The sequence below is a fragment of the Bradyrhizobium sp. USDA 4486 genome (assembly GCF_054057995.1).
The window spans coordinates 4,508,710-4,970,082 of sequence record NZ_JBSRZV010000001.1 but is presented as its reverse complement, the minus strand read 5'-3'; the positions used below and the strand labels follow the sequence as shown (position 1 = coordinate 4,970,082).

At 59.2% G+C, this 461,373-nt stretch carries 333 protein-coding genes, 2 tRNA genes, 45 pseudogenes and 1 riboswitch (2 of these 381 cut by a window edge); of the genes and pseudogenes, 215 read left to right on the top strand and 165 right to left on the bottom strand.

The annotated features are described in order from the left end of the window. Together ACVWY3_RS23775 and ACVWY3_RS23770 are read left to right on the top strand one after the other, a co-directional pair. Positions 1-749, top strand: the 3' portion of a protein-coding gene (locus ACVWY3_RS23775) for an NAD(P)/FAD-dependent oxidoreductase (protein ID WP_456840641.1). The gene continues 487 nt to the left of window position 1, outside the view; only the last 749 of its 1,236 coding nucleotides appear in the window; the start codon falls outside the window, past its left edge; the stop codon is at positions 747-749. Between the two features lie 734 nt (positions 750-1,483). After that, positions 1,484-2,329 (top strand): Crp/Fnr family transcriptional regulator, encoded by an 846-nt coding sequence (locus tag ACVWY3_RS23770; protein WP_456840640.1) that lies wholly within the window; start codon positions 1,484-1,486, stop codon positions 2,327-2,329. A gap of 304 nt (positions 2,330-2,633) precedes the next feature. Here ACVWY3_RS23770 and tnpC (ACVWY3_RS23765) read toward each other — a convergent pair whose 3' ends face one another. The 3 genes from tnpC (ACVWY3_RS23765) to tnpA form a co-directional block, all read right to left on the bottom strand. Then, the gene (tnpC, locus tag ACVWY3_RS23765; RefSeq protein WP_456840639.1) at positions 2,634-4,298 is read right to left on the bottom strand and encodes an IS66 family transposase; all 1,665 of its coding nucleotides are present in this window, start codon (positions 4,296-4,298) and stop codon (positions 2,634-2,636) included. Positions 4,299-4,551: 253 nt separating this feature from the next. Continuing rightward, positions 4,552-4,755, bottom strand: a complete 204-nt coding sequence (tnpB, locus tag ACVWY3_RS23760; protein WP_456840638.1) for an IS66 family insertion sequence element accessory protein TnpB — start codon at positions 4,753-4,755, stop codon at positions 4,552-4,554. Positions 4,756-4,805: 50 nt separating this feature from the next. Further along, complete coding sequence (gene tnpA, locus ACVWY3_RS23755) at positions 4,806-5,207, bottom strand: IS66-like element accessory protein TnpA (RefSeq protein WP_456840637.1); 402 nt, start codon at positions 5,205-5,207, stop codon at positions 4,806-4,808. 263 nt (positions 5,208-5,470) lie between these two features. Between tnpA and ACVWY3_RS23750 the strand changes: the two genes are divergently transcribed. Then, entirely contained in the window at positions 5,471-5,980 is a 510-nt protein-coding gene (locus ACVWY3_RS23750) for a hypothetical protein (RefSeq protein ID WP_456840636.1), read from the top strand. A gap of 675 nt (positions 5,981-6,655) precedes the next feature. Here the strand turns inward: ACVWY3_RS23750 and ACVWY3_RS23745 are convergent. After that, complete coding sequence (locus tag ACVWY3_RS23745) at positions 6,656-8,095, bottom strand: aldehyde dehydrogenase family protein (RefSeq protein WP_456840635.1); 1,440 nt, start codon at positions 8,093-8,095, stop codon at positions 6,656-6,658. Positions 8,096-8,136: 41 nt separating this feature from the next. On the opposite strand from ACVWY3_RS23745, the gene ACVWY3_RS23740 reads away from it, so the two are divergent. From ACVWY3_RS23740 to ACVWY3_RS23730, 3 genes are all read left to right on the top strand, one after another. Continuing rightward, complete coding sequence (locus ACVWY3_RS23740; RefSeq protein ID WP_456840634.1) at positions 8,137-8,523, top strand: hypothetical protein; 387 nt, start codon at positions 8,137-8,139, stop codon at positions 8,521-8,523. 584 nt (positions 8,524-9,107) lie between these two features. Next, positions 9,108-9,908, top strand: coding sequence for a phytanoyl-CoA dioxygenase family protein (locus tag ACVWY3_RS23735; protein WP_456840633.1), 801 nt, complete (start codon positions 9,108-9,110; stop codon positions 9,906-9,908). 348 nt (positions 9,909-10,256) lie between these two features. Beyond that, on the top strand, positions 10,257-11,357 hold the full coding sequence (locus ACVWY3_RS23730; RefSeq protein ID WP_456840632.1) for a Zn-dependent alcohol dehydrogenase: 1,101 nt from the start codon (positions 10,257-10,259) through the stop codon (positions 11,355-11,357). A gap of 524 nt (positions 11,358-11,881) precedes the next feature. Here the strand turns inward: ACVWY3_RS23730 and ACVWY3_RS23725 are convergent. Next, positions 11,882-12,991 carry an IS630 family transposase gene (locus ACVWY3_RS23725; protein WP_456840631.1) on the bottom strand — a complete coding sequence of 370 codons (1,110 nt, stop codon included), beginning with the start codon at positions 12,989-12,991 and terminating at the stop codon, positions 11,882-11,884. An 844-nt stretch (positions 12,992-13,835) separates the two neighbouring features. Between ACVWY3_RS23725 and ACVWY3_RS23720 the strand changes: the two genes are divergently transcribed. From ACVWY3_RS23720 to ACVWY3_RS23690, 7 genes and pseudogenes are all read left to right on the top strand, one after another. Next, positions 13,836-14,930, top strand: a complete 1,095-nt coding sequence (locus ACVWY3_RS23720; protein WP_456843440.1) for an ABC transporter ATP-binding protein — start codon at positions 13,836-13,838, stop codon at positions 14,928-14,930. Between the two features lie 112 nt (positions 14,931-15,042). Further along, positions 15,043-16,293, top strand: coding sequence for an ABC transporter permease (locus ACVWY3_RS23715; RefSeq protein ID WP_456840630.1), 1,251 nt, complete (start codon positions 15,043-15,045; stop codon positions 16,291-16,293). Positions 16,294-16,298: 5 nt separating this feature from the next. Then, positions 16,299-17,129, top strand: a complete 831-nt coding sequence (locus ACVWY3_RS23710) for an ABC transporter permease (RefSeq protein ID WP_456840629.1) — start codon at positions 16,299-16,301, stop codon at positions 17,127-17,129. Positions 17,130-17,804: 675 nt separating this feature from the next. Next, positions 17,805-18,851: an ABC transporter substrate-binding protein gene (locus ACVWY3_RS23705; protein WP_456840628.1), complete on the top strand. Its 1,047-nt coding sequence runs from the start codon at positions 17,805-17,807 to the stop codon at positions 18,849-18,851. 699 nt (positions 18,852-19,550) lie between these two features. Continuing rightward, positions 19,551-20,006 (top strand): hypothetical protein, encoded by a 456-nt coding sequence (locus tag ACVWY3_RS23700; protein WP_456840627.1) that lies wholly within the window; start codon positions 19,551-19,553, stop codon positions 20,004-20,006. A 35-nt stretch (positions 20,007-20,041) separates the two neighbouring features. After that, positions 20,042-20,980, top strand: a pseudogene (locus tag ACVWY3_RS23695) (IS630 family transposase). 561 nt (positions 20,981-21,541) lie between these two features. Further along, the gene (locus ACVWY3_RS23690) at positions 21,542-22,258 is read left to right on the top strand and encodes a hypothetical protein (protein ID WP_456840626.1); all 717 of its coding nucleotides are present in this window, start codon (positions 21,542-21,544) and stop codon (positions 22,256-22,258) included. 838 nt (positions 22,259-23,096) lie between these two features. On the opposite strand, the gene ACVWY3_RS23685 is transcribed toward ACVWY3_RS23690, so the two are convergent. After that, complete coding sequence (locus tag ACVWY3_RS23685; protein ID WP_456840625.1) at positions 23,097-23,234, bottom strand: hypothetical protein; 138 nt, start codon at positions 23,232-23,234, stop codon at positions 23,097-23,099. A 532-nt stretch (positions 23,235-23,766) separates the two neighbouring features. On the opposite strand from ACVWY3_RS23685, the gene ACVWY3_RS23680 reads away from it, so the two are divergent. Next, positions 23,767-24,078, top strand: coding sequence for a transposase (locus tag ACVWY3_RS23680; protein ID WP_456840624.1), 312 nt, complete (start codon positions 23,767-23,769; stop codon positions 24,076-24,078). 322 nt (positions 24,079-24,400) lie between these two features. On the opposite strand, the gene ACVWY3_RS23675 is transcribed toward ACVWY3_RS23680, so the two are convergent. From ACVWY3_RS23675 to ACVWY3_RS23665, 3 genes are read right to left on the bottom strand one after another with little or no spacing between them, the layout of a single operon-like run. After that, entirely contained in the window at positions 24,401-25,282 is an 882-nt protein-coding gene (locus ACVWY3_RS23675; RefSeq protein ID WP_456840623.1) for a tyrosine-type recombinase/integrase, read from the bottom strand. Continuing rightward, positions 25,279-25,815 (bottom strand): tyrosine-type recombinase/integrase, encoded by a 537-nt coding sequence (locus ACVWY3_RS23670; RefSeq protein ID WP_456840622.1) that lies wholly within the window; start codon positions 25,813-25,815, stop codon positions 25,279-25,281. The genes ACVWY3_RS23675 and ACVWY3_RS23670 overlap by 4 nt, the downstream gene beginning before the upstream one ends. Then, positions 25,781-26,095: a hypothetical protein gene (locus tag ACVWY3_RS23665; protein WP_456840621.1), complete on the bottom strand. Its 315-nt coding sequence runs from the start codon at positions 26,093-26,095 to the stop codon at positions 25,781-25,783. The genes ACVWY3_RS23670 and ACVWY3_RS23665 overlap by 35 nt, the downstream gene beginning before the upstream one ends. A gap of 480 nt (positions 26,096-26,575) precedes the next feature. Between ACVWY3_RS23665 and tnpB (ACVWY3_RS23660) the strand changes: the two are divergent. After that, a pseudogene (gene tnpB, locus ACVWY3_RS23660) lies at positions 26,576-26,716 on the top strand (IS66 family insertion sequence element accessory protein TnpB); the annotation flags it as partial. Positions 26,717-26,980: 264 nt separating this feature from the next. Here the strand turns inward: tnpB (ACVWY3_RS23660) and ACVWY3_RS23655 are convergent. From ACVWY3_RS23655 to ACVWY3_RS23645, 3 genes and pseudogenes are all read right to left on the bottom strand, one after another. Beyond that, positions 26,981-27,946 carry a zinc ribbon domain-containing protein gene (locus ACVWY3_RS23655; RefSeq protein WP_456840620.1) on the bottom strand — a complete coding sequence of 322 codons (966 nt, stop codon included), beginning with the start codon at positions 27,944-27,946 and terminating at the stop codon, positions 26,981-26,983. A 104-nt stretch (positions 27,947-28,050) separates the two neighbouring features. After that, positions 28,051-28,245: pseudogene (locus tag ACVWY3_RS23650) on the bottom strand (recombinase family protein); the annotation flags it as partial. 107 nt (positions 28,246-28,352) lie between these two features. Next, entirely contained in the window at positions 28,353-28,877 is a 525-nt protein-coding gene (locus ACVWY3_RS23645) for a recombinase family protein (RefSeq protein ID WP_456840619.1), read from the bottom strand. Positions 28,878-29,328: 451 nt separating this feature from the next. Here ACVWY3_RS23645 and ACVWY3_RS23640 point away from each other — a divergent pair. From ACVWY3_RS23640 to ACVWY3_RS23630, 3 pseudogenes are all read left to right on the top strand, one after another. Continuing rightward, positions 29,329-29,822 (top strand): annotated as a pseudogene (locus tag ACVWY3_RS23640) (IS630 family transposase); the annotation flags it as partial. A 596-nt stretch (positions 29,823-30,418) separates the two neighbouring features. Next, positions 30,419-30,547: pseudogene (locus ACVWY3_RS23635) on the top strand (FAD-dependent oxidoreductase); the annotation flags it as partial. A 127-nt stretch (positions 30,548-30,674) separates the two neighbouring features. Further along, positions 30,675-30,986: pseudogene (locus tag ACVWY3_RS23630) on the top strand (oxidoreductase C-terminal domain-containing protein); the annotation flags it as partial. Positions 30,987-31,012: 26 nt separating this feature from the next. Here ACVWY3_RS23630 and ACVWY3_RS23625 read toward each other — a convergent pair. Then, positions 31,013-31,204, bottom strand: coding sequence for a hypothetical protein (locus ACVWY3_RS23625; RefSeq protein ID WP_456840618.1), 192 nt, complete (start codon positions 31,202-31,204; stop codon positions 31,013-31,015). Between the two features lie 492 nt (positions 31,205-31,696). Between ACVWY3_RS23625 and ACVWY3_RS23620 the strand changes: the two genes are divergently transcribed. From ACVWY3_RS23620 to ACVWY3_RS23610, 3 genes are all read left to right on the top strand, one after another. Beyond that, positions 31,697-33,340: a GMC family oxidoreductase gene (locus tag ACVWY3_RS23620; protein WP_456840617.1), complete on the top strand. Its 1,644-nt coding sequence runs from the start codon at positions 31,697-31,699 to the stop codon at positions 33,338-33,340. 205 nt (positions 33,341-33,545) lie between these two features. Beyond that, positions 33,546-34,844 (top strand): alpha-hydroxy acid oxidase, encoded by a 1,299-nt coding sequence (locus tag ACVWY3_RS23615; protein ID WP_456840616.1) that lies wholly within the window; start codon positions 33,546-33,548, stop codon positions 34,842-34,844. A gap of 972 nt (positions 34,845-35,816) precedes the next feature. Continuing rightward, entirely contained in the window at positions 35,817-36,530 is a 714-nt protein-coding gene (locus tag ACVWY3_RS23610) for a reverse transcriptase domain-containing protein (RefSeq protein WP_456840615.1), read from the top strand. A gap of 41 nt (positions 36,531-36,571) precedes the next feature. Here ACVWY3_RS23610 and ACVWY3_RS23605 read toward each other — a convergent pair. Together ACVWY3_RS23605 and ACVWY3_RS23600 are read right to left on the bottom strand one after the other, a co-directional pair. After that, positions 36,572-36,661 (bottom strand): annotated as a pseudogene (locus tag ACVWY3_RS23605) (transposase); the annotation flags it as partial. 185 nt (positions 36,662-36,846) lie between these two features. After that, positions 36,847-37,113 (bottom strand): annotated as a pseudogene (locus ACVWY3_RS23600) (transposase); the annotation flags it as partial. 362 nt (positions 37,114-37,475) lie between these two features. On the opposite strand from ACVWY3_RS23600, the gene ACVWY3_RS23595 reads away from it, so the two are divergent. Next, on the top strand, positions 37,476-39,110 hold the full coding sequence (locus tag ACVWY3_RS23595) for a thiamine pyrophosphate-requiring protein (RefSeq protein WP_456843439.1): 1,635 nt from the start codon (positions 37,476-37,478) through the stop codon (positions 39,108-39,110). 802 nt (positions 39,111-39,912) lie between these two features. Here the strand turns inward: ACVWY3_RS23595 and ACVWY3_RS23590 are convergent. Further along, a complete protein-coding gene (locus ACVWY3_RS23590; protein ID WP_456840614.1) occupies positions 39,913-40,056 on the bottom strand; it encodes a hypothetical protein in 144 nt (47 codons plus the stop codon). Between the two features lie 192 nt (positions 40,057-40,248). On the opposite strand from ACVWY3_RS23590, the pseudogene ACVWY3_RS23585 reads away from it, so the two are divergent. After that, positions 40,249-40,611: pseudogene (locus ACVWY3_RS23585) on the top strand (IS3 family transposase); the annotation flags it as partial. A 513-nt stretch (positions 40,612-41,124) separates the two neighbouring features. Here the strand turns inward: ACVWY3_RS23585 and ACVWY3_RS23580 are convergent. Continuing rightward, entirely contained in the window at positions 41,125-41,343 is a 219-nt protein-coding gene (locus ACVWY3_RS23580; RefSeq protein WP_456843583.1) for a hypothetical protein, read from the bottom strand. On the opposite strand from ACVWY3_RS23580, the gene ACVWY3_RS23575 reads away from it, so the two are divergent. The 6 genes from ACVWY3_RS23575 (at position 41,251) to ACVWY3_RS23550 (ending at position 45,871) form a co-directional block, all read left to right on the top strand. Further along, the gene (locus ACVWY3_RS23575; protein WP_456843438.1) at positions 41,251-41,667 is read left to right on the top strand and encodes a class II aldolase/adducin family protein; all 417 of its coding nucleotides are present in this window, start codon (positions 41,251-41,253) and stop codon (positions 41,665-41,667) included. The two genes, ACVWY3_RS23580 and ACVWY3_RS23575, sit on opposite strands and share 93 nt — an antisense overlap. Continuing rightward, on the top strand, positions 41,613-41,951 hold the full coding sequence (locus ACVWY3_RS23570; protein ID WP_456840613.1) for a hypothetical protein: 339 nt from the start codon (positions 41,613-41,615) through the stop codon (positions 41,949-41,951). Before ACVWY3_RS23575 ends, ACVWY3_RS23570 begins: the two co-directional genes overlap by 55 nt. A gap of 31 nt (positions 41,952-41,982) precedes the next feature. Beyond that, positions 41,983-42,585, top strand: coding sequence for an HD domain-containing protein (locus ACVWY3_RS23565; RefSeq protein ID WP_456840612.1), 603 nt, complete (start codon positions 41,983-41,985; stop codon positions 42,583-42,585). 114 nt (positions 42,586-42,699) lie between these two features. Further along, entirely contained in the window at positions 42,700-44,184 is a 1,485-nt protein-coding gene (locus ACVWY3_RS23560; RefSeq protein WP_456843437.1) for a 3-hydroxyacyl-CoA dehydrogenase NAD-binding domain-containing protein, read from the top strand. A gap of 293 nt (positions 44,185-44,477) precedes the next feature. After that, positions 44,478-44,870, top strand: a complete 393-nt coding sequence (locus ACVWY3_RS23555) for a hypothetical protein (RefSeq protein ID WP_456840611.1) — start codon at positions 44,478-44,480, stop codon at positions 44,868-44,870. A gap of 113 nt (positions 44,871-44,983) precedes the next feature. Then, on the top strand, positions 44,984-45,871 hold the full coding sequence (locus ACVWY3_RS23550; RefSeq protein WP_456840610.1) for a 3-keto-5-aminohexanoate cleavage protein: 888 nt from the start codon (positions 44,984-44,986) through the stop codon (positions 45,869-45,871). A 479-nt stretch (positions 45,872-46,350) separates the two neighbouring features. Here the strand turns inward: ACVWY3_RS23550 and istB (ACVWY3_RS23545) are convergent, their stop codons facing one another. Continuing rightward, positions 46,351-47,127 carry an IS21-like element helper ATPase IstB gene (gene istB, locus ACVWY3_RS23545; protein ID WP_069279867.1) on the bottom strand — a complete coding sequence of 259 codons (777 nt, stop codon included), beginning with the start codon at positions 47,125-47,127 and terminating at the stop codon, positions 46,351-46,353. Between the two features lie 17 nt (positions 47,128-47,144). After that, a complete protein-coding gene (istA, locus tag ACVWY3_RS23540) occupies positions 47,145-48,695 on the bottom strand; it encodes an IS21 family transposase (RefSeq protein WP_456840609.1) in 1,551 nt (516 codons plus the stop codon). Between the two features lie 458 nt (positions 48,696-49,153). Between istA (ACVWY3_RS23540) and ACVWY3_RS23535 the strand changes: the two genes are divergently transcribed. Then, positions 49,154-50,380 (top strand): IS3 family transposase, encoded by a 1,227-nt coding sequence (locus ACVWY3_RS23535; RefSeq protein ID WP_456840608.1) that lies wholly within the window; start codon positions 49,154-49,156, stop codon positions 50,378-50,380. A gap of 97 nt (positions 50,381-50,477) precedes the next feature. On the opposite strand, the gene ACVWY3_RS23530 is transcribed toward ACVWY3_RS23535, so the two are convergent. Further along, on the bottom strand, positions 50,478-51,419 hold the full coding sequence (locus ACVWY3_RS23530) for a LysR family transcriptional regulator (protein ID WP_456840607.1): 942 nt from the start codon (positions 51,417-51,419) through the stop codon (positions 50,478-50,480). A 26-nt stretch (positions 51,420-51,445) separates the two neighbouring features. Between ACVWY3_RS23530 and ACVWY3_RS23525 the strand changes: the two genes are divergently transcribed. Next, on the top strand, positions 51,446-52,087 hold the full coding sequence (locus tag ACVWY3_RS23525; protein WP_456840606.1) for a CoA transferase: 642 nt from the start codon (positions 51,446-51,448) through the stop codon (positions 52,085-52,087). Between the two features lie 445 nt (positions 52,088-52,532). On the opposite strand, the gene ACVWY3_RS23520 is transcribed toward ACVWY3_RS23525, so the two are convergent. The 7 genes from ACVWY3_RS23520 to ACVWY3_RS23490 form a co-directional block, all read right to left on the bottom strand. Further along, positions 52,533-53,627, bottom strand: a complete 1,095-nt coding sequence (locus ACVWY3_RS23520; protein ID WP_456840605.1) for a M14 family metallopeptidase — start codon at positions 53,625-53,627, stop codon at positions 52,533-52,535. Between the two features lie 3 nt (positions 53,628-53,630). Next, the gene (locus tag ACVWY3_RS23515; RefSeq protein WP_456840604.1) at positions 53,631-54,836 is read right to left on the bottom strand and encodes a M24 family metallopeptidase; all 1,206 of its coding nucleotides are present in this window, start codon (positions 54,834-54,836) and stop codon (positions 53,631-53,633) included. A 190-nt stretch (positions 54,837-55,026) separates the two neighbouring features. Then, the gene (locus tag ACVWY3_RS23510; protein WP_456840603.1) at positions 55,027-56,061 is read right to left on the bottom strand and encodes an ABC transporter ATP-binding protein; all 1,035 of its coding nucleotides are present in this window, start codon (positions 56,059-56,061) and stop codon (positions 55,027-55,029) included. Positions 56,062-56,113: 52 nt separating this feature from the next. Then, positions 56,114-56,914: an ABC transporter permease gene (locus ACVWY3_RS23505; RefSeq protein ID WP_456840602.1), complete on the bottom strand. Its 801-nt coding sequence runs from the start codon at positions 56,912-56,914 to the stop codon at positions 56,114-56,116. Further along, entirely contained in the window at positions 56,904-57,866 is a 963-nt protein-coding gene (locus ACVWY3_RS23500; RefSeq protein ID WP_456840601.1) for an ABC transporter permease, read from the bottom strand. The genes ACVWY3_RS23505 and ACVWY3_RS23500 overlap by 11 nt, the downstream gene beginning before the upstream one ends. Before the next feature lie 5 nt (positions 57,867-57,871). After that, positions 57,872-58,909 (bottom strand): extracellular solute-binding protein, encoded by a 1,038-nt coding sequence (locus tag ACVWY3_RS23495; RefSeq protein ID WP_456840600.1) that lies wholly within the window; start codon positions 58,907-58,909, stop codon positions 57,872-57,874. 637 nt (positions 58,910-59,546) lie between these two features. Continuing rightward, on the bottom strand, positions 59,547-59,777 hold the full coding sequence (locus tag ACVWY3_RS23490; RefSeq protein ID WP_456840599.1) for a hypothetical protein: 231 nt from the start codon (positions 59,775-59,777) through the stop codon (positions 59,547-59,549). Between the two features lie 379 nt (positions 59,778-60,156). Here ACVWY3_RS23490 and ACVWY3_RS23485 point away from each other — a divergent pair, with 379 nt between their 5' ends. The 3 genes and pseudogenes from ACVWY3_RS23485 to tnpC (ACVWY3_RS23475) form a co-directional block, all read left to right on the top strand. After that, positions 60,157-60,861: a hypothetical protein gene (locus ACVWY3_RS23485; protein ID WP_456840598.1), complete on the top strand. Its 705-nt coding sequence runs from the start codon at positions 60,157-60,159 to the stop codon at positions 60,859-60,861. Positions 60,862-61,120: 259 nt separating this feature from the next. Further along, positions 61,121-61,591, top strand: a complete 471-nt coding sequence (locus ACVWY3_RS23480; protein WP_456840597.1) for a thioesterase family protein — start codon at positions 61,121-61,123, stop codon at positions 61,589-61,591. Positions 61,592-61,774: 183 nt separating this feature from the next. Beyond that, positions 61,775-62,931, top strand: a pseudogene (gene tnpC / locus ACVWY3_RS23475) (IS66 family transposase); the annotation flags it as partial. A gap of 394 nt (positions 62,932-63,325) precedes the next feature. Here the strand turns inward: tnpC (ACVWY3_RS23475) and ACVWY3_RS23470 are convergent. The 5 genes from ACVWY3_RS23470 to ACVWY3_RS23450 are packed head-to-tail and all read right to left on the bottom strand — an operon-like array spanning position 63,326 to position 68,355. Then, positions 63,326-64,597, bottom strand: coding sequence for a M20/M25/M40 family metallo-hydrolase (locus tag ACVWY3_RS23470; protein WP_456840596.1), 1,272 nt, complete (start codon positions 64,595-64,597; stop codon positions 63,326-63,328). 12 nt (positions 64,598-64,609) lie between these two features. Next, on the bottom strand, positions 64,610-65,647 hold the full coding sequence (locus ACVWY3_RS23465; protein ID WP_456840595.1) for an ABC transporter ATP-binding protein: 1,038 nt from the start codon (positions 65,645-65,647) through the stop codon (positions 64,610-64,612). Further along, complete coding sequence (locus ACVWY3_RS23460) at positions 65,644-66,444, bottom strand: ABC transporter permease (RefSeq protein WP_456840594.1); 801 nt, start codon at positions 66,442-66,444, stop codon at positions 65,644-65,646. The genes ACVWY3_RS23465 and ACVWY3_RS23460 overlap by 4 nt, the downstream gene beginning before the upstream one ends. Beyond that, complete coding sequence (locus ACVWY3_RS23455) at positions 66,437-67,258, bottom strand: ABC transporter permease (RefSeq protein ID WP_456843436.1); 822 nt, start codon at positions 67,256-67,258, stop codon at positions 66,437-66,439. The genes ACVWY3_RS23460 and ACVWY3_RS23455 overlap by 8 nt, the downstream gene beginning before the upstream one ends. Before the next feature lie 59 nt (positions 67,259-67,317). After that, on the bottom strand, positions 67,318-68,355 hold the full coding sequence (locus ACVWY3_RS23450; RefSeq protein WP_456840593.1) for an extracellular solute-binding protein: 1,038 nt from the start codon (positions 68,353-68,355) through the stop codon (positions 67,318-67,320). Positions 68,356-68,718: 363 nt separating this feature from the next. Between ACVWY3_RS23450 and ACVWY3_RS23445 the strand changes: the two genes are divergently transcribed. Together ACVWY3_RS23445 and ACVWY3_RS23440 are read left to right on the top strand one after the other, a co-directional pair. Next, positions 68,719-69,411, top strand: a complete 693-nt coding sequence (locus ACVWY3_RS23445) for a GntR family transcriptional regulator (protein ID WP_456840592.1) — start codon at positions 68,719-68,721, stop codon at positions 69,409-69,411. Positions 69,412-69,794: 383 nt separating this feature from the next. Next, entirely contained in the window at positions 69,795-70,295 is a 501-nt protein-coding gene (locus tag ACVWY3_RS23440) for an IS3 family transposase (protein WP_456840591.1), read from the top strand. Here the strand turns inward: ACVWY3_RS23440 and ACVWY3_RS23435 are convergent. The 5 genes from ACVWY3_RS23435 to ACVWY3_RS23415 form a co-directional block, all read right to left on the bottom strand. Then, positions 70,262-70,501 (bottom strand): hypothetical protein, encoded by a 240-nt coding sequence (locus ACVWY3_RS23435; RefSeq protein WP_456840590.1) that lies wholly within the window; start codon positions 70,499-70,501, stop codon positions 70,262-70,264. The genes ACVWY3_RS23440 and ACVWY3_RS23435 overlap by 34 nt on opposite strands. Continuing rightward, a complete protein-coding gene (tnpC, locus tag ACVWY3_RS23430) occupies positions 70,498-71,475 on the bottom strand; it encodes an IS66 family transposase (RefSeq protein ID WP_456840589.1) in 978 nt (325 codons plus the stop codon). Before tnpC (ACVWY3_RS23430) ends, ACVWY3_RS23435 begins: the two co-directional genes overlap by 4 nt. Then, entirely contained in the window at positions 71,357-72,136 is a 780-nt protein-coding gene (locus ACVWY3_RS23425; protein WP_456840588.1) for an IS66 family transposase, read from the bottom strand. The genes tnpC (ACVWY3_RS23430) and ACVWY3_RS23425 overlap by 119 nt, the downstream gene beginning before the upstream one ends. Before the next feature lie 75 nt (positions 72,137-72,211). Continuing rightward, positions 72,212-72,370: an IS66 family insertion sequence element accessory protein TnpB gene (tnpB, locus tag ACVWY3_RS23420; protein WP_456840587.1), complete on the bottom strand. Its 159-nt coding sequence runs from the start codon at positions 72,368-72,370 to the stop codon at positions 72,212-72,214. A gap of 10 nt (positions 72,371-72,380) precedes the next feature. Beyond that, entirely contained in the window at positions 72,381-72,494 is a 114-nt protein-coding gene (locus ACVWY3_RS23415) for a hypothetical protein (protein WP_456840586.1), read from the bottom strand. 65 nt (positions 72,495-72,559) lie between these two features. Here ACVWY3_RS23415 and ACVWY3_RS23410 point away from each other — a divergent pair, with 65 nt between their 5' ends. The 6 genes and pseudogenes from ACVWY3_RS23410 to ACVWY3_RS23385 all read left to right on the top strand — a co-directional run bounded on the left by ACVWY3_RS23410 (position 72,560) and on the right by ACVWY3_RS23385 (position 76,757). Further along, positions 72,560-72,688, top strand: a complete 129-nt coding sequence (locus ACVWY3_RS23410; RefSeq protein ID WP_456840585.1) for a hypothetical protein — start codon at positions 72,560-72,562, stop codon at positions 72,686-72,688. Positions 72,689-72,833: 145 nt separating this feature from the next. Next, a pseudogene (locus ACVWY3_RS23405) lies at positions 72,834-72,995 on the top strand (IS110 family transposase); the annotation flags it as partial. Positions 72,996-73,483: 488 nt separating this feature from the next. Beyond that, positions 73,484-73,687, top strand: a complete 204-nt coding sequence (locus ACVWY3_RS23400; protein WP_456840584.1) for a DUF6894 family protein — start codon at positions 73,484-73,486, stop codon at positions 73,685-73,687. Between the two features lie 250 nt (positions 73,688-73,937). After that, positions 73,938-74,459: an O-linked N-acetylglucosamine transferase family protein gene (locus ACVWY3_RS23395; RefSeq protein WP_456840583.1), complete on the top strand. Its 522-nt coding sequence runs from the start codon at positions 73,938-73,940 to the stop codon at positions 74,457-74,459. Then, positions 74,398-75,419 (top strand): annotated as a pseudogene (locus ACVWY3_RS23390) (IS110 family RNA-guided transposase). Before ACVWY3_RS23395 ends, ACVWY3_RS23390 begins: the two are co-directional and overlap by 62 nt. Before the next feature lie 307 nt (positions 75,420-75,726). Next, positions 75,727-76,757 (top strand): annotated as a pseudogene (locus ACVWY3_RS23385) (IS110 family RNA-guided transposase). Positions 76,758-77,045: 288 nt separating this feature from the next. Here ACVWY3_RS23385 and ACVWY3_RS23380 read toward each other — a convergent pair. Beyond that, positions 77,046-77,955: pseudogene (locus ACVWY3_RS23380) on the bottom strand (IS3 family transposase); the annotation flags it as partial. A 535-nt stretch (positions 77,956-78,490) separates the two neighbouring features. Further along, the gene (locus ACVWY3_RS23375; protein WP_456840582.1) at positions 78,491-79,252 is read right to left on the bottom strand and encodes a CmcI family methyltransferase; all 762 of its coding nucleotides are present in this window, start codon (positions 79,250-79,252) and stop codon (positions 78,491-78,493) included. 1,368 nt (positions 79,253-80,620) lie between these two features. On the opposite strand from ACVWY3_RS23375, the pseudogene ACVWY3_RS23370 reads away from it, so the two are divergent. The 3 genes and pseudogenes from ACVWY3_RS23370 to ACVWY3_RS23360 all read left to right on the top strand — a co-directional run. Continuing rightward, positions 80,621-81,490: pseudogene (locus ACVWY3_RS23370) on the top strand (IS5 family transposase); the annotation flags it as partial. Between the two features lie 68 nt (positions 81,491-81,558). Beyond that, the gene (locus ACVWY3_RS23365) at positions 81,559-82,572 is read left to right on the top strand and encodes an IS110 family RNA-guided transposase (RefSeq protein ID WP_456840581.1); all 1,014 of its coding nucleotides are present in this window, start codon (positions 81,559-81,561) and stop codon (positions 82,570-82,572) included. Positions 82,573-82,887: 315 nt separating this feature from the next. Further along, positions 82,888-83,367, top strand: a pseudogene (locus tag ACVWY3_RS23360) (IS5/IS1182 family transposase); the annotation flags it as partial. 216 nt (positions 83,368-83,583) lie between these two features. Here ACVWY3_RS23360 and ACVWY3_RS23355 read toward each other — a convergent pair. The 3 genes from ACVWY3_RS23355 to ACVWY3_RS23345 form a co-directional block, all read right to left on the bottom strand. Next, entirely contained in the window at positions 83,584-83,850 is a 267-nt protein-coding gene (locus ACVWY3_RS23355; protein ID WP_456840580.1) for a hypothetical protein, read from the bottom strand. A gap of 86 nt (positions 83,851-83,936) precedes the next feature. Next, complete coding sequence (locus tag ACVWY3_RS23350; RefSeq protein WP_456843435.1) at positions 83,937-84,860, bottom strand: TauD/TfdA dioxygenase family protein; 924 nt, start codon at positions 84,858-84,860, stop codon at positions 83,937-83,939. A gap of 91 nt (positions 84,861-84,951) precedes the next feature. Beyond that, positions 84,952-85,242, bottom strand: a complete 291-nt coding sequence (locus tag ACVWY3_RS23345) for a hypothetical protein (RefSeq protein ID WP_456840579.1) — start codon at positions 85,240-85,242, stop codon at positions 84,952-84,954. A 927-nt stretch (positions 85,243-86,169) separates the two neighbouring features. Between ACVWY3_RS23345 and ACVWY3_RS23340 the strand changes: the two genes are divergently transcribed. The 7 genes and pseudogenes from ACVWY3_RS23340 to ACVWY3_RS23310 all read left to right on the top strand — a co-directional run. Next, positions 86,170-87,273 carry an Ldh family oxidoreductase gene (locus tag ACVWY3_RS23340; protein WP_456840578.1) on the top strand — a complete coding sequence of 368 codons (1,104 nt, stop codon included), beginning with the start codon at positions 86,170-86,172 and terminating at the stop codon, positions 87,271-87,273. A 435-nt stretch (positions 87,274-87,708) separates the two neighbouring features. Next, positions 87,709-88,084, top strand: a pseudogene (locus ACVWY3_RS23335) (IS21 family transposase); the annotation flags it as partial. Between the two features lie 74 nt (positions 88,085-88,158). Beyond that, positions 88,159-88,420: pseudogene (locus ACVWY3_RS23330) on the top strand (ATP-binding protein); the annotation flags it as partial. Positions 88,421-89,729: 1,309 nt separating this feature from the next. Further along, a complete protein-coding gene (locus tag ACVWY3_RS23325; RefSeq protein WP_456840577.1) occupies positions 89,730-90,701 on the top strand; it encodes a 3-hydroxyacyl-CoA dehydrogenase NAD-binding domain-containing protein in 972 nt (323 codons plus the stop codon). Between the two features lie 1,220 nt (positions 90,702-91,921). Further along, positions 91,922-93,571: a class I adenylate-forming enzyme family protein gene (locus ACVWY3_RS23320; protein WP_456840576.1), complete on the top strand. Its 1,650-nt coding sequence runs from the start codon at positions 91,922-91,924 to the stop codon at positions 93,569-93,571. Positions 93,572-93,697: 126 nt separating this feature from the next. Continuing rightward, positions 93,698-94,582: a 3-keto-5-aminohexanoate cleavage protein gene (locus ACVWY3_RS23315; protein WP_456840575.1), complete on the top strand. Its 885-nt coding sequence runs from the start codon at positions 93,698-93,700 to the stop codon at positions 94,580-94,582. A gap of 963 nt (positions 94,583-95,545) precedes the next feature. After that, positions 95,546-96,141 (top strand): annotated as a pseudogene (locus ACVWY3_RS23310) (IS91 family transposase); the annotation flags it as partial. A gap of 43 nt (positions 96,142-96,184) precedes the next feature. Here the strand turns inward: ACVWY3_RS23310 and ACVWY3_RS23305 are convergent. Further along, positions 96,185-96,315: pseudogene (locus ACVWY3_RS23305) on the bottom strand (IS630 family transposase); the annotation flags it as partial. Positions 96,316-96,471: 156 nt separating this feature from the next. Next, positions 96,472-97,179 carry a hypothetical protein gene (locus tag ACVWY3_RS23300; RefSeq protein ID WP_456840574.1) on the bottom strand — a complete coding sequence of 236 codons (708 nt, stop codon included), beginning with the start codon at positions 97,177-97,179 and terminating at the stop codon, positions 96,472-96,474. 553 nt (positions 97,180-97,732) lie between these two features. Here ACVWY3_RS23300 and ACVWY3_RS23295 point away from each other — a divergent pair. After that, positions 97,733-98,706, top strand: a pseudogene (locus tag ACVWY3_RS23295) (IS3 family transposase). Between the two features lie 134 nt (positions 98,707-98,840). Further along, on the top strand, positions 98,841-99,611 hold the full coding sequence (locus tag ACVWY3_RS23290; protein ID WP_456840573.1) for a hypothetical protein: 771 nt from the start codon (positions 98,841-98,843) through the stop codon (positions 99,609-99,611). A 782-nt stretch (positions 99,612-100,393) separates the two neighbouring features. Here ACVWY3_RS23290 and ACVWY3_RS23285 read toward each other — a convergent pair. The 4 genes and pseudogenes from ACVWY3_RS23285 to ACVWY3_RS23270 all read right to left on the bottom strand — a co-directional run. Next, positions 100,394-100,681, bottom strand: a pseudogene (locus ACVWY3_RS23285) (IS5/IS1182 family transposase); the annotation flags it as partial. 245 nt (positions 100,682-100,926) lie between these two features. Further along, a pseudogene (locus tag ACVWY3_RS23280) lies at positions 100,927-101,295 on the bottom strand (IS5/IS1182 family transposase); the annotation flags it as partial. Positions 101,296-102,224: 929 nt separating this feature from the next. Next, positions 102,225-103,109: a MurR/RpiR family transcriptional regulator gene (locus tag ACVWY3_RS23275; RefSeq protein WP_456840572.1), complete on the bottom strand. Its 885-nt coding sequence runs from the start codon at positions 103,107-103,109 to the stop codon at positions 102,225-102,227. A 338-nt stretch (positions 103,110-103,447) separates the two neighbouring features. After that, the gene (locus tag ACVWY3_RS23270) at positions 103,448-104,476 is read right to left on the bottom strand and encodes a D-alanine--D-alanine ligase family protein (protein WP_456840571.1); all 1,029 of its coding nucleotides are present in this window, start codon (positions 104,474-104,476) and stop codon (positions 103,448-103,450) included. A 2,096-nt stretch (positions 104,477-106,572) separates the two neighbouring features. Here ACVWY3_RS23270 and ACVWY3_RS23265 point away from each other — a divergent pair. Then, positions 106,573-108,039, top strand: coding sequence for an MFS transporter (locus ACVWY3_RS23265; RefSeq protein WP_456843434.1), 1,467 nt, complete (start codon positions 106,573-106,575; stop codon positions 108,037-108,039). Positions 108,040-108,240: 201 nt separating this feature from the next. On the opposite strand, the gene ACVWY3_RS23260 is transcribed toward ACVWY3_RS23265, so the two are convergent. The 7 genes and pseudogenes from ACVWY3_RS23260 to ACVWY3_RS23230 all read right to left on the bottom strand — a co-directional run. Beyond that, positions 108,241-109,242, bottom strand: a complete 1,002-nt coding sequence (locus tag ACVWY3_RS23260; protein ID WP_456840570.1) for an ABC transporter ATP-binding protein — start codon at positions 109,240-109,242, stop codon at positions 108,241-108,243. 4 nt (positions 109,243-109,246) lie between these two features. Next, entirely contained in the window at positions 109,247-110,257 is a 1,011-nt protein-coding gene (locus ACVWY3_RS23255) for an ABC transporter ATP-binding protein (RefSeq protein WP_456840569.1), read from the bottom strand. Further along, positions 110,250-111,725 (bottom strand): M81 family metallopeptidase, encoded by a 1,476-nt coding sequence (locus ACVWY3_RS23250; RefSeq protein ID WP_456840568.1) that lies wholly within the window; start codon positions 111,723-111,725, stop codon positions 110,250-110,252. The genes ACVWY3_RS23255 and ACVWY3_RS23250 overlap by 8 nt, the downstream gene beginning before the upstream one ends. Positions 111,726-111,737: 12 nt before the next feature. Then, complete coding sequence (locus ACVWY3_RS23245; RefSeq protein ID WP_456840567.1) at positions 111,738-112,646, bottom strand: ABC transporter permease; 909 nt, start codon at positions 112,644-112,646, stop codon at positions 111,738-111,740. Next, a complete protein-coding gene (locus ACVWY3_RS23240; protein WP_456840566.1) occupies positions 112,639-113,583 on the bottom strand; it encodes an ABC transporter permease in 945 nt (314 codons plus the stop codon). Before ACVWY3_RS23240 ends, ACVWY3_RS23245 begins: the two co-directional genes overlap by 8 nt. Positions 113,584-113,638: 55 nt before the next feature. Further along, positions 113,639-115,228: an ABC transporter substrate-binding protein gene (locus ACVWY3_RS23235; RefSeq protein WP_456840565.1), complete on the bottom strand. Its 1,590-nt coding sequence runs from the start codon at positions 115,226-115,228 to the stop codon at positions 113,639-113,641. A gap of 567 nt (positions 115,229-115,795) precedes the next feature. Further along, positions 115,796-117,058, bottom strand: a pseudogene (locus ACVWY3_RS23230) (IS5 family transposase); the annotation flags it as partial. A gap of 168 nt (positions 117,059-117,226) precedes the next feature. On the opposite strand from ACVWY3_RS23230, the gene ACVWY3_RS23225 reads away from it, so the two are divergent. The 3 genes from ACVWY3_RS23225 (at position 117,227) to asnB (ending at position 120,455) form a co-directional block, all read left to right on the top strand. Then, positions 117,227-117,838, top strand: coding sequence for a CDP-alcohol phosphatidyltransferase family protein (locus ACVWY3_RS23225; RefSeq protein WP_456840564.1), 612 nt, complete (start codon positions 117,227-117,229; stop codon positions 117,836-117,838). Positions 117,839-117,867: 29 nt separating this feature from the next. Next, positions 117,868-118,401: a formyltransferase family protein gene (locus ACVWY3_RS23220; protein ID WP_456840563.1), complete on the top strand. Its 534-nt coding sequence runs from the start codon at positions 117,868-117,870 to the stop codon at positions 118,399-118,401. 473 nt (positions 118,402-118,874) lie between these two features. Beyond that, positions 118,875-120,455 (top strand): asparagine synthase (glutamine-hydrolyzing), encoded by a 1,581-nt coding sequence (asnB, locus tag ACVWY3_RS23215; RefSeq protein ID WP_456840562.1) that lies wholly within the window; start codon positions 118,875-118,877, stop codon positions 120,453-120,455. Here asnB and ACVWY3_RS23210 read toward each other — a convergent pair. The 6 genes from ACVWY3_RS23210 to ACVWY3_RS23185 form a co-directional block, all read right to left on the bottom strand. After that, positions 120,411-120,818, bottom strand: coding sequence for a hypothetical protein (locus ACVWY3_RS23210; RefSeq protein ID WP_456840561.1), 408 nt, complete (start codon positions 120,816-120,818; stop codon positions 120,411-120,413). The two genes, asnB and ACVWY3_RS23210, sit on opposite strands and share 45 nt — an antisense overlap. Beyond that, on the bottom strand, positions 120,791-121,117 hold the full coding sequence (locus tag ACVWY3_RS23205) for a peptidase C39 family protein (RefSeq protein WP_456840560.1): 327 nt from the start codon (positions 121,115-121,117) through the stop codon (positions 120,791-120,793). Before ACVWY3_RS23205 ends, ACVWY3_RS23210 begins: the two co-directional genes overlap by 28 nt. 230 nt (positions 121,118-121,347) lie before the next feature. Continuing rightward, positions 121,348-121,524, bottom strand: a complete 177-nt coding sequence (locus tag ACVWY3_RS23200; protein ID WP_456843582.1) for a hypothetical protein — start codon at positions 121,522-121,524, stop codon at positions 121,348-121,350. Further along, positions 121,460-121,930 carry an ABC transporter permease subunit gene (locus ACVWY3_RS23195; RefSeq protein WP_456840559.1) on the bottom strand — a complete coding sequence of 157 codons (471 nt, stop codon included), beginning with the start codon at positions 121,928-121,930 and terminating at the stop codon, positions 121,460-121,462. The genes ACVWY3_RS23200 and ACVWY3_RS23195 overlap by 65 nt, the downstream gene beginning before the upstream one ends. Positions 121,931-121,984: 54 nt before the next feature. Further along, positions 121,985-122,557 (bottom strand): hypothetical protein, encoded by a 573-nt coding sequence (locus ACVWY3_RS23190; protein WP_456840558.1) that lies wholly within the window; start codon positions 122,555-122,557, stop codon positions 121,985-121,987. A gap of 643 nt (positions 122,558-123,200) precedes the next feature. Next, the gene (locus tag ACVWY3_RS23185; protein WP_456840557.1) at positions 123,201-124,148 is read right to left on the bottom strand and encodes a toll/interleukin-1 receptor domain-containing protein; all 948 of its coding nucleotides are present in this window, start codon (positions 124,146-124,148) and stop codon (positions 123,201-123,203) included. A gap of 453 nt (positions 124,149-124,601) precedes the next feature. On the opposite strand from ACVWY3_RS23185, the pseudogene ACVWY3_RS23180 reads away from it, so the two are divergent. After that, positions 124,602-124,899: pseudogene (locus tag ACVWY3_RS23180) on the top strand (IS66 family transposase); the annotation flags it as partial. Here ACVWY3_RS23180 and ACVWY3_RS23175 read toward each other — a convergent pair. Then, entirely contained in the window at positions 124,815-125,099 is a 285-nt protein-coding gene (locus ACVWY3_RS23175) for a helix-turn-helix domain-containing protein (protein ID WP_456840556.1), read from the bottom strand. The pseudogene ACVWY3_RS23180 and the gene ACVWY3_RS23175 sit on opposite strands and share 85 nt — an antisense overlap. 906 nt (positions 125,100-126,005) lie before the next feature. Here ACVWY3_RS23175 and ACVWY3_RS23170 point away from each other — a divergent pair. Beyond that, a complete protein-coding gene (locus ACVWY3_RS23170; protein ID WP_456843433.1) occupies positions 126,006-127,511 on the top strand; it encodes a porin in 1,506 nt (501 codons plus the stop codon). A gap of 1,575 nt (positions 127,512-129,086) precedes the next feature. On the opposite strand, the gene ACVWY3_RS23165 is transcribed toward ACVWY3_RS23170, so the two are convergent. Further along, positions 129,087-129,935 carry an isocitrate lyase/phosphoenolpyruvate mutase family protein gene (locus ACVWY3_RS23165; RefSeq protein WP_456840555.1) on the bottom strand — a complete coding sequence of 283 codons (849 nt, stop codon included), beginning with the start codon at positions 129,933-129,935 and terminating at the stop codon, positions 129,087-129,089. 35 nt (positions 129,936-129,970) lie between these two features. Then, entirely contained in the window at positions 129,971-131,170 is a 1,200-nt protein-coding gene (locus ACVWY3_RS23160) for a pyridoxal phosphate-dependent aminotransferase (RefSeq protein WP_456840554.1), read from the bottom strand. A 1,380-nt stretch (positions 131,171-132,550) separates the two neighbouring features. On the opposite strand from ACVWY3_RS23160, the gene ACVWY3_RS23155 reads away from it, so the two are divergent. From ACVWY3_RS23155 to ACVWY3_RS23125, 7 genes are all read left to right on the top strand, one after another. Next, the gene (locus ACVWY3_RS23155) at positions 132,551-133,693 is read left to right on the top strand and encodes an aminotransferase-like domain-containing protein (protein ID WP_456840553.1); all 1,143 of its coding nucleotides are present in this window, start codon (positions 132,551-132,553) and stop codon (positions 133,691-133,693) included. Then, on the top strand, positions 133,693-135,177 hold the full coding sequence (locus ACVWY3_RS23150) for an alkaline phosphatase family protein (protein ID WP_456840552.1): 1,485 nt from the start codon (positions 133,693-133,695) through the stop codon (positions 135,175-135,177). Before ACVWY3_RS23155 ends, ACVWY3_RS23150 begins: the two co-directional genes overlap by 1 nt. A 908-nt stretch (positions 135,178-136,085) precedes the next feature. Next, positions 136,086-137,264: an ABC transporter ATP-binding protein gene (locus tag ACVWY3_RS23145; protein ID WP_456840551.1), complete on the top strand. Its 1,179-nt coding sequence runs from the start codon at positions 136,086-136,088 to the stop codon at positions 137,262-137,264. Further along, positions 137,261-138,235, top strand: a complete 975-nt coding sequence (locus ACVWY3_RS23140; RefSeq protein WP_456840550.1) for a carbohydrate ABC transporter permease — start codon at positions 137,261-137,263, stop codon at positions 138,233-138,235. Before ACVWY3_RS23145 ends, ACVWY3_RS23140 begins: the two co-directional genes overlap by 4 nt. Further along, positions 138,232-139,083, top strand: coding sequence for a carbohydrate ABC transporter permease (locus ACVWY3_RS23135; RefSeq protein ID WP_456840549.1), 852 nt, complete (start codon positions 138,232-138,234; stop codon positions 139,081-139,083). The genes ACVWY3_RS23140 and ACVWY3_RS23135 overlap by 4 nt, the downstream gene beginning before the upstream one ends. A gap of 113 nt (positions 139,084-139,196) precedes the next feature. Beyond that, positions 139,197-140,474: an extracellular solute-binding protein gene (locus ACVWY3_RS23130; RefSeq protein WP_456840548.1), complete on the top strand. Its 1,278-nt coding sequence runs from the start codon at positions 139,197-139,199 to the stop codon at positions 140,472-140,474. Positions 140,475-140,600: 126 nt separating this feature from the next. Continuing rightward, the gene (locus ACVWY3_RS23125; protein WP_456840547.1) at positions 140,601-141,566 is read left to right on the top strand and encodes a hypothetical protein; all 966 of its coding nucleotides are present in this window, start codon (positions 140,601-140,603) and stop codon (positions 141,564-141,566) included. A 450-nt stretch (positions 141,567-142,016) separates the two neighbouring features. Here the strand turns inward: ACVWY3_RS23125 and ACVWY3_RS23120 are convergent, their stop codons facing one another. Next, the gene (locus tag ACVWY3_RS23120) at positions 142,017-142,841 is read right to left on the bottom strand and encodes a class I SAM-dependent methyltransferase (RefSeq protein WP_456840546.1); all 825 of its coding nucleotides are present in this window, start codon (positions 142,839-142,841) and stop codon (positions 142,017-142,019) included. A gap of 811 nt (positions 142,842-143,652) precedes the next feature. Here ACVWY3_RS23120 and ACVWY3_RS23115 point away from each other — a divergent pair. After that, a complete protein-coding gene (locus tag ACVWY3_RS23115) occupies positions 143,653-144,774 on the top strand; it encodes an aminotransferase-like domain-containing protein (protein WP_456840545.1) in 1,122 nt (373 codons plus the stop codon). A gap of 635 nt (positions 144,775-145,409) precedes the next feature. Here the strand turns inward: ACVWY3_RS23115 and ACVWY3_RS23110 are convergent. The 6 genes from ACVWY3_RS23110 to ACVWY3_RS23085 form a co-directional block, all read right to left on the bottom strand. After that, positions 145,410-146,543 carry an NAD(P)/FAD-dependent oxidoreductase gene (locus tag ACVWY3_RS23110; protein ID WP_456840544.1) on the bottom strand — a complete coding sequence of 378 codons (1,134 nt, stop codon included), beginning with the start codon at positions 146,541-146,543 and terminating at the stop codon, positions 145,410-145,412. Positions 146,544-146,569: 26 nt separating this feature from the next. Then, complete coding sequence (locus ACVWY3_RS23105; RefSeq protein WP_456840543.1) at positions 146,570-147,370, bottom strand: SDR family NAD(P)-dependent oxidoreductase; 801 nt, start codon at positions 147,368-147,370, stop codon at positions 146,570-146,572. 37 nt (positions 147,371-147,407) lie between these two features. After that, a complete protein-coding gene (locus tag ACVWY3_RS23100; protein WP_456840542.1) occupies positions 147,408-148,955 on the bottom strand; it encodes a hypothetical protein in 1,548 nt (515 codons plus the stop codon). 211 nt (positions 148,956-149,166) lie between these two features. Beyond that, on the bottom strand, positions 149,167-149,817 hold the full coding sequence (locus tag ACVWY3_RS23095; RefSeq protein ID WP_456840541.1) for a CDP-alcohol phosphatidyltransferase family protein: 651 nt from the start codon (positions 149,815-149,817) through the stop codon (positions 149,167-149,169). Then, positions 149,780-150,574, bottom strand: coding sequence for a phosphocholine cytidylyltransferase family protein (locus tag ACVWY3_RS23090; protein ID WP_456840540.1), 795 nt, complete (start codon positions 150,572-150,574; stop codon positions 149,780-149,782). Before ACVWY3_RS23090 ends, ACVWY3_RS23095 begins: the two co-directional genes overlap by 38 nt. Before the next feature lie 20 nt (positions 150,575-150,594). After that, the gene (locus ACVWY3_RS23085; protein WP_456840539.1) at positions 150,595-150,915 is read right to left on the bottom strand and encodes a hypothetical protein; all 321 of its coding nucleotides are present in this window, start codon (positions 150,913-150,915) and stop codon (positions 150,595-150,597) included. 68 nt (positions 150,916-150,983) lie between these two features. Here ACVWY3_RS23085 and ACVWY3_RS23080 point away from each other — a divergent pair, with 68 nt between their 5' ends. Then, positions 150,984-151,526 carry a DNA -binding domain-containing protein gene (locus tag ACVWY3_RS23080; RefSeq protein WP_456840538.1) on the top strand — a complete coding sequence of 181 codons (543 nt, stop codon included), beginning with the start codon at positions 150,984-150,986 and terminating at the stop codon, positions 151,524-151,526. Positions 151,527-152,357: 831 nt separating this feature from the next. On the opposite strand, the gene aepX is transcribed toward ACVWY3_RS23080, so the two are convergent. Next, complete coding sequence (gene aepX / locus ACVWY3_RS23075) at positions 152,358-153,215, bottom strand: phosphoenolpyruvate mutase (RefSeq protein ID WP_456843432.1); 858 nt, start codon at positions 153,213-153,215, stop codon at positions 152,358-152,360. 605 nt (positions 153,216-153,820) lie between these two features. On the opposite strand from aepX, the gene ACVWY3_RS23070 reads away from it, so the two are divergent. The 9 genes from ACVWY3_RS23070 (at position 153,821) to ACVWY3_RS23030 (ending at position 166,821) form a co-directional block, all read left to right on the top strand. Beyond that, on the top strand, positions 153,821-154,033 hold the full coding sequence (locus tag ACVWY3_RS23070) for a helix-turn-helix domain-containing protein (protein WP_456840537.1): 213 nt from the start codon (positions 153,821-153,823) through the stop codon (positions 154,031-154,033). Positions 154,034-155,572: 1,539 nt separating this feature from the next. Continuing rightward, entirely contained in the window at positions 155,573-157,441 is a 1,869-nt protein-coding gene (locus ACVWY3_RS23065; protein ID WP_456840536.1) for an alpha,alpha-trehalose-phosphate synthase (UDP-forming), read from the top strand. 765 nt (positions 157,442-158,206) lie between these two features. Further along, positions 158,207-158,413: a cold-shock protein gene (locus ACVWY3_RS23060; RefSeq protein WP_456840535.1), complete on the top strand. Its 207-nt coding sequence runs from the start codon at positions 158,207-158,209 to the stop codon at positions 158,411-158,413. Positions 158,414-158,959: 546 nt separating this feature from the next. Beyond that, a complete protein-coding gene (locus tag ACVWY3_RS23055) occupies positions 158,960-159,283 on the top strand; it encodes a hypothetical protein (protein WP_456840534.1) in 324 nt (107 codons plus the stop codon). 356 nt (positions 159,284-159,639) lie between these two features. Continuing rightward, a complete protein-coding gene (locus tag ACVWY3_RS23050; RefSeq protein ID WP_456840533.1) occupies positions 159,640-159,819 on the top strand; it encodes a hypothetical protein in 180 nt (59 codons plus the stop codon). A gap of 127 nt (positions 159,820-159,946) precedes the next feature. Then, the gene (locus tag ACVWY3_RS23045) at positions 159,947-161,476 is read left to right on the top strand and encodes a Wadjet anti-phage system protein JetA family protein (protein ID WP_456840532.1); all 1,530 of its coding nucleotides are present in this window, start codon (positions 159,947-159,949) and stop codon (positions 161,474-161,476) included. Next, positions 161,466-162,104: a DUF4194 domain-containing protein gene (locus ACVWY3_RS23040; protein WP_456840531.1), complete on the top strand. Its 639-nt coding sequence runs from the start codon at positions 161,466-161,468 to the stop codon at positions 162,102-162,104. Before ACVWY3_RS23045 ends, ACVWY3_RS23040 begins: the two co-directional genes overlap by 11 nt. Next, positions 162,101-165,535, top strand: a complete 3,435-nt coding sequence (locus ACVWY3_RS23035) for an SbcC/MukB-like Walker B domain-containing protein (RefSeq protein ID WP_456840530.1) — start codon at positions 162,101-162,103, stop codon at positions 165,533-165,535. Before ACVWY3_RS23040 ends, ACVWY3_RS23035 begins: the two co-directional genes overlap by 4 nt. 2 nt (positions 165,536-165,537) lie before the next feature. Then, complete coding sequence (locus ACVWY3_RS23030) at positions 165,538-166,821, top strand: Wadjet anti-phage system protein JetD domain-containing protein (RefSeq protein WP_456840529.1); 1,284 nt, start codon at positions 165,538-165,540, stop codon at positions 166,819-166,821. Here ACVWY3_RS23030 and ACVWY3_RS23025 read toward each other — a convergent pair. Next, a complete protein-coding gene (locus ACVWY3_RS23025; RefSeq protein ID WP_456840528.1) occupies positions 166,722-167,039 on the bottom strand; it encodes an MATE family efflux transporter in 318 nt (105 codons plus the stop codon). The genes ACVWY3_RS23030 and ACVWY3_RS23025 overlap by 100 nt on opposite strands. Before the next feature lie 25 nt (positions 167,040-167,064). Between ACVWY3_RS23025 and ACVWY3_RS23020 the strand changes: the two genes are divergently transcribed. From ACVWY3_RS23020 to ACVWY3_RS23010, 3 genes are all read left to right on the top strand, one after another. Then, positions 167,065-167,610 (top strand): hypothetical protein, encoded by a 546-nt coding sequence (locus ACVWY3_RS23020; RefSeq protein ID WP_456840527.1) that lies wholly within the window; start codon positions 167,065-167,067, stop codon positions 167,608-167,610. A gap of 319 nt (positions 167,611-167,929) precedes the next feature. Continuing rightward, a complete protein-coding gene (locus ACVWY3_RS23015) occupies positions 167,930-168,211 on the top strand; it encodes a hypothetical protein (RefSeq protein ID WP_456840526.1) in 282 nt (93 codons plus the stop codon). A 707-nt stretch (positions 168,212-168,918) separates the two neighbouring features. Next, the gene (locus ACVWY3_RS23010; protein ID WP_456840525.1) at positions 168,919-169,365 is read left to right on the top strand and encodes a hypothetical protein; all 447 of its coding nucleotides are present in this window, start codon (positions 168,919-168,921) and stop codon (positions 169,363-169,365) included. 194 nt (positions 169,366-169,559) lie between these two features. Here ACVWY3_RS23010 and rpoN read toward each other — a convergent pair whose 3' ends face one another. Next, positions 169,560-171,011, bottom strand: a complete 1,452-nt coding sequence (rpoN, locus tag ACVWY3_RS23005; RefSeq protein ID WP_456840524.1) for an RNA polymerase factor sigma-54 — start codon at positions 171,009-171,011, stop codon at positions 169,560-169,562. A 569-nt stretch (positions 171,012-171,580) separates the two neighbouring features. Between rpoN and ACVWY3_RS23000 the strand changes: the two genes are divergently transcribed. Both ACVWY3_RS23000 and ACVWY3_RS22995 read left to right on the top strand, forming a co-directional pair. Then, positions 171,581-172,873 (top strand): glycoside hydrolase family 28 protein, encoded by a 1,293-nt coding sequence (locus tag ACVWY3_RS23000; protein ID WP_456840523.1) that lies wholly within the window; start codon positions 171,581-171,583, stop codon positions 172,871-172,873. Positions 172,874-173,133: 260 nt separating this feature from the next. Beyond that, positions 173,134-174,138, top strand: a complete 1,005-nt coding sequence (locus ACVWY3_RS22995; protein ID WP_456840522.1) for a pectinesterase family protein — start codon at positions 173,134-173,136, stop codon at positions 174,136-174,138. Between the two features lie 797 nt (positions 174,139-174,935). Here ACVWY3_RS22995 and ACVWY3_RS22990 read toward each other — a convergent pair. Then, a complete protein-coding gene (locus ACVWY3_RS22990) occupies positions 174,936-175,559 on the bottom strand; it encodes a J domain-containing protein (protein WP_456840521.1) in 624 nt (207 codons plus the stop codon). Positions 175,560-177,578: 2,019 nt separating this feature from the next. On the opposite strand from ACVWY3_RS22990, the gene ACVWY3_RS22985 reads away from it, so the two are divergent. Both ACVWY3_RS22985 and ACVWY3_RS22980 read left to right on the top strand, forming a co-directional pair. After that, positions 177,579-177,914, top strand: coding sequence for a hypothetical protein (locus ACVWY3_RS22985; RefSeq protein ID WP_456840520.1), 336 nt, complete (start codon positions 177,579-177,581; stop codon positions 177,912-177,914). A 143-nt stretch (positions 177,915-178,057) separates the two neighbouring features. Then, positions 178,058-179,677 (top strand): methyl-accepting chemotaxis protein, encoded by a 1,620-nt coding sequence (locus tag ACVWY3_RS22980; protein ID WP_456840519.1) that lies wholly within the window; start codon positions 178,058-178,060, stop codon positions 179,675-179,677. Between the two features lie 797 nt (positions 179,678-180,474). Here ACVWY3_RS22980 and ACVWY3_RS22975 read toward each other — a convergent pair. Then, positions 180,475-181,593 carry an IS630 family transposase gene (locus tag ACVWY3_RS22975; RefSeq protein ID WP_456840518.1) on the bottom strand — a complete coding sequence of 373 codons (1,119 nt, stop codon included), beginning with the start codon at positions 181,591-181,593 and terminating at the stop codon, positions 180,475-180,477. 138 nt (positions 181,594-181,731) lie between these two features. Continuing rightward, positions 181,732-183,558, bottom strand: coding sequence for an NEL-type E3 ubiquitin ligase domain-containing protein (locus ACVWY3_RS22970; protein ID WP_456840517.1), 1,827 nt, complete (start codon positions 183,556-183,558; stop codon positions 181,732-181,734). A 667-nt stretch (positions 183,559-184,225) separates the two neighbouring features. On the opposite strand from ACVWY3_RS22970, the gene nopM reads away from it, so the two are divergent. Then, on the top strand, positions 184,226-185,971 hold the full coding sequence (nopM, locus tag ACVWY3_RS22965; RefSeq protein WP_456840516.1) for a T3SS effector NEL-type E3 ubiquitin ligase NopM: 1,746 nt from the start codon (positions 184,226-184,228) through the stop codon (positions 185,969-185,971). Between the two features lie 976 nt (positions 185,972-186,947). After that, positions 186,948-188,846 (top strand): hypothetical protein, encoded by a 1,899-nt coding sequence (locus tag ACVWY3_RS22960; RefSeq protein WP_456840515.1) that lies wholly within the window; start codon positions 186,948-186,950, stop codon positions 188,844-188,846. A gap of 1,055 nt (positions 188,847-189,901) precedes the next feature. Here ACVWY3_RS22960 and ACVWY3_RS22955 read toward each other — a convergent pair. From ACVWY3_RS22955 to ACVWY3_RS22945, 3 genes are all read right to left on the bottom strand, one after another. Next, complete coding sequence (locus ACVWY3_RS22955; protein WP_456840514.1) at positions 189,902-191,710, bottom strand: hypothetical protein; 1,809 nt, start codon at positions 191,708-191,710, stop codon at positions 189,902-189,904. A gap of 322 nt (positions 191,711-192,032) precedes the next feature. Further along, complete coding sequence (locus tag ACVWY3_RS22950) at positions 192,033-193,436, bottom strand: carbohydrate porin (protein WP_456840513.1); 1,404 nt, start codon at positions 193,434-193,436, stop codon at positions 192,033-192,035. A 509-nt stretch (positions 193,437-193,945) separates the two neighbouring features. Then, on the bottom strand, positions 193,946-194,605 hold the full coding sequence (locus ACVWY3_RS22945; RefSeq protein ID WP_456840512.1) for a hypothetical protein: 660 nt from the start codon (positions 194,603-194,605) through the stop codon (positions 193,946-193,948). Positions 194,606-194,691: 86 nt separating this feature from the next. Here ACVWY3_RS22945 and ACVWY3_RS22940 point away from each other — a divergent pair, with 86 nt between their 5' ends. Continuing rightward, positions 194,692-195,264, top strand: coding sequence for a hypothetical protein (locus tag ACVWY3_RS22940; protein WP_456840511.1), 573 nt, complete (start codon positions 194,692-194,694; stop codon positions 195,262-195,264). 371 nt (positions 195,265-195,635) lie between these two features. Here ACVWY3_RS22940 and hemN read toward each other — a convergent pair whose 3' ends face one another. From hemN to ACVWY3_RS22925, 3 genes are all read right to left on the bottom strand, one after another. After that, positions 195,636-196,973 (bottom strand): oxygen-independent coproporphyrinogen III oxidase, encoded by a 1,338-nt coding sequence (gene hemN, locus ACVWY3_RS22935; RefSeq protein WP_456840510.1) that lies wholly within the window; start codon positions 196,971-196,973, stop codon positions 195,636-195,638. A 1,929-nt stretch (positions 196,974-198,902) separates the two neighbouring features. After that, positions 198,903-199,619, bottom strand: a complete 717-nt coding sequence (locus tag ACVWY3_RS22930; RefSeq protein WP_456840509.1) for a sulfite exporter TauE/SafE family protein — start codon at positions 199,617-199,619, stop codon at positions 198,903-198,905. A gap of 703 nt (positions 199,620-200,322) precedes the next feature. Beyond that, entirely contained in the window at positions 200,323-200,553 is a 231-nt protein-coding gene (locus ACVWY3_RS22925) for a hypothetical protein (protein ID WP_456840508.1), read from the bottom strand. A gap of 388 nt (positions 200,554-200,941) precedes the next feature. On the opposite strand from ACVWY3_RS22925, the gene ACVWY3_RS22920 reads away from it, so the two are divergent. After that, positions 200,942-201,667, top strand: coding sequence for a LuxR family transcriptional regulator (locus ACVWY3_RS22920; RefSeq protein ID WP_456843431.1), 726 nt, complete (start codon positions 200,942-200,944; stop codon positions 201,665-201,667). A gap of 348 nt (positions 201,668-202,015) precedes the next feature. Here ACVWY3_RS22920 and ACVWY3_RS22915 read toward each other — a convergent pair whose 3' ends face one another. The 8 genes from ACVWY3_RS22915 to nodD1 all read right to left on the bottom strand — a co-directional run bounded on the left by ACVWY3_RS22915 (position 202,016) and on the right by nodD1 (position 213,908). Beyond that, a complete protein-coding gene (locus tag ACVWY3_RS22915; protein ID WP_456840507.1) occupies positions 202,016-202,741 on the bottom strand; it encodes an outer membrane protein in 726 nt (241 codons plus the stop codon). Positions 202,742-203,587: 846 nt separating this feature from the next. Then, positions 203,588-203,815, bottom strand: a complete 228-nt coding sequence (locus ACVWY3_RS22910) for a hypothetical protein (RefSeq protein ID WP_456840506.1) — start codon at positions 203,813-203,815, stop codon at positions 203,588-203,590. 691 nt (positions 203,816-204,506) lie between these two features. Next, positions 204,507-205,013 (bottom strand): NolY, encoded by a 507-nt coding sequence (locus ACVWY3_RS22905; protein WP_456840505.1) that lies wholly within the window; start codon positions 205,011-205,013, stop codon positions 204,507-204,509. Between the two features lie 1,790 nt (positions 205,014-206,803). Then, positions 206,804-207,835 (bottom strand): LLM class flavin-dependent oxidoreductase, encoded by a 1,032-nt coding sequence (locus ACVWY3_RS22900; RefSeq protein ID WP_456840504.1) that lies wholly within the window; start codon positions 207,833-207,835, stop codon positions 206,804-206,806. A gap of 477 nt (positions 207,836-208,312) precedes the next feature. Further along, entirely contained in the window at positions 208,313-209,506 is a 1,194-nt protein-coding gene (locus ACVWY3_RS22895; RefSeq protein ID WP_456840503.1) for a branched-chain amino acid ABC transporter substrate-binding protein, read from the bottom strand. 245 nt (positions 209,507-209,751) lie between these two features. Further along, positions 209,752-210,465: a MerR family transcriptional regulator gene (locus tag ACVWY3_RS22890; RefSeq protein ID WP_456843430.1), complete on the bottom strand. Its 714-nt coding sequence runs from the start codon at positions 210,463-210,465 to the stop codon at positions 209,752-209,754. Between the two features lie 888 nt (positions 210,466-211,353). Then, positions 211,354-212,325, bottom strand: coding sequence for a LysR family transcriptional regulator (locus tag ACVWY3_RS22885; RefSeq protein WP_456840502.1), 972 nt, complete (start codon positions 212,323-212,325; stop codon positions 211,354-211,356). A 638-nt stretch (positions 212,326-212,963) separates the two neighbouring features. Then, entirely contained in the window at positions 212,964-213,908 is a 945-nt protein-coding gene (gene nodD1, locus ACVWY3_RS22880) for a transcriptional regulator NodD1 (protein WP_456840501.1), read from the bottom strand. A gap of 451 nt (positions 213,909-214,359) precedes the next feature. On the opposite strand from nodD1, the gene ACVWY3_RS22875 reads away from it, so the two are divergent. The 17 genes and pseudogenes from ACVWY3_RS22875 (at position 214,360) to ACVWY3_RS22795 (ending at position 230,920) form a co-directional block, all read left to right on the top strand. After that, a complete protein-coding gene (locus ACVWY3_RS22875) occupies positions 214,360-214,677 on the top strand; it encodes a hypothetical protein (protein WP_456840500.1) in 318 nt (105 codons plus the stop codon). 54 nt (positions 214,678-214,731) lie between these two features. Beyond that, positions 214,732-215,364, top strand: a complete 633-nt coding sequence (locus tag ACVWY3_RS22870; RefSeq protein WP_456840499.1) for a NodA family N-acyltransferase — start codon at positions 214,732-214,734, stop codon at positions 215,362-215,364. Further along, entirely contained in the window at positions 215,361-216,020 is a 660-nt protein-coding gene (gene nodB / locus ACVWY3_RS22865; protein ID WP_456840498.1) for a chitooligosaccharide deacetylase NodB, read from the top strand. The genes ACVWY3_RS22870 and nodB overlap by 4 nt, the downstream gene beginning before the upstream one ends. A gap of 14 nt (positions 216,021-216,034) precedes the next feature. Then, positions 216,035-217,411 carry a chitooligosaccharide synthase NodC gene (gene nodC, locus ACVWY3_RS22860; RefSeq protein WP_456840497.1) on the top strand — a complete coding sequence of 459 codons (1,377 nt, stop codon included), beginning with the start codon at positions 216,035-216,037 and terminating at the stop codon, positions 217,409-217,411. 11 nt (positions 217,412-217,422) lie between these two features. Next, positions 217,423-218,052, top strand: coding sequence for a nodulation methyltransferase NodS (gene nodS / locus ACVWY3_RS22855; RefSeq protein ID WP_456840496.1), 630 nt, complete (start codon positions 217,423-217,425; stop codon positions 218,050-218,052). Positions 218,053-218,065: 13 nt separating this feature from the next. Next, positions 218,066-219,777: pseudogene (gene nodU, locus ACVWY3_RS22850) on the top strand (nodulation protein NodU). Between the two features lies 1 nt (position 219,778). Further along, positions 219,779-220,700, top strand: a pseudogene (nodI, locus tag ACVWY3_RS22845) (nodulation factor ABC transporter ATP-binding protein NodI). 3 nt (positions 220,701-220,703) lie between these two features. Beyond that, positions 220,704-221,492 carry an ABC transporter permease gene (locus tag ACVWY3_RS22840; RefSeq protein ID WP_456840495.1) on the top strand — a complete coding sequence of 263 codons (789 nt, stop codon included), beginning with the start codon at positions 220,704-220,706 and terminating at the stop codon, positions 221,490-221,492. 264 nt (positions 221,493-221,756) lie between these two features. Next, a complete protein-coding gene (locus ACVWY3_RS22835) occupies positions 221,757-222,866 on the top strand; it encodes a nodulation protein NodZ (protein WP_456840494.1) in 1,110 nt (369 codons plus the stop codon). Continuing rightward, a complete protein-coding gene (locus tag ACVWY3_RS22830) occupies positions 222,863-223,069 on the top strand; it encodes a hypothetical protein (RefSeq protein WP_456840493.1) in 207 nt (68 codons plus the stop codon). Before ACVWY3_RS22835 ends, ACVWY3_RS22830 begins: the two co-directional genes overlap by 4 nt. Positions 223,070-223,118: 49 nt before the next feature. Continuing rightward, positions 223,119-223,532 (top strand): hypothetical protein, encoded by a 414-nt coding sequence (locus tag ACVWY3_RS22825; protein ID WP_456840492.1) that lies wholly within the window; start codon positions 223,119-223,121, stop codon positions 223,530-223,532. A 161-nt stretch (positions 223,533-223,693) separates the two neighbouring features. Next, positions 223,694-224,530, top strand: a complete 837-nt coding sequence (locus tag ACVWY3_RS22820; RefSeq protein WP_456840491.1) for an SDR family NAD(P)-dependent oxidoreductase — start codon at positions 223,694-223,696, stop codon at positions 224,528-224,530. Positions 224,531-224,713: 183 nt separating this feature from the next. Beyond that, a complete protein-coding gene (gene nifA, locus ACVWY3_RS22815; protein WP_456840490.1) occupies positions 224,714-226,537 on the top strand; it encodes a nif-specific transcriptional activator NifA in 1,824 nt (607 codons plus the stop codon). 544 nt (positions 226,538-227,081) lie between these two features. Next, positions 227,082-227,924, top strand: a complete 843-nt coding sequence (locus ACVWY3_RS22810; protein WP_456840489.1) for an electron transfer flavoprotein subunit beta/FixA family protein — start codon at positions 227,082-227,084, stop codon at positions 227,922-227,924. An 891-nt stretch (positions 227,925-228,815) separates the two neighbouring features. Continuing rightward, on the top strand, positions 228,816-229,034 hold the full coding sequence (locus tag ACVWY3_RS22805) for a hypothetical protein (protein WP_456840488.1): 219 nt from the start codon (positions 228,816-228,818) through the stop codon (positions 229,032-229,034). Between the two features lie 56 nt (positions 229,035-229,090). After that, positions 229,091-230,236: a GFA family protein gene (locus ACVWY3_RS22800; protein WP_456840487.1), complete on the top strand. Its 1,146-nt coding sequence runs from the start codon at positions 229,091-229,093 to the stop codon at positions 230,234-230,236. Between the two features lie 6 nt (positions 230,237-230,242). Next, positions 230,243-230,920: a 2OG-Fe(II) oxygenase gene (locus ACVWY3_RS22795; RefSeq protein ID WP_456840486.1), complete on the top strand. Its 678-nt coding sequence runs from the start codon at positions 230,243-230,245 to the stop codon at positions 230,918-230,920. 764 nt (positions 230,921-231,684) lie between these two features. Here ACVWY3_RS22795 and ACVWY3_RS22790 read toward each other — a convergent pair. The 5 genes from ACVWY3_RS22790 to ACVWY3_RS22770 all read right to left on the bottom strand — a co-directional run bounded on the left by ACVWY3_RS22790 (position 231,685) and on the right by ACVWY3_RS22770 (position 239,614). After that, a complete protein-coding gene (locus ACVWY3_RS22790; RefSeq protein WP_456840485.1) occupies positions 231,685-233,001 on the bottom strand; it encodes a preATP grasp domain-containing protein in 1,317 nt (438 codons plus the stop codon). A 504-nt stretch (positions 233,002-233,505) separates the two neighbouring features. Continuing rightward, positions 233,506-233,769 carry a hypothetical protein gene (locus ACVWY3_RS22785; RefSeq protein ID WP_456840484.1) on the bottom strand — a complete coding sequence of 88 codons (264 nt, stop codon included), beginning with the start codon at positions 233,767-233,769 and terminating at the stop codon, positions 233,506-233,508. A 977-nt stretch (positions 233,770-234,746) separates the two neighbouring features. Then, positions 234,747-235,871, bottom strand: a complete 1,125-nt coding sequence (locus tag ACVWY3_RS22780) for a M20 family metallopeptidase (protein ID WP_456840483.1) — start codon at positions 235,869-235,871, stop codon at positions 234,747-234,749. Positions 235,872-237,719: 1,848 nt separating this feature from the next. Continuing rightward, positions 237,720-238,733, bottom strand: coding sequence for an anthranilate phosphoribosyltransferase (gene trpD, locus ACVWY3_RS22775; RefSeq protein ID WP_456840482.1), 1,014 nt, complete (start codon positions 238,731-238,733; stop codon positions 237,720-237,722). An 815-nt stretch (positions 238,734-239,548) separates the two neighbouring features. Beyond that, positions 239,549-239,614, bottom strand: a complete 66-nt coding sequence (locus ACVWY3_RS22770; RefSeq protein ID WP_456843429.1) for a hypothetical protein — start codon at positions 239,612-239,614, stop codon at positions 239,549-239,551. Between the two features lie 1,827 nt (positions 239,615-241,441). Here ACVWY3_RS22770 and ACVWY3_RS22765 point away from each other — a divergent pair. The 3 genes from ACVWY3_RS22765 (at position 241,442) to ACVWY3_RS22755 (ending at position 245,531) form a co-directional block, all read left to right on the top strand. Continuing rightward, complete coding sequence (locus ACVWY3_RS22765; RefSeq protein WP_456840481.1) at positions 241,442-241,648, top strand: hypothetical protein; 207 nt, start codon at positions 241,442-241,444, stop codon at positions 241,646-241,648. A 1,960-nt stretch (positions 241,649-243,608) separates the two neighbouring features. Next, entirely contained in the window at positions 243,609-244,028 is a 420-nt protein-coding gene (locus tag ACVWY3_RS22760) for a DUF7694 domain-containing protein (protein ID WP_456840480.1), read from the top strand. A 669-nt stretch (positions 244,029-244,697) separates the two neighbouring features. Further along, on the top strand, positions 244,698-245,531 hold the full coding sequence (locus tag ACVWY3_RS22755) for a YopT-type cysteine protease domain-containing protein (protein WP_456840479.1): 834 nt from the start codon (positions 244,698-244,700) through the stop codon (positions 245,529-245,531). Between the two features lie 1,530 nt (positions 245,532-247,061). Here the strand turns inward: ACVWY3_RS22755 and ACVWY3_RS22750 are convergent. Continuing rightward, the gene (locus ACVWY3_RS22750; RefSeq protein ID WP_456840478.1) at positions 247,062-247,490 is read right to left on the bottom strand and encodes a hypothetical protein; all 429 of its coding nucleotides are present in this window, start codon (positions 247,488-247,490) and stop codon (positions 247,062-247,064) included. On the opposite strand from ACVWY3_RS22750, the gene ACVWY3_RS22745 reads away from it, so the two are divergent. Together ACVWY3_RS22745 and ACVWY3_RS22740 are read left to right on the top strand one after the other, a co-directional pair. Then, positions 247,491-248,162, top strand: coding sequence for a hypothetical protein (locus ACVWY3_RS22745; protein WP_456840477.1), 672 nt, complete (start codon positions 247,491-247,493; stop codon positions 248,160-248,162). Between the two features lie 128 nt (positions 248,163-248,290). Further along, on the top strand, positions 248,291-250,423 hold the full coding sequence (locus ACVWY3_RS22740; RefSeq protein WP_456840476.1) for a Ulp1 family isopeptidase: 2,133 nt from the start codon (positions 248,291-248,293) through the stop codon (positions 250,421-250,423). A 198-nt stretch (positions 250,424-250,621) separates the two neighbouring features. Here ACVWY3_RS22740 and ACVWY3_RS22735 read toward each other — a convergent pair. Together ACVWY3_RS22735 and ACVWY3_RS22730 are read right to left on the bottom strand one after the other, a co-directional pair. Further along, a pseudogene (locus ACVWY3_RS22735) lies at positions 250,622-250,839 on the bottom strand (transposase domain-containing protein); the annotation flags it as partial. A gap of 100 nt (positions 250,840-250,939) precedes the next feature. Beyond that, positions 250,940-252,484, bottom strand: coding sequence for an acyl-CoA dehydrogenase family protein (locus ACVWY3_RS22730; protein ID WP_456840475.1), 1,545 nt, complete (start codon positions 252,482-252,484; stop codon positions 250,940-250,942). 723 nt (positions 252,485-253,207) lie between these two features. Between ACVWY3_RS22730 and ACVWY3_RS22725 the strand changes: the two genes are divergently transcribed. Further along, positions 253,208-253,411 (top strand): hypothetical protein, encoded by a 204-nt coding sequence (locus ACVWY3_RS22725; protein ID WP_456840474.1) that lies wholly within the window; start codon positions 253,208-253,210, stop codon positions 253,409-253,411. A gap of 579 nt (positions 253,412-253,990) precedes the next feature. On the opposite strand, the gene groL is transcribed toward ACVWY3_RS22725, so the two are convergent. Beyond that, on the bottom strand, positions 253,991-255,631 hold the full coding sequence (gene groL / locus ACVWY3_RS22720) for a chaperonin GroEL (protein ID WP_456840473.1): 1,641 nt from the start codon (positions 255,629-255,631) through the stop codon (positions 253,991-253,993). Positions 255,632-255,716: 85 nt separating this feature from the next. Further along, positions 255,717-256,031 carry a co-chaperone GroES gene (locus ACVWY3_RS22715; RefSeq protein WP_456840472.1) on the bottom strand — a complete coding sequence of 105 codons (315 nt, stop codon included), beginning with the start codon at positions 256,029-256,031 and terminating at the stop codon, positions 255,717-255,719. 1,373 nt (positions 256,032-257,404) lie between these two features. Here ACVWY3_RS22715 and ACVWY3_RS22710 point away from each other — a divergent pair. Both ACVWY3_RS22710 and ACVWY3_RS22705 read left to right on the top strand, forming a co-directional pair. Further along, a pseudogene (locus tag ACVWY3_RS22710) lies at positions 257,405-257,548 on the top strand (hemolysin secretion protein D); the annotation flags it as partial. A gap of 64 nt (positions 257,549-257,612) precedes the next feature. Then, positions 257,613-259,715 carry a peptidase domain-containing ABC transporter gene (locus ACVWY3_RS22705; RefSeq protein ID WP_456843428.1) on the top strand — a complete coding sequence of 701 codons (2,103 nt, stop codon included), beginning with the start codon at positions 257,613-257,615 and terminating at the stop codon, positions 259,713-259,715. A 9-nt stretch (positions 259,716-259,724) separates the two neighbouring features. Here ACVWY3_RS22705 and ACVWY3_RS22700 read toward each other — a convergent pair. After that, a pseudogene (locus tag ACVWY3_RS22700) lies at positions 259,725-259,895 on the bottom strand (IS66 family transposase); the annotation flags it as partial. 496 nt (positions 259,896-260,391) lie between these two features. On the opposite strand from ACVWY3_RS22700, the gene ACVWY3_RS22695 reads away from it, so the two are divergent. Then, positions 260,392-261,039 (top strand): FkbM family methyltransferase, encoded by a 648-nt coding sequence (locus ACVWY3_RS22695; protein WP_456840471.1) that lies wholly within the window; start codon positions 260,392-260,394, stop codon positions 261,037-261,039. 703 nt (positions 261,040-261,742) lie between these two features. Here the strand turns inward: ACVWY3_RS22695 and ACVWY3_RS22690 are convergent. After that, entirely contained in the window at positions 261,743-262,102 is a 360-nt protein-coding gene (locus ACVWY3_RS22690; RefSeq protein WP_456843427.1) for a hypothetical protein, read from the bottom strand. A gap of 1,657 nt (positions 262,103-263,759) precedes the next feature. Beyond that, on the bottom strand, positions 263,760-264,926 hold the full coding sequence (locus ACVWY3_RS22685) for an acyl-CoA dehydrogenase family protein (protein WP_456840470.1): 1,167 nt from the start codon (positions 264,924-264,926) through the stop codon (positions 263,760-263,762). A 685-nt stretch (positions 264,927-265,611) separates the two neighbouring features. On the opposite strand from ACVWY3_RS22685, the pseudogene ACVWY3_RS22680 reads away from it, so the two are divergent. Beyond that, positions 265,612-266,181, top strand: a pseudogene (locus ACVWY3_RS22680) (aminotransferase class I/II-fold pyridoxal phosphate-dependent enzyme); the annotation flags it as partial. A gap of 292 nt (positions 266,182-266,473) precedes the next feature. Here the strand turns inward: ACVWY3_RS22680 and ACVWY3_RS22675 are convergent. The 3 genes from ACVWY3_RS22675 to ACVWY3_RS22665 all read right to left on the bottom strand — a co-directional run bounded on the left by ACVWY3_RS22675 (position 266,474) and on the right by ACVWY3_RS22665 (position 270,341). Then, positions 266,474-267,211, bottom strand: coding sequence for a carbonic anhydrase (locus ACVWY3_RS22675; protein WP_456840469.1), 738 nt, complete (start codon positions 267,209-267,211; stop codon positions 266,474-266,476). Between the two features lie 10 nt (positions 267,212-267,221). Next, positions 267,222-267,962: a thermonuclease family protein gene (locus ACVWY3_RS22670; RefSeq protein WP_456840468.1), complete on the bottom strand. Its 741-nt coding sequence runs from the start codon at positions 267,960-267,962 to the stop codon at positions 267,222-267,224. 1,761 nt (positions 267,963-269,723) lie between these two features. Next, a complete protein-coding gene (locus ACVWY3_RS22665; protein ID WP_456840467.1) occupies positions 269,724-270,341 on the bottom strand; it encodes a nodulate formation efficiency C protein in 618 nt (205 codons plus the stop codon). Between the two features lie 1,183 nt (positions 270,342-271,524). Continuing rightward, a riboswitch (cobalamin riboswitch) is annotated at positions 271,525-271,726 on the top strand. A gap of 104 nt (positions 271,727-271,830) precedes the next feature. On the opposite strand from ACVWY3_RS22665, the gene metE reads away from it, so the two are divergent. Continuing rightward, on the top strand, positions 271,831-274,176 hold the full coding sequence (gene metE / locus ACVWY3_RS22660; protein WP_456840466.1) for a 5-methyltetrahydropteroyltriglutamate--homocysteine S-methyltransferase: 2,346 nt from the start codon (positions 271,831-271,833) through the stop codon (positions 274,174-274,176). Positions 274,177-275,420: 1,244 nt separating this feature from the next. On the opposite strand, the gene ACVWY3_RS22655 is transcribed toward metE, so the two are convergent. The 6 genes from ACVWY3_RS22655 to ACVWY3_RS22630 all read right to left on the bottom strand — a co-directional run bounded on the left by ACVWY3_RS22655 (position 275,421) and on the right by ACVWY3_RS22630 (position 279,986). Continuing rightward, positions 275,421-276,020, bottom strand: a complete 600-nt coding sequence (locus ACVWY3_RS22655; RefSeq protein WP_456840465.1) for a hemerythrin domain-containing protein — start codon at positions 276,018-276,020, stop codon at positions 275,421-275,423. Between the two features lie 796 nt (positions 276,021-276,816). Continuing rightward, a complete protein-coding gene (gene fixJ, locus ACVWY3_RS22650) occupies positions 276,817-277,422 on the bottom strand; it encodes a response regulator FixJ (protein WP_456840464.1) in 606 nt (201 codons plus the stop codon). Next, positions 277,419-277,676 carry an ATP-binding protein gene (locus tag ACVWY3_RS22645; protein WP_456840463.1) on the bottom strand — a complete coding sequence of 86 codons (258 nt, stop codon included), beginning with the start codon at positions 277,674-277,676 and terminating at the stop codon, positions 277,419-277,421. Before ACVWY3_RS22645 ends, fixJ begins: the two co-directional genes overlap by 4 nt. Positions 277,677-278,319: 643 nt before the next feature. Beyond that, the gene (locus tag ACVWY3_RS22640; RefSeq protein WP_456840462.1) at positions 278,320-278,472 is read right to left on the bottom strand and encodes a hypothetical protein; all 153 of its coding nucleotides are present in this window, start codon (positions 278,470-278,472) and stop codon (positions 278,320-278,322) included. 503 nt (positions 278,473-278,975) lie between these two features. Further along, positions 278,976-279,344 carry a hypothetical protein gene (locus ACVWY3_RS22635; RefSeq protein WP_456840461.1) on the bottom strand — a complete coding sequence of 123 codons (369 nt, stop codon included), beginning with the start codon at positions 279,342-279,344 and terminating at the stop codon, positions 278,976-278,978. A gap of 366 nt (positions 279,345-279,710) precedes the next feature. Further along, positions 279,711-279,986: a hypothetical protein gene (locus ACVWY3_RS22630; RefSeq protein WP_456840460.1), complete on the bottom strand. Its 276-nt coding sequence runs from the start codon at positions 279,984-279,986 to the stop codon at positions 279,711-279,713. Between the two features lie 38 nt (positions 279,987-280,024). Here ACVWY3_RS22630 and ACVWY3_RS22625 point away from each other — a divergent pair, with 38 nt between their 5' ends. The 13 genes from ACVWY3_RS22625 to ACVWY3_RS22565 all read left to right on the top strand — a co-directional run bounded on the left by ACVWY3_RS22625 (position 280,025) and on the right by ACVWY3_RS22565 (position 298,403). Continuing rightward, entirely contained in the window at positions 280,025-280,291 is a 267-nt protein-coding gene (locus ACVWY3_RS22625) for a hypothetical protein (RefSeq protein WP_456840459.1), read from the top strand. A gap of 321 nt (positions 280,292-280,612) precedes the next feature. Beyond that, positions 280,613-280,915 (top strand): hypothetical protein, encoded by a 303-nt coding sequence (locus tag ACVWY3_RS22620; RefSeq protein ID WP_456840458.1) that lies wholly within the window; start codon positions 280,613-280,615, stop codon positions 280,913-280,915. 837 nt (positions 280,916-281,752) lie between these two features. Then, complete coding sequence (locus ACVWY3_RS22615) at positions 281,753-282,064, top strand: hypothetical protein (RefSeq protein ID WP_235884902.1); 312 nt, start codon at positions 281,753-281,755, stop codon at positions 282,062-282,064. A gap of 683 nt (positions 282,065-282,747) precedes the next feature. Then, positions 282,748-282,936 carry a hypothetical protein gene (locus ACVWY3_RS22610; protein ID WP_456840457.1) on the top strand — a complete coding sequence of 63 codons (189 nt, stop codon included), beginning with the start codon at positions 282,748-282,750 and terminating at the stop codon, positions 282,934-282,936. Between the two features lie 1,018 nt (positions 282,937-283,954). Further along, positions 283,955-285,109 carry a nodulation protein NoeE gene (gene noeE / locus ACVWY3_RS22605; protein ID WP_456840456.1) on the top strand — a complete coding sequence of 385 codons (1,155 nt, stop codon included), beginning with the start codon at positions 283,955-283,957 and terminating at the stop codon, positions 285,107-285,109. Positions 285,110-285,336: 227 nt separating this feature from the next. Continuing rightward, positions 285,337-286,281, top strand: a complete 945-nt coding sequence (gene cysD, locus ACVWY3_RS22600; RefSeq protein WP_456840455.1) for a sulfate adenylyltransferase subunit CysD — start codon at positions 285,337-285,339, stop codon at positions 286,279-286,281. Beyond that, positions 286,281-288,164: a sulfate adenylyltransferase subunit CysN gene (gene cysN / locus ACVWY3_RS22595; RefSeq protein ID WP_456840454.1), complete on the top strand. Its 1,884-nt coding sequence runs from the start codon at positions 286,281-286,283 to the stop codon at positions 288,162-288,164. Before cysD ends, cysN begins: the two co-directional genes overlap by 1 nt. A gap of 2,270 nt (positions 288,165-290,434) precedes the next feature. Next, complete coding sequence (locus ACVWY3_RS22590; protein WP_456840453.1) at positions 290,435-292,846, top strand: 2-aminoethylphosphonate--pyruvate transaminase; 2,412 nt, start codon at positions 290,435-290,437, stop codon at positions 292,844-292,846. Between the two features lie 31 nt (positions 292,847-292,877). Next, positions 292,878-293,936: a dhydrorhizobitoxine desaturase gene (gene rtxC, locus ACVWY3_RS22585; protein ID WP_456840452.1), complete on the top strand. Its 1,059-nt coding sequence runs from the start codon at positions 292,878-292,880 to the stop codon at positions 293,934-293,936. A gap of 29 nt (positions 293,937-293,965) precedes the next feature. After that, positions 293,966-294,751: a gamma-glutamyl-gamma-aminobutyrate hydrolase family protein gene (locus tag ACVWY3_RS22580; RefSeq protein WP_456840451.1), complete on the top strand. Its 786-nt coding sequence runs from the start codon at positions 293,966-293,968 to the stop codon at positions 294,749-294,751. Between the two features lie 129 nt (positions 294,752-294,880). Next, the gene (locus ACVWY3_RS22575) at positions 294,881-295,783 is read left to right on the top strand and encodes an EamA family transporter (protein WP_456840450.1); all 903 of its coding nucleotides are present in this window, start codon (positions 294,881-294,883) and stop codon (positions 295,781-295,783) included. Further along, positions 295,780-297,066, top strand: a complete 1,287-nt coding sequence (locus ACVWY3_RS22570; protein ID WP_456840449.1) for an ATP-grasp domain-containing protein — start codon at positions 295,780-295,782, stop codon at positions 297,064-297,066. The genes ACVWY3_RS22575 and ACVWY3_RS22570 overlap by 4 nt, the downstream gene beginning before the upstream one ends. Beyond that, entirely contained in the window at positions 297,066-298,403 is a 1,338-nt protein-coding gene (locus ACVWY3_RS22565) for a glutamine synthetase (RefSeq protein WP_456840448.1), read from the top strand. Before ACVWY3_RS22570 ends, ACVWY3_RS22565 begins: the two co-directional genes overlap by 1 nt. Positions 298,404-298,894: 491 nt before the next feature. Here the strand turns inward: ACVWY3_RS22565 and ACVWY3_RS22560 are convergent. Further along, positions 298,895-299,047 (bottom strand): annotated as a pseudogene (locus ACVWY3_RS22560) (plasmid pRiA4b ORF-3 family protein); the annotation flags it as partial. 115 nt (positions 299,048-299,162) lie between these two features. Next, on the bottom strand, positions 299,163-299,315 hold the full coding sequence (locus ACVWY3_RS22555; protein ID WP_456840447.1) for a hypothetical protein: 153 nt from the start codon (positions 299,313-299,315) through the stop codon (positions 299,163-299,165). A gap of 939 nt (positions 299,316-300,254) precedes the next feature. Here ACVWY3_RS22555 and ACVWY3_RS22550 point away from each other — a divergent pair. Continuing rightward, positions 300,255-302,510 (top strand): hypothetical protein, encoded by a 2,256-nt coding sequence (locus ACVWY3_RS22550; RefSeq protein WP_456840446.1) that lies wholly within the window; start codon positions 300,255-300,257, stop codon positions 302,508-302,510. A 119-nt stretch (positions 302,511-302,629) separates the two neighbouring features. Here the strand turns inward: ACVWY3_RS22550 and ACVWY3_RS22545 are convergent. The 7 genes and pseudogenes from ACVWY3_RS22545 to ACVWY3_RS22515 form a co-directional block, all read right to left on the bottom strand. After that, a pseudogene (locus tag ACVWY3_RS22545) lies at positions 302,630-303,108 on the bottom strand (IS5/IS1182 family transposase); the annotation flags it as partial. Between the two features lie 286 nt (positions 303,109-303,394). Then, complete coding sequence (locus tag ACVWY3_RS22540; protein WP_456840445.1) at positions 303,395-304,447, bottom strand: IS110 family RNA-guided transposase; 1,053 nt, start codon at positions 304,445-304,447, stop codon at positions 303,395-303,397. Between the two features lie 14 nt (positions 304,448-304,461). Further along, positions 304,462-305,115 (bottom strand): annotated as a pseudogene (locus ACVWY3_RS22535) (IS5/IS1182 family transposase); the annotation flags it as partial. A 325-nt stretch (positions 305,116-305,440) separates the two neighbouring features. Further along, a complete protein-coding gene (locus ACVWY3_RS22530) occupies positions 305,441-306,124 on the bottom strand; it encodes a response regulator transcription factor (RefSeq protein ID WP_456840444.1) in 684 nt (227 codons plus the stop codon). Further along, entirely contained in the window at positions 306,121-308,796 is a 2,676-nt protein-coding gene (locus ACVWY3_RS22525) for a PAS domain S-box protein (protein ID WP_456840443.1), read from the bottom strand. The genes ACVWY3_RS22530 and ACVWY3_RS22525 overlap by 4 nt, the downstream gene beginning before the upstream one ends. Positions 308,797-308,916: 120 nt before the next feature. After that, on the bottom strand, positions 308,917-309,363 hold the full coding sequence (locus ACVWY3_RS22520; RefSeq protein WP_456840442.1) for a hypothetical protein: 447 nt from the start codon (positions 309,361-309,363) through the stop codon (positions 308,917-308,919). Between the two features lie 30 nt (positions 309,364-309,393). After that, complete coding sequence (locus tag ACVWY3_RS22515; protein ID WP_456840441.1) at positions 309,394-309,762, bottom strand: antibiotic biosynthesis monooxygenase family protein; 369 nt, start codon at positions 309,760-309,762, stop codon at positions 309,394-309,396. A gap of 97 nt (positions 309,763-309,859) precedes the next feature. On the opposite strand from ACVWY3_RS22515, the gene ACVWY3_RS22510 reads away from it, so the two are divergent. Next, positions 309,860-310,333, top strand: a complete 474-nt coding sequence (locus ACVWY3_RS22510) for a MarR family winged helix-turn-helix transcriptional regulator (protein ID WP_456840440.1) — start codon at positions 309,860-309,862, stop codon at positions 310,331-310,333. Between the two features lie 1,520 nt (positions 310,334-311,853). Then, positions 311,854-312,246, top strand: a complete 393-nt coding sequence (locus ACVWY3_RS22505; protein WP_456840439.1) for a hypothetical protein — start codon at positions 311,854-311,856, stop codon at positions 312,244-312,246. Positions 312,247-312,335: 89 nt separating this feature from the next. Here ACVWY3_RS22505 and ACVWY3_RS22500 read toward each other — a convergent pair whose 3' ends face one another. The 4 genes and pseudogenes from ACVWY3_RS22500 to ACVWY3_RS22485 all read right to left on the bottom strand — a co-directional run bounded on the left by ACVWY3_RS22500 (position 312,336) and on the right by ACVWY3_RS22485 (position 315,548). After that, a complete protein-coding gene (locus ACVWY3_RS22500) occupies positions 312,336-312,932 on the bottom strand; it encodes an anthranilate synthase component II (protein WP_456840438.1) in 597 nt (198 codons plus the stop codon). Beyond that, positions 312,929-314,323, bottom strand: coding sequence for an aminodeoxychorismate synthase component I (gene pabB / locus ACVWY3_RS22495; protein WP_456843426.1), 1,395 nt, complete (start codon positions 314,321-314,323; stop codon positions 312,929-312,931). Before pabB ends, ACVWY3_RS22500 begins: the two co-directional genes overlap by 4 nt. Positions 314,324-314,461: 138 nt before the next feature. Continuing rightward, positions 314,462-314,779 carry a Dabb family protein gene (locus tag ACVWY3_RS22490; protein ID WP_456840437.1) on the bottom strand — a complete coding sequence of 106 codons (318 nt, stop codon included), beginning with the start codon at positions 314,777-314,779 and terminating at the stop codon, positions 314,462-314,464. Positions 314,780-314,911: 132 nt separating this feature from the next. Beyond that, positions 314,912-315,548, bottom strand: a pseudogene (locus ACVWY3_RS22485) (GntR family transcriptional regulator). Between the two features lie 114 nt (positions 315,549-315,662). Here ACVWY3_RS22485 and bioB point away from each other — a divergent pair. From bioB to panC, 7 genes are all read left to right on the top strand, one after another. Next, on the top strand, positions 315,663-316,658 hold the full coding sequence (gene bioB, locus ACVWY3_RS22480) for a biotin synthase BioB (protein ID WP_456840436.1): 996 nt from the start codon (positions 315,663-315,665) through the stop codon (positions 316,656-316,658). 48 nt (positions 316,659-316,706) lie between these two features. Further along, on the top strand, positions 316,707-317,060 hold the full coding sequence (gene panD / locus ACVWY3_RS22475; RefSeq protein ID WP_456840435.1) for an aspartate 1-decarboxylase: 354 nt from the start codon (positions 316,707-316,709) through the stop codon (positions 317,058-317,060). 74 nt (positions 317,061-317,134) lie between these two features. Continuing rightward, positions 317,135-318,286, top strand: a complete 1,152-nt coding sequence (locus tag ACVWY3_RS22470) for an 8-amino-7-oxononanoate synthase (protein ID WP_456840434.1) — start codon at positions 317,135-317,137, stop codon at positions 318,284-318,286. Further along, a complete protein-coding gene (bioD, locus tag ACVWY3_RS22465; RefSeq protein WP_456840433.1) occupies positions 318,286-318,921 on the top strand; it encodes a dethiobiotin synthase in 636 nt (211 codons plus the stop codon). The genes ACVWY3_RS22470 and bioD overlap by 1 nt, the downstream gene beginning before the upstream one ends. After that, positions 318,918-320,183 (top strand): adenosylmethionine--8-amino-7-oxononanoate transaminase, encoded by a 1,266-nt coding sequence (locus ACVWY3_RS22460; RefSeq protein ID WP_456840432.1) that lies wholly within the window; start codon positions 318,918-318,920, stop codon positions 320,181-320,183. The genes bioD and ACVWY3_RS22460 overlap by 4 nt, the downstream gene beginning before the upstream one ends. A 1,293-nt stretch (positions 320,184-321,476) precedes the next feature. Continuing rightward, entirely contained in the window at positions 321,477-322,349 is an 873-nt protein-coding gene (gene panB / locus ACVWY3_RS22455; protein ID WP_456840431.1) for a 3-methyl-2-oxobutanoate hydroxymethyltransferase, read from the top strand. A gap of 13 nt (positions 322,350-322,362) precedes the next feature. Then, positions 322,363-323,202, top strand: a complete 840-nt coding sequence (panC, locus tag ACVWY3_RS22450; protein ID WP_456840430.1) for a pantoate--beta-alanine ligase — start codon at positions 322,363-322,365, stop codon at positions 323,200-323,202. Positions 323,203-323,450: 248 nt separating this feature from the next. Here the strand turns inward: panC and ACVWY3_RS22445 are convergent, their stop codons facing one another. Beyond that, the gene (locus tag ACVWY3_RS22445) at positions 323,451-323,654 is read right to left on the bottom strand and encodes a hypothetical protein (protein ID WP_456840429.1); all 204 of its coding nucleotides are present in this window, start codon (positions 323,652-323,654) and stop codon (positions 323,451-323,453) included. 1,144 nt (positions 323,655-324,798) lie between these two features. Here ACVWY3_RS22445 and ACVWY3_RS22440 point away from each other — a divergent pair. After that, entirely contained in the window at positions 324,799-325,005 is a 207-nt protein-coding gene (locus ACVWY3_RS22440; protein WP_456840428.1) for a hypothetical protein, read from the top strand. 957 nt (positions 325,006-325,962) lie between these two features. Here ACVWY3_RS22440 and ACVWY3_RS22435 read toward each other — a convergent pair. After that, the gene (locus ACVWY3_RS22435; RefSeq protein WP_456840427.1) at positions 325,963-326,166 is read right to left on the bottom strand and encodes a hypothetical protein; all 204 of its coding nucleotides are present in this window, start codon (positions 326,164-326,166) and stop codon (positions 325,963-325,965) included. A 369-nt stretch (positions 326,167-326,535) separates the two neighbouring features. On the opposite strand from ACVWY3_RS22435, the gene ACVWY3_RS22430 reads away from it, so the two are divergent. The 10 genes from ACVWY3_RS22430 (at position 326,536) to ACVWY3_RS22385 (ending at position 352,214) form a co-directional block, all read left to right on the top strand. After that, positions 326,536-326,793: a hypothetical protein gene (locus tag ACVWY3_RS22430; RefSeq protein ID WP_456840426.1), complete on the top strand. Its 258-nt coding sequence runs from the start codon at positions 326,536-326,538 to the stop codon at positions 326,791-326,793. Positions 326,794-327,093: 300 nt separating this feature from the next. After that, positions 327,094-328,263, top strand: a complete 1,170-nt coding sequence (locus ACVWY3_RS22425; protein ID WP_456840425.1) for a hypothetical protein — start codon at positions 327,094-327,096, stop codon at positions 328,261-328,263. Positions 328,264-328,274: 11 nt separating this feature from the next. Continuing rightward, a complete protein-coding gene (locus ACVWY3_RS22420; protein WP_456840424.1) occupies positions 328,275-330,137 on the top strand; it encodes a VMAP-C domain-containing protein in 1,863 nt (620 codons plus the stop codon). Beyond that, positions 330,134-331,165, top strand: coding sequence for an AAA family ATPase (locus tag ACVWY3_RS22415; RefSeq protein ID WP_456840423.1), 1,032 nt, complete (start codon positions 330,134-330,136; stop codon positions 331,163-331,165). The genes ACVWY3_RS22420 and ACVWY3_RS22415 overlap by 4 nt, the downstream gene beginning before the upstream one ends. A 1-nt stretch (position 331,166) precedes the next feature. Next, positions 331,167-334,595, top strand: coding sequence for an SAV_2336 N-terminal domain-related protein (locus ACVWY3_RS22410; RefSeq protein ID WP_456840422.1), 3,429 nt, complete (start codon positions 331,167-331,169; stop codon positions 334,593-334,595). Positions 334,596-335,641: 1,046 nt separating this feature from the next. Beyond that, positions 335,642-336,028, top strand: coding sequence for an ectoine synthase (locus ACVWY3_RS22405; protein ID WP_126262194.1), 387 nt, complete (start codon positions 335,642-335,644; stop codon positions 336,026-336,028). 448 nt (positions 336,029-336,476) lie between these two features. Beyond that, complete coding sequence (locus ACVWY3_RS22400) at positions 336,477-344,495, top strand: amino acid adenylation domain-containing protein (protein WP_456840421.1); 8,019 nt, start codon at positions 336,477-336,479, stop codon at positions 344,493-344,495. A 151-nt stretch (positions 344,496-344,646) separates the two neighbouring features. Beyond that, positions 344,647-346,161 carry an IS21 family transposase gene (gene istA, locus ACVWY3_RS22395; protein ID WP_456840420.1) on the top strand — a complete coding sequence of 505 codons (1,515 nt, stop codon included), beginning with the start codon at positions 344,647-344,649 and terminating at the stop codon, positions 346,159-346,161. Continuing rightward, complete coding sequence (gene istB / locus ACVWY3_RS22390) at positions 346,158-346,970, top strand: IS21-like element helper ATPase IstB (protein WP_456840419.1); 813 nt, start codon at positions 346,158-346,160, stop codon at positions 346,968-346,970. The genes istA (ACVWY3_RS22395) and istB (ACVWY3_RS22390) overlap by 4 nt, the downstream gene beginning before the upstream one ends. 129 nt (positions 346,971-347,099) lie before the next feature. Continuing rightward, on the top strand, positions 347,100-352,214 hold the full coding sequence (locus ACVWY3_RS22385) for an amino acid adenylation domain-containing protein (RefSeq protein ID WP_456840418.1): 5,115 nt from the start codon (positions 347,100-347,102) through the stop codon (positions 352,212-352,214). 177 nt (positions 352,215-352,391) lie between these two features. Here the strand turns inward: ACVWY3_RS22385 and ACVWY3_RS22380 are convergent, their stop codons facing one another. Further along, entirely contained in the window at positions 352,392-353,189 is a 798-nt protein-coding gene (locus ACVWY3_RS22380; protein ID WP_456840417.1) for an IclR family transcriptional regulator, read from the bottom strand. A gap of 203 nt (positions 353,190-353,392) precedes the next feature. Between ACVWY3_RS22380 and ACVWY3_RS22375 the strand changes: the two genes are divergently transcribed. The 6 genes from ACVWY3_RS22375 (at position 353,393) to ACVWY3_RS22350 (ending at position 359,308) form a co-directional block, all read left to right on the top strand. Continuing rightward, positions 353,393-354,553: an aminotransferase class V-fold PLP-dependent enzyme gene (locus ACVWY3_RS22375; protein WP_456840416.1), complete on the top strand. Its 1,161-nt coding sequence runs from the start codon at positions 353,393-353,395 to the stop codon at positions 354,551-354,553. A gap of 52 nt (positions 354,554-354,605) precedes the next feature. Beyond that, entirely contained in the window at positions 354,606-355,397 is a 792-nt protein-coding gene (locus ACVWY3_RS22370; RefSeq protein ID WP_456840415.1) for an amino acid ABC transporter permease, read from the top strand. Continuing rightward, positions 355,394-356,089 (top strand): amino acid ABC transporter permease, encoded by a 696-nt coding sequence (locus ACVWY3_RS22365; protein ID WP_456840414.1) that lies wholly within the window; start codon positions 355,394-355,396, stop codon positions 356,087-356,089. The genes ACVWY3_RS22370 and ACVWY3_RS22365 overlap by 4 nt, the downstream gene beginning before the upstream one ends. Before the next feature lie 55 nt (positions 356,090-356,144). After that, positions 356,145-356,912: an amino acid ABC transporter ATP-binding protein gene (locus tag ACVWY3_RS22360; RefSeq protein ID WP_456840413.1), complete on the top strand. Its 768-nt coding sequence runs from the start codon at positions 356,145-356,147 to the stop codon at positions 356,910-356,912. Between the two features lie 29 nt (positions 356,913-356,941). Then, positions 356,942-357,835 carry an amino acid ABC transporter substrate-binding protein gene (locus ACVWY3_RS22355; protein WP_456840412.1) on the top strand — a complete coding sequence of 298 codons (894 nt, stop codon included), beginning with the start codon at positions 356,942-356,944 and terminating at the stop codon, positions 357,833-357,835. A gap of 120 nt (positions 357,836-357,955) precedes the next feature. Then, positions 357,956-359,308: an amidohydrolase family protein gene (locus ACVWY3_RS22350; RefSeq protein WP_456840411.1), complete on the top strand. Its 1,353-nt coding sequence runs from the start codon at positions 357,956-357,958 to the stop codon at positions 359,306-359,308. 1,689 nt (positions 359,309-360,997) lie between these two features. On the opposite strand, the gene ACVWY3_RS22345 is transcribed toward ACVWY3_RS22350, so the two are convergent. Next, entirely contained in the window at positions 360,998-361,453 is a 456-nt protein-coding gene (locus ACVWY3_RS22345; protein WP_456840410.1) for an omptin family outer membrane protease, read from the bottom strand. A gap of 13 nt (positions 361,454-361,466) precedes the next feature. Continuing rightward, positions 361,467-362,462, bottom strand: a complete 996-nt coding sequence (locus tag ACVWY3_RS22340) for an outer membrane protein (RefSeq protein WP_456840409.1) — start codon at positions 362,460-362,462, stop codon at positions 361,467-361,469. Positions 362,463-362,894: 432 nt separating this feature from the next. Between ACVWY3_RS22340 and ACVWY3_RS22335 the strand changes: the two genes are divergently transcribed. Then, positions 362,895-363,047, top strand: a complete 153-nt coding sequence (locus ACVWY3_RS22335; RefSeq protein WP_456840408.1) for a hypothetical protein — start codon at positions 362,895-362,897, stop codon at positions 363,045-363,047. 62 nt (positions 363,048-363,109) lie between these two features. Here the strand turns inward: ACVWY3_RS22335 and ACVWY3_RS22330 are convergent, their stop codons facing one another. Beyond that, positions 363,110-363,253, bottom strand: coding sequence for a hypothetical protein (locus tag ACVWY3_RS22330; RefSeq protein ID WP_456840407.1), 144 nt, complete (start codon positions 363,251-363,253; stop codon positions 363,110-363,112). Positions 363,254-364,066: 813 nt separating this feature from the next. Here ACVWY3_RS22330 and ACVWY3_RS22325 point away from each other — a divergent pair. Beyond that, positions 364,067-364,365: pseudogene (locus ACVWY3_RS22325) on the top strand (DUF736 domain-containing protein). Positions 364,366-364,499: 134 nt separating this feature from the next. Here the strand turns inward: ACVWY3_RS22325 and ACVWY3_RS22320 are convergent. Further along, positions 364,500-365,825: a DUF3422 family protein gene (locus ACVWY3_RS22320; RefSeq protein WP_456840406.1), complete on the bottom strand. Its 1,326-nt coding sequence runs from the start codon at positions 365,823-365,825 to the stop codon at positions 364,500-364,502. 2,365 nt (positions 365,826-368,190) lie between these two features. On the opposite strand from ACVWY3_RS22320, the gene hisN reads away from it, so the two are divergent. The 3 genes from hisN to eutB are packed head-to-tail and all read left to right on the top strand — an operon-like array spanning position 368,191 to position 369,372. Next, positions 368,191-368,979: a histidinol-phosphatase gene (hisN, locus tag ACVWY3_RS22315; RefSeq protein ID WP_456840405.1), complete on the top strand. Its 789-nt coding sequence runs from the start codon at positions 368,191-368,193 to the stop codon at positions 368,977-368,979. Between the two features lie 58 nt (positions 368,980-369,037). Next, positions 369,038-369,190 (top strand): hypothetical protein, encoded by a 153-nt coding sequence (locus tag ACVWY3_RS22310; protein WP_456843581.1) that lies wholly within the window; start codon positions 369,038-369,040, stop codon positions 369,188-369,190. After that, positions 369,121-369,372: an ethanolamine ammonia-lyase subunit EutB gene (gene eutB, locus ACVWY3_RS22305; RefSeq protein WP_456840404.1), complete on the top strand. Its 252-nt coding sequence runs from the start codon at positions 369,121-369,123 to the stop codon at positions 369,370-369,372. The genes ACVWY3_RS22310 and eutB overlap by 70 nt, the downstream gene beginning before the upstream one ends. Positions 369,373-369,527: 155 nt before the next feature. On the opposite strand, the pseudogene ACVWY3_RS22300 reads toward eutB, so the two are convergent. Beyond that, positions 369,528-369,638, bottom strand: a pseudogene (locus ACVWY3_RS22300) (HK97 family phage prohead protease); the annotation flags it as partial. A 946-nt stretch (positions 369,639-370,584) separates the two neighbouring features. After that, positions 370,585-370,767: pseudogene (locus ACVWY3_RS22295) on the bottom strand (hypothetical protein). Between the two features lie 87 nt (positions 370,768-370,854). Between ACVWY3_RS22295 and ACVWY3_RS22290 the strand changes: the two are divergent. The 6 genes from ACVWY3_RS22290 (at position 370,855) to ACVWY3_RS22265 (ending at position 373,546) form a co-directional block, all read left to right on the top strand. Beyond that, positions 370,855-371,373, top strand: a complete 519-nt coding sequence (locus tag ACVWY3_RS22290) for a phage tail length tape measure family protein (RefSeq protein WP_456840403.1) — start codon at positions 370,855-370,857, stop codon at positions 371,371-371,373. A 115-nt stretch (positions 371,374-371,488) separates the two neighbouring features. Continuing rightward, positions 371,489-372,076: a hypothetical protein gene (locus ACVWY3_RS22285; RefSeq protein ID WP_456840402.1), complete on the top strand. Its 588-nt coding sequence runs from the start codon at positions 371,489-371,491 to the stop codon at positions 372,074-372,076. 358 nt (positions 372,077-372,434) lie between these two features. Continuing rightward, positions 372,435-372,734, top strand: a complete 300-nt coding sequence (locus ACVWY3_RS22280; RefSeq protein WP_456840401.1) for an ATP-dependent DNA ligase — start codon at positions 372,435-372,437, stop codon at positions 372,732-372,734. Then, positions 372,656-372,973, top strand: coding sequence for an ATP-dependent DNA ligase (locus ACVWY3_RS22275; RefSeq protein WP_456840400.1), 318 nt, complete (start codon positions 372,656-372,658; stop codon positions 372,971-372,973). Before ACVWY3_RS22280 ends, ACVWY3_RS22275 begins: the two co-directional genes overlap by 79 nt. 121 nt (positions 372,974-373,094) lie before the next feature. Continuing rightward, positions 373,095-373,259 (top strand): ATP dependent DNA ligase, encoded by a 165-nt coding sequence (locus ACVWY3_RS22270; RefSeq protein ID WP_456840399.1) that lies wholly within the window; start codon positions 373,095-373,097, stop codon positions 373,257-373,259. Positions 373,260-373,375: 116 nt separating this feature from the next. Further along, positions 373,376-373,546: a DUF3606 domain-containing protein gene (locus tag ACVWY3_RS22265; protein ID WP_456840398.1), complete on the top strand. Its 171-nt coding sequence runs from the start codon at positions 373,376-373,378 to the stop codon at positions 373,544-373,546. Positions 373,547-373,877: 331 nt separating this feature from the next. Here ACVWY3_RS22265 and ACVWY3_RS22260 read toward each other — a convergent pair whose 3' ends face one another. Next, positions 373,878-374,072 (bottom strand): hypothetical protein, encoded by a 195-nt coding sequence (locus tag ACVWY3_RS22260; RefSeq protein ID WP_456843425.1) that lies wholly within the window; start codon positions 374,070-374,072, stop codon positions 373,878-373,880. Positions 374,073-375,950: 1,878 nt separating this feature from the next. After that, positions 375,951-376,214, bottom strand: a complete 264-nt coding sequence (locus ACVWY3_RS22255; protein ID WP_456840397.1) for a hypothetical protein — start codon at positions 376,212-376,214, stop codon at positions 375,951-375,953. A gap of 141 nt (positions 376,215-376,355) precedes the next feature. On the opposite strand from ACVWY3_RS22255, the gene ACVWY3_RS22250 reads away from it, so the two are divergent. From ACVWY3_RS22250 to ACVWY3_RS22240, 3 genes are all read left to right on the top strand, one after another. Next, a complete protein-coding gene (locus tag ACVWY3_RS22250; RefSeq protein ID WP_456840396.1) occupies positions 376,356-376,490 on the top strand; it encodes a hypothetical protein in 135 nt (44 codons plus the stop codon). A gap of 447 nt (positions 376,491-376,937) precedes the next feature. Further along, on the top strand, positions 376,938-377,438 hold the full coding sequence (locus ACVWY3_RS22245; RefSeq protein WP_456840395.1) for a Phasin protein: 501 nt from the start codon (positions 376,938-376,940) through the stop codon (positions 377,436-377,438). Between the two features lie 131 nt (positions 377,439-377,569). Then, complete coding sequence (locus ACVWY3_RS22240) at positions 377,570-378,514, top strand: alpha/beta fold hydrolase (RefSeq protein WP_456840394.1); 945 nt, start codon at positions 377,570-377,572, stop codon at positions 378,512-378,514. Between the two features lie 1,031 nt (positions 378,515-379,545). Here the strand turns inward: ACVWY3_RS22240 and phaP are convergent. The 7 genes from phaP to ACVWY3_RS22205 all read right to left on the bottom strand — a co-directional run bounded on the left by phaP (position 379,546) and on the right by ACVWY3_RS22205 (position 384,293). Then, a complete protein-coding gene (gene phaP / locus ACVWY3_RS22235) occupies positions 379,546-380,133 on the bottom strand; it encodes a TIGR01841 family phasin (protein ID WP_456840393.1) in 588 nt (195 codons plus the stop codon). A gap of 462 nt (positions 380,134-380,595) precedes the next feature. Then, positions 380,596-380,856: a hypothetical protein gene (locus tag ACVWY3_RS22230; protein WP_456840392.1), complete on the bottom strand. Its 261-nt coding sequence runs from the start codon at positions 380,854-380,856 to the stop codon at positions 380,596-380,598. A gap of 469 nt (positions 380,857-381,325) precedes the next feature. Next, positions 381,326-381,730: a hypothetical protein gene (locus ACVWY3_RS22225; RefSeq protein WP_456840391.1), complete on the bottom strand. Its 405-nt coding sequence runs from the start codon at positions 381,728-381,730 to the stop codon at positions 381,326-381,328. A gap of 211 nt (positions 381,731-381,941) precedes the next feature. Next, entirely contained in the window at positions 381,942-382,157 is a 216-nt protein-coding gene (locus ACVWY3_RS22220) for a hypothetical protein (protein WP_456840390.1), read from the bottom strand. A 62-nt stretch (positions 382,158-382,219) separates the two neighbouring features. After that, positions 382,220-382,384, bottom strand: coding sequence for a hypothetical protein (locus ACVWY3_RS22215; protein ID WP_456840389.1), 165 nt, complete (start codon positions 382,382-382,384; stop codon positions 382,220-382,222). A 183-nt stretch (positions 382,385-382,567) separates the two neighbouring features. Next, positions 382,568-382,652 (bottom strand) — tRNA-Ser (locus tag ACVWY3_RS22210). Between the two features lie 1,155 nt (positions 382,653-383,807). Then, entirely contained in the window at positions 383,808-384,293 is a 486-nt protein-coding gene (locus ACVWY3_RS22205; RefSeq protein WP_456840388.1) for a hypothetical protein, read from the bottom strand. A 118-nt stretch (positions 384,294-384,411) separates the two neighbouring features. Here ACVWY3_RS22205 and ACVWY3_RS22200 point away from each other — a divergent pair, with 118 nt between their 5' ends. From ACVWY3_RS22200 to ACVWY3_RS22185, 4 genes and pseudogenes are all read left to right on the top strand, one after another. After that, positions 384,412-384,636 (top strand): hypothetical protein, encoded by a 225-nt coding sequence (locus ACVWY3_RS22200; protein WP_456840387.1) that lies wholly within the window; start codon positions 384,412-384,414, stop codon positions 384,634-384,636. A gap of 807 nt (positions 384,637-385,443) precedes the next feature. Beyond that, a pseudogene (locus ACVWY3_RS22195) lies at positions 385,444-385,629 on the top strand (IS481 family transposase); the annotation flags it as partial. A 484-nt stretch (positions 385,630-386,113) separates the two neighbouring features. Then, a complete protein-coding gene (locus tag ACVWY3_RS22190) occupies positions 386,114-388,105 on the top strand; it encodes a methyl-accepting chemotaxis protein (RefSeq protein ID WP_456840386.1) in 1,992 nt (663 codons plus the stop codon). Between the two features lie 1,071 nt (positions 388,106-389,176). Next, the gene (locus ACVWY3_RS22185; RefSeq protein WP_456840385.1) at positions 389,177-390,928 is read left to right on the top strand and encodes an NEL-type E3 ubiquitin ligase domain-containing protein; all 1,752 of its coding nucleotides are present in this window, start codon (positions 389,177-389,179) and stop codon (positions 390,926-390,928) included. Positions 390,929-390,977: 49 nt separating this feature from the next. Here the strand turns inward: ACVWY3_RS22185 and ACVWY3_RS22180 are convergent, their stop codons facing one another. Further along, positions 390,978-391,301, bottom strand: a complete 324-nt coding sequence (locus tag ACVWY3_RS22180) for a hypothetical protein (RefSeq protein WP_456840384.1) — start codon at positions 391,299-391,301, stop codon at positions 390,978-390,980. A 359-nt stretch (positions 391,302-391,660) separates the two neighbouring features. Here ACVWY3_RS22180 and ACVWY3_RS22175 point away from each other — a divergent pair, with 359 nt between their 5' ends. The 6 genes and pseudogenes from ACVWY3_RS22175 to ACVWY3_RS22150 all read left to right on the top strand — a co-directional run bounded on the left by ACVWY3_RS22175 (position 391,661) and on the right by ACVWY3_RS22150 (position 393,979). Beyond that, positions 391,661-391,894, top strand: a complete 234-nt coding sequence (locus ACVWY3_RS22175; RefSeq protein WP_456840383.1) for a hypothetical protein — start codon at positions 391,661-391,663, stop codon at positions 391,892-391,894. Continuing rightward, positions 391,870-392,058: a hypothetical protein gene (locus ACVWY3_RS22170; RefSeq protein ID WP_456843424.1), complete on the top strand. Its 189-nt coding sequence runs from the start codon at positions 391,870-391,872 to the stop codon at positions 392,056-392,058. The genes ACVWY3_RS22175 and ACVWY3_RS22170 overlap by 25 nt, the downstream gene beginning before the upstream one ends. Continuing rightward, a pseudogene (locus ACVWY3_RS22165) lies at positions 392,034-392,093 on the top strand (hypothetical protein); the annotation flags it as partial. The gene ACVWY3_RS22170 and the pseudogene ACVWY3_RS22165, both read left to right, overlap by 25 nt. 19 nt (positions 392,094-392,112) lie before the next feature. Beyond that, a pseudogene (locus ACVWY3_RS22160) lies at positions 392,113-392,322 on the top strand (IS66 family transposase); the annotation flags it as partial. Positions 392,323-392,396: 74 nt separating this feature from the next. Further along, positions 392,397-392,606: an IS66 family transposase gene (locus ACVWY3_RS22155; RefSeq protein WP_456840382.1), complete on the top strand. Its 210-nt coding sequence runs from the start codon at positions 392,397-392,399 to the stop codon at positions 392,604-392,606. 197 nt (positions 392,607-392,803) lie between these two features. Beyond that, the gene (locus ACVWY3_RS22150; protein ID WP_456840381.1) at positions 392,804-393,979 is read left to right on the top strand and encodes a TlpA disulfide reductase family protein; all 1,176 of its coding nucleotides are present in this window, start codon (positions 392,804-392,806) and stop codon (positions 393,977-393,979) included. Between the two features lie 1,410 nt (positions 393,980-395,389). Here the strand turns inward: ACVWY3_RS22150 and ACVWY3_RS22145 are convergent. From ACVWY3_RS22145 to ACVWY3_RS22135, 3 genes are all read right to left on the bottom strand, one after another. Then, positions 395,390-397,372, bottom strand: coding sequence for a RiPP maturation radical SAM C-methyltransferase (locus ACVWY3_RS22145; protein WP_456840380.1), 1,983 nt, complete (start codon positions 397,370-397,372; stop codon positions 395,390-395,392). Between the two features lie 684 nt (positions 397,373-398,056). Further along, on the bottom strand, positions 398,057-399,589 hold the full coding sequence (locus tag ACVWY3_RS22140) for a radical SAM family RiPP maturation amino acid epimerase (protein WP_456840379.1): 1,533 nt from the start codon (positions 399,587-399,589) through the stop codon (positions 398,057-398,059). 82 nt (positions 399,590-399,671) lie between these two features. Then, positions 399,672-400,043 (bottom strand): Nif11-like leader peptide family natural product precursor, encoded by a 372-nt coding sequence (locus ACVWY3_RS22135; protein ID WP_456840378.1) that lies wholly within the window; start codon positions 400,041-400,043, stop codon positions 399,672-399,674. A gap of 1,104 nt (positions 400,044-401,147) precedes the next feature. Between ACVWY3_RS22135 and ACVWY3_RS22130 the strand changes: the two genes are divergently transcribed. From ACVWY3_RS22130 to ACVWY3_RS22100, 7 genes and pseudogenes are all read left to right on the top strand, one after another. After that, the gene (locus ACVWY3_RS22130) at positions 401,148-401,366 is read left to right on the top strand and encodes a hypothetical protein (protein WP_456840377.1); all 219 of its coding nucleotides are present in this window, start codon (positions 401,148-401,150) and stop codon (positions 401,364-401,366) included. Between the two features lie 117 nt (positions 401,367-401,483). Then, complete coding sequence (locus tag ACVWY3_RS22125) at positions 401,484-401,702, top strand: hypothetical protein (protein WP_456840376.1); 219 nt, start codon at positions 401,484-401,486, stop codon at positions 401,700-401,702. Between the two features lie 104 nt (positions 401,703-401,806). Next, positions 401,807-402,247 (top strand): hypothetical protein, encoded by a 441-nt coding sequence (locus ACVWY3_RS22120; RefSeq protein ID WP_456840375.1) that lies wholly within the window; start codon positions 401,807-401,809, stop codon positions 402,245-402,247. Between the two features lie 63 nt (positions 402,248-402,310). Beyond that, the gene (locus ACVWY3_RS22115; protein WP_456840374.1) at positions 402,311-403,594 is read left to right on the top strand and encodes a cystathionine gamma-synthase family protein; all 1,284 of its coding nucleotides are present in this window, start codon (positions 402,311-402,313) and stop codon (positions 403,592-403,594) included. A gap of 986 nt (positions 403,595-404,580) precedes the next feature. Then, positions 404,581-405,963, top strand: a pseudogene (locus ACVWY3_RS22110) (IS701 family transposase). A gap of 733 nt (positions 405,964-406,696) precedes the next feature. Next, positions 406,697-406,897, top strand: coding sequence for a hypothetical protein (locus tag ACVWY3_RS22105; protein WP_456840373.1), 201 nt, complete (start codon positions 406,697-406,699; stop codon positions 406,895-406,897). A 3-nt stretch (positions 406,898-406,900) separates the two neighbouring features. Beyond that, complete coding sequence (locus tag ACVWY3_RS22100) at positions 406,901-408,448, top strand: pyridoxal phosphate-dependent decarboxylase family protein (RefSeq protein ID WP_456840372.1); 1,548 nt, start codon at positions 406,901-406,903, stop codon at positions 408,446-408,448. Between the two features lie 123 nt (positions 408,449-408,571). On the opposite strand, the gene ACVWY3_RS22095 is transcribed toward ACVWY3_RS22100, so the two are convergent. Then, entirely contained in the window at positions 408,572-408,937 is a 366-nt protein-coding gene (locus ACVWY3_RS22095; protein WP_456840371.1) for a hypothetical protein, read from the bottom strand. 1,386 nt (positions 408,938-410,323) lie between these two features. On the opposite strand from ACVWY3_RS22095, the gene ACVWY3_RS22090 reads away from it, so the two are divergent. Beyond that, entirely contained in the window at positions 410,324-411,565 is a 1,242-nt protein-coding gene (locus ACVWY3_RS22090) for a tyrosine-type recombinase/integrase (protein ID WP_456840370.1), read from the top strand. A 568-nt stretch (positions 411,566-412,133) separates the two neighbouring features. On the opposite strand, the pseudogene ACVWY3_RS22085 reads toward ACVWY3_RS22090, so the two are convergent. Further along, a pseudogene (locus ACVWY3_RS22085) lies at positions 412,134-413,245 on the bottom strand (IS630 family transposase). Positions 413,246-413,907: 662 nt separating this feature from the next. Here ACVWY3_RS22085 and ACVWY3_RS22080 point away from each other — a divergent pair. Further along, complete coding sequence (locus tag ACVWY3_RS22080) at positions 413,908-414,096, top strand: hypothetical protein (RefSeq protein ID WP_456837580.1); 189 nt, start codon at positions 413,908-413,910, stop codon at positions 414,094-414,096. Positions 414,097-414,617: 521 nt separating this feature from the next. On the opposite strand, the gene istB (ACVWY3_RS22075) is transcribed toward ACVWY3_RS22080, so the two are convergent. Together istB (ACVWY3_RS22075) and istA (ACVWY3_RS22070) are read right to left on the bottom strand one after the other, a co-directional pair. After that, the gene (gene istB, locus ACVWY3_RS22075) at positions 414,618-415,361 is read right to left on the bottom strand and encodes an IS21-like element helper ATPase IstB (protein ID WP_456840369.1); all 744 of its coding nucleotides are present in this window, start codon (positions 415,359-415,361) and stop codon (positions 414,618-414,620) included. An 11-nt stretch (positions 415,362-415,372) separates the two neighbouring features. After that, positions 415,373-416,910, bottom strand: a pseudogene (istA, locus tag ACVWY3_RS22070) (IS21 family transposase). A gap of 824 nt (positions 416,911-417,734) precedes the next feature. Here istA (ACVWY3_RS22070) and ACVWY3_RS22065 point away from each other — a divergent pair. After that, on the top strand, positions 417,735-417,977 hold the full coding sequence (locus ACVWY3_RS22065; RefSeq protein WP_456840368.1) for a hypothetical protein: 243 nt from the start codon (positions 417,735-417,737) through the stop codon (positions 417,975-417,977). 713 nt (positions 417,978-418,690) lie between these two features. Here the strand turns inward: ACVWY3_RS22065 and ACVWY3_RS22060 are convergent. Next, a complete protein-coding gene (locus tag ACVWY3_RS22060; protein WP_456840367.1) occupies positions 418,691-418,858 on the bottom strand; it encodes a hypothetical protein in 168 nt (55 codons plus the stop codon). A 501-nt stretch (positions 418,859-419,359) separates the two neighbouring features. On the opposite strand from ACVWY3_RS22060, the gene ACVWY3_RS22055 reads away from it, so the two are divergent. Next, on the top strand, positions 419,360-419,542 hold the full coding sequence (locus ACVWY3_RS22055; protein ID WP_456840366.1) for a hypothetical protein: 183 nt from the start codon (positions 419,360-419,362) through the stop codon (positions 419,540-419,542). Positions 419,543-420,049: 507 nt separating this feature from the next. On the opposite strand, the pseudogene ACVWY3_RS22050 reads toward ACVWY3_RS22055, so the two are convergent. After that, positions 420,050-420,368: pseudogene (locus tag ACVWY3_RS22050) on the bottom strand (transposase); the annotation flags it as partial. 41 nt (positions 420,369-420,409) lie between these two features. Beyond that, a complete protein-coding gene (locus ACVWY3_RS22045) occupies positions 420,410-420,598 on the bottom strand; it encodes a hypothetical protein (protein ID WP_456840365.1) in 189 nt (62 codons plus the stop codon). Positions 420,599-422,084: 1,486 nt separating this feature from the next. Here ACVWY3_RS22045 and ACVWY3_RS22040 point away from each other — a divergent pair. Beyond that, positions 422,085-422,300, top strand: coding sequence for a helix-turn-helix domain-containing protein (locus tag ACVWY3_RS22040; RefSeq protein ID WP_456840364.1), 216 nt, complete (start codon positions 422,085-422,087; stop codon positions 422,298-422,300). Between the two features lie 318 nt (positions 422,301-422,618). Here ACVWY3_RS22040 and ACVWY3_RS22035 read toward each other — a convergent pair whose 3' ends face one another. Then, on the bottom strand, positions 422,619-422,831 hold the full coding sequence (locus tag ACVWY3_RS22035; RefSeq protein WP_456840363.1) for a hypothetical protein: 213 nt from the start codon (positions 422,829-422,831) through the stop codon (positions 422,619-422,621). 1,530 nt (positions 422,832-424,361) lie between these two features. Here ACVWY3_RS22035 and ACVWY3_RS22030 point away from each other — a divergent pair. Continuing rightward, the gene (locus ACVWY3_RS22030; RefSeq protein WP_456840362.1) at positions 424,362-424,583 is read left to right on the top strand and encodes a hypothetical protein; all 222 of its coding nucleotides are present in this window, start codon (positions 424,362-424,364) and stop codon (positions 424,581-424,583) included. Positions 424,584-425,254: 671 nt separating this feature from the next. On the opposite strand, the gene ACVWY3_RS22025 is transcribed toward ACVWY3_RS22030, so the two are convergent. Together ACVWY3_RS22025 and ACVWY3_RS22020 are read right to left on the bottom strand one after the other, a co-directional pair. Beyond that, positions 425,255-425,330 (bottom strand) — tRNA-Ile (locus ACVWY3_RS22025). 339 nt (positions 425,331-425,669) lie between these two features. Next, the gene (locus tag ACVWY3_RS22020; RefSeq protein ID WP_456840361.1) at positions 425,670-426,644 is read right to left on the bottom strand and encodes a Bug family tripartite tricarboxylate transporter substrate binding protein; all 975 of its coding nucleotides are present in this window, start codon (positions 426,642-426,644) and stop codon (positions 425,670-425,672) included. 107 nt (positions 426,645-426,751) lie between these two features. On the opposite strand from ACVWY3_RS22020, the gene ACVWY3_RS22015 reads away from it, so the two are divergent. Further along, a complete protein-coding gene (locus ACVWY3_RS22015; protein WP_456840360.1) occupies positions 426,752-427,714 on the top strand; it encodes a TAXI family TRAP transporter solute-binding subunit in 963 nt (320 codons plus the stop codon). A gap of 126 nt (positions 427,715-427,840) precedes the next feature. Here the strand turns inward: ACVWY3_RS22015 and ACVWY3_RS22010 are convergent, their stop codons facing one another. Together ACVWY3_RS22010 and ACVWY3_RS22005 are read right to left on the bottom strand one after the other, a co-directional pair. Next, positions 427,841-429,055, bottom strand: coding sequence for an ABC transporter substrate-binding protein (locus ACVWY3_RS22010; protein ID WP_456840359.1), 1,215 nt, complete (start codon positions 429,053-429,055; stop codon positions 427,841-427,843). A 99-nt stretch (positions 429,056-429,154) separates the two neighbouring features. Continuing rightward, complete coding sequence (locus tag ACVWY3_RS22005; protein WP_456840358.1) at positions 429,155-430,048, bottom strand: substrate-binding domain-containing protein; 894 nt, start codon at positions 430,046-430,048, stop codon at positions 429,155-429,157. A gap of 449 nt (positions 430,049-430,497) precedes the next feature. Between ACVWY3_RS22005 and ACVWY3_RS22000 the strand changes: the two genes are divergently transcribed. The 3 genes from ACVWY3_RS22000 to ACVWY3_RS21990 are packed head-to-tail and all read left to right on the top strand — an operon-like array spanning position 430,498 to position 434,398. Further along, positions 430,498-431,274 (top strand): substrate-binding domain-containing protein, encoded by a 777-nt coding sequence (locus tag ACVWY3_RS22000; protein WP_456840357.1) that lies wholly within the window; start codon positions 430,498-430,500, stop codon positions 431,272-431,274. Between the two features lie 54 nt (positions 431,275-431,328). Continuing rightward, on the top strand, positions 431,329-432,435 hold the full coding sequence (locus ACVWY3_RS21995) for a molybdopterin-binding protein (protein ID WP_456840356.1): 1,107 nt from the start codon (positions 431,329-431,331) through the stop codon (positions 432,433-432,435). Positions 432,436-432,448: 13 nt separating this feature from the next. After that, positions 432,449-434,398, top strand: a complete 1,950-nt coding sequence (locus ACVWY3_RS21990; RefSeq protein ID WP_456840355.1) for a molybdopterin biosynthesis protein — start codon at positions 432,449-432,451, stop codon at positions 434,396-434,398. 303 nt (positions 434,399-434,701) lie between these two features. On the opposite strand, the gene mobA is transcribed toward ACVWY3_RS21990, so the two are convergent. Further along, positions 434,702-435,358 (bottom strand): molybdenum cofactor guanylyltransferase MobA, encoded by a 657-nt coding sequence (gene mobA / locus ACVWY3_RS21985; protein ID WP_456840354.1) that lies wholly within the window; start codon positions 435,356-435,358, stop codon positions 434,702-434,704. After that, complete coding sequence (fdhD, locus tag ACVWY3_RS21980; RefSeq protein ID WP_456840353.1) at positions 435,339-436,229, bottom strand: formate dehydrogenase accessory sulfurtransferase FdhD; 891 nt, start codon at positions 436,227-436,229, stop codon at positions 435,339-435,341. Before fdhD ends, mobA begins: the two co-directional genes overlap by 20 nt. A 93-nt stretch (positions 436,230-436,322) precedes the next feature. Between fdhD and mobB the strand changes: the two genes are divergently transcribed. The 14 genes from mobB to ACVWY3_RS21910 all read left to right on the top strand — a co-directional run bounded on the left by mobB (position 436,323) and on the right by ACVWY3_RS21910 (position 452,668). Then, a complete protein-coding gene (gene mobB, locus ACVWY3_RS21975; RefSeq protein WP_456840352.1) occupies positions 436,323-436,850 on the top strand; it encodes a molybdopterin-guanine dinucleotide biosynthesis protein B in 528 nt (175 codons plus the stop codon). A 9-nt stretch (positions 436,851-436,859) separates the two neighbouring features. Continuing rightward, positions 436,860-438,116 carry a molybdopterin molybdotransferase MoeA gene (locus ACVWY3_RS21970; protein WP_456840351.1) on the top strand — a complete coding sequence of 419 codons (1,257 nt, stop codon included), beginning with the start codon at positions 436,860-436,862 and terminating at the stop codon, positions 438,114-438,116. 45 nt (positions 438,117-438,161) lie between these two features. Then, entirely contained in the window at positions 438,162-438,425 is a 264-nt protein-coding gene (locus ACVWY3_RS21965; protein WP_456840350.1) for a sulfurtransferase TusA family protein, read from the top strand. A 311-nt stretch (positions 438,426-438,736) separates the two neighbouring features. Next, a complete protein-coding gene (locus ACVWY3_RS21960) occupies positions 438,737-440,392 on the top strand; it encodes an OFA family MFS transporter (protein ID WP_456840349.1) in 1,656 nt (551 codons plus the stop codon). 90 nt (positions 440,393-440,482) lie between these two features. Beyond that, positions 440,483-440,758, top strand: a complete 276-nt coding sequence (locus tag ACVWY3_RS21955) for a hypothetical protein (protein WP_456840348.1) — start codon at positions 440,483-440,485, stop codon at positions 440,756-440,758. A 246-nt stretch (positions 440,759-441,004) separates the two neighbouring features. Beyond that, positions 441,005-442,714, top strand: coding sequence for an NADH-ubiquinone oxidoreductase-F iron-sulfur binding region domain-containing protein (locus tag ACVWY3_RS21950; protein WP_456840347.1), 1,710 nt, complete (start codon positions 441,005-441,007; stop codon positions 442,712-442,714). Then, positions 442,711-445,476 carry a formate dehydrogenase subunit alpha gene (fdhF, locus tag ACVWY3_RS21945; RefSeq protein WP_456840346.1) on the top strand — a complete coding sequence of 922 codons (2,766 nt, stop codon included), beginning with the start codon at positions 442,711-442,713 and terminating at the stop codon, positions 445,474-445,476. The genes ACVWY3_RS21950 and fdhF overlap by 4 nt, the downstream gene beginning before the upstream one ends. A gap of 135 nt (positions 445,477-445,611) precedes the next feature. After that, positions 445,612-446,085: a Cys-tRNA(Pro) deacylase gene (ybaK, locus tag ACVWY3_RS21940; protein WP_456840345.1), complete on the top strand. Its 474-nt coding sequence runs from the start codon at positions 445,612-445,614 to the stop codon at positions 446,083-446,085. Between the two features lie 179 nt (positions 446,086-446,264). Next, positions 446,265-447,155, top strand: coding sequence for an N-acyl homoserine lactonase family protein (locus ACVWY3_RS21935; RefSeq protein WP_456840344.1), 891 nt, complete (start codon positions 446,265-446,267; stop codon positions 447,153-447,155). Between the two features lie 108 nt (positions 447,156-447,263). Next, positions 447,264-448,211, top strand: a complete 948-nt coding sequence (locus ACVWY3_RS21930) for an ABC transporter ATP-binding protein (RefSeq protein WP_456840343.1) — start codon at positions 447,264-447,266, stop codon at positions 448,209-448,211. Then, positions 448,208-448,909, top strand: a complete 702-nt coding sequence (locus tag ACVWY3_RS21925) for an ABC transporter permease (RefSeq protein ID WP_456840342.1) — start codon at positions 448,208-448,210, stop codon at positions 448,907-448,909. Before ACVWY3_RS21930 ends, ACVWY3_RS21925 begins: the two co-directional genes overlap by 4 nt. Positions 448,910-448,920: 11 nt before the next feature. Then, on the top strand, positions 448,921-450,522 hold the full coding sequence (locus ACVWY3_RS21920; RefSeq protein WP_456840341.1) for a Gldg family protein: 1,602 nt from the start codon (positions 448,921-448,923) through the stop codon (positions 450,520-450,522). Continuing rightward, positions 450,519-451,580 (top strand): DUF4340 domain-containing protein, encoded by a 1,062-nt coding sequence (locus ACVWY3_RS21915; RefSeq protein WP_456840340.1) that lies wholly within the window; start codon positions 450,519-450,521, stop codon positions 451,578-451,580. The genes ACVWY3_RS21920 and ACVWY3_RS21915 overlap by 4 nt, the downstream gene beginning before the upstream one ends. Then, the gene (locus ACVWY3_RS21910) at positions 451,577-452,668 is read left to right on the top strand and encodes a HupE/UreJ family protein (protein WP_456840339.1); all 1,092 of its coding nucleotides are present in this window, start codon (positions 451,577-451,579) and stop codon (positions 452,666-452,668) included. Before ACVWY3_RS21915 ends, ACVWY3_RS21910 begins: the two co-directional genes overlap by 4 nt. Positions 452,669-452,768: 100 nt before the next feature. Here the strand turns inward: ACVWY3_RS21910 and ACVWY3_RS21905 are convergent, their stop codons facing one another. Beyond that, positions 452,769-453,446 (bottom strand): GntR family transcriptional regulator, encoded by a 678-nt coding sequence (locus ACVWY3_RS21905; RefSeq protein ID WP_456840338.1) that lies wholly within the window; start codon positions 453,444-453,446, stop codon positions 452,769-452,771. A gap of 149 nt (positions 453,447-453,595) precedes the next feature. On the opposite strand from ACVWY3_RS21905, the gene tcuA reads away from it, so the two are divergent. Both tcuA and tcuB read left to right on the top strand, forming a co-directional pair. Then, on the top strand, positions 453,596-454,987 hold the full coding sequence (gene tcuA, locus ACVWY3_RS21900) for an FAD-dependent tricarballylate dehydrogenase TcuA (RefSeq protein ID WP_456840337.1): 1,392 nt from the start codon (positions 453,596-453,598) through the stop codon (positions 454,985-454,987). Further along, complete coding sequence (gene tcuB, locus ACVWY3_RS21895; protein WP_456840336.1) at positions 454,974-456,080, top strand: tricarballylate utilization 4Fe-4S protein TcuB; 1,107 nt, start codon at positions 454,974-454,976, stop codon at positions 456,078-456,080. Before tcuA ends, tcuB begins: the two co-directional genes overlap by 14 nt. Positions 456,081-456,237: 157 nt before the next feature. On the opposite strand, the gene ACVWY3_RS21890 is transcribed toward tcuB, so the two are convergent. Further along, positions 456,238-459,642, bottom strand: coding sequence for an acyl-[ACP]--phospholipid O-acyltransferase (locus ACVWY3_RS21890; protein ID WP_456840335.1), 3,405 nt, complete (start codon positions 459,640-459,642; stop codon positions 456,238-456,240). 665 nt (positions 459,643-460,307) lie between these two features. Between ACVWY3_RS21890 and ACVWY3_RS21885 the strand changes: the two genes are divergently transcribed. Further along, on the top strand, positions 460,308-460,928 hold the full coding sequence (locus ACVWY3_RS21885) for a TetR/AcrR family transcriptional regulator (protein WP_456843423.1): 621 nt from the start codon (positions 460,308-460,310) through the stop codon (positions 460,926-460,928). Between the two features lie 15 nt (positions 460,929-460,943). Here the strand turns inward: ACVWY3_RS21885 and ACVWY3_RS21880 are convergent, their stop codons facing one another. Further along, positions 460,944-461,373, bottom strand: the end of a protein-coding gene (locus ACVWY3_RS21880; protein ID WP_456840334.1) for a GGDEF domain-containing protein. The gene runs 878 nt beyond the window's last position; 430 of the gene's 1,308 nt are visible here — the last part of the coding sequence; its start codon lies beyond the right edge, outside the window; its stop codon occupies positions 460,944-460,946.

The window sequence follows — 461,373 nt, the reverse complement described above, 5'->3', positions numbered from 1 at the left end:
CGAGCGCCTCGTTGAGAGGCGCGTCGGTGGCCGTGGTCGAGGCCGGCCCGCGGCTGCTTACGCGGGCAGTTCCGGAGCCACTGGCCGAATTGATCAAGGCTAAGCACGAGCGCGCCGGTGTGCGCATCGATCTCGGCGCCACTGTCGAGCGAATCGATGCGAGCGAAGGACGCTCAATCGTCGTGCTCACGAACGGCCGCACGCATCTCGCCGATCTGGTGCTCGTTGGGATCGGCGTCGTGCCGAACGTCGAACTTGCGGGGGCGGCGGGATTGGTCGTCGACAACGGTATCGTGCTGGACGAGACGCTGGCTACTTCGGATCCCCACATTTTTGCAGCAGGCGACTGCTGTTCGTTCCCACATCGGCTCTATGGTGAGCGGATCAGGTTGGAGGCTTGGCGCAACGCGCAGCAACAAGGCGCAGCGGCAGGAGCCAATATATTGGGCGCAAAACGCCCGTACGAGGACGTGCCGTGGTTTTGGTCCGATCAATACGACGAGACGCTCCAAATAGCGGGGCTGTATCATGCAGAGGACGTCCTAGTATCTAAAAGTCTAGGCGAGAAGGGGCAGCTCTTCTTCTACCTGGCCGCCGACGGTCGCCTAGTCGCCGCATGCGGGTTTGGCCGACTGAGCGCAATCGCCAAGGAAATACGCTTCGCCGAGATGATGATCAGCAGGCGGCTTGCTCCCAACGCTGGGGCGCTCACCGACCCCGCAGTGAGTATCAAATCTCTACTGGCCTAGGATCAAGTTTTGCCCGTACGTCGCTACGACAAGCGGATTGACTTTCAGCCACCGCCAGCCCGCTCGGGGCAGCGGCCTCCCCACCGGAGGCCTGCTGATAACCTGCCCTAAATACGCAGGGACCGCATCCAAGCGCTCGCCACAAACACCCGTCCTCGTCGACCTCGAAAGCGCATCGTACTCACGGGCGGCAGCTACAAGATTGACTCCCGCACGCGGGGCCAACGCAGCAGGACGGCAATCCGCGGCGCGGCAGCTGGCATCCGCTGCGCGGTTCCGCCACTCAGTACAAGCTGCAGCCGCGGCTTAGTCAGGTAGAGGCCGGTCAGCAGGTGCTGGCCGATCCAAGGCTCAGAACGGAACTAACCGGCAGCGCGCATTCTCTGCGGGTATAGGGCTGCCCAAACTATCCAGGCCCGCCGGCGTCGTCGGGGCAGCAACGTTGGGTCGAGATGACCCAAGCTCGAAACGGGACACTAAGTAGCCCACCGGCGGAAGGACGCTCTCTGGTGGAGCCGCGAACGATCTCCCGATGCCCGGGAGGAGGGCGGGTATGCAAATACATAGTGAGTTCAAATATCGTCGAGGTTTGGCGTTCGATTGCAGGATTTAATCGTCGACAACGTTGCTATTGCACGAATCGGGATCCGCGCATGGATAAAGTTAGAATCACTAGTTCGTGATCTTAAAGTGTTTGATCAAAGTCGGAACTCCCCGAGCAGGAGACAGACCGTATGACCGACCACGTACCCGCCGTCCTGGAGGTGCCCGATAGCTCCGGATCCGCAGCTCTCAAGCACGCATCCGGCGCACATCACATGCTTCACCGGCCGGGTACGCCACGCTCCAGCATGAGCCGGTTTGTCAAAAACACGATTCTCACGAATCTCTCACTTCAAGCGCTCGCGGCTATTGGCGAATTCCTTGAGCCAATCGTGCTGAGAGAGCGCATGGTACTACAAGAGCCCAAAAGGCACCTTGATCATGTCTATTTTGCAGAGTCCGGACTTATCTCACTGAGGATTGTCGCGGCGGGAAGCATTCTCGAGACAGCAGTGATAGGACATCGAGGTGCCGTCGGAGCTTCGATGTTAGTGGGCGGGCATCTCGCGACGCATCAGTCTGTTGTTCTCTTGCCCGGGACTGCACACCGGATCAGCGTCGCAGATTTGAGACGCGTATTCTGCGAGCATTCTGAAATCCGGGAGCATCTTCTTCGCTACGTCCAAGCGCTAGGCTTACATTGCGCTCAGACAGGATTATGCGGCGTACGACATGATCGCGAGAAGCGGCTCGCGTGCTGGCTGTGCTTGGCGAGTGATGCTCTTGATGCTGATGTGCTACCGGTTACACATGATTACCTCTCTTCTGTGCTAGGGTTGCGCCGTGCTGGGGTAACAGAATCGCTAATCCGATTCGAGGAGCAAGGACTGATCCGCAAAACGCGAGGTGTGTTGCGGATTGAGGAGCGCTCGCGCCTCAAGCAAAAGGCATGTAGTTGCTACCGACTTATTTCAAGCGCTTATGCCTCAATGGAACCCGTCATTTCAGCCATCGATCCAGAGACGCGCGTCTCGTGACTTGGTCTAACTGGGGCGGACCGCCGGTACTCCGGCGTTCAAAGGAATAAGCCTGTACAGCGGCAGACCGCCGACTGGGCTCATCGCTCAATTGTCGAGATATTTTCCAGTATCAATTGGCAGGCGCATGGGACGGCCCGCAACTCCTCGTCCTGTTCGAGGAGGATCGCGGCGACGGGGCGGACCATGGTGTATTCATTGTCGAAGATGACGACTTGTTCCGCTGCTGATCGTACCCATACGACGAAGGCCGCCTGATCGACACTTACGCGCGGGCGTGGCGAGCTGTATGATGGTGTGAGGGTCAGGCGGCTTGCTGATCGTCGGGATTGCCGGCTTGGCGCAGAAGCTTCCATTCCCAAGGGAGCAGTTCGTGCAGACGCGAAGCAGGAAGATCGGCGATACGGGCCAGGACGTCGGCGAGCCAGGCCTTGGGATCGACGTCATTCAGGCGACAGGTCGTGATCATCGTCAGCATGATGGCGGCCCGGTCGGCGCCGCGCATGCTCCCGGCGACCGTCCAGTTGCGCCTTCCCAGGGCGATGCCGCGCAACGCTCTTTCGGCGGCGTTGTTGCTGAGGCAGATCCTGCCATCGTCGAGGAAGCGGGCAAAGTCGGCCCAGCGCCTGAGCATGTAATTCATGAGCTTTAGGACCTCGGAGGAGCGCGAGAGGGTTTCTCGCTCGCGGAGTAGCCAGCCGTGCATGTCGTCGAGCAGCGGCTTGCTTCTTTCCTGGCGCACAATACGCCGCTCGTCGGCGCTGCGGCCGTTGATGGCGAGCTCGATCTCGAACAGGGCGTCAAGACGCCTGACCGCCTCCAGCGCGATCGGGGAGATCGGTTTGCCTTTCTGTCCGTCCCGAGCGGTTTTCTCGATGTCGGCCAGCTCGAAGAAGCCCCGCCGCGCATGGGCGAAGCAAAATGCCGGCGTGATCGGCATCGCTTTCCTTTGCGGGTCGAACAACGGGTCGAAGCCGCTATAGCAATCGGCTTGCAGGATGCCCGCGAAGGCGGCCAGATGCTTCTGGGGATGCTCGCCCCGTCGATCGCTCGAGGCGTAATAGACCGCAGCCGGCGGCGCTGGCCCACCGTAGGGCCGGTCATCCCGCACATAGGTCCAGATCCGGCCGGTCGTGCACTTGCCCTTCGCCAGGATGCGGATGGTGGTGTCGTCGCCATGAAGGCGCTCGGCTGCGAGTACATGACGCTCTATCAGCTGGAAGAGCGGCATGACGGCGAAGGTTCCGTGGCCGACCTGGTCAGCGAGCGTCGACAACGGCAGGTCGATCCTCTCGCACTTGAAGCGCGCGCTCTGGCGATTGAGCGGGATATGCATGCCGAACTTGTCGAACAGAATCGTCGCCAGCAATTGTGGGCCGATGAAGCCGCGCGGCGTCGCATGGAACGGTGCCGGCGGCTGGCTGATCTTCTCGCAATCGCGGCAGGTGAACTTCTCGCGTACCGTCTCGATGACCTTAAAGCGACGCGGAATCTCCTCCAGCGTCTTGGTCACATCCTCGCCGACCTTCGCCAACCGCGATCCACCGCAGCAGGCGCAGGTCGTTGGAGCCTCGATGACGACGCGCTCACGTTCGATGTCGTCCGGCCACGGCTTGCGCACCGGCCGCTTGCGCGTGAAGGCGCTCAGGCTCTGGGTTTTTGCCGCGGCAGCCTGCGCAGCCAGCTCATTCTCGGTCGCCGTGGTGGCGAGTTCTTCGAGCTCCAATTCCAACTGCTCAAGTAGCCGCGCCGTGCGCTCGGAGCGCTGCCCGTGCAGTTCGCGTTTGAGCTTCTCGATCCGTAGCTCAAGATGAGCGATCAGCACTTCGCTGTCCGACAGCTCCGCCCGCGCGTTGGCGGCATCCGCGACCGCCACATCGCGTTCAGCCTGCAACGCCTCGCGCTCGGCCAGCAGCGCAAGGTAGGCGCTCGCGAGATCCGACGGAAGATCGCTCGGCTTCGATGTCATGAAGCAATTGAATCAGATCGAGCATCAGATTCAAACCCAAAACGATTATCCGACCCGCATCGGACGCTGGGTTGCTTGCGGATTGCGCCAATCGATCCCGAATCATCTCCTGAGGTAGTCGAGGTTAAGGATCCCCACCATCCTTTGTGGGGTCGCTCATATCGAGTGATCAGGAAGATCGGCCAGCGAGGTCGAGGCATTCCTGCTTCGTATGAAGTTGAGTATCGCGCAGGAAGCAGCGCCAGCGAGATCGTTACCGCTTCACCGGCAACCGATGGCCAGATAAACTTTCCTCTCTCGAGTTTTTTTGTGAACAAGCAGGCTCCTGACCACCGTGCCAGATCACCTTCACAAGATCGCTGCGGCGACCGCGGAAGACAAACAAATGACCGCTGAGTGGGTCCTTGCGCAGCGCCTCCTGCACCTGGAGTGCTAACGACGGAAAGCCTCGGCGCATGTCCGTGTAGCCTGTCGCGAGCCACACTCGCGCGCCCGTCGGAACCGGGATCATCGGCGGACCAAAGCATCGAGAACACGACGTAGCGCGTCTCCATCAGCGTCGCCATCGACCCGGATGCGGTGCCCGGTACCAAGATCAATCTCAATGATGCCCTGGCTCTTCCCTCGACGCGCCGCCGTCGTCGTCAATGGCGCTTCGGCCACCTCCCGCGGCGGCACAGACGATCCAATCTCGACCGGAACGAACGGCGCTATACTCGCTTCAGCGTGCTTGCAAAGCTCCTTGCGCCACCTGAACAGCTGGCTCGCATGAAGCCCGGCCACGCGAGCCACCTCGGAAACACTGGCGCCGGGCTCGAGCGATGCTGCAACAAGCCGTTCTTTCTCATCCTGCGACCACCGGCGCCGCCGCTCGACCGATGTGATCACCTCCGCCCTCAAAATCGTCATAGCGCTTCTCCAGGATTACCCCTAAGACCTGCAGCGATCGCGTTTGTCAAACAAGACGGCCTTTCGCCGAGGGATACTGCTGATGTGAATATTGAAGCGTTGGATCGGATTAGTCGCTTGGCGGGTGCGGAGCCGGAAACTCGCATAGCGAGTACGTCGGGCTCAGCTTCTTCCATGAAAGCCACGATCTTGGCAGTTTGGGATGGAGCTGTCGGCGACCTCGCGCCGCTCCGTCTCGGTCGCTTTGGCATCCGGCGAAAGCGATGGCGATGAAGGCGGAGACGACGCGCCGGCCGCTCTTGCCTGCATGCGCCAGGACGTTGGGCATGAAGTGCACACGCCGCAGCTGCCAGGCGGCTTTTTTTGAACGCCTCGCTAAGAGCCGCTTTGATGCCTTCCCCGGCATCCTCAGGTTCACGCGGCCTAAGCCACTGCGGGCGAGCTTGCGCAAGATCCAGAACGTCTCGGCAGCAAACGGGCCCATGTCTGCGCTGATGTCAATGCCGGTTCAAACCTCTCTAGACATGCCGAAGCAAAACTCTCCAAGCGAGCGGCATCTCGTGATCAGCCGGCTGACTAGTCTAGTTCTGAGTGGTCGACCGCAGCGGCTGTGCTGGTGGCGAATTGACAGAGGCTTTGGAGCGGACGTGCTAGGGCATAAGATCAACGTGCCGTCGATAGCTGGCAGGTTCGCCGATCCTCGTATCTTTCGCATGAGCACGCCGCAAAGGCAGGGCATCAGCCTGCTCCTTGCCAACATCTTCCTGCACTAGATCCTCGATCTCTAGACTCATCAATAGCGTCATCCTCGTGCACGCGGTCGCATCGTGATCGTGCACTATACGGACGACTTCGTCATGGGGTTCGAGAGCAAGGCGGACGCGCGGTAAATGCTCTTGGTCCGCAGGGCGCGGCAAGCCAGCTTCGGCCTAACGCTCCATGAGGTGGATGATCGAGTTTGAGCACCTTGCCCCCGTGCCGCACGAGCACACCGGCTACGATCCCAGAACTATCCAGCAGCCAACAGCTTCCGCCTCCGCTGGCTGGAGCTCGAAATCCTGACGGTTCGGCTGCCAACTCCACGCATCACCTCACGCATGGGTGCGGCGGATATGACGCGGATTGCTCTCGGGAAGAGCCGGTTGCGGGGTGTGCTGCAGATGCACACGGAATGAGTTTGCAATGAACAACTTACCGTGGAAGATGAGCGCGGGGCGTGAAGCGGATGCGGTCTTTCGTGTGGAACTGGAGGAACCAGTCCCTGGATGGCAAGGGAGAAGGCAAAGCCGAATGGCCGGGCTACTCGACCACACAGCGGGAGGCAAGCAATCTCCTTGCAGCGTCTATATTTGTTTTCAAGAGGTGCGTGTCCTCGGCTGGCCCCCCCCACAGACGGGGAATCACGGCGACCAGGAGGCCTCTGCGGCTTGACATCGTTCCAGGAACTACTACTCACCCGCCGCTTTGGGCGTGTAGCCAAGAATGGCCTTGGTTTCTAGGTACTCGTGGAGGCCGTAATCACCTCCTTCGCGACCGTTGCCGCTCATCTTGTAGCCGCCGAATGGAGCCGTCGGGTCGAAGCCGTTGCCATTGATCGAGACTTGGCCAACGCGAAGCTTCGAGGCTACGATACGGATCTTGTTAATGTCCGAACCCCAAATATAGGCCGCCAGGCCATACTCGGTGTCATTTCCAATCTTTACCGCCTCGTCGACGCTATCATAGCTGAGGATCGCCACCACTGGCCCGAAAATCTCTTCTTTAGCGATCGTCATATCGTTTCTCACGTTTGCGAAAACGGTGGGCTTTACATAGAAGCCTTTGTCGAGGCCATTTGGACGCCCGAGCCCGCCCGTGACGAGAGTCGCGCCTTCGTCAATCCCAGCCTGGATCAGGCGCTGGATCTTCTCCCACTGGACCTTATTTACCACCGGCCCGATAATGGCGTTGCCGTTCGGATCGCCGACAGTAGTAGCTTCTGCCACCCCCTTGGCGATGATGACGGCCTCTTCCATCTTTTTTGTCGGAACTAGCATGCGGGAAGGTGCGTTGCAGGACTGGCCGGAGTTGCTCATCACCGAGCGCACGCAGTCGCTAACTGCTGTTTCCAAGTTGGCGTCTTCGAGGATAATGTTCGGGCTCTTGCCGCCCAACTCCTGAGCGACGCGCTTAACCGTTGCGGCGGAGTTGCGGGCCACCTCAACCCCCGCACGGGTCGAGCCGGTGAATGAGACCATATCGATGCCGGCATGGCTTGCGATGGCGGCCCCAACATCAGGTCCCGTTCCGTTGATCATGTTGAAAACACCTGGCGGAACACCAGCTGCGTCCATGACTTCGGCCCAGATATGGGCGCTGAACGGCGCTTGTTCGGAGGGCTTGAGCACCATTGTGCAGCCGGTTGCGAGTGCTGGTATCACCTTGTTGATTATCTGGCCAATTGGCCAGTTCCAGGGAGTGATCATGCCGCAGACACCAATCGGCTCCTTGACAATGCGCGTCGCGCCACGGTCCTCCTCAAAGTTGAAAGTCTTCAAAGACTGTATGAACGATGCCGACCTTGACATGCCGGCCGCAAGCTGGATCTGCTGTACCAAACTCGTGGGCGCACCCATTTCCTCGGTCACGGCCTCTGCGATATCGTCGAGGCGCTTCTTATATTCTACTATGATGCGCTGTAGGAGCTCGATTCGCTCTTCTCGCCCGGTCTGAGAATAGGTCGTGAACGCCTTCTTGGCGGCTGCCACAGCCTTGTCGACATCAACGACCGAACCGCCCGAAATGTGGCCGCACACTTCCTCAGTGACGGGGTTGATGACCTCTATCTGCTTGGGCGTCTCCGGGGCAACCCAATGGCCGTCGATGTAGAACTTCAGGTACTCGCGCATGCTGTCTGCTCCTTGAGCCTTCCGAGCTCCAGTGATCTACAATGGTCTCGGAAGCGCGCATATTGGGGGTGACGTTCAAAGGAGGCTTAGCGGACCGTAACGTTTTCCTCCACTACGGGGCCGGCCATTCGCGCACCAGCGCGGGCGATCAGTATAAAGAGGCTTCGATGCCCAAAGGCCGCGAAAATCGGCGCATCGTTGCAGAAATTGCGCAAATGAAATGTCCTCAGTTTCCGAAACATGCGTTTTTGACTAACGCCGGGGGGCATGCCGATCAACTGCATGAAGCGGCGAAGCTTGCGATCGGGACGCCACAATCGCTATTTCGAGCCAGTAGTGTTGAAGGCAGGCATGAAGGCGGCCATCAAGAGTGGCCGCGATTCCGATACGGTGCGATCCTCCTAAATCGCGCCTTGCACGCCTCGTAGCACGGTCCGGCTACGCCCCCCGCGCGAGACGCCCGGCGGCATCCTCTCATCCAGGTTGACACGGCCCTCCTTCCGGCGCCGTGCGGCAACTCAGCGAGAGGTCAGATGATCGTACACCGATCATCTGTGGCTCGACGTCGCATTCTTGGCTGCAATCCATCGCAACAATGGGAGCTTCCGGGACGCTCATCACTGAAGAACTTAAGAGTCAGAGCGAGCTCCGACACGACCTTACGCACCATGCGTCCAAGCCGATCGACGATCCGAGCGGTCTAATCGACGTGTGTAGTTGCGCCAGTGCGCCCGTTCGCGGCCGTGCGAGACTGCGGTGGATTCCATCCAGAGCGCCTCAAAGCGGTAAGAACAGGCTCCCTAAAGCACCTTTCTTTTCACGGTCGCACTGGCGACGAGGACTGACACATTCCCTCCATGGTCGGTGACGAAATTCGTCATAGAGCGCGCGGGAGCGCTGGATTTGAGCGGGAACGCACGGTTCATCGCATTAATCAATATCGAGATATGGCTATAGTCTTAATCTGTAGGTCAAGCGTGCTTAGCCAACAGTGCTAGAGGGAGCGGCCTTTATGCCAAAAATCTTATCGTCGGCTCAAATTGAAGGTTTTCGCAAGCATGGCTACGTCCCACGCATCCGCGTAATCTCAACTGAGCGCGCGGCTGCGATCAGGCGGCGGATTGAGGAATTCGAGAGAAGTCCCGATGGTCCGCTCAGTGGGCCTCTCCTAAAAAGACCTCATTTGCTCTTCGCCTGCCTGAACGAGCTGGTTCGTGAGGAGCGGATAGTTGATGCCATCGAAGATTTGTACGGCGAGAATCTGTTGGTCTGGGGTAGTGATCTTTTCATTAAGGAGCCTAGTGACCCAGCCTTCGTGTCTTGGCATCAAGACTCGACGTATTGGGGACTTTCTAGTCCCGACGTTGTTACCGCGTGGGTCGCGCTTTCAGAAAGTAACAAGGCTAATGGAGCTCTCGAGGTCATTCCTGGCACGCACCTCAAAGACCAGCTTCCTCACCGCGACACCTTTGCGACGGACAATATGTTGTCCCGAGGACAGGAGATTGCTGTCGAGGTCGATCCGGGCTCATCTCAGGTGCTTGAATTGGAGCCGGGCGAAATGTCGTTGCACCACGTTCGCTTGGTCCACGGCTCGCCGCCGAACCGATCTAAGACCCAGCGTCGGATCGGGTTCGCCATTCGCTACATACCAACCTACGTTCGTCCGGTCGATCGTGAGAGCGCGGTGGTGCAAGTGGCGTCCCTGGTGCGTGGAGTTGATAGTTTCCGCGAGTTTGAGCATGAACCAATTCCATCGTGTGATATGGATCCCAAGTGTGTATCTTACCATAAGGTGCATGTGAAAATTTGAAAAAAATGGTCTTAGGCGCGGTGCTGCTGCCTAGCGTGCGCCGTTGCCGCCACGAAAAGAGTGTTGGTTGTGAGCCGATTGATCTAACGCATCCGTCTGAGCGAACGACGTAAAATCTGTCAGAGTCGCTTCATGTCTCGGTTCTCGAAAGGTGATAGTTCGTCCCGAATCGTACTCAACGGATTGGGGCGCGGTTTCCGCGGATCGCGCGCAGTCTAATTTCCAACATGAACGGAGCATTTCTGCTTTTCCAGCGACGCATCGTATAACGCGAAGACTAAGTGTGGACCGGTGCGTGCGGCGGTGGGGCAGTTCTGATTTTCTTATTATCAACTCTGAAGGAAAGCCGTGAAGTTCGAAGCCGCAGTCCTCTCCGAATCGCGCGCGCCACTCGCGATCGAATTATTAGAGCTCGCCTCCCTTTCTGACACCGACGTTTTGGTGCGTGTGAAAGCAACAAGTCTCTGCCATACCGACCTCGAGGCGACCCAGGGAGATCTTGGAACGCTGCTGCCCTTCGTGCCTGGCCATGAGGCGGCAGGTGTGATCGAGTGGACGGGCAAGTCCGTCTCGCAGGTGCAGATCGGCGACCACGTGGTGACCTCGTGGAATCCGCATTGCGGCGAGTGCTTCTATTGCACTCGGCGTCAGCCGATCCTGTGCGAGCCGTATCGAGCTGGTTTCACGAAATCGTATCACTTCGATGGTCGTCCACGCCTGAAGCGCGTAGGCGGCCAACCAGTGCACCAGTTGGCCTATTTGGGCAGTTTTGCCGAATTGTGCGTTGTAGATCAGCGCTGCGCCGTGAAGGTGTCGCGCGATATTCCATTCAGTCGGGCCTGTCTCATCGGCTGCGGCGTGATGACCGGCGTTGGCGCAGCCATGCATATCGCCCAGATTGAGAAAGGCGCGACAGTGACTGTGATCGGCTGCGGGGCAGTCGGTTTGTCAGCGGTGCAAGGCGCTCGGCTCGCAGGTGCATCTCGCGTGATCGCGGTCGACCGCCAGCGTGAGAAGCTCAATATTGCCGCGGTTCTCGGCGCGACACATACGCTGCTTGCCGATGATACGCTCGAGGCTTCACACACTGAACTTACCCGTGGGCGAGGCGCCGATTGTGTGATCGAGGCAGCGGGCAATCACGCGGCATTTCGCGCGAGCGTCGAGATGGTACGGCCCGGCGGCCAAGTCGTCTGGCTCGGTAAACTGCGGGGGGATGAAGAGATGACGTTCCGCTGGGGTTCGCTCATGGGCGAAAAGCGTATCATAAGGTCGAGCTACGGCGGTGCGGATCCCTGGCGCGACTTTCCGCTGCTCGCGAACGCTTATCTTGATGGAGCGCTTAAACTCGATGAGTACATCACGTCGACAATTACGCTCGAAGAGGTCAATGTCGGACTTTCGCGGCTGGCTGCCGGCGATGACATCCGCGCGGTGATCGAGTTTTGAATGACGCGTTCGTCGCTCGCGCAGCTGGATCGACGCGCAGCATCATAGCGCCTCGCTCGGGCGCTTGCGGCTTGAATCTGGCGAGGGGATCGAAGACCTACGTGTCTCGTACGTGGTGCACAGTTCGCTATGCGATCGTGGAAGCCGGTTATCTTTGGTTGTACGCGAACGGCAGCCCGCATCAGTGGTTGGATTTTCTGATCGGCGCGGGTGAGCGCTCGAGCTGTGGTGTCACACCATCGTTATCGTCGATGCGCTGGGTAACGGGACTGTTCGGATCGCCATCGAATTCACGGACACCGCCGCGCGAGAGCCTCCCGGATCCACGATCGGCGACATGTTGGCGACTCTACGCATGCTCGCTTCGCGTCTGCGAAACGATACGGCGCGTGCGATCGCCGGCACCCGGATGGGTGTCATGCAGGCGCTGCAAGGCGACAGCGATACGCTCGCGTGGCTTGCTAAGTAGACGCGCCCGTTGGTCCGCCCAAAGACACGATCCTGGATTTACTAGTCACGTGAATCTAAAGTTCGCCACATAAAGTCTGCTGAGCTTTGTGACAGAAGCGTTTGACGGAAGCCAAAATCTGGTCTGCGGACTTGGTCCATTTGAAGGGCTTGGGATTTTTGTTGTGCAGGTCGATGAAGGTACGGATGTCGGCCTCGAGCTGCCTGACGGAGGTGTGAACACCTCGCTGGATCTGCTTTCTGGTGAGCTCAGCGAACCAGCGCTCGACCTGATTGATCCATGACGCGGAAGTCGGCGTGAAGTGGATATGATAATGCGGCCGGCGGGCGAGCCACGCTTTGATCTTGGGTGTCTTGTGGGTGGCGTAATTGTCCATGACGATATGGACATCGAGCCCTTCAGGGACTTGAGCGTCGATCTCTTTGAGGAACTTCAAGAACTCGACCGCCCGGTGACGCTTGTAGCATTTGCCGATGACAAACCCCGAGGCGACATCAAGTGCAGCAAGCAGCGTGGTCGTGCCATGCCGCACATAGCTGTGCGTGCGACGTTCCGGTACGCCAGGCATCATTGGCAAGACCGGCTGCTCGCGATCGAGTGCCTGAATCTGACTTTTCTCATCGATGCTGAGGACAAGGGCTCGGTTCGGCGGGGACAGATAAAGGCCGACGATGTCGCGTACCTTGTCGACGAACAGCGGATCGCTCGATAACTTGAATGTCTGGCTACGGTGCGGCTGCAAGCCGAACGCCGCCCACATTCGGCGGATCGTGGTGTGGGAAAAGCCGGTTTCCGCAGCCATCGAGCGGATCGACCAGTGCGTCGCATCGGCTGGCGTCGTCCGCAACCTCCGCTCGATCACCGCGGCAACCTGATCGTCGTTGATGGTTCGAGGGCGACCAGGGCGGGCCTCGTCAAGCAGGCCGTCACAGCGATCCTTCAAAAATCGGCGACGCCACTTCCCAACGGTGTGTTCGTGGAGGTCGAGTTCGGCAGCCACAGACTTGCTTGGCAAGCCATCCGCACATCGCAGGATCGCGCGGCATCGCTCAGATAGCGACCGGGCAACGCGATGACGACGAACTTGCCTCTCCAGGTACGTCCGCTCCTGCTGGCTCAGCACTAACGGCGCAATCGGCCGGCCTCTCATACCTGCATTCGCCACAAGCGCTCTCCTCTACAGAGATTCGAGCTATCAACTAATGCGACGAACTTGCGTTCCAGATGACTAGTTCTACGCGTACGATAAGCACGATCTCGACACATCGCCCGCTTCGGTGGCAACATGCAAGGGCGCTCGCATCGGTTCGCGAGCGTAACCTCGTCGCCGTGCCGTTGTTGCTCTTCTAAAATCCGGTGGAACCCGGAGGGCGGACCGCGCGGTAGATCACGCGCGCAGAGCTCCTGCGCCTGACATTCGACGGCGGCTAGCTAATCGGGTCGGAGTCGCAGAGCGTCGTGCTGCTGAATGACGCGGTGGCGTGCTAACCAGACCAATCGACGGCACGGCGCCATGAAGTGCCCATATCGGCGGCCACAGCAAGATGAATCTCTGCGCACACCGTTGCCACTCCGCTGGTCGCCGTAGGAATTAGGAAAGCGACGGCACCCGTAGGGTCATCGGCGAGCGCACAGGCGACATCCAAGGAGCTACCCACGGAACCAAAGGTCCTTGCCGCGCAATTGAGCTTCTGATGCAAATCCTCGCGCTCAGCGGAGCGGGCGCAGGATTTCAGCGAACCCGAGGGGCACATCAGTGAAATTCAATCCAAGGCGCCCGGTAATATTTCCGAAGCAAAAAAAAAGCTTGTGTCGAGCCCAAGGTTGCAAAACCAAGGGTCGTTGGGAAGGATACGCCGTTGATCAACCCCGAATCCCTCGTGCCTGCCTATTCCTACGATACCAACCGTGGACTTAACAAGCTCCAATCCGTCAAAAAAGAACATGGTGGTCTGCTAGCTAGCGGCGCCGCAGTAGCAGGAGAAGCGCTGGCACCAGAGGGAGGGTCGATGCCAGGCTCGAACAATGGCCTTGTAAAGTTTTCTAACATCCAGAAGACCTACGATGGCGAAACGCTGGTCGTTAAGGATCTCAATCTGGACATCGGTCGGGGTGAGTTTCTAACCATGCTCGGGCCCTCCGGTTCCGGCAAGACCACGACCCTTATGATGCTCGCCGGCTTCGAGGCGCCCACCCATGGCCTGATTCTTGTGGAGGGGCGCTCGATCGACAACGTGCCCCCGCACAAGCGCAATATCGGCATGGTGTTCCAGAACTACGCGCTTTTTCCGCATATGACCGTGGAGGAGAATCTCGCCTTTCCGCTTAGGGTCCGACAGCTCGGCAAGGCCGAGAGCGAAGCTAGAATCAGGCGGGCGCTCGACATGGTCCAGCTCGGCGCCTATGGCAAGCGCCGGCCTGCTCAGCTTTCTGGCGGCCAGCAGCAGCGCGTTGCACTTGCCCGCGCCCTCGTCTTTGATCCCAAGCTGGTGCTGATGGACGAGCCGCTCGGCGCGCTGGACAAGCAGCTGCGCGAGCAAATGCAGCTCGAGATCAAGCATATCCACGAGCATCTCGGTGTCACCGTGGTGTATGTAACGCACGACCAAGGCGAGGCGTTGACCATGTCGAACCGCATAGCGGTCTTCAACGACGGGGTCATCCAGCAGCTTGCCTCGCCTGCCGAGCTGTACGAGCGACCCCAGAATGCCTTCGTCGCCCAATTCATTGGTGAGAACAATCGGCTGCATGGCAAGGTCGTGGCGATGAGCGGTGCGACCTGCAAGGTTGAGATTACAGGGGCGGGCACCGTGCAGGCGCTGGCAATCAATGTCCAGGCGGTCGGTCGGTCGACGGTGCTATCACTGCGGCCAGAGCGAGTGAAACTGAACCCGACGCCGGGGTCGCTGCCCAATGTCTTCAGCGCGCAGGTCGCGGAAGTGATCTATCTGGGCGACCACAAGCGTGTTCGGGTTTCGGTCTGCGGTCATGATGACTTTGTGGTCAAGCTGCCGAATTCGGAATGCATGGCGCAGGTCGAGCCCGGTGCTGCGATCACCATCGGCTGGAAAACGGAGGATTGTCGGGCACTCGACGCGCCGTGACGACGACCGAGCTTCACCGCGAGCACGTTCGCAAAATACGACGGCGAGGAAGTGCACCGCGGAGGGCTCGAGGCCTCTCCGGGCCGATCGACGAGAAGAGGAATTGAGCTCAATGGCAATAGCGGCGGTCCAGGCTATCGATGGCCACCATGGAATTCCCCTGCGGGTCATGCTGCAGCGTGTCGAACGCCGACGCAAGGCGCGGGCTTTCATGCTCGTCCTTCCGCTCCTCGCGTTCATCCTGATCACTTTCGTCGTGCCGATCGGGCGAATGATCTTCAACGCGGTCCATGACGACGTCCTTCTGACCCGGATGCCGAGAACAATGGTCGATCTCGGGAGTTGGGACGGCAAGGATCTGCCCGGCGAAGCGGCCTATGCCGCCTTGGCAGCCGATCTCAAGGACGCAGAGAAACAGAAGACCGTCACTCAGATTGGTGCCCGGATCAACTACGAGTTTCCTGGAGCCATTAGCCAAGTGACATTGAGCGCCAGCAAGATTAGCGAATTCACATCCGGCCCCTACAAGGCCGCGCTGATCGGGATCAGCCCGCTCTGGGGACGGCACGATGTCTGGAGCATGCTAAGACGCGGCACCTCCGCCTACACGGCCTATTACCTCCTTCGGTCGGTCGACCACCAGTATGGACCCGACAGCCAGATCGTGGCCTCGCCTCGTGACACCGCCGTCTTCCAGAACATGTTCGTGCGCACGATCGGTATCAGTCTTGGCGTCACAACGCTGTCCCTGCTCCTGAGCTTCCCCGTCGCCTACCTTCTCGCCTCATTGCCCCTCCGGACCAGCAATCTGCTGATGATCCTGGTCCTTCTGCCGCTTTGGACATCGGTGCTCGTGCGCACCACGGCTTGGGTCGTCCTTTTGCAGCAGCACGGCGTCTTCAACGAAATCCTGATGGCGCTGCATCTGATCTCGGAGCCTGCGGAGCTCATTTACAACCGGGGCGGCACCGTCGTCGCCATGACCCACATTCAGATTCCCTTCATGCTCCTGCCGATCTACAGCGTGATGAGGAGCATTCCGTCCAGCCATGTCCGCGCTGCGCGCTCGCTCGGAGCCGGCCCGTTCTACGCCTTCTGGAAAGTCTATTTCCCGCAGACGCTGCCGGGCATCGCCGCCGGTTGCCTCCTGAGCTTCATCATGTGCCTGGGCTACTACATCACGCCGGCGCTCGTCGGCGGACCGTCAGACCAGATGGTGAGCTACTTCGTCGCCCTGTACACGAACGAAGAACTCAACTGGGGCATGGCTTCGGCCCTCGGGGCCATCCTGCTCACGGCGACGCTCCTGCTCTACTACGCCTTCAATAAACAGTTCGGCGTCGACCGAATCAAGATGGGGTGAGAACGATGTCGGTATCCGCCTATGCCTCCCCTATCGAGAAGGTCTGGTACTACCTTCATCGACTGTTCGCCGCAGCGGTGTTGTTGTTCCTGATCGCGCCCATTCTCGCGATAGTGCCGCTCTCGTTCAATTCGGCGCAGTTCTTCACCTATCCGATGCCGTCGTTGTCGCTGCGTTGGTATCAGGAGTTCTTCTTCACCAATCGGTGGCAGGGTGCGCTGCTCAATTCGATCTTCGTCGCCTCATCGGTAACCCTGCTGTCGATCGTCTTGGGCACGCTGGCCGCACTTGGGCTCAGCCGGCCAAACTTTCCCTTTCGAACAGCAATCACCGGCCTTCTAATCTTTCCCATGATCGTGCCGTTAGTGATCACAGCCGTCGGTATGTACTTCTTTTTTGCCGATGTGGGATTGTTGAACTCATTCACCGGACTGATCCTCGCTCACACGACGCTGGCGACTCCGTTCGTCGTCATCACCGTGACCGCGACGCTGAAGGGGTTCGATCATTCACTCACGCGCGCAGCAGCAAGCCTAGGTGCGACGCCGGTAACGGCGTTCTGCAAGGTCACCCTGCCGCTGATCCTGCCCGGCATCAACTCCGGCGCGCTCTTCGCTTTCATCACCTCGTTTGACGAGGTTGTGGTAGCGCTCTTCGTTGCGGGCCCCGAGCAGCGGACGCTGCCCAAGGTCATGTTCTCGGGGATCCGGGAAGAAATCAGTCCCACCATCACCGCCGCCGCGACCGTGCTGATCCTGATCGCCGTCGCGATGCTGCTCACCATCGAACTCTTGCGCCGCCGCTCGGAGAGGCTGCGCGGCATTCGCGAAACATGATGGCTGCGCCACGGCACGAGCACGTCACTTCTAATACCCGAAAAGGGATTTACCTTTATAACACCCAGAGAAGAGCGCATACCGCAGGCCCGGCGCGGTGTGCATCGGGACGGGCCGGATCGGCGCGATCTTGCCGCGCTTTTTCACGCGCGCCGTCTCGACGTGATCGCGAGCGGGTGACGATGAAGCGCAGGCTCTACGCTGAGATCGAACCGCATAGGCCCGCTAAATGCGGTGATCGTCACGTCTACTTCCGGGTTTCCGTCGCGGAGCTCGAGGCCGACGTCACGAAGTCGCCGCGCCTCCTCGTGGCCGCCTCTTCAACCCGGCTTACGTCGCAAACGGCTTGCACCATCGTGGGGCGCGTCGGTGCCGGGTAAAGCGGCGCTAATAAGACCGGCATTCGCGTCCGTCCGGCACATCTCAAGAGCGATCGGAATTGACGCTCGACGCCCCTGCGGGACTACGCAGAATTTCTGCGAAAAGCGCGAACCTGTCGCAGAACAGCGCCCGCTACGTTGCCGAATTTGCAGCTGCCAACCTGGGTGTTGCTGTTAACTTCCAGCCCTCCCGGAGGCTGTGGGCGCGGAGGGAAAGCACAGGTCGCCTCGCGAGATCGGGTAGCTTTTGTCAACGCCGCACCCCCACCTTGGGCGGCATACGAGGAGAAAGACGATGAGAAAGCTGTTGCGGATCGCCGGCCTGACCGCGGTCGTTTCGATACTGATCAAGCCTGCTGTCGCGGCGGACCAGGTCACGATCACGTCTTGGGGCGGCGCAGCGCAAGCGGCCCAGCGCAAGGTGATTTTCGAGCCCTTCGCGCAGACGACCGGGATCAAGGTCGTCGAAGACGAGTATAGCGGCGAGATTGCCAAGATACGCGCAATGGTTGAGTCTAAGACGGTGAACTGGGACGTGATTAACACCCAATCCAGCACTGCCCTGCTGCTCTGCCGGGAGGGAATGCTGGAGCGGATCGACTGGAAGAAAGTAGGCCTTGAGCGGTCCAGGTTCGTGGGCTCCGACATGAATGACTGCGGCGTGCCGGATATCATCAGTTCCACCGTCTTTGCCTACGATAAGGACAAGCTGCCGAATGGGCCGAGGACCATAGGCGACCTGTTCGACACCAAGAAGTTCCCTGGCAAGCGGGGGCTCTGGAAGAACGCGTACGGCAATATCGAGTGGGCGTTGGCCGCCGACGGCGTCCCCTTCAAAGACGTCTACAACGTTCTCCGTACACCCGAGGGCGTCGACCGCGCGTTCAGAAAACTCGACACGATCAAGAAAGATGTGATCTGGTGGACGTCGGGCGCCCAGCCAGCGCAGCTCCTCGCCGATGGACAGGTCGTCATGACATCAGTGTGGAACAACCGCATCTACGATGCGATCAAGACTTCCGGCAAGAATTTCGGGGTGGTGTGGGATGCGCAGGAGTGGAGTGTGGCCTTCTGGACGATTCCCAAGGGCAGCCCGAAGCTGGACTCCGCCTACAAGTACATTGCCTTTGCCGCCTCGCCCCGGACGCAGGGCAACCTGACTCACGAAATGCCTTGGGGCGCTTCCAACCGAGATGCCGGTCCGTTCGTCGATCCGGCGATGCTGCCGCACCTTGCAAATTCGCCCGAGCACATGCAAACCGGCCTGCCGATCGACCCCACCTTTTGGGCCGAGAAGGGCGATGAGGTGCGCCAACGTTTCAACAACTGGCTCGCGAGGTAAGACTCGGAAAAAGCATCGCGGGGCTTTCGATATCCCGCGTGCCACTTTCGCTAGGGGGGCACGAGTCGAACGCCTGGCGGCGCACTTGGTGCGATCGCGAGGATAATTTCCTACCAATCCTTTTCCTTGCTAGACCAGTGCAACTCACGCGTCCAAAACTGAAAAGAGTCGACTTCAAGGCGCGCCCAGGCATTTCCAAGACGCCATCGCAAATTGCGGATGCAGTGCTGGAGGCTAACGAACTGTCGCGCCGCCAGGCGAGCTTGCGGGACTCGCTGTCGACCAAGCCGGTGAAGCAGCGCGGCTTCGCGGCCCTTGAACTCTTTCGAAAGTGAGCGAGTTTGGAAGATCTCGGTCGCGCAGAGAAGGGTGAAATCCTCGGAAGAGCATAATCTTCCGCCTGTCCGGGACACTCTCCGAGGACTTCGAACGCTGGCCGCTTGTTTTCAATTCGGGGCATAGCTTTCCATACCTTTTCTGAAGACCTGGTACGAGAAAAAGCTGACGAGATGAACAGAGTGGGCTTGCGCAAGAGGCTCATTCGATTTCGCCTGTGCACTCGCTATCGGACGCTCCGTTGTCGCCATCGATATCATACAACAAAGCTCCGAGCGCAGTGGCTTGCGATACGTGACGTCTATCACCCGATCTCATTGCGCTGGCGTTGGCACTAGGCTCTCTGGATGTCGTTTGGGGCTTATGGCCGCCGCGAACAGCGAAAACCAAAAGCGAAGCGTCGGTGCGCTAGGCTTTAGACACGTCTTCCAGCCAATCTTCGTCTTCGCCGAGGTCCCTCGCAACCTGGGTCATGGTGGTGATTGGTGGACCTCGATGGCGTGGGTGGTCGTGGCGCTCGAGCGAAGATCGGTGATGCTGGCGTCCAATTCGAGGCGCTGCGACGGACTGGAACCAAGCGCTGACCCGCTTAGTGCCGAGTTCGATCGCCTTCGCTTCGGCGTCGGCGGCATTGCGGCCGATGTCCTCGACCGTGTATGCAAGAAGATTGAAATTGCGCTGAAGATGGTTCCGTCTAGCAAAGGTTGGCCGGCCGCATTCAATGGTCAACTTGCCCCTCAACGACGCCGTGACGTGACGACTAGAGCAAAATCTGACCGATTTGAATCGGAAGGGATTCCCATGGCGGTTAAATTCTGATTCACCGTGTGTGCTGGACGAGGAGGCCGGCACACATGGTCAAGCCTTTGTCGGAGGATTTGCGGGTCCGGACAGTTCGGGCGGTTGAGGGCGGAATGTCGCGTCGCGCGGCGGCGGAGCGGTTCGGTATCTCGGTTGCGAGCGCAGTGCGGTTTGTCCGGGAATGGCGCGAGAACGGGACGACAAAACCCAAACGGCAGGGCGGCGACCAGCGCTCGCACCGCATCGAAGAGTACCATGATGCGATCATAAGTGCGATCGAAGCCAAGCCGGACATGACACTGGTTGAGATTTCCGAGATGCTCAAATCGGAGTTTGGAGCCTGGTTTGCGCCGAGTTCGATTTGGACGCTTCCTGGACCGTCACGCCATAACCTTCAAAAAAAAGCGCGCACGCAGCAGAGCAGGATAGGCCTGATGTTGCGGCGGCGCGCCAAGCCTGGCGCGAACTCGCGCCGCAACTTGACCCTGACAAGCTGGTCTTCATCGACGAGACCGGCGCGTCGACCAAAATGGCCCGGCTTTACGGCCGCTCAAAACGTGGCCAACGTTGCCACGCCGCGGTCCCTCACGGTCATTGGCTGACCACGACCTTTACCGCTGCCTTACGCTGCACTGCCCTGACTGCGCCGATGACGCTCGACGGACCAATGAACGCGGTCGCTTTCCTCGCCTATGTCGAACAGGTCTTGGCACCTACGCTCAATCCCGAAGACATCCAACCTGCCGGGACACAAAGGTGCTGCCGTCCGGGCCGCAATCGAGGCCCCCGGCGCCAGCCTTCTGCTCCTGCCGCCCTATTCGCCCGATTTTAATCCCATCGAGAACGCCTTTGCCAAATTCAAATCGAGCCTGCGCAAAGCCGCAGCCAGGACTGTCGACACGCTCGAAGCCGCAATCGCCGACGCCTATAGAGCATTCACCCCTGCCGAATGCGCCAACTACTTCAAGGCCGCAGGATACAGTTCAATCTGATCGGACTCTGCTCTAGAAAGCATGCCACGGATTCAAAGACGCAAGCGCATCAAAGGACAGGCAATTGTCCAGCATTGGAAGCCGCACGAAATGAGTTTAACAATGGTTAAATGATCGCGCATCACGTCAGTCATTGCCGCACCACTCGTTTCAGTCATCGTTGCTGGTTGATCAGTCCTCCGAGGCGAATGCGAGGAGGCGACTCCGCCTAACCCAAAGTTACGGACGGTGAATGACGGGCCTCGTTGCAATATTGTCATCGATGATCGCCCCGTGCTTCCCGCTGATCCAGCAGGTCTGGCTCGCACATTTTATGCAATGTGCCGCAACGAAATCGTGGGCGCCCCTACATTGCTGGCGAGATATGCAGCTTTTCTGCAGCTCTATGACCTATGGTCAACGAGCAAGGCGTGCGCAGCGGCCCCACTAGCGGATAGAGTAGGTTCTGTTTACCTCGTCGGATATGCTGCCTACTCCTTCTATGCGCCGACGATGGAATTGTGGCGTTGGACCGCAATGACGATCTTCCTACCGAGAATAACCTCAATTGGAACATTGCCGATGACAACCAAGGTTTTGGGTATACTGGAGTTGGAAACGAAGCCTGTCGAAGCGCCGGGCTTTTTGGCGGGGCCCGGTACCTTCTCATTCCCGGTAAAACGTTTGCATGTGCCTGGCGCATTTACTCGAAATGTCATTGACGGAGATAAATCAGTTGAAAGCGGATATGTGGCGGCCGCCCGCCAACTTGAGCGTGAAGGAGTATCCGCAATCATTGGAAATTGTGGCTTTACCGGGCTGTTTCAAGCCGCCGTGGCCCAGGCGGTTTCGATCCCGGTCGCCCTCTCGAGCCTTTTGCTAGTCCCATTCGTCGCAAGGACTTTGAAACCCGGCGCCAAGGTTGGCCTCCTCACCTATGACGCCATTAAGCTCACCGAAAACCATTTCGCCTGCGCGGGCTGGTCGTCTGCAGACATCAGCGTAGTCTGCGGGGGCATCGAGGGTACGGACGCATGGTATGAGTTTGCCAAGGCGACCCCAAACATTAATGTTCCGATGCTAGTCGACGACGTCAGGACGGCCGCGAGGAAGCTGATAGTTGCAAATCCGGAGATCGGAGCATTCGTCTTCGAGTGCACCGCCTTTCCAGTGGCGGCGGACGCAGTGCGCCGGGACACCGGACTCCAGGTGGCGGACATCGTGACCCTCGGGAACATGTTGCACGCAATGAGTCCGGAAACGCCGCTGCAAGTAGCTAACGCGCGAAAACCGAAATGAGCGTCATCGGTGACCGTGCTGCTGATCTTCTTGGCTTTGAGAAGAGGTCGGCTTCAGTCTCTCCAAAGGGGCAGTTGCCGTGGAGCTAGGCTTAGTGATTTCGTTGACATGAAATGTCTGCTGATTCGGAATCGGTTGGTGTCTTGGACTGAAGTCTTTTCAGCGAATCATCTCGCCGCTTTGCTGCTTCCGCGCAGCGGTCCCCATCACTAGACGCGCGAAGTCAAAACGAGCGCGGCATCGGATGTTCCCACATGGTTTCGCCGTCGGAGCGGGTGTTAATATCGACGAACTCGGAGTCACTACCCGCCCTGCGGCATCAATCTCCCGCCCGCCTCGGCTGCCCACCCGACCAAAGCGGCGATCGCGTCAACCTTGATCTCGATGTCGCTGAGCGCCCATAGACTGTTCAACTCGTCATGCAGTTCGCCGCCCCGGACCGCCAGATCATATTCAGGTATCGAGAATCTCCAGCCCAATCTTCGGTTTTCGTGCTTGGTTCATTATGACTTTCGAGATTGGATAGGGGCCGCGCTTGCGTCCTCTGATCTTGTGCTTGATGCGCAGCCACCGGCGCAACCGCACAGCGGTGTAGTTGCCGATCGGCCGCGAGCGTGCCTATACTGAAGTAGCTCGCACATCCGCGCCGCGCTATCCAATTTCGGCACCAGCTCTGCCCTAAGTCGGTTCTAGCCGTCAACACTTGAATGGTTTTCTCCATCTTCGATGGTCGGTACCCTAGGCGCGCCTAGCCGGGTCTCGCTGAGCACATCCGTCCGAACGAGCATCCCAGTAAGTCGAACTCTCCGGACCTGACAGATTCGTGTCTTGTTCTCGTTCACGTCAGCTTCAGCTTCCCCATGATCTTGCGCGGTCGCGACAAGGCTTCTTCGCCTTTACTCCGCTGGCATAGGATCACGAGATCGTCGGCATAGGTCACGATGCGAGTGCTGAGGCTTCGCTCGAGACTGAGCATCTTCCATCCCAGCCAAACTGGCGTTTGCCAGCAATGGCGAGATCGGTGAGCCTTGCGAGATGCCGCGCCCGTTGCCCCGGGCTTCGGCCGTGCGTGTCTTCCGTCCTCGATTATAGCGCGACAATCTGGTTGGGAAGTGCTTCTATCCTGATTGCCGCGCGGCACTCGATCGTCGCTTGCTTCCACAGCTCTTTCCAGCCACATCTTGACCAGATGCGGCACGCGCCGATCCACGAAAGTGGTAAATGGCCGCTTTCTACGCGATGACATCTAGCGCAGCAGAGGCGCTCTGGCGTAGCCCTAATTCTTGCGTTCTGTTCCCAAAGCGGTGGTCCCCTCGAGCCCGCGCACGACAGTCAGCACACCGATGAACCCCAAGCAGTTCGCGAAGTTGGCGAAGAGTTTGACGACGAAAGTGTGCCCGATCTCCCCGTCGAGTGCTCCGTAAGCGTAGCGCTGAGGCCGTTCAGATTGTTTGTGCGCAGTCCTTGAAGCGCCGCTAGAAGGGTCATCTTCGGCAAGGGTGCTCACAATGGACGACCATTCGGACGACATTAGACGACCGTTGTCGCCGCGTATCGAGATGTATGCTGGCGCAGGCCGGAAGAACTGGCCGGATGATCTAAAGGCCCAGATCGTCGCGGAAAGCCTTGAGGTGGGTGCGGTTGTGGGTATCGCACGCCACCATGGCTGCCGGCCTCAGCAGGTGCATGATTGGCGGCCAGGCGCGTTTGGGCCAGTTGGTGCTACCTGGTTCGGCGGACATGCTGTCGTTCGGTGGTGTCGGAGTCGGCGTTACCGGCGACCACAGAGTCCACCGGGTCGTCGAAAGCAGCCGTTGTGACTGTTGAGCTCCAGGGTGCACGGAGGTACGCGGGACGCCTTGCTTACTGATGTGTTCATGGCACTGCGACGGACACGTGCTTGCTGACGGCTCCCGCTGGTCTCATGATTTACGTTGCAACCCGACCTATAGACTTCCGAAATTATGCGGAGCCCACGATTATGCGGAGTGTGCGGCGGGAAGTTGGTTCCCTGGCCTATTTCACTCCGCATAATTCGGCTTGCGTCCGGCCACATTCAGCATGGCCAGGAGCTTGTCGGGCGCCCGGAATCGACCGGGCGTCAGCATCGGCGGCGACATGGCGGCGAGCGCTTCGAGCTTCTCACTCGGATCGGCGCGAAGGTAGACCTCGGTGCTTTGCAGGCTGGCGTGTCCGAGCCATAGCGAGACTTTCCGGACGTCGCGAGTCGCCTGAAGCGTATGCATGGCGCAGTACGTGCGGACTGACGCCTTTGCCGGCGATCGACAGCGCCTTGCGAGCGGCGGCGGCGACATGCTTGGTCAAGATGTACTCAAAGCCCGAGCGGGTCATCGCCTGAGCACGGGCGTTGAAGAACAGCTCAGGAGCGTCGGTGACTGGGCGCACTTTGAGCCAAGCCTTCACAGCTGCAGCCGTTTGTTTCCAGAGCGGCAAGACACGTCCACGACGGCCCTTACCTATGATGCGCACGCTGGATATGGTCTGGCGGTCGAACTGATCGAGCCGAAGGCCGACCAGCTCCGACACGCGCATGCCTGCGGCGAAGGCCAGATGCAGCATGGCTCGATCACGGATGGCGGACACGGTGCTCGCGTTTGGCGCATCTAACAGGGCCTCCAGCTCGTCACGAGTGAGATAGCCGACGAGCGCCTGATCGGTCTTCTTCATCGGGATTGCATGGATCCGACGTGATTGGTCGAGGCAGGATGGCACCCTGTATTCCAGATAGCGCAAGAACGAGTTGATCGCAGCGAGCCGGGCATTGCGAGTTCGCGCCGAGTTGCCGCGCTGCTTCTCTAGATGCTCAAGGAATGCCAAGATCAGCGGCGCGTCGAGCCGTTCGATCTCGATCTTCGATGGCTTGAGCTTGCGTCGGCCGGCGGCAAATTGGAGCAACAGCTGGAAGCTCTGGGCATACGCCTCGCAGGTATGCTGGCTCGCCCTGCGTTCTTTGGGCAGGTGCTCGCGCACGAAGCTGCTCAGGTAGGGGGCGAGCGCAGTCATGCGGCGCCTCCAATGAGCAATGCCTCGCCGGCCTTGGCGATCTGGCCCATTAGGGTCGGCGTCGCCTGCAAGTACCAATAGGTGTCGGTCACGTGGGCGTGGCCGAGGTAGGTGCTGAGCGCCACGATATGGCGGGCGATCGCAGCACGATCGTGGCGGCACTGCTCCAGCGAGCGGACCGCGAAGGTGTGGCGCAGATCGTGAATGCGCGGATCTCGCCCCGCGTAGGCGTCCCTGAGATTGGTACTGTCGAGGAGTTGCAGGAAGATGCGTCGCGCGGTGTTGTAGGGCAGCGACTGTCCGGCAACCGATACGAAGAGAGCACGATCTGTGGTGGTCAGCGACCGCCGGGTGACCAGATATCTGTCGAGCGCCAGCCGAGCTGTTGCGTGAAGTGGCAACAGCCGGCTCTTCTGGAACTTGGTCTGTCGGACGACGAGCCCATCGGCAGTTACATCGTCGATCCGCAGCGCCAAAGCTTCCGCGATCCGCATGCCGCTAGCGGTGAGCAGGCCGAAGAGCGTTACATACATGGTCGGTCTGATCGACATAGGCCAGCGAGACCCGCTTCGTCTCTGCAATGATCACGTCGCGAATGAGCTGAGCAGTCCAACTTCGCGGCCTGATGCCCAGCGCCCGGAGCAGCCGCATGACCATGCGACCGTGCCGATCTATTGTCAGCTCTGTGACGCCGCGATGCTGTCGCAGCCAGTCCTGGAACTCGACCACCCGGAGGTGGGGCGTCGGTAATGCGGGCTTCGGCTTGCGCTGGACGATTCCGCGCTCGCCGAGAAACTCGATGAACCGGCGCACCCGGCCTCACGTACTTCGCGGACACGCTCCTCTCGCGAGGGATGCCGGGGCATCGACAGCGATGCCGAGCGAACCGATCGGCGACGCCATCATCGATATCAGCGACTGCGATCTTGGCCAGCGTCAGCCATTGCGCGAGGTGACGGGCTGCAGCGTCATAGCCGCTCACCGTCAAGCTCTTATGCCCCAACACCGTCAGGTGTCGTGTGAACTCCGTCACCAGCGGGGCGAGATCGCCTGCGTCCATGCAGCGCAGCCCGTGGCAGCGATCCTCACTCGACTAGGTCATTCCTTGTCTCCCTTTCGTTGCCATCAAGGCAGGAAGGGAGGCCTCAGATTATGCTGAGTGAGAAAGAGGGAAGCAGGAACTAAACTGTTGAAAACGAAGCGGGTCTCAGATTGAACGGCCGCACACTCCGCATAATCGTGGGCTCCGCATAATTCCGGTTATGTGGTGCACCACATAACCGCAAGGGTGCGGACGGCTTGGCGCTGTTGGCGAAGGAAACGCTGGGCCATGACCCGATGAAGGGCGTGCCGGTGGTGTTCCGTGCGAAGCGCGCGGATCGGGTGAAGATTGTCGTCTGGGATGGCAGCGGCCCTGTTCTGTATTGCAAGTGACTTGAAGGCACCGCCTTCAAATGGCCACCCTGATGTCGACGGCGTGATGCGGATGAACGCGGCGCAGCTATCCACGCTTCTCGATCACCCATGTTGATGCCCCTCTTTGTTAGGCTGACAGATTCTTAGATCAAGTTGCGCAATGACGTGGTTTCGAAGGTCTCCAATAGCGTCAAGAACGGAGTGTATTGGGGAAGAGATAGGCGCCGCTGGGGTGGCGATCAATCAGCAAACGCTTAGTTCGGATCTGTACATAGAGCCAGTTCACCGGAAGCTCGAGCCTTTGGGCCAGTTCGGGTGGCTGAGGAGTGAGCCGTCATGGTCCCATCGAGTACGCTGGGCAGTTACCTTGATGGCCGCGGCACGACGGAGCCGACCAACGGTGATAGGCAGCACCTTATCGGCGCAATAGGGAGAGCGGTGACCTTCTTGGGTAAGGATTGCGGCGATCTCGTCGTCGGGGACGCCGTCGCGAGCGAGCGTTAGAAGGCGTTCCCGCATCTCGGCGCCTCGCGTCAATCTGGTGACGGAGTTGACGCTCATCTTCACCTCGAGCTCCGTCACGGCGCCTCCACGCCAGACGATCCTAGCCAGGGCCAAGTCGTGCTCACCGCGGTCGAGAACGACCTTTTCGATGAGACATCGCAACAACGCCTTGCGATGCGCATCCGAGATCGTCTCGTCACGCCATATCTGCGTGAGGCGGCCAGTGAGGCTGATGACCTTGTCGTTGAGCTCCTTGCTTAAGGCCACTTGTGTGATGGCTTTGGGCGGTTGTCGGGCAAGCGCCTCTTCGGCGGCGCGCACGTCGTTAAGTGCCGCTTCCCATCGGCGCTCGAGTTCCGAGGCGACCAACCGATTATCTGGATCAGCTCGGTTGAACTGCCGTTCGGCGAGCGCTGCCGTGTACCGCTTGCGCTCGAACTCTCGTTCTGCACTGGAGCGTAACGCATTGTTCATCTGCTGCTGCACCCGCCGTGAGCGCGACAAGGCATCCAGTTCGGCTGGCGCTAGTGCGGTTAGGAATGCATCGCCAACGGCTGCATCGATATGGGCGGCGCGAATGTGTTGGCAGGTTGGCTGACCTTCCTGGGTACGCAGGTGATTGCATACATACTCGCCACCGCCCTTGTAGCGGACGTACATTTTATGACCACATCGTGCGTACCAGACAATGCCGTGGAGCAGGAGCTCGCCGTTGCGAGGCGCGCCGCGGGTTTTGATGCGCATGTATTCGGCTCGGTTATCTCTGATAACGGTTCGGATTTTTTCATAGATTGGTCGATATAGGCTGGATATCGATCTTTAACGACGATCCGCCACTCCTCCATCGGCCGCGGAGCCTTCTGTGGGAGGGCACCCTCCCGCTTCGACGGCTGGAAGCGGGTTCGTCCATAGATAAAGGCGCCCGCGTATGCCGGGTTCTTCAAGATCGCCGCGACAGCAGCCAACGTCGCGCGCGTCCAGCACAAATCGCCATACCGATCACGACGCGGCAGTTCCAGGTCACGCTCGTTCAACGCTCGCATGACCTTGGCAACACTGCGCAGCTGCAGGAACAACTGGAAGACGAGACCGAGCCGCCCTTGCACGGCCATGTCGGGATCCTTAACGACCACGCCGCTCGGATCCCGCATCAGCCCGATTGGCAGCATAACCGCAAGTTCGCCGCGCTCGGCTTTGCCAGGAGGCCAGCGGTCAGCCGGCTGCGGATCGTATGTAGTTCAAGCTCGGAGATCGAACCCTTCAGCCCGAGAAGCAACCGTCCGTTCGGAGTGCCCGGATCATAGACACCATCGCGGTCGGCGATCAGGCAGCCACGTAGACCACAGACATCCAGGAGCGGATACCAGTCGGTACAATTACGCGCCAAGCGGGTCACATCGATCGACAGGATGAGTCCCACTTCACTCAGGCCAACACGGCCAACGAGTTCCTTGAAGCCGTTACGCTGTGCTATAGACGCGGCGCTCAACCCGAGATCGGCATCAATCGCGTCGATGGCCGCCTCACGCCATCCGAGTTCGCGGGCGCGCTGGCGAAGCGCGTATTGAAGGCGCAGGCTCTCCTGATTGCTTACGACCTGGTGAGGCGTCGACTGCCGGATGTAGACCACGGCTTTGCGCGCCAAGTGGCTTGGTGTGATCAACTCGGACTTCATGAGAGATCTCCGCCAAAATCGCGGCGACGTCTTCGACGATCTGGCGTCGGAGCGCGGGCGTCAGCGTCGACCAAAGATCGGCTGGATCCATGCTCATGTGCGTGGGGACAATCCGCTGCATAAAAGCTCGAGTAGAGCCTCCATACTCAGCTTATCTGATTTGCTTCTTCTCCATAATATTCGATTGCGGTTGCTTGAATCAGAAGGCTGCTTCCTGCGCGATACTCAACTTCATACGAAGCAGGAATGCCTCGACCTCGCTGGCCGATCTTCCTGATCACTCGATATGAGCGACCCCACAAAGGATGGTGGGGATCCTTAACCTCGACTACCTCAGGAGATGATTCGTCAGACTCACTATCGGGGACATTCCTCAATCCCCTCGCTGGCCGGCATGGACTGGACACGCATGCATGCGCCTCGAATCTCGCAGCCGAAAGCACCTGCGTAACGGCTGGTCTTCATCGACGAGACTTGGACTAGGACCGATATGGCCCCCTTGCGGGGATGGGCGCCGCGCGGGAGCAGACTTCACACAAAAGCTGGAAGACCGTGACCTTCCTGGCGGCCCTGCGCCATGACCAGATCGACGCGTCATGGTTCATCGAGGGGGAGATCGATGGCGTAAGCTTCCGCACCTATGTCGAGAAGGTTTTCCTGCCGACCCTTCAGCCCGGTGACATCGTCGTCTTGGACAATCTTGGTAGCCACAGGAGCAAAGTGGTTCGCCAGCTCATCAGTCCGGTCGGCGCCAAACTCTTCTTCCTGCCAAAATACTCGCCAGACCTGAACCCCATCGAACAGGTCTTTGCCAAGCTTAAGCACTTGGTCCGCAAAGCGGCTGCGCGAACCGAGGCCGTCTGCGCTGCAATCGGCTACGCACTCGATGCCTTTACTTCAGAGGAATGCGCCAACTACCTCAAAAACTCAGGCTATCGAAGCTGATGCCATCATACTTTAGCGGGGATCCTACGGGCCTGTTTGGCATCGCTCCAATAACGATTGCTCGGCCGCAAGTCTGGACGTCTAGCAAGAAAGGCCATAACCCCGGTACTCGTGGAAGCCGTAACCACCTCCTTCGCGACTTTTGCCGGGCTCGATTCTGGCGTTGCCGTTCGGATCGTCGACAGTAGTGGCTTCCGCCAGCTCGTTGGCGAATGACGACGGTCTTCTCACTTTTATTGCCGCTCGATCATGCGGGAGGTGCGTTGCAGGAGTGGCCGGAGTTGCTCATCAACGAGCGCATGCCCCCGCAAAGGGCTATTTCGAAATCGGCATCCTCGAGAGATCGCCGGCGGCGGCTTCATCGGGCTCGAAGCAGCCTCTCTGCTCCGCAGCCGCGAGATCTCAGTCGAGGTCATCGAGACTCCGATCGGTTGATGGGCGCGTGCTGTCGCCGGTGATGAGTGACTACTTCAGTCAGTTCCATAGCAATCCCGGGGTCCGCTTGCGGCTGCGCAACACCATCCGAAATCCGCAAACATGCCGCTAGGGAGGTTGGTCACGCTTACTGATAGCACGACGGTCAAACGGATGCGATAATGATGGCGACCGGGATGTTACCTAAGGACGCGCTAGCGACTACCGCCGGGCTCAAGGTACACAACGGGATCATAATCGATGCGCAACTGCGCACTAGCCATTCCGCGATCTCTGCGATCGGCGACTGCGCCGCCCACGCCGTTCTAGCCCGGCCTCATGCGCCTGGAATCTGTTCAGAGCGCGATCGGGCAAGTTCGTCCCAGTCTGACCGGCCCACCCGCGTCTTATTGCAGGCTGCCGTAGTTCTGGTCCGATCAGGCCAGAGCCCACCTGCAGATTGCCGGATTTGCAGTCGGTACGGACGGCGCGGTGCTCCGCGGCGAGGCGGAGAGCGGTGCGTTGTCGATTTTCCTTTACCGCAGAGAGCGACTGGTTGCCGTTAAAACCGTCAACAAACCTGGCGATAACGTGATTGCGCGCCGGATTCCATCGGCTGGCGTGTCGGTTTCGAAGACAATTGCAGCGGATGTCGGCGCAGACCTCAAGCAGTTCGCTGATTTGGCCGGGGTGGGAGGCCTCCTCAGCCGCGCGAATGGAGCGCCGCATTTTAGCAGTGCCCCCAGCTAGTGACAGCGCACAACATCGATCGCGAACTATTCTGCTACTGCTCCGCCCGCTACTACCTCGTCACTGGCAAGGAGGATGATGCCATCGCGGCGCAGGAGGCTAACCCAGCCTGAATCCATTGACCAGAAAATAAACGGCGCGAAGGGTCCGGCGCGCCTGGAAGGTTTCAACAAGCTCGCCACGGACTCATCAAGCTTCACTTCGCCAAGATCCTGCAAGCCAAGCTCGACAGCGCACTCTTGGTGAAGTTCGGTGCATTCTCGATATACTCGTCAGCTTTCTGTTCGGGAACTGACCAAGTCAAATCCGCCAAAGAATGCGACGCAGCGTTGGATTTCCGCGCAACTGCGAGATTCATCGCGCGAAATCAACCTCGGAGGATAGCTATGAAGCTGTTTGCCAGAGCGTAAAGTGGAAGTGAGCCAGTGCGAATAAACGAGGATTGCAGGGGGAGAGCTTGGTGAGTTTCTATCGAAGGAATCTGGGAATTCGAAATCGGTCGCCTCTTCGCATAGCGTGAGCGGATCGCGATCCAGTCGCCGAGGTTAATAGCGTCGAAACATTGGAAGTGTGCGATTCACGAGTGTCACATAGATCTCGAAGCGATGCTGCGGCCTTTCACGCCGGGAATAGGATACACCGACGACCATCGATGTAGCTCGTTGGACTGGCGAGACAGAATCCAAACTGGACAGGGGGAAATCTAAGCGATGTCCGAATGGGATTACATTATCGTTGGTGGCGGCTCGGCTGGTTGCGTGCTGGCCTGTCGCCTGAGTGAGAATCCACATGTCAGGGTACTGCTCCTCGAGGCGGGGCCTCGGGATCGATCTATGTGGATCAATATTCCCGCGGGCTATACGAAGCTCCTGCTCGGAAATGAGTTTAATTGGAACTTCCAGATTGACGCTGTAGACAGTGCTGCCGGCCAGCGCTTCCCGTGTGCGAGCGGTCGTGGGCGGGGCGGCTCAAGTTTGATTAATGGCATGCTCTACGTGCGTGGCCAGCCGCTCGACTACGACACCTGGAGCCACCTTGGCAACCGCGGCTGGTCCTACGCGGACGTGCTGCCGTACTTCAAAAAGTCGGAACACTATGAGGGTGTGAGCGACGAATCTCGCGGCAAGGGCGGGCCCCTTAATGTGAGTGACATGGGGGAGTACCATCTGCTTGGCGACGCGCTCATCAACGCCGCCGAGGCCACTGGCTTTTCGCGCAACCAAGACTACAACAACGGGCGGCAAGAAGGGTTCGGTTACTTTCAGACGACTATCAAGAATGGTTGTCGCTGGTCGGCCGCTCGCGCCTTTCTGGATCCGGCCCGCAGCCGGCCCAACTTGCGAATCGAGACCGGTGCGCTTGTGAGCCGCATCCTGCTCGAGGGCAAGCGAGCAGTCGGCGTTATTTATACTCTGCACGGCAAAAGTCGGGAGGCGCGTTGCGGAGGTGAAGTGATCGTCTCTTGCGGCGCCATCCAGTCGCCGGGATTGCTGGAACTCTCGGGTATCGGCCAGCCGGAAGTACTCAAGAAGTTTGGGATCGAGATCCGCCATGAACTGAAAGGGGTCGGCGAGAATTATGGCAACCACTTTTTTGTGAATATGGATTGGCGGATCAATCGACCGATCACGTTCAATGAACAGGCGAGGAGGTTTAGACTTCTGCTCGAGGTCATACGATATTATGTCAATCGAACTGGCCTGCTCGCCCGCCCCCCAGCCTTAGTGGCCGGCTTCGTGCGCACACTGCCCGGCCTCCAGACTCCGGACGTGCAGTTCCACATGGCACCCGCGAGCAACGATCCGGGGCGCAAGCGGCGCCTTGAGAAAGAACCTGGAATGACCGTCTGTATCAACCAGTGCCGGCCGGAATCGCGCGGTTCAATCCATATCAAGTCGGCTGTCCCCGGCAGCGAGCCAGCCATTCTACCGAATTTCTTATCTGCGAAGATCGACCGCGACTGCACGGTAGCCGGCATGCAGATCGCGCGCGAGATTATGCAAAAGCAGCCTATCTCCCAATACATCGCATTCGAGATGCATCCCAGCGATAAAGTGCAGAGCTACGACGAATGGCTCGATTACGCTCGCCACGACGGGCGCGGACTCCATCATTATGTTGGGACTTGTAAGATGGGCGACGATCCTATGGCGGTGGTTGATGACCGCCTGCGGGTGCATGGCATCGCCGGGCTGCGCGTCATTGATGCCTCTATCATGCCGACCGTGCCTTCCGCCAACACCTACGCGCCGACGCTGATGGTGGCCGAGAAGGGCGCCGACATGATCAAGGCAGATGCTAAGCACGGTTCAAGCTTAGGGATTGCGCGCTCCGTTTCTCCCTCGACGATCTGAAGCCGCTCCCAGGCGAACTAAATCGGCATGGTTTTCCCAATCGAGCCCGAGATGATTCGCGCTGGCTGTGGGCGAGGGTGGCCAGGACGATCATCGGGAATCGTCTGATTTTCGACACCTCGCTGCTTTCGCCGAGGTCCAAGAGGGGAGTTGAGAAGGTCCAGCAGACTGTCCTGAGGCGTATCATTGGTCCTGGACGCGGAAGTTGAAATCCATCGGCGATGGCGACTCGGGCGCGGAATTTCTGCGCAAGCACCGGAGTTCTTGCGCCATGCTGTATGAAAAAACCGCTTATCCTGGTCGAGCACGTGTTGGAAGGGGCTTGGACATGAAAGGAGTGCTGAACGTCGACGACCTGCGCCGATTGGCGAAGCAGCGGCTGCCAAAGATTTGCTATGACTACATCGAGGGCGGCACCGATGACGAGGTCGGGCTGGTCACCAATGAACAAGCTTTCCGTCAAACGCGCATCGTGCCACGTTATTTGGTCGATGTCAGCGTACGCGATCAGTCGACGACGCTATTCGGCCGCACTTATTCGAGCCCAATCGGCATTGCGCCGACGGGATCGGCTGACCTGTTCCGCCGCGGCGCCGACCTGATGTTAGCTGAGGCGGCGCGCCACGCGAATGTGCCTTTCATCATGTCGGGTTTCAGTTCGGGCTCGATCGAGGATCTCGGCAAAAAGGCCCCTGACCACGGCTGGTACCAACTCTATTCGACCAAAGATGCATCGATTTCCGAGGATATCATTAAGCGGGTGTGCGACGCCGGCCTGCAGACTATGGTCTTCACTGTTGACGTGCCGGAAGCGTCCAACCGCGAGCGCAGCATCCGGAATGGCTGGGGCACCTCGGTAAGGCTGCCTTGGAAGACGAGGTTGGAAGCGTTGCGCCATCCGGCTTGGATGATGCAATGGCTGCAGCACGGCACACCATATTTGGGCAATTGGACGCGGTACGCCGGCCCGAATGCCAGCGCGGAACAAGTGGCCGAGTTCGCGGGCAGGCAGTTCTGCGGGCCGATTACCTGGAAACAGGTCGAGCACTATCGGGAATTGTGGAAGGGCAATTTTGTACTCAAGGGAATTATGCATCCCGATGATGCGCTCCGAGCGTATTCTCTCGGCGTCGAAGGGATCATAGTATCCAACCACGGCGCGCGGCAACTCGACAATGCACCTTCGCCGTTAGAGGTTCTGCCCACGATCTGCAACGCGGTGGGTGACAAAATGGTCGTAATGCTCGACGGCGGTATCCGCCGTGGCCTCCACGCCTTAATCGCAATTTGCATGGGCGCCAAGTTCGTCTTCCAAGGCCGGCCAACGTTGTACGGGGTGACCGCCGGCGGAGTGTCCGGCGCGGCGAAAGCGCTGGCGCTCTTTCGTCGCGAGATAGACATTAGCATGGCCCAGATCGGTGCTACCAAGATCGCCGATCTAGGGCCGCAATTCCTTATGTGGAAGAATGGAGACCATTTACACGCTAACCAGCTTGAGGGATGAAGTCGTCTTCTGTTGAGAAACAAAGCGATCAAAAGGGCCGCGGAGCTACGCTTGATCTCGCCATCAACCGGTCCCGTGCAACTTGGCGCGGTGCGGGGCCGGGAAACTCATTTAGGCGGGCGCGTGGCCGGCGAACTTTGGCAGTAGTTTAGAGCCTCCTCCACGAGCGCGCGCGAACGTTCATCATTCGTCATTCATTGGTGGTCGCTCGACTCAGGCTGGTGTCAGCAACCCGATCTTACGGTGATTTGCCGGTGACCATCTCAAAGCCGTCCGCTTGGCGCGCGTGCGGACGGCTTTGTTCTACCAAGCTAGACCATCATCCGGGATACGTCATGCCAAGCTGATGGTTGCTTGTGGGTGCAAGTCCCATCCGGCCAAAGCCCTAGCAGGCCAGCCGGGACCGAGTCTTGCGGGCGTCGTGGCAACGCCGGGTCTGAAGTGTAGACAGGAGCCATGCGGGGTGCGGGAATGAGCCTCGAAAGGTGGATGTTCGCGAAAGCCGAGTGTGTTCCCTAGTCACGAAGGCAGCATGAGCATCGTCGTTATGCGAGGCGATGCCACTCCGTCGGGGTCGATGGCCGCATCACGCATGGAAGGTAATCATCGGAACATGAGAGGCCCGATCGGGTCCGTTAGATTGGTCTCTAGTGGGGGGACAGCGGCAAGGCACTGCCAGAGCCGCGGTCCGAGCTGAGGTTGGGAATCGGACTGGTCCATAGTACCTGTGAAATCGTCGAAGGAAACGAGACGCATGGAGGGAAGGGGCCAGCCCGAGGGGAGCCCGCGCGAGAAGGCCAGGGTCCGGACACAGAGCCGGGTTGCCTTGCCGCCGAACCTCGATCGGGTGAACGCGGCGGCCAAGCAGGCTGCCCAAACCCGGTTCACGGCCGTGCTGCACACATCGACGAAGCCGCTCTCTTTCGGGCGTTTCGACGACAAAAGCGGCAGGCCAGCGCGGGGGTCGATGGGGTGACGGTGGCGAAGTACGAAGAGGGGGGCACGGATAACATCCGCGATCTTTGCGCACGGGTCCACACTGGTCGCTACCGGCCTCACCCGGTGCGGCGGGTCTACATCCCCAAAGCCGATGGCGGTAAGCGGCTTCTCGGTGTGCCGGCGCTAGAGGACAAGATCGTCCAAAGCGCGGTGGCCGAGGTGTTGAGCGCCGTCTACGAGGCCGACTCCCTGGGGTTCTCGTACGGCTTCCCACCGGGGCGTAATCCGCACATGGCGCTCGATGCTCTGCATACAGCGATCGTGAGTCAGCGCGTTAACTGGGTGCTCGATGCCGACATACGCGGCTTCTTTGACTCGGTCGACCACGAGTGGCTGTTGCGGATGGTGGCGCACAGGATCGCCGATCCTCGCAGCTTACGGCTCATCGGACTGTGGTTGCGCGCCGGCGTTCTTGAGAGCGGCGAGTTGCAAGAGATGGACAAAGGCACTCCGCAAGGGGCGGGCATCAGCCCGCTCCTCACCAACATCTTCCTGCACTACATCCTCGATCTCTGGACCAATCAATGGCGTCGTCGCCGCGCACGCGGTCGCATCGTGATCGTGCGTTATGCGGACGACTTCGTCATGGGCTTTGAGAGCAAGGCGGATGCGCAGGAAATGCTCTTGACCCTCAAGGTGCGACGAGCCAGCTTCGGCCTGACGCTTCCTGAGGCAAGACGCGGCTGATCGAGTTTGGCCGGTTCGCGGCCCTCTCGCGTCAGCGGCGCGGCGCCGATGAGGCGGACGATGGTGTCCTCATTGGGGAAGATGCCGACGACCTCGGTCCGGCGCTTGATCTCGCCGTTGAGGCGCTCCATGCCGCCGTGCTCGGGCCGGTCGAGGCCAAGCAGTGCGGTGGCCGCAAACGCGGCCAGCCTTGACCGACCCCGCGCGCGGCGGCTGCGAGATCGGTGGCCGGGACGGAAGAATGGCCCGCGCCGCGGCCGAACAAAAGAATGGACGCTATGCCCGCAATCGTCATCGGGGCGATCATTAAAAATCGCTTATCCATCTCATCCGTCGAGTGCAGCTTGGTGCGGTGCTGCGGCGGGAACGTCATATAGGCCAGCACATCGGTCTCGGCATGGTCGAGGAAGCCGGCGAGCTTGGATAGCTTGGGGCGGAGCTGATCGGCGACCTTCCGCCGTTGCGCTCGTGCGGCCTCGGCATCGTCCTGGGCAAACGAAGTGGCGATGAAGGCGGAGACGACACGCCGTGCGCCGTTGCCGGCATGGGCCAGCGCGTTGCGCATGAAGTGCACGCGAAGCCGGCCGTTGGTACACAAAGAGGTCGGCGTTCTGGCGAGGTCGCTCGTACCGGCATCAGCGGGCTCGTAAATCGATGGATGCGATTCTATGCCTTATCCGGTCGCATCTTGAGTTCACGCTTCGCTCACAGAGCCGCTCCCCAATCATTTAGCAGCTAGCCACGTTTGATCGCGGCCGATTCATGCGCTTCGGAAGGAGCGCTCGTCCTAAAGACGATGACTTGAGAGTCGCATGATCACAGTCGGCGTCGAAATCATCTGGATACCGTCTGTTTTCGCTGAAATTCTCCGTGTCCGGAGCGCTTTTTGCAGCCTTTGAGCTCCTCAACGGCCTTACCCGTTGGTTCGGAATCGGAGAGATAATCATGAAACTAGGCGACGCGGTCGCGGAGATCCTCAAGCGCGAAGGTATCGAAATTCTTTGCGGCTACCCGGTCAACCATTTGATCGAATATGCGGCTAAAGCCGACATCCGTCCCGTGATCGTTCGCCAGGAACGTGTCGGGGTGCACATGGCGGATGCGATCTCGCGTGTCACCTCGGGCCAGACCATCGGCGCGTTCTGTATGCAGCATGGTCCGGGCGCCGAGAACGCAATGGGGGGCGTGGCGCAATGTTTTGGTGAATCGGTTCCCGTCCTAGTGTTGCCGATGGGCTATGAGCGCCGCCTCAGCCATATTGAGCCGAACTTCAATTCCAGTGAGGCGATGAAGCCGTTCTGCAAATCTTCTGAGCCGGTCATCATGGCCTCCGAGATCTGCAACGTCTTCCGTCGCGCCTTCGCCAAACTGAGGAATGGTCGCGGCGGACCGGTGATCGTCGAAATTCCGGAGGACATGTGGAACGAGGAGGTGCCTGAGCCCTTGAACTACACGCCGGTGCTGCGCACTCGATACGGTGCGGATCCAGCTCATATCAAGGAAGCTGCCGCGCTCCTGATTGGCGCAAAGCGGCCTGTTATCTATGCCGGACAGGGTGTGCACTATGCGCGTGCATGGCCGCAGCTGAAACGGCTCGCCGAACGGCTCGCCATTCCGGTTACAACGAGTCTCGGGGGCAAATCCGCCTTCCCCGAGACGCATCCGCTCTCGCTCGGTTCAGGTGGTATAGGTGTGCCGCGGGCGGTCCCGAAATTCCTCGGCGAGGCAGACGTAATCTTCGGCATCGGCTGCTCATTCACGGAAACGTTCTTTGGTATCGCCATGCCCAAAGGCAAAGCGATCATCCATTCGACGCTCGACCCCAACCATATCAACAAGGATGTCGAGGTCCAGATCGGCTTGGTTGGTGATGCGGGGCTCGTACTCGATGCGCTGCTCGAGGAAATCGGCAGGACTGTCATCGTGGATCGCGATGCAAGAGGCGTCGCGGCCGAGATCGCCACCTGCCACGAGCAGTGGATTGCGAAATGGATACCAAAGCTAACCAGCAACGATGCGCCACTCAGTCCCTACCGTGTCCTTTGGGACCTGCTGCACACGGTCGACATTAAAAACACCATCATCACCCATGATGCCGGCAGTCCACGCGACCAGCTCACGCCGTTCTGGAAGGCAGTCGAGCCACTGTCCTATCTTGGATGGGGTAAGACCACGCAACTCGGCTATGGGCTTGGGCTTGCAATGGGCGCGAAGCTGGCGCAACCTGACAAGCTCTGCATCAATGTCTGGGGCGATTCCGCAATCGGCTTTACCGGAATGGACTTTGAGACCGCCGTGCGCGAGCGGATTCCGATTCTTTCGATTTTGCTCAACAACTTCTGTATGGCCCTCGAGCTCAAGGTGATGCCGATCTCGACGACAAAATATCGCTCGACGGACATCTCCGGCGATTATGCAGCGATGGCGCGCGCTTTTGGTGGCTATGGCGAACGCGTCAAAACGCCCGAAGAGATCGTGCCCGCAATCAAGCGAGGCATCGAAAAGACGCAAGCCGGCGTTCCGGCGCTGCTCGAATTCATCACCTGCAAAGAGACCGACGTCTCACGCGTGGGGACGTAATGTCTGGCTTTTGCGTCGTCACTCTGGTCTTGCGGTTAGAGGGCTGCGGTGATCTGCGCTACTGAAACAGTTGGGTCGCGTGCTCGATCTCCCGACAAATGCATCAGAGATTTCGGGCCAGTGGTGGCGATCCTCAGCTACGATAGAGTCGAGATGACACTGAGCATGGCCTGGCGGTCTGTATCATGAACAAGATCCGTGCCATGGCCTCGTAGCTCCGCGGTCGCCAGGTCTCGATCAACGGCAGCGGCGGAGATCCGACCTCTCCATTCAGCTGCTATTAGATGAGCACCAACGGTCGAAGGAGGTGATTGCTGCCCCCACGAGTACCCGGAGACCAAGGCTATCCTTGCCTACCCTCTAGTATTACCTCGGCGCTCCGAATTTGGTACTGATGGCTCCACTGTCGCTCGGAATACATCAAGATCTACATAGCGACAGGCGGCACCATAGTCGATCGAGGCGGCACAAGTTCCTATCGCGAATTTTCCATCCGGCATCGGGCGAGCGCGGCCAAGTCAAACAATGGAACTCAAACATGAAGAGCGTTGTCCGCACATTCCCCCTTCACGTGGACGTTCCTGAAAGCCTACCCTTACGACGAATCCGGACAAACCCAACCGCGGCATCGAATGGATCTGCCCGCGCAACCTAAGACGCTACTCGTCGGTTTATCCGCGACCCGGGCTCAAATCCCGTTATGACAAACTATGCTCGGAATTGGAAGTAATTCGCCCGCCTGTCGCAGGATTTCGAAGACCGCGACGCTGTGGTGCTGGGCGGATCCGCCGATTCGCTTGCCTCACTCGTACGGCTTGAGCGTCCCCAAAGCAGTTTTCTTGGGAGCGAGAGGGGCGGGCAGGCGCGTCTGCGCCGTCTCGACCGATTCATGACTGAGCCACAGCGCGATTACGGAGCAGTCGACGCCGGCTCGCGGCAGTTCCATCGCAGCGCTGTGCCGTAGCACGTGCGGTGACACGCTCTTGGCCTCAAAGACGGGCAACTCTTGTGAGCGATACGAATATGCGTTCCCTGCAGTGACCAGAGGCCGTCGGTACTGAGTTGGCCCCGTGCACGTGGGGAGCAAGTCTGTTGCTCCTTTCGCACCGGTTCCTTGAGCCATGCCTGGCGCCCACCAAGCCGCCGGGTGTGGTCGTGGCGCGTCTCGATCAGATGGAAGCCGTATTCTTCGTCGAGACGCTGGGGGCGCTCCCGCTCACCACGGCAAGCCGGAAAGGTTCAACACCGAGCAAGGAGCGCAGTTCACGGGCGCCGCGTTCACCCGCCTGCTCGCCAGCAGGCATCGCCATCAGCATGGACGGCCGAGGCGTCTGGCGCGACAACGTGCTCGTCGAGGGGCTGTGGCGCAGTGTCGAATATCAGCAGACCCATCTGCGAGCCTACAACAGCGTGTCCGACCCCCGCGCCTCGATCGGCCGATATCTCGACCTTTACATGGCCCGCGTCCCAACTCGAGCCTGATCGCGGCACCCCGGATTAAGCTTACTTCAACCCGCTGCAGTTCTGCACGGCAGCCAAACTCCGGCAGAAGCTCCAGACATGAGACCACCTCTGACCGATCGCTGCCCGCATCACTGTCAAATATGAGAAGAGAAACTCTTATTTGGAGATCGGATGCAGAATTCCTGCTCTGCAACGGCCTATATTAGCCAATTTCGCATGCCTCGGCCCACTAACATCTATCTGAGACAAAACGTAACTTGGCTCGTCTATGGAGAGAAATAGCAGGCGAGAGTGGCATCAGGGCATTCTTCACTTGCCGGCCACAGCGAGTGGGAAGAGCCGTGGATGATTGCGTGAGCGTGCCGGGAACTGGGGCATTTTGCCCTGGGTTGACTGAGCGGAGCGCCTTCAGTGCGCATCGTGGCTATCGGGGCTGTTGCTGGTTCGGAGTAGTTGTGGCGGATTGCCCGGGCCGTGCCTGGGGCCGAGGCGGATCGCTGAGCGCAAGTGCAGTGCTCGCTGAACAAATGTCAAACAGGGGGGGCTCATGTCAAACGAGAGCAAGCCAATGCTGGCGCGACACTCCAAGCCCTCTCGGCGTATCAAGAAGCCCGCTGACGAGCTTGCCGAATGGCAGACAAGGGTCGATGTTGTGGCCGATCATCGCCGCGCCGTCATGCAAGACTTCAGCCAGGGTATCTTTAAACACTTCACCGTGGCGGCACCGGGCAAGTCTGATAATTTGCTTGTGATCCCTTTTGGTCTTCATTGGTCGGAGCTCACCGCAAGCTCGCTCGTGGAAGTGAGCGATGATGGCGACGCACTAAGCGGACATGGCGATTTTGAACGCAGTGCGCTCGCCATTCATCAATCTCAACGCGCGCGCCCTCTTCCGTACTCACATGCCTTATGCCAGCGCGCTCCCCCGCCTCAAAGAAAGGCGTCCAGCCAATCGGCCAGCCAGCGACACCGAGGAAGGCGAGCAACTCGCCCGGATCCTGGGCGACAAGTCGCTGCTTTTCGTAGTCAAATCACGGCATGCTGGTTACCAATGAGACGGTCGCCGAGGCCTGTGATCGGCTCTATTATCTAGAGCGCGCTTGTCAAGCGCAGCTCTACGAGATGCAGAATCGAGAGCTTCGCCATGGCGCCCCAGCGGTGGTCGACACCATAACGCAATCAGGCAGGCAGTTGGAACTATATTTACTGCAAGCCAGCACCAGATCGCAAAGTTTGCGAACTTCACTTCGATGCGCTGGAAGCGAATGCTTGGTCGCCGGAGCGGGCCAGGTTATTGGAACTGAGATCGCAGCCGGCTCTTGCACACCTCTCCCACCATGCACCACCTTTCTTAAACCGGGCGCTTCGACTTATTGATTTCGACGCGCCATAGATCCGGAGTGACAATATGTTTGGCGACGAAAAGAGAAAAAGCAGTGACCTCGTCACCTTCACCGAAATGACGGAGGGCACCCGGAAGGACTGGGAGATTATTATGAGGGAGATCGAGCGCTATGGTGCGGGGTTATCAGAGCGCATCCTTGCGCATTTGAGATTACTGAGAGGAGAGCCTTTGGGTTTCAGGGTCGATCAGCTCGAGCATGCTCTTCAAACGGCAACTCGCGCTTTTCGAGATGGGCGCGACGAGGAATACGTTGTTTGCGCGTTGCTTCACGACATCGGAGACTCGCTAGCGACGTACAATCACGCTGACTTTGCAGCAACAATTCTCAAGCCATTCGTATCTGAGCGCAATCACTGGATGATTCAGCACCATGGAATCTTCCAAGGTTACTATTATTTTGATTTTGTGGACCGCGACAGAAACATGCGCGAACGTTTCCGCGGTCATTCTCATTTTGATTACACAGCGCAGTTCTGCGAGTATTACGACCAGAATTCGTTCGACCCAGGTTATGCATCTATGCCTCTTGAGGCATTTGAGCCGATGGTTCGGAATGTCTTCAAGGAAATGAAGAATCCTACCTTTCCGAGAAAGACACAAGGTTAGCGGCTCGCCGGACGTGGGAGCCGGCGCGCACTGGAGCCGGATGAAGTGCGTGAGAGGCTCGCGCTCGAGTTCGGGCCTGAGAAATTAAAGCTCATACCTGAGAGATCAAAGCTCATGTCTAAGAGGTCAGAGTTTTTGCCTGAGAGGCGACCGCGGGCGGTTGGACTGCTGGGAGGGGGCGTCATCGGTGCTGGGTGGGCCGCACGCTTTATACTTAATGGAGTGGACGTGCAGCTGTATGACCCGGCGCGCGGAGCTGTCGAGAGCGTGCACGAGACGCTGGCCAGTGCGCGGCGGGCCTACCGGAGGCTTACGCTGGTGCCGCTCCCAGCCGAGGGGGCGCTGACGGTGGCGAACTCGGTTGCGGACGCCGTGCGCGGCGCGGAGCTTGTGCAGGAGTCAGCGTCGGAGCGCCTGGAGCTTAAGCAGCAGCTGCTCGCCCAGGCTAGCTTGGCGGCGGCGCCGGAAACCCTGATCTGTTCCTCGACCTCTGGGTTTCAACCGTCGCTGCTACAGGCGGGGGTGGACCACCCCGAGCGCCTGCTCATCGCGCATCCGTTCAACCCCGTGTACCTGTTACCGTTAGTTGAACTGTGCGCGGGACGGAGCACGGCCCCCGAGATGTTGGCTCGTGCGGCGGCGATTTATCGGATGGTGGGGATGCACCCGCTCGTGGTGCGCAAAGAGGTGGACGGGTTCGTTGCAAATCGGTTGCAGGAGGCGCTGTGGCGCGAGGCGCTGTGGTTGGTGCACGACGATGTGGCTACAGTGGAGGAGGTTGATGATGCGGTCCGGTACTCCTTCGGACTGCGACGCGCGGTTGTGGGTCCCTTCCGCGTCGGTGGCGGCGGCAGTGCCATGCGCAACTACCTGGAGAAATGGAAACCCGAGCTGACCTCGCCATGGACGAAGCTCACCGACGCACCTAAGTACACTGATGCCTTCTTGGATAAACTCGCCGAGCAGTCGGATATACGGGCCGAGAAGCTGACCGCCACTGAGCTCGTGGAGAAGCGCGACAATGGCCTTGTGGCCGTGCTGCGGGGCCTACGCTCAGAACAATACGGCGCGGGCGAGACCCTCGCACGCTGGGAACAGGGACTGCGCGATCGCATTCCCCAGCTCAGCAACGCTGCCGGCCCGCTGCGGATACCCTCGGTGATGATACCATCGGATTGGATCGACAACAATGGGCGCCTCAATGAGAGCCGCTATCTTGAGCTCTGCAGCATGGGCACCAACGGCCTGCTCAGTCGGATCGGCATCGACGGTGCGTACCGCTCGAGATACGGCTCTTACTACGCGCTCGAGACGCACTTAACCCATGTCCGCGAACTATATGCCGGCGATCGTGTGCAGGTGCTCACACAGGTCCTCGGCGCTGACCGCAAACGCCTGCATATCTTCCATATGCTAACAAACGAGGGCGATGAGGGGCCAGCGGCCACATGCGAGCAGATGCTGAATCACGTCGATACAGTCAGCGGGCATAGTGGACCAGCGCCAGAGACAATATACGACCGCGTCCTGAAGCTGGCGCGCTTGCACGCGGAGCTGCCCCATCCACAGCGTGCCGGCGCGAGCATCGGGCTAAGCTGAAACTTTCCGTGTTTCTCGTTGCGGGCACCTCGGCTGGGGGGGGCGGTGTCGTCGCGCCGGCCGGTAGCTCACTTTCGATATCTAAGGTTCCTAGACAGCTTGCGATTTGCGACGTCATTAAGATCTGCAAGCGTGGTGCTGTACAAAAAAGAAGAGCATATGCGAGCGCGTGCTCATCTGCAGACCAGGCAGAGCCCGCACACCCTCGATCTCGAACCAGAGGCGACACGACTCGTTACGACCAAGTGTATGCTACTGCGTTGCGTCAGTTGGATCGGGCAGAGAAGCCGCAGTTGGAACTGATTACCTACCGGCGGAAACCCTGTACACGTGAACACAACCGCGGCGATTTCCGGATGCGCTGCGCGGAGCCGCGCAAGGCAGACATTGACATCTTTCTCGATATCAGCGACGCCGGTCGGTATTGGCGGACGCGTGTTCGCGTTTTTCCACAACTTGCCGCCTTCGATGCCCCTGATGACGACCTTCACTCGCTCGGCTGGATCACTGATCCCAAGCAGATAATCAACTGCTTGGAGTCGGATGTCACTACCGCGAGCTTACCGGTGGAGGGGCGGGCGAACATAACCACGGGGTCCATCCATAACACGTGCGATTGCACGGTCCGCCGCCTGACAGGGCTGCCCGTCTACGACATCCAACTCCGGAACCAGGATGAGACTTGACATCACGACAGGGACATTCACCGATGCGGCCACCGGCCGCTTGATACCTTGCGTTCGAAACACAAACCCCTTCAACTCCGACCAGGTTGGTCGCTCAATCAACATAGGAGTCTTTGTGTCTCAGAAAAATCATTGTCACCTGCGCGATCACCGGCGGGGGGACTGCGGTCCTAGCGAAGCATCCAGGCATTCCCAAGACGCCCTCAGAAATTGCGGAAGCCGCACTGGATGCTGCAAAAGCGGGCGCTGCGATCGTTCACATTCACGTCCGTGATCCAGATACGGGAGCTCCGTCGAATCAATTCGATCTCTATGAACAGGTTGTAAAGAAACTCCGAGACGCGGCGACTGATGTCATCATCAACTTGACGTGTGGCATGGACGGCGAACTTGTCCTCGATTCCGTTGATCCGATAAAAATCGGCGAAAGCACCACGCTCAAGAATCCTATGAGGCGCTGTTTCCACGCCATTAAACTTCAACCAGAACTTGGTACCTTGGACTGCGCTATGATGGCGTTTGGGGAGCGGATTTTTGTAGCACGCAAGTCTGATTTGCGAGAAATGGCGCTTCTTTTGCGGGAGGCTGGCGTCAAGCCAGAGCTTGAATGCTTCGATTTAGGCCACATTGAAACCGCCAAGAAGCTTATATTGGGAGGGGCAATTGATAGTCCTCCTATTTTCCAGTTCTGCCTCGGCACTGGCTATGGTGCTCCTGCCGCTCCAGCGGTCCTGCAGGTAATGCGCGAGCTTCTGCCTTTAGGAGCCATCTGGGGTGGATTCGCATGTGGTGCCAATGAAATGCCCATGGTCGGACAGCTAGCGGCATTGGGCGGGAATGTGCGGGTCGGATTGGAAGATAATATTTATCTTCGACGTGGCGTGCTAGCATCTAACGCCCAACTCGTCGACAATGCGGTTGGGATTATCGAGCGCACGGGCGCCAACGTCGCCACACCGGCCGAAGCCCGCGCAATTCTCGGCGTTGTAAAGCGCGGATAAGAACTAATCGCCAGCATCGGTCAGCCGTACTGGTCTCTCTGCCCTGAGCTTGGTCGCAACAGGTTCGATCTGAGCTTTTATGCTAGTTGGCACGTTCGCCTGGAGGGTAGGCTTTCCAGGACTTGCCGACGGCGGTGCCAAGTCAGACAGTCCGCCACGGGAAGCCTCGCTTCTTTACGAATCACGTCCGACGCAACCGGGAGCGCGGTACACTCACTTACAAGCGCAGGGTACTAGGCTCCCGTTTTAGGAGCGCACGCACGGCGGTTAGGATATCAACGATCAGAACAACGAGCGAACCAAGCGGCACTAGCAAAAGACTTGAGAAAGCAACCGGGACGGAAACGGCGGCCAGCACGTCGGCCTGGAGTGCGTATTTCGCAAAAACGGGACAGTGGTTTCGCTAACTGACGGACAGCAGTTTCGCTAAATCGCGGACAGCGTGGCGGCGCTGGCTTTTGGTTGCCTGGTTGTTGAAGTCAGTTGGTATTCGTTTCGCTGTTTTCGACGTCGGTCAAGGGGCGCGCGGCTTTTTTCCTTCGCATGCTGTCGCCTTCGAGAGCGATGCGGTGGGAGTTGTGGATGATCCGGTCGAGGATAGCGTCTGCGATGGTCGGCTCGCCGATCATGTCGTGCCATTGCGCAACGGGCAGCTGGGCGGTAATCAAGGTCGATTTGCGCCTATAGCGCTCTTCGAAGATTTCGAGGAGATCAAGGCGCTGCTGATCATTGAGGGTGTGGGTGCCCCAGTCGTCGAGGATGAGCAACTGGACCCGTGCGAGCTTGTCGATGAGGCGCGGGAAGCGACCATCGAGACGGGCCATGGCGAGGTCTTCGAACAGGCGCGGCATACGCAAATAAAGGACGGAATGATCGAGCCTGGCCGCCTGGCGTCCGAAGGCGCACGCCAGCCAGGTTTTACCAGTCCCGGTCAGGCCGGTGATGATGAAGTTCTCATGGGCTTTCAGCCAAGCGCCTTGCGCCAGTTGCAGGGTGTTGCGCCGGTCAAGGCCGCGGCGGGACGCGAAGTCGACGTCTTCGATACAGGCGTCGACGAAGCGCAGCTTGGCTGCGGCGAGGCGATTGGTCAGGCGCCGGTCGGCACGCATGGCGGCTTCACGATCGAGCATCAGGCCGAGCCACTCATCCCGGCTGAGATCGGCGGCATTGTCCTGTTCGGCTAGTTGCCTGTAAGCGGCCGCCATTCCGGCAAGGCCGAGCGCCTGCATCTGCTCGAGGGTCGGGTGGGTCAGCATCGCGATGTTCCTTTCCTTCATTGATAATAGCCCCCACCACGGATGTTGGTGTGCGAGGGGGTGGCTTTGACGGGTGCGGCAGCAGGGCTCGCGCGGTCGAGCCCGGATTTGAGGATCGCGCTCACCGAGGAGTAGCTGATCGCGTTGATGACGAGTGCCCGCTCGCAGGCCGCTTCGAGCCGATCGCGCTCGTAGCGCCGTGCCAGGGCGATGATCCCCATGGCGGAGCGATAACCCTGCTCGGGATGCGGGCGCTCACGCATCATCCGCTCGACCAGAGTGGCGGTGTTGACGCCGATCCGCGCCGCCATCTTGATCAAGCTCGCCGGCGTCATATTGGCGTAACGCTGATGGGCCTTGGGCATGTGCTCGTTCACGGTGACATGGCCGCCGCGCTGAGAGCGGCGCACATGGCTGGCGACACGCGTGTGATCCTGGAAGATCTCGACGGCTCGATAGGTGAGCCGGATGTCCACCCGACGGCCGATCAGCCGGTGCGGCACTGAGTAAAAGGTCTTGTCGACTTCGACGTGATAATCGGGATGGACCTTCGCCGTTTTCCATTCGGCGTATTCGAACGGTTCGCTCGGCAGCGGCGTCAACGCAGCGCGCTCGATCTCCTCGAACAGCTGCCGGCGGGATTTGCCGATATGGCGCATCGGCCGATGGTTCAGCTCCTCCAGCAAACCGCCGATCGCAGTATTGAGATCGGTCAGGTTGAAGAACCGCCGATGGCGCAGCCGTGCCAGAATCCAGCGCTCAACAATCAGCACCGCGCCTTCAACCTTGCCCTTGTCGCGGGGCTTGCGGCTGCGGGTCGGCAAAATCGTCGTGTCGTAGTGCTCGGCCATGGCGGCAAAGGTTTGGTTGAGCGTCGGCTCGAACCACAACGCCTTGACGACCCCGGCCTTCAGATTGTCGCAGACGATCGCCTTGGGAACTCCGCCGAAGTACGACAAGGCTCGGGTCTGGCCTTCGATCCAATCTGGCAGTCGCTGACCGAAGCTTCCCATAGCGAAGGTCAGCGACGAGGCCCCGAGCACCGCGACAAATATCTGCGCCTGACGGATCTCGCCGGTTTGCGGGTCGATCACCTCCACCGTCGGACCGGCATAGTCGGTCTGCATAACTGCACCCGCCGCGTGGCGATGACGGAAGGTCGGGTTCGCCCGGCGCCGATAGACGTCAAACTTCTCGCAGAACCACGTGTAACCATAGCCCTCGGGATGCGCCGTCCGGTATTCCTGCCACAGCAGCGTCAGTGTCACGCCCTTGCGCTTGAGCTCCTGCGCGACCCGCGGCCACTCAGGCTCACTCAAGTCCTGCGGAGGCCGCCCGACCCGCCGGAACAGAGCCCGCTGCAACGCCGCCTCGCTCGCGTAAATCGGCGGTAACGGCCAGCTTAAGCCCGCCTCGCGTGCCCGCAGCAGGTAGGTGGCAACCGAGCTCTTGCTGATCTGCAGCCGTTCCGAGATCTCCCGAACCGACAGGTCCTGCTCGTACGTCAGCCTCAGGATCGATCGTAGGTCCTTCACAGTGGTTCGTTTCGCTTGCTTCCGTCTCGGCATTGCCCCTCTCAAACTCAGCTTGAGAGAGAACATTGCCTGAACGGCGCTCCCGAAAACCAACCTCCCGCAACTGTCCGCGATTTAGCGGAATTCCTGTCCCGAAATTACTGAAATCGCTGTCCGCGAATTACCGAAATCGGTGTCCGGAAATTGCCGAAACACGCACCTGGAGAAGGCCCGCGAATTCGCAATTCTCAATAGCGCGTCTACTCCTTACTTTTAAGTTCGCGGGTGCAAGAGACGCGTCTGCTCGCAAGAAACCTATCGCCGGTTAGTGATTCTTTGGACCGTCACGCCATCAGAAGACCGGTATGCATCGCTCGTTCTCGAGTGAACTGCTCCCTGTTTTGACCGGACACCGGCGTGTCGCGCGGCAATCAGGATGGACTTCCTACCCAGATTGCCGCGCTACACCGGCGTTAGCCGGAGGAGCTAGGCATAGTCCTAGGCATACGCCTATGTCCGAGACGTTTTCGAAGGTGGAAGTCATCACCGGCGTTGCCCGCCGGCGACGGTTTACGACGGAGCAGAAGCTCTTGGTCGTCAATGAGACGCTGCAACCGGGCATGTCGATCAGCTATGTTGCCCGTCGCCATGGGCTCTCCCCGAGCCTGGTCTTCCGATGGAGAAGGCTGATGAGCGAAGGGGGCAAGGAAGCGGTTCGGGCAGATGAGGATGTGGTCGCCGCATCCGAGGTCCGGCGGTTGGAGGAACGGGTTAGAGACCTCGAACGCCTGCTGGGCCGCAAGACCATGGAGGTCGAGATCCTCAAGGAGGCTCTTGATCTTGCACGGGTAAAAAAAACCGACCTTGCTGTCGCGATCGCAAGCGCCGTAGGATACCCCGTGAAACGGATCGCAGAGACCCTCGGGGTGGCCCGCTCCAACCTGGTTGAGCGAGTTGATGGCAAGCGTCCGAAGCGCGGGCCCCAGATCCGCGCCGGGGATGTGGAGCTCACGTCTGATATCCGGCGCCTGGTGGACGCCCGTCCGAGCTGTGGCTACCGGCGGATCGCCGCGCTCCTCAAGCGCGCGCGGCGATCCGCCGGCCACGATCCCGTCAACGCCAAGCGCGTCTACCGGCTGATGAAGAAGGGCGGCTTGTTGCTGGCCCGGCATACAGGGCGCCGCATCCCGCGGGCCCATGATGGAACGATCATGACAAGCCACTCCAACGTGCGTTGGTGTTCGGACGCGCTGGAGTTCACCTGCTGGAATGGCGAGATCGTACGGGTTGCCTTTGCCCTGGACAGCCATGACCGCGAGGTCATCAGCTGGGTGGCGACAACGGCCGGGATCTCCGGCGAGATGATCCGGGACATGATGGTCCACTGTGTCGAACGGCGGTTCGGTGACATGCGCGCTCCACGCAAGGTGCAATGGCTGAGCGACAATGGCTCGATCTTCGCCGCCTATCGCACCCTTGAGATTGCCGCGGCCTTGAACCTCGAGCCTTGCTTCACGCCGGTCGAAAGCCCCGAGAGCAACGGCATGGCCGAGGCGTTCGTGAAGACCTTCAAGCGCGACTATGTTCGCGTCAACCCGATCCCCGACGCGCGCACCGCGCTGCTGCGGATCGACCACTGGATGGAGGATTACAACTCAGAACACCCGCATTCCCGGCTGGGCTACCGCTCACCGCGGGAGTACATTGCATCTCTCAAACCAGCCGAGTGTCCGGTCTAACGGGGTCCATCGAGTTCCAAAACTCCAGCGTTTTCTCGATCATTAGCCTAGCCTCGTTTAAAGCAGATGTGCTCGCCCGCGATTTGCGCGCGGAGCCTTAGCGAACCGGGGCGGCTTCGTTGGCGCGAATCATCGTCGGCCACTTACCTTCGTCCGTGAGCCGATGAACCAGTTCTAGAACCAGCGCGCGCACGGCAGCTACGGCGGCCGATGCTTCGTCCCTTGGATTTGTTACCAGGGCGACAGGGCGAACAATCGAGGGCTCGACAATGCGAACCATGCGGACCTGACGAAGTGCAGCCTCGCGCTGGACGGCCGAGGGCGTGAGGATCGAATAGGCTTTTCCATCCATCACGATGTTGATGATCGTGGAGAGCGAGTCGACCTCAAAGTGAACGTTCAACGTACAGCCTTTTTGGAGGACGACGTCGGCCACCGAACGCCGTAAATTGTTGACACGCATTGGAACAACCAATGGATATCTGTGAAGATCGACCAGACGGACGGTATCCTCGAAGGGTGGCTTGGTCGGCGGTGCGACAAGGTAGAGCTCCTCGCGTGTCAAGAGCGTGCATCCGCTGGACGAGGCGCCGTTTTTGTAGACGACGGCGAGGTTTAAGCGTCCGGCGGCCAGCCACTCGTCAATCAAGCCGCTCATCCCTTCAACGATTTGGAGAGAGACGTTAGGGAGCCGTTCCTTGGCGGCGACCAACAGCTCAGCAACGATGACCCGCGCTGCTCCGGATGGGATGCCAATCGTGACCTCGCCGCACGGCTGTCTTACCCGGCTAGTTAGTTCCACTTCGGCGAGGCTCACCTGCGCAAGAATCGTTCGCGCGTGCTCCACGAGCCTCATGCCTGAAGAGGTTGGCTTAACACCAGTCCGATCGCGGACCACGAGTTGCGTTCTGAAGCCCTCTTCCAATTGCCTCACATGGAGGCTTAAGGCGCTTTGCGCGACGTTGAGTTGCGCCGCCGCCTTGGTGAAGCTTCCTGCCTCCACTACCCCAACAAAGTATTTGAGCTGTCTCAGATCCACGAATCCGCTACCTTCAAAAAGCGGCGATGAGCCTGCTCGAAGAGTCGGCGACAGCACCCCGAACACTTCGTGTGCGGCCCATCTCGAACGAGGCTAGGCGCTTCCGGCGCAGAAAATATGCGTTAGTGATGTTATTTGCGCATAAATGCAGCGTTTTTTGCCGACACATTTATTTTTTTCCGCGCCAAATCCGGCGCGAGCGGCTGCGCTCCCTAGGTGGAAAACGTGAAGAGGCTTCAGCGTCTATCTGCCACACGATAATTCCCCGTCTGATCACGTCCGACATTTCAGGATTTCGCGACGACGACGCTTTGTCGCATCTAAAGGCATACGGTCTGATTGTCCGGGCGCAGGTGGGTCTCTGTTCAATCACCGCGACGGCCGACGGGCGGGCCCGGGTCGGCGTGTCTAGCTGGGACATCTCGGGAGGGATGACCGCTCTCCATAGAATCTTGCAAGCGCTTCTTCACAGGGAGTGCAGCGGTCAGGGCGCCGCGATCCACCTATCGCTGGTCGACGCACTCGCCGATTGGATGAACCTTCCGGTGCTTCAGAACGACTACCGCGACTATAGCACGGAGCGCGCCGGTGTGAACCATGCATCGCTTGCAATATGGCGCGTACCGGCGTCGCGACGGCGTGCTCGTCGTCGTCTCGGTCTAGAGTGATCGCGAGTGGGCAGATCTTGTCAAGGCGTTCTTAGACTACCCGACTTCGTCCGGCGGCCTGGCTTTGCCAACAACATGGATCGCTCGGCCAACCGTGCCCCGCGAAGTCATAACCGTGCGCTCTACAGAGATGCCGACGGAGGAAGCCGTGCGTGTCCTTGAGACGGCTGGCCTTGCTTACGATCGCCTCAACGAGATCGGCAGCGTTTCGGTTCAGGCGCAATTAAGGTTCGCGTACCGGTGGCGACGCCCAGGACAGATCGAAATCATCGCCCAGGGGCTATCGTCAATAGCGACCGGACACCGCGCCTTGGGGCCTGTCCGCTAAAGGCGAACACACGACTTCCCTCTGACAAAAGTTCGGAGCGCATCCGCGACAGCGTGGTGCCGGTCGCCGCTAAAAACGGTCGCTCGGTTGGCGGCCGGTTCTGCGTCCTGCAAGGGCTTATCCGCCGGTGCCAGATAGACCGGCAATGGCTTGGCGGTGAACCTGACGGCTGCGCCAGATGATCATTTCGCGCCAATCCGGCGACCGCGGGTCGTAGTGCTCGCGAAGGTTTAAGCGGATTTGTTTCGCGATCCTGGGATCTGTATCCGGATTTTGCGCGAGCCAGTGGTCCTCGCGAAGGACACGCCGTCCGTTTTCCGGATCGAAAGTGCCGAACTCAAGTGCCACGTAGGTGTGCTTCTCGCCCAGAAGCCGCTGCCAGAACTCGTCGATCGAGCCCGATATCGGGATTGAAGAAGACGTTCCAATATCGGGCGACGTTACAGATCGACCGAAGATAACGAGAGCCCTTTCATAACCGGACATGCCTGACGGTTGCTCCGTCTGTAGTTCGCCATAACCGAAAGGACCGAGCCCGGTATGGGCGTCGACGATGATCACTTTATCGCGGGATTTGAGATCGAAGGTCTGGGCAATCTTTTCCAATGTCAAACGCGAGTGGCTCGGGGCCCTCCCGCCGAAGAAGACACCTTTGGGATGACGATACTGGCCGGACTTACGTGCGATTTGAAAAGCGGTTTCTCCATGCTTCTCCCGGAACGCGCGGATCGCTTGTTCCGCGGCCTCGAAGACCGGGCCATTCAGCTCCTTGGGTACGAGATAATCCGCAAGTTCATCGTAGCCCGGATTTTCCGGCGCGCTTATGGCAAAGTCGACGAAGTTACGATTAAGGTCGCAGCCCTCCTCGGTGACGCGCCGGTCCCACGCAAAACCGTAGGGATTGAGCGCATGGATAAGGAGCATAGCCGTGTCCGGCGGCAAGCAGTCTGCGCTGCAGCGCCTCATCCAGTCGATTTGGCCTGCCGAGCCGCAATAGCCCTCGACGCCATGAGTTGCGGAAATGAGCACGCCGACCCGGCTTGCATCCGGATCGCCAAACCACGCGACATCTGTAAACAAGGGTTCCCCGGAAGGCCCACGCGCTGGAGTTTCATAAGTTATAGCCGACTTCGCGAGCGCCAGAAACTTGGCTCGCGCCTCCGCGTAGGTTTCGGAGAAACAATCAACGCCGTCCTGAGTTGCGTCGCACATCGCTTAATCCTTCACGACCAGTTCACGCGGCGTTTCAGTAAGCGCCAAATAGCCGCTTTCTGTCACGACAAAGGATTGCGTGATCGTAATGCCGGTGTCGTCCATCCACAGGCCGGCCATCAGATGGAATGCCGCTCCCGGCACCAGGATAGTGCGGTCCCCTCTGCGGATACTGGAGGTGCGCTCGCCCCAGGTCGGGGTGTAGCCAATGCCAATCGAGTAACCGAGGCGGGTTTCTTTTTCGATGCCAAAGGTACTCATCACCTTGTGCCACGCCAGCTCGATTTGCTCGGAGGCGATACCCGGACGCACGACATCGAGCGATGCGTTGAGGCCGTCGATTACTTGCAATGCTAGTTCTCGGTAGGTTTGCGGGGGCTTACCGAAGTAGATCGTCCGGCTCATCGGCGCATGGTACCGCAGCCGGCAGCCGGAAATTTCGATGTTCGCCACCGAATTCGGATCGATCGGTCGTTCCGTGAAGATGGGATGAGCCTCACGTGCCCGTACGCCGAAGCCCATATGCGGCGGGCTCGTGGCCGGCACACCGCCGAATTCTTTGGTGCCGGTCATTTGTGCGTGATAGATGGCCGCAGCCACATCGCATTCCCGTACGCCGGGCGCAGCGACCTCGATGGCGCGCGCCATCATGCGCTCGGTTATCTGACCCGCCTGACGCATGAAAGCGATTTCTCGCTCGCTCTTCACGAAGCGTACCCAGTTCACGAGGAGTTCGGCATCCTTAAACCGAACGTTCGGCATCGCCTTGATGAACTCGGCGTGGTCCCGCGCCGTGTAGTAGTAAGCCCCCATTTCGACGCCGATGGTTTTGACACCGGGCGACTCTTTTAGGATCAGGTCGCCGATGAACTGAGATGCGTGACGATCGGGCGCCTGCACGTAAATGTCGGGATACGGCACAATGCGATCTGCGGGCAGATAGGTCGTGACATGGGCCGAGCGAGCGTCAACCAGCCGCCCCGTCCAAATCGGCAGCTCGACGTCTTGAAATACGAGGAGCGCTTGAACTGTATAAAATGACCACGCGTCATACCCGCTAAGATAGTAGATATTCGCGGGCTCGGTTAAGACCAGAACGTCGATCCCTTGCGATTGCATGCGTTCTTTGACGCGCCGCAAACGGGATTGATACTCTGCTTCAGGAAAATGAAGGATACGGATCGCTTCTTCGGATTTATTCGCGGGCATGCAGGCACCTTCGCAGGCTTGGATTAGGAGCGGCTTGGAAAGCATTCATCGCCCGCGGTGTATTGGCGCAAGCGCGCTGGAAAACTACGGTTCGGGCCGATGATTGTCCAATATAGTTCCTTGAATTGGCCATCTCGTTCCTAGATTTGCTCTTCGCCACATAACCCGTCGTGCATCGCATTGATCGGTGCTACGCCGGAAGGCACCGCGCTCCGCTCGGGTCGATGGTGATGGCGATCCGATCTCCGGATGCGGGGCGGTTGCCGTGCGGGTAATGTGCTTCCATCAGAACCTCCTGCCCGGACACATTCAGGCGGAGGCGGCAAAGGGCGCCGTAGTAGTTGCTCGAAAGGACTTCCGCCTGCAGGGTTTGCGCGTCCGAGGCGTTCTTGGCCGGCTTCACATGCTCCGGCCGGACGATCACCGTAGCGGGTCCCGGCTTTTCATTCAGCGGCAGACGGATGGCCTCACCGACGCAAAATTCGCCGTGGCTTACAACGCCATCGAATATCGAACACCACCCGATGAACTCGGCGACAAACCGTGTTCTGGGCGTCTCATAGATTTCAGCAGGCGTTCCGATCTGTTCGACGTGTCCGCTTCGCATGACCACCACGCGGTCCGCGAACATCAGCGCTTCTTCCTGGTCGTGGGTCACAAACAACGTTGTGATCTGAATGCGCTTGAGCATCGCGCGAAGGTCCTCACGCAGTCGGACGCGAAGCTGCGCATCAAGGTTTGAGAACGGCTCATCGAGCAACAGGACCGCCGGGTTCATTGCCAGCGCTCGCGCGAGTGCGACACGTTGCTGTTGGCCCCCCGACAACTGGCTGGGATAGCGGCCGGATAGGTGGGATAATTCGACTAGCTCAAGCATCTCTTTCACGCGCTGCTTCCGGGCGCTCGCCTGCACGCCAATATTCTCGAGGCCGAAGGAGATGTTTTGCGCGACGGTCATGTGCGGAAAGAGTGCATAGCTCTGGAAGACCATGCCGGTATCGCGACGGTAAGGGGCCAGATTTGTCACGTCCTTACCTTCGATGAGAACGGAGCCGGACGTCGGCTGCACAAATCCCGCGACCATACGCAAGGTCGTGGTCTTGCCGCAGCCAGACGGGCCCAACAAGCAGACCAACTCACCCTTGTCGAGGTCAAGCGACACCTCTTCGACGGCGGCCGAGTTGTTGTAAACCTTGGTCAGCTTTTTAAGCGATACTACGGCCATCTGGCGTCCTCCAGCCTCAGCAAACAAATCCAGTCAGAGCGGATGGATCGATCTAGAACAATTTGTCGACCCCGATGACGCGTTCGATGATCAGGATCACCACGACGGTCACCGCGATTACGATGGTAGATACGGCGGCGACCACCGGGTCGTAGCTATATTGCACATAGGTGAATATCTGGACGGGCAGCGTTACGGTGCCGGGATTGGCGAGGAACGAAGAGAGCGTAACGTTGCCGAACGATGTGACAAAGGCAAAGACGGCCGCCGTAATCAGGCTCGGCGTCAGAAGCGGCAGGGTTATTCGCCGAAATACCCGCAGTGGCGGCGCGCGCAGATTCATGGCTGCGTGCTCCAGCGTCCGGTCGAGGAGCAAAAGACCCGTAACCAGCGTGCGGACCACATAAGGCAGCATAATCAGGAGATGGCCGACGAAGAGCCCGATGAACGATTGGCCCATGCGGAGCCATGAGAGGAATTGCAGCAAACCAAGTGCCAACACGACGACAGGCACGATGAGCGGCGATAGAGCCAGCGATTGAAACAACGTCGCGCCGGTGAATCGATAGCGGACGATCGCGAATGCGGCCGCGCTGCCTATGACAAGGACGAGGATGGTTCCCAGCGTAGCCAATTGGGTACTCGTCCAAAGCGAGGACATAAATTGCGCATTTGCGATGGCAGCAGTGTACCAGCGAAGCGAAAATCCGTCGGGAGGGAACCGCAAGGAGTCGTCCCCGGTAAGCGACGTCATTACGACGATCACCGCGGGAAGCGTCAACATCACATAGACGGCGCCGCGAACGAAAAGTCCGCCAAACGCCAACAGCCGGTCGGTGAAATCAGTTTGCAATTGAAGCGCGTCCGTACTGCGCAGATTTGCTTGTGATGAGTATGTTCGTAGCGGCGATGACAAGGGTCGTGACCACGAGCAGAACGATCGCCAAAGTCGCCCCAAGAGGCCAGTTGAGAGCAACCGTAACCTGTTCGAAGATGATACTGCCGAGCATCTGCGCGTTGCCGCCACCCACGAGACGCGGGGTTATAAATGCCGAGACGGTCAGGATAAACACAAGAGTCATACCGGACATGATCCCGGGCAGAGCGACAGGGATGATTACCCGGCTGAACGTAGTTAGCCGGTTGGCTCGAAGATTAGCGGCTGCCTGTTCAAGAACGGGGTCTATCTTTGAGCAGACGCTCATTGCCGAAAGGATCATGTACGGTAAGAATTGCTGCAGCAAGACCAGCAGAACAGCGCCACGATTGTATAGCAAGCGAAGCGGACGATCGATCAGGCCGAGACCGAGAAGGGTCTGGTTGAGCATGCCGCTCCGGCCGAGAATCACGATCCACCCGAACACAATCACGACCAGGCTCAAAGTCAGAGGCACGATGACTAGCATTAAACGCCAGCGGCGTTTCTTTGGAGGAAGTCTCGCGAGTGAATACCCGATGGGAAATCCGAGGAAGACGCTGGCGATCGCAACGACCAAGCCGTCGACCACCGTTTGAATGAGGACATCAAGGAAAAACGGGTCGGATGCGATCCTGACGTAATGTTCGAGCGAAAAGCCCTCGGCGCCGAACGATCGCGCGCCGGGATAGAGGCTGGTCCTGAGAACTCCAATCAGGGGCAGTATGAAGAAAAGTACCAGCAGCAGAAGGCTTGGCGCGATCAGCACCAGCCATGCCCGGTCTTGTGCCTTTTGACCACGAACCCCGAACAATCGCCACGTATTCAATTCTAAAAGTCCCAAACGCTCGCCGATAGAGGTGGAGGGGACGCTGCGCGTTTCCCGCATTGATGCTACTGCATTTCCCTGTTGAACCGCGTGAGCCAGTCACCTCGATTCGCGGCCACTTTTTCCCAATTGATGGGACGGAGTTCTTTGAGTACGTCGTTTGCGTACATAACCTTGCCGGCCACTTCAGGTGGCAACTGCGTGCTCACAGGCGGATTGTATCCGAAGAAGCTGGCCATTTCGACCATGAAGTCTCCCAATACCAATTCCGCGAGATAAGCATTCACAGCTTCGGGGTTTTTTGTACCCTTGACAGGACTCGAATACGAGCGGATGGCGTACAAGCCTTCTTTCGGGACCACCAGAGCCATGGGCTTCCCGGCTCTTTTCATCGAGAAGACGCGTCCGTCATAGAAGAGCCCGGCCCATGCTTCTTCTTGTTGGAAGAGCTGAAGCATGTTGACCGTCGATGACGTAATGGCAGCAAGGTTCGGCTTGAGCTTTTTTAGCGCAGCAAATCCAGGGTCGATGTTGTCGACGTTGCCGCCATTGGAGTCCGCCAGCGCAAGCAGCTGAAGGACTCCGCCCGAGTTTTCGAGGTTCAACATGGCGACATGCCCCGCAAGGTCTGGCCGGGTAAGATCGGCAATCGCTGCAAGCGGCGTTTTCACCTGCTTTGTATTGTAGGTGAGAACCATTGCGGAAATGGACATCGTGACGCCGTAGTCTCCGAACTCTCTCACGCCAGGCAAAATCTTTGAGGTGGCTTCCGAGTTTGTCGGAGTGACCACGGATGCCTTGATAAGGTCAGGCATGCTTGGGCTGTCGCACATCACGATGTCGAAGGGAGGATTTCCTGGAGAAGCGATGACCCTTGCGACCGCCGCAGCGGAGGTCGATGGCGTGTACACAACGGTAAGGCCTGTTTTCTCCTGCAAGGGCCTAGCGACTTTGTCCCGAAGGATACGGTCGTAGTCACCTCCAAAGCCGTTGATATTCAGTGTGACGCCCTCAAATTGTTTCCTCTGGGCACGCACGACGGCCGGAGCGGCCAGCGCTCCTGCTGACAACGCCACGGTTTGCAAAAAGCGACGCCGATCCATTGTAAAGCTCCTCTAGCTTTGATCGTCACAATGAAATTTTGAACACAACATGTTGTCTTTTCACTGATGGCAAGCATAGAAACCAGATCGCCGCGATCTAGAACGCAGATGATTAGGAATTTGGCAGAGAGCCGATGACACCTCTCGTTCAAGAGACCCATCGCGCCGCGAAATTCTGGAGCCTTATGGTAACTCCGTATCCCTTTGAAAGACAGATCACGAAGTTGGCCATCGCCCGTTATCGCGCGGTATTCGGGCCGTAAATTGGTTGTTTCGCAGCGGATAGAAGTTCGTTTTAGGACAATGCAACTCACGGCCCTTGCTCCTATCCTTGCTTGTGCCTTGAGTGGCTCGTCTTGGTTTGAGCCCGGGGCCTCGCTAGGCGCATCGACGCCATCGTCTAATCCGGGCATCGCTCCCGGCGTGATCATCGACTGGAAGAGCGACGTCGAGCGCCTGGACCATGCGCATGGCTGGACGAGCAGCCCGTTGGTGCAGAACTTTCTACGACCTTTGCTCGATCAACCGGCCACTTGAACCAGTTCAACGACAATGACATCAAGCGCCGGCAGCAAAGCCTCCTTTTGGCCTGTTCGCGGCCGGGACGGTACCATTTGGTGGCATGGCGAGGTCCGAATTATTGGCGTGTGTGCGCTTTCCGCTGACTCTCATAACCTCGGCTCCGCGTATAGAGACTGATTGTAGGAATCCACCTCATCAGCCAGGAGACCGGGCTGACCACGAAGAACGGGCACAGCTCGGAACGACGCGCGCAAACATTGTTTGTGGCGAAGAACTGGCCGTCGATATTATAGATTGCAATCCGCCGATCGCCGACTTCGACGCCAAACATCTCACCATGCGCCAAGTCTTTGATACTCTAAACTTCGGCCTTTTGGCGACAGCTTCTTTCATGGTGCGCCGCTCTCCGGCAATACTGGCGAACATTCAGGCTTTACGCGAGCGGCACGAGCGGCGGGCCAAAGCCACTAAGCTATTTGCAGGTATGGCATAGCGGCGTGCGTAACACCTAACCTGATTGAACGATCTGAGTTCCGCAGTACGGTCACGCTGGGATGTTCGTCGTCCGATCGCGTACTCAGCAACGATACATGCTCTTCGTGCGCAAAAGGTTCGCAATTAATCGATCGGGGCGCGGCATTTCGACGATATCCGCGCAGAAATCGAAGAAATCCGGCTCTGAGTATCAATAGTCTGGCGAAATGCAAGTTCTCTTGGAGGCCTGAATGGCGTCGCAGACCACGAGTTCTCTCGGAATTCTGGATCTCGAACGTGGGCTTCCACCCGGCGTTACGCCGACGCGAGTGCCCGGATCGCTGATGAGCTCCGCCACCTACGACTTTCCTGTCATTTCCGAAACTGTCGCCGGAGCTTGGGCAGATGTCGCCATGCGCGGTGATCCTGAACTCGAGCTGGCCTATATCGCAGCTGCTCGGCGACTGGTCGAGCGAGGTGCCGTCGTAATCAGTTCAAACTGCGGCTTTTCAATTCGCTATCAGGCGGCGGTAGCCGCGTCGGTGAATGTCCCTGTGGTGATGTCGAGCCTGCTTCTGGTGCCGGCCTTGCTCCGCCAGCTGTCACCAGTCGCTAAGGTCGCCGTAGTGACGTCCGATTCGAAGCAGTTCAGAGACGATCTGCTTCCGATGAGTTGTCCGGACGAGCGCGCGAGGATCGTTATTGGTGGCATTGAAGAGGGTGCGTATTACCAAAACGTGATGAAGTCTCCGCCTGTACCGACTGACGCAGCCGATATTGAGAAAGATGTTGCGGCCTGCGTCGCACGGCTCCGCGCCGAGAACCCGGAAATCGCTGCGATCGTGTTTACGTGCACAGGATTTCCGGTAATAACGACAGCGATCCGTCGCACCACGGGTCTGCCTATCTACGATATCACGACCCTCTGCCGGTCGACGCTTTCGGCGCTGGCCTAAGGGATTGCTTTGTGCGTCCCGCAATAGTTGCCCTGCTACCTTCGTAAGCAACGGCCATTGACGATCATTGTTGAGCAACTGTGACAGTCCATGTGCCGGTACATTTCGATTTGACGGCCCTTCCATGGAGGTGGGTGCATTCCTCTTTTTTCAGCCGCATCGCCGGTCGAAAGCGATACCGTCGAGCCAGCACTGACGACTTCCGGCGTTTCCTTGAAATTATGTCTTGAGCGGCCTTGCGAAGCGCCTGGAGGAAATGATGTTCATCTATCGTTGCCACGTTCAGGCATCTTGGCTTGATCTAAACGGGCATATGAGCGCTCGCTCGTATCTCGACGTATTTTCCGATGCCGGTGCGCTAGCCCTGCGAGACTTGGGGCTCGGCCCGTCCTATCTCGAGGGAAGTCACACTGTTTTCACAGGCGATTTCCATATCACCTACGTGCGCGAGATTCATGCCGGAGGAACCCTGACGGTTGCCACGCGCATTCTCGATTTGGACACTAAGCGCTTCGTCTTCCACCAAGAAATGACAGACGACAGCGACGGCGCGCTGGCGGCGACGGCGGAGCACCTGCAGCTCAACGTCGGCCTCGTGAGCCGAAAGGTTGAGCCGTTCCGTTCAGAGATCTTCGATCGTCTTCGGAAGGCGCAGCACGGCCAGGGTGAAGCCCCACCGCGGAATGTGGGCCGCGCGGCGTCTCTCACGGCGGGCGCGCCGGCCCGATGAATTGGCGCCGCGAGGGATCGGCGGCGTCAAACTGCGTACGCGACCTCGCCAGCGAAGAGGGATGAAAATCCATGCCGATTCCATGTGATTGCCGTCCTTTTAGCCCGGGAACCCGGGCCTTGAGCTCGAGGCGGCACTGTTTCTGTTCTTGAGTGCCAGGCCGGACCTAGGCGGAGATCCTGAGTAGGGCCGCGCCTGGACATGGTGCCGGCGCAGTTCCCCCTCTGGTCACCCGGCGTCCCAATACGCCTGTCGCGCCTGCGAAAACGGCGTCGTGCGGGCCGAGGCTCCGGCCCAGTTGATCGAGGGCGGACTGCCCGCCGAAGCAACCGTTGACCAGATTCTGGTGTTCAAATATGCCGATCATCTGCCACTCTGTCGCGAGGCGCAAATCTATGCGCGCCAGGGCATCGCTCTCGATCGATCAACGCCGGCGGACTGGGTGGGCCATGCGGCCTTCCATCTGCGTCGGCTGCATGAGCGCCTTCTCACAGCGCTTCGCACGAGGTCCAAGCCGTTTGCCGACGAGACGACGGTGCCGGTGCTCGATCCTGGTCGAGGGCACACCAAGACTGGCCAGCTCTGGGCCTATGCCGCCGAGGACAGGCCCTGGGGCGGCCTCAATCCGCCAGGAATCGACTACGTCTATGCCCCCCGATCGCCATAGCCGAGCGGCTGTTCAACCATCTTGCCGGCTTCAAGGGCATCCTGCAGGTCGACGGTTACAGCGCTTATCCAGAGCTTGCTGATCGCGGCGAGGTCGAGCTCGCATTCTGCTGGGTCTACATGCGGCGCAACGTCTACGAACTCGCGGCAGCGGGCCCCGCGCCGATCGCGAGGGAGGCGCTGAAGCACATTGCCGCACTCTACGCGGTTGAGAAGGAGATCCGCGGCCGCAGCCCGGAGGAGCGCCGTCTCGCGCGGCAGCAGAAAAGCCGGCCGCTGGCCGATGCCTTCGAGTGCTGGCTACGCGCCAAGCAGCTGTCATCGGCCAAAAGATCAAGCTCGCCGCCGCCATTCGTTACGCTCTCTCGCGCTGCCAGGAGCTGACGCGCTTCATCGATGATGGGCGCAGCGAACTCGACAACAACACGGTCGAAGGATCGATCGGTGGCATCAAGCTCAGTTGCAAGAACGCGCTGTTTGCAGGATCCGACGGTGGTGCCGGACACTGCGCTGTCGCCGCGTCCTTGATCGAGACCCGCAAGCTTAAAGACATCGCCCCGCTTGCCTATCTCACCGATGTTCTGACGAGGATCGTCCACGGACATCCAAATCGCGACATCGACCAGCTACTGCCCTGGGCCTACCGCGCTCAAGCCCTCAAAGCCGTGGCCTGAAAACGAAGCTTACAATAGAAACTGTGGCTGACAGATCAAAAGAGTTTTTCAACATTGTAGTCCGGCGGCGTTGCTAGCTTGAGCTCATCAGGTCGGAGCGCCGCCCGCTATCTCGAGATGTGAAACCTCGCCGAGCAATCTTCGCGCAGCTGTTTCGTTGTCCGTTGAAGGCGAAAACCGATCGATGCGCTTTGCAAGACGAGTTGCAACGTGAGTAGGCACCTCAGCGTGCTTGCCACTAAGCCACACCGCGATCCCGAGTGAAGAGTGACTACTTGGAACAGTTCGATCGTCCGCTATGCGCGAGCACGCACGTCGAGATGCCAATGATGGAGATTTACGCCGCATCCTTCTTCCGCTGGGGACTCAGAAGCAGAGTCAAGACCCGTGCACCTTATTTCCTCCGCGCAGACAGGTAGTCGAACGTCGAAAGAGCGTGACAGCGAACGATGTCGAACAACTCTTCGACTTGGACATGCTCGTCGGTGCCCCCCATCCCGCGTGGCGCCGGGCCATAGATAACGGCGGGCACCCCGCGGTTGCGCCAGAGCCGCGCATCGGTGCTGCCCAACCCCGGAATAAGTTGCGGCGGCGCACCAGTAATTGCCTCAGCATTTTTGGCGACGATTCCCACGAAATCGTGGTCCGGTTCGGTCCAATTCGCCTCGCCGCTTGTTAAGATTTCGTACGAGAAATCGTAGCTCTGGCGAAGCTTCTCGATGTATTCGAGAGCGTCTTGGATGAGCACGCCCATCGGCAGTCTAAAGTCCACCTCAAACGTGCAGTGTGACGCAATCATGTTGACGTTGGTGCCAGCATTGATACGGCCCACGTTCATAGTAACGCGACGGGCATTCTCGGAAGCACCGTCGCCGAACGCAAGGTCGTATGCTGCTCCCGCCTGTGCCAGCGCCGCAACGATACTCGGTGGCTCCTGGAAGTCGAACTGTCCGAATTTGCGCAGATCTGCGATCAAAGCCGATGCCTGATCTACCGCACTTGGGCCAACATGGACGTAGGCGCCGTGCCCGCCCTCAGTCTCGACCTTAAAGCGAATCCACAGCAGCCCCTTTTCTCCGAGGCGGAGCGTGTGACGGCTGCTCGGTTCGCCGACGAGAACTGCCGTTCCGGTGATCTCCTGCGGACAAACATCAAAGAGATGACGGGAGCCATTCGGCCCAAAGGTTTCCTCGTCGGAGACCACAGCCAAAGTTAGGCGTCCATCGAACTGACCGATGCCCATCGCATGCGCATAAGCGTAGGAGACGATCGATGCGGTCGTCCCGACTTTCATATCGGCGACGCCGCGTCCGTAAATCGCACCATCGCGTTCGTGCGCTTCCCAGGGATCAATACTCCATTGCATCGCGTCAGGCACGGGAAAAACATCGATATGCCCGTTCAACACAAGATGTCTGTCGCGAGTGCCGAAAGTGGTGGTCGCGACGAGATTTGGCATCGTCTCGTCTCGATTCTCCATACGGTAGGGAACATCGCGGGCGTCGAGGAAATCGCGGACGCACTGCATGGCTGAGCGCGTATCTCCAGGGGGATTTGGCGATCTTTCTTTAACCAGCTCTCTCACCAATTTAAGGATCACCTCACGATCCTCCTCGATCTTCGCGAGTAGCGCCTGGCGTGAGGTGAGGTTTGTGTTCGATTTCATTTCGCTCTTGCCTTAGTCAATTCGATGAATGCAGGACACGTCGATTCGCACGTTCACCTCGTCGCCCTGCACGGGTGCTCTTGAATGCCGGAAGAATGACTGCATAAGCAGTTGTTCACCTGACAAGGATAGGATCAGTCGCGTCACGCCGCCTGTGAAGACGGCGCTCGTTACACGAGCCGTCATGCTTCCGGGGCCGTCACCCAAGCTCACATGCTCGGGTCTGATCATCACTGCGGCTTTGCCGTCCCTGCCAGCCAGGGGAAAGGACAGACCGCGGTCCGATGTGAAGCGATTGTGCTCGATCCGACCCTCGATCAGCGTGCATTCTCCGATGAAATTCGCTACGAACGCGCTCGCGGGCGTTTCGTAGATTTCCGCCGGGGTGCCCAGCTGAGCCAATCGGCCGGCGTTCATCACTGCGATGCGGTCAGAAAACACGATGGCCTCTTCCTGATCATGCGTCACGAGTATGGTAGTGACGTCGATCTTGGCGATCAGGCGCTTCAACTCGTCGCGTAGCCGTACCCGCAGCTGTTTGTCGAGGTTCGAGAATGGTTCGTCTAGAAGCAGGACGGCAGGCCGTATCGCAAGGGCGCGCGCAAGGGCGACACGTTGTTGCTGGCCTCCGGACAATTGCCTGGGATATCGCGCTGCAAGATGGGTCAACTCGACAAGTTCAAGCATCTCCGCGACGCGCGCGTTGCGCGCCTTGCGCGGGACATTGATGTTGACTAGTCCGAACGCGACGTTCTCCTCGACGGTCATGTGCGGGAAGAGCGCGTAGCCTTGGAAGACCATGCCCGTGTCGCGACGATAGGGAGGCATGCCCGTGGCTTCGCGGCCATCGATGACGATCGAGCCGGACTCCGGCTCCATGAACCCCGCGATCATCCGCAATGTTGTCGTCTTGCCGCAGCCCGAAGGACCTAGGAGACAGAGCACTTCTCCCTTTTGTACCGAAAGCGTCAAGTCGTCGACGGCAACGGCGTGGCCGAACGTCTTGCACACATTCCGTATGTCGACGGTCGACGTTGTAGTCTGGGTCATACGGTCTTGCTCATGCCGAACAGCCCCTCGACGATGAGGAGGAGCCCCACCGTTCCAAACACGACGAGCGCGGACACCGCCGCAATGATAGGCTCGAAGCTTTGCTCGACATAGGTGAAGATCTGGACCGGAAGGGTGGTCTGCCCGCCGTAGCCGAGGAAGATTGACAAGGTGATGTTTCCGAACGACGTCACGAACGCAAATACCGCGGCAGACATCATCGTCGGGGCAAGGATCGGCAGCGTGATCCGGATCAGGACACGCAGTGGCGAGGCCCTGAGATTCATTGCCGCAAATTCCAGATTTTGGTCGAAGTGAACCAGGCCGGATAGCAGTGTTCGCACGACGTAAGGAAGGGTAATCAACACGTGACCGATAAAGAGGCCGACCACGCTCTGGTTGAGCCGGAGCCAGACCAAAGCCTGCAGAAGACCGAGGCCGATCACAACCATCGGCACCACCAGCGGAGAGAGCGCCAGGCCGAGGAGAAGCGTTTTGCCGGGAATAGCGTGACGAGCGAGGGCAAACGAGGCTGCTAGCCCAATGACGAGCGACGTGATTGTTGCGATCGTCGCCAGCTTTGCGCTGACCCAGAACGCGTCCATGAAGACGTCATCTGAAATCGCGGCGTAGTACCAACGAAGCGACAGCCCGTCCGGCGGAAAGCGAAGGGCCCGACCGGCCGTCAAAGAAGAGGCTATGACGATGATCACCGGCGCCAGGAGGCAAATATAGACGGTGATGCGTAGCAAACGTCCACTGACCGACAGGGCATGATCGACCAAAGATTTACGCACGAGCCGCCCCCGCGTCCTGCGTCTTTCTGGTCCGAATCCTCGAAGCCGCCGTCACCACAATGGTCAGCGCGAGCAGGATGAACGAGAGGGCAGATCCGAAGCCCCAGTTCAGATAGGTCAGGATCTGGTCGTAGACGATGCTGCCGATCATTTGCACGCGCTGCCCGCCGATCAATCTCGGCGTTACGAACGCGGATACGCTGGCCGTGAACACGAGGCTCGATCCAGCGACGATTCCCGGCACCGATAGCGGAAGAACGACCCGAAGCAGTGTAACCCATCGCGTAGCCTTCAGATTGGCCGCAGCGAGCTCGAGTGCCGGATCGATCTGAATAACGACGCTCATAATAGACAGGATCATGAACGGCAGGAACTGCATCACGAGAACGAGGACGACGGAGGGGCCGTTGAATAGTAGAGCTCCGGGCGTATCGATAAGGCCGAGCGCCAGTAACAGCGAGTTGACGATGCCGTTACGTCCTAACAGGACCAGCCACCCGAACACGATGACGATAAGACTGAGTGTGAGCGGCAGTACAACCAAGATGACATACCAGCGGCGCCTGTAGGGGGGCATCCGACCCATGGCGTAACCGACGGGGAAGCCCAGGAAGACGCTGATCAAGGTGCAAAGCACCCCATAGCCGATCGTCTCTGCGAAGACTCGTAAATAGAACGGATCGAGCAAGGCTCGATCGTAGTGTTCCAGGGATGGAAAGCCGGCGGTCCCCGTACCCTTGAAGCTGGCCGCCAGAAGTCCCATCAGGGGCATGATTAGGAAGAGGCCGATGACCAAAATCATCGGCAAAACCATCAGCAAGATAGACACTCGCCGGCGCATGGACTGTTTAATCCCGATTCAGTCGTGCGATGTCAACGTATCGCCTTGTTGAATTCTTCGGACCACAGGCTGCGCGACTTCGCGACCTTCTCCCAATCTACTTTCTTGAACCCATCAAGAGCGTCTCCCTTGAATACAAGATCCTTGCCGACCGCGTCCGATATGGCGATCTTAGTCACGGGTGAGTAGCGGAAGAACTCGACCATCGGAGCGATTGCTTCGTCGGAAAGCTGCTGATCGATATAGGCAAGTGCGGCTTCACGGTTCTTTGAATTTTTTACAAGATTCAGGTAGTTCAACAGCCCGAACACGCCTTCCTTAGGAAGGATGGTGGCGAGCGGGGTGCCGCTCTGGCGGATAGAATAGGTGCGGCCGTCCCAAAACGGACCCGCCCAGACCTCCTCCTGTTGGTAAAGTTGCGCGAGGTTAGTTGTTGCAGGCGAGGTCGTTGCGACGTTCGCCCGTATCGCGCTCAAGAACGAAAAGGCCGGTGCGAGATGGTCAACATCGCCGCCCGTAGCAGCACCGATGCCGAGCAGTGTTAGGAGGCCACCGGTGTTCTCGGGGCTGATCAGAGCGAGCTTGCCTTTGAGATCAGCGCGAGCGAGGTCGCTGTAGGAGCTCAGCGGCTGTTTCACATACCTCGAATTGCAGGCCAAGATGATCGCATTGGTAAGATACGGTACGCCGTAGGCGCCGAATTCCCGCACCGCCGGCTTGAGCTTAGCGAGGTTTTTGACCTCTGCCTCTGTAATCTTCTCGACAACATCGTTGGCGATGATGTCCGGCATGTTCGGGCTGTCAGCCATGATAATGTCGAAGGGCGGATTGTCTTTAGAGGCGATCAGCTTGGCAACTGCTGCCGACGCTTGACCGGGCTGGTATTTGACTTGAAGGCCTGTACGTTTACGAAGCGGCTTGGCCACGTACTCGTTTAACAGCCGATCCCAATCACCGCCGTAACCGTTAATATTCAGGACAATCCCATCAAATTTCTTGGACTGCGCTCGCACTATTGCAGGAGCAGCAATGATGGCCGCAACCGCAGACAGAAATGTTCGGCGATACATGCAAAGCCCCTTTCGAAAACCCAACCCCGTTCCAAGATAGGCGGCCCGCTCACGCCATAGCAAAAACCGGGAACATATGCCGAAGTCACCCGTATTTGCGTCGCATCTCGATAGCTGTGCATTTCAGCGTTGGGCCATTTAGTATAGTTAGTATACAGAGAATGTCAAGTGGCGAGCGACGGAATCTCACAGCGTTTCTCAGGAGTTCTTCCTGATCAGTCTGGTCAATGTTGCCTGGCTGTGTAATTGAGTCTGGATAGCGTCGATCGCTCGCTCCATATCTTCTCTCAACCAAGATACTCAATGGCCCCGTCATCAAAGCGAGCCCCCATATCAGGCAGCGGACGATTCCTTTATCAGGCCGTGACCGAGACGCTGCGTTCGCGGATAGCGTCTGGCGACTATGCGCGGGGAGAGCGAATCCCGAGTGTCGACGAGTTGGCCGCTGAACTCGCTGTGAGCAACATCACGATGAGGCGTGCCATTCGGGACCTCACGCTTGAAGGGCTCTTGATAGGACGCCAAGGTCTCGGCGTTTTTGTCGCCGACGACAAGCGGATTATTCGTACTATCGATGCAAGCAAGCTTTCTGCGCTTGACGAAGAGATGCGTGCTTCCGGTATCGAGGCTAGTCTCTACGACCGAGGTATCTCAGTCGTGCCTCCGACCGATGAGGCATTCCTGAAGGGTCTCGTTTCGCCCCACGCGTCACTCTATCGGCTGGAGCGCTTACTGCTTGCCGATGGCAAGGTGGTGGGGCTCGACACCCTTTGGCTACCGAGGGGGCTGGCGGACAAGCTAAAGGATCATCTGCATGGCGAATTTATCCTTCCGCTGTTGCCGCGATATGGGATTCTTGTTGACCACATGAAGTACCAAGTTGAGGCTACGACCGCGCCTGAAGATCAGGCAAAGGTGCTGGCTGTGGTATCAGGTCATCCGTTACTGGTCATGCGCTACTTTCCGATGACGAAGGACGGTCGACCGATTTTGGCGGGGCAGAATGTGACCCGCGCAGATCGATTTACCTACAACTTTACGAGCCGCGCCGAATAGCGACTGAACTTCCTCCGAATTGATGGACACCCGTAGTAGGCTCGAAGAGCCAGGAGGTGTCGGATGGGAAGGACGTCAACGTCGGTCGTTTACGGCGACTAAGGGCAAGGTCGCTGCATAAAACCCCCGTTCTGACCGGGTCGCGAGGGGGGGGGGCAGTTTTCCATGTCGCCCGACAGCGGTTGATCTCGTAGCGTCGAGCGGGCGCTCGAGGGGATCTGTCGCCAAGGAGCTTGGCCTGCGCGATTCCGCGCTGCGGGGGGGGAGCGGCGAGGGGGCCGGCTGGAGCTAACGGCGGCGACGCGATGTGCAGGCGACGTTGCCGTAGGGCGGATCACGCGGCAGAGATCGCGCCTTTGTACCGAGAGAACGAGCGTTTGCGCATGGAGCGCGACATTAAAAAAAACGTCGATCGCAATCTTTGCTGGAACACGGACAAGAGATTCCGCTTCATCGAAGATCGCCGCGCCGATTATCCGGAGACGCTCCTGTACGACGTGGTCGGTGTTTCGCCGGCCGGCTATTATGCTTGGCGCTCGCGCCCGGAGAGCCGACGATTGGCCTCTGATCGTGAGCTCGTCGACGACATCAGGCGAGTCCACCGCGACACCCGCGGGCGCTATGGCAGCCCGCGTATCCATGTCGAGTTGAAGGCCAGGCCGCGGGCGAGTTGTGGTCGCATCGAGCGGTTGATGCGGCGTCGCGGCATCAGCGCCATCATGGCGCGGCGACGCCGGGTGCGGACCACCGACAGCCACCACGACCTGCCGATCGCCCCGAATCTGCTCGATCGCAACTTCATCGCCGGTGCTCCGAATCAGATCGTATCCATTCGGCGCAGGCCGCAGGGCTACCGCTTGAGCAGTCCAGGGTTCTCTTTGTAGAACCTGATCAGCTCGATCAGGTTCTCGATTTCGAAGTCGGTGAACGCCTTGACGCCGTTTTCTACAACACCATAGACCCAGATGACGCCGTCCTTGATCTCCATTTTGATCGAGATGTCGCGTAGCCAATCTTCGTCTTCGCCAAGGTCCTTCGCGACTTGGATGATGATGGTGACGTGATGGACCATGTTGACGTGAGTGCTCATGCTGCTTGAGCGGAGAGTGTTGATGCCGGCGTGCAATTCCAGGGCAGAAGCTCGTCCAGGCGATGAGCTGGGTGGGTGGCGATGCGAGCAAGGGCATCGGCCAGCCACACCTGCGGGTCGACGCCGTTCATCTTTGCCGTGACGATCAGGCTGTACATCGAAGCAGCGCGCCGTCCACCGAGATCCGATCCGCAGAACAACCAGGACTTCCGGCCAAGAGCGAGGCCTCGCAAGCGCCGTTCGGCGGCATTGTTGGAGAGGCACACGCGTCCATCTTCCAGGAACGGCGTGAAGCTCGCCCAACGCTTGAGGATGTAGTTGAACGCCTTGGCCAGGTCGTGACCACAAGACAGTTTGGCGGGCTGTTCGCGCATGTAGACCTGAAGGTCCTCGACCAGAGGCCGGCTCAGCGTCTGTCGCAGTTCCAGACGCCCCTCCGGGCTTCTGCCATCGATGGAGCGTTCGATCTCGAACAGCGCATCGATCCGCCGCACGACCTCGATCGCGATCGGAGAGAGCGGGATTTCCTTTTTTCCGGCGCCCTTGCGCCGGGCATTCTCTTCAATGTCGGCCATGGCAAAGAACGGGCGCCGTCCGTGCGACCAGCAGGCAGCCTCCCGGATCGGTCCGGGCTGGCGCCCCGCCAGATAGAGCTGGTTGTACCCGTCATAGGCGTCGGCCTGCAGGATGCCGGCTACCCGCCAGATGCGCCTGGGGATGCTCGCCCTTGCGGTCGCGTGAGTAGTAGAACATCGCTGCCGGTGGGCCTGCGCCCCAAACGGTCGGTCGTCCCGGACGTAGATCCAGCACCGGCCCGTATCGGTCTTTCCCTTGGCCAGCACCGGCACGGTCGTATCATCGGCACGAAGGCGCTCGGCCGCCATCACATGGGCTTCCACCAGGCGCAGCAGGGGATCCAACGACGCACAGACCGCCCCAACGGCATCGGCTATGGTCGACAGTGCGATCGGCACGCCTTCCAGCGCGTAGCGCCTCGGCCTGGCGGTTGAGTGGCTGATGCTGGCCGAACTTCTCGAACATGATCATGCAGGAGGCTCGGGCCAGCCCATCCCCGAGCGATGGCATGGAACGGCGCCCGCGCCTGGCTGATCTTCTCGCAATCGCGGCGGGAGAACTTCTCCCGGACCGTCTCACCTTCCACTGGCGCGGCACCACTTCCAGCGTGCGCGTCACGTCCTCGCAGGGCTTGCGCAGGCGATTGCTGCCGCAGCATTCGCAAGCCGTCGGACCATCGATCACCACCCGCTCCCGGGGCAGGTGCTTGGGGAAGGTCTGGCGCTCGGCGCGCTTGCGGGTAAATCCGCGCACCGTCGTCGTCTTGGCCACAGCCTGTTCCGCCGCCAGCTCGTCCTCGGTCGCGTCGGCTTCCAGCTCTTCGGACGGCAGCGCCAACTGCTCAATTAGCCGCGCCGAACGTTCCGACCGTTGCCCATAGATCTGATGCTTCAGTTTGGTGATCTGCAGCTTCTGCTGCGCAATCAGTGCCTCGCCTTTCGACGCTTTCGCGCGGGCGACCGCGAGCTCGGCGGCGATCTCCAAACCCTTCGCGCGCTCGGCTGCCAGCGCCGCCTTCAGGGCGGCAACGTCATCCGGAGCAGCGTCGCAAATCCGCATTCATGCGACGCAGTGAATCACAGATTGAATGCGTTGGGACTCCCCAAATGCGGGCAACTGGGAGATTTTCCTGGATTAGCCCGCGCTCTGCGGCCGCCAGCTCAGTTGGGGATTCCACCAGTCGATGCCCTCGAGCATGTAAGCCATTTGCGCTGCCGAGATCGACACCGCGCCGGCCCACGCCGACGGCCAGATGAACTTGCCGCGATCCAGGCGCTTGGCATAGAGCGACATGCCCAACCCGTCATGCCAGAGAATCTTGACCAGATCGCCGCGGCGGCCCCCGGAAGATATAGAGATCGCCGGTATGGGGATCGCGCTTCAAGCTTTCCTGAACCGCAAGCGCCAAGCTTTGCATGCCCCGACGCATGTCGGTGTGGCCAGTCGCGATCCAGACCCTGACGCCGCTCGGGACCGGGATCATTGTCGTCGCAGGAGCTCAAGAACCCGCTGCAGCGCCTCGCCGTCGACGTCCCGGTCAACGCGAACACGACAGCCACCGCCAAGCTCGATCTCGATGATTCCGGCCCTTGCGCGCTGCGCAGGCGGTGAAGGCGCCAGTTGTGGCGTGTCGCTCGAGATCGGAGCCGCTACCGGTGTGATCTCGACGGGAACGAGAGCTGGCACGGAATCACCCAGTCGCCCCTGGCGTGCCTATCGACGCCAGGTGAACAGCAGGCTATGAGCCACCCCGTGCCGGCGCGATGCGGTAAGCCTCGCCAAGCTGTTGTGCGCGGACGAGCTCACGGCGGTGTGGGTGCCGGACGAGCGCCACGAGGCTATGCGCGATCTCTCGCGCGCCCGTCAGGCAGTGAAGAAGGACCTCCAGCGCAAGCGTCAGCAGATCTCGTCATTGATGCGAACGCTATCATAGTTATGTGTGACAGCTTTTCGTCTTTCGACGTTCTCATAGAGCGCAGTGCGGACGATAGTGGTTGTACCCCACGCACAAGACGCGTTCTGTATATATGGTCGCCGCAATCGTACGCCTGCTTGGTTCGAAACGTACCAACTATATTGCTCTTATTCCTAGTGGCGGCATTGTTGCTCTTTTCACGTTGAGGTAGATCGGACAACCAACGAAGGAATACTGACTCATAATGCCGCCGGAATTTCTTAGCCTACTAGCGAAGATCTACCGGCGCTCCGGTCGGAGGCGAGAAATCTTCTGCAAATCTTGCCATTTGCGCGGCACATGACGTGGCGCTGTAGCGCCAGCAGGCAACGAGCCTGTGCGAACGTGGTCACTCCAGCCGCGAATGCATCCCAATGCAGGTGACAAGCGAGCACCGCATCTATTCTACAAACATCTGTTGTCTCTCTCCGGTGTAATGAGGTCGGCGAACCATGCTTCGCTTTTATTTCAGTCTTGCAGGGCAGCAAAATGTCGAAGACCCCTTTGGGCTGGCATTCGAGAATGAGCTGCAGGCGTTTCGCGCGGCCGAACGATTTGCGAAGGACCTGGCAAACACTCAACCTTCGCTGCGGGGCACCACTAGCGTAGTCGTTACACGAAAGGATCGAGACGAAATGTATCTTATAAGCATATGATCAATATCCCGATCCCAGCTAAACTAAATTCACCCCCCGGGCGTCCCAACATCCAATCCCTGATTGATTGACTGTAGGCCTTGCAAACAATGGAGTTCCGGCGCCGCGAATCACGCCCGTCCAAACAAGGGCGCTTCCCTGCGTTTAAATATCTTCCTAAGAATTCGGCAAGTATCGTGCCTCTATTGTGGTATGAAACAGGATTACGCGGACTCACCGCCGATGCGCGAGTAAAATAGACTAGCGCGTCTTGAGGTCGATTCAAGCATTTGAGCGCATATCCATAGTTGCTGAGCGCTTCATCGTTTCCATTCAGGGCTATGTGTCACCCGATTTTCGTCAGCACCCGGTCGGGTACCTGACCGCCGGAATTTTCGAGAACCAGGATGCCGATCGATTCGAGACGTACGCGTTTTCAATTGGCCCAAGCGATAGCAGCGATCTGCGGAAGCGATTGGAAAGGTCCTTTCACCGCTTTATCGATTGCCATGACAAGAATGACAGTGAAGTCGTGGAAGCGATCAAAGTTGCGCAGATAGATATTCTCGTAGATCTTGCGGGCCACACACAGAACGCCAGGCTCTCCTTGTTCGCATCTAGACCCGCTCCGGTGGTCATTAACTTTCTTGGTTTCGCTGGGACATTGGGGAGCAAAGAACTATCGGATTACATCATCGCCGATCACATCGTCTTACAGGAGCAATTGACCAATGGAAGCCGCCACAATTGGGTTAGACATTTCGAAGCACGTATTTCACATCCATGCAGTTGATGACCAAGGCCAAGTGGCCGGTCGCCAACGTCTCCGGCGAGGCGAGATCGTGTCGTTCTTCTCCTCGCTCGCACCTTGCCTGGTCGGCATCGAAGCCTGCGCGACTGCTCACCACTGGGCGCGGGAGATTCGGCAGTTTGGACACGATGTCAGATTGATTCCGCCAGCCTATGTTAAACCCTACCTACGAAGAGCAGCCAAGAATGACGCCGCTGACGCGGCCGCGATCTGCGAAGCGGTCAGTCGTCCTAATATGCGGTTCGCCCAATCAAGAGCGCTGATAACCAGGGCTTCTTGATGCTTCATCGTGCAAGAGGCTTGCTGGTCCGCCAACGCACCATGACAGCTTGCGCCATTCGGGCTCACTTTGCTGAGTTCGGAATCATCGTCAGGCAAGGCCGGCAACGGGTGGATGGTTTGGTGGACTTGTTGGATGACGAAGAACTGACGGTACCGGCCCACGCCCGCATCGCACTGGCCGTCCTTGTGAGCCAACTGAAGGAATTGCACCGGCGGGTCGCGGCCATCGAGCGCGAACTGGCTGAGATCCAGCAAGTAAATCCGATGGCGAAGTTGCTGTCCTCGATTCCCGGGATCGGTCCCATTACGGCCACGGCTCTCGTCGCGACCGTACCGGACGCGACCATGTTCCGCTCCGGGCGGGAGTTCGCGGCCTGGGTTGGCCTGACGCCTAAGCAGAATTCCACCGGCGGGAAGCACCGGCTCGGCCGCATAACAAAGCAGGGCGATTCCTATCTCAGGCACTTGCTTGTCATCGGAGCACGCAACGTCGTTCGGTACCCAAAGGCACGCTCCCGGGTTGGAGGCGGCTGGATCGAAGCCTTGCTTGAACGGCGTCGGCCGATGGTCGTCGCCATCGCCGTTGCCAACAAGTTGGCCCGGATCGTCTGGGCGATGATGACGACCGGGGAATTCTATCGGCCTAAGCTCGCGACCTGAATGTCGCGTGTGTTGGCCACGTTATGGTGTGAGGGCAAATGACAGCATGACCGGCGGAGCTGGGGATCGAGCAAGCCCGAAGAGCTTTAAGCGCAACAAGCGCGACCCGTTGATGAGGCCTCGATCCGCGATCTCCATCAGGGCCAGCGGCCATGGCATCGGTCGCACAAACAGGCCGTATACATGAACGCACCCGACCGGTACCCAAAGTGCTGCTGAAATCCCTTGCATCCGCGGGGCCAATGGTATGGACCCCGCCCTCGCCGCGGTGGAATCTCGAGCGTCAACTGCAGTGAAGGAGGATATCATGCAGGTCGTTCGTATAGGTCTAGATCTGGCGAAGTATGTCTTCGAAGTTCACGGCGTCGACAACCACGGGAAAGTCGTTGTGCGAAAGAGGTTGCGTCGCGATGCGGTGGCCGGCTTTTTCGCCAATTTACCGGCCTGCCTGGTCGGCATGGAGGCTTCCAACGGGGCACATTATTGGGCTCGCGTGCTCACCGCGCTTGGCCATCAGGTCCGACTGATCAGCCCTCAGTTCGTGACGCCATACGTCAAGTCAAACAAGAACGACCAGAACGATGCGGAAGCCATCTGCGAAGCGGTCGGCCGTCCGTCCATGCGCTTCGTGCCACCGAATCAACCGATCAGCTGGCGGTACAGGCTGTCCACCGCATTCGCCGACGCCTGGTCGCCGACCGGGTCAGGCTCGCCAACCAGATTCGCGGTCTTCTGTCCGAGCATGGCATTGTCATTGCCCGTGACATCGCGCAGCTGCGGCGCGGCCTCGCTGTCATCGTAGGAAACATCAATGACGGCCTCAGCGAGATGCTCCGAGCGCTCATGAGGGAATTGCAAGAGGAGTTGTCCGAGCTTGATAGCCGCGTTGCAGCCTATGACCGCCGGATAAGGGAAATCTTCCGTACGAATGAGCAGTGCCAGCGGCTCGGCAAAATCGAAGGCGTCGGACCTGTGACGGCGACAGCCTTGATCGCCGCCGTGGGCGATAGAAGCTGTTTCAAGAACGGCCGCCAGTTCGCGGCTTGGCTTGGCCTGGTGCCGAAGCAGCGATCCAGTGGAGGGCGGTCCCGCTTGTTCGGCATCAGCAAACGCGGCGATCGATACCTGCGGACGCTGATGATTCACGGAGCTCGCGCCGCTTTAAGTCGGGCCACTGGCAAGCAGGATCCGCGAAGCCGCTGGCTCGGCAAAATCCGGCAACGGCGCCATCCCAATGTCGCGGCCGTGGCTCTTGCCAACAAGAACGCGCGGATCGTGTGGGCTATGCTCACAGGCGACGCAGCTTATGCGCCGGCGCTGTCGGTGAAGGCGGCCTGAAACGAAGCGGCAATCAAGGAAAGGAGGTCTCACCCGGCAATTGCAACAAATGGCAGGAGATGGCGAAAACGGTCACCCCGTCGCTTCCCGAACCTGATGTGTGGACCGGCACGGCTTGCGCCGATGTCTCGGGGCCGTTGAGGTGGAAGCGGGCGAAAACCATCGAGGCTCGCGGCGGAGACGTTGTCCAGCCGCATCAAGAAGCCGGATATACGTCTGCAGTTGTGACCGTCGATCCTGATCAAGCCGGTCGTTGCAATCGGGCGGGGTCCATATACGTCTATACATGAAGCTCTCGACGAAGCCGTTCTGCATGGGCTTTCCCGGTGCTGAAGTGCCAATCGATGGCTGCGTCCTTGCACCAAGCCAGCATGGCGTTGCAGGTGAACTCGGTGCCATGGTCGGACACGATCATTCCTGGCTTGCGGCGTCGCTCGACGATTGCCGCGAGTTTGCGGGCCACGCGCTCCGAGATCGACGTGTCCGGAATGGCGCCCAGGCATTCCTTGGGGACGTCGTCGATGATGTTGAGGATGCGGAAGCGTCGACCATTGGCGAACTGGTCGTGGACGAAGTCCAGCGACCAGCGGGCATTGGGCTTGGCCTCGACTAGGATCGGGGCCCGTGTCCCGGCGGCCTTGCGGCGAGCCCGCCGCTTGCGGACGGTGAGCCCTCGCAATAAAGCCGGTAGATCCGGTTGATCCCCGATGGCTCGCCCTCCCGCCGCAGCAGGACGAACAGGCGGCGATAGCCGAAACACCGCCGCTCGTTGGCGAGATCGCGCAATCGGCCACGCAGAACGGCGTCCGGCGGACGACTGGAGCGATAGCGGATCATCTTCCGATCCGCACCCACGATCGAGCAGGCCCGGCGTTCCGACAGGCTCATGACGGCCTGCAGATGCGCGACCGCAGCGCGCTTGGCGGCGGGCCCTACCATTTTTTTGAAAGGAGCTCGCGAAGTGCGGCTGCATCAGCATCTGCTCGGCCAGGAGCTTCTTCAGCTTCCCGTTCTCCTCCTCCAGGGCCCTCAACCGCTTCGCCTCGGAAACGTCCATGCCGCCGAATTTGGCCTTCCAATTGTAGATCGTCGCCTCGGAGACCCCGTGCTTGCGAGCCAAATCGGCCGTCTTCGCCCCGGCCTCATGCTCCTTCAGCACCGCAATAATCTGCTCTTCCGTGAACCGTGCTCGCTTCATCTGTCCGTCCTTCTTCGGGCCGGACTCTAACTCCTTCTGGAGGAAATACTCAGCGGCAGGTCAGGACGTCTGGGACAACGATTTCGTCGATTTTGTCGAAGAGGCGCGTCTCACCTCACAGGGCGAATCCGATGACGAAATCGCCTTCGGGGCTCTCAGGGGCTTCCCGGACGCGCGCTACGGCACTCGCGACGGACAAGCCAGGCCTCATGGGAAGGGCGCAACGAGAATCCGGCTGCCATCGAGAACGAGCTTGGACTCATCATTCTGCGGACCAGCTCGCCCACCTCGACGGAAGTCTCGACCGGTGGCCCGCGACCACGACAGCGGGCCCAATGCCGAATCCGGTTCAACGAGCGATCGACTCACAAACACCTACTTGGAGCCAGACGGCAGCCGGTGCAGAGCTCGGTGGCTTTGCGGGAGATAGTCGACCAGCTGCTCCCGCAAAGGATCTATATCACCTACTCCAAACTGTGCGGCTCGTTTAGCGTCGCCGTTATTTTCACCAAGCCTGCACCGCGACGACCCATGCTTACGATTTTCGAAGCCATGCATTTGGAGCGCAAGTAAGATTCGTCCCGAAGGCATCAGTGTAATAAGTATCGATTAAGAATCCTGATTGCTCGACCAACAGCAGTCCGTCAATGATCTCTCTATCAGCCCTCATGGGATTGTCTTCAATTACGTAATAGTCCCCTGATACCAGAAAGCGGTTCAGGTAAGAGAACATCGAAAATATCTGTACGTGCGCGTCGTCGATAACAAGCCAAGGATGAGGGAGCCTCATCAGCAGGTTTTCATCAAAGGAAGCGACGTCCGAAAGATCAGCCTCATGAAAGGTGAGAAATGGGTGCTTTGCCCTTTCATGAATACATTTGGGGTGCAGATCAAAAGAATGCACTTCACCGGGATCATCACAAAGCACTGACATGTGATCAGCAAGCCAAAGTCCGCTTCCACCCTGATAGGAACCGAGTTCAACGATTGTCTTTGGCTGAAGTTCCCAAATGAGCCTTGTATAAAGAGCGAGATCAAAAGGGGTTTTTATGTGTATTAATCCTTTGTACGTCAGCGCCAAGGCACCGATCTTGGTGGAGCGCTTGTCAAAGCTCTTCGGGTAAATAGTCGACATCCATCCTCGCGCCGACGGTTTCGCAAAGCGGTCGGAATAGTCAGCATTCAGGACGCTACTTATTGCAATTTCCATATCAAGAAGTCCGCCTGGCTTTATTTGCTCGGGATAGTTCTTGTGGGCGGCTTCCCAAAAGGCCTGGTATCCAGAAGCGAGTTTCATAGGTCTATCTCCGTACTTGCCTGTCATTTTGTCTCACGAGAGCGTGGCCTACACCGCAATGGGTGTAACTTTGGCTTGATCTAGTTCTAAACCTGAGCGATTTGGCTGCTGATTCGCTTCCGCCGAAGTTTCATGGCCTCGCGCCTTCTTCTTGAAGCATAGTGCAACCACTTCAATCTTTCTTCCCGCCGGACGAATTCGAGGCGACCGCTTGGCTGCTCCTCGACGATAAGCAGCATCTGCGGTTTGCCTTAACGAGGGCCGACATCGGACAACTTTTCCTAGCATCTCCTGAGCTGCTACGAGCGCTTTTGTCGCAGTGCCTCGTTGCTCCTCATTCAGCAATCGGCGTGCCAATCGCCAAATATGGCGATCGCTGGCGTAACGAGAGTGAAGGCACGCATACATACCAGTCAGCCGACTGTAGTGGTCCGCCATACTTTGTCCGGTTCGCAGCAACGGAGCCATCGACCGGACATGCTTAAAGGCTCAGCATGATCTCGGCCGCCTGGCGGCTCAGCCTCGAACGTCTGGTGAGAGGATTAGTGACATCTGTCGTCTTCCCCGCAAGGCGGTTGGCATTGGGGTGTCTCATCGGCCGTCATCATTTGTAAGAATGGTCGGCCGGCCCTGCCGCTTTCGGAGCTCGCAAGTCGCCTTCGGTACTTCTATCGAATGACTCGGATCATCGGTCCCAACTGAGCCGCTCCGAGTACTTCCACCAGGGTATCCACTGCGCCTTCGAAAGACATAAATACTTCAATACCATGGAACGCGCGATCAGGCCTCCACCGAGCACGCCTTCAATTCACTCCCATCCAGGCCTTTCTTGCTAGTGTTCCGACTCACATTTCGCAATCGTAGGTTCGCATGGCTGTGCCGATGATGAAGGTAGACAGCGACGGCATATCCGATGGCGATGTAGCAGCTTGCCGCTCGGATATTGAGCGATGAGGGCGCGCCGATGCGGCATAAGAGGCGCAGGCGCTGGCTCCGAGAGCCCGTCTCGTACTGACCTGTGCGGAGGAAGGAAGGTGGCGGCCAAGCTGGGGCTGGATCGGCAGACCGTAGGCAAGTGGCGGCGGCGTTTTATGGCGCAGTGCGTGGCCAGGCCGTGCGACGAGCCACCCTCCGGCGCGCCGCGCAGGACTGACTATGCCGTCTCATCGCTACGAGCGCAACCGCACAGGCGAGTTCCGCAAGTTCTTGACAAGTCGTCCGTGAAGAACCGTCAACGGCTTGATTTGGAGCCGAAAAAGAGCGACGAGGGGACAATATGATTTGCCAGAAAACGTGATTGCGAGGGAGGATTCCTTGCAAATCTGATTCGTGATTCTGTGGTTGCGAAGGACTTCGTTGCGAAGGCCGATGCGACCAAAGGAACGACGCGACAGTGGCCAGGCCGATCTGCTGCGGTCACGGCTGGATGCGATCATCGACATGGACCATGCGCTGGTGAAGCTGGCGCGGACGATCGACTGGCCGTTCCTCGAGCAGCGGCTCGGAGCAGTCTATGAGGACAAGCCGGGCCGGCCGCCGCTGCCGACGCGGCTGATGGCTGGATTGGGCATTCTCAAGCACACCTACGACCTCTCCGAGGAGGTTCTGTGCGAGCGCTGGGTGGAGAACCCCTATTACCAGTTCTTCTGTGGCGAGGAGTTCTTCCAGCACCGCCTGGTGTTCGACCGCTCCTCGCTGACGCGCTGGCGCCAGCGCATGGGCGAGGAGAAGCTGCAGGCGCTGCTCCAGGAGAGGAGAGCCTCTCGGTCGCCACCGGGACCGAGGCGATCAGGCCGTCCGATCTCAATCGCGTCATTGTCGACACCACGGTGCAGCCCAAGAACGTGATGTTCCCGACCGACGCGCGGCTTCTGAACCGCGCCCGCGAGATCCTGGTGCGGCTCGCCGGAGCCGGCATCAAGCTGCGTCAGTCCTATGGGCGGGTCGGCAAGTTCACGCTGATCAAGCACCAGCGCTACGCCCACGCCAAGCAGTTCAAGCGCGCCAACCGGGCCTTGAGAACGCCTCAGAACCTATCTGGGCCGCGTCATCCGCGACATCGCCCGCAAGCTTGAAGGCAACGTCGACTTGCTCCATGAGATCGCGCTTGACCGCTTGCTGACACGGGCACGACGGGTGCTTGACCAGAAGCAGCACCAGCGTGGACCGAAGGTCTACTCGCTGCACGCCCCGGAGGTGGAGTGCATCGGCAAGGGCAAGGCGCACCGGCCCTACGAGTTAATGGCATGGACCACGCCCGCTCTCAACGGCAAGGTAGAGCCCCGGCAAGAGAAGGAGCGCAAACCATGTCCCATACGAACATTGTCACGATCGGCATTGATCTAGGCAAGAACACATTCCATGTGGTGGGGTTCGATGCAACGGGTGTAATCATCCTACGCAAGAAGCGATCGAGAAATCAGCTTGAGCAGTCGCTGGCCAATGTTCCGCCCTGCCTGATCGGAATGGAAGCCTGTGCAGGAGCACACCACCTGGGTCGCAAGCTCGAGAAATTAGGCCATCAAGTACGGCTCTTGCCAGCGCAGTATGTGAAGCCATACCTCAAGGGCCACAAAAATGACTTCCGTGATGCCGAAGCCATCGCAGAGGCGGCGCAACGCCCGACCATGCGCTTTGTCCCGTTGAAATCGGCCGAGCAACTCGACTTGCAGGCGCTGCACAGAGTTCGCAGTCGATTGGTGACACAGAGAACCGCGGTCATCAATCAAATCCGAGGTTTTTTGCTTGAGCGAGGGCTGCCAGTTCGGCAGGGAGCGGCAGCACTCCGATTGGCACTTCCACAGATTCTCTCGATGCTCTCGGATAACTTGTCGCCTCGAGTGGTTCGGCTCATTCAGTACCTTGCCGAAGACTGGCGCTTTCTCGAGCGGCGGGTCGCATCGATCACGAAGGAAATCGACGAACTCGCTGATCAAGACGCACACTGTCGCCGCCTGATGAGTGCGCCGGGTGTCGGACCAATCATCTCAAGTGCGATGATCGCCGCGATCGGAACTGGTGATGCCTTCCATAAGGGCCGCGACTTTGCAGCATGGCTTGGCCTCGTACCGAAACAAATTTCGACCGGCGATCGAACCATTCTCGGCCGCATATCGAGGCGTGGCAATCGGTACCTCCGAACGCTGTTCATTCAAGGGGCCAGAGCCGTACTTCTAAGGCGTCAGAGTTGGCCCAGGCATGGCTTCGGAGCCTGGTTGGAAGCAGCATCCAAGCGGCTCCACTCGAATGTACTGGTTGTCGCCCTGGCCGCAAACCTCGCGCGCCTAGCCTGGAGCATGCTCGCAAAGGGCCGTGATTAGGACGCCAACTTCATGGGCCACGCCGCGTAAGACACGGCCGGGAAGGAGAAGATCCACGGTCCAACCGGAAAGGCACAACATCCCGCCGAGGTTTGCGAGACGGAAAGGACGATGGAGCAACGGTTGCACCGACACTTCTGAAGCCTGGTTCGACGCCATGGCCCTTCTTGAGGCCGGCGAGTTATTGAGGACAGAAGTGGGCGGATATCCATAATGGCTCGAGGCGAGAGCCTCAAATCGAAGCCGGATAGATTGGCGCAGACCGCTACATCCGTTTGTCGATTCCTCTTGCAACGCGGGCGTGGTACATAGATCGGCGTCAAGGTCTCGGTCGCCACGACGCTATCGCATGCCAAAGGCGGCCAGTTCGTCACCCCCGTAAAAGCGCTGCCCGGCAACCCCTATGACGGCCATACGCTCAAAACCGTGATCCCGGACATGGAGGCACTGATCGGCAACGGCATCAAGCGCATGTTGCTCGACAAAGGTTACCGCGGTCACAATGCCCCACCCGAGTACAAGTTCAGGGTGTTCATCTCAGGCCAGAAGCGGCGGGTGACGCCACAGATCAAACGCGAGCTGCGTCGACGTTCGGCCGTCGAACCGGTCATCGGCCATCTCAAATCCGAGCACCGGATGGGCCGCAACTACCTATGGCACCGCCAGGGCGACGCCATCAATGCCGTCCTCGCTGCGGTCGGCTACAACTTCCGCCGCCTCATCCGGTGGCTGGCGCTCTTGTTGCGCCAACTCCTCGTCCAGCTCACCGCTCGACTTCAGTTCATTCCAGCCTGAAATCCGCGTTCTTCACGGACGACTGACAAGATCGAGGCCGCCGTACCACGAAAGCTCGACGTCCAGCTGTCATGGACAATTACGTCACGCACAAGACCCCAATGATCCGAAGATGACTGGCCAAAAGGCCGCTTTGGCGCGTTCACCTGATCCGATCAGTTCGTCATGGCTCGACCAAGTCTATCATTTCTTCGCGCTCCTTACTGGCAAGAAAGATCAGGCCGCGAGGTTTATCGCAGCGTAGCCGCGCTCAGGGCTGACATCGTCTCGTTCATCGAGCGACACAACGCTGATTGCAAATCCTTCAGATGGACAAAATCCGCCGCTGACACGCTTGCTTCTATCGAGCAGTTCGTCGTCACAACGCCCCAGCAAAACAAGAGCCGATGCAGCGAACTTCTGGTTCAGGATACAAGAGCATCGGCCCTCGAAGCCTTCAATCCGGTTCCACCCGGCGAGGCCGCGGATCATAAACGGAATCAAGCGCGAATCGGCTTTATCGCAAGGGGAAACCGACGATCCGGGACGAGCATGTCGTGCGCCTTCCAAGTCTAAAAAGAGCGAATGCGCTAGGTAACCCTCGTTGGTACCTTCTTGGTAGCTTTGATGCGGGTTACGCTACCCCGCCGGTCGACACTGATGGGCCGGTCGCCATCGATGGTGGCGCGACGAACGACGCGGCGTTGTTCGCCGTAGTCATTGACCGCATAATGTTGCGTGGCGCGATTGTCCCAGATCGCGAGATCGCCCTCCTTCCAGTTCCAGCGCACAGTATTTTCGGGCGCGGTGATATGAGACTGGAAAAGATCCAACAGCTTCTCACCGTCATACTTCGTGATGCCAATGAAACGTTGCACATAATAGCCTAGCACCAATGAGCGTTCGCCGGTCTCGGGGAGGATACGCACAACGGGATGCTCGGTCTCGTAGATCGTTCTAGTGAAAACCTCTTCGAGGAACTTCTTGTCGGCCTCGCTGGCGCCGGTCCTTACGCCGTAATCGTTGGTGTGAACGGCCCAGAGCGAGTCGGCAAGCCGTTGCAGCGGCGGGGGCAGGTCAAGATAGGCGGCGGCGGTGTTTGACCAGATCGTGTCGCCGCCAAATGGTGGAATAATAACACCTCGCAGCAGCGTAATCTTGGGATAGGTATCTACGAAGGTCCCATCGCTATGCCACAGGTCGGTTCGGCTAGCGGGCCGGGCGGAATCAAGATCGAGAATCGAAACCGTTCCCTTGGTAGGATCGACGGTCGGATGCGGCACAAGATTTCCAAAACGGAGAGCAAAGCGCTCCTGCTCGGCGTCGTCGAGATGTCCCTGGTCGCGGAAAAAGACGACCTTGTGCTTGAGCAGTACGCTCTTGATCGCGGCAATTGCCTGGTCCGGCAAATCGCCTGACAGCTTAACATTACTTATTTCAGCGCCAATGCGCGCTGAGCGCTTAAGTACGCTGGCACCCGGAATGACCTTGTCGATCAAAGCTGTTTCACTCATCATCGTATTCTCCTGGGTTGAGTTTTCTTCGTCAGACTATGCCATTCAACTGCGACACGCACGAGCGAACGCTAGATGCGGATACATAAAGCTACCTGGCGAACTGGCCGTTGATGTGCTGTTTCGTGCGCCAGGACAGATCGCGGCCGATCCGCGGCGCGACGGATCCTGTTGGAGCGCAGCCTTCAATTTCGAAGTCGGCAAACTGCCAGTCGTTGAACGTCATGCATCGGTCGACCAAAGGTAAAGGACCATCTCGACTCATCATGACGTTGTGCGTCGCTTCGCTCAGAGTCGTCTGGCTGGCAGAGTCGATCGCGTTTGCTCTCGGCATTGTTGTGAAGCGCCTGGCGGCATGGCAAGTGACAGCACCGGTTGTCATGTTTGGCCCTCCTGCTCCCGGCTGATCCCAGCAAACACCGTGCCACTCGCGAAAGCCGAAAGCTAAAGCCGCTCATTTTACAGGCTCATCTTGGTAAGGCAGCCCACCAGCGCGTTCAAATGTTCTGCTGTATTGTCACGGAGGCGGCGAGCGCAGACGGATTGTACAGCACCGCTGCGCGAGTGCCCGCAAGACGCACATTGAAAATAGGCTTCGTCCTGCGAGATCATTGCACTTGCCGACCGCGCCTACGAGGCAGCGACGGCAGGCGAGCTTAGCGGCCGCTCTCTAGTTCCGGAGGAGAAGCGGCTCGAGCCGCTAAGTATTATGATCCTTGATTCTCGTTCCGGCCTCCCAGGCAGGAAATATGCCGTTGATTTTGGAAGCTTGGAGCGCGATGTGTCGGATCTTTCCACAACCAGATCGTTTGAGAGGCGGCCCGTCTCGGATCGTAGACCCAAGTCATTCTCAAGCTAATGATGAACCCGGGACAAGAGGCGACCGAGACCATCTCGTTGCGCCGTCGATGTACAATTGGCGACTCTGACGTCGGAAAGCGGACGCCGGGTCGCAAAATTCGCCTCGAGGTTGGCAGACACCGTGTCAGTCCTCGAGGACGGCGCGCATCAGAGTCCCGAGTGTGGCATGCCGATTGCTAAGTCGCTGGGCGTCCACCTGATGGGCCCGTGATGCACGGCCGGAATTTTACCGCCCAACGCGATAAGATATACACCGGCGATAAAAGGCTAGCTTGATTCTTCTCGTAGTTGTTGGCTGCGATGCATATTGGGGGCCTGAAACACCCTTAGAAAGGATCGGTGTGTACCTGCGTTCTTTGCTTTGCCGACTCGTGCAGCCCATGAGTGTGACGTGTGCGAAGGACAACAAGTTATATTTGGAGGATGGGCAAATAGAGGAGGATCGTTTATGAGCGGAATCGAGAACGTTGCGCTTGGTCGGTTAGATAAAGACGGGCGCTTTGCAGTCCTGCCGGCCGATCACCTCACCCGCATATGTGCAGCGCTGCTGCAGGCCGCTGGCGCCTCGGAGGACGAGGCGCTAACGGTCGCCACTGCTTGCGTCAATGCCAACCTGGCGGGCCATGATTCGCACGGTGTCATCGCCATTCCGGGGTATATCGACGCTATCAAGGAGGGGCATATCGTGCCGGGCGCTGAGTGGACCATCGTGCAGGACTCACCGACCACGGCAGTCATCGACGGCAATTGGGGCTTCGGATTCCACGTGAACGCCAAAGCGATGGCGCTCATCATCGAAAAGGCGAGGGCCGCCAATGTGGCGGCCTGCACGGTGTCCCGGCAAAGCCATTTCGGACGGCTCGCCCCCTACACCTTGATGGCGACAAGCGCGGGCATGATTGGCCTCGCGATCGCTGATTCCGGACGTTCACCTAAATATGTCGCGCCCTTCGGCGGTCGCGAGGCGCGGCTGGGCACCAATCCGATCTCGATCGCGGTGCCCTCCGATCTTAAGCCCCCGTTTGTTCTTGACATGGCGACTTCGGCGATCGCCTTCGGCAAAATCCAGCTCGCGATCGTGCGCGGCGAGAAGATTCCCCTGGGCTGGATCATCAATGCCGACGGACGGCCGACCATCGATCCGCGCGACTACAGTAAAGGCGGCGCGTTACTGCCGCTCGGGGGCACTGAGGGGTACAAAGGTAGTGGTCTTGCTGCGATGGTAGAAGTGCTATGCGGGCTGCTGACCAACTTTGGCTTGGGGGGAGAGCTGAGCGGCCCACACAATAACTGTAGCTTTATGGCCGTATTCAATGTGGCAGCTTTCCGCCCACTTGATCAATTCAAGAAAGAGGTAGCCGACTTCGCGCGATACCTGAAATCGACGCGGCCCTCGGAAGGCTCATCCGGTGTGTTCTATCCCGGCGAGCTCGGATATTTGCGCGAGCAGGAGCGCGCGGAAAAAGGGATCAAAATTGAGGATCAGACCTGGGAGAAACTCTGCGGGCTTGCGCGTGAGTACGGGCTTGCTGGCGAACTCGATCTCGCCTGAACTGGAGAGCGGCATGACACAGCAACTGGCGATAGCTGTCGCAAGGCGCGGACCTGAACTCACCCCAAACTCATAGCGCATCGGCAATCGCGCGCCGACGCGTGCCGCGCGGCAATCAGGGTGACAGTGCGGCATCACTCAGGGGAGAGAGAGAGACGTCGGGCTGGTGACGCAGGGAGGGCGCAGCCCGACCGGAATCACGAGCCCGGATCCACAGGGGGACCGCGCCGTCTGGTGATCACGGTCGGCTGGTCTTCAGCAAAAGGTTCTTCCGCTAAGAGGAATCACTCGCTTGCCAGGCGACAGGTTACCGATCACCGGCTCTACATGAAATACCGTCAGACCGATGCCCGCCAGTGGCCGCGGCCAAGGCCTCGTTCAGTACCTCAATCGCGTTTCGCTCGAGAAGGATGAAGCCTCCCATCGTGGCCCGACCGAGCGATCAGAGAGCAGTCTACAGCCCTTCGGCCAAGGCGACGAAGCTCTCGCCACCGAGCGCGACATGAGCGTGCTCGAACCCGCAATATGATTGTCGGCGTGACGTCAAGCGGCGGATTCACTTGCAGGGTGTTTTGCACCGTGCCCTCACGCCTGATCGGCGACCGGCCGCGGGTCCGCCTTTACGGCGATCGTCTCGACGTATTCGTCGGCGGCACCCATCTCGTCACCTTGCCGTGTGGCCGGCCGCACCCAACGGCAAGCACGACCAGGTCGTCGATTATCGGCAGGTGATCCATTCCTTGCGGCGCAAGCCAATTGCGCTCTACCGGGATCGACTGTTCTGCGCGAGACCTATCGCCCAACCTTCGATCGCTTTGCGCGAACGGCGATCGGACAGCGGCTCGTAGGAGCACGAGATCGCGGAACGCGGACGCCTCGCATCGATTCACCGGCACGATCGATCTCGTCCAGAAGCTCCAGCTGCCGCGAGGCGAGCTCAGCCTCGAGGCCACCATTCAACCGTTTCCATCGCTTTGACCTGCTGATCATCGATGATCTCGGCTTACGTCAACAGGGTCAGGCCGAGACCAGCGTGCTGTTCGAACTCATCTGCGCGCGCTACGAACGGCGGCCGATGCTGATCACCGCCAATGAGCGGTTCGGCGAATGGAATAGGGACTTTCCAGATCCCGCTATGACGCTGGCGGTCATAAAGTTGAAGATGATCGTGCCATCGACGCAGCGCGCCGATGTGAGGGAGGCGGAGCGAGATATCCGCCTGATCCCAACACAATGCTAGGACGCAGGATCGGCTCGCTCGCATTTTCCGAAGGATGCGACAAGCGGGAAGCGACCCAGCCGGCGCAGCGCATGTCGAGCGCATCGCCGAGGTCGCCATAGAGCGCGCGATCTGTAACGGGGTTCACGCTTGAGCGCGGGCTCTACATGAGGTTCTATCCTTGTCGTGCGAGCATGTTCGATTACCTACCGCCATGTCCGAACTCGGACCCCCCAACTCGTTCAGGCTGCTGGTGACGCTTACTTCTCGGTCAGGAAATTTGACACGGGATTCCGCGACTGGCATGCCGATTGCTGAGATGAGAACCGCCGCAGGCAAAGCAGTTTAGTAGCCGCCGCGTCGCCAACAGTGCCCCGTGTACCCACATCGAGTGGATGCCGAGAGAATGCACTGATTAGGTCTACTCTCGACAATTCAAAGGCGGTGAACATCATGAGGTGGAACTTATCGCTGGCCGGCCCAGGTTCGGGCGAAGGTAAGCCTTGAACGAGGAGAGAATGTGAGAACGATCTACGAAGTGTTCATTAACGTGAGCGGTCGAGCGAGGAGGGCCGAGGGGGGAGACGAATGCAACCCCGGAGCAGATCGCGAAGTTGGGATCGAGGCCGTTCAGGCGGCGCATAGTAGTGCATATCACGTGCATGATTCTGAGACCCGGCGAGGCTCGCGGTGTCCGGTGCTGTATGCAGCAGTAGTGCAGGGTCTTCGGAAAATCGGGTGCAAATCCGGTCATCATCTGACCATGGGTGGGGACGACCTTACCGAGGGCGGTGGGGACTCTCCGCTCCCGGCATGCTCGGCGGGGTGAACATGTTGGATGCGCTCGAGCGGCTGGTGCCGGTGATCAAATGGCCCCCGGACCTGCACAATGAATTGAGGTATCATAAGCTCCGTACCCCAATTGGACAACGCACTGCTGGTTCGCCATGGTGCGCCGGACGATTTGAAAATCCGGTCGCATTCGACGTTTCGATTCGACCGATGCAGCTTCCGCATGCGTCATTGTTTCTTGAACGTGCGTATGAGTTTAACGGACAACCTTTACCGCTGACCTTCGGTCGGCGAGGGAGCTTGAGGTCGTGCAGCAAGCGGTGCAGGATTCTCGAGCGGATCGGCGAGGAGCAAGGGCCATGATGAGGTACCTTAAAGCTCGCCCTCAAGTCTGATTGAAGCACATTTGAGAGGTTCAAAATCGGTGTCTGAGAGTTCAAACCTCATGTCTGACAGGCGGCCGCGAGCGGTCGGGTTGCTCGGGGGCGGGGTAATCGGCGGCGGGTGGACCGCACGGTTTATCCTCAACGGGGTGGACGTGCGGCTGTATAGCCCGTCGACCAGTGCGGTCGACCGCGTGCAGAAGATGCTGGCTAACGCGCGGCGGGCATATCGGCAGCTGACGGAGGTTTCGCTCCCAGTGGAGGGGACGCTAACGATAGTGAACTCGGTCGCGGACGCAGTGCGCGGTGTGGAGCTCGTTCAGGAATCGGCACCAGAGCGGCTAGAGCTCAAGCAGCAGCTGCTGGCGACTGCAAGCAAGGCGGCGGCTCCTGGGAGCCTTATTTGCTCATCAACCTCAAGCCTGCGGCCGTCATTGCTCGGGGTAGGCGTGGACCACCCCGAGCGCCTGCTCGTCGCGCACCCATTCAACCCAGTATACTTGCTCCCCCTGGTTGAACTGTGCGCAGGCCAAAGCACGGCACCTGAAATGCTGGCGCGGGCCACGAAGCTTTACCGAGCGGTCGGGATGCACCCGCTCGTTGTCCGCAAAGAAGTCGATGGTTTCATCGCGAACCGGCTACAGGAGGCGATGTGGCGTGAGGCGTTGTGGCTCGTGCACGATGATCTCGCCACCGTGGAAGAGGTCGATGATGCGGTCCGCTATTCGTTCGGGTTGCGCCGGGCGATCATGGGCCCCTTCCGCTTAGGCACCGACGGCGCCAGCATGCGCCACTACATGCAGAAATGGGGACCGACGCTAAAGTGGCCGTGGACGAAGCTTACCGAGGTGCCCGAGCTTAGTGACGCTTTTCTCGATAAGCTCGCCAAGCAGTCAGACGCGCGGGCCGAGCACCTGACCAATTTTGAGCTTGAACAGAAGCGCGACGACTGCCTCGTGGCCGTTCTGAAGGGCTTGCGTGCCGAGGGCTACGGCGCGGGTGAAACGCTCGCGCGATGGGAACGGGAGCTGTGACAGGAGTCTCAGGGCATTGTGTCAAAAGTCTCCGTGGGGGATGAATTTACTTTGCGATTATCAAGCCTGAGCCATCCGCGAATTTGCTGGTCGCACTGCGCGGTCAGGTCTCAAACTCGCGGAGCGACGCGTCGCTGGCGAGAGACTTGAGGACGACAAATAGTAATTCCCGTTGCCCTGGCGCGGCCGTTAGCGTTTTTTGCGGAAACTTCAGCCGAGCTCCTATTGCGGATCAGACACGATGGGGCGTCGAAGAACGGCAATAGATCCGCTCCGCAGCACGAGTCCCACTACTCTAATGCCCTCCCTTAGCCCAGGACCTGTCGCGATGCATCACCGCGACGCCGTCAGGAAGAACGATCAAGCAAAAAGGGGCGCAACAGCGCCCGCGCGCTTCTCCAGGTTGATGGAGGCATCGGTGATCTAGTGTCCCAAATCAGAAAGTTCGCGACCATAGAGTCGCAGTAGACTTGCGTCGCTGTGCCAAGGAATGAGGAAACGGCGATGAAGTCTCCAGGGGCTATCCAGCAACTTGCCCACTGATATTGAGCGATGATGAGCGTGCGAACTGACATCGCTGACGATGGCGCAAGACCGCGCAGGCGCCAACTTGTCCAGATTGTGCTGACTTGGGGACGGAAGGTGCTCAGAACACGGAAGTGGTGGTCAGCCTTGATTTCCTCAAGGAACTTGCGGCTTCTGCCGGAACTTGTCCGCAGCGCCGCAGCATTGGATCGCGCAGACCGAACTCCTCGCGACCGATCCGATCGATCGACCACTCGATACCGATAGTTCAACGGCCCGGCTGGTAGCCCTCTGTGAACGACGGACGTTGACGTTCTGACATTCCAGACCTCCGGGCTCTCTGCGCCTACTTCAGGTATCCACTGATTCGGAGGAATTCAGTGCTCTTAGTGAAGAACGTCGTTCAGGGTTGGCAGCTCCTCAGGTTGACCATTATCAACCGCGAGTGGCTGTTCTCGTCGATCCCGCCACCGGTCCGAATGCTCTGCAGCACTTTGAACGGCGGTATGTGTCAATACTCGTTTCAAGTTGCCAATGCAAATACCTCACCAGAGTAGGTAGTGTCTCGACCTTTGCAATTGAGGTACCTCCGGTGCCGCGCGCTAGCACTGACGACCAGCAATCGATCGAACCATCAAATGGATAGCGCTGCGCCAAAACTTGTCTGAGATCGCTTAAACCAGAGGTTTTCGGTAATGACCCGCACCGAATCGACACATTCCCCTCTGAAAGAGCGGGTCGCGGACACGTTGCGTAAAAGTGAGACGCTGGAATCCTCATATGAGACGGTCACAATCGGCCAGCTGGTTTCAACTCGCGCAAGAACCCACAGATCAGCGACTGCCATCGATGTCTTCGAGCTGGGCCAGCGCGCGACTTACTCGGAGATGGACGAATGGTCCAACAAATATGCAAATGCTCTCCGTGCATTCGGCGTATGTAAAGGAGATTGCATCGCCGTGATGCTGCCCAATTGCATCGAATATCCGCTCCTGTGGTTTGCGATTGCGAAATTGGGTGCGGTGATGGTCCCGGTCAACATGAGATACACGCCGAGGGAAATTGAATACGTTCTCAGCGATACACAGGCCAAGTTCGCCGTCGTCGACAAGTCCGCATGGTCAATATTCTCTGCAATGGAGCCTTGGCCGCAAGACCTCGCCAAGGAACGATTAATTCTCATTGGTCAGCCTGCCTGTGGAACAGCCTCTACTCTCGACGAATTGCTCAGTGGTGTCGACGATTCTCAGGTGGAGGAGGATGTCCATCCGGACGACCTCCTGAGCATTCAATATACCTCCGGAACAACTGGCTTTCCGAAAGGATGTATGTTGACGCATGAGTACTGGAGCGTGTTCTCCTACCAGCACGTGTGTTGGGACGAGCCATATCAACGGTATCTATCCGCACAGCCGTTCTTCTACGTCGATCCCCCACTGCATCTTCTCAAGTCGTATCGACAGGGCGGCACGCTCTACCTCGCTTCGCAACTCAGCTCGAAGCGCTTCATTGGTTGGCTCAAGGAACATCGTATCGAGTGGTGTCAGGTTCCCGAGCTGATCGCGCGTCAGGCCGAGGCGGATCGCGAAGACGGGAAGACATCACTGAAGCACACTCTGAATTGGGGGTGGAGTCCGAACACGGTACGCCAATTTCGAAAGCGTTTTCGAGTGCGCACCGAGGAAGCCTACGGGATGACGGAAATCGGCTTCGCTACGCGAATGACGAACCAGCTCGACGAGCTGGCCGAATCGGGCTCGGTGGGGATTCGCGCACCTTTTCGGGCGCTGCGGCTGATGAATGCGGATGGCAGGCCCACGCCGATCGGTGAGGTCGGCGAGTTGTGGGTAAGGGGACGCGGGATCTTCAAGGGGTATTGGAATAAGCCGGAAGTAAATGCCGCCCTCTTTGAAGGCGAATGGTTCAAGACCGGCGATTTAATGCGTCGTGATGACCTCGGTTTTCATTGGCTGGTTGGGCGGACGAAGGACATGATCCGCCGCTCGAGCGAGAACATCGCTGCACGCGAGGTGGAGGCAGTCATCCGCGAGATCCCCGAGATTGCTGATGTAGCTGCCGTGCCTGTTCGTGATGTTAATCGCGGCGAGGAGGTCAAAATATATGTCGAACTGAGAGACGGCATTATGCCAGACAATTTAGCCGTGAAGCGCATTCTCGAGCATGCTCGCGCGCGCCTTGCCGCGTTCAAGGTGCCACGGTACATCGCCTTCACTCCTGCCCTTCCTAGAGCCAGCACCAGCAATAAAGTACTCAAACGTGAGCTAACCGCCGTGACCGATCCGCTCGCCGGTGCTTACGATACGAAGGAGAAGCGCTGGCGCTGAAGCCCACCATTCCTCGCGCGCGCAAATAGCTAATTTAAAGATCAAAGGACGACGTGATCACTGCTGGCGGTTTCGCCATTGCTCGATCTCGAGCTCGGCCCCTCGTCCTTAGCATAGGAGCTTTTGATGTCCCGGAAAGTCATCATCACGTGCGCAGTCACCGGTGGTGGATCGGATGTTCTTGCGAAGCATCCAAACATTCCGAAGACGCCATCGCAAATTGCGGATGCAGCGCTGGAGGCTGCTGAAGCGGGCGCTGCGGTCGTCCATATTCACGTTCGCGATCCCGACACCGGCGCTCCTTCCAACCGCTTTGAGCTCTATGAACAAGTCGTCAAGAGGCTCCGCGATGCTTCGACTGACGTTATCATCAACTTGACCAGCGGAATGGACGGCGAACTGGTGCTCGATTCGGTAGATCCGCTAAAGATCGGCATCGCAACCACGCTTAAGAAGCCGATAAGGCGCTGTCTCCATGCCGTCAAACTTCAACCCGAGCTAACTAGCTTGGATTGCGGCACGATGGCATTCGGGGAGCGGATTTTTGTTGCTCGAATGTCGGATCTGCGAGAGCTCGCGAAACTCGTGCGCGAAGCTGGGGTCAAGCCCGAGCTTGAGTGTTTCGATCTAGGGCACATCGAAACTGCCAAGCGACTCATATCGGAAGGCCTAATTGATGTTCCTCCCCTGTTCCAATTCTGCTTCGGCACCGGCTATGGTGCTCCTGCTGTTCCGCTTGCTCTGCAGACGATGCGAGAGCTTTTGCCTTCAGGGGCCCTCTGGGGTGGATTCGGTTGCGCTGCCGCCGAAATGCCCGTGGTCGCACAACTGGTCGCGATGGGTGGACATGTCCGGGTAGGACTGGAAGATAACATCTATCTTCGACGTGACGTGCTGGCATCCAACGCCGGGCTCGTCGAGAATGCAGCTGGTATCGTTGAGCGTATGGGGGCTAGTGTCGCGACACCGGCCGAGGCACGGGCAATTCTCGGTGTTGTAAAGCGCGGATGACCATTAAGTTCGCGCGTCAGCGCATTCGCTCCGCCGGTGCCAAGCTCATCTTATACCCATTATACCCAGCTGACGAATCCCCTCGACCAGCCCTTTGCGAAGCTCGAACATTTGCTCCCGACGGCTGCTGCGCGACGGCCACCGGCGTGATTCTGCGGCGAAATTGGCGGGCCTACAAGCCTTCACACCTGGAGAGTGTGCTAACTATTAACAACGTCAGACAGTTGAGCGCGGTAGGGGGTTCTCGTCTGACGGAGTTCACAGACCCAGCCTTTAGCCGGCCAGAATCAGCGATAACCGAAAATCGACCATCAGCCGATGAGGCCACATGACCGGGCCTGATCAAGAGTAATAAGGTGCGATGCGGTGTGTTTGGAAGGGCTTGCCAGCCATGTCCGTGATGCGGATCGGAAGGCGCCACTGCGCGCTATGGCGTCGGTCTGGCCTGTAGCGGTCGCGAGAGCGTCGAGCCGATGGCGGCGCGCCCGGAATCGACGGCCGCACAAGATCAATCGCTGCTGTAATCTTGGACAGCGGCGCCTAGTCGGATCAGAAAGGTGCTGGGTAAAGTACGCGAGATGGTCTTGCCGCCAATTTCGCATCGAAGCCTGGATTAGGGCACCGGCCCCTAGCCGCGGAAGCCATGGTCTGTTCGCGGCCCGTCTACCGAAACTTATGCGCCGGGCCGGCGCCGCCCGCCGTTGCGCTCGGATTGCCAAGCCGATTATACCACAGTCTCCGGAACTCGTTTGCTGCCTTATCTCCTAAAATCCGGGACTGCGATATCAGCATGATTCGAGTCTTTCTCGGACATGCCGACCTTGGATCGAGCGCGCGTTACGCACAGCCCGCACGACCAGTCCATCCGATGGGCGCTCTCCATCAGGATGGTCCCACCGACTGAACCGCGCAGATGCGCAGTGGCGGAGATCAGCCGGAGGTCGTATTCCCTGCCGCGCAGGGCTCTCATCCGACCAGCGCCGTGTCATGGCAGCCACGCGGGCCGCACAGCGACGCTCCGCGGCTATGTCGAGCGGTGCGACGACTGCGGCGTGGTTCGCGGCGCCTACAACAGCTATCACGATCGGCACTGTCCAAAGTACCAAGCCTCGCGCGTGCCCAATGGTTCGCCGTTTGCCAAGCCGACCTGCTGCCGGTGCGCTATTTCCATGTCGTTTTCACCGTGCCGCCGCCCGTGGCTGCCAACGCGCTGAAGAACAAGGCGGTGGTTTACGACATCCTGCTTCAGGCGGCAGCGTCCGGCTCATCAGCGCCGAACCGAAGCATCTCGGTGCCGAGCCCCGGGGTGATCGTCATTTTCCATATCCGGGCTAGGCTCTGACGCATCATCCGCCTGCCCATTGCCTCGTGCCGGGCGGCGGTATCGCAGCTAATGGAGACTGGGCTCGTTGTCGCCCTGCTTCTTCGTTGCCGTTCGCGTCCTGTCACGATTGTGTCGTCGGCCATCATGGATCGTCTGCAGGTAGCGTTCGATAACGCCAAGCTCCAGTTCTTCGGTCGCCCTCGCGCATCTGATCGAACGGGCGGCATTCGGCCGCTAACTGAATGCCGTGCGCAAGTTCGAATGGGTTGTCTACGTCTAATGGCGTGTGCCGGCGGCGAGACGTAAAGGCCGACGACGTCGCGCAGCTTGGCGACGCAGTTCGGATCGGTGGAGAGCTTGAATGTCTCCAGCCGGTGCGGCTGGAGCCTAAGGCCCGCCAGATGCGTTGCACCTTCGACACCGACAGGCCGCTGGCCTTCGCCATGCCCGAGAACTCCAATGAGTGGCGTTCTCGGGGCAGTTCCAGCGTCCGCACGATGACGCTAGCGCCAAGCCAGAACGCCCGCTTACCGACACGCCCGCTTGCCGAAGAAGAAACAGCCGCTTAACAGACTGACGCGAGGGCTAGCCGGCAGGCGGTCGTGATATCGTAGATGGGCAGCCTCGTCATACGACGGATGGCTGGCGTTACCGGCGGAAACCCAGTACATGTGAACACCAATGCTGCGATATCGGGATGCGCGGCACGGAGGCGTGCGACGCAGTTAGCGACATCTTTCTCAATGTCGGCGACGTCGGTCGGTTGTGGCGGACGCATCATGGCATTTTGCCACAACGTACCGCCTTCGACGCCGCCGATGACAATCCTCGTTCGCTCGGCCCGATCATTGACCCCAAGCAGATCCTCGCTGAACTGGCTTGAGTCGGCGGTCACTATAGCGAGCTTAGCGGCCGGTGACAGCTGGCGAAGCACCGTCGGCACCAGGAGCAAGCTCGACATCACGACGGGGACATTCACGGACGCGGCCACCGCCGCCTGATGTCGGATAGAGAAGCCGCAGTTCGAGCTGATTGCGACTGCGCCTCGCTCGACCAAATGCCGGGCAGCTGCGACGTACGCCGGCTCAAGCGCAGGATCGCCGCGCATGACAACATCAGCCCAAGCTCCCGCAACCGGTTCCGAGATGACAGGGAAGTTGAAAGTAGCCGAGCTCATCAGCGACCCCGGCCGGGGCGCGGCCGGCGGCGAGTCGGGCGGCGAACCACGTTCAAGGTCCAGAATTCCAAGACAGCTTCTTGTCGGGGACGGCATTCAATCCTCCATGTCGTTAATCCGGTGCCGGTATGGCCGAATTCTGCATCCTCATTTGGCGATTGCCGACCATTCACACAATGAGTGGCGGTGCAACCGAGAAGTCCTATTACCAATACTTCCGCGAAGAAACGGAAGCTAAGTTGCCCTTGCCGTCGCCCGAAGTGATCCCGGCTTCACAACGCACCTTACATATAGACCTAAGCACCTGGAGTTTCCTCTGGACTCCTGGGCGGCCTTGCCGCGCTAGATGCGGCAGGTATTCATGCGCTGAGGAACAGGGCGGCTCCAAGACGCGAATGCACCGACCGCACCAATCGTTTCCACCACGATCAGCTTTTTCATCTTAGACTTGTCAAGTTCGCTAGCTGAGTACCATTGGATTCGAGCGCGTCGGCGGACCACGCGGCGGAGATCGCTCGTCTGCAGCGCGAGAACGACCGGCTGCGCATGGAGCGCGATATTTTAAAGCCGAGAATGGTTTAGGTAACTCGTGAACCTCCTCCGAATCGATGGACACCCGTAGTAGGCTCGAAGAGCCAGGAGGTGTCGGATGGAAGGACGTCAACGTCGCTCGTTTACCGATGACTACAAGCGGAAAGCGGTTGATCTCGTAGCGTCTAGGGGTCGCTCGATCGGCTCGGTTGCCAAGGAACTTGGCTTGCGTGATTCCGTGCTACGGCGGTGGGTGGAGCAGCGAGGGGCCCGGCTGGAGCCGACGGCGGCGGCGCGGCGCCCCGCAACGCAGGCGACGCTGCCGTCGGAGCGCGCCCTGAGAGCCAGCGGGCCATTGCCAAGCGTAAGCTCGTCGACGACATCAAGCGGGTTCATCGCGACACAAACGGCCGCTACGGAAGCCCGCGCATCCATGCTGAACTGAGAGCCCAAGGCCGTGGAGCGAGCCGTGGCCGCATCGAGCGGTTGATGCGTGGTCACGGTATCAGAGCCATCATGGCGAGGCCGCGGCGGGTGCGCACCACCGACAGCCGTCACGATTTCCCGATCGCGGCGAACTTGCTCGAGCGCAACTTCGTCGCCGCCGCGCCGAACCACATCTGGCTCGCCGACATCACCTATATCCAGACTGATCAGGGCTGGCTCTATCTGGCCACGGTCATGGACCTCTACAGCCGCAAGATCGTCGGCTGGGCGATGGCGGATCATTTACGCGCCGAGCTGCCTCTGGCGGCGTTGCGGATGGCAATCGCGGCGCAGCGGCCAAATGCCGGCCTGATCCACCATTCCGATCGCGGCGTTCAATATGCCTCGACGGATTATCGCAAGCTGATGCAAGCCACCGGCCTAAGGGCCTCGATGAGCCGCAAGGGCGACTGCTATGACAATGCTCCGATCGAGAGCTTCTTTCACACGCTCAAGACGGAGCTCGTTCACCACCGGCACTATGAAACGCTGGAAGAAGCCACACGAGATCTCTTTGCCTATATCGAGGGCTTCTACAACCGAATTCGTCGTCACTCCGCCATCGGCTTTATCAGCCCGATCGAGATGGAGCTAAAAGCAGCTTAATCCTGTCCATTTTTTCGGTGGAAGATCACTCGCTCAATAACCGATAAGAGCTTCTTCACCAGAATGGGTAGTGTGACGCTATTTGTCGGTGACGTATGGTCACGTAGTCCAACACGATTGCAGGAGGTGCGGCAATGACAAGCTTGCTAGATCAGCTGAAAATTTGTCGCGTTATCCAATTGCATGACGATGCCGCTGCTGCAAAAGGCATTAAGCTCTTGTTAGGATTCGAGTTTGACGAGTATATCTCAATCACGCGCGTTACTCCAACAAAGGCCCCGACCTTCCCGAATTTCCGACCAGATCGCTCGCCGATTAAGTCAGGCGAAGGTTATTGGCTCATAGGTGTCGACGAGAATGATGGGATCTCACTTTCAAACGCTGCTCGGCTGTATGATCTTTCTCGCAGCAATTTCGCAGAACATCTTCAGTCCCTGAACGCATTTTATGCTCAGCCCGCCTTACATGCGCATCCTCAGGACCGTTGTATATGCGTCGCGCCAAGTGCGAGCAAGCTGACGGGCAAAGTAGCTTATAACGGGGATCTTTGGGTGCGCGCCGACCTTAGAGGAACGGGCCTGGCCCAGATCGTCACACGAATAGCGCACCGCGTGTCGTTCACCATGTGGGCTCCTGACTTTCTATGCGCGCTTGTGGGGCGCTGGCGAGTGGCGAAGGGCCTTCCGCAGTACCATCACGGTGAGCCGGGCGGGGCGATGTTGCAGCTGGTGGAAGAGGGCGTTTTAGAGGACAATTGGCTCGTCTGGGTGACCGGCGAGGAGTTGAGAAACAGAATCGATCGTCATGACGAAAGCAAGCTGCTTCTGGCCTTGTCACCTCCGCCGGCGACGACTCCGCGGCTCTTTGGAAGTCGTACGGAACGTGGAGCGATGCTTCGAAAATAGTTTTGAGGGCAACGACGGGCAAGTTGAGCGTCATTTGCTTCCCGACACTTGCAATATCGCGTGAGAGGCTAGACATCAGCGCCCAGCTGCTAGTCTGGTCGCGCGTCAGATAAGCGGGACATAGCAGACGATTAGGATTGTGCCCTGCCCAATCATCCCCGAGAGAAGTTGACCTTGGCAGCTGGCCGCGAATGGCCGCCGCATACTCGTGAATTCTTGGACAAACGCAGCTAGCTCAAACCACCGCTGTTCCAAGTTCTGCTCGCTTGTGATCGCCATCATCGCTTTAGCAAGCAGCGGCCCGGCCGGTAGCGCATATAGCCTGCGAAGTCGTGGAGCGGCGGGGCAAGGTGTTCACCAATGCTGATGTGATCACAATCTGGCCAGCCTCTTTGCCCCGATGCACCGATGATTTGGAACATTCGGAAGGGCTGACGAAGCCAGAGCACATCAGTGAATAATACGATGTAGCACCAGAAGTCTGTTGAGGAAGGTTTGAACGGCGCGCGATGAATTGGATGTTGTCGCCGTTCAGGAGGCAAATCTCCCCGTGAGTAAAGTGTCATCCTCTAGTGCGGCCCAAACCGTCACCGTCCGCTGGCTCCATTTCGTCGTTTCCTTGCCAGCCGAACTTGACGGTATCGGCGTGCCTGGCTTCACGAATGGAGCCAGTAAGGCAATCGGAAGGCGAATCCGCCGCCGGCCTCATCGAACAAGACGTAGGCGTCCGCGAGCCATGTCCTAGCCCGGCGTCTCGATGACCTGACATCTGCCGCGAATGCTCATGCCGGTGCCGCCAGAAGCTTGAAAAGCCGGACTAGATTGTAGGCTGCGAGCCAGGACGAAGACGGTATCAACGCGGTGGAGGTCTCGCAGCTTGGCCTTGGCAACCCTGCGGAGCCCTTGATCCAGCCGAAGACTTCTTGATGCGTTTGCGGCGTTGGCTGACTCGTGCCGCTGTGACGCGTGGTACGCGCGTCGATCGCCGTCTTGCGCCGCTTACCAGTCCTGCTCAGATGTCCGAAGTGCGTGACATCATAGGCCTTATCCCTCCCCAGAGTGATCCGCTTCGCGCCCCCGCGGGAGTCGACATCACGGGCGCCAACAGATGGTCCGAGACCGATCTTCTGCCTGTTGGAGCTTTGCGGCTGGCGCGCAATTGCGCGACGCGCTCGGCACCTGACACGTTGCCATTTGGATTTCAAGAGAAACCCGAATGGCGATGTTCACGGAGAGCCAGAGGGCGCAGCCCACTAGAACAAATTATGAACATCGGGCACTGGCGAGCCGCGCCCGACCTTTACCGGCTCCGCGCAAGCGAAATCTCCCGTTCGGCAGCGCCGGTCGCTTGGCTCACCCCACGTAAAACCATTGCGGTTCTCCATCAGAGTGTGCCCCATATGGCTCAGCTTGCCCGGGTGGCCGTTCCCCCTTCTTGTAGAGCCGCCCCTCGGGACCGTCGTGCTCGCATGCGTCTCAGTTGGATCGCTTCTCCTTGCGGAAGGTGCGCTCAGCGCTGCGTTCCGGACCGTCCTGTCTTTGTCAGCGCCATTCTCCTTCCGGAAGCTCTTGGTCGAGGCCCAGCTTCAGTCAAAGTACGATCCACCGAGAACTGACCGCTCGATAGCAGGCGCGTGAGTTGCGCCAAAAGCGCGTGCAGGAACTTGGCTTGTCGCTCCCCCTCATCGCGCCCCGTTAAATCCTGTCGATAGAGAATCACGATGCGAAACGAAGCTGAGCGCCTCGCTGTGAACAAAGGTCCGCACGTCCGCACGTCTGTGTTGATCCCCTACGGCCGCTTCCTGCGTAAGCCTGCCCAAGGTGAATGGCCCCGAATACGCGTGCTCGGCCATCGGCATTGGCCTCCGACAGAACCCGCTTCTTGTGGGCGCCGATCTTTCCCGGCGCCAGGCTTCCAGTGTCCCGCCTCAGGTTCTTACACTTCGTCGGACCGGGGGGACTGATCTGGAGCCCTCTGCAATCGAACGAACTGTCTCCCCCGCATGAGCCCGTGCCAAGGCCTTTTCGCGGAGCGTCATCCATGCTGGCCTCGGTGTTCCAGCACGGAGTTTGAGGAATCTCCATTAAAGTCAAAAAACAAACTGCTACAAGCTCCGCTGGGCGTCGCCTTCACTCTCGAAGCGATGGTGGTCCATGACGGCACGGTCGTGATTCTCGAGTTTGACGCCATCACAGGCACCAAGACGGGCACCAAACGATTGGTAAGGGCCGCGTGACTTTCGTGAAGGTTCAGATTGGCCGAGTGTGCACCTGCACCCGATCGCCGGTGCCGGCAACACCACAACCAAGGTACCTTAGCGGTGACCCGCCGCCGGCAGTTGACCGCAGGCTCGGCGAGAGGCTTGGCGCGAACATCTTCGTTGCGGTCATGGGCGGATCCAGCTTGTCATTCGCTCTGGTGAGCGTGGACCGAGCACCTTGGGTACTGGATCCCGAAGCATAACGCGGTCTTTAGCTTTCTTGACCACGCCAAGCAGCTCCTAGTTTCCGACAGCGCCCTGGTTCGGTGAGCAGGGCCTGCCTCCATGACTCTATCGGTTGCGACTCTCGCCCTTGCATTCTGGACGGGCAGACTTTGAGTTCTGCACGAATCTACTTACGCCTGCGCGGGTTCGGTAATACATAAGTATCGAATGACGCGAGATGTGCTTCGCTCGCTTTCAAGGCGTCAAGCGCGCGGGTGCCTTGTTTGGCCGCGATAAGCTCTATGAGACACTCGACCGCTGCGAACACGGGAGTCATTGTGTGGAAGAACGAAGGTGTTTCAGTTCGAACGCAAATCACAACTTCGGACAGCTTGGCGACCGGAGATAACTCGCTGTCGGTCACCGCGACTACCTTTGCACCGCGCGACACCGCGAACTCGGAAGCCTGCACCGTATAGCGCGTGTATGGGCTGACCGTAACCGTCAGTAAAACGTCTCCTCGGCGGACTGACCTGAGCGCATCATTCGGCGTGCCGCCTATTCCCTCGATCAGTATCGTGGGGGAGCCTAGCAACGAGCAGGCATAATGGATTAAATAAGCTGCAGGAAAACTCGAGCGGAGGCCAAGACAAAAAATGGTTCGCGCATCGGCAATGACATCCGCGGCTGCGCCCAGCGCTGTAATTGCGGAGGGCTGCGCAAGCTGTCTAAGATGTCCATGCAAAGCATCGATTGTATCACCGATGATGCCGGCATCGCCTTCGGCCTCTCGTCTTACCAGCAGCTGCTCTGCGCGCCCGGCGAAGCTTTCTGGTCGTTCTCTAACGGTGTCCGCGAATATTTCTTTCAATCTATCGAAACCCGCGAACCCGAGGCGTTTCGCACAACGTGTTAGTGTCGCGGGAGACACTCCAGCCTGGCGCGCCTGCTCCCGCATCGAAAGCAATGCGACCTCTGTCGGATGGTCGTGTAGCCAACGTGCCGCAACTTTCATTTGGCGCGGCATCCGCTCGTAGCTGCCCCTGATGGCTACTGCGATGGGAGAACCCATTGCGACACTACCCCCCGCTGTTGAGCCGAGAGGCGCTAAGCATAGGCGCATCTTCGCTCGAAGCGTACACTGTTTCGCTCACCGATCTTAAGTGGCTAGAATGATCTTTTCGCGACAGAAGCTCGAGAACACTATCACGGTGTGACGAAAGCCAATCGAAAAGCCAAGTTGTGCTGTGTTTTACACCATCGATTCTCCGCAACCGGGGTTGCCGCCCCTTTCTGCGCGATTAGACGTCGAAAGCCGCAATCGTCTGAGGGCAACGCGCTCGCCACCGTTGGAATTCTGCATGCGCAGAGTGACACCCAGCGGCAGCTAGCGCAACCTTCAGGCCAGAATTACGCGTGCCCAGCCTTAGGGATGCCGACTCCGAAATATCGCCTGTGGGCGACATCGATGATGCGATTGATCAAGCTCGAGAAGCTGTATCCTGCGGTCGTCGCAGCTAAGAAGTAAGAGGCCCGAATACTGAGTGACGGGTCGGCGTTGATCTCTAGGACAAAGGGCTGGCCAGAGCTGTCAACCCGCAGATCGACGCGGGCGTAGTCTCGGCACATGCACGCACGAAACGTCGCAACAGAGATATCCCGCAGCTTCGTCTCAAGTTCATCTCCGACTTGTGCCGGACAAATCTTCGGCGGCTCCGTGCCCACAATATGTCTCTTGTCTTCCCAAGTGATAAAACGTGTTTCTCGATCCCCGAAATTATGCTCCACCAGTGGCAGTCCCTCGTGTTCTTCGTTACCCAGCAGCGCGACACAGAGTTCGCGCCCCTCGATGTATTCTTCCACCAGGGCATCCTGCGCATATCGGGTGACGGTCGCTTCTACGGCCTGCCTCAACTGAGTGGGCTCATGGACGAGCTGCAAGCCCAAGCTGAGGTGTTCGTGACGCGGCTTCACTACCACGGGAAACCGCAGGTCTCCGATGCTCTCGGAGCCGCGACGCATCACGCGGAAGTTGGGCGTTGGCACTCCACATTCGCGGAGGAGCTTTTTGGTGATGACCTTATCCAATGTCAGCCCGTGCCCGAGTGGGCTCGATCCGGTGTAAGGAACGCCGGCCATCTCGAGCATGGCCGGGACATGTGTGCAACGGTACTCGCCCTGAATTCCGGCGGCCATATTGAAGACCATCCCGGATGGACGGCCTTGCGGATCGGGGGGCATGAACCGCTCGAGAGTAGCGAGTAGTCCTTTATCACCCTCGCACACCTCCGTGGTATGGCCGCTCTCTTGCAGCGCTGCCACGATGCTTTCGACAATCATGCTTGCGACCGAGACGCGCCGGTACTCCTTCGGAGGAGAGCGGCCAAACCGGTTGATCACGCCACTGTAGTCATTGTTCCAAACGACGGCTACCCTCATAAGTTCTCCTTAATGTTTACCCGCTGTCATCTTCTTCGAATGGACAGCTGTCTGGCTCCCGCGCGCCCTCTGTCTTGATAGATCAATCCCGTCAACCGGTTTTGCTCGCTTCAATACAGGAAATCGAGATACCGAACCGCGTCCAGGCAATTGGGATGCCAACGAAGGTGGTGCGAGCGAGAGTGGAGCACTATGTGTTTCGCGCCTCCCAAGCGGAGCCCAGCGACCTGCTATATGGGATTCTCAACATCGGCGTCGTCAACCGGACACGATCGGACGACAATGTTCGTTGCTTGATCCGACAATCGCGACTATCCGCTTCTGTCGAGGACATCGCAGGTCTGGCCAGGGGCCTCTTTCGGTACGATGCGGACGCATTTCCCCCTTCAGAGCGTAGATCCGCGAATTCGGGACTGGGCGCCAAGCTGGACATCGCCGGTGTGCTCTCGCGGGCAGCCGCTCGATGGCTCGAACTAGTCAGTCTGTCAACATAGCCCCAAACGGCGCCGCACGAACTCGCGGTGCCAATGCTAGGGCACACTAAGGCTAACGCTCCTCCGATAGCCGCTTGTTGCCCTAGGCCGTCAATTATGCTTCGGGTAAATGGCCTAACCAGCAAGTGCGCTCGAGGTGCGGTCGGAAAAGATCTTATCGGGAGTCTTGCTTTGATGATAGCGCACGTATAAGCAACCATCAGCTCCCAGGTCGAGGAGCTCGATCTTTCTTGCGTAATGCGACATGATGTATTTGAACGTCTTTCGACCCGCTGAGACGCTGATAGATACCGCCTGCAATTTCCACTCCGCGACGCAGTGGAGCGGACCGGTTGATGAACTGCACCCCTGCAGACAAGGAGCGAACCTTGCGCTTCGCATCGATCGAGAGTTCTCCGATGCGAGCGAAATGTACGACGATCACCGCGGTCTTACCTGCTTCACGCATGCATCGTAACAAAACGGGGCAGAACACGACCTTGAAACCGCTTGGGCGCAAATGCGAAGGTTGTTGTGCCAAATCGAATAGAGCCCAAACGCGGGACCGGCAGCAGATGATCAAGAAGTTTGTCGAGTGTGGCAGTGCTCGGCATGACGGGTAGCCTCCCGATATCAGGAACCTTCGTCATCTCAGGATGGCCAATATATTGCGCGACCCGAGCGAAATCAGGTGCGACTTCATCGGAGGGCTTGCTGACTATTTCGTTTGCGAAAGCAGTAACGGCAATACGAAGCGCAGCGGTCCGTTACCAGCAACAAGCCGGTCGGGGCGCACTTGTGCCGGAGCCGGGTACTACCGTATTGTCACGCTCGCCGCTCGTGTCCAGGCTGCCGGGACTCTTGAACTGCTTCAACGAAGGATCCACAGTGTACTTGAGCTGCTCGTGATGGCCGCTGTCGGTTATCTGTTTGTGACATGATGTTATGCTGTTGGCCTCCAGCCTCGGTCGCTAACGTCGCGAGTATCCTGGATGAAAGTCATGACGGTGGCGTGAGGCGACGGGCCGCACTGCACCTCTACCGTATTGTTCCGGACTGTTCGAGCACTTGCCATTTTAAACACTTTGCCCAAGCCAAGGAGACTCGCGTGGCCAACAGGAAGCTTTGCTGTGTCCGAGCAATTGGCGTGCCACCAAGAACGTACGGAGCCTTGGTTGAACGAGGCAACATACACTTTCGCATGCCCCGGCGGAGTACATCGTGAGATATGTGTCACGCTCTCAACATAGACGTCTTCAACCGGACACGGCTAACACGACAGCAGAACTATCGCTTAAGAATGTCGACTCGTACGTTGCGCTTGAACCTGTGCTTCAATGGCGCACGATTTTAGACTAATGCGATCGGCATCGGGTGCTATTTGCTGCGCGATAAGGGTGCGTTGCCTCACCACGTCCAATGAGCGAGCGCAGGGCTAACGTTTGTAGTAGGTTCGTAAGTGGCAAGCTAAATTTAGTTGATGCCCGAAATCGGGTGGCATGGCCCTTGCTTCGCGGATGGCGGAAACCCCGTGAAGTAGCTCTCGTGAACACAACATGTTCGGAGCGGAAGGAAGTTGGCGGGATGCAGCTTCTTGGACCGCCTTTTCAGCGGCCAGGCTTGATGAAGAACGAACGTATGGTTCCACTTATCGGGGCTGCCGCGCTCTTCATGGAGAGCATGGATTCCACGGTAATTGCGACCTCGCTGCCGGCGATCGCCGCCGACATCGGCACCAGCCCGCTAACGCTCAAGCTTGCGATAACCTCTTACCTTCTGTCGCTTGCAGTGTTCATCCCATTGAGCGGCTGGACCGCAGACCGTTTCGGCGTGCGCATCGTGTTCTCAGGCGCCATCGGCGTGTTCATTCTGGGCTCGGTCTGCGGGGCACTATCCTCCTCGATAACCGAACTTGTATTTGCACGCATCCTGCAGGGTCTAGGTGGTGCCATGATGACGCCGGTTGCGCGACTGGCGCTCTTGCGCTCGGTCGATAAGAGCGCATTGGTAAATGCGATGGCCTGGGTGACTGTCCCCGCGTTGGTCGCCCCGTTGATCGGGCCGCCGCTCGGCGGCTTCATCTCGACCTATTTATCCTGGCACTGGATTTTTCTGATCAACGTTCCGATCGGCTTGGTCGGGATCTTCATGTCCCTGAAATATATCGATCCCATCAAAAGCGCCAATCGCGAGCGTTTCGATTTCTGTGGCCTGATGCTCGCAGGCACCGGCCTTGCCGCCATCGCGTTCGGCGTATCGGTCGCAGGACTCAACCTGTGGCCATGGTCAGCGAACGCAGCGCTGGTCGGGTTCGGCTCTCTGTTGATGATGCTCTACGTAATGCATGAGCGGCGCACCACTTCTCCAGTGCTGGACTTTACGCTGCTGCGCTTGCCAACGCTGCGGGCCGCGATTGCGGGCGGCTTCCTATTCAATGTCGGCATTGGTGCGCTGCCGTTCCTGCTCCCGCTCCTCATGCAGGTCGGGTTCGGGCTAACCCCTTTCCACTCTGGCCTCGTCACGTTCGCCTCCACCTTCGGTGCCATGGCTATGAAGACTCTTGCTGCGCGCTTCCTTCGCGCCTTCGGCTATCGGTATGTCATGACATTCAATGCGCTCGTCTCGTCGTTCTTCCTCGCGGCGTGCGCCCTCTTCACAGGGACGACGCCGCTGCTGCTAATCATGATCACCCTAGTCGTCGGTAGCTTCTTCTACTCGCTGCAGTTTACAGCGATCAACACAATCGCCTACGCCGAGGTTGAGACCGCGAAGACAGGTCGCGCCATCATATTGGTGAGCCTCAACCAGCTTTTGGCAGTGTCTGTCGGTGTCTCGGTCGGAGTGTTCTCGATCGAGACTACGCTCGCGCTGCATCACACAACCGAGCTATCTGCAGACGTTTTGGCGCCAGCATTCGTTGTCGCCGCGATCATCTCGGCGGCATCGGGTGGGTTATTTTGGCAGATGCCCGACGATGCCGGTTGCGAAATCTCCGGCCGCAAGGCAATCGAGAGTTCTTCCCGAAGAAGGGGCCGCCGCCGCTGGTTAACCACGGGAGACGCGCAGGAGATGCTTGACCGGCTGGACTGATGTTGTGATATTGGCGGTCAAGCTAAAATCAAATTACGATAGCGCCTCGATCGGGGGGGGCGGCTGCTTCAGGTCAATACCAGATCCCACCATGATGTTATGCGCGTATACAGGTAACAAACAGCCGGCCGACAATTATGAAACGACACAAATTTTAAAGTCGAAAATGTCTTTCGAGGTACGACGAATGTCGCTCATAGTTTACGTTAGGTGGCATGCAACCAAGTGTTTGCCAAGTTCTCGAAGTAGGGGTTCTTCGACACGGCACCGATCAATCGCCAAGGGACATCGAGTGTGGAATCGGCACCCGGATGGAGGATTGATCGGGCTCGGCACATCTCCCTTCACCGGTGCCGCCTTTCGTGTTTGGCGCGGCCGCGGCGCAGGTACGGAGGAAATGAGTGCCCGAGTGTAAGGATGCAGAGGAGCTGAGAATATGGACGATCGTGATGCTATCTCAACGATCTTGCCTAGGTACATGACCGCTACCCGATCGGAGATATGTCGGACCACGCTGAGGTCATGAGCGACGAATAAATACGTTAATCCGAATTCTCTCTGAAGATCCTTCAACAAGTTGACGATCTGAGCCTGGACGGAAACGTCCAAAGCAGAAACCGGCTCATCGCACACAACAAATTGCGGCTTCAACGCAAGTGCACGGGCGATACCGATTCGCTGGCGCTGCCCGCCCGAAAATTCGTGCGGGAAACGGCCTGCGTGCGATCTTGCCAAGCCCACCAAATCGAGGAGCTCGAGAATCCGAGCCTCTTTGCTCGACGAGCTCATGCTAGCGATTTCCATAGGCTCGCCCAAGAGATCGCGAACTCTCATCCGCGGGTTAAGAGAACTGTACGGATCCTGAAAGATGATTTGGAAATTCTTCCGCCTCGCTCTGAGCGCGTTCCCGGACAGACCGGCGATATCCTCACCATCGAAGCGGATGCTTCCGGCTGTCGGATCAAGCAGTCGAACGAGTAGCCGGGAGGTCGTTGACTTGCCACATCCCGACTCGCCAACGAGGCCCAACGTCTCGCCGCGACGGATATCAAAGGAAATATCATCGACCGCGCGAACGGATACCCCCCGCTGGGAGATCATGCTACCTTTGGTGACCGGGAAGTGTTTCACCAACCCCTTCACCGCGACAAGTGGCGCATCGAGGGTAACCGCCGCGGGCGACTGGGGGATCTGCTGGATCATTTCATCACCGCGAGGCATGGGCGAATTTCCCGTGCGAGATCTTGTGACGGATGCAGGCCGCGCGGTGGTTTGGTGAAGATCCAACGAGTTCAGGTATTGCCAGCTTGCAGGGTGGAATCGCATGAGGACAGCGAGGGTGGAAGCGGCAGCCCTCGGGCCATGCTCCGGGTGATGGGACGGAGCCCTCGATCGTATGCAGTCGGTCGACATGTTCGTCGATATGCGGAATACTCCGCAAAAGGCCCTCTGTGTAGGGGTGGAGCGGTTGGTCGAATAGGTCGGCGGAACTGGATTCCTCGACAATTCGACCAGCGTACATGACCATAACCCGTTCCGCGAAATCGGCGATCACGCCTAGATCGTGGGTGATGATGATCACTGACATTCCCGTATCGGCCTGTAGCTTCCGCAAGAGTTCGAGGATTTGCGCCTGAACCGTGACGTCCAGAGCCGTCGTTGGCTCATCGGCGATCAGTAGCTTGGGCTTCATGGCTAGCGCCATGCCAATCATCACACGCTGAAGCATGCCTCCCGACATCTGATGGGGATAGTCGTCAATCCGCCGCTCCGGCGACGGAATCCCCACCACGTCCAGGATCTGGATGGCTCTTTTCCTCGCCGCCGCGCGCGTGGTGCGCTCGTGATAGATGATGGCCTCCATGATCTGCTCGCCCGCGGTGAAGACCGGATTCAGAGAGGTCATCGGCTCCTGAAATATCATGGCGATATCGTTTCCGCGTATCGCCCGCATTTCGGATTCGGAGTGCCGGAGGAGATCTTGTCCCTGGAAGAGCACGGTCCCGCCGGTCACGAAAGCGACCCTGGGTAGAAGCCTCATGACCGAAAGCGCCGTCAGACTCTTCCCGCAACCTGACTCGCCTACGATCCCGAGAACCTCACCTTGGGCTACGTCGAAGGTGACGCCATCGAGCAGGGGAACGGGCTCGCCTCGACGTATGGAAAGCGAGACAGATAGGTCACGAACGGAAATAAGCGGTGAGTGAATGTCAGCCATGGTCGACGAACGGATAGGACGTGGCGGTCGGGGCGAACTTGTACGGGAGCGTCTTGAGATCCGCCGGTCCCCAGTCGGGCGTGTCGATGATGACGATCTCCTCGGCCAGAGTCTCGTAGACCGCACGGAAGTGAGTCTTGGATCGAAGGACGATGATGGCGAAATCCTGCGCTCGCATGCCAAACTGAACGAATGGGTCCTCATCAATCGCCGTGCTCGGCACTGTGGTGACGCTCACGATAATGCCTCCGATATCAAACACAGCAGTTGGACCGAGGTCGACTTTGGAGCCGCGGCCCATCGGACCGCTGACCGGATAGCGCTTTTCGCCCGCCTGCAGGATTCTGGCTTCGACCGCGATCGGCCCGCCTGACCTTGACGACGTGTGGCCACCCAGGTTCAGGCGAATGGTTTTCCCCACCCCAGCCTTGCAGGCAGCGGCGGCGCTTTGTGGATCCCAGAGGAACGGGACGGCGGCATTGCGCGCGCCCTGGCGCATCAACTCACGCAGTACGTATGTGGAGTCGTGCATCCGGTCGGCATGCTCGAGCAAGACAATCGGCGCCCTGGCCGATTTTGCTCTTTGGAGCCCGTAAGCCACACCTTCCTCGAGATTTCGAACCAAGCCCGGAATGTGGAGTTCGCGACGAGCCTTGCGGATGCTCTCGCTCAAGCCAATTGCGGTCCTCTGGGCAAGGCTCCGGTCACCGTCCGCAACCGCCACGACCGAGAATCCGCAGTTCGGCACGTCCGCATAGGAGAATCCTGCAAATACCGAGACATCCAACAGCCCGGGAGTCCTTTGGGGTAGTTCGATCGAGCGCTCAACGAAACTGGCAAGAGGATGCAAGTTCGTCGCGCTGAAAATGCTTGGCACCATGACGCCCGGTCGAGCGATCGCTGTCACCGGATTGATCTCACCTCGCAACGTCCTGACGAGGCATCTGGCCGCGCGCCTGCCGGTGTCGCCCATGTCAATATGAGGAGAATAGTGGTAGCCGAAGGTGGCAGTTGCGTCAGCGATCGTCGATGCATCAAGATTGCCGTGGTAGTCGAGCGCGAGCATAATAGGAACGTCCGGTCCCACGGCATTGCGTACCAAGCGCACCATGTCGCCATCGGGATCAAGGCGTGTCGGCGTTGTACATGCCCCGTGAAGATCAAGGAGCACGCCATCGAGCGAATCCCGGTGGGCCTTCAGTCCGTCCACGATAACTTGGCAGTAATGGTTGAACGCGTCATCTGCTGCGGGCCCCGCGGCGCTGCCTGGCGCCTTGACGATCGGCACCATCTCGATGCGTTCGCGCTCACAAATATCAATGAACCCGCCGAGGACGGTTTCCGTTCCCCGGTAACGCTGCAACATCTGACTTCCTCGAGACTCCGCACGCTCGAAATCCTCTAATGTCGTCAGATTCGACAGGAAGCTGACCGACTCCTGAACGAACCCAGCAATGGCTACTTTCACGGACCAAGTTCCTCATTTTTTGTTGCTAGACGAGGCGATATCTCGTGGATCAAACGCGTCGCGCAGAGAGTCACCAACCATATTAAAGGCAAGCACGCTCACGGTAAGGGCTAGCCCAGGTGCCACTGCCATCCATGGGGCCTGGAGAATAACTGCGACGCCGTCCCGAATTAGGTTTCCCCAACTAGCTGCCGGCGGCTGAATGCCCATTCCAAGAAAGCTAAGGCTTGCTTCGTCTCGGATCGCGCCCGCAATGGTCAAACTGCTCATCACAATGATCGGTCCTAGGACATTCGGAAGGATGTGTTGGCGGATGATGCGTATGTCGGAGGCGCCGAACGATTTGCTCGCAGTCACGAAATCGTAGTTTCTGGCAACAAGTGCGGAACTGCGCGTCAATCGGACGAACACCGGCACATGCGATACACCAATCACGAAAGCCAGCGTAATCATGTTTGAGCCTAGCAGCGTCATCATCATTAAAGCCAACAGCAACGATGGGAAGGACAGCATTATGTCGATCAGCCAGCTAACGACTCGGTCAAACCAGCCCAGGCGATAGCCGGCGATTAAACCGATCGGCAGTCCGATCAGGATGGAAACGACAAGGGAAAATATGCCGACGACCAGCGCGGGGCGGATACCGTAAATCATCCGGCTTAGCAGGTCGCGTCCGTATTCGTCAGTACCGAGCCAGTAGGTCTCATTCGGCGCTTTAAGTGCGTCGATAATGTGCTGATCCGTGGGATCGAACGGCGCAATCAGTGGCGCGAACAGTGCAATGAAGCAGAAACCTAAAATGATCAGGCAGCCGACTATTGCATTACGGTCAAGTGCGAGAATGTTGATAGCTGCCCAAAGCTGATGACGGCGTACGGGCTCATCGCTGGTTGGGGCGGGGGACGCCATCACATCAGTCATATTTTACCCTCGGATCAAAGATGACGTAGCTGATATCGACGAGGAGGTTCACGATCAGGACGACGAAGGCGAACATCATCACGCCCGACTGGATCAAGGTGTAGTCACGCTGGGCGATCGCACCAACCAGTAGTTTACCCAATCCCGGCCGACTGAAGACTGTTTCCGTCAGGACCGCGCCGCCAAGAATAGAGCCGGTATAAAGTCCCATCGCTGTCACCACCGGAATGAGAACGTTCCTGAGGGCATGTTTGTAAAAGACGACCGCCCTTGGCAAACCCTTGGCATGCGCCGTTCGCACGTAATCCTGGTTCAGGGTATCAAGCATGGCCGAACGGGTTAGCCGTGTGATGTATGCTGCCTGGATGAGGCCGAGACTGAACGCAGGCAGAACGAGTTTATTGAAATGCTCCAACAGTCCCGCCTCCTCGCTAACCGAATGGACAACCGGAAACCATTTTAGATAAACGGAAAATATCAGGAGAAGAATGATGCCGAGATAGAAAGAGGGGAATGAGAACCCGGCGAGTGCAAAAAACCTACCCGCCGAATCAATAGCCGTATTTCGTCGAATAGCGGTAATGACGCCGAGAGGAATGCCGATCGCGGAGCCAACGAGCAGCGATGCGATGGCAAGACTCAGCGTATATGGAAAAATCAAAAAGATTTGCTCTGCGATTGGCTGATTCGTAATCATCGACCGTCCTAGGTCGCCATGCAGCAGGCCGGCGAGAAAATTTGCATACTGCTGCCAGATGGGAAGGTTCAAACCCATCTTCTGACGAAATGCGTCGACTAAAGCCTGCGACGCGTAGTCTCCGAGAACGACCTGTGCCGGGTCGGAGGGCACCACGCGCATCGCGAAGAAGACGATCGTGGCCACCGCCCACATGATCACAATTGCCGACAATAGCCTTTTGATGATGTACGCTTGCATATTCCAAGGTCCAGGTAGGGGATGTCGCGGCCGAGATTTTGGTGGTGCCAGCGACTTACTTGAGAATCCGGGTTCTCTCGTTAATGACGTAGAAGCTCTTCGGGTCGAAGCCGAGGTCGAGCTTAGGACTGCGAGCCGCGGCGTATTTTCGTGTCAAAAGAGGAACCGAAACGACGTCTTTGGTGATTTTCCGCTGCGCTTCCCGCCAGAGCGTGACCTGCTTTTGCTGATCAAGTTCGTAGCGTGCCTCGTCTAAGAGGTTATCCACGCCGGGAATGAGCTCGCCGTAATGGGAGAAGTTGAGCGAGGCCGTCGGCCTCCCTATGGCAGACTTCGAATGGTAAAATTGCGTCAGATAGGTCGTCCCCGTCAATGGATAGCGAAACGCACCATAGATCACGACCGGGTTGACGTCCTCGCGTATGAGCCGGTGGTAGGTCGGATGGTCGACGACCTTGAGCTCCAAATTGACGCCAATTTTCTTCCACATCTCCTGGATCACCTGCATCGGCGGCAGATATATGCTGCTGTTGCTGCAGGCCATTGAAAGACTAAGACCATTCCGTTGGCCCGCCTCCTTCAGGAGTGCCTTTGATTTCACTGGATCGTACGGCGTGTAGGGGACATCGTCCGTGTGGCCGACATAACCGCTCGGCAAGGGGCTGACTTCCAGCATCGCCACGTCCTTGCCCAGAAATTGAATCAAGGCATTTCTGTCGATCGCACCCGCAAGCGCCTCGCGGATGCGAATATCGTCGAGAGGTTTGTGCTTCAGATTGAACAGAAGCGAGAACATGTTAGCCGGCGCCATCAAGTCTACGATCATGCCGGCGCCGCGCATGAGGTCGACGACGTTTTGGCGAGCCGGCAGTTCAATTGCTTCAACATCGCCGCTGCGCAGGGCCAGCTGGCGCGTGCTGTCGTCCGCCATGAATAGGATGGTGAACCGCTCGATCGTGGGAAGACCGCGCCAGTACGCTTCGTTGCGAACTAACGTCTGGCTTTCACGCGGCCGATATTCGTGGAGCATGAAGGGGCCGGTGCCGATCGGATTAGTCCTCAGGTCAACTCCGGCCTCGACCGCATGCTTTGAAACGATGTAGCCGCCCTGGTAATTGACCAGAAGCGCCGGCAGGGACGGCTCGACGTGTGAAGTCTTGATCTCGACTGTATGCGGGTCTGTCACGGTCACGGCTTCGATTGCCGACAGACTTTGGGCAAAAGGCGATGCCGCAGCAGGAGCCTTGACGCGCTCAATGGAATACTTGACGTCCTCGGCCGTGAACTCGCCGTGCCCGTGGTGCCATTGGACACCTTTGCGGAGCTTGAACGTCCAGGTCACCCCATCTTGGGCGACGCTCCACTCCGTTGCGAGACCAGGCTGCAAACCCTCATTTGTCACGAGCCCATCGGGAAACGCCAGCAGCCCCTCGTAATAAGGGCTTATCATTTCGCCGGTCCCAACGGAGAAGTGCGGGTCAACCGTCTGGATATCGGCGGCCCCCACCGCATAGCGGATAAGTTGTTTGTCGGCGAGGTCTTCGGCCTTGAGGCGGCGGGCCGGCGCGATCAGAACCAGTGATCCAACCGCTAAATTGAAGTCCCGTCTCGTCAGTCCTACACGCACCGCCTTCCTCCCCAGCATGAACTAACGGTTCGTCAGCGAACCAACTGGTGCGTTGTTTGCTAACCCGCGCCTCTCTCTGTACAACCTTAGAAGTCGACAGAAGCGTTATCGTCACCGAAACATTATCTGGCCGGCACCATGAGATTTCATTGATTCTGTGCGATCAACAGCCGAAATTCTGCGCCGATTGGGCGGATGGCGCGGTTTTATGTCATCTGCAAGATCGACGCGTGCAAGCACGAGCGACGATCTTAGCTCTGGAGTAATAGGCCGACGATGTTTGCGTACACAACGCGCCTTGTGATCGTGGTGTTCGGACTGCCGCGAAGGACCGGCAGCGACAATTTTCGAAAAGCTGACGTGAGATCCAAGTGTTCGAACCCGCGCACAAGCTGCGTCTCTAGGGCTCGAGCGTTCGGCAGGGCGTGTCCCATGCTGATTCCGAGTGCGTTTAACGTTAAGAATTGCGCAACGCCGCGGCGGGCGTGGCTACGCTGGCGTCCATGCACTCAATGCCCGACCGGACTGTCGACCAACTCGCGGGTAGATGCCCAGCACACCGGCTCGAAGATAAATAGCCGTCCGTTAAGAAGGCGAATTGAGCGGGGCGGGACGGCCGAACGTGCGCCATAGCTGGAGCAGGATGAAGCAGAAGAGTTCTCTGATCCCGGCGAGGGTGCGGCGGAAGTTGTGGCCGACGGCTCAGATGATGACATTAGCCGCATCGCCGGTGCGGCCTTTTGAGGTAGCAGCGGCCGAGGTGACCATCGGCCTTCAGGTGTCCGATGATGGGTTCGATGGCGGAGCGGCGGCGCAGCTCGCGCTTGATGACACCGAAGACGCGGCGCTTCTGGCCGGAGACGAAGATTCGTCGGGGATTTTGTGCGTCGTGGCCGCGTATCCCTTGTCGACATAGGCGCGCTCGATCGCGCAGCCGGTGAGTGTCTCGGTGCGGTCGATGACGTCCCGCAAGGTGTGACCGTCGTACGGGTCATCGGGTAGCGTCCTGGCGTGCAGCACGAACAGGCCACCGGGAGAACGGCGGTTGTTGGTGACGATGGAGGCTTCGACGCCGAACTCGTAAGGCGCGGCTGCTTTGCCCTTGCCGATGCACTCCACCTCCGGGGCGTGGAAGGAATAAAGCTTGACGCCGCGCTGGCGCTGCTGCTGCGAGCGGATCTGCGAGGCCCGGCTGAGCGGGAGCGCGAACGTGTTCTCAAGCGCAGCCTGACCTTCGATCTTGCGGCGGACATCGGGGATGATCCGGCCCAGTCGGCTGCGCAGGATGCGTAACTGCCGCTGATGCCGCTTGAATTGCTTGGCATGGGCGTAGCGTCCCGCCATCATTGTCGCGGTTTTGGCAATACGAAGATTGGACTGCCGCAGCTTGACCCCATGCTTCCTCGCCAGACGGTTGAGCCCCTTGATCGCGACGTGTAAGAGCTTGGCATCGGTCGGGAAGGTGATCGCCTTCGGCTTCACGGTGGTATCGACCGCTGACCCGCTTGAGGTCTTCCACGTAACGCGCCAGCCTCGTGTGCCACCTGCAAGCTCTCGGCCGGCAACAGCTCCAGCTTGTCGCCGAGCCGCTTGCGCCAGTGGCTCAGGTCCGAGCGCTCGTGCGGGAATGCGTGCTGGAAGAACTCTTCGCCAGTGAAGTACTGGAAATATGGGTCGTGGACCCAAGCGCTCGCACACCCCTCATCGGACAGCCCGTAAATGTGCTTGAGCAGCAACAGCCCGATCATGACGCGGCTCGCGATCCCGGGCCCACCATTCTCGCTATCGTGCGGCGCGATCTCGCTAATTGACCTTGCCGGCGAGCTGAACCAGCTCGCGCTTGATATTTGATGAAGGGAAGAGCTGCCATCTTAGCTCACGGAACCACTAAGATGACCTACTAGAACCGGTAGTTTGCGGACATTTCGGACCTAGCCCAAGTTAGGTTGCAGTTGCTAACCAGGCAAGGGCAGAGAGTTCGATTGTTATCGGCAGCAACAGTAACATCGAGGTTCGATGATCGCATACCTATACGACCGCGCAAATGCCGTTACTGCCTTGGCGCTCCTTTGTTCTGGCGCAGCGATGGGGCTCGTGGTGAAAGGACACTATGAGGAGGGAGTAGCGCTAGGACTTTGGGCGATCATCGCTGATGATGTTGATGGCGAAATTTCCCGGCGCACCAAAGGTCGAACAATGGCTACCAAGGCCATTGGTAGAGCTCTCGATGCATTCTCTGATCTCTTGTTTGGATCTGTCATTCCGGCGATTGTCATCGCATCTTTTATCGAGTATCCAGCATCTGCGGTGTTCACAGCATTCGTGATGCTGATCGGAGCTCTTCGTCTGGCATATTTTGACTATTTTGGATTGGACGAGCGTGGTCGTTCGACCGGTCTACCTCTTTCTTACGCTCTGCCGATACTTGCCGCGATCTTGCTGGTTGACCACACAATCGCGTCGCTTGAGTTGGGTGTGGTTCTTCCCGCATTCTTTGTACCGCTATCGTTGCTCCACATCGCCCCGTTCAAGATCAAAGCCTCTGGCAGTCTTGTGCATGTGATAACCATCGGCGTGGCGGCCACTGCGTCCGCCGGACTATTGATGACGAGTAGAGCGGGTCAATAAGCGGGCTTGCAATGTCGTAAGGACGAGAAATGTCGAGCTCAATCAACCGCGTGGTATTTGCCGGCACCAGGGGGCTTGCGACCCGCTGTCTTCTGTTCGTCATTGAGACCTGCGGCAAAGACCACATCGCCGGCATTCTCGGCGCTTCTCGGTACGAGAAGACTTGGTGGAGGCACGAAACCAGTGAGGAGCTTTGGGAAGTCGCAGACCGCTTCGGAATACCTTTTTTCGAGTCGATAGATGATGTTCCTTCTCTCGGAACGTTTCTCGTAAGCGTCATGTGGAACAAGATGTTCCCGCCCCATATCCTCGCACGGTTCGATGGAGGGGGTATCAATCTTCATCCTGGCCCACTCCCTGAATATCGCGGCAGTTTTGCGCGGACGCATGCCATACTCAATGGCGAGAAGAGCTTTGGGGTAACTGTCCACTATCTCTCAGAGCGGGTCGATAGGGGCGATATTATCGGCGAATTGCGCTTTCCCGTGCTGCCTTCTGAGACGGCCCTCTCTTTAGACACCAGAGCGCAACTTTATGGATACGCTCTCTTCTGCCAAGTGTGACTGCGTTTATTGGACGGATCGGCGACGTGTCGCTCACAAGACGAGTTGATCGCGCAAGAAAAGCGCAAGGCTTGCTTCTATCCCATGCGCAGGCTGACCGAACTTTTGGAGTCGTCGGACGTTCCACGCAGCGACGAAGAACTCGATCGGCTCTACCGCGCTCTATACCTTCCACCACGCATTGAGCCTCCAAAGTGGCTTATCGAACGAGTCATGACCAATGAGGTCCGGACGCTCGCTCGGGGCGTTCACCTCCAGGGTAAAGCTTGACTTGGTTCGCACCGCGGAAGCTAGCCGGGAATATGAGATCGCGCTTTTCGAGGCCGTGCGCGAAGCGAAAGTGTTGCCGCGAACTTCCGCTCATTGACTGAACGTGGTCTTAGCTCTGGAGGTTGCTTTTGTAACATCGAGCCTATCGAGAGGCGCCGGCGGCCGACCGCGTGTGAGCCGGCTGAGCACGCAGGAGGCTAGCTGTGTGTGGGATTTGCGGATTCATCGGACCGGTTACTGATATGTCAGTGACCGAGCGGAACCTCGCGCGTTGCGCTCAGGCGCTGGCCCATCGGGGCCCTGACGCGAGTGGCAGTTGCGTGACCTCTTCCTTTGCCTTTGCGCATCGAAGGCTGGCAATCATCGATCAGGATCCTCGGTCAAATCAACCGTTTCTCGATGAGGAATTCGGCTTGGCCCTCACGTATAACGGGGAGATCTACAATTACCGTGACTTAAGGCGGGACCTGCTCCGGCGCGGATACCGATTTCGCACTGAGTCGGATACGGAAGTCCTTTGCAAGGCATTTGCTTGTTGGGGCATTGATAGCGTCAAACGTCTGCGGGGAATGTTTGCTTTCGCAATCTACGATCAAAAGACCGCGACAGCGTTCCTTGTCAGAGATCGGCTCGGAGTCAAGCCGCTATATTACGCTTGCGTGGATAATGGGTTTGTCTTTGCCTCACAACCGTCAGCCATCCTGCAGTGGCCAGGGGTTCGCTCGAAGCTCGATCCGGTTGGGCTATCAAGCTTTCTCTCCTACCGTGCGGTCTTCGGCGAGAGGAGTTTATTTGCAAATATTCGAAAGCTGCAACCTGGAACTTGGTTGAAGATCGCGGCTCAATCGCACGAGCAGACGCGTTGGTGGGATCCTGCCTGCCTCGATGAGAGTGGTCTTCGCAGTCCTCTTGAAACCTTGATTGGCAGCGCCGTGGAGGAACATTTGCTGCCCCACACTCCGGTCGCGGCGCTCCTTTCCGGAGGGCTCGACTCCAGTGTCTTGGCTTTCGAGCTTTCAAGGCACTCGTCGCAAAGGCCGACATGCTTTACTGGAATTATAAGCAACGATGTGTATGACGAAAGCCCTTACGCTGTCGAGGTAGCAAGATCCCTTAAGCTCGCCCACGTCTTGGTTCGGCTGCCCGGGGCAACGAGCCTGGATGTCGTTACGCGCCTTACCGCGTTACGTGGTCATCCAGTCGGCATGCACAACGAAGCTGCAATGTATTTGCTTGCGCGAGCGGTCGGCCACTCTCACAAGGTTCTCCTTACCGGCGAAGGTGCCGACGAGATATTCCTTGGATACAGCCGGATCTTCAGGTTGTCCTTCGACCTTCGTCGACAGGCGCTGTTGGCCGCTTTGCCAGATGTCATTGGCCGCCCGGCGCGACGTCATCTCGGCCTTCCCAAGTTCAAGGCAAGCGAATTCGAGCTCTTTCTCATGCGCTACACCTACTTCCCCCAATGCGAGAAGCTGGGGCTGGCAACACCGGCATGGAGAAAGGAGATTAGGCACGATGCGGGGCTGATCGATTGGATGAACAATGCCTACCATTCAGGCGGTGCCACCCCGGTCGAGCGCATAAGGCAATTCTTTGTACGGCATCATCTACCGGCGCTGCTTGAAATGGTCGACAACACCACAATGGCGGCGGGCGTGGAGTCTCGCGTTCCCTTCACAGACGACCGAATCGTTGCGCTAGCTCTGCGCATGTCGCAAACATGCCTTCGCCCCGTTTCAGGCGGCCGCTTGACGTCTCCAAGGGGCGCAATTCGATACTGACTCATCGTGGCTATAGGTTGGGCTCTTGGCGGCTACCGAACAAATCAGCGGGTTCGGGACAAGTAACGCCCGGCATGTCAGGCCGAGGTTGATGGAGACTATAAATTCGGGGAAGCGGAAGCGCGACATCCCATTTCGGGGGGCCGCAAGACTGACCGCCTTTTCCCGGGTGGGACCGAACTCGGTCATTTTGGCAAAGCTCGAGTCATCGATGCGGGTGGCAGTATGTTCCTCGGCCGGATCTTTGAGCCGATCATTGAAAATACGTAATCGGGTCGGCCCGGTCACCACCACCCAATGAGTGATGGTCCTAGCTTCAAACTCAATGCTCACCATCACGATGGGATACCAGCCCACCGCCATCCATTTCGAGAGGTTGTCAAGTTGTAAGTACCAACATGGACCGGGATGTCGCGCTGGTATGCTTCGGCAAGATCTCGCTCCTGGAGAATCTGCATCACCTCAATCTGGCCGCCTTGCAAGGCGCGAGAATTAAGGAAAAGACCATCATGGCTTACGACAACAAGCGCTGCGAAGCCGCGACGTTTGAGGGCCAAGGCCAAGCCGATCGGTCCGCAGCCGCCGTGAATGGTCGTTGCCTCTCGCCAAATCTCGAGCTCGGCTGTTTCATTCGGCTGATATCGCTCGTCGAGAGCGGACATGACCATCATCAGGGAAGATGGTCCACAGGTGAACTTCCTCTTTTGCTGATACAGAGGAAGTTCCTGACCATTTGATTCGTTGGGCTTTCGAGGTCCGGACGCGAGATGACGTCATCTCAGGTGAATGTGAAGGAAGCTGAGCGGGATCCCGGCTGGCGCAGCGCCTCGCTGATTGTCATGAGAGCAATCGCTGTCGCTGCGATGACGAGCCCGGGCGCGAGGGCAATCCATCATGCGGTCATCAAATAGTCTCTGCCGAAGCCCACCATATTGCCCAAGCTCGACATCGGCGGCTGTATCCCCAGCCCCAAAAAGCTCAGGGTGCTTTCTAGGAGAACCGTCTCAGTGAGACCAAGGGTCATGCCGACCACGATGGTCGGTGCACAGGCTGGGAAAATATCTTGCATAGATATGGATCCGCGAAGCGTTGTAGGTTCGCGCCGCCGTTACATGGAGCCTATTGCGGGCCGTCAAAGCAGGGCCCCTCACGATGCGCGCGTGGCGCTCCCACCCGTGCAGGCCCACCAGACAGACAAAGAGGGCTAGCGAATTGCCAAATATCGTCATGATAAGAAGTGCGGTCATCATGGACGGCACGGCAGGCTGCATATCGACCAGTGCCATGACTCCCTCGTCATTAATCCGCCAAGCTCGGTCGCGAAGGAGCCCAGCGAAACGCCCAGCAGGGTACTCATGAAGGTCCCGCCCATCGCGACGAGCATGCTGATCTGGATCGAATATATCAAGCAAGCCAGCACGTCCCGACCGAGCTCGTCGGTGCCCAAGGAATGTTCCAGCCTGCCGCCGAAGCATAGTTGTGGCGAAAGCCGTACGTCCAGGAGATCTGTGCTGGATGATAGGGGGAGATCACCTCGGGCAGACCGCGAGCTGGTCGGCAAAAACGAACTGACGGGCGCTCGTATTACGATGCCGGTGCTTCGCTAAGTCGATCAACAGCCGAAGATAGCTGCGTGCGCCCCGACCTCCGAAAACAGGCGACAACGGGGCGTTGAAGCGTTCAGCTCGCTGGACGTCTCGTTCGATCTTCAAGGCGTCGTCGAAGCTCGCCTTGGCCGCACCGACGCGTCCGATCACATGATACACCTCGCCAAGCCTCGCGTGCAGTTTCCCTCGCGCAGTATACAGTTCTCCGTCGTACTTTTCGTTCTCCGGAAGAACGTTCGTCAGGATATGGCTCACTCGATGGGCAACTCCCGTGAGCTGGACGTCATGACGACGGATTGCGAAAGCAATGGAAGCGTCGCTTCCGGCCATCCTGATCGCATCCGGGTTGCCTCCGAGCAGCAGTGCTGCATCTACCTCCGCCCGCAGGGGTCTCATGAAGCTGATCTTTGAGAAGCGGCCGCCCTTGCGGTCCCGAAACATGGCCTCCCTGAGGTGCACTGCATTTGATACCAGGTTGACCGAGAGCTCCAGCAAAACGTGGGCCTCGCCGGCTGACGAGTTCGCGCGGCTGAGGATAACGGCTCAGGGGGGCGACTGCCGGGGCTTGGGCAATCTCGTCTTCTTGGAGCGCCACGTCGAGACAGACATACACGGGAGCCGACGGAGCGGTACGGGTCATCATCGATGCGCGGATAATGGATTTGACAGCGGCCAGTACCGACTCGCGCTGGTCATCCCATTTCACGGCCCGCCGGACCAACGCTCCCTGGTCCCAGAGGAGATCCGGGTCATGCTGCCCTCGGGCGTTCGCCGTTGCCCCCTCCACGCCGTCCCATACGCATCGCGCGGCAGTATACCGCCGGTTACGTGCAATAACCTCGAGCTTCTCCGGAGGCTTGGCACAGCTTGCCATCGGTGCCGCTTGTGCTTTGGTTGCGGTGTTCATCCCGATCGAGCCTCGGAGGAAGATGGTGGAGTCGACGGGGAGGAAGCGGGCGAGAAGAGCGCGCCTGAGCAAGACCTGTCCTCCCCCGGAGCGATCGCGGCTGCGGGCGCCTTCGTTCTAATCGATGAGGAAGGGATGCCGATCGTCGATCGTCGGCGCCCCGATGAGCCCGGCGCCAAAAGCAGCGGAGCCGGCGCCTAAGCCCGGTGCGGGGATTTCCTTGAACTCGTGTTACCGCTGGAGCGGTTCGATGAACAGGGACCAGTAATACTCGGCAGCCGCTTCCTGCGAGAGCTTGCGGTCTTCCATCGAACCATACGACGCCATCCCGAGAGCCTTCAGAAAGAGAGCGTCGTTCGCCGCCTCAACTGAGAGGCTCTCGTTCATAGTCCCGTCGCCTGCCTGATCGTTGTATGCAAACAAAATGCCGCGCCCGAATGCCCCGCCGAAGCTGATCTTGCAGCGCGCGATTGCCTTTCCGTACCTGTACACGGCCGCGGTGAAGCGATCGGCATCGATGCGGCGGAAGTTGCCTTCGATACCTTCGTTCCGCTCGGCCAACTCTACCAAAGAGGCCTCGAAGAAATTAGCCATGAAGTCGAAACTTGCGTGAAGGAAGCGGTCTCGATCAGCTTCAGTGAACGTTTTCTTCAGCCGCAGATTACTGGACCGCGGTTTGGCGTCGGAGAGGGGCGGCGAGGTTGGAGCTGGAGAAGCTTTCGACGCCTTCGAATTAGCGACCAGCTTGGCGGGCAGGGCGGCTCGGATTTGCTTCACGACGTCGAGAAACGCCTCGTCGATATCGGACCATGCTTTGATCGGCTTTCCGTCCTTCGGTGCGGCCAGAAGCTTGCCGAATGGTGCGGAGTGCCAATCGCAGTGTCGCAGAATGACCGGGATCACCCGGGCCTCGCCGGCCTGGTGACGCTCCATCGCGCGCTGCATCTCGACATCATAGCAGTATGAGGACGCCAGAAAATCGGGTGAAACCAACAGAAGGATCACGCCGGCTGCATTTAGGTTGGAGTCAATGCTGTGATCAACCTCGTCGCCGGCCTTGATGCGCCTATCATGCCAGGCATCGATGAGTCCTTGCTTCTTCAGCATGGAGAGATGTATCTCCAGCCGGTCCCGCAGGTCTTCGTCCCTGTGGGAATACGAGAAAAATACCGTGGTCAACTTATCAACTCCAGCTTCGGAAAGTGCCGAGCGTCTAGCTCTCGCGCCTGAGGTCCGTTCGATTGCACCTCGGACAATGTATCTTCGACAAAGGCTGCCTCCGCCGCCTAGCTTCCTGGACCTCGTCGGGCGTGAGCTCTTCGGAGTTGAAGCGGTTTCCGCAATTCAAACAGGACCACGTGATCGGCCGCGGCATTGCAAGCTCCTTAAACAACGTCATTATCGAATTGACCTCAAATAGGAGGCAAAAACGCCGAGTTCAAGTCCGATGAATTTTTTACGATCGATCAGCCGGGTTCACCGCTGGCGCAAAGGTGGGCAGCGAGCGTCTCCGCCACGTGCTGACGTAGGTCTCGCCATCTCGTCGGCGCCGATTGGGCCGGCAGCGGTTCGGCAGATGCTTGAGCGAATGAGATTTCGTTTTGGGCATGATGAGCTTTTGGGGCGGGCGTGCGCCGTGCCCTCTTCGAACGCTTCCTGGCCGATGGCCGCATTGAGTCGACACCAACATCGTCGAGCGCGCCATCAGACCGCAGACAATTACAAGAAAGAATAGCCTCTTCACGGGCAGCGCGGGGGCGGACGTACCTGGGCGATCATCGCAACCCTGCTGCAGGCGGCGAAAATGAACAACGTCGATCCGTTCGCCTGGCTTAGCCTAATGCTTCAGCGTGTCGCCAACGGCTGGCCGAGCAGCGAAACCGACGCGTACGGCAACGTCTTCGGAACCGTCGCCCCCTTGTCTGGCTGAACAAGCAAGTCAGACAGGGGAACGCCTAGTGTTTCGGCGACAAGCTCGAGAAGATCAATCGTCGGTTTCGCCCTTCCGAGCTCCAGACCGCTCATATAGGAGGTGTCGATGCCTGCATCGTAAGCGAGTTGCTCTTGCGGAATGCCGCGATCCAAGCGGATCCGGCGCACATTCCAGGCTACCAGCGCACGAGCTCTCATGCGCCAAAATAGCAATTTGTTAGATCATTAAAACACGGCATAAAACCCAAATATTACAGCACGTTTGTTCCTGATACGGATGAGCGGAGTCTGCGCTGGCGCTGGACTGTCGCACACTTTTGGTCGGCGAAAGGGCGGCATCGCCTCGCTTGAGGAGCTCCTAGAGCCCTCCGAACAAACTTATCTCTAATTCAGGGGCTGTCCATCGCATTAGTTGATGCCTGTCACCTGACCATCGCGTCTACACGATAGTGCGTGCCTCGGCGAAACGAGCACGGTCCTGGAGACAGATGCGTGGAATTTTCAACTGAGTTCGCTGGCATCCATCCTTGCGACTTTGAGCAAGCCAAGTGGAGGGCCGGCATTGTTCTTCCTCATCGAATCGCGAGCGCTCCGATGGGGCGTCGTGCGCTCCTGCTTGGCACTCACCCCAAGATCAGTTCACGTGCGCCCCGAGTTCTTCTTCTTGCCGCGGATGTGGCGCGCGCTGAGTTGAGGTTTGGAGGCAAGCGTTTTGTAACACGCAGAGGATGTCCTGCACGCAGCGAGTTGCTGGCGTTGTCCAGTCGCGCCAAGCACGAGCGCCTGATGTGTAGCGCGCTCGCTTCTCATTAGCTTGGTGTCGCGCACACCAAGGGCGAACACCGATATCGACGGGTTTGTATTTTCCTACGTGAGAAACATAGGGGTCTATGTTTGCGTACTTTTGAGTGGAGAACTTCGGTGCTGAAAGACATCTTCGGACAAAGATCGGTTGAGCCAACCCGCTATTCTATAATATCCTTCCGGTCGTTGCAGCGCCGCCGCGAGGAGCGTCGGGGCTTGTTGACCGGAGTGGCTGAGAGCAAGCCACCCCCTGTCGTGATTAATACGAGCGCTGAGGAGCCGCCGCTCTATTCGACCACGATTGTTAAGAAGGTTGTGCTGGCTTCAGCGGCAGGCCTGATCGCCTCGGGCGGGGTGCAGGCGGACGATTTTCCAGCCAAAGCCAAAGCGATCGAGTACGTGAAGGTGTGCTCCACGTATGGTGCCGGATTCTATTACATCCCAGGCACGGACACCTGCATCAAGCTGGGTGGTTTCCTTCGCGCCGATGTGATGCTGGGCAGCAACAGTTTTGTTCTGAACCCGGTTTCCGGTGTCGGTGCTGCGCACAATCGCCTAAGCAATGCCTACACCGCTCGGTCTCGCGCAGACCTCAGCATCGACACGCGTACAGCAAGCGAATATGGCGTGGTCCGCACCTTCTTTGAGGGGAACTTTACCTGGAAGACGGGCTCGACGAGTGCGGCCGGATCGGGCGCAACAGCGTATTCAGGGGATGGCGTCGGACTCGGGACCCTTAGCATCTGGTATGCCTTCATCCAATTCGCTGGCTTTACGATGGGAAAGGCGGTCTCCCAGTTCAGCGCTCCTTGGACCAACTATCCGGCCAACAACTTCTTCGATGGTCTGCCGGGCGGCGGTGGCGATGCCTCGGGTGTTAACCAGCTCAGCTATACCGCTGACTTCGGTCAGGGGATTACGGCGACCGTTTCTGCGCAGGATCCAACGGCCTATTACCAGACCAATATCTGGAATACGACGAATGCTACGGCCGCCGGCATCGTGACGGGTGCTTACGGATCGCAGAGTTACGGCGGCACCGTGGCCCCCGATATTGTCGGCATGATGCGGATCGACCAGGCTTGGGGGCTCTTCCAGGCATCGGCCGCGGCGCACAACAACCATGCGGCGTACTATGGTGCGAGCGAAGTCACAGGACACGCCGACGATAAGTGGGGTTGGGCCGGTCAGCTGGCGCTATCGATCAAGAATATTCCGACCGGCGCGGGGGACACGATCAATTTGCAGGCCGCTTACACCAAGGGTGCCAGCAGCTTTAGCATCCAGGAAAACATCCCGACCGCGTGGGCGATGTACGGGGGCACCAGCCGCGCCGGTGCGTATCAGAGCCTTGGTTTCGCCGGCGTTGCTGATGTCATCTATTCCGGCTCGACAGCGGCAACTAGCACGGCTTTTCAGCTGACCACGACGTACGGCTTCAACGGTGGTTACATTCATAACTGGGGTCCCTATTGGAACACTGCGGTTTATGGCGGGTGGGCCGCTATTCGCTACACCCATGCGGCCAAGGCTCAGATTTGCAGCAGCGCTGGCATGGCCGCACTCGGGTTGACCGGTGTCTGCAACCCCGACTTCAATATTGCTGCGGTCGGCACGGTTACGCGCTGGACGCCGGTCAGAAACCTGACGTTCTCCGCGGATCTGTTCGCCACATTCCTCGATCAGAAATATTCTGGCACCGTGGCGGCGCCGGCAGTCGCGGCAGTCGCCAAACCTGCCGCAGTATATGAACTCAAGAACCAGAGCGCGTTCAGTATGCTCCTGCGCGTCCAGCGCAATTGGTAGGTCGTCGCTTCGGCGGGCGGAAATATGCTCCAGAAGAGTTCGCAAGGCTCGAGGCGGCCGTCCGCGATCGGGCGGCTAGCTCCGTGCTAACATCATTGGGAAGGCGGCCGACGCGCGCGTCGGCCGCCTTCCGTATAACCAAGCTCCACTCAGCATATTGTTGCCGCTCGAGCTAACGGATCAGAAGGTGTCGTGGTCCAATCGAGGTTGTCACAGTACCTTCTCGCCATCCGTTGCATGCAGCGTCGCTCCCATGCGCCGCGAAAGCTTTCGCAGCATGAAACCGTCAAAGACGCGCACATCCAATCGAATTGATGCTCGCCCGGGACTCCGAATGCTTACAACTTCGCTCGCGTCGATGTTGGACCAGGTCGTGCGCGGCGATCGCATTGGTCGCGCGCTTGGTATCTGATGGACATCGACGGGACCTGAGCGCCATGTGCGGCAATGTCGCGCTAGGTCGCGTGAACGCGCCGATGCTGGATGCGGTTTCGCCGGTCGAAAGTGACGCCGCCGCCCAGTCATAAGCTCCCTGCGACTTTAGCCTGCTTCCAAAACTGCGGCCTTCTTGCAGAGCCGGGCGAGCCACCGGCAAAAGGCGCGGGCAATTTCAGGATTGCCCACTACGATCGACTGCATAGGCCTGATATTGCATTCCACTCGGAGTGCGCGATCCCAGTATCACCTGCAGGACGCCCCCGCGCACGAGATCGCCGACAAGAATCTCTGGCACACCAAAAGGCAATTGCCGATTATGACCGCGGGCAGAGCAAGGTAATTGTGATCATATCGCGCACCCGACTTGATATCAGGTTCATCGCCCTCAGCCATGTCGGCAGTATGTCAGGCCGAAACGTGATGTTGAGAAGTGGCATTGAACGCGATTGAGACGGCTCTTCCCGCGACGTGATTTGGAGAGCCGATGCATACGATCGTCTCATTACCGGTCGTCTGCCGGTTCAATGACGAGCTCGCGGGTAATGAAGATGTCGAAATCGTCGGAGGACGTCGGCGGGGACACCATTCCACAAAATCAGTACCGAGATAGTCTTCTAGCACAGGCCGGTAGCGGCTGACCGAGCTCTGTGTCGTTCCCGATGTCCTGGCTGCGCGTGTCACGTTCCTTCGCGGGCAATGGTCACAAACGCCCCGATTGCATTGAGGAACACTTCATCGTGTTCGGCAGCCACCATCTGCTCCGGTCGTTTCTGGGAACTTCGCGAATTGCCCTTTTGGCAGGCTAATGCCAGGAAAAGACGAATGCCCCATCACATTTTTTCGATGTGTGCAGCCGGAGTACTGCCTGTCGACAGTTTATAGAGAGAGAAAAAGTCGCGTTCAGTACGCTTCGTACGATCTGATTTTGCGGATTTGATTGATCGGCGGCGGTCGCGTTTTCAGATGGCAGTCGTTGGGGCGTGATCAGTGGTCTCGCCGCGATAGTACGCGACTCGCGGGAGGATAAAGCCGTTTTACTACAATAGTCCCAAAGCTGCGGATGGGGCCTGAGCGGTGCTTGGTCGCGAACTATTGCCTCAAGATCGCGTGAGTTGCGGAGGCATCGAAACACAGCGTTCAGCGAAGGAAGCGCGCTTCAGCGCAGTTGACCTCGTGCATCTTCTGGAGCCTGAAAATCTCCTCCACCGGCAGAATATCCTTGTGGACGTTCTGGACGCCACCGTCGGCAATGATCCGGCGGAAAGTCTCCTGCATAGCGATTGCAGCAGCGCGGATGCCGTAATTGCCATAGATCATCATACTCACATTGCCCAGCGCCTTGACCCTTTCGGCGTCGAGATCCGGATAGGCGTTCGGCACGATCACGAGCGGCACCGGTCCGGTCCAGGCGCGCGAAAAGCTTTCGATCTCGGAGGGATCCCGCTTTTTCGAGTGGATCAGGATCATGTCGGCGCCGGCGTCCACATAGGCGTGCGCGCGCTGCAGAGCTTCCGCTTCGCCGAGGCCTGCGATCAAGGCCTCAGTGCGGGCGATCACGAGGAAATCCGGGTCCTGTCTCGTCGTGACGGCAGCCTCGATCTTGCCCTGGAACTCCTCAACGCGCAGCAGCTCCTGGCGCCCATCGGCAGCAAGGCTCGTGACCTTTGGAAAGGTCTTGTCCTCGATGACGACGGCGCCGGCGCCGGCGCGCTCATATTCGCCGATAGCATGGATGACATTGATGGCGTTGCCGTAGCCCGTGTCGATGTCCGCGATGATTGGCAGCGTCGTGCGGCCGGCGATCGCCCGCAGCATATCCAGATGCTGCGTCATCGAAATCAGGCTCATATCCGCCAGGCCGTAAAGCGCCGACAGCTCGAAGCCGGAGGCCCACAGGCCGTCAAATCCCGCTTCTTCGGCGAGAATCGCTGAAAGAGGACTATGAGCAGCCATGATGTGGAGGAGGCTGGTTTCGGATAGGCGCATACGGAGGCATTTGGCCGGGGGCATCGGCAGATCTTTCAGGACAGGGCCGCGCAGGCGGCGATGATGCGGTCACAGGCGCGGGTGAGGTCCTCGAGTGAGGAGGCATATGAAATACGGATATACGGCGAGGCCATAAAGCCGCTGCCGGGCACGACGGCTACGGCGAATGCGTCGAGCAAATACATGGCAAAATCGGTGTCGCTCTCGATCACCTTGCCGACGGGCGTGCGCTTGCCAATGACGCCCGCGCAGGAGGGAAAAGCGTAAAAGGCTCCGTCCGGCACCCGGCACGATAAGCCCTCGGCCTGGTTCAGCTTGCTGATCACGAGGTCGCGGCGCTCCAGAAAGGCGCGCACGAATTCATCGATATGGTCCCGTCCGCCGGACAATGCCTCAATAGCGGCGTATTGCGAAATCGAGCTGGTGTGCGACGACGTCTGGCCTTGGATGAGGTTCATGGCCTTAATCAATGGGAGGGGCCCCGCACCGTAACCGACGCGCCATCCGGTCATTGCATCGGCCTTGGACACGCCGTTGACGGTCAAAGTGCGCCCATAGAGGTCGGGCGCGACGGCGGCCATGGTCGCAGAGTCGGCGTCATAGGTGAGCTTTTCATAAATCTCGTCCGACAGCACATAAATTTGCGCATGCCGCCGCAGCACCGCGGCGAGCGCAAGCAACTCGCTTCGGCTGTAGACTGCACCGGTTGGGTTACACGGCGAATTCAGCATCAACCACTTAGTTCGCGGCGTGATCGCAGCCTCCAGCGCCTCGGGACGGAGCTTGAAACCATCGAGCTCATCGCAAGCGACAAGAACCGGATTGCCGCCGGCGAGCGCCACCATATCGGGATAGGAGACCCAGCACGGTGTCGGGATCACAACCTCGTCGCCCGGATCGAGGCTGGCAAAGAGCGCGTTGAACACAACCTGCTTGGCACCGCAGCCGACCGTGATCTGGTCCAGAGCGTAATCGAGCCCGTGGTCACGGCTGAAGCTCTCGCGGATCGCTTGACGTAACGGCTTGATCCCGGCGACCGCAGTGTACTTCGTACGGCCGCCGCGGATTGCCCGGATGCCAGCTTCGCAAACAGCGGCTGGCGTGTCGAAATCCGGTTCGCCCTGACTGAGCGTAATCACATCGATGCCTTGCTCGCGCAGTTCGGCGGCACGCGCTGTCATGGCTTTGGTTTCAGAGGGGCGGACGGCGCGGAGGCGCTCTGCAATGAGAGACAAGATGAGGACCTGCGAACTTGGAAGGAAAAATCTTTACAGTTCCTACCCGCTTCCAAACAGTCTAACCAATCGCACAATCAGGTTTTTGCATGGAACAATCGAAAGTGGCGATGCTTAATTGCCGTCTCCACAGAACCTGCCGCATCTGCGGCCGTCCAGACGGCGATGGAAGGCTCGCGGACGTTGAGACTGCGCGACCAGCCGCCTCGGTTCGCCACTCGATAGCGCCGGTCAGTCCTACGCGTCTCCGTACGGCGAGGAACCGCCGCGCCTGTCGGGATGAACAGTCTGCGAGGCGACGATCGAGGCTTGAATGTCATCAGTCGACGTGATCGATCTTGTCGCACCGGCGCACGCCAGCTCGGTTTCCGCGCTCTGTATGTTCAGGACGGATCTGTGGAAAGGCGTCCCCGGCTAGAGCAATGGGACCGACGGATAAAGCGCACTAGCAGCACGCAAAGTGGCTGGTGGCGATTGCGCTGCGTCCAGGCAGATCAAATTCCGCTAGGTCGTAGATGCCCCAATGGTCTGAAGGACATCAGCAAAGGCTCGCATTGACCTGTGCTTGAAATGACGCGTGGTCGTCTACATGCATGGTGAGCTGATGAGTTGGTTTGCAGTCCTATCCAACTTCGATGGGAACGGCTGAAGATCTTGAACGAACCTCGGATTGGTAACAATCGTAAATGGGGCGCGACGGGCGAGCAGTTCGTATCCATTTTGTCGAAGCAGCCAGCGCTCAGCAGTTGACGAGCGTCTGCGGGGCCTCAACGGCAACCCGGCGAGGGGCTGACGGAGGTAGGCAGTGCATTGTTGCGACCGCGCGGGTGATCGGCTTCGAACGAGATGGGGCGCTGCGCTGGATCTTAACGAGCATAAGCGCGCTCCGGCCATCGCAACAAGCGCGTACTTTTCGCGACCAATCTCTCATAAAGGAACACATTGCTTCGAGCCGCAGCGCCCTTCGATATCTCGTCTTGGGGTGTATCGCATATTTGGTTGGTTTACATCCAATTATTCGCTGACTGTCATCCAACTGTAGCGGGCCGGGTTTTGAAGCTCCTAACGGCGGCCGATGAGACGAAAGAAGTGGGATGGTCCTCGTTCGCCGCGATTTTTCGGAACGATATGGAAGGGCTCGATTGGAACCTGAATTCGTCGGCAGCATCTGTTCGACTGCGCGGCTCGTACGTCTATTCCAGGGCCGTGAACCCGCGGGCGAACTCATCTGCAAATCGTGCATCGTGACGCAGGAAGATAGTAAGGGGCGTTGGTGTTTGCCGGCAATCGTTCCCAGCACGATCTCGGATGCATTGCACCGCGCGATCTTCTCGAGCCTCATGTCACCACAGATCCTATCACAAACGGCGGAACAAGCACATGTCTAAAGATCATCAGGCCCGAAGGGCGCCCATCAGCCTTGAACGGTCAACCCCACCGGCTTGTCCGAACCTGAAAGAGACCGTCAGAGAGGGCCTGCGTGCACTCAGTGATTCAACGGAGATCCAAAACGGCGTAAGACAACATCGGTTTTCCGGAACAGAAGCGGACAAAGCTCATGCAGCGAAGTGGCTAGGCTTGCGCTTCCAGCGGGCTGTCGATCCGCAACGGATCATCCTCACCAATGGGGCCCAGAGCGCGATGGTTCTTGCCCTCGCATCAGTCGCTGCGCCGGGCGATACCATCTTAACGGAGGAGCTCACCTATTACGGCTTTCGCAAGCATGCGCATCTTCAGGGCATCCGGACAGAAACAATAGCGATGGATGACGATGGCGCCGAACCTCAGGAGTTCGAGATGGCGTGCCGCAAATTCGCGCCGAAGGCGCTCTTTCTGATGCCTACCATCCACAACCCGACCACGATCGTCATGTCGCTCGAGCGGCGGCAACGAATCATTCAAATCGCAAGGCAATATGGAGTGAGTATCATCGAAGATGATGTGTATGGAGTGCTCGCCGAGAGCGTTCCAGCTTCCTTTGGCGCATTGGCGCCTGAGATGACATGGCATATCACAAGTTTTGCCAAATGCGTTGGCCCTGGTGTTCGGGTTGGCTACCTCGTTGCGCCTCATGGCAAGGCGGCGCAAACAACGCTTGACCGCTTCTATGGCATGTCGACTTGGTTTGCGGCCCCTTTCTCTGTCGAACTGGTGAACCTCTGGCTCGCCAGCGGTTCGATGCAAAAGATCGTAGCCGGCGTCAGAGAAGAGGCGGTCGCCAGACAGAGGATTGCCACGCAATGGCTCACTGGCATCTCATTTCGGACCCGGCCGGATGCGCTTTTCCTCTGGCTCGATCTTGAGGGGATCATCGATCAGGACGAACTGGTTGCGCAATGCGCTTCAAGAAATATCACCATCCGGCCAGGGCGGATTTTTGCAACTGATCCGAAGTTGCCTCTAAACCATGTCCGTCTTGTCATCGGCAGCCCCGAGAGCCGCGATGAGTTGGAAGCGGCTATGGCTGTGGTGGGAGGTGTTCTCCAGGGGGCTCGTAAGGGGGCTGTGGCGGGCGTTCGCTGATGTCTCGCGATCATCGTTTTATTATCGCGAGCTTTGATGGTTTGCGCCCCGACCTCATTAGCCCGCAATTGACCCCTCATCTTTGGCGCATGAAGGCGGCTGGGGTGACGCTTGCTAGACATCGCACCATCTATCCGAGCGAAACCCGATCCGCTTTCCCGAGCCTTGTCACCGGCGCCACGACCGACCGGCATGGCATGGTCGGCAACAAGTACCTCGATCGAGCCGTGACCCCGCCGCGCTATATCGACACGTCCGATGCGGTTCTGCTGCGCCGGCTCGATGTCGAGAGCAATGGCCGGCTTTATTCAGCGCCATCGCTCGGCGAGATATTGGCGGCGAAGGGGCGGAGCCTTGCTGTCCTCGCCACCAACACAGCGGGTACCACCAGGCTGTTCCACCACAAGGCCGAGGATTTCGGCCAAATCCGTCTGTCCGGTCATTTTCGTGAGGCCTGTGCGCCAGATGATGTGCTCACCGAGATCGAAAGGCGTGTCGGCCCTTTGTCTCCACCTCCACCCAAAACCGAGCCCGATCGCAGCGGACAGGACTGGATCACATCCGCCTTTCTCGATGTCGTTTGGCCGAAATATCGCCCCGACGTGACGATCCTCTCCTATGGTGAGCCAGACGTCACTTCGCATTTCCACGGCACGGCTGCCGAGGCGACACGCTCCATCATCGCTCATTGCGACCACCAGTTCGGTCGCGTACTCGACTGGTGGCAGGCCGAGGGAAAGCAGGCCGGGGTCCAGATTTTCGCGATCTCGGACCACGGCCATATCACCGGTCATACACGGGTCTCAGTCGCCAATAGTCTGCGCGCGGCAGGGTTCAACCCCGGTACGGCGCCGTCTGCCGATGTTGACGTGGTGGTGGTGCCTGGCCAGGTTGGTGCTCTCTATCTTGCCAATCCAGAGGAGGCAAACGTCGCGCGGCTGGTTGCGGCTATGACATCCGAGCCATGGTGCGGTCCGCTGTTCACGCGTGCAAAGGATGAGGTCAACGGCATCGCCCCCGGGAGCCTCTCAAATCGCCTGATTTTTGCGGATCATTCCCGCGCCCCGGACGTCGCGTTTTCCTTCCGTGCCGACGATACCGTCGACCCGTTCGGCCTCGTAGGCGGCACCTTCTATGACAATGACCGCCGAGCGGGTCTCGGCCTTCACGGCGGGCTCCATCCGAAGGAGCTCGCAGCAGTCGGCCTCGTCGCAGGATCAGTGTTTCCGAATGCCGGATGCGCATCTTTCGTTGCGTCAGGTATTTGCGACATCGCACCGACAATTCTAAATCTGCTCGGCATTGAAGCACCCCCGACGATGAGCGGACGGGTGCTCCATGAATTGCTCCGGCCGTCCGAGGCCTTCGAGAGTCCTGTACGCGAGGAAAGCTTCGAGACGCGCGTCGGAGGCTATAGGCAGTTGCTCCGGCGCGAGCATGTCGGCCACGCCTGTTACATTGCCGGCGGTTGGAATTTCTATTGAAGTGAGAGGCCGCAAAGGTTTAACGCCAAGCGTCCATCGCGGTCATGTGCATCTGTCAGATCATGCCGCTCATTCGTTGAGAAAAGATCGATGCTATCAGCAGGAACAGGACCGCGATGGTGGCGGCCTTTGAGGTGCCAAGGCGCGATCCTCGGGGCCTTAATCAAGTACAGCGTATCCGTCTCATTGTCGCAACGCGCGATGTCTTGGATCTTGTGGGGTCTCGTCAGCTTCGTGCTGTGTGGCCGGTGGGAGCACGTCTGGTTTGCAATGCGCCGTCGACAGCCGGATCGGCCGTCGCCGTCAGTCCAGGCCAGCAGTGTTGTGGCGCCGACGCAGGCCGGTTGATCACAATCGATATTTGAAGGACCAAAAGCGCGTGCCAGAATATAAGTTGGCGATCGGTGGGGTATGCCGAAGCTGAGCCGGCATCGAGGGTATGGACATCAATGGATCTTGCCCATGTCGCATAATACCTGAAGGTCCGAAGTGCGCTTAGACGTGGGCTTTGAGGCTCCGCAGGGGCAGCGCGCTGCTTGCGTTTGCTCGCGCGGACGCGCGCGCAATATGCGGTCAATTCGTTGATGTTGCCGGGTCTCAACCGCATTTGTCCGAGATAAATTTCGAGCATCGCGAGCTATGGCCTGACGAGCATGTCACGCCGTGCTCAATTGCGGTCGCAGCAAGGCCTGCAGTGCTCCACGCGTTGCTTCTTCGACACATTCTCTTACCGAGCATCGGACGTCATCGTATTCGGACAAGCTCACATCGAATTATTCGATGGTCGTCATCCGGCTGTAGCAGTCCGATCTTTTAAACGTCGCGCACAACAGCGGACACGCCCAAACGGGATTAAGCGATCTCAGTGCCGTGCTCAGCAACGCGTTCACGATGTGGGAGTAACGGCGATGGCATCGGTATCGATTGACGGGATCGTGAAGAACTATGGCCCGACGCCTGTCTTGCGTGATGTCTCACTCTCGATAGCGGATGGTGAGTTCCTGACGCTGCTCGGCCCCTCCGGATGTGGCAAGTCAACGCTCTTACGTGTGCTGGCAGGGCTCGAGATGCAGGATGCCGGCTCGATTTCAATTGGCGGACGGGTGGTCGATGGCCTCAGGCCGAAGCGGCGGGACGTGGCAATGGTGTTCCAGTCTTACGCCCTCTATCCGCATATGACGGTCGCCGCCAACATCGCGCTGCCGCTCCGGATGCGGCGGCTCACGGCAATCCAAAGGCTTCCCCTTGTCGGCCGTCTGCTTCCAGGAAGGGCGCGGATTGCTGCCGAAATCGATTTGGAGGTCACCCGCACCGCCAAGTCCTTAGATATCGGCCATCTATTGACCCGCAAACCGGGACAGCTCTCCGGCGGCCAACGCCAGCGCGTGGCAGTCGGCCGGGCAATGGTGCGCCATCCGGCTGTCTTTCTGATGGACGAGCCGCTGTCCAACCTGGACAGCAAGCTGCGCGTGCAGATGCGTGCGGAGATCAAGGAACTGCACCAGCGTCTTGGGGGAACCTTCGTCTACGTCACCCATGATCAGGCCGAGGCCATGATGCTGTCGGACCGCGTCGCGGTGATGCTCGATGGCGAGTTGCTGCAGGTCGCTCCGCCGCAGGACATTTATGGCGATCCTAGCGATCGGCGCGTCGCAGAATTCATCGGCTCGCCCAAGATTAACATACTGGAGGGCGTGATGCGCGAACGCGGGTTCATCGACGTGGCCGGATCGACACTCAAGATCGATGCCGCTGCACTCGCCGGTATGCATCTGAGCCTCGGAATCCGCCCGGAGGCTCTTCATCTCGCCGACCAGGGCGGGCAAAGCACGCTGACTGGTTCGGTTCGCATGATCGAGCATATGGGCTCGGATCTGTTCGTCTATCTGGATCTGGCGGGCCCCGACCAGCCGCTGGTCGCAAGACTTCCGGCCGAGTACGGGCCTCGTATCACCCCCGGCCAGACCTTGCACGTCGGTATCAGGCCGGAGCGAGTGCTTCTCTTTACCCCCGATGGACGGCGTTTGCGTGGGCAAGTCGAAGTTAGCCCGGCATCGGTCATGCCGCTTCGCGAGGCCGCTCGATGAGGGAGCCTCGTGCGAGTACTGATGCCTGCCACGAACTCTCCTCGAGGGATGGTGCGTCGACATTTCGATGTCCCGCCGCGTCCAAGGCGCCCGGACGAGGTCTTCGCGAAGCCCTGGCGGCTTGGATCTTGGCCGGGCCGTCAGTCTTCTTTCTGCTCATGCTCTACTGCCTGCCCGTGATCGGCGTTTTCGTTATCGCATTCACCGACTGGCAGTTCGGCGCGGCGACGTTCTCCTTCGTCGGCCTCGCCAACTTCCGCGAGGTCATTGCAGACGAGGACTTTAGGTCCTCACTTCGCAATACAGCCATCTACTTGCTGATCGTCGTTCCTGGCACTGTCAGCCTCGGATTTTTGATCGCTCTCCTGATCGAAGGCAGCAAGTCCTGTCGCTCCTTCTACCGCGCGATTCACTTTCTGCCCTTCATGGCGACGATGTCTGCCATGGCGATTGCCTGGGAGGCGCTGCTGCATCCGACCATCGGCCTTGTCAATCAGACATTGTCTGCGATCGGCATGCCGGCCTCCAACTGGCTGCGCGACGAGCACACCGTTCTGCTGGCGCTCGCCGCCATAGGCATATGGCAGAATCTAGGCTTCGCGATGGTGCTGTTCCTCGCGGGCCTCAAGAGCATCCCTAAGGACATCTACGATGCGGCCGATGTCGACGGTGCTGACCTGTGGCTGGACCGGCTGCGTACCGTCACGCTGCCGATGCTCGGCCCGGTCTCGATGTTCGTTGTCATCGTTGTCGCGCTGAGAGCGTTCGCTTCGTTCGACACAGTAAAAGTGCTGACCCAAGGCGGTCCCGGCCACGCCTCCGAAATGCTGCTCTACACGCTCTATCGAGAGAGTTTCGAGTATCTGCGCACCGGATATGGCGCCGCGATCGCCGTCGTCTTTCTGGCCATCGTGGTGACCCTCACCCTCGTTCAGGCCCACCTCATGGATCGGAAAGTGCACTACCAATGAGCACCAGAGCGCTTCGCACTTGCCTGTTGTTGTCTCCGGCGGCGATCTTCCGGCATACCGTTCTGCTCGCCACCGGCGCGCTCATCCTCGTGCCTTTCGTCTGGATGGTGTCGTTGTCAATCAAGCCACCGGGAGAGATCTTCCGGACCAGTTTTTCGTTCTGGCCCGCTCAGTTCTACGGCATCGAGAACTATACAAAGGCAGTGACCCAGGCGCCGTTGCCACGCTATCTCGGCAACGGCGTCATGATCTGCGCATTGATCCTGGCGCTGCAAATTCTTGTCTGTGCCCCGTGCGCCTACGCACTCGCCAAACTCCGCTTTGCCGGCCGTGATACTCTCTTCGGCTTGGTGCTGATCGGGCTCCTCCTGCCGCATCAGGTACTTTCGCTGCCGCTCTTCATTCTCGGTTATCAGATGGGCATCCTCAACACCTATGCGGCGCTTGTTTTTCCCTATGTGGTCTCGCCCTTCGGCATCTTCCTATTCCGGCAGTTCTTCAAGACCATTCCAGACGACGTCGTTCACGCCGCGCGGCTCGATGGTCTCTCCGAAATTGCAATCGTGTGGAAAATCATGGTGCCAATGGCGTTGCCCGCCGTGATCGCCTTCGCAATTTTCTCGATCGTCTCGCATTGGAACGATCTGTTCTGGCCGCTGATCGCGGTGCACGATCAATCGCTGATGCCGCCGCCGCTCGGAATCATGGTCTTCAAGAGCGAGGAGGCGGGCACCGACTACGGCCCGCTCATGGCCGCAGCAACGCTTGTCGTTCTGCCTCTTATCGTCGCGTTCCTGGCCGCACAACGTTGGTTCATCGAAGGCTTGGCGGAAGGGGCGATCAAGTAGCAGCAAAAACTTGGCTGAAGTCGCCGAACACCGCCCCCAAACCATAGCGAGCGAGCGACCATAGGATCCGCTCGCGAAAATTACAGAATATTTCCAAAAATGGAGAAAGCCAGATGTGGCCCTCTTTGAAAATCATTGTCGTCTCCGTCGCTACTGCCCTTGTTGGCGCCATCATGAGTCCGGCGAACGCAGAGGACGACAGGACGTTAAGGGTAACCGCAGCATCCTCTGACCTTAACGCGATGTGGGTCGAACTCGCGAGAACTTTCGAGATCGAACATCCCGGCATCAAAGTTGAGCTGGATAATTCGACCAGAGGTTACGACGATCTCGTCCAGGCAACTCTGCGCGCCTCGCTCACAGATTCGTTGCCTGACGTATCATTCCAGGGCGCCAATCGTCTGCGAATCTACACGGATCGAAACCTTGCCGTTCCGCTCGGCCAATTCCTGAATACGGACACGAGTGAAAGCCGAAAAGCGCTTTCTCCGGCGGTTGAAAAAATTGGAGCATCCAAGGGTGATAGCTATGCGCTAGGCTTCGGCGTCGCCGAGCCTGTCGTCTTCTACAATCTAGACCTCCTCGCCAGAGTTGGCGGCGATCCTTCTCACCTCCCGACGACATGGGACGAGATCATCAGACTTGGTTCGAGTATCACCAAGCTGGGCGAAGGGAATGTCGGACTAATTTTTCAATACAATAGTGAGGATTTTTTCTGGGACGCTCTGCTCTTTAGTCAAAATGCGACGATGATGAATTCTGATGAAAGCAAGATAGCTTTTGATGGCCCGGAAGGCCTGAAGGCCCTGGAAATCCTCAAACGGATCGGAGAATCGGGACAAGCTTCAGTTGATATGTCGAAAGACCAGGCTCGGTCTCTGTTTGCCGCCGGGAAGATCGGCATAATCTTCGACTCAAATTCAAATCAGCTGCGCTTCGAAGAGGATAGCAAGGATAAATTCAGGCTTGCGGTCGGCAGGTTTCCGCTGATGGCAGCGAACGGGACGCTTCCCGCGGCCGGATCGATCGCAATGATGTTTGCGACCAAACCGGAGCAACAGAAGCTCGCCTGGGAATTCATGAAGTTTGCAAGTGGTCCAGCCGGACAGAAAATTGTGGCACTCAAATCCGGATGGCTGCCGGCGAACGACTTCGCTACTCGCCATTCAACAGAGCTCTACGGGCACTTTGCGAAGAATGCCAACTATAAGGCGAGCCTCGATCAGCTACCCATTCTTCGCGCGTGGTACGCTTTTCCAGGAGAGAACGCGGCAAAAGTCACCAAGGTCATCGTGGACGCTATGCGCTCTGTCATCACACTCCAGAAGCCGCCTGAAGCGGGACTTCAAGCGATGGCGTCGCAGGCGCGAAAGCTCCTCGGCGTCAAATGAGTGTTTGAGGCTAGCACGCGAACAGTACCGATGGTCTATGCAGGCCTTTATCCGCACGAAAGATATGGGATAGCTTGCGCCATCCCATATATCGAATGGAGCCGCCCGGGGAGAAAAGAGTGCGCCTTGGTGCTCTTCTTAACCGGCGGTGGTCATCTAGGGCGGATTTCTTATGGCTATCCTGACGGCGATCCCAGGGATTTTCTCGCCTATTGGCTAACTTCGATGGGATACAATTTGGTTGTGCCATCACCTCCGATCGAACACCCGGTGTTCAACTCTCCTGTTTGTGGACTGGATGTCACAACCTGGTCAGAAGTCTTGATCGATCTGGTGGCGGCAAAGCTGCATGCATGGAAGCTAAAGCCGCGTGTCCTGGTCGTTGGCTGGAGTATGGCCGGTAGATTTATTTCACGTCTGGCTGCGACGGCTTCCAGCAGAAACATTGCCATAGAGGCATTCGTAAGCCTTGCCGCAACGCCTCCGCTTCCAGGCCTCTCGCCGGTGAATCTCGAGGAAACACCCCTGTCGGCGCATGGCTTTCGATCCTTCCTTGCTCTATCCGAGGGGGCGCTCACGCCGCTCAACCGATCCTGGCTGGCTGCTCTATCGGAACAGGATCAGCTGGAGGGGAGATCAATTATTCCTTCTGAGGTATACTTTAGAGAGTTCGTTGGTGGCTCGCCGTTAAATCTGCATGGTGAAGCTCTCCGCTGGCGCAATGGGCGGATGCAACATTCGCTGTGGGATGCGGCGAAGGATGTGCTGGCTATGGAATTCCAAGGTGCTCCGCTGTGCGCAGCCATCATTCCAACTGCATCGAGTGATAGGCACCACCTGTTGACGGATCAGGCCAACTGGTCATTCTTCAATGCCCACGTGATCGCGGCTCGCGCCGCCTCATTCGCTCCGAGTGCTCTAAATAAGGTCCGGTCACTCGTCGAGTCGCTGCCGAAGCGCTTGTCGCGAGAGGCCGTTGGCGGGCATTTCTTCTTCGTAGGCGCGAAGGGAGCCCGAGCTGCTGCGCAGGCAATTCTTGCACTCCATGCCGAAGCGCTCGCTGTCGAGGCGGAACTGAAAAGCTGCTCGTAAAGCTCAGTTTGAGCCATGGCACCCGCGTTCGACCTTCGCGACAATGTTCGAGCGGAAGCGGGCGGAGCAATCTCTCAATATCGATTCGCAGTGCTGCTGTCGATGCAAGCCATCGAGCAGCCAGGGCGGTTTTGCTTTCGGCGTACTCTCATGTGGGTTAACGCTGACCTCTATAACCAGTGTTTGTCAATCTACATCCGTTTGCGGCAATGATGGACCTAAGGCGCTTACTAGCATTCGGAATGACGGACTATTGCCGAGCGCGTCATACGAAGATCGAAAGCAGGGCTCCGTTCGCATCGTGGCAACCGTGGCTTCTATGATGGCAGCGATCGGGGGTGTTTGAGCGACAAAGCGGGAGCAGGCGGCATCGGCAATGCGCAGATTCAAGCGGCCCGCTGCAATTTTCCGATTTCTACGGCTGTTGGTATGCGCAATGCGCATGAGATGTCACTGAGCAACGGGCAGGGCGATTGTCACCTCTGCCGACCAGGGAAATTCGACCGTTCCATCCATTGCAGCATATCGCTCAAAGAGCAGGCGGTGCCACCTCATCGTATCTTCCAGGCCGTTGATCTCAATGATCTTCTTGGTGTCGCTACGGGATAAACTCAGGCCCTCGAACTGCTCCCATGTTAAAAAGTCGTCCCAATACAGCGCAAAATGGCGGACCTTGCGAAACAGAGGCGATGATTTGAGTTCATGCACGAAATTGACGGGTGCGTAGCGTCCGTCGCTGCCCTCAAAGCCGCCGATTACGAAACCACGAATGTACTGCTCGTGGTAACGCTCGTAATCTCGAAGCATCGCGCTTCTATCCAGATCCCGTCGAATCATGAGCACCGCGATAAGACCTGATGGGGTCAGGACCCGGTTCGCCTCCGTGTAGAATTTGGGTCGATCAAACCACGTTGCCGCGCTCGCGGCTGTCACCAGAGAAATGGTTCCGCTCTCAGCTGGAAGCCGTTCTGCGCTGCCTGGCATATGCTTGATATTCAAGATGCCCGCAGATCCGCAGATGGCTTTCCGGCGCATATCGTCGTTCGGTTCGACGGCCGTAATGCCAGCAGAAGGGGGTAACAGGCTCGCCAGTTGCCTTGTAAAAAGTCCTGTGCCACTGCCGATATCAAGCACAGAGAGAGCGCAAAGTCCTGGAGGCCTCACGCGCTCGGCAATGAAGCTCACTAGTTCATCCGGATAATGCGGCCGATAGCTGTCATACGCATCAGCAAGCCCAGTGTAGGCAGAGTGCATATCTACGGCTTGACTGCGCATCGCTCACCTCCGATCGCTTGTTGCGGGACGAGAAAAGCCCGCTTGGATGCGTGCCAGATCCTGCGAGGATGTCCTAGGCGGCGTTTAGAACGGCTATGGTACTTGGATGTACGAGCCCGATCCGGTTGTCTCGGATCTCGGGGGGCCGCAGCAAATTCATCGTTCGCCGAAGCAGGGCGGCCGTTAGAATCAGCGCTCTATGGAGAGTTGTTTGTTCTCGCCGGGGGCTACACATGAAGAGCGTCCTGGTTTTATAAAAGCGCATCACGCCACAGCAGAGTTGAGTCGAATGCGGAAGGGGAAATTTGTCTCTTGCAGGACCACGCTTTCGTCGACTCAATCGTTCACACGCTGTCATTGTTATCAACTACCCACGTTGGTCATTGATTGGAACGCGAGCTGCTTCATTTATTTCGAGTGTCGCCCAAGCGCGCCGGCGAAGTCCAAGACAACGCTCACGTTCGGCCGGCAACCCTGTCGATCCCATCATCTTGGTGGATCAACGCTGTCTTGCAGTGGTCCGCACCTGGTTGAGGGAAGGCGGCGGCCGCGGGGGCTCTTGAGGAGAGGAGGAGAAATTGATCTTGGTGTTGCTGAGCAGCGTGGCTGGGGACCGTGAGCGGGCGAGAGGAGGCCACTACGCGCTTCGGTGGGGCATGAAGGCCTCTTCGACCATACTCGCCTTCGAGAGATCGTATGGTCTCGCTCTTGAGCGAGCCCCGGCCACGCGGGCGCGAACGTCAATGTCTCTGAACTAGCAAGCATATAGCGTTGTCTCATTGCACTGCTTACTTCAACTGGAGCCGGCAAAATGAATATCCCTGGCAGCCATCGACATGGAAAGCCAATCAGCCTTATAAGAACCACTCCCCCGACCCCAGAATGGATGGGGGCGGCATTGTCGAGAACGCTGCTTGAGATATCTCAACGAGGAGACGCCGCGACACTGTTGAGATATCATCGTTTTCAAGGAACTGATTCTGATCGTCAAGCTGGAGCGGCTTGGCTAGCCAAGCGATTCGGGGCTGCGCCGTCGATTGACCGGATCATCGTTACGAACGGTACTCAGAGTGGCCTCCTAATCACATTGGTCAACGTGGTTGGAACCGGCAATGTGCTGCTGACAGAAAGCTTGAGCTATTACGGGGTGCGGCGGATTGCCAGCTTCTTGAACATTTCCGTCAAGGGCATCGCGATGGATGACGACGGAGCGGCGCCGGAGGCGTTCGAGGACGCGTGCAGAAAGCTCAGTCCCAAAGCGCTATTCCTTACGCCGACACTTCATAACCCAACCACAATCACGATGTCGCATGAACGACGCCTCGCGCTCGCCGATGTCGCGAGGCGATATGGCGTTGTGATTATTGAGGACGATGTCTACGGGCTGCTTCCACCGGAAGCTCCGCCCCCGATCAGTGCGTTGGCCCCTGACGTCACCTGGTACACCGCAGGCCTCGCCAAGTGTATTGGCCCTGGTTTGAAGATTGCTTATCTGTTGATGCCCTCCGCTCAGGCGGCCACAAGCGCGTTTGATCGCTTTCACACGATCTCGACTTGGCATGTCACGCCCCTGTCCGCTTTGGTCGCTCAAAGCTGGATTGCCGATGGCACCGCTGAGAGAGTGCTGCTCGCTATACGCAATGAGGCGGTCGCGCGACAGGAAATGGCCGCGAGGTTGTTCATTCATGCAAGCTACCTGACCAAGCCGGAATCACTACACATGTGGTTGGCGCTCCCGCGCAGATGGACGCAGCGGAGCTTTGTCGCGGCGGCAGCCGAGGCCGGTGTCTTGGTTCGGTCCGGAAGCATGTTCGCGGTCGATGAAGACAGCTCCCCCGAGGCCATTCGCATCGTCTTAGGTAGCCCCGAAACCCGTGCCAGCCTTGGAGAAGCCTTGACAGCGCTCAGGCCTCTTGTGCACGAGAATATATAGGCTTCCTGAAAGCGGAGACTGCTGCGGAGATCGGCGCATCCAAGTCGTCTCGCAGACGATGAGCAGGAAAGTTCTGCCTCGACCTGAAATGCGGCACAAAGCGCGGGCCTCGGATCTGATTGATCGTATCGAACGCGGCATGATCTGAATCTCGGAGAAGAGCGGGATCGGGTTCGTCGAAGTGCTCCGCGCCGGCTCCTCGCATTGCAAGGTGCAGGCGCGGAAACCGCGGGCGCCGCGTGACGACGACGCGCATGCAACCCGTCGCGCCTGGCCGCCCAGGATCATCCATCGTGACTGCCGCGTGCATTGCTCGGGTGGAATGAACCCTCATCCGTCACACTTACGGCCGCAACTCAACCTGAAAATGCTCTGAAATCGAATCCGTCCATACCGAGCGGCTGTCTTGCCCGTCGGCTATTTTGGGGACCGCGAAACCGCAGTGATAGGTGCTACCAAATGACGGTTCGAGCTTCTGGCGATCGACGGCTCGCTGGGCAAAATCTGTGGAAAGCTTTGCCGCCCCTTTGGGGACGGCAGCTGCCGATAAGTCGATCTGCTCAGTTGATCACCGCGTCCAGCTCTCTCGTTTAGTTAAGCTTTGTATCCATGATCGCGTTCCGGCGCGTTGCGAGCTACATTGAACGGTCCGGTGGTAGCGTTGGCTCACGCCAATCGGCATCTTGCGCAATTGATCGCCTGGGCCGATAGGCGCCTAGCTCGACGGCCTCATTCTCTTGCACTATTTCAGTTGCGACGAGGCGTCCTGCCAACGGGCCAAGGGTTATTCCGCCGTGCATGACCGCTACGTATACGGTGCGGTCTTCGTCAATAGGGCCAATCATCGGCCGACCATCCGCCGGCATCGGGCGTACACCAACAGCCCATCTTTGTCCCATTTCCGCGAAATTCATGATCCACTGGCTTGCCGAGCTAATCAGAGAACGGCGCTCCTCCTCCATTCGCTCATGCTCGGGGCCGTCACCAGCGGCCGCCGCGACGCCAGCCAGAAATCCTCCGTGGTCGCCCGGCCTGATATGGAGCTTGTCGGCGTAGATAGCCCGTCGCACGCCTTGCGAGCCCAGCGAACAAGTGAGGTCCACAAGGGGGCCAGGTGCTGCTGTCAATCTAAGTGGCATGAATCCGGCAGACGTGAGCAGTGCATTGGTGTCATTGCCGGCCGCCAGCACGAGAGAGTCGAATTCCTCAATTCCTGTCGTTAGGCGCAAGCGCGCCGTTGACTGCAGACTCTCAAGACCTTGTACTCGCTCCCGCCGATACCGAACCGCAAACCGCTTGGTAGAGAGCTCGATCAGAGCCTGGCATAGCGCTCCCGCATTCACCCATCCTTCTTCCGGGACAAATACTACTTCGGCGGCCGATCCAGTCCTGATAGATGGCTCGAGGCGACCTGCTGCGACCGCTGAAATGAATTCCACCTGACTTCCGTACTTGGAAAGGGTCTTGGCATTCTGTTCGAGTTTTTCAGCAGCATTCCCAAAGGAAGCGAGCCGCAGCGTTCCAGTGGTGTGGAGGTGTCGCTCGCTTCCGACGTCGCGAGCGATCATGCTGTGGTACTTGATAGCGTCGAGCCTAAACGGCAGGTCGGCCTCGGCTTGGCCAAACGCATTAAGACATGCAAATGATGTGGAGGAGACGCCGTTTCCAGGTTCGCCAATATCGAAAACGGTCACTTGCGCACCGGCCTTCCCGAGGTGATAGGCAATGGAGCTGCCAACGATACCAGCCCCGACGACTCCGATTTTCATCGGCTCCTCCTTCCTGGAAAATCTGCTCAAGTACTGGCGGTGAGCCCGCCATCGATGCGAAGAATCTGGCCGGTCACGAAACGGGATAGCGAAGACGCGAAGAAGTGCACAGCTCCCGCGACATCCTCAGGCGTAGCCAATCGCGCAAGCGGAATGTTCGCGGTGGCTCGCTTGAATGCGGTTGGGTCATCTAAAACGTTTTCGTTCTTCTGCGTCCGTACCAACCCAGGCGCGACACCATTTACGGTGATGCCGTAAGGCCCCAATTCCGTTGCCAGTTGCTTCAACAATACCGCGAGCCCGCCTTTGGCGGCGCAAAAGGCGCTATAGCCGCGGTTTCGGAAGCCAAGCGATGAGCGTACGGAAAGAAGATGAATATGACTCCCGCCTCTTTTGGCAGATAATTGCTGAGCAGCGACCGCCTGGGAGAGAAACATTCCGGCACGCAACGTCCTGGAATAAACCTCATCGAAGGCTTCCGGCGTTACCTCGAACAGCATCTGCTCCTTGTTGAAGCCAGTGCAGTTCACCAAAATATCTATAGAACCATGTTGTTGTTTCAAGCACGCAGAGACCGCATGCACAGCGTTGACGTCGCACGCGTCTAGCTCGATACCATGGGCAGAGAAGCCTTGCGTGGCCAGGTCAGCGGCAAGAGCTAACGCCTGGTCGCCGCTTCGTCCAGCAATAATGCTGGTCGCACCCGCAAGAGTCAGCACTTCCGAGATTGTTGTGCCGATCGCCCCGTAGCCGCCAACGATCAACGCTACCTTGCCATGCAAGCTCATCGGATGCTGGGATACTGCTTCGATCCTTTGAACGTCCATTTGAATCTCTCTTGGATTCAGCGCGATGGTGGTGGAGCTATCTGGAGTTGCGCGAACTTTGCAATGCATGAAATTCCGCCGAACCGTATTGGCCCTTGAAAACTGGTCCGAGATGTTCTTTTGCGCTACCACCGAGCTGGACCGTTCCACTGATAGTGCCCCCTTCGGCGACTTTGCCCTCGAAGCCATAGAATAGGGACATCGGTATCTGCTCGTGTGCAGCCTCGAAGCGGATGTGGTCGCCGTGAATCTCACCGGACAGCTTGCCGGAAGATGATCCGGTGTGATGGAAGCCTGATATGAGCATCTCATTCTGCTCAAGATCGAGATGATGTGTCGCCGAGCCATGAAGAAATTGAATTTCAAGGCGCCAACCTCCTGAGAGGTCAGCTTCGGCATGAAGCGTTGACGGTCGTTCAGCAATGCACCGGGGCTCTTGAAATGCGCGGCCCAAAGCACGTCCGACGATCTCCGCCTCGTCATCGCCGAGATTGACGGGGTCAAGCACGATCGAGGTCGGCGTCGACCAAAAATCGTGGATGAGAATCCGTGGGCGCTGCCGTAAGAGCGCGAGCCGTAGATCTTCCGCGCTGAATGGAACGACTTTCTCGTCCCAGCTCACCTTGAGCCGAACTGCCGTGACAGAACCAGGCCAGGACAGCACCTCAGTTCTGACGCCAGGCTGGGTATTGAGCTCCGCCGCAATCAGCTTTAAGCGCGGAAGCCATTGGTCACGGTCGTGTTTGGCAGTTGGAAAATTGAGCCAGCGGTCGAGTGCCACGAGTGCACCCACAATCTCCTCTTTACCCAACTTCATCGCCCGGCCGAAGGCCTGATGAGGCGCTCCGTTCCACCAGATTGCCTTGCATAGCCGTTGACTACCAAGCACGATCGCAGTGGATTGTGGGGCCCGGAGATATTTGCCGCCCGCATAAACCACCAGGTCGGCGCCGCATTTGACCCAGCGATCAGGCTTTTCTGGCGAAAGCCCGGCAGCCTCGATAAGAATGGGCACGCCGTTAGCACGGGCGAGAGGGACAACTGCGCTCAACGGCAAAATGGACGCTGAATCCATGCGGCCGAGCAGACAAATCATCGCGGCGCTTCCGTCCAATGCCTCTGCAAACCTTTCTACAGTGGCAACACTCACAATCTCGCCGCCTGCGATACGGATTGCCTGTTCATAGGAAAACCGTTGGTCAGAGGGGATCAAGACCTTGTTGGGTAGCCCCGATGTTTGCGGCAATCGCAACATCAATTCCGGATTGTTTCCGGCGATGCACGCCGCGGTGGCTAGTGCCAGTGTCGCCGCAGTGCCGGCGGTAATCACACCCCATTCGGCGCCCGTGAGTTCAGCGAGCCGTCGACCTGCAGCCTCAGCCAATTCATCCATGTCGACGAAAGCCTCTGCAGCCGCGTTCATTGCTGCCATGACTTCGTCACTCGGATTGCTTGCTCCATATAATGTGCGCACACCGGCGCATTGAATGAACGGCTCGACGCCGATTTCCCGAAAGATCCAGCCTCGCTCGTGCTCTCGTTGACGCAGATCGGGACGCTGCAAAAGTTCAGGCCGGATGGTCATACCAGCCACCTCGAGGCAGGTACGATGAACGCACCGACAACAAGTATCTCATGACCAAGTACGTGGTGCCGAGCTGTTTCGGAGCTCAGAGAGATACAACGTTCAGGCAAGTGGCTACGGACCCAAATATAGCAGGTCGTACGGCCAGGAACCCTATCAGCTGCTCTGATCATGCCTGCCTGCACATAGCTCCATAATCTGCCCATGGCTGTCAAAGAGAACGGCTGGCTAAGGCGGCCGAACACACCACGACGAAGATGCTAATTGCCGCATACATTGCCGGGCTGGGTGACGGCACGCGAATAGACGCCACGTGAGCGGCGGCAAGCAGCAGGAAACAGACGTTGATGAGCCACTCAAATAGTTCCGCTCCAATGAACGGCTGTAAAAGGATCAAGAGAGCCATTAGCGGCACGTCGTACGACAAAGGCACACCCAAGAAGCGCCCGTCGGACGATCGGCCGAAATTTGCAAAATAGCTCAGCCTGATGGCTCCCGCCACGAGCAGAGCAGTGGCCGTCGCGAGGGAAAGAATGGAGGCGTGGCTGAGCTGAATCACAATTGCCGTAGGCAAGACGGCTCCATAGATAATGTCCCCGAATCCGTCCAGGCTCTTGCCCATTTTTGCAACTTCCGGGTCACGGTTCGGCGTCCTGTTGGCCACGATTCCGTCGATGTGATCTGCCAGAACAGCCCAAAGAGCCACTGCCACTGATAGCTCAAGCTTTCCGGATAAAGCGAGGAATAGACTAGCGGAAGAAAAAACAAGTCCCCCCGCAGTGATGGCATTTGCGGGATCCCAAAGGTATCTTAGCATTGGCACCTCACTGATCACGCTGGTCATACGATTGGCGAGCGCCATGCGCTCGTGAGAAAATGCGCTCTGCTAGACGCAGATCTTCGGCGGTATCGATTTCGCACCACTTGAGACCATCGCATCGCGCGGCTGCAAGCTGCAGGCTACGGCTCTCCACCAGATAGCCAAGAAGCTCCTCGGTGTAGGCCTGCCTGGCTCCGGACCCGATAACATCGTCCAGTGCAGGAACGATCGTTGCCTTGAGAGTCGAGCCCGAAAAACGTAGCAGGTTCATAGTTTTGAAAAGCTGCGGGCCGGCTGTGATAATGTTGGCCGCCGTTTGCTTCATGCGGAAACCTGTGATGAAGCCGTCATCGGATAAAAGAGCTGCAGAGCCTTCCATCGATTTGTCGAAGGGAGCGACTGCTGCCACATCGCTCGCTGGGCCGATCAGGCGGCGCAATGCATCTTGCTCGAAGAAAACGTCTCCCTCGAGGAGGAGGCAGTCTCCCGAACGCAGTACATCACGCGCCAACCACAGGGAATAGGCGCTCCCGGTACGATCGAAAGCCGTCGATTCGATATAGTTGATCTCAACCCCGCCGAAGCGGCTGCCGCAGGCATACTGGATGGCGTCCTTGCGGTAGCCCACGACAACCGTCACCTCACCGACGCCGATTGCCTCCAGATTCCGCAGGGCGTTGTGCAGGATCGGCATGCCGTTTACCTCGACCAGTGGTTTTGGCCGCAGATCCGTCAGCGGCCGCAGGCGCGAGCCGAGGCCGGCTGCAAGCACGATAGCGCGGCGAGGAACTTCAGTCATAGTGCTAACCTTCCGCAACGCTAAGCATGCCGAACCCACCAGGCCTTCAGTTCGATGTGTTTAAAGTTACCGACAAACGCCCCCTTGTCGAGCGAGCCAAGGTCAATCCCATAGGAGAGCCGGACCCCGTCTGGATCGCCAAAGATCGTGCCCGAAGCTGCCGCGACACCCGCGTCCATCAGCAATACGCTAACGAGGTCATCGGCGTCGAATTCGGGGCCTGACCCCTTGGTGCTTTGCCGCCATCCTTTGATATCTAGATAGAAATGGAATCCGCCTTGAGCTGCAGGTTGCGGGATCGACTTCAAGGCCGAGGTTCGTGCAGCGAAGATGACATCCATCTATCATGTCAATCAATTACGTGGTTTGGTAGTTGACTGGATTCGCAGGAACTTGGCTGAGACTAAGGGTGCATGTTTCCGCCGCTGCATGTGTGCGCAATGGTGTCGTTTGCGCGCCCTGGACCTCTGCGCTACCGAACGTTCGGCGCGCTGTGAATGTGGAAGGTAGGTCCGTCAGAGCGACCGCAACTTCGCCATCCGTTTACAAGCTGCACATCGTTTCTGGTTGGCACTCGAACAGACGTCCCGTTGGATCGTCCCCTCTTAGTCGATCAATCGGAAGGAGACACCGGCACATTCTCGCTTTGCGTGCAGTGGATGGGTGGCTGGAAGGCAACAGCTATCGCAACATCGCGGAAGGCCGTTTTTGCGAGACTCGTATTCCGGACCGACACGATCTGCGCAGCCGTACCATTCGCCTGGTTAAGATGTGGCTGCGCCTCATGCGGGCGGCTATCGTGAGTTGCTCCGTTACAAGAGCAAAGACAAGCACGCGAAATCATGAGCGCTCGCCCACATCACGCGTGCACATGGATTCCGTCGAATCAAAGTTGAAGCAAGCTCTCGACATCAATAGTAAGTCGGATCGTAAAGCATGGACTGACAGCTGAGTGATCAATGTTGCCCTGTCACCCTGCCGTACCATGAAGGCTCATGTCGTGAAGCTGCTCCCGTCGGCGGCTACAGTCTTTAGAAAAAGATCAAAAGCCGTGGCAGTTAATCGCCGAAAGATCAGCGATTGGGTCTTTTGCGTTCGGTGCAGATGGCGTGCTGATGCAGCAACGCGAGACCACGCCGGACAGGCGCCCGTGCAGACTGCCGCCGGCGATAAATCAACGTTCATCGCTCGACAAATGATGTGCTTCTGTCATCTCGATCAATTGCCCGAAATGGTAGGAGAAAAGCGGAGCATCTCCGGGTCGGGAGTTGAGCCGGCGAAGCCGATCTGCGCTTTAGCTCAACATCGTGCTCATGTGCGGAAGCGATTCGGGAGCAAAGCATCAGGGCCGTCCTGAAACCTCATCTGATAATCAAGGATCATCTTCGCGGCCCGCATAGGCTATTGCCGGTAGGTCGTGCCAAGCAGGGCTGGTGTAGGGTACTTCAATTGCGAACCGGTTTCTCCTATCAGTTCTAGCAAATGGGAGAGTCGCGGTAATGCGTAGCCAGAGCGCGCTGACCGTCAAAAGCGACGCATAGCCTATTTTTGGTCAGTAGGAAGTCGGTGTCGCAACGGAGGACGTCGATCGCTGCGAAAAAAATACCGGAATCAGGTCCTTCCTGGAGCGTCCGTTCTCAAGAAGGGGCGCGTCCCCGCTTTGATCGCGCGCCGACACGATCAGCCCTGCCGCCCGAGCATCGATACTGACGAGAGGCGAGGGGTATTCGCATCGCGCGGGCTTTCGAGAGTGCAACGTTAGGTGACAAACTGTCACCATAGCTTAGCGGGGCTGCAGATATCGCTTTTCGGCCAATGTAAGTTCGTCATACCTCAGGAGCTCGAATATCTCACTGAGTGGCGCGATATGAGATTCAATGTTCGCAACGCTCTCTTGAGCTGCGATGCTATCGCAGATGCGCCGCATTGCAGCTGCAGCAGCCCGCATGGAATGATTGGCCCAGACGACTGTGGAGATGCGCACATCACGATAGACAGAGACTGGCGTTAGAAAGTACGTCGTCGGAACGATCACGACCGGGAGCCGGTTCCGCCACTCGGCGACAAACGAAAGCATCTCGTCCGCGGTACTCTTTCGCGAGTGAATCAAGATTGCATCGGCGCCCGCGTCGGCATAAGCGTGAGCACGCAAGATAGCTTCATTCAACCCGTGGCCGGCGATCAGCGCTTCGATTCTGGCCACGAGAACCAAATTGTCGGCGACTGCATCCTTGACAGCCCGCAGACGACCGGAGAATTCATCCATATCGGCGAGCGGATGCCGCTCACCAATGAGCGAGTTCAGCTTCGGAAAGCAGCTGTCCTCAAGCGAGATGCCGGCGGCGCCCGCCTGATGTAGTTTGCGTGCGAGGAGGCGAGCATTGTTGAAATTGCCGAAACCGCCATCCCCGTCAACGAGCACAGGGAGCTCTGTCGAGTCCACGATGCGTTCGACGCTCTGGACGAGCTGGGTCCATGAGGCTTCATTGGCATCGCGATAGCCGAGCGAGCTGGCAATCGACAAACCAGAGGCCCAGAGCCCCTTGAATCCTGAGCGCTGGGCGATCGTGGCAGACAGGCCATCATGCGCTTCCATCAGAAACGCGAGCTCATCATTCGAGCAGACCTGGGCGCGAAGCATTTCGACAGGCGACTGGCGTGCACATTGACGGCCTGCCATAGGCCGAACGGCTTGTAGTTGATGCCTCATGCCTAAATCCTGCAAGCCGATCCTCGATTGGCGCCCACGTCACCGTTCATATCTTTTTGGGGGAATGCCGATCAATGACCAGCATTGGTAGTTCTTTGAGACGCGCAGATTTGCATAATTGCGTAGGAGTGGCGGCAAACACAAAGCTTTCGCTATGGGGTTGATTGGGGTCCCTAAAGGCTGGAAAGAGGGGCCTTGGTTGCAAATGGATGGCCTGGGTTCGCTAGCCTGGTCCTACAGCCCCCAGGGAGAACTCTCCCACTCCTTGACGGGGAGGAGTTCTTAGCGAAAGGGTGATATCCGCCTTACATGGAGTTGGACACAACATCGACAGCCACGATTGTCGTAATGCTGATGTCGTGTTTACGACACATGTCGCAAGCCCATCGACAGGGCTGTAGTGGGATGGCGGTTTCGCGCGAATGTCGAGGCAATCGCCGAAGAATTCGTCCTGCCTCGCCGATGCTCGCTGGCCGCACTGAGTGGCATGGCACTTGCTGATGCTTCTCCTGTTCTCTCGAGTCCAGGAGAAATTCATGGCGGATGAGAAAGAAGTTGTGCTGTCGGAACGGGAAAGACAGTGTTTGCGATGGGTCGAGGAGGGGAAGTCATCCTGGGCTATCGGCGTCATTCTGAAAGTGAGCGAGAACACCGTCAACTTTCATATCAAGAATGCGATGCGAAAGCTGGAAGCGTCCAGCCGGATTCAGTGCGTCGTCAAGGCGCGACGTTACCGCCTTATTGAGTAACGGCCGCGGTTCCGTTGCCGCTCATACAGATCTAGCCAAATGTAAGGGGCGACTTTGGCTTGCTCCGGAAAGCGGAGCGAATGACGCGGACGCGGACGTAGAGCGATAATATAGGCGCTGTTACTATGAACCGGGGCGTGCTTCTATTTCGTCGCCGATCGTCACGGGGCTCCGTGGACCATTAGGCGAGGTGAGATCACAGGCTCATGACGCTCTTGTAAGCTCGACGGCCGGTCGGATCTCTATGTTAACGTTGTGATCGGTCCGTCCCCCTGCTGCGGCTGCGGCGGTCGTATGCGTGGCGCAAATTGAAGAGAGTTGATCGTGGCGGCTTACGTACTGAAGTCGTGGTCGTTCGAAAGGTGCCGTAGACGGCTTGGGCCCGACAAGAAGAGGGCACTGATAGTCCGTGAACCCATTTCCGAAGGCGTGCTGCTGGTACGTTTCATCACATTCTAGCGCTCTGCGCGCTCAACGATGTGCGCGCGATCCTCACGAAGCTTACCTAGCTTGATGAACGACCTTTCCGCGGACACCCAGTGCGACTGTTGGGTTCTTCAGAAGATGTGGCGGATTCGAGATACGCTGGCCTTGTTTTGCGGCGGACGGCGCGATCCCGATGTGGCTGAGTTCAGGCCACGACCAGCGGGCGTCATTCATGATTTGGAAACTTGGCAGTACCGGGACGGCGTTGAGCAGGATACGAGGCGCGCAACGCGACCACGAATCAGTGCGCAATGTTGAGCTCATATGCATTCTTCGGGTGATGGGGACGACAAGTACGGAGCCCGTTAACGACGCACGCTCCTACCATCCTGGTCAAACATTCGAGCTGCAATTTCGTTTGCTCTCATAGTGGGGAGTCGTCCGCATTGTTTGTGCCGCCGGCAGAGCATCAAGCCGACCACATCGGAAATATCCTCCTCAGGGTATGAACAGGGGCATGTCATGGAAGCGTATCACCGCGCAGGGCACAACCTCATAGACCCAAGGTAGTGGGCCGCGGCAGCTTGAAGGAAGCTTCTCTGCAGGTGTCTACCTCGTATTCGGATGCCCGATGAGGTGCCGCGCGCGGACCACGCCAGCAGCCCTTGTGATGCCCCTCTAGAACCTACCGTCGGTGCCCGAGCGCGCGGCAGATGTTGGCAAAAGATCTCCGACATCCAGAGGTGACTACTCCATAGACTCGTCAATGCGCGCTCGCGCCATTCAACGGTGCCGATCAGGACAGGGACCTCGCCACAGCGCCTGAGTCTTCCTCGCATCGAGCCCATTACGCGTCGCCGGCAACGACGGCAACGCTCTGCTTGCACTCATCAACTCGATGAAGCCAAACGTCATCTTGCCTTAAATTAATTTGGGATGTCGTCGCCTCATCTGCCACGACCGACTTGACGTCCCGGTTGGATGCAGCAATCCGATCATTTGCTCGACTGGTCAGCTTCCGGAAAGCTGGACCTGCTATCGTGCGTAATGGAGATATCTCGGGGCTGATCTGCGACTGCATCCAACGCAAGCATCGTCAAAGGGAGTTGCGAGATGGTTCGGATCCATGACGCGATCGACACCGCAGCGTTGGATTCCAGCAGCACATCAGGCGCAACCCAGCAAGATGAAACCTTAAGTCAAGCGGCCTTTGACCTGCACCTGAACGACATGCCGTTGGAACAGGAGCAACAAGGAAGCGCAGGTCCTTCCGATGCTGTTGTTTTGGCCGACATGGAGGACGACCTCGATACGGTCAACCGGAAGCCCGAAATGAAGCTGGTTGTCATCTCGAACCGAGTTGCGCCCTTCGACCCTAATAAGCCCCAGATCGGCGGGCTTGCGGCGGGCCTCGAACCGGTCGTTGAACGGTCCGGTGCACTCTGGGTGGGTTCCTCGGATACCCGAGGAGATGGGACCGACCAGCCCTTGCCGCTGGTGAAGACCGGTGCAGGCGATGTAGCGAGGCTAGACCTGCCAGAGGCAGATTATCCCGGCTATTATCGAGGTTTTTCGAATTCGACCCTGTGGCCGGCACTGCACTCCCTGCCTGAACGGATGTCGGGCTCGGAAGGCGATTATGAGAGCTATCGACATGTGAACGCGTTTATAGCGCGAGCGGCCTTCGACGTACGGGATCGGGACGCATTCTGGGTCCATGATTATCATTTACTTCCGCTCGCGGCTGAACTGCATAGGCTCGGCATCGATCGGCCGACCGGCTTTTTTCTGCACACGCCATGGCCGCCGCCCGACATGATCGAGCACATACCCCACCATCGCGAATTTATGAAGTTGATGCTGGAGTACGATCTGCTCGGCTTTCAGACAAACCGAGATCTCAACAATTTTCTCGCCTGCCTGCAGGTATATTTCGGGCTGAGGAGCAAGAATGGCATTGTGACAACGGAGCGTGGTCAGACGCGGCTCCAAAAGTTCCCGATCGGCATCGATCCCAAGCAGTTTGCAGAGTTTCTTGCGGCAGAGCTTTCACCCGCTGAGGAAGAAAAACTCTCGTCGTTATTGCAGAACTTCGAGGGCACCAAGTTTGCGGTCGGCGTAGACCGGCTCGACTACACAAAGGGTATCGATAAGAGGGTCGAAGCGTTCAACCACCTTTTAGCCGCGGAGCCTGGTAGCATCAGGTTGCTGCAGATCGCGCCGTCCTCTCGTGCGGACGTCAGCGAATATCAGAAGTACAAGGAGGACGTGGAGAATGCGATCAGCCAAGTCAATGCTGAGCATGGCACGGGCGAGTGGAAGGCGATCCACTACACGAATGACTCGTTCAGCCAGGCTGCACTCGCCCGTCTTTACCGCGCCGCAAATGTAGGTCTCGTCACGCCGCTCCGCGATGGCATGAATCTCGTGGCGAAAGAATATGTCGCGGCCCAAGACCCAAATAATCCCGGGGTTCTTGTACTATCGAAGTTTGCGGGGGCGGCTGAAGATTTCAGCGAAGACGAGGCACTGCTGATTGACCCAAACAATCCCGAAGAGATTGCAGACGCTATTACGAAAGCGGCCAACATGCCGCTTGAGGAGCGTGTCAAGCGCTGGCGGTCGATGATGGATAAGATTGAATCCTATACCATCCACCATTGGGCGGCGGACTACCTCCGGGAGCTGGGCAAAGGCAGCATCACCGTTCCGGCTGATCAGTTCCACCATCTCGGTCTCGGCTGGACCAACGAGGCCGAGATGCCGCTCTATCAAGATTATGCAGCGGCGCTGACCTCCTATAATGAGATCGATCCCGCTGATGCCGCCTTGAAGGACGCTGCCCATGGAGACGTGAAGTCGGCCTTCGTGGCTTTAGCGGCCCCACTGAAGCATACACAGGACAGACTGTGGGATCTGCCGGCGGCGACAGCTTCCGGCGATGGTCATCGCGGACAAGAGCTCGGTGCCCGCGAGCACTGACCGGGCGAAAAGCATAGCACGGCGGATGACAGGCTTCTGTAGCAGGACAGAGGAGCAATCCAGATCTTTGGCGCTGACGCGGTTCTTGCGGGCGGCGCAGGCCCCCCATGAAATCAAGACATCATGCGAGTGCCCCATGACCAGAATGGGTCGATACAGTCAATTCATGTTCTATCTCTAACCGATGCTGATAAGTGATGGCGGCGCCACTCGGCGCGGTGCTGCCTGTTGATCGCTCCGCCCAGGCTTGCGGGACCTGGCGCGTCAAGCAGAAGCGGCGGCAAGCACGCAACCGCATGACATAGCGCGGCTTGCGCTATGTCGCGGGCCGTTCAAGGCAAGCTGCGTGCCGGCTAAAGAGTCGTAAGTGTCAGCCATTCGGGGCTGCACGACCATGTTCGGTTACCGACATTGGGTTGCCAAGCGAACATCAAATCGTGTCGGAGGCCAGCCAGACACCGCCAGCGCTTTTGATCTTCACTGGCAAAGACCCAGGGCGCTGGTCGAGCCTCGCAACTGTTCTGTAAGCCGGTGGTGCGCGGCGAGTGAAGCGGATATCAAAACGTCATCTGGGCTGAAGCCTTGCGGCGAAACTGTCGTCGACGTCAGGATTTTTGTCGCTTGCACGATGCGGCCGCAGCTAGACCACGCGATAAAAAAGTGAGCACGTGACCATCGCAGCGACGCTGGGCATCTCTTGCCGACCGTCTTGATGGCCGGGAGACTCTTCGCTAGACCACACTGGTTCACTATGGAGATGCCGCTGTGGCAATGGGTATTGTGAAGTGGTTCAACTCGACCAAAGGCTATGGGTTCATCAGGCCTGAGGACGGAAGTCCCGATGTCTTCGTGCACATCAGTGCCGTGGAAAAGGCCGGTTACACCACCCTCGAAGAGGGGGCCCGGGTAAGTTATCAGCTCAAGTCCGGGCGTTCGGGTAAGATGTCAGCTGAGGATCTGCGGGTTGGCTGATCTGCCCCACTCCGGAAGCTCCTCTCTGCAAAGCGTGTTCTCGCACCTGTCCGGCGATGCCTTGTCACGGCGCGCCGGGCGTTCGGCCTTTCGACCGTCCCTTCAAGGCATGGGGCTGTCTCGCAAACCGCTTGAGAGCCTCGATCGCCTGAAGCTGTTGATCAATCGCTGCAGCCACAGTTACAGCTGGCACGTCGCGCAGGCCTCGAGCGCATAAAGCCGTTGGCAGAACACGGGCCGGATCTCGGCGGACTTTGTGTTTCGCGATGCTCTGGGCTGGAAATACGCAAGACGATCGAGCAGAGAAGCCGCCGATAGTGCTCTCGCGTTGGGACCATCTTCATGGCGCGCTCATGCTCACGCATCTGCTCGACTGCCTTTGGATTGTCCCGGATCAGCGGCTGGGACCTGGTGCCGCGCGTCTAGCACATATGCTGCTCCAAAAAGGGCAATCTGGTCGTACGCCCCGCCGACGCAAGCGTCTGTTTTGCTTTTGGTGAATTGTTAAGAGGCGGTGCGCGGCTCTCTGATCTCAACGACAGCGGATTGACCATCCTTGCGACTCTCACGAGCGGACGATCGGCCTTGCTGACCGGAGATACAGACTATGCGCACCTGATGCATGCCAATGCCAAGCAAGTAGATCACCTGGTCGCAACTCATCATGGTGCCCGCTTCAATGCAGGCGCGCCGTCGGTGCCAAAGCCAAATAGCGGCCGCTGTCAACTGGTGATTTCCGGCGGATATCCTAAAGTCTATGGGCACCCGCACCCGGATGGGCTATCCAAGCATGCGATGTCGGGTTGGACCTACGTGACCACCACTGGGCGAGGAGGTATTACCGCTCGAGGCGACCGCATCCTCAATTGACGGCGAAACGCCGAGATCTTCTGCCTGCCCTGAAGGTCGTTCTCGTGATTCACCAGAGAGGCGCGTGAACCGGCGCGAGGCCATACGCAGCGAAAGGCTCTGACGCTCAACATAGCTGGCTGAAACGTACTGATCGGAATCGCCAGATACGTCACGGCTTACCGCCACTACAGCGGCGGGCGAGTAGCGGCCCTGCGCTCCTTCACTAGATGCGTTACCGAGTAGGTCTTTACGATCACGCCATGAGTGGCGTCCGGGCCGAAGGCATTGCGGATCGCTCCGCCGTAGGGATGGAAGCCGTCCGTTGAAATCTCAGCCTGGCCGATGACGCGGTGCGGACCTCATGCAGGAAGTCCATGGTGCTTTCGGTCGTGGCGCTGCACGTTCTTTTACTTCTTGTCAAGGCGCTGCGGAATGCGATCGACGAGCCCTTGAGGAACAACAGGGAGACCAAGACACCCGATCTCGCACTGGTGATGGCGAGAGCTACGGCTCGACAACAGCTCTTTGCCAAGCTATATACGAACATACAGTGAACATATCCTTGCAGTTGCAGCAGCCTTGCGATACATCTAGACCGAGGTATTCCCCTAGGCAGATTCTGAGTGCGGGCGGCAAGCTGCATCCCTTTTTGGATGATGCCGATTCAGGGAGTGATAGCGATTGTCCTTGTTCCGCCATTTGCATGACGACGCGTTTTTAGCCTTCTCGCGCGATCACAAGCACCTGTACGCGGCCTGTCTGCTCGACCTCCATGAACGCTTCTTTTCAGGCGCGCCGTCGTTTCCGACCCCTCAGCAGGTCGTCCATGCCATCTATGACGTCATGCGCGCCAACCCCGCCCTCTGGAATGAAGGCGATGATTTCGGCAGCCTGCCGGAAATGATCTCCGCCGGACGCCGCCGGATCCGGAAGGCCGACGTCGCGCTCGCTTCCGAGAAGGGCGACAAGGCGCTCGGTCTTGCCCGACAATTGTACGCTCGGCTGCTCGCCTGGGGGTGGCTTGAAGAGGAGGAATACGGGCTTCGCGTTACCGTTGACATGGCTATGGGACCGCTGCTCGTGATCCAGCGGCTCGCGAGCCTCAATAAGGATCTCTCGCAGCGATTCGGCGGCTTGATCGTGCAAATTCGCCTCAACCTGGAGGCCGTCGAAAAACTGAGGCCCGAGATCACCGACCGCAAGCAGCGCGAAGCCGCGCTCGCCGTCCGCGAGGCGCGCAATCAGGCCGACCAGTTCACCAAGAGCCTGCGGGCCATTCTGGCCGACCTGAAGCGCGTCCGACGGACGGTCATGGAGTCGAAAACAGTCGCTACCCGGCTGGAAGCCTTTTTTGAGGAGTTCGTCGACCAGCTCCTGCTGAAGGATTTCGAGTCCATCCTCACCGTCAACCATCCGTACCGCTTCCGCGACGCTATCGTCGATCTCGCGCGGAGGATCTCCTACACCCCGGAAACCATGCAGGTCCTCGCCGAGGAGTACACAGCTTCCAGCATGGCAGCGGACGTCGAGGACGGTCGAATGGCCGCGGCCGATGACCTGCTGGCCATCGAAAGCATCTTCGAACAGATCGGGGAGATGTTCGATAGGATCGAGGCCTTCCGCAGGCAGCTCGAAGCCCGGGTCCGCAACACCATTAAGTACGCCGAGCGGGGCGGGCAGGGACTCGTCAGCCGGGCCGGCGACCTGGTGCGGCGCTTGGACGCCCTACTGCGGGACGGCAGACACCACAAGGCGACTATCGAATGGAGCATCGAGCCGCTGCGGTCCCCCTGGTCGGAGCACCATCAGGCGCCGGCCAGGCAGCCCCGCCGTCCCGTCGAAGCAAGGGAGCTCGCCGAGCCGCCGTCGGACCCGCTGTACGAACTGCGGAAGAAGCTCCGCCTCGAGTACATCGCTCGCATTGCGCCCCGCCCTGAGGATGTCAGACGATTCCTCGAGGGCCAGGTGCCGCCATTCGCGACCAGGGAAGCCCGATTCATGGAAATCGATACCGTGGACGACTTTCTCGCCTTCGATTGCGCCCGCCGATATGCGTTGACGGGCGAAGTTCCGGCGCAGGTCGCGGCCGGGTTCGATCTGGAGCCGCGCCCAGACACGCCGCCCCACGACAGCGAATGGCTTCGGTGTGCGAACTTCGTGGTCAGGCGAGCCGGCCCCCTCCGGAAAGCAGAGGCAGCCCGTGCTCAGTGAGTTCGAAAACGTCGAGCGCTCCTTCGGCGCGGAAAAGGCAGCCGACCTCCGCAAAGCGCTGCACTTCCTGCTACGGCGGCAGTTCGTGTTCGCGGGAGATCCCCGGACTGGGACAGTCTACAACACGATCATGGATGGCCGCTTCCGCGACCTGGTCGACGGCTTCTTCGATAGTTGCGGATATCGCGTCCATCGCGATCCGGAAGCGCAGTGGGCCGGCATCGTCGCGATGGACGAGGACGTGCCGCTGCCTCGAATGAAGCTCGACGAAACCATTGTTGTGTTGGTGCTGGCGGCACACTGGCAACAGGAGGTGAACGTCGGAGCGGTCGAGGACCGGGCCGTCGTAGTGGCCACTTTGAACGACCTGTTCGATCGCTACCGCGAGATGGCGCAACACGGCGGCGGAGGCGCGATCTCACCCGCCCGCTTCCGGGACATCCTGCGCGAGGCCGCCCAACGCAGTTTGGTCGAGATCGGTGATTTTGACGACGAGCAGCAGGACTGCGAGATTAGGATCCGCCCGATGGTCAAGCTGATCAGTGGCGGCGATGCCCTCCAACGGCTTGAGCGCTACGTCCGTAGCGAGGAGGCGCGGTTTCCGCAGCCGGCAGGAGACGAGGCATGATGGAGCTACGCCACCTGACGATGGTGAACTGGCACCTGTTCGACGTGGCCGACATCGACGTGACAGGACACGTCGGGGTCCTGGGCGAGAACCGGTCCGGCAAATCGACAATCCTCGACATGGCACAGGTCGTTCTCACCGGCGGGAGCCGGCGGTTCTTGCGCCTGAACGCGGTCGCCGGCGACAGCGGAAAATCGCGCAGCGGCTCGAAGCGCAGCGTCGTCGATTACTGCCTTGGGACGCTCGGTGAAGACCAGCGCCGGCGCGACGAGGCGCGCACCTACGTGGCGCTAGGGTTCGAAGACAAGGAAGGCGATCGACCGCCAGTCACGATCGGCATGGCGCTTGAGGCGCGTAAGTCCGACAGCAGGGAGACCGTGCTGGCACTGTTCGTCGCCGTTGGGACCGTTTTGAGCTCGAAGGCCTTCATCGAGCAGCGAGGAAAGTCGCAATTCCCGGCGCAGTGGGAGGACGTGCGCGCCCGGATCGTCGCGGCGGTCGGCGAAGGCAACTTCGTCAATCATCGCGACCGGGCAAGCGACTACGTCCGCGAGTACATGCGCCATCTTCTGCCGCATTCGCCCTATGGCGAGCAGAACGCCAGCGCCCTTCAGAAATCAATCGTCAACGCGATGACGCTCGACCACAACCAAACGGCCACGCAGTTCGTGCGGAACTACATCCTCGAAGACAGCCCGATCGGAATCAAGGAGCTACGCGAGTCGATCCAGACATACCGCAATATCAGCGAAACCATCAGAAAGATGCGCCTCAGGCTCGAAGCCCTGAGGGCGCTTCGCGTCGTCCTCGGCACCCTTGAAGAAGCGCTCGAGACCAAGTTCAGGGAGGAGTGGATCGCAAAACGCGCGACTTGGCTCGCGGCGCGCGCGATAAACCTGGACTTCAAGACCAAGCGGCGTACCGAGATGGCGCGCCGGGACGCCGCAGCAAAAGAACTCGAATTCATCGACGACGACGTCAAGGCCATCGATAACGAGATCGAACGTCTCACGGCCGCGATCGCCGAGCACGATGCCAAGACCGGCAGAAAGTCCCTGCAGCAGACCGCCGATGTGGCCGGGCAGGCGGCGCACCGCGCCTCGGCGGACTTCAAGGCTCGTATGGAGAACATCCGTCGCCTGGAGCCGCTCCGCGCGATGTGCGCGGACGGTTTCGAGGACTTCGTTCCTGCGCTCGAGCGTCTTCTGACTGCCACGGCCGGGGCCGAGATCGGGCGCGTCTCCGACGAGCTCTCCGCGGCCGAGAAGTCTTTCGCGGCAAGCGGCGCGAAATGGCTGCCGAAGATTGACGAAGCGCGTCAAACGATCATCGCGGAGCTTTCCGGGCTCCGTGGCCGGCGCGACGAGGTGCTCGAACGGATCCGACAGCACGCCGCCGGAGGGGCGCGGGCCTATCTCGGCGACGATACTGAACTCCTCTGCCGCAGGCTGCGACAGAGCGGAATGGTCCCGCGCGTGCTCTGCGACATCATCGAAGTCGCCGAACCCGAGTGGGTAGGAGCCGCCGAGGCGCTCCTCGGCCGCGACCGGGAAGCCGTGTTCGTGGACAGAGCGGATATGAGCGCCGCCACGTCAATCTTCAAGGAAGGTCGGCGCGAGTTTCGCCATGCATCGCTCGTGAGCCTAAACAAGCTCGAGCAGTTCAGGGCCAAGCCGGAGCGCGGTACTTTCCCCTCGATCTTCCGGAGCCAGGATCCGGACGCGATGGCCTTCGTCATGCGCCGCTACGGCACAGTCCGCCTCGCGGACACGCTCGACCAGTTCAACAGGCCCGGCCGCGCTATCATGAAGGACGGCCTCTACGACGACGGACTCGTAAGGACCCATCGCTGGATCGAAGCCTCGCAACATAAGATTGGAAAGGCGGCCCAGGCGAACGCCCTGCGCTCGCTGCAGGATCAGGCCGAGGAACTAGATCGGCTCCAAACGGAAAAGAGCAAGGAGGCTCAGGCGGCAGAGCAGGCCTTTGCCGCTCTGAAGAACATCTGCGAGGGACGTAACGATCTGAAGGCTAGCGCCGCTGCCTTCGCAGCCGCGCAGACTGAGATCGCCGAAGCCCAGGCGAGGCTCGAAGCGCTCGACGGCGCGGGCGACGGCGGACTTCGCGACAAGAAACGAGCGCAGCAGAAGCTGAAGGAGAGGAGGCTCGATGAGCGAAAGATCCAGCAGAAGGCGTTCGGCGAGCATGACGGCGAGGTCAGATCGGCAGAAAGGAGACTGGGAGAGGGCGAAAACGTACCCGGCTCCGAGCTTAACCTGCGGGTCGCCCGGTCGATCTATCGCAGGACCTTCCCGCTCTACTCCGCGGCGAAGGGCAGGATCGTGTACCGCGAGCGCCTCAATGCCGCGGCCCCGAAGGGCTTCGCGGAGAAGCACCGCGCCATCGCGGACAGGGCACTGAAGGATGCGGACGCCTCGGACGCAGAGCGCGCCCGCATCGAGCGGCGGGTCCGCGAGCTCCTCTACGATTATTTCGACCAGTTCGGCGTGAGCTCGCAAGTCGGCGCGGAGAGCGAGCCGCTGAGGGAGGTGAAGCCCTGGATGGACCAGCTCATCGCGGATATCGAATCCAACGAGCTGCGCCAGTACGAACGGCAGGCGCGGGAAGCGGCGGAAAAGGCCTCCACCCTGCTGCGCGGCGAGTTCATCAACGCGCTCACGGCGCGCATCGGCAAGATGGAGCGGGAGCTGCAGTCGTTGAACCGCAGTCTCTACGCACATCCCTTCCACAACGAGCGCTATTCATTCCACCGTACCCAGGTCGTGGAATTCCAACCCATCCTGAAGATCATCGAGATCGCCAAAACCTCTCCGGAGGCGCTGGATATGCTGTTCCGGGGCAACGTGCCCGATGACTTCCCGCACAAGGATACGATCGTCGCACTTGAGGCGCTGCTTGAGGATCCCGACAAGGATTTCACCCAGTTCGAGGACTACCGGAACTTCTACACTTTTGAGATTCACATGGAGGATGTCGCCACGGGTCGTTCAACCCGCTGGGAGCAGCGGCGCGGCACCGGATCCGGCGCCGAACAGCAGGTGCCCATCTACGTCGCCATCGGCGCTTCGCTGGCCGCCGTCTACGGCAGCGCGGAGCGTCGTGTTGGCAAGCCCGCCGGCTTCGCCCTGGCCATGTTCGACGAGGCCTTCTCCAAGATGGACGGCAAGAACCAGCGGCAGATGATGAGCTTTTACAAAAACCTCGGCCTGCAGTTCGTGATCGCGGCGCCGTTCGAGAAGCGGGTGGCCGTGCTCGAGCACATGGACACAATCGTGGAGGTGGACCGCATCGGCGAACAGTCCAGGGCCACAGTGGTGGAACTGAAAGAGAAGGCCAAGCGCGAACTGATGGCCATCGATCCGGACCTGATGTCCGAAGATGAGCTCGCCACCCGTCTGGCCGCCGAGTAGCCATGGCGCGACGTTTCACAGACGCGATCGGCCTGCTGAACGACCTGCTCGATCGCTTCGAGGCCGGCGCCGCAAGCCCAATCGCCCACCCCGACTATGCCGCTTTCTCGTCGGTAGTCGCGGCGGACGCTTTTCTGAACCAGATCAGGAAAGCCGAATGTGCCGGCGCGGTGTCCATTGGCTGGGGGCGCGGCGCGAAGCGGGACCAAGTGGCGCACGCGCGGTTGGCCTCGGCGGAGATCTTATACCGGTACCTCGACCGCACGCCGGCGTCACGCATCGCGGAGGACGCCGCCGCGCGGCTTGTAGCCGGAGTGGCGCTGCACGAGTCCCTGAAGAACAGTGGCTCTCAAATCGCAGAGGCGTGGGCGCGGGGTAAGACGTGGCACGGATTCGGTTCGTCCGACGTCGCCACGCTGCGCCACGCATTCGTTCTCGCCCAGGCGATCCTCGATAATAAGCATCTGGACGTCGACTACAAAACTTTCTCGCGACGTACGGTGGGGCACAGCAAGATACTCGAGCGCATCGAGGGTGCTGTGGTTCGGCTTTTGAGCGGCATAATGGACTTTCCGCCTGGTGCCCGCCCGCGTGAGGCACTGCGAGCGATCGGACTGGAGCGCTTCGCCCCGCCGCTTCTGATCGCGGGCAAGATCGACCTTGATGGAGCCGACCTGTCCGGTATCTCTCCCCATTATCTCGGGATCAGTCCCAAGGAAGCAGATCGCGTCCGCTTCCGGGAGCCGCCGGCCTACATTCTGACGATCGAAAACTTCGCAAGCTTCAACCGGCACATCGCCGAGGCGGACCCCGGTCGATTAGGTGCGACCATGTATGTCGGCGGATATCCCTCGCTTGCCACCCAGCAGGCGCTGCGGACGATCGCAAGATTGGTATCCGAAGAAACGCCGATCTTTCATTGGTCGGACATCGATCCGGACGGCACTTGGATCTTCCGCACCATCGAGCGCGCGGTCGATCGACCGATCAGTCCCCACCTCATGAGCGTCGAAGTTGCCGAGCGCTTGGGACAAGTGCCGTTCAAAAAATCGGCACCCGCTCGATGTCCACCGGACTCCGGTATCGCGGCTCTGGCAGCGTACCTGGCGGAAGATGGAGCCAAGACGCTCGAGCAGGAAGAACTCGATCCAGTCCTGCCAGAGCTTCATGAGAAAATGCGCTCGGATCAACGCAGTGTCGATCCCGATGAGCTTCCTCGGTCGACGATCTCCGTCGGCCTTTTGTTGAACAACACCTGCGTTCCGCAGAACGAACGCGATGAGTAGGGCGGCTCCTCGCCTCGGCAGACGAACAGCTCGGCGATTTCAAACCGAGTGCCGACCACCGCAATCGTGGCAATCGTCGCGATCAGGATTACGAGCAGCATGGCGTAACACCGCTCGCCCAATGCGGACAGATCGTTGCGGCCGAGTGCGTGTCCGACGCGTACGCTCACCGCCATCCCGATGCATGGAATCATGAACAGGATCTTTCCGACCTGCAAGGGAATCTGATGGGCTGCAACGGCAGTGGTGCTGATTACACCTATCAGAAGCGCCGTCGCAGAAAAGGGCCCGTCCGTGAAAATGGCGGCCGAAACCGGCGACCCGCTCGCGATGAGCTGCCTCGGTGAGTTGACGGCGAGCTACCCATTTCGCCAACTGACGAGGCCGCGATGCGAGCGTTTTTTCTGCTGTCTTCCGAATGAACAGGCTGCCCCGCATTGCGCGCTTCAGCTATCCTTTGCCCTTCCTAACACGATCTTATCGCTGCGCTCGCGTCGCATTATCGGCGCCATGGCCAGCGATAGCATGTTCTCACACAACAACGCACCGCTCAAAATGGTGAGAGCATTCTGGCCGACGTCCGCAAAATCTTCTCTCTATAGTGACCGCTGCCATAGTGAGCGCTGCTATGGTTGTCGTGGTTACGGCTTTGGCCGTCTCGTTCAAGACGTCGTTTGTTTCAAGCGCGACAACAGCACCGCATGCAATTACGTGCTGCAGGAAAACCGACATCGTTTCGTCATAAAAACACTCAACCGGAATTGGCATGCTGGTTGCCTCAAGATGTGACGAAACCAATTGCGACTATGATGCTCGTTCGGCATCCGGCCGAGGTATTCAGATGAACTTGCCCGATTGATCGATGGCAGAGGTCTCTTGATACGCTTTTCAAACCGTGCACCTGTGTCACGAACTCTGCCATCTTCGGATCGCGCTCCGGTTTGCCGGGCCGAATCCGATCGTCTTGTAAAGGGCTGGCGACGAATGGCGGTTCTCAACAAGATGGTGCGCACCGCTGCAAAGGCGTTATGCCCCAGGGCGATTGTCTGCCTCACTTTTGGCCGGTGGCTCAAGCGCCGGGCATCTGCGAGATACCGAGCCTGCGTTCGTGAAGCTAGCGGCGGCCTTAATCGGTGCTTTGCAGATGGTTGGTGAGCTGATGCAGGACGATTGGAATTCTGAGAAAATACTCAGGCAACAGGACGATCTCAAGGTCAAGCTGCTTCGCGCCCAATCGATTGTCGAGGAATGTAAGGCAGAATTGGCGGATCTGGAGCGGAGGCTTCAGCGTCAAGCAGTCTCATCGCCGATCGATGAACGCCAGCGCAACTCTGCGGCAACGAATTCAATACGTCACGCGCGATCGCAAAAATCCCGAAGATCCTGTTGATTAGAATGCCGGTGTGGCGTTTTCGAGTCGATCATGGGACCGCTGAAAGCTGCTGCCGCGCACGACAGCGCGAAGCTTTCGTCGCGGAGTTGGTGAAGATCTCGAGACGCACGGGGTTGCGAGCCCGGCGTTCGAACCGGATAACTGGGTGCGGACCTGTCGATAGGCTCGTCTTTTTGGTCGACGCGGTGCGTTGGCCAGGGGATGCGCCGCGAAGAGTAGCACCACATATGAGACGTATCGCCGCGTCTTTGGCTAGAGCGTCTTGTTTCGGGGGCTGCTCACGTAGATGTTCTGAAGAGAATGTCAAAGCTCTCCACCTTGAGCCAGCCGGTTCGGTCGTTTTGTCCGTCTTAAGACGTTTCAAATTACCGCTAGACGTGTCTGACGGGCGAGGGCCGCTTCAATGACACGATGGTCCCCTATGGCAGTAAGGCAAGGCATGCGGGTCACCGGCGGTGTTGACCGCGGAAGCCGACCATGCCTCATCCAGCATCGCATGGAGGATGACGAAGAACTGGCTGACTATGTCCGCAAACAATCACGATGCGATCCGGAGGGCAGGAACGGCAGTCACCTAAATTCGTAAGAACCAGGAAGAGGGTGCCTGGTGCGAATGCGATCCGGTGCCGGCCGGTAGCCTCGTCAGCTTCTCGAAAGCTTCTCCGAATACGTACTAACCCGGTGATCCTGGATGGGAGGCTGGCGTGGACTCGCACAATTTCGCCATATCCAATGCAGCACCTCCGCTATCGGTACAGCACGCCGTTCCAGACGATCAACCGAACCAGGCGGGAGAAGACGCCTTCGAGCAGCAATTAGATGCGGCGCGCGCGGTCGATTCCGCTGACCTTGCCTGGCGCCGCGGCCGTAAACCGCCGCCGAATGTGTCGCGCGCGGATTTTGATTACATTCACGAGATGATGAGCGGCGTCAGTGCTCGCCGAAAACTGTCGCCGTTGTCGGCAGAGAAGTATACTTTAATGCTTTACAAGGTGGCAAATTACCTCGGCGAGTGCGGCCAGTCGCTCGAAGCCAGTGATGATAATGCACTAAATCAGCTCTCTGACACCGTGTTCAGGGAGAATAAGCACGTAGGTATCGCTTTGCGGGCGCTTCAAGAACAGCGCGGAGGTTCACCTGCAGTAATGTAAGGTCATGTCGATGATCATATCGAGCCTCGTGGGAAACGTCCTGGTCCTCTATGTCGCCCCGTTCCAGCCCTGGCTGCTCGCCAACTTACCCGAGGCGAGTAATCATGCCCGTCGAGTGCTAACCTCGCTTTTCGGTCAATCCAGCTAGAACAAAACGTCGGTTCGTAATTCGGAATCGGCGGCTCAAGTCTTTTTCACGGGCGGCGAACTCCGGCCGATGCACGACTGTTGATTGTTACCCACTCATTGTCGCGGCGGCGTTGTAGCGAGCAGGGAATGCGCATGGCTTCGCGGTACTTCGCGACCGTGCGGCGGGCAATATCAATGCCCGAGGCGCGCAAGCGTTCCACGATGGTATCATCCGACAGGATCGCCGAGGGTTCTTCTGCATCGATCAGCTGCTTGATGTGATGACGCACCGCTTCGGCGGAGTGCGCCTCGCCGCCGTCGGCCGAGGCGATCGAGGCCGTGAAGAAATATTTCAATTCGAATGTGCCACGATTGGTCGCCATGTATTTGTTGGCGGTGACGCGCGACACCGTGGATTCATGCATCTGGATGGCATCGGCGACCGCCTTCAGATTCAGCGGCCGCAGGTGCGCGACGCCGTGGGTGAAGAAGCCGTCCTGCTGGCGCACGATTTCCGTTGCAACTTTCAGGATGGTGCGGGCGCGCTGGTCGAGCGCGCGCACCAGCCAGGTCGCGTTCTGCAGCGCGTCGGTGAAATAGGACTTGTCGCCGTCCTTGCCGATCTTCTTCGACAGCTCGGAATAGTAGGTCTGGTTGACCAGCACGCGCGGCAAGGTGTCGCTGTTGAGCTCGACATGCCAGCCGCCATCGGGACCCGGGCGGACATAAACGTCGGGCACCATGGTCTGCAGCCGCGCCGAGCCGAACTTCATGCCGGGCTTGGGATTGAGCCGGCGGATCTCGCCGATCATGTCGGCGATGTCCTCGTCGTCGACGCCGCAGAGCTTGCGCAAGCTCGCGATGTCGCGCTTGGCCAGCAGATCGAGATGCTCGACGAGGGCCTGCATCGCCGGATCGTAGCGGTCGAGCTCGCGGAGCTGGATCGCGAGGCATTCGCTCAGGTTCCGGGCGCAGACGCCGGGCGGGTCGAATTTTTGCAGCACGGCAAGAACGTCCTCGACGTCCTTTTGCGATGCGCCAAGACGCTCGGCGGCCTGGCCGAGGTCGGGCGGCAGATAGCCGGCCTCGTCGACGAGATCGATCAGATACTGGCCGATCATGCGCTGCGCGGGTGCGGTGAAGGCGACCGAGAGCTGCTCGGCGAGATGATCCAACAATGTTGTCTCGGCTGCGACAAAAGCTTCAAGATTGTAATCTTCATCACCTAAGGCGCGGCCACCCCATTCGGTATAGGCGGTCGGCGCCGGGACCTGCGCGTTGCACGCCGCCGCCTCGGCCGGCTGTTCGGCGCTGACATGATCAACCTCAGTCAGGGATTCGATGCCAGTTGCATTATCACTGGCGCGCTCAAGCAGAGGATTGCGCTCGAGTTCCTCCTCCACGAAGGCCATGACATCGACATGGGCCAATTGCAGCAGCTTGATCGCCTGCATCAACTGCGGCGACATGACCAATGACTGCGAATGCCGTAACTCTAATCTCTGCGTGAGCGCCATGAAGCGAGAACCGATACTGAAGGCCGCGTTTTGCTCATCTACTCAGGAGCGGATCCACGCGCTTTGATGCCGCGCAAAAAGCAGATCCGAGGTGTGATTCTGGTGCAAATGGCTGGAAGGACCGCAGATCCTATCGACGCGTCCCTCCCGAGGGCGCATGAATTATGGCGAACTGCCTGGCTAAGTCCCACACAATGTGGTTCGGCGGGAGGTCGGCAAACAGCAGTCACTTCGTCCGCGTGGCGTCAGACGACCATTCCCGGCGAACGTAAGTCCGGCGCCAACCGTAAACTCGTCAGCTTTTCGAAAGCTTGTCCGAATAGGGACTGATCATACCGACCCACACGAGAGGTTGCTGTGGACTCGCACACGAGCTCTCGAACCGTCGCACATTTTCCCTATCGTTTTAGGAGCACATGCAAGGTGCTACTGCACGATCGCAACGTCAGGACTTCTGCTGCGTCTTACAAATGTCATCTTGCGCAGGCCCTTGACACGTGGGCGGCTCGATCCAGGCGCTCAGCAGACGCAATCGGCAGAGATGCACCTGACAAAGCACGAGGAGGTCGATGACAAAGCGTTTTCGCAACTGGGCCCTATTGTCCATACTCGCCTCCATGGTGGTCTGCCCCGCCGCAAAAGCGCAAGACCGCCGGACGATCGCCGAACCTGTTGCACCGAATACGGTCTGCGATCGCCCTCTGCCTTCCGGCAAGAACGATACAGTTAGCCTACAGGACGCCATTGAAAATTGCCCGGCTGGCGCTGCAGTTTATCTCGGGCGCGGCGAGTTTCACTCAGGTCCACTCGAGATGAAATCGGGCGTGACCTTATGGATCGGACGCGGTGCGGCGCTGATCGCCATCCCCGAACCAGCTGCTTACGATAGGGGCCGGGGACAATGTGGTCGCATCATGGGTAAGGGCGATGGTTGCCGGCCATTCATCAGCTTTTCCAAAACGCGTGGCGGCGGCATCTACGGGGAGGGCATCATCGATGGCCAGGGCGGCGCAATTATGGGCGGCGGCGCCGAAACCTGGTGGCAGCTGGCCCGCCGCGCGCAAGCTGAGGGCGGCAAGCAGAACGCCCCGCGCTTGATCCAGATCGATCATGCGCAGGACATCACATTCTCTGGTATCACCTTGCGCAACGCTCCAAATTTCCATGTCGCGATGAACCGGGTCGAGGGTGCCACTTTCTGGGGCCTCACCATCGATTCACCAGCGGATGCGCGCAATACCGACGGCATCGATCCCGGCGCGAGCCAGGATGTGACCATCACCCACAGCTTCATCCGCACGGGAGACGACAACGTTGCGATCAAGGCCGGCGACAACGGCTCGAGCAGCCATATCTCCATCCTTGATAATTATTTCGGATGGGGGCACGGCATGTCGATCGGCAGCGAGGTGAATTCCGGAGTTAGCGACATACTGGTTCGCAATCTGACGCTGGACGGTACGACGTCTGGCCTGCGCATCAAGAGCGATGTCAGTCGAGGCGGTCTGGTCGAGCGCGTGACTTATGAGAACGTATGCCTGAGGGGCAACCGCTGGCCGGTGGCGTTCGACGCAAAATATGATCCGCGCGCACAAGGCACGAGGATTCCGGTCTATCGGCAGATCGTTCTGCGCCATGTACGTGGTGACAATGGTGTGCTGCTGATGCGCGGCGTAGACGAGCGGCATGCCCTCGACGTTGCACTCGAGGATGTCCGATTTGCCAATTCCGCGACTTGGAAACTCGAACACGCGAAGGTGACCGCAAGTCCCTCTGACGTATCGCCGCCGCTGCCGGGACGAGCCACAGAACCGCTGCGCGGATCGGAGGCATGTGCCAGAGCATTTCGCGACGCCCGCTAAGTACGACACCCGATGCCGAACCCGGCTGGTGAGTTCGGCACCGGCCGGCCTAAATCGCTGGACTTGCAGAACCTCAGCCTCATGTCCGGTACTTCGTTGCGGGCCGCAGCCGGCTTTGCAGGACCGCAATTGCGAGAGTCAGGTGGGGATTCTGGGCTGGCGAGGAAAATGTGTTTGACAATGCACGGCGGCTATCCCGCGGCGGTATCTCATATCGACTGCGTCGACCGTGTCGCGAACTCAACGAAGAGTGAGATCACATGCGAATGTTCGTGCCTTCCGCTGCGCTTCTGGTCGGATGTTTCTGTATCCCGGCAGCGTACGCTGAGCCACTATTCGTATCGCATGCCGGAAATGCAGACTATCGCTCCGTGCAGCAAGCCATCGACGCGTTGCCGGCGGAAGGCGGAAATGTCCGGATCGCGCCGGGCGTCTATCGCGAGAAGGTCAAAATCGCCAAATCCGGTATTCATATCGAAGGGACTGGCAGGAAGCCGGAGGATACGGTCATTGTGTATGGCGACGGCGCGATCAATGTAGGAGGAACCGCCCGTTCGGCGACGCTGGATGCTTCTGGCGATGACTTGCGGCTCGAGAATCTGACCATCCAGAACGACTACGCCCTCAATCCAGCCAATCGCCCCTCGCAGGCGGTAGCGCTGTCCGTTACCGGAGACAGGGATGTCGTTACGCGCGTCCGCCTGCTCGGTGCCCAGGACACGCTATTTGCCGGCAAGGGACCAAACGGCAGAATGTCACGACAATACTTCTCGAACTGCTACATCGAAGGACATGTCGATTTCATATTTGGCAACGCCAAGGCCTGGTTCCGGCAATGTGAGTTGCACGGCATCGCCAATCAAGCGGTCATCTATACCGCTCAGAGCAAGGCAGCGCCGGATGAGGACAGTGGCTATGTTTTTGATCACTGCAGGTTAACTGCCGACCGTGCTGCGGGCTATGTCGCACTTGGCCGCCCTTGGCGCCCCTACGCCACAGTGGTCTTCTTGTCAGCGAAGATAGATGCCCCCGTGATCGCGGAAGGGTGGCGCGAATGGACGCCCGGCAAGACCGATACGTTGAGGACGAGCTATTATGCTGAATACAGATCCTTCGGCGTCGGGGCCAACCCCTCAGCCCGCGAGCCTCACTCCCATCAACTGACAGATGGCGAAGCTGCGAGATGGTCAGTAGAAGAATTCTTCGGGGGAGCCACAGATTGGCTGCCAACGGAACGATATCGAGCGAACGCAAAGAAACGGTGACGAGACGACGGCGATCGTCGCATGAATGACGGGGAGTGCGGATATGACGGCGGCGTGGGCTGTCACCGACATCGCGCTGGGCATCATATTTGTGGGCAATCGAAAGCCTCACTAGACGGTTACTCCCGAACAGGGAACGCGCAACTGCGTGCGATAGCCCAGTCCTCGTTGAACGCGATGCACGGTGTGGAGCGCGATCAAGTTCACGATGCCTGCCTTGCCTCGCTGCGATCGGCAGAGCCCTTATAGGTGGGTGGAGCGGGACGCTACAGCCCCTGGCTATGTTAGAATCGGCCGTAAACCCGCGATCCATCGGCTCTCGTGCTCGATCGTTGATCCGGCGCCACCGAGCGAATAGGCCTGGACGGGTTGCTTCTGCGCCGCAACCCTTTCCATACAGCCAACGAGTGTCCCCGGAAAGGTTTGTACTTTCGTGTTGCCTCTCGAACAACGGAGGGACCGATCGTGCGCAACTCCTGTTGGAGCTTCGAAGGTGAGACGGGCGGTAGTAGCGACTCAGCCGCCAGGAGTGGAAGGAGCCGTTTGGCATTTCCACGAACTCACCGCTGAGCCGATGGAGCCGCCCACGTGCGCAGGATCTTGCCGCATCCCTTTTTCCGGCCCTTCTTTCTCACCGCTGCGCGGAACTTAACGAACCGGTCATCGTGTCGATTGTCCGCCATGGTCGCCCGAAAGCGTTAGCCAGGGAGGTCAAGTGCACGCGCAGCCAGAGCAAAGCTCTGGATGGTTCATCCTCCACTTCACATGCGCCGTTGAGGCCCACTGAGATGTTCGGGCTAGCTCTCGCGCACCACGGTCTTCAGGTACTGGTACGCCTTGATGATCTCGACCAGGCGATCCTCCGTCGACCGGTCGCCGCCATTGGCATCGGGATGGTGCTGCTTGACCAGCATCTTATACTTCGCCTTGATCTCGCCGAGCGTCGCACTGGCATTGAGGCCCATTACCTGCAACGCTTTGCCCTCAGCATTGAAAACCTTGCGTACCTTGGGCTTGGCTTCCGCGCGGCGGCGGGCGCCGGCGCGTCCGTCCAGCTCGACTAGCATGCAGAGGGCATCGCAGTCGTCCTCGAACTTGGCGGTGCTGCCGGTCATTGGGCGAGCGCTGATGTTCTCGCCTATCTTCCAGGTCGGACGATGGCCAGTCAGCGCGTCCTTCTGGTAGCGCGCGATCGCTTCCGCGTCCATCCCCGAGAAGAAATTGTAGGACTGATTGTATTTGCGAACATGCTTGATGCAGAAGTGCCAATAGGCGCGCGCATTGTCGCGCCCCTTGGGTGCGGGATGGGTAGCCTTGTTCTGGCAGCCAGGCCATTCGCATAGCGCCGCGGGCTGGCGCTTCTGCGCTTCCTGCTTATTGATGCGAATGGAGTCGAAGATTTCGGATGTGTCGATCAACATGACCTGGCTCCGTTGGCGCAGCGGCAGTTAACAGCGCCGCTTCCATGCTAGAGACTTGGTTTGGACGGCAAGTCGGGTCCGACACGGCCTTTGCGTCCAGTCAGTCGCATGATGTAACGGGCAGTTCCTAGCAATGGACATGCCAGGACGCGCGAGCTTGGTTCACATCATCTCTTTGCGATTCAGATCGACTCAATCGAAATTTGCTGTCGGGTTCTGCACACGGACGTCTTTAATGGGACCGGTGCGAATACTCTCAAAGGTCCAGCGAAAGGCAATGCTCGGTAATGTGCAGCGAGGAACGCGAGCGGCGTCTTCTCAATTTTGTTTAGAAGCTCGGAAAGTCTTCCGTCTTCGTAGCGAAACAGAAAGCGCAATGTCGCGATCTGAAGGGAATTCGGCCCCGCTCGTTCACGGATCAATGCAAGTCACAGCGCCGGCCCGCCGCCGACGAAGCCCCCCTGCTCACCGGCCGACCCAGCAAAGTCTCGGACGTTTCGCTGTTGGAGCGGGTGGATGCTGGCGCTGGCACGACAGCCGTGTTGTAGGAGGTGCTTGGCAAGGCGCTGGTCCACGTCCCGGATGCAGCTCTAATGGTTATGTCGAGGCAATTCGTTTGCGGGGAGTCGGATCCTATGAAACACCAGTTTGTCGCCAATTGCCTCAGAGCATCGTGTGCCGAAGCGTCACCCAGCGCGGCGATGTCGCCTTTAGACAACCGTTTTTCGACCCCTGGCGCTGTTGGCAGTTTGGCGACGACGGGACATGCACCGTGGATCAGAAATTGGATCTCGATTATGCCCTCGTCGGGTACTGGAATGCATGACGCAAAAACAAGCGAGACGATCAGTCAGCGAATATCCGTCCTTAAGGATCGGGCAGGAAGAGCATTTCGGACATCGTGCATGAGTACAACCCGCCTGTTGTGGGAGTTGCAGCCCTATGCGCATGCGGTGCGGCCGGCCCGCAGTGGCGGCGATGGCTTTCGGCAGCGCAACTCTATTTTCCCGAAAAGTTGCAGAGCCTGGACCTCACGCCTTTACGAAACAGCTCTACCAATCTAGGGAGCGACCGCGGTCAAGGCGTGAAACGCAATCGGTGCGACTTCGTCATTAAGTGGAAGCCCCTGATCGGTTCAAACTCTCCTCCAGCCTGCGCACCTTCTCCGCGGCTCGACGGCGACAATCATCGTTGCCGCCGCTAGCCCTGCCCAACAGAAGGTCACCTTGATCCCAGGGCGTCGCATTCGCCTGTCGCGCCGTCGGCCCGCATTCTATTTGCAGATCAGTATCTGCGGTGGTCCGGCGGACCAGAGTAGGAACCCGATAGAGGATGGCGCAGCTATCGGCCCTGTGACGCGATTCCGGCCAGTAACCCGTCAAAACAGCTGCTTTGCATCCGCGAGACCGGTGCGCAGCGATCCCCGGGACCTTTCCGTCCGTTGACAAGTGCCCCATTGCCTACACGTCTGCTTGCACCGTCTCATCATTGGATGCCGAAACGCCAAGCTTCCCCGGAGCAAGAAGTCATATTGAGAGACATAGGGTTGGATGCCGCGCGGCACCCGGCGCGGGCGCCGACCAAGAGGGGCAGCCTGGCCGTCGGATCTCGGTCAGCTCACTGCCTTCGTCGATTTCCTGTCGGCAACCCAAAAATTTTTTGCGGGGTCGTCGGTGGCTGGATTAGCCGCTCGAACCCACCTGGTACATGCTCGGAAATACTGTAATGCGTTTTTAGTGCGTTTTGTCACCCGCCACGAAGAGTTTCTGCGCATCTCAGGGTGCCGGCGCGGTAATTCAACGTTCGTGTCGCCAGTGCAGCCTGCAATTTAAAACGATGTACGCGGTCAGTCGTTGATGCGCGCAAAGCGGACGATCTGCATTTAAAGAAATTTGTTAACTTTAGCCGACTTACAACCTTAGCGAATACGCCGTCGCTGCGCATGTATGTCGAGTTATCCGCAGAACCATTCGCATGACTGCGCGCCCGTATTTTTGAGGCACTTCGGTCGAGTTCAAAATGTTCAATGTCGTGAAATTTCGTCGACCTGGTGCGCCCATGCGGCGCACTGAGCCAATGCAAACGATGGCGATTGCTAAGCGCGACGCGCCATTAGCGCCGATCGCAACAGTATGTGATTCCAGTCGAGGTGCAAATCAGCGGCTCAAAGCCGCCCGCGCCAATGCCAAGCTCACGATCGCGCGTGCGATTGCGACGTTGGAGGAGAACCATCGTCAGATACGAGCGGCCATACACAAGATTGCGGATTCGTCGGCTAGGGCCAAGCTGGAAGCCGATCTCGATCTAGTCGAGCGAGGGCTTGCTCTCGCCAAACGGAAATCTGCCAGCCTTTAGAGCTGACGGTCCTCGTTTTACGATGGGGTCGCTGAAGTACATTCGAGGTAAGACCACCACCCTTTAGCAGAGAGCCACAACAAGTGTTTGCAAACATCAAGATCACCGGTCGATTGATAGCTGGGTTTGGATCGCTCCTTCTGATGTCCGTTGCAATTGTCGGTTACGCGATCCATACCTCCCGGAGCGCGAGCGGATCGTTAGCGACTGTGGTTCGCCAAAAGGACCACGTGGCCGAAGATGAGCGTATCGAGAAGCAACTATTTGAAGCTCGGATGCATGTATGGATGGCCTTGGCAACCGATGATCCGTCGCATTGGGAGAAGGCCGCAGACACCTATAGGCGAACATTTGCGCGGCTTGAGGACCTCGCTGCCGACACCAAGGACGTGGGGCGCCGGGTGCGAGTGCTGGATCTCAAAAAAGCTGTCGAGGACGACGAAACGAAGGCGCTCGGACTGAAGGAATTTAGAGGAAGAAATAGCGCGCTAGACACGCCCGCGGCGAAATCGGCCGTAAATTCCGCACTCGCCGCCGGTGGTCGGGTTGACGAACTCTCAGAGCCGCTCGCGATTGATTACGAGAAGGCTTCGAAAGCCACTGCGCTAAAGGCGGAAGATGACCTTGGATTTGGCGTGATGATAGCCTTGATCCTTGGCGCTCTCAGTTTGCTGCTGGGTTTCATCCTCGCGGTGTTTACCTCGCGCAGCATTAGCGGCCCGATCCGGAATCTGACAGCATCGATGCTCGAGTTGGCCGGGGGCAATTTTGATGTTGTGCTCCACGGTCTTGGTCGCAAGGACGAAATTGGGGAAATTGCGAATGCGGTCGAAAGGTTCAAGGTGAAGTCGGCCGAGAAGGCGGAGGCGGAAACCCAAGCCAAACTAGCTCATGATCGTATCGCTGCTGAGCAACGAAAGTCCGACATGCGCAGGCTTGCAGATGCGTTCGACGCGGCCATCGGGGATATTGTCGAAACCGTTTCCTCGGCGTCCACAGAACTGGAGGCGTCGGCTCGCTCACTGGCAAACACTGCCGAATCGACACAGCGACTCTCGACCGCTGTAGCGTCGGTCTCCGAACAGGCGTCCGCGAACGTTCAGTCCGTTGCATCTGCCACAGAAGAAGTGTCGATTTCCGTAAATGAGATTGGTCGGCAAGTGCAGGAGTCAGCTCGCATTGCCAGTGAAGCGGTTCGAATAGCCGCGAGCGCTGACAAGCGCGTTCTGTCTCTCTCTGAGGCCGCCGGCAAGGTCGGTGACGTCATCCAATTCATCAACACAATTGCATCTCAAACAAATCTTCTGGCCTTGAACGCAACAATCGAGGCAGCCCGCGCCGGAGACGCTGGGCGAGGATTCGCGGTCGTTGCATCAGAAGTGAAAATGTTAGCGGACCAGACCGCGAAGGCGACGAAGGAGATAAGTGATCAGATTTGTGGAATTCAGTCATCCACCAAGGAATCAGTGGCAAGCATCAAAGAAGTCACTAGCGTTATTGGCCGAATCTCAGAAAGTTGCTCGGCCATCGCGTCTGCTGTGGAAGAACAAGGCGCTGCAAACCAAGAGATTGCCCGGAATGTTCAGCAGGCGGCAATTGGTACGACGCAGGTCGCCACAAATATCGCCGAAGTCAATCGAGGTGCGGATCAGACGGGCACCGCGTCAACGCAGGTGCTTTCCGCTGCCAGGTCCCTAGCTGAGGATAGCAATCGTCTGAAGCTGGAAGTGCAGAGATTCCTGGCCAGGGTAGCGGAAGCTTAGCAAAGGTTTGAGCTCCTGAAGAAGCGCTGCTCGAGTGCGCATGTCCCTTTATCTTGGTCGGATGTATTTTCCACGCCGACCTCTCGGGGGCGCGACCGACGGACAAGAGCCCCAATAGGGCTTGAGGGCAGCAGCTGCCCACAATAGGTACTCCATCTCGTGCAAAGCGCCACTTTGCGTGGAATGAGCGCACCTGGGAATGATTGCCGCTTTTCGTCAGGTCGAAGTCAAAGCTAGATGCGGCGTGGAACACGTTCGCGCAGCTCCGAACTTCGTCAAGCGACGTCTGTTACTGTACGTCTGATGGCTCCAGCGGCTTCGACCGAAAGAAACCGAACCTGCCGGAATGTGTTCAGGCCGCCATCAGCTCGGCTGGCCTTTCACCTACAAGGGCGGCCAATCGATAGGCCTACAAGTCCACTGCGGTTGATCTCAGCAAGCAGACTGTCGGCGCGATTCCTCGGCGGAGTTCCAACAAGCCGTGTGCCCGCTGTCGCATCCGTCGCCACCGGATCACGAATGAACTCATAGGATAATGAAATGGACGGAAAGGCCTGCGAAATCCTCCTCCGGCCTCTTGGTGCTTACGTAGAAGCCTTGTGCTCAAACTCCAACTCGCACAAACTATCGCTGCAAGCCAGGCGATCATTACGATGGTGGCAACTCCCAGGAATCCGATAGGAACTAGCTGATTGCCATTTCGCCGCCGTTCGCCGGCATCCAGGGTAAGAGACGATCAGAGCTGCCCGCCTGGCATAGACCGATGAGCTGAGACAACCATCCGGGTTGAGGACGACCTAGTGTCCTGAACCAGAAGTTCGCAACATTGGTCCGTTTTGTGCCGGGGCATTGTATCGGCAGAAGCGCTCGATGGAAGCAAGGATGTCGTCAGCGGACTTGGTCCATCGGAATGGTTTCGGATCGGCATTGTGTCGTTCGATGAACGAGGTGATGTCCGCCCTGAGGGCAGCGACACTGCGATAGACGCCGCGCCTGATCTTCTTATCGGTAAGGAGCGCGAAGAAGCGCTCGACCTGATTGAGCCATGACGAACTGGTCGGAGTCAGGTGCACATGCCAACGCGGCCTTTTGGCTAGCCATTTCCGGATCAGCGGCGTCTTGTGCGTTGCATAGTTATCCATGACGAGATGGACGTCGAGTTCGCCCGGTACGGCGGCCTCGATCTCGTCGAGGAACTTGCGGAACTCGGCGGCTCGGTGGCGTCCGTAGCATTTGCCGATGACCCGTCCGGTCGCAATGTCGAGAGCGGCGAACAGCGATGTGGTGCCGTGCCTTTTGTAGTCATGGCTCCTTCGAGCCGGCTGACCGGGACGCATCGGCAGCATCGGCTGACTGCGGTCCAGCGCCTGGATTTGGGACTTTTCGTCTACACACAGAACGATGGCGTGTGCCGGCGGCGAGACGTAAAGGCCGACGACGTCGCGCACCTTGGCGACGAAGTTCGGATCGGTGGAGAGCTTGAATGTCTCTAGCCGGTGCGGCTGGAGCCCGAAGGCCCACCAGATGCGTTGCACCGTTGACACCGACAGGCCGCTGGCCTTCGCCATGCCCCGAGAACTCCAATGAGTGGCGTTCTCGGGGCAGCTTTCCAGCGTCCGCACGATCACGGCTTCGATGCGGGCATCGTCAATGGTGCGCGGCGCCCCGGAACGCGGCTCGTCGTGCAGCCCGGCCACGCGCTGCTCTACAAAACGCTGCCGCCACTTGCCTACCGTTCCCCGCTCCAGGCCTAGCTTGGCCGCTACCTCCTTGTTCTGACCGCCTTCCGCGCAGGTCAGCACGATCCGGGCTCTCAGAGCCAGCGCCTGCGCCGTTTTCCGCCGCATCGTCAGCGACTGAAGTTCGGCAAGCTCATCATCGCTCAATATCAGGGGCGCAAGCCGCTGGGTCGGCATCAGATCCTCCGTCGCTGTTACAGCCGCCATCTCTGGCACAGCGACGCGAATCTACTGCGAATCTACGATTGCGAACTTGTGACTCAGGACACTAGGAGTGACCGGGCCGAAAGCTGCTCTAATACTGCAAAGGCCGCTTCATAGGGTGAGGCCGTGCTCATTAAGCACCTTATCTCTGAGACCCCCCTTGATCTCACGGGCGATCTCTTTGCGAACTGCGGCGCCCAACTCTATCTTGGCATCCTCGACAAGGTCAGCTTCGACCCCGATCAAACCTTTGTCGGTGAGCTGTTGCTGCAGCCGGCTGTGGAACTCCGTGCCCATTGCAGCAAGGAGCTGGTCGTGCGCCCTGGTGTGGTCTTCGGGTGCGATACGACTCACAACGCTGTCCCAGGGTTCCCAGTCCACCGCCAAATAGTCGGCGAATTCCGCCGCTTCTCGGTTGCGCACGGATGTCTCTGCGCTGTCAATGTCAGCGTCGGTCACACCGGAAACCTCAAAGAAGCGCATGTTCGGGGCGACGTGTTGCAGCCCCAGCCGCTCGCGGAGCTTATTTTGATAAGCAAGAGAGACCTCAATGGCGTCGATGTCTTCGAAGTTGTTGCCCGAGCCTAGCGCGTGAACCTTCTCGCGCGCAATTCTGTCCAGCGCGTCCAGGCGGAACATGACCCGCCCCAGACCGATGAGATCGGGAAGCCGGCCCTTGTTGTTATAGGCGCCGTTCTCGACCTCTGCGATGAGGCGTGCGGTCTGCATGCCGTTCCAGGTCAAAGTTCTGCGATCCTCGCAGCTCTCGTTGGCGTCCAGGACCAGTTGGAAGTAGCGCTTACGCAATTCCGGGTTTTGCGCCACTTGGCGCAGATCATTGGCCACCGACTGCCGGAATTCTTCGTTGCCAGAGTTCACGGAATCGAACAGTTTGCCAAGGAAGACCGCGTATTCCCGGGCGCCCGGCTCTTCAGCGACGCTCTGCCAAGCGGCCAGCACCTCTCGATCACCCTCCTGTGGATTTCCCCGGAGCCAGTTTGCGACCGTTTCAATGAGAGCATCGGGCTGTTCATCGTCTGTCTCGGACAATTCACTTTCGTCATTGTGCGAATGGTAGACGGTTGGACCGGCATAGCCCTCGGCGCTTAGGATTGTATCCAGGTCCGCGAGCACCTGCTCGGGCAGAGGATTGTCGGTCAGAACTATGCTGCCAGGAGCGACCAATTGCGTCAGCAGGTCGTCCGGTAGGCTCGTCAATTGGTTTTGGCCGACGTCGAGAAAGTCCAGCGAAGCAGGGAGGTGCCGCGGCAGACGCGTCAGTTGGTTTTCGCTGACGTCGAGAAACTGGAGGGTAGCGGGAAGGGTCTCCGGCAGATTCGCCAACTGATTGTGGCTGGCGCGGAGAAACTGCAGCGAAGCAGGGAGCACCTCGGGCAGTTCCTGCAGCTGATTGTGGTTGAGGTCGAGATGCTCGAGCTCAGCAGGTAGGACCCCAGGCAGGCTCCTCAGCCGGTTTGAGCTCGCGTCGAGGCCTCTGAGCTCGGTCGGGAGTTCGGGCAGGGTGGTCAGCTGATTGCCCCTAACGTCAAGACGCCGGAGCGAAGCAGGCAGGCTATCGGGCAGAGTGGTCAACCGATTGAAGGGCACATCAAGCGCAACGATAATGCTCGGAAGTCTTGGCAGGCTTGTAAGGGACAGCGATCCAAGATCCAGCGTAGTGGTCTCACCCAGAGTATTCGCTCGGCGCACCGCTTCTTCCCGATCCTCGAGCGGGCCTACCTCCGGTTCAGCAGCCCAATTCTCAAGCGCCCCATTTCCATCGCCCTCGATATGGGCGGAATCTCCGGAGTTTGCTGCGGAGCCTGTCACGATCGCGTTCCACCGCGCCGCGTCTTCGTTTTGCCCGTCCTGCTGTCCGGAAGATACAGAAGGGATGCCACCGTTGCGCTGAATATGTCCTCTCTCAAATGGATCCATCCCACCCTCCTCACGAAATTGAGCGCAGACTCAGCCCACGGTGACGATGCTCTAGGAACATTAGCTTTCGATAAGCTGACAGACTGTCGTCGTAAGTGGCATCGATGGCAACGAAGCTGGCATGACCTTGGGTGCAGGATTTGATCGGCCGATCCCCTGACCGTAAGATATTTTCCGCTGATGCGTTTCCGGCATAACCACGCAGCAGCCGCTCAAGTATAAAGCCCGCGCGTGGCGGCGGTGCCGTTCTCCAACTGCCTGCGAAGCAAGAGCGCACGCTCTCCAACGCCCAACGTCCGCGTCGGTCCTCTCTCGTGCCAAGCAATCGCTGCCGCGCTGGTATTTGCCGTTGGTGGCGAGCACAATGATCTGGGTGTTTTTGCAGCGACACTCGTCAGCTGATCGACAGGTGGGCCTGCTAAGGGCGGACGCTGCCAGCCGTTGACGGTTCTCCGGACTTGTCTGGCCAGCGAGATGGCAGACTGCGGGCAGCAGTATCGATCTATTGTCCAGGTTGGGCTCGTATCGGCCTGTGTCAAAGAGGTGCTGGACGGCAGTCGCGGACCACGCGCACACGCCTTCGAATGATCATTGCTCTGCGGACCTAGCTGCTTCGCGGCCTTGGGAAGCGGAGGTGTACTCGTTAGTTCTGACGATGGAGAGATTGATGGACACAGGACACGCACAGCGGAGCGCGGCTTCCTCCCCGGGCGCATTTGAAGAGGTGGAGCAGGAAAGCTACCTCGGCGGCTTCAATCGTGCCGTCGCGAATTTGGTCGAAACGTTGACAGGGTATCGGACCCCAGCCTCCGCGCGCGCACAGATCCTGGACAATTGGGTTGCCGAAGAAGGGCAGGGCGAAGCCGAGAATAGGCGACAGGGGCGCCGACGAATCAGGAATTCGGATAACACAGGCTCGCGCTCGCTGGATTTGTCCTCGCTCTCACTGACCGCTCTGCCCGCCGCCCTTCCGCCAAGGTTGCTGGAACTGCGCGCCAGGCACAACGAGCTAAGCAGCCTGCCTGCCGTGTTCCCACCCGGTCTCCAGCGTCTTCTCATTAGCCATAATCGCTTGACCAGTTTGCCGGACGATCTTCCGGCGACCCTCTCTGAGCTCGAGGTCGTTGACAACAGCTTGACCAGTCTGCCGGCAAACCTTCCAGCCGGGCTCGAGATCCTGAACGCAAACGACAACCGGCTCATCAGCCTGCCGGACGCTCTCCCGAGCGGGCTCACCTCGCTTGCGGTCAGTGGCAATCAGTTGACCGACCTCCCGGTGTCCCTCCCCTCGTGGCTCGTTGAACTCAATGTCAGCGGCAATCAATTGGCCAACCTTCCCGACCCACTTCCGAGCACGCTCCAATCACTCAATGTCAGCGGTAACCGGCTGACCAGCCTGCCTGAAGGTCTTTTAGATGCTGTTGTGCCGAATAATAGCCTCTACTACCCGCATCTGGAGAGCCTCGAATTGGAGGATAACGCGCTGCCGGACGACATCCTCGCTCATCTGGCGGCGGCTGCAGCGCCACCGCAGCTTGCGCAGCAATCCCTGCATGAAGCTGCCGCACACTGGCTCGCAGACGACCCGGCCACGCTGGCCGAATGGCAGCACTTTGCAGATGAGCCCGGCGCCCAAGACTACGCACAGTTCCTGGAGAGGCTACGAGGCACCGTGAACTACGGCAATAACGGGTTTCGGCAAGCAGTGGCTGATGATCTGCGGCACGCGGCCGCCAATCCGACATTGCGCGAGCAGTTCTTTGCGCAGGCTTCCGAGGCCAACACGAGCTGCGAGGATCGCGTCACCTTGCACTGGAATGGTATGCAGACCGCGCGCATCAACGCTGACGTCAAGGACGGGCTATATGACGATCGCCTTGGCGATCTGATCCAGCGCGGCCGTGTCGCCTTCCGCTTGGAGGCGTTGGACGAGATCGCGCGCGACAGGATCAACTCGCTCGCCAGCGGCAACCCGAACGTAGACGACATCGAAGTCTATCTGGCCTATCAACATCGGCTGCGCGAGCCGTTGGAGCTCCATCATCTTGCCCCTGACATGCGCTTCCTAGAGGTCTCTCACGTCAGCGAGGATGATGCGACGGAGGCGCTCGACCTGGTCCGGCAGCGGGAAGCAAGCCAGTTCACCGACTACATGGCAAGCCGCTGGGAACCCTGGGAGACGGTGCTGAGGCGCCTCGCTCCAGACGAACATGCCGCGATGGAAGACCGGGTGCTCGACGCCATGGGCGACGAGTTTCAAACCCGCTTGACTCAGCGACTGGGCGAGCATGGTCTTCTAGGCGATCCGGATGCCGAGCGGGTGCTCGGAGCCCAAGTCCGAAACGAGATCGCTGGCGAGATCAAAGGCGAGGTCATGCAACGTGTGCTCGCAGAGCGTGGTCTCGAATTATGAGGCTCCCAAACCGCCGCAGCGATATCGACTGTTGCTCCGCGGCGGTACCTAAAGATCGATCGCTAAGGCTCGGCCATCGCTGCCAAGGTGCTTTTGCGTCTTGGCAATGCGCTCCCCTCGATGAGGGTCTTTCGGTCTTGACGAGTGACGAAAATTCCCGCGTGCGAGGCGAGGGCGTATCTGCGTCCCGTCGAAAGCCGCTTCGGGACGAGAGCTCCTCGGTAAAAAAGTTGTCGAGGAGACCAAGCGCGCAGCGGTGAAATCATCGGTTGCGGAGGCGCTGCCGCAGTCAGCGAGCTCGGTTTGACGAGAAAGCTAACTGTTCGGGCGGTGATGCTTGAATTCGGCGCACGTCGACAGGCGATCCATTGTTAGGTCCGTCGAGGAATTTCGTCAGCTCGAACTGGAGGCCGGCGAAGAGGTGCCGCAAAATTTGAGCGACCCCGTCCCTGGTCAGGCGAGTGCCTATTCCGGGCCACTCTCGCGCCCAGTAATATCCTGATCTCGTCAGCTTTTCGAAAGGTTGCCGCTACAACAATAAATAATCTGACTCTTGCTGAACGAGCTGCTATTTGGCCGTAATCCAGACCGTATGGATTGCTGCAGGGTCTATGCAAACATGAGGAGAGCAGGATGGATCCGGTTGACCCATTCTTCGATTCAGGAGCCTGGATGCGAGAGTACGCCGCCCTTCAGGGGCGGAGTGGGCGGCGAGCGGGCAGCCCAAGCGAGCCAGGGAGACTTTGAAAGGCGGCTGCAGGACTTGAATCTCGATCCGTCTGATGAAAGCAAGTCAGCTTCGCCTGAGCGGCCTCCCGCAGGAGGTGGTCGAGCAGTCCGGCGGGACGATTTCGGCGGTTCGATGCGGGTGCCGCCGCACTCCTCTTTCAGGGAGAGTACGCTGGGCGGCACGCGACGGAGCGTAGACATTCCCAGCTTCCAGCTTCCCACTTCGGCGCAAGTGCCGCAGTCTAGTTTGCGAGATGATCTGTTCAGCAGCACACGCTACAGCGTTCCGGACGCAGAGTCTGCCGCCTCGGTCAAGAGCGGAAAAAGCCGCGGATTATGGTCACGCTTCAAGTCGGGAATCGGCAAGGCTCTTGGCGGAAAGTCGTCGCGTGACGCGGGGGAATCTGACGTCTTTTCGACGAATGTACGAATTGATTATGCAAGGCAGCCGGGCCGGACGCGCGGGGTCAATTCGGCCGATGAGGAGCTCATTGAAGATTTCAGAAACAAGGCGGCGGGTAATCTCAGCGACGGCACCATCAAGAATGCGGCAGCCGATTTGCGCCATTTGAGCGCGCGCCTGAGCGACGCCGGCAGGCCCTCGATTGCCGATCGAATTCGCCGGGAATTGGAAAACGCGCAGCTGGAAAATCCCGATGTGGAAAACCATCAGCTAGAAGCTGAGCTCGATGAGGACGTCGACACCTACGCAAAGGACCGCGGCAGGCGCATCAAGGCGGCCCTGAAGAAGCTTCGTGAAGTCGGCGCCGGAAACACCTTGGCAGCCGATGTCCGCCGGCTGGCTCCTCGTGCTGAGGACGCATCCCTCATCCGCATGTGGGCGGCGGCGGAAAAGGCGACACACAGGATCGACCCAAAGACGATCGACAGGCAAACTCGCCGCATGTTCAGGCTGAGTGAGTGGCTGCAGACCAATGGCAGGCAGCCGATCGCCGGCCGCCTGTCCACTCCTGGCCTCGCCCAGGATGTGGAGGAGTACAAGCGCGAAACGAAGGACAGCAAGATCAACGCTGATCTGGTCAGGCTCGGCCTTTACCAGCAAATCCTTGAGGCGAACAGGGCGCTGGGATTGCCGCCCCCTGAGGACCCGGATCAGCCTTCTGCGGAAGCTGCTCGGCCGGCTCACTCGCCACAGGAGCTTCCGGCAACGCCAGCCACGCCGAGCGCGGGAGCTTGGGAATGGCTTGGAGAGCAAATGCATGGATCTGGCTCATCGATGCCGGCGCCGCAAAGCGGATGGCGGGCCGGCTCGTCCCAGCAGCTTCCCGCAACCCCGGCGACGCCGAGCTCGGGAGCCTGGGATTGGCTCGGCGACCAAATCCACGAACCTGCCTCACCAGTGCCGGCGCCGCACTGGGCCGCGCAGGCTCATCCGCCGCTTGAGCTTCCTGCCACTCCAGCCACCCCGAGCCAGGGAGCTTGGGCTTGGCTTGGGCAACAGATGCAAGAACCCGCATCGCCTTCGTCCGTGAGGCCTCGATCGTCAAACGTCTACGGCGGTCTCGAGTCCTTTGTTGATCTGGATCCACCCACACCCCACGACTTGCGTGACGATGCGCGCTCCGCGCCAGCACCTGAATTTGCGGCCGCCTCGCCGTTCGCAGGACCGCCCGTGGGGGCTTCGGAGCTGCGGGACATTGGGGCGATCGTTGGCGCCAACTGGCGCCACGGCTCCCAGGCCGCTTCAGACGTGCTGATCGATGTCTTGGGCAACATCAATCTGCTGCCAAACCAGTTCGGGCCAAGTCAGTTTGCGATCAATGGGGAGCGCTATTCGGCGACATTTGGACCGGGCGGTCGCAGAGATATTCGCCTGATCCATCACCCGCGCGCCGCTGGGATGAACGAAGCCGGGCCATCCCGGCCGCTGCATCGTCCACGGCCAATCGTAAGCGCAAGGCAAACCGGGGAAGGTGCAGTCGATCTTGGCCATCTTATCCGGGGCGGCTGGGAGCATAGGGAGCGGTTCCTGCCGCCTTACCTCGTGCGCGTTTTGGAAGGCGAGGGCATCATGCCCCAGCCCGGGCGGCCGACCTATTTCGAAATCCGCGGAATGCCATATAGGGGCGAGTTGGTGGAAAGCGAAGGACGCCAGCGCGTTCGCGTTTATCCCGAACCTCGGTGAAGAAGCAAGTTGGCTGCAATTCCAAATGCCCAGGCAGCTCGCGCGAGGCGTTGTATCACGCGCGCGCTTGACCGGCGATGCACCCAATCGATGCAGATCGCAGAGGTTGGGCGTGAATACACGCCTCACTTCGACGGCGATGGCGGCTCAGTCAGTTTCTCAAGCGGCAACCTCTCCGCTGTCCGTACATCGGGCCCGAGCCTGCCTCGAAAGGTTTCGAAGCGACAGTCTCAAGAGAGCGCGGCGTGAACCCGAACGAGTCAAACGACCCATTCAACACGGAAGTTTGGATACAGGGGTACGCTGCCCTGCAAGACCCGCATGTGAGGCAGCGTCCGGCAGCTGTCAAATTGCATGACAACCGGCCTCCTGCGCGGATCGTGTGCCTCATTGCGTCGTGCTCGAAACATGAGCGCGTCGGCCCGTTCGCTGCCATGATTTAAGTCAGGGCCGCTTGTCATGATACCGCACTTGTAGCCTGTGCTCACATCAGCTGGTGCCATCACGTTTGCTGATCCCGCTCAGGGAGGAACGAGCACGCTTGTTTCTAGAATTCCCCCATTATCGCCGCGGACAGCCTGATCCGGAGACGCTAAGTCCGGGCCCAGCGGCAAAACACGAATCCCCACAGAACCAAATCACCAGAACGGGCGGCCACAACGAGGAGGGAGGCTTTCCCGGTTGCGTTTCTGTGTCTTGATGGTCGGGACAGGCTTCCAATGATCGCCAGAGTTTGAGGCGATATCGGTCCTTCAAAGTCGCGAAGACTAGCTTCGTCAACGGCTATCTCGCACCACAACAATCACCCATGGCAGAAGGGCCTGCCAATGGGAGAGCCCGCCTCTACTCGGTACAACAGCCCCGATGCCATGTGGGGCGGATCGCCCTTGTCAAGAAATGGGGCGTCAAGCAGACGGTTGGCCTCAACGATGGCTCAGGCAGAGCAATAACATAGCGGTATTCCCGACGGTCGCTCGTGAGAACTCTGCTCTGGGTCGAAAGCGATGTGCCCTTGCAGGAAAGCGGGCGTCTCGCCCTTCCTAAAGCTCCTCTGGTTATTCATCATCAAGCAGTCGCCGAAGCTCCCCTGGAGAAAACTGCTCTGGCTCGAAAGTAAATTCTTCTGGATCAATGGAAACAGGAGGAGCGAAGTGATCATCCGTTAGTCCGTGAAGCGCGTCGTGCAAGCCCTTTTCCAGTTGCCGCAGCTCCTCTGGAGGGACGAAGACGGGCGGGTCGCTGGGTTGATCATCGAGATGATCCAGTACTCGACGAAGATCTGCCTGAGGGAGCTGCTCCGAATCGGATGCGACTTGCTCCTGGATGAAAGCCGAGGTGGCGGGTTGATCATCTCGCCCCTCGGTAAGCTCCTGTGCGTCTTCATCCTCAAGCAGTCGCTGAAACTCCGCTGGAGAGAACTGGTCCAGATCAATGATAAACTCTTCTGGATCAGAGGGAAACGAGGTATCAGCGGGATCCTTCGATTGCCGGTGAAGCTCGTTACGCAATTCCTTTTCCAGTTGCTGAAGCTCCTCTGAAGGCAGGGAAACTGGCGAGGGGATAGCTTGGTCATCAAGATGGTCGCGCAGGCGCTGAAGCTGCTCCTGTGGAAGCTGCTCTGGATCGACAGCGACCTGTCCTTCGAGGAGAGCCGACGGGACCGGTTGATTGTTGTGTCCTTCCTGATGCTCCTCTTGCCGACTAGCTTCGTACGACGCGCCGTGCTGCGCAGCGGCGCTGTCGATGCGTGTCGGTTCTGTCGGTAAGGCGGCTTCGGGATTGATTAGCACCACGTTCTGAGGGGAAGGATTGAGTTTAGCGCGAGTACGCCCTGGACGCACGATGGCAGCGACGCCGCCCGTCGACCGAAAGGTCCGCAGATGCTCTAATGCTTTAAGGAGTCTGTTGCTATTAGAGGCACCGCTGAACTCGCGCACGTCACTGCCATCGCTCAGCGATTTGCCGTCTAACCGAGCAACAATGCTTGGTTTGTTTTTTGCGAAGAGCCAACGACTATAGCCGATAAGAGAACCTGCATGCTGCTTCGCCGTAACGGCGGCCGTCCCGCCCGCAATAAGCGCCTCCTCAAGCCTGAAGATATCGGCAGCATCCTCGGGATAAAGAGGTCGCCTGTCCCACTGCCCCCGGATTATGACGCCCGGTGAGGCGACCGGCATTGCTCCGCCACTTCCTCCTAAAGCGGCGCTTGCGGTCGGTTTCCGATATACCAGAACTTCTTCCAGATCGTTCAGCGTCCTCTGTCTTTTCGCTGCCCTCGATTGAGCTGTGTCATGTTCATGATTGATGGGGGCCTCCTCACTTGCCAGGAGATTGCTCCGGGCACGTGGATCCATCGCCTCGTCCGGAGATTGCTGACCATCGTTAGATGCGTCTTTCGCTGAAGGGAGCGCGCGCCGTCGCCCCCGAGAAACTACATGGTCGGGATCGTGATACGCACGAAGCACGCTTAGTGCAGTCTTCATGAGTGCGTCTTTAGGAAAGTAAGTATCTAGGTGATTAACCAGGGACTGGTGGTTCCTTAGATCAGTCGTTTGGCCACGGCCGCGGAGATCATTCGCCAGTCGACGAAGTGCCGAAGTATAAAGCTTCACCGTGTTCGGTTGTGGGTTCTTCTGATCCACATATTGAGCAATCGCCTTGTCGATAACGTCCCCGTCTTCACTGGATAGATGGGGATAGGAGCCTCGTCCGCCAACGGGAGCGGGTTCGGCCTGCCTTGCCTCAGCCAAGTGCTGCTCAAAACCATCTTGTCCGGCTTGGCTCGTCTGCGGCTCTTGAGAGACGGCGTGCTGCACTTGCGACCAAGCTGGCACGTTAAACGAGTCAAAATCTTGCGGGTCCACGCTAACCTCACTTCCAGAATCACCTGAACAGGTCTGCCTAGTCGCGTAAGCTTTCGAGAACCTGACGCGGCCATGGTTCCGGGCAGAGAGTTATTCGCGGTGGACAACCTTGGAAATGACCGCGCTCGGGACCAGCTTCTCCTCAACACTCCGCCTCACCTTGCTTGGGGTCCAACGACATCTTTTCTCTATAAGCTCTTGCAGCTGGCGCACCCCTACACGGGCTCGTCTCGCGCAGATGCAGCCGGTCTCCTCAACAAGATCGCGAAGCTCAAGTCCCATGCGGCACGAGATGCTGAAATCAGAATGGCGTCTGCGATGATCAGAAGAATATCAACGTAGATACCAGCAGATTGAGCGCGTGTTCAGTGTGGGGCGTGTGCGTGATGCCTGTGGGGTTATGAATGTATGATAGTCCCACGCCTGCATATATTCCCGGAGCAAGATGGGCGGTATATGTTCCAGTGATTGCCGTGGTATCGCGATGCGCAAGCTGGCCTTTAGCCAAGGCAGCATCCACCGCAAATTTGCTCCAGCTCGTCTTGCTAGCAACGATTGCAATCAGATCACCGGGCCGGCTATCAAAAGGCCCTTTCGCATAAAGACGAAGCTCGTAATATTGGCTGATCCTGTTGAGGTCAGGCGGAGCTCCCATGATGGAGAAGCCGCCATAGATGCCGCGCGACGGCATCCCACCCGCGTCATTCTGCCAGAGCTGCCTGTCCGCAGCGATGTAGTGAAAGTTATTCCCGCTCTCTCTTCGTTGCTTGAGATCCGCCAAATTCGTGTAGCGGCTACTGTTCAAACCAACGCCCGCCCGCAGCCACGTGTCGGGTACGCCGGCAGCAGCCTTGCTCTTGTAGCCGGCTTCTTCAACGAGAAGGATGCCCGTGTTGGCCGTGCTCCAGTTCAAGCCGGTGGGATTCTCGGTTATGTGGGCATAGGCACCATCTGGACTGATTGAGCGCTGGACGGAGACCTTGTTGTACAAGCGATCGTCAAAATTGTACTTCAAGTTGACCGCTGGCGTCGGCGCAGCATTGGTGCTCATCCCTGCCTGGAACAAGGCAGACATGTTCGATCCTGTAATTCCTCCGAACAATGTGCCGGTGAACTCATTTTGGTTTCTGAGGTAGCCAAGTTTGAGTTCTAGCGTCCTGTCGAAGAAAGTCTGGTAGTAGGCGAGCGTGTTGATTCCCGCTCGATCTGGTCCCGGGCGATCCCACGTCGAGTATTGGTGCTCGGCTCCTACGACGATCTGTCCGTCGGCAATGCCAAACCGGCTGAGATCGTAGGTAACGATCATGAAGTTTGCCGACGCGAAGGTCGGATTCTGGCCCATATAGAGCTGGTTTGCGATAGGGCTTCTGGTCGCATTCGGCAGCTGGTTGTTTGCAAAGCTGTTGCTTGTCCAGCCGATGTACCCGATGCCGACATCTGCCAGAGCCGATCTAACGCCGTCCCTGTCCTGATCAATCGTGTCCGCAGGGCCAGGTATGTTGAACCACAACCCTTTTTCACGCAGCTTGTCGTACCTTTCAAAGGGATCGATCGTCTTTTGCGGTCTCGTCGGAGCACCCCTGCCCGCACTGCCGCGCCTCTCGAAAGGCACTCCGAGACCTTCTGCTGGAGCCGAGGCAGGAGCGCGGATTTCCTGACGGATCAGGTCGATCGGGAGCCTCGCGGCCCGAGCGGGGGTCTTTCCTCTTTTGCTGGCCTGATCCACGGAGTGGTTACGAGGATCAAGTCCGCTCGCTGTTTGTGCCAGTACGGAATTGCCGACCGGACAAGCCGCTAGCGAAAGCGCGATAACAAGCCAAAATGGCTTTCCCCTTGATCTCAAATCGAACGAAAGTGCTGCCGTAGCCGAGTTTGTCCCAGGCGAGCTGGTCGCAAGAAGGCAATCACGCATGGCGTACTTCGGGCCCATATCGCCCAGCGATGAATAGATTGAACTGCGGCCTGATTGGGCAGAGTGAGCTCCCGGCGTTTTCGCGTCCGGGGGCGAGAGGGACGAGCCAGAACACGATCTATCCGAAGAGGACCACTCAGGTTTCCTGAACCTCTCACCCCGCGACACGACGATGATCTGGTCCGAAACTTTGCTGGTGCATAACGCCGGTGCGCCGAGAGCCAGAGGAGGGCGCTGGCTCGGCAGATGCTCACGACGAGCGCGCAGGGGCTTGCTGTCCTGGCCACCAAAACATTGCGAATGTCCGCCCTGCCCACTGTGTGTCAGGCGAGTCTGGCGGTGTCGCGCGTCTGCATCGAAGGGGGCTTTCTGGACGAAACGGCAGCTACCGGAAAGCAAGGCTCGCCGTGCAAGAGGCTTGGATTCACGAAGCGCTTTAGCGGTATCGTTCGCAGCGAAACACGAGACAATAGCCAGGCTTGAAGTTGCGCGCGCGCCAACCTCACCACAACATCCAACGTGATGGCCCAGAAGACCTGAGGAATCAGCCATCGAGCAGCTTTGGCGAGTAACGGCGAACAGTTGCTGGCGGCCGAGAGCGCGGCACAACCTGTCTTGCATCCGAATCCTTGACGTACGCGGCGTTCATTGGTCACGCTTGCCACGAGCCCGTCATCTCGAACAATCTGCTGGAATTGGTAGTTGACCAGGTACAGCTCTTGCCGTTCCAATCGGCCATTGCCGCTTGGTCGATCAGCCGTCGCTGCCCCGGATGAGGTTGCTGGTCCGGCAAGAGCGGACTCCATCGAACACTCTGCAGGAATGGGTGGACGGTTTGCATTCGTGCCGTGAGTAAGAAAATCCCCAGGGTTCTCCTGAATGGCGAGAAACTGCTGCGCCGTCGCGGGCGAAGATGAGTACCGTTGCTCAGTGGTGACGGTATCATGGAGGACGCGGGCAAATTGTCGCGTTGCGTTGCTCAAGAAGTAGCGTTTCGTAGCAGCAGGGCGGCCGATCGGGACGCTCGGCAAGATTGATTATTGTCGGCCGCTCGCAGCTCCTGGAGCGCGTGAGCATCGCAGCCTATCGCGTCGACGAAACAAGCCCGCTGGAATGGGATCCTGAGCGAGGGACAATGGACTTGATGGATCAAGCGGCCGCTTCAGACTTGCGGCCGCTCTTGCACGGGCCGTCAAGACGGATCCTCCCGGTCTTAGTGCTCCCGCTTGTCCTCGTTGGCTCGTGTGCTGCTGGCGCCTGGCTTTGGGCGAACCTTGAAGCCCTTGTAGAGACGCCGGAAGCTTCGACGATGAGCCTGTCACTGGAGGACAGGGCATCCTTGTTTGAGATAAAGTGGGCACAGCAGAAAACCGGCGACGAGATCGCAGTACTCAACAGCCGGATCAACGCTCAGCGGGATGACCTCAAACGGATCCTGGATCAGATCACCATGCTGACTTCGCGGATCGATGCGCTGCAGAGTTTAACACCTGTTCCTTCTGCTGCTTCCGAGCCTCCTTTGTCGTCAGCCCGGACTGCTTCGCGGGTCGCCAGGAAACGCTTCGGGCGGCCCAAACCACAGGGACCTGTTTCCGTCGGAGGCGCGCCAGTGATCGCCGCACCGAAGACATCCGAGCCTTGAGGTCTGAGACGCTGCAGGCGTCGAGTCTCCAACTGTGCTCGATGAGGTGGCCCGTAGGTTCGCAAAACTTCCTCCGGCCGTAAAATAGCCGAAGCTTGTGCGGGCGCCGTCGTCTCCAGCGGCATGTAGTGAGGCCGTCACTATCATCGAGAGTACTCCAGGGCAGGTGGTGCAGAGCACTTTCCGCATGATCGAGCCGTGGCCCTGAACGGCGCATCCGCTGCCGCTCTCTTCCAATCAGCCCTCGCCAGTTTTGAGATCATCTCTGAAAGGTCGTGTCATCACACCCATCTGGCGTGCCTGCCCGATGGCTTCTTCGGATCGCCGCCTGCGAAGAGCTTAGAGGTTTGGGATCTGCTCACATGCGTGGCTTAGTTAATCGGAATGCGGTCGAGATGAGTGTCGAACGCGGCAGCAACAGCTCGAATGACAAACCGGTGCTCCTGCTTGACCCGAATGAATCCCTCTTCAATGTCCACTATCCCATCTTCTGCAAGCATTCCCAGGCGGTCGGCCGAATGGAGAAGAGGAATCGGATCAAATCCGTGAGCAGCACAGATCGTTGGTACGTCGGCCTGCAAATCGCACATCAGACGCTCTATGATTGCGGCGCGGAGGCGATCTTCCGCGGTGAGACAGTAGCCTTTTGCGGTTGCCAGGCGGCCGGCCTGAATGTGTCGGTGATAGGAAGCGGTTGCGATCTCGTTCTGGACGTAACCGTCGCGCAGACGGCCGATGGCTGACGGACCTAAGCCGATTACGGTTTTGCAGGTATCAGCCGAATAGCCCAGAGAGTTGCGGCGCAGCCGACCAGCTTTATGGGCCAGCGCGAGCTCGTCATTGGGCAGGGCGAAATGGTCAAGCCCGATCTGGCGGTAGCCGGCCGAGACCAGCGTATCTGCAATAGCCGCGGCTTGCTCAGCGCGGGCGACATTATCCGGCAGCGCCGTCTCATCGATCTGGCGCTGACGCTTCATATAGGACGGGACGTGAGCATAGCCGAAAACCGCAAGCCGGTCTGGCCGCATGGCCAGAGCCGTCCGCGCGGAGTCCACGCAAGACCGCACCGTCTGATGCGGCAGTCCGAAGAGAAGGTCGAAATTGATGCGCCTTATCCCATGATGGCGAAGCCTTTCGACGACAGAAGCCGTCTGTACCTCGCTCTGGACTCGGTTCACCGCCCTTTGAACCACGGGGTCGAAGCTTTGCACGCCTATGCTTGCGCGGTTGATCCCGGCCGCTTCCAACGTCTCCACCATCTCGGCCGTGACCCCACGCGGATCGATTTCTATGGCAATGGTAGCTGATTTGCTGAATGTAAAGCAGTGGCGCAGGAGTTCCATCAAGGCGAGAAAATCGCTCGGTGCAATGGTGGTCGGCGTCCCGCCGCCGAAATGCACGTCGTGCACCGGCAGAGCGCGCGGCACTTGCTCTGCGACCAAGCAGATCTCGTCCCGCACTGCTGCCAAGTAATTGCGGACCGGTCGCTCGCCGCGAGTGAGGCTTGTAGGGAAACCGCAATACCAACAAATAGAGCGACAGAACGGAACGTGGATGTAGAGCGATACTGGCTCGTCGGGAGGCAGCCGCCTCAGCCATGTCCCACAAGTCTTGGCACCGACCATCCCGGAGAAATCCGGTACGGTTGGATAGATGGTGTACCAAGGCAGGCGAGCATCGCAATACTTGTTTAGAAGGCAGGTCTGCAAGACTTAGCTTTCCCATGCTCGAACAGCATGAAGCTGACCGATGCCGCCTCTTGTGTCTTTGCGTTATGTCAAACCCGCTTAGTGGTTTTTGAGATCTGGTCCCGTTTTCGATGTTACTGCCAACGCGGCTTAGGAGCAGAGCGAGGAGTGAGAGCCGATCGTTGGCGATTATCTGGACGTTTAGGTATGAAGTTTCTCGTGCGAACACGGTTGAAGCGGCCAGACGTCCCCGACGAGCTGGAGCGAGCGATCAATCGCTCACCCGAGGGCACGTCAGTTCGGATCCGCTGACGGCCCGTCATTTTTGCGACGGAAACAGGGACTTGTAGGTTCACCAAGAGCAGCTCGGCCTCTCGATCTCCAGACCGGTTTTTTCAAGCAAAGCCGATTGGTTGCTCATAGAGTTCGACGGATGCCTCCTCCAAAGGCCGGCGTGACACAAAAGATAAGTTGCTTGCTAGATGAGAGCGAGGAGCGCACTAGCAAAACGTGACGCGACGTGCGATTCAAGTCCTCTAGCGCGGCCGACGAAAACAATTCTCAATCTCTAGTATCGAACGCATAAGCCTCAATTCCGCCACGCTGGTTGTCTCATTGCCACAAGCATCATCACGGATGTACTGATGATGTTGGGGCGACCCCAGCGCACTTTCAGCCCCCCGGCGAAGTGCGTCGGGGCGCCTTGGTTCGCCGGCGTGTCGCTGTCTAATGCAGCTCACCAACTCACAACGACTTTGGACGCCTGCTGATGGCAAAGCGAATCGCGGCCAGATGCAATCGGACGAGACACTATCTGCAATAGCGTCGATTCTGCTTCAAACTGGGTGGTCTTCTTTTTACATCGGCTTTGGAGCTATCGATCCCTGCCAGATCGCGTATATCTATTCCGTTAGCCTTCATTGGCGTCGCATCGATGCGATGCACCTGCAGCTCTCAGCGACATAGACCGCCTGGTCAGGTTTCGACCGTCCCGTCACTATGTTCTGATGCTGCGAGCCGGAGCCGCCATGCAGGAGCCGACTGGGCCTGTTCATTGCATGGAAATAGCCTTCGCGGCCTGGCATTTCAGTCCATTCACAACGGATAGGGGAAGTTTGTGGTTCGGTAGGCCACCGAACCAGGAGCTCGTCTCGCGAAAATGAGAGCTGAGCCTAGCCAGGCCTGAAGAGGATTGCCGCCAAACAGCTCGATCAGTCGAAAGTGGGCACCCCACCCAACCTCCGGTATACAACGCCGAAGGCATCGAACTCATCGGGCACTCGTAAAGGGATGAATCTATCGGCACGGCTGATTTCAAAGCTGCACGCGCGACATTTTGACGGCTTCGTGGCCGAGGCGGCTCATTGCCGCGCCTTCGCATCCATGCCCTCAAGATTGCCTGCGTCTTTCTGGCGCTCAGCACATCATCTTCCCTGACATTCTCCATGAGAACGTAACCCACACACACGCGCGGCGTTGCAGGTCTACATTGAAGTAGATTTCCAGGCCACCACCGCTCTTGAAGAAGCCGAATGCGGCCCCTGGCGCGATCCGTAGGGTAGCGAGAGCGTGCCCGATCGCCTCCCATCAGATGCTCTTCTTCCTGTGTTACTGCGCCCTGGATGAGAGGGCCGCGCGAGCCATAGACGAGATGGAGGTACGCCTCATCCCGCTCGCGAGCCCCGCCGACGTTGACCCTCTCGCCAAATGGGAAGCGCGAACGGGATGTGACTAGGCACGGACCGCTTGGTTCATGACGATCAGCTGGGATGCACGAGGTGATCCGTCCCATCGCCGCTCAACCCGACAGCTTTTCGTGTTCGCGTTGGCGGCTTTCAGAGTTAGTCAAGGCGCGCGGACCAGACATAAGCTGCTGCCTCCATCATGTTGCACCCCGATCTGACCGTGCTGGATCTCCTGCCGCTCCACGAAAGATGGCAGCTGAGACTTTCAAGCGAGAACCAATTGGATGCCGGCAACGACCAGAACCGCCACGAGGATAAATCTGATGCCTGTCTGGTCCAGGCAGTTCAGGCTAATTACCGTTCCGGCGACCGCACCCGCCAGCGCGGAGATAGCGTAAAGAGGCAAATCCGGAGAGGGAAATTGGCCGGTGAAAAGAGCTCCGACGAAGCCGACTGCGGAATTGGCCAGAATAAAAGGGGGTGATAACGCGACGGTCTGCTTCGGTGATGCCCAACTCAGTGTGACGAGCGTCGGCGCGAGGAACACTCCACCACCCACGCCGGTCAGACCGGAAACCAGGCCAAGGGCCGCGCCAATGCTCACGATTGCCGTGAGCGGAGTTTCGCAAACACGATCAGCAGCGCGTCCCCGCTGCATGATCATCACGGCGCTCGCCAGAAGAAGAACGAGCCCGGTCAGCGTCTTGTACATGTGATCATCGAGCACAATCAAGCCGCCGGCAAGCGACGCTGGCATGGACGAAAAGAGAAGCGGGCGCAGGATGACCCAGTCAACGGCCTTGTTGCGGTGGAAGAGCCACGTAGAATAAGTCGCGACGACAATGTTGAGACCAAGCGCCGTCGGGCGCATCTCTGTCGGCGACATACCAAAAAATGCCATTAGCGAGACGAATGCAGTGCCACCAGCCTGGCCAACGCTCGCGTAGAGCAGTGAGATGATCGCAAAGAGCAGACAAGCCATGCTTCACCGATCTTGGCGACGATCTTCGCCTTTTTCCACCGAGCCCATCATGATTCGCGCAATCAGGTGCGGTGTAACTGTGTTTCTGCTTAGGGACGGATCGAAGCGCTTCGCCGGAATAGCTGGCCGGAGCTGCAGTCAGTTCAAGTTCCTTGACGAGTGGCATGTTGGGACCCTCCAATCAATTGCCGAACCTGGTACTTGACTGGGCTGGAATAAGACTGCGTTGGGGCCTGAGGGAGCGGCACTCGACGGGCCGGCCGAGGTGAGCTGCATTTCTTGCTGTAGCTCACCTCGTGTCGCGCCTCGCAATGGTGATGTCACCTTTCCTCCGCATGTCATGAATGCTTCGACGGACCTACATCGCACCAATCATGCGCGTTCGAAGCTCTTTCTGCGTTTGTTTTTGTCAAATCAGCAGTTGGTATGACACTTGCTGGTCTGGCGCGGGTCGTCTCCCTGCTGGAGAAGCGCATGCAAAATGTCCTCCGCATCAAGCAGATCTCGCGGTTACGAGTATCTCTCGTTGCGCCTTTAAGGTGGCCCCTTTCTGCACGTTCGGTACGTTTGCGCCAGGCCTGCCGGACGGAATCGATGAGACGCCGCACAATGATGCGGGGAGTATGGCTTCTACCTCGACTGTTCCGTGTTGCTCATCGATCCCGTCCCCGGCGCCGTCGCGCGGCGGAGAATCGGCGAACGGTCAGCGATGGCAATTCGCAAGATTGGGAAAAGACATGAATCTCGTATTGTCTTCGTCCCTAAGCAAGGCCTGGATGCTCATAGGACGCTCCTCGAGTCGCGCGCCGCCAAGCCCCTCGAGCTTTGCTGTATCGCGCAGATCAGAGCCCAGGATCTCGTCATGCTCGGCTTCGAGACAAACCAAAGCGTCGTTCGGCTGCGTTTTCTCGCCATGCAAGCTCAACAGAGCCAAGCCTCTAGTCGGTGGAGCTGTTTGGAAGCTCAGTCCAGGACCTGCGGACCATCGGTGCCGCCATGATCGAACGGGACACCGTTGGATTCGTATCAACGACATCATTCTTCAACACGGATCATGGGCGATGATCTCCGATTTGGCCAGTGCGTTATCGGCAAAACGGACCGATCACTTCCGCTCAGCCTCGGAGGCAGGGCTGCTGCCGGCGCATTCGGCGGCGGTGCAACGAATTCGTCGAATGGCGTCCGGCATAGCGCGAGCGCTCAGACTGCACGAATAAACTAACCCTCGAGTTCAGCTCATGGACTGGAATTTGGCTCGGCCTAAAACAAGCGCAATCGAACACGACGACGTGGAGATCGATCATCGCACTGAAGCGCCCATCATGGACCTCTTTAGCTTCACCGAATGCGCGAACCAGACTCATTCACTCAGAGCGCTATTCGAGCTTCTTGTAGGCTGTGCCACCAAGGAAGGCTTCAGCGAAGTCGCATACGGCGCTCTTAACTTCGTTGAGCCACTTCGCCTGGCGGAGTATCCACCGCCAACTGTGGCTGTGAAGTGGCCGCCAGACTGGTGCGAGCGATACTTCAAGCGCAAGTACCATACTATCGATCCGGTGGTCCGGCGTACGCCGATGCATTCGCGGCCGTTTTTATGGGATCAACTCGCCGACCACTGTCAGCTTCAACCGGACGAAAGACGCGTACTGGACGAGGCGAGAGAGGCGGGGCTGAAGCATGGCATGAGTGTGCCGTTGTTTGGCCCGTTGGGTCGGATATCTGTGGTGTCGTTTGCATCTGCGTTCGACGATGCTGATCCTCAGGACCACATCGGTCATCTCAACGCCCTGGCCTGGCAGTTTCACACCGCCTATGGCGACATCTCGCGTCCCAGCGATAATGGTTGCGAAAGAAAAGTTGCACTGTCGCCGCGGGAGATCAGTTGCATGCAGTGGGTGGCGGAGGGGAAATCGTCATGGGAAATTGGGAAAATCCTCGGAATCAGCGACAATACAGTCAACTTTCATGTCAAGAATGCGATGCGAAAGCTGGGTGCAACCAGTCGGATGCAGGCGGTCGTTGTGGCGGTTCGCCTAAATGTTCTTTGAATTTGAGAAAGGGGCACTAGCAGGCAAATCGTGGGCCTCCAGCTTCTCGCATATTGAGCATGGCACCTTCGACGAGCTCGCAACGCTCCTTGGAGCAAGTCCGCTATCTCACGCTGCGTGAGGTTGTGGGACTTTCACGAGATCGATGAATTGTCGAATCGACTGACCTGTTCCTCCAGTGGTTGGCGGCATCTCGGCCACACTCCAACTAGCCTCTGGGTCCATTACTCAGACGAGCGCGCACCTGGTGCTTCTGAACTGGATTGGGACCGCCAAGGAGAGGACCAGCTGAGGAAAGAACCCCGACCGGGGGTCGGGGTTCGGATTCACGCAACCGCGTGGAGGTCTCTATTTGGCAAAGGGCGAGCCAAACCTGTAATTGAGCCGCGCCGAGATGAGATCGATGTCCTGGTGGGCGCGGTCCGTGCCGACAAACCCTGGGAAGCTTATGTTGCTGCGCTGCATGAACAAGTGGTTATACTCGACGCCAGCTGACCAGTTCGGCGTGAGGCTGACTTCGGCACCGGCCCCCAGCACGCCACCCCAACGCACATCATTGCTGCTGGCAAGTTCGGTGCGAGTAGCTACCGAATTGAGGAGATAGTTGTTGCTGGTCACCGCAGCGCCACCCTTTCCGTAAAGTAGGACGGCATTGAACGCGTAGCCGATATGTCCCGTGAGTAGACCGAATGCGTCTGTCGTGGTGCCAATGGTGTTTGCCGGAAAGGCGGTGCTGACATTGGAGCCGCTGAAATCGGCCCAGTTGCCCTGTCCTTCGATGCCGTAGACCATGTTGAAGATGTGCCAACGATAGCCAACCTGGCCGCCAATGGTACCGCCAGTCGAATTATGGCAGCCCTCGGGAGTGACACCATTGAAGTCCCAGCAGTTGCGGCTCGTTCCCCAGCCACCATTGACGCCGATATAGTAGCCGGACCAATCGATAATCGGGGCTGCGACCGGCAGCGGTACCGCCTTGACCTTGACAGGTTGCCCCGCCAAGTCCGTTCCGAACGAGGGAGCGGCGGCACCGAGTGCGCCGATGGTTGCGGTCAGAATCAGAAAATGCTTCATTTGAGTTCGTTCCTTTCGATGCCCCCCGGCGCGGTGCGTTTAACAATATGATCGCGAATTGCTGTAACTGCCGCACAACATGTCATCGAAAGAAATGAGCCCAATCGCACGCCGCGTCAGATTGTGGAGCGCGCATCTTTTCCATGCCTCGACCGAAATGCTGGGGCCTGAAAGTGGCGCGTTTCGCGCAGATTCTTCTTCGAACACGATCCGTTCGTGATGGTCTCCGATGGACGCGATGCGAACTGTTTGGCTTCCTTTATCGCTAAATGGCGCCAGAGCCAGGCCGCGCCAGCAGGTCCCGTGCATGCTCGCTATTCAGAGAGTTCGGCAAATGAAGACCGCTGATCGAGGACCCGCCTCGGGCGCTCGAGCTCATTCTTCCGGCAGGACGGTCGTGCTGCCACTTGCAATCGTGAGATGCGGCGATGATCGATCACAGCCTGGATCGCTTTGGCTCAGGACTTTTCGCAAGTGTAGCACAATGTTCCTCAACCTCGACCTCGATTGACGGATGTGGATGCGGCTGAGCTTGATGAGCCCTTTGAACTTGCGCTCGTGCCGAGCTAAGGGTCAGGAGAAACGGTATGGCTTTTCCTGACGCCAGCGAATATTAGCGCGGCTGTCCCGTCTCGTCGCCGACTTGCACTGGATTCCAGGTGACCGGTCTGGGGGCACCATAAGAGCTGCATAGGCGATAGTCGTCGCGAACGTGCTCCTCTTCAGCGGGGCTGAACATTGGTGGAAGGTAAGCTCCACCACGCTCTGCCCCGGTGTTTTTCCGCCGCATAAGGCCCCAAGAGCCTCAACAAGCCAAGCTAATGTGGCAGTACAGGTTCAAGCGCCCTATTGCTCGGTCGACCGCGCCAGTTCAGCCCGCAAGCTGCGTATCGCCTCGTTAGCCAGATTCAAAGTATTCCGTTCGCCCTTCTTTATCGAAGACTGAAGAAAAGTGCACAATCGGCTATGGAGAACCGTCTTGCGATTATGCGCCAGCAACGGATCCTTCTCAACAAAGCGCCAGGCCTTATCAAATGCGACGCTCACAATAGCATCTTGCATCTGCTGATCCATCTCAACACTCCACGCCGTCCTGATACAAGGAAGTACCTTCGCAAAAGCAAACCGAGCGCCTGTGGTTTGTCTCAGCAAGTAAGACATCAGAGCCGCAGTACGCTCGGACATCGAGCTGCTCTCGATGCTTCACTGAAGTTATAGATGTTTGTTGAAGTTCCGATGACCCCGAATGTCGGATTGCCAGGCGCATTCGAATAATTCTGAAGCGGTTGAAACGAGCTCGCGCTGTTCGCGCGGCTTCGTTGCCGAAGTGCCCTTGTTGCTCGGTATCGGTCGATAATTGAGGCTCTTTTTCCTGCAATCGGAAGATTGGGGCCATGCCAATCACGGACTAAAGCCGAACATCGATGAAAATGGATCGTTCGCCTCTTTTCGCGGTCTCTAGCTAAGACGCTTTATCGAAGCCTGTGGCGTTTTCCGGCCACGGCTTGTTTGCTTTCTGACATGTGTCCGCGGGGCGCCGTCCTTCTCGACGCTTCGCAGCCCCGCTCTCGGTGCGGGCTTCCGCTTTCGAGCATGGTGGTGAACAGTTGTGATACGGAAAAGCCAGCGGAATCGGCGCGCTTACGGCACGGTGAGCCCATAAACGCCGAGTCGCCGATCCCTGGCGCGTACGGCCGTAGCAGTCAGCCCAGCTATAAACGTTCGATAAAAGCGGCATCAACCGCAGAGAAAGCCAAATGAAATCTCAGTCTGCTGCTGCACGTGACAGAATTAGTTTCGCAATCCTCATTTGATTAGCGGGAGTTCGGAGCACTTCGGGTAATGCCGCCACGGCTTGATCGAAAAGGCGTCCCAAAACCTGAAGGTCTTCTGGGTAGTAAACGCCACGGTCTCGCGACGGTCGCGTCGTTTGCTGGTCGCGGGCGGGGTCCCCGGTTTTGGCATCGCCGAGCTGGCCGAGCTCCAGTTCCGCCATAATCATTTGGTTCGTCAGGGCGTTTAGCAGTCGGATCGCTTCGAGCTCGTTGCCTTCTTCGCGTATGAGGGCGGCCACGAGGTCGAGTTGCAGGTCGATGCGATCCTCGAGGTCCTCTGAGCGTGAATTGGAAGGGTCAAGTTCCACGGTGTTTGCTCCAAAGTTAGTTAAATGCAGGAAGCAGGCTGAGTAAGGGTTGTGTCGTGCTTTCCCGTCCGCGAGACTGGCAGACGCGGCGATAGAACGAATGGCTGCTGCACAAGCCAAGGTGCGCACGCGCGGTCGCCGAAGGGGGAGAGGGCGGCAGGCATGTGCCGCGAAAGGACCGCAAAGGCGAAATCGAGCAGAGAACGCTGCGAACTGTCATGTGATTCGACCGTCGAGCCGATCCAGCGCGTTGACAGTCGCAGTGACTCCAGCCGGCGGGGATGCCGCTGATGACGGCAAGTCGGGAATTGCGGCCCAAACTGCCGCGCGATTGCTTGTCGCCTGACATAGCAATCCAGACGTAACCGGAGGCCTCGCCAGGCAGAGTGCCACAAAGAGCGCTCGGCGCTGGACGAAGCTGTTGCTGAAGGCGCGCCGTCAGCTGGTCCAGACCGGTCGCCTCATCATGCCAGAAAATTATCGCCCAGCCCACGCCAGGCAATCCAGAAATAACATCCGCTACATACGTCTGCGGTTTGTCTTGGCATTCGTTGACACGCGATGCCCGACCCAGTGAGGGTGCGGATCGGCTTTTGGAATGTGGGTGACGCCGGCAGATCGCGCGCCTCCACCCCTCGTTCCGGTGGCGATGTAAGGATTGCAGAGAAGGGATAACCGCGCCGGGATACGGTCGAAGCGGGCCGGCGCATAGAATGAGATAGGGGGGCGCCAGTCTGTAGGAAATGGGCGCGGAAGCCGCCCGCCGACGAAGACCGAGGACGCGAGCAGAGTGAGAATCCACGATCACACCACGTGTAGGGGTGGGCAGTAAGATCGCGAGGCCGGTCGAATCACACCGATCGACGTCAGTGCCTCGGCCTGGCCGGAGGATAGCGTGGTCAGATAGCCGACTGCACAGCTTTGTTTGAAGGCAACGACGGCGTCGGATCGTCGGCGCTGCCCGTCCGGTCAGGGCAAAACGGTCAGTCCGCACCGGTCTAGAGGACGGTTGGCCTGCCCCAATTCTATGCAGCGCACGCATTTACCTTGGCCAAGCAGTGTGCGTGAGAGTCGATCTTCCTGGAGGGGCCTAGTATGATTGCAATGGGGGAGGCGCCAGCGCGATAGAGTGCGCGCCAGACGTTGCGATTAGCAATCTGACCGCATTTACGCCGCTCGTGCGTCGATTCCAAAGATTGATGGCTGTCGTTGGCGATGCAGCCACGAGAACCTTGAAGCGCCCTGCGACTATGCTGAAAGCAAAATGGGTTCATTGCTCACTCGACATCCGTGGAATGTGCTTTCCGGAAACCGGCGATCGTCTTATGGGTATTTGGCTGAAATTGGTAAAATCGAAAGTGTTGATGGAATGCATCCGGTTCGTGGATCGCGCACGCGCGTAGTCTTTCTCTTCCAGTGAAAGCGGGGCAGTTTTTTTTCTGCCGTCTTGCCGCAGTGAGCTTATGGGTCCTTGCGAGCCTGCTGATTCGTTGATGACCGGCCATGATTGAGAAGACAGAAAGGGTCGCAGTAGCGAGCCGCTGGCGAATGCCTCTAAATTGGACTCCAGATGTCACGAAGGTGACAGAAAAACTCCTCGATCCTCATAGGCCGAAGAGAAGGTCATAGAGTCTCGTCGGCGACTGTCCGACCAGCTCCGGCCTCCCGCAGATGCAGGACGAGCCCTGAGCAATCGCGGGTCTTCATTGAAAAGCCCCGCGAGATCGAAGCGGACAAAGAGCGTTCGGCCGGGACAAGTTGATAAAGCGGTTCGCAAACACTCCTAAGCCAAAGCTCGTCCCCAAAATAGGAGCGCGAGGCGGTCAGATATCGCCGCCATTGAGCTGACGGTCGCCTTTGCGCCCAGGGCATCAGTGCGTCGGTATACTTGCCACGCATACGATCCCCCAATGCAGACATTATCCGCCAAAGCTATCGAGAATTTCAGCTTTGATTGCGGTTGCGGTGTACAGGGAAATCTCCAGCGGAAGGTTTCCGAATGCAAGCTGGCAAAGCAAGTAGTTCGCGCCCGCCACTTCCATCTGCTGAAGAAGGACCTGTCGGACGGAAGCCGGCGTTCCAACGACGCACAATTCGCTCTCAAGTGCTGCATCGAAGGTCAGCGGAAGCGCGGGCGGTGTCGGAATGGCGTTAAGCTCGTAAAGAAACTTAAAGCTCTCTAGCCATCGACGATACGCGGTTTCCGCCGCCGCATGAGCGTCCTGATCAGACTTCGCAATCACGACCATGCGGGCCAGCCCGAGAAATGGCTCGCGGCCGTGTGCGGCTGTGCTGTGGGCTCGATGGAAACGGTAGGCGTCCGTAACGTTCCGGACAACGCAGGCGGGGCCTATGCATGCCAGATTGGCGCCATTTGCCGCGGCCCACTGCGCCGACTCAGCCCGATTGCTTGCGATCCAGATGGGCGGATATGGACGTTGATGAGGCCTCAACGCTAAGGGTACGTCGCTCAACTCGAAGTGGTCTCCGTGATAAGATAGCCTATGTCCCTTCAGCGCAATATTCAGGATTTCACTGGCCTCCGTATAACGACTTGGCGCAGCGTCGGCACTGATACCGAAATAGCCCCATTCAATCGGCTGGGAGCCGCGGCCCATCCCGAGCTCGAGCCTGCCGCCGCTCAATTGGTCAAGCATGCAGATCTCTTCGAATGCGCGCAACGGATGATAAAGGTTGAGCAACAGGACGAGCGGACCGAGACGTAATCGCCGGGTTCGCTGCGCGACACTTGATAGAAACAGGTTTGGCGAGGGCCCTCTGCCATGAGGTGTGCAGTGGTGTTCGGCCAGGTGATAAGCGTAGAAGCCGAGCGAGTCGCAGACCTCGGTCAGCTTGAGGCGATCTTCATATTGCCGTGCGACATCTCGGCCGTCGTCATCCAAATGGTCAAAAATGCCGCACCTTAGTCTTGGAGGAAGTCCACTCTTCACTCGATCAATCTCCGATTATGGTCAGATGGCGAGTCCTGGTTGCTTCATGCCGTCGCGCTCAAAGAGGTCTCGTTCATCATTTGACCGCTTAGGCCGTTTCTCTTTGGGGACGTGGATCTGAGCTTGCACCATGTGAGTGGGTCGCGAGAATGCGCAAATGGCGGTCCGGCCGCACCCTCGATAGATGTTCCTGAAGCGCTTTCACTGCGGCATGTTCTCGACCAGAAGCATCGGTTGCCGCTTCAGAGGTCCTGTGCCTTGCGAGCCAGATCAGCCCGGCACGGCTACTATTTGTCTATCATCGGGCGTAGCGTCGCCGTGAGGTCGACATCGGGTAGCTCTGCGAGCGCTGCAACGAACGCGAAAAACGCACCGAAGGCTGCAAGTATGAGAGAGCTTGCGAGTATCGCTGCTCCGATCTGAGTGCGTCTCATCATCCGTGTCGCTTCGGCTTTGGGGAGACGGCGATGACGCCAATCAGTTCTGCTCGACAGTTTCAACACGGCCGTCTCGCCAGCGGTAAACCAGAAAACCAGGAGCCGCATTGTCTCCCTTTCTATCGAACCGGACTGGGCCAATCACAGTATCGATCGGCCGTGAACGAAGCGCGTTGACGACGCGCGCAGCATTGAAAGAGCCGGTCCGGTTCACCGCCTCTGCCCATGCTTGCACGGCTGCATAGGCGTAAAGCGTGTAGCCTTCAGCGGACAGGTTGGACGCTTTGAGTCCGGCCACCACGCCAGCCGCATTGGCATTCCTAGCGGGGTCCGGCATGAAGGTAAACAACGTGCCATTTCCCGCGCTGCCTGTAATGGCCCAGAATTCAGAGGTCATCAACGGATCGTTCGCCATGACGATGAGTCCCGCTCTTGCTTCTGACGCCTGGCGTACAAACAATCCGATTTCGGTATGATAGCCGCCGATATACGCGACGCGCACCCGATCCTTCTTCATTCTTGAGACCAGCGCTCTGTAATCCTTTTCACCAGCTACATAGCTTTGCCGAATGACTTGTTCACCGAACTTCCGAAGCTGTGCGTCAACCACGTCGGCAATACCCTTACCTGCGGTGCTCTTGTCGTCGAGCACTGCGATGTTGTCGTTAGGGTAGTTCCGGTGAATGTACTCCGCAGCAACGATGCCCTGTTGGTCGTCGCGGCCGCAGATCCGAAAGACAGTCTCAAGGCCCCGTTCCGTTAGCTGAGGATTTGACGAACCTGGTGACACCTGAATGACGCCTGCTTCGGCGTAGATCTCGGAGGCCGGGATCGACGAAGAAGAACAAAAATGGCCAACGACCAACCGGACCCGCTCGGTTGTGAGCTTATTCGCGACTGCGACAGCTTGCTTCGGGTCGCAAGCGTCGTCGGCGACAGTCAATATCACCTTGGTGTCGACGAGTAGGCCAGAAGCGTTCAGCGCCTCCACCGCCGCAGCGGCACCATCGCGCATTTGCGCGCCGAAGGCAGCGCTGCTTCCGCTCATTGGGCCCACTACGGCAATATTGACCTCGGAGCTGCGCGCAACCGAGGCGAGGGCGCAGAACAGAAGCGCTGCACTCGCAGCGGAAGCGTAACGCCCATTTAACATCGTAGAGCTCCCAACGCTCACCTGAAGAGAACCGCCAGCAGCTGTGATCAGACCTGCCTGCACGTCGAGGCTGTCTGCCAAATGAAGCTGGCGTTAGGTCGGCCAGATTTCGACCACGGTTGAGCCTACAAATTGACGTTACGTGCGGTTCAAGCCCCTTTTTATGGGAGCCTCGATCAGTGCGTCACGAACCGGCGTTCGGCGAGGTCATGAGGGCGGTCCGGCTTCCGTCGGCCCGCGTCAGAGCCGCCGATCTACCAAGTGTCATCGCGTTTTCAGATTGCCAGGGCCGCTCGGCAATGCCGTACGGAGCCGGCCATCAGGCGTTAGTACGGCTGCTCCTCCAACCCGCCAAGCGCGAGATCGAGATATTGCATGAGGCAGGGATCCCAACCAGCCAGACTACGGGGGGCGCTTAATCGTGCAAGTACCTTCAGGATCATCGAAACGCGTGAATCGGCGCCAGCGATTTCGCTGATCAGCAAGCGTGCTGCGCCTGCGACGGCCTTTGCCCGTTCGCCACAGGGATGCTCGCCCCGATCCATACAATCACGCAGGTCGTCGCGGATCCGCCGCCACCGCTCCTCGCGATCTGCAGCTAACTTGCAGGTGCATCGGGACGTCTGATTACGCGTCTCGACCCGCGACATGGCATTAAGAGTGGCAGGCAGCTCATCCACACTTACCCGGATATCACCGTCGATGGTCATGTTGCGCAAGCGATCTCGCAGCAGAGTCGCCCGAGCGACTTGAAGTTCTATCCGCTCTAAATGTTTGCGCAGAAGATCGGTAAGTGAGGTTGTGCCCTCCATCGCTTTACGGATCTCGACAAGGGAGAAGCCAAGCTCACGTAGCGCCCGAATCTGGTGAACCCGTTGCACGCTTTCGCGGTCGTACATCCGGTGGCCGCCGTCAGTACGCTCTGAAGCGGCCAGGAGCCCGGTGTGTTCATAGTGATGCAGCGTGCGCACCGTTACTCCGGTCGCCTCTGCAAGTTCGCCAATGCGCCATCGACGCCTTCGTGGTGTAGCTTTGCTCATGTTGTTCATTTCAAAGCCTACAACCTGACGTCACGTGTGATTCAAGCTATTTCAAAGCTCTAGCTGGATCGTCTTCCATTCCAGCGCGAGAGTGGTGACTATCCTCAGAATGGCGCGGGATCAACCCTGAGGGGAAATGGTGATCAACAAGTTCGTCAGGCATGCCAGTCGAGCCTCGCCAGCCGCTGTACGCTCCAGGATGAGTTTCGCGATGGCTGTGCGATTTTCCGGACTTCGCATCGATGGGGGTAGCGCGGTGATCGCACGATCATAAAGACGTCCTAGGACGGAAAGCTCTTCCGGATAGAAGACGCCGCTAGATTGCTCCAACGTTCAGCTCCTTGTTGGTCTTGCGTGATGGCAGCGCACGTCGTCAAGACGTTTGGCTGCGATAGGGCCAAAAGAAGTCAGACCCGCGGCGCGGAGCGACGAAGACGCGATGTACTCGCAGGTGATGCGACAGGGCAACACGCGCGCGCGATGCATGCTTCGACAGCGCAAGAGATCGTACTCATGCGCACGGTCGATGACCACCACGGGTCCGAAGAAGGGAAGCGCCTCCGCTCATCGGGAGCCACTACTGATTCGGAGAGTTGACGAGGGCAGCCGAGCGCCGATTCTGCTGTATCGAGGCAGGTGGGCCGGGCGGCCGGGTGCTCCGTACGTCCCCGTCTCTAAAACTCGGCCAACAGTCGACGCCGCTCGCACGGCGAGCTTATTGTCAACGTGCGAAAGACCTACACAACGTCGTCATCATAGCCCTCCGCTAGGACGATCTTTATAGAGCGACGACGAATTCGAGCGAGGCGAGCCTAAATTGTCTGCGCTGGGGCGTTCGTTGGGATATGAGCTTCGCAGATCTTGCGAACGTTCTTACGGCGAGACAGATCATGCGAAATCTCCCGCAGTATCCGCTCGTTCCGAGGTGCAGATGACGGAGCGGTCTTGTCCATTTGCCATGCGGGTAGCCTCCTGCAACAATATCTCTCGCATCCACAGGCTTTCCGGGTCGCTATTGTGAAGCACGGGCCATTGGACCGCCTCTCTGAAGGTGGGGAATGGATGCGGAAGCTCGGCAATCCGAAGGGGCATTGTTCTTTGGAAATGTTTTACGAGCCCTAATGGCATCGACCCTATGCGGCTTGTGCCTACCAGCAGGGGCGGGATCATGCTGAAGCTCTGCACGAAAATGTCGATGCGTCGATTGAGAGCGAGATCGAGCAAAAATGAGTCTTCGACCGGCGTCTTGCGCGCACCTTTGACCTTAACCGCCACGTGGCCCATCGACATATATCGATCAAATGTAAGCCGCCGCAGTAGTTGGGTGTTCGTGCGGCAACCTACGCAGACGAGTCTCTCCTCGAATAGGCACGCCATGGGGTGCACGCGAGACATGAATAATTCCGGCAAGATAACAAAATCGACTTCGCCGCGGCGGAGAAGCTCATCGTGCTCATCGGTGAGCGCCACCAGTTCAAAGCTGACGGCTGGTGCTTCTCGCGCGACGCGCTCCACGACATTTCGGAAGAATACGACTGATATAAAATCAGAAAGGCCGATCCTGAATCGCCGGCTTGATCGAGCTGGATCAAACACGTCCCGCGCGATAATTGAGGACTCAATGTGCGTTAGAGCCTCGCGCACAGGAGCTGCGAGTCCTTCCGCGCGTGAGGTCAGGACAAGTTCCCGCCCCCTCATCCCAAACAGCTCATCACGGAAATAGGAACGGAGTCGGGCAACGGCTGCGCTCATGGCCGGCTGACTAAGGTTAATCTTGCGTGCCGCTGCGCTGAGGTTGCGCTCGGTCATGAGAGCATCCAGCGCGACGAGAAGATTTAGATCCAGACCTTTGAAGCGCATGTTTACTTATCCCGCATGAACGTAATTGCGGCCCATACAACGAGCGATGACCGCTGCGTCGGGAGAGGTCCTATTGGCTTGCCCAAATGGACATCGTTTCCGATCCTGCGATCGCGAAAAGACGCTCGTAAAATGACCGCAACAATGGAGAGCAAGGCGGTAGGCCGACGAGCAGCGTCCGGAAACCGTCAGGAGTTCCGAAGTCGATCGTCCTGGCCGCTTCCGGCGAGCCAAGCAACGGGGCCCGGTCTTGGTTAATGGCAAACCAACCCAGTGTCCGGCCAGTGCCGTGAGTTAGCCAAAGCGCCCAGCCGACGGCCGCGTAGCTCAGCGTTAGTCGCGGCGGCCAACCTACAACCTGACGTAATGTGCGGTTCAAGCGTTTTTTATGAGCAAGCCAAAGATTAGCGGACTGGGGGAGGTGTATTCTGCCGCGATAGTGGCAGGCGTCGCCTGTTGGTAGTGCAAGCGCATCAAACCTCACCTGCTAGGTCACCACGCGCAGCACTCGGCAAGTCTTCGCAACCGATCGCCGCCTCTGCTAGCTCCGCTCCTGTCACGTCTCGAAGTCGCGAAAGTGGCGGAGCACGTCGAATGATAGCGTATCTTGAACGTGCCGAGAGCCGCTTATGGTGAGCCTAGCAGCGCCTGCGAGTGGGAGGCTCCTGATGCCCAGATGCCATGTTGGATGCTTCCTCCAGCAATATCCGCCGCATCCAAATGCTCGCCGGGTCGGTATTGTGGAACGCAGGCCACTGCACAGCCTCTGTGAATGTGGGCAGGGGGAGCGGTGGTTCGACTATTCGCAGTGGCATCCGCTTTTCGAAGTGTTTGGCGAGTCGTAAGGGCATTGTGCCGATACGGCCTGTGTCCAGCAATATGGGCGGAATCAGGCTAAAGCCCTGCACAACGATCTCAATGCGTCTCTTGACGCCGTGCTCAAGCAGGAACCATTCCTCGAGGTTTGGTCTGAGCGCGCGCCCGAACTTCGCCGTAACGTGCCCCATAGAAATATATTTCTCGAACGTCAGCTGCCGCGATAGCTTCCTGTTCTCGCGGCATCCCACGCATACGAGGGTCTCGTCAAACAGCATCGCCTTAGGATGCGCGCTCGACATGAACAGCTCCGGCAGAATGAGAAAGTCGACTTCGCCCCGGCGGAGCAGCTCATCGGATTCATCGGAAAATGGCAGCAACTCGAAGCGCACCGCCGGAGCTTCCTTTGCAATACGGTCCACAATCTTGCGAAGAAAGACGATCGTCATGAAATCGGAGAGAATGAACCTGAAGCGTCGGCTCGACTGAGTAGGGTCGAACGCGTCCCGCGATATAATCGAGAGTTGGATGTGCAGCAGGGCCTCGCGAACCGGACCTGCAAGCGCCTCCGCGCCAGGTGTCGGGACGAGCTCGCGACCTCTCATGGTAAATAGTTCATCATGGAAATAGGTGCGCAGCCGCGCAATCGCAGCGCTCATAGCGGGCTGGCTTAGGTGAATTTTGCGCGCCGCCGCTGTGAGGTTGCGCTCCGTCATCAGAGCATCGAGCGCAACGAGAAGGTTTAGATCAAGTCCCTTGAACCGCATGTTGTGAGTCTATCCATCGTGTGGATGTGTTCCATCGGAACAATCGATTTTACCAAACTTCGCGATGTTGGATAGCAAACATCAGTTTGGAAAAGTAATCAGGCATACCACCATGGCTGCTGCTCGTTCACGCGGGCTCAGAGAAAAACTGCTGGACGTGCGAGCGGCCGGCGCATCCGCTTCGAGGGCGGCTATGGGCGCGCCGTGCAAGCCGCGTCGTTTCTTATCGGTGCAAAGCCCGCTGAATCGAGACGCCAGGCAGACCTCAATAAACGTTGGTATGCGTGTTTCATCCGTTTCCATATTGCAGGTTTACCCGCGTACACTTGAGGGCTCGCTCAGCCGCATTCTAGTGTCGCGTAATAGCGGCAGGCGCAGATTGCGGATGCCAAGTAATTCAGGCGGGTCTCCAAATGGCTCACCTGTCCACCGCATTCAGGGCGTGTCGAAGATGCATAAGAACCAGTGTGATCTGATGCCACTCGGATGCGCCATCGATCAGGCCCCGCGCATTGAGAGCCTGCCCGCAGACGTCGAAACGTCGACAGCGATGCTAGACGAGGCGGAAAAGCTCCGTGGTGCAGACAGGTTCTGGCTAGTCCAATCGTCTCGTCCGCATCTTCCAGGATATCTCGCGCAGGTCATTGGCCGGATGACGAGCGCGAACCATGCGATCGCGTCCTCGCGAGCAAAAGCGCGCGCGCCGCGGGGTGCCGAGCTCCGCAGCATGGCAGCGCATTTCAGTAATGATCAGCGGTTCGACGACTAGCCAGTTCACGTGACCATCTCCGCTCTTAATTCCACCGGCGCAAGGAAGCTCGCCATGAACATTGCGGTATCCCGGACTGCGGACGCTCCGTCGGCACGCGCTCAAGTGCAGTGGAGCCGTCGCTGGGAAAGCGAATTGCAGCTCTCCGATCATGCCGAACTCGCCGAGTTCTTCCGCAACAGTTACGGGCCGACCGGTGCGTTCAATGCGCAGCCATTTGAGGGCAACCGAAGTTGGGCCGGGGCGAGGCCTGAGTTGCGCATTATCGGTTATGACGCGCGCGGGGTCGCTGCTCATGTCGGGCTACTACGCCGCTTCATCAAGATTGGTGGGGTCGATCTACTCGTTGCCGAACTGGGCTTGTATGCGGTGCGCCCGGATCTCGAAGGGCTTGGAATCAGCCACGCAATGCGCGTGACGTATCCGATACTGCATGAGCTTGGGGTGCCATTCGGCTTTGGTGCGGTTCGGCCTGCGCTCGCGAAACATATGACCCGATTGGTCGAAAGGCAGGGGCTCGCCACCCTCATGTCTGGGCTTCGCGTCCGCTCCACGCTTCCGGATGTCTATCCCAATTTGTCGCCGATCCGCACCGAAGACGTGGTCGTCGTTGTTTTCCCGGTTGGGCGCTCGATAAGCGAATGGCCGGCCGGGACGATGATCGATCGGAACGGGCCTGAGTTGTGAAAGAGCTTTTCGGGCTATCTGCTGTCCGTTGCGACTACGCTGACGTGAGCGGAAGTCGCCCCGTCTATTTGACCTTTGATGATGGACCAAATCCATTTTGCACGCCAGAGGTGCTCGATGTGCTGGCGGAACATCGGGTTCCGGCGACGTTCTTCGTGATCGGCACGTACGCTGGCGAACAACCTGAACTCATTCGACGAATGATTGCGGAAGGGCACGAGGTTGCGAACCACACGATGACGCATCCGGATCTATCGAGATGCGGACCAGCAGAGGTACGCGATGAAATTGTGACGGCGAGTGAGGCGATCCGTTCGGCATGCCCGCAGGCCTCACCGAGACACATGCGAGCACCTTACGGCAAGTGGACACAAGAGGTGCTCGCTATGTCAGCGAGCGCTGGCCTTACAGCTGTGCACTGGTCGGTCGATCCGAGAGATTGGTCCCGCCCCGGGGTCGATAGAATTGTGAATTCAGTACTGGCGAGCGTTCGCCCGGGTGCAATTGTGCTCCTGCACGACGGATATCCTCCTGATGAGCAGCGACCGTGCACTGATGCAACGCTGCGCGATCAAACCACCATCGCGCTGTCACATCTGATCCCGGCACTTCAACGGCGCGGGTTTGTAATCCGTCCACTCCCTCAACTTCACTGAAAAACTGACACCCAATGGACCTGCTCGCTACAACCAGTGCTGTCGCTGTTTCGTCTTATGCACTGCTCTCGACGATCTACAAGAGCGCGCAAGCGCTTTATGCCCAGCCGGCGAGGAACCCATCGCTGCAGGGCAACCTGGGACGCTCGGAGGCGGTCCTTCCCAGTGTAGACATCATCGTACCGTGCTTCAACGAGGATCCAATCACGCTCGCGCAATGTCTGGAGTCCCTTGCGAGTCAAGACTACACCGGAAAGCTACAGGTCTATGTGGTCGACGATGGATCTAAAAATCGCGACCGTGTCGCGCCTGTACACAAGATCTATGCGAACGATCCAAGGTTCAGCATCATCTTGCTGGCAAATAACGTTGGAAAACGCAAGGCGCAGATCGCCGCAATACGCAGCTCATCCGGTGACCTGGTCCTCAACGTTGACTCCGATACGATACTTGCCGCCGACGTCGTCACGAAGCTCGTATTGAAGATGGACGACCCGCAGATTGGTGCGGCTATGGGTCAGTTGATAGCGAGCAACCGCAGCCAAACCTGGCTTACCAGGCTAATTGATATGGAATACTGGTTGGCATGCAACGAGGAGCGCGCGGCGCAGGCGCGTTTCGGTGCCGTCATGTGCTGCTGCGGCCCATGTGCCATGTATCGTCGCACCGCGCTCGCCTTGCTTCTTGATCAATACGAAGCGCAATTCTTTCGTGGGAAGCCGAGCGATTTCGGCGAGGATCGCCATCTAACGATCCTCATGCTCAAGGCGGGATTTCGAACCGAATACGTCCCGGACGCGATCGCAGCAACAGTCGTGCCGGACAGCCTCGCGCCATATCTACGCCAGCAACTCCGCTGGGCGCGCAGTACCTTCCGGGACACCTTCCTTGCATTGCGCCTGCTGCCAGAGCTCGATGGCTATCTGACGCTAGACGTTATCGGGCAAAATCTCGGCCCGTTGCTTCTCGCCCTGTCATCACTGGCTGCGCTCGCACAGCTCCTAATCGCCGGCTCAGTACCCTGGTGGACGGGATTGACGCTTGCAGCAATGACAATGATCCGCTGCAGTGTGGCAGCCTTTCGTGCTCGCGAACTGCGGTTTCTCGGCTTCTCGCTCCACACACCGATTAATATCTTTCTCTTACTTCCCTTGAAGGCCTATGCGCTTTGTACGTTGAGCAACAGCGATTGGCTATCGCGCAAGCTCGCCAGTGGGCCGGACGGAGCGGAAAACCAGTCTGTCATACTGCACCCGAACGTTGGACGAAGTGCTGCAAGTAGATGGAGAGCGCCTGCAACAATGCGTAAGGAGGAACTTTCGTACTGTGAATCGAGCCTGACGCCAACAAAGAGTGTTTGCGGCCGCGATGGTTCGACTGCCTGCAAGTAGGTGATAAGCTCATGACCTCGGACGCAAACCATCACCTATTAGAGCGTGAGTTGGCTGTCGACGATCCATGGCGCCTCGACAGTAGTTCTTTCGAGCAGGAGCGATACGCGCAAATGCTCCGGATGTCGCGTTGCAATGGAGATGTTGCGTGTGCCCTCGAAGTCGGATGTGCAGCCGGTGCATTCACCGGCATGCTGGCGCCGCTATGCGAACGACTCACCGTGGTCGATGTCATGCCCCAGGCGATTGAGCGAGCGCGACTACGGACCAGTAAGTGGTCACATATCACGTGGGTGACCTGCGACATTCAGCGGTTCTCGACCACTGAGCAATTCGATTTGATCGTCGTCGCCGAGGTTCTTTACTATCTCAAGGACATTGCCGAGATGCATGCGGCTATCCGCAACCTCGTGAGCATGCTTGCGCCAAATGGAGCTCTGGTTTTCGGGTCCGCACGTGATGCTCCATGTCAACGATGGGGCCATGCTGCTGGTGCCGAAACGGTGATCGCTCTCTTCAAGGAGAGCCTATCGGAGGTCGAGCGTCTGCATTGTCACACCGAGTCGATCAACGAAGACTGCTTGATCGTCCGCTTCCGGAAGCCGGGTCATTCGTCAGAACAATCAAACGTCGGTCACTAGACGAGGGGATCGTATGCGCATCTGCGGCATCAAGTTAACACATGACGGGGCAATTGCTGTCGTCGAGGACGGGCGGCTTGTCTTTTGCACCGAGCAAGAGAAGCGCGGCAACAGTCCACGCTATCAATCCGTCGAGAATCTCGATGCAGTCGTGCTCGCCCTGGCGGAGCATGGCCTGGATCCGCGGGATATCGATCAGTTCGTGATCGACGGCTGGGATGGGGAGATTGAGTCGCAGTTCCAGGTCCTAAGCGGCGCTGTGCCGATCGCGCTGAAAGGGGCGCCATATGTCGAGCGCCATGCTGAGGGCCTTCTTGATTCGGTCGACGGCTTTGGCCTGATCCTCGGAGGCAAGGTGTTTCCATATAAGAGCTACCCGCACGTCACGGGCCACGTCGCGTCAGCATATAGCACCAGTCCCTTTGCCAGCGCGGGAAAACCCGCGTTCTGTCTGGTATGGGACGGCTGCATCTTTCCACGTCTTTACTATGTGGAACCCCGGGGGGCACGGCTGATTGCATCCCTGTTTCCGATGATCGGCCATGCCTATGCTGCCGCGGGCCTTCACTTCGGCCCTTATAGGCAGCCGAACCGCTCAAACTGGGATTTGGGCATCGCCGGCAAGCTGATGGCTTACATCGCGCTTGGCTCTGTCGATGAGAGCATCGTGGCGGTTTTTCAGGAGCTCTACGAAAAGCGCTTCGCCGCTGACACGGAGCAGGCTCGTCGATACCGCGCTGACATCAACAATGCGGAAGCGTCGCTTGCAGCTATGCACGACTTCTTCGAGGCAAGCGCATTGCGCCTGACGGCCAAGCGAGCGGAGGACGTCCTTGCGTCGTTTCATGTGTTCGTGGAACGTCTTCTTGTCAAGGAAATGGCGGTGGTGTTGCTGCGATACTCGTCGCTTCCGGGAGCGCGAAATCTATGTATCGCCGGAGGTTGCGGTCTCAATATCAAGTGGAACAGCGCGCTTCGTGCGGCGGGATTGTTCGATGATGTTTGGGTGCCGCCGTTTCCGAATGACAGCGGCTCGGCAATCGGCGCTGCCTGCGGCGCGATGGCGGCGCAAAATGGCTTCGGGCCATTGGAATGGTCAGTCTACAGTGGTCCGGCCCTGCAGGACAGCGAGCTTCCGCCGGATTGGGAGGGGGCGCCATGCAGTCTGCGTGAACTTGCGGTGATTCTCGCCGACAACAAGCCGGTCATCTTCCTTTCCGGGCGCGCCGAGCTGGGGCCGCGGGCGTTGGGCGGCAGAAGCATTCTTGCAGCGCCGACCTCCCCGGCAATGAAGGATCATCTCAACGACATCAAGCGTCGCGAGCACTTCCGGCCGGTGGCGCCGATCTGTCTGGAGGACCGGGCGGAAGAAATTTTCAGCCCAGGTACGCCAGATCCTTACATGCTGTTCGATCACCAGACCCGCGCGGAATGGCGCGACAATCTATCCCCGCTGTGGTCCATCTTGACGGCTCGGCGCGGCTGCAGACCATCTCCCGCAACTCTCCGCACAAGGTCGCCGCGCTTCTCGTCGAATTTGAGCAACTCACGGGGATTCCGCTGCTCTGCAACACGAGCGCCAACCTCCACGGACGGGGATTCTTCCCGGATGCTGCCGCGGCCTGCCAATGGGGGCGTGTTGAGCATGTGTGGTGCGATGGCCAGCTTTGGACCAAAACGGTAGTCGAGAAGCCATCGTCTGCTGAACGACTTCTTTCAGCCTAAGATGAACATGTCCACGGTAGCGATCGATCTTGCCGATGTGAAAAAGTCATTTGGCGACAAGGTCATCGTCAATGAACTGTCGTTCTCGGTTGAGCGCGGAGAATGCTTCGGCCTGCTTGGGCCAAATGGAGCTGGCAAGAGCACGATTGCGCGTATGCTCCTCGGCATGATTTCGCCGGACGCGGGCAAGATTACGGTCCTCAATGAGCCTGTGCCTTCCCCGCGCTCGTGTGGCGCGTGTGCGCATCGGCGTGGTGCCGCAGTTCGATAACCTTGAACTCGAGTTCACCGTGCGAGAGAATCTGCTCGTATTTGGCCGCTATTTCGGCATGAGCGCTCGCAAGATCGAGGAGGTCGCGCCATCGCTGCTCGAGTTTGCCCGCCTCGAAAGTAAGGCGGACGTGCGCGTCTCCGAGCTGTCCGGTGGCATGAAGAGGCGGCTGACGCTGGCGCGCGCTCTGATTAATGATCCACATCTACTCGTGATGGACGAGCCTACAACTGGTCTCGATCCACATGCACGCCACCTGATTTGGGAACGCCTGCGAGTTCTACTTGCGCGCGGCAAAACGATCCTGTTGACAACTCACTTCATGGAAGAAGCCGAACGCCTGTGCGACCGGCTGTGCGTGCTTGAGAGTGGATGCAAGATCGCCGAAGGCAAGCCCGACGCGTTGATAGACGAGCATATCGGTTGCAACGTCATCGAAATTTATGGCGGTGATCCACTTCAACTCCGTGAGTTGATCAGGCCCTATGCCCGGCACATCGAAGTGAGTGGAGAAACGCTTTTTTGTTATGCGCCACACCCGGAGCAGGTACGCGTGCACCTGCGCGGGCGAGCGGACCTTCGCATTCTGCAGCGCCCGCCCAATCTCGAGGACGTGTTTTTGCGTTTGACCGGGCGAGAGATGGAGAAATGAGCGATGGGTGAACGTTATGCCGCGGTCATGCCCGCTAACGCATACAACTGGATCGCGGTGTGGCGCCGAAATTTCCTGGCATGGAGGAAAGTCGCGCTTGCATCGCTTCTCGGCAACCTCGCAGATCCCATGACTAATCTGTTTGGCCTCGGCTTTGGCCTCGGACTCATCATGGGGCAGGTTGAGGGGACTTCGTACATCGCATTTCTGGCGGCGGGTATGGTCGCGATCAGCGCCATGACATCCGCGACCTTTGAAACCCTATATGCGGCCTTTGCTCGCATGGACGCCAAGCGCACCTGGGAGGCAGTCCTGTTCACACAGCTCACGCTTGGCGATATCGTGCTAGGTGAATTGGTGTGGGCGGCTAGTAAGTCCGTTCTGGCCGGGACAGCAATTGGGATTGTGGCTGCCATGCTGGGTTATGCGTCCTGGACGTCCATTTTCTGTGCTATACCAACAATCGCCCTTACTGGCCTTGTCTTTGCTAGCCTGGCAATGGTCGTCATAGCTATCGCGCCAACTTACGATTACTTCGTGTTTTACCAGTCGCTCATTCTTACGCCCATGGTGTTTCTTTGTGGCGCGGTCTTCCCGATAACCCAACTGCCTAGCTCATTTCAGCACCTCGCCGGCTTATTGCCGCTCGCGCATTCGGTCGGCCTCATTCGTCCGGTGATGCTTGAGCGCGGCGTCGGCGACGCTGCGCTGCATGTCGGTGCCCTGTGCTTGTACGCGGTATTCCCCTTCTTCATCTCGACAATGCTGCTTCGGCGGCGCCTGCTGCGTTGACATGAAATTTCGCAAAAGCGCCGAAGTGAATTGAAGCCATCTCACGGTGCTCTTTTGCGACAGCTTGAGACTATTCAACCTGACACAGCAGCTGCTGCATGGCTTGAGGGTTATAGTACGTTCGCCGCTATCGCCCGCATGTGTGGGCGGCCAGGCCATCCGACGCACAGGGCGGCATCGGCATCCGACTGAAATCGGGTGCGCCGACGCAACACCGCTGAAGAAAATACGCAAAGAACGCGGCACACCAGGGATAGCGCTGCTATGAAGTTCTACCGACGCAGCTCGCCGGCACCGCGATTTCAGGCCATGGCGTCGGACCAGATGAGTGAGACGTTTGCAGTGACGTCTCTTGTCCAAACAGGAGCCCCGGAAGAGGCAATGCAGATGCTTAGCGGTTTGAGAGATGACCGGTTCGTAGTTTCCCGGCGACGTACGGGGTTCGGCGATTGCCTGTGGTCACTGGCGGCAGCCTGGCGTTTTGCAAAGCAGACTGGACGGACGCTAGCCATTGATTGGCGGGGATCTTGTTATCTCGATGAGCCATTCACTAATGCCTTTCCAGTCTTTTTCGAGCCGGTTCACGACATTGCTGGCGTGCGGGTGATTTGCGACGACGAGATCAATCAGTGTTCATTTCCGGGACCATTCTTCCCGGCATGGTGGAACAAGCCATCCATCGATTGCGTCTATCGACCGGACGAGCAGATTTTCCGGGAACGCGACGAACTCGATCAACTGTTCCAGAGTCGGAAAGATAGTGACGCTAACACGGTTGTGTGTGACGCCTGCCTGATGTGGCGCTGCGATCAGGAGGCCGAACGAGAAATCTTTCGGAGCATCAAGCCACGAGCTGACATTCAGGCTCGGATTGATGCTATCTACCGCGAGCACTTTGAATCGTACAGCGTAATCGGCATCCATGTCCGGCATGGCAACGGCGAGGACATTATGGGGCATGCTCCTTACTGGGCTGACCCGGAGCGCGCCTTGCGACAAGTCTGTAATGCCGTTGATAAGGCTAGGGGGTTACCCCACGCAAAACCCGTGAAGGCTTTCCTGTGCACCGACAGCGCGCTCGTCCTTGAGAAGGTATCGACTATATTTCCTGATGTTTTCACGATCCCAAAACGGTTCCAGGCACCTGAGGCCGGCCCATTGCACAACGCTGCGCTCGGAGCCGAGGGTGGCGTTTCCGCCCTCATCGATATGTATCTCCTTGCGCGCTGCGACACCGTGATCCGCTTTCCCCCGACGAGCGCCTTCACACGTTATGCGCGTCTCTTTGCCCCACGCGTTATAGAATTTGATTTGAATGATCCGAGCCGATTGATCCTGATTGAAGAATCCTCGCAAGAGCTCGTGGGTTCATGAAAGTTGTGGCCCGTCTAATCGATCTGATTGCCGCTTTTTGCATCCAGCAGTATTGGCAGATCTTCTCGGGGCGGCAATTGTCTGCCCAGAGTGAGGCTCTGTCGCGAACTTCCACCGGAGAACAGAGCGACGCGGGATTCGAACGTCTTCCGCCGAAGCGCGACGTCGGCAACAATGACCTTAAGGTGCTGCCGCCCCGGTAAACAGGTGTAAACGTCTTCGCGTAGGGGGGCGCAAGTCGAAGCGAACTAATTGGTGGTCGATCGCGGTGAACATATCGAAAGGTTCTCCGTTCAGCCGGCGAGTTCCGGCGTGGCGGTCGGACACTGCCTGGTGCGGACGGGCGCTCTCGAGATCCACTATTTTGAAGAACATCCAGTACGCCAGGTCGTGGTCCGGAATCAATCCGGCCGCCGATGTGCAGTGCTGGATACAGCCGAGCAGGGCGCGATGAAGTCGGCATCGTTGCCGACGAATCTAACGTACGAGGCTGGTAACGTCAGCTTTCGAGCTGAGGCGCTACTGGCGGCGGCCGCTATCCTGATCGATCTTTGCCACGACGAGAGGCGCTGGGCATCTTTTGGCTTCCGGTTGTGCGATCGGGAAAGAGAGCGCGGCTCGCAGCCTTGCCTTCACGAAGGCGAGTGTGCTCGCGACATTGCGTAGCTGATGAACCATCGCTGTCACAAAGCACACGCACTGTGTCTTGAATCCACCAAGCATTCCGCGTGCGCGACATTAGGACGCAAAACGGAAGCGGATTTACATGCATCGCACTGGCCCAAATCCTGCTACGCGTGCGGCACGCAGCAGGAGAGGAGGCGGGCGTGGGTTTTGATCTGCCAAATGACGATCTGATCAAAGGCCCGGCGCCCGAAACACATTTGGGTTGCTCCTTTCAGGCCGATAAAGCCCGTGTTCATGGCAGAGAACAGAAGGCGATGTTGCTCACCGGAGCATCGCGCGGAATTGGTCATGCGACCGCCAAGTTGTTCTCGGAGGCGGGCTGGCGCATCATCTCTTGCGCGCGTCAACCGTTCGACGGCGAGCGATGCCCTTGGGAGGCAGGCAACGAAGATCATGTCCAGATCGACCTCAGCAATCATCGAATGCTGCCGCGCGCGATCACTGAGGTCAAGAACCGCTTGGCCGGTGCACCTTTGCACGCGCTGGTGAACAATGCAGGTGTCTCGCCGAAAACGCCCGCTGGCGATCGGATGACGTCGTTGACGACGTCAATCGAGACCTGGATGAAGGTGTTCCATCTCAATCTGGTGGCCCCGATCCTGTTGGCCCAGGGGTTGTTTGACGAGCTAAGAGCCGCGTCAGGTTCGATCGTGAATGTGACTTCCATTGCGGGCTCGCGGGTGCACCCGTTTGCCGGCAGTGCCTATGCGACGTCGAAAGCTGCGCTTGCGAGCCTCACACGCGAAATGGCCCACGATTATGCGCCGCATGGCATTCGCGTGAATGCGATCGCGCCCGGCGAAATCAGGACGGACATGTTATCGCCCGACACAGAAGCGCGTCTCGTGCCAAGTATCCCGCTTCGCAGAGTGGGAACCCCGGATGAAGTGGCCAGGGTCATCTTCTTCCTGTGCTCGGATGCGGCGAGCTATGTCACGGGGGCCGAGGTGCCGATCAATGGTGGGCAACATCTGTGAATCGCCCGGCCTTGGCGACGAGCTGACTTGAGCTGCAGCAGCGGTGCTTATGTTCTCCGCTGACGACGCGCACGCAATCCGCAAAAATGAATGAAAGCACACCGTAAGTTTACCGTCGTGCCATGAAAAGGTGTCACGGTTCTATGTCATCTCGTCAACACTTGGCGTTAGATCGAGAGTGACATGCAAAACGAAGCTCGCCAACCGGGACAAGGTACCAGGGAGGATGATCAAGAGAACGGAGCCCGCCTCATGCTGGATATACCTTCCTCACGTGAACGTCCTGCCTCGCAACCTGAGCCGGAGGGTAAGCTCTCGGGCGAGCCGCTGCGTGAGAGCGCGCTGACCGGCATCTTCGAGATATCGAAAATACTCGCCGCTCCTTGTCGGATCGAGGTCACGTTGGCCAACGTTCTTGATCTTCTGCAGTCGTTTGTGCAGATGCGACACGGCATCGTCTCACTGTTCGATGACGACGGCATGCCGGACATTACAGTGGGCGCGGGCTGGAGCGAAGGCAGCGACGAACGTTACCGGATGCGACTGCCGCGGACGGCAATCGACCAGATCATCGCGACAGACAGGCCTCTGGTCGTCGAGAACGTGGCCACCGATCCGGTATTCAGCGCTGCCGACCGGGAAGTGCTCGGCGCCTCTGATGATATGCCGGTGTCGTTCATCGGGGTGCCGATTCGTATTGATCCGAAGGTCGTAGGTACGCTGACGGTTGACCGTATCCGGGACGACAGGTCGAGTCTCCGGCTCGAGTACGATGCGCGACTGCTCGCCATGATCGGCAATCTGGTGGGACAAACAGTGAAGTTACATCGCTTGTTCGTCTCCGATCGCGAACGGCTGATGACGGAGAAAGACCGGCTGCAGAAGCAAGTACTGGACCTCAGGCAACCCGCTCGGGAGCGCAAGAAGCTACACGCCCATGGGATCATTGGCGACAGTCCGGCCCTGCGTGGGCTGCTCGAGAAGATTGCCGTTGTAGCGAGATCTAACAGCACGGTTCTGCTGCGAGGCGAATCCGGTACCGGAAAGGAACTCGTAGCCAAGGCCATTCACGAATCATCGTCCCGCGCCAGGCGCCCGTTCGTTAAGCTGAATTGCGCGGCGCTTCCTGAGACCGTCCTGGAATCCGAATTGTTCGGACATGAGAAAGGCGCCTTTACCGGTGCGTTCAGCTCGCGCAAGGGACGCTTCGAACTTGCGGACAAAGGAACGCTGTTTCTTGACGAGATCGGCGAGATCTCAGCTCCGTTCCAGGCGAAGTTGCTGCGCGTTCTCCAAGAGCAGGAGTTCGAGCGCGTGGGCAGCAACCAGACTGTTAAGGTCGATGTTCGAGTGATAGCTGCGACCAACAAGAACCTTGAAGAGGCTGTCGCAAGGAGCGAGTTCCGCGCGGACCTTTACTATCGCATCAGTGTAGTCCCCTTGCTATTGCCGCCCTTGCGCGAAAGACGCAGTGATATTCCGCTGCTTGCGAGGGAGTTCCTCAGAAATTTCAATAACGAGAACGGCCGTACTCTGACCTTGGAGGCGAGTGCGATCGATGTACTGATGAACTGCGGCTTTCCAGGAAATGTCCGCGAACTCGAGAACTGCATCGAGCGTACAGCGACGCTGTGCGCCGGATCATCGATTGTGAGAAGTGACTTTGCATGCTGCCACGGCCAGTGCCTTTCAGCGATGCTGTGGAAAGGCACCTCCGACGAGAGACCGGACCAGCCCGCAGCCATGCCATCGGTGCCCGCAAAGTCCACCATTCCGCTAGCGGATGCGACCCAGCCGGTCCAGTCTGTCGGCGGCGAACTGGCCTCACTGGGTCCTCCCGGCACAGTTCTCGTCAGTGGCGCTAGGATGGCCGATCGCGAACGGGTCATTGCCGCCATGGAAAGATCTGGCTGGGTACAGGCAAAAGCAGCGCGCCTGCTCGGACTAACGCCGCGCCAGATTGGCTACGCGCTGAGGAAATATGGAATAGAGATAAAGCGGTTCTGAACGACAACATCGGTCGGAACGCGATCTGCTATAGGCAATCTCACGCAATCTGAAGGAAATGGGTCCACCCACGGGGGCAACTTGGCCCCCAGCGAAATCAGCGCGCCCGCTTGCGGGACTGCTGTCGAAAGGTGGGCTCACCTGGTTCGGTGAAAGGGAACTTGCCCACAATGACATACCTAGCGTCACCTGCGGGCCATGCAATCGCGAACAGGCGGTTGCGGACAACAAGCGTCATGACTATCCGTCGGTCAAGCTCGGACTAGGAGCGGCAATGCTCATTGGACGTCACCCTGTCGGCCGGCCGCTGGTGATTGGCGGGGTGATCTGTCGCAAGCCGTCCTGGCCTCACTCAGCTGGCGAACCCTGCTGAAAAGCGCTGTCGCAGTCCTGACAATGTAGCATTCGTTCGTCGGGGAGCGGGCTAGAGGCGCGCATTACCCGGTCTAAGCCTCTGTGATGGCAAGCCGATCCCAAAAGGGAGGGTGATGGTACAACACTTGCTGTGCTCTCCGCAGCTGTCGCAGCTTTTGGGAGCAACACCGTGCACAATGTCGTCTGCATCAAACAGGTTCCGGACTCGGCGCAGATCCGCGTGCACCCCGTGACGAATACGATCATGCGGCAGGGAGTGCCGACCATCATTAACCCATACGACCTCTTCGCCCTCGAGGCCGCGCTGGAGCTGCGCGATCGGTTCGGCGGCGAAATTACGGTGCTTACAATGGGACCGCCATCGGCGGAAGATTCTTTGCGAAAGGCGCTGACTTACGGCGCCGATCGCGCCGTCCTGCTCACCGATCGCTGCTTTGCGGGCTCCGACACCCTGGCCACAACGTATGCACTTGCAACAGCCATCCGAAAAATTGGGAAGGAATATGGCCCGACAAACCTCATCTTCACGGGGAAGCAGACCATCGACGGCGATACCGCGCAGGTTGGGCCCGGCATCGCAAAGCGGCTGGGCGTATTGCAGCTAACCTACGTTGCGAAAGTGAGATCCTTAGATCTCGCCGCCGATACAATTGAAGCAGAACGACGCTCCGAAGGTGGCGTCCAGGTGCTGCACACGAAGCTGCCCTGTCTCGTCACCATGCTTGAGGCAACGAATCAGATTCGGCGAGGCGCGATGGCGGATGCCTTGCGTGCCGCGCGTGCCAAAATCGTGAAATGGAGTGCAAACGATGCCGGTATCGAAGACGTCTCCAAATGCGGCCTCAAGGGATCGCCGACCGTCGTCAAGCGAGTGTTCGCTCCCTCTGCGCGGGCTGAGAAGGCAGCGCTGGTCGAGGCCGGCGAGCAACCCGCTCAGGCGTTGATAGACGCGATTTTCAAGCATCAGCCGAAGCTCGAAGCCGATCTTGCTGCACTTGCCCGTGAGGCTTGATCTGGAGCGAGCGAAACGGTCCAAGATGTACCAACACCATGAGGCACTCGCGCGAGCGCGCAAAATGTAGCGAGGTATTTCAGCCCGCGAGCCGCGCGTTCTGGTCCATGGCGTTCTGCGATTGCTCACGAGCATCGGGGACTGCATGTTCCCTAGACCGCGTCATGGCCATCGATCGATGGCCGGAGTTGGCCGCGATTGTCAGGCGCATCGAAAGGGGCTGCGAATGCGTCCAGATCCCGCCATATGGTCGTGTTCGACGGCGTTGAGGCGACTGCTTAGCGCGTAGTTGTCACAAGCGACAAATTACGTCAGCGAACGAGATCAATCATGCTAGCGCCCCCCAAAGCGCTTGTCGCGCTGTTCAGGGCGTGAAGCCGACCTATGTGGCACTTTGGATTAATCTCCGCGATTCAATATCCCTATGCTCATTGCCCCATTGTGAGTGGCGGCTGGCTCTTCGCCGTCTGGTGTCCGACAGCCGTCCAAGCGCTGTCAGGTTCAATACACTTGCGATGAGGAGTTCATCGCGATTTTGTCAATGTATTCGGAATTTGTGGAGCGAGGTGCACGGGTTGGCACGGTGATTGCTGTAAGCGTGCAAGAAGACATCGTGGTGGCACTCGCGAACGTGAAACATAGCGCCGTCTCTTTGAGAAGCTCGTGCCGGCCAGCAGCCGGCATTTTCGCGCAGTCTGCTGCAAGGCCAAAAGCCAGGTAGATGCGGGTAGTCCTTGCAATGCTGTACGAAGCTCATAACGGTTCGATCGATTGGCAGGAGCCGCAACAGCGAGGGCCTGCGCGGCGCAATATCTCACCATGACGCCGCAAGCGTATGATGGCCGGCCCGGAAATTCGCGGCATCGAACTGTTCGTGGGCCGGAATCCGTCTTGATCGCCGCCGTTCAGTTGATCTGCGCGCTCCGTTCGATGCGGGTGAGCAGCCCTGAACATTCCGCTGTCTGCTGCCGCGAAGGTGGCGACCAAGAATGTCGCCTGGATGGTGAACGCGAAGACAAGCCCATCGAAACCAACGAACTCGCGGTGGCCAATAGTTGGCGCGGTGCTCCGTCAAAGACCGTTCTCTCCTCATCGCCAGGGGTCACATGACATCTCAAGCGTCTCGACTTACACCCGATCAGCCTCCGCAGATATGCTGCGAGTATTTGACCGAGCAAGCGCGAGCTCTGTTCGGCCCGCACCCGTTCGCTGCGGAGATGTCCGAGGACCAGGTCGCTCGCCTGCTGCCTGACTATCTGGCGATGTCACAGGCGTTCCCGTACCTGCAGGCGGGGTCGCAACGGGATCTCATTTTCGATGCAATGAATCACAATCGAGATATTGCGCGGGACATTGAACTGACCAGCGTGGTCGGAAATTTCATCTGTTGGGATGAGACGGGCGGTCATGGCCAAATTCTCCAGGGCGGCAAGGCGGCGCTACCCGACATTCTGGTGACTGAGAACTTCCACTCCAACCTGTTTAGAAGGGATGCGTCGCAACTACTCGGCAGAGCAATACGGCCCAACTACAGCGCCACGACCAAGCGGTACCTGCATTCTCTCTACGCCGGCTTGTCATCGAAAGATCCCTTAGTGCGTTGCGCCTACATGGTCGCGTTTGAGCTACATGCTGCGGACATGATCGAGTCGCTATGGACCACTCTAGTCAAAACGTTTAAGGCGCGGCCTGACGATCTTGAGTACTTCCGCAGCCATGTCGGCGGAGAAGATCCTGCGGAGAAGTACCACGGAGAAATGACCGGCCGGCTGATTGGCGAACTTATCCCGGCTGACCGCCAAAACCGCTTTTTAGATGAATTTGCTCGAGCCTATCGGCTCAGCCTACAGTGGTGCTGCGATCTGCTCCGAATTGTCTCACCGAAGGGAGATGATCACTCGGAGATCGAGCACCATGGCCGTTGTCATTGTGGTTCTGTCAAGTTCTACGTCAAAGCACCGCGAGAGCTCTCTGCAGTTCGATGCAACTGTTCAATCTGCGAAATGTCTGGATTTCTGCACCTGCTCGTACCTGGCAATAAGCTTGGCATTGAGTGCGGCGAAGAATTCCTCACCGCGTATCAGTTCAATAAGAACATCGCTCGGCACACGTTTTGCCGGGTTTGTGGCGTAAAGCCATTCTATAGGCCGCGGTCGAACCCCGCCGGATTCAGCGTAAATATTCGATGCCTCGATAAAGGGACCATCGAACGCATAACAGTAAGCGAGTTCGATGGCGAGCATTGGGACCAAGCATTCCGCTCGATGCACCAGGACCTTCAGTCCTGTGTCGAAGATAACACCCTGGAGTGAACTCGAATGGCGCGCGCAATGAATCATAAATCCCGTCTGCTTTCAGAAGAAGCTTTGACAAAATACCGCATAGAGCTGCTGGTAAAGGGGACGGTCGTGATCGGCCCTCAGATATTATTCACCCAAGATGAATTGTCCAAGATCGATCAGCTGCAGGCTGAGATTCCCGAAGAAGAAGTGAGGGAGGGAGATGCCGGCGACTCGCACAGAGTTTTCGTCAAACGCGTGAGGGTCGACCCGCCGGGCCGCGCTCCTAGCGACGTGAGCGGTGCAGCTCCACGGCAGATCATGGAGCTACTTGAAAGGAAAGACCGCAGCTTCGCGGTAAGAAAGATCTTGGGGGCCACGTCGGATCACGTGATTCGCAGATGCCAAATGCATCGGATGCCTCCTGGTTCGTTTGTTGGCATTCATCTGGATGCTGCGAGCGATCCGGATTTCGAGTACGCGGTCATTGTGCAGCTGGCGAGGGACTTCGAGGGGGGTGAGTTCGTGGTATATCCAAGCGGGTACGAACATCAGGTATTCCGACCACCATTTGGCGCTGTGCTTGTCACCACGTGTAAGCTCCGGCACGAGGTGAAGCCTGTGCTGTCCGGCGAGCGTCGATCGCTGGTCTACTTCTGTTCAAAACGCAGCGGCGCGAACCGCCGGATCATCGAAAGTTCTATCGATGGCGCATGAGGTGGGGTGGCTGAGATCGCTTTCGATGAATTTGCTAAGGGTGAGCTCTCAGAAGAGGGGGAGCTTGGCATGCTGTGCCCAGAGTGTCTCTGGCAAAAGCTGCCGGGGCGATGAGCATGTGGAAGAAGAGTTGCTTTGGAACGAACCGGATCTCGCCGCCCCAGACCCGATTCGTTTCAACCTGCGCGAGCCCAGCTGCTGCGCTTGATCCCGAGCCAGAGCGAGCGCGTACAAACCTCCAGCAGATCGTCAACGATCAGGATGGTAAGGTACCGCCAATTTCCTGTTCATGCCTGTGAACGATGCGGGCGTTACTCGCGGCGGCGCCCACTGGTCGCTTCTGTTGGTTGACCAGCGCGTGCCTACCGCACCGGTTGCCTATCACTATGACTCCGCCCAGTCTTTCAACAGTACCGTTTGCAGAACAGCTCGCAGCACGTCTCGGCTTCCGCCTGCAACTGGCCCGCTGGCCCGGCAGCAGAACAGCCTGGATAGGGTATCCAGGTGGTAGACGCGACGCCAGCGCTGATTGGACGATTGGCGCAGGGCGAGCGAGCGGCCAGACCATGAGCCGCTGCACCTCGCGCACCTCATCGCCGATCGGCACTTCAGGAGCGACTTAAGGCTGGTCCCGATCGGGGCTGACAGAGCTCGAGCTAGACGAGCCAAACATTCACGTTGCGTCGTCCGGTACCGCGCGGGATCGAAGCTGGGACAAGTTCAGATGAATTGAGCGTCTGAAGATATGGTCGCTGGGATCTCAATCAAACCATTCGCAGTAGGTGGTGCTGCAGATCGCGGGCCGCGGGCCTATCGCGCGCAATCACAATGCACTCCACCGTGCCCGCCTCTGGGTCGGCAGCAAGCGGGATCACGCCCTCCTTGCGCGTGTGGTCGAACAGAAATCCTTCCTTGACCAAACGATCATGCGCTATTTGGAGCGATCCTGCTCGAACATTTCTTACGGATAAAATAACGTTGCAACCGGAATAGTCGAAGCCCAGCAGCCGGACGGCAATGCTGTGTAACACCGAGCCGCCACCCCAGCGGCCGTTCGCTTCATTAAACAGCAACCGTCCGTCGTCAGCGAAAATGGCGTCAATGTTGATCATTCCGCGATATCCCAGGTTTCGCGCAAGCGCCACAAATCGGTAGGCATGCGCCTGGGCGGTCAACCATTGCTCGTTCCTCAGGTCGCTTGGAAGCTCAAGTCCTGTCCAGATCAGAGCTCTTTCGGATCGATCCGTGCTTTTACGCAGACGTATGTTCCCACTGCTCATGAAAACGATTGAACCATCATCCTCGATTTCATACTCGAGATAGAACAAAGACTTCGCCAGGTGGTACGACTCCACGACCAGCGTCTTACACGATGCCGTTGTCATCTCAGACCAAAGTGCGTCCGGATCAAACGACGGCCATGGAATCCGCCGGGTATCTCTTGCCCCAGGTAGTGGATCGCTTGCGTTGCCGGTCAGGATGACATTTCCGACTCCACCGGCTCCATTGTCCAGCTTTACAATGACGCTTCCGGTCTCAGCTCTGAGCGAAGTGACCGCTCTGAATAGTTCGTTTGAGTCCGTCGTGACAGCCCCGTTGGGCAGCGGAAGTGCGACGCTTGTCGCCAATTGACGGAAGTGGCTCTTGCGGTTCAACAGATCAGGCCCTCGCTGCAGAGCGAAGTCGTCGCCGGTCTGCGGTATGCCCAGCATGGCCGCCAGCCGTGCGACGCCTTCAGTAGAGTAGCAGGGAAACAATCGCCAGGTTGATTTCTGACGAATATGTCTGTTGATTCGCTCAACAACACTCTTTGACAGGAGTGTGCAATCATCAAGCACCGGCGATTGGCTGCCGCCTTGAGGTACAAGCACACAGAGACTCGATGCGTCGAAATTGAGCGTCGCTCCAATGAAGGATAGCAGATCCGTCGGGATGACTACCGGCGAGACTATCAGGTCACCCTCATGAGCAAACCATGCTGAACGGTATGCCGAATTGGCGGCTAGTGAAAGTTGAGCTCGTGTCAGATCGGAGCCCGACATTTGGGCCGTACCGGCATTCATGATCAGGATCCGCGGCATTCGCGACCTCCGGGCATTTGGGCCCGATCCGACAGGGATCGTGATGCCAACAATGTTGAACTTGCTGCGCCGTGTTGAGCACTGAGCGAAGCTTGAGTTGGCGCCGTCCTGCTCCGAGAGAGGATCGGTCGCTGTTTTCTCATCGACATTGCAGCCCCAGAAAAGTCGGCGTGCTGAAGCTGAGGATCGCTATCCGGTCTCCCCCCTTGGACACCGAGCTGATTGAAGGCGCGAGCGATACGGTCAGTCCGTCGGTTGAGGCTGACGTAGCCGAGAGGCGGCCCTTCGAAATGGATCGCAGTTTCGTCGGGAGCATACGCAGCTTTTCGGTCGATCAGGCTGCAGAGATTCAACTCTTTGTTCAAGCGCCTCACGCCCGTATAGTACGTTTGCAGCGAGTTGGTTTCGCCGCAACCCGGAACTGCTTGGCGAGTCTCCGATGACATGATTCGCTTGGCCCTTATACAGGCTATGATCAGACGGCCTTGGAAGGAATGATGGTTCTTATGAGTTGCGAACGATGGATATCGCTTGAGGGATCTTGGCCGGTTGATCACTCTCTCTGTTTTGCTGGGCGGCGGTCGTGTGCATCTGTCCGTAGTGATAGACACACCATGACGACAGTTTCTTGCCGCGTCTTTGATATACAGGCTCGCCGCACATATAGGCCTCTCTGGCATCTCCATCTTTGAAGCCGATGATGCAACGGCATTGGCCTTCAATATGGTCGATCAACAGGATCTTCTTGAGGCCGTCGGGTTCTTTCAACTTGTTGCTCCGTAATGCCAAGCAATATCTTCCGATGCCGCGCTGGCCACGCGGAGCGACAATTGCAGCTCAGGCTCTTTGAAAGCCCGCGCGGGCCCGCCGTCTGTCGCACCTTTGCGAGATCGACATGCCTTGCCACCACGGGAGAGCAGTGACAGAGCGGAAAGCCGGTTCGGCGAACTGATTTTGGCGCGGTGTCGCGCTAGAGGAGGGGCCTGGTTCAGCTTCGGCAAGCAACGTCCCCCCGACTTAGGAGTTCGGATGGAGGTCTAGGTCGCTGAACTCTGACCTCGTCGGCTCTCTGGTGCCCCGGGCCAGAACAGCCACTTAGTCTCGCTTTCGGAATGGCAAGCCTTTCAAAGCTACGTTCGAGCCATAGCGCCGCAATTAGGACTCGCTGCAGAACCCTTCCGACCGACCCGCCACGGGGGATGAGGATCATGACTGACCATGGGGACGAGGATCTGATCAGCTGAGACATTCGCAATCCTTCACGATCCCGGCGGCAGACCGAGATAGGGGCCCACCTCAAGACCGTACAACTTAACGTTACGTCCGATTCAAGCCCTTTTATGCAGCCGCGTGAACGTGCCCAAGCTCTTAAATCGGCTCGCCGGCCGGTCTGGTGTCGCACGCATTCAGCGCTGCGATTTGAGTCAAGAAAGTTCGTCTGCCTTTGAGATCAGGGCCACTGCCGATAAGCCCATTCTCGGAAACGTTCGCCCTTTCGCGACCGAGGGCTCGCTCCCTTTGCGGCCGATTGCCCGCCTGACCTCTGCTGCCGTCGTTGGATAGCTCAGTCACTTCTATGATTTCGCAATGGCAAATCCGGCATCCGACCGATGGTTTTCGGTCAGATCGGCCTGACGGGGGCGCAGCCGGTAGCCCGTGGAGGAGGGCGAGGAACGATCCTGCCAATGTGCGGCGGCCGTCAGTCAAACGCACCTCGCCGTCACTGACTTCGCCTGGCGTCAGGATTATCGCAGCGTCTGATACAGGCGGTACAGTAACCGTGCGCGAGGTTCAATCGACGAGATGTAGAGTTGCTCATGATGTGTATGCGCGCCCTTGCCGTCAACGCCAAGGCCATCAAGGGTCGCGGTATGCGGCGCGGTGAAATTGCTGTCTGAGCCGCCGCCGCTGAACGCGTCGAGCAGCTCGAAGCCAAGTTCGGCGGCGAGCGTTTTGGCGTGTGCGTAAAGTGCGGCACCGGCGCTGGTCTTCTCATATGGCGGACGGTTCAATTCGCCTGATACCGTCACGCTGACGCCCTCGGTGCGCGAGGTGATGCCGAGAATCTTCGGCACCAGCTCGTCGGCGTTGGCCATGATGGGGACGCGCACGTCGACTTGCGCATAGGCCAGTTCGGCGACGACGTTGGGCCTGGTGCCGCCGCGGACGACGCCGACATTGACGGTGATACCGCGCGTGAGATCGTTCATCGCCTCCAGCGTCTGGATCACATGGGCGAGTTCCCGGATCGCGCTGCGGCCGTCCTCGGGCCGCGTACCTGCATGCGCCGGAACGCCCTTGATGAATACGTCAAAGCGCGCAACGCCCTTGCGTCCCGTGATGACCTTGCCCCCGTCGCGCGCCGGCTCGGTCACCAGCACGTATTTGGCCTTGCGGCCCTCGGCCTCGATCAGCGCTCGCGAGGTTGGGCTGCCGATCTCTTCGTCCGAGACGTAGAGGTGCGTGATGCCGAGCGGCGGGCGTGCATCATCCGCGCAGATTTGCCGGAATGCGTGATAGGCGAGGTAGGCACCGCCTTTCATGTCGTAGATGCCGGGGCCGAACGCACGGTCGCCGTCGATCTTGAAGGGTAGCCGTTCGATCGATCCCATCGGATGAACTGTGTCGAGATGGCTCAACACCAGAATGCCCGGTACGTCCTGCCCCCAAGAAGAGCGGGTGACCAAATGATCGCCGCATCCCTCGCGCCCCGCAACGCGCTCGACACTGGCCGGCAGGTCGCGATAACCTGCTGCGACAGCATCAGCGAGTTTGTTGATCTGATCCGGCCGCTCCGTCGGAGATTCGATCAGGACCCAGCGGCGAATGCCCTCGAGAATCTGGGCGATTTGGAACGCGTTGCTGGACATAGTTGTCTGACGCCTTTGAATTCGATTTGTCATCGCTTCTGCAAGATCACAATGTCCCCAAGTACCCACGTCAGAATCGAGCCGAAAGATCTAGAGAAGCGCCAACCATTGTGACCCGGGGCGTGCCTATGAACCCGATCCTGCTGCGGCAACGATGCTTACTCGGCTGTCGCTCACAACAGATCTACCAAAGCTGGTAGTTTTCGAGGGGATTATGCAGTTGTCCTGACCAGGTACCCGCACGCGTCTCGACGCGGGAGGTCGCAGACCGGCACAAGCATAGCTCGACAGGCGAAGCGCCGAAATCGCCGAAGCTGATGAGACCTTTCAATACGAGCCTAATCTGTGGAACCAATCAGCCCAGGCAATTCTTGGATGGCTGTCGTGGAAGCGGCTAGGGAGTGAGGCCATCGGCCGTTCTGCTGTCCCGACGGGATCTGCGCAAAAACCCCACTCAGTCTAGCAGTAAAGTACGAAGTGCGCCCCGGAAGTTGATCAATGGAGTTCCATCGCTTTGTCGGGTCGCGACAATTCGTCCGATAAAGTCGGTGTGCGTGACAAGCCCCTTGTCATACAAAACGTATTCGAGCGCGCAAAATGCATTGGCCAATAGCGGTACATCGAGGACGCCCTGATCCCCGATCCCCGGTGTCGAGGCGGTGAACGCCTTTCGCCCCCTCCCCACCGCCAAAACGTAGCGCAAGGTCCTCCGGGGCACTGCGGAGAACACTCACCCCCAAAGCTGCCGTTGGGGAGGATCTCATCATGTGTCCCGGAGCCGGCATTGATGCCAACGGCCAGGCACGGCGGCTCCATGCAGATGGACCTCAGAGGCCACCGTCAGTCCACGCCGTCCGGCTGCCGTCCGGTCATAACGATGGCGACACCGCTCGCCTGGCTTTGCATGGCATGGCGGAACTCTGCCGGTTGGATTAGATCGCAAGTCCCGAATCGCAGGAGAGAACTGGTGGCTCATGACCAGCCTCTGCAGTTGAACCCCCACTTCTAGTGTCTCCACACCCAGAGACGACTTTGATTCCTAGGGGCCTGTAATGGGCACCCGTGTCGAAATTGCGTGACGAGTAGGCTCAGATGGAGACCAGGTATGGCTTCGATGTCCTCTGGATTAGCTACAGTCATGACCGGACGGACGTGCAATATCTCGGCGCGTTACGCCGGATGGCGATCGCAACGGCAAAACTTAGAATTGCCGTTGCCTCTGTTTCGACAGGGCCTCCACTAAACAGCAAACCGCGCTGAGCAGCCCGGCGACGCGCCAGTGCACAGGGACTCGTGGCCGCGATCCGACCAGCTGGGCCGGAATCTCGCTGGGCCCCGTGCGGACGGGATGATGCCGGTTGCGGTAACGGCACGCGCCTGCCAGAGTTTCTCCGCATGTAGACGGCATCGGCGCATCTAATGTACTTTTAGGAGAACACGTTTTTTTGCCGCGAGAAGATGCTCATCGAGCGTCGAGTGCAGCGCACCCCGCAGCTCCGGTGGGATTGAGCTATCTGTATCGATCAATTCCCGAAACTTCCGTATGATGTGTTCTATCGCAGCAATAGATCCGAGTGTTTCAATCCTCTGCCGGGACATCATCATCTCCTTTGGCGCGCAGCGCGTTTCATCGCGGATCCTCAGCTCGGCAACGCGGGCTGCCGCAGGCTCTCATCGCTAAGAAGGCTGGCGCCCGTGCTCGGCGCGAATTGCTTTCGTCAGGGCGAGCGCAGGCGGCGCAGAGTCCTTGAAATCCCGCAGCAGTGACGTGCATTCGTGGCTCCATTATATTCCTGCTCGTGAGCAGCAGACCTGGTCGCAATACTGAAACATCGGCCAGCTCGGCTGTCAGGCGTTCGAAACCGCGATCAGGCGCTTCAGTCGAGCGGCTGCGGCGCCGCGATCAAGTGATTCTTGTCCAAGTGCGACGCCTTCCTGCAGTGTCGAAGCCCGCCCGGCCACGACCAACGCCGCCGCCGCCTTCAGAAGCGAAGCGTCGCGAAATGGACCTGGTACGCCATCGAGCACATTTTGCAGCGCAACGGCATTAGTCTCCGCATCGCTGCTTTCCAGCGCATCGTTGTGGCAGCGGGGGAGCCCGGCTTGTTCCGGCGTCACTTCGAAGGTGCGGACTATACCTGCCTCAAGCGCAGCAACAAACGTTGGGCCGGTGAGGGTTATTTCGTCGAGCCCGTCCGAGCCATGAACAACCCATACCGACTCGGCACCAAGGTTCTTCAAGACGTATGCCAGAGGCTGTACCCATTCGGGAGACAATACCCCAACGATCTGCCGCTTGACCCCGGCCGGATTGCACAGAGCCTCGATCAGATCAAAGGTCGTATGAGTTCCAACTGCGGTCCGGATCTGCCCGATGCGCTGCATTGCCGGATAGTGGGCTGACGCAAACATGAAGCCGATGTGGGCTTCCTGCACGCAACGTGCGATCGCGTCAGGCTTGAGATCAACCTTCACACCGAGGCGCGCCAACACGACTTCGGCGCTTGAACCCGAAGACGCAGCGCGGTTGGCATGCTTGGCCACAGGAACGCCGGCCCCGGCGACGATGAAGGAAGCACACGTCGACACGTTGACCGAATGCATAGGGGTCTTGCTCGTGCCAGCGAGACCGACGGGGTCGCATGTCGCCTCGACCCGCGGCATTCTATTCCGCATCGCTAAGGCGGCGCCGGTGACTTCTTCGACCGTCTCGCCCCGGACCCGCATCCCCATCAACAAGGCGCCGATTTGCGAGGGAGTTGCGTCACCCGACATCATGCTGTCGAAGGCTGACGCAGTTTCCTCACGCGTCAGAGTGGCGCCCGTGGCAACTTTGCCGATGATTGATCTAAGCACTTCCATCGAACTTTACACGTTCCCTGTCCAAACCTCGGGCTCTTCCGCAAGACTTCGTTGGAAGAGACCCGACACCGATTGCCTTGATGCAGTGGCCCGCCCCATGTGGCATGTCCTCATTGACGCTTGAGGCGGCAGTCGGTTGAGTGTAGGCACACTTGGCGAGGCTACAACCTGACGCTACGTGAGGGTCAAGCTCTCCATTTCGGTGGTGCCGTCGAGAGGAGATCGTCGATCAGTTAGAACACTGCAGTTGCTTGTCGCAGGACCGATGACAGTGTCTCCTGCCCGCAGTGGCCTCTACCGCGGCGTTCCGGCCGGATCACCACATCCTTCAAAGCCTTTTAGCCTTCTGCGCCGCAGTGGTGAACCGTTGAAGCGGCTTCCTCTACCTGCTTCGAGGCTATCGATGCTGGGTAGATCGAGCCCGTTCTCAGCTGGCGCTACACAATAGCCCCACCTGGTTGTAAATGAAGGTGGCCTTTCATAGGCGATGGACGCGTCCCGTTGATCCGCCCGCGCGAGGGTCGGTCATGTTCGGTCCTGCCTTACAGCAGAATACGCCGCGCTGAGGCGCGTCGAGGCGATCGGTTTTCAGAGCAGCCTCTGCGGTGGCACAATGAGTTTGGCGAGCATGGGATCGAACGCCGGCGTGATGTGCCGGCGTTGCATGAAGCCGCTGTCGATCCTTCGCCATCCGGATACTCGAGACGAAGTACTTTGCCGGTGGTCGAGACGTATCCGCGTATCGGAGCCGCCGCGCAGGGGCTGGGCTCGATTGCATGCCCAGTTGAAACAATGTCGGACTGCGAAAGTGCAGCTTAGCGACCCGCTGCCGCTTGGACTTGTTCCGCGATCAGATCGACGCCGGTGATCATCTCTGCCACCGGATGTGCGAGCTGAAGGCGTGTATTCACTTCAGAAAGAAAACTCTCCGCCGCTGAAAATGAACTCGACCGTTCCTACATTCTGATAGTTCGCTGCACCGGCGATACCGACGGCGCTCTCGCAAATCCGGGTCCGCAATTCTGATGATAGCGCTGGCGAGGGCGTTCCTAGACGAACTTCTGCAAACGGCGCTGCACCGAACATTCGCGCTCGAAGAGGGGCCCCGCGTCAACCTCATGGTAGGATTGCAGAACGAATTCCAAGCTTGTGCAGCGCTATGATAACGTACGCCGCACCCCTATTGGCGATCAGAACGGCATCGAAGGGCAATTTCTGCATTCGCCTATCCGGACAAGAGCGACTGAACCAGAGCGTTGATCAATTGTGGGCGGCCATGCTCGTTACCTGACCTCGTGTGACCATCCCGCAGGTCACGCTGAGATCACTTCCGCGGATACGCGGACGAACAGGCCGCCACAGTTCACTTCGAGTCGCTGCTTTTCTTGCCAGTGTCTCGCACGGAGATCACGTCGCGGCATCGCTGACTAAGGCTCGCTTGCTTGGATCTGAGGCAGGCAGTGATAGCGGTGCGATCTGGTATGTGGCTGCTACAAAGGCGGAACACGTCATCCATGCAAGCCTCTTTCTCTTCTGCGGTCGGCGGTTGATCGCGCGCGTTGACCTGCCCTGGGATTACAGCTGTCATTGCGACGACAAGAGCAATGGCGCCACGGGAGATTGTGCGGTGCGAAGCCGACTGACTTCGTTGATTTTGAGTCATGATATCCATTCAAGTCCGGGCGGCTACGTTATTGTTCTTCCTGCGCGAAGCGCAAAGTGACCTGTCAGCCGGGAAACAGGCCGGAACTGCATATCGAAGGTGCCGGCATGCTCGTTATTCCGCTTTTGCGGTCCGTGCGGTGCTGCTCATCCGTCCGGCGCGACAGAAACGACACCTGCCGTAGTGGCCGAGCACCACGAAGAGTGGAAGCACTGGCGGCTGAGCTGGCCCAGCAAGTGATCATTCTGGAGCTTCCAGTGGTTCGGTGCATGCCTGGATATCGCGAGGCACTGTTTGAGCCTGACGTGTGCTTAGGTACTCTGGCTCAGCCTACCGCCAACCGACTAATGACGCCGTAGCCGGCGCGACGCCGGGTTGAAGGGCATGGTCCTATCGCGAGCGAGGGAGAGCAGGCAAAGCCGCAGGTGCGCCCAGGCCACTGTTGATGATGCATTCGATCGTTCAGAGCGAACCATGATGACGCGCGCCAAAACCATGTTTGCTGTAGTCGCGCTGTTCCGCGTTATGTGAAGACCTTGGGTGATGTGTCTGGGATGGAGCCTCCGTCTGGCGTTCCGCTGAGGTTGCGGTGATGGGGGCGCCTGCCGTGTAGAGCTCGAAACGCGCGATTTGGTCCAGTCGCGACAGGAGCAGCTCCGATGCGGCGCGGACAAGGATGCACCTTGAGGATCTTAGCATCCTCATCGGGTCGCGCCAGGTAAGTTTCAATGTCTGAAACATTCGCAATTCTCATGACGTGTCTGGAACGGCCTGGGTTGTCGGACGTGGTTCCCGTTTGTCGAGGGTCGTACAATCTAACGCTACGTGCGGTTCAAGTCCCTTCGTGCGTCTGATCGTCTGAGGATGTCGGGGCTGTGCATTCTTCGTACGAGCCTCGGCTGCAACACCCACTGTGGTGTCTCAGTATAGCGGCTGTGCATGGCGACTGTGCGCCTCGCAACCGAGGCTCCGAGCGTCGCTGTTACGTGATTATACGGAGCGCCGGTGTCGCATTTCTTTGATCTGCGAACTGCATGCTCTCGGCATGAATCCGAAGAGTAAACTCTACCAACCCGAGCACTGGCGAGGCCGTGCGGACGCAACGCGAAAGAAGGCGGAAGCGCTCGCAGAGGGGAAAGCCAAAGACAGGCTAATCAAAATTGCCGTGGAATACGACAAGCTGGCTCGGCGCGCCGACGTGTGGCAGATGCACAAAGACGAGGACGATACGTGGCATGAGGAAGGGCTGTAAAGCGTCCCCAGAGATCATCAAAGGCGCCAGCCTGTTGATCACTACCCGACCCAATGGCCACGCAAATGTCGCTCAGCAAGCAATTCAGTGCCTGGAAGGGACGTTGCGGGGCACCGTAGGGCGGGGCATCCTGACGATCCTGTGCCGCGCTCCAGATCGCAATATATATGGCGGAGCAGTCCGCCTGCCCAGCGCTCCTTCAAGCCTACTTGCTTCGTCAGCTTCTCGAAAGCTAATTCTCATAAAATGCGCAACCCTACAGCTCAATTTGCAGTCAATGCGTCGCAGTCAGCGCGGAAGCCCGGATGCCGTCCGCGCCGGAACGTTCAGCTGTTACAGGCTAGTGTTTGGGAATTTCGTCGCGGCTGCAATTGCATATCAGTTTCACCAATTCGGGACATCTGCGTCATGCCTCAATATTTCCTTTGCGTTCGTTCGAGGGACAGATTTCCAGGTAGTCGGGCGAAGTGTGCGTTGAAACCAGGTCTGTGAAAGAGGTCTCCACGTCCGACTGATGGTCCGCAGACGGTGCGGCCGCGGCCTGCGAGAGGCGTCGGAAAGCCCCTCGCGCCTCTGCCGTCCGCGAGGATTATTTCAGAAGAACGCTGCGATGATCCAGTAGAGTCCAGCCCAAAGCAGCGCATTTACGAGGAGTGCCGCCAGAGGCCAAAGGTTCCACCTCTTTTGCGCCTGCCGGGAGCGACAATTGCCGCGGTAGTGCTTGATCGGTAGGTGCTTTGGTGCGCGCCAATGCGTCATTTCATCAGACGTCGCGCTGGTCCACCGAAAAATGCCGGACTTTGCATGCCTCGTACCACTCAGAAGTTCGCAGTCATCTTGCATAAGGAGGGTATCGGAATGTTGCCTGTTGCGCGGCGAGCCTCCGTCCGATGGTAGGCTCGTGTATGGTCGGTACAGTTAGGGTCGCTTTCCGTCACCGCAGCAATCTACATGCCACGACGCAGAAGTATCAGTACCGCTTTGATGCCGACAAAAGCGCGCATGTCGGACGTCGTCGACACAGAGCCGCTGCCAGATGTCGGATTCGCGACGTCCATGTCCGAAAGACAGCACCCGCATTAGCGACAGAAGGCTGAGCGTATCGCGAGCGCCATACCGTGAGCAATGAGGCCGGACTTGCATCGTAGTGTCGCGTGAAGAGCGGCCGATGGTCGCCCTGATTGAGATGGACTAATCATTGTTTCTGACCGTTAGCTTACGAGGAGACACCGAGATGGCGGGCGACCCGCTGGATGCTATCAGCTCCAAGACAGTTCATGTCAGGCGTCCGCGGCTCTGGTGCAGGCCGGCATAGATGGTCGAACGCGACGAGAAAGCAGTGAACGATCAAGTGCGATCTCACCAAGCAGCTAATCGCCGGGCAGCATCAACTGGTGCCATCAGTGGCTTTGCGAGTCGTCATGGAGTGTGGATGTCGAAGGCCCTGCGGGAGCGTGCCATGATGACGACCAAATCGTTGGAGAGGAGGAGCCGCCAGTGTCTTGTGGTCAAGCAGGTAGCCATGAAACATGAATGCCCACTAACGCTGGCTTGAAGCGCGGGAGAGCGATGGCGGGCATCAGTGTTGCTGATGGGCGCTCGGTTCGTCGATGTAAGACCAATACTGGCTGGCGTCGGTGAGTAAGGTGCGTCGCATGAGAGGGGCTCGATGACAGAGTTGCAGCATGAGCGGGAAGTTGCGATCGGCGGACTGATTCGCCATCGCCCAGATCGCTACCGCTGTACTCAGGCAATGAGTGGCCCCTGAGAGCGTTCGGCCCACAATGAGATCGAAGACTATAGCAGGAGAACGAGGGATGATGGACATCTGCGGTTTGCTCAGATGGTGCTCTGAAGAGCGGTATAGGAGCGCCGGGCCGAGGATCGAACCGGTTTATGAGTTGCGAGACAACGTCATCTGCATCGAGTTCAAGGCCCTGCGAAAGGCAGAGGAGCGGGCGTGCGAGCGCGGCTGATAGAGAAGCTGGAGGCCGGCCGCGTGCAACACGGCCGGTTCGCTACGGTTCCGGGATCAGGTCCTTGCGGCGTGTTCTTTGTGCAGGGGCCTTGCGGGTGTGAGCTAAAGATAACTGGATTTGTCCGTCCTGGCTGGGAGCATGTCGCTGTCTCGACGCCGCGGCGCTGTCCGAACTGGGACGAGATGTGCTTTGTCAAGGACCTGTTCTGGGATGAAGAGGAGTGCGTCATGCAACTGCATCCGCCACATTCGCAGTATGTGAATAACAGCCGATATTGCCTTCACCTGTGGAGACCCACTCATCGGGACATCCCGACGCCGCCGCCGAGCTTTGTAGGCGTCGTTGGATTAGGGCCCTCAGACGCGGCAATGTTGTTCGCGCGGATCAGCGCGACACCATGATGAGCTGAGTTGTTGATATCCAAGCGGAAGGTGACGCCGAGCGGCTGCAGAAGCACCGATTCGGCGCCGCCGAACTGACACGTCAAAAGCGGGTATATGTCAGGATCGATCGGCTGTTGCCGTGTGCGGGGGCCTGAGCCTGAATTAGCTGCGATCAACTGGGAGCAGCTAACAGTGCACTGATCCCGGAAAGATCGCGGAGCCGTGCTGAAGGCGGTTCGCCAGCAACAACAGCATCGCCGGGTCGACGACCGGTCACAAGGCAATCACTGGCGATCCGAGGACGCGAATGGCGCACTTCTTTGGCGCGAGAAGTGTGTGCCGAGGCGAAATAACGTAATGATGGTGAGATCGAGGCCAACGCGACCGTCGAATTCGGTTTGACGAAGGAGGCGTTGTCGGCCCATCACCCTGACTGCATCCGGAATTGCACAAGGTCGGCTTGCCGTCGCTGTGCGACAGTCATGAGCTCGTGGACCGCTACCCCTCCTTTGGAGCGGGTCTCGTAGCCAGTGTCGGTCGAGACACCAACTAGGCGCGGGGGGCGGTAGCTTCGTCAAAATATCTAGTTGTCAGCTCGTCGTCAGCTTGCCGCAAGATCATCCGCAAGCAGAGCGTAAGCAGCCCGCGCTCTGAGGAAAAGTACGCTGAAGAAGCAGGCGAACCGACATGTATAATCGAGTGAGTGGCCGATCGACACGCCCTAATCAAGCTGACGAAACGAGTGGGTCGGCGGACAGCCACGAATTTGCTCAAACATTGGCGGATCTCGCTCAGCGGGAGAGCCCGCCATCTGGGGAATTGTCCGACAAAATGGGCCTCTGCTGCAGCAAGCCACAGACCTCGGATGCAATCATTTATAGTCCACGCAGCTCGGAGCCAAGCACATCCTCTCTGTCCACCAGCTCAAATCCATCCTCTCCAGCGAGACCTATCCGTCCTCTGTTCGAATACAGGACTGCTGAATTATCCGAGGCCAATGTCAACGGAATCTGCGTCGGATTGGCAGCGGAGTGGCTCCTCAATCTCCCGAGCAGCCCATCATCCCGGATGAGGGCGCTGCGCCCGGGGACTCAAAATCACAGCTCAGCGGCAATGCGGCAGCAGCGGTATGAAGACCTCAAGAGTCTGTTGCGAAGGAACAGGGCGGAAGGTTCTCACAACCTTCAGGCAAAAAGTACGATGTTACGCGAAGCCGGCCTAGAGCCGTTCGCCCAAGAGACGCGATATAGGTTTGGTACATCTTCGCGCATTGACCAGATCGTGAATGAGGTCGCGGACGATGGGTCGATCTACTTGGTCAGCTTGCGTTTCGCCGCAGGTGGCGCCCACACAATCGCAACGTCGTCATCGAATGGAATGACGACCCTCTTTGATCCTAATTATGGGGAATTTACTGTTCGGTCAGATCAGATGGGTGAGTTGTTCAAAAGTCTCGCCGACCGCTACAGGAGCCCGAACCAACTTGATATATCGGCTGTCGTCACCCTAAGGATGACGTGAGTGTTTCTGAGGTTGCAACGACCCGAGGCCCGCGAGTGGATCTTTCGCGATCGTTGCCGGACAGCCACATCGCCTCCGACAGCGCAACCACGGCACGGAACATGGATGTGGCACCCTGAACGCGCGGCCGACGTGGTAGCGAAGCTCACCGCGGCCCCTCGGACGTTGGAGGAGCACGCTCGTGTGAAGCTCTCTGGAAGTAGTTCGGCGAGGGCAGAATGTTCAGAGTAAGGTTGGCTGGTCACTCAGGTTGACCAGCTCGCGCCCTGGCGTGTCAAAGCCTGAAATGGGCTGCGCTTGCACTCAAGCAGGGCCGTCGGCCTGTTATACCTTCCTGAAAGCTGGCTAATCTCCTCGTGCGGGTTTCGACGCCTTTAGGCCTTGCGCTCAGGGCTAACGGCGGGCATCACGCATCCAACACAGGCGGCACAAGCTGTATTTTGGTCTGCTTCGGAATCGTCGCCGGCCGCTTCTCTACTGACCTCGTCAGCCAAACAGCTGCTGTCAGCGACAATGCGTGCCGTGGCACCAGCGCGCGAACGACACGACGCTCGCCACGCGCTGCGCAACAATCCTTGCCCTTGTCCTCGTCACTGCGCTTTCGCTGAGGTCCGGCTCTGGTTGAAGATTTCAAAACCGGACCCAAAATGATAACACTATGCACCGTGTTCGTTCCAAACAAACGTTTGCGCCGAGCCGATTACAAGGTCATTTAACAACTTTCGAATTTACGGCCTGGAGCCCCTCTCCGCGGAGCGGGCGCAAGCTGGCGATTAGTTTGATCTGGCGGACGTCGTCTGGTGGTTTTCATATGATCCCAGTGTCACACCGGAAGCAGCGCGGGCGCGACTCGGCGTTGGTCAGGACGGTGAATCAGACGCTGTCGCTGCCACGCCCGCACTGGCGAAGTTAGCAGAGACGTGACTCGGCGCTCAAAAACCCCACGCATACACGGGGCAACGCGCTGTCCCTACCACGCACCACTAACTTCGACGTCACCGTACAGGGACTAGCTTTCCGAAAGCTGACGAACCCGACGCGATTCACAAAAGCGAAAGCGGCCGGCGTGGGTCGATGCCTTTCTGCGTGGAACCCACCCATCTGTCCAGCGGACATCCGATTTAACGGTATGATCAAGCATAGACATAAGCTGATCTCTGCAAAGAGATCGTGAAACTCGCATATTCCATGTGCCGCGAGAAGGTGTCAGCAGAAGTCCATCGATATTTGCAAAGGCGCGGCCCTGCGACATCGCAGGAAAGACGATCCATTATCTCTGGCACTTAGACTACAGCTGGGCCCATCCGATCAAGCTCGAAGTGATCGGACAACATGCCAACGAGCGGCCCTTCATTGTTACTCGATGCCGCCGGTCGCGTCCCGAGGAAGATGTCGGCGGTGTGTCGGACGATGTCGCTCGATGTCAAAGGTGATCCGTCTGTTCCCGAGCACGAACACTGCGCCCGCGCGGCCCAGATAGATTTGATCGCTGCCGGTCGTCTTCGCATTGTCCGGAAAATGGAAGGCGCGTCAGCCGCTGGACCGACCGGGCGCATACACTTCCAACCGCGAGAGAAGATCGACCGCGGTCAAGTGCGGAGCCGCCGGTATGCCGTTTTGCAACCAGAGCAATGACCAGGCATCGGGTCCCATGCCGCCGGAAGGCCTCTCGGCCGCGAGGAAGGCGGGTTCTGACTCCCATGAAACCCCGCGACGATTGAGAGGCGCGGGGCAGTTTCCTTTTGGAGATGTGGCGATGCATGATTCGGCGACGGTCTCGTCAGCTTCTGGAAAGCCCATCGATAATAGGATCAGCTCAATTGATTTCTTGGACGTAAGGCTAGCATGGACCCGCACAATTTCGATCCATCCAATGTCCCAGCTTGGACTCGGGCGCAGCAGGCTGTTCCGGACGAGCACCAGGGGGGCCATGACGCGCAAAGGGTCTTTGAGCAGCACTTGACCGAGGCGCGCCCAACCAACCCGAGTCCTGTCTCCGGTGGCGGCCACAACTACCATCCCCATCTCTCTACAGAACATCGGGTCATTATCGACAAGGCGATTGCCCACTATGTGGCTCAGAAGAACCCGACGCAGAAGACAGTTAAGCGCTACACTCAGGCGCTTCGTCGACTTGGAAATCATCTTGGCGCTCATCGCCAAGCGATTGATCTGGGGGGGCATGAGGCCCTGGTCCGTTACGTCAAGACCTACTTCCCGAAGGACGAAGACATGAAGAAGGGGTTGAGTGTCCTTCGTGCGTATCATGATCCGTGCTTTGTGGCTTCTGGCGGGCGGCCGCGTACGATGCCCTCAGCGGAAGACGCGCCGCTCTCGGAGCGGCTTAGTGCCAGTGGCATGACACCGGGCAGCGCCGCTCGTCATGATCGTAGTCTTCGCAGATTTTCTAACGCGCTTAATCGTGCGGGCTACTCGATTTCCGGGCTAGACCACGCTGCGCGCATTGAATTCGCTCAGAAGTGGTTCCCGAAGGACGAGCATCTATTGTTCGCCTTAAACAAGGTTGGCGAGGCTGAGGGCGTTTCCGGAGCGGGTGCGTCTCGGAAGCCCAGCCGTCGTGCTGCCCCGTCGCCCACATTGCATCTTTACCCGACGACGCTCGCATCATAGATGACCTGGAAAAGGCAGAGCTGAGCTTGCTTAAACCCGAGGACAGCCGGAGAAAAGTCGTTCAGAATCTGGCTCAGAACCAACGAAGATTCGGGGGGTGGCTTCAAAGGGAGGGGCGAGGGAGCATAGTGAGCCGACTCACCGGCACCAGTGAACAGCAAAAGTCTTTGAACGACGATCACACCGACTTTAAAAGAGCCAGTCGAAACGCCGACATGGGCTTCGATCGTCTTCGGAGCTACCTATTGCTCGTCGAGGCGAACGCTGCGCTGGGCGTCTCCCCTGATCGGGTGGGCGGAGAGCCGCGGCGTGGCGAGTCGAACTCAACGTGGTCGCCGCACCTGCCGTCCGATTTCGAGTGGCCGACGCCGGAAGCGGTGCCAGATGGGTCATCCGCGATCTACCGAGGTCTCGACTCTTTGGTTGATCTGCCGTACTCCTTGCAGGAGGTGAGAGACGATGCTCAGTCCGCGCCGGTGGGTGGGGCTGCTGCCGGACCGCCGCTCTTCACCGGACCATCTAACACGCAAGCTCAGTCGTCAGACATCTACCGCGGTCTCAATTCTTTCGTTGATCTCCCATACACACCGCAGCAGATGCAAGACGATGCTGAGTCCGCGCCGGTGGGTAGGGCTGCCGCCGGACCGCCGCTCTTCATCGGGCCACCTGACGTGCCAGCTCAGTCGTTAGACATCTACAGCGGTCTCAATTCTCTCGTGGATTTGCCGTACACACCGCAGCAGATGCGAGACGATGCTCAGTCAGCGCCGATGGGTGGGGCTGCGGGGAGACCGCCGCTCTCCACCGAACCATCAGACGCGCCAGCTCAGTCGTCAGACATCTACCGCGGTCTCAACTCTTTGGTTGACTTGCCGTACACGCCGCAGCAGATGCGAGATGATGCTCAATCAGCGCCGGTGGGTGGGGCTGCACGCAGACCGCCGCTCTTCACCGAACCATCCTACTCGCGAGCTCAGTCGTCGGACATCTACCGCGGGCTCAACTCTTTGGTTGATTTGCCGTACACGCCGCGGCAGATGCGAGACGATGCTCAGTCAGCGCCCTTGGGTGGGGCTGCCGCCACACCGCCGCTCTTCACCGAACCACCACACACGCCAGCTCAGTCGTCGGACATCTACCGTGGGCTCAACTCTTTGGTTGATTTGCCGTACACACCGCAGCAGATGCAAAACGATGCTCAGTCAGAGCCCTTGGGTGGGGCTGCCGCCACACCGTCGCTCTTCACCGAACCACCACACACGCCAGCTCAGTCGTCGGACATCTACCGTGGGCTCAACTCCTTCGTTGATTTGCCGTACACACCGCAGCAGATGCAAGATGATGCTCAGTCAGCGCCGGTGCTCAACTCCGGCGGTAAACCCGAATTCTTCGTCGGGCGGTCGGGCGTACTTCAGGAACTTGAGGACATCGGATACCGGGCCGGCGAGAATTGGCAGGAGGAGACCTTCATTGGGCCGCTGAACTGGGTCGGCCGGCCCTCGATGTTATCCAGGACACCGGGCAGGAAATCCGGTACCGGCTTGGAGCCAGTGAACGGTGGGATCTACTCGATCACATTGGGGCCCCAAGGAGGCCGCGACGCGCAATTCATCCATGATCCTCGCCCGCCCCCTGTCCCGGGTGCTCAGCTTGGTCCAACGGCTACCGCTACTTATTCTGACCATCGCAGCGGGCCCGTTCTGGGCCCCACGCAGTGGCTGGGTGACGAGCATATCCAGCGGGATTACGAGCTCCTGGCGCACGAGTTGCAGCAAAACAATCCGGATCTCGCCGCCCGAACGCGGTTCGTGGACCCCCTGATAGCCCCGATGTTGCGATCTCCCTTTAAGGAGGTCGCCGAACGAGCATTAGGGTGGGTTCGCTATGATACAGCCGACTTCTTATTCCTGCCGGTGAGCGATGCCAGCGATACGGATAGACATCGGCGCGGCAGTCACTGGTCGCTGCTGCTGGTTGATCGCCGCGATCGGGGCCGACCGGTCGCCTATCACTATGACTCCACCCAGGGATACAATGACAGGCCCGCAGCGGAACTCGCAGGACGGCTCGACGCTAACCTGCAACGGGGCGCGATAAGACAGCAGCAGAACGGTTATGACTGCGGCGTCTTTGTCGTGGACGGCACCCGGGAACTGGTTGGGCGATTGGCAGCAAGACGGCCGGACCTGAACCTCAATAATCTTGTCATCAGTCGGGAGGCACTGCGGGACCGACTAGGCCCTGGTGTCCGCTTCAACTGAACAGGGTGCGCGATCGAGTCAAATGCGCTTCTTGCCGATCGAAGATCCGCAATCGGCGTGTTCGCAGAGCATCATAGTGTCTCACGTGAGGAGGTGAGTACGCATACGACGAAGACCGCCTCATTGACGCATGTGCGCGGGCACAATGAGCTCTGCGGCTTGCTGACCGGCGGGCTTATCGGCCTGGCGCAGGAGCTTTCATTCCCAGGGCAGCAGTTCGTGCAGGCGTGTCGCGGGAAGGTCGCCCGATCCGGGTCAGGACATCGGCGAGACAGGCCTTGGGCTCGACGTCGCTGAGGCGACAGGTCCTGATCATCGTCAGCATGATGGCGGCACGGTCGGCCCCACGCTGGCTATGAAGGTCCAGTTGGGCTCCCCAAGGCGATGCCTCTCAATGCGCGCTCAGCGCAATTGTTAAAGGGCATGATGCTTTCGGCGCCTCAAACGCTGATGGTGAGGACTGGCCGGCGGCTGCCGGAACCACCAGGTGGAAAGACGTCCGGCATCCGCCAGATGTCAGACATACTGCACCAATCTAAGGTAATCGTCCGTGAGGACAGGTGAGCGAATAGAACAAGCCGCGTCTTCAAGGAAGGTGGTCAGAGTCCGACTAGCCCGATTGCGGACTTCGACAGATTGCCGAGTCGGTGCGCGAGTACGGAGAGTTGCAAGTTCGGAACTGACCAGGTCAGCCGCCGCTGCCGCGCAATCTGAGGCAGAGAAGCAACCAGCAGACATGACAGCTTTTGCCAGTCCCAATGTGGTGAGCCAACCCGCATAGATCAGCACGGCACCGTCGGCCTCATTGAGCCCAGAGAGCTCCTCGATTGCAGCAGCATGAGCTGATGCCGCTCCAACTGACCGAAAGAGATTGGCTATTTCGTCCCGCGTGGCTTTAGAGAGGAGACAGCGGCCGAGATGTGATAGGAGCGCCTCAGTCGGACCTTCGAAGATGCGAAGGATGCGAGCGTCTCGATAGATTTTGGCTAAAGGCGCTCCCTCGTCGTAACCACGGCCACCTAACAGCTGGACGCATTGATCAGCGACAAGGCCGCACCACTCCGAGGACAAAACCTTCGTTGCCGACGCAAGGTGGACGTTTGGCGCGCCCTGCGCTGAAACAAGTCGGCAGGATGCGGCCAGCATCGCCTTCACGACTTCCCGCCGCAGCACCATCTGTCCAAATAACTGCTCGATGTAGCTGTTCTCGATCATACGCAGTTTACCGAGCCGGCGATGGCTTGCATAAGAGGCCGCGACCTGGATAGCGCGCTCAAGGGCTCCAAGACCCATAGCAGCCACACCGACACGGCCGCAGTTCATACTAGATGCCGCCGCGCCCCAGCCGTCTTGATCGCGAGAGAGCACGTAAGAACGCGGCACCTCGACATCGTGGAACTCAAGGGTATTCTGAATGATGCCACGTAGACCGAGTGTGCGATGCTCGTGCGTGACCTTTAGGCCTGGAGCTTGCCGGTCAACGAGTACACCAACGAGCCGACCTTTCGCATCGGGTCCAGACGCGCGCGCAAAGCAAACGATCCAGCGAGCCCAGTCAGCGAGGCCGATCCAGATCTTGCGGCCAGAGATACGAACCTTATCTTCGCGCATGAGAGCCGAAGCCTCTATATGCCTCGGGGCCGAGCCAGCTCCGGGCTCAGTCAAAGCGAAAGCGCAGAGATCGCCACGTGTTGCACCCCAAATGATATGCTTTTGTTCGGGGATGTGTGGTGCCGCTTGGATGCAGGGCAAGGCCAGGAAGTTATGGATGACGAGGGTAGAGGCAGCGGAGACATCGAATGATGCAGTGGCGGAGATGAGGTTGATGGCCTCCTGCAATGGAAGAGCTAATCCGCCGTGCTCTCCCGGTGTGGTGAGCCCGAACAGTCCATGCCTTGCCAATATGCTGTGTAGGGTCGGAGGGAATGCCCGGCGGTCATCCGCGTCAGCGAAATTCAGCTGACTGAGGTCAGAGATCAAACTGGAGTTTAGTGCAGCTGCACGGCCTTCGGCCGTGCGTTCCTGCGCCTCCCGGAATTGGGAGTAAACCTGAGTATACATAGTCATAAGTCCGACAATGAACCCGGTCGCGCTTCGTGCCAATTCATCCCCGTGGCTAACTCGGTTACACATTGGTATAGTGTAGATGCAAGCGCAGTATAAGCCCGTTCTCCGGGACTTCGATTTATTGCGGCCGCTGCGCGGGCTCTCATCAAGATACGTCTTGTCGATATGACCTTTCGGAGGCGCACGCTCGTTTCAGTGACCTCCCATTCTCCGCAAGACTCCGCGTTGTCGATTGGTGTTTCGTCCCTAAGACGGCGACGCTCTTTGCCCTATCTGCCACGGCCCATCCATCTCATTGCCCGAGGCACCACAGCTTGATCCCATAAGGCGTCCGCCAGCCGTGCTTGCGGCGGAGCTCCGACCACGCAGTTCCTCCAGGATGATTGCAGTATTCGACCAGATTGCGAGCGGCATCGCCGCCGCGAGTCCGCAGATTGGCGGCAATCATCGGCGCGACATCGGCGGCCCTGCAAGCTCGGCCATCGGAGCGCAGACGAAAGAGGTTTTCAGAAGGACGTGCTGGCGCTGGTGAAGGGAGCGCGGCCAGACCCTCGTTCGATATCCTGGCGCAAATTTGGTCTCCGGTTACAAATGGGAGGACGGCGTTGGACCACTGGAGACGAGGCCGGCGCGCCTCGACTTGGCTTGGTTGAGCACCGACCCGAGCAGCTTCGGCGCCAATGAATTCATGGTGCCACCATAGATGCATCGGCCCAGATGTTCGACCAAAGCACCAAACAGCCAAGGGTCCGTGTGACAAATGGTGAAGTCGCGATTGATGAGAACTTTGGCTTTCCTCATGTTCTTCTCGGGTGGCCTGCAGGCGATGACAGTTACGGCATCGCTGCTGCTCTGCGAAAAGAGCGAATCAAAATTCGTGCCGACACTGAAGAGAACTCCATGAAGCCGATCAGCATCTAATGTAGGATTTGAGGAGTACGAGCCCTTAGGCAGCGGCGTCGTGGGAGATACCAGAAAGAGCCTACAAAGAAGTGGGATGTCGACGATCCGCATCGAGCAGGGCAGCGAGTTAGTCTCGCGCAATCTTGACTGAGGGCTACAGCGCGGCGTTACGCTTGGTTTGGCAGCCCGGCAAGCCAAACGATGATGCGTTATCCAGGCCTTCAACGGCCGCTTCCGGGCGGGATCTGCGATCGGTGCCTACGCCTTGCAGACGCACAGAAAAAGGGGGAGATTTGCCGCAAACACTACAACAAAAAAGGGCCCTTAGAGAGCAATCGGCAGCAGATCGCCATTTTTACCGCAAACCCGCGTGGCGCAACCAGCCGCTAACGCTCTGGGTAGTCCAAAGTTCGGTCCCGCTCCATCCTCTAGAAAGTCATTTCCCGTGATCCGCCTGACCGTCTGCGCAACAGCATCGATTGCGCAACCTGCCGACACACAGCGGCTTGCTAGGGGTTACGTTGCAAGCGCGCCGAAGCAAAACCCTGGCATTCGTGCCAGGGTTTTGCATGGTCATCGACACTTTGACAGAGTAGATCAGAAGTCCATACCGCCCATACCGGCGCCTGGAGGCATTGCTGGACCAGCCGCGGCCTTCTTCGGCAGCTCGGCAACCATCGCTTCCGTCGTGATCAGCAGCGCCGCCACCGAGGCAGCGTTCTGGACCGCGATGCGCACGACCTTGGTCGGGTCAATGATGCCCTTGGAGACAAGGTTGCTATACTCGCCTGTCTGCGCATCGAAGCCATAAGAGTATTGCTCGTTGTCCAGGACTTTGCCGACCACGATCGAACCATCTTCACCAGCGTTGATCGCGATCTGGCGGGCCGGCCAGGACAGCGCCTTGCGCACGATCTCGACGCCGGTCTTCTGGTCGTCGTTCTTGGTGCGCAGGCCTTTGAGCTGCTCGGAGGCCCGGAGCAGGGCGACGCCGCCGCCCGGCAGGATGCCTTCCTCGACTGCCGCGCGGGTCGCATGCATCGCGTCATCAACGCGATCCTTGCGCTCCTTCACCTCGACCTCGGTCGCGCCGCCGACGCGGATCACCGCGACGCCGCCCGCGAGCTTGGCGAGACGCTCCTGGAGCTTCTCACGGTCGTAGTCGGAGGTGGTCTCCGCGATCTGCGCCTTGATCTGGGCCACGCGCGCCTCGATGTCGGCCTTCTCGCCGGCGCCGTTGACGATCGTGGTGTTCTCCTTCTCGATCATCACCTTCTTGGCGCGACCAAGCATATTGAGCGTGACGTTCTCGAGCTTGATGCCGAGGTCTTCCGAGATTGCCTGGCCGCCGGTCAGGATCGCGATGTCCTGCAGCATGGCCTTGCGGCGATCGCCGAAGCCCGGAGCCTTGATGGCCGCGACCTTCAGGCCGCCACGGAGGCGGTTCACGACCAGCGTCGCGAGCGCTTCGCCTTCGACGTCTTCAGCGACGATGACCAGCGGCTTACCGCTCTGCACCACGGCCTCGAGCAGCGGCAGTAGCTCGTTCAGCGAGGACAGCTTCTTCTCGTTGATGAGGATGTAGGCGTCGTCCATCTCAACGCGCATCTTGTCGGCGTTGGTGACGAAGTAGGGCGAGATGTAGCCGCGGTCGAACTGCATGCCCTCGACGACGTCGAGTTCGGTCTCGAGCGACTTGGCTTCCTCGACGGTGATGACACCCTCGTTGCCGACCTTCTTCACGGCGTCGGCGAGGAACTTGCCGATCTCCTGGTCGCCGTTGGCCGAAATGGTGCCGACCTGGGCGATCTCCTCGTTCGAGGTGACCTTCTTCGAGTTCTTCTGCAGATCCGCAACCACGGCTTCGACCGCGAGGTCGATACCGCGTTTCAGGTCCATCGGGTTCATACCGGCGGCAACCGACTTGGCGCCTTCGCGGACAATCGCGGCGGCCAGGACGGTCGCAGTGGTGGTGCCGTCGCCGGCAGCATCCGCCGCCTTCGAAGCGACTTCGCGCACCATCTGGGCGCCCATGTTCTCGAACTTGTCGTCGAGTTCGATGTCCTTGGCGACGGCAACGCCGTCCTTGGTGATGCGAGGCGCGCCGAACGACCTGTCGAGCACGACGTTGCGGCCCTTCGGACCAAGCGTGACCTGCACGGCATTGGCGAGGATGTCGACGCCGCGCAGCATGCGGTCCCGCGCGTCTACTCCGAATTTGACTTCTTTGGCTGACATTAAGAATTCCCTCAGTTCTTATTTTTTCACCCTTCAGCGCGCCTAAGTGGGCGCTCTTCAGGAAGTGAGCTGTGCGAGCGCTGGGTTAGGCAGCTTTCTTGTCGGAAAACACATGGGTGAGAACCCCCATGATGTCGCTCTCCTTCATGATCAACAGCTCCTCGCTATCGATCTTGACTTCGGTACCTGACCATTTGCCGAACAGCACGCGGTCCCCGACCTCGATGTCGATCGGAATCAGCTTGCCGGTCTCATCGCGGCCACCCGGGCCAATTGCAATGACTTCGCCCTGCGAGGGTTTTTCCTTGGCTGTGTCGGGAATGATAATGCCACCAGCGCTCTTCTCATCGGCGTCGATGCGCTTGACCACGACGCGGTCGTGAAGCGGACGGAAATTCATACAAGACTCCTGAGCGTTTTGAACAAGTTGGAGATAGTCACATTGTGACAAGCCCAATTATAGCAAGGGTCAGGCCAAAATGAGCTGAACGATCCATGCCTGCATTCTGCTGATCCGTTGCTGGGCCTGCGCGTGTCCTTGTCCGGAAGCAGACACCCTTAGATATACAGGCGCCAAGCTGTCGCGGAAATGACATTACGTGTCGCCGAAACACCCGGTTGAGCCCAGGGTTCCTCACGCCCTTACACCGATTGAAGCGCCGCGTATTTCGACGTCGCTGTCCGGCCTGCACCTGATTGCTTTGTCTGACAGCAGCGGCGGGAAAACGTGGAGCGCACAAGATTCAGCGAAGAGCTGACTCGAGCAATATGAGATCCATGCGCATAATAATAAATATGCCAACTATTCCATCGCGGGGCGTTCAAGAATTGATCTGCTCCGACCTATCAGGCAATCGGACGCTGCGGTACGAACACAGCAGAGGCCGGCCATGAGGAAGTCGCACGGAGTCACGCGTCGTCGTCACGGTCGCCGACCACACGTTCGACCGAGTCGCGCTTCTGCGCGCTTGGTAAGGCTGGTGGCCAAACCGCATTCGCCGGATCCTCTCGTCGGCGTCGGATCTTGGTTCCGCTTGTGCACGTTCGAGCCTTGTCAGCCATGTGGTACAGCGGTGCTGATGGCGATTCGCTTCCGCAGCTCTAGCAGCCCGGCTCGCCCAATTCGGATGATCGCCGTCTTCTTCACATTTGTTGTGTTCGCGACTGACTAGTCATGTTGCGACCTAATGTCCGAGCCGTCTGCCCGCACTCAGGCCTTCAAAAACACACGCACACTTTCCCGCTGTCCTAAGCGGCTGGCACGAAACTTGAAACCCGTATGTTGGCGGCAGCAGTTGTTGACCCGTCGTCATATGCAAAAGGAGAAAGGAATGGATTTGCCAGCTTATGGAGTGACTGAACTGACCTACGAAGAAGCGTGCGCTGCTGGGGGCCATCTTTGCTGGATCGAGTGGGTGCCAGATCCTTACACGGGTGTGTTGGTCCAGACAGTAGTCTGCGAAGATTAAGCAGCTTGCGTGAAGAATAGCTGGCGAGCCGGCGCGGTGAACAGATGCAGGCCGGCTCGCCTCAGGCTCTTTTGGAAACTTCGTTGCGGAACGAAACGCTTTCGCGCCCGCGCGCATTTCTCGTGTCCTTGCCGTCGGCAACGATCGGGTTGTACACGGCCAGGAAGTTCTGGTTCTCGACGAAAAGTTCATTGAGGAGGAAATCGGTACGTTGGCGGACGAAATCCGTCTGAAGCGCGGTCGTGCCAGTGACGTCCAGGATCTAATTTCTTTCGACCCTCCCGTCCGACTCCGGACGCAGTTACTTGCACTCAATAGCGGAATTATTGGCCATCTCAAGAAAGGCATGACTGCACGAGTCCGATTTGTCGTCGCCGAGCGCACTCTCCTGCAACTCATCTACAGTGAGATGGACGATTGGCTCAACCCGCTCTTGGCTGCTAGCTAAATACCTACTTTTTAAAAGTCAGTGAACCACCGTGTCGAGTCAGATCAAGTTTAAGCAGCGCGACATGATGGATTGTGGGGCCGTCAGTCTTGCTTCAGTTGCAGCCCACTACGGCTGCAAGTTGCCATTGTCTCGTATCCGCCAATATGCCTCGACCGACCGCTCCGGCACCACGATGTCGGGTCTTTTGCATGCCGCTCAAAAGTTGGGTTTCATTGCAAAGGGTGTCAAGGGTGACTTCGACAGCTTGTACAGGATACCCAAGCCCGCTATTGCGCATGTGACCGTCAAGGATGTGCTGCACCACTTCGTGGTCGTCGTGGCGATCGACGCGCGGTGGGTCACCGTCATGGACCCGGCGTTCGGAGAAATCCGAAAGCTATCGCATGAAGAGTTCCAGGGGCAATGGACTGGCGTCCTGGTGCTCCTGATTCCGGCAGAGACCTTCAAGCGTCGCGATGAGACCACCTCTACTATTGTCCGCTTCGCGCGACTGCTTGCGCCCCACAGAGCGGCGTTGACCCAGGCTCTCGTCGGCGCGCTGGTAACCACGATCCTCGGTCTTTCAACGGCCATTTACGTCCAGAAGATCGTCGATCAGGTTGTGACATCAGGCAACCGAAACTTGCTCAACCTCTTGGGCGTCGCGATGTTGCTGATCCTAGTGCTTCAGACCTTAATCAATCTGCTTCGAAGCCGGATCGTGTTGGAGACAGGGCAGAAGATCGATGTGTGCTTGATCCTCAGTTACTACAATCACATCCTAAGCTTACCTCAAAGGTTCTTCGACAGTATGCGGGTTGGAGAAATCGTCTCCCGGATGAACGATGCGGTGAAAATCAGGAGCTTCCTTAACGAGCTCTCGATCACGATGTTCGTCAACATTCTCGTGATACTGTTCTCGCTCGCGCTGATGTTCCTCTACTCGTGGAAGATCGCCCTTGTCGTGGCGATCTCGGTCCCGCTTTACGCCTTGTTATATTGGACCATCAACAGGCTGAACAGAAAACGACAGCGTGCGATGATGGAGAGTGCCGCCGATCTCGCGGCGCAACTGGTGGAATCGCTCAGAGCTATTTCTACGATCAAGGCATTCGGAATCGAGAGCGTTGCCTGCCTCAAGATGGAGACCCGCTTCGTCAAGACGCTGCAGTCGGCCTACAGCGTCGGTCTCGTCTCAATCGTTGGAGATAATGCCTGTAGCTTCCTCTCAACTCTATTCACAATCCTGCTAATGTGGTTCGGCACGACGCTCGTTTTGGACCGGACCGTCACTCCAGGTGAGTTGCTCTCCTGCTATGCACTGCTCTGCTATCTCAACCGACCAGTCGCCGACCTGATCCAAACCAACAGAATCGTGCAGGACGCCTTTGTTGCGGCGGATCGCCTGTTCGAGATCTTCGACCTAGAGCCGGCACCTAACGGCGCCGCTGATCTCACAAAATCCGGGCTTGGTGATATCCGCCTGGAGAATGTCACGTTTCGCCATGGCGCCCAGCCAAAGCTCTTTCAAGATCTGAGCGTCACGTTCCGCAAAGGGGAGATAACCGCAGTGGTGGGGGAAAGCGGCTCCGGCAAGAGCTCCCTTGCTGCGCTGCTTCAGAATATTTATCCGCTTGAGGGAGGACGCATCCGGATCGGTTCCTATGATCTCAAGGACCTCTCAAAGGTATCCCTGCGCAGGATTGTCGGTGCGGTACCGCAATCAGCGGACGTGTTCTCGGGCTCTGTGATCGAGAACATCGCACTTGGTGAATTCGAACCCGAGATCGATAGAATTATGAGAATCTGCGATCAAACTGGGCTGCGGGAGGCAATCGAGCATTGGCCCGGAGGTTTCCAAGCCTACCTGGGCGAAAATGGCGTAAAATTGTCTGGTGGCGAGAAGCAGCGCCTTTCGTTAGCACGAATTCTATACCGGGATCCGGAAATCCTAATCTTGGACGAGCCGACTTCCTCGCTCGACTCGGTTGCCGAAGCCACTGTGCACCGGCTCTTTGAGAATTTGCGTCGGGACGGCAAGACTATCATCGTCATCTCTCACCGACTCAGCACCATCTGTGGTGCCGACAAAATCGTCGTCTTAGACAGGGGCCGGATCGTTGCGGAGGGCAGACATCCTGAACTGCTGGCTGAAAGCGCCTATGCGCGCTTGTGGCAGACGTAAACCCGCGAGCCCTAAAGTTGGGAGGCGTTCGAAGATGGTGCGCCGAGAGACGGCAAAGCGGATCGCTTCGGCCAGCTTCGATTTGCCGGAGATCCGCGGCAAGGTCCAGAAGTCGAAGAGATCCGCGACGACTGCCGTGCAGTGTTTTGCTTGCGCAGCAACGAGTGCGTCGGTTCCTTCCTCGTACGGTATTCCGAAGAACAGGTCATTCCAATGAGTGGTTCACACGTTGCCTCAGCGAATCTGGGATGGCAGCGGTCAGTCGGCCGGGCACATCTTGCCTGTCGCAACCGCGATCGAGGTGATTGGCTATTCCTGCGCACGAGAGATCAGTCTGGCGGGCACGCTTTGGGGAGAATGGCCGACGACTGACATTTGTACGAAGCCGATCTTTCTGCCGCTCCGAAAGGCGGACCGGAGACGACGAGCTAGCTCGCAGTTGGCGCGTCTGCCGAGATCGAGGGGCAAACTGCATTGCAGGCAGTCGCTGCAGGCCCGGGTCCGACAGGCTTGCCTTTTGATGTTGATGGCCTCCAAATCGCTGCCATGGATCAAGGGGACCGACGGGTATATGAATCATATACATTGATATACGTTGTGCCGGCGCGTCTGGCGTGTGATTGCGGCGTCAAAGACGAAATTCATCCGATCTCCGCGCCCAATGGGAAAAGCACCTGTGTCATCTGTCGAAGTACACCAGCACATTGTTTCACTTCTTCAGAAGCCCAATCCCGTCATCCTGGATATCGGCTGCAATGACGGGACCGATACGCAACAGTTTCTCAACCTCTGCCCGCAAGCTCAGCTCTACTGCTTTGAGCCGGACCCCAGAGCGATCGCGCGCTTCAAGAAGAAGCTGGGGCCATCCCTCGATAGGGTGAAGCTGCTTGAAATCGCGATCAGTGATCGAAACGGGATGATCGACTTCCATCCAAGCAATGCAGACGGTGATGCGAAGGAATGGGACCTCTCCGGCTCAATACGCCGCCCGAAGAATCATCTTACTGAGTATGATTGGGTTCGGTTCGATCGCCCTGTCTCGGTTGAAACGCGGCGGCTGGACGATTGGTGCAGCGAAGCTAAGCTGAATACGATCGACTTCATCTGGATGGATGTCCAGGGAGCCGAATCCGATGTTATCGCCGGCGGCATGCGGACCTTGAGCAACACGCGCTTCGTCTACACGGAATATAGCGACCGCGAGCTCTACGAAGGGCAGTTGTCCCTGCAAGCTATTCTTGACCTGTTGCCATCCTTCGAGGTGGCGTCCCACTATCCCCGCGCGGTGGAGGGTGATGTATTGCTCAAAAATACGCGCTTCTAGAGACGACTCACATCGAGCGCCTCATTCACCGCTGGAAAACCTGACCGGCGCGCTTGGCCGCCCAAAGCTGCACAACGGGTGCTCATTTGAGCGGATACCAGTGGCCGGACGGCGCTCCCGTTTCCGGGTTGCCATTACAAACCCGGCGCACGACGTCCAGGTCGGGCGGGTGGTGGGTTTTTCACACTGCAGCCAGCGCTAAAAGCATTGAATCGTCCGAGGGCTGCTGTATGGCCTGGTCCTCTCGGAAGCGGGTGCACTGCTTCGAACAAATGCCAGAACAATTGCATCGGTTCTCGTAATTCCTTGAGATCGGCTGATTTCAGCACGCGCTAGGCGTCGCTATTCTTATGTCAATGGGAGAGCGAGCTGAAGTATGTGTTCATTCCAGAACAGAATTGCGGCGAGGCGTCCAGCATAACTGCAGCAGCCGATTGTCCGGCAGGGCGTCCTGGTCGCGACGTAGTAGAGGGCGGCGGCGATCATCAGCGGCCGATCTCGCGCCGGATCGGATCAAGATGTCATCCCAATTGCGGTTACTTGCCTGCTTATTTGCCGCACGCGGAGCTGATCATCAAATCTGCGAGCACGCCGTGCCTGTGTGGCGGCAACGCGATCACGAAGATCGGGAGAGGACGTCAGTAAAAGCCGCGACGTAATCCCGGCGCAATGGCGCGAAGTGTCTCCTAACCGCGCGGCCCGATCACCCGCAATTCCAGATGGGCCCGATCGGCGTCCGCGTCCAGCACGGCCCGAAACTGCCTCCGTTGTAGCGGCCGCCGCGGAAGCCGGGTTGGCCGAAATAGTGCCACTCGCCGTCCCAACCGAAATACTGAGGAACCGGGTCAATATACCAGTGGCGTCGGTCGGCGCGCGAGAACCGGCGCATCAAGTCCTTCTGTTTGTAGAGTGGAATGCTGTTGCTCAGCGGCTGGCGATAGCCGGGCAGGAAGCCGTAGCCTTGCCAGACCGGCTTGGGCCCCGTTTTGATTGGCGCAGCGTGCGCGACGACCGACAGCAGCGTAAGGGTGATAGTAGCAGTTAGACACACAAGGCGAGACATGGTTCGATAATAGTCAGTCGGTTGCGCGAAGGCCACTCAAATTTGGATGCAGAGCTTCACGTGATCTAGCGCAGAACGTTTCTCTGATCACGCCCTTCCTGATCAGAAGGCGCGCTTATCCCTGCTGTCACCCACCTGCACGACGTCGAAGCCGTAGCCGAGAAAATCCGGACGCGAGAGCTCACCGGGACAGATGGGCGCCCGACCGAGCGCTCGATCTCGGGCAGCACCGTGCGCTGCGTCCGGGCACACGGTCGGATCGTCGACCGTTGTCATCACGCGCAGGGATCGACGAGATCGTCGAACTCATGCTCGATCGCTTACGTTTGTCTCTCTCTCTCTCTCTCTCCCTAACCCTTCGCAATCATGAAACACCGCGGGCCAGGACAATCCAAAACTGTCATTCAGTGACGCAAAAAAAAGCGCCCGGCCTCTTTGGATGGCCGGGCGGAAGTTAGTCGTCGACAGAGGGAGCGCTGCCGACGTTATTTGCGGCAAAACGTTCGCCGCAAATTCTAATTACGGAATGATCAATGGTCGCAGAAATCTGGTGTCATTCCTTGTTTCAAAACGATATTGACAGAACGCGGCTCAACACTGGCTCGCACAGCTGGAGGGAAGTATTGTCCGTTGTCCTGAGAAGCGGCAAAGTCATGCGGATTTAGTGAGTGGGGCCGATTAGAGGCGATCCGCGGCTGTTCGCATGGCATCAGCGTGCCGGCCGAAGAACGCCGCGACCCACCATCCCCGCGGCGTGGGAAGAAGTACCTTGTTATTTGTGCGAGCGCTCGGAGCGCGTTCGAGCGATCCGCAGGCGGTGATTGGCCCACCTGGGTCCCCCTCTGCCGTAGACACATCGACCGCACCAGTATCATCGTCTCACCGAGGTCGGCAGAAAACATCGGCTCGGTCCGCTTGCGGGGCATCCTCGTCAGCCGACTTCAAAATGGTACAACGTGACGCTACGTGCGATTCAAGGTCTTTTGAGCTGACCCGCATAAAACTCAAGCCGCCGACCTCTCGCCGATAGCAAGTGATCCGCCATCGGTCGACATGGCGTCGCGCATACCGTTTTTGGATGGGCATATACGCGCGAGCGCTCCTGGTACATTGGACGGCATATTTCTTGTGTGATGTCGTGTGTTCGTCTTGTCCAGAAGATCGCGAGAGTTGGCGATCATGAGTCGTCAGTTCATCATTTCGATCTTGTTGGCTTCCGACTGGCATCACCAGCGTTGAAATGTCGCGCTCCATGCGCAATCGTCCTCTCTCCTGGCGCAGCCGAGTGATCTCCGGTCCGCCGACATCGCGCTGCGAAATCTCTCCCAATCAAAACGCCACTTAGAAGCGTTGTGAATCAAACCGCGAGACGTTGCGGCTATGCGTGTAGATCGCGCTCGACACGACAATGATCGAGGCGGGTGCGTAGAGACCCATGGGGCCGCTCGTTATGTTCGCGACGGGGGAAGGGATGCTTGCTCCACGGATATGGAGCGGTCGCTTTTGAGAAGAGCCCGACTGAAAGGCTCTCGCTCTCTCTTTCTACTCTTCCTTTAAGGAAGGCTGGCAGGCCGCTAAGTCTTGTAGCTGCAGACAGCATGATATCGCGGTGCGGCAATCAGTTGCTGGGAGGGGTGCGGAACGTGGATGAACCACCTCATGGAAATCCCGGCTGTGCTGCACTTCCGAGCAGGAGTCGGCCGGCGCTCTGGAGCGTTCCCTCGCTTAGAGCTGCGTGCTGGGCAACCACGAAGCTATCGCACATCGCTCGCGCCAGATTGCTGGTTGTATAGAGCGACGCACTTCCAGCGAGGACGCTCGCAATGTTGCAGACCTCAGCGCTTTGCCGCGCGGCATTTGTCGCGGCGAGTCGCATTAGGGTCGCGGTGCGCGGGTTTACCGCATCCTTGATCGCTTCCTCCCACAGCTCCTCGGTGGCCTCATAGAAGAAGGAACGGGCGGAACGCAGCATGGCTTCGGCTCTAGCCATCTCCAGTTGGGCATAGCCGCGCTCTGCCATGACGGGCGCTCCTGTGATTGAGGTGCGGCTTCCGGCCTCCGCGATCACCTCGTCTAGCGCGGAGCGCGCAATTCCGATGCCGACAATCGCATGCGCCTGGGCAGCGAAAGTCATGGACGGATAACGATAGATCGGCGCGTCGAGTGTCGGCGGACCGCCGCGGATCAAGGTCCATTCTTCCGGCACAATGACGTCGTTGACAACGACGTCGTGGCTGCCGGTGCCTTGCAGACCGATGACGTCCCAATTGGGGCGGATTGTCACCTTCTCGGCCGGCATCACGGCTACACGCGCAAGGCCACCGGTCGAATCGTCTTCCACAGTGATGCCAACGGCTATCAGATCCGCGCCCGGTGAGCCGCTGGCGAATGGCCACACGCCGTTCACGACAAACCCGTCGGTGCTTCGCCTGGCGGGCTGGAGCGGGAAAAGCGCACCTGCCAACACCACGTCAGGTCCATTCGCGTATACCTTGTGAAGCGTGTCCTCCGGAAGAGCAGCGAGGTAGCGAGCCCCATCGCCGAAGCTGGCGACCCAACCGGCGGAGCCGTCGACTTCGGAAATACGCTCGATCAGGCGACAAAAATCGGCCGGCGTTCGCTCCTCGCCGCCGAATCGCTTGGCGACCAAAGCTCGATAGACGCCAACGCGCTTGAAGCCCTCGATGATCTCGTCTGGAATCTTCTGCGCTCGGGCGAATTCGTTTCGACGCGCGCGGATATCAACCAGCAGCGGCGACAGATTGTCCCAGGTCGCAGCCGTAGCGTCGGTTACTCGAGTGATCGTCTCTGGTGGAGCGTTCATAAACCTGTCCTCGGTGTCTTGAGCCGATCGCTGCCGCACTTCATTGAATTTGATTGCGGGCGCACGGCGAAGCCGGTCGGATTGATACCCAGTGGGCAGGGATCGTCGAAACTGTCGCAGTTGATATTGACTGTGATGCGATGAAAGGCGCTTGCCAGTCCAAACCACTCCCCGAACGCATTGACTCAAAGAAAAGGTGTTGAGGGCTGGCAGGACTGACTGAGATATGGCTGTCGATGCTCTCATTGAGGCTGAACCGGCAAAGCAACTGATATGCGGCGGCGAGATCGATCCACCTCTGCTGCACTATGTCTCCGACGGCCGACGACAGCGCTGGTTCTGCCATGTCTCCTCCAACGGACGATTTGCCCACCCGGCTCGAACCACGTTGTGAATTCCTGACTTGGCAACCGCGGGGTCGGCGATGCCTGCGGCTCCTTTGCATGTCCCCAGCAATCGACGTGCCATCAATCATGGTCTGCCGGCGTGTCTGAATCGAGCGAGATCACTTGGCTCGTGCCGCGCCGAGAGGATGCTCGCGCCTCGCGTGTCTGATTCCAGGCACAACGCGTCATCAACCGGACATGGAAGGAGAACAACTGAAGTGGACCTCGACCGCGAATCAGTCGGGCTCGGCTTGCCTGCTGAGTTTCAGGCCCGCTCCGATCTCCCGACGTTACCGAAAGCGGAATTTACCGTGCTCGCGACTATGGGTGAGCTGTTGGTTAGAAGTGGACATCACACCGCAAGTATTCATCAAACGTGACGGCGGCGTCCAGGAGTTTCGGATGAGCGCCCATATTGATCTACAGTCGGTCGCAGATGTGATTGGCAACTGGTGCGCCAAGGGCGGAATAGGGCGCATCCGGATCGTGGTGGAAAGCCTCTACAGAATGGACGGCGACTTCGCGCCGCTTAAAGATCTAGTCGCAGTCGCCGAGTGCTACCAAGTTTCTGGTCGTGGACGAGGCTTACGCCACAGGCGTTACGGCGAGCAGGAGACGGGGCTCAGCGCGTCCTATGAGGGGCGCGGAGATCTGGTGGTGGTCCACGCCTGGGGCAAGGTGCTGGGCGCGGCGGGCGCGCTTGTCACTGCTTCCGGCGTATTGCGCAACTTCATGGTCAATCGGTGTCGTCCATTCATTGTCGCCGAGGCGCCATCACCCTTTATGGCTGTCGCGGTGGAGAAGCACTCCAGATCCTGCAGGAGGAGCCTGAGCGGCAGCAACGCCTGGTCGATCTGGTCGATTTTACACAAGTCAGCTCGTTGCGTGTTGGACTAGCGCATTAACGCGCAGGCATAAATACTGGCGCTCGCGGTATGAGGGTTTCTTGGTGCTGGCCTCGCGTTGCCAATATGAGCACGTATAATGCAAGGAGAATTAAGAGGCCGCGCATACCAAGGGTCTTCCCGAAGCTATGACAATTGTGGAGCGGATTCTATTCGGTGCATTTGAGGGCAGCCGATGCACGAGTGAATTACGGGAATTCGACCGAAGCCCTGCATCAGGCGGCAAACGACTAGCGGGCCGGCGAGGGTGTCAGCGTCAGCTCAGCAAATCGACCTTGCCGGTGTCGAGCCGATACAGGCCCCCGACGACCTTTAGTCTGTTCTGCTCAACTGCCGCGTTCAGAATCGGCCCCGTCGATTTTAGTTTGTTGACGTTATCGACTACATTTTGTCGGGTTACTTCGGCGAACGTGTCACCGGTTTGCTGGCGAGAACCTTTTACCGCAGGCGCAAGCGCAGCAACGAGGGATGAAATGTGCCCCGGCGGCGGCTTATCGTCCTGGAGCGACTTGATCGTGGCGTCTATCGCACCGCAATGATCGTGGCCAAGTACCAGGATCAGCGGCGTGTTCAGCACGGCCACCGCATATTCCATACTGGCGAGCGTGTCATCGTTGGCGAAGTTACCGGCGAGGCGGCAGACAAATAGATCACCAAGTCCGCTGCCGAAGACAAGTTCAGGCGCCACGCGAGAATCGGCGCAGCTCAGAACCGCGGCATATGGATTTTGCCCATCCACCAAAACCTGACGCTCGCGCTTGAAGTCGTCGTGTCGTGATCCGCCCCGGACATAGCGATCGTTCCCTTCCATGAGCCGCTTCAGGGCAGCCTCGGGCGAGATCAGGTTATTTGGCTTGGGCGGCGCTTTTGCTTGCTTTGCATCGACAATGTTGTTGCCAACCCGTAGGCAAACCGCCGAAACAGCGAACAGCAACAGCGAGCGCCGCGAAGGCGCCATCTTGGTCAGATAGGTCGGAGAATGGTCTGCCTTCATGCATCTCACCTCATCGCGCGGCTTTACGCCACCCGGTGGCTTCGGCTTCCGCTTCGCTGCAGAGCCAGCGTTCACCGGATTTGGTCATGTCGATTTGTTCGTAACTGAGTTGCCCGGGCAGGTGATAAATGCGCTCGCCATTGCGGCCCACAGTGCCTTTTATCACACACTCGGACGAGGGCGGGTCCGATAGCAGCGCCGATCCGAGCAGGAGTGCCTGAGCGTCGACGGGAACCGAGCTCGCGCCGATGATGACCGTCCCCTTATTCCGGCGACGCCAGTCCCAGGGGGCGATGAAGGCCCCCGACCACAGCCCAGCACAGGTTTTGCTCGCCACAACTTCATAGATGACGTACGGACCCGACGAGAGTGCCCAACCGGAGCGTACCATCCAGGCGTTCACATTCTCGCCTTCTATGAAGCAACTGCCGCGTGACCTGCCGTATTCATCACCTCCCGTGGTATGACAATCCCACGTTCGTCCGTTCGAATGCTTGATCAGCTCGTCGCGAGCAGCTATGCCGCAAGCCCATTTCCGACCGTGGGCGTCGAGGCAAATCTGGTCAGTTTCGGGAGCTTCGATGCCTGAGAGCCGAAGCTTGGATCGCTCGATCTCGATCGTATTGCCGTCGAGGATGCGCGCAGGACCGCTGAGCTTCGCCGCGCAGACCGGAGATGTGATGACAGCAAACAATGCGACCATCATTACGCGGTGTTTCATCCCGACAATAACCTCTCGCTCTTGATCCATGTTTACGCACGATCCGGCGCCGCCGCATTCGACTGCTTAAACGTCTGTCCGTTAGTCGGCCGCATCTTTCGACGCTTGGTCTATGAAAGCGTGGCTTCATTTCCAAGCTACGACCTGACGCTGGGTGAGGTTCAAGCGATTTCTTCCGGTGTGCGTGTCGCGGTATCCTTAGCCTCGTCGATCTCTCTCACCGGGCGCGTGCTGCACCCTCTCGACCTGAGGAGGAGATCCGATCGCTTGGCCGCGAACTTGGTATGCGGGAGAAAGGCCAAGCCTCGAACGCTGTCTTCTCACGCGCTTGAAGGAGAAGAAGTCGCCTGTGAATCTTGACATCGAGTGCAAGTCAGGCGGGGACGAGCAACCTGGCTATCGCTTTGTGCCAACCTGCATCGGCAGACAGAAGGCTGCCGAGACGGTTTCAGCGAGGGGATGACATTTCGCTGTAAATTCTTGTCAGGAGAAGATTGATGTTCGAAGGAAATCTGGTCTCGCTTCCTCTGAAAACTGGAAAGGCGCCACGGAGTTCAGCTCAACGCTCGCTGCGTAAATGAACCGGTATCGCTTGCGCAAACCACCAACCCCGAGCCCTCTTTTGGAGAGCCAGGCCTTTATGCCCATCGCATTGTGGCTTTTCGCACCTCTGCGCTGCACCATGACCGTTCGTGGTGCTGCCGCCCCGTTCGTAGGAGAACCCGATTGTCATGACCCTGGCGGCGCGACTGGCGGCCGCTCTCTCATAGTGCGCTTCACCGCGATCACATGTGGAGATTGACCCAGCAAGCCCGGTATGAGGGCGCGCGTTTGCGCCAGAAAATCTCAAACGGCAACCTCCGTGGCTTCGTCTTGTACGCACCGGACGAGGGGTAAGCCGCCCGCGTGTTCGGACGGTCGCGAGTGCCATCCTGATGCCATTCGGTGCGAGGCGTCCATCCATAACATGGTTCCGCCATTGCGGCACTTGGGCAGGTCGCTCTGGTGCGGTTTAGCCGACTCAAGCTACAAATCATTCTCAACGACCTCACTACACAATGGGAATCAAATGGCTGCAGCCCCCCGGGAATTGCCGGTCTCTTCTTACGCACTTGAAGTGGATGGCCGACTCAGAGCCGAATTCGCAACCAGAGACGGCGCCAGGGCAGGCGGAGCAGAACTAAAGAAGCGTTTTCCCATGCTTCAAATTCGGATCTATGACGCGCAGACGAATGCGCGCGAGGAAATTTAGGACCGGCTCAGTCGTTCCTCGAGGCCTCGCGCACGGCTCCGGGGGGCGTCGCCAGGGCCCTCGGACAACGGCCGGTGTTCAGGGGTATGCCGACAATGCCCCATTACCCTCTCAATGGGTTGGTCGCAGCACTCGATCGTGCCGGCTCGGCCTCGGCATGCTCGCGAGTCAGTCGCGCGATAGTTCTGTGCGTCATTCAGCAAAATTCATCATGGGGTCCGGCCGAGGCATGTCCAGGCCCGGTCCCTTGAAGAGTGCATGGAGAGCTGGTTCCCTCGCAGATCGGTGTTCTCTCTGCGTCGCGTGCGCTGGGAGCAAAATCTCGCCAACTGGCATGCGCCGCTGAGCTCGATTCGTCGCAGAAAGTGTCCGGAGGTAATCCTGCTGCCTGACTTTTGCTGACGGGCTGAAGGGTACGGGAAGGCTCGCGATTGTTGAAGGTGTAAACACCGACATTTTAGGGCTGATATGTCTTGCAGTTGCTCTGAGGGGATCGGCGGTAAAGGAGCTGCGGCGCGATCTTGCTCTGCGCGACCATTTTACCGAGGGCTTTCGCTCCCCTCCAACTCTCGCCGTTCCTTTGGCTCCATGCCAGCGAACCAAGAGCCGGGAGGAAAGGCCGCGATACGCTTGGCAAAAGGGGATTTCGGCTCCCAATCTTGCCCTTCGCTCTTCTCGAAAGTGATGACACCGTTGTGTGTAAAAAAACGGGGTCCTGGGATATCACAGTTCACCAAAAGCAAAACGCGCCACAGATCACCCTTCTCGGTCGGCTTGTCCTTCTGCTTCGGCAAGTAGTCCACTTCAAGAGGTTCAACGATAGTGCAGCGGCCCTGCCGCAGAAGATCGCCGAGGCGGCCTTGCGTGGTCGTCACAAAGTTGAAGTTGCTCGGCTCATGCAGAAAGCCAAGATTTGCGTCCCTTTCACTCTCCTTCACTTCAGTGGCGATCAACGAGAGTGCTAGGGCGTGCCAGCCCAATTCGATCGGCTTTGCATAGGTCGACGCAAGTTGAAACGTGCCGTCGAGCGCGATCCTCCAGGTGATAAAGTACGGTTCGTCTAATGTATCGTCAGGGTGTCTGGTCCACAAAACGAAAACATAGTCGTTTTCGTCAAGTTCAGCGACGCCCCACATTCGAGGGACGAACTGTGCCACCTTCGAGACGTTGGAGATAATTTGTTCTATTGTCTCACCGTCTTGCGCTCGCCACGTTGACTTGAATCTTTCGATATGGGGGCTCTCGATGGCGCGAACACTGTTGCTCGTCGCAGCCAGCCCGGCCAGGCAGATCAGGAGGCGACCGAGACAAAACCATAACGCGCGTCTTCTAGACACTGTTCTCATAACTGCCGGCCTATGTGGTGTCATCCACACGTCATTCCAAAGTGGGCAACCTTCAAACTGTTATGCACGAGCACAAGAAGTTAGCGGCGACGCGACGGGGAGACCGATGGTGTCCCGTGCGAGCAGGCGCTCCCCTCTATGTCACGCGCCGCTAACTTCGCTGCCGGCGACAGCAGTCAAGTTGCTGTGCTGGACATGCCCAGCAGGAGGAGACTGGGCATCCCGAAGACTTGCATTCTTCGTGCCAGGTAATACACGGCAATTCGCACCGCTTTTGTGTCCTCTTTGTCGACTTTCCGACTGGTCAATGTCTCGATGTTTCCGTTCAGCGCTATCCAGCCCAGCTTATGCATCCTGGTCCCGCACCGGATCGTTCGATGGCGCGGCGGAACACCTCGGTACCAAGCTCCTGATGAGAATTGTTTGCCGCTATTGAACCGTTTGGTTCGGCATCGTTGCAAGAATGTTGCTTTCGATCTCTGCCACGCGTTTGGCCATTTGCGGCCATCGGCCATGGTGCGTTTGCCGCTCCTATCGCGACATGCGGCGCTTCGAGAATAGCCTCAGTTAGGAGCGCTTTGCACTCGATGGCGACGAGGCGAAACCGATCTTCACTGCCGAACATTTGGAGTCTTGCTGAACCGCACATCAACGTGCTGGCCGGTATGTTGCTGGCTTCGGCTGGCTTGGGCCTGTTCAACACGGATCCTGTTGACCGAGAAGGTGGCTGGATAGTGGACTTGCTCAAAGAACCGCTGAGAAGCCCGAGATGCGTTCTGCTCGAGGCAGCAGTCCCGACGGGCAAGCCGCATTTGTCCCTTCACCGATCTGGCGCGCGGCCCGCAGGCAGCTGCGATCGTCATTTCGATATTGCTGACTTGAAAGCGCTTCTACATCGGCTCAACGCATCAGGATGCGCGGTCATTCGCGTAGCGGATGTCGCAGCACCAGCTTGAGACATGATCTGAGAGGTTGACGGAAGACCTGTCTTCTCGATAATCCAAGTCGTCGAGGTTCTCCGGTCGCACTTGATCCGGAGCTAAGAGGGAAGCCGGTGAAGATGCCGGCGCTGCCCCCGCAACTGTGAGTGGCGAGCCGCTGTCCAACGATGTCACTGAAGCCTGCGCGGCTTCGGGAAGGCCGGACAGCAGCGATGACCCGCGAGCCAGGAGACCTGCCCCGACATTATGTTCGTCCACGGGCGGGGTATCCCGGTGGTGCGCCAAGCAGCCGTCGCACTGCGCGACTTCCCCTGCCTGCGTCCGCCATGGCCTTCTGCCCCCAACACGGGGTTAACGCTATGTCTCTTCTCTCCCTTCCCGTTGCCACGCTCGGAACGCCACGCATCGGTCCAAGGCGCGAGCTCAAACTCGCTCTAGAAAGCTACTGGGCCGGAAAAAGCAGCGAACAGCAGTTGCTCGAGGACGCAGCTGGCCTGCGTGCCGCGAACTGGGCTCGTCAGAAATCTATCGGCGTCACGGTCATTCCATCGAACGATTTCTCGCTGTATGACCAGGTGCTCGACACAAGTGTCATGGTTGGCGCCATCCCGGAGATCTACGCCTCAAAAGCCGAATCCGTTTCGCTGAAGACGTACTTCGCTATGGCCCGCGGATCACAATGCGACGATCAGGATGCGAGTTGCGGTCACGGACCGCGCGCATTTGGCGCACCCGCGCAGGAGATGACCAAGTGGTTCGATACTAACTACCACTACATGGTCCCCGAGTTTCGCAGAGGACAGACTTTCAGGCTATGCTCTCGCAAGCCGATCGAGGAGTATGAAGAGGCCAAGGCCCTTGGCTTTCAGACCCGTCCTGTCCTGATCGGGCCGGTCACATTCCTAAAGCTCGGCAAGAGTCCCGATCCTGCATTCCAGCTACTCTCACTACTAGATGAACTGATACCGGTCTATATCGAGGTTCTGCAGGAATTGGCGAAACGTGGGGCAAAGTGGGTTCAGTTCGACGAGCCCTGCCTGGTTCTTGATCTGGATGAGGGGGCGCGAAAATCTTTGCGGCATGCCTATGACCGGCTCGCCAAGGAGGGCCCGGCCATCAAGATCATGGTTGCCAGCTATTTCGGCGACCTCGGCGACAATCTGGATACCGCCTTGAGCCTGCCGGTTGCAGGACTGCATCTCGATCTGGTTCGAGCGCCACAGTTGTTGGATCAGATCATAGCTGGCGGCCGACGTGATCTCGTCATGTCGCTCGGTGTCGTCGACGGCCGGAATGTATGGCGGTCGAATTTGTCCTCGCTGCGCCAGCGGCTCGAACCCGCGATTGCGAAGCTCGGCAAAGATCGTGTACAGATCGCGCCATCCTGCTCGCTGCTTCATGTGCCGGTCGATGTTGGACTCGAGACCGGGCTCGCTTCCGACGTCAAGAGCTGGCTTGCTTTTGCGGTCCAGAAGATGCGAGAGCTTACTATCCTGGCGCGGGCACTCGCAGGCGACCAGAATGTCGCGCAAGCTCTTGCCGAGTCGGAATGTGCCGCGACTGACCGGCGGACTTCGCCGAAAATCCGTGATGCTAATGTCGCTGTCCGGATGAAAGCGATCGATCAGACCATGCGTCGGCGCGCGAGCCCATTTGCCCGTCGTGCCGAGATCCAAAGCAATCGTTTTGGACTGCCGGCTTTTCCTACCACGACGATCGGATCGTTCCCACAGACCATAGAGGTTCGGAATGCGCGTGCGGCCCATGCGCGGGGCGCGATGAGTGACGAGCAATACGACAGGTTCCTCAAGGAGGAGACTGCGCGCGCCGTACGTTGGCAGGAGGACATCGGTCTCGACGTCCTCGTGCACGGCGAGTTCGAGCGCAATGACATGGTCCAGTACTTCGGCGAGCAACTTGCCGGCTTCGCATTTACCAAGAACGGATGGGTGCAGTCCTACGGCTCGCGCTGTGTCAGGCCACCGATCCTGTTTGGCGATGTAGTGCGGTCGAAGCCTATCACCGTGGACTGGTGGCGCTACGCGCAATCATTAACAAAGAAGCCGATGAAGGCGATGTTGACCGGACCGGTGACGATCTTGAACTGGTCCTTTGTTCGCGATGATATTCCCAGAAGCGAGGCCTGCCGCCAGATTGCGCTCGCGATCCGAGACGAAGTCCGCGATCTCGAGAATGCTGGTGCGACCATGATCCAGATCGACGAAGCTGCACTTCGAGAAGGATTGCCGTTGCGTCGATCGGAGTGGACGGCTTATCTCGATTGGGCCGTGGATTGCTTCCGCATCTGCTCATCGGGCGTCGCTGATAAAACGCAAATCCATACACATATGTGTTACTCGGAGTTCAACGACATCATCGGTGCAATCGCTGCTATGGACGCGGATGTAATCTCGATCGAGACGTCGCGCTCAAAAATGGAACTACTCGACGCGTTTAGGAACTACGAATACCCAAATCAGATCGGGCCGGGCGTGTACGACATCCACTCTCCACGCGTTCCTGAAACGGGCGAAATGAAAGAGCTGCTGGCGTTGGCTCGGACCCGGCTGCAGGATTCGCAACTCTGGGTCAATCCGGACTGCGGCCTGAAGACGCGCAAATGGGAGGAGGTTCGGCCGGCGCTAACGAACATGGTCGCTGCCGCCCGCGAGCTGCGCGCTGCATTCGATCCGCCGGGCCGGTGATCAGGGATTGGGTCTGTTCTCGGCAAAGTTGATCCTCTTGCGGTCATTTTGCGCTCTCCATGATCGATGGACCATTGGGAACACAAAAAAACCGGCACCGCTTAGCGGGCCGGGTGAAACTCTGGGAGGAGCAAAGCTGAATGCCTAGGAAAGATCGACTGCCATGTCGCACATGAGTCGACCGATGGTTTCGGCGCAGCAGCGATGCTCCTGCCTCAGCAAACAGCCCTTCGCGGTGGCGAGCCGATCCTCGGCGATGCGAGCTAGGTAGTCCTTCGCTGAGATGGCTTTCCGACAAGCCCTTGTTGGATGCGCTCGATCGCGATGGCGCCGAGCCCAATAATGGGCCCGTCAGTGTAGCCCTGGAAGTTGCACTTAGCCTGTTTTGATGCCTGGCCCCCCGGCAAGACTTTCGAGTGGCAGGGCAAAGTGAGCGACGCCGACGCATATGTATCCAGCATCAACCAAGGATTCCGTGATCCTTTCGAATTGGAGGTAGCCCTCGACACTGTCGAGCGGAATGAATTCATCGTCTTTGCGTTGATGCTTCTTGAATGCAGGAATATGCGGGAGCCGAATCCCGAAATCCGACCCGGATGCAATTCGAGGCATTTGGTGAGGATTTCGCGGCAGGAAGCGACTGTCTCGTGGGGCTACGCCATACAGCCAAAGGGACTCAAGCCATGCTTGATAATCTAACTCGCAAACTGACGCTGAGAAATGCGAGGACGTCGGGTATCTGGTGGAACGTGGCAGCCCCGTGCAGGCGGCTACTCGTCGTGGCCTCATCGACGTCAACTGCCTTGTTGTTGGTGCTGACGTAGCCGGCCTGACAGTGCCCCCAGTTGGCGCGCAGCAGGTCGAACCGGCTGCCGTCGGATGATTGAGAGCGTACCGGGTTGGGGTCAACGAGTGGGATTGCTTCGCGCGCATCCGCGCGATCGCAATCGTCCGGCCTTATCGGACATAAAAGGCGTCAGTTTCGCGCGATATCACCGCGCAACTGCCCGATCTGCGACGGTCACATTCTGGAACATGCCAAAACCAGAGCTCAGGAAGGCTCGGCCGCGCCGTTTGCGCCTGTGGTAGAGCAGCGATCATATTGCGCAGAAGCCATTTTGCCGGTACGACCAGCCTACGTGCCGGCGAGCACCCCCATTTTCATTTCGACAGGAAGAACATGAGGTCCACTTCCTGCTGTGAAACGGCAGCGATCAATACAGCCCGTCCATCTCGGCGCCGTATCACGGGGGGGCGGCCTTGGGGCACGCAAACGCGACCGAGCTCCGTTCGGCCTCAGCTTCTTGCTCCAATTGCAGAATATGCGCTCTTAGCGCATCGGAAGTTGCTGCCGCCGTCTCGCTGAACAGCGGATCTCCATGATCGGTCAGACCGGAAGCGATTTCGGTCCAATCCTGAGCCGAGAGAGCCTTCAGAGCTGCCGGAAAGAAATCTCGTTCTTCCCACTTCATGTGGTGCCGCTCGCGTACTATAAAGTCGCGTATGATATCGCCGACGTCCTGCCGAAAAAGTTCACGATCCGCGAGGATGGCGTCAATAGCCCGCGCGAAGTGGTGCAAACGGTCGACGACTTCCTGGTGTTCAAGCGCGAGATCGCCGACGATTGCAGCTGCATCCGGATCGCGAGCCTTGAGCTTGGAAAAAATCAAGTCTTCCTGTGGATGATGGTACACCTCGGGATAAACCTCGAAATAGCTGATAATCGCGCGAATGACCTCATAATCAGGACGGATCCCTTTCTTAAAAATCTCCACTTCGCGTTCAAGAGCGACCAGAAGCAGATCAATGTTGCGATGCTCTCGAAGCAAAAGATCGATAATCATTGCGGTGCTCCTGGAGGCACAATATAGGCTGGAAGCGTTTCTGCGGCTCAGAAGATCTCCTAAGCCGAATTTGGCGTCCTTCGCTGCGCCGCGTTCGTCCGCGCCGTTCGACGCGAAAAAGTAGCGCGCTCCGATTTGAGCTGGCGTATAGCAACTTAGCCGAAGTGTTGAAGTTGCCCACGCAAGACGCTGGTCCGATGGCGGCAGCTCTTGGTAAAACTGGCGTGCATCGGGGACCCTACCTTGCGAACGTCGATGTGACGCAGATTGTCTGTTCCTGACGAACTGGGAAATCTGGTTGTTTTCCCTAGGTAGAAGCCCCTAAGTATTTATACGTAAGTCCGATGAGGAGGGCGTCTTGAATGGGGCCGGCGCGGTCCCTTGGTTGCTCAAACACGGATCGATGTACGGCGGCCGACCTCATCGACGGGCTTGATGATCATGCGCCTCCAACCCACGCCATCGTTGATTTCGAAGACCGCAGTGACTGTAGCCCAGCCGAGCGTTCACGGAAGCCCGCACTGGGAGCTCCGTTGGAGGACCGACCAATATATTGCCGAGTTATGCCAGTCTTCGGGCGGTCAGACCTGCTGTTCATCGGAGCACAAATTTGGGCACCGCATTGATCTGCTTCATGTGCCGTCGTGATTCCAAGAAACCAGCAGCTTGTGTTGCATCAATAGCCACCACCGAAAACATGATCGGCTCCGCGCTGTGCACCTGCCAACCTCCGTTCGTCGGCTGGACTGCGCAGCTTGAATGCATCAATACGCCATTCGCACCATGTGCGTCCCTGCTAGAGTCCCGCGGTAATGGCGATCCGCATCAACTCGGACATGCTGCGGACATTGGCCTTGGCCATGAGGTTTGCACGGTAAACCTCGACTGTCCGAGGACTAATGCCCAGATCATGCGCGATCACCTTGTTGATCTTGCCGGCTAATAGTCCCTGCAGGACGTCACGTTCGCGCGAGGAGAGGTCCGCGAGGCGGGCTTCCGCCCGCAGTTTCGCTGCGTCATCGGCGGCCTTCGTTGGCCGCGCTTTCAACGCACTATTGATCGCGCGCAACAGTACCTCCTCTTCGAACGGCTTTTCGATGAAGTCGACCGCGCCCGATTTCATCGCGTCGACCGCGAGCGATACGTCGGCATGACCAGTTATCAAGATGACCGGGCAGTCGACGCGATTGGCCTTCACTTTTCTGACCAATTCGAGACCGCTCATACCCGGCATACGGATGTCTGACACGATGCAATCGACTGGACCGCTCGCGACGTCATTAAAAAACGCGGTCGCCGTCTCATAGGTTGCTACGTAGAAACCGTTTACATCAAGAAGAAACGCGAGCGAGTCCCGCATTGCGGCGTCATCGTCGATCACAAGAATTCGCCGCCCAATCATGTCTCTTCGCTAAGCTCCGCGAATGCCGTCTTAAGGATCGTGCTGCTACTCGCGGTCGTTTCCACGACGATATGGCTGCCATGTGACTCGATGATCGTCCGGCAGATTGATAGCCTCACACGCACGCCATGGCTTCTGGTCGTGACGAAGAGCTGGAACAGTCGGTCGGCGATATCAGCGCTTGATGCCGGGCCCCTATTAGCAACGGTATACGTGTCGACGTCGGCAACTTCGCGGCGCGGGCAGGAAGTCATGGCCTCGATTTCGACGTATCAGGTTTAGCGCGACCTGCTGAATCTGGATCTTGTCTACAATGATGTCGCGGTCGCTGCGGGTCATCACGCGTACGCCTTACGCCTTAGGGCCGACTAGGGCCAGGGCCACAGCTTCTTCAAGGAGCGTGAGCGGCTTCTCCACAGTGTGCTCGCCCCTGGAAACGAAGTCCCGCGGGCGCTTGATGATATCTTTGGCGCGTAGAGCGTGTTGGCGCGGCGCGTTCGAGTGCATCGCCATTGCAGTTGGCGTCCGGTGCGGTGCGCGCGAGCGGAGCCTTTGTGTCCCGCATGCAGTTTGTAATTGCGGAGAGCGGCCGGTTGATCTCACTGCCAATAGACGATGCCATCTCACCTATGGCGGTCGCTCGCGACACGTGCACGAGTTCAGATTGTAGCTCTTCCAACCGCCGTCCCTGCGCCCGCCTCGGTGAGGTTTCGGATGAAACCGGTGAAGAACCGTTCGGCGCGCACTTTGGCCTCACCGACGAGATCGAGCCGTCGCTTCGTTCGCCGACCACGATGCGGCCGATGCCAATGATGTGCCGCTCGCCGTTGGTCAGACAACGTTTGATGTAGCGCCCGTGCTCGACGCGGTAGAGCTGCGGCCTCAACCTCGATACATTCATTCCGACCACGTGAGAGCAACCAATAAACGCACTGCTAAGGCGCTGAACGAGCGAATGATCCTCTTCTCAATCACGATCATGGTGCCCGCGAATGCCACGGTATCGATCATGGCTGCGGGATTAGGCCTTTCAAAGGCCACGCCGATCATGAGGCTGCAGAGCAGGGGCCTGGGCCCCCAGCCGCGACGAAAGCGGCAAAACGAGGACTGGAAGGTAGATGTTCATGAACGCGAGGTCCTGAACATATGGATATAGCGCCAGGCAGAGCATGAGAGCTAGCGCGGCGGCGGCCGCGGCAGCGCCATAGGCTTACCAGACATGGTCGGACATCTTTTCTGGGAGACGCTATCATTCGATCGACTTTTCATTGTTTCCCACGAGAGGCCACCGGAGCAGAACGCGCTTCAACTCACACCGATGTATTGCGCGGGATGGCCGCAGCTACCTGGGCCATATGCGCCAGTGCGTCGGCTGCACGGCTATGTGTTCTCCGGTCGTGGCATTGATCCAGCCGCTGAAGGCCCGCCGGCAAGGAAAGACCACCCGGTGAATGGTATTACCCTCGATCACGGCAATCTCCAGATCCCGATTCAAGGGCGGCGCCGTTTCGAGCCGCTCCCACGTCAGGTCGCCAGTAGATCTTGCACGGTGTTCATCGCTGCTGGCTGACAAATTCAGGCAACCTTCTGAACACTTCGCACGAGATGGCTTGGCCGCCGCGAGCAGGCTCAGCGCAATATTGCCGAAGCGGCGCGGTCTCGATTGCGCCAGTCGCGGCCGGGCTTTTGTCGGCCGTGGCGCCGTTTAACCTATCGTGCCGGGACATGATCGGCTCGTCAGCCGAGATATTAGGATTGGCGCTGCGAAGCAACTCCCGGGCTTCGGTCAAATCAATGTGGATCGGCTCAAGACGTCGGCGGCTCGCATTAACCGCTGTTCTGCGGAAGTTTAACTGGACTTCCGCCCCCGCAGCCTGACCTGCGTCGAGACGAATGTCTCTGTGGTCTGTCATGTCGAACATCCCTCGTTCGTGGGAAATCTCCTTGTCCCACGTCGGCAGCGTGGGTCGCTCCGTTGTGATGACGTCAGCCGCGCCGCTTGTGAGCGGGGCGGCATCCCCGAGAACCGGAAGCCGCCGGAACCCCGCTTGACACCATTCGGACAAGCCTAGCTTCGCTCGGCGCTGATCATCGCGGTCGCCCGCGGGCCGATGAAGTGGACGCCTAGCACGCGGCGGAGGTTCTTGTGCACTCATCGGCACGCGGCTTGGGTACATCCGGCAGCGCTCCTTGAACTGGGTCGCCGGTATCTGGACATGAAAAGATGATGGCGCACCATGTCTTTCTGTCTGCCATGTGTGTGATCTTGGACAGGAAGCTTACTTCTATCAGCAGGCAGTCGCCGCTGCATTGATACAGGTCAAAAAGAGCTGATGCACGTCCAGAATGGCCGAGCTCGAGCTGCGGCTGCGAGCCGCATAGGCCTCATTGGCAGGCGACATGTCCCAAGTCGAGCGATCCACCGCGGCCTCGCGTTCGTCTGCAAACACGTAAGCATATAGCCTGGTTGATTTGATCCGCACGCTCGAATAGGCCACGACGGCATTTGTCCCGGTGCTGCGGTAGCCGGCAAGCAGATCGTCGATTGATCGCTTGCCTCGCATTGTCGGTGGCCTTGCCGGGCAGATCCCAGAAATGGGCTTTGGCGCTGAAGGTCCTGAAGCCTGGGCTCATCGAAACGTCTGCTGCGGCAAGCGTGGTCGTCGGCTTTGCTGTCGCGGCCGCAGCATGGACCGTCAGAAGCGAGATCGAGGCGGTCCGCCGCATGGCCCACGATCACGTGCGCGTAGGTTTCGCCATCGATAGCCGCGGCCGCCGGCGCGCGTCAGAAATGGCTTTGGCGGGTGACTGGCGCAATGACCTGGTGTTTGCGGCGATGCCTCCTGAGACCACAAAGTACCGCGTGTAAAGTTCACGGCCTCTCGAATCTCCATATTGCAAGCGGTTGGGTCGGATCGATCGTGATCAATAGCCCGCATTTGAGGCGTGACGGCGCATGCCGCACTCAATCGTCTGTTCGAGACATACCTCGAGCCATCGGCGACACAATTTCGTTGCTCGAGGGCATGAGCAGACCAGAACGTTATCCCGCAGCTCACAACAGAGTGCGATCGGCGAAGCTGGACAAATACATGTCGCGTGGTCTGCGGGACAACGGGAGCGCTCGGGCGGCGATGCCAAAGTTTCAACAGTACTCAATGAAGGAGCGGACAACCTCTTGGGATGCTGCTTGACGCAGATCAAATACGCCTGTGGCGCGAGTAGGCAGAATGGTGAATCAGGAAACCCACAAGAAGAGCGTGTCATGCCTTCATTTAATGTTCGGTTCATTAGGACCGTTTGTGACGATACCGGCCACGAACATCGTGCATGTCAGGCAGCGTTCAAGGTCGATGCTGCCTCACTGAGTGCTGCTGCACAACAGGCTGAGGCCGATTTCTGCAAGCAAAAGAGTGTCCGCGATTGGACGGTCTTCGCCGATGTGATAGAGCTTCGAACCCCGCCTGCATTGCCGCCGGTATGGGCCGGTTAGCCTGACTTTGGTGCGGGAAGTTCGCGAATTGAAACGTGGGTCAATCTGTAATGTAAGCGTGATCCCCGAGAGGCCCGCGTCGACCGTCGGCTCGAGTACAACTGGTGATGCTGGCGTCAAGTCGGAGGGCGGTTGTCTCACGACACCTAAGAGGATCTGTTTGCGATAATAAGGCGTCCGACGGCGCCTGTATTCTCGGCAATGCGGAGCACGTGAAGGAGCAGCGGGATTGCCCCAGGCACGCTCAAGTACAGGCGAATTCTGCAGAACACTCGCGTAGAGTCTTTGAGCGCAACAGTTGCTTCGATGTCACCAAATGTATAGACCGGCGATCTACGATCGTGTCAAACGAGGACGACATGTTCGATATTTATTTGAACGAAAGACGCGATCTTTTGGTCGTTCCGCGAGGGTTTGCGATCCCCGCGGGGTTGGACGGCAGTTGGAAGAAAAAGAAGCGGGCGGTGCGTTCAGTGAGCGATGTCATTCGGTAAGATGTGCAACAGCGCGGGTACCACCGACGTAGTTTGATCTCAAATCGATCAAAGACGGCAGGCGAGACCTCGTCACAGCTCAGCCAACGCGGTTGCCTGCGCTGACCCATGCTTCAAAACGCTCTGGGCCGGATGTCGCCGATGCCGTTGAGAACCTTGCTTACGGCGAAGCCGTTGTGCGCTGGCGATGAAGTAATCCCAGGTCGTCGTCGACGGCAGGTGGGTATCCTGCTTCAATAGGCTTATGACGCAAGGTTTCTTTTGAAAAAACGGCGCACGGCGCTGCCGGCTTCGCGCAGGATAAGTATTATGGAGCTTTTCCTCGACTCGATGGCGTGCGCGCGTGAGTTTTCAGCTGTCCATACTGAAGATACTTGCCGGCCAGCCGCACGGACGGGCGAGCATCGAAGTCGTTAAACAGTATTTGGCGATCTATTACAGCAGCGGCCCAGAGTGGCCGGCGCGTATGAAGCGCATCGCGAGCCGCGCGCCGCAACTCGATATTTTCGGCCAAAGGCTGGTCGAGCGAGAAGCCGGGTGCTGGATTATCACCGACGAGGGAAGGAAGGCTCTTGAGAGGCTCGAACTGCTAGATCTGGGTGCTATGCAGGGCCAGGTTGAGCGGAAGACCGCGCAAGAGCCCGAAGATGAGTAGCCACTGATGGTGTCTTAGCAGCTGCCAACGAGTGCGCGCAGAAAGCGTTCCTTGGCAAGCGATTGAGCCGGCGCAAGGGTTATCAGCCCGACGGCTTGCCGCTCAATCCCTTGGTGATGGCCACCTACCCCGATTAGGTCGCGCAAGTGCAGTTCGGAGATAATGCAGTGGCTAGTGGTAATGTGAAGCGGTTCACCGCGATCAAGAGATGATATAGCTTCATCCAACCTGAGGATGGAGGACCTGATGTCTTCATGCGCTTCGACGCCTTGAGCTGAGCCCGAACGATGGACACGAAGGCGACACCGATATTCTCTCGCGCCCCGAGGGAGCTCTGGCACTTAGTAACGAGCGCGCGCTAAATCGCCGTGAGGTAACCATAGCAAGAGACCGTCACGATGTATCATAGGGCGTCGATGTTTGATCGCTCTAGGCATATACAAATCACGGACCGTCCTGCTTAGCTTCGAATAGAAAGACGTCGAGTGGGCTGCATTCAATAACGAAGCCTCTCAACACAGCGTCTGTATGAAGTTTATCAACAGGTGCAGTAGTCCAGACGCCTTGTCTTCCGAAAGCATGACCGAGCTAATAACTGGCGCGAGTTCCGATGACTGTCCGTTTTTAACGGTCGTCGCTCCGAAAAAACTATGCTACAAGCGCTCCACTCAGAAGGAGCATTCATGGTGAAAAAAGCAACCAAGAAACGCGTTAAGCGGCGCGAGTGGACGATGGCGGATATCAAAGAGCTCAAAGTCCATTCGAAGGCTCGGACGCCGGTTATAAAAATAGCAAAAATGACCAAACGCAGCGTCGGCGCGCTACGCCAGAAGGCCTTAAATCTCGGAATCGGACTCGGGCATCAGCGTTAATTCAGCAACGCTGGCTAATAGCGCAGTAGGGCGGCTCGCGGGCCGCCCTCTTTTGCCATAGAAACGTTATTGCACATTGGCTTTGCCGACCCGCGCTGAGAGAGTTTTTCACGCACGTGCTGGATGGCGTTCAATGTCGCGGAACGGGCACACCCTTTTCTTTTGCCCAAATAGGTCAAAACCATCAGGATCATCCACCGTAGCCGCGTGATGCCAAGCACATTTAATTTGGCAAGTTCTTGGAGACACGCACGGATCGAAGTGATCTCCCACATAAATGACCGGACAATCTCGTCTCCGTCAGTAGAGGGTGCGGCCAACCGCGCTTGCTGGATCTCCGGAGGCATCTTAAGTCGGGTTCCATCGTTTACAAGCCTCCTTAGCGCCGATTAGGAAGGGGCAACGCGCCAAGAGCAGGAAAATCAAATACTTGGTATAGTTCGGACGGATGGGCTGGCATACAACAGGCTGGCCGGGGCTACGGCTCAGTGTCTTGGCGGACCAAGGGCAGCATTCACGGTCGCGCCGGGAGCGATACGCGCTGACAAGATTGCTGCACCTTGCCAACTGACATGTCATGGTCTGCCTCTTTGCCGCGCTCGCCGAGCTGATCGCTCTTTTGCCGAACTTCTTTGGTGTATGCGGAACATCAGCGAGGTGCATGTCGCATTTACGTCTTTCAATGCCTCAGCAACAGGAAGCTTGTGATTATACGTAATAGCCTTCCATGTGCCGCGAGCGGTCTTCGGCAAACGTCCGTAGAGTTCGTTCCAACCTTCCCATATCCGCAATCAAACTTCGTGCAATTGAGCTGGCGCGCGACTTCGTTTCAACTGTCGAGCAATCGAGGATGCGATTGCAGTGTCCTTTAATCCAGCCGATCGATCGAACTGAACGGTTCTCAAGTCATGAGTGGCAGACAAAATTCTTGTCGTTTTAGCGCTTTGCGGCTGGCTTTGTATCGCTCCATTGAGCGAGCGCCGACAGGGTTCACTTTTCAAGCACGAAGGTCTGAACGATGAGCGCTGGTTTTGGCCGTTCGCCTGCGGTGTGCTTTCTCCTCGGTCTTCCACGGTCTGGGACGACACTCCTGGCGCATTTGCTCCAGCACCATCCAGACATTCTGGCTTCGCCTGAACCCTGGTTGATGCTGGCGCTTGAATCATTTGGCAGGGTGGATCAGCGCCATCCGGCGGGTAGCTCACTGATTGAGGCCGCGACCTCGGAATTCCTGGGGCGGATAGATCGTACGATCCCCAGCCGCGCTTTCGCCGATGCAGCATATAATCAGTATCTGGCAAAAGCGGGCAAGCGCATTATCCTAGACAAGACACCACGCTATTGGATGGCGCTTGAGTTTCTTGAATCTGTTTATCCAGAAGCGCCACACATCCTTCTGATGCGAAATCCCTATGCCGTCGCGGCTTCACTGAAATCGACGTGGGGCATCCCACTGCACGCAGAATGCTCGCATCCGGTCAGCGTCTCCAGTCTCGTCGATCTCATGCTCCGTCTGCCCGACGGTATCATAACTTCACTCGCCGATTTAGTTCTGGGCCTTCCCAAGCTCACCGCGCACCGCACTCGGCCGCACACACAGTTCGTCCAGTACGAACTGCTCGTGGCGCATCCGGACGAGGAGATCCGGCGTCTATTGACGGGGCTCGGCTGTGATCCTGCGGCCGTCGCATCGGCGGGGATGAGACAAGCAGATTATCTTCGATCGAGCAGCTTCGGAGACCGGAAAATCTTGGAACGAAACGCCGTCGATCAAAGCTCTGTCAAGGCATGGCAATCTCAATTGAGCGTGGAAGAGATGCAAACCGTGACCGATCTTGTCGGCGCCGAGCTTTTGCTAGAACTCGGATATGAGCAGGAACTGGTACATGCACGGCAAGCCGGAGTCCTGGATAGGGGAGGCGAGGTAACCGAACTTTATCGTCAGATATTCCGAACCTGGTGGGATTTGCGAAGTACCAAGGCGGGAGCATTATCCGGCCCATCTCGCGCTGGAGATCCGGGCCACACCATGGCTGACCAGTTGCAACAGACGCTGTTGGCGTCAGAAGCTGATCGAGCTGCGGGGCTGGATGGCATTCGCAACCGCGACGCGGCTATCGAGATGTTGCGCGGCGAAGTCGCTCGGCTTGAGCGGATCCTCAATATCCGCTAGGGGATCTGAATGGTTGCGAACAAAACACGCTGGTTGATTTAGCCAAGATCCTTGACTCGCACGAGCTGATCTCCCGATCAGTGTGACGCAGGCGCCGGCGGCACCAGCGGCCTAATGCGATATGCTCCCGCGTCTGCAAGTCGCCTGTCCAACGAGGTTGAGCTATTTGAGCCATGCGTCTTGGCCGGTCGTTTCAGCGGCGGATATACCCACGCTAGCCTGGAGCCATGAAGCGGCGAAGAACAGAAATCCTGCATCGAAAAAGAAGACATATGCTACCGAAACATCTGCGCCGCCTCGAAGCTGAATCGATTGAAATCATGCGTGATGTGGTCGCCGAGTTCAAAAGGCCGGTCATGCTTTACTCGATCGGAAAAGACTCAAGCGTAATGCTGCACATTGCGATCAAGGCGTTTTATCCTGCAAAATTGCCTTTTCCCCTGCTTCACGTTGACACGACCTGGAAGTTCCGCGAGATGATCTGCTTCCGGGACGCGACAGCCAAGCGACTCGGCCTCAACCTGATCGTCCATGTCAACAAGGAGGGCATCGCGCGCGGGATCAATCCGATCGCTTCCGGCTCCGCGCTCCACACCCAGGTGATGAAGACCGACGCGCTGAAGCAGGCGCTCGACCTCCATGGATTTGATGCCGCCTTTGGCGGAGCGCGGCGCGATGAGGAAAAGAGTCGCGCAAAAGAACGGATACTCTCCTTCCGTTCGGCCGGACACGTATGGGACCCCCGAAACCAGCGGCCGGAGCTCTGGAGCCTGTTCAACACACGGATCCGCCAGGGCGAGACCATGCGCGTGTTTGCGATGTCAAACTGGACCGAGCTCGAGGTGTGGGAATACATCATGCTTGAGAAGATTCCGGTCGTTCCGCTCTACTTCGCAAAACAAAGACCGATAGTGCGTCGAAATGGTGCGATGATCATGGTCGATGACCAGCGATTGCCGCTTAACGGCGACGAGTCGCCGGAAATGCGGATGATCCGTTTTCGCACGCTTGGATGTTATCCTTTGAGCGGGGCTATTGAATCCGATGCGACGACGATCAAAGATATCGTCGCAGAAATGCAGACTACGACTGTGTCGGAGCGCCAGGGTCGCCTAATTGATACCGACGAAGCCGCTTCAATGGAGAAGAAGAAGCGAGAAGGCTACTTTTGATGTTTACGAATCCGGCAACGGAACTGGTCCCGGCCAGGACAAAGGATCAGCTGCGATTCATCACATGTGGCTCGGTGGACGACGGCAAATCGACGCTGATCGGCCGATTACTGCACGACAGCAAGATGATCTACCACGATCAGCTCACGGCGCTGGAACGCGACAGCATCAAGCATGGTAGCACCGGCAATGACATCGATTTCGCTCTGCTCGTGGACGGGCTGGAGGCCGAACGGGAGCAGGGCATCACGATCGATGTCGCCTACCGCTTCTTCACGACGCCGCGGCGCTCCTTCATGGTGGCCGACACTCCCGGCCACGAGCAGTATACCCGCAATATGGCTACCGGCGCCTCGCATGCCCAGCTCGCCATCATCCTGATCGATGCCCGCAAGGGCGTGATGGTTCAGACCCGCCGCCACTCCTTTATCTGCTCGCTGCTCGGTATTCGTCATGTCGTGCTGGCAGTGAACAAGATCGATCTTGTCGCATATGACAAGGAGCGCTTCGATCGGATCGCCCGTGACTATCTGGCCTTTGCCGCCGGTCTCAGCTTCACCTCGATTGTTCCGATCCCGATCTCGGCCCGCTACGGCGACAACGTCGTGGACCGCTCCGCTCATGCCAACTGGTATCATGGTCCCTGCCTGCTCGAGCATTTGGAGAGCATTGACATCCAGTCCGGCACCGCAAGCCAAGCTTTCCGCTTTCCCGTCCAATGGGTAAACCGGCCAAACCCGGATTTTCGGGGTTACGCCGGGTCGGTGGCTTCCGGGAGGATCTCGACAGGAGACGAGATCGTTGTCGCTGCGTCGGGGCGGACCACGCGCGTCAAGCGGATCGTGACCCACGATGGTGACCTTGTCGCCGCCGAAGCCGGGGATGCAGTTACCATTACACTAGAAGACGAAATCGATATCAGTCGTGGCGACATTCTGTCGCGACCGGACGACCGACCGAAGGTGGCCGACCAGCTTGCCGCTTATGTGATCTGGATGGACAAGGAGCCGCTCGCTCCCGGACGCAATTACGTCCTGCGGATTGGAGCGCAGACGATTTCTGGCAGCATTACCACAATTAGGCATCGAATCGACGTCAACACTTGTGAGCATCTGGCCGCCGGGACGCTTTCCCTCAACGAGATCGCCTTCTGCGATGTTGTGACCGCAACGCCCGCCGTATTCGATCCTTACGACCTCAATCGAAAGACCGGATCATTTATCGTCATCGATCGTTACACGAATCGTACGGTCGGGGCCGGCATGATTGCCTTTCCGCTACGGCGGGCCACCAATATTGCTAGGCAAGCGCTATCCGTGGACAGGAGAGAGCGCGCCGCGCTCAAGAATCAGAAGCCTTGCGTCATCTGGTTCACTGGCCTGTCTGGCGCCGGAAAGTCGACAATTGCCAACCTTGTTGATCAAAAGCTGTCTGCGATGTCGCGGCATACCATGCTGCTGGATGGCGACAACCTCCGGCACGGATTGAACGCGGACCTCGGCTTCTCGGAGACGGATCGCGTGGAGAACATCCGGCGTGTCGGCGAAGTTGCCAAGTTGATGGCGGACAGCGGCTTGATCGTGATCTGCTCGTTCATCTCGCCCACTAGGGCCGAACGGGACAGCGTGCGCAGCCTGGTTGGAAAGGAAGAGTTCATAGAAGTCTTTGTCGATACGCCGCTCGAGGAATGCGCGCGGCGGGACCCAAAAGGCCTATATTCAAAGGTGAAATCCGGCAAGCTCAAGAACTTCAGCGGGATCGATTCGTGCTACGAGGCACCAACGACACCGGAGGTTCATCTCAGGACCATGGAGCAGACCCTAGAGCATTCAGCGGAAGCGGTAGTGGATGTCTTGATGGCGCGGTCAATTCTTGATGGTTAGAGGTCCCTCGCGTCGCACCGTTGATTCGCACAATATCCCGCAGGCTCGGCCAAGGCGATCCAGCTCAGGCGAACCTGCGATCGGACTTTTGGCTCTAAAGGAACAAAATGGTCGCACCCACTCGTCGATTGCCCGCTTCCGGTTATGTGCTCGAAGTGGATGGTCAATTCAAAACCGAGTACGCGAGCAGAGACGGAGCATGGGCGGGAGCGGAGGAGCTCAAGAAACGCCGTCCCATGCTCCAGATCAGAATCTACGATGTGACAACAAAGTCCAGAGAGGAAGTCCGACTTCCAGTAAGTTGACTTTTCGCTTGGCCCATCTTGCTGCGCGTGCGGCCAGCGACGCGCCGAGCTCCCGTTAAAGCCGAGCAGCGTCTCGGCCGCCTTCGATCTCTCGCGCAGTATGAGGGGCGTCGGTTTCTGGGCCGCATCCGGCGAGCGGACACTTGCTTTCCAGAACCCGAACTTGGCAGTCGACCACGACTCCTTCATGTCGCGGCCATGCCGGCTTTCGGCAAGCTTGTTTCCGTGGCCCGCAGCTTGACGGCGGACAACGCCTGCCTACACCCGCGCCTTCGCATTGCGAGACAAAGCAGCCGCGAACCTTAGCCATCCCGCGCTGCGCTACCGACCTTCGCCGCGCTTCGGGTTCTGCTCCCTTCCGCCTGCCGTCGTTGATCGCCATGAAGGCGGCCATGGCGCGGCCGAATGGCAAGAGAGCTTATCCACGGCAAGCGACAAGGACGATCTCTCGATGATCTGCTCTGGTCAACCGTCAACCTGTCCGACCGCGCGGTAGACCGCGTCGAACGCGAGCTCGCCATCAACGAGCAGGCGCGAGAGGGGCCAACGCGAGCAGAACGGCTGCGAGGTGCGATTCGGCGAACCAAACCGCCTCACTGCCGAGGTACTTGCGCTCATTGAGTGCTGGACGCGATGGAACTCCGTTCACTTCGGGCTTACGGTTTGGACAACCCGTCAACCGCGGCACGCTCGCCGCGGCGGTGATTGTCCATGAGACTTTGGCGCAGCGAAGCCGCGTGCAGAACCGAGAGATGCTGCCAGCCTAACGATCGCGCTCACAGAGGCACACGTGCCACTCATCTAGGGTCGAGTCGACCTGGTCCGAGCAAAGCAGGACGACATGTTCTGCGTCACGGCCTCGCCGAAAGGTGTCGAACTGCTTGTTGCTAAAGCGACAGCAATCGCAGGCTCGCTCAGATTACCTTCAGCCGGACTCGACCTCAGCCTGCCAGGGGCGCTTCATTCAAGCGCAACGACACCTGACAGCGGTGGTCATGTGCGGCGAGGCGTACACTTTCGAGGTACCAGCTATCGAGGAGGATCTCGGCCGCATGGCGGAGAAGCTCGGTACCTCCATCTGCGGTATGGCGAGGAATACGTGAACGGGAAGACTGGGCCATCCTTACCTGCTGGTATGCGGTCGCAGGCGGAGGCCGAGTGTCCTGATGTCGAACTCTCAAATTGTTTTCAGCTCGCTGTGAATCTCCGCAGTCTCCCATCTACGTCCGGTTGCGCGGGCCGATGCGAGTGCGGTCAGGAAAAATTCACACGAGAAACTGCCCGGAGAGGGTTGAAACGCCCCTAACGTCAAGTTGTACGATCTCGAAATGGACAACGACAGTGATTGGCGTCCGAAATCCTCCAAAAAGCGACGGAGTGCGAATGCATCGAGTCTCAAGCCCACGCATCAGACTGCCGCTGCCGACAACGATCATCAAGTGTGTCGTGGCATGGTCTGCATCCAGGCGCGATGACATCCGACTGCATCGTTTTCCTAACGCCGAGTTTGCCTGAATAGAGCAGGTCCACCGCGTAAGGTGGGTCACCGACCTACTGCTTCGCGCCGGCTAGAAGCCGACGGCGCTTAAGTCTGCACATGGATGACAGTTGGGATGAGATCGCGCGTCAGCGTCACCTGCGTTCGAGCGCCCGCTCGGAAAGCCAATGTCTAGGAGATGTGAATGGCATCCGTGATGAGCTTTATGAGCGATCGCTCCGCATCTGCGATGAGATACGGAGGTTGCCATCCGGCAGGGGTTTCGGACGCCCACCCGAAACGGACCCGCGTATGGCGCTTGGCCCGAAGCTGTTGACCTAGGAAGTCGATGCTCGCCACAGGGCTCCCTGGTGGCTGGCGTTATCCAGATCAATTGACACTACAACTTGAGGAGGAATGGTTTGACGAGACAGCGCTCTTTGCTGACGCCTGGTCCATTGTCGTTATCGCTGGCGGTCAGGAGCCAGATGCAGCTTGATCTTGCATCGCGCGATTGCGAGTTCAAGGAAGTGACCGCCTGCATGAGGCGGCTGATGCTCAGCTTGTTGGGAAATGCTGAGGACTATTCGGTGGTGCCTATTCAGGGAGGCGGCTCCTTTGCAATGGAAGCCGCGCTCTCTTCATTTGTGTCCCGAGCGGACAGGCCGCTCGTTTGCATAAACGGCATCTATGGCGAGCGCATTTTACGAATCTTGCGGCTGTGGGGCGTCGAAGCGCTGAAGCTCGTCAAGCGAGCGACCGATCCTTTGGATCCTGAAGAAATTGGCGAGTATCTGAGCCGAAATCCTGGGGTTACGCATCTATGTTTGGTGCATTGCGAGACGACAACCGGAATCGTCAATCCGCTGGACGCGATCGTGGAGGAGGCGAGGCGACGTGGCGTAAAGACCATCATCGACGCGATGAGTTCTTTTGGTGCCCTTAATATCGATCTGAGCCAGCGAGGAGCTGACGTCCTGGTCACCTCGAGCAACAAGTGCATAGAAGGGCCGCCGGGAGTAGCGTTTGTCATCGCGTCTCGCGAGCTGCTCGAGAATGCGGCTCAAGAACGGAGGTCGTTTGTGCTCGACGTGAGAGATCAATGGCTCTCGCTCGAGCGCAGCGGTGAGTGGCGATCGACTCCACCAACCCACATCGTTCAGGCAACGACAAAGGCCCTGGAGATTCTGCACGAGGAGGGCATTGATGCGAGGCGCCGCAGGTATGAGAAGATTAGGGACGATCTCGTCAAAGAACTCGAAGGAGTAGTGTCGCCGCTGCTGTCGACCGAGTTACAATCGCCGGTCTGCGTCGCGTTCGGTGCGCCGTCCGGAATCGTGGACCAGGCAGGATTCGACGGGCTGTACCGCCACTTGGCAGCCCACAACCTTTACGTCTACTCGAAGCTGCATCTTCCGACGCGGAGTTTCCGTATCGGTTGCATTGGAGAAATCCAATCCAGCTGGATCGTGCAGTTGGGCTGCGCATTTCGTACATATTTCCGCTCCAGTCAGGGTCGGTCAGCTCCGCTGATGTCGGCCCAAGAGACATGTGGCGCTCGCGTAAAGATGCCAGCTCGAACGGGTGGAGAACCGCAGCTGTCGTTTTCAGCCGAGACCGCGGTTCTGCATGCGGGCTATCGACGCGACGCAGTGACGAAAGCCGTCGCAGTGCCGATTTACCAGAATACGGCTTATGAACTCGATGGCGATCTAAACCACATTGCTGACGTCTACAACGTCAAGGCCGACGGGTTCACCTACACGAGGATCATCAATCCGACGACTCGCGCGCTGGAAAGGCGCTACGCCGCCGTCGATATGGGAAGGGACTCGCTCGCGGTCGCGTCAGGTCAAGCGGCGACGTTCCTGGCTATCGTCAACCTGTCAAGTGGCGAAGTGGGAGACAATGTCGTCGCCTCTCCGTATCTATATGGCAATACCTGGAACCTGCTCCACAACACATTAAAGCGTCTTGGGATCAGCGTGAGGACGGCAGATCCTCGAAAGCCCGAGACGTTTGAACGTGCCATTGATGATCGCACGATATGCCTGTTCGGAGAGGTGATTTCGAACCCTTGTCTGATTCCGCTCCCCGTCAAACAGCTGGCCGAGATCGGCCGAAAGTACGGCGTGCCTTTGGTCGTGGACAATACGACAACGCCACTGGTATGCCGGCCGTCAGATCTCGGCGCTGCGATTACGACGTACTCCGCGACAAAATATATTTGCGGCCACGGTACGACGCTCGGCGGACTGATCGTTGACAACGGCGAGTTTAGCTACCGGGGAGCCTCTCGCTTTCCCTTGTTCAATCGTCCCGACGATGCGCATGGCGGAATTGTCTGGCATAACGCGGTGCGCGATGTCGACGATCTCGGAAAGAGCGAGTTTCTCCTTAAGGCTCGCATGACCTGGTTGCGCGATACCGGCGCGGCGATCGCCCCGTTTGCGAGCTTTCAACTGATCCAGGGGCTTGAAACGCTGCCACTTCGCATGAAGCAGCACTGCGCGAATGCCAGGATCGTGGCCGACGTTCTCAAGGAGCATCCTAAAGTGCGCCGTGTCTTCTACCCGGGGCTCTTTGAAGGCGCCGATCGGGAAGTCGTCGAACAGACACTCAATGTTGCATACGGACACGGGGCGATGGTTATGTTCGAAGTGGAGGACGAACAAGCCGGGCGCAAGTTCATCCAGAACGTCGACTTGATGTATCACGTTTCGAATGTAGGCGACGCCCGCACGCTCGTGACCCATCCTGTCTCGACGACCCACACCACCGTCCCGCGGGAAAAGCGCGAAGCCGCCGGCATATTTGGCGGCTCGATCCGGCTTTGCGTCGGCATCGAAGATGTCAACGACATCCTGCGCGATCTGGACAAGGCGCTTTCCGCAATCTGACAACCAGCAAGGCGATCAGGAGGAAGTTCTCATGAATCAGGCAGATGCTTGGAAATTGAGGTCATCACGCTATGAGGCCGTTCAATTCAGCCGAGAGATCAATAAGCAGCTCTCTGAGCTGAGACCCGACAACATAACGGGAGCTGCTTATATTGCCAAAGATTACGCTGTCATCACAGCGTGCACGCTCGCGACTGTGTCAGTCTCATGGTGGCTCTACCCGCTGGCCGTCCTTCTAATTGGTGCCTACCAGCGCGGATTGACAACCATCGCTCATGATGCGGCTCACCGCACGCTCGCGAAGAACACGACCTGGAACTACGTCCTGGGCATTCTGTTCGCTTCGTATCCCTTGTTCCAGCGCCACTGGGCCTATCGGATCTCGCACGTCTATTTGCATCACCCCTATCTTGGAGACCCGGATAAGGACCCCGACCTGAAGTTCTTCCTGGCCAGCGGCGTTTACGACGTGCAGCCTCCGGAGCGGTACGCTTTCAACATGATCTGGAAGCCGATCTTCGGCGGCGCGACGGTGGCGTATCTGAAGTATCTTTGGGCGAATCGATTTTCGGTCACAGATGTCGAGGATCAGAGCCGCTCAGGCATACTTATCGACAAGTATGGCTTCTTTCTCTTCTGGATCAGCATCCTGGGTGGGTCATATGCTGTTGGGCTGCTCCATATCGTCGTCCTGTTTTGGATCGTGCCCTATCTCACCACGTTTCAGATCCTCGGCTGGTTTATAGAGCTCGCCGAGCACTCACCTATGTGCGAAACCGAGACGCAGAACGTCTATCTCACCCGGAATCGGAAAGGAAATTTCCTCGAGCGGGCCATCCTCGGGCAGAATTTGGATGAGTACCACCTTGAGCATCACCTTTCGCCGGGCATCCCGTTTTGGCTGTTGCGCAAAGCTCAGAAAATCCGAATGCAGGATCCGAACTATGCGAAGGTTGCCGCGACCTGGGGCGGGCTCTTTGTCAAGGGACCTCAAGGTCAACCTAGCGTCATAGATCAGTTAAAAGAGCGAAATCGACGGTTGTATGAGCAGTCCGTTGCCCAGGTTCGCACACGAGGGCAGGTGGCGTGACGTTGCTACGGCCAGAGAGCACCCGAGCCGTGGTAGGCGTCACTTCGAACCGTCTTCTGGTCGATGCTGTGCATCGCGACTGGTTGCGGCGCAAGTACTTGCAGGCACTCCATCGTCATGCGGGCGTGGCTTGCGTCATATTGCCGACGGTCGACGCCGAAGATGCGAGGGAGGAGGTCGTCCCAGCGATCATGCGCCGGCTCGACGGCTTGGTGTTGACAGGTGATGAATCGAACATCGACCCCTCCGTCCTGAGAGCGCCCGCGTCCTTGACGGAGCATGACCAGCAGGACGTTGAGGTTGGGATCCTCGACCGTCCGCGGGACAGGCTCTCTGCCGTAACTATAGAGAGCGCCATCGCGCTCGGAATGCCTATTCTGGGCATCTGCCGTGGGCTTCAGGAACTCAACGTCTATTTCGGCGGCACGCTCCGCTCATCGCTTGCGGAGTGGAGGCCGGAAAGTGGCGCGATGCATGCCGAGAAGCCAGATCGTCCAAGAGACCGCCAGTACGACGCCGCCCACAGCGTCAAGATATGTTCCGATGGCGCGCTCTTTCCAATCGCGCGGATGATCGAAGCGCAAGTCAACTCGCTGCACAATCAAGGCATCGAGGCGCTTGCCCCGGCGCTGAGGCGGGAGGCGTGGGCGCCTGACGGTTTGGTCGAGGCGGCTTCGGTCATTGGCGCCCCGACGCTGCAAATCGGTGTGCAATGGCACCCCGAATGGCACGTCTCAAGCGATCTCCTCAGCAAGCAATTGTTCAAGGCGTTTGGAGAGGCGTGTGTTGGCTACTACCGGACTAAGAAGAGCTAGAGGCGGATTGTGACATTTCAAACCAAACGTGGTCCGTGCACGTCGAAAGGACATTCCCTCGGAGCCGACGCACGCGTCCGGTCCTGCGAGGGCCGCGCGTCGCTTCGCGGGCACAGGAAGACTGGACGATTGGCGAATCGCTACGCTTTGGGAGTGTTCCTTGTGGAGCTTTATGTCGTCGTGAGCGCGGCAGGTGAGGTTTATGCAGCGTCGTACTTTCAGCAAGCGGATGTGTTCGTCGCGCTCCTGCTGTCCTTCGCCGCGGTATGTCTGATATTCAATCTCCTGGCTCGCCACGAGGGAGAGGAGGCAACGGTGGCGAAATGGTCGCTCCTGGTCTTCGTCGCGCTCAATGTCGTGACAGCAATCAGCTGGATCGGTTTATTTATCGGACTGAAATACGCCGAACCCGCGATCGTCGTCGCCTTCATGGTCGCACTCGGGCCCACCGCGACAGTGTGGTTAAACGCATTGATCAGGCGCCAGGGTGCCCCTCCAGCATCCGATATTGTCGTGAGCGTTACGATCGCAACGATCGGCAGTTACATGATTTGGATCTCGGCCAGCGGCAACGCAGGTGTGGAGTGGGGGGCTCGATCGTCCTTTGGCATCGTCTTGGCAATCGTGGCCGGGCTATCGCTGGCTCTTACAAATATACTCGTCAAACTGCTGTTCGACCATGGGTTTTCTGGCCGACAAGTCCTGGCGCATCGCTTTTATGGAACGATTCTCTTGCTGCTTGGACTGGTCGACTATTCATCTATCGTGCCTGAGATCTCGCAGCATTGGTTTGCGATCGCAGCAATTGGGCTGTCGACGATCATTGTTCCATTGCTCTTGATCCAGCAGGGCATTCGGCGCGTAGAGCCCTTCACCGTCAACATGGTCCTGTCAACCGCCCCTATCATCACCTTCCTGTTCCAGTACTTCGATTCTCGCATCTTGCCTTCGTCACATACGTTCATTGGAAACGCTCTCATTACGGCTGTCGCTGTCGGCAACATCTACTTGCAGTATCGGAGATCCGCATGAAACAACGGAATTGTGTAATCGTAGACGCATACTCTACCGGTCGATACCTACCGGAAGAGTTCAAGCGCTATGGAATTGGAACGGTGCATGTGATGTCGGCTGCAGAGATTGCGCCCATATTCCGATCGCATTTCAATGCGGATCTTTATGATGAAGTCATTCGCCCCAGCGAGGGGATGGGCTATGACGAAACCGTTGAATATCATCTTCAGGCTCTGCATGGCCGGGAATTGGAGTTCGTTATCGCGGGCTGCGAGACCGGAGTTGAACTCGCCGATTCTTTGGCGGAGCGGCTGGGCTTGCCGTCAAATGGAACCGCGCTATCCGCTGCTCGGCGTGACAAAGCGCGATTGTCTTGCGCGCTGACCTCTGCAGGCGTGCGATCCATCAGACAAGTCGTGTCCGACAATCCTGTAGAGATCGCGAGCTGGAAGCGTGAAGCGAAGTTCGATCAGATCGTGATCAAGCCGCTGAACAGTACGGGTACCGAGGATGTATTCTTTTGCTCGATAGATGCTGATATTCAGCGGGCTCTAAGCACAATTGTCGGGAAGACGAACCGTGTCGGAGTGTTGAATCGTTTTGCCCTCGGGCAAGAAAAAATAAGCGGCCAGCAGTACACCGTAAATGCCGTCTCGATCGGCGGGGAAGCTTTCGTTACAGAGGCCTGGACCTATGACACGGTTCCTATTGAGGGGGCATCATCGGTCTGCTCACTTGAGAGATTGTTGGACGGCAGCGAACCAATCGTTCAGGAACTATCCGACTATTTGTTGCGTGCGTTGCAGGCGCTACAGATCGTCGACGGACCGGCTCATGCTGAGATCATCGTCGATGATCGGGGACCGGTTCTGGTGGACTTCGGAGCGAGGCTTCAAGGGACCATGTCGGCAAAAGCACGAACGATGGCGTTGGGGCACAACCATATGAGCCTGACGGCCTGGCGCTACGCAGATCCCAAGGGCTTTGGTGAATATATGAGGCTGCGCGGGCCCTACAGGCGGCAGGCTCACGCACTTTGCGTCTCGCTGATCTCAGATATGGGCGGTGTCGTTGCCGGTTACCCGGGACTCGAAGCAATCCGCGAGCTCCCGAGCTTCGCGGATGCCATTGCATTTGTTCCAATTGGTCATGACCTGGTTCCCACGATCGACTTGGCGTCGACACCAGGCATCGTTTATCTGGTGAATAGCGACCTGACTCAGCTTGAGAATGACTATCGCAAGTTGCGAGCAATGCGGATGGACCAGGTCTTCGAGTTAGTGATGCAGGATCGCGACTAATGCCAACTGATCCCAGGTTGACCGGAGCGAATCCAGCCCGCTCGGCGATGGTCGGCGTAAGCGACTTCGATGGCGTTCTGCGAGGCAAACACGTCTTAGGTGAAGATCTCTCGGATGGAGACAAAGTCGTCAAGTTCTCTGAAGCGGTGCTGGCGTGGGATTGTGCGGACCGGGTCATTCCGGCCAGTTTTACGCAAAAGCCGCTATCAGCGTTCGGGGACGCTGACCTGCGTATTCTGTCAGGCACCGGCCGTTCGGTGTCTCATCTCGGCGATCAATATCTCTACCTCGCGGAGTTCACGGGCCCACATGAGAACATTTGCCCGCGCGGTGTTCTGCGCAGGGTCTTGCGAAGGGCTGCTGACCACGGATACGACTGCACTGTCGGGTTCGAGTTTGAATTCATGCTGTTTAAGGAGAACGCAGACACGATTGAAGAAAAGCCGTTCGGCGAGTGGGCTCCTTTAACTCGCGGCCCGTTCGGCTACTCGATTGCGCGCTCTGTCGCGCAACATGAGCTGTTTGATGAGATCTTGGCGCTTTGTGAGAAGGCTAGAATACCTCTCAGCGGACTGCACTTTGAAACGGGACCTGGCGTGGTCGAAGCGTCACTTCGTCATTGTGATGCGCTGGAAGCTGCCGATCGAGCAACCGTATTCAAGTCGATGATAAAGGCCTGGGCGCAAACGCGAGGCATGATGGCTACATTTATGGCCAAGGTTTCCGAGGAATGGCCCGGCCAGTCCGGGCATATTCACATCTCTATGTCCTCGGATAGTCAGAATGCGTTTTACGACGGTGATGCGTTCGGCAACGTCTCGAAGCTTATGAGGCAATTCATCGCCGGACAACTAGAATACATGAATGAGTTCTGTGTGCTCGCTGCGCCGAACTTCAACAGCTACAAGAGATTGGTACCTGGCTGCTGGGCACCAATCTGTCCAAGCTGGGGAGTTGACAACCGCTCCTGCGCAATTCGCACCATTCCGGGAGAGCCATCTGCCCATCGCCTGGAGTATAGGCTGCCTGGCGCAGACCTGAACCCATATCTCGCGCTCGCAAGTGCGATTGGTTCGGGAATATTGGGTGTCGAGACAGGTCCGGAACTGCCGGCTTCGATCGTCGGTGATGCAAGCGCGGAAATGTGTCAGCCGTCCGCGAGACTGCCTCAAAGCCTATCAGAGGCAACTTCTCGGTTTGCAGAGTCTGCGGCGGCAAGTGATGTCTTCGGAGAAAGATTTGTCGAAGCGTTTTCTTGCTCGCGCCGTTGGGAGTGGGAAGCCGTTCAACATCGGGTCACCGACTTTGAACGTCTGAGATACTTCGAGATCATTTAGCTTGAGCTCTTCGACAGTTCTGAACTTCATTCCTCTGGCTTGCCCGCCACACTATTGCGGCTGCCTGTTCCGCTGATGTTGGACTTCATATGGAGCAAATGTGCGTTACTCGTTAAGTGAGGACCTCGGGAACGTTGAGGAGGTCTGCTGTTGTCTGCTCTGTGGCAGCAACCGGGATTGCTCCGTTGGGATGCTAGATTATATCTAACGTCCGGTCCTTCTCGTGAGCTTTACATCGGCAAGCAGATGGTGGAGCTCAAGCATGCGCCCGGTTGGCAGCTATCCCACGCAAGCCGACGAGCGTGCGCGCGCTTGCCTGGGTTGGTCCCAAAGCGGCAAGACAAACGCTGCGGTCCGTCAGCCAGAAACTCACTCCGGCTGAAGTGAACGAGCTGAAGTTCCTCGCCTCTTCATTGCCGAGTTGGCTTGCAGACCGGTAAGCGGATTGTAAGCGTAGCTCTGCGGCCCTTTTGATGATTGACGCTTGACATCTATTTGAGTCGCGTGCCTCGACGCCGCGGCTTCCAAATTTTGGACAATGCGCTGGCGCCGGCATCGAGTATCCTCGGGGCGACGAGGTTGGGATCGAACTGTGCTGGCGTGCCCCAGAGGCGCATATTTTCATATTCCAGATGGGTAGGGTCGCCGCTGGCGTCGAGGTATTCGGCATAGCCGGGCGCACCGCCGACGTCCTTGAGTGGGAGGGAAGTCCCTCTATGTCGTGGTGTCGAACCATTTTTCGAGTTTGATCACTTGGTCTCAGCTGTCACCGAAGTCATAGAAATAATGGATCGTCTTCGCGCCGATCTCCTGAACGATATTGAAGAGCCGCCGCGTCACCTCCGGTTCTGAGAGGTCACCTTGATCCGGACCGCGGTCGTGTTCAGGCCCATGCCGCCAGCCTCGGATCATCTGCATGCATCCTGTAGGTCGACGCTCAAGCCGTCCAAGGCAGCCAGGAGATGCTGTCCATTGATTGGAAACCACCTTGACAGCACTTTCGATACGTCAGGCGCTGAGCGCGGCATTGAAGATTGAGCGGTGGACGCCATTTCTTAGTAGCGCTTTCGATAATCGCAGGGCTGATTGCCTCAAAGCAGTTTGGAAAGGCCGGGGGGACCTGACAACGCTCTTGCCGATGTTTCTGCTGATACCCTTCGGCGGTATCCTTCTCGTCTTCGGACATGCACTGGGATACATGCATCTCGAAATACCTGCATAATCGTCGCGATATCGGTCGGAGCAATCTTGGTGGTGGATTGGCGCTCGGTGTGCTTGGCACGCTCACTGCGCTATTTTTATGAGCGTATTCTAAGTGCGCTTACTGGCCAGCACCCTCGGCGAGGTCCCATTCTGAAAAGGACTTGCGCAGCGTAGGTTCTGCTCACTCGAACGCGAGAAGAAGAGGTCGAGTTGACGGAACGTTCCACATCGAGCCAGATCTACGCATAGTTGGATCCGAAACTCTTTGGTCGAACAATAGCATCTCCTCCCGGTTAATAAGAGCTTTGCTGCTGCCGAAAGCCTGACAATCGACCCTGCGGTTCGCCATGCTCGACGGCTTCCGGTATTCGGGAATGACTTTGGCAGGGCCATTTCTGACAGCGCACATTTCCATACTGGTCACGGCGAGGCGGCGGAATGCGGACCGGCGCTACAATCGACTATCCCGCACCTTATGGGTCATCCCCATTGCTGCCTCAGCACCACAACAGCTTCCATGAAATTGGAACTCGGACGGCGGGGTTGTGCATTCGGAGAGCATCCGCCGTGAGCCGGCCGTCAGCCAGCCGTCAGCCAGGCGGCCTATCCAGGGACGCTGCGCATTGTTGACCGTATTGGAGATGGAACATGACGGGCATTGGCCGACCTGGCGAACCGCACGTTGGGGCTGCGGGAGCCGACACCACGTCGGTATCGAGCAGTGCGCATTCGGAGCCAAATTTTGTCCCTGCGGAAGGCCACCGAGTTTTCAACTCCGTCGTGGAGCGGATGCGCTTAGCGTCTGAAGATGGAATGGCGACGCTCGCGAGCCTGCCCTCAGGTTCGGGTGTGGCAGTCCCCATTTCCTCAAGCGGTGAGGGGATCAACGCAGCGAAACAAAATATGGACGACCTGCTTGAGGAACTTGATGCTTGCCACAGTGCTGCCATGGGCGCTCAGAGCTCGTCTGAGGCGCAAGAGCTGATCGATCAGGTTGTCAAAGCAGGCGCAGCAGTTCTGGACTACTACGCGAGCCTGTCTCCAGATGTAGCGCGCAGCATTCTGTCCGAAGATCAGGCTCGCCGAATTCGCGACCGGACTCTGGATGCGGGGAACGAATGCAACGCGCTGGCCCAACCGACTATCTACGCCTTGGAGAAGAGTAGGGAGAACGCGGGAAAGATACTCGAGCGGATGCGCCAATCCAATGCTCCGCCCGACCAGCTAATCCGAGCGGCTTCCAGTGTGGCGAAACACTATTTGGCCTGCACGGAGTGGTGGGAAAAGAAGGCATTGCGCTCTGAACGGATGCAGTCCGTCTGCGCAGCCACTGCCAGCTTGCCAAGTGCAACGGCCGAAATGCGACAGGCCGAACAGGCGACACTACGGCTGCATACCGGCTGGGCACTGAATACGAGGTGTGTGCATCTGCAATCGCAAGTCCTTCTCGCGCGGGTCATGATTGAGTCGCACGCGAGCACGCTCGACCCGGCCGTCAGGCAAATCCTCTTGGGTGAGAACGGTCGGGCGCGTCTACTCGGAACCTTCATGGGCGATGTTGTTCCGGCATTCCTCTCAACGGGCGACGCTGTTCTGCACAGCAAAGGACAAGCCCTCGACGCAGAGCACTGCGCCGTTCTGGAAGGGGTCATGGAGCGGCTATCGGAATTTGCGTCGGCGTTGCCCAACATGGTTGCCGAGCTAAGGAATAAGGGAGCAAGTCCCGAGCTTCCGTTGGATCTGTTGGATCAGATCGTGGAAGGATCGTGGGTCACTGCCCATGAGGTCATGCGCCTGCTAGCAGTGCAGCCGAAGACACCAGCCATCATTGCACCGCCAACGGAGGCTGGCCTTGCGTTACCGGCCGACACTGCTGGCAACGAGCCGGCGGCCGAAGGCAGTCCAGCGCGAAGGAAAGGGAAGGGCAAGCGGAGGCAGGCCGGAGGTGCGGGGAGCTCGGCAGCCGGGCAGCCCGAGCCGCAGCTCGCTAGGCCCGAAGCCGACACGGCGCGAACCACCAAGGTTATTGTGCTCTCGGATCTGGGCACGAAGAAACTCGCGAGCGCGGAAGAGGCGCATACGAGGATGTCATCGTCCGCGAGGGAACATTTGGCAATATGGCAGGCCCCGCCATCGAAGGAGACACTGACGCGCCTGCTCGCGCGATTGGACGAACTCTTGCAATTCGATCTGCGCAGTGAGCAAAGAGCCGTTTCGCAAGCGCGCCACATGAAGCCCGAAGATGCCGAGCACGTCGTGGACACCGTGGTTGAGCGGCTGCAGAGCCAATCCGCGGAGATTGAGGCCTGTGTAACCGCGCTGGACGAACCTCGCCGACGCGGCCTACTCACGCCTATCCAAGTGCCCGAAGTGCAAAAAAAAATAGTCCGCCTCAAGGCGATGTTGTCGGAGGTTAAGGGGCAGGCACGTACTGCGAAGGCGCAAAAGGCTTCGATCGAGATCGATTGCATGAAGACCTATGCGTTTCCCTCGCAGAAGTACCTCGAACGGTTGCAGGCGGCCGAGGAGTTGGCTCCGTTGGAGTCACCGCGCGCGCTGAAGGGTGAGCCAGGAACGCTGTTCGAGCTCAAGCTGCAGCCTACGCCACTGCGCAATGGTACGGTGAATCCGATGTGGGTGCACATCCATACGAAGCGGCCGGTCTATGCGTGGCAGTTAACGACATTGGATGAGGCCGAATTCGCCGCTTGCCACGTGAAATCCAACGAACAGCGCGGCTACAATCGCCTCTGGCAGAACGCTCGAGCTGCAACGGGTCACGAAGACGTCGTGATCCACCGCGGCAAGCTCACGCCTGCGTTCTGCAAGTCCTTGTTAAGTTCCGCTTTTAGCGGCTATCCAGGGTATCCTTTTGCCGGGACGGAGCGCGGGGCGCGCAGGTGACTCGATACGAGACTAGTTAAGCGATAGAGTGCCGCTTGTGGTACGGCATCGGTCTTCTTCGCATCCGGATCCAGTGGCCAAATGAACCGCACTTTGGCCTCCAGGCTCCAACTCCTGAGTTAAGAAGCCGGATTGAGCTGTGTTGGAAAGGCGAGCGTTCGCCATTAGCAACTCGAGGAAGAGGCCCAAGAGTTCTCTGAGCCGGGCGAGGACGCGGCTGGAAGTCGTCGCCGACGGCCGAGAGGACGACATTAGCGGCGTCGCCGGCGCGGCCTTTGAGGTAGCAGCGGCTTTCGGCCTTCATGTGCGCGATGATGGGCTCGATGACAGAGCGACGGCGCAGCTCGCGCTTGATAACACCGAAGGTGCTGCGCTTCTGGCCGGAGATGAAGATGCGACGGGGAGTCTGCGCATCGTGGCCGCGGTACCCCTCGTCGACATAGGCCCGCTCGATCGGACAGCCGGTGAGCGTCTCTGTGCGCTCGATGACGTCCCGCAGGGGGTGCTCATCATACGGATTGTCGGGCATTGCGCTCGCGTGCAGCACGAACACTCCGCCGGGAGCGCGGCGATTGTTGGTGACGACGAAGGCCTTCACGCTCTATGGACCACGCCCGCGTTGCAAGAGGAATCGACAAAGGGATGAAGCGGTTTGCGCCAATCTATCCGGCTTCAATTTGGGGCTGTTGCCCCGAGCCATCATGGATATCCGCTCACTTCTGTCCTCAATAACTCGCCGGCCTCAAGAAGGGCCATGGAGTCGAACCAGGCTTCAGAAGTGTCGGTGGAACCGTTTCTCCATTCGTCCTTTCCGTCTCGCAAACCTCGGCGGGTTATTGTGCCTTCTGATCCCGACCTTGGATTTTCCTTTCCGGCCCTGTTTCTTATGCGGTGCGGCCCAGGAGGTTGGCGTCGTAGTCACGGCCCTTTGCGAGCATGCTCCAGGCCATGCGCGCAAGTTTTGCGGCCAGGGCAACAACCAAGACATTGGAGTGGAGCCGCTTCGACGCTGCCTCTAACCAGGCTGCGAAGCCATGCCGAGGCCAACTCTGACGCTGCAGAAGTACGGCTCTGGCACCTTGAATAAACAGCGTTCGCAGGTACCGATTACCGCGCCTCGATATGCGCCCGAGAATGGTTCGATCGCCGGTCGAGATTTGCTTTGGTACCAGACCAAGCCATGCTGCAAAGTCTCGGCCTTTATGGAAGGCATCACCCGTTCCGATGGCGGCGACCATCGCGCTTGAGATGATCGGCCCGACGCCGGGCGCACTCATTAGGCGGCGACAGTGTGGATCTTGATCAGCGAGTTCGTCGATTTCTTTCGTCAATGACGCGACCCGTCGGTCGAGATAGCGCCAGTCCTCGGCCAAGTCCTGAATGAGCTGGATCACGCGAGGCGATAAGTTGTCGTTTGGCGCTGAGAGAATCTGAGGAAGTGCCAGTCGGAGTGCTGCCGCTCCCTGCCGCACTGGTAGCCCTCGCTCAAGCAAAAAGCCCCGGATTTGATTGATGACCGCCGTTCTCTGCGTCACCAATCGACTGCGAACTCTGTGTAGTGCCTGTAAATCAAGTTGTTCGGCTGACTTCACTGGAACGAACCGCATTGTCGGCCGCTGAGCGGCCTCGGCGATCGCTTCAGCATCCCGAAAGTCATTCTTGTGACCCTTGAGGTATGGTTTGACGTACTGCGCCGGCAAGAGCCGTACTTGATGGCCTAATTTCTCGAGCCTGCGCCCCAGATGATGTGCGCCTGCACACGCCTCCATTCCGATCAGACAACGCGGAATATTGCCCAGCGACTGGTCAAGCTGATTTCTCGACCGCTTCTTGCGTAGCGTAATTGCGCCTGTGGCATCGAGACCGACGACGTGGAATGTGTTCTTCCCGAGATCGATGCCGATTGTGACAAGGTTCGTATTCGACATGGCTTGCACTCCTGCTGCTGCCCCCCGCCGGGCTGCACGTTGCCGCTGAGAGCGGGCGTGGTCCATGCCATTAACTCGTAAGGCGCGGCGGCCTTGGCTTTGCCGATGCACTCCACCTCCGGACCATGGAAGGAATAAAGCTTCCAGCCGCGCTGGCGCTGCTGCTGCGAACGAATCTGCGCGGCCCAGCCGAGCGAAAGGGCGAAGGCCTCCTCCAGTGCCGGCTGGCCCTCGATGTTGCGGCGGATGTCGCGAATAATTGGGCCGAGCCTGCTACGCAGGATGCGCAGCTGTCCCTGATGCCGCCTGAACTGTTTGGCGCGAGCGGGAAGCCATCATCGCGGCGGCCTTGGCCACGCGAGCATAGGATTGCCGGACCTGACCCCGTGCCTTCTCGCGAACTGATTGAGGCCCTTGATGCCCGCATGCAGCAGCTCGGCATCGGTCGGAATGGTGATGGCCTTCGGCTGCACTGTGGTATCGACCGTGACGCGCTTGAGGTCCTGGCTGCGTAACGTGCCGGCCTCGTGCGCCACCCGCAGGCGCTCGGTCCGCAGCAGCTCCAGCTTGTCGCCGAGCCGCTTGCGCCAATGGCTCAGGTCTGAGCGCTCCTGCGTGAAAGCGTGCTGGAAGAGCTCTAGGTCGTGAACCCAGCGCTCGCACCCCCCCTCATCGGTCTATGATAGTGCCGAATTGCGTGAAGAACTCGATGAGCGCGGAACCAAGCCGGTTATTCCAAACCGCAGCAATCGCAATCAACCGTACGGCTTCTCAAAGCGTTTTAGTCTGCTCCGGGCTCCCCTGTGTTTGGTCGAGGCAAATATTTGGGCGATGTAGCCACGCGATTTCAAAAGATTCTCTGTCGCCGCACGGACTGAGGCGTCGTCGTCAACGACGGAAATCAAAGGCGTGGACAAGACGAGCCCTCCTGAAGGGGGAATAGCGGCTGCAAGCATTAGCCACCTTGCGCGAAAAGTGGGCTCGACCGATGAAGTTGTAAAATCATACTTGGGTTTGTTCAGGACGATTAGCGCGAATTCCCAGTGTCTCAGTCATTCTGATCAAGTCGGCCAGCGAGCGTGCACGCATCTTTTTCATTACTTTTCCGCGGTAGATCTTGACCGTAATCTCGGCGAGCCCAAGCTCGGCGGCGACCTGCTTATTCATCAGGCCGGCAGCGACCAGTTTCATCACCCCCTGCTCGCGGGGGCTTAAGGTCTCAAATAAAGACTGCAGGTTCGCGACCGTCCGCTGAGCCTCCCGTCTTTTGCGATCGCGTTCGGTTGCCGCAACCACGGCATCAAGCAGTTCCTGATCGCGAAACGGTTTGCTGAGAAAATCGACGGCTCCTTCCTTCATGGCTCTGACGGTCATTGGAATGTCGCCATGGCCGGTAATGAAAATGATCGGGATATGTATGTTCAACCTCGCTAGCTCAGTCTGGTAGTCAAGCCCGCTCAAGCCTGGCAGCCGGACATCAAGAACTAGACAGCTAATAACCTCCGGAATTGTGCTCTGCAGCATTTCGCGGGCGGATCCGAATGCAATGACGTCCAACCCTACCGATTTAAAAAGATTGGTAAGCGAGCGACGCATTGAGATATCATCCTCGACGACGAAGACGGTCGCCTTTGTCGAGGCCTCGGGATTGCTGCCTTCATCTGACGCGTCAAATAGTGCTGTCACGAGACGGCCTCCTTATGCAGCGGCAAGGCAAACTGGAACGTCGCGCCCGGTCCATTTTTGCGGACCATTGACAATCGTCCTCCATGAGCTTCCACGATCGACCGGCAGATCGAAAGACCCATTCCAAGGCCAGTCGATTTGGTGGTGAAGAAGGGATCCAAGACGCGGTCCGCGTCGTTCTCGGCGATGCCGACGCCGCAATCGGTCACGGCAAGGTGGACGTGCCCCACATCGTCCTTCGATGATTGAATCAGCAGTTCGCGCTTCCTGTCTGTAACTGCGTCCATGGCTTCGATTCCGTTCATCACCAGATTGATGATCACCTGTTGAAGCTGAATCCGATCGCCGAGGATCCTAGGTAGTCCTTCCGTCAACTCGGTCCGTAATGTCACTCGGTGGCTCACCAGCTCTCGTGTTACCAGCGCAATGACGTCCTTAACGACCTCATTGATATCGAGCGGCACCATCTCAATCTCGCCTTTCTTCGCGAGCGCGCGAATACGACGGATCACCTCGCTGGCCCGGATTGCGTCTTCGATGATCCACTCCACCGAAGAGCGCGCGGCGGAAAGATCAGGCGCTTCCCGGCCCATCCAACCGAGGCACGCATCCGCGTTGCTGATAATAGCGGCGAGTGGCTGGTTTATTTCGTGGGCGATGGAGGTTGTCAGCTCTCCTAACGTCGTTACACGCGTCACATGCGCAAGCTCCGACTGCGCCTTTCGTAGTTCTTGTTCGGCTTGATCGGCGCGAATTGTAGCGGTGATGTCGGTGCTGACGCCACGGTAGCCGAGAAACTTGCCCTTTCCATCGAAAAAAGGCTTGCCACTCGTGCGGACGTAGATCGGAGAACCTGTCCGATTCACGGTGCGATAGACGAGATCCCGAAACGGAAGATGGGCTTCCAACGTCGCCCGATGCTGCCGCCACTTCTCGGGTTCCTCTTCGACGTCGCACGCAATGTCCCAGCGAAGCAGGCCGAGCAATCCGGTCGCCAAAATTCCCGCAGCGCTGGTGTGCTCGGACAAGCGAGTGACCTGATGATCCGGCCCGGTCTCCCAGAGCCAGTCGGAAGCTGTTTCGGCGTAGTCGCGAAAGCGCTGTTCGCTCTCGCGCAGCGCGGCAAGTGTGTTTTCCAGGCGTTCCCTAGCTGCGTGTTGCTCGGTCACATCCATATGTGTTCCGATCAGCTCGCTGACGTTACCATCGCTGCCGATCACCACGTGCGCAACGGAGTGTATGCGTCTTATCTCGCCATCCGGTAGAAGGATACGAAAATCATATTCGAACCGCCCCTCCCTGTGTTCAATCGCCTGGCGCTGCACCTCCTCCAGCCGCGGCAAGTCCTCCGGATGGATGCGCGATCGAATGGTCTCGATCGATACCGGCTCTTGTGGGCTAAAGCCAAACAGGCGATCGACCTCGGCGGACCGATATATGAAATCTAGACCGTAGACGTCCCAGGACCAGCTGCCTGTGTGACTGAGATGCTGGGCCTCGGCCAGATAGGCCTCGCTGCGGCGCAGCTGCTGTTCTGCTCGCCTTGCCGCGGTAATATCCGTAGCTGCCCCAACAAACTCGATGTCCCCAGAGGCTGTTCTCGTCGCTCGTGCCTGCGCATGGATGTGCTTTACCGAGCCGTCCGGTAGTAGAAGCCGGTATTCGTGCTCGAAATCGCTCGGGTCTCGCATCGCGCGATCGATAATTTCTTTAACCGAAGCCCTATCATCTGGATGAGTGCGCTCAACGACGAGCTGGGGCCCCGGCGGCACCGTGTCAGGATCTAATTGGAAAATCCGAAACGTTTCCTTGGACCAGAAGGCCTCGCCCGTAGTGGGGTTCCAGCTGAAGCTGCCTGTGTGACTCAACTCCTGCGCCTGGGCCAAATGTGCTTCGCTCCGCTGCAAGGCGAGTTCGGTCCGCCTTCGCTGCGTGATATCTTCGCAGGCGATAAGGACAATGGGCTGCTCATCGCCCCAGAGCATGGCTTTGGCGTTTTCACGTACCCACAACACCGAGCCGCCCTTCCTGACTTTCCGGACGTCCCACGTGCGCGTCTGTCCGACATCCTCAAGGCACGTCCGAACGCATTCGCGAACGAACGCGCGATCCTCCTCGAGAAATACGTCCAGCACGGATCGACCGACCAGTTCAGCAGGAGCATAGCCGAGTTGTGTCGCGCCGAGCGTATTGACGTTGAGGACAGTGCCGGCTTCATCGACCATGAAGTACATGGCGGGATTGTGCTCGAAGATGGCGCGCCACCGCTTTTCGCGATCCTCCAAATCGGCCGCACTCCGCTGAAGCTTGGCCGCAACCACACGCGCAGCCTCTCTTTCGTGGCGGAGCTTTCCGATCAGTTGCGCTCCCACAATCGAGGCAATAAAGAATGCAACAACCACCGGCAGATCTTGGGGGTCATCGATTCGCAGGCTGAACGCCGGCGGCGCAAAGTAGTAAGCGAGAGCAGCGATGGCTATGATGCAAAGCGCGGACGACGCGATGAAGCTGCCCATCAACGAAAACAGCAATACCACTAACAAATAGGCGAACGCCGTCGCGGCGAAATGCGCCTGAAGGTACAAGCAAGCCAGTGTTACCACGGCCATCGCTATGCTGCCGAAGGTAAACTGAGGGGCTGAACGTTCTAAACTGCTGATCGGGCTACGCATTCTGATTACCATCCGGCTGTTCTCCGGCGGGAGAGCTATAACATTTTAGGGCGCGTACTCATAAAGCCACGACAATACCGGGCCTCAGGTCAGTTGTCCGCGCAGTTCTGGTTGAGGTGATCAAGCGGGTTTTTGGCGCAACCATCCCTTCATTTTGAGACCGTCCCGCATGTTGAGAGCAAGAAGTGTAATGTTTGTTGCGCCCGCGACGAGCTCGATCGCCTGCACAGCATAGAACGCGGCATCGAATTCTGCCGCCTGAGCCTTGGACGCAAGGAAGAACGCAGACGGAATAAGAATCAGGATGCCGTTTCCTGCAATGAATGGCATGCGCTTGAATTTGGCCCCGATCAGTCCGGCCCGGCGAGCCTTTGCCAAGATGACACCTGTACCACCGGTCGCAGCGAGCGCCGGAATCAGCAACAAGAAACCCCACGGTATGGTGCTCTTAACCGCTGCAACTGTGGCATGGGACGCGAACAGCTCGCTGAGTACCGTCGACAGCCAAAATGTGCCGATCGTTCCGATAGCCAAGCCGCCAGCGACAGGATGGATCAACTTGATCATGAGTATCTTCCCTTCCTAAAAAGAGCAGGGCTAGGCAACGCAGATGCCGGGCACGGCAACTTTCTGGAACAGATGAGGGGAGGCTATCGCGGAGGCCGGATAGCTGGCGATTTTTGCTAAAAAGTCAGGATGGGTGAAGGCCGCGCGGAAGTGTGCGGTGGATTCCCAGACGGCGTAGTTCAGATAGGTCGAGCTGTCGCCGAGAGCTCTGTGCAGCTGAGTGGAAATGAAGCCCGGCTGTCGCTTCATGAACGCTGCGTCGTCCTGCCACGTCTTGAGAAAAGCCGCCTCATCGGCTTTGTCGAGTGTGAATGGGTTCACCAGGACGACCGAATTTGCCTCAATAGCGATCTGGCGGTCGATCGGGAAAGAAGGGTCGAGTGGGCGTAGCAGCGCCATGAGTGCCTCCATTGCTATTTGATGTGTGGTGTCTAATTGGTATTATGATCACATAACGCTTTGACATCATGATGTCAATAGAAAACGATGGTGACAAATGAAAAGAGCCAAGCGAACCCCGGAGGGTGACGCCCTGACCGACCTTGTTCTCGATCTATTCAGGCTCGACAGCCTATTGCTGACGGCCGGCGACCGTCTGGTCGCCCCACTTGGCCTAACAAGCGCACGCTGGCAGGTGCTTGGCGCCATTGTGTCCGCCGAACGTCCCCAACCGGTCGCTTGGCTCGCACGTGACCTCGGCGGCAATCGTCAAAACGTGCAGCGGATTATCAATGATCTGCACAGAGAGGGCCTCGTATCTTTTGAGGTCAACCCGCATCACCGACGGGCGCAGCTCGTCGTGCTCACTAAGAATGGACAGCGTGCCTTCGAAGCCGCAATGGAGTTGCAGGCTCCCTGGATCAACGATCTTTCAGAAGGGCTGTCGGTCAAGGATATACGGATTGTCCATCGCGTGATCACGGCCTTGCGAGATAAGCTTGAGGGCAGCCGTGAGGACAAGTCGGCCTGACATGGCAAAAGCATTGTGATTGGCCCGGCGCCCCCCCGGACTTAAGTGCCGCTACGCCAGTTCCGCAATGGCAGAATGACGTGGCTGTCCCCACGCTAGGGCGGAAGATGTGCCGCCTACAGCAGCGGTGCAGAGCGCAAGTCGTTTGCGGACAAAGGCAGGTGCCTGGGTTACGGCACGTCGACCGCGGGCATGGATGCCGCCGGGCGTGGCACGAAGCCATTTTGGTGCCGGTCACGTGCCGCGAACATGATCGCAAAAGCCGCGAGGAGGATTAGGAGAGCACGCATGCAACAAGGTTACTCGAAACGATATGTCGCAGTTATGAAACGGCTCACATCCCGTGCCTTGGCGGAGGGGCGGCTCTTACGAGCCATCCCACGCGCATAGCCTGTTGGCCAGCGAACACCTTACAAATCTTGATACTCGTTCGTTCTCGCCGGCAGCCGCCGAACAGCGCGACGATTGCGCTCAAAAAATGCATTTTCCCTTGCAGACTGCAGGAATAGTGCAACGAATTTGAATAGTAATCCGGCGATTGGCTATTCACCACGAAGGCAGCCGCCCCCTCGTGCTGCTTCCGGGCGCCATGGAGGACGGTTCATGCGCGATCATGACATTGTGTCCGGCAGCCTGTTGGCGCTGACCGCGGCTGGGCTTGCGCTGCTTTGCTCGAGCCTGCTCGCATTTGCTTTCATTTAGATCCGGGGTCGACCCTTTGGTCGCGCTAGGATCCCCGCGAGACCTCATCCAAGACGGTACGCAGCCCGACAGGGGCGCTGGTATGTTTTCCACGTATGGAGGCCCGGCGGTTGCAGATGACCTGCGCAGGCATCCGCGGGGAGCCGCTTTCCTCGAATCGCTTCATTTTCGCATGTAGTGCCCGTCTTTCTGAACGGCCGACCTGATCTCCGGGCTGGCCTTCGTGCAGTTGCCCACTAACAACGCAATTCCCCTCCATCGAACGATATAGTTAGTCTTATGATTGCGCTCGCATCACGCGTTTGTTGCGTGGGTTGCGCAGCATTTTTGCGCCAAGTTAACTTCGACGCTGCGACTACCGATCCTCGAACAATCAGACACAGGACCGCTGGAAGCCTCACCTAGCAAATCCCCGACGCGCATTGCCTTTCGGTGAGGCGGCCCTCTCAAGAGCACAGGTATGAATGTGGTTCACGGGTAATCCCCTCTACCGCCCCTCATTATTTACCTCACCACCTGCAGCGCAATGCGTAGCTCGTAAAAGTCTTGATGCGATCAAGACCCGGCTTTGGGGACAACATTGCTGAAAACGATGCAGCGGGGGGTGCGGCTTGCGGCAGCTCTTGACCACCTTCTGCTATCGCGGCAACGAGAACAACCAAAGCAGATCGAGATGATGAGAGCGGGGTGTGGCTGTGACGGATCAATCCCAAGCATCGGAGTTGCCGCCGGTCCTGCAAAGACCCTCGAAAGGCTTTCGGTGGATCTTTGCTCTTCTAGCCGTATTGCTCGTTCTTTGCGCCGGAGGAGCCTATTTTTTGACGAATATCGAAACGTTTGCCGAGGCGCTGTCGGCGCATGAAGTCGTGCCTCCTACGTTTGGCTTGTCACCTGAGGATAGGGACGTCCTTTTAGGGATCCAATCAGGGCAGCAGAAGACAGCCGGTGAAATTGCCGAGCTCAATCGCAACGTCGACGCGCAGCAAGCCGAGCTAAAGCGGATCTCGGATCAGATCACAGCCCTGACCCAAAGAATCGAGGAGCTGCACAATCCGGCGCCTGTTGCCTCTCCTGCTCCTGCTGCTTCTTCCCCACTCGTGCGCACCACATCCAAGCCGGCCAATAGAGACGTCCGGCCCCCGAAGCCGCAAGGTCCGGTTTCCGTCGGAGGCGCGCCGCTGACTGCGGAGCCGAGCACCGAACAGCGCTGATTGCCACAAAATGCCTGCCATATGACGCTGCGCCTTCCAACCAAGTCGGAAACCAACCGTCCACCATCTTGATGCGCAGGCCGAGCCTCTCATTGCTCGTCGCGGTTTCGGAAATCCTTCGTGAGTCGTAAGAAGTTCATAAGCAGGACGTGCCCCTGTGAGGTAAGTATCGACTCAGGATGGAACTGAACCCCATAGGTGGGATAATAGCCGTGCGTGAGGGCCATGATCTCGCCTTCCTCCGAACGCGCTGTCACTATGAGGTTCTGCGCACATGAGTGATCAAGCTCGACGATAAGAGAATGGTAGCGTCCGACGTCAAGCGGGGTTGGCAGCCCCTTGAATAACCCTCGGCCGTCATGCGCAACGTATGACCGCTGACCGTGCATGGGCCGATGCGCACGCGCCACCCGTCCTCCGAAAGCGCTCGCAATACACTGATGTCCAAGGCAGATGCCGAGAATTGGTAGGCGTCCTGAGAGTTCGCGAACCACTGCTGTCGATATTCCTGCCTCAGTTGGGGTGCAGGGGCCGGGCGATATGACCACCGCGCGGGGGCTGAGACCAACGAGCTCGCCGATGCTGATAGCGTCGTTTCGGATCACTTCCGTTGCTTCACTGAGCTTGCGGAAATAGCGGGCAATGTTGAACACGAAGGAATCGTAATTATCGATGATGACAATCAAAATGCACCAGCTGGTTCAGAACCAAATGCATCAAAGAGTCGCTCTGCCTTGGCGAGCGTTTCCTCGTATTCGGCCTCGGGCTCCGACAGGGCCGTTATACCGCCGCCCGCATGAAACACAGCCAGGTCACCGTCGATGGTGACAGTGCGGATCGCAATACTTGTGTCCATGTGCCCGTTGAAGCCGATGAAGCCGATCGCCCCACAATAGACCTCTCGCGCTATGCGCTCGATTTCTGTAATAATTTCCATTGACCGCACCTTTGGCGCTCCCGTAATGGAGCCCCCGGGAAAGCAAGCACGGAGCAGGCTAACGGCGTCTTCCCCTCCGGCAAGTTCCCCCGTAACGATCGACACGAGATGGTGCACCGAGGCATAGGACTCGAGATTGCACAGAGCCGGAACCTCGACCGAATGCGCAGTGCAAACGCGTGACAGATCGTTTCGCAAAAGGTCGACAATCATCGTGTTCTCGGCATGATCCTTTTCGGAAGCGAGGAGAACAGACGCACGACGGTGGTCTTCATTGAAATCAGGCGAACGCGCGATCGTGCCCTTGATGGGGCGTGTCTCGACTTGTTGCTCGTTAAGCTTCAGGAATCGTTCCGGCGAACTTGATGCGATGGTCAGCTTTCCCCATCGCAACAGGGCCGCAAAAGGCGCCGGATTCAGTGATCGTAGCTGGCAATAGAAGGCGAGCGGATCAAACGAGGTCGGCAGGCGGGTGCTGAAACGCTGCGCAATATTCGTCTGGAACACGTCACCCGCCAAGATCAAGTCGATCACGCGTTGTACCGACGCAATGTAGCCCTCGCGGCTGAAGTTCGAGCTCCAAGCGCCCGCTTTGCTGGCACAACCATTCTGTGGCGCCATTGGACGGTCAAGGAATGCTGCAAACTCATCAGCTCGACGACGCGCTCGCTCGCTCCGTCGCACGCGATCGTGCTCCGGCCATCCGGTCGAGACGATCCAGCATTTGTTATCCCGATGGTCGAAGCTGATGACCACGTCATAGAAATGCAGGATGGATTGGGGCAAACCCAGACCGGCAATTGCCGGCGCAAACAATCGCTCCAATGTCCTGTTCATGTCGTAGCCAAGGTAACCTGCCGCTCCTCCCTGGAATGGCGGGAGATCGGGACGATGCTCTTGCGGGTAGTTCGCGAGTAGCGTGCGAAGGACCTTCCATGGATCGGCCCTCAGAGTCAGTCCGTTCCAACTGGCTTGGCCGTTCGCGACCCTATAGGTGCTGAACGGGTCGCACGTTACATATGAGTAGCGCCCAAGCAGCTCGTGCCTTGCTGCGCTATCGAGAAACGTGAGATGCGATCGATGCCCAAGACGTCGCATCGCTGTGACAGGGTCAATCCACTGCAACTCGCGGACGTACATCGACTTATCGGTCACCGGCTGCTGACGTTCCATCTGTTGCCCCACCCGATGAGAGCGACGCCTGTCTGCGATGGCACGAAACTTGAGGCCGTTGCCAAATTAAGCCGGCGGTTGACCTATGCTGCCACAGCACCTCGATCATCCTGCCGTCGAGGCGAAAGGGGTATCTTTTGATACATCGTAGTCGGCCGCGAATCGCAGCTCGCGGAGCGGTCGGACCCGTTTGATCGATTCCTGGTAGAGATCGTGTGCTTTGTACGCTGCGAGCTCCGTCTCGCTGTCGAACTCACCATAGACCACGATGTCAATATCGTTGCCGAGCTGATCGGTCTTGCGGTTGCGGGCAACCTCAAGCCGGCGCGCATGTGGTATCGCGGCGAGAAGCGAAAGACCTTCGATGATGTGGTCGATATGCGCCTTGTCCTTGGCGCTGAAGAAGACGATGTGACGAATCATGGCCGTCCGGAGATGTCGCTAGCGGGGGGCATAACTATCTGGGAATAGAACCCGTTGCAATGAGGCTACTCACTTGCTGCATGCTCGTCATTTGCGATCGTCGGCGATCCGCAATGAAGCTTGCCAGATTGCTCAGGACGCCGGAAGGATAAGGCGCTCAATGGTTTGAATGTGCCGCGTCAGCAGATTACAGGCTTGATCGATGTTGCGCGTTCGCAAGGCTTGCAGAATCAGGCGGTGATCTTGATTGGAGCGCGGTCGCCAGCCGACCGATCGCGCCGTCGCGAACACCAATCGAGAATTGGCAAGCTGCAGTCCATCGAGGCTCGCGAGCAGAAGCGGCATTCCGCACGGCGCGACCAAGGCTTGGTGAAAGGCGCGGTTGGCCATCTCAAACTCCTCGATCGTCTTTGCATTGTCTCCCTCGATCATGGTGAGCTCGATCCGAGCCAAATGAGCTGTTGTGAGCCTTGGCCCCGAATGGCGCAATGCCACCACTTCGAGCGCAGCGCGCATTTCGGCGATCTCCTTCACTGAACGGGTGTCGAGCGGGGCAACCCGAACGCCGCGGCGCGGCACAGCGACAACAAGATGTTGTGCCTGCAGCTGCCGAAACGCCTCGCGCACTGGGACGTGGCTGGAATTGAATTCTCGTGCAATGTGATCCTGGCGGAGTGGTGCGCCTGGCTCTAGGGCACCGCTGATAATGCGTTCAGCGATTGAGGTCCGCGATGCGCGCGACGGTCGTCATGTTGTCAGCAGTGATCATAGATTATCTACCGCAATAACCGGTGCATTTGCGAGGCAGCTCGATTAGCATCTCTTCGAGAGCGATGACTATAGATAATTCACGCGATTATCTACAATCGAGCGGGATTGGATTATGGATGCTGCTGCGCAAGTCCAACGGAAGGAAGCAAGCAAAGGGGCGCAGGTTCGTCATCTTTGGAACGTCGAACGGGCTAAGGCGCTCTACGACCTGCCTTTTGCCGACCTGATGTTTCAGGCGCAGCGCGCTCATCGTAAGAACTTCGATCCAAACCACGTCGAAACTGCGAGCCTGCTCAGCATCAAGACCGGCGGCTGTCCGGAAGACTGCGGCTACTGCTCGCAAAGCGCGCATCACGAGACCGGCCTGAAAGCCACCCGTCTGATGCATTGCGCCGATGTGGTTGCGACCGCGCGGCGCGCCAAGAATGCGGGCGCCACGCGCTTCTGCATGGCCGCGGCCTGGCGCACGCCAAAAGATCGCGATCTCGATTCCGTCTGCGACATGGTCAACGCGGTCAAGGGACTCGGCATGGAAACGTGCGTCACGCTCGGCATGCTGACAGCGAACCAGGCCGCGCGCCTCGCCGAGGCCGGCCTTGATTTCTACAATCACAACCTCGACACATCACCCGAGTTTTACAGCAAGATCATCACGACCCGTAGCCTGCAGGACCGCATCGATACGCTGGCGCACGTGCGCGATGCCGGCATCAAGATCTGCTGCGGCGGGATTATCGGTATGGGCGAGCACATCGAGGACCGCCTAGGTATGCTCGTGCTGCTCACGAATCTTCCCAGCCATCCCGAAAGCGTGCCGATCAACCTGTGGAACAAGATCGAAGGGGTGCCGGTGGAAGACACCGCAGAGCCCCCCGATCCGATCGCGCTGGTCCGCCTGCTGGCGACCGCGCGGATCATGATGCCAAGGAGTGTGGTTCGCTTGTCCGCCGGGCGGCAATATATGAGCGATGAATTGCAGGCGCTTTGCTTCTTGGCCGGCGCAAATTCGATCTTCATCGGCGACGTGCTCTTGACCACCAAAAACCCGAAAGTTGATCGAGATGCGGATCTGCTGACCCGGCTCGGCATCACGTCCGGGCTCGCCTGACGGAAGCAGTGCGCAGCATGTTGCCGCTACATCCAGCCTAGGTGAGAAATGCAGATAACTTTGATGAAGGGCAAAATCCATCGCGCCTCAGTGACCGAAGCTGATTTGCACTATGAAGGCTCGATCTCGATAGATCGTACGCTCCTGGAGGCGGCGGGAATGGTGATCAACGAGCGCGTCGAAATCTACAATGTCGAAACAGGGGCGCGCTTTGCCACCTACGTGATCGAGGCGCCGCCGAGGTCTGGCACGATAAGCCTGAACGGTGCGGCCGCCCGACTCGCGATGCCCGGAGACAAGATCATTATCGTTGCATATGCCTCATTCGACGAGGCCGAAGCAAAGATATTTAAGCCACGCATTGTGCGTGTGGACCGAGAGAATCGCATCCTGGCAAGTTGAGCCTCAAGGCCCATCCGTCCTTCAACGGCCAACGGATCTTTTGCGTGATTTGATGCGATCGGTGGGAGCGATGAATGCGGTCAATGCAAGCAGCTAGGCTTAGTCCCTACGTCGCGGCGTTGAATGCCTTGAACGAAGATAAACGGCTGCGCTGTCTCAAGCCGCGCGTGGGGATCGATTTCGCATCAAACGACTATCTGGCGCTCGGGAGCGCCTCGCGCATCAAAAAGGCGATGGCCGCCGCGCTCGAGGCGGGCACTCCGGTTGGAGCCGGCGGGTCGCGGCTCCTGCGCGGCAATTGCGAGGAGCATGAACGTCTCGAAACGGAAGCGGCTCAGTTCTTTGGCGCGGAGGCAGCGCTTTTCTTTGGAGGCGGCTACATCGCAAATTTTGCGCTCCTGACAACGCTGCCGCAGCGCGGCGATCTGCTCGTTCTCGACGCGCTCGTGCACGCCAGTATTCACGAGGGGGCGCGAGCCGGCCGCGCAGAGTGCCAAATTCATGCGCACAATGATCCTCAGTCAGTCGAAGACGCAATTCGCGACTGGCGAACCAAAGGTGGAGCGGGCCGCGTCTGGATCGTGGCCGAAAGTCTCTACAGTATGGATGGCGACTTCGCTCCACTCGAAGAGCTGGTGGCAATCGCCGATCGCCATGATGCATTTCTGATCGTGGATGAGGCTCATGCTACAGGGGTCTACGGGCTTCAAGGACGAGGGCTCACAGCCCCTTATGACGGGCGCGACAATCTCATCGTCGTTCATACCTGCGGTAAAGCGCTCGGTGCGGCGGGTGCACTTGTTACGGTCTCCGGCATCCTGCGCGATTTCATGGTCAATCGCTGCCGTCCGTTTATCTTTGCCACGGCCCCATCGCCATTGATGGCCGTTGCAGTTCGAGAGGCACTCCTCATCCTGCAGGAGGAGCCGGAGCGGCAGCAACGGCTGGCTAAACTTGTTTCGTTCGCGCATCGGCAGATCACCTCCCATGGTTTGCGCACGCCGTCGACCTCTCAGATCGTGCCGTACATAGTGGGTGACAATGCTCATGCAATGCGACTTGCCTCTGCTCTGCAGGCGCGCGGCTTCGATATCCGCGGAATTCGGCCGCCAACCGTTCCAGCAGGGACCGCCCGTTTGCGAATTTCGTTGACACTCAATGTTGGGGAAGCGGACGTGCGCGCAATGCTCGATGCGCTTGTTGAGGTGACGAGGGGCTCGTTTTGATGAATAAGCGGATCGTCGTGACTGGTACGGACACCGGGGTCGGCAAAACGGTATTTTCCGCAGGGCTCGCCGGCCTGCTCGGCGCGAATTACTGGAAGCCGGTCCAGGCCGGACTCGAACAAGAGACCGATTCCGAATGCGTCCGCCGCCTCGGCGGCCTCTCGCCCGATCGGATTGTCCCGGAGCTCTATCGACTTCGGACGCCTGCGTCGCCCCATTACGCCGCGGAGATCGATGGCGTTCGCATAGACACAGAAGCGCTTGGACTGCCGGACAGCGGCGAGCGGCAACTGGTGATCGAGGGCGCCGGCGGACTCATGGTGCCGCTGACAGCGCGCACCCTTTACATCGACATCTTCGAACGCTGGCAGCTTCCCGTCGTGCTTTGCGCCAGGACGGGACTGGGCACAATCAATCACTCCCTGCTCTCCATAGAGGCTCTGCGGAAGCGCCAGATTCGAATCCTTGGAATTGCGTTCATTGGCGAAAGAAACGCCGAAACTGAAAGCGCGATTTGCGAGATCGGGAGAGTGCGTTGGTTGGGACGACTCCCGTGGCTTGTTCCCCTCACGGACGAAAGGCTGCAGGCCGCTTTCAAAGACTCCTTTCTTGGCAGTGATTTCCTGAACCTATGAAGATAGGCAAGAGGTCGCCGATCTGGCACCCGTTCACGCAGCATGCTCTACAGCCGGACATGACGAAGGTGCTGCGGGGAGAGGGGGCTTATCTCTACACCGAAGATGGCCGACGCCTTATCGATGCAATCTCCTCCTGGTGGGTCGTGACCCACGGCCATTGCCATCCATGCATCGTGAACGCGATCCGAGAACAGGCAGGCAAGCTCAACCAGGTCATCTTCGCCGGATACACTCACGACCCGGCTGAGCAAGTTGCGACGGAACTATTGAGGCTCACCTCCCCGGCGCTCGAGCATGTGTTCTTCTCCGATAGCGGGTCAACCAGCGTCGAAGTCGCGCTGAAAATGGCGCTCGGCTACTGGCACAATACCGGAAGACAGCGAACCCAAATTGTGGTGATGCAGCACTCGTACCATGGCGACACGATCGGGGCGATGTCGGTAGGTAGCCGAGGCGTCTTCAATGCGGCCTACGGGGCGCTGATGTTCGAGGTGACCTCGATTCCGTTCCCGGCAAGAGGTCGTGAGCAAATAGCGCTCGATGCGCTCGAAAACGCGTGTCGAAACGAACATCCGGCGGCCTTTATCGTGGAGCCCCTGATATTGGGTGCCGGTGGAATGCTGATGTATTCTCCCTCGGTGCTACGAGAGATGAAGCGAATCTGCGAAGCCTTCGATGTCCTGTTCATTGCGGACGAGGTCATGACCGGCTGGGGCCGGACGGGTAGCTTGTTTGCGTGTGAGCAGGCCGATGTCACGCCCGATATTGCCTGCTATTCGAAAGGCCTCACGGCTGGGGCGCTGCCGCTCGCCGTCACACTCTGTCGTGCCGATATTTTCGATGCGCATTATTCTGAAGATCGCACGCGTACGTTTTTCCATTCGAGCTCATATTCGGCCAATCCAGTGGCCTGTGCCGCCGCCAAGGCCAATCTGGAGCTATGGCAGCAACAGGAATATCGCGGGCGGGTGGCATCCTTGGCCAGGATGCAAGAACAGGCACTCGCGCCATTTTGCGCCGATCCACGGTTCGCAAACGTCCGACGCACAGGAACAGTCACAGCGCTTGAACTCAACACGAGCGATGGCGGCTATCTGGCGGACATCGGGCCGAAGCTTTTGGCTTTCTTCCAAGCGCGGAATCTGCTGTTACGCCCACTCGGTAACACGATCTATGTGATGCCGCCTTACTGCGTTACGGCGGCCGACCTTGATGAAATCTATGCTGCCATCCGTGACGCTGCGGACTTGCTGATGTGAGGTGCCACAAAAGGTGCAATCGTCTGCAGTGACAGGATCTTGAGACGAAAAGTGTCCGTACTGCTGCCGTTTGAGAGTGCAAGGAGGATGCTGCGCCCACGGCTAGCAAGCTAATCGTGCATTAAGCACTTGCTTTAATCGCTCCTGATCCAACTGGCGCAGCAATCCTGCGGGTTAGCTATGAAAGCGCAGCATTTAGCTGAAATGCGGGGCGAATTGTCTCAATCACGATAGCGAAATCCACTATCTTGAGGAAATTCTCGGCGAAGCATTCTGCGGAAAGTACTGCTTCGCGAGGCAGCCGCCCATCAGAGTCAAGGCTCTTTGATGGCTGTAAGACCAGGGAGACCGACCGCCGGGCGGCCGCACCGTTGGTGCGCGCGTGGTGCTGCGGTGAGGGGCAGCGGGACTTCCCAAGTAGATGTTCGACAGGAGGCGAGAATGCACATTGGCTTCCGTAATTCCCTCGACCATTCAGCCGCATGCTGCGCAATATGCGGCGGAAGGTTTGGGCTGATCCGCCATTACTGGTGGCGAACTGCCCTATGCTCCAAGAAATGCGTCAACCGCTTCAAGGCGCGACGGGAGGCCGATCAGAAATGGCTGAGATGGTTGCGAGCGGCTTAGGACTGGGCCGAGCTGTGCCGGCACCGCCCTGGTCAGACTTGTTGCGAATTCGAGTGGCCCTATAGAGCGCGTGGAAATCAAGTGACAGAAGCATCGGCAAAAATAATCGACTTCAGGGCCTACAGGGCCGGCAGGCTGGCTCGCTCTGAGCGCCTTCGCGACGACGTCTACTCGACCGCGACTCTCGCTGCGCTCACAGCGGCCTGTCACCTTTGGACCTTCCTGGTCTGCCATCCGTTCGCTTTGCTTGGCGCGTCAGCGCCGAAGCAGGAGCCTCACGAGTACCCCTAGGGACAGGCACGGAGGTGTGCCCTAAAGGCGGAGTCCCCACTGCGCGCATCTCCAGCTCGGTCCGGCTCGAGCCGTCACCGTTTGGAGAGACTGCAATCAGCCCAGAAACGCGTGCAGATGGTGGCTCGTCGCGAGCGCCGCTCCTCGATCGAGGCTTCGGTCGGCATAGTCGCTGAAACTGTAGGGGAGGACGAGCAATCGGGTGGTGAAATCGCGATGAGGAAGGTCTTGCCTCATGCTTGCGCGATCATTGGACTGTCTTTGCGCTGTTCTCCACTTCTAGAGAACTGGGATCTCCATCCTCCATGCCATTGACAGGTTTCTCCCGCCGTTCTCTAGAGGAAGCGCCGATAGTGTGTGGGGAGCGGATCCAATATGAGCCACAGTTCAGAGCAGCCTCTAGAACGTGTCACGATTCCGGCACTGCAGCAGTGGAAGGATGAAGGACGTCGTGTCGTGATGACCACCGCCTACGATGCGGTTGCGGCGCGCATCGCGGATCCCATTGTCGATATCATCCTGGTCGGCGATAGCGTTGGAAACGTCTGCCTGGGATTCGACAACACGCTGCCCGTCAGCGTGGCCATGATGAATCATCACCTGGAGGCTGTTGCGCGCACGAGGCCTCATGCCCTGCTTGTGGCCGACATGCCCTTTCTGAGCTTTCATGTCGGTTCTGAGGATACGATTCGCAATGCAGGAGGTTTTCTGCAGCGTGGCGCCGATGCTGTGAAACTCGAGGGTGGTGCCAAACGCGTCGAGATGGTACGCGCCTTGGTCGATTGCGAAATTCCTGTGATGGGACATCTCGGTCTGACCCCGCAGAGCGTCAACGTCATGGGTGGATTCAAGGTGCAGGGAAGGACAAAGGATACCGCCTTGCGGCTGCTCGATGACGCGCACCGTCTGCAGGAAGCCGGCTGTTTCGCTTTGGTCCTGGAGGGGGTCCCTGCCGAGCTCGCGGCGCGAGCGACCGAATTTCTCACGATACCCACCATCGGGATCGGAGCAGGACCCGATTGCTCGGGCCAAGTGCTCGTGTTCCATGATGTTTTGGGGCTAACCGAAGGCCACCGCCCCAAATTCGTTCGTGCCTATACAAATGGATTCCAGCTGTTCCAGGAGGCGCTGTCGCGCTGGGCTGCCGATGTCCGCAAAGGTGCATTCCCGGGCTCAGAGGAGTGCTATCGGCTTCCTGATCAGCTTCGCCATGCCATCGCCAATTGGGTGCCCTCCAATTCAACCTGAAGCAAGGTAAGAAATGCAAGTCATTACGAAGCTCGCTGAGCTGCGTCGGGCCCTTGCAGACGTCCGCGACGCCGATAAGCGCATCGGGTTCGTTCCAACGATGGGATACCTGCACGACGGCCACCTATCCCTGATCTCGGCTAGCCGTGGACACTGCGACGTCACTGTCGTTAGCATCTTCGTCAACCCCACTCAGTTCGGCCCAAATGAGGATCTCAGCAGGTATCCTCGCGACTTCGCGCGCGATGAAGCCTTGTGCCGTAATGCCGGCGTGTCCATCATCTTCGCGCCAGGTGCAGAGGAGATCTATCCGGCTCAGTTTGAGACCTTTGTCGAGCCGGGCGAACTCGCAAAACCGCTCTGCGGAGCTTTCAGGCCCGGACATTTTCGTGGTGTAGCGACTGTCGTCTGCAAGCTATTCAACATGGTGCAGCCGGACGTCGCTTACTTTGGACAGAAGGATTTTCAGCAATGCGCTGTGATACGCCGCATGACGGTTGATCTGAATCTTCCGATCGAGATTGTCACCGTGCCAACCGTGCGGGAGCCAGACGGGCTGGCAATGAGCAGTCGCAACCGTTATCTCAGCCCGGAAGAACGCGGTCGGAGCCTTGCGATCAGCCGTGGCTTGTTCGCCGCAGCGCAAGAGTTTGCCTCAGGGGAGCGCGACGTGGCAACGCTGATTGCGCTTGCAAGAAAATATTTGGATAGCGTCAATCGACTCCAGTATCTCGAGCTTGTCGACGCTGGGACCCTCAGGATTGCCGAGAGCCCGCTGCGCCATCCGGCGGTGCTCTGTGTCGCAGCGTACGTCGGCTCGACTCGGTTGATCGACAACGTAGTCCTTTCCTAGCCGCCGCCGTAGCCAGATCCGCAAGCGACTGCGCCCAGAAGCAGTCGAACCCGATCAGTGGGCCCTGAAATCCTCAACATCCTGAAAAGAGCTCTCGAACGCGATCCGAAATTGCTCCTTTGGCTCCTGAACGACTGCCCCACGCTCGAGCACCTGATGTCGGTTGATTGGCTCTGCCGCTGACAAGTGGAGCGAGACGGGCCGCTCCACGCTGCCGAGAGCAGCCAAGCGCGGATTCGCTTTTCGTACTATGACTTCGGCGGCTCGCTCAGACGTTCCGGGCCATTCTGACCGCTTTGCGCGCTTTCTACGACGTGGCGCAAAGTAATTGCAGAAAGTCGCACAACCAGCTGTTTGAGGCGCGCAATTTCCTGCTTGCACCGCTCCAGCTCGTACTGTTCGGCCGTCATCACAGATGTTGTGCGACGTTGGCTGCTGCTGAGATGATTCATGTAGCTCCCTTTCCCATTCGACAAACACAGCAGAAAGTCTGAACAGCCCAGTCGCTTCTCTTCGCTGAAGGAGGCGCCTCGCCGTCAGATCGGAGTTTTCACATGCAGCCGGCGGCGGGCTGGTTTGCTAGCTCACTCCCCTGCAAAGGGCTCGCGCCCAGCTCGCTGATGCGACCGCACTTTCGGCGGCGCCATCTCGCTCATGGCTCATGCTCAGTTGCAGTAATGGCTCAAAATATGGCCGTGGAATATGCCGCCCTCCGGCTGCGTGTGATCGCTCTGGGCGGAACTGTAACAAAATCGCAATATCGAATAATGCAAGGAGCCGCACTCTCGCGCTCAAATCCTGCATTACGGCGGACGCCCCGATGAATTTTCACACGACGTTCGCGTGCCCGCGCTGGGGTACTTCGGCTACACCAATGCGCCTGCAAGCAAGCGGGCATTCCCAAAGGAGGCCCGCTCAAAATCGTGTGCTGCCGCTACGTGCGATAATCAATAGCCACACGCCCATGACCATGAAATTGCTTCACGATCGCAAGACGACTTCCCCAAGCTGCATAAAGCCGAAGATCGCCAAGAGCGGCTAGGGGGCGAGTCACTGGTCAAAGATCGTAGGCGTCGAATCTTGGCGCGATTTCGTCGTCAAACACGGGCCGGGCGCTGGTTTTTGGCGTGAAGATATGCTTCATCGCAACAATTGATCGCGATGTCCCTCTACAGTGCAAGAGGCGAAGCTTCGGGCTTGGTTGGGCGCGGCAGGCGCGATAAGCGGCAAATCCTCTGGTCGCAATTAAACCTGATGAGGTCCGCAACCGAACTGGCACCGTCCGAACACATTGGCCTGCTGCAGCCGGCCAGCCAGTCCGGCGCCCAATAGAAGTCCAAAGCCCTGCGTAATCGCAGGGCGTCGCGTTGGGCTCTGAGCTCTGCCAAACTACCGGAGAGAAGCGACGAGAGAAGCAAAAGCACGCCGATTAAGCGAGCTGCCGCAATTGATCAGCGATCGCAGAGATGCTGGACATTGCGCCGCCGTGAAAATCGGCTGACCCGCAGTCCCGAAGCCTCATACGATCCGATGTACTTGCGTTGCGGTCCAGCAAATGTCCATTATCTTCCTCGATGGGATGAGGGAGATCTCCCAATGCTGGACGGTGCCACGACCGCGCTCCTGCGCACGATCCTGGAGGAGGTTTGCGAGAACGTCCCCTCGTATGACGCCGGCGTCCGCGCCTACGTTGCCTCCAAAATCCTGGAGGCGGCCACCAGAGGTGAGACGCGCCCCGATCTGCTTAGACAGATCGGTCGGGAAGCTCTTTCCAAAGCGCCAACGATGTGGCGATACACCTAGGACCCGGCTTTGTCATTGAGGTGAATTTCCAAATCACAGTGCTGAAGATCCTGGCCCGTTCTCTAGGTTCGCGCCGTCGCGTCGCCTGCGGCGTAGCGATCCGTTCAGCTCGCAGAGGTCTATTGTGCTCGCAAATCGATGGCGGCCTACGTCACCCAAGACGCAGCGTCATCCGATGGAGCATTGTCATGGCGCATCCTTTCGCGCGCAGCGGACGCGAACGGATCCGCGTGTTGAAGTTCATTGTTCATGTCGTGGGCGATATTCACCAGCCTGCGGCGGTCGGTTGCCGATTGAGAAGCAGCACGCGGTGTCCGTCGGCTGCGCGTTCAACGGGACCTTTGTACGATGGACACGGGCGCAGTGTCTTATCGTTGCGGTCGAGCGTTCCTGGCCGCAGGAGTTGATGCGCTCTTATACACATCGCATGTGCAGGCTCGAACGATCACACAATCTGGCATCTCGAATGCTCTGCGCAAAATCAAACCTTGTTTTCCCGCGAAGCGGTGAGCATCCGCTTTATCAGTTCGGCTTGTTCAGCGGTTAGATTGGCTGCCAAGCTGGTCCCGATCAACGCTGGCCCCTTACGTTCTCGATCTTAAAGCATCCAATCCTTCCCGCCCTTCCAAACGAAGAATCCGTTTTGCGAACAAGCGCCGTCAGTCAATCTTAGTCCCCCGAGGTCATTGCCACGATACGTCACGATAGGCCCATGCAAGCCGCCGAGCGCATTTGCATATGTGAGTCAGTAGGCGGGTTGCTCGCTGCGAGCGGCCAAGCGTTGAAACAAGAGAGCAGCTCGCACAAAAGGCAGCGCATCCAAGCCTTGGCGCACGCATCCTTCGCAACGATACCGGTGAGGCGTTATGCTCATAACATTCATCCGCAAATGCGGGCGAAGTCAGCCTTCGGTGCCGGAGTGCCGTCAACTCACGCGAGGCGGTGCGCCGTTGCTGTTTACTCCTGTGGGAGCGCCGCAAGTGCCTTTTCGATCACTGTGATTTCTTGACTGACCTGAGCGATTGTTTCCTTCGGATCAGTTCCGGTAACGCGGTTCAACTTCTGCAGTAGCTCCCGCCGATGCGTCAGAAGGTTCTCCAGCGCGCTGCGGTTGTTTAGTTTCACATAGCCGTCCACAATCAATCCAATCGAAAGAGACATCGAAACTCTCAAACAAACCTGTTCTCAACGAAGCTGCATATAGCACATCGGCAGATGATGTTCAGCTCGCCGGGAGAGAATACTGGCGGGCGAGCTTGTTGGCGACAAGCTTCCGCCACCCGCGGCCTGCCGACTATTCCTTGCGCCTTACAAGCGTCCAGCTCTGTTTGAGGGACTAGCGGAGCCGAAAAACGGCGCATGGCGAGCCAAAAACGCTGCGGATCGTCGAAATGGAAATGCTAGGAATGATATCACGAACTGCTATGCAGAACGGCTTTCGAGATGCGATGACAGGCGGCGCGCTAATCGAGGACATGCTCGCCTGAATATCTCTTTATAGACATTGCGACGACGTCAGGAGCGTCCAGGATGCTCGATGAATACTTCGCCCGCATTCGTGCTTACCGCAACAATATCCATCGCTATCGTCGCCTGCTGAAGTCGAACCTGTCGGATGTCGAACGCCAGTTCATCGAAAAACGTCTCACCGAAGAGCAGACCGCGCTCGAGTCTCTTTCGGCCGAAACCTTCCCGCTCGCGTTTGGCCTTCGGAAAGGCGCCGGACATGCCGGCGAGCTAGGCCCGGAGCCGCGAACGACGCGCGCGTCCGGGACCCCGGCGGCCTGATCTGCCCGCTCGGGGCGCGGTGGCACCCCAGTTCTACTCAGGGATGCTCAAATTGGCCGACGAAATCGGATTAAAGATCAATATGTTAGTTTGAGTGTTTCTGGGGCGCGCACGTGACTGATATGGTCGCGCAGGCGAGCGGCCATTTGTCTCGTCGCGACGAGCGGGCTCGTGAACGGATAGCCTGGCTGAGTAGGTTGAGCGTGCGCATTCCGTCCGCGTTCAAACAGAACGCCACCGATTGAAGACGTGCAGGGGTCGCGGTAGGCTCGTGCAGGTGGTGATCAGCGGAGTCCTATCATGCCGCAAGGATCTATTCTTCTTGTGCACGGCACTGGTGTTCGCCTTGGCAATTACGAGAAGAGCTTCGAGGTCGCCGTGAAAACGGCCAGCGAGTGCAGCTTGGGACGGAATTTGTTCCCCTGTGCTTGGGGAGACCCGCTCGGGGTTGAATTCGAAGGGCTTTCTCTTCCGGATGTTCCGACTGCGGAAGTCGAGCGCAAGGCGGAAGAGGATCTCGCTCAGTGGATCTGGATCCTAGATGATCCGCTTGTCGAACTCTCCTTGCTCGCAATTCCCGATGGAAGCGCTGCAAAGGCAGGCGTTCTGAATCCGGAAGGACCAACACCCGCCGAGCAAAATCTCGAACAGGTGAGGGCGTACGCTCCGAGCCTGGAGTTCCGGCAATTGCTCGCTCGCGGTGGCCTTGAGGATGTTTGGGAGCCCGCTCGAACCCGGATTTTATCCGATAAAGTCACCGAGCGCGCATTTGAGGCGTCCGAGCATGAACCTCAAGAGGCGTTCCGCGCGCTCGCCCGAGCTTTGGTGGCGCAGCTGCATGTGGAAGCTGTCTCTCGCTCGCGCCCCGCTCTGTCTGCCGTTCACCGCGAGAAGCTGGTGCAGCGGCTCTTGATTGACTGGAAGCAACAGGTGTTCGGGATAAGCGACCGATTTCTCAATTTTGTGGCGCGCGCCGGGACGAGATACGTCAGAGATCGTCGCAACGCGCTCAATGCCGTCGCGGCTCTCCCGCTCGGAGACGTCCTGCTTTATCAGACCAACGGAGCCAAGATCCGCTCGTTCATCAAGAGTAAGATTGAGTCCTGTCCTGCGCCAGTGACCATCGTCGCACATAGCCTCGGCGGCATCGCCTGCGTGGATCTGCTGGCTTTGGGCGACATTCCGAAGGTCGATGGTCTCGTGACCCTCGGCTCCCAATCGTCGTTCATGCACGAGATAGGTTCGCTTTCCTCATTGAAAGCTGGAGAGAAGCTGCGCGAAGGCTTTCCGAGATGGCTGAATGTCTTCGACAGAAATGATTTTCTGAGTTTCTTCGCCTCAAGGATTTTTCCCAATGCGATCGATTTCGAGGTCGCCTCAGGGCAACCCTTCCCTGAATCTCACAGCGCCTACTTTGGCAACGAAGTCGTCTGGACCAGGATCAGAAGTTTCATCGCCGGGCAGGAATAATGAGAGAGATTGTGGCCGTAATCGTTGGAATCGAGAAATATTCCCGTAGCGGAATCGATATCTCCTCGCCGTTTGCTAATGCGATGACTGCTGCTCGCCACCTCTTGGGGATGGGCGCCAAGGCAAAGAACATTCATCTTCTCGTCAATCGGACCTCATCGTCAGACGGGTATAGGGGCGAAGTGGACATCGAGAGATTTCGGGCCGAGGGCGTAACAGTCCTGGAGGAACCGACGAAGGCGGCTATTCTCAATGAACTGGCCTCCCTTCCAGCTGGGATACCGCCGGACTCGCGGTTGTTCTTATACTGGTGCGGACATGGATATGCCGGCGCAGGAGATCGGATCCTTCTTTGCAGCGACTACGATGCTGCGAGATGCGATGACCGCACATTCAATGCCACACGGAGATTCCGTCGGCTCGGCTCCCACCCGGAATACACTTGTTTCACCGAGCAGATCTTTCTGGTCGACGTCTGCGCAAGGTACAGCGACACGATCGATCCGGACCAGCTTTCGGTCACCGGGCAACGCCACGCAAAACAGGTCGCAGCTTTCGCCACGCGGGAAGGGGGGTACTCCAGAGGCGGATTTTCTGACGTCGCGCTGGATTGGCTCGGTCGGCAGAAAACCTGGCCTGACACGGGTATTGTGCTCAAGACACTCCTACCTGAGCTGGATAAAGCCAAGCTGAAGCCGTTCACACTTGATGCCGATGACGAGGGGACGACGATCGCGGGCCGGCGGTTCGGCGGAGCCTCCGCACGGTCATATCCGCCCCACGTGTTGGAGATGCAGGCGCTGCTTGCCAGCGCGAATTTGAGTTCGCAAACAATCCGCCACTCCTATGAGGCGACCCTTGCAGATTTGAGACTGCCGGTGGAAGGTGATCCCGACCTGGTCCAGATGCTCGCCGAGCTCGCGGAAATGTTGGATGCGGAGGAAGTTACGGACATATCGGACGCCTTCCTGCAATTCGTGACGAGGCTCAGTTTCGATCCTGAGGGCGCGCCTCTGAAACGTTGGCTTGAGGAGTTGCCAGCACCACTCGCGTACCGGCGAAACTCGGTCAGGGAGAGATTAGCCGCCGAAGCCGACGAGAAGCTGCTCATCGTTGAAATTGACGGCAATGAACGCGCAGACCCTTCGCTTCTTTCCGCATTTGCATGCACACGGGCGGGGAAGTGGCTGAATGTTCCGCCTTTCCAGCGGCAGTTAGCGGATTGGGATGACCTGAGCGCTGCCGTGAACGGCGCGCTCGACTCCATGGTTCAGAAAGGAGTCCAGATCAGCGAGATCCAATTCGTGGTGCGGCCGTTCCTCTTTCATCACGAATTCCACAAGATATCGCGGCCCAACGAGGGCGAACTAGGTGAGCACTACGTCGTGGTGCTGCGCGACAAGTATCGAGCCTATCAAGATCCGCCGCCACAAGCCGTTCTGGCTTACAAGCAGGCAATGGCGAAATGCTCTCCGGACAAGATCAAGCTCATACAGATTCCCAGCGAAGCAACCAAGCTGCCGCAGATGTTTTCTGGTGATCAAGGCTTCTGCTATGCCGGCTTCATTTGCGGGCCCGATCCTCACGCGGAAACAGCTCGCCGCGATATTCTACGACGCGTGGTGCTGCGCGGAGTTGGTTACGCTTATTGGCTTCAGAAGGAGCCGGTCTGCGGCGGAGACTGGACGATCGCACTGAAGAAATATCTTCTAGACGCCCTAGCCGGTGTGGGGCAGCTCAAAGACCTTCCAAGCTGGATTCGTAACGGACGGCAGGAATGCAACGAGTTGGCGGTGCACGGGGCCTTGCTATGGGACGATCCTGATTTCAAGCCATTTTCGAAACTCTCATCTCCTTCGCGAACGAGCACATGACACAAGACTGGAAGATATTTACCGGCAAAGACGCAGAACAGACCGACAGGCTCTACGATCTTCCGCCGGCGCCGCCATGGCGGTTCGCTGGCCGCAACAGCCAATTATCGCGTCCCGCGGGGCTGGACTTGGCCTCCGAGAAGAAGAGGGCCGATCCCTTTATTCCCACTGAACCGATGAGGATGGCTGTCAATGCTGCCCTCTATCTCAGGCGCCCGCTGCTCCTTACCGGCAGGCCAGGAACTGGCAAATCGACCCTCATTTCGAAAGTTGCTTACGAACTCCGCCTTGGATCTGTCATCCGTTGGCCGATCTCCTCGAAATCTACAGTGAAGGGCGGGATCTACGAGTATGACGCGGTTGGCCGCCTCCAAGCGAGCAAGACAAAGGATCCGCCTGTGGAGGACTTCCTCCGCCTTGGCCCCTTGGGTACAGCGCTGATGGGCCAGACCTGGCCGCGGCCTCTCCTCATCGATGAGATCGACAAGTCCGATCTGGATTTCGCCAACGATTTGCTGAACGTTATTGAAGAGGGTACCTATGAAATCCCCGAGCTCGTGCGCTTGAAGCCAAAGCCGACGACAGCCCGATCCCGCAAGCGCGGCACGAATGCGCATGAAGTCCGGGTGCGAGACTACTTTGGAGATCTGGTCACGATCGTCGACGGAAGGATCGTGTGCGGCGAATTTCCTTTTGTGGTCATCACTTCGAATGCTGAGCGCGATTTTCCTGCTCCTTTTCTGCGCCGCTGCATCAGATTGAACGTTGCCCAGCCCTCCGAGACACAACTGGCTGACATCGTCGAATCACAGCTCGGCAAGTACGAGGATGAGGATCGCACGAATAAGAGACGTCACCTTATCCAGGAATTCGCGGAACGGCTGGCTAAAAATGAGGATCTCGCAACGGACCAGCTGTTGAACGCCATGTTCCTGACGGTCTCGCTAGCCGATGGTACGAGATCCTTCGACAAGGAGGAACTCGAACGGCTGAAGCAAAACCTTCTCCGCTCACTCACCGCGAGCTGATATGCAGCTTTCCGACCTTCTGAAGGGGCTGCGCTCGGGCGGTGTAGATCTAGCCGCTGAGCATATGCTCGACTGCTTTTGGCTGGCCCACCACGTCAGTGGCAAGCTATTCGACGAGGTGGAAGACGTGCAGCAACGCACGCCCGCGGTCCAAACGCAGCCGGTCTTCGGTGGTGCTGCCGTCACCGAGCGGACCAGCGAAGCCACCGCCGGTCCACGAAGCGCCGCGCCCGCTCAAGTCTGGGCCGACGCGCCGAGCGGGGTGGGGACGCGCAGGGCCTCGCTCGGCTCCGTTCCTTCAGCGCGTGCCTTACCAAACCGCCTAGAGTTCTCGCGCGCTTTACGGCCGTTCACGCTCCGTAGAAAATCTGCCGAGCGGACAGAAATGGACGAGGAGCAAACAGTCGACGCATCCGCGACTATCGGTTTTCCCTTTCCGATGCTCAAGCCGTCGGAGCAGCGCTGGTTTACCGTCGATCTCGTGCTCGAGGACGATCCGGCGATCCCAATCTGGCGACAAACACTTCGCGAATTTTTCAAGATCCTGCATGAAAGCGGCGCTTTCGACGATGTGCGTTTCTGGCATCTTGAGAAGCGGTCGCGCGCGACGGATGCGGAGGGTTCTGATTTCGTGCTCGTGTCACAGGCTGGCGCCCGCATCTCAACGAAGTTCGTCGCCGGCAGCGGAGTTGCAAGGCTCGTCCTTTTCGGCACGCACGGTTCTTCGCCGAATTGGACGAATGGCAGTTATGATCGGCTTCTGCGCGATTGGCTGGACACATCGTCGGTCGCTCTCATCTATTTACTGCCAGAGCGTGATCGCAAGCGATCCCCCTTAGGAGAGCCTCAAGGCCTCTGTTCGGCTGTGAAGCCGGGACTTCCGGTAGCGCAGCTCGACGTGCGCCGTTATTGGTGGACGATCTCTGACGAAACGACCAGTCCCTTCGTGCCGGTGCTAGGCCTGGATCCCGCGAGCGTACACCGGTTTGCCAAGATGCAGATGGGTCTCGGCGGAAGCAATCCGGTGATCTTCCTGGATTCCTCGCGCATCACGTCATTGCTGCCGAACCGGGCCAACCCTTCCGAGTCCGATTTCGAGCAGATCATCTCAGCTCTCGCGGTGCAGTCACCCGACGCGCTCAGGCTTGCGCGTCTATTGTGCACGACCCCCTTTACGCTTCCGGTCGCGCGGCTGATCCAAGAAGCAGTTCTCGGACGAGATACCTCTCCCTATGTGCTTGCGCAAGTTATGCTGAGTGGGATCGTCGGCACCGCGGAAGCGGTGGCGAGCAGCGATCCGGAGCGCACCTATTTCGAGGTCCGTGCGCTCGCTCGAAGAATCTTATTGCGGTCTCTGCGCAAGTCTGAAGCCGAAGCTGCTGCGTCCGAGTTGGAGGCGCGCGTGTCGATGCACTTGGAAAATATCCAGGATCGCGTGGGCAGATACGCGGTGAGATACCTCGACGAACGCGGTGAACATTCAATTCCCGATTTCGCATCAGCATTCGCCCGAGTGAGCCGGGCTCTGCTTGGCGATCCAGCAACGGCCGCTGATTTGAAAACGAAGGCTCACCAATTTAGAAACAGGTTTTCCGAGCGCCGGCTTGCTGACGTCCTGGATAAGCTCCAATATGGACGCCATCTACCACTTGACCCGGAAAGCACAGAGGATGACGTTTGGAAAGCGCTGCTTGAAACCGGCCTCGTACGGCAGAACTCGAGCGGCGAATGGCGGCTGAGGGTCGGAGTGTGGGAGGAAATTGCGGGCGAGCCGCTGACCGGCGATGAAGGCCAGCAAGCTCCGACTGCACCCCTCAAGACGGTTAGCCAGTTCGCCCTGGTCATTGGCGCTCCTGGCGTGCCTGGGATGCCGCTGATCGCCGACGCGCAAGCCGACGCGGAAAGTTTTGTGGGGTGGCTCGGCGAAATAGGCATCGCCCGCGAGCAGGTTCTCTATTTGGAGCAGCCCGACCGAAGTCAACTGCTGGATGCAGTAGAAAACTTAGCAAAGCACGCCAAAGGCGCTGGCGACCATCGCCGAGTTTTCATCTATTTTTCTGGACATACGGTTGTCGACGGCCAGCAGCAGCTCTTTCTGAGGATGGGCTCGTCAGACCCGGAAGATATTGCGCTCTCGGAGATTGTATCTCAGTCGGCAAATCTCGGATCGTTTGACGATATCGTGTGCATAATCGATGGAGAAGGCGCGCCCCTATTGGGGAGTGAGCCTATCATGCCGCTGTCTTTCGTGCAGCGGATACCTCATCCCGTGCTCCCAAACATCATGACAATTGTTGCCCAGGGATTTGGGCGGCGGGCTATTGCACCACGGTCCTTTACGGCGGAGATACTGGATGCCTTGCGTACGGCCACCGTGAACGGCTACGTGACGACGCGATCCCTGACCCAAAGGTTGCATAAGCGTCTGAGTAGCGAGGTCTCGATTCGCCTATCCGGGAATGATTTCACGATTTGCGGACCTTTAGCCGGAATGATTCCGACCCAAGGCCCAATCCGATCTACGTGGATTGTCACCAGTATCGCCGAAGTGAAGGAACTGCTTGCCCGCGAATTTCGTCGGACTGGGAGCTCGCGGGACGAGCTCGATTCGTTTGAACTCAAAGGACCTGATGGCCGGATGAGCTTGTCACTTTTTCCGAGCAAATTTCGCGTGCCGCGTGCCGATCCTCCTCAGGCAATCATCGTGGTCGGGACCGCTTATCGAGCAAACGAGTCCGACCGAAGTCGACTATTGGTCGCGACCGAGTTCGCCGAGGAGCGCGAAACGCTGGCTCCTTCAATGAGACTTCTCAATGCTGCGCATAGAATTTCCTACGACGACGATTGGTCTCGGTATATCTCCATTCCAAACGCCGGATCGCCGCATGTAACTTTCGGGACTCTCGCCGATATGCGAATGGAAGGGGGCCGCTCGGCGTTGTCCGCCGCTGGCTTTTCGTCCGGCATGGACGAAATCGCCGAACTGCAGGAGGAGTTTCCGCAGGCCCATCTTCTAGCAGTATGCGTGTTGAGCGATGCTCCGCGACAGGATCTAACCGTCAATAGACAGCTTGCGTCGTTATTCGTGCGCGCACTTGTTCAGTCTCTGCTGGAGGCGCCGGAAGAGGAGCAAAGCCGATCGTCAGTTGCTCACGATGTTCGACAACAGCTCGAGCGCCGCCTCACTGCGGCTCTGGCCGCTTTGCCGCAGTCTCCAGCCGAGGCCGAGAGCGAGCTTGGACACGTCGCAGAGTTGTTGTCGAGAGATGGCAAACAAGACATCCCATGGATGCATTTAGAAGCCCAGCTCGCCGCTGCCTATGTCGAAGTCTCCTCCCCGGATAAACCAAGCAAGAAACCTCTCCGCGGCGATACAGCACTACCTGCGCCTTCGGGACTATTACTCCAAAGCCGAACGGGATTCGCTTGAAATCGCGCGCATGGAGAGCCACCTAGGTGACACTCTCTCGCTCAGAGGGGAGCTTACTCAAAGCCTGACTGATCTCGAAGCCGCAGAGGCGTGTTTCCGAAGGGCCGCAGACCATTTCCGCGCCGCTAACCGGACGAATGAGGCAGCGAGCCTACAACACCGCGTCCAGATGTTAGCCGATCGACGACGAGTGCAGAGCGCCTTTCAAGATGGCCCTGTGACTAAGAAGACCCGCCCAAGATCGCCACGAGCGAAGAAGCCCGCAAAGTCTGCTAAATCGGCGGCCAGAGCTCGGAGGCCGAAGCGCAAGGTTGCCAAAAAAAAGAAATAGCTCAAAGGGCAGCCACAGGGCGGCGCAGCTTGTGCCCAGATTTCCGACGTTCACAACGAGTTTCCGAGCGCGACGCCAGGAGTAGTTTGCAACTTCTAAAAGCGCGGATTGAAGCGGTTTGGGGGTCTTGAGGCTCCGCGCTGCTCGACCGGTTCTCGCTCCGAGGACCTGTTTGTATTCGGCCAATATCTCGCCAGTTTGTTAGATTGGCTACACGCCCAGCCAAATCGTTCTAATCGCTAGCCAGCTGAGACAGCCACAACTTTTATCTTTCATCGGTCTGCTATCGCGGCATGGGATTTGCTCTCCTAGCTGAGACGCTGGCGAACCCTATTCGCGGCGAGAGGCACAGCAAGGAAGGAAACAACTTGCCAAATTTGCGACTGGAGACAGTTCATGTCGCCGGCAATATCTCCAGCAGCATTCTGGGAAATACAAAGGTAAGCGGTACCGCGCGAAAGGTGGAACACCAAGCTGGTACGCGCCGATCCGGGTCGGCTGCGAAATACCCTAGTCGATGTGGGGCAAATGGCAGGGCGTTTGCGTGTAGCCAGTCCCGTGGGATTACTGCACGGGTTCTCGGCAACCGGCGGCGGGGTTTTTCGACGGAGATCCCAGTCGGCCGCGCGACAGGGGAGGTCGCAGTTCCGGGGCAGAACAACCGCCTCCAGCTTTTGGATGAATCACTTCAATCTGCACGGGGCAATCGAACACTATGATTGTGCGTAGTCTGCACGACGTTGAAGCAACCGATCACTTCGTCGATTGGGGCAATGGTACTAGCCACCGTCTCCTCACGGATAAGGACGGCATGGGTTTTAGCATCTGCCACACTGTCGTGCGCGCCAACACCGTTTCCCTTCTGCAATACCGGAATCATCTCGAAGCCTGCTACTGCATCGGCGGAGAGGGCGAGGTCGAGGACATGGACGGCAATGTCTTTCCCATTCGCCGGGGCGACATGTATGTGCTTGACAAGCATGACAAGCATTTCCTGCGCGGGGGACGGGGCAAGGACTTGATCCTCGTTAGCATCTTCAACCCGCCCCTCACCGGAACCGAGCGCCACAAGCTCGACGACCCTGCAGGCTCTACATATTGAGCGACGCGAAGAAACACCAATCTATATGCACTGCCGCTAATTGCCAGAAACGTTGACTCGAGCCATCCAGCACTGCCCCGTACCGCAGGCGCGGACCTCAGAAAAACTCTTTGTCCCGATTTTGCGAAGGGCGCACGCGATGCGGTTCGACTGAGCCGACAAATTACTTTGGGAGTCCAGGCTTGTCCGGAAGACCAGGCGGTGGATGCTTATGCCGATTAATGGCGCGCTCAGTTGTACGATGTCGGGCGACGCTGTTGGAGAACTGACATAGCACCGCTGTGACGATCGCAGTGATTGCACTCGATTTCACCGTTGGCACGATACATGCGTAATCCTCTAAAGAGCGCCATAGAGGAGAAGTCGTTCGATGAGAACGCTTACCAGAAACGCTGACGCGGTTGAGTGGCAGCTGCGATACTGCCGACATCATATTTGGTGATGCGGAATGAGCGATGAACAGGTGCAGAGCATATCTGGCGCACATGAGCTGCTGACGCGCGGTGAGGAGTTTTGGCGACGGCGCCTCGAGCAGTTTAGAAGATTGCACCCTCCTTTCGTGTCATCATCCGTGGCTGCGGCGCCTTCCCGATGGCAGTCGAGTTCGTGGTTTAGCCCAAGCGCTTTGGCTAAACGTTCCCCACAAGATCGCTCGGAATATTTGGTAACGGCTTGGCTGATCTATCTCGCTCGGATCACGGGGCAAAAAGAGTTTCAACTGGGATGGAAGCCTGCATGGGACGGATTGCAAACTGGCTGCAAACTCGTCGAGATGTTGATCGCCTCCGTCGTGCCGATGGATGTTTGCATCGAGTTTGGTCATGATTTTGAAGAAGTCCGCAAAACCGTAGCGGCCGAAGTCGCTGAGCTGAGAGCGCACGCTAGCTTTTCTCGAGATCTGATCGCGCGCTGCCCGACATTGCAAGGAGTGGAGGCGCTACGGGCGCCTCAGCCTTGGCCGATGGGCATTGCAATCGCGACAGAGGGCTGTTCCGTGGCCGACGATCTGTCGGCGAGCCATAAGGCTACCCGAGCCTTATGCGGCGATTTGCTGACCTTTGAGGTTCGCGCTCTGGATGGGAGCTTCCGCTGGCATTTTGATGCCGCTCGATTAGCGCCCAAGCAGATCGACCGCATGACGCATCATTTGCAAGCGTTATTGCGCGGTGTGATGGGCGATAGGGGGCAGGCTGTCGGCCGAATCGACTTTCTGCCACCCGACGAACGCACGTATCTACTTGACGATTTGAATCGAACGGCGGCGCCCTTTTCGTTTGAGCGATGTATCCACGACTTGTTCGAGGCGCAGGTGCAAAAGGCACCGGAAGCGGTGGCGGTGGTCCATGAGAAGGAGAGACTGAGCTATGGCGAACTCAATGCGCGGGCCAACCGGCTGGCGCATCATCTGATCGAGCTCGGCGTCAAGCCGGACCAGCCGGTGGCGATCTGCCTGGGACGCAGCCTAGCGATGGTGGTTGGTGTCTTGGCGATCCTGAAGGCCGGAGGCGCCTATCTGCCGCTAGATCCGGCGTATCCCTCAGCGCGGCTGCGGCAGATTGTCGACGATGCAAAACCGAAACTGCTGCTTTGCGATGTCGCCGGTCGAACCGCATTGGGCGCCGAGGCCGTGGCCGATGTGAAGGTGGTCGATCTGGAAACGGCCGCCCCGCCCTGGGCCGAGCGACTGCCTTCGAACCCGGACCCAGTCACGCTTGGCCTCACATCGCGCCATCTCGCCTATGTGATCTATACCTCCGGCTCAACCGGAATCCCCAAGGGCGTTGAAATGTCCCATGGCGCGCTTGTGAATTCGCTTGCCGGGATTGGCACGTCAAAACTGCGCACACTTCAATTCGCAACCCTGAACTTCGATGTGTCCTGCCAGGAATTGTTCATCTGTTGGAAGGACGGCGGTGCGCTTGTGCTCGTGCGGGAAGAGACTCGGAGGCGCTTCTCCGACCTGCTGGAATTTGTACAGCGTGAGGCGATCGAGCGGCTTTTCCTGCCGTTCGTAGCATTGAATCATTTTGCGGAAGTCTGGAGCAGGCAGCGCGTGCAGCTGCCCTCCTTAAGAGAGCTTTATACAGCCGGCGAGCGATTGCAGGCCACTCCACTGCTTAGGACGTTCTTCGAAGCACACCCGAACGCGAGATTGATCAATCAATATGGATCCACAGAAATCAGCGTCATTTCCGAGCACCGCCTTGCAGCTGATCCGTCATGTTGGTCCGAGATGCCTCACGTCGGGTGTCCGATCGCCAACACGCGGGTATACCTGCTGGACGGCCATGGCGCGCCCGTGCCGTTCGGTGCGGTGGGCGAGCTTTACATTGGCGGGGCGGGGGTGGCACGGGGCTACCTGAACCGCCCTGAGCTGACAGCCGAGCGGTTCATCGCCAGTCCCTTTGTCGAGGGCGATCGGCTGTACCGGACCGGCGATCTGGCACGTTATCTGCCGGACGGCAATCTTGAGTTCCTGGGCCGCAACGACGATCAGGTGAAGATCCGCGGCTACCGCATCGAGCCGGGCGAGGTCGTCGCAAAGCTTTGCGAGCACGCCTGGGTGCGCGAGGCGGTGGTGGTGGCGCGCCAGAACGGCCCCAGTGACAAGCATCTGATCGCCTATGTGGTCTGTGCGCCCGAGGCCGGTTCGGACGAGGGCGATGGGGGCGGGCTTGCGGGCGCTTTGCGCGCGCACTTGAGTGCGCGGCTGCCGGACTACATGGTGCCGAGCGCGTTCGTGCGGCTGGCGGCGCTTCCGCTCACGGTCAATGGCAAGCTCGATCGCAACGCGCTGCCGGCGCCGGCCGATCAGGCCTATGCGCTGGCAGCCTATGAGGCGCCGCAAGGCGCGGTCGAGACGGCGCTGGCGCAGATCTGGGCCGAGCTCCTTGGTGTCAAGCGCATCGGGCGCAACGACCACTTCTTCGAACTGGGCGGCCACTCTCTCTTGGCCGTGCAGATGTCGAGCCGGCTGTCACACGCGGTTGGGGTCAACCTGCCGCTGTCGACGCTGTTCGCAAGGCCAGTGCTGACTGACCTGGCGGCAAGCATCGTCGAGCTGTTGAGCCGCTCCGGGCCGCAACAGCTGCCGTCGATTGCAGCCGTGTCGCGCCATGAGCCGCTTGTGCTGTCGTTTGCGCAGCAGCGACTATGGTTTTTGGCGCAGCTGAACGAAGGCAGCACGAACTATCACATTCCGCTGACCCTGCGACTGCGCGGGGGGCTCGACCGCACCGCCTGGCAGCGCAGCCTTGACCGTCTGTTTGCGCGTCATGAGGCGCTGCGCAGTGTCTTTGTCGCAACGCAAGGTAAGCCCCGGGTTGAGGTTCTGCCGCCGGATGCGGGACTGCCGATAGTTGACCACGATCTGCGGGAGAGATCGGATGCGGAAGCGGCACTTTTGGATCTGTGCCATGAAGACGGGCGCACGCCGTTCGATCTTGCGCGCGGTCCGCTGATCCGCGGGCATCTGGTGCGGATGTCGGACGAGGAGCACGTCTTCCTGCTGACCCAGCATCACATCGTCTCGGACGGCTGGTCGATGGGCGTGCTGCTGCGTGAACTTAGCCAGCTTTACCGGGCGTTCGAGGCTGGGCAGGACGATCCTCTGCCGCCGCTTGCGATCCAGTATCCGGATTACGCCGCCTGGCAACGCCAATGGCTGTCGGGGGAACGGCTGCAGAAGCAGGCGCAGTATTGGCGCGGCGCCCTGGTAGGCGCGACCCGTCTTGTCTTGCCGACGGACCGTGCGCGGCCTGCCCAGCAGTCGTTTGCCGCGGCCACGGTCCCGGTCACCGTCGATGCGGATCTGACGCGGGAGCTGAAGCGGCTGAGCCTGCAGCATGGCTCGACGTTGTTCATGACGGTGCTGGCGGCCTGGGCGGCGGTGCTGTCGCGTCTGTCGGGGCAGGACGATCTTGTGATTGGCGTGCCGAGCGCCAATCGGGGGCACCGCGAGATCGAAGAGCTGATCGGCTTCTTCGTCAACACCCTGGCGCTTCGGCTCGACCTGTCGGGCAAGCCAAGCGTGTCGGAGCTTCTGGAGCGGACGCGGCGCACGGTGCTGGCTGCGCAGGAGCATCAGGACCTGCCGTTCGAGCAGGTGGTGGAGATCGTGCAGCCGCCCCGGGCTCTTGATCACACGCCGTTGTTCCAGGTGATGCTGGCCTGGGAGAACAATGCGGTTGGGTCATTCGAGCTGCCGGGGCTGAGTGTCGAAGCTGCCGGGGACCAGGTTGATCAAGTCGAGTTCGATCTGGAGCTGAGCCTTGGCGAGCATGGCGAGGAGATCGCCGGAACGCTGGCTTATGCCACGGCGCTATTTGATCAGGCGACGATCGAGCGGCAGCGTGGCTATCTGCTGGCACTGCTGCGGGCGATGGCCGCCGATGCGCAGCAAGAGGTCCACGGGATTGAGCTGCTGTCGGCTGCCCAGCGCACGTATCTGCTGGAGGAGCTGAACCGGACGGCGGCGCCATATCCTGCGGAGCGGTGCATCCACGAGCTGTTCGAGGCGCAGGTGCACAAGGCGCCGGATGCGGTGGCGGTGGTCTGCGATGATGAGCGGCTGAGCTATGGCGAGCTCAACGCGCGGGCCAACCGCCTGGCACATCATCTAATCGCCCTCGGGGTCAAACCTGGGGATTGCATTGCCACCGTGCTGGACCGCTCCGCCGCTCTTGTGGTGGCACAGCTGGGGATTCTGAAGGCCGGCGGGGTGTATGTACCGATCGATCGCGCCCTTCCGGTGGCGCGACAAGAATTGTTGATGGCCGATTGTGCTGCACGCTTGGTGCTTTGCGGGGATGATCTGGCTGAGGCGACGATACCCGTTCGTGCTATTGAGCCGCTTATAGCTGGTACGGAATGTAGCTCCGATCCTGGGCTGGCGTTGAGCGCTGAAACCGCCGCTTACGTCATGTACACCTCCGGCTCAACTGGCCTTCCCAAAGGAGTTGTTGTTCCTCATCGTGCCGTCAACCGGCTCGTGATCAACAGTGGGTATGTGAAGATCGATGCAGGAGATCGGGTGGCATGGGCTGGCAATCCCGCCTTCGACGCAAGCACATTCGAGGTATGGGCACCGCTGCTTAACGGTGGTTGCATTGTTGCCATGCATGCGGCCACCGTCAGGGATGCTGCTAGTTTTGCCTGGGCGCTTGAACAGCATCGGGTGACGTCACTGTTTCTGACAACAGCATTATTCAACCAATATACATCCTCGATTGCTCCGACGTTGGCGCAGCTGAAGCACCTCCTCTGTGGGGGTGAGCGCGGTGATCTTGCCTCATTTTTGAGAGTGTTGAAAGAAAACGGCCCCGTGCGTCTCATGAACTGCTACGGGCCCACCGAGACGACGACCTTCGCGACGATCTGGACTTGCCCGGCTGATTTCAATGGGTCGTTGGTCCCGATCGGGCGTCCGATCGCCAACACGCGGGTGTACCTGCTGGACGGCCATGGCGCGCCCGTGCCGTTCGGCGCGGTGGGCGAGCTTTACATTGGCGGGGCGGGAGTGGCACGGGGCTACCTGAACCGCCCTGAGCTGACAGCCGAGCGGTTCATCGCCAGTCCCTTTGTCGAGGGCGATCGGCTGTACCGGACCGGCGACCTGGCACGTTATCTGCCGGACGGCAATCTTGAGTTCCTGGGCCGCAACGACGATCAGGTGAAGATCCGCGGCTACCGCATCGAGCCGGGGGAGATCGTCGCAAAGCTTTGCGAACACGCCTCGGTGCGCGAGGCGGTGGTGGTGGCGCGCCAGAACGGCGCCGGTGACAAGCATCTGATCGCCTATGTGGTCTGCGCGCCCGAGGCCGGTTCGGACGAAGGCGATGGGGGCGGGCTTGCGGGCGCCTTGCGCGCGCACTTGAGTGCGCGGCTGCCGGACTACATGGTGCCGAGCGCGTTCGTGCGGCTGGCGGCGCTTCCGCTCACGGTGAACGGCAAGCTCGATCGCAACGCGCTGCCGGCGCCGGCCGATCAGGCCTATGCACTGGCGGCCTATGAGGCGCCGCAAGGCGCGGTCGAGACGGCGCTGGCGCAGATCTGGGCCGAGCTCCTTGGTATCGAGCGCATCGGGCGCAACGACCACTTCTTCGAACTGGGCGGCCACTCCCTCTTGGCCGTGCAGATGTCGAGCCGGCTGTCCCACGCGGTTGGGGTCAACCTGCCGCTGTCGACGCTGTTCGCAAGGCCAGTGCTGACTGACCTGGCGGCAAGCATCGTCGAGCTGTTGAGCCGCTGCGGGCCGCAACAGCTGCCGTCGATTGCAGCCGTGTCGCGCCATGAGCCGCTTGTGCTGTCGTTTGCGCAGCAGCGACTATGGTTTTTGGCGCAGCTGAACGAAGGCAGCACGAACTATCACATTCCGCTGACCCTGCGACTGCGCGGGGGGCTCGACCGCACCGCCTGGCAGCGCAGCCTTGACCGTCTGTTTGCGCGTCATGAGGCGCTGCGCAGTGTCTTTGTCGCAACGCAAGGTAAGCCCCGGGTTGAGGTTCTGCCGCCGGATGCGGGACTGCCGATAGTTGACCACGATCTGCGGGAGAGATCGGATGCGGAAGCGGCACTTTTGGATCTGTGCCATGAAGACGGGCGCACGCCGTTCGATCTTGCGCGCGGTCCGCTGATCCGCGGGCATCTGGTGCGGATGTCGGACGAGGAGCACGTCTTCCTGCTGACCCAGCATCACATCGTCTCGGACGGCTGGTCGATGGGCGTGCTGCTGCGTGAACTTAGCCAGCTTTACCGGGCGTTCGAGGCTGGGCAGGACGATCCTCTGCCGCCGCTTGCGATCCAGTATCCGGATTACGCCGCCTGGCAACGCCAATGGCTGTCGGGGGAACGGCTGCAGAAGCAGGCGCAGTATTGGCGCGGCGCCCTGGTAGGCGCGACCCGTCTTGTCTTGCCGACGGACCGTGCGCGGCCTGCCCAGCAGTCGTTTGCCGCGGCCACGGTCCCGGTCACCGTCGATGCGGATCTGACGCGGGAGCTGAAGCGGCTGAGCCTGCAGCATGGCTCGACGTTGTTCATGACGGTGCTGGCGGCCTGGGCGGCGGTGCTGTCGCGTCTGTCGGGGCAGGACGATCTTGTGATTGGCGTGCCGAGCGCCAATCGGGGGCACCGCGAGATCGAAGAGCTGATCGGGTTCTTCGTCAACACCCTGGCGCTACGGCTCGACCTGTCGGGCAAGCCAAGCGTGTCGGAGCTTCTGGAGCGGACGCGGCGCACGGTGCTGGCTGCGCAAGAGCATCAGGACCTGCCGTTCGAGCAGGTGGTGGAGATCGTGCAGCCGCCCCGGGCTCTTGATCACACGCCGTTGTTCCAGGTGATGCTGGCCTGGGAGAACAATGCGGTTGGGTCATTGGACCTGCCGGGGCTGAGTGTCGAACCTGCCAGGGAGGAGATTGATCAGCTCAAGTTCGATCTGGAGCTGAGCCTTGGCGAGCATGGCGAGGAGATCGCCGGAACGCTGGCTTATGCCACGGCGCTATTTGATCAGGCGACGATCGAGCGGCAGCGTGGCTATCTGCTGGCACTGCTGCGGGCGATGGCCGCCGATGCGCAGCAAGAGGTCCGCCGGATTGAGCTGCTGTCGGCTGCCGAGCGCACGTATCTGCTGGAGGAGCTGAACCGGACGGCGGCGCCGTACCCTGCGGAGCGGTGTATCCACGAGCTGTTCGAGGCGCAGGTGCACAAGGCGCCGGATGCGGTGGCGGTGGTCTGCGGTGATGAGCGGCTGAGCTATGGCGAGCTCAACGCGCGGGCCAACCGCCTGGCACATCATCTAATCGCCCTCGGGGCCGGGCCGGACCAGCCGGTTGCGATCTGCGTCGAGCGCAGTTCGATGATGGTTGTTGGGCTTCTGGCGATCCTGAAGGCCGGCGGGGCGTATATGCCGCTGGACCCGGCCTATCCGCCGGCGCGGCTGCATCAGGTGCTCGATGACGCGGCGCCGCGGCTGCTGCTGGCCGATGTGGCCGGCCGTGCCGCCTTCGGCGCAGATGTGCGGGCCAATATGAGCATTGTGGAGCTCGATGCTGCGGCGCCGGCCTGGGCCAGCTTGCCGGAAGCGGATCCCGACCCGCGCGCGCTCAGCCTGACCTCCCGCAATCTCGCCTATGTGATCTACACCTCGGGATCCACGGGCGCGCCCAAAGGGGCACAGAATGAACATCGGGCTATCGTCAATCGCCTGATCTGGATGCAGAGCGCCTATGGCCTCAAGGCAACAGACGTCGTGTTGCAGAAGACGCCATTTAGCTTCGATGTCTCCGCCTGGGAGTTCTTTTGGACTTTGCTCGAAGGGGCAACGTTGGTACTGGCGCCGCCCGGTGCGCACAGAGATCCCGATGCATTGGTCGGCTTGATCGTCAGCCAGCGCATCACGACGATTCACTTCGTGCCATCCATGCTGGTGTCGCGCGCCGATCAGGATGGAAGAGCGCGTCAATCAAGGTGAGAGAGTTTCGCCGGGCTCGTGACGAAGGGAGGGCGTAGCCCGACCGGAGTTGCGAGCCCGGCGTCGGCGCGATCCGCGAGGGACCGCGCCGACTGGTGATCGCGGCCGGCAGGTTATGCAAGTGGTTCTTCCGCCAAGAGGAATCACTCGCTTGCCCGGCCGACACATCACAGATCACCAAATGAGGCTCTACATGAAGTACCGTCAGACCGATAGCCCGCCAGTGGCGGCGGCCAAGGCATCATTCAGTGCGTCGACCGCTTATCGGATCGAGATAGATCCCCGACTTCCGTCGCAAAAGAAGGCTCCCCGCGGCCGGCGACGACCGGACCCGTTGAGCGAGGTGTTCGAGACCGAGATCGTCCCGATCCTGAAGTCGGCACCTGGCTTACGCCCGGTGGCGGTGTTCGAGGAGATGCTTCGACGTCATCCTGATCTCGGCACCGGTATCCGTCGTACCCTGGAACGTCGTATCCGTGCCTGGCGGGCGATCCACGGCGAGGAGCAGGAAGTCATCTTCCGCCAGATCCATGAGCCTGGCCAGCTCGGCCTCTCCGACTTCACAGACATGGGCGAGTTGGGTGTGACGATCGCGGGCGCACCGCTGGATCATCGTCTCTATCACTTCCGTTTGGCCTATTGCGGCTTCGAGCACGCCCACGTCGTGCTTGGCGGCGAGAGCTTCGTTGCCCTGGCCGAAGGCCTGCAGAATGCCCTCTGGTCGCTCGGTGGGGCGCCGCGGGAGTATCGGACCGACAGTCTGTCGGCCGCATTCTGCAATCTCGATCGCGATGCACGGGATGATCTGACGCAGCGATACGAGGCCCTTTGTGCCCATTACGGCATGCGGCCTTCCCGCAACAATCGAGGCGTCGCCCACGAGAATGGCTCGATCGAAGGGCCCCACGGTCATCTTAAGCGGGCAATCGAGGACGCCTTGCTGCTGCGCGGAACTGTCGACTTCGACGATCTTGCCACCTATCGCGGCTTTATCGACGAGATCGTCAGCCGCCGCAATGCCCGCAACGCCAAGCGGATCGATAGCGAGCGCGTGGTGTTGCAGGAGCTGCCCGATCGGCGCACCTCCGACTACGAAGAGGTGATCGTCCGCGTGACATCGTCCGGCGGCTTCACCCTGCGCAAGGTGTTCTACACGGTGCCATCACGCCTGATCGGTCACCGGCTGCGGGTGCGCCTTTACGATGATCATCTCGACGTGTTCGTCGGCGGCACCCACCTCGTCACCTTGCCGCGTGGGCGGCCGCATCCCAATGGCAAGTACGACCAGGTCGTCGATTATCGGCACGTGATCCATTCCCTGCGGCGCAAGCCGATGGCGCTTCTCAATCTGGTCTACCGAGATCGGCTGTTCCCGCGCGATGCCTATCGGAAGACCTTCGATCGCTTGCGCGAACGCTTGCCGGACAAAAAAGCCTGCCGGATCATGGTCGATCTCCTCGCGCTCGCTCATGAACGCGGCTGCGAGACCGAACTCGCCGAGCAGCTCACCGCCGACCTCGAGGCCGGCCGACTGCCCGACCTCACCCGGCTACGTGCTCACTTCGCCCCCGATCCCGCCAACCTGCCGAACGTCGTGGTGCAGCTCGTGCCGCTTGCGACCTACGAATGCCTCATCGGTACCGCCGAGACCGGAGGTGCCGCATGAGCGTAACGAACACGGTTGATGCCGCGCGCCTCAATCTGTTGCTCAATGAGCTCCGGCTGCCAGCCATCAAGGTGCTGTGGGCCCAATTTGCCGAGCAATCCGACAAGGAAGGTTGGCCGGCGGCCCGCTTCCTCGCCACCATTGCCGAGCACGAGATCGCCGAACGCGGCCGCCGGCGCACCGAACGCCATCTCGTCGAGGCCAGGCTGCCAGCCGGGAAGACCTTCGACAGCTTCGACTTCGAGGCCGTGCCGATGATCTCGAAGGCGCAGGTGATGGCGCTCGCCGCCGGTGACAGCTGGCTGGGCAAGGGCGCCAATTTGCTCCTGTTCGGGCCGCCCGGCGGCGGCAAGAGCCACCTGGCGGCAGCTCTCGGCCTGGCCCTCATCGAGAACGGATGGCGCGTCCTCTTCACCCGCACCACCGATCTCGTGCAAAAGCTCCAGCTGGCTCGCCGCGAGCTTAACCTCGAGGCCGCCATCAACCGCCTTGATCGCTTCGATCTCCTGATCCTCGATGATCTTGCCTACGTCACCAAGGACCAGGCCGAGACTAGCGTGCTGTTCGAGCTCATCAGCGCACGCTACGAGCGACGCTCGATGCTGATCACCGCCAATCAGCCGTTCGGCGAATGGAACAAGGTCTTCCCGGACCCCGCCATGACGCTCGCCGCCATCGATCGTCTCGTTCACCACGCCACCATCGTCGAGATGAACGTCGAGAGCTATCGCAGACGGACCGCGCTCGAACGAAAACGCGGTCCCGGACGGCCGCCATCGCACGCGACACCCAAAACCGTCGCTGATTGACGCTCCGCGACAATCAGAGTTCAACAAAACTCTTGCGCACGACAATCTGCGCGGCAATCATTACTTCGCCGCGACACTGACTCGCCATCCAGATTGCCGCGCCTTCCCATCCAGATCGACGCGCTACACATGCTGGTCAGCTTTTTGGATGCGCAGAGTGTTGAGCGCTGCACATCGCTGCGGCGGGTTGTATGCAGCGGCGAGGCGCTCCCTGCCGCCAGTGTGCATAGGGTTCGGCACGTATTGCCCTGGACGGATCTGCACAATCTCTACGGTCCGACTGAGGCCGCGATCGACGTGACATCCTGGAGCTGCCCGGCTGAGTTTGATAAAGCTATCGTCCCGATTGGCCGTCCGATCGCCAACACGCGGGTATACCTGCTGGACGGCCATGGCGCGCCCGTGCCGTTCGGCGCGGTGGGCGAGCTTTACATTGGCGGGGCGGGAGTGGCGCGGGGCTACCTGAACCGCCCTGAGCTGACAGCCGAGCGGTTCATCGCCAGTCCCTTTGTCGAGGGCGACCGGCTGTACCGGACCGGCGACCTGGCACGTTATCTGCCGGACGGCAATCTTGAGTTCCTGGGCCGCAACGACGATCAGGTGAAGATCCGCGGCTTCCGGATCGAACCGGGCGAGATCGTAGCAAAGCTTTGCGAGCACGCCTTCGTACGCGAGGCGGTGGTGGTGGCGCGCGAGGATGGTCGCGGCGAGCAGCGCCTCGTTGCGTATGTCGTTGCCTCTGAAGCCGAGGAATCTGATCTTGCCGGCGGTTTGCGGGCGCATGTGAGTGCAGGGCTGCCGGACTACATGGTGCCGAGTGCGTTCGTGCGGCTGCCGGCGCTTCCGCTGACGCTGAACGGCAAGCTCGATCGAAACGCGCTGCCGGCCCCTCGCGACGAGGCGTATGCGCGCCGGACCTACGCGCCGCCACAGGGCGAGATGGAGACGGTTCTGGCGCAGATCTGGGCCGAGCTGCTGGGGCTGGAGCGGGTCGGACGAGACGACAACTTCTTCGAACTGGGAGGGCACTCGCTCTTGGCGGTGCAGATGATCGAGCGTCTACGGCGGCGGTCACTGCGCATCGAGGTGCGCACCTTGTTCGTCAAGCCCGTGCTGGCGGATCTGGCTGCAAGACTGGATCGTCATTACGAGGCGGCGGTCCCGGCCAACTTGATCACCGAGCGGAGCGCGGCGATCACGCCGCAAATGTTGCCGCTGATCGAGCTCACGCAGCGCGAGATCGACCGGATCATCGCCACGGTACCCGGCGGGGTTTGCAACATCCAGGACATTTACGGCCTGTCGCCGCTGCAGGACGGCATCCTGTTCCATCATTTGCTAGCGGCAAAGGGCGATCCATACCTACTGGTGTCGCTTATGGCGTTTGCCGAGCGTGGGCTGCTCGATCGCTATCTTGCCGCGGTCCAGCGGGTGGTGGATCGGCATGACATCCTGCGTACCTCGTTTGTCTGGGAGGGGTTGTCTCGGCCAGCCCAGGTGGTGTGGCGGCAGGCGCGACTGGAGGTGATTGAGGTTCAGCTGGATGGCGCTCACGGCACTGGCGCCGAGCAGCTCAAGGAGCGGTTTGATCCACGTCGGCACCGCATCGAGCTTGGCCGCGCGCCACTGCTGCGGTTTGTGATTGCACGCGAGCCCGGTAGCGCGCGCTGGCTGCTGCTGGAGCTGCAGCATCATCTCATCGGGGATCACACGACGCGCGACGTGATGCATGCTGAGGTCCGGGCCGAGCTGGAGGAGCGTGTGCATGAGCTGACGGCGCCGCAGCCATTCCGTAATCTGGTGGCACAGGCGCATCTACGTGGTGATGCCAAGTCCGATGAAGCCTTCTTCCGGGAGCTGCTGGCCGACATCGACGAGCCGACCACGCCCTTTGGCTTGAGCGAGGTGCGCGGCGACGGTGGCGGGGTTCGAGAGGCTCATCGGATGCTGCCGCCAGCGCTCCATGCGCGGCTACGCGAACAGGCGCGGCGGCTGGGGGTGAGTCTGGCGAGCCTGTGCCATCTGGCGTGGGGACAGGTGGTGGCGCGCAGCAGCGGCCGAGAGCAGGTGGTGTTCGGCACGGTGCTGTTAGGCCGGCTGCAGGGCAGCGCTGGCGCCGACCGCGCCATGGGGCTGTTCATCAACACCCTGCCGGTGCGGCTTGATCTCGATGAGACCGCCGTCGAGGCGAGCGTTCGGATGACGCACGCCCGGCTGGCCGACCTGCTGGCACATGAGCATGCCTCGCTGGCATTGGCACAGCGCTGCAGCGCTGTTGCGGGGTCGGCGCCGCTGTTCAGCACGCTGTTGAACTACCGTCACAACATGGCGCCGGCTGTGCCCGGCTCCGGGACGGATGATGTTTTGTCGGGCATGGAATGGCTGGGCGGGGAGGAACGCACCAACTATCCGCTGACCCTGTCGGTGGAGGATTATGGCGAGGCGCTGGGCCTCACTGCGCAGGTGGCGGAGCCAGTCTCGGCGGATCGGATCTGCGGCTACATGCAGCGCGCGCTCGAGGAGCTGGCAAAAGCGCTGGAGCACGCCCCGGATACGCCGGTACGCTACCTCGACGTCCTGCCGGCCGAGGAGCGTACCTATCTGCTGGAGGACCTGAACCGGACGGCGAGGGCCTATCCGTCGGACCTGTGCGTCCATGAGCTGTTCGAGGCGCAGGTGCAAAAGGCGCCGGAGGCGGTGGCGCTAGTCTGCGATGATGAGCGGCTGAGCTATGGCGAACTCAACGCTCGGGCCAACCGCCTCGCACATCACCTGATCGAGCTTGGGGTCAAGCCGGACCAGCCGGTTGCGATCTGCCTCGAACGCAGTCCGGCGATGGTGGTTGGTGTCTTGGCGATCCTGAAGGCGGGCGGTGCCTATCTGCCGCTGGACCCAGCCTATCCCAGCCAGCGGCTGCATCAGGTTGTTGACGATGCCGCGCCGCGGCTGCTGCTTTGCGACGGCGTTGGTCGCGCAGCACTCCGCCCCGAGGTGCTGACCGATGTGACAGTCATCGATCTGGAGACGGCCACGCCCGCCTGGGCCGAACGGGCAGCTTCAAACCCCGATCGGCGCACGCTTGGCCTCACATCGGACCATCTCGCTTATGTAATCTACACCTCAGGCTCAACCGGAATCCCAAAGGGGGTCATGGTCGAGCATCAGGGGTTGGTCAATCTGCAGTCGGCTCAGGTCGGCCTCTTTGGCGCTTCTTCCAACAGCCGGGTCGTGCAGTTCGCCTCCATTTCTTTTGATGCAAGCGCTTGGGAGCTTGTTATGGCGTTTGGCTCCGGAGCCGCTTTGCACTTGCCGGCCGAACAGATCCGTCAAGCGAGTAACAAGCTATCGGATTATCTCCAAAGCGAAGCCATCACCCACGCGACATTACCCCCCGCGTTGCTTCAGACCAGCAAGGATCCGAAAGGTTTGGCTGTGCAAGTTCTCATTCTTGCCGGAGAGCTGCCGAAGCCAGAACTCATCCGAAGTCTGGCCCCAGCATCAATTGTCAATGCTTACGGCCCGACCGAAGCAACAGTCTGTGCGACGATCTGGACTTGCCCGGCTGATTTCAATGGGTCGTTGGTCCCGATCGGGCGTCCAATTGCCAACACGCGGGTGTACCTGCTGGACGGCCATGGCGCGCCCGTGCCGTTTGGCGCGGTGGGCGAGCTTTACATTGGCGGGGCGGGAGTGGCACGGGGCTACCTGAACCGCCCTGAGCTGACAGCCGAGCGGTTCATCGCCAGTCCTTTTGTCGAGGGCGATCGGCTGTACCGGACCGGCGACCTTGCACGTTATCTGCCGGACGGCAATCTTGAGTTCCTGGGCCGCAACGACGATCAGGTGAAGATCCGCGGCTACCGCATCGAGCCGGGCGAGGTCGTCGCAAAGCTTTGCGAGCACGCCTGGGTGCGCGAGGCGGTGGTGGTGGCGCGCCAGAACGGCCCCAGTGACAAGCATCTGATCGCCTATGTGGTCTGTGCGCCCGAGGCCGGTTCGGACGAGGGCGATGCAGGCGGGCTTGCGGGCGCTTTGCGCGCGCACTTGAGTGCGCGGCTGCCGGACTACATGGTGCCGAGCGCGTTCGTGCGGCTGGCGGCAATTCCGCTCACGGTCAACGGCAAGCTCGATCGCAACGCGCTGCCGGCGCCGGCCGATCAGGCCTATGCGCTGGCAGCCTATGAGGCGCCGCAAGGCGCGGTCGAGACGGCGCTGGCGCAGATCTGGGCCGAGCTCCTTGGTGTCGAGCGCATCGGGCGCAACGACCACTTCTTCGAACTGGGCGGCCACTCCCTCTTGGCCGTGCAGATGCTCAGTGGAGCATTAAATCTTGGGCTAAGTTTTAGCGCCATCGACCTTTTCCGAGCCCCTGTTCTGAAGGAGCTTGCATCGAAGATTCGTTTGCAGGTGCAGCCCAGTAACAGGGCGGTGATTCCCGTTCGATCGACCGGATCGCAGCCACCTCTCTTCTTTGTCCCCACAGGTTTTGGGGATTGTTCGTATGTCCTCAGTTTGGCAGCGGAAATGGATGCAGACTGCTCGGTCTACGCTCTGCCATGGCCCCCGTTCGATGATGTTCGTCCACCGACGCTCGAGGCGATGGCCGCGGAGGTGATTCCTGCGATTAAACAGATCCAGCCGCGTGGCCCATACCGCTTTGCTGGATACTCATCAGGTGCAATCCTGGCTTATGCAATTGCCGAGCAGTTACTGAGTGTTGATGAAGTTGTGTCATTCATGGCGTTCATCGATGTTAGTCTACCTGCGGCTTCTTCAAACGAATCGCTGAAGAATTTGGCACGAGAATTTGTTTTGGATCGTTATGGAATCTTACGCGATGCTTATCACGAGATTTTAGAACGGGACACCGAAGAATGTTCCATCTCTGAGTTGCTTGAAAAGGCGCAGCAAATAGGAGCGCTAGCTCCAGATCACGATCTTCACAGCGACATTTCGATGTATCAAAAGGTCGCGACATTTCACCGCGCGCTACAATCGTATCGCGTTCCGTCGCTCCCGATTGAAATCCACCAGTTTTATGCCAGTGAGCCTCTCATCAGTCGGTTATCAGCTGACAAACAGCTTGATCGCGACTTGCCAAAGCAGGGCTGGGACCGGATCGTGGATGCTGGGGATATTCATACTGTGCCCGTTCCAGGCGACCACGCGACAATGGTGAACCATCCAGAAAACCGCCGAGTTCTGGCTCGAGCCATTTCAACAGCCCTAGATCGCAGCTGTTGAATAGACCAAGAGAACTTTCTCCGAGGCCCCCGACCTTTTAAGGTGTCAGCGATGGCTTGCACATGGCAGTATGCGCTAGCTGACATGAGGATCGAGGAGATCGTCGATCACATCGATGGAGATACGTTCTCAGCCGATCAAGCTCTCTCCTCCCGAGCAGGCTGGCGCTGAGGATCATCAAATATCCTCGAATGTGTCGTCTTCACTGTCGGTTTGAAGGATGGTTTGTGACAGGAGCAGGGTGGCTCTTTGAAGCGGAGGAATGAAGCGATCCAGCTCTGTGAAGCTCACTCGCGCCACGGGCACCGACACGCCAAGGCAGGCGATCAGCTCTCGGTCCGGGGAAACGATGGGGACAGCGCAGCCGACGACCCCCTTGACGTATTCCTCATTGGTTTTGGCCCATCCGCGACGGCGGGTTTCCTCGAGAAGCTTCAGGAGGGTTTCGTGATCCACGATGGTGTTGTCGGTGTACCGCGTCAAAGCGAGCGAGCGGCATAGCTTCTCGCGCGCCCTCTCGGGTAACCGGCTCATGTAGATCTTGCCAGTCGAGGTGCAGTGAAGTGGAGCAGCCTCGCCGGGATTGAATTGAAGTCCCTGCGGCTGAGACACCCGTACGCTGTCGACGTAAGCGACAACATTGTCGCGCACGACGCCAATTTCGCACTGTTCGCCGATCTCGCTGGCGACTGCGCGCAGCACCGCATGTCGCCGGGCCGTGCGAAAAGCCGCGCCGATGACTTTGGCGGACAATGTGACCAACTGATTGCCCACCACGTAGCGCTTCGATCCAAGCGCCTTCTGCAGAAGGCCGCGTTCTTCCAAGTTTCCGACAAGCCGATGGGCTGTCGGAACGGGTAACGAGAGCGCCTTCGCGATCTCCGCGACCGAGGCAGCCTTTGTCTGACTAGCGACGTAACCGACAACGGCGAATGCCCGGTCGAGCGGTCCAGCCGTTCTTTCTTGCTCTTCCATGTGTCCTCCGCAGCCATTTATTATCATTTTTCGGAATAAATACTACTATAATTCGCAAAATAACTTGGACGCGCTGGCTCTTTGCTCATACCGTTGGCGCTGTCGTCTCATGACCAGAGTTTGTGCAGCGCACAGCGTGTTGGGATGGCCGCTAGGCCCGAATCCCGACCAGTGCGGGCGACGTGTCCAGGATGGAGATGGGAATGTCTCGTCATTACGACGTGGAAGCTGTGCGCAAGGAGTTCCCGGCGGCCGAACGGATGGTCTACCTCGACTCCGGTTTCCAGGCGCCGCTGGCGCGTTCTGTCATGGCAGCGATCGAGACCTTCCTCCGTGAAGGCCTGGAGACGGCCGGACCGAAAAGCGTATGGCTCGATCGGGTTGAGCAAACGCGTGCCAAAGTCGCCCGTTTCCTTGGAGTGTCGGCCGACGAAATTGCCTTCACGAAGAACACTTCGGAAAGCATGAACATCGCGGCGAATGCGTTGCCTCTGCGAGCCGGCGACAACGTTTTGATGATCCACGGTGATCACCCAAATAACGCCTATGCCTTCCTCAATCTGAAAAAGAAGGGCGTTCAAATCGACTTCCTTCCGATGACGGATGTCGTAAATGCGGAAACGTTCCTTCCCCACATCGATGAAAAGACGCGCGCGATCTCGCTGTCGCACGTCACCTTCCACGCCGGACATCGCTTCGACATCGAGAGCATCGGTGCTCTTTGCGCGGATAAGAAGCTGTATTTCGTCCTCGACGTCATGCAGGCGATCGGGATCGTTCCGATAGACGCGAAAGCCATTCAGGCAAGCTTCGTCGGCTCCGGCAGTCACAAGGGATTGCTCGTGCCTCAAGGTCTTGGATTGCTCTATTGGGATAAGAAGCTGGAGGAGTTGGAGCCTGCCTATCTTGCCGCTGCCAGCTTGGCCGAGGTTCCTGACGACCTTATCGCGCGTGCCGATCGCTTGTCACCGTCTCCGAGCGCGCGACGTTTCGAAATAGGAAACTTCAACCTTCCTGCAATTCACGCGCTCGGCGCCTCCCTCGACATGATCGAGCAGATAGGTGTGACAAACATTCAGAACCATTGTTTCGACCTGGGCGATCATCTCATCGCCCAACTGGACGAACTCGACCTCAATCTCGTCGGTCCACGTCAGCGTCAGCATCGCTCGCCTCATATCTACGTCGTTGGCTTGCCCGCGACAGAATGGATCGGCTACTTCGAGGAGAACGGCGTGCGTGTTTCCCCCGAACGCGATGGCATTCGCGTTTCGTTCGGCATGTTCAACACAGTCGACGATGTGGATCGTCTGGTGCATCTCATCCGTGAGCGGCAGTCTAAAAAGTCATTCAGGGCCGCTTAGGAATGGCATGGGAGCGGTTTGAGAAAGACGCCCGCAAATCGTGAGGTCCGCGATGTTCGGAGTTCTTCTTGAAAAGACGTTGGATGGCCAGCGGTACATCGACTGGCTTCTTTCGGGCCTTGGTTGGACGTTGGCGCTTGCCTTCTTCAGCTGGTGGATAGCGTTCGCGGTCGGTGTCGTCGTCGGCATAGGTCGAACCGTGCGGAGTTCCTTTTTCAGGGCGTTAGCGCGATTGTACGTGGAGATCTTCCGAAACATCCCCGTTCTCGTGCAGATGTTCCTCTGGTACTTCGTCCTGCCCGAGCTTCTTCCGAGTGCAATGGGCGACTGGATCAAGCAAATTCCTCCGCCCTGGGGATCCTTCTTTCCCGCTTTGTGGTGTCTGAGCCTGTACACCGCGGCGCGCATCGCGGAACAGGTTCGGGCAGGCATCGAAGCCTTGCCGAAAGGGCAAGCCGAAGCGGCTGCCGCACTTGGCCTAAGCGGATACCTGACTTATCGCTATATCATCCTGCCGCAGGCTCTGCGCCTGATCGTGCCAAGCCTGACAAGCGAGGTGATGGGCATCTACAAGAACACGTCCGTGGCTCTGACCATCGGCTTGATGGAGTTGACCGCTCAGGCGCGCCAAATCAGCGACGCTACGTTCCAAACCTTCACTGCATTCGGTGCGGCCACACTCATCTATCTTGCTTTGGCTCTGATCGCCTACCAGACGATGATGCTCATCGACAGAGCGGTGCGCATTCCAGGTACCGCACCAGGCAAGCAAGCCGTCGGGTCAGATTTTGACGATGTGGAGCTGGAAAGCTCCTTGCCTGGCAGTATGGAGGTCGTGAAATGAACAGCCTCGATTTCTCGATTGTTGCGCAGGCATGGCCCTATCTATGGTCAGGATTGCTGTTCTCGCTCTCATTGACGGCAGCCGCCTTCCTGGTTGGGATGTTTCTTGGAACGTTCTTCGCCCTTGTGCAGCATTTTGAACTCAGCATCCTGAGCCCGCTCGTCTGTAGCTACGTCGCACTGATGCGATCGATTCCGCTCATTCTCGTCCTGTTTTGGTTCTTCTTCCTGGTGCCCGTCGTTCTGGGTCAACTGTCCGGCAATGGTCGCCCGATTCCGGTCGGTGCCACCTATACCGCGTTCATTACGTTCGGCTTGTTTGAGGCCGCCTACTATTCGGAAATCATCCGCGTCGGCTTGCGTGCGGTGAACAAGGGACAATTTGAGGCCTGCCAGGCGCTCGCTTTGTCGACATTCGATGCGTATCGCCACGTCGTCCTGCCACAGGTGTTTCGGGTCGCCAGCCCCATCATCCTGAGTCAGACCATCATTCTGTTTCAGGATACGTCGCTCGTGTACGTGCTGTCCCTCACTGATCTCCTTGGTGCGGCTTCGAAGCTTGCACAGCTCAATGGTCGCCTCGTCGAGATGTACCTCGCAGCAGCCGTTGCTTATCTCATCATAAGTTCCGCCGCGTCCCAATTCGTCGCCTCACTTCGCAAGAAGTACGCGATCGCGGGCGCCCACCGATAGTCATCGATGATCTGATAGCCCGTCATTCCCTGGCGGCTTCAACCTGGAGACCAGCATGCAGCAAGAGCGCACGGTTAGCCCAGCCGACCAATTCCCGATGGTTGTCGTCGAGCACCTCGTCAAGCGATTCGGCAGCTTCAATGCCCTGAGTGATATCAATCTCAACGTTGCAAAAGGAGAAAAGATCGTACTCTGCGGGCCGTCGGGTTCGGGGAAATCGACCTTGATCCGCTGCATCAATCAGATCGAAAAGCATGATTCAGGCCGCATAGTCGTCGACGGGACCGAGCTGACAGATCGGATCGGCGATATCAACAGCGTCCGCTGCGAAGTGGGTATGGTCTTTCAAACTTTCAACCTGTTTCCACATCTCTCGGTGGTCGAAAACTGCATGTTGGCTCCGATGAAAGTCAGGGGGCTGCCCCGAGCTGAGGCGCATGGTCGGGCGATGATGTTGCTGAGGAAAGTTCGCATCCACGATCAGGCCAAGAAGTATCCCGCCCAATTGTCGGGCGGGCAGCAGCAGCGTGTTGCGATAGCTCGCGCCCTCTGCATGCAGCCCAACATCATGCTGTTCGACGAGCCGACTTCTGCTCTCGACCCGGAAATGGTCAAGGAGGTGCTCGACACCATGGTTGAGCTCGCGCAGGACGGGATGACCATGGTCTGCGTCACACACGAAATGGGTTTTGCGCGCGAAGTGGCAGATCGTGTGGTCTTCATGGATCGCGGCTCGATCGTGGAAGAGGGTGATCCCAGCACCTTCTTCCACGCTCCGAACACGGAACGGGCCAAGGCGTTCCTCAACCAGATCATTCACTAGCCGCGTCTTATCCGAACTGAGAGATCTCCATGCCCAGAATGTTTGCACTGCTCTCCGCAACTGCTATCATCATGCTTTCATTCTCCACGGCTCAGGCCGGTCCGACGCTCGACAACATCAAGTCGAAAAAGGCGATCACCATTGGCTATCGCGAAGCTTCGATCCCCTTTTCCTATCTCGGCGGCGACCAGAAGCCAGTCGGTTTTTCCCTGGACCTGTGTGCGCATATCGTCGATCGGCTGAAAGCTGATCTCAGCACTCCAGACCTTCATGTCAAGCTCACGCCGGTCAATTCGTCCAACCGCATCCCGCTGATACAGAACGGTACGGTCGATATCGAGTGCGGCGGCACTGCCAGCAGCAAGCAGCGTCTGGAACAGGTCTCATTCAGCGTTTCGACCTTCGCTAGCCAAACGGCTTGGCTCGCAAAGGTGTCGAGCGGGTTCAAGACGCCGAAAGATCTCAAGGGCAAGACTATCGTTGTCACGCAGGGGTCCGATGCGCTTGGTATCGCCAAAGGTATCTCGCAGGATGAAGGTCTCAATCTTACGATCGCGCAAGCCAAAGACCATGCTGAATCCCTGCTGCTGCTGGCCACTGGGCGGGCATCGGCGTGGGTGGAGGCGGACATTCTCTTGGCCGGTATGAAGGCGGATTATTCGAACCCCGCTGACCTAACTTTCTTAAGAGCCAATTACGGCACGATCTATTATTATGGTCTGATGTTCTCGAAGGATGACCCCGACTTCAAAAAAATGGTCGACGACGTTCTCTCCAAGCTCATGGCTTCCGGCGAGTTCGCGAAGATCTACGACAAATGGTTCATGGCTGCGATCCCACCGAAGAACATCAACCTCAACTTTCCAATGACGGACGCTCTTAAGGAGCGCGTCGCCCATCCGAGTGACGTCGTCAACAATTGATCTAATCGGAGTGCGGTCGCGAAATGCGCCGTTGGCGAAGTTAGACATACAGCATGGTTAACGCAGCGGTGATCGCGAATGCGGATGCAAGCGACCGTCCTTACCTGAAAGGAGTCCAAAATGAGTAGCGCTGCGATTGGGTGGGAGGCAATGACGGACTCCGATCGAAAGATTGCGCAGTGGGTGGAGGAAACGCCGTTTGTGGACACCCACGAACATCTGATTGAGGAAAGTCAACGCCTTGCTGGAGCGATCCATCCACGAACATTGCCATGCAACGACTGGGCTTATTTATTCAGGTCCTATACAGCCGAGGATCTGGTCGTTGCCGGCCTTCCGGCGGCCGATTTGCGCAGGTTCCTCGGGCCGGATCTTCCAAGCCTGGAAAAATATCGGTTGATTGCCCCTTATTGGGAGCGCATCCGCCACACCGGCTACGCCCAGGCCCTGCGCCATACGTTTCGCGGCGTTTACGGTGAAGATGATTTGACGGCCGAGAGCCTGCCGCGCATCGCTGAGAAATACCGAGAAACGGTTCAGCCCGGGTTTTATGCCCGCATTTTTGGCCTGGCGAACATCGAGGGCTGCCATGTCAATTCGCTACAGCGCATTTTTATGGAGACCGAACAGCCAGGGCTACTCGATCACGATATAAGCATCCTTCAACTGTGCCGGTGTAGCGCTGCTGATTTTGCGTGGGTGGAGGCTGAGACAGGCAGGCGACCCGCGACGCTCGATGAGTGGCTCGACGTCATCGACTTCTACTTCGCAACATACGGTCCCAAAGCTGTCGCCGTAAAATCGCAGATTGCCTATTCGCGCGCTCTCAATTTCGAGCCGGTCACCAAGGCGCATGCGTCAAGGCTATTTCCTCATCACGCCGACAGAGTCGGCGCATTACACGCCCTCGGTCCCGAGGACCTCAAAGCGCTACAAGATTATCTGTTCCGCTATTGTGTCGACAAGGCTGGCGAGTGCGGCCTGCCGGTCAAACTGCACACCGGCGTTTTGGCCGGCCATGGCGTGATGCAACTCGGCCGTACCCACAGCAATGCCGCAGACGTATGCCGTCTGTTGCAAGACTTTCCTGAAACCCGTTTTGTTCTCATGCATATTGGCTATCCATACGAACACGAGTTTATCGCGCTCGCCAAACATTACCCGAATGCCGCGATCGACATGTGCTGGGCGTGGATTATCAATCCGGTGGCGGGCGTTCGCTTTCTGAAGGAGTTTCTGATGGCGGTTCCGTCAAACAAGATCTTCACCTTTGGCGGCGACTATGTCGCTGTCGAGCCAATTTACGGCCATGCGTTTGTAGCGCGTCGTGGAATCGCGATAACACTCTCGCAATTGGTTGCCGAAGGGTGGGTTGCGCTTGAAGAGACTCGTGGTCTGATAGAGAGGATCATGCGCGCGAACGCTCAACAGTTCTTTCGTAAATCACATCGAGAGCACGCAATACATCCCTGAACGGTGCACAAGCACGATCATTTCGCCGGGGGAAGCTTGGAAAATCGTCGCGTCAGCGGGAGAGCCTGACTCGCTTTGGTCTACGGGTCTCCGCATCAGGTAAGCGAATGAACCCGCGGCTACTCGAGTGGGCTATTCGAGCCGAAAGGCTAAGCCTCATCAGCGTTGCCAAGCGCATTAGCGGATCGACCCGCGGGCGCGTCGACGCCATGCTAGTCCAAGCGGGCGCCGGGCGCCACATGTCTAAGGGCACTGGCCCGAGTCGCGAAAACCGAATTGCACCTGTACTAGCCAAGTCGAGAGTTAATTCTCCGCCACCTCGGTAGAGATTTGGCTCAAGCCGTCAAACTTCTCGACAATCGCCGACCCGCTGCCCGGGACGATTCGTGGCGCCGATCTACGACCAGGGGACGTACGAAATATCGTCTCCAGATCGTGGCGCATGGCAAGACGGACTGTGATGAACTCGTCCGGGAGTTTAGGTTTGTCAACTGCTAAAGGTCCGTGTGCACGAGGTGTGACCAGGATATAGAACATGGGAGATACGATATGACGGGCATTGGCCGAGCTGGCATATCCCACGTTGGGGCTGCAGGATTTGGCAGTTCGAGCCTGGAGCCCGGGCTTGTCCGAGAGGAACGCAGTCAATCCTCCGACGCCGTCGTTGAGGCGATGCGCTCCGCCTCAAGATAGAGCCGCGGCGCTTACCAACCCGCCACCGACTTCGGATGTGGGGGCGCCAACGGGGGACGAAATCAACGCAGCAAAGCGAAAATTGGGGAGCCGCCTTGAGGACCTTGAAACTTGTCGTCGAGCGGCCAGGCACGCCCGGGACTTGCCCGAGGCGCAAGAGCTGATCGACCAGTTCGTCAGGGCAGGCTCAGCAGTGCTGGACTAGTACGCCGATCTGCACCCAAACTTGGCGCGTCGCATTCTGCCCGACGATGGGGCCCGCCGGCTTAGCTCATCCCGGACTTTCGGATCATCTCAATGCCGCGCCCGTAGAGTTTGCTGGAGCGCGCAACGTCAGGGCCTTCTCGCGCGTCGCGGTGGGCTACAGCAAGCAGTTCCGCAGTGCAGCTTCTCATTTCCGATCCAACCTAAAACGTTGCGGCGTTTTGGGGACGCTTGCATTGAAACTATTGTTCAAGAAGTGAAAGCGCTGACACTTACTTCTATTCTCATGAGACGATCGAAGGAGGTTGGAAAATCCTCAAGGAAGGCCCGGGGGTGGATGAAATCGTGTCGGCACTGAGGCTTTCGGGGGCCGAAGGGACTCGAGAGGCGTGGGGCTCGCACCGGCTGGCACTCATTCCTTGCAACCAACGCTGAGCTCTGCTCCGAGGTGCTTCACCATCATTGCCCGCGACGTCGGGTCGCTGTTTGGCGCCGACGTCGCTGCTTACGAGCAGGCCTGGATGGCTCGAGAAGTAGTCTCGAGCTGGCCAAGATCAAGTCTTTGAATCGAATCTGTATGAGGCCTGAAAGAACGTACCCCAGCGCTCCATGCTGTACTTCGCAAATGAGGGCGAGTGCTTGATGCAGCCGTTACCGCAGTGCATGGACCCGGCGTCCTCTTTGGTCCACATGGCCCAATAGCGGCCACCAACGCCAATGCTAATGTTGTCGGTGAGGAAGTAGGACAGCACGCCTTCAAGCTGGACTCCGCCGCCACCACTGCCGCTTTGTTCAGCAAAAGGTGGTCTTTGGGCGCAGGAGGTGATTGTCCCGGCCGATGAAATCGGTCCAGGGCAGGTAAGCGATATCAGCGTTCAGGCGCCAACGCTCGGTCAGCATGGTTTCGGCGCTCAGGCCGATCCGGGGCGCATTCCATTGCGTATCCTCGCTACCAACAATCCTGTTGTCACCCGGGTTAAGACATCGATTCCGCGGATTAGCGAACTCAACGCAACCGGTCGAGTCCGAGCTCTGGCCGTAGTAGGTCCAGCCTAGAAATCCACCGACCTTGTAGTTCGTGCCGCGCAGGAAATCGTATCCGAGATCGGCCGTGTAATATGTGAACTTTCCGTTTGCCTCATCTGAAAGGGTGTTCTGGTAGGACCGTCCCTCGTCGGGCAACCAGTCTTCATCATTCGACTTCCCTTTGTTGAACTGCCCAAGGCCAATATTGCTCTTCAGGAACACTCCCCAGGGACTGTCAACACGACCGAATAACTCCCCAGAGAATCCATCCAGTCCATGATACGTGAGCCGTGATATCAGCAAGCCGGGATCTTGGCGTTCGTCCGCTGCGCTGTGATCCCACTGGAATTTCCCCCGGGCTAAGCCAGAGCCGCGAGCCGCCTTCGAACGACCAACCAATTGCGTAGGGAATGGGCTGCACGCTCGCGGGCGCCTTCGTGTACAGCGGAGCATTAGACCATTGTGCGGCCTTCGAGTCGGCGTCGAAATGGTAGTTAAGGCCAATCTTTCCGATGTGGTAGTTGCTGGACAGGCTGGTTGTGTTCGCCGGCAGAATCGCAAACGGCGGAAACTGCACTGTCGAAGCGGTCGCGACGCCCGGTCCGCCAAAGTGCAGATAGTCATACTCGACGTTCACCGACCATGCAGGCGTTAGGGCTTGCTCGATGCCCAGCCCGATGATGCCACCGACCCGGCCATAGTCGAAATGGGTTTTCTCCTGTGGCCAGCCGCCTTCAAAGTTGTTGACGACATCGCCCCGATTGTTTTGCCAGGCTAGGCCTGCCTTGAGATAGGCCAGCGTGTGTCCGAGCGCGCCAAAGGCGTAACCGACGCGACCGGTCCCGGAGGCAAAGAGGCTCGGACCTGCCTTGCAATTTGCGCTCACAACTAAGCCCGAAGCGGCGAGGCATGTATTTGTGCCGTCGGAGACAGCACCGCTGGCATCCAGCTCGATGCCAAACACCCAGCTGCTGTTCTGCCAGTTGTAACCGATCTGGCCACCTGCAAGGAACGCCGGGGTATCGACGATGCCGCCATAGATTGATGGACCGTATGGATTGCTGAAGGAGGTTCGGCCGTATCCACCGCCGACGTGTCCGCCGATATAACCACCCGACCAGTTCCATACGACCAGCGGCAGCTTCGGTTCTTGTTCAAGGCGCGCGTTGGCCGCTCCGCTCGCTATGACCGCAATCGTCGTGACGCCCAACCCAACTACTCTCGACTTCATCAAAGATCCTGCACTTTCCCGGTCCACACCGGCTTTCCTAAGATATCGCCGCACGGCAAATCGTCGGAGCAGAGCTGACATTTGCGGCAATGCGCGCCAGATCCGCTCCGAAATCACCGTACTGCGATTGGTGATGATGCCCGAATGGAGCAATGGATGTGCCAAACTGAATTCGCTTGTTTTGCAGGCTTTTCGGAAGAGTTTGTCGCGTCAACTTGCCGACGTTGTCTCAAATGTGACAATCGGAGCTTCCGACAATCTCTCCACAGCCGACATTTGCGAGCGCAGATCCAATACGCAACCTTTGTAATTGCGTGGGAATAGTTGCGCGCCAAAACGCCGCCAAACGGGAAACAACCAGGGCTTGCGAGTGAGTGGCGATTGTAACCCCGGATCCTCAATAGCAACACACACGATGGAGTGGCAGCCGAAATGGAGAAAGAATACAGGACTTTCCCGAAACTGATTGCGCTAGGTGATTTCAAACGGCGGGGGCCACTTGGGGATCAAAAAGGGTCAATGCCGATTGCACGAGGCCTGCGCAAGCTCGGCGCCAATGACAAAATCGCACAACTGGATTTGTGACGATCCGGTCGCTGCGTTTCCTGCTGTAGGGGCGCGCGCCGTGGTGGTGGAAGGCGCAGCCGTCAGACTTTTATCTCACGGGCTCCACCGCCATCATCATGCTCCGGGCCAGCACTCATTATCCTCCTCATCGGCTTGTTCTGTTGGCTGGTGTTCACGCTCGCTGCCTCTGCGCTCCCGGTCTTCATTGGCATGACGATCGCCATGTGGGCCTCCACCCGTGCGGGCTTGCTCGGAGGCGTCGCAATTGACGTCGCGCCCGCTACGTAGAGGGCGATAGCGGCACATATGGATTCGCCCTGATGACGGTGCCCCACCAATCTGGCGGATGATTCTTGGCGTCCTGCGTGCCATTGCCCTCAGCATCACAGCGTTCATCCGCTTCACTGGAACGGCCGCCCCCGAACCTGCCGGATAATGGTAGCGCCAACTTAAGGCGTCGCGACGACGGGCGGGACTGGACCAGATGTCGGGGATCCTCACGGCCCTCATCGTCGAAATTCGAACGAGAGCGGGCTGGCCGTTGAAGCTCCGATGGTCGAACTTCCGCCCCGGACTCGTCGCGGTGATCATGGAGGCATGGGCCAAGCGGTCGCATCTCGAGGCTGCGGCCGACAATAAACGTGAACGGGCCGCGCGGCCGACGCGTAATCACGATGCCAAATCCGTCCGCTGCTGAAGAGGGAGGGCGCGTGTCACCATCGAACTCAGTCGCCGGCCTCTCTGTGCGGTCGAACTCGCCACATTCTCCTTCCGATTCTTAGGCCGAGCGCACCAACGGCCATCTTCGATGGATTGGTCTGCCCGAAGGACGGCTGCGCCTCGACCGCCTAAGGCGCAACAGCGGCGTCACAACTTTTTCCCCTGTCGGCTGCGCCGTCATTCGTCGCGCGAGCCAAGAAAGTTGCTCCTTTGCTGTCAGGCCCCTTCGGGGTGCGCTGTCGATCGCCTCCGGCCTGTCGATCACCATCGAGGCCGCAAGGTGCGAGCTCGGCATACGGAGATCAAGGAGAACTACAATGGCGACCATCGGCACCTTCAAAAAGACCGGCAACATCGAGCTCATCGGCGCGATCGTCACACTCTCGCTCCAGGCCAGGAACGTCCGGATCGTCCCCGACCAACCGCTCCCGCGCCAACGCACCGAGCCACCGGGTCTATGTCGGCCGTGTGGAGATCGGGGCTGCCTGGTCGAAGCGCTCTAACGAAGCTCGACGATCGGAGCTTCACCGCTGCGATCTTCGCCAAGCTCTTCCGACGAAGAAGGTGAGCCCTTCAGCCTGATCTGCCGGGTCCCAACCGCCGCAACGGCGACTGATCCTGCCCACATTGCCTCGCCGGCTGGTCCGGGAGGCATTACCTTGCGCAGGAGCAGGCCGCGATCTTGCGGCAGCGTGGCACCCCGACCATGCGAGCTTTGGAGGACGAACGCAACGATTCCCTTTAGGAGCTCTAGTCGTAAGTAACCGAGGGCGCGTCGTTGTGCTTGAGGTGTCGCTTTCGGACATTGTAACTCACCAGCCAGATCACGCCGACCGCGATCGGCACGAAGGCTGCGGTCAGGAACGAGGGCTCTACTCGCAGTCCGACATCATGCGCGCCCTTGGCAAGATAGCTAAATAGGCTGACCACATAATATCCTATCGCCCCGACCGACAATCCTTCGACCGTGCACTGCAGCCGAAGTTGCTGTCTCGCGCGCTCGTTGATAGCCTGCAACAGGTCACGATTCTGTCGTTCGATTTCGACGTCGACCCGGGTTCGCAACAGATCGGCGGCACGCGCGAGCTTGACCGACAGAGTCGCCTGACGATCCTCCACAGTTGCGCAGGTTCGCATCGCCGGCGCCATGCGGCGTGCCAGAAACGACGACCAGGTCGGATAGCCCGAGACATCGTTGCCTTCAATGATGGACAGTCGCGATTGGACCAGCTCGTTATAGGCCCTGCTGGCGCCGAAGCGAAACAGGCTGCCGGTCGCGCCTCTTTCGAAGGATGCGGCCAGCGCGGTCAGCTCAGCAAGTAGGTGGTTGTTGAACTGCAGCCCCTCACCGCTTTGCATTTTCTCGAGCGCCTCAACAAGACGACGGTCAATGCGATCAACAGATGGTGCAAGCTCAAGGGCTGCCGACAGGCCAAGCAGCGCCAATGGACGGTAGGTCTCGATTTCGAGGAGCCGCTGCACCAGCGCTCCGAGATCGTGCGACGTCAACCCGAGGTCGCAGACGAGGATTTTCGTGAAGCCTTTTTCGTCTACGCGGAAGTCTGAGGCGGCAACGCCTGCGCCGCTGTTTGTGACAACCATGGCCAGGCTGTCCTTGTCAAAAATCTGTTCGGCCCGCCTGGTCGGCGAGGCATCCCGCTCCACTTCTAGCCTGATCGCGACCAGCAACTGTCCGGTCTGACGCAACGCGCGGATCAGCGATCGGACGGTGCCATCAACTTTGTCAAATTGGTCTGCGGCAGAACAATTTGCATTAGTCCAGATCCAGGTAAATGTTGTAAATTCGGAATGCTGCTCCCAGCGTAGCGTAGCGGGACCGATGACAATCTGATGAAGTTTCGCAGATTGCTCAGGCGGCGTAAGATTGCGCTCGAGGCAAAAATCGATAAAACGGCAGCGATCGCTTGTGGCCGCTTCGCCCTGTGCCAGAAAAGCGAAGTGGATCACGCTGAATGGCGAAACAAGGCGCGTGAAGGGGCGCGCGTGCACTTCGCGGAGCACAGCGTCGCGTTGCGGATGTGGCGTGAAGGTTCGCAGATCCAGTTCATCGACCATGTATTAACGCCTCGCTTCGGGTGAGCAGGCAACCGTCAGCCTTGACGCGGGAGGCAATGGCGGTGCTTGGAAACGGTTGCGCGCGGCTAGGTTGATGATGAAGTCATGTCGACGATCACTACCGAGGCCGCCTTGAACTCGCGAAAGAGGTCTTTCGGGAGGAGCGTCAGGCCAGGCAGATTGAGATGGAGCCGCCCCATCCAGCTTTCGAATGACGGCATCAACGTATGGTCCGGTGTTTACGGCGAAAGGTCGACATTGTGGCTCGATAGGTCTAGCGTTGCGCGCGCGACCTTGGCGGTGCACGTTTTTCGTCCCCACCAATATCGCTCTAGCGTGACAGACTATCGGTCGCACGATCCAAACGCGTCTTTATGTCCCATACCAAATTTGGTAGGCAGCCGTTTTAGCTCCGCGTTGCGTAAACTGTCGTTCCCGCGGCGAAGGTTGATATTGGGAGCAGGCGCAATTTGCTCCAGCAGAATCATCGGCACCCAAAGCCGATCGATCGACCCGATATCGGACCAGAGTGCCGCTCACCGAAGAATTAAAGCCGTTTTGTCTGTGAAGAATCGGTACTTCGTGGCCGTGGGTAAGTTGCTTTGTTAGACGAAGCCGTTGATGCGGTGGACGCGGGCTAGACGCATTCGTCTTGCGATTGACAAGGGCGTGCGTGGAGACGCCCTCGAGGCGGCTCGCTACATCCAATCCCAGCCGAGTGCACACGAAATCACCGAGTCCGATCGGCGGTCCGGCCGGAAATTTTCGGGGACCAACGTTTGCAACTTGATCGATGGCCGGCAAACCGGCAGATCAGACGGGAAGGATAACTTGTGCATCTCGTCATCGTATCGAACCGGTCGCCGGTAGCGACGTCAATAAACCCAAAACAGGCGGGGCTTGAGGCGGTCCTTGCTACTGTGGGGCGATTTGGGTGGGGCCGAGGCGATGCTCGCCTATGATTTGATAGATTTCAGACGGACGAGAATCGACAGAATCTCCATGCCTGGGTCCGTGCCGATTTCGAGCTCACGCCTGATGGAAATCGTGTGGTGATTTCCCGCAATGGCCGCGTGACAAGATCGCAAGTATTTCCGATCGGCAGATACAAATAGATTTGCGCAAAATGCTCTCCAATGCCGATGCCTTGTTGCTATTGCAAGGTCTCAATCGTGAGAAACGTGCCGTCGACGTCGACCGGATTCGGCTGGAACCACGGTCCCCCAAGCGGCTCCAGACATCCTGCTCGGCGCGCTCAATAGCGTAGATGGCATCCCGAGGGCCGTACCAGCCCACGGCAGATGTTTGCATCCATGGTCATCCGTACATGGCACAGTGGGCTGCAGGCATGAGGGAAGGGACAGCCTACAATCCGTTCGGCGCCAAGGTTATCCTCATACCTCGACTTAAGGGCGGCTGAACGGAAATGGCTTGTCATTGGCTGCCTGCTTGAAACCTCGGCTATCGGGCGCCGCAGCTTATCGCGATCCCGCGGTAGAGCAGTTCGACGCCGGCACAAAAGTCGGTACAACGATCAACCTCCGAGGCTGAGATCGTCAAAGCGAATCGAAGATGACGAAGTTGCCTTTGTGTTTGACGGTCAGCCCTTCAGCCTTGAACCCGCAGTCGCTGACGTGGCCTGACGGCGGCAAGGTTCATTCGCCACAATTAGTGAAGACCCTGACGAAGACTGCCTGCGCGGCTGGACAATTCTGACAAGTTTGAGGCTTGTAGCATCGCTGTTCTAAGTTGACTGGGGGTGCGCGGTGCCCCGCAAGTTACCGAATTCGAGGAATTGATCGCGGCCGTCAGCTTTTGGTCAGGGGACGGGGTTAGTCAGGCACTGCCCGAAAGGTGTCTGGGCAGCCCCACGAAGCTCCTTTACCGGTTATGCTCGATCAGGTGGAGGGGAAATGTCGTAGCGTTTCATGAACACGCATCGCGCTTCGCGCGCGACGTTTGATGATCGGCAACGCAGACAAATCACATATCTAGGGTGTCCAAAATGCTGCATGAATATCGCAGCCTTAGTGTTATCGTTCGGTCCTCGTCGGGCGCGAAGGGCGATACCGGCGAGATAGCCGGAAGGACAATACAAGGTCGAGGATGGATACATACTGCTTAACAAGTTCAAAGATAGTGGCATTGCGTATCAGCCGGCCCGTGGCAAGGACGATGATCCCATCGCAGTCGCGAAACGACACTTAAAATCCTGGTGGCAGACGCAGGATGTTTGCGGGAACCTGGAGCCGCCTGAGCGGATTGCTTGAGCCTACTTGGCGGGTCGCAAATACGGCATCTCGAAACACATGGGCCGCGCTTGATCATCCGTGATCCACTGGCCGCTGTTCCTGCAGGAGTTGTAATGGGCCAATATGCCATCATAGCAGACGATGCCGATGTCTATCTGTCATTCGCCGCCGAGCTAGCGGATTCGGTCAGGCCCATCGTGCTGTCCTATTTCCGCACGCCGCTGGATGTCGTGGCCAAGTCCGATGCCAGCCCGGTGACGATCGCCGATCGAGCCGTCGAGTTGCGTCTCAGGGAAAGGATAGAGGCGCGCTTTCCGGAGCATGGCATCATCGGCGAGGAGATCGGAGCCAAGCCCGGCGGAGCATTCACGTGGATCGTTGACCCGATCGACGGCACTAAGAGCTTTATCAGCGGCTTTCCCTTGTTCGGCACGCTGATCGCGTTGACCTATCAGCAGCAGCCGTTCTGCGGCCTGATCGACATCCCCTTTACGGGCGAGCGGTGGATGGCGAAGCCCAGCGTGGCGCGGTTTGGCGATGGATTGGCTCGGACCAGCGCATGCGAGAGCCTCGCCGACGCGAGCTTCTACACCACATCGCCTGACATGTTCCGCAAAGGCGAGATGGAGCCATTCGAGCGGCTGTCGCGAGTTGCGCGGATGCGCCGATTCGGCGGCGATTGCTACATCTATGGCCTGCTTGCGTCGGGACACTGCGACATAGTTCTCGAAACGGGGCTTCAGCCATATGACTACATGGCGCTGGTTCCGATCGTGCAGGGCGCCGGCGGCTGCATCACCGATTGGGAGGGATGCCCGCTTTCGATTCACTCGGAAGGGCGCATCTTGGCAACCGCTACGCCGCGGCTTCATGCCGAAGCGCTCGCCTTGATCAAGGGATAACCACTAATCATGCCCTATAGAGGGGACAGGTGTCCGCTTTGCTGACCTCGGGGATCTGATGGCCAAGGTGACGTCCGAGCGGACGGTCGATCAGCTCGTCGGCATCGCCGCTGACGGTCCGGAAGAGCGGCTTGCGCCCAGATGGCGCTCGCCGATGTGCCGACTGGCCGAGAAACTGATTCCGGCCGTACTGACGACGTCTCTCGCCTGATCTTGGATCGACATGATTCGGCGGCCTTTGCGATCGTCTCATCGCTCACCGTCGGCGAATTGCGCGATTGGCTGCTGAAGCCGGAAGGCCAACGAAGGTCCAAGCGATTGGTCACACCGAGTGCAGCAACGAGACGGCTCCGCAGGGCTCGCAGCTCAGATTGCAGATCAGGATCACTCTGACGCTCAAACGCGTCATCCAACAACTTTGCGACCGCCGCCTGTCTCGCCGTTGCTCGGACAATCGTGCGTACTCCGGCAAGGCGAGGTACCGTGCCACGCGCATCCTGCCGGCCAACCGTTCCCAGCGCGGTCTGGCCTTCTGGCGTGGACGGATCGACAGTCAGATAGAAGTACAACCCGACACTACCCTCGCGCAACTTAAGGCTCCCCGCCGTGGTTCGCCCAAGTACTCGGCCACTATCATGATCGAGCAACCTCGAAGACATCTGACTGCAAAACGTTGGCGCGCGCATCGGCCACGCCAAGGAGCTTTCGTTTCGTCCGACCGCCCCGGTTTGGAAACCGTCATCGCGCAGGACTGCATCGACCTATTCGTTGACCTTCTCGATCAGAGTCGGTCCGACAAAGAAAATATCGCGTCCTGGCTGATAACGTAATCACCGGGTACGCGGTGAAGTCGCCACTAGCTACCGGCGGCCCCCAAAAATTCACGCATCCACAATTCAAAATATGGGTCTGAACGCGAATTCCGAAAGCCAAGGCCCGCATTGAGCGCCGACATCTCATCAATGCCGGCCGCTTTAAGCGCAACGAACCGACCGCCGACGCGATCGGCGATCCACCCAAGTGGCTAATCGAGCCACAGTCCGCAGCTTGGCGAGAATTCGCTGGTGAACTGCCGTGGTTGAACCACAGCCACCGCGCCTTGCTGGAAGTCGCTTGCATCGTGCGTGCTCGCCTGCGGGCAGGTGAGGAGGTGGGCACCAAGGCGCTTTCGCTTCTGCGATTGTGCTTGGGAAGCATGGGCGCCACGCCGGCTGATGCGAGTAAGGTTAGTTGGGCGCCGGAGAAAGAACCCGATGACCTGCTCGATTGACAGCTGCGTGATGCGCGTTCCGCCAATCAAAAGGCCGCAGTAGCAAGCCACCGCGGCCTGCCGGGTTAAAATGTGTAGGTGAAATATCAGATCCAGCCCCGGCGGAAGTAGCCTAGCCGGACTACGCCCAGTCGCAATGTCGTCGATGTCACACTTTGGAAAATGTTACGTCTACGTCAGGGCTACTGACAAATGGAAGAGGGAGAGCCCGCCGGGGCTGGCTATAGCGAGCTCTCAACCTCCGCGCGCGAGCTGCCCAGCTCGCCACACAACAGTCTGCAGGTCAGCATGTCAGTTTCGTGTCGAAACGATATCGAAATTTGGCGGACGGGTGATCACCGTTGATGGCCGAGTCCAACACCCAACACGATAGCTTTTTGACGGAGCGCGCGCTCGGTGCGCTTGGTCATCTTGGAAATCTTCGCAACCGGTGTCCGCGACTAGGAGTGCGCTTTCAATTCCTTGATGTCTTCTTTCGTCCACTCTCGGCGGACAATTTTCTTTGTCTTCTTAGGCACTCGGCGACTCCATGAGTTGTTAGGAGCGCGATCTAACAACGCCGCGCACGCTGCGCAACAATAGCTCGATTATGTTTCGGAGATTTAATGGCTGACAACGAACAACTAATTCTATCTATCTCGGCCGACACGCGAGCAATGCAACGCCAGCTTGACAAGCTGGTAGGGCAGATAGGCACCGTTGACAATAGTCTTGGAAATGCGTTCACCAAGGCACCGAAGAAGATCGACGACGTTGCCAAGTCGCTCGGCGCGGCAAAATTCCAGAGCGCCAATCTTGCCGCACAGTTCCAGGACATTGCTGTTCAGCTTCAGGGCGGTCAGTCGTCTTTCACCGTGGCGCTGCAGCAGGGCACGCAGATTAGCCAGGTGCTGGGGCAATCTGGCGCTGGTGCCGCTGTCGTGCTGTTGGGCGCCGCTTTTAAGTCGCTGCTTTCGCCAACCAGCCTGGCTACCATCGGCGTCATTGCACTTGGCGGTGCGGCCCTTCAATACGGCCTTAAGGCGATTGGTGCGGTCGACGACCTAGACGACCGGCTCAAGGTTCACGCAGACCTTATTAAGTCACTAGAAGGACGCCTATGGCGAGGCGGGCAAGGGCGTTGATACTTTCGCCAAGGACAGCATCACAGTCTTCAAGACGCTGCTCAGCTTATCGACTGACAGCTTTCAGAAGGATTTGGAGCGGCTTTCGAAGACTGCGCTGTCGGCAGCTGTGCCAATGGCGCGGTTCGTTGACGACTTAGGGCGTCCACTTGCGGACGCGGCGGACAAATTTGCCCCGTTCCGCAAGGCGATCGATGACTTCAACGCATCCGTGAAGGCCGGAAAGCCGGATGTCAGGGCGTTCCGCGAAGCTGTCTCTAATATCGTCGACAGTTCGGTGGATCAGAACGTGCGAAAGCTTGGTCAGTCGCTACTCGATATGACCGACAATACGAACAAGATTGATCTTGCGCTTCAGAGCGCTCAGAAGTCATTGCGCGGATTCAGCTCCGAGGCGTTGGCAGCTGCCCAGCAGGGCGAAGCCTTCGCCAAGGCGATGCAGACGCTTGGCAGCACAGTGGCGCCCGACCTGACTGACCGCCAAAAGATCCTGAAGAACTACAACGATGCGTTGGAAAAGGCGGGCATCACCGAAGAGCGCCTGGCCGTTGCTAGAGTGCGTGATGACCAACTGACTATCCTGTCAACCAACGAACGCAAGAAAGCGGCGGAGGATCAGGCTAGCCAGGACGAGCAAAATCTGAAGCGCTTCCAGAATTCTTTGAATTCGACCGCAAGGCATTGGGCCTCGGAGCCAGACTGATATCGCCTAGCTACTTCTTCTCGGCCTGACCGTCGTTCGTGCCGCTTTCCGGGCCGATGTAGATGCCGGTACGCATGCACTTCTTCCGGGCCGCCATCGCAAAGGGGAGCTTTGTCACACCGCGTTCTCTTGCCGTTCGGCTGGCGTTCTCGTTGACCTTGAAAATACAACCGGGAAACGCGATTGCGGTTGTATAAAGTTCAGCCTTGGGAACGCCTTCTTGGCTCGGCGGTTGGAGAGTCGTGAATAAGGTAGGTAGACTGCCCGCTGTTGGCCCAACCCGAGGGCGGGCTTTTTGTGAGTTGCGTTAGTGGCAAAGCGTACCAAAGCAGCGGCGAAACAGCCGGAGGCCCCTCGGATGGCGGGGTTTATTGCGCCCCAGCTTGCGACCCTAAAGATGAAGGCACCTTCCGGGTCTCAGTGGATTCGCGAAGTCAAATACGACGGCTACCGCATCCAGGTCCGTATCAATGGAGATGACCGCCGCGCCCACACGCGAAACGGCCATAACTGGGTTCACAAGTCTCCGTCATTGCCGGCGCCTTCGACATCGAAGGAGAGGCGATCATTGACGGCGAGGTGGTCGTTATCCACGAGGGGCGACCTAACTTCTCCGAGCTGCAGGCCGACCTCGCGAGAGGGGATCAGGATCGCTTAGTTTACTTCGCCTTCGATCTCCTGTGGCTTGATGGCCATGACCTCCGGAAGCTTTCCCAGCTTGCGCGTAAGGAGCTGCTCAAGGAGCTTATCTGGCGCAATAACATCGAGGAGTCTATCCTCTACAGTGAACATCACGAAGGGGACGGGCAGGCGCTGTTCGAAGCAGCCGGCAAACTGAAGTACGAGGGTATCATCTACAAGCGAGTGGATTCCTCCTTACCGATCGGCGCGGGTTGAAGCCTGGCAGAAGATCAAAGCCGTCCAAAATGGCAAATTCCCCGTTGTCGGCTTCATAAAAGATCCCACCGGTGTTGCCGCTCTCTATCTCGGCAAGAGAGAAGGTAAAGACCTGGTCTAGATGGGCAAGATGGGGACGGGTTGGAGCCGGACCACCTCTCGCAAGATTAGAAATGCGCTCGACACTATGATCAGTCCAAAGCAGAAGCTTACCAAGCCCATTAGAAAACCAAAAGCCACATGGGTCGAGCCGAAATTCTACGCTGACGTTGATATCGAGACATAACGTCCGAAGCGCTGCTTCGCGCCAGCTCGTTCAAAGGCCTCACTCGCAAATAACCTATTCCTCTGCATTTGGGAACATCAGCATTGAGCTGACGTTCTGCTTCGGAGGAGAAGTAGATGACCATCGGCAAGCGTGTTCAACCGGACCGCAACAAGATCGACATGAACGATGATTACGCGGTTAAGTACTGGACCCATGAACTCGGAATAACGAGAAGCAGACTACAGCGCCTCGTTGACAAGGTAGGCAACTCCGCTGCAGCAGTCCGCAAGGAATTGTCGAGGTAAAAGTGTTGAAGCGAGAGGACAGGGAGCAGCTGCTACTGATGATAGACATCTGCTTAGCTGTTTGTCTCGCGGGTCTCATCGTCACCATTCTTGTCTCGATACGAAGGGTATTCATTGATTAATCGCAAGTGTCCTGTTTGCCTTGCTATCCGGTTCGTCTGCGAGAACGCAGCGCACTTGGAGTGAGGCCTTTGGCTGGCAATGAGGCGCCGGCATGCACTGCAGCTGCACACGACGACAGCTAGACCGCGCCTGAATTGAGCAGGCTTTTGAGGGAGGTCGAGGCAATCCCGACTACAACGCATTGGCGCCACGGCAGCGGTGCCGGCCCTTAGGAGCGTAACGCCGGAGAATGTACGAGTGGGACCGGGGGCACTTCCCCATCGAGCCACTGCTGCTCTTCGGCCAAAGCGCGCCACGCCGCCTCCATCCTCTGGAAGCGGCGCGCGGCGGGGGCGGTCTCGGCCTCCTCCGCCAGCTCGGCGCAGTTCTCGGCGCACTCCAGGTACTCTCTCGTTTGGTAAATCAGGCTACTCAGGCCTCAGGGGGTGTTGGACTCCTGCCATTTCTCCAGATCGAGATCCGGCCGGTCCGGCGGAAGTTGGTCCTTCTCGGGGTTACCCGTCCACGGCTTGTTGGTCTGCCTGTGGGTGGGCTCGTTGGTTTGCTGCCGCGGGTCATCCGTCGGCGTCTGGCGGGATCTCGGTCTTTGGGGGGCGTTTTCCATAGGGCGATAATGGGCGAACGCCACGCTCCGTTCCTAGGCGATCGGCAACTACCCGGCCGACCAGGCGTTTTAAATGTTCACTCATTGATTGTCGAATTGGGAGTTCTCATGATTACTGCAGCCCAATGCAAAAGCATCGCGCAACATTATAAGACCCTCGCCACATCTCCGAACATTTCTGAGGACCAAGCTTTTCTCTTGAGGAACATCGCGAGGAGCTTTGCTGGCGTCGCTGGTCAACTCGACAGGTTAGAAGCCCTAGCTAGGGGCGAACGTCCACAACCAACATAGTGCTGCTTCCGCGCCAACTAGGAACTTGTGCTAAAAAAGGCCGGTTCGTCCGAGAAGGGCCAAGAACCGAGCACGCAATGTCGTTTTCCGATTGCGTCCTACCATGCTGTCCGCAGTGCGGGGCTTGGCCGATGGCGGTCTCTGGTCCTGTGGCCGGCTTCTACCGGCTCGTCCAGTTTCAATGCCCGCGCTGCTTGCGTTGCGAAGTATTCGATACCGGCGGCTCAGAGACCATCCGTGGCGCGCATTGGCCAGCAAAGGCCGCGCGAAGTCGGGCGCGACCCCTTCGCGGCCACGGTTGCGCAGCAGATTAGTTCTCGAGCAGAGCTTGCCCTGGCGCCCCCACGTAAGCTCTCGTGCGGATCGAACCAGACTTGGTCGACGTCGAAAGGCCGCAGCGAACTCAATCGCTGCGGCCCGCGCAAGGTCAAATGAACCGGGTGAAATCAATTTACGTGAACTATGGAGCCAGCCCCGGGTTGCCGAATGTTCCCGCCGCGTGAAGTTCCTGCGACAACAAATGTGAATCCGCCGCGCGCCACCCCATACATCTATTGCCATATCGCTAGAACGCCTGAGGCCTGTGCACGTTAAGCCTTGGGCCAGCATGACCCCATCGGCTTGGCCTTTTTGCGTAGTATCGGCCCCAACTCAGCCCCCCGAGTTGGGGCCGCTTTTTGCGAGACGCAGAGAGCTGACGCACAGGCTTCAGCGCGCGCCTTGAACGTCTCAGAGGCGAGGCGCTGCCCACTTGTGAGCGAGCAGATCTTCCCCTGGCCTCGGTAGCCGCACCTAGGTCCCGCTTTCGTGCAGTTCGAGCCAGCCGAGATCGGCGCGGGCCTTCAACTTTGCCCTGTCTTATGCGTTACCTTTGCACCATGGCCGTGACAGACGCAGAACTCTTGCAAGGAAGCCGACGATTGCATCCACCTGGCGGAGAAGGCGATCAGCGCCCTAGACAAGGAAGAGTGGCAGCGCTTGGCCGAGTGGCTTAAGCTCGCACAGGAAGCCGAGAGTCGTGGAGGTCGATGGTTTCGCAGCCGATATGCACGGCATCACGAAGTGCGACCTGTGGTCGTTGCCGGATCGACTAATGACTACCTCAAGCGACCAACGAGCGGACATTCCGAAATCGACGCTAAGATCCATGACCGGACCACGCAACGCGCCGAACGGGTTGCTGTTCAATTGCCTCATCCGCCTGCGCCAGCAGCGCAGGGCACCGTGATGCCCAGCTGCTTTGCCGTTTTCAGGTTTAGAATGTGCGTGAATTTGTCGGCCTGCTCGATAGGCAGATCGCCGGGCTTCGCTTTTGCGCGACTTGGCCGCCCGCGCCGCGAGCCGGATCATCGACATCGGTATAGCATGGGTTTCGCCGGGCAACGATCAGCGTGACTTTCGCTTTCGCCGGGACTGCTTCCGGCTGAGCCGCTTCGCGTTTGCCGCCACCTTTCTTCGATATTGCTCAACAATCTTGTCTCCGGAAGCCCCCGCCATCAGACTTGCACCGGCCTTCCCCGCGGCAAACATCTTTTCGCTGACCATGCGCCGGGCTTCACGTTGAGCCGCTTTGCCGCCTCGCATCAACTTTGCGGTCCGCAGTCCGATCACGCGATTGCTTTCTAGCGCCAGCATTATCCAGTTCCACATGCAAGCGTTCCTTCACCTTGATCTTGGAACACATCCAAATGGGTTATAGCCGGAAATCGCTTCGCGTTGAAGAGTGAGACCCCTGGTGGGGGGCCAGACGGGAATGCTCCGATGGGTTTGGCAGGATCGCGATTTGTGCATATGGAGAGAACGCGCCGCGTCCGAACGGTCGTTATCGGCGTGCTGGAAGAATTGCCGTTTATCTGCCCGGTGGCGGTCGCAATCGCCTCGCTGATCATGATCGGCATCACGCTCTGGACTGATTGGCCGCAGTGAGGGTGAATAGCGCCCTGATACCTAACGCTAAGACCTGGCGCCCGGGTTGGGCGCCAAATCGGGCAGCCCGGCATACATGGCGTCGATGCCATCGAGATCAGTGAGCGTGCGGGCGTCCAACTTCTTCGCCTTGATCCGCCCTCGTTGATCAGCTTGTAGCATTTGATGTGGCTCAACCGGCCATAGCGGCACACGTCCCTGACCGAGGCATAGTGCTGCCTATCGCTGCCCCGGATCACCGCGATATCGATTTTCTCTGGTCCCGCTCATTTCAACACCTTTGAGATTTCGACCAGCGAAAGGCCGGCGGTCCGCCGTCCCCGCCGCATCGGCAACCCCAAGTACCTTTGAGACTAGGAGGTGCAGACTCGCGCGCGTTTGGAACGCCGCCCCTCAGAGCCCGTTGCCTTAGTGGCCGATGGTCCCCCCATGTTCTTGGAGCATCAGATGAGCAAACGTAAGCTGGGAATAGCGGCAAAGCGCCCGCGGAAAGCCAAAATGGCTGCGCGGGTCCAACGGAGCAAGCAGGCCACTATCAAGAGTCCGAAAGACGATCTTCTGCGCTCTGTCGCGATAGGCGCGATTGAATCGCCTCTCAAGCTTCAGGACGATTCAAGACACGAGGCTCCCATCGTTGAGAAATGCGGGGGTGACCTACAAGATGACCTCAGTCAGAAAATGGCGGAGAGCAATCCAAAGCAAGAGTTTGCTTTAGCGACGGCCAACATGCAAGCTCCAGTGAAGCTTCTCGAAATAGCGCAAGCGAACACGCAATTCGCTTTCGAGTTCGGCCTGAGACTTGCGGCGATCAGGTCACCATCCGACTTTTTTGCCGTCATTGCAGAATTTACAAGCAGGCGTATCGACCTGTACGGGAAGTATATGACTGCATATCCGTTCTGGTGCATCGAGGCGTCCCGGGCGCTCACGTCTCTGCCGGGACGATAACGGCAAGCCATACTCGCTGCGGCAAACGAATGGACGCAATGCCGATTGCGAGCACGGGTCACAACGAGGGAGGGAGAATCAACGTCCGCCCCGCTCGGTTCCGCAAATCCGCCAGTATCTAAGGTTGACTGATGTCCACAACTGAAACCGTCCTGCTGATCATTATGGCGGTATTTGTCTTGATGATACTCGGCAATATCGCATTTCAAGTGGCAGCGGAGCGTAAGAATCCGCCAATCGGCGTCTTCACCGAGTGCGACGGAGTGCGCCTTCACTATATCGAACGGGGCGAAGCCGCTGCGCCTTGCGTGGTCCTGTTTCACGGGAATGGGACCATGATTCAGGATCTCATCCTAAGCGGTTTGGTCGACCGTTTGGCCCACCAGTATCGCGTCATTTGCTTCGACCGGCCCGGGTTTGGCTACAGCCACCGTCCGCGTACGCGGATCTGGACGGCCACAACGCAAGCTTCCTTATTTGCGAAGGCTCTTGATCAGCTTGGTGTGCGCGATCCCGTGGTACTCGGCCACTCCTGGGGGACGCTGGTGGCAATCGCGCTGGCGTTGCGAAGTGGCTATACCGTGAGTGGGCTCGTGCTTGTGTCGGGCTACTACTTTCCTACGTCTCGCATGGACTTTTGGCTCATGTCAGGTCCGGCACTGCCGCTGCTCGGCGATCTAATGCGCTACACTATCTCGCCCATCATAGCGTGGGCGATTATGCCGAAGCTGATGCGCAAGCTGTTCGCGCCGCGTGCCATTTCGCCGGAATTCAAGAACGAATTTCCGATCTCCTTGGCGCTCCGGCCCAAGCAGTTGAGGGCGGCCGCCGAGGAGAGCGCGTTCCTTATTCCAGCTGCCGCGCAGTTGCAGCTGCAATATCAGCGAATCCGGTGTCCTGTTAGAATCGTGCATGGAAAGGCTGACCGGCTTATCGAGGCCGACCAGTCGCGCCGCTTGCATAAGACGTTGCCCCGCTCCCTGCTAGGGCTGGTCGAGGATGCTGGTCATATGGTTACCTATGCAGATGCCCCGGGAATAGCGGATGCCGTGGCGGCGCTGGCGGTAAGGGCTTAGCAGCGACCCTATCGAAGCTGGCTTGACGTTTTGCGAAGCCGCCAGGGCATGAGGTCGTCGATTTCGCTTTGGGGATGGCCGGCCGCGTCCCCGTCGCGCTCACCTTCAAATGCCGAGGTATCGCGGACGCGCGCCGCGACGGCTGGTGAGACACCCTCTAGCGGGACGATGATGGCTCGCCGAGAAGCTCAAAGAGTGCCGGCGCCTTGCGGTCCTCGCCGGAGTTGTCCTTGAGGACTTTCGTGCCTTTACCTACACCTCTCTGAACGCGGCATTTAATGGGGCCTGGATCGCGGAGCATACCGGCAATTCCGCCCTCGCAGAGATTGGCACGAAGGGATGTGGGCGTGGCGGGACGCCACTTTGCGCAGGCTTACGCGAAGAAGGCGGACACGCTTCGGAGGGTCGAGATTAGGTCCCTCGCTAGCGTCGCGGCCGTCGGAATGGACCAGATGCGAGAACCTTCGAACCCTTCGAAATTGCCTTCCTCCGATCATTGTTCCGGCTCGTCGAGCGGGATTGCGAACAGCGGGAGCGTTCAGCATGAAGTGCCGGCGCCGAGCACATAGGCAGCGTGATCGTCAGCGGCTCATGACGCATCGTCGCCGACTGAATAGCTAAAACGAAGGGGCCTGCCGGTTCACGAACCAAGACCGGCAACCACTTCTGTCGTCACTGCAACGTTACGGCGGTAAACCTATGTCGGCATCACGCGCCAACAGCACCCGCGCTTACTGAGCCGGTCGCGGAACTCCTAAGCCGTAGCTATGGTGCGTTCCAACAGATCACCGTTGCAGAGATTTACAAAGTGCAATCGAGAACATGCCGGGCAGACGAGAGCTCTATAGAGTTCACGCGAGCCACCGAGCGGCAGACCTTCGCATTCCACCCATTGGACCTGCCTATCCTGAACTGGACAATGGAATACAACGAGCGCCATAGATGCCTCCCAATACGGAACGCCCCATGCCCGAAACGGATCAGCGGCCGACCAAGATTTCGGCCGCTGATCTTTAGTTCCGTGTGCTGAGTCAGGCTGCCTGCCTGACTGCGGCGGTCATGTGCGTTGCGGCGTCTTCGGCGACTTTGACCGACATATCAGCGATCCGGCGGCTGCTCTGCAGCGCACGCTCAAGCGATTCGCGTACCAAGTCTGTCTGAACAGCAAGAAGATCGTGCGGAGTGCGACACCGCCAGAGCTCGCTCATTCCCTTCATGTTGTTCTCTACCTGGGTTCGCGTAAGCGCCAGCCATTCTCGCGAGGCATCGTTCATGCCCTTCGTTACTGCGGTCGCCGAATAGAGAATGCTCTCGGCGTTCCGAGCGGATCGTCTTGCTGCGTCCTGAGCTTCGCTCCCTGAGACGCCTAGCGCTTCACCGAAATGGTCCGCCGAGTGCCCAATTATCGCAGTCGCGACGTCTACACCGAACTGCCATGTGTTCTGTAACATTTCAGCATTGTGCTGCAGCACATGGGCGCTTGTCTTCGCCGCTTGCTCGCTTGCTTCTGCTGCGACTAGGCCGATCCGGCGCGTTTGCTCGGTCACTCTTTCACCGGCTCGACGGGCTTTATCCTCGACGTTTTGAGCGGCCTTATCCTCTGGGCGTTCGTTTGCCATTTTTCTTGTCTCCATCACAGGGGTTCTTGAGGAACTTGTGCGACTCCCTGTCCGCACATGCTGATCCTGCGCAATCAAACGTGGTCACTTTACGGTCGTTCCGGCATTCCGTCAGATTTCATGATCCGTGCGATAGCGCGTGAATCAATGTACGATTATTTCAGTCCACAGCTGTTGTAAGAGGCGCGCGCGTGCCCGAGTAATGCGAACAGTTGGAGTGCGGCGCGGTCTGCCGACCGGCAAACGCGACACCGACAGTGCCACCGCCTTTTGCCCTCGTTCGTTGCGTGCTCTTGCCGAACAAACAATGCCACCGAAGTATCGATCGATCGGCTCGGAGCCCTGCTGGCGCGATTGCAGCTCCCTGCCAGCCGCCGACGGCCCTCCGGCCGGCTCCTCATTGCGGCTGAGAGCCATGACTTGCGCAAAGAGCGAGCCCACGCCGAAGATCTGGGAAGCTGATCACGAACCTCCATGGCGCTGCTGGGCTTGAGGTGTCAAACTAGGACGAAGCTGCTTAAGCGCGATCTCCGAGATCGCAAGAGCATTGGTGACGCCAGTAGCTTCTACCTCAATGATCTTGCGAGCAACGATCTCGCAAATTGGATCGTTACGACCGACGAGGTTGAGCTTACTCAGGGTGCGGTTGAAGGCGAGTTCAAGGACGTGCCGCTGCTCTGGGCTCAAACCTATACTCGCAGAAATAACCCGATTGATAGGCAAGGCGCTGCTCCCCGTTTTGGTGGTGCGGGAGCGCAACCGGCGGTCTCATCACCGACAATATTTTAATTGCCTGCTGAATGTCATCGAACATTGAGAGGCGCTACGAGTGTAGCCAGCACGCGGGGCGCCGTCGTATCAGCTGATACGATCTCAAAAATAGTTTGGAACGCAATGGACAATGCTCATGAGACGCTCATCCGTAACCTGAAGGAGCACTCCCGCCTTCGGGAGGACGACATTGCAGAAATCAGCAAGTTCTCGCTGATTACCAAAGAACTCTCGCCCGATGAGGATTTTATTCATCAGGGAGACTGCCCTAAGCAGCGCGGGTCATGCTTGGTTGCTGGTCGATCAAAGGCAGCCTGTTGCTCGCCACAGCGTCCTGATGCCGGAAGAGTATCGATGAACAGAAGCCCGCCGGTTCACGCTGGCGGGCCTTTCAACGTTAGGGCGCTCTGGCAGTGACGGGTCACGGGGCGGTCACCAGGGGCGGTGGCTGTGCAGTACGAATTGTTTGGGGCTGTGAAGCCGTAACCGGCGAACTCTGTTCACGCTGTTCCGCCGCTGCCCCGGCGGCCGGCCGTGACGCAAACATATAACCGATGATTGCGCCGGCCAGAGGCGTCATGGCCGTCACGGCCCTTTCGAATATCTCTTTTCCAGGTCCATTCGGTGCGACGAAATATAGAATTGCAGTAAAGACGAAGAGCATGAGGATTCCGGTGAAGGTAACCGCCGCAAAGCGAATTTTGCGCGTTTCGAGGTCACCTTGATCCCTCGTCAGAAGCAACACAAATGCCGAAATCGCAAACACGAGCAGGAATGTCGCCAGTGCTGCGTAAACAAGCACATCATACTCCATCTTAATAGGCATGATGCCCTCCATTCCGTTGAGCAGCATTCCGATCCAGGGAACTTTAGATACCAGAAGGGAAAATACAACCGCGGTGATGCGACGCAGCGCCCCCAGCCGTTGGTCGTTTCGTGTTCCGATACCCCATCACGGCCATCTAAGGATTGCCTCGCTCAAAGTCCGGCCGAACGTCCGCGCCGCGAGATCCGCAGCCTTTGCAGAGGAAGCGCGACTAGAGGTCGGACAGCCGCATTTCGCCCGGCCAGCGGACCGCATCCAGTTCAACGTGGTGCCCGCAATGGCAGTAGACCAGGACGCCATGCAAGCCCATCTCTCGCATCTCGCCGAATGTGATCTTCAGCGGGCAGGCTGTCAGCGTGCGTAGGCGTGTGTCGTCGGACAGGGCGAGGCATGCCGCCATCAAAGCGGGATCGTAAGTAGCTCGCAAATTATCGATTCCTAGCGGTCCGCAGCGCGCGCGAACCACTGCCCATCGTAGGTGTGGAAGACTCAGCCCTTCGGCATTCGAAGCCACACCTCCACCATGAACCAGACGATGGGTGTCGAGACCAGCAGCAACGCTGCCGCCATCAGGAGCTCACGGCGCCGCGGCCACAACTCGCGACCGATGATGCCCAGGAGCATGCCGAACATGAGCCCAATCAGAGCCGTCATTGGCGCGCTCCGATTGCGAACGGAAAGTGAAACGCCGTGTTGCTGCCGTGTTGCGTGGAGTATTTGTAATGCCGCGTAACGCGTTGAATTTGCTGCTAGCGAGTTGAAGCGCCGCGCAACATGGAATTCCGCGCAGAACGAAGCTGCAACGGCGCCAAGATCCTGTTTTGATTGTGGAAAGACTGGCGATCCCGGCAGGATTCGAACCTGCAACCCGCGGAGTAGAAATCCGCTACTCGGCCAAGACGCGCCGTCTCGGCCAACTATCTATTGACCATTGAAATCCCGTAAACAGCCTCCGCCAAAGGAAGGTCAAACAAGCCCAAACTCCATGATTTTGTGAGTCCTTTCGATTGCTACTTACATTGGGGACGAATGGGTCGCGGTTCCGACCCTCATGCAAGCCGGGGGATCTCCTGTTGGACCAATCGCAATAGTCGGGTGTTGCGTGTCTACATTGCTCGCGTAGTCGGGATGAACGGCTTTCAGCGCATGCAATTGCAGGCGGCGATCTCGATCTTCGTGTTGGTGTTCGGCAACTCGATTATTTGCGGCCGGATCTGGTGATGGCTTCACACGTCACCGTTTGTCGGCAAAACCGTCCTGCTTCTCGGCGCCTTCATTACGGTCCTCGGCATCATCTGCGTCATCCGGGTGTTCGCCCCCGATGACTGGGGCCGGAATGTATGAATTGGCTCGGTGCTGTTCGCGATCGCGAGGCCGGTTCTATTCTTCTACTCTGATGGTGGATCGAAGAAGCGAGGCCCGGCAACGGAGGCGAATCCTAACCGGGCCTCGCGACCGCCGATCACCTCGCGGGATAGACCGGCGAGCAGGAAGGATGTCGCATGGCAGGCTGCCATTGTACGCGATAAGCGCTTTTTGACGCGAGATTACTGCAGACCGATCGGTCAGCGGGCAGCTTTCCTGCGCAGCGCATGCCCGCGCCGTGGATAACTGCCGGCTCCTTCGGTGCCGGCAGCCCCCGGGGCGATGCGCAGGCATCACACCTCCCTGGACCTCCACCCTCGTCATCTGGAGCCGAAAGGGCCCGGGTGGCGGGAACGTTTTTTGTGCCCGGATTTTGTGGGTGCCGCTAGCGGATTGAAATGAAAGAGGCCGCGGGCGGCTTCTCGGCTTGATCTAATTGCAGGTATCAATTGGATATTGAGTAGAGCCGCCGATTCCGACGAAGTATTTGTTGCCGGCCTTGCAACGCGCTCTGCATTTAGGAATTTCTTCACGGCATATCCCCATAGCGGCGCTTTACCTTACCGCGTCAGGAACGTTTGCTTTCGCCCAACTCACGCACAACGCTCCTTGCTCGGTGCAGGAGCGAGCCGAGACGGTTTCGACCGAAGCTAAGCCGATTATCCCGATCAACAACAACATGAAAAATCGCATTTCTATGTCCCTCCTTTTTTCAATTTCCAATGTGCCGACGTCGCTGCGTCATTCCGATCTCATCGATCGCATCCGCCAGCCCTTCTAAGAACGCTCGGTGCCACGCATCATCATCGGGCAGCTCCCATTCCCGCAGGCCGGCGACGTATCTGATCAGAGCGATCACGCCCGCGATCGTGGCTGGCTTCGAACCGATGAGCACATTTGTATGCTCCGTGAGAGCCAGGTTCGTTTGGCCGGTGACTTCGTCGGCGGCAGCAAATTCGGCACCATCCGAGAGCTTAGCCGAAACCGACGCAGCCGCATCGTAGTGCGCGGACAGCTCGCGATGACGCTCGATTACTACGAAGATCAGATCCCGATCGGCTGCAGCAACCGACGGCGTGTAAATCTCTTGCGATGACAATGTTGGCCCCGAGCGAAATATGAGACCGATGTTAGCAGCGCTGTCATGACTAAAGTCGGCCCACATTACTTGGTATGCGCTGGTTTTCTGCGCAGCCAAGCGGCTGCCTCGGTTGACTCCGTGTCTGCAACACAATGGACGGCTTTGGTGAGATTTAGCCCTTGTTGATTCTTGGGCGATTTCGGGCGCCTTCAATTTTCCAGTTCAAAGGATTGGCATGGCGGCCCTCACGCTCGATCTGAAATTCCGTGTAGTGCCTGCGCACCGCAAGGACCGACCGGCTACCTTCGACTTGCCGACAATCAAAGATGCCGCCGAAGCCGCCTCAGCAACGGGCGCAATTCTCAGCGGGGTGGCGTCGGGCCAGATCACGCCTGGCGAAGCTGCAGAAGTGGCCACATTGGTCGAGACGTTCGTGAAGGCGTTCGAGACCGCGGATTGAGCGCGCGTATTGATCGGTTCGAAAGGATGACGAACCAATTAGCTCAAACGGATTGCCCTCCTCGAGGCGGAGCGGAAGCCAGGATTTTCAGGTGATCATCCGAACAATCTACGAAGGTCGTACCGGCGTCATCACCGAGATGCTAGCGTGGCGCGAGAGTGGTTCATCTTCGGGGCAACCGTGTCCTTACAAAACCAGGCCTGGCCGGCTACCTGCCGACATACCATCCGGTTTACAGGCCGGCCAATTCCTACACGCCCACTCTATACGCATGTCATAGGCGATCGGAAAAGCTACTACTCGGAAAAGAGGAGAATAAGCGTGACCCGGCCAAGACCTTAAGAGCAATGCAGAGGTGGCATAGCCTCGACAGTCTGCCATCAGGCGAAGATCGGACGATCCTCGAACGGGCGCCGATTCTCCGCGATCTGCTTTCGCGCGACCGAATTCCTAAACTGAATGCGCCCAAATTCGAGGAGCTCTGCATGCGCGTGTGGTCCATTCAGGATCATGCGCGTCGTTTGTCGAATTTACATTGAACTTGCCGGATGGCGAGAGGCACGACAAGTACAAGAAGACAAGGTCGCTTGCGAAATTCCTCTGCAGCCGCCATTCAAAATATGGATCGTCCGTTCTAGAAGCCATCAACATCGTTCTCTATGGCGTGCGGATGAACGCTTCCGCTTAGATTGTGGGAGGCGGCCACCGACGCTCCCTGGCGCATTGAACATCCTCGGCATCAGCGCACAAGCTGTTTAGTCCCAGTTTTGATGGTGCATTCTTATCGCACGATTCGAAGGATGCGCTATGGGACAGGTTTTACACGGCTGCGCCACCAACGGAGGCAGTGCGTCGAGCAATACAAAGAGTCAAGAGAGCCTGAGAGGTCTCGCCAAGCGCTACGGGATCAACCAGAAGACTGTTGCGAAGTGGAAGCAGCGCGAGACCGTCGCCGATCGTTCGACTGGCCCTAAGGAAGCCAAGTCGACCATCGCGCACTCGACTTGGCGACTCAAACCGCCGGAGTGTCACACGCTCTTCATCGCTGCTGCTTTAATGGAATTCCAGGACGGTCGAATGCGAGCTCCAGTCAGGTAAGGGCCTACGCACTAGCCAAGTGCGGATTGAGCCCTCCGGTATCAGCTTGAAGCCGCGTCGTCGGCTGTTCGATCGATCCCTCGGGGGCACAGTCGAAAGACGAAACGGCAGAGTCTTCGAAATATCTTTTTTGGTTGGGGCCTCGCGGCATCGTTCTCACCGCGGAACTGTTACGGGCCATTCTGCGCGCGAATCCTGCGGACACGAGTAGCAAACTGCAGAATTTCTGCGTCGGGTCATTACTGCTACGCTGCAGAGTGCGTGGCCATCTCTCGACTATTCGCGCATGTATGATTCAGATGACATCCGAGTTCAATCTTATGTAACCAATCAAAACTACGGGTGTCGCGAAACGATCTCATATCTAATTGGAAGTCTGATGACCGCCCCTACAATCGCGAAACGGCTCCCATCAACGGTCTTTCGTCGGTTTCGACCGAGCCTACGCACTCAGATTGTTTGTTTGGGGATCGCGGGCGTTCTTGTCACTGGCGCGACTTCAATTGCCGGACTCAATTATCTTGCGACGGCTCAGAGTGAGGTAAGCGAGAGCGCCAATCTTCGCGCCCATCTGACGTCTCTTTCTGAGGCCTTTCTTGAATCGCAGCAGCTGGCGTTGGAGTTTTTGCGCAAGCACGACGAAGCCGTGGTCGCGCGGCAAGCCGAGGGCCTCAATAACGCATTGGCGGACCTTGGCCAAATCGAAGAGCGGGCCGCTTCCTCGCCCGAGGGCGATCCCCTGAGAGACGTGAAGTTCCTTCGCGCCGGAATCAACCTTTATGCGACTCGTTTTAATAACGTCGTCTCCGCGCAGCGGGTGCTCGGGTTCACGGAAAGTGATGGGCTCCAAGGTAAGCTTCGCGAAGCCGTACATCAGGCAGAAGCGCGACTTGCACATTTCAATGAGCCGCACCTAACGATGTTGATGTTGATGATGCGACGGCATGAAAAGGATTTCATGCTACGTCATGAAGAGCGGTATGGCGATGAGCTGGATAAGCGCGTCGTCGAATTCGAGGCCGCACTTGCTGCTTCAGAACTTGCCCCGGAATCCAAGAGTGAGCTGAAGAAGCTTGTTGCTTCTTATCGATCGAGCTTTCTTGCGTTTCTTGTATCGCAGCAGGCGCTGGACGATCAAGTTGACGATCTCGTCCAAATCTACGGCCGGAATCGTCCCCTTCTTTTGAAAGCGATAGCAGGCGCGGACGCTCGCGCCACCTCTGCTGAAGGGCGTGCGTCGCGCCTCCGAGAGACGTTGGGTTGGGCAATCGGGCTTGCCACTCTCGGGATCGGCTTCGTTGCGGTGCTTGTTGGTCAGAAGCTGGCAAGGCTTATAAGCCGGATGAGCGAGGCGATGCGTCAACTTGCGGCCGGGCAGTTCGATGTCACGCTGCCGGGTCTTGGCCGTTCAGACGAGATCGGCGACATGGCTCAGGCCATGGAAGCGTTTAAGGTGAGATCGAAGGAAAAATTGCAAGAGGAACTAGCGGCGAATCAAGAGCAGGACCGTGTAGCCGCGAAGCGGCGGAAGGCGGAGCTTGGCGAGCTGGCGGGCACATTTGAACGCGCCGTTAGCAGCGTCATTGATACGATGTCTTCCGCATCGACTGAACTGGAGGCTTCGGCTCGCGAGCTGACAGAGACGGCACAGCTTACTCGGGAGATCTCTGATAACGTTGCGTCGGCATCGGAGGAGGCGTCAGCCAATGTTCAGCTGGTTGCTGCGGCAACGGAAGAGATGATGGCGTCCGCTTCCGAGATCGGCCGGCAGGTCGCGCGATCAACGGAGATCGCCCACGAAGCCGTGCGCCAGGCTGAAGAAACGGATCGCCGGATGAAGCAGCTATCGGCTGCTGCAACAAAAGTCGGTGGGGTGGTTGACCTAATTGCAGCGATCGCCAGGCAAACCAACCTTCTGGCGCTCAATGCAACAATCGAGGCCGCGCGTGCCGGCGGCGCCGGCCGCGGCTTTGCAGTTGTGGCGCTCGAGGTGAAGTCGTTAGCAACTCAGACGGCGAACGCGACCGTTGAAATCGGACAGCAGATTGCTGACATTCAGGCAGCGACACTGGAGTCGGCCAGCGCCATCACAAACATCGGAAACAGCATTAGCAGAATCTCACAAATTGCATCAGCGATTGCCGCGGCCATCGACCAACAGGGCGCAGTCACGAAAGATATTGCCCAAAATATTCAGCAGGCGGCCGCGATGTCGACGACTGTCGCGGGCAACATCCGGCAGGTCGCGCAGAAGGCGTTTATCATAGGTGCATCATCGTCGCAGGTGTTGACATCTGCCAATGTGCTTGCCCGAACCAGCCATCACCTTAAAATCGAAGCCGATCATTTTCTCACCGGGATCCGATCATGATCCGTTCGTCGAGATGCCATGCAAGGCTCGGCGAAGGCGCTCCAACACCGCTCGGCGCTCGCCGGGCTGTCCTGTTAGAGGCATTCTCCCCCACAGCGCCGTGCTCGCATCCTTTGCTGGGCAAAGTCGGCTTACCGCCAGCCAATGTTGCCGTATTTCGCCGAGCGAAGCACGACGGCCCCGCCATGGGCGCGAGATTCTGAAAGTGTCCCCTTATTCTGCCGCCTTGTATCACAGGTGGATCGAAGTAAATCCTTATCGGGGAGACTCTCGCACCGACGATATTTGAGTGCCGGTCGACACAAATGGGCCGCCGTCGTCATCCGCAAGCTCTCACTATACCACGAACAGTTCCTTATGACTTCCGATAGGTGTTTAAGCTCCACATAGGTGTTTAAGCTCCACGGAAAACGGGATCACACTTGAGATTTCGCATCAACAGCAGCTTAGCCTACAGCATGTGGTTCGCCGTCAGTTCCTCGGCTGAGCTTGCTTGCAATTCATCGCGGGGAGCGGACGTCCTCGCCGCGGAGTTGCGCGACAACCTAATTTGCAAAGGCTCAGTACCGATCTTTGTCGGCTCGCGCATGCTCCCCTTCTTCTCTTAGTTTGCAGCCAGCACTAAATTTCCGTTGATGGTTGGCCGTCAGGCAGCTTTCCTTTTGTTAGGCTCGTTCTTTTTGAGCTTGCTCAGCGTTCTACTGACTATGCCATCGATGATGCGAGCGTCATCGGGATAAGGATGATACGGATCCTGCTTCCTTTGGGGCTCGGCGCCAAAGTAGAGCCGAAGCCGATCGGATAACCTGACCTCGTCAGCTTATCGACAGCTGAGCTTCCTAGCATGCGAACGTCTCGATCTAGCCGATAGAGCCGCCTTATCGGCTGAGACCAAACATGTCATGAAGTTCAATGAATACAGAACAGGCCCAGACTCGCGCTGGCATACCCTCCGAATCCGAAAGCACCGAGCCAACGTCTGGGGCCGCCGGGCATTCGCCTTCGTGCCTGACCCAGTGGGCGTCAGCCTTGACTCGGTGGGCCACAGGAGCGGCCGCCGCCGACCTCGTCTTGTCGCAGGACCGCGCCCTGGCCGGTTGGGCAGCGGAAGAGGGGCAGGGTGAAGACGAGAATCGGCAAGAGGCGGTCAACCGGACGAGGGCGTGGCGGGACGAGGGTGATGTCAGAGACGAGCTGGATTTATCGTCGCTGTCCCTGACCGCCTTGCCAGCCTCACTCCTGCCGAGGCTCCGGACCCTCAATGTCATCGGTAACCAATTGAGCAGCCTGCCGGCCCAGCTTCCGGGCGGACTCCGGGATCTCTACGCTTCTGACAACCGGCTGACTAGTCTGCCCGCCCTTCCGAGCAGGCTCCGGCACCTCCACCTTATGGCCAACGAGTTGGCCAGCCTGCCGGCAGCGCTGCCGTCCAGGCTACGCAGCTTGACTGTCGATGGCAACCAACTGACCGACCTGCCCGCCCTTCCGGCAACGATCGAGGAGTTCTCCGCCTGCAATAACCAGCTGACCAGTCTGCCCGAGCTTCCAGCCAGGCTCCGCCGCCTGGAGGTCAGCGAAAATCAGCTGACGAGCCTGCCCGATCTTCCGGCAAGGCTGCGGTACCTGGACGCAGGCGACAACCAGCTGACAAGCCTGCCCGACATTCCGGCCAGACTTCGATACCTGGACGTCAGCGAAAATCAGCTGACCAATCTGCCCGAGAGACTCCCCGTCAGCCTTGAAATGCTCGGCGCCAGCAATAATCAGCTGACCGGCTTGCCCGCGACCGTGCTGACGCAGCTCGGCAGCGCGTCCAGCATCGACCTGCGGTCCAATCCGATACCGGCTCCGGTGCTGGCCGATTTGGCGACAGTCACGCGCGGCGCGGATTATGCCGGCCCGCAAGTCTTGCTGTCGATGCCGCTACAACCGATGGAACACGAGTCGCGGCCCCTGCACGAGGTTGTCGCGGACTGGCTCGCGGACCAGCCTCGCGCAGCGGACGCGTGGCAGGGCTTCGCCGCAGAGCCGGGTGCGCAGGACTTCGCTCAGTTTCTCGAAAGACTTGCGGGCACCGTAAACTATGGTCATCAGGCGTTCCGCGACCAGGTGGCCGAGAATCTGCAACAGGCCGCGATGAGGCCGCGACTGCGCAAGCAGTTTTTCGAGCTGGCTAACGGAGCGACTGCGTCCTGCGAGGACCGCATCACTTTGACCTGGAACGGCATGCAGACCGCACGCCTGAACGCTGATGTCAAGGAGGGGCTCTATGACAATCGGCTCGACCAACTGCTCCAACATGGCCGTGTCATGTTTCGTTTGGAGGCCCTTGACGATATCGCACGCGAGACGGTCAGCTCGCTCCGGCGTGCCGACCCGGAGGCCAATATCGACGAGATCGAGGTCTATCTGGCCTATCAGACCCAGCTACGGGATCGGCTGGAACTGCGCCACATCGCCCCGGATATGCGCTTCTTGAATCTCTCTGACGTCACGCCGGACGACGTTGCCAGGGCTGAGACGTCGGTGCGGGAACAGGAAGCCGCGGGTTTCGCGGATTTTCTGGCAACGCGCTGGGAGCCTTGGGATACGGTGGCGAGGCGGATCGCTCCCGATGATCATGCCGCGATGCGGGACCGGCTTGCCGATGCGCTGGAAGATGAGTTTCCGACGCGCTTGAACGAACGACTCGCGGAGCATGGCCTGACAGATGATGTCGATGCCCGGCGGGTAGTCGGAGCCCAAATCCTCAGCGAAATCGCTCGCGAGATCAAAGGCGAGCTGATGCATAAGGTTCTCCGGGAGCACGGCCTCGAGCCCTGATCGATGCGATCAAGCAGTTCTCGTTTGGTCGTTACGGACGAGCGATTGTTCAGGGGGCGTGGAGTTGCCGTCCGCTAACACCTCTGACCACTTCGGCGTGTTGTTCGCTCGGCGGCCTTGCCGGTGCAATTGAGGTCGCGGCCGTGCAGGGGAGCGGGGTCTTTTCGCTTGTCCACTCGGTAGGTGGCTTCTCCCTTAACATCCGCGCTTCGCCGTTTAGCTTGTCGTAGGCAATGGCGACGTTGAAATGAGCGCTCTGCTTCTCTTCGGGTTTGAGGAACGTTGCGAGGGTCGTGAGGATGGTCACTGTGATGGAGAGCGCAATGGCGATGAGGCCAATCCACCAATAGTCCTTCGCGGCCTGTGCAAACACGGCAACGCTCGTCAGCGCAGAATGATCGCCGTGGGGAGACCAAGCCGGAAGGCCCTTTTACTCCATCCCTCGGCTGCGCAGTGATGCCCCTTGGATAAATCTCTCGTTCTCCCCTCGATGCGTTGAGCCTCAAGGATGATTTCGTCCCTCACCTTCGAAGGGGCGTTCTGATGTGTCAGCCATATGCAGCGTAATGGTTTGGGAGGAGATGACGCCAGAGTTCGATTGGCCGCTTGTGCTGTTGGATGGTCCGCCCGGAGGAAGCGCGGCGCCCGCAGGCGGCGGCATGACTGCGGCAGAATGACTTGGCAGCTATTTTGAACGTGGCACGTGCGGCGCCGATGTGCTCGAAATCGCCCATGAGCATCGCGGCGCTGCGCGACGAAAACGAACGCCTCAAGGCGCTTTTGGCGCAAACGCAGGCGGCCTTGAGCGAGCATCAGTGGGCGCTGGCGGCGTCGGAGGATGCGCGGCGTCGGTTGGAGATCATTATCGGCGAATTGCGACGCGACAAGTTCGGAAGTCCGAGAAGCTGCGACCAGATCAGTATCACTTGCCGCTCGAAGACGTGGAGATTGCGCAAGGTATCCTGAATGCTGCGCAGGAGAGAACCGAGGCGGTGATCCAGGGCCGATCGCGGAGCGTGACGGATCAAGGCTCTCATCGCAATCGCGGCTGCTTGCCTGCCCGCTTGCCGCGGGTGGAGCGGGTTATCGAGCCTGCGAGCACGCTCTGCCGTGCGGTTGCGGCACCATAACGAAGATCGGCGAGGACGTCAGCAAGCGCCCTGACGAAATCCCGGCGCAATGGCGTGTGCTGGTCACGCGCCGCCCGAAATATATATCTGTCGCCGCTGCTCCGGCCCTGTCGTGTAGGCACACGCAGCGGGCTGCCGACCGAAGCGGCCATTGCGCAGGTGATCGTCTCCAAGTTTGGCGACCATACGCCATTTTATCGTCAGGCCGAGATCTATGCGCGCCAGGGAATCCGGCTTGATCGGGCGACGCTGGGCAACTGGTCCGGCCGCGCCTGCTTCCATCTTCAACCGATCGCGGTCCACATGCGCCGCCGCCTGGCCCGGCGGATCGCCTGTTCATGGACGAAACCACGGAGCCGGTACTCGATCCCGGGCGCGGCCAAACGAAGAAAGGCTACTTCTGGGCGGTTGCCTCCGATGACCGCGGCCACAGCGGCCCAAGTCCGCCGATCGCGCGCGATTCGTGTCCAAGTTCTGACTCGGGACAAAGTCCGTCGGGTTCAAAACACCGGCTGCGTTTGGGGCGCCTTGGAGTTTTCAAAGCGTAGTCAGGCGCTTGATGCGTGCTGACTGAGCTGGCACGCCTGTTGCTGGGATGCAGAAACATGGAGTGAGGGCTGAGCGCACACCAGATGCGCAAAACGAGTGATGCTCGCCTTCTCTTGAACCCGTGTGCTCTGTTTCTGAGAGAGACACGCTAGCACACAAAGTCGCGCAACGAGTGGCAATAGTTTTGGAGAGCAACATGGTGCTGCACATGGATTCCCCAGCTCCCCCGATCAAGGTGGAGAACTGGCTGCGAGGCGAGCCCCTCACGAGCTTTCAGCCCGGGAAGGTGTACGTCGTCGAATTTTGGGCAACTTGGTGCGCACCATGTGCGGCAGCGATGCCTCATCTAGTAGAGCTGCAAGAGAAATACAAAGACAGCGGACTTGAGCTGCTCGGCGTCGCAGCTTACGAACAAGCTCCAACGGCGGACGAGGCCCGAACAAGCTTGGACGCGTGGTTGACCGACAAGTTCTCGAACCTGAACTTTCGGATCGGGTTCGACTCCACAGGCGAAATGAACAAGCTTTGGATGGATTCCAGCTTTTCTATCGGGATTCCCACCTCGTTCGTCGTTGACCGTGACGGCCACATCGCCTTTATCGGTCTTCCGATGCAGCTCGATGACGTCTTGCCGAAAGTTCTTAACGGCAGCTGGCGGACCAGCGATGAAGCTAAAGCCGCCGACACAGAGCGGATCGAAACCGGACGACGCGAAATGGACGAAATGACGCGCGAGCGGGCGTTGACTGAACCGATTCTCGCCGCGATGAAGGCGGAGGATTGGGCAAAGGCGGTTTCGGCGGTCGAAGAGGCCCTCGCGGTGATGCCGGACGACCTCGACTTCCGCGGGCGCCATGCGGATCTGTTGCTTCACAAACTGCGCAACATGCAGACCGGCTTGCCGGTTATGAGGCAATTCGCTCGCGACGCGATCGACAAAAACAATGAGGTGTGGATGGAAGAGGCGCTGCGCCAACTCTTCAATCCGACGAATGACAACTCCCACGTCCCGTCTACCGAGCGCTTTGCGATGGGCAAAGAGTTGTCCGAACACATTCTTGCGCTGAATCCTCCGCACCGGGACGGTGGCCCCAAGTGGCTGTCTTATGGGGCGGTCGCGCAGTATTATTATGAGAGCGGCAACAAGGATCGCGCAATCGAATTGGTCGAGGTGGCATTGAACTCGCTAAGCGGTCCTGAGCCCATGCCCGACGAACTGAAACAGTACTACACGCCGCCGCTGGTCCAAGCGCTGGCCAACTACAAGGGTGAGAAGGCTTGCTATGAGAGTGTTTGTGCAACTCCGCAAGGCGGGTTTCCGAGAGCGTCAAAGCGCAGGCAACGGAGCAAACAGAAAGAAGAAGGGTCATAGTCGAATTTACTCGCTGACATCATCCATCCATTTCTCCGGCGGCGAGTGGCAACCAAATCTGACGGTCTGACGGTTTACACGAAAATGCTAAACGACTCCTCCGGCATCAAAATGCTCGTGCCCAGAGCCATCGGGGCGGCCGGACCTAGGCGGGCATCGCCACGCCTCTGCGGACAGATGAAGATGAATGTTGTCAATCCGCATGCATGGTTCCCACAAACTCTCGAACGATCGCGCAGGCGGACAACGTCTAAGATCGCTGCCTCTCATGCTGTAAAAGCCCGCAAAGCCTGAGCCGCTTCAGCTAAACCGCTTACGCAAAGAGGGGTGAAATGGGTGGAAGATTCTCGATCGCAGCTCTTGGATATTGGGCACACGTCGCCTCGTACGGCAGCGCCAAGCATTGGGACGTAGCGCCGGGATCGAAAGGGTCTTACGCAGCGTGCAGCACAATCGCGAGCGCTATGATCGTTCAAGGTCCGTCAGCTACCTGCGGTAAAGCGGCCCAGGCGCTAGTGCATTCAGGAAGGCAGCCCGTGGCCCAAACCGGACCACCCTGAAGGTACGCGTCGGCGTAGCAATCGTGGCTCGTTCATTACACTCTTGTGCAACTGAAGGGAGATGGATTCTAAATGCAGTGAATCTTAAGGGCATCTGTTCTTCCATGTCCGCTGGATAGATTTGGAAATGCGCCAAATGATGATCGAGGACGAGTAGGTGCTTCGCCCCCGGCATCGAAACGATGCGCGGGTTGCCTGCATTTTATGATGGTGCAGTAGCGTCGACATCGTCGATCACGAAAGTAAGTCTCTATGTGTCGATCTGTACGCGGCGAAGCAGTTGGATCCATTCCAGCCGATGCTTGACGCGGGCAAGCCATATGTCGCCAAAGGCACAACGTTCGAGCGGCCGATAAAGTACACAACGCTCCGGCAGCTGCAGCCCGTGTCAAAGAGTTAGTTGTTTTTCGCCAATGAAGTAGTCTACGAAGATCGAGCGATGCAGTTCGCAGCGCATCTCTAAGCTATCGAACGCGGCGCGGAATTCGACGATCTTGGAACGACCATTCGGAAATCTGATTGCAACCTGCTCGCACCAAAGTGGCGGCGGGCCGTCCCGCCGGAGCAGTCAACTTTCTCGCGAACGCACGCGCCGACGCTGGTCCCGTCGTTTGGGCGATCATTGCCCGTCCCATCGTACGCCGCATAAACTTCGTCGGCTCCGCTAGGTTGGCGCGATTATCGCCGCCGCTTCGGCCAAATATCTCAAACCATAATATGTTGGAGCTTGGGGCTCGGCGCCGTTGATTGTGCTCAACGACGCGGGCGAACAAAGCGACAAGACTGGGGCGAGCGCCAAGAAAGAGACCGGCGACAGGTGTGACCTTGCGAAGTGTACACCGCAGTGTTCCTAATTTGCGCGGGGGGCTGCTGGCGTGGAGCGTCGGTCGAGATAGCCACCAGGAAACGCAGTCGGGGGAAGGATTGGCGTATATGGATGCCATAACGCGAGCCCAACCAGCCGCGCGTCAAGCCGTACGATCAGTTTGCGGGCGATCATGTTAGCTATTACCGCCTCAATCTCGCTCTGCATTACCTTCGCCACGCCCGGCCGTTCGCGCAGGCGGGTTTCAGGCGCCCCTTCGTCCGCGGCCATAAGAATTTCTCGCTCGAGGCCTCTGACGCGGTGTTCGCGCTCGACTGCTATGGCTCGCGTGTCCTCGACTATGATTTCGTCGCCGTTGTCCTGCATCGACAGCATAGACAAAGTCGGCCCCCGCCAGGCTTTCAGCCAGGCATCGATGCCCTTGGCGACGGCATTTAGCCCCGGGCGACGGTGAGCGTCGCGAACTGTGAAGTGGCCGCCGACATCTTTGTCTTCGCTGTCTTCGAAGTAGTATACCTGATCCGAGAGATCGCGCTCCGACAGCGGGTAGACGTAGCGATAGGGGGCGGCGGGGAGCAGCTTCAGTCCATGTTTCTCGGCTGTGTGATGATAAGGGCTGTAGCGCTGGTATCGCAGGCGTACCGCGGGTCCCGGCTGCAGATGATGCAGCAACGGCAACCAAGAGGCCATTTCCGCATACCATGCATCACTCTCGCCGGGAAAGCCCCACAGTAAGCTCCAACTGACCCGGACGCCGTACTGACGGCACCACTTCAAGAGCAGAACATTGTGCGCTGAGGTCGTTCCTTTGTGCATTAGCTTCAAAACACGAGTATCCAGGCTCTCAATACCCGGTTGAATCCAGCGGACGCCGGCAGCAGCCAGCTTCTTCACTTCGTGGCGCTTCAGGTTGGCCTTGACCTCAAAGAAGATCGTGAGCTTCTCGGGTAGCGCGGTGAGGTGAGGCAGCGCCTTTTCAAGGTAGTCAATGGCCATGATATTGTCCACAGCTTCGATGCGCGACGAGCCGTAGCGCGCCGACATCTCAATCATCTCCGCTGCGGCCTGCCCCGCGGGCTTCTGGCGGTATGCCATCGATCCGCCGTTCAGCCCGCAAAACATGCAATGACTGCGCTCGCCCCACCAGCAGCCGCGAGAGAACTCCATCGGCAGCCCGGCATGGATGCGATCGGCGTAGAGCGATGCCTCGACCTCCGCAAAATAGTCCGAGAAATCCGGCAGCGGCAGGTCACGCATGTTCTCGATCACTGCGCGGGGCACTAAGTCGCGCGTCGACGCCGCGGGATAGCCGGCCTCGCGATGCGTCGGACCGAAAACGCCAAATGGCAGGTCAGCAGGCGGAATGTCTCTGCCGCGATTGAGGATGTCCCAACACAGCGGGCCGATCAGTGCGTCGGCCTCGCCCGACACGACATAGTCGACCCATGGGAAACGCGCGTGAGTGCTCCATCCCATTACCGACTCGCAGTTTGCTCCACCCATGAGGGTGACAAGGTCAGGTGAGCGCTCGCTCAGCCGGCGCAGCAACGCGAGCGATGGGACATGCTGGGTGAAGGTCGAGCTGCACCCGACCATAGCTGGCCGCTTCTCCAGTATCTTGTCAGCCGTCCAGTCGATAAACCCGCCGATAAGCGAACGCAGCTTGAGGAAATTCGCGCGACGCTCGGCCATACCTTTGCCTGCGCGTATCGGGTTGCGCTCGAAATAAAGGTCGAGGAAGGCATTTTGTTCGCCTTCGAAGCCGGGAAAAGCAATGCCCGCGAACAGCCAATCAACCAGTGCCTCCTCTGGCGGGCAATTCTCAAGAGGTCCATAGTCCGCGATGCCTATGTATTCTAAAAACCAGATGTTGGCATAAGCTATGGTGGATTGCAGTCCAGCCTGGGTCAGCGCTGATTTCAGCAGACCAAGCGCCAGCGACGGCCTTTCGACTGCCGACACAGGCATGTTGACTAGGACGATTGGCACATCGATACTCATAATCATACCACGTTATTCATGATGTGGGTGCGTTCGCCCTGCCATAGTCTCACGCGAGGGACGGCAAAGTGAACTCCTGCGCAATTTCTGACTGGAGCCGTGAACACGAAGTCGATTAATTCCGCCAGTGCGTAGCCCGCTTCGAGCCACGATTTCCGCGTCGCGTTCGTTGCCCGCCGACTGGACGGCATGAACAAGCAGAGAGTGCTGGAGCCGAGCGGTGAATAGTTGCCTACACGCGGCCCCGCTCTTGATGTTGAGCGACGCCGCGCTCGAGTGCGACTCGATGTTTTTCATCATCGAGGAACGGATTGAAGTCATCATTCACATGGAGCTATCAAAGTTTCAGCTGCGTCGTCGTCGGCTGCCGACGATCACCGCCAGTGCAAGTTGCAGTGGCGGGCCACGACCTCTCCGGAACCAGCGCCACTGTCGTCTGGCAGAACCATTTTGATTGACGACTGGGCGGGGCAAGCCATTCTTGATTTAACAGCGTGCGTCCAGTCGTGCACCGCTGATGCACGCAAATGGGGGCTTGGCGCGAAGCAAAACGCGGAAGTCCCCTGGGCTTCTGTGGTCGCGTCGGTTGTGCGCGCCACGAAGCCACGGACCGTGGATGCGGAGCGCTTGTCATCGCGCTCAGCACTGTTGGTTGGTGGGGTGCTGCCGTTGCTTGAGCAAAGTAGTACCTCAATGCGAATCGGCACAATCTGCACCCGTGCGGGAGCCCGCGTATTTGACTCCTTCGATGCGGCTCGTGCTCCAGTCACCGGTCTGCCAGATGAAACGATCGTCGAGGTCTTCTTCGATCAGGCCGGCCATGTACAACTGATCGAGCAAGTCGGCGACCCCAAGGAGGGTTTTTCCGTCAGCTGCGACCCGAATAACCAGCTCCGACATTGTGCAGTTGCCGTCCGCGATCAAACGGCCAACGGAAATCGGGGCGATGTCGTCGAGCACGTGGTGTTCCATGTTGCGTGAGCGAAGATGAAAGTACCGGCTCCCTGCCTTGTATTGCAGGTCCCTGCGGAAGCGGATTGGCAGATCATGGGCTGGGCTCTCGCGCATATGCTGTTCGATCATGCTCTGCAGCCCGCCCCGGAATCCGTCAGGCGTGCTGAAGAAGCGTTCGCCCAGGATGCGGTACCCGAGAGGCCAGCGCTCGCTACCCGGCACCGGCGTCACCAGTCGTAAACGCCCCTGCCGCATATTTACGAGGAAGCCGGAAACACAGGCGATTGTCGTGTGATTGCGTTCCAGAAAGGCGATTGCACCGTCCTTGTTAGCGCCCCTGAGCTTCTCCTTCCGCTCGCGTGCGCGCCCGGCCATGGCCTTTGCCGTCAGCGCCTCGTTGCCCTGCAGGATGAGTTCGACTCCTAGCAACTCCTCAGGCGAAAAGGCCGTGTGAATCTGATTGAGATGTGCCGTGCTCAGCACGGAGAAACGGTTCGTCGTCGTGCGATATAGATTGAAGAGCCCGAGCACGCGCCTGGTGAGTGCCCGATCCTTGAGTGGGGCGGCCGTTGTTGTTTGCGGTAACGCGCCTGTAATCTGATAGTAGTCGAACAGAAAGCGGTCGTAGTGTGGGTTGTCGATGGGATCTGTGGCCCAGTAGCAGAAACCCGTGCGGACTGCCGAACCAAACATTTCGCTCGCGACACGAACCACGCCCCGCCAAAGCGCTGCATGCTCTTTGCTATAGTCGTAATAGCCTTTGAAGCGATCGGCCGAGAGGCCGCAGAACCAACAGCCGACGGTGCAGCCTTCGCTTAGCTCGAAAGCGATTATGGGGTGCGTGAGCGAGGCCGCCGACACGCCCAATTGGTCATTGCAGCGCCGGATTTGCCGCTCGCGCCAAGCATGAAAGCGAGGATTGATCGTTGACATCTCGCCTTCGTCGCGCAAGAGGTCGCGATGACGCATCATCTCGCGGAGATACTCATCCCACATCACAGCTAGCGGCCACGGCGCAGACTCCGGCTTAAAACGGTGTTGTTGGTAGCCACCGCGCCAGAGCGGTAGCACCTCCATTGGATCCACTTTGATGCCGTACCGCTCTGTTACCGCTCGAGGGGTGGCGATTGCCTCAGCAAGCGCCCTGCGGAACTCCACGTCACCGACTAACCTCTCCATGAACCGTTTGAGGTGCGACAGGGTGCGCAGTTGCTCCGGGGAGCGCCGGTCAAAAATCTGTCGGTAGTGCTCGGCGGCAGCGTGTGTCATTCGGCGAAGCTTACTTCATGTTCTCATCGCACTTCATCGCCTCCTTGAGCAACCAGCCGATGCGGTCAGAGCGAAGGGCGGGTCAGATCTCGACCGCGACAACAGCCGCAACAATGACAACCACAACAACTGCAACGGGCTCAGCGGCCCGGGCGTGGTCAGAGGCCGCTTCCGCGGCTTGCGCGCTGCTCGTGGCCACCTCCGCAACGCCCTGCACAGCGCTGAGCGAGATCGTATCACTCGAATGAAAAGTGCCATTGGCGAGCCGTTTAGTCGTCAACTTCTGTCGGGCTCGAATGCAACTTTTAGCTTCATCAAGTGTGAAGCTGTAGCCGAGGCTCTTTCCGATCGCGACAATCGATGCAAGGCCGGTAGCAGTTGGCTTTATGCGTTCTAGCAGACCACCCTCGTTCCCGAGATCGTTGACGAATCGCTCTACGTCAGTTCGCGACACAGCCAGTCTCCGTGCCTTTGCTCAAAGTCGCCAAATCATGCATCACAAGCGGTCGGTGACGACGCCGTCAACAAAGCAAGCGGCATGCCGTATTGAAGATTGCTGGTTTTCTTCCTTTTTTCCGTGTGTATCGTCCACTTCGTGCCATTTTGTTGCCGAACTGACAATCGGCCCACTACGCGTGACGAGGTTTTCGTTGTCAGTATCCAAACGCAGCGGCTTGGGACGACATCAAAACGCGGAAATCGACGACTTCGGACGTTGCTGATCGTTAGTGCGACCTTGATCGTCAAGTTGCTTGACGAGGCTTGAGGGCCCTGCTCTGGAGTCGGACTGCAAAGACAACCGATCATGGTCACATCCGTGGCACTCGCAACGAGATTGCGCGCATCATCAAGGCCTTGCTCGTGAAGAGGCGGCATTTAACAGGGCTGGCCGCAATGTTGAAACTTGATCGAGATACACACCACCACCCGAGACAAGATGCTAAGCTGGATGGACCTTGAACCACGACGTTCTCGAGCAATCACAACGCGTGACCCAATGCGCCTCGACCGCGAGAGAACGATTTCAGCGTGGGTAGTTCCGGTTGACCACGAGAGCGCCCGTGGTGCGGCCAATGGCGCGCGATGCTGGCAAGTTGGCCCAGGCCGTCAAAGCGGTGCGATAGGCAAACTCCTTGCTAATCAGGTTGTGGAGAGCGTCGTTTGAGCGGGCGTATAGTCGCTCGCCTTTAGCGGCGTGCAACCACTCGCTGAGCGCGTCATCCGCTGCAATGACGGCTTAAGCTACAACTTCTTCCGCCTCATAAGCGATATCCGTTGACCGCCAACGAACGAATAGCGAAGAGATTCAGTGAGCATGCCAGCCATCACCTCAGCGCGCGAAGCGCCTTTGAGGGGACAGTTCGGGTAGCAAGCGTCGTCGCCGGGAGCACCAGCGTCCGGGTGGAGGTCGATCCCAATCCGAGCGTGTAAGTTTCCCAGCACAATACCGGGCGTTCCAGCGTGCCGCAGACGAGGCAGGCTTCCTAGCGCTCGTCACTAGGAAGAATCTCGCTCCAAGCGACGCGCTCCACAGGATCAATCTGGAAGATCTGTCTCCGTGCTGTTCAGCGGTCCTCGTAACCTCCAATTGCTTGATAGGCTCGTCAAAGACAAGAATGGAGCCAGCACCCAACGAAAGACGTTGTCGCATTATCTCATCAAGATCGCCAGGCTCGGCGGCTATCTCGTCCGCGCCAACGATGCGCTACCAGGGAATCTGATCATGTGGCGCGTACTATCGCGATTCATGGTTATCGCAACGGGAGCGAAACTCTGACTCAAAAATGTGGGTAATCGTAAGCTTCTTCGTCAGCTTACCGACAGGTAAGTGCTTCAGAGGTTACAACGTATCGTAGTGGACTGAGTCTACTCAGTCCTGGCAAGAGAGTATGGAATGGATCCTTTTGAGGCAGGACAGATTCTGCGCGGCGATGGGATCTCTTCGAACGAACGAGAGGGGCAGGAAAACGAGGTCGGGGCGCAGTGGGACGGAGTGCTGACAGGCTATGACGCGGCAGATTCAGCTCATGCGAAGGACGACCAAGACCAGACGGTTGAAAATTGGGCTGCCGAACGGGACGTGGGCCCAATCGAGGTCCAGAAGAAGTCTTAACGCGATTAAATCTCTCCGAGAGAGATCAACATTTCGATCTCGGATCGTTGTCCCTGACCAGTCTGCCCAGATTTTCGACCGACCTCAGGCAAATCGACGTCTCCTTGAACCGGCTGACCAGGCTGCCCGATTGCCTGCCCGCCACCCTCAGGTCGCGCAACGTCAGTCACAACCAGCGGACCAACTTGCCCGCCCTTCCGGCCGTGCTCGCTTATCTCAACGCGAGTGATAACCGACTAGCGAGCCTGCCTGAGGCCCTTCTTCCTGCGCTTCAGTTTCTCGACGGCAGCTACAATGTGTTGCCGAATCTGCCGGAGGTCGTCCCTGATTCGCTCCAGTATCTCGAGGTCAGCGACAATCAATTGACGAGTCATCCGGAGGGCTTACCCGCTATGCTCCGTACTCTCGCCGTTAGGGGCAACCAGCTAACCAGCCTACCCGAGAACCTACTGACGCAGTTGAGCGCTGGTGTCGCGTTAGATCTGTCTGGACATCCGCTGCCGGAGCAGGTGCTTACGAACCTGCATACAGGCGCGATTTTGTGACCACCGCAGTGTACCACCGATTCGGCGCACGCGCGGCGAGCATCAGGACCAGCGAGGCAAGCCATGGCAAAACCGTTCCCGTCCAAGACCCACATCGCCAACCATATGCTGCATCCGGAAACGCTGATGCTGACCTATGGCTATGATCCGCAGCTCTCCGAAGGCGCCATCAAGCCTCCGGTGTTCCTGACCTCGACCTTCGTGTTCAAGACCGCCGAGGATGGGCAGGACTTCTTCGATTTCGTCTCCGGCCGGCGCGAGCCGCCGGAGGGGATGGGCGCGGGTCTCGTCTATTCGCGCTTCAATCATCCCAACAGCGAGATCGTCGAGGACAAGCTCGCGGTCTATGAGCGCACCGAGAGCTGCGCCCTGTTCTCCTCCGGCATGGCGGCGATCGCAACCACGATCCTCGCTTTCGTCCGGCCGGGCGACGTCATCCTGCACTCCCAGCCGCTCTATGGTGGCACGGAGACCCTGCTGACGAACACGCTGGCGCGCCTGTCGATCGGCGCCGTGGGCTTTGCCGACGGTGTCGACGAGACGGCGGTCAGGCAGGCCTCGGAGGAGGCGATGGGCAAGGGCCGTGTCACGATGATCCTGATCGAGACGCCGGCCAACCCGACCAACGGCCTCGTCGACATTGCGATGATCCGCCGCATGGCCGATTCTGTCGGCAAGGCGCAGGGACACACGCCGATCATCGCCTGCGATAACACGCTGCTCGGCCCGGTGTTTCAGCGGCCGATCGAGCACGGCGCGGACCTGTCGCTGTATTCGCTGACCAAATATGTCGGCGGCCACTCCGACCTGATCGCGGGCGCCGCACTCGGATCGAAGGCGATCATGAAGAGCATCAAGGTGCTGCGCGGCGCCATCGGCACCCAGCTCGATCCGCATTCCTGCTGGATGATCAACCGCTCATTGGAGACGCTGAGCCTGCGCATGGAAAAGGCCGATGCGAATGCGCGGCTCGTCGCGGACTTCTTGCGCGACCATGCCAAGGTGGCGAAGGTGCATTACCTTGGCCATCACGAGGAGGCCTCGCCCGCGGGGCGCGTGTTCGCGCGGCAGTGCCTGGGGGCGGGATCGACCTTCTCGTTCGACATCGTCGGCGGCAAGGACGCAGCAGTGAAATTCCTCAACGCGCTGCAGATCTTCAAGCTCGCGGTGAGCCTCGGCGGAACGGAGTCGCTCGCCAGCCTGCCGGCGACGATGACTCACTCCGGCGTTCCCGCCGACATCCGTCAGAAAATCGGCGTGCTCGATTGCACGATCCGGCTGTCGATCGGGATCGAGAATCCCACCGACCTGATCGCCGATCTCGGACAGGCGCTGAACACGGCTTGAGTGGGGGCACAGCGGATTGGACGCGCGGCACGCTGACATGATCGCGGCGTGCGGCCTCATTGCCTTGCGCGCCCGAAAGCTGTCGCACGAGGCACACGTAATAGCCCTTGCTGGATGCGTTCAGCAGGGGATCGCCGGCAGGCCGTCAATCTCACTCGATTTCGAGCCATTCGGAGACGGCGCGACCGTGGGCCAACGAACAAAACCAACTCGCAATTGCCGCCTGATTCCTTGCCCGATTGCATCTAGTTGAAGCCGTCCAGCCGCTCACCACCCCGTCTCTTAACGCAGCAGCCTGGAGTGGTTTGAAGCCTGCCCCTGCAGGCCGGCTCCGGGAGGCCAACTCCCATCTTCAACACAGTTACGCCGGCAGATACGCACCAGCTTCGAGGCACACGGAAGTACGGATCGTGCATCCAGCGACTCGCACACCCCCTATCGTGGTTGACACCGTGCCCGCGGGCCGCAATGCTCAGCTGCCCGATCAACGAGGGGCTGTTGCAAAGACTTGGCCTGAAGCCAGGTGAGCTTCTCGTTGTACACGACGACGAGATCAATTCGATCACCTCACGTCCTCGGCGTCACTAGCTCACATCTGCTCTCGTTCAACCCACGTCGGCTTACCCAAGGACTCTAAATGAGCGCGCAAGTGAGGAAAGCCATGAGGGAAAAGAAAACGGCCGATGACTACGCGAAATCTTCATAGAGGAGGTTGCCAGGCATCCGAGCTGGAGCCACATCAGGACCGTGCCGATCACCCGATCGTTTGCGACTGCTCCCAAATTCATCAGCTGGTATGCGGGATGTCTGCGAGGGCCGCGAGATGGCGTCGGCAGCTGCTTTCGTATTCGCGAAAGACCTTGCGAGACGATACGATCTCGACGGAGAGCCTTAGCTCTCTACATAGGCTAGAACTGACATGGCGGCAGGGTGGATGCTTCGGTCGGCGTTGTCAAAGACGGCAAGGTTCTTAGGTCCGTGCGTATTTGGAAGGGCTTGCCAGTGTCATCGGTCATGCTGATCGGAAAGCGCCGCTGCGCGACTATTGCGTCGGCCTGATGGCCTGTGGCGGTCGCAAGGACGTGGAGCCAATGGCGGCGATGACGGCACCGGAACGGACGGCCGCCCAGCATCAATCGCTGCTGCATTTCCTCGGCAGCGGTGCCTGGTCGCATGAGAAGGTGCTGGGCCGAGATACGCGAGATGGTCCTGCCGGCGATTGAATGCCAGGGCCCCATCGAAGCCTGGATCATCGACGACACCGGATTTCCCAAGCAGGGGCGACATTCGGTTGGAGTTGCACGGCAATATTGCGGGTAGCTCGGCAAGCAAGATAATTGCCGGGTGACGGTGTCGCTGTCGATTGCCAACCACCACGCCAGTCTGCCTGTCGCTTACCGTCTTTATCTTCCGAAGGAATGGACTGAGGACCGCGATCGGCGGCGCAAGGTGGGGCATTCCTGCCGAAGTCGGCTTCCAGACCAAGCTGGAGATCGCACTGGAGCAGTTGCGGTGGGCCTGTGCAAGCGGCCTTCCGCGCGGTGTCGTGCTGATGGACGCGGGCTATGGCAACAACAGCGACCTGCCCACGGAGATCACGGCGCTGGGATTGACCTATGTGGCGGGTCTTCTGTCGAGCACAACGGTATGGGCGCCCGGCACCGGCCCCTTGCCGCCGAAGCCATGGTCGGGCCGCGGCCGTCCACCAAAACTGATGGGCCGCAACCGTCAGGATCAGCCAAGCCGCCGTCAAGGCGCTCGCGATCGGCCTGCCGGCCGAAGCTTGGCGCACCATCACGTGCCGGCAAGGAACGGACGAAAAGCTGACCTCGCGCTTTGCCCGCGTGCGGGTCCGGGCCGCGCATCCTGATTATTGGCAAACCACCCGGCGATTGGAGGAATGGTTGCTGATCGAATGGCCGAAAGGCGAGGACCAGCCTACCAAATATTGGCTCTCGACATTGCCGGAGAAAGTGGCATTCCAGACGCTCGTTGAGACGGCTAAATCACGCTGGCGCATCGAGCCCGACTATCAGGACGTCAAGCAGGAGGTCGGGCTCGGCCACTTCGACGGACGCCGCTGGCGCGGCTTTCATCATCACGCAACATCGCGGCCTACGGATTCCCGGTCTCCGAGCGGGAGAGGATTCCCCCTCAGGCGCGCGGCGCGTCCGGCCGATCCCGCTCGCTCGCGTTCCCCCGGATTATAGACCACGCGGATCTGCCGCTGCGGACCCAGCGTCACATTCCAAACTCGATCGCGACGATGCGACGGCGGCTCGAACATGGCTTGTCCGAACGCTGTCGAGATGTCCTTGTTGTGCGATCAAGTTCGACCACTACACAGACCGTCGTTTATGACGCAGTAAGACTAGCAGCACGTGGTCTTCAGCGGCACTTGCTGCAAGGGGCACGCGCTTGCTGCCCGTTCGTTTTGAGAGACGGCCGATTCTGGCGGAGTGCGGTGAGCCCGCGTCAAGTTGGCTTCAAAGTGACCGATTTCACCACGCCCGACGTCGCTGCCTGCATTCATTTGAAGTGCCGTCTCCGCCGTCCGTCTCGTCGGTGACCCCACACCACGCGCGTCGAAATCACGGGATAAGCCGGAGTGCAACGATCGAGACCTGAAAATGTCGGAATGCAGACAAAGCGAGCACAAAGTGGTGCCAACTGTCGAGTATTCGCTGGCACGAACAATGCACACCCTAGACGCGCCTGGGGCACCCTTCCTTTAGGCATGGCTACCATCGCAAGTTGAGGCCGTGGCTGGCCAGTGAGGTTAGCGGCGCGTGACATAACGCAGGCACGCCGCCCTGCTCGGCCAATACCGACGGACCTCTTGTCACGTCGCCGCTAACTTTCGACGCTGTGAACAGCGTGTTTGTGATCCACGTAGAATTTGCGCGTCATAGAGAGAACAGATGGATCGGGGCGGCAGGTGAAAAATGGCAAGAAAACGCGCGCGGCCTGGCCCGTGGGCGCCACCCGGCTGGTATGGCTGGCCGATCGGGGAGCAGTTGCGGTCGGCGCGGCGATTGGCTCTGCCGGAGCTCCGGCTGCGGCGACATGGGCGGGTGCCCCGCCGGCGCCGGGAGTGTTGAAATGAGCAGCGACAACGACAAGACCGTCGAAACGGAGCAGGTGATCAACCGCAGGGATAGCCGTTTCCGTGCGACCGTTCCTTCCTCCCTTGGTCTTGCGCTGTGTGATCTTTTCCAGGGGCTGCGTCAAGGCGCGACGGCCGCCGACATAACCGATGCCTCCTCGCCTGTTGCCATGGGCCGGCGTTCAGTAAGGAGCTGACAGGTGCCCGGCACCGATCAAGCGGATCACTTGGGTCTGTTCCCGGCGACCAATGAAAGCACCCGCGCCGCTTTCGTCTGCGCCATGCAGCGCGTCATCGATCACGTGATGGAAAGTTGGGACGAGCAATTTGCTCCGACCAGCGGCATCAAGTTTGACCAGCTCCAGCACCTGCTGGCGTCGCTCGAAGTGTGCCCCGCCGGGGGCCGCGGTCTCGATGCCGTCATGCTGGAGGTGCGCGAGCGGATCATGCCGCACTTCGTCTCAGTCTCGCATCCTCACTATGTCGCGCATATGCATTCCGCGCCGATATTGCCGTCGTTGGTTGCGGAGTGTCTGATCAGCGCGAGCAACCAGTCGTTGGATTCGTTCGACCAAGGCCCATCCGCAACGGCGTTGGAATGCCATGTAGTGCGCTGGCTGAGCGATCTCGTGGGATTCGGCGCGGCCGGTGACGGCGTATTCACGAGTGGAGGAACGCAGGCTAATCTCATGGGGTTGATGCTGGCGCGCGATCACGCTCCGGCGAGCGAAACGAATACTGTGAGGATATCCGGCGTGCCGGCCGAGGCACGGCGATGGCGCATTCTGTGCTCGGAGCTCGCGCACTTCTCAGTCGCCAGAAGTGCCCACATCCTAGGTCTCGGCGAATCCGCAGTCGTGCCGATCGAGGTCGAGCGCGATGGCAAGTTGAGCGCGGACCGGCTCGACCGGGCGATACGATCCGAGGCCAGTCGAGGTCATCGTCCAATCGCGGTGGTGCTGACGGCCGGCACTACCGAATGCGGCTCAATCGATCGAATCGAGGAATGCACGCGTGTGGCCCACGGCGCGAACATGTGGGTCCACCTGGATGCTGCCACCGCCGGCGCGCTGCTGCTGAGCGATCACGCGCCGCTTTTGCGCGGTGTCGAACTCACCGATTCCGTCTCAATCGACTTCCACAAGCTGCTGTTCCAGTCCATCAGCTGCGGAGTCTTCATGGTTCGCAGGCGTGCGACGCTGTCGATCCTCGACCGGTCGATTGCTTACCTCAGCCCGAGCGATAAGGCCGATAATCTCGGACCGAATCTGGTCGGGAAGTCGTTGCAAACGACGCGCCGCTTCGATGCGTTGAAGGTGTTCATGTCGCTGCGGGCGCTCGGCAGGGAACGTGTGGGCGAACTGCTCGACCTGATGCTTGCGCAAGCGCATTTTGCCGCGGAGGAGATTGAGAAATCGACGGAGCTCGAATTGCTGGTCCAGCCCGAAACCAATATCGTATTGTTCCGATGGCGACCGGCTGGGCACAGCCTGCCGGACGCGCTCATCAACGAGGTCAATCGGCAGCTTCCTGGCCGTCTCTGGAATGATCGAAGCGCCGTCATCGGGAAGACAGTTTACCGGGGTCTGGCAGCTCTGAAGCTGACCCTGCTGCATCCCGAATGCGCGATGGAGCGGGTCATCCCGGTGCTGGCCGCGATCGAAGCCAGCGCGGGCAAGCTCGTCGCAGAGTTGTGGTCCGGCGCTGATCGTCTGGACGAAATGCTGTTGGTCGGAGCAGGCAAGTGACGGCTCATGACGGTCTTCTTGTCGAGTGGGTAGGGTAAATTGGGGGGACCCCCGACATGATCCGGCTGGATCGAAGCCCTGCTTGAACGGCGCCGCACCGCTTGGGTCGTGAATGGAGAACGGCTAAGCAGACTGCCTGTTTGGGCCTCTACGGGCTGCCGGATGGGCAGGACCATTGGCGAGAGGACGGGCGGAAACGCTGAGGAAGCTGCAACTGCCGCCGAAAGCAAAACATTGGGCTCTTTTGACGAGGCCGACGAGATAATCGCTCATGTATGGCCTCGAGAAGCGCCAGAGTGCTGCACTCTGGACGTTCGTGGCATTAGTGACGAACCGAGGTGCGTTGTTCTCCGTATCACCAGGAAGGTCTTGCAACGTCGCGCCTTCGAATAAGACATCATCATAGGCTTGCGCGACTTTTTCGCTGATCGAAAGCGAAGAGAATATCCCGCCAATGACAGCGCCGGCGTCCACAGTTGTGTTCGCCATGGCGCGAATGCGCTCGACGAAAAGATCAAATTTCGCGGCCCTGCCGTTCTGAACTGAAGCTCGTCCCAGAGGAGGCCAAGCACGCCGGCTGTAATCGCGCAGCTGAGACGCTCGAAATTCGGGTCAGCTTCCCCAAGAGACCGATCTCATTAAGCCGGTAGAGGGGCCCCGACATGAAATACCATGGCCCTGTATCCGCCGCCCGAAAGTGACAAAGCAACGCCGTCTTCAATCCCGGCAGGTTCTTCATGGGGGTCAGTGAGCACGTCTTCCATTGATTGCCTCCCAGCTCGCATCCCGGCGCTCGCAGCTGTCCGGGAATTACGAGATCGAATTGCACTATGAAATCGATTTTGAAGGCCTGAGCGAATTCCGGTGCGCGGCGCGAATTCGCTCAATTCTTCGCGACATTAAGGCCACGCCTTTCCAGACATGGCAGAGCATTTTGCAGAACACTTTAAGCGATGTGTGGCGTCCGCTGGACCCAGAGGCTGAAATGCGCGACCGGGCTCGAAACAAACGCAGTGCCGGCCCCTCTCAATTGCATTGTATTGAGAACCGGCGAGTCCGCCCCCTGAACGGTTCAACTACAGCGATAGTCTCGCATGGTTTGCTAGGCGTTTTCAATCGTTGTCTGCAAAAAAATGCAGATAAGCTGCGAGACTCTGAGCGCAGATGATCTGCTAAGAGAGAGCTACGAAACAATGCGGAGAGCAGTCCGCGACTTTTTGACCTCGGTGGCGGTATCGATTCGGCTGTACTGAAGGATAAGTGCGCCATTCTGACCCAATTGAGCCCATCGGCTTCCAGTGGACGTTCGCATCTGCTTAGCAGAGGCTGCGGGATATCTTCTCAAGGAATTCACTGACAACAGCATAATTTTCGGCTTGAAGGTGCCGCAAGAGTTCGAGAGCGGGTATCACCTGCCGGAGACGGTTGCCGAGGAGCTCGCAGCTGAGGTGGCTCCTCATTCAAAAAAGAATCTTGAGCCGCGTCGCTTGTTGCCACCGTTGATGCGCGCCCCAAACGGACGTGCCTCCTGCAGGGACTAGCCACCCGCGCCTACGCGTTCTTGCGCGATTGCGCGAGAACGTGCCCAATAAAGCGACGAAGCGCGGCTGGATCTTTCAGCGCGGACTGATCCTTGCGATGATGCTCGAGCGAATTCCTCAACAGCTGATAAGCGTTGATGTCAAGTCGAGCGCAACCTGACATTTCAGCAGATACGCCCCTTCGCCTTGCTGATGCCGTGAAAATCGCGTTTCCTTTAGGGGGAATGACGGTCGCGGGATTGCGCCGTGAGCGCGATCGCAACCGGTTAATCATTGAGAAAATCGCCGGCAAGGAATTCACGACGCTGGCGCACATTGAACGGATGCGAGAGCTATGCCGCGGAGAAGCAAGGGGGCTCGACTTCAGCTCAAAGCCGCCCGCCGAAACAAAGCCGGAAAGATTACCCATCAAGCAACCTGGATCATCAGAGACAACGGCCGGGATGTCGGCACGGGCTGCGCTGCAGATGAAATTGCAGCCGCGGAGGAAAAGTTAAGGGACTACATTACCTCAAAGCACACACCGAAGCGAAGAATTCGCCATATAGACGATATCCCGATCGCGGATGTCCTCTCGATCTACTTGGATGCCCAACTAGACAAACTTCGCAGTCGCTTCAACGTCGAGTTCGAAAACGAAGACTCCATTCCGGACATCCGAAAGTTCAAGAAGCGGACCGAGCGGCTGAACGATTGGTGGGGCGGAAAAATGCTTGGCGAGGTCAATGGTGAGGCATGCCGGGCTTACGCCAAGAAACGTTACAGAAAGGGTGGGGCTCGTCGAGACCTTGAAGATCTCCGTGCTGCCATCGGTCACCACGCAGCCGAGGGGTACCATAGAGAGATCGTGAAGGTCTCCTTGCCCGAGAAGGGCCAGCCGAGAGATAAGTGGTTGACGCGCAACGATGCCGCTAAACTGATCTGGACTTGCTGGCGCTATCGCGAAATGCAAAAGGGTTCGCGTCGGCCAACCGACGATGTGAAGGTCTCGACAAACAAGCGTCCACTGCGTCATCTTGCACGGTTCATTTTATTGGGGATCTACAGCGGAACTCGAGCTGGAGCTATCGCAGCTGCATCTCCCATTCCCGCGATTGGTCGTTCTTACGTCGATTTAGAGCGCGGCCGCTACTACCGCCTGAAGCAGGGCAGCGCGAAAACCAACAAACGGCAACCCACCGTGCCGATCCCCTTGCGCTTGCTCGCGCACCTGCGGCGCTGGCACCGAGCTAATCCACAGGCGAAGCATTTCGTGGAGTACAATGGGAAGGCTGTGACGTCAGTCAAGACTGCATTCAAGAGTGCAGTCAGGCTCGCAGGCCTCGGCCCGGGAATCTCCCCTCACACTTTGCGGCACACCGCTGCGACTTGGCTCATGCAGAGAGGTGCGGACCCTTGGCAGGCAGCTGGCTATCTTGGAATGTCGCTAGAGGTGTTACTCAACACCTACGGTCATCACCATCCCGACTATTTGTCCGATGCGGTGGAAAAAATCACCAGTCGAAAGCCGGCTGGGGAACGAAAAGCGCACGTATCTGGTGCGGTAATTCCGATCCGGCGAAATGGCGCCTTATGAGTTACTGACTTATTTGGTGGGCCCGGAAGGGCCCTCAGGCTCTCGATTTACCAATGGTGTGCGACGAACTGGGAAACTTGCGCGCTTCAAGCGATTTCAGGGGGCGCGGCACTGTTACCCACTTCTTTAGCAACAGGTCCGGGTTAACCGCAGCAAAAGGGCTGCTTCGCCGCTCGTCGTGTAAGCCTAGGGCACAGCTACGGCTGCTTAACAGGAAGGCCGGCCTGTTTCATTGCTGCCGTCACTGATTGACCGCCTGCGGTCGGACGACACCGAATGGCATCGTCTGTTGCGGCGCCCCGTTGCCGCATCACAGGAACCGGTGGGCTTCGCCGACGCTTGCTTCTGAAAGGAGGAAGTCATGCCAGGCCAATCCGCACGCGGTCATCGTACTTTCGCAGCGTCGTGCTTGATTTCGTAGACCAATCCAGTCCTACCGGTGCGGTCTTGGCGACTGTGGGGATGCAGGGCCCAATGAAGCCGGGAGCGGGGCGTACGCTGAAACTGGATCGCCATCGGTTGAGGCAAGTTCTATTTTTCCAGTCGCACCAGCCTTACCTTCCGCTCGCTAGTGTCCTGAACCAGAAGTTCGCAACATTGGTCCGTTTTGTGCCGGGGCATTGTATCGGCAGAAGCGCTCGATGGAAGCAAGGATGTCGTCAGCGGACTTGGTCCATCGGAATGGTTTCGGATCGGCATTGTGTCGTTCGATGAACGAGGTGATGTCCGCCCTGAGGGCAGCGACACTGCGATAGACGCCGCGCCTGATCTTCTTATCGGTAAGGAGCGCGAAGAAGCGCTCGACCTGATTGAGCCATGACGAACTGGTCGGGGTCAGGTGCACATGCCAACGCGGCCTTTTGGCTAGCCATTTCCGGATCAGCGGCGTCTTGTGCGTTGCATAGTTATCCATGACGAGATGGACGTCGAGTTCGCCCGGTACGGCGGCCTCGATCTCGTCGAGGAACTTGCGGAACTCGGCGGCTCGGTGGCGTCCGTAGCATTTGCCGATGACCCGTCCGGTCGCAATGCGGCGAACAGCGATGTGGTGCCGTGCCTTTTGTAGTCATGGCTCCTTCGAGCCGGCTGACCGGGACGCATCGGCAGCATCGGCTGACTGCGGTCCAGCGCCTGGATTTGGGACTTTTCGTCTACACACAGAACGATGGCGTGTGCCGGCGGCGAGACGTAAAGGCCGACGACGTCGCGCACCTTGGCGACGAAGTTCGGATCGGTGGAGAGCTTGAATGTCTCTAGCCGGTGCGGCTGGAGCCCGAAGGCCCGCCAGATGCGTTGCACCGTTGACACCGACAGGCCGCTGGCCTTCGCCATGCCCCGAGAACTCCAATGAGTGGCGTTCTCGGGGCAGCTTTCCAGCGTCCGCACGATCACGGCTTCGATGCGGGCATCGTCAATGGTGCGCGGCGCCCCGGAACGCGGCTCGTCGTGCAACCCGGCCACGCGCTGCTCTACAAAACGCTGCCGCCACTTGCCTACCGTTCCCCGCTCCAGGCCTAGCTTGGCCGCCACCTCCTTGTTCTGACCGCCTTCCGCGCAGGTCAGCACGATCCGGGCTCTCAGAGCCAGCGCCTGCGCCGTTTTCCGCCGCATCGTCAGCGACTGAAGTTCGGCAAGCTCATCATCGCTCAATATCAGGGGCGCAAGCCGCTGGGCCGACATCAGATCCTCCGTCGCTGTTACAGCCGCCATCTCTGGCACAGCGACGCGAATCTACTGCGAATCTACGATTGCGAACTTGTGACTCAGGACACTAGCGGGGCTCCCGCTTCCGTTGTGTCCGGGTTTGGCGGCGATCCGGACGGGCAACGTTGCCTTCAGAGACAGATGCATTCTATAGTCATTCTCGTTCATCGAACTAAGCCATAGGTTGAAAGTTTTTATCTTTTTTTGGCCCTCGGAGGCAAGATGATTTCCCCCGCGCAATGCTTAGAGTTTGCACGCCAGTACAGAGCCCTCTCCCAGAACCCCAACACCTCCCCAGACCGCGCCTTCCTGATGAAGAACATAGCTCGGAGCCTTACCGGGTTGGCGGGTCAATTGGATCGGCTTGATGCGCTGACAAGGGAGGAGCAGCACAAACATGCCCCGCGCCCGGGGCTCTTTAGGAGTTAAAATTGGAACTAAGGTGCCGTGCGCTGCTTACCGCACCATCACCGGCCAAGGCTCTGCCCGTAGGCGTCAGTGGCTGGAGTCGGACAACATCGGCGCAGATCCGCAAGGTGCTCGATAGTTCAAAGGTCTAAGTCGGGAAATAACTTATGTTCCTGCGATGATCTGCACGCGGACGTACAATCAATACCCATCAGCAGAAGGAACATGCGATGGGATTGAAGCGACGGCGATTCAAGCAGACGGATTCTCTGGAAACGCGACTCGAGCAATTTGCACAAGACATGCGTGAGCGGGCAGATGGAAAGCCTCCCGGCGACGAACGCAATGCTTTGCTCAAGCGAGCACGCAATGCAGATCAAGCAATCGACATTGAGCGGCAACTTCGTCAGGACCACTAGGAACACCCAAGAGAAAAGCGGTTAGCCTGGCTCCTCCCTTCGGAAAACTCTTGCCCTCGCTGCTCCCTGGCAAGGGCGGCGGTCGCCGCTTGATTGCCGATCCGGCCATGTTGACAATCCAGCCCTCCAAGCGCGCCGATCGCCGCACACGCGTCACTGGCGGCCGGAAGCCGCGTTGTTTTTGCTAAGCTCAAAAAACGGGATGGGACCAGCGCCCTTTCTCAACTAAACACAGCATGAGCAAGAATAGCGAAGTAGGCTGCGGATTCCGATGATCTCGCCCGGGTGTACCGATTTGATCTCGCCCAGGATTCCGAGATGATCTCGCCCACCATTCCGATTTGATGTCGCCCGGGGCGCGAGGCGTTCTGGCTGTCTGGTTTCTGGCATCGGCGACGCCGCGTGGTCAATCTTGAATCGCGGCTCGACGGGCGGGTTTTTCTGTTGCTCCTGCTGTGGGCATGTGGGCAACGCGCTCTTGCGTTGTCCAAGCGTAGCGGCATGTCCACAGCGCCACGGGCTCAGGCCTTTCGGCCGGGTTTGCGGGTTCGCCGCAGGCTTTCGCCGTTGAGATCGATCCGGTGGGCGTTATGGACCAGGCGGTCGAGGACGGCGTCAGCGTAGGTGGGATCGCCGATCAGCGCATGCCATTGATCGACCGGGAGCTGGCTGGTGACGATGGTGGAGCGGCGGCCGTAGCGGTCCTCGAGGATCTCCAGGAGGTCGTGGCGGGCCGCGGCGTCGAGTGGCTCGAGGCCCCAGTCGTCGAAGATGAGGAGATCGACGCGGCCAAGCGCGCGCAGCAGGCGGGAGTGGCGGCCATCGCCGCGCGCCAAAGCGAGATCGGTGAACAGCCGCGGGACGCGCTGGTAGAGCACGGAGCGATTGTCGCGGCAGGCCTTGTTGCCGAGCGCTGAGGCGAGCCAGCTCTTACCGACACCGGAGGGCCCGCAGATCAGCAGGTTGGCGTGGTCATCGATCCAGCGGCCTTCGACCAGCATCGTCAGCAGGCTGCGGTCGAGGCCACGCGGGGTGCGATAGTCGATGTCCTCGACGCAGGCCTGCTGACGCAGCTTGGCGTATTGCAGCCGCTTCGAGAGCCGCTTGTCGCGTCGCAGCGACGCTTCGCGTTCGAGCAGCAGCGCGAGCCATTCGGCGTGGCCGAGGCTTGCGGCATCGCCGCCGGCTTCGATGTCGGCGAAGGCCTTGGCCATGCCATGAAGGCCGAGCGCGTGGAGTTGATCGAGGGTCGGATGCGTGAGCAAGGCGTGATCTCCTAGTTGTAGTAGCGCGGCCCGCGGATGTTGGGATGAAGGATCGGCGCATCGTCCGCGGAGCGCTTGGGGGAAGGACGCCGATCGAGATTGTTGGCGAGGATCGATTTGACCGAGCCGTAGGTGCGGGCGCCGATGTCGATCGCCCGCAGGGCGGCGGCATCGAGCCGCTCTTGCCCGTAGGATCTGGCGAGCCGGATGATGCCGAGGCAGGCGCGGAAGCCCTGCTCGGGGTGCGTGCGTTCATCGAGGATCAGGTTGCACAGCGCCGCGGTGGCCGATCCGATCGAGGCGGCATCCTTGCGGATGCGCTCGATGGTCCAGCCGGCGTAGCGCCGATGACTGGACGCCATGTGTTCCGGCAGGGTGGTGTGCTTGTGGTTGCCGCTCATGCGCTGATGCGCGGCGATCCGCTCACCCTTGTGGAATATCTCGACGGTGCGGGCGGTGAAGCGCACCTCGACCTCGGCGCGGACGAAGCGATGCGGGACGCTGTAGTAATGCGCCTCGACCTCGACGTGATAATCGATGCTGACCCGGCAGATCCGCCACTCGGCGAACACGTAAGGGCTCTCCGGCAAGACCCTGAGTGCCGGCCGGTCGATCTCCTCCAGCAGCTTGCGGCGGGTCACGCCGAGCCGCCGGATCGGTCGCTCCTCGTTGAGCCGGGTCATTAACTCGGCGATCGCCGCGTTGACCTCGGCGAGGCTGTGGAAGGTCCGATGGCGCAGCCGTCCGAGCAGCCAGCGCTCGACCATGAGGACCGCCTGCTCGACCTTCGCCTTGTCCCGGGGCCGCCGTGGCCTGGCCGGCAGAATGGCGGTGCCGTAATGCGCCGCCATGTCGGCGTAGCTGCGGTTGATCTGCGGATCGTACAGGCAGGCCTTGATCACGGCGACCTTGGTGTTGTCCGGCACCAGCAGTGCCGGCACGCCGCCGATCGCCTCGAAGGCGCCGACATGGCCATCGATCCAGTCGGCGAGCCCCTGCGTCCAGGTCGCCTGCGCGTAGGTGAAGCTCGATGCGCCGAGCACCGCGACGAAGATCTGCGCAACTCGCCGCTCGCCGGTGAACCGGTCGATCACCACCGGCACGCCGTCGCCCGCATAATCGACGAACAGCTTGTCGCCGGCTGCATGCGACTGGCGCATCGTCACCGACAGCCGGCCTTCCCAGGCCCGGTAGAGCTCGCAGAACCGCGAATAGCGATACCCGCCGGGTTCGCCGGCGATGTACTCCTCCCACAGGATCGCCAGCGTCACGTGCTTGCGCCGGAGCTCGCGGTGCACCGCCGCCCAGTCCGGCTCGGGCTGCCGGCGATGGCCACGCCGGGTGCCGAGACCGGCTCCCGTGCTGGCGAACAACCGGGCTTCCAGCACAGCGTCGGTGATGTCGTCGGGCAATGGCCAGGTCAGCCCAGCCGCCTCGAACCGGCGGATCGTCAACCGCACCGTCGAAGGCGCTGTCCCCACCCGCCGCGCAATCTCGCGGGTCGGCATCCGGCCGACTTCAATCTGATCACATCGCGCACATGGCGCATCGCAAACCTCTCCGTCGGCATCCAGGTCCCCCTTCGCAAAGCCGAAAGGCGGGACCGTAGCGGAGCCAGAAGAGGCCTCGTCACCCCGGGTTCGCTCTTGCGATACCCCGGGGCGACATCATCCCGGAATGGTGGGCGAGATCATCTCGGAATGGTGGGCGAGATCAAATCGGAACGGTGGGCGAGATCATTCCGGAATGGTGGGCGACATCGAGCGGAATCAGCAAGTAGGCGACGATCAGGAAGAAAGCCAGCGTCTGAAGCTCCTTAGCGCGCAGCTCAGGGTGCCTACAATTGAATGCCTTTCGCCGACGCTTAACTGAGATGCTGCGCAATGCGCGTAGGCCAGTGCTTATATCCATTGCCTTTATGCACCACCGCTCGCGGGTGAATCCTTCCAGGCGAGTCGGCCACAGTCCGAGCATTTGTAAACAGAGACCTGGCGCCCATCTCGAGCGTCGCAAATGATCGATGTCAGGGCCATGACTCTGTGGCAATCTTCGCACCTGGGACGCCAGTCAATAAACTCATCTCAAAGAGCGGCTTGTTGCTCGCCCATGTGATTCGCCTCCCCTTTAAGTGGGATCAGATCGCGAGTTCCGCATCAGTAACATGGATCATGCCGCGGACGGCTTGGTAGCACCGGGTTCGTCAAGACACGCATATTCAATATGCGCCTATTACTCGCGACGCAGGCGGTGGCACAACTGTAGCGGACCGCCTTATGTTGGGGATCGCTCCTGTCGGCCTCTTTGCGGTCGCGACCGAGGCGTGCACCGTCAATCGCGGGTTCAACGTCGATAGATGGTGGTAAGGAACAGGCCATGCCCCGGAGCACAAACCGTAACTTGCCGAAGTCAGCAGACCTATTTGTCATCAAAGAAGAGCTGATGACTGGGCGCAGGATCGTTGTTGCTGCTTCGGCCGGGCCGCGCCTGAGTGGTCGGATCGGTATTATCGTTGGCCAAGGGGCAACCGCGACTCAGGTCAAAGTGCTCCTCGACGGAGCCAAGCGCTTTGTAACCTTGCACGCGCGCTACGTTGACCTGCTCAAAACACGCTGTTAGTCGCCGGCTACCGCGACGCCATTATGAGTGTAACACCGGCGAATGTACGAGTGGCACCGGGGGCACTTCTCCATCTAGCCACTGCTGCTCCTCGGCCAAAGCGCGCCACGCCGCCTCCATCCTCTGGAAGCGGCGCGCGGCGGAGGAGGTCTCGGCCTCGTCCGTCAGCTCGGCGCAGTTCTCGGCGCACTCCAGGTACCCTCTCGTTTGATACATCACGCTACTCAGGCCTCAGTGGGTGTTGGACTCCTGCCATTTCTCCAGATCGAGATCCGGCCGGTCCGACGGAAGTTGGTCCTTTTCGGGGTTGCTGGTCCACGGCTTGGTCTGCCTGTGGGTGGGCTCGTCGGTTTGCTGCCGAGGATCATCCGTCGGCGTCTGGCGGGGGCTCGGTCGTTGGGGGACGTTTTCCATAGGGCGACAATGGGTGAACGCCACCCTCCGTTCCTAGGCGATCGGCAACCAGCCGGCCGACCAGGCGTTTAAGGGTATGCAGCGCATTGCGATATTAGCTTTCGTGCTGGCAGTCGCCGTAATGCTCGCTCGACGGGGCGGGGATGGCGGCGTGCATACCGCCGAACATGCCTAGCCAGAGAGGACAACCGTCGGGCAGGGCCGGTAACGCGCCTCGTCCGATGTTCAAAGGTGTCCGAATCGAGAAGAAGAAAACCGCCAAAAGGCCAAGAGGCGTTAAGTCGGGTCACGCGGTCGCTTTACGCGAGACTTATTTCGAAGAAGTCGACCTCCTGGCCGTGCAGATGATAAAGCACCCGGTCGAGCTCGCGCATGTCGAATATCTCACGGCAGATCGTGCACCGGACGTAATCGTCTGCTTCAGAGCGCGGTAGCCAATAGTCGACCGGCTTTCCTTTATCAGGCATGGCTGTGGATCCTCAGCGGCAGCCGACTGCACGCCGATACGTCGGCCGAGCTGGCTTTCAACAAAATCCCTCAAGCCATCCGAGATGTCGCAGCCTTCCGTGGCGTGGTCGATACCTTCGTCCGTTTCCCGGAACGCGGCGCCATCGCGGAACTCATCGAGCACAAGGTAAAAATTCTTGTCGAGGGGATCATTCGGTACGATCGACGGCGAGGCCATACGCGAGAACTCCACTGACCGAAGTCCAAGGTAGGGAGCCGAGTTGCCAATTGCCAATCATTTTACTTGCTTTAATGCCAGCTCGGACTGGCTCGTGCAGGATGCCTATCTCCGCGCTCAGCGGAACGCGGCTCCGGCCCTCGTGACCCTCCCATCCAAGTGCCTCCAGGCGGCCGGAGCCGCTAATACTATAAGCGCTCCTCTCCGTATTGGATTCCGAGTGTTGAATTGATTTGCCCGCGTCCTGATTGGCCCTAAGCTAGTTCCTGTGGGGGAACGCGCCATGAAGGACATGCTCGAACACCTCGCCACGTTGCGCGAGCAGATCGCAAAATGCGAGCAGTTGAGAGATACGGCCAAGTCGCAGATTAAGCGAGCGGCGTTCGAGCGGGTGGTCTCTCACTACAAGGTCCTCGCCGCAGAGCTCGAAAGAGCGATCGAGCAAGTAAAGGCCGAGAATGACTAAGGCCGCGGGATCTGGCACACATTGTCGAATGTACACTTTGTAACACAAGTGATGGACGCGAACCGCATCGAGGGCCACGGTGCTCCTGATGCATCCTCGATCCGAGTCATATCGGTCGCTTGAGGCCCTCTGCCGCCATCAGGCAGCCATCACAACTACCCCGGCGGCCAAGCTGGAGCTGTTGGAAATGGCTCGCGAGTACAAGGTCTTGGCGGATTGGTTGGATCGCCAATGGCCTGACCCATAACTTCAGTTCTGAACCAAAGCAATTCGGAGTAGTTTACCTTCCATCACCGGCCAAGGCTTTGTCCGTAGGCATCGGTGGCTGAGAGACCGAGCGCTCCCGCCTGCAAAACAAGGCGAGCGCTGCTAATGTTGGACCGGTCCGGCGCGGTGAAGCAGATCGAATTTCGGAAGCAGATCGAATTTCGGAAATTATTGGCCTCATACGATGCTGAGACCATTGCGCAGTCTCTTGAGGCGATAGCGCGATCCAAGGCGCTATTTGATCGCCCGGTGCTTCGCGATGAAGACGAACTTCATGTCGCTTCCTTCGCGAAGAAGGCTGCGGCCTTTAGGATATCCCGCTCGGCCTTTAATTTGGCGACCTCACGGCGCAACCCTCGATCTCCTGCTGCTCCGGCTTCATCTGCCCGTGGCCGGGAAAGGCCTGCACCGGATCGGAGCCGAACTCTTTCACCCATTTGCGCAGAACGTTCTCATGGACATCCAGGTCGCGCCCGGCCTGCGCCACCGACACCCCACGCTCCCTAACCAGCTTGACCGCCTCGATCTTGAACTCGCGACTGAATTTCCGTCTCTTCATCGCCCACCTCCGGCTTCATGAAACACCAATCTCGGTGTCCATCAAACCGGCAGCAGCTCACCGCGGCAGTTGCCAAGGACCCAATTTCCCGGTCCCACCTTGAAGCCTTGGCTGACAGCTACTTTGTGCTCGCCAAAAGCGCCCAGGTCCTTTATCGCTCTGCCGCAGCGCTCGAAACCATAGATCAGCGCAGGAAGGAATAGAGCCGCGCCAGTGGCAGACTCCTTCATCCAGGACATCTATTGAAACGGGCGGCTACTCTCCACATCAAGGCTCGTGTGGTGAGCCGACAAGGATTTTGTATGCTCGCTCTGCCTGCTCCTTTGTCAAATTCGCAGCCAGCTCAGTCCCAATTAGCGCTGGGCCCCGCCGCTCTCGATCGTAAACCATCCACCCGACGCCCCCCATTCGAATGAGAAATCTGTTCGTTGGCAGCGCAATTTCACTCACCATGACCCCACTTCCTGCGAACTGAAGAGTAGGTCGCGCTCACTCCTGGATCGCATTTGCGTATGTGAATCAGCCCGGGAAAAATAGACAACGGACTGTGCGAAAGTGAACAGAGGTGCTTTTCGCCATGTGAGTAGGCTCGCGTCTGCTTGGAGCAACCGAGACCAAGCACAGCGGCCCCGGCCTACACCCCCAAATGCCTCGCCCGGCCGGGCCGTCTGGCGGTTTAATGCTGAACAATGCTGCTCATCATGACGCCTGGCGGCACTGGCGCATCTCGAAGTCCCGGACTGTCCGAATTGCCGGATCCCCATGAGGGACTTTTTGCGAGACACTCCGGATCCGTTAATCGGCCACCGTTTTTGTCTGCCCGAACTGCGAAGCTTTTACGAATCGGGAACAATCGGTAGTCGCGCGGGTTGGCAGCACTGCTCCGGCCCCAAGCCCCCCTGCGGCCGGAGCGTTCCACGGCCCCAGCTCGCCCGATGCTGGGGCCGTCGTTTTAGGTCCGGCGCTTGTTTCCACGACATAGCCATCTAGCATGGCGGGGAGGCCAAAGCGGCGGCCGGGAAGCACGAAGAGCCCCACTCTCCAAATGTGCATGGCGGTCTGCGGCACCGCCGATGCGAGCATTAACCCACTTGCCTCTGCGGGAACCTGGGCTACCGGCCTGTGTTGTTCGGCTAAGGCGAACCGGAGGTTGGGTGAGGAAGCACCGAGACGACGTTCGTCTGCGATTGTTGCCTACGGAAAGCGGATAATCGTGTTGGTTGGGCTCATATCAGTGTCAATTGGGCCGATGGGATCGGCAGGTCATGCCGGACGAAGTCCGCGATCTATGCGAAATTTGTTGGAGCCCACTGTAGCAATTGCTGAAACAGCAGCTTGAGCAACATTCGGAAGCGAGGTGCGTAAACCCGCAGATCATAGGATTCAGATCTGCAAAAGGATTGGACGGTCAGCACAAATTGTCGGCCGGAATGAAGCGATGTGGCATGTTGATGATGTCTCTACCGTCGGACCTTCGGCAACGTCTTCTAAACTGTCCTGAGCTATTCTTGTGGCATGGACGACGATGATGTACCTGCGGGGTTTGGCACCGCTCTTCGAGGGAGCTATGCCCGTCTAGCCGCTTGGATGGTGCGGTTTAACCGCATCTGAGCCTCGTCGATCGCCGCACCCGACGCGGGTTGAACAACCCAATCGAGTTCTCGATAAATCGCGTCAGCCCGCGCCTCCGCGCCCATAAGCTCGGACGAGGCCACGTTGACGAAAAGCCGCAACTTGCGCCGATCTTGGTCACCGGAAGAGAAGGGGCGATTAATCTCCCTTCTTGGCGACGGAGCCACTGCCGACGAAATTGGAGAACGGCTAGGTCGGACGCGTCAGTCGGTTTACGCTCGCCTCCAGCGCTTTCAGAGGCAGCGGTGGCAAGCGAGCAGAACAAGCGGGAAATTCTTCCCGCAGTTGGCCATTGTTTGAACGTTACCGCTTCGCATTGCTCTTTCGCCAGCTACCGCTTCAATCCTCAAATCATCACGCGCCGCACATGCATGTCTCTCCAGAATCACTATGGCAGAGACCCTCACGGCGGGGTCGGTCCGGAAAGTATCGCGTTGCCGCGGCGGAGGACCCAAAAAAAGAGACTGGCAGCGCCTCATGACCCACCGGCCTCGAGCGGTAACCGGGCATCAACCGATACCGGCTTACGATACATCATCGCGGATTGGTGACGAGTACCGCGGTACGCATGGGCATTGAGAACCCTCTGGCTGTACAGGCCGGCGGGTTTTTCGTTGACTAGTTTTCTCTGTACGGAATATCGAGCTTGTGGCAGGTCGCCGCGAATGACGCTTTTGCCTTGGCGTCTTCAAAGCAGAACTTTGTGCCGACCTGCGCGCGGTCTGTCCACCAGCCAACATTTGCATCTTTCGCGATACGAAAGGCTTCGTCGCGCAAAAGGTCCAGTTGCCTGCCGGCAGCACGGACAATCACGCAATTTTCTTCAGACATAGGTATTGTCTCCAATGGCAACGAACCACAAAGTTGTCAATTGAACGGAAAACGCTCGGCCGGAGCGGCTGTTAGCAAAAGGACGCAGCAATCGTCCTGCTGCGGCCGCTTCTCAAAACATTGCCGGGTAAAAGAGGATCTATGCAGAATAAGTAGAATATGCGCCAGCTCAGGTAAGAATTTCCTGACACATGTACGGCCGCCAGTCGCGAACCATTTCGCTACTTCCGAATTTTGGAACTTTTGTTAGTTGCTGAAATTCACTCACGCCATTCGGCCCCGGCGCTCAGACCCGTAATTGGATCGGCAGCCAGGAGCATTGGGGCTAGCATAAGCCGTGCCATGTTCGCTCTCAAGGTGCAATCCTTCGAATGAGATTGATTTCGAAACGGTATGTTCCCCGCGGGAACGCAGGAAGCTTGATCCGATACGAGCAACATCTTAGAGCCCTCAAGAGTGCCGCGCCGATCGTGCGGAACGTCGCGGCGCCGGCCGCAGGGGTCGTACCAGAGCGGCGCCTGCGGCCCTTCCTCTTATCAGCAGAGCTGTGGGAATTTGGATACACATCGGGGAATAATCGGCAAGCGAAGAAACAGCTGATCGGAAATGTGCTTGTGTCTCGCGGGTGACGGACTCTGTCCCAGGAGGCAAGAGCCTGTCCGGAGGCCCCAGCATCATCATGCCCCACGGCCCGATGATGGGGCCACCACGGGCGCCGTTTCTGTACGAGGCGTCGATTGGACGAGACTTGGAGAGTCCTGTTTGCGATCAGTGCGACGGCTGTTGTCGCCGTTGGCTCATTCTTCGCCATCCGGTTTATGATCGGTTTGCACCTGTGACTTCGATCTGAATTGATCACGGCCCGTGTGGCCTACGATTGCAAGTCGTGCATCGCCACGCTCGAAGTCGGGCCGAACGTCGGCGCCCCGAGAGCCTCACCCCTGACAGACGAACCGCGTCTCGAAATCTGACAGCCGGACGTCATCAGCCCAGCGATCAGCGCTCAGTTCAACGTGGTGTCCGCAATGGAAGTAGACTAGGACGCGCGCAAGCCCGTCTCACGCATCTCCGCCGAAGGTGATCTTGAACGGCCGACCATCAGCATGCGTGGGCTTGGGCGTTGGGCTGGGCGAGGTATGCCGCCATTCAGGCAGCATCGTAAGTACCTCGCAAATTTTAGATCGATGGTGGCCTCGAACCCGCGCGACCTACAGCCTCTTGTGGGTGTGGAAAAGCAAAGCCTGTCGGTCACTGAGAGAGAGTGATCGAGGCACCCGTTATATCCAAAGGCATACATACCCGATTGCCGGATCTTCCTAGACCTTAGCATGCCTGGGCGGCCCCCCATTACTGTCGAGGCCTCCAACGGCTCCGGCGGGTTGTGCTGGGGCCGTGTTTTTTCGGCCAGCGAACCGCGCCCAGCGCAACGCGGTGCCCGCAATGTGGAAAGTCTCACAGCTGTCAATTGCGAACTTAGGAACGAGACCTCGGCTTTCACATTCCTTCTGAAGTGCAATCGGGAGCCTCAGCATGGCAATCCAAATCGTGATGGATCACAGCGGCGATAGCCAGCACTTCTTCGACGAATCCAATGCAGAAGCATTGGCAGAGGCGGAGAAGCGTTTTCTGCAATTTGCCCTCAAAGGATATACAGCGGCGGTGCGGAAGGGGCCCGGTGAGATAACCAGGATCACCGCGTTCGATCCGACTGCCGAAGAGACACTGTTTTTCCCGCGGCTCGTGGGCGGGTGATGATCTGGTGACGAGAAGGCTTCAACGCATCGGCCTGTAGCTCCATCGAAGCGTCTCGATTGGCAGACTTTATCAAGCAGCTAAGCCCGAGAAGACGATTCAGGCTTGTGCGCTGCGACTGCTGCGTTCCTGGCTTTCGCCTGAGCAAATGGCAGAGTTCGTACCAGGGGGTACTACGCGGACGCCTCCGGAAATATCGTCAGCGAAGCGGCGTGGGCCGGCGGAAGCAGCGGCGCGTTCTCGCTGAAACCAGAAACGTGGGTCGCGTCGGCCAAAGCTACCGGACCGATTGTTGGGGAACGAGTCCCACCTTATGCCTGCGTTGTGGTTGGACGAGCGCTCCTCGAGACAAGGGAGCGCTTACCGCGGCGTTCAGTTACGAGCGTCCATCGGTGCTGGTGCTTGAAGCAAACATACGCTGCGACAGACCGCAGCGACTTGGCTCATGCAGCGACGCGCGGATCCGTGGCAGGCAGCGGGTATCTCGGGATGTAGCTTGAGGTGCTGTTCAACACGTACGGCCATCACAATCTCGACTATTTGTCCGATGCCTCGACCAGAATCGCCAAGTGCTACCCAGCCAGCGAACGAAAAGGGCACGTATCTGGTGCGATATCTGGTGCGGTGCTTCCGATGAAACGAAACCGGCCTTGATAAGTCACTGATTTCATTGGTGGGCCCGGCAGGACTCGAACCTGCAACCAGACCGTTATGAGCGGCCGGCTCTAACCATTGAGCTACAGGCCCCGCCGCGGGACGGCTAGCGCGTATGCGCGACCGGCAACGGTGCGCGGTTCGTTTACAGGGATGGAGGCGGGGGTGCAATGCTGACAGCCGCGGCGGGAACGCCAGCACGGCTTGGCTCAGTAAATTTTGAATTACCGAAATCGGCAATGATGCCCTTATGCGCCTGTTTTGCCCGACGAGTCAAAGGGTTTTTCGCGGGCCGGCTCGCCCGATCCTGTAAACCATTGTAATCGCTGAAGGTTTCTACTGTGCATGGGGTTGTTTTGATTTTTGATTTGAAGGGGCCCTTCGGCCCCGCCCAATGGCTTGGTTGCGAGCCGCAAGCTCGCCACTAGCCCACTAGTCCACCGAGACGCCGGCGAACTCCACCACCTTGCGCCACTTCTCGGTCTCGTCGGCGACCAGCTTGCCGAACTCGGCTGGCGCCATTGGCTTGGGGATGCCGCCGTTCTCGGTCAGCCGCGCGATCACCTTCGGGTCCTTCAGCGCCTCGCCGACGGCCTTGTTGAGGATCTCGATCACCTCGCTCGGCGTGCCCTTCGGGGCGGAGATGCCGTAGAAGCCGACCGATTCGAAGCCGGGCACGGTCTCGGCGATCGCCGGCACGTCAGGCACGCTCGGCCAGCGCTGCGGCGAGGTCACGCCAAGCGCGCGGACATTGCCGCCGCGCGACTGCTCGAGCGCGGAGGGCAGGTTGTCGAAGATCAGCTGCACCTTGTTGGAGATGATGTCGGGGAAGGCGATCGCCGAGCCCCGATAGGGCACGTGGATCATGTCGCACTTGGTCATCGCCTTGAACAGCTCGGCCGACATGTGCACCGAGGTGCCGTTGCCGGAGGAGGCATAGGAGATCTTGCCGGGATTGGCCTTGCAATAATCGATGAACTCCTGGACCGTCTTCGCCGGAAACGCGTTGGAGACGACCAGCATGTTGGTGAGCTGCATGATGCTCGCCACCGGCACGGTGTCGCGCAGGAAGTCGAACGGCAGCTTCTTGTACAGCGAGGTCGAGATCGCGTTGTTGGGCGCGACGAACAGCAGCGTGTAGCCGTCGGGGGCTGCGTTGATCGCAGCCGCAGCCGCGATGTTGCCGCCGGAACCGGTGCGGTTCTCGACGATGAACTGCTGGCCGAGCCGATCCGACAGCGCCTGCGCCATGATCCGCGCCACGATGTCGACCGGGCCGCCGGCGGCAAAGCCGATCATCCAGTGCACGGGGCGGTCGGGATAGGCGGCGGAGGCGGGAGGGGAGGCGCTGAAAAGACCTAACAGAACTGCGAGCCCGAAAACACCGTTACGCAAAATTCGCAACATGACGCCTCCCATTGTTCTATTGTCGTTATGGGCCATGCTTTCACAAAAACGGGCCGCTGCCTACATCGCCGCAAGTCGGTGTTGACGCAGGCCCGCCGGGACTGACCATGAGATTCGTAATTCTCCTTCTCGCAGCGGTGCTGCCCTTCACCCCCGTCGTGGCTCAAACCGGAGGCAAGGCCATTCCGACCACGACACTCAGCCTCGGTACCGCGACGCCCGGCGGCGGCTTCCCGCTCTATGGCAATGCCTTCGCCGAGGTGATGAACGCGGCCGATCCGCAAATCACCATCGCGCCGCGCAACACCAAGGGCAGCAACGAGAACATCCCGCTCCTCGAGAAAGGCGAGCTCGATCTCGCTTTGGTCGCGGGCGAGCCGGCCTATGAGGCCTTTGCCGGCATCGGCCGTGCGAAGGTAGCGCTGAAGATTCTCACGGCGATCTATTCCAACCCCGGCATGTTCGTGGTGCGGGCCGACAGTCCCTACAAGACGATCCGCGATCTCGTCGGCCAGCCCGTCGCGTTCGGCGCCAAGGGCTCGGGCCTGCCGATCCTGGCGCGCTATGTGCTCGACGGCCTCGGCCTCAAGCAGGACGAGGATTTCAACGCCATCTATCTCGACCGCGCCGGCGATGGCCCTGCGATGGTCGAGGACGGCCGCGTCGCCGCGCTCTGGGGCGCCGGCATCGGCTGGCCCGGCTTTGCCGCGGTCGCCTCGAGCGCGGCAGGCGCGCGCTTCATCGCACCGAGCGCAGAGGAGATCGCGCGCATCCGCGCCAAGCACGCGTTCCTGAAGCCGCTCACGGTTCCGGCCGGCTCCTATCCGAAGCAGAGCGAGCCGATTGCCTCGCTCGGCTCCTGGAGTTTCGTCCTAACGCGCGAGGACCTGCCCGACGATGTCGCCTATCGGTTGGCGAAGACGCTGCACGGCGTCGAGGCGACGTTCTGCAAGCGGCTCGCGCAGGCCTGCGAGACCACGGCCGCGAACACCGTCGCGGCCGCGCCGAAGACGGAGCTGATCCATCCGGGCGTGATGAAGTACTTTCGCGAGATCGGGGTGGTGAAATAGGAACAGCCACACCCACGGCCGTCATGGCCGGGCTTGACCCGGCCATCCACGCGTCACCGCGGTTGAGAAGAGACGTGGATGCCGGGGTCAAGCCCGGCCATGACGAGTGTGTGTTTCGCTACATCGTCACTTCTTCACGAGCGCGCACGCCGGGTCCGGCGGGCCGAACGCCTTCTCGCCGGAGATCGTCGTGAGGATCTTGTAATAGTCCCACGGGTACTTGCTCTCCTCCGGCGTCTTCACCTGCACCAGCCAGAGATCGTGCACCATCAGATTGTCCTCGCGGATCCTGCCGTTGCGGGCGAAGAAATCCTCGACCGGCTTCTCGCGCATCTTGGCGGCGACCTTGAGCGGATCGTCGGTGCCGGCGTCCTTAATGGCGTTGAGATAGTGGATCACGCTGGAATAGACGCCGGCCTGCCACATCGAGGGCATCTTGTTCATCTTGGCGAAATAGCGCTTCGACCATTCGCGCGTCTTGTCGTCCATGTCCCAATAGAACGACGTGGTCAGGAGCAGGCCTTGCGCGGCTTGCAGGCCAAGGCCGTGGATGTCGGTGATCAACGCCAGCAGTGCCGCCATCTGCTGGCCGCCCTTGAACACGCCGAACTCCGAGCCGGTCTTGATCTCGTTCATGTTGTTGGGCGGGCCTGCCGCAATGCCGATGATCTTGGCCTTGGAGGCCTGCGCCTGCAGCACGAACGAGGAGAGGTCAGCCGTTGCCAAGGGCGGCTTCACCGATCCCAGCACCTTGCCGCCATTGGCGGTGATGACGCTCGAGGCATCGCGTTCGAGGGAGTGACCGAAGGCGTAATCGTCGGTGATGAAGAACCAGCTGTCGCCGCCGCGCTTGACCACGGCATCCGCGGTGCCGACCGCGAGCGCGCGGGTGTCGAACACCCACTGCATCGCATAAGGCGAGCAGAACTTGCCGTGGAAGTCGGCAGTGCCGGTGGAGTGGGTGATGAACAGCTTCTTCTTCTCGTTGGCGATGTTCTGCACCGCGAGGCCGACGGCGGAGACCGGTACGTCGACGATCAGGTCGACCTGGTCGACGTCGTACCAGCGCCGCGCGAGCGAGGCGCCGATGTCGGCCTTCAATTGGTGGTCGCCGATCACGATGCTGATCGGCTTGCCGAGCACGGTGCCGCCGAAATCGTCGATCGCCATCTGCGCCGCGGTCACCGAGCCCTGGCCGGTCGGCGCGGAGGCGGGGCCGTTCATGTCGGTGAGCACGCCGATCTTGACGACGTTGTCGGACACCTGCGCCGAAGCTGTGCCCGGCAATAGCGCTGCCACCAGGGCAGCCGCGACCGGCAGTCCAAATCTCGCTGGATTCACGTTTGTCCTCCCCTGATCCGGCGCGTTGGCCGGTGTTGCCCCGGGTATGGCCCGGCTGAATTGGTTTCTTTTGCAACTATTAGGGGGCGGGCGTCAATGTCAGGCTGCGAAGCGGATCTGTCCTGCGGGCGAGGGATCATAGCCGGTCAGCTCCTCGGCGCGTTGGCGCAGCCTCCGCTCGTTCAGGAACCTGATCAAGGCCTGCATGGCCGGGCGGAAATAACTGCGCTGCCGCATCGCAAGATCGAAATTCTCCCAGGCCAGCGGCACGAAATCCAGTCCAGCCGAACGTGCCGCCGCCCGCGTCGCGACGCCGCAATCGGCCTGTCCCGCCCGCACGATCTCGGCGAGGTCCGGACCCGTGAGGGCCGGCGCCTCGATCCGGTGCAGATCCCGCGTCGAGGCGCCGGCGCGCTTCAGCAGCACGTCGAGCAGCATCTGCGCGCCAGTGCCCTGTTGCCGCATCGCCATCCTGGCGCCGAGCGCGAGCACGTCGGAGAGGCCGCGCAGCCGCTTCGGATTGCCCGGCGCCAGCACGAGGCCCTGCTCGCGGCGCACGAATGCGACCAGCACGGCATCGTGCAGGTCCGGCGCGTCGCGCAGCGCCGTCGCGCTGGCGTCAGCGGCAAGATTGCCGTCGGCGTCGAGGCTGTGGAAGTGCACCGCGGCTGCCATCACCTCGTCGCGCTGCAAGCGCTCCAGCCCGCGCGCGCTGCCCTCGGTCATCGATCCCAGGCCCGAGCCGGATTCGCGCAGGCTCCAATCCAAGAGCTCGTCCTGGCTGCCGCCCACGACCGGCGGCGGCTCCGCGATCAGCATGCCGGCGGGCCGCGCGAGGCCCGAGAGGACCCAGAGGTCGAGTTCGTGCCGCGGGAAGAGCCACTTTCCGGTCACCTTGCTGCAGGGGATCGCGCCATTGGTGACGAGTTCGTAGAGCTTGCGTTCGCCGAGCCGGAGATAGTCGGCGGCTTCGCTGGTGGTCAGGAATTCCATCCTGCATTCCTATGCAAATTCTTGCTTCTTTTTGACGCTCGACGCAGGTGGAATTCTGCATTTCAATTTCTGTACAATGGAACCATGCACGATGATTTCGTTGCTTTGCAACACATCCGCGCCGGCGATTTTTGCTTTGGTGAACGATCCTGTGCACGCGCATGGCGGGGGTTGCGATCGCGATCGAGATAAACGTCGCGGCGTTGCCGAACTTTCCCGAATGTCGCGCCTCGACGCGAGCGCGCCGGCGCGCGGCGACGTCTGCTGCTGTGGTGATTGGACTGCAGCTCTATCTTTTGTTGCCGAGACCCGACTGGCGATGCGAAATGCGTCACGAGTGCGGCGCAATCGATCATCATCATGATCGCGTCATATCCGAGGGAACCCGTCCATGGCCGTTCGCCGCTTGTCCGCTCTGCTTGCGCTTCTCTGCGGCCTTGGCGCAGCCGTTGCGGGCGTCATCCGCCGAGGACCGCGCGATCGTGCTCGCGACGACGGCATCGACGCAGGAGTCCGGCCTGCTCGACTATCTCCTGCCGATCTTCCGCGACAAGACCGGCATCGACGTCACCGTGATCGCGCGCCGCGCCGACGAGGTGCTCGAGGGCGCGCGACGGGGCGAAGCCGACGTGGTGCTGATGCACGCGCGGCCGCAGGAGGAGAAATTCGTCGCCGACGGATTCGCATCGAAGCGCTACGACGTGATGTACAACGACTACCTGCTGATCGGGCCGAAGAGCGACCCCGCCGCCGTGAAGGGCAAGGACATTGCGACCGCGCTGAAGGCGATCGAGGCCAAGGGCGCGCCGTTCGTGACGCGCGGCGATCGCTCGGGCACCCACGCAGCCGAGCTCGCGCTGTGGATCGTCGCCGGCATCGACATCGCAAGCGCGAAGGGCGCCTGGTATCGCGAGGCTAGGCAAGGCATGAACGCGGCGCTCGAGGCCGCGCGCGCCGCGAACGCCTATGTGCTGTCCGATCGCGGCAGCTGGATCGCCTTCAAGGAGCGCGGCGGTCTCGACGTCGTCGTCGAAGGCGACAAGCGGCTGCTCAACCAGTACGGCGTGATGCTGGTCAATCCCGAGAAGTTTCCGGACGTGAAGAAGGAGCTCGGGCAGACCTTCGTCGATTGGCTGACCTCGCCGGAGGGACAGACCGCGATCGCCGGCTTCAAGGTCGACGGACAGCAGCTGTTCTTTCCAAATGCGGACAGGTCGGGCGGCTGATGTCCGCACCGCCAGCGGTTGCCAAACCGGGCGATGCATGGTCCATCATGGCGCATGACCCAGCGCCTGCCGCCCTCGCTCACATCGCTCGACGTTGCGCTCGCCGCATTGCTGCGCGGCGTCGATCCGCTTGCGCCGGTGGATTTGCCGCTGACCGAAGCGGCCGGCTGCATTGCGGCGGGCGCTCCGCTGCTTCCGGCCTGTCCGCTGCGCGACATCGCCGCCGCGGACGGCTGGGCGTTCCGCGCCAATGATCTCGTCGGCGCCTCCGCCTATTCGCCGCTGCCTCTCACAGGGACGCCTGCCTGGGTCGAGGTCGGTGATGCGATGCCTGCGGAATGCGACTGCGTGCTCGATGCCGATGCGGTCGAGGTGTTGGGGCCGCTGGTCCAGGTGCTGGCCGAAGGTGTGCCGGGGCAGGGCGTCAGGCGCGCCCGAAGCGATGTCGCGGACCGCACGCCTGCCGGGCGACAGGGGCACCCGGTCAGCGCAGCCGATCTGTTCATCGTGCGCATCGCGGGTTTGGCAGAGCTCAGCGTGCGGCGGCCGCGGCTGCGCATCGTCAATGTGCCGGGCGCAACGATAGCGGCGCATATGGTCGCCGAGATGGCGCGTGCGGCGGGGCTGGACGTGACGACGTTCGAGGCCGGCGCGCGAGATCGGGCATCGATTGCCGCTGTGCTCGATGTCTCCTCTTGCGATGTGCTGCTGACGGTCGGCGGCAGCGGCATCGGCCACCGGGACGCGGCCGTCACCGCGCTGGCCGAGCGCGGCGATGTGCTCGCGCACGGAATTGCGCTCCAACCGGGACGTACCACGGCCGTGGTGCGGCTTGGCAAGGTTCCCGCCGTGGCCCTGCCGGGATCGCCGGATCATGCCCTCGCGGCCTGGTTCGCGCTGGTGCTCCCCCTGATCGATCGTCTGTCGGCGCGTCAGCCGCGCAGACAGGCGACCTTGCCGCTCGCGCGAAAAATTGCGTCCAGCGTCGGCATCGCCGAGATCGCGCTGCTCGCGAGGGAACATCAGACATGGATGCCGATTGCGGTCGGCGACTGGCCGCTTCAGGCGATCGCCCGCGCGGATGCATGGCTGCTCATTCCCGGCAGCCACGAAGGATTTGCGGCGGGCGCGCCGGTCGATGCTTATCTGATGCGGGAGTGAGATGGGTTCCGGCATGACGATGTTCCCAAAACCGCCAGACCGCAGCGGGCTCGAACAGGAGCAGTTCCTGAAGGTTCTCTCGCGCGAGGAGGCGCTGGCGCGCTTCGAGGCGGCGTTGTTCCCGCGTGTTCTTCCGAATGAGACGCGCAAGCTCGGTGCTGCGCTCGGCGCGGCACTCGCCGAAGACATCACCGCACCGATCGATGTGCCGCCGTTCGACCGTTCCAATGTCGACGGTTTTGCCGTGCGCTCGTCCGACCTCGCCGCGGCCGGCGAAGGCGCGCCCGTTCGCCTTGCGCTCAACGGTGAGACCATCCATTGCGGCGCCGCGCCGGCGCTGCAAGTGGCAGCGGGAACCGCAACGCCCATTGCGACGGGCGGTCCGTTGCCGCGCGGCGCCGATGCGGTCATCATGGTCGAGCACACCCAGCCGGCCGGCTCGGATGCGATCGAGGTCCGCCGCGCGACATCTCCCGGCCAGTTCGTCTCCTATGCGGGCTCCGACATCGCGCGCGGCGAGGCGCTGCTGCGCGCCGGCACACTCGTCGGCTCGCGCGAGATCGGCATGCTCGCGGCCTGCGGCATCGCCGAGGTGAAAGTCGCACGCAAGCCGCGGGTTGCCGTGATCTCCACCGGCGACGAACTGGTGCAGTCCGGCGAAGCGCTTGCGCCGGCGGCGATCTACGACACCAACGGCGCGATCGTCGCCGCGGCGATTGATGAGAATGGCGGCGAGGCGGTCTTCCTCGGCGCCATTCCCGATGATGAGGCAAAACTCGAAGCCGCCATGCGCAGCGCGCTGGCGGCCTCCGACATGCTGGTGCTCTCAGGCGGGACCTCGAAGGGTGCCGGCGACCTGTCACATCGCATCATCGGCCGGCTCGGAGAACCCGGCATCATCGCGCACGGCGTTGCGCTCAAGCCCGGAAAGCCGCTGTGCCTTGCGGTGTGCGACGGCAAGCCGGTGGTGATCCTGCCGGGCTTTCCGACCTCGGCGATGTTCACCTTTCACGATATGATCCTGCCGGTGCTGCGCAAGCTGGCCGGATTGCCGCCGCGCTCCGATGCCAAGGTGAATGCGACGGTGCCGGTGCGCATCGCGTCCGAGCTTGGCCGCACCGAATTCGTCATGGTCTCGCTGGTCGAGGGCAAGGACGGCCTGATCGCCTATCCCTCCGGCAAAGGCTCCGGTGCGATCACGTCCTTCGCGCAGGCCGACGGGTTCCTGCGCATCGGTGCGCTGGCCGACCAGATGCCGGCCGGGACTGAAGCGGAGGTGACGCTGTTCACACCACATGTGCGCGTGCCCGATCTCGTCATCGTCGGCAGCCACTGCACCGGCCTCGATCTCGTCACGGCGCAGCTCGCGCATGCCGGATTCACCGTCCGCTCGATCGCGGTCGGCAGTCTCGGCGGGCTCGCGGCGGCCAAGCGCGGCGAATGTGACCTCGCGCCGATCCATCTGTTCGACGACAAGAGCGAGACCTACAATGTGCCTTATCTCGTCGACGGGCTTGAGCTCGTGCCGGGCTGGCGGCGGATGCAGGGCATCGTCTTCCGGAAGGGCGACAAGCGTTTCGACGGGCTCGGCGCGAAGGAGGCGGTTGCCGCTGCCCTCGCTGATCCGACCTGCATCATGGTCAACCGGAACCAGGGCGCCGGCACGCGCATCCTGATCGACCGGTTGCTCGGCGGTGCGCGGCCCGAAGGCTACTGGAACCAGCCGCGCTCGCACAATGCGGTGGCCGCGGCGGTCGCGCAGCACCGCGCCGACTGGGGCATGACCATTGCGCCAGTCGCCCATGCGGTCGGGCTCGGTTTCATTCCGTTCTCGGAAGAGCATTACGACTTCGCGCTGGTGATGGCGCGCGAGCAGCGGCCGGCGGTGCAGGCTTTTCTCGATGCGCTCGGCTCGGATGAGGCGCGCGCCGCACTGCAGCACGCGGGCTTCCGGCCCGCGTAGACGACGCGGCGCTCGAGCCGGACGATGTCGGGCTTGCTAAGCCGTTTCCTGCGATTGATCGTATCCGAAACATCGATGGCGAAATCGACAACTTCGAATATGACATCCAAGAGGGAGTCGGCCATGGCTCATCCCGGCAACGTATCGATCATTGTTCGTTCCCTTGCGCGGTCCGGTTCACGGCCACGAGCTCCGCGCAGCGCGCCAAGGCGCGATGGCAATAAAGATGAATGATCATCGCGCTTAGCTTATTGTGAGCATGATCTTGTCGGAAAACCGATACCCACTTTTCCGGATCGTGCTCTAGGCTGCGTCATCCAGCGCGGCCAGCCGCTCGGCCTCGGCGATGTCCTCGACCGTGTTGGCATTGAAGAACGGATCGAGCGGCGCGGTCGGCCACGTCACCGTCGCCAGTGGATGACGCGCGGTCCAGCGGTCGATCTTGCGGAGGTCCTCGACGACAAGGGCGTGGCGTAGCTCGTCGCGCAAGGCGACGCGCCACAATCCGATCACCGGATGCGTCTGATCGCCGGATGCGGCGACCGCGAGCTGCGCGTTGTCTCGCTCTCGTGCCTGGTGCAGCCGCGCGACGAGATCACGCGGGAGGAACGGGCAATCGCCGGCGGCGCTCAGCACCCATTCGATTTCCGGGCGATTCGATGCGGTCCAGTCGAGCGCGGCCAAAATGCCGGCGAGCGGGCCGGGATAGCCCGGGACATTGTCGGCGACGACCTGCAGGCCGAAGGCGGCGAAGCGCGCGGGATCCCCATTCGCATTGAGGATCAGCCCGCTGCATTGGGGTGACAGGCGCGCGATCACGCGCTCGAGAATGGTGCGGCCGCCGATCGTGCGCATCGGTTTGTCGCCACCGCCCATGCGCCGCGCGAGGCCGCCCGCGAGCAGCACGCCAAGAGTTGATGGAATACTCGTGGCGGGGATGTCAGTCGTCACCACCTTCACCCTTGCGCTTGTGCTTGGCCGACTCCTCCTCGACGTAAGCGAGGTTCTGGTCGTAGACGATCCGCTCTTCGCCGGCGAGCACGATGAAGCGCTTGCCGCGGGTGCGGCCGACCAGCGTCAGGCCGACCTGCCTTGCGAGATCGACACCCCAGGCGGTGAAGCCGGAGCGCGACACCAGGATCGGAATGCCCATCCGCACGGTCTTGATCACCATCTCCGAGGTGAGGCGTCCCGTAGTGTACAGGATCTTGTCGCTGGCATCGACGCCGTGGCGGTACATCCAACCGGCGATCTTGTCGACGGCGTTGTGGCGGCCGACATCCTCGGTGTAGCAGAGCGGCGTGCCCTCTTTGCACAGCACGCAGCCGTGGATCGCGCCGGCTTCCAGATACAGTGAGGGCATGGTGTTGATGGTCTGCGTCATCTGGTACAGCCAGGAGGTGCGCAGTTCGGCCTTCGGCAGCGCCACGCTCTCGACGGCCTCCAAGAGATCGCCGAAGGCCGTACCCTGCGCGCAGCCCGAGGTCTGCGTGCGCTTCTTCAGCTTGGCTTCGAAATTGGTGTGGTGCTCTGTGCGCACGACGACCACCTGGAGGTCGTCGTCGTATTCGACCTGGGTGACTGCGTCATTATATTTCAGCATGTTCTGGTTCAGCAGGTAGCCGAGCGCCAGATATTCCGGATAGTCGCCGATTGTCATCATGGTGACGATCTCCTGCGCATTCAGGTAGAGCGTCAGCGGCCGCTCCATCGGCACCTTGATCTCGACCCTGGCGCCGGTCTGGTCGGTCCCGGTCACGCTCTGCGTCAGGCGCGGGTCGTCCGGATTGGGAACGATGAGGGGCACCGGGGCTTTGTCGATCTTCATCATAGCCGTGACGTTAGCATGACATTCGGGTCAAGCCGATATAAGCATGCTCACCATGATGGAGAAGGCGGTTCCGGCCGCGGAGATCTAGATGCGATGAAAGTCATCGGCCTTGCAGGCTGGAGCGGTGCGGGCAAGACCACGCTGTTGACGCGGCTGATCCCGCATTTCAACACGCGAGGCCTGCGTGTCTCCGTGATCAAGCACGCGCATCACCGGTTCGACGTCGATGTGCCTGGCAAGGATTCCTGGCGCCATCGCGAAGCGGGGGCGGCCGAGGTGCTGGTGGCATCGTCAAACCGCTGGGCCCTGATGCACGAGTTGCGCGGTGCGGCGGAGCCGCGGCTGCCGGAACTATTGAGCAAGCTGTCCGCCGTCGATCTCGTCGTGGTCGAGGGCTTCAAGCGCGAGCCGCATCGCAAGATCGAGGTGCACCGCGCCGCCAACGGCAAGCCGCTGCTGTTTCCGGACGATCCCGGCATTGCCGGGATCGCGACCGACGTCGCGATTGACACGCGGCTGCCGACTGTCCATCTCGATGACATCGAGGCTGCCGCGGCGCTGATGCTGCGTGCGGCGATGCCGGTCGAAGAAGCGGTGGCCAAAAGCGCCGCGATGCGCTGACGAGGCACTATGGCGCAACTGTCAGACGATTGCTTTGCCTTCGGCGGACCGATGATGTCGGTCGACGAGGCCGTTGGCCTGATCACCACGCGCGTCAACGCGATTACCGATCTCGAAACGGTGGGCCTGGTCGATGCGGACGGCCGCGTGCTGGCGCGGGATATCGCCGCGCCCCTGCCGCTGCCGCCGTTCACCAACTCGGCCGTTGATGGCTACGCCGTGCGCAACGCGGACCTGCCGCAAATTGCGGAGCAAGCGTTGCCGCTCGATGGCCGCATCCAGGCCGGGGGGGCTGCGCATGCGCCGATCAAGCCCGGCCACACCGCGCGCATCTTCACGGGCGCGCCGATGCCGCCGGAAGCCGAGACCGTCTTCATGCAGGAAGATGTCCGCATCGATGTATCGGGCAAGATCGTGCTGCCGGCGGGGCTGAAGCCCGGCGCGAATGTACGTCCTGCCGGCGAGGACATCCCTCAAGGGCACGTCGCGCTGCGCGCCGGCCAGCGCCTGCGGCCGCAGCATGTCGCGCTTGCCGCAGCCTTCGGCCTCGCCAGGTTCGACGTGATCAGGCGCATCCGCGTCGCGGTGTTCTCGACCGGCGACGAGCTGGCCTCGCCCGGCGAGCCGCGCGCCGCCTCGCAGCTGTTCGATTCCAACCGCTTCATGCTGATCGCGATGCTGCGCCGGCTCGGCTGCGATGTCAGCGATCTCGGCATCCTGCGCGATGAACGAATCGCGTTGGCGAATGGCTTGAAGCAGGTTGCGGGCGTGCACGACTTGATCCTGACCACCGGCGGCGTCTCGACCGGCGAGGAGGACCATGTCAAGGCGGCCGTCGAAAGCATCGGCTCGCTGGTGCTGTGGCGGATTGCGATCAAGCCCGGACGGCCCGTGGCGATGGGCATCATCGGCGGCACGCCGCTGATCGGTCTGCCCGGCAACCCCGTCGCGAGCTTCGTCACTTTCGTTCATGTGGTGCGACCGACAGTGCTGGCGCTTGCCGGCAGCCTGCCCGAGCCGCTGTTGCCGATTCCGGTACGCGCGGCGTTCACCTACAAAAAGAAGACCGGCCGCCGCGAATATGTCCGCGCGACCTTGCGGCGCGGAAACGACGGTGCATTGGAGGCGGTCAAGTTCCCGCGCGAGGGCGCCGGCCTGTTGTCCTCGCTGGTTGAGACCGACGGCCTCATCGAACTTGGCGAGGACATCATTCGTGTCGAGCCCGGCCAGAGCGTGGGGTTCCTGTCCTATGCGGATTTGCTTTGACGTTCCTTCGTTGACGCCAGCGCTTCGCCCGGCCATGTTGCGCCCATGACCAGAACGACGCTCGATCTCACCGGGCTGAAATGCCCATTGCCTGCGTTGAAAACGCGCAAGGCGCTGAAGCCTTTGCGGCCGGGCGATCAGCTCGAAGTGCACTGCACTGATCCGCTGTCGGTGATTGACATTCCGAATCTGATCCGCGAGACGGGCGACACGGTGGAGATCACCGAGCGCAACGACGCGCGCATCGTGTTCTTGATAGAAAAGACAAATGGCTCAATAGAAAGCATCAATGCTGCGTTGCGTCCTTGAGGACGTTACCGCGCTGATACCGACCATTTGTCTATCGACATCAATCACGGCTTCTGCCCCAATTGACAATCTCCGTGCAGGCGCGGAGGTTGAGTCTTGTCTGCGATACGCGGAACGGGCCACACGAAGCTTGCACGTCGTATCGGCATAGCACCCCGCTCGCGGGGTTAACTTTTTCGGATGCGCGCGACGATCCTGGCGCGCGTCGGATGATTGGGCGGAGCAGCAGGGACATTGGCTGCCCCGCAACGGGCTGAGGATCAGGATATTTGCGGCAGGCTGTTCAGAAGGGCGGCTTAGGGGAGGAATGTATGGCTACTGTGGAAAGCGCCGGGACCATTGCAGGCCGCGGCGCGGGTTTTCTTGATCGCGAACGAACCATTGCGACTGCCGGCTTCAATCGCTGGCTGGTACCGCCGGCGGCGCTGTGCATCCATCTCTGCATCGGCATGGCCTACGGCTTCTCGGTGTTCTGGCTCCCGTTGTCGCGCGCGATCGGCTTGACCGCGCCGAAGACCTGCGGGGACATTTCGCTGTTCCAGGAGCTGTTCACGACCAGCTGCGACTGGAAGGTCGCCAGCATGGGGTGGATGTACACGCTGTTCTTCGTGCTGCTCGGCATCGCGGCGGCGGTCTGGGGCGGCTGGCTGGAGCGGGTGGGTCCGCGCAAGGCCGGCTTCGTTTCGGCGCTGTGCTGGTGCGGCGGCCTCTTCCTCGGCGCGATCGGCGTCTACACCCATCAGCTCTGGCTGTTGTGGCTGGGCTCGGGCGTGATCGGCGGCGTCGGTCTCGGCCTCGGCTACATCTCGCCGGTCTCGACGTTGGTGAAATGGTTTCCGGACCGCCGCGGCATGGCGACCGGCATGGCCATCATGGGCTTCGGCGGCGGCGCCATGATCGGTGCGCCGCTGGCGAACCTCCTGATGAACTATTTCAAGAGCCCGACCTCGGTCGGCGTCTGGGAAACCTTCGTCGCGATGGGCGTCATCTACTTTGTGTTCATGATGATCGGCGCGTTCCGCTATCGCCTGCCGCCGCCCGGCTGGCAGCCGGAGGGCTGGACCCCTCCGGCCAAGGCGAACGCGATGATCTCGAAGAACAACGTCCATCTCAACGACGCGCACAAGACGCCGCAGTTCTGGCTGATCTGGTGGGTGCTCTGTCTTAACGTGTCGGCGGGTATCGGCGTGATCGGCATGGCCTCGCCGATGCTGCAGGAGATCTTCGCCGGCAAGCTGATCGGCCTGCCGGACGTCGGCTTCAACGCGCTCGACGCCGGGCAGAAGGCGCAGATCGCGGCGATCGCCGCGGGCTTTGCCGGATTGCTGTCGCTGTTCAACATCGGTGGCCGTTTCTTCTGGGCGTCGCTGTCGGACAAGATCGGACGCAAGAACACCTACTACACGTTCTTCATCCTCGGCATCGTGCTCTACGCACTGGCGCCGACCTTCGCGGCGATGGGCTCGAAGCTCCTGTTCGTGCTCGGCTTCGGCATCATCCTGTCGATGTATGGCGGCGGCTTCGCCACCGTGCCGGCCTATCTCGCCGACATGTTCGGCACCCAGTTCGTCGGCGCCATCCATGGCCGGTTGCTGACGGCGTGGTCGACCGCCGGCATCATCGGCCCAGTCGTGGTGAACTACATCCGCGAGTTCCAGCTCGCAGCCGGCGTGCCGCGTGACCAGCTCTACAACACGACGATGTACATCCTTTGCGCGATGCTGATCGCGGGCCTGATCTGTAACTACCTGGTCAAGCCGGTCGATGCGAAGTGGCACATGAAGGAGGCCGAGGTTGCCAAGCTGCAAGCGGCCAGCGCCAGCGCGGCCGCCGCGGGGCCGCACGGCTCCTACGGCATCGGCTTCGGCGGGCTTGATGCCAAGGCGGCGCTGTTCTGGGCCTTCGTCGGCATTCCCCTGCTCTGGGGTGTCTGGAAGACGCTGGAGAGCGCGGTCAAGATCTTCTGATTGCCGTCGAGACCGCTGCGGGACGCTCATCTGCGTCCCGCAGCGTTCGCCTTTTAGACATCACCAGGAATGGGACTCAGGGGGATCTCAATGCTTCGCACCCGTATCTGCCTCGCCGCCATGCTGCTGGCCGCGGGCCTCCATTCCGCGTCGGCACAGACTGCAACCGCGCCCGCAGCACCGGCCGCGACGACCCAAGCCAAGCCGGGCAAGATCAAGCTCACTATGCAGAAGTTGAAGGACATGAAGGCCAAATGGGCGGCCAACAAGCCGAAGCTGAAAGCCTGCCGCGGCGAGGTGAAATCCAAGGGCCTGACCGGCGACGATCGCTGGTTCTACATCGAAGACTGCATGAACAAGACCTGAGGCAAGGTTCCCGCGAACAGTTTGCGCAAGGGGGCGCGGCAGGGCGGCTGCCCGCCCCTAAATGACTATAGACACATTCTAATTTTACTTGGCGTCTGGTATACCAGAGGCTAGAGTCGCCTGGAATGAGGCCTGACTCAGGGGATGCGGACGACGCGGTTCCCGTCCGACAGGCCTGGAAATGGCGGATCGCGATGGCGATCCCGCCTGAGGTCATCGCGCTTTTGAGGAGAACGCGACGTTTCCATGAGCAGCAACGACGACGTTCACAAGGTCAGGGAATTCGAGCATCCGGGCGAGGGGCGCCGGCGCGCCAAGGCCACGCCCAAGGGGCGGCAGGTCGACCCCATAGCCGCCCATGAGATCGAGCAATTGCTCGGCGATCGGCCGCGGCGGCGCGATCTCCTGATCGAATATCTCCACCTGATCCAGGACCGATATCACCAGATCTCGGCCGCGCATCTGGCGGCGCTTGCCGACGAGATGAAGCTCGCCTTCGCCGAAGTGTTCGAGACCGCGACCTTCTACGCGCACTTTGACGTGGTCAAAGAGGGCGAGCCGAACATTCCGCCGCTCACGATCCGTGTCTGCGATTCGCTGACCTGCGCGATGCTTGGCGGCGAGAAGCTTCTCGCGGACTTGCAGGACGCCTCCGGTCCCGGCGTCCGCGTCGTCCGCGCGCCCTGCGTCGGGCGCTGCGACACCGCGCCCGCCGCGGAAGTCGGCCACAACTTCGTCGATCACGCCACGGTTGCCAATGTGATGGCGGCGGCGAAGGCCGGCGACACCCACGCGCATCTGCCCGATTATGTCGACTACGACGCCTATGTCGCTGGCGGTGGCTATAAGCTGCTGGGCCGCGTGCGCTCCGGCGAATTGTCGAAGGATGATTTGCTGAAGGCGCTCGATGACGCCTCGCTGCGCGGCCTTGGCGGCGCCGGCTTCCCCACCGGGCGCAAATGGCGCGCGGTCCTGGGCGAACCCGGTCCGCGGCTGATGGCGATCAACGGCGACGAGGGCGAGCCCGGCACGTTCAAGGACCGCTATTATCTCGAAACCGATCCGCATCGCTTCATCGAGGGCATGCTGATCGGCGCGCATGTGGTGCAGGCCTCCGACGTCTACATTTACTTGCGCGATGAATATCCGGCCTCGCGCGAGATCCTCGAGCGCGAGATCGCCAAGCTTCCGGCGGGCGGCCCGACGCTGCACATGCGCCGCGGCGCCGGCGCCTATATCTGCGGAGAAGAGTCCTCGCTGCTGGAAAGCATCGAGGGCAAGCGCGGCCTGCCCCGGCACAAGCCGCCTTATCCGTTCCAGGTCGGCCTGTTTGGCCTGCCGACGCTGATCAACAACATCGAGACGCTGTGGTGGGTGCGCGACATCGTCGAGAAGGGCGCCGATTGGTGGAAGGGTCATGGCCGCCATGAGCGCCACGGCCTGCGCAGCTTCTCGGTCTCGGGCCGCGTGAAAAATCCCGGCATGAAGCTGGCGCCCGCGGGCATCACCGTGCGCGAGCTGGTCGATGAATATTGCGGCGGCATGGCCGACGGCCATCAGTTCTACGCGTACCTTCCGGGCGGCGCCTCCGGCGGCATCTTGCCGGCCTCGATGGATGACATCCCGCTCGATTTCGGCACGCTGGAAAAATACGGCTGCTTCATCGGCTCGGCCGCGATCGTGATCCTGTCGCAGAAGGACAGCGTGCGCGCGGCCGCACTCAACCTGATGAAGTTTTTCGAGGACGAGAGCTGCGGCCAATGCACGCCGTGCCGGGTCGGAACCCAGAAGGCGGCGCTGCTGATGCAGAAGCCGGTCTGGAACCGCGCCTTGCTGGAAGAATTGAGCCAGGCGATGCGCGATGCCTCGATCTGCGGGCTCGGACAGGCGGCATCGAATCCGCTGTCCTCCGTGATCAAATATTTCCCTGAGGAGTTCAAGGAAGCGGCGGAATGACGAAGATTACGTTCGAGCTCGACGGCAAGCAGGTCGAGGCCAGGCCCGGCGAGACGATCTGGCAGGTGGCAAAACGCCAGGGCCGCGACATCCCGCATCTCTGCTATTCGCCTGCGCCCGACTATCGCCCCGACGGCAATTGCCGCGCCTGCATGGTCGAGATCGAGGGCGAGCGCGTTCTGGCGGCATCCTGCAAGCGTACGCCGTCGGTCGGTATGAAGGTGAAGACCGAATCCGCGCGCGCGACTGCTGCGCAGAAGATGGTGATGGAGCTGCTGGTCGCCGACCAGCCGGCGCGCGAGACCAGCCACGATCCGGATTCGAAGTTCTGGCATTGGGCCGAGACCACGGGCGTCACCGAAAGCCGCTTCCCCGCCGCCGAGCGCTGGGAGACCGACGCCAGCCATCCGGCGATGCGTGTCAATCTCGACGCCTGCATCCAGTGCGGCCTCTGCGTGCGCGCCTGCCGCGAAGTCCAGGTCAACGACGTCATCGGCATGGCTTATCGCAACCACGATTCCAAAATCGTGTTCGACTTCGACGATCCCATGGGCGAGTCCACTTGCGTTGCCTGCGGCGAATGCGTGCAGGCCTGCCCGACCGGAGCGTTGATGCCGGCCGTGATGCTCGACGAGAAGCAGACGCGCGTCGTGTACGCCGACAAGAAGGTAGACTCGCTCTGCCCGTTCTGCGGCGTCGGTTGCCAGGTCACCTACGAGGTCAAGGACGAGAAGGTGATCTATGCCGAAGGTCGCGATGGCCCCGCGAACCACAATCGTCTCTGCGTGAAGGGCCGCTTCGGCTTCGACTACATCCATCATCCGCATCGGCTCACAACACCGCTGGTGCGGCTGCCGAATGCGAAGAAGGATGCCAACGACCAGGTCGATCCCGCCAATCCCTTCACCCATTTCCGCGAAGCGAGTTGGGAAGAGGCGCTCGACATTGCCGCCAAGGGCCTCGTCAAGATACGTGACGAGAAGGGCGCGAAGGCGCTGGCCGGCTTCGGTTCGGCCAAGGGCTCGAACGAAGAGGCCTATCTGTTCCAGAAGCTGGTACGCACCGGTTTTGGCTCGAACAACGTCGATCATTGCACCCGTCTCTGCCACGCCTCGTCGGTGGCGGCGCTGTTCGAAGGCCTGAGCTCGGGCGCGGTGTCGGCGCCGTTCTCGGCGGCGATGGATGCCGAGGTGATCTGGGTGATTGGCGCCAATCCGACGGTGAACCATCCGGTCGCGGCGACGTTCATGAAGAACGCCGTGAAGAATGGGGCAAAGCTGTTCGTGATGGATCCGCGCCGGCAGACGCTGTCGCGCCACGCGACCAAGCATCTCCAGTTCAAGCCCGGCTCCGACGTCGCCATGCTGAACGCGATGATCAACACGATCATCACCGAGGGCCTAACCGACGACCAGTACATCGCCGGCTACACCGAAGGGTTCGAGCAGCTCAAAGAGAAGATCAAGGAGTTCACGCCGGAGAAGATGGAGCCAATCTGCGGCATCCCGGCGCAGACGCTGCGCGAGGTGGCGCGCACCTATGCGCGGGCAAAGTCGTCGATCATCTTCTGGGGCATGGGCATCAGCCAGCATGTCCACGGCACAGACAACGCGCGCTGCCTGATTGCGCTGGCGCTGATCACCGGTCAGGTCGGCCGGCCAGGGACCGGTCTGCATCCGCTGCGCGGCCAGAACAACGTGCAGGGCGCCTCCGACGCCGGCCTGATCCCGATGTTCCTGCCGGACTATCAGCCGGTCGGCCGCGACGACATGCGCGGTGCTTTCGAGAAGCTCTGGCAGCAGGACCTCGATCCCGTCCGCGGCCTCACCGTCGTCGAGATCATGAACGCGATCCACGCCGGCGAGATCAAGGGCATGTATATCGAGGGCGAGAATCCCGCGATGTCCGACCCCGATCTCCAGCACGCGCGGCAGGCGCTCGCGATGCTCGATCATCTCGTGGTGCAGGATCTGTTCGTCACCGAGACCGCGTTCCACGCCGACGTCATCCTGCCGGCCTCGGCCTTCGCCGAGAAGGAGGGCTCTTTCACCAATACCGATCGCCGCGTGCAGCTCGCGCGTCAGGTGATCAAGCCGCCGGGCGATGCGCGCCAGGATCTCTGGATCATCCAGGAGATCGGCAAGCGGATGGGCCTGCCCTGGAATTATTCCGGTCCCGGCGACGTCTACACCGAGATGGCGGAGCTGATGCCGTCGCTGAAGAACATCAGCTGGGAGCGGCTGGTGCGCGAAGGTGCCGTGACCTATCCGGCCGATGATCCGAACAAGCCCGGCAACGAGATCATCTTCACCACGGGCTTCCCGACTGCGAGCGGCCGCGGCAAGATCGTGCCGGCTAAGGTCATCCCGCCCGATGAGCTGCCGGATGCCGAGTATCCGATGGTGCTCTCGACCGGCCGCGTGCTGGAGCACTGGCACACCGGCTCGATGACGCGCCGCGCCCAGGTGCTCGACCAGATCGAGCCGGAGGCGGTCGCGTTCATGTCGCCGAAGGACATGCACAGGAAGAAGCTTGCGCCGGGCGATTTCATTCGCCTCGAGACCCGCCGCGGCGCCGTCGAGGTCAAGGTCCGCTCCGACCGCGACGTGCCGGAGAACATGGTCTTCATGCCGTTCTGCTACGCCGAGGCGGCGGCGAACCTCCTGACCAACCCGGCGCTCGATCCGTTCGGCAAGATCCCGGAGTTCAAGTTCTGTGCGGCCAGGGCCGAGCGCGCCGAGATGCGGGACGCGGCGGAGTAGGGGCGGCGGTACGGCGTCTGCCTCATCCACGGTGTCGTCCTCTCGTTCGCGGGGACGACACTGAAGGTGTGGCGCGCGTGTGCATCCACATCGTCATCCCTTCGCTCCTCGCAATGACGGTGGTAAATGTGGCCCATGTCCAAGGTCACCCCCGCCACACGCGCGCTTGAAGCCGCCCGCGTCGTCTTCACCGTCCACAGCTACGACTACGATCCCGACGCGCAGAGCATCGGCCTCCAGGCCGCCGCCGCGCTCGGTGAGGATCCGGCGCGCGTCCTCAAGACGCTGATGGCGCTAATCGACGGCAAGCCGGTTTGCGTGATCGTCCCGTCCGACCAGGAAGTCTCCATGAAGAAGCTCGCCGCGGCCGTGGGTGGCAAGTCGGCGCAGATGATGAAGCCGCCCGAAGCCGAGCGCGTCACCGGCTACAAGGTCGGCGGCATCAGCCCGTTCGGACAGCGCAAGCCGGTCCGCACGGTGATCGAGCAGAGCGCGCTCACGCATGATCTGGTCTATCTCAATGGCGGTCAACGCGGCCTGCAAGTGCGGCTCAAGCCGGCCGATCTGCGGGACGCCCTGAAGCTGGTCGTGGCGGACGTCGTCGCCTGAGCTAAACGCGACCGTGGGCCATCTCGAGCCATCGAATTGCAGCGCACAAAGCACGCCGCGCGCCGCGCAGGTCGATTTATTTGCACGCTCGCGTGCATGGAGCCTGCACAGCGGCGTTAGACTATGGTAGGGTGCTGCAATCCGCTGAAAAAAAGTGCGTCGAAAACAGGGAGGACGACATGCGGGTGACTGCGTTGAAGGTCCTTGGCTCGCTGGCCGCAGGACTTTTTTTTATTTCGGCAGCCGCGCTGGCCGCTGAACCGCCCAAGGAGATGAAGCTCTACGTCTTCTCTTCGGGAGCGCTCAATCTCGACAAGTCGATCATTCAGAACGGCAGCAGCGGCAAGGTCCAGATCCCTGTCGGTTTCTTCCTGATCCGCCACCCCAAGGGCGACATTTTGTTCGATTGCGGCAATAACGACCGCATCATCAAGGATCCCGACTATTGGGGCCCGTTCGTCAAGGCGCTTGATCCGGGCCGTTCGCCCGAAATCGCCATCGACGCGCAGCTTTCCAAGATCAACGTGAAGCCGTCCGACATCAAATATGTCATCCTCGGCCATTTCCACGTCGATCACGCCGGTAACATCGGCAAGTTCCTGGATTCGACCTTCGTGTACCAGCGCGACGAGATGAGGAACGCGTTCTGGCCTGCGCCGGGCTACGCGACCTTCTTCATCACCGATGATTTCGCCATGCTGCGCAACAGCGTCGGCGGAGGCATGCCCTCCAAGTACAAGACCATCGAGCTCGACGGCGATCTCGACCTGTTCGGCGACAACAGCGTATTCATCCACCGCACCGTGTCGCATACGCCCGGAAGTCAAATCCTGGTCGTGCGCCTGCCGAAGACCGGCACGGTGGTGCTGACTAGCGACGCCGTCTATCTCCAGGAGAATCTGGACAAGAACATCCTGCCGAGCATCGGCAGCGTCTACGATCCGGTCGGCATGCTCGATGCCTACGCTTGGGTGAAGCGGGTTCGGGACACCGAGGGCGCCGACATCATCTATGCCCATGACCCCGATACGTTCAAGGCGCACAAGCATTCGCCCGAATTCTACGAGTGATTGGTCGCGACTTCGGGCCATCGCACATGCGTCATCATCCCGGGCCCTCGCCCGGGATTTTGCGCGGTAGTCTCACGCGGTGCCTGCCACAGGGGGTGTAAGGTCTCCATGCTGTCGGCTGTCTCTCCGGTCGTCGTCGCCGAGCGCGTAACAAAATGGTACGGACCGCGGCGCGCAGTTGCGGACGTGTCTTTTGCGATCGCGCCCGGCGAGATCGTCGGCCTGTTGGGGCCGAACGGTTCCGGCAAGAGCACGATCTTCCGCATGCTTACCGGCTATCTGGTGCCGACCTCTGGACGGATCGAGGTCGCGGGCCACGATGTCATCGAAGACTCGCTCGGCGTGCGCCGCGCCATCAGCTATGTGCCGGAAGATGCGCCGCTCTACGACCATATGCGGGTCGGCGAGTTCCTGCATTTCATGGCCGGCATCAAGGGATTGCGCGGGCCGAAGGCGAGGGCGGCGGTCGACGAGGCCGCCGAGCGGCTCGACCTTGCCCGTGTCATGAGCCTCACGACCGGAAAGCTGTCGCGCGGCTTCCGCCAGCGTGTCTCGATCGCGCAAGCGCTGCTGGGCGATCCAAAAGTTCTCGTGCTGGACGAGCCGACCAGCGGTCTCGATCCGCACCAGGTGATCGCCGTGCGCGACTTGATCCAGTCATTGGCCGGACGTCACACCGTGCTGATGGCTTCGCACATCCTGCCCGAAATCGAGAAGATGGCGTCCCGCGTGATGATCCTGCTCGATGGCATGCTTCTGACGTCCGATGCGCTGAAGGACGCCGCGCAGGACCTCGCATTGCGACTGTCGGCAGACGCGACAGAAGATGCTGTGCGCAATGCGACAAAGACGGTCGCCGGCATTCGCGAGATTGTCGCCGATCCGGGCAGCGCCGGACGCTTTCGGATCAGGACGGAGCGGCGTCCGTTGCTCGCGGAGGACCTGGTCTCCGCCCTGGTTGCGGCCCAGATCCCGTTGCGCGAGCTGACCGAACTGCGGCCCGATCTCGAACGGGTGTTCCTCGATCTCACACGGCAACCGGAGGCGGCCGCATGAGAAGCTTTGCGGTGCTGCTAGGGAAGGAAGCGACGGCGCTGTTCTCCTCGCCGATCGCCTACGTGCTGATGACGGTGTTCCTGCTGATCATGGGCTACAGCTTCACGCTCACCCTGTTCCTCAGCCACCAGCCCAGTATGGTGCACATCTTCTTCCAGATGTTCGTGCTGTTCATGCTGACCGTTCCGCTGATCACGATGCGTCTGTTCGCCGAGGAGCGGAAGTTGAAGACGCTGGAGGTTCTGTTGACCGCGCCGGTCTCGGAGGTCGCGATCGTGCTGGCAAAGTTCCTGGCCGCGATGAGTCTGATCGTAGTCATGTTGGTGCTGTCTGGGGCCTACGCGGCTGCGCTCGCCTGGTTCGGGGACCCCGATTTCGGACCGATCTATAGCGGCTATTTCGGCTTGCTGCTGTTCGGATCGGCGCTGGTCGGCGCGGGGCTGCTCGCCTCGGCGCTGACGGCCAACCAGGTGATCGCCGCAATGATCTCGCTCAGCGTATTTCTGCTGCTCTGGATCATCGACAATTTCGGCTGGTTGCTGCCGAGTCCCGCCGACACGCTGGTGGTGAACCTGTCGCTCTCGATCCATTTCCGTCCCTTTGCCGTCGGTTCGATCTATCTGTCCGACGTGGGCTTCTTCCTCAGCGTCACCCTGTTGACGCTGCTGTTGACGGTCCGCGCGCTGGCGCGGCGCTGAGGGCGCAGGCGATGCGCGGCTCCGCGAGATCCAACATTGGTTTCCTCGCATTGGCGGCCGCCGCGATCGTTTGCGGCGCGCTCGGCTTTGCAGGGTTCGGCGAGACCGCATCGAACAGCGTCTTGTTCGCCGCCTGCGTCCTGGCGTTGCTCGCGCTGTTCATGCTCGCGATGCGGCTTCCCTTGCGCGGCGGCGGCGCGCGCTGGTCGGCCTGGCTTGCCAACGCGTCGGTCGTCATTGCTGCGGTCGTAGCCGTGATCAGCGCCAACGTCGCGCTGTACCGTCACGACGTGCATTTCGACGTCAGCCGGGAAGGGCGCAACACGCCGCCGCAACAGCTCACCGACGTGATCGCGCAACTGCCCGCGCCGCTCGCGCTGACCTATTTCTACAATGCGAGTGACGCCAACGCGATCGCGGTCCGTGACCTCGTTCAGACCGCCGCGCGCAACCACCCGCTGCTCGCCTTCCGCGCCATCGACCTCGATAAGGAGCCCGGCCTTGCCCGCGATCTCGGCGTGCGCGCCTATAATACGGCGGTCTTGCAGGCCGACGACCGCAAGGTTCTGGTCGAAAACGTCATCGATCCCGCCCGCATCGGCTATGCGGCGCTCCGCGTGCTGCGCAAGCGCGTGGAGACAGTCTGCTTCGTCACCGGCCACGGCGAGACGTTCCGTCCGCTGCCCCCGCACTTCCACTTCAGCCATGTCGAGACCCTGAAGGGGCACGAGACGCCCGGCGCTGGCGACGTGCTGGAGACGGCGCCCGAAGCGCTCGACCGGCTGCTGCTGGCGCTGAACCAGATCGGCTTCGAGATGCGCGAGCTCGTCACGGCGACCGCGTCCGCCATTCCGTCCGATTGCTCGGTCGTCGCAGATATCGGTCCACGCACGGCTTTTGACGCTCGCGAGACCGCGCTGCTCGGCGATTATGTGAGGGGTGGTGGCCGGTTGTTGTTGCTGATCGATCCGCTCTCGCACGTCGACGGCGATTTTGAGCGGTTGCTGCTCAAGCCCGTGGGCCTGTCGAGCGAGGCTGCGATCGTCATCGATCCGCTCAATCATTTCCGCACCGATGCGGACAAGGTCGCCGTGCCCTATTATCCGCCCCACCCGATCACGAAGCGTTTGGCGCTGACCGTGTTTCCGCAAGCGCGGCCGCTCGCGGTGGCGCAGCCGCCGTCCGGGGTCAGTCTCATCGTGCTGGCCGCGAGCAGCCAGGATAGTTATCTGCGCTCGCCGAGTGCAGCGCCGGCCGCAGCCAATGGCGAAGCGCCGGGCGCACGGCGGAGCGCGCAGCCGCTCGCGGTTGCGCTCGAAGGCAGCTGGCCGGGCGCGGTGCCGGACAAGCGCTTCCGCCTGGTCGTGGCCGGCACCAGCAAGGTCGCGAGCAACGAATATTTTCCTTACGTCTCCAATGGCGAACTGTCGCTCGCGATGCTGCGCTGGCTCGCCGAGGACGACACGACGCCGAGCATCGCACCGCAGACCTTCAAGCTGCCGGAGATCGTGTTGACCAGCAGCCAGATGCGCGACACCTTCATCGTGCTCGAGGTGCTGCTGCCGCTGAGCACGGCAGTGTTCGGTGTTGCAATGTGGTGGAGGCGACGGTGACGGACGGGACGGCCGCACGCGGAACGGCCCGATGGCTGACGCCGCTGCTGGCTGCCTGCCTCGCTGGACTGCTGGCTGTCCTGATCATCAGCGGACAATGGCCGCAGCTGCGCAGCAAGGTTGCTTTTGCGCCGAAGGGTCTTGTGACCATCGCACCCGCGGACGCGCGACGGGTGGAAATCCGTTCCGGCAGCGACAGTGTCGTCCTGGTGCGCGAGGGCGGTGAGTGGACGATCGAGGGGCTGAACGGTGCCTTGCCGGCCGAGCTCAAATCGCATCTCGAAACCGCGCTACGGCTTGTCACCGTCAGCGAGCCTGCACGCGAAATTCCGGCAAGCGAGCTCACCACTGCGAGCTTTGCCGCATTTGGTCTCGATCCGCCCGCAACCGTTGCCGCGATCGAGACGGCCGATGGCTCGGCGACGTCGATGAATGTGGGCACGCTCAACCCCGCGAGCACCTCTCACTATGTCCGGATCGCCGGGCGTCCCGCGGTGTATCTGATGCCGCGCCATGTCGGCGATGAGTGGCGTGTCACGCTCGATATGGCGCGCCGTCTGCGCGGGCCGACCGGACCGGACGCGACAAGCCGCGGCAGGAGCCTATTGCTGCCGGTGTCGATGGCGCAGGTGTGGGCGCTCGAGATCCTGTTCGCCGGCAAGCTCACCCGCTTCGAACGCGACGCCGACGGCAACTGGTTCCGTCATCTCGGCCTGCACAACCATGCTGCCGGTAACGTTGTGCATGTCGCCAATCCCGAGCAGGCCCGCATCATCGACGCAGCGCTGCGCGCATTCGATGCGAGCGCGATCGAGACGCATGTTGGACCCGCCGATCCGTCGCAACTGGCCCGCTACGGGCTCAACCTGCCGAGCCTGATCGTGCTGGTCTTTGCTCGCGACGCGTCTGCGCCGTTGGCAAGGCTCGAATTCGGCGCGTCCGCCGACAGCCTCGACCGCTATGCGCGCCTCGCGCCCGATGGGACGGTGGTCACCGTGGCCGAGTTCGAAATGCGCCGGTTGACGGAGCTGCTGCGCGCGGTCGGAGCGGGATCATGAGCCTGCTCCGCCTCCTGCTCCTCGGCGTGATCCTGCTCGGCCTTGGCGCGCCGGTGCGCGCGCATCAGGTCAACCTCTCGACGGCGCGCGTGGCGCTGGCTGCGGACCGCACGGTGGTCATCGAGGTCGCGCTCAAGGGCAGTGATGTCGACCGCCTCGTCGGCACCAAGCTTTATGACGCGACGGCGGATGCGGTCGATCCCGCCGCGGTCGATGCGGCTGCGTCGTTGATCCTGGTCTATTTCAAGGCGCATCTGGCCGTCGCCGGCACCGGTGGGAGCGGCTGCGCCGCAGGAGCGGCCGTGATCCTCGCCGACGGCGACGGCGTGATCTACCGCAACAGTTTTGCCTGCACCGCCGTCACGGGCGACATCATCTACCGCTCCACTGTGCTGACCGAGAAGGATCCGACCGCGCGGCAGGTGGTGCTGGTCGCGCGGGGCAAGTCCGAGGCGCAGGCGCTGCTCGATGCCGGCAATATCGCCGTCACGCTCTCGGCGCCGGCGCCGCCGCTGTGGTCGACGATGCAGCGCTATCTCCTCACCGGCATCGAGCACATCTTTCTCGGCTATGACCACATCGCCTTCCTGATCGCGGTCGTGCTGTGGGCACGCCGACTCGTTCCGGTCATCAAGATCGTCACCGCCTTCACCATCGCCCATTCGATCACGCTGTCGCTGGCAGCGCTAAACGTCGTCGTCATTCCGAGCCGCATCGTCGAGCCGGCGATCGCCGTCTCCATAGTGTTCGTGGCCGTCGAGAATTTCTTCTCGCGCGACATCGACAGGCGTTGGCGCGTGACCTTCCTGTTCGGACTGATCCATGGCTTCGGTTTCGCCGGCGCGCTAAGGGAGGTCGGCCTACCGACGGACGCGATCGTGCCGGCGCTCGCGGCTTTCAATGTCGGCGTCGAGATCGGGCAGGTCGCGATCGTCGCGATCGTGCTGCCGATGCTCAGCCTGTTCGACCGGCTGATCGCAGCCGACCCGGCCAAGCCGGTCAGGGCGGCAAGGCTGGTCTATGCTGTATCCGCGGCCATCAGCCTGGTCGGCGGTTACTGGCTTTTCGAGCGCGTGTTCGAGGCCTAAAGCGCGATGAGATCAGGATGATTCGTCACCGCGCTTTAGCTTGTTGTTTGCGCATGATCTTTCGGAAAAGCGCTGCGCACTTTTCCGGATCATGCTTTAGCTACTGTTTCTGCAACAATTTCAGCCGGCAGCGCAGCGCCTCGCGGATGTGCGCGCGCGCGAGCTGCTCGGCCTTGTCGCCGTCGCGCGCCGCGATGGCATCGATGATCGCCTGGTGCTCGCCGTGACTGGTTGAGGGCCGGCCCGATACGGTGAAGGTGGTCGGGCCAAGCAGAGCGATCCAGTCCTGTAATTCGCGGGAGGCGTTGTCGAGATAGCGGTTGCGCGCGGCACGGCAGATCGCTTCGTGGAAGGCACGGTTGAGCTTCGCCATCTCGGCGGCGTCGGTGGTCTCGACAAAAGCCTGCTCGATATCCCTGAGTGCGTCGACCTCGGGAGGCGAGGCATGCGCAGCGGCAAGGCGCGCGGCGGCGCCTTCCATGATCTCGCGCATGGCATAGAGCTCCAGCACCTCGGAAATGTCGAGGTTGCGCACGATCAGCCCGCGGCCGCCGGCGGGCTCGACGAAGCCGCGTGCGGCAAGCCGGCCTAATGCTTCGCGCACCGGCGTGCGGCTGACCTTGAGCCGCTGGGCGACCTCTTCCTCGCGCAGACGGTCGCCGGCGCGGTAGCTGCCGGCCTGAAGCGCCTGGCAGAGCGAGCGGAACACGGCCTCGCCCAGCGCGACGCCGGCGCCGCGCGCGATCGATCCGCCTGTCTTTGCCGGGCGTCTGGCCATGGTCCCTCACCTGCATCCTGCCCATGCAGAGATGCCGCTTGCTGCCTTTTGTATATCTTTGTATACGAAAGTGCGCAATGGCGGACGGCATTGACCGGCCGCCGCCGGCGGGCAGAATGTCTCCAACTTCGTCGCATCGGGCGGACCGCATGGGCAGCAAATACGACGTGCTGGTGATCGGCGGCGGCAACGCGGCGCTGTGCGCGGCGATCTCGGCGCGCCGCGGCGGCGCCTCGGTGCTGGTGCTCGAAGGCGCGCCGAAATTCTATCGCGGCGGCAACACACGCCACACCCGCAACATGCGCTGCGCCCACGACACCGCCACCGAGATCCTGACCGGACCCTATACCGAGGAGGAATTCTGGGAGGACCTGCTGCGCGTCACCGGCGGGCAGACCGACGAGGCGCTTGCCCGCCACATGATCCGGGAGTCCAAAGATATCCTGAACTGGATCGTGGAGCAGGGCGTGCGCTGGCAACCCTCGCTCGGCGGCACGCTGAGCCTCGGCCGCACCAACTCTTTCTTCCTCGGCGGCGGCCGCGCGATGCTGAACGCGCTGTATCTGACCGCCGAGCAGCTCGGCGTCGAGGTCGAATACGACGCCGAAGTCACCGACCTCGCGATCGAGGATGGCATGTTCCTCGCAGCGCGTCTCAAGCGGCCGGTCAAGGGCGAAACCGAGATCCGCGCGACGGCGCTGGTCGCCGCGGCCGGCGGGTTTGAAGCCAATATCGAATGGCTGAAGCAATATTGGGGCGAGGCCGCCGACAATTTCCTGATCCGCGGCACGCCCTATAACCGCGGCTCGATCCTGAAGATGCTGCTCGACAAGGGCGTGCAGGAAGTCGGCGATCCCACCCAGTGCCATGCCGTCGCGATCGACGCCCGCGCGCCGAAATTCGACGGCGGCATCATCACGCGCCATGACTCCGTCGTGTTCGGCATCGTCGTCAACAAACACGCGCAACGCTTCTATGACGAGGGCGAGGACATCTGGCCGAAGCGCTACGCGATCTGGGGCCGGCTGGTCGCGGCTCAGCCCGACCAGATCGCCTACATCATTTTCGACTCGACCGTCGTCACCAGCTTCATGCCGACGCTGTTCCCGCCGATCGCCGGACAGACCGTGGCCGAGCTTGCCGGCAAGCTCGAGCTCGATCCAGCCGCGCTGGAAAAGACTATCGCCGAGTTCAACGCCGCGGTGCGGCCCGGCACGTTCGATCACACCATCCTGGATGATTGCCGCGCCGAAGGTATCACGCCGCAAAAGACGCACTGGGCCCGCAAGATCGAGACGCCGCCTTATCTCGCCTATCCGGTGCGGCCGGGCATCACCTTCACCTATCTCGGCACGCGCGTGAACAAGGAGGCGCGGATGCTGATGACTGACGGCAAGCCGTCGGGCAACATGTTCGCTGCCGGCGAGATCATGGCCGGCAACGTGCTCGGCAAGGGTTATGCCGCCGGCATGGGCATGACCATCGGCAGCGTGTTCGGGCGTATCGCAGGACGGGAAGCGGCGAAACATGCACGGAACTAGGACCCTCGACGAAGCCGACCGTCTGATGACAGTCTGCAATTCCTGCCGCTACTGCGAGGGGCTTTGCGCGGTGTTTCCGGCCATGGAGATGCGCCGCGCTTTCTCGGACGGTGACCTCAACTATCTCGCCAATCTCTGCCATGCCTGCGGCGCTTGCTACGTCGACTGCCAGTTCTCGCCGCCACACGAATTCAACGTGAATGTTCCGAAGACGCTCGCGATCGCTCGCGCCGAATCCTATGCCGCCTATGCCTGGCCAAAGGCGCTGTCCGGCGCCTTCGCGCGCAACGGATTGGTCATCAGTGTCATCGCCGCGCTCAGCATGGCGGCCTTCGTTTTCGGTTTCGCGGCACTGAACGACCGCGGCGTGCTTTTCGGTGTGCAAACCGGCCCCGGCGCGTTCTACCAACTGATGCCGCACAATGCGATGGCCGCGCTGTTCAGCGCTGCGTTTCTCTTCGCGATTCTGGCGCTGGTCATGAGCGTTCGCGCATTCTGGCGCGACATCGGCTCGCCCATCGGCGGCCATGCCGACACGGGCTCCATCTTCCAGGCGATCCGCGACCTCGGCGAGCTACGCTATCTCCATGGCGGCGGTGTCGGTTGCTACAACGAGGACGACAAGCCGACCGACCGGCGCAAGCTTTTTCATCATTTGACGTTCTACGGCTTGCTGCTGTGTTTCGTTGCAACATCGGTGGCCACGCTCTATCATTATCTGCTCGGCCGCGAGGCGCCGTATCCATGGTGGGACCTGCCGGTTGTGCTGGGCACTCTTGGCGGCATCGGCCTCATCGTCGGTCCGATCGGCCTGTTCATGGCCAAGACGCGCCATGATCCTGATCTGCTCGACGAGAACAGCTATGGCATGGATGTCGGATTCATCACCATGCTGTTCCTGACCGGGTTCACCGGCATGCTGCTTCTGATCCTGCGCGAAACTGCAGCCATGGGGCCGCTGCTCGCGCTGCATCTCGGCGCGGTGTTTGCCCTGTTCATCACCTTGCCCTATGGCAAGTTCGTGCACGGCATCTATCGCTTTGTGGCGCTGGTGCGTTACGCGCAGGAGCGGCGCAGCGAAGCCGGCTCTTGAGCGGCGTGCGGCGCCGGCGTATCTCTTGAGCCGGCGGCATGGGATTTCAGTTCAGCAGGCGCTTCGGCGAGCGTCCGTCGCACTGTGGGATGATGTTCGTGCGAGCAAATGAGGGGAGCGTCGCACCGGGCATGTGCCGGTGCGACGGTCCTGAGCCTTACGCCACCTCGCGCTCCGGCGCGGACGCCTGCTCGCGGGCCATCGTGGTTGCGGTGACATAGTCGGTCTTGCCGGTGCCGAGCAGCGGCACCTTGTCGACCACCATGATCGTCGCGGGAACGGTCAGTTCGGAGGCGCCGATCGTCTTGGCCCGGGCCTGCATCGCGCTGCGCTCGGCGTTCTTTTCCGTCGTCAGCAAGACGATACGCTCGCCCTTGCGCTGGTCGGGAATCGATACGGCGACCGATGCGGCTTGCGGCCACAGCGTCGCCGCGATGCTCTCGACCGCCGAGAGCGAGACCATTTCGCCCGCGATCTTGGCAAAGCGCTTGGCGCGTCCCCTGATGGTGATGAAGCCGGCGGAGTCGATCGACACGATGTCGCCGGTGTCGTGCCAGCCTTCGGCGAGCCTTTCGAGCACGCCGGGATTTTCGGCGCGCAGGTAGCCCAGCATCACGTTCGGTCCGCGCACCGAAAGGCGTCCGCCTTCCTCGATGCCAGGGACGGGATCGAGCCTGCTTTCCATCAGCGGCGACAGACGGCCGACCGTGCCGGGGCGGTTGGCCATCGGCGTGTTCATTGCCAGCACCGGTGCGGTCTCGGTGACGCCATAGCCTTCGAGGATGCGGATGCCGTAGCGCTCCATGAACACCTGCCGCGTGCGGTCCTTGACTGCTTCGGCGCCGGCGATCACGAGGCGCAGCGTGCGGAAATCGTAGGCGTGCGCCGAGCGCGCATAGCCGGTGAGGAACGTATCAGTGCCGAACAGGATGGTGGCGCCGGTCTGGTAGATCAGCTCGGGCACGATGCGGTAATGCAGCGGGGAGGGGTACATGTAGATCGGAATGCCTGCGAGCAGCGGCATCATCATTCCGCCGGTCAGTCCGAATGAATGGAACACCGGCAGCACGTTGAACACCTTGTCATTGGCGTTGGCATCGACCCGCGCCAGCGCCTGCGCCGCGTTGGCGAGGATGTTGCGGTGGGACAGCACCACGCCCTTGGGCGTGCCTTCCGAGCCCGACGTGAACAGCACGACGGCCGGATCGTTCGCCTGGCGGGCGACACGTGGCGCGGTGCCGCCGAGTAAGCCCCTGATCTTGTCGGCTGTGCCGATCGAGGCGCGGACGTCCTCGAGATAGACCACGCGCGCTTCCGCGGAGATCGCCGCCATCAGCTTGTCGAGCTTGCCCTTCTCGATGAAGGCTTTTGACGTCAGCACCGTCTTGACCTGGGCGGCCTTCATCGCGGCGAGAACGTTGACCGGCCCGGCGGAGAAGTTGAGCATTGCGGGGACGCGGCCGATGCTTTGCAGCGCCATGAACACGACGGCAACTCCCGCCGAATTCGGCAGCAGCACGCCGACATTCTCGCCGGCCGTGGTGCCGACCTCGAGCTTGCGGCTCAACACCTGCGCGCCGAGGATCAGCTTGCGATAGGTCAGTTTGGTGCCGAGCGCGTCCTCGATGATGACCTCGCCGGTGTCGCGGTCGCGATAGGCGTGGCCGAGCGCTTCGAACAGCGTTTGGTCGAGCATGGCGTTCTTGACCAAGGCGTCGATCATCACGTCCTGGAGCGCGGCGCCCGCGGCGTTGCGGCGCGCCTTGCCCTTCAGCGCCTCGTCGACCGGGAGCTTGACCGGCGGCAGGATCGTGACCGTCACCCGCGGGAACCACGAGCGTTTGATCTGGCTGGAGTTGAGGTAGCTGAGATGCGAGCGCTGTGCGCCCTCGATGCGGACCGGAACGACCACGGCGTCGGCCTTGTCGGCGATCATCGCGGTGCCGTCATAGACCTTCATCAGCGAACCGGAGACGGTGATGCGTCCTTCCGGGAAGATCACCACCGGTTCGCCGGCGGCGACCAGCTTGATCAGGTCACGTGCGGCGAGCGGCTTGGTGGGGTCCATGGTGTAGTGCTTGACGACGCGCAGGAAGGGCTTCGCCCACCAGGCCTTGGAGATGCCGGTGTCGACCGCGAAACTCGCGTCGATCGGCAGCACGGCGTGCAGCAGCGGGCCGTCGATCAGGCTGACATGGTTCGGCGCGATCAGCATGCGCGTGCCGGGGGGCGGCAGGTTCTCGAGCCCGCGAACCTCGGTGCGGAACAGCGCGCGGAACAGGAGCCCGCCGAAATCGCGCACGCCTTCCTTGCCCCACTTCGTCAACACGAACCACACCGCGCCGAAGCTCGCGACGCCGAGGCCAAAGAATATCCAGCCGACATGCAGCCCGCCTGCCTGGAGAAGCGCGACGAACAGCGAGCCGACCACCATGAAGGCAGCCTGCAGCACGTTGCCGGCAGCGATGATGCGGGCGCGCTCGTTCGGTGCCGACCAGGCCTGGACGGCGGCGAAGGAGGGAACGACGAACAGGCCGCCGCCGAACGCGAAGGCGACGAAATCGGCGAGCATGCGAAGGCCGGCGAATGAGGTCGCGAAGCTGGCTGCGGTGATGTCCTGACCCTTGGTGGTCACGGCGATGGCCCAAGCGAGATCGAGGCCGGCGCAGCCCATGATGATGGCGCCGATCGGCACCAGCGCGAGGTTGGGGCGAACGTGGCTCAGGCTGGCTGCGAACAGCGAGCCAATGGCAATACCGATCGCGAAGATCGCAAGGCACAGCGTCACCACGCCCTCGGTGCCACCGACGACCTCCTTGATCAGGGCCGGCAGCAGCGACAGCACGATGGCGCCCACCAGCCAGAACCAGGAGACGATCACCGTGCCGTCCCACAGCCGGTGGTCGGCATGCAGCGTCCTCAGCAGGCTCAGCGTCGAGGTCCAGGGATTTGCGGTGACGGGCAGATCGGGAGCGGAGGGCGTGGTTGCGGGAATGCGGGAGGCGAAGGCCCAGGACAACAGGGCCAGCACAACAACGGCCGATGCGACCCAGCCCATATGCGCCGAGCCCGCCACGAATTGGCCGCCGGCAACAGTGCCGAGCAGGATGGCCATGAAGGTCGCGCCTTCGACCAGCGCATTGCCGGTCGCGAGCTCGCCGAGTTCGAGCTGGTCCGGCAGCATCGAATATTTCACGGGACCGAACAGGGCGGCGATGATGCCGAACAGTGCCAGCGCTGCGAACAGCAGCGGCACCGAGTGCAGGAAGAAGCCGGCGGCGGCAAAGGCGGCGGCGAATATCTCGGCGAATTTGAGCCGCCTTGCGACGACGGATTTGACGTACTTGTCCGCGAGCTGGCCGCCGAGCCCGGACAGGATGAAATAGGGGAAGATGAACACCGCGCCTGCCACCGTCACCAGGGCGTCGCCATGGCCGGTCGCGGCACTGTAAAGCAGGATGATGACGAGTGCGTTCTTGAGCACGTTGTCATTGAGTGCCGAGAAGAACTGCGCCCAGAACAGCGGCGCAAAGCGGCGTGACGACATCAAATCCCTGATCATGACTAGTCCTGTTTTGGCGAGGCAGCCTGAGGTTGTTACGCTGTTGATGAAACGTCACGACCGAAGGATATGGGACGAACGATTGCGGAGTGACGACGGTCACCGCCTGCTCTGTTCCCCCGGTCCTCCGATCCTGTTGGTCTCCAAGTGATCTCGTTAGGTTCGCAAATATCTGGCTGCGGCCGCGCTTCCGGCGGAAGGGCCGCACCCATCGGGATATCGCGCCGCACGATGAGGAAAAGTGAACCGCATCGCCGAGGATTGCGGGAAGGGCTGCGAATGTCGGGACATGGTGAGTGCTTTGTTGCAAGCGGTCCTTGCATTCTAGTCGTTCCGAACGTGCCAGCTCAGGTGAGATGATTGAGGTGGCGGAACGGCGAGAAGCGGCGGAGCAGGCTGAAGCGGCGGCCATCGTGACGGGCGCGGGCACGACTGGCCCGCCACATCCGGAAGGTCGCGCGCCGTTCGGACAGCACGCCGGCAATGTCGCAGGCATTTGCGATGCGATCGATCGGGGTCATCGCGAACTTGAGCAACGCCCGGCCAAAGCCGGTCGCGAGAGCGGCGGCGTCATCGACGAAGGTCGAGGCGATATCAACAGCGAGGGTTTGCATTTTCCAGGTCTCCGGGTTAATTTGAACAATGTTCACGTGAGTAGCTTGAAAATGAACAATGTTCAAGAAGAATCGCTGCGGGACCAGAAAAAAAATCGGCGACGGCTCCAGATCCTGGAGATCGCCCGCGGCATCATTGCGGCTAAAGGGTTGAGATCGTTAAAGGTTCGGGACATCGCGGAGGCCGCCGGCTGCTCGGTCGGCAGCGTCTATAACGAGTTCGGCGATTTCGACGGGGTGATCCTCACCGTCAACCGGGAGACCGTCCAGGCGCTCACACTACGCCTTCGCGGGGTTTCGGCCGAGGATCCGGTTCGCCAACTCTATGGGCTGGCCGAGACCTATCTCGATTTCTTCGCCGAACACGCCAATCTGCTGCGCTCGTTGTTCGAGCACCGGATGGAGGACGACCGTCCTTATCCAGATGACATCCTCCAGATGGTGATGGATGCGTTTGCGCTGATGCATCCGCCTCTGGTGCGGGTGCTACCGGATGCCGACGACGTGAAGATCGCGCTGCTCTCGCGCACGCTGTTCTCGGCGGTCCATGGGATCATCTCGCTGGGCCTCGAGGACCGCATGGTGGCGGTGCCGTCGCAGATGCTGCGCCAGCAGGTCGAGCAGTTCCTGGACACGCATCTCGCCGGCCTCGGGATTCCCTGCCCGCGATGAACGCGACGAGCCGCGTCAGGCGCAGGCAGCCTCGCGCGGCCGCGCCGGAACGACGACGACATCCGGTTTCGCATTGTCGACCTGGATCCGGTTGCGTCCCTTTTCCTTGGCGCGGTAGCAGGCGGCGTCCGCGCGGCGCATGGCGTCTTCGAGCGTGGTGCCGCCTTCGGCGATGCAGGTGACACCGACGCTTGCCGTCACCGCAAAGCAACGATCCTCCCAGGCGAAGCTGAACATTTCGAGCGACCGGCGCAGCCGTTCTGCGATGTCGACGGCGCTCGGAAGCGAGCACCGCGGCAGGATCAGGCCGAATTCGTCGCCGCCGAGCCGGGCCACGAGATCATGCGGCCGCCGGCCCTGCTGCAACAGCTGCGAAACCTGGCCGAGCAGGCTGTCGCCGGCGAGATGGCCGCAGCTGTCGTTGACGCTCTTGAACTGGTCGAGG

Excerpts from the sequence above, each read along its gene's own strand:
- ACVWY3_RS23770 (WP_456840640.1), top strand. The coding sequence starts at position 1,484 with ATGACCGACCACGTACCCGCCGTCCTGGAGGTGCCCGATAGCTCCGGA.
- tnpC (WP_456840639.1), bottom strand. The coding sequence starts at position 4,298 with ATGACATCGAAGCCGAGCGATCTTCCGTCGGATCTCGCGAGCGCCTAC.
- tnpB (WP_456840638.1), bottom strand. The coding sequence starts at position 4,755 with ATGCGCCGAGGCTTTCCGTCGTTAGCACTCCAGGTGCAGGAGGCGCTG.
- tnpA (WP_456840637.1), bottom strand. The coding sequence starts at position 5,207 with ATGACGATTTTGAGGGCGGAGGTGATCACATCGGTCGAGCGGCGGCGC.
- ACVWY3_RS23750 (WP_456840636.1), top strand. The coding sequence starts at position 5,471 with ATGGCGATGAAGGCGGAGACGACGCGCCGGCCGCTCTTGCCTGCATGC.
- ACVWY3_RS23745 (WP_456840635.1), bottom strand. The coding sequence starts at position 8,095 with ATGCGCGAGTACCTGAAGTTCTACATCGACGGCCATTGGGTTGCCCCG.
- ACVWY3_RS23740 (WP_456840634.1), top strand. The coding sequence starts at position 8,137 with ATGGTCTCGGAAGCGCGCATATTGGGGGTGACGTTCAAAGGAGGCTTA.
- ACVWY3_RS23735 (WP_456840633.1), top strand. The coding sequence starts at position 9,108 with ATGCCAAAAATCTTATCGTCGGCTCAAATTGAAGGTTTTCGCAAGCAT.
- ACVWY3_RS23720 (WP_456843440.1), top strand. The coding sequence starts at position 13,836 with ATGCCAGGCTCGAACAATGGCCTTGTAAAGTTTTCTAACATCCAGAAG.
- ACVWY3_RS23715 (WP_456840630.1), top strand. The coding sequence starts at position 15,043 with ATGGCAATAGCGGCGGTCCAGGCTATCGATGGCCACCATGGAATTCCC.
- ACVWY3_RS23710 (WP_456840629.1), top strand. The coding sequence starts at position 16,299 with ATGTCGGTATCCGCCTATGCCTCCCCTATCGAGAAGGTCTGGTACTAC.
- ACVWY3_RS23705 (WP_456840628.1), top strand. The coding sequence starts at position 17,805 with ATGAGAAAGCTGTTGCGGATCGCCGGCCTGACCGCGGTCGTTTCGATA.
- ACVWY3_RS23700 (WP_456840627.1), top strand. The coding sequence starts at position 19,551 with ATGGCCGCCGCGAACAGCGAAAACCAAAAGCGAAGCGTCGGTGCGCTA.
- ACVWY3_RS23690 (WP_456840626.1), top strand. The coding sequence starts at position 21,542 with ATGACAACCAAGGTTTTGGGTATACTGGAGTTGGAAACGAAGCCTGTC.
- ACVWY3_RS23685 (WP_456840625.1), bottom strand. The coding sequence starts at position 23,234 with ATGCTCAGTCTCGAGCGAAGCCTCAGCACTCGCATCGTGACCTATGCC.
- ACVWY3_RS23680 (WP_456840624.1), top strand. The coding sequence starts at position 23,767 with ATGGACGACCATTCGGACGACATTAGACGACCGTTGTCGCCGCGTATC.
- ACVWY3_RS23675 (WP_456840623.1), bottom strand. The coding sequence starts at position 25,282 with ATGACTGCGCTCGCCCCCTACCTGAGCAGCTTCGTGCGCGAGCACCTG.
- ACVWY3_RS23670 (WP_456840622.1), bottom strand. The coding sequence starts at position 25,815 with ATGTATGTAACGCTCTTCGGCCTGCTCACCGCTAGCGGCATGCGGATC.
- ACVWY3_RS23655 (WP_456840620.1), bottom strand. The coding sequence starts at position 27,946 with ATGCGCATCAAAACCCGCGGCGCGCCTCGCAACGGCGAGCTCCTGCTC.
- ACVWY3_RS23645 (WP_456840619.1), bottom strand. The coding sequence starts at position 28,877 with ATGAAGTCCGAGTTGATCACACCAAGCCACTTGGCGCGCAAAGCCGTG.
- ACVWY3_RS23620 (WP_456840617.1), top strand. The coding sequence starts at position 31,697 with ATGTCCGAATGGGATTACATTATCGTTGGTGGCGGCTCGGCTGGTTGC.
- ACVWY3_RS23595 (WP_456843439.1), top strand. The coding sequence starts at position 37,476 with ATGAAACTAGGCGACGCGGTCGCGGAGATCCTCAAGCGCGAAGGTATC.
- ACVWY3_RS23590 (WP_456840614.1), bottom strand. The coding sequence starts at position 40,056 with ATGGAACTGCCGCGAGCCGGCGTCGACTGCTCCGTAATCGCGCTGTGG.
- ACVWY3_RS23575 (WP_456843438.1), top strand. The coding sequence starts at position 41,251 with ATGCAAGACTTCAGCCAGGGTATCTTTAAACACTTCACCGTGGCGGCA.
- ACVWY3_RS23580 (WP_456843583.1), bottom strand. The coding sequence starts at position 41,343 with ATGAAGACCAAAAGGGATCACAAGCAAATTATCAGACTTGCCCGGTGC.
- ACVWY3_RS23570 (WP_456840613.1), top strand. The coding sequence starts at position 41,613 with ATGCTGGTTACCAATGAGACGGTCGCCGAGGCCTGTGATCGGCTCTAT.
- ACVWY3_RS23565 (WP_456840612.1), top strand. The coding sequence starts at position 41,983 with ATGTTTGGCGACGAAAAGAGAAAAAGCAGTGACCTCGTCACCTTCACC.
- ACVWY3_RS23560 (WP_456843437.1), top strand. The coding sequence starts at position 42,700 with ATGTCTAAGAGGTCAGAGTTTTTGCCTGAGAGGCGACCGCGGGCGGTT.
- istB (WP_069279867.1), bottom strand. The coding sequence starts at position 47,127 with ATGCTGACCCACCCGACCCTCGAGCAGATGCAGGCGCTCGGCCTTGCC.
- istA (WP_456840609.1), bottom strand. The coding sequence starts at position 48,695 with ATGCCGAGACGGAAGCAAGCGAAACGAACCACTGTGAAGGACCTACGA.
- ACVWY3_RS23535 (WP_456840608.1), top strand. The coding sequence starts at position 49,154 with ATGTCCGAGACGTTTTCGAAGGTGGAAGTCATCACCGGCGTTGCCCGC.
- ACVWY3_RS23525 (WP_456840606.1), top strand. The coding sequence starts at position 51,446 with ATGAGCCTGCTCGAAGAGTCGGCGACAGCACCCCGAACACTTCGTGTG.
- ACVWY3_RS23520 (WP_456840605.1), bottom strand. The coding sequence starts at position 53,627 with ATGTGCGACGCAACTCAGGACGGCGTTGATTGTTTCTCCGAAACCTAC.
- ACVWY3_RS23515 (WP_456840604.1), bottom strand. The coding sequence starts at position 54,836 with ATGCCCGCGAATAAATCCGAAGAAGCGATCCGTATCCTTCATTTTCCT.
- ACVWY3_RS23510 (WP_456840603.1), bottom strand. The coding sequence starts at position 56,061 with ATGGCCGTAGTATCGCTTAAAAAGCTGACCAAGGTTTACAACAACTCG.
- ACVWY3_RS23500 (WP_456840601.1), bottom strand. The coding sequence starts at position 57,866 with ATGCGGGAAACGCGCAGCGTCCCCTCCACCTCTATCGGCGAGCGTTTG.
- ACVWY3_RS23495 (WP_456840600.1), bottom strand. The coding sequence starts at position 58,909 with ATGGATCGGCGTCGCTTTTTGCAAACCGTGGCGTTGTCAGCAGGAGCG.
- ACVWY3_RS23485 (WP_456840598.1), top strand. The coding sequence starts at position 60,157 with ATGGCGTCGCAGACCACGAGTTCTCTCGGAATTCTGGATCTCGAACGT.
- ACVWY3_RS23480 (WP_456840597.1), top strand. The coding sequence starts at position 61,121 with ATGTTCATCTATCGTTGCCACGTTCAGGCATCTTGGCTTGATCTAAAC.
- ACVWY3_RS23470 (WP_456840596.1), bottom strand. The coding sequence starts at position 64,597 with ATGAAATCGAACACAAACCTCACCTCACGCCAGGCGCTACTCGCGAAG.
- ACVWY3_RS23465 (WP_456840595.1), bottom strand. The coding sequence starts at position 65,647 with ATGACCCAGACTACAACGTCGACCGTCGACATACGGAATGTGTGCAAG.
- ACVWY3_RS23455 (WP_456843436.1), bottom strand. The coding sequence starts at position 67,258 with ATGGTTTTGCCGATGATTTTGGTCATCGGCCTCTTCCTAATCATGCCC.
- ACVWY3_RS23450 (WP_456840593.1), bottom strand. The coding sequence starts at position 68,355 with ATGTATCGCCGAACATTTCTGTCTGCGGTTGCGGCCATCATTGCTGCT.
- ACVWY3_RS23440 (WP_456840591.1), top strand. The coding sequence starts at position 69,795 with ATGGAGCGCGACATTAAAAAAAACGTCGATCGCAATCTTTGCTGGAAC.
- ACVWY3_RS23435 (WP_456840590.1), bottom strand. The coding sequence starts at position 70,501 with ATGAGCACTCACGTCAACATGGTCCATCACGTCACCATCATCATCCAA.
- ACVWY3_RS23425 (WP_456840588.1), bottom strand. The coding sequence starts at position 72,136 with ATGCGGATTTGCGACGCTGCTCCGGATGACGTTGCCGCCCTGAAGGCG.
- tnpB (WP_456840587.1), bottom strand. The coding sequence starts at position 72,370 with ATGTCGCTCTATGCCAAGCGCCTGGATCGCGGCAAGTTCATCTGGCCG.
- ACVWY3_RS23415 (WP_456840586.1), bottom strand. The coding sequence starts at position 72,494 with ATGCAAAGCTTGGCGCTTGCGGTTCAGGAAAGCTTGAAGCGCGATCCC.
- ACVWY3_RS23400 (WP_456840584.1), top strand. The coding sequence starts at position 73,484 with ATGCTTCGCTTTTATTTCAGTCTTGCAGGGCAGCAAAATGTCGAAGAC.
- ACVWY3_RS23375 (WP_456840582.1), bottom strand. The coding sequence starts at position 79,252 with ATGAAACTCGCTTCTGGATACCAGGCCTTTTGGGAAGCCGCCCACAAG.
- ACVWY3_RS23365 (WP_456840581.1), top strand. The coding sequence starts at position 81,559 with ATGTCCCATACGAACATTGTCACGATCGGCATTGATCTAGGCAAGAAC.
- ACVWY3_RS23350 (WP_456843435.1), bottom strand. The coding sequence starts at position 84,860 with ATGAGTGAAACAGCTTTGATCGACAAGGTCATTCCGGGTGCCAGCGTA.
- ACVWY3_RS23345 (WP_456840579.1), bottom strand. The coding sequence starts at position 85,242 with ATGACAACCGGTGCTGTCACTTGCCATGCCGCCAGGCGCTTCACAACA.
- ACVWY3_RS23340 (WP_456840578.1), top strand. The coding sequence starts at position 86,170 with ATGAGCGGAATCGAGAACGTTGCGCTTGGTCGGTTAGATAAAGACGGG.
- ACVWY3_RS23325 (WP_456840577.1), top strand. The coding sequence starts at position 89,730 with ATGTCTGACAGGCGGCCGCGAGCGGTCGGGTTGCTCGGGGGCGGGGTA.
- ACVWY3_RS23320 (WP_456840576.1), top strand. The coding sequence starts at position 91,922 with ATGACCCGCACCGAATCGACACATTCCCCTCTGAAAGAGCGGGTCGCG.
- ACVWY3_RS23315 (WP_456840575.1), top strand. The coding sequence starts at position 93,698 with ATGTCCCGGAAAGTCATCATCACGTGCGCAGTCACCGGTGGTGGATCG.
- ACVWY3_RS23300 (WP_456840574.1), bottom strand. The coding sequence starts at position 97,179 with ATGCCGTCCCCGACAAGAAGCTGTCTTGGAATTCTGGACCTTGAACGT.
- ACVWY3_RS23290 (WP_456840573.1), top strand. The coding sequence starts at position 98,841 with ATGACAAGCTTGCTAGATCAGCTGAAAATTTGTCGCGTTATCCAATTG.
- ACVWY3_RS23275 (WP_456840572.1), bottom strand. The coding sequence starts at position 103,109 with ATGGGTTCTCCCATCGCAGTAGCCATCAGGGGCAGCTACGAGCGGATG.
- ACVWY3_RS23270 (WP_456840571.1), bottom strand. The coding sequence starts at position 104,476 with ATGAGGGTAGCCGTCGTTTGGAACAATGACTACAGTGGCGTGATCAAC.
- ACVWY3_RS23265 (WP_456843434.1), top strand. The coding sequence starts at position 106,573 with ATGAAGAACGAACGTATGGTTCCACTTATCGGGGCTGCCGCGCTCTTC.
- ACVWY3_RS23260 (WP_456840570.1), bottom strand. The coding sequence starts at position 109,242 with ATGATCCAGCAGATCCCCCAGTCGCCCGCGGCGGTTACCCTCGATGCG.
- ACVWY3_RS23255 (WP_456840569.1), bottom strand. The coding sequence starts at position 110,257 with ATGGCTGACATTCACTCACCGCTTATTTCCGTTCGTGACCTATCTGTC.
- ACVWY3_RS23245 (WP_456840567.1), bottom strand. The coding sequence starts at position 112,646 with ATGACTGATGTGATGGCGTCCCCCGCCCCAACCAGCGATGAGCCCGTA.
- ACVWY3_RS23240 (WP_456840566.1), bottom strand. The coding sequence starts at position 113,583 with ATGCAAGCGTACATCATCAAAAGGCTATTGTCGGCAATTGTGATCATG.
- ACVWY3_RS23235 (WP_456840565.1), bottom strand. The coding sequence starts at position 115,228 with ATGCTGGGGAGGAAGGCGGTGCGTGTAGGACTGACGAGACGGGACTTC.
- ACVWY3_RS23225 (WP_456840564.1), top strand. The coding sequence starts at position 117,227 with ATGATCGCATACCTATACGACCGCGCAAATGCCGTTACTGCCTTGGCG.
- ACVWY3_RS23220 (WP_456840563.1), top strand. The coding sequence starts at position 117,868 with ATGTCGAGCTCAATCAACCGCGTGGTATTTGCCGGCACCAGGGGGCTT.
- ACVWY3_RS23210 (WP_456840561.1), bottom strand. The coding sequence starts at position 120,818 with ATGGCGGTGGGCTGGTATCCCATCGTGATGGTGAGCATTGAGTTTGAA.
- ACVWY3_RS23205 (WP_456840560.1), bottom strand. The coding sequence starts at position 121,117 with ATGTCCGCTCTCGACGAGCGATATCAGCCGAATGAAACAGCCGAGCTC.
- ACVWY3_RS23200 (WP_456843582.1), bottom strand. The coding sequence starts at position 121,524 with ATGCAAGATATTTTCCCAGCCTGTGCACCGACCATCGTGGTCGGCATG.
- ACVWY3_RS23195 (WP_456840559.1), bottom strand. The coding sequence starts at position 121,930 with ATGCTTCGGCGGCAGGCTGGAACATTCCTTGGGCACCGACGAGCTCGG.
- ACVWY3_RS23175 (WP_456840556.1), bottom strand. The coding sequence starts at position 125,099 with ATGAGAGCTCGTGCGCTGGTAGCCTGGAATGTGCGCCGGATCCGCTTG.
- ACVWY3_RS23165 (WP_456840555.1), bottom strand. The coding sequence starts at position 129,935 with ATGCGCCTATCCGAAACCAGCCTCCTCCACATCATGGCTGCTCATAGT.
- ACVWY3_RS23155 (WP_456840553.1), top strand. The coding sequence starts at position 132,551 with ATGTCTAAAGATCATCAGGCCCGAAGGGCGCCCATCAGCCTTGAACGG.
- ACVWY3_RS23150 (WP_456840552.1), top strand. The coding sequence starts at position 133,693 with ATGTCTCGCGATCATCGTTTTATTATCGCGAGCTTTGATGGTTTGCGC.
- ACVWY3_RS23145 (WP_456840551.1), top strand. The coding sequence starts at position 136,086 with ATGGCATCGGTATCGATTGACGGGATCGTGAAGAACTATGGCCCGACG.
- ACVWY3_RS23140 (WP_456840550.1), top strand. The coding sequence starts at position 137,261 with ATGAGGGAGCCTCGTGCGAGTACTGATGCCTGCCACGAACTCTCCTCG.
- ACVWY3_RS23135 (WP_456840549.1), top strand. The coding sequence starts at position 138,232 with ATGAGCACCAGAGCGCTTCGCACTTGCCTGTTGTTGTCTCCGGCGGCG.
- ACVWY3_RS23130 (WP_456840548.1), top strand. The coding sequence starts at position 139,197 with ATGTGGCCCTCTTTGAAAATCATTGTCGTCTCCGTCGCTACTGCCCTT.
- ACVWY3_RS23120 (WP_456840546.1), bottom strand. The coding sequence starts at position 142,841 with ATGCGCAGTCAAGCCGTAGATATGCACTCTGCCTACACTGGGCTTGCT.
- ACVWY3_RS23115 (WP_456840545.1), top strand. The coding sequence starts at position 143,653 with ATGAATATCCCTGGCAGCCATCGACATGGAAAGCCAATCAGCCTTATA.
- ACVWY3_RS23110 (WP_456840544.1), bottom strand. The coding sequence starts at position 146,543 with ATGAAAATCGGAGTCGTCGGGGCTGGTATCGTTGGCAGCTCCATTGCC.
- ACVWY3_RS23105 (WP_456840543.1), bottom strand. The coding sequence starts at position 147,370 with ATGGACGTTCAAAGGATCGAAGCAGTATCCCAGCATCCGATGAGCTTG.
- ACVWY3_RS23100 (WP_456840542.1), bottom strand. The coding sequence starts at position 148,955 with ATGACCATCCGGCCTGAACTTTTGCAGCGTCCCGATCTGCGTCAACGA.
- ACVWY3_RS23095 (WP_456840541.1), bottom strand. The coding sequence starts at position 149,817 with ATGGCGCTCGCCAATCGTATGACCAGCGTGATCAGTGAGGTGCCAATG.
- ACVWY3_RS23090 (WP_456840540.1), bottom strand. The coding sequence starts at position 150,574 with ATGACTGAAGTTCCTCGCCGCGCTATCGTGCTTGCAGCCGGCCTCGGC.
- ACVWY3_RS23085 (WP_456840539.1), bottom strand. The coding sequence starts at position 150,915 with ATGGATGTCATCTTCGCTGCACGAACCTCGGCCTTGAAGTCGATCCCG.
- aepX (WP_456843432.1), bottom strand. The coding sequence starts at position 153,215 with ATGCTTCGCGCCCAGGTCTGCTCGAATGATGAGCTCGCGTTTCTGATG.
- ACVWY3_RS23070 (WP_456840537.1), top strand. The coding sequence starts at position 153,821 with ATGGCGGATGAGAAAGAAGTTGTGCTGTCGGAACGGGAAAGACAGTGT.
- ACVWY3_RS23065 (WP_456840536.1), top strand. The coding sequence starts at position 155,573 with ATGGTTCGGATCCATGACGCGATCGACACCGCAGCGTTGGATTCCAGC.
- ACVWY3_RS23050 (WP_456840533.1), top strand. The coding sequence starts at position 159,640 with ATGGTGCTTTCGGTCGTGGCGCTGCACGTTCTTTTACTTCTTGTCAAG.
- ACVWY3_RS23035 (WP_456840530.1), top strand. The coding sequence starts at position 162,101 with ATGATGGAGCTACGCCACCTGACGATGGTGAACTGGCACCTGTTCGAC.
- ACVWY3_RS23030 (WP_456840529.1), top strand. The coding sequence starts at position 165,538 with ATGGCGCGACGTTTCACAGACGCGATCGGCCTGCTGAACGACCTGCTC.
- rpoN (WP_456840524.1), bottom strand. The coding sequence starts at position 171,011 with ATGGCGCTCACGCAGAGATTAGAGTTACGGCATTCGCAGTCATTGGTC.
- ACVWY3_RS23000 (WP_456840523.1), top strand. The coding sequence starts at position 171,581 with ATGACAAAGCGTTTTCGCAACTGGGCCCTATTGTCCATACTCGCCTCC.
- ACVWY3_RS22995 (WP_456840522.1), top strand. The coding sequence starts at position 173,134 with ATGCGAATGTTCGTGCCTTCCGCTGCGCTTCTGGTCGGATGTTTCTGT.
- ACVWY3_RS22990 (WP_456840521.1), bottom strand. The coding sequence starts at position 175,559 with ATGTTGATCGACACATCCGAAATCTTCGACTCCATTCGCATCAATAAG.
- ACVWY3_RS22985 (WP_456840520.1), top strand. The coding sequence starts at position 177,579 with ATGTTCAATGTCGTGAAATTTCGTCGACCTGGTGCGCCCATGCGGCGC.
- ACVWY3_RS22980 (WP_456840519.1), top strand. The coding sequence starts at position 178,058 with ATGTCCGTTGCAATTGTCGGTTACGCGATCCATACCTCCCGGAGCGCG.
- ACVWY3_RS22975 (WP_456840518.1), bottom strand. The coding sequence starts at position 181,593 with ATGCCGACCCAGCGGCTTGCGCCCCTGATATTGAGCGATGATGAGCTT.
- ACVWY3_RS22970 (WP_456840517.1), bottom strand. The coding sequence starts at position 183,558 with ATGGATCCATTTGAGAGAGGACATATTCAGCGCAACGGTGGCATCCCT.
- nopM (WP_456840516.1), top strand. The coding sequence starts at position 184,226 with ATGGACACAGGACACGCACAGCGGAGCGCGGCTTCCTCCCCGGGCGCA.
- ACVWY3_RS22930 (WP_456840509.1), bottom strand. The coding sequence starts at position 199,619 with ATGGCTTGTCTGCTCTTTGCGATCATCTCACTGCTCTACGCGAGCGTT.
- ACVWY3_RS22920 (WP_456843431.1), top strand. The coding sequence starts at position 200,942 with ATGGACCTCTTTAGCTTCACCGAATGCGCGAACCAGACTCATTCACTC.
- ACVWY3_RS22915 (WP_456840507.1), bottom strand. The coding sequence starts at position 202,741 with ATGAAGCATTTTCTGATTCTGACCGCAACCATCGGCGCACTCGGTGCC.
- ACVWY3_RS22910 (WP_456840506.1), bottom strand. The coding sequence starts at position 203,815 with ATGGATCAGCAGATGCAAGATGCTATTGTGAGCGTCGCATTTGATAAG.
- ACVWY3_RS22890 (WP_456843430.1), bottom strand. The coding sequence starts at position 210,465 with ATGAGCAAAGCTACACCACGAAGGCGTCGATGGCGCATTGGCGAACTT.
- ACVWY3_RS22885 (WP_456840502.1), bottom strand. The coding sequence starts at position 212,325 with ATGCGCTTCAAAGGTCTGGATCTAAATCTTCTCGTCGCGCTGGATGCT.
- nodD1 (WP_456840501.1), bottom strand. The coding sequence starts at position 213,908 with ATGCGGTTCAAGGGACTTGATCTAAACCTTCTCGTTGCGCTCGATGCT.
- ACVWY3_RS22875 (WP_456840500.1), top strand. The coding sequence starts at position 214,360 with ATGCATAAGAACCAGTGTGATCTGATGCCACTCGGATGCGCCATCGAT.
- ACVWY3_RS22870 (WP_456840499.1), top strand. The coding sequence starts at position 214,732 with ATGAACATTGCGGTATCCCGGACTGCGGACGCTCCGTCGGCACGCGCT.
- nodC (WP_456840497.1), top strand. The coding sequence starts at position 216,035 with ATGGACCTGCTCGCTACAACCAGTGCTGTCGCTGTTTCGTCTTATGCA.
- nodS (WP_456840496.1), top strand. The coding sequence starts at position 217,423 with ATGACCTCGGACGCAAACCATCACCTATTAGAGCGTGAGTTGGCTGTC.
- ACVWY3_RS22840 (WP_456840495.1), top strand. The coding sequence starts at position 220,704 with ATGGGTGAACGTTATGCCGCGGTCATGCCCGCTAACGCATACAACTGG.
- ACVWY3_RS22835 (WP_456840494.1), top strand. The coding sequence starts at position 221,757 with ATGAAGTTCTACCGACGCAGCTCGCCGGCACCGCGATTTCAGGCCATG.
- ACVWY3_RS22830 (WP_456840493.1), top strand. The coding sequence starts at position 222,863 with ATGAAAGTTGTGGCCCGTCTAATCGATCTGATTGCCGCTTTTTGCATC.
- nifA (WP_456840490.1), top strand. The coding sequence starts at position 224,714 with ATGCAAAACGAAGCTCGCCAACCGGGACAAGGTACCAGGGAGGATGAT.
- ACVWY3_RS22795 (WP_456840486.1), top strand. The coding sequence starts at position 230,243 with ATGGCGCGCGCAATGAATCATAAATCCCGTCTGCTTTCAGAAGAAGCT.
- ACVWY3_RS22790 (WP_456840485.1), bottom strand. The coding sequence starts at position 233,001 with ATGCCGCGGATCCTGATCATGAATGCCGGTACGGCCCAAATGTCGGGC.
- ACVWY3_RS22780 (WP_456840483.1), bottom strand. The coding sequence starts at position 235,871 with ATGTCCAGCAACGCGTTCCAAATCGCCCAGATTCTCGAGGGCATTCGC.
- trpD (WP_456840482.1), bottom strand. The coding sequence starts at position 238,733 with ATGGAAGTGCTTAGATCAATCATCGGCAAAGTTGCCACGGGCGCCACT.
- ACVWY3_RS22765 (WP_456840481.1), top strand. The coding sequence starts at position 241,442 with ATGAATCCGAAGAGTAAACTCTACCAACCCGAGCACTGGCGAGGCCGT.
- ACVWY3_RS22755 (WP_456840479.1), top strand. The coding sequence starts at position 244,698 with ATGTATAATCGAGTGAGTGGCCGATCGACACGCCCTAATCAAGCTGAC.
- ACVWY3_RS22730 (WP_456840475.1), bottom strand. The coding sequence starts at position 252,484 with ATGTATACTCAGGTTTACTCCCAATTCCGGGAGGCGCAGGAACGCACG.
- ACVWY3_RS22725 (WP_456840474.1), top strand. The coding sequence starts at position 253,208 with ATGTTCGACCAAAGCACCAAACAGCCAAGGGTCCGTGTGACAAATGGT.
- groL (WP_456840473.1), bottom strand. The coding sequence starts at position 255,631 with ATGTCAGCCAAAGAAGTCAAATTCGGAGTAGACGCGCGGGACCGCATG.
- ACVWY3_RS22715 (WP_456840472.1), bottom strand. The coding sequence starts at position 256,031 with ATGAATTTCCGTCCGCTTCACGACCGCGTCGTGGTCAAGCGCATCGAC.
- ACVWY3_RS22705 (WP_456843428.1), top strand. The coding sequence starts at position 257,613 with ATGATGGATTGTGGGGCCGTCAGTCTTGCTTCAGTTGCAGCCCACTAC.
- ACVWY3_RS22690 (WP_456843427.1), bottom strand. The coding sequence starts at position 262,102 with ATGTCTCGCCTTGTGTGTCTAACTGCTACTATCACCCTTACGCTGCTG.
- ACVWY3_RS22685 (WP_456840470.1), bottom strand. The coding sequence starts at position 264,926 with ATGAACGCTCCACCAGAGACGATCACTCGAGTAACCGACGCTACGGCT.
- ACVWY3_RS22675 (WP_456840469.1), bottom strand. The coding sequence starts at position 267,211 with ATGAAGGCAGACCATTCTCCGACCTATCTGACCAAGATGGCGCCTTCG.
- ACVWY3_RS22670 (WP_456840468.1), bottom strand. The coding sequence starts at position 267,962 with ATGGATCAAGAGCGAGAGGTTATTGTCGGGATGAAACACCGCGTAATG.
- metE (WP_456840466.1), top strand. The coding sequence starts at position 271,831 with ATGTCTCTTCTCTCCCTTCCCGTTGCCACGCTCGGAACGCCACGCATC.
- ACVWY3_RS22655 (WP_456840465.1), bottom strand. The coding sequence starts at position 276,020 with ATGATTATCGATCTTTTGCTTCGAGAGCATCGCAACATTGATCTGCTT.
- fixJ (WP_456840464.1), bottom strand. The coding sequence starts at position 277,422 with ATGATTGGGCGGCGAATTCTTGTGATCGACGATGACGCCGCAATGCGG.
- ACVWY3_RS22645 (WP_456840463.1), bottom strand. The coding sequence starts at position 277,676 with ATGACTTCCTGCCCGCGCCGCGAAGTTGCCGACGTCGACACGTATACC.
- ACVWY3_RS22640 (WP_456840462.1), bottom strand. The coding sequence starts at position 278,472 with ATGATCGGCGTGGCCTTTGAAAGGCCTAATCCCGCAGCCATGATCGAT.
- ACVWY3_RS22635 (WP_456840461.1), bottom strand. The coding sequence starts at position 279,344 with ATGTTCGACATGACAGACCACAGAGACATTCGTCTCGACGCAGGTCAG.
- ACVWY3_RS22630 (WP_456840460.1), bottom strand. The coding sequence starts at position 279,986 with ATGCGAGGCAAGCGATCAATCGACGATCTGCTTGCCGGCTACCGCAGC.
- ACVWY3_RS22610 (WP_456840457.1), top strand. The coding sequence starts at position 282,748 with ATGGTGAAAAAAGCAACCAAGAAACGCGTTAAGCGGCGCGAGTGGACG.
- noeE (WP_456840456.1), top strand. The coding sequence starts at position 283,955 with ATGAGCGCTGGTTTTGGCCGTTCGCCTGCGGTGTGCTTTCTCCTCGGT.
- cysD (WP_456840455.1), top strand. The coding sequence starts at position 285,337 with ATGAAGCGGCGAAGAACAGAAATCCTGCATCGAAAAAGAAGACATATG.
- cysN (WP_456840454.1), top strand. The coding sequence starts at position 286,281 with ATGTTTACGAATCCGGCAACGGAACTGGTCCCGGCCAGGACAAAGGAT.
- ACVWY3_RS22590 (WP_456840453.1), top strand. The coding sequence starts at position 290,435 with ATGCAGCTTGATCTTGCATCGCGCGATTGCGAGTTCAAGGAAGTGACC.
- rtxC (WP_456840452.1), top strand. The coding sequence starts at position 292,878 with ATGAATCAGGCAGATGCTTGGAAATTGAGGTCATCACGCTATGAGGCC.
- ACVWY3_RS22570 (WP_456840449.1), top strand. The coding sequence starts at position 295,780 with ATGAAACAACGGAATTGTGTAATCGTAGACGCATACTCTACCGGTCGA.
- ACVWY3_RS22565 (WP_456840448.1), top strand. The coding sequence starts at position 297,066 with ATGCCAACTGATCCCAGGTTGACCGGAGCGAATCCAGCCCGCTCGGCG.
- ACVWY3_RS22555 (WP_456840447.1), bottom strand. The coding sequence starts at position 299,315 with ATGATCCGAGGCTGGCGGCATGGGCCTGAACACGACCGCGGTCCGGAT.
- ACVWY3_RS22550 (WP_456840446.1), top strand. The coding sequence starts at position 300,255 with ATGACGGGCATTGGCCGACCTGGCGAACCGCACGTTGGGGCTGCGGGA.
- ACVWY3_RS22525 (WP_456840443.1), bottom strand. The coding sequence starts at position 308,796 with ATGCGTAGCCCGATCAGCAGTTTAGAACGTTCAGCCCCTCAGTTTACC.
- ACVWY3_RS22520 (WP_456840442.1), bottom strand. The coding sequence starts at position 309,363 with ATGATCAAGTTGATCCATCCTGTCGCTGGCGGCTTGGCTATCGGAACG.
- ACVWY3_RS22515 (WP_456840441.1), bottom strand. The coding sequence starts at position 309,762 with ATGGCGCTGCTACGCCCACTCGACCCTTCTTTCCCGATCGACCGCCAG.
- ACVWY3_RS22510 (WP_456840440.1), top strand. The coding sequence starts at position 309,860 with ATGAAAAGAGCCAAGCGAACCCCGGAGGGTGACGCCCTGACCGACCTT.
- pabB (WP_456843426.1), bottom strand. The coding sequence starts at position 314,323 with ATGTACGTCCGCGAGTTGCAGTGGATTGACCCTGTCACAGCGATGCGA.
- ACVWY3_RS22490 (WP_456840437.1), bottom strand. The coding sequence starts at position 314,779 with ATGATTCGTCACATCGTCTTCTTCAGCGCCAAGGACAAGGCGCATATC.
- bioB (WP_456840436.1), top strand. The coding sequence starts at position 315,663 with ATGGATGCTGCTGCGCAAGTCCAACGGAAGGAAGCAAGCAAAGGGGCG.
- panD (WP_456840435.1), top strand. The coding sequence starts at position 316,707 with ATGCAGATAACTTTGATGAAGGGCAAAATCCATCGCGCCTCAGTGACC.
- ACVWY3_RS22470 (WP_456840434.1), top strand. The coding sequence starts at position 317,135 with ATGCGGTCAATGCAAGCAGCTAGGCTTAGTCCCTACGTCGCGGCGTTG.
- bioD (WP_456840433.1), top strand. The coding sequence starts at position 318,286 with ATGAATAAGCGGATCGTCGTGACTGGTACGGACACCGGGGTCGGCAAA.
- ACVWY3_RS22460 (WP_456840432.1), top strand. The coding sequence starts at position 318,918 with ATGAAGATAGGCAAGAGGTCGCCGATCTGGCACCCGTTCACGCAGCAT.
- panB (WP_456840431.1), top strand. The coding sequence starts at position 321,477 with ATGAGCCACAGTTCAGAGCAGCCTCTAGAACGTGTCACGATTCCGGCA.
- panC (WP_456840430.1), top strand. The coding sequence starts at position 322,363 with ATGCAAGTCATTACGAAGCTCGCTGAGCTGCGTCGGGCCCTTGCAGAC.
- ACVWY3_RS22445 (WP_456840429.1), bottom strand. The coding sequence starts at position 323,654 with ATGAATCATCTCAGCAGCAGCCAACGTCGCACAACATCTGTGATGACG.
- ACVWY3_RS22440 (WP_456840428.1), top strand. The coding sequence starts at position 324,799 with ATGCTGGACGGTGCCACGACCGCGCTCCTGCGCACGATCCTGGAGGAG.
- ACVWY3_RS22435 (WP_456840427.1), bottom strand. The coding sequence starts at position 326,166 with ATGTCTCTTTCGATTGGATTGATTGTGGACGGCTATGTGAAACTAAAC.
- ACVWY3_RS22430 (WP_456840426.1), top strand. The coding sequence starts at position 326,536 with ATGCTCGATGAATACTTCGCCCGCATTCGTGCTTACCGCAACAATATC.
- ACVWY3_RS22425 (WP_456840425.1), top strand. The coding sequence starts at position 327,094 with ATGCCGCAAGGATCTATTCTTCTTGTGCACGGCACTGGTGTTCGCCTT.
- ACVWY3_RS22415 (WP_456840423.1), top strand. The coding sequence starts at position 330,134 with ATGACACAAGACTGGAAGATATTTACCGGCAAAGACGCAGAACAGACC.
- ACVWY3_RS22410 (WP_456840422.1), top strand. The coding sequence starts at position 331,167 with ATGCAGCTTTCCGACCTTCTGAAGGGGCTGCGCTCGGGCGGTGTAGAT.
- ACVWY3_RS22405 (WP_126262194.1), top strand. The coding sequence starts at position 335,642 with ATGATTGTGCGTAGTCTGCACGACGTTGAAGCAACCGATCACTTCGTC.
- ACVWY3_RS22400 (WP_456840421.1), top strand. The coding sequence starts at position 336,477 with ATGAGCGATGAACAGGTGCAGAGCATATCTGGCGCACATGAGCTGCTG.
- istB (WP_456840419.1), top strand. The coding sequence starts at position 346,158 with ATGAGCGTAACGAACACGGTTGATGCCGCGCGCCTCAATCTGTTGCTC.
- ACVWY3_RS22385 (WP_456840418.1), top strand. The coding sequence starts at position 347,100 with ATGCTGGTCAGCTTTTTGGATGCGCAGAGTGTTGAGCGCTGCACATCG.
- ACVWY3_RS22380 (WP_456840417.1), bottom strand. The coding sequence starts at position 353,189 with ATGGAAGAGCAAGAAAGAACGGCTGGACCGCTCGACCGGGCATTCGCC.
- ACVWY3_RS22375 (WP_456840416.1), top strand. The coding sequence starts at position 353,393 with ATGTCTCGTCATTACGACGTGGAAGCTGTGCGCAAGGAGTTCCCGGCG.
- ACVWY3_RS22370 (WP_456840415.1), top strand. The coding sequence starts at position 354,606 with ATGTTCGGAGTTCTTCTTGAAAAGACGTTGGATGGCCAGCGGTACATC.
- ACVWY3_RS22365 (WP_456840414.1), top strand. The coding sequence starts at position 355,394 with ATGAACAGCCTCGATTTCTCGATTGTTGCGCAGGCATGGCCCTATCTA.
- ACVWY3_RS22360 (WP_456840413.1), top strand. The coding sequence starts at position 356,145 with ATGCAGCAAGAGCGCACGGTTAGCCCAGCCGACCAATTCCCGATGGTT.
- ACVWY3_RS22355 (WP_456840412.1), top strand. The coding sequence starts at position 356,942 with ATGCCCAGAATGTTTGCACTGCTCTCCGCAACTGCTATCATCATGCTT.
- ACVWY3_RS22350 (WP_456840411.1), top strand. The coding sequence starts at position 357,956 with ATGAGTAGCGCTGCGATTGGGTGGGAGGCAATGACGGACTCCGATCGA.
- ACVWY3_RS22340 (WP_456840409.1), bottom strand. The coding sequence starts at position 362,462 with ATGAAGTCGAGAGTAGTTGGGTTGGGCGTCACGACGATTGCGGTCATA.
- ACVWY3_RS22335 (WP_456840408.1), top strand. The coding sequence starts at position 362,895 with ATGGAGAAAGAATACAGGACTTTCCCGAAACTGATTGCGCTAGGTGAT.
- ACVWY3_RS22330 (WP_456840407.1), bottom strand. The coding sequence starts at position 363,253 with ATGGCGATCGTCATGCCAATGAAGACCGGGAGCGCAGAGGCAGCGAGC.
- ACVWY3_RS22320 (WP_456840406.1), bottom strand. The coding sequence starts at position 365,825 with ATGGTCGATGAACTGGATCTGCGAACCTTCACGCCACATCCGCAACGC.
- hisN (WP_456840405.1), top strand. The coding sequence starts at position 368,191 with ATGGGCCAATATGCCATCATAGCAGACGATGCCGATGTCTATCTGTCA.
- ACVWY3_RS22310 (WP_456843581.1), top strand. The coding sequence starts at position 369,038 with ATGGCCAAGGTGACGTCCGAGCGGACGGTCGATCAGCTCGTCGGCATC.
- eutB (WP_456840404.1), top strand. The coding sequence starts at position 369,121 with ATGGCGCTCGCCGATGTGCCGACTGGCCGAGAAACTGATTCCGGCCGT.
- ACVWY3_RS22290 (WP_456840403.1), top strand. The coding sequence starts at position 370,855 with ATGGCTGACAACGAACAACTAATTCTATCTATCTCGGCCGACACGCGA.
- ACVWY3_RS22285 (WP_456840402.1), top strand. The coding sequence starts at position 371,489 with ATGGCGCGGTTCGTTGACGACTTAGGGCGTCCACTTGCGGACGCGGCG.
- ACVWY3_RS22280 (WP_456840401.1), top strand. The coding sequence starts at position 372,435 with ATGGCGGGGTTTATTGCGCCCCAGCTTGCGACCCTAAAGATGAAGGCA.
- ACVWY3_RS22270 (WP_456840399.1), top strand. The coding sequence starts at position 373,095 with ATGGGCAAGATGGGGACGGGTTGGAGCCGGACCACCTCTCGCAAGATT.
- ACVWY3_RS22265 (WP_456840398.1), top strand. The coding sequence starts at position 373,376 with ATGACCATCGGCAAGCGTGTTCAACCGGACCGCAACAAGATCGACATG.
- ACVWY3_RS22255 (WP_456840397.1), bottom strand. The coding sequence starts at position 376,214 with ATGTGGAACTGGATAATGCTGGCGCTAGAAAGCAATCGCGTGATCGGA.
- ACVWY3_RS22250 (WP_456840396.1), top strand. The coding sequence starts at position 376,356 with ATGGAGAGAACGCGCCGCGTCCGAACGGTCGTTATCGGCGTGCTGGAA.
- ACVWY3_RS22245 (WP_456840395.1), top strand. The coding sequence starts at position 376,938 with ATGAGCAAACGTAAGCTGGGAATAGCGGCAAAGCGCCCGCGGAAAGCC.
- ACVWY3_RS22240 (WP_456840394.1), top strand. The coding sequence starts at position 377,570 with ATGTCCACAACTGAAACCGTCCTGCTGATCATTATGGCGGTATTTGTC.
- phaP (WP_456840393.1), bottom strand. The coding sequence starts at position 380,133 with ATGGCAAACGAACGCCCAGAGGATAAGGCCGCTCAAAACGTCGAGGAT.
- ACVWY3_RS22225 (WP_456840391.1), bottom strand. The coding sequence starts at position 381,730 with ATGCCTATTAAGATGGAGTATGATGTGCTTGTTTACGCAGCACTGGCG.
- ACVWY3_RS22215 (WP_456840389.1), bottom strand. The coding sequence starts at position 382,384 with ATGACGGCTCTGATTGGGCTCATGTTCGGCATGCTCCTGGGCATCATC.
- ACVWY3_RS22200 (WP_456840387.1), top strand. The coding sequence starts at position 384,412 with ATGGCGGCCCTCACGCTCGATCTGAAATTCCGTGTAGTGCCTGCGCAC.
- ACVWY3_RS22190 (WP_456840386.1), top strand. The coding sequence starts at position 386,114 with ATGACCGCCCCTACAATCGCGAAACGGCTCCCATCAACGGTCTTTCGT.
- ACVWY3_RS22175 (WP_456840383.1), top strand. The coding sequence starts at position 391,661 with ATGAGCATCGCGGCGCTGCGCGACGAAAACGAACGCCTCAAGGCGCTT.
- ACVWY3_RS22155 (WP_456840382.1), top strand. The coding sequence starts at position 392,397 with ATGGACGAAACCACGGAGCCGGTACTCGATCCCGGGCGCGGCCAAACG.
- ACVWY3_RS22150 (WP_456840381.1), top strand. The coding sequence starts at position 392,804 with ATGGTGCTGCACATGGATTCCCCAGCTCCCCCGATCAAGGTGGAGAAC.
- ACVWY3_RS22145 (WP_456840380.1), bottom strand. The coding sequence starts at position 397,372 with ATGATTATGAGTATCGATGTGCCAATCGTCCTAGTCAACATGCCTGTG.
- ACVWY3_RS22140 (WP_456840379.1), bottom strand. The coding sequence starts at position 399,589 with ATGACACACGCTGCCGCCGAGCACTACCGACAGATTTTTGACCGGCGC.
- ACVWY3_RS22125 (WP_456840376.1), top strand. The coding sequence starts at position 401,484 with ATGGATCCTTTTGAGGCAGGACAGATTCTGCGCGGCGATGGGATCTCT.
- ACVWY3_RS22115 (WP_456840374.1), top strand. The coding sequence starts at position 402,311 with ATGGCAAAACCGTTCCCGTCCAAGACCCACATCGCCAACCATATGCTG.
- ACVWY3_RS22105 (WP_456840373.1), top strand. The coding sequence starts at position 406,697 with ATGAGCAGCGACAACGACAAGACCGTCGAAACGGAGCAGGTGATCAAC.
- ACVWY3_RS22095 (WP_456840371.1), bottom strand. The coding sequence starts at position 408,937 with ATGGCGAACACAACTGTGGACGCCGGCGCTGTCATTGGCGGGATATTC.
- ACVWY3_RS22090 (WP_456840370.1), top strand. The coding sequence starts at position 410,324 with ATGCCGCGGAGAAGCAAGGGGGCTCGACTTCAGCTCAAAGCCGCCCGC.
- ACVWY3_RS22080 (WP_456837580.1), top strand. The coding sequence starts at position 413,908 with ATGGGATTGAAGCGACGGCGATTCAAGCAGACGGATTCTCTGGAAACG.
- ACVWY3_RS22065 (WP_456840368.1), top strand. The coding sequence starts at position 417,735 with ATGCCCCGGAGCACAAACCGTAACTTGCCGAAGTCAGCAGACCTATTT.
- ACVWY3_RS22060 (WP_456840367.1), bottom strand. The coding sequence starts at position 418,858 with ATGCCTGATAAAGGAAAGCCGGTCGACTATTGGCTACCGCGCTCTGAA.
- ACVWY3_RS22055 (WP_456840366.1), top strand. The coding sequence starts at position 419,360 with ATGAAGGACATGCTCGAACACCTCGCCACGTTGCGCGAGCAGATCGCA.
- ACVWY3_RS22045 (WP_456840365.1), bottom strand. The coding sequence starts at position 420,598 with ATGAAGGAGTCTGCCACTGGCGCGGCTCTATTCCTTCCTGCGCTGATC.
- ACVWY3_RS22035 (WP_456840363.1), bottom strand. The coding sequence starts at position 422,831 with ATGTCTGAAGAAAATTGCGTGATTGTCCGTGCTGCCGGCAGGCAACTG.
- ACVWY3_RS22030 (WP_456840362.1), top strand. The coding sequence starts at position 424,362 with ATGGCAATCCAAATCGTGATGGATCACAGCGGCGATAGCCAGCACTTC.
- ACVWY3_RS22020 (WP_456840361.1), bottom strand. The coding sequence starts at position 426,644 with ATGTTGCGAATTTTGCGTAACGGTGTTTTCGGGCTCGCAGTTCTGTTA.
- ACVWY3_RS22015 (WP_456840360.1), top strand. The coding sequence starts at position 426,752 with ATGAGATTCGTAATTCTCCTTCTCGCAGCGGTGCTGCCCTTCACCCCC.
- ACVWY3_RS22005 (WP_456840358.1), bottom strand. The coding sequence starts at position 430,048 with ATGGAATTCCTGACCACCAGCGAAGCCGCCGACTATCTCCGGCTCGGC.
- ACVWY3_RS21995 (WP_456840356.1), top strand. The coding sequence starts at position 431,329 with ATGACCCAGCGCCTGCCGCCCTCGCTCACATCGCTCGACGTTGCGCTC.
- ACVWY3_RS21990 (WP_456840355.1), top strand. The coding sequence starts at position 432,449 with ATGACGATGTTCCCAAAACCGCCAGACCGCAGCGGGCTCGAACAGGAG.
- fdhD (WP_456840353.1), bottom strand. The coding sequence starts at position 436,229 with ATGATGAAGATCGACAAAGCCCCGGTGCCCCTCATCGTTCCCAATCCG.
- mobB (WP_456840352.1), top strand. The coding sequence starts at position 436,323 with ATGAAAGTCATCGGCCTTGCAGGCTGGAGCGGTGCGGGCAAGACCACG.
- ACVWY3_RS21970 (WP_456840351.1), top strand. The coding sequence starts at position 436,860 with ATGGCGCAACTGTCAGACGATTGCTTTGCCTTCGGCGGACCGATGATG.
- ACVWY3_RS21965 (WP_456840350.1), top strand. The coding sequence starts at position 438,162 with ATGACCAGAACGACGCTCGATCTCACCGGGCTGAAATGCCCATTGCCT.
- ACVWY3_RS21960 (WP_456840349.1), top strand. The coding sequence starts at position 438,737 with ATGGCTACTGTGGAAAGCGCCGGGACCATTGCAGGCCGCGGCGCGGGT.
- ACVWY3_RS21955 (WP_456840348.1), top strand. The coding sequence starts at position 440,483 with ATGCTTCGCACCCGTATCTGCCTCGCCGCCATGCTGCTGGCCGCGGGC.
- ACVWY3_RS21950 (WP_456840347.1), top strand. The coding sequence starts at position 441,005 with ATGAGCAGCAACGACGACGTTCACAAGGTCAGGGAATTCGAGCATCCG.
- fdhF (WP_456840346.1), top strand. The coding sequence starts at position 442,711 with ATGACGAAGATTACGTTCGAGCTCGACGGCAAGCAGGTCGAGGCCAGG.
- ybaK (WP_456840345.1), top strand. The coding sequence starts at position 445,612 with ATGTCCAAGGTCACCCCCGCCACACGCGCGCTTGAAGCCGCCCGCGTC.
- ACVWY3_RS21935 (WP_456840344.1), top strand. The coding sequence starts at position 446,265 with ATGCGGGTGACTGCGTTGAAGGTCCTTGGCTCGCTGGCCGCAGGACTT.
- ACVWY3_RS21930 (WP_456840343.1), top strand. The coding sequence starts at position 447,264 with ATGCTGTCGGCTGTCTCTCCGGTCGTCGTCGCCGAGCGCGTAACAAAA.
- ACVWY3_RS21925 (WP_456840342.1), top strand. The coding sequence starts at position 448,208 with ATGAGAAGCTTTGCGGTGCTGCTAGGGAAGGAAGCGACGGCGCTGTTC.
- ACVWY3_RS21920 (WP_456840341.1), top strand. The coding sequence starts at position 448,921 with ATGCGCGGCTCCGCGAGATCCAACATTGGTTTCCTCGCATTGGCGGCC.
- ACVWY3_RS21910 (WP_456840339.1), top strand. The coding sequence starts at position 451,577 with ATGAGCCTGCTCCGCCTCCTGCTCCTCGGCGTGATCCTGCTCGGCCTT.
- ACVWY3_RS21905 (WP_456840338.1), bottom strand. The coding sequence starts at position 453,446 with ATGGCCAGACGCCCGGCAAAGACAGGCGGATCGATCGCGCGCGGCGCC.
- tcuA (WP_456840337.1), top strand. The coding sequence starts at position 453,596 with ATGGGCAGCAAATACGACGTGCTGGTGATCGGCGGCGGCAACGCGGCG.
- tcuB (WP_456840336.1), top strand. The coding sequence starts at position 454,974 with ATGCACGGAACTAGGACCCTCGACGAAGCCGACCGTCTGATGACAGTC.
- ACVWY3_RS21890 (WP_456840335.1), bottom strand. The coding sequence starts at position 459,642 with ATGATCAGGGATTTGATGTCGTCACGCCGCTTTGCGCCGCTGTTCTGG.
- ACVWY3_RS21885 (WP_456843423.1), top strand. The coding sequence starts at position 460,308 with ATGAACAATGTTCAAGAAGAATCGCTGCGGGACCAGAAAAAAAATCGG.